Source organism: Paraburkholderia nodosa DSM 21604 (assembly GCF_000519185.1).
Classification (GTDB): domain Bacteria; phylum Pseudomonadota; class Gammaproteobacteria; order Burkholderiales; family Burkholderiaceae; genus Paraburkholderia; species Paraburkholderia nodosa.
On record NZ_JAFA01000007.1, the window covers coordinates 1 to 348014 of the forward strand.

Below are 348014 nucleotides of genomic sequence, written 5' to 3' on the forward strand. Positions count from 1 at the left end.
ACATGGTTGAGTACACAACCATTCGTGAACGAGGACGACGTCGGGCCGCTAGCGGGACCGATCCTCGACAAGTTCCGGGAAGTCATCGTGGGGACCGACAACATGTACAAGCTCGCACGCAAGCACGAACTCAAGGTGGCGTTCGGGACCGACCTGATCTTCTCACCGGCCGTGACGGCGCGCCAAGGTTTGATGATCGGCAATATGGCCCGCTGGTACAGCGGCTCCGAGACTTTGCGGATGGTGACGGGGGGGAACGGGGAGTTGCTTGCGCTCTCCGGCGAGCGCAACCCCTATCCCGCCAAACTGGGGGTGCTGGAGCGGGGGGCATGGGCCGATTTGCTGGTCGTCGACGGCAACCCGCTTGACAACGTGGCTCTGCTCGCCGATCCCGAGAAGAACCTGAAACTGATCATGAAGGATGGGCGCATCTACAAGGATGCCATGCGGACCTAGACCTGCCTGTACAGGTTGTTGACCAGGTGAAGGCGAATCATGCCGGCGGAGAACTGGAGCAGCGCAGCGTGAATATCGAGCCAACGTTCGAAGTGACAACCGGAGGAAGAGGCACCGATATGAGCGATGGTGACCGATTCAAGGAATTGTACGTGCGCGTGGCGACGCCGGGCTGCAGGAGATTTCCCATCACTGGCCGTTGCTCAAGAACCGCGTGGATACGCAGATCGAGACTGCCATATTCGAACGGGCCCTCGAATCGCCGGCCTGCATGCAGCCGGATCTGGATCGCAAACGAAGTCCTCGGGCGGCATGTACTGCCGGTGATCGCAGATTGCCGCGATAGCCTGCAGGGCACTCCCGCCATCGTCGCTGCCTGGGGAGCGGCACCGATCAGCTGACAGCGGGACGAATGCGATCGTCTCGTAAAAAGCCCGTTGTCTCGTTGTCTGACTTGAGCCGACGTTCGAATCTCGGACGAAATCTCCTGGTGAGCGGCAGGAGGTGGCCGACACCGGCAGCTCGCTGTCGGCCGCAGATCTTCCAACCGAGTCCGCGCCTGCCGTTGATCTCGCAGTGACACAACTATTGTCAGCAACGCTGACAGATTTATCGCGAGCTACGATGGGCGGTGGCACGGAACCCGATAACCAGCCGCGCAATGGTCATTGACGCTTGAGCTGGGACCGCCACTCCTGGACAGGCTAACCGACGTGAGATCAGGCGACGCGGCAATACCAGTCCTGCGCACAGTCTATTCCGTCGATGATCTCGATGTAGGTCAGTACATGTCAACGCACGGTGGTATGAACTCTGCCGCACATGGACCGATTGGCGCCAAGGGCGTTACGTCCAAAAGCGCAGCTGTACTACACGCACGTGCCGGCAGATGACCGGCCAGAACTGAAGCGGAAGACGTTTCGCGACCCTGAGACGATGTTCGCGAACGTCGGCTTTCGGCAATGCGCGAAATGTTGCGCGCGCGCAGAGCGCTGAATGCTTCACGCAGCACGAGCCTTCAGCAGCAAGGCCTGAAAGCTCAAGGCGAGAGGATTACGCGGACAGGGTTGACCGCAATCCTCTTGCGCGATGGTTAGCCCGCTCCGTGAACCGGCTCATAACACATTGCTACCGCCCCCGAGCCGTACTCCAGCCGGCTCACGAGTTTCAAGTCGATGAGCTTGGATAGCCCTGCGAACAACGTCGGCCCGTAGCCTGCTAGCCTGGGCTGCACAATGAACTCGTATTCATCGATCAATCCAAGCTCCGCCAGTGCCTGCGGGAGCTTCAGTCCTCCGACTAACAGTCCCTTGCCCGACTCCCGCTTGAGCTGCTGAACGGCCTCCAACAGATCCCCGCGCACGAGCTCCGCGTTCCAATCGACTCGATCCAGGGTGCTCGACACGACGTACTTCTTTGCTGCATCGATCGTCTGGGCGAACGGTTCCATCCAGGGCTCAATCCAATCAGGCCTCGCTCCGGTCCGCGCCGGCGCGCGCCATGCTGCCTCCATCATTTCGTAAGTCACCCGGCCAAGGAGGATGGCATCGGCCCGCTCGATGTTCTCGGCCGCGCGACGGTGCAATTCTTCGTCCGCCAAAATTGCACGATGATCGCAGCACCCATCCAATGTGACGTTGATGGAATATCGAAGGGCTCGCATACGTGTCCCCAAAGTAGGCTAACGCGTGAGGTAACTGGCGCGAACTCGCGCGGTGGGTGAGCGTCTGATTGACCGGATTGTTGGGCAATATTCACCCGACTCCGTCCGGTTAACGCGTTTGAGTATAGCCGGACATCGCAGGCATGTGACTTCGCTGTCGTCGCATCAAGGCCGACTTTCAACGACTCGAGAATACACCATGAAAAGGACACTTCTCACGTTTGCGATTGTTATGTCGCTTCCAGTGATCTCACCGACTTCAGCGATGGCGGCAGGCTGCATGAAAGGCGCAGCCGTGGGTGGCGTGACGGGCCACGTCGCGGGTAAACACGGCACGGCAGGCGCTGCAGCTGGGTGTGCCGTCGGACACCACGAGGCAGCAAAGAAGCAGAAGGCGGCGAGTGACGCCGCGGCGAGCAAACCTGCGAGCCAATAGTTGGCGATCCCGGTAACTGTCTCCAATCGGCAGACGGCGGTGCTCCCGCAGGCACTCCGCCGCAGACGGGTCGCGACGCTAAGGTACCGGGACATTTGCGACAGTCTCGTTGTGGCAGCCGCCTCGGTGCGTTTGCGCTGGCTCTGCAGTGCCTTCGCATAGCTCACAAATTCCAGGTGCGAACATTAGATATTCAGGTTGTACTCCTATGCGATTCATCGCCGAAGCCGCATGGGAACGTGAGGTATGTGACTCGTCCGCGTGAAAGCCAGCACAGATGCCATCGCGTGTGCCAGACGGAGACGTCATGTAAGTCACGCTTGCGTCAACTGCAGGCACGCGCAGCGGCGCAAGAAGTGATGTCGCTGTCGAAATGCGAAAAATTATCTTATCGGCAGATCTGAAAAGGCATTCACGCGAGATATGACTTACCGCGTTGAATTCGTTGCTCTCGCGCTACCGGCGGGCTGTGGTCCCGAATCGCTTCCGCCGAACCGGTTGCTGCAACTGGCGGGGCGTGTGCCACGGCGCCCAACTGCTCGAGCGGGCGCGACGTCTGTCGCTGTGCAGTTCGCTGCAGGTACGGCTCGGTTCCCGGACGTCGCAGCGCCCGAAACTGGTGCGCCATGATGCATGTCAGTGCACATTGTTACCGGCACAGGGCGGGGAAACGCCTCCCACGCTACAAAGCCGTGCCTTATTTCATTGGCACGCTTCTCGCTTTAAGGAGTGGGCAAGGAGCCGGCGCAGCATCCGGTTCGTCAGACAATCTGGAAATGGACAGCTAGGGTTCCGGCCTGCTTCTCGCAGGTGCTGGTCCGAGAGCTGGCGACCTCAGGCGAGGTTACACGGCGGGATAAAAGCCCGGGAGAGAACGCGATGTTTGCGCTGCTCCCTGCCGTTGCTAACCGTCCCCTTCGAGGTCAACCTCATGCGCAAGCTCGTTCGCTGTCTTGGCATCGCCGCCGTCTCCCTCGCCACCTTCGCTTCAAGTGCCGCGTTCGCCGCGGGCCGCAGCGACTTCAAGGTTTGCTGGACCATCTACGCCGGCTGGATGCCGTGGGGGCAGGCAAAAACCCAGGGCATCATCTCGAAGTGGGCCACAAAATATGGTATCAAGATCGATGTCGTCCAGCTGAACGACTACGTTGAATCCATCAATCAGTACACGGCTGGCAAGTTCGACGGCTGCGCGATGACCAACATGGATGCACTCACCATCCCGGCATCGGGCGGCGTCGATTCGACTGCCCTGATCGTGAGCGACTACTCGAACGGCAACGACGGCGTGCTCATGAAGGGCAAGGGCAAGCAGATCGCCGACCTGAAAGGCCAGCAGGTCAATCTCGTGCAGTTCTCGGTCTCTCACTACCTGCTCGCACGCGCTTTGGAAAGCGCCCATATGAGCGAGCGCGATCTCAAGGTTGTGAACACATCCGACGCCGATATCTCAGGCGCATTCGCGACCCCCACTGTTCACAACGCGGTGACATGGAACCCGATGCTCGCCGATCTGAAAGCGCAGCCGAACGTCACCGAAGTCTTCGATTCGAGCAAGATTCCCGGCGAAATCATGGACATGATGGTCGTCAATACGAAGACGCTGCAAGAGAATCCGGCGCTCGGCAAGGCACTGACGGGCGCATGGTTCGAGATGGTTGCGCTGATGCACAGCAATTCGGCGGCGAGCACCAGCGCGCTGACGTCGATGGCGAAGGCCTCCGGTACCGACCTTGCGAACTACAAGGGGCAGCTGTCGACCACTGCGCTCTTCTACACACCTCAGGCGGCCGTCGCTTTCGTGACGAGCCCGGACATGCCGAAGATCATGACGCGCGTAGCGAAGTTCTCCTTTGACCACGGTCTGCTTGGCCAGGATGCAAAGAGTGCGGATTCCGTGGGCATGGCGTTCGACAAGAACGTGATCGTCGGCGACAAGAACAACGTCAAGCTGCGTTTCGATCCGAGCTACGTCGAGATGGCGGCCGCGGGCAAGCTCTGAGACTGATTTCGAGGCAACTACCAGGCGGTCACCATGCGACTCATCAATCGACATCCGAGCCGGATCGGCAGCATGATGCTGCTCCTGCTGCCGTTCGTCGTGCTGTTTGCCGTGTATTTCGCGGGATCTGCGGCGCGGCTCAATCTCAATCCCGATGACAAGCTGCTTCCGGGCGCGGCGCAGATGAGCGATGCCGTGAAGTCGGTCGCATTCACTGAGGACAAGCGCACGGGAGAATATCTGTTGTGGGACGACACCCTGTCGAGCTTGCGACGACTGGGTATCGGTCTCGTCGTGAGCGCGGTGATTGCACTGGCGGCCGCTATCGCGACCGGCTCGTTTCCGCTCGTCAGCGCAACGCTTTCGCCATTCATCACCGTCGTTTCGATGGTGCCTCCGCTGGCGGTGCTGCCGATCCTTTTCATTGTCTTCGGGCTCGATGAGCTATCGAAGGTCGTGCTCATTGTTTTCGGCATCACACCCATGATCATTCGGGACCTGCATGCCCGTGCCCGCGATATTCCCGCCGAGTTGTGGGTCAAGGCCCAGACGTTGGGGGCCACGAGCTGGACGGTGATTCTGCGCCTGGTTTTGCCCCAACTTCTGCCGCGCCTGCTGGTGGCGATGCGACTCTCGCTCGGTGCTGCATGGCTGTTTCTCATCGCCGCTGAAGCGATCGCATCGACGGATGGCCTTGGCTACCGAATCTTCCTCGTGCGCCGCTACCTCTCCATGGACCTGATTCTGCCGTACGTCGCCTGGATCACGCTGCTCGCGTGGCTCACCGATGAACTGCTTCGCCGCATCACGCAGTGGTCGTTCCCCTGGTACGGCGGAGGTGGACGATGATCGAAGTCCGCAATGTCTGGAAAGAGTACGGCGGTCAGGTGGTTCTGGAGCGTTTGAATCTGACGATCCAGGAGGGCGAGTTCTGTTCGATGGTTGGCGCTTCCGGCTGCGGAAAGTCGACGTTTCTGCGACTTTTGCTGGGTCAGGAGCAAGTGACGCGCGGCGAGATCCTGCTGGACGGCCAACCACTGCCCGCCGAACCGGACGCACATCGTGGCGTAGTGTTCCAGCGCTACTCGGTGTTCGAGCACCTTAGCGTATTGCGCAACGTGATGCTGGGACTGGAGCTTCCGAAAGCGAAGCTCACGGGCAGACTCTTCGGAGCGCAACGGCGCGCCGCGCGAGACGAGGCTGCGGCCATGCTCGAGCGGGTGGGACTCGGTGCGGCCTTGAACAAGTACCCGCAGCAACTCTCCGGTGGTATGCAACAACGCCTTGCCATCGCGCAGGCCTTGATGATGAAGCCGCGCGTCCTTCTGCTCGACGAGCCGTTTGGCGCACTGGATCCCGGTATCCGCAAGGACATGCACGCGCTGCTCTCGGACCTGTGGTGCGAAGCGAAGCTGACCATTTTCATGGTTACGCATGACCTCAAAGAGGGCTTCACGTTGGGAAGCCGTGTGCTGGTTTTCGACAAGGTACGCGTTGACCCCCAGGCGCCGGGCGCCTACGGAGCCCGTATCACCTACAACATTCCACTCGACCGCAGCCGCGAATCGGTGTCCGCGGTGCATCTGGCGCGCGCGGCGGTTCAAGGCGCGTCCAGCATCGAAGTGGTTTCATGAAGGGAACTCGAACATGAAGTTATTGCTTGAAGAAACCGTACCGGGCGGCGGCCATACCTCTCTCATCGTGAAGCGCGGGCAATCGTTGCGCGTGACCGACCTGCATGGTGGCGCCAATGTCAGCGTCATGATGGTCAATGCAACGGAGAAGAGCGAGCGGCTGAACCTGCCGGATTCGCTGAAGTGCCAGCACACCGCAAAACTCACGACAGGTCACTGCCTGTACTCCGATATGGGACGGGTTCTCGCTGCCATCGTCGACGACACATGCGGGTGGCACGACAGCATCGGCGGCGTTTCGAACGCCGGGGAGGTCACCGCGCGGTATGGGGCTGGCCGCTATCAGGAACTGCGCAACGCGTTCTACCGGAATGGCACGGACAATTTGCTCGTCGAGATGGGCAAGTGGGGCCTCGAGATCTCAGACCTGCTGATGACGCTCAATCTTTTCAGCCGCGTCGATGTCACGAGCGTTGGAGAGCTGAATTTTGTGAGCAACAACTCGAAGGCCGGCGACTACGTTGAGCTGTATGCGCCAATGAACACGCTTGTCGTGCTTACCGCGATTCAGCATCCGCTCGACCCGAACCCTGAATATGCGCCCAAGGCGGTGAAACTCGAATTGAGCGAGGCGCAGCCTGGCGTGGCCGAAGGGTGCCGTACCGCATGCGAGGAAAACGTGCGCGGTTTTATCAACACAGAGCGATTCTTTCTTTGAGCGGAGGCCACTTCATGATGAGCACGCTTGTCGTCAGCGACAAACAGCCCGAGAGCGCGGTCTACCGCGAGACTGTGGCTGCGGGTGAGCCCTGGCTTCACGAAGTGAAGGCGGGCCAGACACTGCGCATCGTCGATCTGGAAGGCAACCAGGCGGTCGATACGCTGTTCTACAGCCTCGCCAATCCGCGCGAGCGCTTCGACCCACAACGCACGCTGCGTCGGCAGAAGAGGCTCTACCTGACGGCTGGCTCCGTGTTGTACTCGAATCTCGGCAATCCCATGCTAACCGTCGTTGCCGATACCTGTGGACGTCACGATACGCTCGGCGGCGCTTGCGCACAGGAGAGCAATACCGTGCGCTATGCGCTGGAAAAGCGTTATATGCACAGCTGCCGCGACAACTTCCTGCGCGCTTGCGCACATGACGGCCGCCTCTCGAAGCAGGACATCGGCGCGAACGTCAACTTCTTCATGAACGTCCCCGTGACGGCGGGAGGGGGGCTCAGTTTCGAAGACGGCATTTCCGCACCGGGGAAGTACGTCGAACTGCGTGCCGAGATGGACGTCATCGTGCTGATTTCCAACTGCCCTCAGTTGAACAATCCGTGCAACGCCTACAACCCGACGCCAGCGGAGCTGCTGATATGGGACTGAATCGTTTTCGCAGCTGGTTCTCGTTCGTCATGCTCGTGCGCTCAGGACGTCATTTCACGCTCACGCGCGTAGCGCTGACTCAGGCAAATCGCTGACGCGAATACGGCCGTGGACGACCGCGGCTCGCATCTCTCACGGCGGGACGGCCCGCCTCTGAATCAATTTCCTCCCATGTTCGAGAAGATTCTTATCGCCAATCGTGGCGCTATCGCGTGCCGGATTCTGAGAACGCTGCGCGAACTCGATGTTACCGGGGTCTCCGTTTTTGCGGAGGCGGATAGAGCGAGCCGTCATGTGAGCGAGGCGCCCATCGCGCACTGTCTGGGCGATGGGGCCGCCGCAATGACCTATCTCGACACGAAAAAAATCCTCGAGATCGCTTGCCGCGAAGGCGTGCAGGCCATTCATCCCGGGTATGGATTCCTCTCCGAGAACGCCGCCTTTGGCGAGGCTTGCGAAGCGGCAGGGATCGCGTTCGTCGGGCCAACGCCCGCGCAGCTGCGTGCCTTTGGTCTAAAGCACACGGCGCGCGAAATCGCGGAGAAGGAAGGCGTGCCGATGCTCAGGGGCACCGGTTTGCTCGGTGACCTGATGGCGGGGCTGGAAGCGGCAGAAGTCATCGGCTATCCGGTGATGTTGAAGAGCACGGCTGGCGGCGGCGGTATCGGCATGCGTGTGTGCTGGAATGCAGCCGAACTCAGTGCGCATTTCGATGCCGTGAAGCGACTCGGTGAAAACAATTTCAGCGACTCCGGCGTTTTCCTCGAAAAGTACATCGAGCGGGCGCGACATCTTGAAGTGCAAGTCTTCGGAGACGGCAACGGCGATGCCATCGCACTCGGCGTGCGCGACTGCTCCGTGCAGCGGCGCAACCAGAAAGTGCTCGAGGAAACGCCCGCGCCGTGCTTGCCGGATGGGGTTCCCGAAGCACTCTGCGCGGGTGCCGTGAAGCTCGCGAAGGCGGTGGACTATCGCTCCGCCGGCACCGTCGAGTTCGTGTACGACAGCGCTGCCGGGCAGTTCTACTTCCTCGAAGTCAACACGCGCCTGCAGGTGGAGCACGGCGTAACGGAGCAGGTGTGGGGCGTCGACCTCGTGCGCTGGATGATCGAGCTGGCAGCGGGCACGCTCGAGCCGTTGCAGGAACTCGCAGCGAAGCTGACGCCGCGCGGCCATGCGATTCAGGCGCGGCTCTATGCAGAAGACCCCGGCCGGGACTTCAAGCCGAGCCCCGGCCTGCTGACCGACGTCGCGTTCCCGCAAGCCGACGGTCGCGCGCTACGCATCGACACGTGGATTGAAGCCGGCTGCGAAGTGCCGCCGTACTTCGACCCCATGCTTGCCAAGGTGATCACCTGGTCCCCGACTCGCGACGAGGCGCGCAGTGCGCTCAAGGAGGCGCTCGAAAACACGTGCATTTACGGCGTGGAGACGAATCGCGACTATTTGCGTCAGATCCTGGACGACAAGCCGTTTGCATCGGGCGAACCATGGACCCGGTGCCTCGAGGGACTCAAGTACGAGGCCAGTACGGTCGAAGTCGTCAGCGGCGGTACGCAGACGACGGTACAGGACTTCCCCGGCCGCCAGGGATACTGGGCAGTCGGCATTCCGCCTTCGGGGCCGATGGATGACCGCGCCATGCGGCTGGGCAACCGCCTGCTTGGCAACGCCTCCGATGCCGCCGCGCTCGAAATCACGATGAGCGGCCCGACGCTGCGCTTTAATACGGACGCGGTCGTCGCCATCGCGGGGGCAGATATTCCCGTGCTGCTCGACGACATCAAGCAACCGTTGAATACAAGCCTCTTTGTCCCGGCAGGCTCGACGTTGTCGCTCGGCACCATTCGCGGTGCCGGCGCACGCGCGTATCTGTGCGTACGCGGCGGCCTGGACGTCGGCGTGTATCTCGGCAGCCGTAGCACCTTCACGCTCGGTCAGTTCGGCGGGCATGGCGGGCGCGCAATACGCGCAGGTGACGTACTTCACCTCTATGCGCTCGAGAATCCGCAGGCTGGCAAGACGCTGAATGCCGTGCCGAAGCTCGATGATGTTCGGAGCATCCGCGTGATCTATGGTCCGCATGGCGCGCCAGAGTACTTCAGCTCGCGCTACATCGAAAGATTTCTGGACACGGACTGGGAAGTTCACTTCAACTCGAGCCGTACCGGTGTGCGCCTGATCGGGCCGAAGCCGGAATGGGCACGCGAAGACGGCGGCGAGGCCGGGCTGCACCCGTCGAACATTCACGACAATCCCTATGCGGTCGGTGCCATCGATTTCACCGGCGACATGCCGGTGATTCTCGGCCCCGATGGACCGAGTCTCGGCGGCTTCGTCTGTCCGGTGACCATCATCGAGGCCGACCTCTGGCACATCGGGCAACTGAAGGCCGGCGACAAGATCCGCTTTGTTCCGGTGGAAGTGGGAGAAGCGCGTGAAGCCGCACGCCAACGCGCCCGCGAACTGGAAAGTCTCGAGATCGAGTCGAACGCGCCGAACCGCAGACGGTCGTCCCTGACCTCACCCATCGTGCTCGACCTGGGTTCGGGCGGCGAGCGGCTCGTTGCGCGCGTGTCCGGTGACACGCATCTGCTGCTCGAGATTGGGCCCGCTGAGCTGGACCTCGTCTCGCGCTTTCGCGGGCATGCGCTCATGCAGTCTCTCGAGGCCATGGCGCTTCCCGGCGTCATCGATCTGACGCCGGGTATCCGCTCTCTGCAGATTCACTATCGACCGGAGCAACTGGCGCTCGCGCCACTGCTGGATGTCATACGCCAGGCATGGGAGCGGGTCTTGCTGAAAAAGGATCTGCGCGTGCCGTCGCGAGTCGTGCACATTCCACTCTCCTGGGATGACCCGGCGTGCCAGCTCGCGATTGAAAAATACATGACGACGGTGCGCAAAGACGCGCCGTGGTGCCCGAGCAACCTGGAGTTCATTCGCCGGATCAACGACCTCGAATCCATCGACGCCGTAAAAGAGATTGTTTTCGACGCGAGCTATCTCGTGATGGGTCTCGGTGACGTCTACCTGGGTGCGCCCGTTGCGACGCCGCTCGACCCGCGTCACCGCCTCGTGACGACGAAATACAACCCGGCCCGTACGTGGACCGCGGAGAACTCGGTCGGCATCGGCGGCGCGTATCTGTGTGTGTACGGCATGGAAGGGCCCGGCGGCTATCAATTCGTCGGGCGCACGCTGCAGATGTGGAATCGCTACCGCAAGGTCGCGGATTTCGCCGGTCAGCACTATTTGCTGCGCTTTTTCGACCAGATTCGCTTCTACGAAGTATCGGCCGACGAACTGCTTCGCATCCGCGCCGATTTTCCGCTGGGGCGTTATCCGTTGAAGATTGAAGAGTCGGAACTCTCGCTGCCCGACTATCAAGCGTTTCTCGAGAGCGAAGCCGACAGCATTGGCAAGTTCCGTTCGCGACAGCAGGCTGCCTTCCAGGCCGAGCGCGAGCGTTGGCGCAAAGCGGGCAGCCCGGAACAGGCAATCGAGGCACCGGACGCGGAGGACGCCCGATTGGCTCCCTTGGAGGACGGCCAGGTCGCCGTGGACTGTGAAATCGCTGGCAGCCTCTGGCAGGTGAAGGTGAAGACGGGAGACGTCGTTGCCGCCGGCGACGTACTGCTCATTATCGAGTCGATGAAGATGGAGATCTCGGTGTTTGCCTCGTGTGCGGGGACAGTCGGCGAAATTTACGTGGCTCCTGGCTCGCCCGTACGCGCAGGGCAGCGAGTCGCAGTCATTGAACGCCACTAAGGACAAGGACAGAAAACCATGCCGACATTCGATCTGCAACTTTCCACGCTCCGTTGCGCGTATCGTGACGGGCGCCTCACGCCGCGCAAGCTCGTGGCGGAACTACTCGGAAAAGCGAACACGCTGAATCCGGAGTTCAATCTCTTCATTCATCTTCTGACCGACAGTGAAGTCGCGCCGTACCTCGACTGGCTCGAGAAGCAGGACTTCGAGCGTCTGCCGTTGTACGGCGTGCCTTTCGCAATCAAGGACAACATCGACCTTGCAGGAGTCCCAACGACCGCCGCGTGCCCCGACTTTGCATACACGCCGGCGGAGTCCGCGACGCTCGTCAGCCGACTGGTTTCGCTTGGCGCGATCCCGATCGGGAAGACCAATCTCGACCAGTTTGCTACGGGTCTGAACGGCACGCGTTCGCCATACGGCAAATGCCGAAACAGTGTGCATCCTGACTACCCATCGGGTGGTTCCAGCGCGGGTTCGTCGCTTGCCGTTGCATTAGGCGTGGCGAGTTTTGCGCTCGGTACCGACACCGCGGGGTCGGGCCGCGTGCCTGCCGGCCTGAACAATCTCATCGGACTCAAGCCGACGAGGGGCATCCTGTCGACGGCGGGTGTCGTCCCGGCCTGCCGCACGCTCGATTGCGTGACGTACTTCACGGCTACGGCTGGCGAGGCCAGTGAGCTGCTCTCATTGACCGCGCAAACCGACGCTCGTGATGCATACAGTCGCAAAAACCCGCAGTGGAACTCGGCAAGCGCGTTCGGTAAGCCCACGTCGTTCCGGTTCGGGGTTCCGGCGCGCCTTGAATTCTCGGGATGCGATGAGAGTCCGGAACTGTTCGCGAGGGCGCGTGCGCACCTGGAAGCAGCAGGTGGCGAGGCAGTGGAGATTGATTTCGAGCCGTTTGTCGAGGCCGCGAATCTCCTTTATCAGGGCCCGTGGGTTGCGGAGCGCTACAGCGTGGTCGGCGAGTTGATGTCAGCGGCGCCAGACGCTGTGCTTCCCGTCATTCGGGACGTGCTGGCCAAGGCGCCGGGTGCGACGGCGGTCGAACTGTTTCGTGCGCAGTATCGCCTGCAGGCGTTGAAGGCAGCCTGCGATGCGGTGCTCGATTCATTGGACTTCGTGCTGACGCCGACGTATCCGCGCCCTGTGACGCTCGCTGAACTGGACGAGGACCCGATCGTGCCGAACTCATTGCTCGGCTACTACACGAACTTCATGAATCTGCTGGATTACGCGGCAGTCGCCACGCCAACAGGGTTCATGAAGAACGGACTCCCGTGGGGCGTGACGGTCTTTGGCCGCGCGTTCACCGACCAGTATCTGCTGGGTGTTGCCGATCTGTTGCAGACGGCGAGTGGCATCGAGTGTGTTGGCGGCAGCCACCCGGAGCCTTGCGCGCGGCGAGTCGCGGTCAGCGACCGGATTCGCGTCGCGGTGTGCGGTGCTCACATGCAAGGTTTGCCGCTGAACAAGGACCTGGTTTCGCGAGGCGCGCAACGCATGCAGGTAACGCATACGGCTGCCCATTATCGGCTGGCCGCGCTGCCGGCTTCCACGGACGGCACCAGACGCCCGGGATTGTGGCGAGTTGCCGAGAGCGGCTCCGAGATTTCGGTCGAAGTCTGGGAAATGCCATGCGTCGAGTTGGGATCGTTCATGGCAACCGTGCCGTCCCCGCTCGTGCTGGGAAAGGTCGAATTGTCCGACGGCTCGTGGGTGACCGGCTTCCTGTGCGAACCCTATGGCGTGCTGTCGGGAACCGATATCTCCGCATTTGGCGGATGGCGAGCGTGGCTCGCCAGCGAGCGCCGGCCCGACTGACCCCGCCAGATGTAACGCAATACCTGGGACGACAAAATTACCATGTTCGAATTGAGCTGCTTTTGCGCTTTAATGCTGGCGACGCTCGCGATCGCTGTCCGGATGATAGTGCTCATCCACGAAGGCAATGACCGCGCGGCGATTTTCCTCGAGATGAAGCTGGCATTGCACGTCGCTTTGATCCTGCTTTTGGTGATGACTTTCGACGTTGGGATTGATCCGGTGTTTGTGTGGCTGCGTCACAGGTTGCCGCACGACGGCACGCAGGCAAACCGGTTGATTGCAGCGATGCTTACCTGCATGGGATGCGTTGTAGTCGTGACAGTCGTTCCATGGGGCATGGTCGCCTTCGAACGGTTGCGGCGCGATTTGTCGACGTCGCGCAAGGTAACCAACGACTTGATTGATCGACTCCGGATCGGAGGGGAGGGGGTGGCGCTGATGTGAGATCTGTAATGTTAAATGGAGTGAGACTGCGATTAAGCTTTGTTATCTGACTATACTGGCAGCCTCGGCCACCAATCGAAGCGGTGGACAGAAGGCGGACCTGCTGTAGCCGGTCGGGCCAGACATCCAGGGGCAGCTAGCGGAGTGATCCGGTTATCCACGTCGACTTCTTGGCGACAGCAGTTCAGCCGATGCCAGGAAAACTAAAGACGATTCTGACGACAATGGTGATGCCTCAGTGGTTGCTCGCTATTGCCGAAGGTGCGACCTCGCAACCTCAGCATTGTGCCTGGCCACGAGCTGCAAGACTGCATGGCCCACGTTCTGGGCGGACGGGTATCTCGGTCAGTACGCCGTCGTCGTGCCATCGCTGGATCTCGTCGCCGTGAATCTGGTCGATTCGCGACTGACACCCAGGCATATGGCGCAAAAGCACATGGGTCGCAAGGGCATGGAAAGGCTCGTGTGGCAGTTAGAATCGGCTGGCGGTGCGACGGAACCTTGACAGGCGCGGGCCCCCATCGATCCAAAACGCGCCGTCGTATCCGGTGCTGGCGAGGCCAATCGTAACCAGGCACAGTGCACACGGCGTTTGAGCCTCGCCAGGTTGCGGCCGCCGGAACGCGACGCACAGTGCTTTCCACTATCCCGCTGCCAGCCGCTGGCGGGGTACGCCGCTGACGAAGGATAATGCGCATGGATCGCAGTCGCCAGGGAGTGCCATGCAATGCGAGATAGCTGAGAGGACGATGTGGGAACTCGTTCGAGTCTATACAGGCCGGGTCGGCTACCAGCGCGGCATGAAGTTGGATGGTCTATCGGCCGACCCTCAGGCAATCGACTGCTCGGGGTGGACCAGGTTGCGCCTCACGAAGGCGATGCAAGCAGAGAACAAAGCCGCGGGCTGCGCGGTGTTTGCTTCCGGTGATGTGGACGCGCTGCAAGTGTGGTCGGATCGCATCATTCAGGAAATCGAGATTCGAACGGGCTTCGTTCTTGAAGGGGAAGCGATCACGGTCCACAGCCTCCCGCGCTGCGCCACCATCGGGCTGAAAATGGGAGAACCCTCATGGGCGGACAACCATCCCCGTTCTCGCAGCATCACCCACATCGCGCAGGTTGTGCGCCGCCCGGAGGATGGCGCACCGTTTGTATCCGAATCGTTCGGAGGTGCGGTCTCACCGGGAATCAGTCTCACGCCGCTCGAAGAGTGGCTCGCTCAATCCGGGCCGCATCTCCGTGCTGCCGAAATGTGGGCTGTCGATCCTGTCAGGCTGGCCTCAAAAAACTGAGCGCCCCAAGGCGTTTCTTCATGCGCGGCCTGCGACCGACGGATGGCGGCGCGAACGAATCCAGATCGGTCTTGCTCCGCGAGCGGCTAACCGCAGCGTACTGGCATGGCACACTTCGCCCTAAATCAGTTCAGCGACGCGTACGATAATGTGCGCGGCCGGTACGAGCATGATTTGTGCGCACAGGGTCCCAAGAACACGTGCCCCGGCAAGGGTGGTGATGGCTCGCCGAAAGCTGTTTTCAGAGATTCGGCCTTCGATCACGTCATCCGTCATGACGGAAACCTGCGGGTCGATGACCACGGCTAGCACCACGGTTGCAAAGCCATTAATGACCGAGGAAAGATTCGCGCACGTGACCCGCAAATCTGGCTTCAGATATCCCGCATAGAGCGAAGCGAAAACACCGACCGTCCAGATGGCCATCGCGAAGACGTTGAGAGCGATTACCGTCCAGGAGACACCGGCACCGCTCGCTAGCTGAGATATGTTCTGCCGCAACGGAACCCGCGCGCCGTCCCGCATATAGTTGATGCCGCCACGGCTGAAAACGTGAAGCAAAAGGCGCGGCAACGAACGATTAGCCTGGAAGTGATCGACAGCGCGACTGAAGTAGCGCTGGAACGTTGGGATCAGCAACGCGCCGACGATGCTTGCCGCTGTGGCCGTAATCAGGAAGAGCCGAAAATCACCGAGCAGGCCGCCCTCAAGATGCCGGGCAATATCAAGCTCTACGCGCTTTGCGATGAACGGGCCTTGAAATGAGTTCGCCGTTCGGGAGGCAAGGGCGATGATCCCGAACAGGGAAAACGAGACAGCGGTACGTCGGGTGCGAACCCCCGCGATCCGCACAGCGTAAGCCAGCGTCGCGATGACGTGGATGACAAATGTAAGTCCACAGATGATCAGAAGCTGGGTGTCCATGCGATCCCGACGAGGCTGGGCATGAGTTAAAGTCTATCGTAGTACCGGCGCTGGATCGATTGAAGCCAGATTGCCTGTCGAAACCGAAAGTCCGAACCTGGCCCGCACTGCGTCTCACGCGTCTCGAGCGCATGACGTATGCAACAGGCATAAACTGAACCTGTAGGGGCGCTCGAGGCGTCTGATATCGCACATTCAGACCGGTTCCTGGCGGCATTCGGGGTAAGTCTCGGGGAGCCAATCTTGAACCATGCCTTCGCGATCTTTCCATTTCCTGTTTGAGATCGCAAGCACGTCGATTTCGCCAATGCGATCGGCAAACGTGCGCGTAACTTCCTCCTGATCGACTACCAGGTTATCGACCATCACTGCGTCTGTCCAGCTTGCCGAACAGATCAGGTTCTTTGAATCGAGTAGCGTGACGCTCGCGTCATTGCGCGGCTCCGCTGGCGAGCAGTCGCGCGGGGAAATTTGCAATATTCGCAGTCGTCGGACCATCACTCCATAAACGCATCGATGTCGCGTGCGTTGCAGGCGTCCAGTTGCTTTTGTACTGGATGTGCAGCATCGCACGCGCGAGGCTTCGTTGTGCCGGGCGCGGCACACGCATAGCCGACTAGCACTCGCCTTTCTTGGCGTGTCCTGCGGGGCAATGCCAACCCTTGTCGTGATGGTGATGTTTTTCCCAGTCGTCGCGTTCCCAGTAGCGGTGACCATCCCAATAGCGGTCGCCGTGCCATCCGGGTGTGACGACCCCGGCGGGAGGTGGGGCTGGCGCAACCACGACAGGGGCACCTACATTGATACCGACGTTGACATCGGTTGCGTGCACGGCGCTGGCGAGGCTGAATGCAGCGGCGGTGAGCGTCAGATGTACGAGCGCGGTTTTTTTCATGAAACAGTCCTCAAGATATGGACGCGTGCATGAGGCGGAATTGGCCAGGTACCAAGCACCGGCAGCCGACAGGATGTTGCGCCTGATTGCCCTGGTTCGCGCAAAGATTCCGCTCGGTTGAAGCATCATTTTCGCAGAATCCCTGCGATTCTGAACGCTGACGCCCTGTCACCAGCCCTGCGGAACTACGGACCGCGACGCATAAGGCAGCCTTAAGGCACCCGCCCATACCATCGTCGAGTTCGAGTCATTCAAGCGATGCGATGTATTATCGGCGCGTCCCTGCTCACGCCTTCCCCTGATGCAGCCATTTGCGACGTTCATCCTGAGAAGTGCACAGCAACTTATTGTGTTGCGCATGAATTGCTTCACTCGCATGCCACGGGAGCGATAAAAAACGTGCCGATCATGACCCCGAACCGGTGGTTGTTTCTGGGCATGCTGTTGCTGTGCGCTTCGCTCGGCCTTCTTGTTGCTGTGCTGCTGGGCACCCGGATCTGGCCATGAGGCGAGCCTGCTTCAGGATGGACTGAAAGCAGGCTGCCATGATCCGTCCGGGGGCGATCAACGGCGCGAACAGCAGTGCCACAGGAGACCAGTCTGTGGCGGATCGCCCTCGCGAAGCCGGGAACCGTCGGGAGCACGGCAGCGTCAGAATCTCCAGAAAAGGAAGTGGTGATGCGTGCGCCCATGGCCGGCGCGCGACGGATTGCTCGCGGGCGCAAGCTGTGCGTGGGCGTCAACGACCTGCGCGCGCAGTGCCATGTCATAGAAGGCACCGACCATCGGCAACGCGCCATGCGCCCCTTCGCCCCAGTAGTCGTTGCGCAATGTCACGCGTGCGTCGTCGAAGCCTACCCACGCACCGGCGACCAGCTGCGGATGGATCAGGATGAACCAGCTATCCGTGTTGTCCTGCGTCGTGCCGGTCTTACCCGCCACGTCGGCGTGAATGCCGAAACGCGTCCTGATGTCGGAACCAGTGCCCCGATTGACGACGTCACGCATCACGTCGACCAGCTTGAGCGCCGCGGCGGGTGGTAGCGCCTGCGTTGGCCGCGCGGCAGGGAACTCGGCGAGCACGTTGCCGTTGCGATCTTCGATGCGTGTCACCATGCGTGGTTCGACATAGGCTCCCCGGTTCGCGATCGTGCAATACGCCGAGACCATCTCCTTGAGCGTGACCGGGCTCGTACCAAGAGCAAGCGACGGCACGGCATCAAGGGGGCTCTCGCGCACGCCCATCTCACGCGCGAGCGCCGCAACCTTCGCCGGTCCCTCCCGCTCCATGAGCTGGGCAGTCACGCGATTGCGTGAAAAGGCAAGCGCATTACGCAGTGTCATCGGCCGGCCGGTAGGGGGCTCGGGGTCGGTCGGCCGCCACACCGCATTGCCCTTCAATGCAATGGCAACGTTGCGGTCGACGATCGTGTCGCCCGGTTGCGCACCGTCCGCAAACGCCGCACCGTACACAAAAGCCTTGAAGGTGGAGCCGGGTTGCCGTCGTGCCTGCTGCACGTGATCGAATGGCTCATCGCGATAGTCGCGGCTACCGACCCACGCCTTGATATCTCCATTGCGTGGATCGATGGCGACGAATCCGGCCTGAATCTGCGTCTTGCTGCGGCAGAGCGCACCCACAAACGCTTCATCCTGCGCAAGCTTCCTGACCGCGGCCGGATCGGAAAGGCCGGTGTCCCGTGCGGACCGGTACTCAGCCGTTTGCCTGATGAACGACTGGAACAGCTCGTTACCCGGCCAGCAGCCAGTACGCTCGTTCCAGGTGCCGTTGGCGACCCACTGCAGCTGGCTGGTCTGCCAGGCAACGGCCTGCGTCGCCGCCGCCTGAAGCCGGGAATCGATGGTCGTGTGCACCACGAGCCCGTCCGAATAGATGTTGTAGCCGTTGCGATCAGCCCACGCGATCAACCATCGGCGCAGCTGTACCGCAAAATGCGGAGCCGGGCCAACGGGTTCAGTCTGCGGTTCGAAATCGACGTTGAGCGGTTGCTGCTTCAGCCAGGCATACTCAGGAGGACTGAGCTTGCCGTATTTCAGCATCTGCGCGAGGACGGTATTGCGGCGTTCCCGCGCGCGCTCGGGATTGAGCACGGGGTTGTAGGCACTATTGGCCTTCAGCATGCCAACGAGCGTTGCGCTTTCAAGGACGTCAAGCCCCGCAGCGGGCTTTCCGAAGTAGGTGCGCGCCGCCATCTCGACGCCGTAGGCGTTGTACAGGAACGGCACGGTGTTGAGATACGTTTCGAGAATCTGGTCCTTGCTGTAGACGGATTCAATCTTGAGCGCCGTGATCGCTTCCTTGAGTTTGCGTGTCAACGTCGGTGCGCGACCAATTTCATCGGGATACAGGTTGCGCGCGAGCTGCTGCGTGATGGTGGAGCCACCCTGTCGAGCCCCGGTAAATGTGTGCAATGCCGCCGACGGAATGCGCCTCAGGTCAATGCCGTGATGCTGATAGAAGCGGCGGTCCTCGGTCGCGATCAGGGCGTCCACCACATGCGGTGAAATGTGGCTGAGCGTCACCCACTCGCGATTGACCGGCTTGAATTCCGCAAGCACGCCGCCGTCGGCGGAGAAGATCAGCGCGGGACGGTCGACGCGGGCCTTGCGGATGTCACCAAGGCGGGGTGTGAATGGAATGAGGGCCAGCGTATATGCGAGCGATAGTGCAGGCACCGCGGCAATCGTCAGCGCAACGCCGCGACGCGTCGGATGGCGAATGCCGTGCCACGTGGCAGCGACATGGCGCGCGGTCATTGCGCCTGCGCTGGCAGCAAGTGCCCGACCGTGTTTTACCCAGCGCGCGCGGAGTTCACGAAAAAGCGACATAGGGTGATTCACGGTAGCTGGCCAGTGGACGAAAGGCCGGATGCTACCAAAGCGCGGGCGGATTTCTGCCCGGAAAACCGCTATGCCGTTGTGCTGCTAACAGATGATTACACTTGTTTCCAGTCGGCAGCGTTCAGTTGAACGTGCCAGCTACATTGCGCGCCGATCTGCCTGCGTGCTGCGTAAAAATGCAGGAAACGAATCTAGTCGCGATCCGCACCCAAGGCAAGCACGGCGCAAGCTGGCGCGATGGGTAGACCAAAAAACCTGGACATGGGCGCTGGGCGCTAATCTGGCCTGGAATTGCAATTCCGCGTTCGTAAGGGGGACACGGTTAGCGCAGGCTTAAGGACGCGGCACGCCCGGGGGCGCGTTACGCCGGTTTGCAACAGGAATAAAGATCACTCTCAATCTGGAACAGCCAGTCGGTGATCGCCACCTGTTCGGCGGGCTGAGCATACGAAGACGGTCGGTAGACCGACTGATCCAGTGACAGTGGTCAAACACTTGTCGCATGCTTTTTTTCGGGTCCAGCATATGCGCTACCGACGTGGACCCCGGCGAGGGAACACCCTGTTCCGGCGACGGTGTGACGAAGCAGATGGGGAGGCAATACATTTGTGACGTGAGAGCCCGAAAACGCAGGCGCGCATCGCTCATCGCGGGTTGCGAGACTCCGTCGTTGATCATTTCCGGATTTCCACATGTGCTCTGATGTGACGGTTTCAACAATTGGCACCGCGGTCAAGGAGACCCACTGGTCGGCGGCGATCGCGTGTCGCAATGGAGCAACTCGATGCAGGATGTAAAACCTGGCGCGTCACGCAATGCCGATGTCCGGTGCCGGGCTCCTTGTGACCGACATCGCGGAAATCATCGCTCTCGCACAGCAAACATCCGTGTCCACCGGACGCTGTGCACGTTGACCTTTCTGGCGGCATCCTGCCTGCTGTGTCCGAAGCTGTCAGCCCAGGCATCTGACGATGCCGCCCGCCTGCGGGCCACATACCAGAGCATGCAGCTGCTGCTTGACCACAACTCGTTTCATCGGCGGTTGTATCTCGATTCCCGGGAATCGCCATCCACGGTTACGGGCGAAATCTACGCTGTAATGGACTACCCGTTCGCAATCGTGAGTGCCGCTCTCGGTGACCCGTCAAAAGGCGCGACTAACTGGTGCGATGTATTGCTTTTGCATCCCAACGTCAAGTATTGCCATGTATCCGCGAGTGACAACGGCAATGCCCTGTCCGTGAACATCAGCCAGAAGGAAGCCGCAGAAGAACCTGGATCTACCTATCGCCTGCGTTTCGCGTATGACGCGCCGATCTCCGGTCCGGGATACCTTCACGTAAAGCTCCACGCAGACAGTGGCCCGCTTAACACTCGGGATTATCAGATCGCCCTCGAAGCGGTATCGCTCGATAGTGAGCGTACATTCCTGCATCTGACCTACGCATACAGTTACGGCACGATAGGGCGTCTTGCCATGAAAGGTTATCTGTCCACTTTCGGTAGCGGCAAGGTCGGCTTCACCAATATTGCCGATCCGTCTGCGGTCCAGCCGGAATACGTCGATGGTATGCGCGGTCTCGTGGAGCGCAACACCATGCGCTACTACCTGGCCATCGATGCCTGGCTCGGCGAACCGCCGGGAAACCCTGACACGCGGCTCGAGCAACGCCTGAGTAACTGGTTCAGCGCCAGCGAAGAATATCCGCGACAGCTGCACGAAATCGATCGGCAGCAGTATATGCAGATGAAACAGCAGGAATACCGGAGCCAGCAGACCGGGCAATAACCAGGAAACCAGATATCAGCCGGGGGCCAGCAGACCAAAGATTTTGTCTTGTCGACCTGACGACGCCTCGCCGGCTTCACCGGCCTTCGAGGCGCTTTACCGATCGGGTAATGCGCCCGTTCAGTCGTGCTTCGGCGCCTGCGACGTTCCACGTCCCAGCTTTACCTGTCGTCGAGGCCTTTCATTGAGGATCAGATGGCGCCAGTGATCGGTCATCTTTCTCCACTCGCGGGCTTCTGCCCGCGTTCGATAGCAGCCTGTGCAGAACCCCGTTTTGCCGTCGAACGCGCATAGATCGATGCATGGAGTGTCGTACACAGCGGCCGTATATCGCGCTATCGAAGCCTCCGAGCGGCCATGGAATGCCATGTAGTCTTCGATGTCCGCGAGACGATCATGAAACTCGACGCATATTGAACGGTATAGCGAGGGGTCACGCGGCTGCCTAAGGATTGGCAGTCAACATACGAATCACCACCCATCGGGCACTGACGCCAATAGGGAAAGTCGATCGGAGGTGCGCAGCGTGGAAGCGGCGCAACGACATGGTGCCCGTTCAGGGTAAAAGAACCACAGTGGAAGGTCGTGGATGCGTCTCACCGTTCATCCTTCATGTATACATAAATATAATGATCGCATTTTACGAGATATAAATCGTATTCCTATGTAATTTAAATGTCGAAACAGTGCCGACTTCGGAGTTCCCGGAAGCATGAGACCTGTAAATAGTCAGAATGAAAGCCAGCACATATGCCAATGACCCTGAGCCAGGCGTAGCAAGTCATGTAAGTCACACTTGTGTCCGCTGCTGGGACGGACGTCGTGGAGCCAGGAGCAACGTGGTTGTGGAGATCTCCATCACGCGTGAAGTGATCCTGGGGCGATATGAGGGACCCTATGTCATTTGGCAGTTGATAGTTTGTCCGGGAAAAACGAAAAAGAAGACATGATCCGATTCCGAAACCTGTCGCCGCGGCGAGCCGTCACGAGTGAACTGCGGGGGGAATCTCCCGGTGCCTGGCGCGTCGCGCGGTATCGCGGGAAGACACGGAGCCGGATCGATAGCCGCGCGCACATTGGGGCAGGGAACATGATGAAAGAACTCGATCCATCGACGGCGGGCGGCGGGAAGGGCGCTCCCCTGGCGCCATCTCACCTGGCTGCTCCAGACCCGCGATTACAGCGTGCCGAAACCGAAGTGCGCCGGCTGACCCGATGTATGGAGATCAAGGACCGGCAGCTCGGCGAGCTACGCAAGGCACTTGCGCATTCGGCGACCGTGCACTACCGGGTTGAGGACCGCCTGCAGCACGAACTGGATTGCCTGCGGATCATGATGCCGGCTGAAGCGTTCCTGATGCCGTCTGGCGAGTCCGGTAGCGGGCAGTCGGACCATGGCATCGCAGTGCGACTGCCCTATGTGACGTCAATACTGTCAGTGCTGTTCGATGCGATGTGCGTGTTCTGGGCAGACTGTGATCACGATCATCCTCCGAAGTCAGCGACCGTCGCGCACGCGATCGATGAGCGGCTGGGCCTGCGCTCACAACCGAATGGAGAGGCTTCACGCAGTGCCCAGGCATATGCGTCGGCGATCCGGCCGGACTGGATGAAGGAGGCCGACAACCGGCATCACTGTCGGCCAGCAGCGGCGCGCTGATATAAGGATGCCGTCATCTGGATTAAGCCTTGCGTGCGCCCTGCACCGTTATCGCAAACTGCGATGGGCGCTTCGCTCGTGACGTGTGCAGGGCGCACTCGCGCTGTTTCAGGCGCATCTGGGTGACCCGGGACGCCGGCCACGGGGAGTGGGAACTGTCCGAAGCGGATGATTGAGTTCTGCAGCGTGTCAGGATCGCACTGGAGTTTCTGAAAGGTAGCAGAATCCAGATCAATTGCACACGCAACGATGTCGGCATGGCCTCGTGACGCGTCTGTGCCGATATCGTGCAGCTCGAGGCCGAAGCGGCGGTACAGGCGCGCCACGGAGCGCGAGACCACGCCGATCACGCGTGTCGCGCCGCACGAGAGGGCGAGCGAGATGACGAAGGGAAACAACGACATGCCTGAGGTCGAGCCGGTGCGGTGGTCCGGCAGCCCGGATCCCGCAAAGCGCGACATCTCCCATATTGAGGTTGATGATGGCAGGGTATCGCCCGGGGGGGCAAGTTCCGGGAAGACGTCACGGAGCAGGTAAGGTCCTGTGGTGGGCATCAGTCGGGCGCATCCACAGACCTCGCCGTCTGGCGAGAATGCGACCAGATGGAGCGTAGGGTTTCCATCAAAATTGTCCCACTCGCTCGTGGCGTCGTGGGCCACGCCAGGTATTTCCCAGTGCAGGCGCTGCACGAAGACACGGTGGCGGAAGGTTCCGAGGCGGCGACGGATATGGGGTGGCAGGTCGTCGAGTCTGCCCGCAACGATATATGGCATGGTTTCCTCCTGGCGTTGGGCTTTGGCCGTTGAGCGTTGACGCGAAGCTATCAGCGCCTCGGCGGTCCGCAAACCCGGAACTTTGGGAGGGTGTAGTGGCCGGCACGCGGGCAGGCAAGTGCAGTGGCCCTCGCCGCGTGTACGCGGCGATAAGTCGTCAGTGTGGTTGTGCCGGGTGAAGGCACAGCTCAGGGTTCGACGAGCCCCTGCACGGTGGCATTGACGGCGGCGGCCGTCCTGCCGTAGCAGTTGAGGGCTTTCATCGCTTCTTCGAGGTGGTAGTTCACGGTGTAGTGAGAGATGCCAAGAATAGTGGCGATTTCAGCCGACGTTTTTCCGCGTGCAACCCACGTCAGGCATTCACGCTGACGCGGTGTCAGGAAGTGCGATGCCTTTATTGATGGTTTGTGCGTGAGTCGATGCAGTTCGAAGTGAAACTGCGTGCTGGCAAGGTACGCCAGCCGCGAGTTAGCCACGTCGTTCACGCAATGCAGAGGGCCCGAGAGGTTGAACAGCAGAATGCTGCCGCCGGGCTGGTGAACGGGAATGCTGAGTCCGCCGGCCAGTCCGGCCTCCCGTGCTTCGTCGAGCACACGGCGCTCGGCCTTGCTCAAGCCGATGATGTCATGCCACCGGTAGGGGGCCGAATGGGTAAAGGCGGCCCGGTGAACGGGATCTGTGGACGCGTAGTCGCGGCGCTGGTAGTGACGGACCCATTCGTCGGGGTAGTGGGCGTGCACCATCTCGAGTGCGGTTCGCTGGTGACAGGCTGAACGGCTTCGGGCAACGCGGCTGATGACGTAATAGGGGAATCCGAGCGTATCGACCGCGTTGCCGAAAGAATCGACGAGGGTGGGTATGTCGGCGGCATATGCCAGACACATCAACGGTGCAGGCGTGGCAGCCTGAACGCGATCAGGCGTTGCGACGGGATGACGTGCGACCCCGTTCGAACGGCGTCGGGAGAGACGTTTCATGTTTGCTACCTCGGCGCCGCCCCACGGAGTCCGGAACACCAGGCGCGACATGAGAACGAAACCGCGGCACAACGACAGCGCGGTTCATACGACGCGCGTTTCCGGGAGGGAGGGGCCAGTCAGAGGTCCGCATACGATAGCCGGGATGCGGCATCCGGCGCGGCTAACCGGGTGGCATCCGCAGATGTTACCGTTAACCGTTTCGTACATAGTATAGTCGGCCAGCTAAAAATTCCACGGGTAGTGACGCCGATCGTGAACGGCGCGTTGGTTCCAGGGAACCCTGCCACGCTGCGTTGGGGCCGCGGCTACGTGCAAAGCCCGCTGTCGCCCTCGCAGTCAGACTCACCGTCACCTCAGGGGCACAGCAGTGCCGCTGCGGAAAACCCGCCGACGCCTCGTGCAAAGAGCAGGAGCGGCCTGCCGGGAACCAGTCCATCGCACTGCGCGAGATTGATGAACGCATCGCTGACGGTGACGTGGCCGATCCGGCCGAAATTCTGCGCGAACAAGCGGTTCCGCGGGATCCGAAGCGAATCGAGCAGGCGATACCACGCAGGCAGGTCCAGATGGTGGGGCAGGACAAGCTGGATATCGTCCAGTAACAAGTGCGCCTGCTGGAGCGCATGACGGATCAGGTTGCGTGCCGTAAGGAAGGACTGCGCGGCCAGACGAGGATCGTTGTTTGCCAGCACGCCTGGCCATCCCAGGCCGCTGGCGTGTGTCGCGATCGCAAGCAGGCGGTTCGCCACACCGCCGCGCTCGATGAATGCAGCAAAGGCACCATCACCGAGAATCCCCTCGCCCTGCATTAACCTTTCCGACTCGATCGGCATCGCATCGGCGCCGACAAGCAGCACCCGCTCCATAGACGGGCGGGCGATGAACATCGCGCGGATGATACGCAGTGCGCCAAGGGAGGATGCACAATGCTGCTGCGCGAACGAGAAGGCGTCGGCGTTGGCGAAACCGAACCGGTCACAGAGCAGGCCGGGCAGGGACTGCGGCGGCGGCGCAACGCTGCCCTGAAGCGTGTGCACGTAGACGAGGCCGTCCACTGTCTCGGGTGCGGCGCCGGAGGCGAGCAGGAGCCGCTGGATCGCACTGGCGGCGAGCCCGATTGCGGTCTGCCCATCCGCGTTGCGGAAGTGGCGCATCCCCGCCTGCTCCAGGTCCAGCGCGGTCGTGGTTTTCTGCCGGGTCCGCTTTGCCCAGCTGCGGACGTCGTCGACGCGATCGGGAAGATGAAAGGCGACGTGCGCTATGCCGAGATCGGGGATCATGGGACGCACCGGATGTCATCCTGCTGATGGAGGGAAGGTGCGCTGTGCGCCTTCAGCAGCGCCGTGCCCACAAAGCCGCCCATCCCGTAGCCCCACAGCAATATGCGGTGCGTGCAGCAATCGTTCGCGCGCCTGAACGCCTGTGCAAGGCGTACGAATGATTCGGCTGCGCCGAGATGAACGCAATCCTGATGGGGTGCTTCGGTCCCCGGCCGGCCGAGCCGCTCGCAGACTGCCGTCGAGAGCGATGAGATTGCCGGGTGCCCCACAACCGCGTCGATTTCATCGCGGTGAAGGCCGTGTCGTGCGAGGAGGCAATCGATCATCGATAGCAGGGTGAATGTCCGCGCATCGGCGGCGCCTGCCGCTGGATGCCTGATGCGAGCGGGAACGTGCCGGGTTGCGGCGTCGAGTAGCTGCAAGCCCGCTGTTGCGTGGCGGGTTCTCTCAACGAGGAGTGCAGCAGCGGCATCTCCGTGCACGATGTCAGGCCCGCATATTCTGGAAAACGGTGGACACCACTTTTCCGCCGCGACGATCAGTATCGTGTGCACGTCCGGTTCAGCAACGATCAGATCGGCCGCAAGCCGCAATGCAGTGAAGGGTGTCACGCCGTGCTGCTGGGAGACGGAAAAAGGAAAGCACGGTGTGCCGGTTTCCGCGCACAGCCGTCCGGCAATCGTGGTCGAAACGTGTTCATCCAGACTGCTGTGGCAGAACATCACGACGTCGACCGGGCGTGCGTCCCGCGCACGTGTGGCACCGATCGCCTTCGCCACTTTTGAGGCGAGTCCGGAAAGGTCGGTACCGGTTTCGACCGGTACCATACAGGTCATGTCCGGTGCTGCCAGACCGGGATTGGCAAGGCACGTACCAGCGGTTTCCTCACCCGGTGATGCCTCCAGCCAGTGTGCGTGGTCGGGATGCCAGGATCTCACCCAGGCATCCCAGCCGGCATGCCCGCTTGCACGCAGTGCTGAGTCCATCGCCGTCCATTGCGCCAGCGGTATCGCCTGTGGCACCCACGCCGTAACAGCGGTGATGACTGGCACGTTCATGCATCACCCCCAGGTGGGACGGGAGCGTTGGCGAGATCGGCGGGCAGCAGATCATGGAGGACGCGCCCAAACCGTGAACCCTGCACGACGTGGCAATCCCGCTGCAGCCCGATTGGGTGAAAGCCGATCCGCTCGAGCAGGCGCCGCGAGCGCACGTTGCATTCCACGGCCCACGCCGTGATGCAGTGCAGCCGGTCCGTGTCGAACGCTTCGCGCAGTAGCCCGATCGAGGCGAGAAACGTCATGTCGCGACAAGCGGCCCGCCGGCTGTCACGTAGTACCCAGAACGAGCCTGTGCCAAAGGCAGGCGCCAGATCGCTGAGCGCCACAAGGCCGCTTGCCGCTTCATGGCCGCTCGGCCCGAACACACGCAGGCGGTGCCGTTCGCTTTGCATCATGAGCCGCACGGCCAGCACGGGAAGCGTCTGGCGGCCCTGCCCAAAATCAAACCACTGGTTGATCTCCGGTTCGGCAAGCCAGGTTGCGACGTCGTCCACATCGTTGCTGTCAGGTTCGCGAAGCCAGCACGTACCGAAGGGTGCGCCGGTCTGGTCGGAGCCTTCAAGTCCGTGCGAGGGGACTTGCGCCGGCACGTCGCTGCTCACCGGGAAACTCCTGCTGGCAAATGGCCTGAGCCGGATGCGGTGAACGTGCGTAGCGCGGCCTCGACCTTCATCAACAGCGCCGCAAACCAGTGCATCGACATGAACCGTGCCGCAGGTGGCAGACCTTCCACAAAGCCGTGACCGCCGCACAGCTGGACAAGCTCTCGCGCAACATCCATGGCTTCAGCGCACACGTGGCGGGCCATCTGTGGCACGAGCGCGGTCTGCGCGTGGGTATCCTGCATTGTCACTGACCGGAGAAAGAGATGGGTGGTGTGCGCGGACACGAGCATGTCGGCGAGGCGGGCCGCGACAAGCTGATGGGCGATGATCGGCTTGCGGAACGTCTGTCGGGTCACGCTGTAGGCCAGGGCGAAGTTCACACTCTGCTGCACGGCGCCGCAAAGCAGCGTGCAGAGGTAGATGGCGGTGTCGATGAGCCACTGTCTTGCCGGATCACCGCCCTGGCTCACGCCCCCAGGCGCCAGCAGGATCGGGGTATCACCTGCAGGCCGGGCTGGGTATCGCTCGATGGATAGCGCACCGAGTACGGCAACAGGCGCAACCCCATGGCTATCCTGCCCGCCAGGGAGCCTGGCGAGGCAGAGCCGCGGCCCCTCGTCGTCCATACGGACCATCATGACCGGCGAGACGGGGTGGTGACGCAATACCCAGAGGCTCGAAGCATCGGCGTCAGGGATACCCAGTGCGATCGAGATCGTGCCGTCAAGGTAGTGCTGGATATCCCGATGAGGTAGCCGATCCAATGCATTGGACTTGCGCAGTGTCATCAGAGCGGGGCTGCTTAGGGTGAGCTCGGCGGCGCGTTCCAGCGGACCGGCTGCGAACTGTTCAATGACGAGTGACAGGTCGTGCTGGCTGACTTCCATGCCGCCCATCTCCCGCGGCAGGATCATGGTCGCGAGGTCGAGCGTCGCGGCGAGCCTGACCGTTTCGTTCCACAGGGAAGGGTCTGGCTGTTGCCCGAACAGTGGCTCGAGGCGTTCGTGCGCAAACTGTCGTGCGGCCGCACGTAACCCGCACTGATCGTCGCCGAGGGCCCACGACGCGGGTGTGAGACCCGCCGCGATGGATTCACGCGATGGCATGATGTTTCTCCGTATCTCGTAGCGTCATACGAGTATTTCGACGGGTTCGGGGTGACTCAGGAAATGCAGCGGACTCGCTGAGCGTCCATATGCGCCCGACTGTTTCACCACGACGAAATCGCCGATGTGGACTTCGGGAAGTTCAATGTCGTCCGCCAGGCGGTCGAGCGGCGTGCACAGGCAGCCCACCACGTGGCAGCGTTTGCGTGTTGCACCGTCGGGGCGATTTCCGATGACGACCGGAAAGTTGCGGCGAAGGATCTGGCCGAAGTTGCCGGAGGCAGCGAGGTGATGGTGCAGCCCGCCATCCGTGATGACGAACGTTTTGCCGCGCGAGATCTTGTGGTCGATCACGCGGCACACGTAGATGCCCGCCTCCCCGACCAGGTAACGCCCGAGTTCCAGGATGGGCGTGATTCCCGGCAGACGCTCGTACAGCTGTGGCAGCCAGTCGTGCATCGCCTCGCAGACTGCCTTGATATCGAGCGGTGTTTCGCCCGGGAAGTAAGGGATACCAAAGCCGCCGCCAAGGTTCACGAACCGCGGTGGTTTGGTCAACCCGCTCGCCAGCCGCAGGACGAGCTCAACGCTGTGTCGCTGGGCCTCGATGACCGTTGCTGCATGCAGACACTGCGAGCCCCAGAAGATGTGAAAGCCGGCGAGTGCGACTTCCCGCGCCTGGAGTTCATGCAGCAGCGCGGGCACCTGGTCCACATCGACGCCGAACGGCGCTGCACCGCCGCCCATGCGCATGCCGCTGTGTCCGACCTGGAAGTCGGGGTTGACGCGGATGGCCACGCTGGGCTGCACGCCGAGCTCCCAGCCGAGTGCGGTGACGAGCCGCAACTGGGTTTCCGATTCCACGTGCACGTTCACTCCGCAGGCGACGGCGCGCCGCAGGTCGTCATGAGACTTGCCTGGCCCGGCAAAGCCGATTGCGGCCGGGTTGGCGCCCGCATCGAGCGCGAGGGCCATCTCCTGTGCCGAGGCGACATCGAAACCGTCGACCCGCGCGGCGAGGTAGTGAACCACGGCGGGCATCGGATTCGCCTTGATCGAATAGTGCAGGGATATGCCGCAGGGCAGCAGGTTGCGCACTTCCTGGATGCGGGCGTCGATCGCGGAGCGGTCATACGCAAAAAAAGGTGTGCTCCCGGCCCGATCGGCCAGCTGTCTCACAGCTACGCCACCGAACTGCAACCCAGGAGGCCGTCGAATGAAAGTCAGGCTCACGATGCCTTCTCCCCCGAATGGCGCGCGAGCGAGGCAAATCCAGACTCGGCAACCTGGTTGCGCAGCGCCACCCGGTCAAACTTGCCGTTGGGATTGCGCTGAATCTCGGGACAACTGATGATTTCTCGCGGAGCCATGTAACGTGGCAGGCGCTGCGCACACCAGTTGCGCAGGTCATCGATATCCGAGTCACCGGCCAGGACGACGAGCAGCGTCACTGCTTCACCGAGCGTGTCATCGGGAATGCCCAGCGCGAGTGCTTCGGTGACGAGGCCGCTTGCGTGAGCCGTTTCCTCGATTTCCTCCGGACTGATCCGGTAGCCGGAACTCTTGATCTGGGCGTCGTTGCGGGCGATGAAGTAGAGAAAGCCTTCGCTGTCGCGCCGCACGAGGTCGCCGGACCAGACCGCCATATCACGCGGCGCACCGCCCGGCTTCATTTCGGGCGAGGGGCGAAAGCGTTGCGCAGTCCGTGCGGCATCGTTCCAGTAACCGAGTGTGACGCACGCGCCGACGTGTACCAGCTCGCCGGGTTCGTCGGGCGTGCAAGGCGTACCATCCGCTCGGACCACCAGGATCCGCGCATTGGGCACGGCCTTGCCGATCGAGTCAGGCCGCTGGTCGACCTGTGCGGGATCGAGCCAGGTGGAGCGGAATGCCTCGGTCAGCCCGTACATCAGGTAAGGCGCGGCACGGGGGAAGAGCGCCCTGAGCTTTTGCAGCACGGGCAACGGGAGGTGACCGCCAGTGTTCGCGAAGTAGCGCACTGCATTGCGCGGCCCGTCTGGCCACGTTGCGCCCGCGAGTTGCATCCACAGTGGCGGTACACCGGTGATGGCCGTGATGCTTTCGCGCTCGCATGCGAGAACGGCGTCCTGCGCTGTGAGGTAGTTCAGCAGGACGGCTGTTGCGCCAGCGGACCAGGCCGAGGTGAGCTGGCTCAGGCCGGCATCGAAGCTCAGTGGGAGCAGCGCAAGGATGCGCTCGGACGGCGTGTGACGCAGATACTGCGCGACGCTCCAGGCGCCCTCTAGCAGGTTCCGGTGACTGAGCATCACGCCCTTGGGCAGGCCTGTGGAGCCGGAGGTATAGAGCACGGCAACAAGGTCGGTGTCAATGCCCGGCGTGGACGATGCCGGCATCGAGGCGTTGCCGGGCGCGAGGTCCTGATCCGGCCAGCGATGCAGCCTGAGCGTTCCTGTGCCGCAGAACGCTGGCGGCGGCTCGTCTACCACGATCAGGTCGGATACTGGCGCAAGGCCTTCTGCAGCCTGCGAGCGGGCGCGCAAGGCAGAGGTCACAAGACACCGCGCACCGCTGTCGCGTAGCACGTGGGCCACCTGGTTGGGTTTCAGTAGCGGATTGACCGGGACGAACACGCAGCCTGCTGCGCAGGCACCGAGCATCGAGACGACGGTCTCGATTCGCTTGTCCAGAAAGATCGCAACGCGTTCTGCCGGAGCGATGCCGAGTGAGGACAAGGCATACCCGAACGCACGGCTGCGGTTTAGCAGTTCGAGATAGGACAGGCGGTCATCGCCGCACACGAGCGCCTGCGCGTCAGGTGTGTGGCACGCTGCGGACTGCACAAGGTCAAGGAGGTTTCTCATGGGTGGATTGCGACGAGGATGAGGGTCAATGGCGGATCACCATCGCGCCAAAGCAGCCGGCAAGTCCGCTGGAGAACAGCAGGGAGTGTGAGCCCGGTTGCGCGCGCGGCGCGGTGAGCAGGTTGATGAACGGGTCGGCGCCGAACACGTGGCCAAGGCGTGCGAAATTTGCCGTGAAAAGTCGCTCCTGCGGCACGCACAGCATGGCCATCAGACGCTGCCAGCCGCAGAGGTTGACGTGGTGAGGCAGGACATGGACGAGTTCACTGGCCGTCACGCCTGCCTGTCGCAGCGCCGTACGCATCGTCGTGAATGCCGACCAGTAGTAGTGGTCATCCGGCACGGGCTGAAGGTCGTCGTCTGTGCCGCGGTAGTAACGGCCGTCTGTATAGAGGTGTAGCCCCACGATGCCGTTGCAGCCGGCGCCGCGCTCGAGCAGGATTGCGCATGCGCCGTCGCTATGCAGCGCAAGCTCCGCGATAGCGCGTAAAGGGTCGCAGCCGGAGCCCATCACGTCCGAACAGACGACGATCGCGCGCCGGATGGGGCGACCTGCGACGGTGAGCACGCGAAGGACGCGGATCGCGGCCATTGGCGAGACACAGTTCTGCTGCATCACCGAGAACGCGAGGGCATGATCCAGTCCCATGCGGGACTGGATGAATGCCGCGGTACCGGCAGGCGGTGCCAGGACGCTGCTCTGGATGGTATGGGTGTAGACGAGCGCATCGATGCTTGCCGGTGTTGCGCCGGTGTCCTCGAGCAGGGCAGCAACCGCCTCACACGCGAAAGTCACGGGTGATGCCGACGCAGCGTCGTGGAACTGCTGCACGCCGTTGCGCAGCAGCGCGCTCGCGCGTGCCTCGGGAAATCCGCAGCGACAGGCCCAGGTATTCACATCAACCGTGCGCGCGGGCAGGCTGAACGCGATGCCGGATAGTGAGAGCCAGGAGCGGGTTGCCGGCGCGGTCATGACTGGCTCGCGCGGTATTGGAGGATCGCGCAGCCGGCCTGTCCCTGAAGGCCGGCCGACCACAGCAGGATGTGCTGTCCGTCTGACGGCGTGGCCGAGCGCAGCAGTGCGTCGAGCTGTGCTGGTGTGTCGGCGGCACACAGGTATCCGGTCTCATCCAGGTCCGGGAGCGACATCTGCCCGTCCGGGAGCCGGGCCTGCGCGCTGATGCTGCGTGCGAGCGTGGCGTCGATGCGCGCAGGCACGGTCCAGTCGATTACCCTGGGTGTCACGCCTGCCCGCGTACACGTTTGCCCGATGAGCTCGACCACGGCCGCTTCATCGACACAGGCATCGTGGGACGCCACGGGCGCCGAAGGCGTCCACACGTTGACCGCGAGCACATCCCACGCGGGACGAAGGCGTCGCCTGACCAGTACGGCAGCCGCACCGTCAGCCAATGTGGTTAGCGATCCGGCCAGCCGGGAAAAGGGTGGCAGCCAGCGTTCGGCGCCAACGATCAGTGCACAGCGCAAGTGCTCATCGCCAGCCATCATGTCGGACACCATCTGCAGCGCAAGAAAGAAGGAAACGCCCTGCAGCTGCCCAATCGCGAATGGCGCACCCGTCGAACCCAGTTCGCCGTGCAACCGACCCGCACACGAGAGCGCGAGGTCCTGCTCGAAACTTGTCGCACAGACGATGACCTGGTCCGGCGCGACGGTCTCCCTGTCTGGACACTGCCCGACAGCTTCGGCGGCTACCCTGGTTGCCATTTCCGAGAGGAGCAGCTGTGGCTCGCTGGCGACATGCAGCGGCATTGCGGTGCGTGCCACCGCCGACAGGTGTGCGACGGGATCTCGATCTGTGACCTCGCGGCTCCAGCGCAGCGTATCGGCATACACCGATCGCATGATGCTTTCCCGTGCGGATGAATGTGCGGCCGCCGGCGGGCGCAACTCGAGATCGGGCCGCACGCGCGCCTGTGGGACATACCGTGCCGTGGCCGCGATGCATGCCTGCCCGCGGACGGGGTCAGTTACGGCCGACATGGGATTCCACGAATGAGACGAGGTTGCCGAAACGCAGGAACAGGTCGGCGCAGAGGTCCTCCGGCGCGAGCGTGAAGGCGAAGCGCTGCTCGAGCTGCAGAAGCAGGTCTGTCATGTTCATGGAGTCGACACCAACGTCGAAGAGGTTCGTGTCGTCCGCGATCAGCTCGGCAGCCAGGGTGCTGCCGATAGCCGACAGCAGGCATGACCGGACGGTGGCTGCGAGTTCCTCGCGTCCGGGTCCGTGCGTGTCAGGCGTCGTCATGGGGTGTCTCCTGCCCGGATCGGTGGGCGGTGGCTTTGTCAGGCGAGAAGCCCGGTGATGAGTCAGGCGTGGCGGGGCAGTCGTAGGGCGCGTTCGTGATGTCCCAGGGGCGAGCCGTTGATCGCTGCGCTGCCCGCGCGATCATGAGCCGCTGCAGATCGCCGGTACCTTCCATGATGTCGAACGCCCTGGCGTCCCGGTAACCCTGCTCAAGTGACGGACAGGCAGCGAAACCCTCGATGCCGGCGAGATCCATCGCCGCGCGCGTCACCCGCGCGGCCACGCGCGAGGCAAACGCCTTGGTCATGGATGAGTCCAGCGAGGTTGCCATGCCACGATCTGCTTTCCACGCCGTGCAGTGGCAGAGCAGCCACGCGGCCGCAATCTGGCGGTCGATGTCGAGCAGGCGCATTTCCACGCTCGCCACACCGTGATGCCTGTTCGCGGGCGTGCCGCCTGCATCGAGCCAGGCGGCGAGCTCCGCGCGTACCCGCCGGCAGGTGCCGACCATGACAGCGGAAAGCAGTGGCCTGAAGTAGTCCCAGGAGCGTTGTGCGCCGGCGAACGCGTCGTCGAGTGGCTTTTCGTCGCCACGGGCAAGCAGTGCGTCGTCGGTTACTTCGCAGTCCGCGTAGGAGAGGACGGCAAGCTGCGTGGCGCGCAAGCCTGCCATGCGCTCAATGCGCGATACGGCGAATCCCGGCGAATTGCAGTCCACAACGAACGCACGGATACCGTAGCGGCCCATCTGCCGGTTGATCGTCGCAAACGTGATCACGCAGTCGGCGCGTGCGCCGTTCGTGATGAAGCATTTTGTGCCGTTCAGGACCCAGCCGCGGCCTGTCTTGCGCGCGCTGGTACGCATGGCGCTCGCGTCGGAGCCGCTGTCCGGCTCGGTGATGGCGAACGCGCCCCAGCGCGGTGCGCCCGACTGGAACCGCTGGAAGAACCGGGCCTGCTGTTGCGTCGAAGCGAGCGCAGCGACAGGCGGCATGGCGAGCCCAGGGCCTGGCAGCGCAAGGGCGAGGCTTGCATCGGCTTCGCCGAGACAGGCCATCAACGTTGCCTGCGCTACAAGGGACTCTAGAGTCGGGCAACCGCCGTAGCGGGTCGGCACGAGAATCATGTTCAGGGCGCTGACGTCAGCCGCACGCCAGGGAGGGCCGACGATCTGGCCGGTCGCGTCCGATTCGGGGCCAACGGTGCGCATGCGCCTGGCGAGCAGCTCGAGATCGAGTCCGCGATCTGCCAGCGCCGCACCGATGTCGTCGATGGTGTGAGTCTGCTGCGACGTCTGCTCATGGCTGGTCATGACACGTCCTTCAGGCGGGCGCATCTGCGCCTGGTCGCTACGATCACGCCAACCCGGAGGTCATGTTCGCGTGTCGTCTGGCAATGAGCGTAGGCACCGGGACGAGAGTCGTCACCTCCGAACACTGGGAGGTGTTGTATCGGGGGTGCGTTCGCGGGGATGTCATCGCAACTGCGCGACGCGGATGACCGATAATGGCGTTCAGACCGAACGATGAAGGCCAACTGCGGGTGTGACGTATGGCAGCGCGAAAACAGACGACAGGAGAAGAACCGGTGCCGCAACGGGATAAAGGGGGGCCCCGAACGACCAAGCGCGGAGACCAGGTGGCTGAGCTCATCAAGAGCTGGATTACCGATGGGAAGCTTCGGCCCGGAATGCGATTGAACAAGGAGGCCGAGCTGCAGGACATATTTAATGTCAGCCGAGGCTCGATACGCGATGCACTCAAGTCGCTGGAGGTGCAGGGCCTTGTGCGGCTGAGCACGGGACCGGACGGGGGAGCAACGATTACGCGTGTCCCCCTTGTGCGGGCGTTCCAGTCATTGCAGAACTACCTGTTTTTCGAGAGCCTCAGTCTTGAGGACATTTACGCCGTGCGGCGCGTGCTGGAGCCGTTACTGGCGGCAGGCGCAGTCGAGCACCTGACGGAGGCGGACCTGGACGCACTCGAGCGCAGTGTGGAGGTGTGCGAGCCGTTCGCCGCGAGCCATGAACGTGCGCTTGACCAGCGCCATGAGGACATCCGCTTTCATGACGTGCTGGCTGCAGCCAATCCGAACGCGTTTCTTCGGTGCATCTGTCAGATCATCAACCAGATGCTGCATAGCCTGGTCATCGTGGCAGGTAACGTGACACACGACGATTACCAGGCGTTTGGCCGGCAGACGGTCGCTGCTCACCGCGCAATCCTTGAGGCGGCACGGCGTCGGGATGCAGGGTCCGTAGGGGAGCTCATGGCGGCGCATATGGACGAAGCGGAAGGGCAGCTTCGGACAGTGCACGCAGCCTTGCGGCAAAAGCTGGTGCTGGACTCAGATCTTGATCTGCACACCAGGAAGCGGGGCACCGGAGATAAATCCGCACCCCGTACACGCAGGACGTAAGCTTTGCCGGGGAGCTACCGATTTCAGCGTGGCTTACGGACTTCGATGGACGAGGATAGTCGGTGTACCAGATCGGTCAGGGGCGCCCTTCCGAGCGCGAGCTCGAGTATGTGGCTTGCCCAGAGCACGAGCGCGTCGGCGTGACGGCCGCCAACGATCTGTATGCCGATCGGCATTCCTTCCGAAGTGGTGCCTGCGTAAATGCTCGCCGCAGGAAGCCCGAGCTGGTTGCACCATGCAGTGAAGTGGGGAAACAGCTCGTCGACGGCTGAAAGCTCTGCAAACCGCATGGCGACGCGCGGATAGACAGGGCAGACGACGAGGTCATGTCGTTCGAAGAACGTATTGACAGCGGCGCCCAGTTCACCCCTCTCGATCAACGCGCCGAGCAGTGCTTCGCGCGATATCGTGGCGCCTCCATTGGCGTAGGCCTGCAACGACGGATCGAGCGCCGCGCCGCCGTCAGCCATACCCGCGGTGAGCTGGCGGCAGCAGGCCGGCCACAAGATCGAGTGAATGGCATTGCAGCGGGCTACGCCCGGCGGATCCTCCATCTGCACGCGCGCGCCGAGGTCGCGAAAGGTGCTGGCCGCCCGTGCGAGTGCTTCGCGGACATCTGACTCCGGCATGACGTCCAGTCCAAGAGACGGGCTGTGCGCGATACGGATGCCGCCAGGCGTCGGCTTGCACTTTAGGCCAAGCTCATAGTCGTTGGGCTCGAACGGTAACGCGTACCAGTCGCGGTTGTCCGGGCGGCTGATGACCGTCAGAACGCGTGCAGCATCGGCGACGCACCGGGTCATCGGGCCAACGTGGCTCAACAGCGCGAACGGCCCGCGTGGCGCATGGGGCACGCGCCCGAAGCTCGGCTTGAAGCCGAAGGTGCCCGTGAATGCAGCCGGAATCCGGATCGACCCACCGCCATCAGTGCCAATCGCCGCTGGTGCCATGCCGAGTGAGACGGCTGCCGCCGCCCCTCCGCTACTACCACCGGGGGTGCGGGTTGTGTCCCAGGGATTGCGCGTGACGCCTGTGAGGGGGCTGTCGGTGACGATCTTGTGGGCGAATTCGGGCAGGGTGGTCTTCGCGAAGCAGATGGCACCTGACTCGCGAAGTCTCGCTACGCAAGGGCTGTCGTCTGGCGCCGAGGTTTCGTCCGTGACGCGCGAGCCGTAACGGGTAGGAAGACCTGAAACCGCCACATTGTCCTTGATGCTGACCGGCACCCCGTCGAGAGCGCTGAGAGGACGTTTGCGTTGCCATCGTGCTTCCGATGCGCGGGCCATGTCGAGCGCGTCTGGCGCGATCTGGCAGAACGCGTTGACGGTGGAATCGAGCCTCTCGATCCGGTGGAGTACCGCCGTCATAGCCTCTACGGGTGACGCCCTGCCTGCGTGGTAAAGCTCGTGGAGCTGCTGCGCTGTGAGTTCACAAAGGTCGTCCTGCATGTCGCCCCCAATTAATTATAACAAATAGACGATATTGCTCAACGAGTGTGATGTCAACTTGAGATCAGCATGGTATACATAAGGGTTAACACCGCGCCGGGATAGGTTGACACTCTTATTCTGCAGCGGTAATTTAATTGCAATAAATTGGCCGTACGACAGCGCGGTGCGGCGAGACACTAGTAGTCTCGTCGCGAGTCATGGCGGAAATTTGTCGTGAGACACAGTCGCGGCGGGCAGGCTGCGATGAGCGGTCGCGCGGAGCCGCTAATGAATGTGGTCTTGCGAAGGATTGTGAAGTGCCGCGGATAGTCAGCGGGCACTGGCGCGATCTTCGGCGGCCTTGATCAGTTGTGACAACGGCACACCGAGTGCATCGGCGATGTCGATCAAAGCGTCGAATCCAGCGAGCGTTTTCGCGCGCTCGACGAGTGAGATGGTGTTTGGGTGAACGTTGGCGCGCAGCGCCAGGTCCGCCTGCGTCAGCTTTTTCAGCTTGCGGCGCGCACGGATCTCTTTCCCGACAGCCTTGATAAGTGCTTCCTTGGTCATGCGGACTCGATTGAACTGGGCAAATCGAGTATCGGGGAACGAACGAATAGAAATTCACAATAAATTGTGTAAACGGATGCTTGTCGATCAAAAATTCACAATATACTGTGAAAAAATGGTGTGCTGCCCTGGACAGCAGCACTTGAATGGTTGGGGTGTCTCGTAACGTAGCGAGCGGCTGCTTTCGAGAGGCCTGCCGCTTGGGGGAAGGGGCTACCTGTTGGATTTACTCTATATGTGAGTGGGCGATGATAGGACTACTGAATATTTCGACATATGTGTGTCTTCTCGCGATGATCGCGCTTGGCCTGGCAGTGGTGTTCGGCATGATGGACATCGTGAACCTTGCACATGCCGAGTGGGTCACGATCGGTGCATACGCGCTGGCGGTCGCACAGGCGGTGGGTGGGAAAGATGCCTTCTGGCTCGGGTTGCTGGCGGCGCCGCTTGTCGGGGCGCTTCTCGGATGGTGCCTTGAGCGGTTCATTATCCGGCGGCTCTATGACCGACCACTGGACACGCTGCTCGCCACCTATGCGGTCAGTCTGATCGTGCAGAAGGCACTGGAGCTCATCTTCGGGACCCAGCCAATGCTTGTGTATGCGCCGTTCGACGGCGCGGTGCCAGTGCCCGGCGGAAGTTACCCGGCCTACCGGTTGTTCGTGATCGGCGTCGCCCTGTCCGTGACGGCAGCGTGCTGGCTGCTCTCTGCCCGTACGCGCTTCGGTACGCAGCTGCGTGCCGTGATCCAGCACCCGGCGATGGCCGAAGCCGCAGGCATCGACACCCGGCGCCTGAACCGCATCGCATTCTGTGGTGGCGCTGCGCTCGCCTCGCTCGCAGGCGTGCTCGTCGCGCCCATGGTTTCGGTGGAATCGCACCTGGGTGTCGCTTATCTCGCCAAGGCGTTCTTCGTGATTGTGCTCGGTGGTATCGGCTCAATCGCGGGAAGCATCCTGGGCAGTGCGGTCATCGGTGCAGCCGAAACGCTGCTGGGCTACCGCGTCGATCCCTCCCTGGCGTCAGCAATCGTGCTGATCCTTGCCATTGTGATGATCCGGTTCAGGCCACAGGGGCTGATTCCGGGATTCAGTGCGGCGCATCAGCTTCTCGGTAAAGGATAAGGATAAAAATATGTCTGGAAAACATGCGGGCCGCCTGCGGCCATGGTTCTCACAGCCGCCTCTAGGGCCCAAAGACGTCGCGCCAATACTGATGTGGAGCGCAGCCCTGGCCGCTGCGGTGATCGCTCCTTTTGTTGCGGGTCCGTGGCTGCTCTCGACTGTCCGCGACGCGCTGGTGATGGGGATTCTCGCGCTGAGCTATGACCTGCTCTGGGGCCGGGCCGGAGTGCTCACACTGGGGCACACGACGTTCCTGGGTCTGGGCGCATATGGCTTTGCCGTTGCGACCGTCCAGTTCGGACATGCGCCTTTGACGGGGCTGGCTATGGGCGTGCTCAGCGCTGCGGCGGTTGCCGCCGTGGTCGGCTATTTCCTGCTTTTTGCGGGGGTGAGGCTTCACTTCTTTGCCATCATCAGCCTGGCCGTGCTGATCGTCGCACAGCAGCTCGCGGTCAGCTGGCAGTCGGTCACAGGAGGGGATACGGGCATCCTCGGCATCCCCGGTCTGTCGTTCAGCATGGGCAATTACACGTTCGATCTGGCCGGAACGAACGCCTCCTGGTACGCCGTGGCCCTTGTTCTGCTTACCGCGACAGGTCTGCTATGGCTCATGTGCCGCGGTTGCTACGGCAAGGTGCTCGATGCGATCGCAACCAATGAATGGCGGGCAAAGGCATGCGGCTATCACACCTCGTGTCATCTGCTGTTCGTTTTCGTCATGTCCGCCGCGCTTGCGGCCGTAGCCGGCGCCTTGATGGCGGCCTGTTCGGGGGTGGTGGCCCCTGACGTGTTTTCGCCGGTTCTCGCGACCGAGGTCATTCTGTGGGTGGCCATCGGCGGCCGGGGGAGGACCGGCGGTCCCGTCATCGCCGCCGTCGTCCTGACGCTGCTCAGGCAGACCGTTTCCAGCTATAGCACGGACGGCTGGCCGCTGATCCTGGGTGGCCTGTTTCTCGGATGTGTGCTCTTTGTGCCAAACGGACTGCGACTCCATGGACTGGTAAAGGCCGCGCGCCGCGTTGGTCGCATGCGATGGAGCCGGCCACCGGTTCATGCAGCCCACGCGCAGGAGGAACGGTAATGGACGGCCAGTTTCTCCTGGGCACGGGCCTCTCTCGCGCGTTCGGCGGAATAAACGCTGTGGCGGGCGTCGACATCACCATCGCGCCTCGCGACCTGCTGTGCATGATCGGACCGAACGGCGCGGGCAAGAGCACGCTTGTTGGCCTGCTTTCAGGCGCGATTGCGCCCGGGTCTGGCGACCTGTATCTCGATGGCGAGCGCGTGACGGGGCGCCCGATGCACGCCTTCTGCCAGCGCGGGGTGGTGCGCAAGTTTCAGGGGACCAATACCTTCCTCACGATGACAGTGCGCGACAACCTCGTGGTGGCGGGCCTTGGCGTCGCGGCCCACCGCGCTTCGCCGATGCCCGATCCCGACGCGGTGCTGGAGGAGGTGGGTCTGTCCGGGCGCGCGCGCGAGCTCGCCTCGCATCTGCCACACGGCGAGCGCCAGTGGCTCGAAATCGGTATGGCGATCATGTGCCAGCCTGCATTGCTGCTCCTTGACGAGCCTGCAGCTGGTCTGTCCGCGAAGGACGCGCAGCGGCTGGTGCGCCTCATCCACCGGCTACGGGAGCGGTGCGCGGTACTCGCCATCGAACATGACCTGGGCTTCGTGCAGTCTCTCGCATGCGAAACATGGGTGATGCACCGCGGAGAGGTGGTTCGACGCGGATCGTATGCGGAGATCGCGAACGACGAGGAGATCCGTCGTATCTATCTGGGGCGGGGAGCGGCACATGTTGCGCATTGAAAACCTGTGCGCCGGATACGGCGACGTGGATGTGGTCCATAACCTGACGCTGGATGTGCTGCCCGACGAGGTGCTCGGCGTGCTGGGCTGTAACGGCGCGGGCAAGACAACCCTGGTGAAGGCGATCATGGGGTTGCTGCCGCGTGTGAGCGGGCAGGTGGTTTTTATGGAACAGCCGGTGATGGGGCTGCGCACGCACCAGATCGCGCGACGCGGCATCGGCCTGGTTCCGCAGGGGCGCTGGATCTTTCCGAAACTGACGGTGCGCGAGAACCTGCTGATGGGTGCGCAGGCCGCCGGTGGGGCGGACATCCTCGACGACATATTCGATTACTTCCCGGTGCTGAAATCGCGTCTGTCGCAGCAGGGCGGCACGCTCTCAGGCGGCGAGCAGCAGGTTCTCGCCATCGCACGCGCCCTGTGTGGCCGCCCAAAACTGCTGTTGCTGGATGAGCCGTCCGATGGCGTGCAGCCCAACCTGGTTGAGCGTATCGGCGAAGTCATCCCGGAACTGTGTCGCCGCTCGAAGCTGTCGGTGCTCCTTGTCGAACAGAACCTCGATCTCGTTCTTCAGAGCGCACGGCGCTGCATTGTGCTCAGTAACGGTCGCCTCGTGCATGCCGGCGTCGTCGAACCGCAACCGGGGGATAGTGGCGAACACCCGCTCGCGCGCTACCTCTCCCCGGCCGCAGAACCTGCCGAGGATTCCCCTCAGGAAAACATCCAGTGAAACCAGTGACCTTTTGTGAGAATTGCATGAACCGTCGTGACTTTTCCCGAAGTATGCTGCTTGGCGCAGCCGCATCCCTTGCTGCATCGGCTGTCTCTCCGTTCGCGCGTGCCGCCGCTCCGCTGAAGATCGGGCTGCTCGCACCCCTTAGCGGTCCCCTGACGCGGGTGGGACAGACCAACCGCAACTGTGCCGAGCTGGCGGTGGACGAGATCAATGCAGCGGGCGGACTGCTCGGCCGGCCGCTGCAGCTGAGTGTCGAAGACACGCAGATGTCCACGGCGGTCACACTCGAGAAGGCGCGACAGCTTTTCATGCGTGACGACGTCGCGATGATCACGGGCATGGTGCTGCCGTCCGAGCGCGAAGCGGCGCTGCAGGCGGCAAGGGCAGCACGAAAGCTCATCGTCTATCCGAACTTCGACGAAGGGCGGTGCGACCCTCAACTGCTCACGACCGGTCTGGCGGCAAACCAGCGCATCGAACCGCTCATTGCGTGGCTCATGCGCAGCGGAGGAAGATCAGTTTGCGCTGTCGTCTCGGACATCGGTAGCAACCGCAAGGTGCTGATCCCGCAACTGCAGGCGGCGGTGGCCCGGCATGGCGGGACGTTCCTCGAAGTCTACTGGCTACCCTTCGGCACGCGCGACTATGGTGCCGTCCTGCAACGGGTTGCCAGTGCGAATGCGCAGATCGTATGGCACAGCATCGGAGACGACCCGGTGACCTTCGTGAAGCAGTACCGGTCGTTCGCAATGAAGCCGCAGCTTGTGACGGATATTGCGCATGAATCCCTCTCGATTGCCACCACGGGTGCATCGACTGGAACGATCGGCGTGTCGTCGTACTTCATGAGCATCGATAACCCGCAAAACCAGGCATTTCTCGCTCGCTATACGGAGCATTACGCCGATGCACACGATCCGCGACTGGGGCGCTATGCCGTCGTGCTGCCGCATGGCGAGAACACGTATGCGGGTATTCGGCTGTTCGCCGAGGCCGTCCGGTCGGCAGGAAGTGTGGACGCCGATCGCATCAGGGCCGCGCTGCCCGCTGTTTCCGTTGCCCTGCCACGTGGCCAGACCGGTGTGAGCCACGACGGAGCTCACATGCTCTGCCAGACACGGATTGGCCAGGCCCTTGCCGATAACAGCTTTTCCATTCTCGAATCCACGGGGCCGGTGACGCCGGTATGTGAAGGATAGACGCGTGGCACAGCATCCGGGAAAAGGTCGAACCAATAGATAAGGACTGCAAAATGAGTGAAATTGTCATGTTGAGTGCGAGCCAGCTGGCTACCGCGTTCCGGCAGCACACGCTCTCACCCGTAGAGGTCATGTGCGCGGTACTGGACCGCATCACGAAGCTCGATCCGGTTGTCAACGCCTTCTGTGCGCTCGACGAGGAAAGGGCAATGTCGGCTGCCTGCGAGGCGGAGCGCCGATGGATGCGCGGCGAGCCCTGCGGTCCGCTTGATGGTGTACCGGTATCGGTCAAGGATCTTGTCGCCGTATCCCATCTTCCGACACGGCATGGGTCCCGGACCACTTCGCCGGATCGCGAAAACGCCGATGCGCCGGCCGTGGCGCGGTTGCGGCGCGCGGGCGCCATACCGTTTGGCAAGACAACGACTTCCGAGTTCGGCAACAAGATTGTCACCGACGGTCCGCTCACCGGCGCGACGCGCAATCCCTGGGATACACGGCTCTCGTCGGGAGGCAGCAGCGGCGGATCGGCCGTCGCGGTCGCGCTGGGCATGGGGCCGTTGTCGCTTGCGACCGATGGCGGCGGCTCCATCCGGATTCCGGCCTGCTGGAGCGGTGTGGTTGGGTTCAAACCGACGTTCGGGCTCGTCCCTGCGGGTTCAGCAACCTCATGGACGGCGCTGTCCACATTGGGGCCGATGACGCGCGATGTTCGCGACGCGGCGTTGATGCTTGATGCGATGACGCACGAAGGGGGTGACCGTTCGGCAAAGGGAGCCGTGTCCAGATACGCCGGCATGCTCGACGACAGCATCGCGGGGCTGCGCGTCGGCTACTGTGCCGCCCCGGCGGGCATATCGGTGGCACCGAACATTGCGGATTGTGTCGGCAGGCAAGCCTGGACATTCCCTGCACTCGGTGCGCGGCTGGCCGAGACCGAAGTCGCACCGCTTGCGGACTTCTACCAGGACGGTCGCATGCATTCGATCCAGTGGTCCGTGTTTTTTGCACAGCGTGTGCGGCACATGGAGGAGGCAGACCGGTCACTGCTGGATCCGGATCTCAAGTCATTGGCGGAAGCGGGCGCACAGGTGGACACCGCGACGCTCGCCGATGCGCTGTTTGCCCGTCACGCGCTCACGACGTCCATGGAGGCGTTCTTCCAGCAGTACGACCTGCTGCTCACACCGACGTTTCATTGCGGGCCGCAACCGGCTACCGGCTTGCGAGCCCATTCGCGTCAGGCGCCTGTGCTGACGGCATGGTGCAACCAGACCGGACTGCCCGCGATATCCGTACCTTGCGGATTCGCTGGTGATCTGCCAGTCGGTCTGCAGATTATCGGGCCCCGGGGCAGCGATGCGCTCGTGCTGCGGGCCGCGCGCGCTTACGAGCGCGCGAGGGGAGACTTTCCTGTACCGCCAGGGGAGCTGCGGCTTCCTGATGACATGGGGATCGCGCCATGAACGTCCAGATTGTGCGGATCGTGATCCATCTCGTCGAGCGGTGCGCGGAACTCGGCACGGTCGTGACCCCACCGCATCGTCAGATCGTCGCCGCGGCCGTGCTGAAGACGGCCGACCTGGATGTCGCGGGTGAGCTCGAGGCGTTGTATGCGACGGGCGCCGAGCTCGGCCAGATGCTCACCGGACGGGCGCTGCTTGCGCTCGGTTGTGCCGGGCAAGACATCGAGGGGTACGGAAAAGCGGTGCTCGTGGGCACGGGCGTGCCGCTTGAGTGGGGCGCGGCGCTCCTGCATCCGCAACTCGGCAAGGCCGTGCGTGGCTGTCTGCCCGGCGCGTCGTCGATCATGCCGTCCGTCACGAAGCGAGGGCCAGCGGGGGCGTGCATCGACATTCCCCTGCACAACGTCACGGACATATGGAGCTTCGACCACTTCGACACGATATCGCTGTGCGTACCCGATTCGCCGGCACCGGATGAACTGCTTGTTGCCGTTGCATTGGCCGAGCGCGGCAGGCCGCTCGCGCGTGTCAGGTCGGGCTGACGCGCGCGACACACGGTGCCGCTCAGGCACGTGCGCACCAGAAGAATACTCACAAACAATGAAGGAGTGATCATGCGCGGGGATATACGGGGTAGAAGGAGTAGATGGGGTAGCGGCCTGGTGGTGCTCGGCGTGTGCGCCACAGCTGGCATGGCGCACGCACAGTCGTCGGTGTCCCTCTACGGGCTCGCCGATGCGTTTGCCGGGGTGGTGCGTACGCCTGGCTCGGCGGGCAACGCGTGGGAGGTCGGTTCGGGCGGACTGTCGACATCGTACTGGGGCATGTCGGGTGCCGAGGACCTGGGCGACGGCACGAAGGCGATCTTCACGCTCGAGAGCTTTTACCGGATCAATAATGGCCAGTCCGGTGCGTTCAACGGGCAGTCTTTTTTCGGGCGCAGGGCGTTCGTCGGTTTGAGCGGGCCGTTCGGTCAGTTGACCCTTGGGCGTAATGATTCCCTGCTGTTCGTTTCCACGCTGCTGTTCAACCCGTTCGGCAACTCGTTCGTCTTCTCGCCCATGGTGGTCCACACGTTTCTCGGTTCCGCGATGGGCGCGGCATCGGTGCAAAGCGATACGGCGATTGACGACTCGATTGTCTACCAGACACCGGAGGTTGCTGGCTTCACGGGAAGCGTGCAGTACAGCAACGCGGGCATCGCGGGCCACGCAGGGCAGGCGAACTACAGCGCGAACGTGATCTACTTCTCGGGGCCATTCTCCGCAACAGCTGCAGTCCAGAACCTTCGCACCGCGTCGCTTTTCCTGAACGGGGCGACAGAGCAGACGGCGTGGCTCGCGGGAGCGGCGTATCGCCTTCAGGCGATGAAGCTCTACTTGCAGTACGAACGGGTGACCAACAACAACGCGCTCACCGACGATACCGTTCAGGTGGGGGCGAGCGCACAGGTTGGCACGGGCAGCGTACTGGCCTCCTGGGCGGGCACGTTGCGACGTCCCCAGCAGGGCAGCGATCTCCGCTGGTCGACATGGGTGTTGGGATACGACCATCCACTCTCAAAACGCACGGACGTCTATGCGGCGTGGCGGTACGACGTCATGACAGGCGTGTCGTCAGGCAACAGTCTGGGCGTGGGCATCCGGACCAAGTTCTAGCCGGCCTGATCCGGCCGGCTGGGACCGCCTGACCAGCCTGCCGGAAGGCGATATACGGGTGATGCATCAGTCCCACATCGTGCAGCCAGCAAGCCAGCACGTCGCAAACCAGCGTGCCCGGCAGGACATTGCGGGCAATTTCCATCGAGGTGTGCCTGAGCTGTCTCGAGCCAACGCGTCTCAACAGCGGGCATCCTGAGACGCAGGCCGGCATGCAGCCGTATGGCGGATTTCCTGCGGGGGGTGTCCGATCGCCTGCCAGGATCGCAACGCTTCAGGCGTCGTTCCCTTCGTTGATGCCTCCCGGTACACACGCGACCAGGCAAAACATGGCCAGGAATTCGTAGCCGCAGTTTTCGCACACGTACTCCTGGTAGTTCGTGTAGGCGCCTACCGCGCAAGCTCCCATCGTCACGTTCTGCGAGTCGCAGGACGGACAAAGCACAACGCCACCCTCAACGGTGCGCTTTTTCCACTCATCCGAAGACAACATGACCGTCTCTCCTCGTTGATGCGACGGTTACCCCCTTTGCCTGCACGACTATTTTCCGTCTTGTGTTGATTATTCTACGCGTTGTGCCCGTGAAACTATTCAGGACAAAACGCGTCGTCGATGGCTGAAACGTTGTGCCTCGTCGGCACGTCGTTCGAACCGTCCGACGGGCGCTTTCCGTCGATAAGACGGGTTTGGAAGACGGACCCGACTGCTGCTTGAATGCCCCCATGTACCGGCAACACCCGGCCGGTCACTTTTCTGGGGGGAAGGCCATGTCAACTGGGCACAGCGACGCGCACAGGATCTTGCGCCGCCGGCAGGTCGAAGAGAGAACAGGGCTGTCGCGCTCAACGATTTACCGTCGCATGCAGGCGGGAACATTTCCTCTGGCCGTACCGCTGGGCGGTCGGCTGGTGGGGTGGCGTGTGGCCGACATTGAACAGTTTCTGGAGAGTCCCGCCCGTTACCGGGCGCCTGTGCCAGCACGTGACAACGGAGAGGGAGACGCGCCATGAGTCGCGATCTTGCTCGCGCACCGCTGCACCGGCGGCTGGAGAATTGGGGCAATGCATCGCGCGGTGCGTACGATCCCGTCGATGCGGCGAGGATCACGAACGCATGGCAAACCCTGCAACCGCGGCATCGCGAGATCTTGCGCATGGTCTACGTCTGGCATGCCGCCCACGAAGTCATCTGTCGGCGGCTGCACATTCCGCGCCGGCCCGCGCAACGGTTCGAACTCGCGCTGGCAGCCGCACGCGCGGCACTCGCACGTGCCCTGAAGACGGAAGACCAGGACCGTGGCGGCTGGCATCCGTCGGACGGGAACGCATGATGGTGCGCAGTAACTGGCTGGGCGATTCGTTCGAGCGCGTGACGTGCGTGGTCCGCTTCCGCCCACGTTGCCGCGCAGCGAATAACGGGTTGAAGGTTTCGGATCACAGAATATATTTTGGGAGCACGCGGGAACAACTGGGAACACGTGGGTAAAGAGAAGGGCGGCACGGTGCGTGAGGCCCCTTGCATTGGGTTGCGCATCCGTCTAGAGTGAAGTCAACAATCTGATCCGGTCAACGTGCCCTGCACGACCGAGTACGCGTTAGCGGCCCCGCAGTTCGATGTCTGTGTGACGACGTGGTGTGCCTTGACGCATTCGCAAAAAGCCTGCATCTGCAGGCTTTTCTGTTTTCTGGCGTTGATGCAACGATCCCCCGTTGAGCCCGCGGTCAGCCTCCCCGGCGCCGCGGGTTCCTTTTTCTTCGCAGGTTCATCGACCGCGGGTGCGGCTGAGGACGATGAGCCATGAAATCGCTTCTGATCATTTCGGCTAATGACAATCCAGACGGGACGATGCTCACCTGTCTGCTTGCCCGTCACCTGATTCGCGTCACGCATTGGCGGTTGTTGATACTGGAGCTTGCCGTGCCGCCGCGCTGCGCACAGGTGCCCGCCAGCACGCAGCATGATCAGAGCGCGTCCCGCAACCGGGTTCCGGTCCTCGCGGGGTGTGCCTGGTCAGCCAGTGGACGCGTTTGCGTGCTCACTGCGGGTGCCGAAGGTCTGCTGTCGATTCATGATGATCCTGGCCGCACGCGCTATTGCGCCAACCTTCGTCATCTGCTGTCCAGGGCGGTGCCGTGCTTCGATGACTGCCTGATCGACACACCTGCGCTGCCTGATTTGCGTGCTGTCTGTGCGGAGGCACTCGCAGACGCGGTGCTCAGCCCGATCCTACCGTCGCCGCAATGCATCGAGTGCGCCTGCGAGGTCATCCACGGCACGTACGGGATCCGCAACGTCCGGACTTGCCTGAATCCCGCGCTTCGTTTTCTGGGGCGCTTGCCGGTGGTCGATGGCCCGGTGTCGATGGAAAAAGCGTGGGCGAAGGTGATGGAAACGACGCTGCGTGAATGGCTCATCGTGGACCGGGCGTTCTGTCACGCATACGCATATCTGCCACTCCTGGCGTGCGCCCGATGCCTTGGAGAGCCGGCCACGCGTGGCGCCTGGGCGATCGCGCAGGATGCCCGCGCGTTCGACGACTCGCGCACGATGGTCGCCTGCCTGGATGTGCTCACACGCCGCATCGGTTCAGTCCGTAACGGCGCGGTGCCTGGCCTGTGCGAAGCGGGGGTGTGCAATGCTTGACGCCGCCGTCGGAGTGGATTGTGCCATCGCACGTCGCGGACTGCTGCGGGCGTTGCGCCGCTGCGCGATCGGCCTCACCGCACTCGTCGGTGCCTTTATCTTTGCGCCCGGTACGGCCCGTGCCGACGACTGGGGTTGCCAGGTCATCCTGTGCCTCTCCAATCCAGGTGGTCCCGAGCAGTACGGGGAATGCGTCCCGCCGATCGAGAGATTGTGGGCGGCCCTGCGCCACGGCGATCCTTTTCCGACCTGCGACTTCGGAGCGGGTGGATCACGGGGAACGTCGGCGGTGAACGTCTTTGCAGGCACCGGTTACTGCCGGGAGGACCTGCTGTACTGGGGCGGCCCCGAGCAGAGCGAGCTGCTGTGCGATGCGTGCGGCGCGATCAACGTCGAGATCGACGGCGCGCTGTACACGCGGGTGTGGTGGGACGCAAGCGGCGCAGACCGCACGATCACCGAGTTCTACGGAGCAGGCAGCACACAGCTGCCAGACGATCCCACGCAGGCAGCGCGCCGGTTCCTCGAGCGCGAGGAAGAAAGCGCGGGAGCACAGGGAGGTGGCGAATGATTCCGCTCGCGGCATTCCTGATCCTGACGCAACAGTGCGCGCCGGCCGTGGCGCCCGCCACGATGGAAGCCATCGTGCAGGTCGAATCGGGTTTTAACCCGTATGCGATCGGGGTCGTAAATGGCCGCCTCGAGCGGCAGCCGGCGACCCTCGATGAGGCTGTTGCGACAACGCGCGCACTGGATGCCGCCGGGTGGAACTACAGCGTGGGCCTCGCGCAGCTCAACCGGTCGAACTGGACCCGATTCGGCCTGACATCCGGTACGGTCTTCGATCCATGCCGCAACCTTGCCGCCGGCGCGGCCATCCTCCGGGGCTGCTTCGAGCGGGCGCGACAGTCACGCGAACGGGCGCAGGACGCGTTGCGTGCGGGGCTGTCGTGCTACGCGAGCGGCGACTTTTTCACAGGCTTTCGTACGGGCTATGTGCAGCGGGTCCTCGCGCAGGTCGTACAGACGGATCCCGGCGTTCCGGCCACAGGCGCTGACGTTCCGCCTGTTCGCGTCATCCCCGTAAGACCGGTAGGCCCGCATCCAGACACATCACATACCTCGTCGGGAGCGGACGCTTCCACGGACCACGGACGCAATCACCAGACTGATGAGCCCGGCAGCATGACGCAGCAGAGCGCGGTCGTCTTCTGACGCGGGCAAGACCGACATGAGTGAGAGGAGCAATCCATGAAATCAGGACAGCGAACTGAGTGGAAATCGAAGGCGTCGGGAGCGGGATCGTCCCGGTCGGCGCGGGCCGTGCTGCGCCGGCTGGCGGTCGTGCTCCTGCTCGCCCTGACCGTGACGCCAGCATATGCCCAGCTCTCGCAGGTCAACACGCTCCTCACGACGATCCAGACCACGCTGCTTAGCGTGGGCGCAGTGGTGTGTTCGATCTCGATCATCTGGGCAGGCTTCAAGATGATGTTCCAGCACGCGCGCTTTGGCGATGTCGCCAGCGTGTTCATCGGTGGCGTGTTCGTGGGCTGTGCCACGGTGATCGCGGCGATGCTGATCCCCGCGAGCTGATCCGGAGGCACGCATGGACCAGTTCAGGGATCCCGTCTTCAAGGGCTGCACGCGACCCGCGATGCTCTGGGGCGTGCCGCTTGTGCCGTTCCTGATGGCAGGCTGCAGCATCCTGATTCCCGCCATCTGGGTGCTGCTTGCGAGCCCGCCGGTGGGCGTCGGCATTGTGCTGCTCCTCATCCCTGTGTTCGTGACGATGCGTGCCGTTACGCGGCACGACGACCAGCGGCTCGCGCAGTACGTGCTGTGCGCTCGCATGGGGTTTCGCCAGCGTAACCGTCGCTTCTGGGGCGCGCATGCCTACGTGCCGGTTCGCTTCAAGAGGAGGGGCTGAGATGGTCGCCCGGTCTGAACTCATCGACGTGGCCGAACGCGAGGTCGTGCTTGCGGACTTCGTGCCGTTTTCATCGCACGTCGACGACCACGTGATCCGTACGCGCGAAGGCGACTATCTGCGCGTATGGAAGATCGCCGGGATTGCCTTCGAGGCGGCTGATCCCGGCGACATTCTGGTGCGTCATGAAGGGTTCAACCAGCTCGTGCGCAGCCTGCCGGGCGGCAACGTGGGACTCTGGTCGCACCGGATTCGCCGGCGCGTGACGGACCACTTCGCCACGCCGTACGGCAACCCGTTCTGCCAGGCACTCGCCACGCGTTACTACGCGAGCTTTGCCGGCTACCGGATGATGGCCAACGAGCTGTACCTGACGGTCGTGTACCGGCCGCATCGCACGCGCCTGGGGCGTTTTTTCAGCCAGGCGGCGCGGCGCACGCCAGACGACATCCGGCGCGACGAGCACGAGGCGCTGAAGGTGATGGCCGGGATTGCTGCCCAGGTCGAATCGGGCCTCAAGGCGTGGGATCCGGTGGCCCTTGGCGTCTACAGGAAGCCGGCCCTCTGCACGCAGCGCCCCGTGCGTTTTTCGGCGGCACTCGAGTTTCTGGGTTACCTCGTCAATGCGCTATGGGAGCCGGTGCCGGTTCCGTCTGCGCGTATCGCCGAGGCACTGCCGACGTCGCGGCTATTCTTCCACACCGAGAAGGTGGAGATCCGCATGCCGGGCGCGACGCGCTATGCAGCGCTGCTCGACCTGAAGGACTACCCGGAGGAAACGGAGCCCGGGATGCTCGACGGTCTGCTGTACGGCGACTTTGAGTACATCGAGACACAGAGCTTCACGATTCTCGATCGTCCCACGGCGAAGGCGGCGCTTGAGCGCCAGCGCAACCAGCTCATTGCGGGCGAGGACGTGGCCGTATCGCAGGTCAAGGCGATGGACCGCGCGCTGGACGACCTGATCAATGGTGACTTCGTGCTAGGCGATTATCACTATTCGCTGGCCGTGCTCGGCGACCGCCCGGATGAGGTGGCGCGGCACGTGGCGAAGGCGCGCACGCAGCTCGCCGACGTGGGCTTTCAGACCGCGCTCGTTGATCTGGTGGCGGACGCTGCGTGGTTCGCGCAGCAGCCGGGCAACTGGCGCTACCGGCCTCGCGAGGCGAAGCTCACGTCGCGCAACTTCTGTGGACTCGCGAGCCTGCACAACTTCGCGACGGGCAAGCGCGACGGCAACCCGTGGGGCGAGGCGATCACGATCGTGAAGACGCCGAGTGGTCAGCCACTGTATCTGAACTTCCACGCGACCCCGGAAAAGAAGGATTCCGGCGACGAGAAGGCGCTTGCCAATACCCAGATCATCGGGCAGGCAGGCGCGGGCAAGACAGTCCTTGAGCTATTCCTGCTCGCCATGGCGATGAAGTATGGCGTCACGGGTGTCGTCTACGACAAGGACCGTGGCACCGAGATCGGCGTACGCGCGATGGGTGGCCACTACACGGTCTTTCACCGGGGTGTCCCCACGGGACTTAATCCATTCCAGCTCGAACCCGACGAGGCGGTGCTGGACTTCTGGGAGCGGCTCGTTCGCCGGCTCGTCGATGGCGGTGCGTCGCTTTCGGCCAGGGACGAACTCGACGTTTCGCGCGCGGTAAGAGAGGTGGCCCGTATGGCGCGGCCGCTGCGTCGCCTGTCGATGGTACGGCAACTGATGCCGGCCGTGGGCGAGAACAGCCTGCACGCACGACTCACCAAATGGTGTGCGGGTGGACGGCTTGGCTGGGTACTGGACAACCCGTCGGACCTGCTGGATTTCAGCCACAACCAGCTGTTCGGTTTCGACGATACCGAACTGCTGGATGATCCCGAAGTGTCGACGCCGGTGACGATGTATCTGTTGCACCTGACCGAAAGCCTGATCGACGGGCGGCGTTTCATCTATGTGATGACCGAGTTCTGGAAGCGTCTGGGTGACCCGGTATTCACGGACTTCGCAAACAACAGGCAGAAAACGATTCGCAAGCAAAACGGTCTGGGCATCTTTGACACGCAGTCACCCGCGGACGTCCTGCGCAGCCCTATCGCTCGGGCGCTCATCGAGCAGACCGCGACGTTCTTCTTCCTGCCGAACCCGCGCGCGGACTACGACGACTATGTGCATGGCTTCAAGCTGACCGAGGCGGAGTTCAACATCGTGCGCACGCTCGGGGAGAACAGCCGCCTGTTTCTCGTCAAGCAGGGGCACCGGTCCGCGATTGGCCGGCTGGATCTCGCAGGGCTCGGCGACGTGCTCGACGTGCTGTCAGGGACGACCGACAACGTCGAACTGCTCGACGGCATCCGCGCTGAGTTCGGCGACGAACCGGCTGCCTGGCTGCCGGTGTTTCATGAGCGGCTGACAAGGCGACGTGCGACTGGCGTCGCGCGGAGCCCGCTGACCCCGCGCGCATCAGGAAGAGGTGCATGATGAGCGGCCTTTTCACGGCGGTCGGCGGCACGCTGGAGAACGGTATGTCGACGTATGTCACAAGCGTGTCCTCGGCACTCTCGAGCGCGCTGGTGCCCGTCGTCACGACCGCCCTGACCATCTGGGTGATCGCGTATGGATTCGCCGTGGTGCGTGGCGAGGCCCACGAGTCGGTCCCCGCCTTTGTTTGGCGCGCAATGAGGGTGGCCATCACACTGGCCTTCGCGCTCGGCGCGGGCCTCTACCAGTCACAGGTGGTTGCCGCCGTCGAGGGCGCCACGACGGGCCTCGCGCAGACGATCCAGATCGCGGCTGCGAATGCGGGAGCAGGCAACGCCGGCTGCGGGACGGTGAGCGGCAGCGAAGTGGCAGGTACGAGTGCGTCCGCCATTTACCAGACCCTGGACTGCTACGACCGGCAGATCGACATCGTGATGGATGCGTACTTCGACAGGGCGACACACGAAGGCTTGAGTGTCAGCGGCTTCGTTGCAGGCATCGGTGATCTGGCTGGCGGCTTCATTGTGGGGCTGGGCGGGGCCATTTTCCTGATGGTCCTCGCCTTCGAGGTCACGATGGCGAGGATGCTGCTGGATCTGGTGCTGGGGTTGGGTCCCGTGTTCATCGCCTGTGGCGCGTTCGGGCCGACGGCACGCTTTTTCGAGGCGTGGACCGCCAAGGTCACGAACTATGCGCTCCTGCAGATTCTCATCGCGGCCTTTCTTGGCATGGCACTGACGGCGTTTTCGGCTGATCTCGCGCCGTTCAACGTCACCACTTCATCGCCGGATGCGAACGCGTCAGCACTTTCTGCGGCGGGTCAGGCAGTGCTCACCGCTGTTGCGCCGTGGGGTGCTGCATTCGGTCTGCTCATCACGTCACTGTTCCTGGCCATGATCGGCTGGCAGTTGCCGGCCGTCGCCTCGGGGCTTGCCGGGGGCGCCACGGTGTCTGGATTCGGTGCCTTCATTGCAGGATTTGCGTCGCGCGGCGCTGTGGGGGGGCTGGGCACCCTCGTTCGGCTCGGGCACGGCCCGCGTCGGCCCGGTGGCCGGATTGATAACGGCGGGCGAGCCAGCGGCGGGAAAGCGGTCAGCGGTGCCGGCCAGATCCCTGTGTACCAGCGCGCGGCGCGCGAGCACCTGGGCGACCAGGAAAACACGTGAGGGTCATCGTCATGATCAGATCAATCATCCATATCTGTATGGCCCTCACAGCGGTGGCATCGATCGTCTTCGCGATGCCGTCGGCTCACGCCCAGGGCATCCCGGTCTACGACGCGCAGAACGTCGTGCAGGCCATCGCCACCGTGGGGCAACTGAAGCAGGAGGTACAGCAGGAGCTCCAGCTGTACCAGTCGCTCAGTGGCGCACGTGGATTTGGGTCGCTCATGAGCAATCCGGTCCTGTCGAACTCGCTGCCGCCGAACTGGCAGTCCGTCTATACGGCAATCCAGAACGGCGGATATGCGGGTCTCACGGGCAGTGCACAGACGCTGCGCTCGGCGAGCGAAATCTACAACTGCGAGGACCAGAGTGGCATTGACCAGCAGGTCTGCCAGCGCGCCCTGAACAAGCCGTTCCAGGACAAGGCGTTTGGCACCCAGGCGTACCAGACCGAGCTCCAGGAGCTCGACCAGATCCAGGGCCTGATGCAGCAGATCGATGTGACGCAGGACCAGAAGGGCATCTCGGAGCTGCAGGCGCGTATCCAGATCGAGAGCACAGCGGTCAGCAACGAGATGGCGAAGCTGCAGCTCTTCAGAATGCTGGCCGACTCGGAGGGCCGGCTGATCGTGGAACAGCAGCAGGAGCTCATGCTTAAGCGCGCCGGCAATACCGCACGGCTGCAGGACCAGATGGTGCCTGCGAGCTTTGGCAACTGAGTTCGCCTACCGGGTTCGGAAACTGAGGAGATAGACATGATCCGGGCTTTCGTGGTGATCGCCAGCATTCAGTTAGTCATACTGATGAATGGATGCTCGGACAGTCCACCCAAACCTGTTCTGCCGGATGGCTCGCACCGGGTTCCGGTGAACCGCGTTGCACCCGTCTCACCCTCGGACGGAGGCGCTCATGAGCAGTGACCACGATTATCGGCGGGCGCTCGATTTCGAGGTGTCGGTCACACATCTGCAGGAGCGCTCGGAGCGCCGCGCATGGTACGTGGCCGCGGCTTGCGTGGTGGTGGCCATCCTGTGTGCGGTGGCGCTGGCCGTGATGGTCCCGTTTTACCGTGTCGTGCCGTTGCCGATCGAGGTCGATCGTCTGACCGGTGAGGCACAGGTGATCGACGTGCTCGACGCGAAGCAGGTGCCGATGCGCGAGGTCGAGGACAAGCACTGGGTCGAAGTGTATGTGCGCTCGCGCGAGCGTTACGACTGGGGTCTGCTGCAGATGGACTATGACCGCGTGCTCGACATGAGCGACGACCGGGTTGCGCGGGACTACCGGGCGATCTACGGGGGGCAGGACGCGCTGGACCGGCGGCTCGGAGCCAGCACACAGCGTCGCGTGCGCATCCTTTCGACCACACTCGTGCCGGATGAGCCGGGGCACGCCGTCGTGCATATCGAGCAGACGACGTGGAAGAACGGGATCGATGACGCGCAGCCGCAGCGCTTCGTCATCACGCTGGCCTTCACCTATCGGCCCACCGTCTTCGCGCGGGAGCGCACGGCGATCGAAAACCCGTTTGGCTTCAAGGTGACGGCATACAGCCGCGATCCCGAATACACGCCTGCGGCTGCCTCGCCGGCGCGACAGCCCGCCAGGGGAGGTACGTCATGAAACCGGTCATCTGCCTGAGAACTGTCGCGCTGGCCGTCGCACTGGCCGTCGGGCTCGCAGCGGTATGCAGCGCAGCGCGCGCCTACGATGTACCTGGCTGGTCGGGCGACTCGCGCGTGCGACAGGTCGCGTACCGGCAGGACGAGGTGGTGCGGGTCATCGCGCAGCGCGGCTTTGCCACACACATCGCGCTCGATCCCACCGAGCGCATTCTCGTCGTGGCCCCGGGTGACCGGGATGGATGGCAGGTGCTCGCCAACCGGGGCGACCACGATGTCTATCTCAAGCCGGAGCTTGCAGCGCACGACACGAACCTCGAAATCCGCACGGACCGGCACAGCTACAGCTTCGACCTCGTGGTCCTGCCGCTGAAGGCCCGCTTCGGCAACGACGACGAGATGTATCGCATCACGTTCGTCTATCCCGATGAAGAGGCAGCAAGGACGAAAGCTGCCGATGCTGCTGCTCTTGTGCGCGCGCGCCTCGCGCAGGCGCCGGTGGTGCGCAATACCGCCTACTCGATGCAGGTGATGCCGCATTCGGAGGACATCGCGCCGAGCGCAGCGTGGGATGACGGGCGCTTTACCTATATCCGCATTCCCAATAACCGGCGTATCCCCGCGATCTTCCGCGTGGCCGATGGCGACCGCGAGAGCGTCGTTGACCGGCATATGGAAGACGACGTCATCGTTGTGCACGAGGTAGCCCGACGTTTCGTGCTGCGTCTTGGCGATGAAGTGGTTGGCCTTTGGAACGACGCGTTCGACGTGGACGGCGTACCACCCGAGAATGGCACGACGGCGACGGGTGTAAAGCGTGTCCTGCGGAGCGGCGGCCATGAATGAGGAATCGCCACGCAATGTGATTGCGCCCTGGGGTGTAGACGAGGGCGACCCCGCAAAGGTTACGCAAACTACAAACGGTGACCCTGGGAGACAGCCCGCCGATCGCGGCATGCCGGAACTGGGGCAGCAGGGGGGGCGGCCGCGGGCATGGTGGTTCGCGCCGCTGCTGGTTGTCGCGGCCGTGGTCGGTGCAGCAGTCTGGACGATCCACGGGTTTCTTGAGCGGCACGAAGCGGCCGAGAAGGCGAGGCGCGATGCCGTGCAGGAACAGCCGTCCCAGGGGCGCGTGTTCGGCGATGGGCCCACCGCGGCGTCATCGGCGACGGGTGTGGCAAGCGCAGCCGTGGCAGCCGGTGCGGCTGCGTCCGTCGCCGTTGCCGCCGCGCCGCGCCAGGTGCCTGTGCATACCGCACCGGTTCGCAGCTACTACGATGCGCCGCTGCTCGCGACAGGCGGTAACGGTGCTGCCGGTGGCGAGCCTGATACGGCTGCATCAATCTCCGCAGCTTCTTCCGGCATGCAACCGAACGTGACGGTTGCGTCCGGCAGCCAGTCACAGGGTAGCAGCCCGCTTGCCCAGGCGCTCACGCCGACCGTGACGCCAATGGTGCGCGCGGGGTTTCTGGGCAACCGCAGCCTCATTCTCGCAGAAGGCGCCAAGATCGACTGCGCGGGTGACACCGCTTTCGATTCGACCCAGGCCGGTATCTCGAGCTGCACGGTGACGAAAAACGTGTATTCGGATGACGGCCATGTCGTGCTGATCGAACGCGGTTCGCAGATCAACAGCGAATACCGCTCGAACCTGGCACCCGGCCAGAAGCGCGTGTTCATCCTGTCAGCGCGAATCAGGACGCCCGAAGGCGTGACGGTCGAGATCGATTCGCCAGCCGCGGATGCGCTCGGACGCATGGGCGTGGGCGGGTACGTGAACAACCACTGGGGCGAGCGCATCGGTGCCGCCATGCTGCTCGGCCTGACGCAGGATGCGATCGGCTATCTCGCCACACGAGGCGGCAACGGCAACGGTTCGGTCGTCTTCGAAAACACACAGCAGCAGGGCAATGACATGGCCTCGCGCGTGCTGGACAGCACAATCAACATCCCGCCCACGCTCTCGCAGAACCAGGGTGCGGAGTTCACGATTGTCGTCGCGCGGGACCTGGACTTCAGTCCGGTCTACGCGCTCGAGCCGGAGGGCACGCGATGAACTCCCCGGTCCATGCCCTGGGCGAAGCCCCGGTCCTGGCAGATACCCTACTGCCGAGGCTGGCAGAGGACGCGTCGGTGCGCGAGCTGATGCGGCCGTTCGCGGGCCTCCTCGATGACCCGGCCGTCACGGAGCTGGTGATCAACCGCCCGCAACGTGTGCTGACGGAGACGCACCTCGGATGGCACGCGCATGACTGCGCGGAGCTCGACTTCGAGCGTCTGATGTCGTTTGCGGTCGCGATCGCGACGCTCACGAACCAGGAAGTCTCAGCGCTGCATCCGGTGCTCTCCGCGCTGCTGCCGGGTGATGCGCGCATCCAGATCGTGATCCCGCCGGTGGTGCCTGCACGTACCGTGTCGGTGACGATCCGCCGCCCGTCCTCGCGCGAGAAGACGCTCAATGCGTACGAAAGCGAAGGCCTGTTCGCCCGGACAACGTGGCACCGTCCGGCCGGACTCGATGAGGCAATGCCTGCGTTGCGTGAGCTCGATCGCGAGCTCGTCAGGTACCTCGAAGCGCGCGAATTTCCGGCGTTCTTCGAACTGGCAGTGCGCGGCCGGCTGAACCTCGCAATTGTGGGCAACACGGGTTCGGGCAAGACGAGTTTCATGAAGGTGCTGTGCCGGTACATCCCGGATACCGAGCGCATCGTGACGATCGAGGATGTGCGCGAGCTCTTCATCCGTCACATCGAGAACTGCGTTCACCTGATCTACAGCAAGGGCGGTCACGCTCAGGCGCGCGTGATGCCTGCGGACCTGATCGCCAGCACGATGCGCATGCGCCCAGACCGCGTTCTGCTCGCCGAACTTCGGGGCAGCGAGGCGTACGACTTCCTGAAGTTACTGACGACGGGGCACTCGGGTTCCATCACGAGCTATCACGCGTCGAGCGCCGCGGTGGCCATCGACCGGTTCGCGCTGATGGCGAAGGAACATCCGGAAGCGGCGACGTGGGACGCCGCGGCACTGCGCCGGCTGCTCTTCATGACCATCGATGGGGTGGCGCACATGGAAGCCAGTGCAATTTTCGATGGATCAGGCGAGCAGACCGGCCGGCACTGGTCGATGACGGAAGTCCGGTTCGATCCGCTGCACCGCCATCAGGTGGATTTTCAGTGAAAGGAGGGCAAGCCATGGACGTCGGAAAGGCAACCGGAACGGCACGGTCAACCATCGTGTATCACGTAGTGCGCGCGCTGGTGATGATGGCGATTGTGGCTGCGGCTGCTGGTGGTCTGGTACTCGCTCTATGGCTCGCATCTTTTTTCTTCGTCGCGAGCCAGCATCTCAATCCGCTTCATGCGGGTTTGCATGCCTGGGTCGATGCAGCGCTGGCTTGGTACGACGGACGTTTGCCAAAGCAGGGGCGCGCGAAGCTCGCCGGTGCGGCGCTGTTTGGCCTTGTGCTCGCGTTTGGCGCGCCCGCGTCTGGCGTGTATGCGCTTCTGGACCGTTCCAGTCGTCGGCGTCTGCATGGCAGCGCGCGGTTTGCCAACGAGGCGGACATCCGCCGGGCAGGGCTGCTATGAGCGCGGCAGCGATTTCAGACGCTTATAGCGGGCCGGCGCTGGTCGTTGGCGTGTGGCGTGGCCGCTACCTGAGGTTCGCTGGACAGCAGTTCGTGCTGCTCGCGGCACCGGCGCGTTCGGGCAAGGGCGTGGGTATCGTCGTGCCCAACCTGTTGAGCTATCCGGATTCGGTCGTCGTGCTCGACATCAAGCAGGAGAACTTCAATCTCACGGCGGGCTTCCGGCGCGCGCATGGCCATGAGGTCTATCTGTTCAATCCGTTTGCAGAGGACGGGCGTACGCACCGGTATAACCCACTGTCAGCGATCTCGGACGGGGTATTGCGCGCCGGCGAAATTCTCGCTATCGGATACGCGCTATATCCGGTCGGCGGTCACGATGACTTCTGGAAGGACCAGGCTCGCAACCTCTTTCTCGGCATCGTATTGCTGCTGTGCGAATGGCACGATGCGCGCCGGGCCGGCAACACCGACGTGCCCGATTATCCGGTGACGATGGGAGAAGTGTTGCGGCAGTCGTCGGGCAACGGCGTGCCGGTCAAGGCGTACCTGCAGCAGGCCCTGGTGCAGAACCGGCGGCTGCTCAGTGGGGCGTGTACGGACGCGCTGAACCGCTTTCTTGCGAACGATGACAAGGTCCTCGCAAGCATTCTGGCGACGTTCAATGCGCCGCTCACGATCTGGGCCAATCCGGTCGTTGACGCCGCAACAAGTGCGAATGACTTCGATTTGCGTGACGTACGCAGGCGGCGCATGTCGGTCTATGTCGGCATCACGCCGGACCACCTGAGCGAGGCTGCCTTGCTTGTCAACCTCGTGTTCTCGCAACTCGTCAATCTGAACACACGTCAGCTTCCCCACGACAGCCCCGAGCTGAAGGTGCAGTGCCTCCTGCTGATGGACGAATTCACTTCAGTGGGCAAGATCCACATCATTGCCCGCGCAGTCGCCTACATGGCGGGATACAACCTGCGGCTGCTTTCGATCGTGCAGTCGGTGTCGCAGCTCGAGTCGGTCTATGGTCGAGCGGACGCGAGGACCTTCGTCACGAATCACGCGATGCAGATCATCTACGCGCCACGTGAGCAGAAGGATGCGAACGAATACTCGGAGATGCTCGGCACCTTCACGGACCGCTCGCGCAGTGTGAGCCGCTCGAATGCGATTTTCGGCGGGCGGAGCGGCTCGAGCGAGAGCTTCTCCGAACAGCGCCGTGCGTTGCTGCTGCCGCAGGAGCTGAAGGAACTCGGGCGCGAGAAGGAAATCATCCTGCTCGAAAACACGAAGCCGATCCTGGCTGAACGGATCTGTTACTGGCGCGACCCGGTCTTTACCACCCGACTGCGCGCGGCGCTTCGGATTCCGGCCATGGACCTCGTGCGTTTCGTGGCCCAGGTGGAGCGCCGCGTGAGGGACGTGCAACCGGACGACGTGGATGAGGCCGGCGTGATGCGCCTTCCCCCGGAGTATCTGGAAGTGCTCCAGGCCTGGGACCCGCGCGACCTGCCACGCCATCTCAACGATGTGAGCGACGACGAGGCTGCCGCCTACGTCGAGCGACATTTCACGCTGCTTGGGGTGCCGGTTGCGCAGGTTGCCGTGGCAGCGCGCCGGCTGTCGCCGTCAGACCTCGACGTGGCCGAATTGCGCCCCACTGATGGGGCGCCGAGGCGCAGGTCTGCGCGCACGGCGGGCGCGCCTCGCCCCCAGCGCGGGCAAACTGCATCGCGCGCTGGCGTCACTTCGAGCGTCGTGCCGCATCACGGAGAACGCCGATGAATACCCGCTACCTGAATGAAGAGGAACGTGCGCGCGCGGCGCTGGCCATGATACCTGCCGGGGACTATGGGACGTGGGTCGATATGGCGTTCGCGCTCAAGCAGGGATTCGGTGAGGCGGGGTTCGATATCTGGGACGCGTGGAGCCGTACCGCCCACAACTACAGTGAGCGCGCGGCGCGGGTGACGTGGCGCTCGGCTGGTGAGTCGGGCGGCAAGACGCTCGCGTCGCTCTTCTGGCTCGCGCAGCAGCATGGTTTCGATGTCAGGGCGTCCCGTACCGCGATGGACCCGGCGGACCGACCGCACGTGTCAGCAGCCCGCCCGGCAGTTGACCCGTCACGACTCGAGGCCCGTATGCGCGCGCGACAGGCGACGGCCGCGCGGGAGGCGCTCTCCATCTGGAAGTGGGCGAGGCCGGTGGGTCCCGGCCATCCCTATCTCGAACGCAAGCAGGTCAGGGCGGTGCCCACGCTGCGCGAACTTGAAGCCGAGGAGTTGCACGCGTTGCTCGGTTACGCTCCGCGAAGTGTCGAAGAGCCGCTGACGGGACGTGTGCTGGTGGTACCGGTCTGCATCGGCGAGACGCTGTCGACACTGGAACTGATCGATGCCGAAGGGCGCAAGTCTGCGCTGGCGGGCGGTGCGAAGTCAGGCGGCTACTGGGTCGTTGAGCCGGGCCAGTTTCGCGAGGGCGCAGTCACGCCCATCCTGATCGCTGAAGGGGTGGCAACGGCACTGGCGGTGTGTCAGGCGACCGGCTGGTTCAGCGTCGCCGCCCTGTCGAGCGGCAATCTTCGGCTGGCGGCAGCCATGTGGCGCGGCCGCTACCCGCAAGCGCCGATCGCGGTGCTGGCCGATCTTGGTGGCGGGTATGAGCATGCGAGGCAGGCCGCGTGTGGGACGTCGTCGTTGCTGGCGGCGCCGCGCTTTGCGCCGGGGGCACGCATCGATAACGGGATCCCGACTGACTTCGATGACATGGCCGTGCTGTCGGGATCGCGAGCCGTTGGTGAGCTTTTACGGGAGTCGATCTACGAGGCGGCGGGGCGGGATGTCGTGGATGCGCAAGGCGACGGGAAGATGGCGGGTGTGGACGGATCGGTCGATGCACTGAAGGAGGTTGAGGTGGGCAATGTGAAAGAGAAACTCGTGGGCGACGCGCAGGCACCGGGCCGGCGTCGTATCTCGCGCCGGCGCTCCAGCAGCCCGGACGCATCGGAAGCGGTGTCGCAGGGAAATCCGGCAGCGGCAGCCGTTCAGGAGCAGCCACAGCCGCCGGAGCAGGTTCGGCGTGAGGACGAAACGCAGAAGGCGGACGCACCGGCGGCGCGTGAAGTCGAGGCACCAGCGCGCCGTCAGGCGGGTGAGCCGTTGTATGGACTCGACGAGGTGCCGGGCGAGATCAAGGCCCTGGCCCAGCATCGCTTCGGCGCGCAGATCCGCATGGCGACGCCTCGCGGGAACGGCGGTCCGTACCGTGGCGAGGTGTTCAACACCGAGCACTACCTGATCCAGGAGGTGTCGACGCGCAGCGTGGTATTCCACGCGAAGGCGAACGTCGAGTTCGTCTCGGACCGGCTACGGTGGATGGACGAGAACCAGCGCCTCAACGGTGCGGAGGTCCAGGTCGGGTACGACGGCAGTCGCGCGAAGGTGTATCCGTGGGACCGTGCGCGCGATCTGCTCGAGCGCACGGTTGCGTCGCTCAAGAAGTCGGCACGCGAAGTGGGTTTCGGCAACGAACTCGACGCGACACTCGACCAGTTGCAGGGCGTGTCATGGACGCGTGTCAGGCAAGCGCGGGCGGCTGCTCTCGCGCAGTCGAAGGAGCGCGCCGGCGGAGAACAGGGCGAAAGGCAGCAACGCTGATTGAACCTGACGCTGTATCAGACAGCGAGCACAGGGAGGTCCATGATGGATGAAACCGCAACCCCTACCTCCGCCGGCACGCCAGCCGATGATCCGGTTGTCAACATGATCGAGCCGGACCCGCCGCCTCTGCCGGATCCACAGGGCGGCGCCGCTGGCGCGGATCGTTTCGACCCGACGGCAGCAGACGCATTGGCCGCACGCCAGCGCCGCGGGTTCGATGCAGCGCGGGAGCGGCTGCGCAATCAGGCGATCCAGGCGGACATGCCGCAGCAGGCTGTGGCACAGCAACCCGCATCGCAGCAGGCGACGACCCTGCGGTGGCTGCCGCTGGCCAATCCACCGGAGGTCGTGCGAAAGCGGTACCTGCGCGCCGGCAACCAGTATTTCCTGAAGGATGCGCCGCATCAGCTTGCGTTCGAGGATATCGGCCCGTACCTGGTGACGCAACATAACCGCCCCGACGTCGTCGAGTCGATGGTGGATATGGTTCGCGCCAAGTCGTGGGCTCGCGTGCGGGTGTCGGGCCATGAGCAGTTCCGGCGGGAGGTGTGGGTCCAGGCAATGCTGCTGGGCATCGAGGTGACCGGGTACGAGCCGAAGGCAGTCGATCTGGCCTGCCTGGCCGAGGGCCGTCGCGCCCGGATGACGAACCGCGTCGATGTGATGGAGACGACTGCAGCGATGGGGGGGGCTGCTGAGCTCACGAAGGCATCCGCGGCGGCGCCTCGCCCTGCGCAAACTCCGACGGCGCAAACGGCGAAGTCCGACGCTTCCCCGCAGCCTGAGATGGCTTCGGCGCCGCTGCCACCTGCTCTCGCCTCTGAACCGGCGCCACGCGTTGCAGCGTCCGGGAGCCAGGAACGGCAGCGCTACGCCGGCGAGCTGGTTGAGCACGGCGGGGCGCCGTACCAGCACAACCCCGCGCGCAGTGACTCGTATTACGTCGTTTATCGCGAAGCGGGCGGTGCGGAACACGTCGTGTGGGGTGTGGATCTCGGAAGGGCTGTCGCGGAGTCCGGCGCGCTCGCCGGACAGCAGGTCACGCTTGAAAATCTTGGCCGGCGCCTTGTGAGCGTGACGGTGCCCGTTATCGATGCAAGGGGAAACATGACCGGTGAAGAGGCAAAGGACGTCTATCGCAACATCTGGCGCGTCGATGTGGTGGGGCAGGAGCGCATGCACGCTCGCCCCAGGTCGGCGGCGGAAAAGAGTGAGCCTGGATGGGGGGAGGCCGCGGAGCCGGTCGAATCGGAACCCGTACACGCCGCGCCCAGGCGCAAGCCTCCCCGCGCTCGCCCTGAGGAGCGCGCCGTGCAGATGGCGGTGCTGACGGCTGCGATGCGCCAGCATGGCCTGAGCGAGCGATCCATCGCGCGGGTGCAGCAGCATGCGCGCCGGCTGCTGGACGCCTTCGTGGCCGAGGGTGTCATCGTGCCGACGCCGCGCGTGTTCGATCCACAAGCGCCTTCCACACGAAACCGTCGTACCCGTGCGGTGGCGGAGCGCGTTGCGGGCCGCGAGGTTGAACGTGCCCGGGAAGAACCCGCGTCGCCTTCGCTGTAGGAGCGCGCACATGACCACGCGGGCGCGACTGTGTGTGGATCTCGGGCCGGTGAAGCTACGCTGGGAGGCGTGGTGCGCCCGTCATGGCGTCGCAGCTGCCGATGGCGTGCGGCTGCTGGTCCATGATCTGCTGAACCAGGATGAGCCGCAAGGCACAGCGTCCAGGCATGAACAACACCATCTTGTGGTCAGCGGCCATCGCGAACGCCTCGAAATCCGGCTCACGCAGGCCGAACTCGAAGCGGCCAGACAGCGTGCGTGGGCGGCTGGGCTGAACGTCAACCGCTGGGTGGTTGCCGTGGTCCGCTCGCAGCTCGTGCATGAGCCGCAGCTGGGCGAGCGCGAGATGCGGCTGCTTGCGGATTCGAACCAGCAACTGGCGACCATTGTGACGCTGCTGGGCCGGTTGCAGGCGCACGACGATGCGTATAACGCGACGCGCATGCTAGACGGAGTCCGTGCCGTGATTGAAACGCACCTGCGCGCAGTCACGCAGGTGCTGCGCGCCAACCTCGATCGCTGGAGCCGATAGCATGCCGTTCCCAAAGACCTGGGTTGACCAGATGCTGCTGGACTGGGGAGACCGGCTCTTTCACGAACCGCTACGGCATGTGCGCGCGCCGCGTATGTCGCGCGGTGAGCTTGGGCGGGACGTGCGACGCATGCGCGAGAAACTTGCACGCACGCTCAGGCGGACCCCTGAAGTGATGGTCAAGATCACGAACAAGGCGTCGGGCGCGCAGGGCATGGGCGCGGTGCGCCGTCATCTGCGCTACATCTCGCGCAACGGGAAGGTGGAACTCGAGGACCAGGACGGGATGATCGTACTCGGTCGCGAAGCGCTGCGCGATCTCACGCACGCCTGGCAGCTGGGTGGCTGGGGTATTCCGGAGGAAAGCCGCAGGCGTGAGGTATTCAATGTGCTGCTCTCGATGCCACCAGGCACGAACAGACAGGCGGTGCGCGACGCCGCGCGTGCGTTCGCCGCTGGGGAATTCGGCGACGGCAGACGGTATGTCTTCGCCGCGCACGACGACGAAGCGCACCCGCACGTGCATCTGAGTGTGCAGGTCCGCGGGCCGGATGGCAGGCGGCTCAACCCGCGCAAGCAGGATCTGCAACGCTGGCGCGAACGGTTTGCGGGGCAACTGCGCGAGCACGGGGTAGAGGCCAATGCCACGCCGCGGCGTGTTCGTGGCGAAACCCGACGCTATCCGAAGCAGGCAGTTGTACAAATGACGGCGCGCGGAGAAACGCCGCGGTACTGGCGACAGGAGCTGGACGAGCCAACCCGCCTTGCCTCGTGGCATGCCCACGCCGGGACGTTCGAAGCATGGCGAGGTATCGCTCACGCGGTGGCTGGCTCACCGAGCCCCGATGATCGGAGCCTGGCGGATGTGATCACCGATTTCGTGCAGACGATGCCGGTCCAGCAAGGCCGGCCCGGGCCCGGGCTGACTTACCCGGCGGAAGGTGGGCATCGTGAGCGCGGATTCCATCGCACTGAACGCGATGCGCCCCAGCGCGAACTGTTTCCAGTCGATCCGGATGCCCACGTGGAGCGGTGAGCAGAGGAGAGATGAATGGCAATGCCGATGCTTCCGTGATCAGGCGACGCGTTCAGCTCAACGTTAATTGTCTACAAGAAGCTCAAGGCGCTCTATATCGATCTGGCCGCCCGTCAGGCATTGAATCCGGATGATACTGGCCGTCCGACTTCGGTCGCCGTGCGCGTGTATCAACTCAAGGACCGCAAGATCTTCGACGCAGCCTCTTACGACGATCTGCTAAAGAACGATCGCACCGTCCTCGCGCAGGACCTGCAGGACAGCATGGCGGCCGCGCGCTGAACCCCGGGGCTTCCGCAAGCCTGACACAGGCGATGAAGGGCGATACACAATATTTGGCCGTCGTCGCGTTTTATCGCAATCCGGGTAGCGGCAACGGGTGGGAGTACGTGACCGGGAAGAAAAAGCTCGATCCGGACAAGCCGCTCAAGCTCGAACTCGTGAACCAGTTGCTGCTCGCGGCCGACGCACCTTCACAGAAGGCAACGCAGTAAACGCAGCCAGGTTACTCCTCCCCCACAGCCGAAAGCGGCGCGGCCACATGTTCGAGCGACTTGCGCTCCGCGTCCACGCCCCAGATCGCGGCCACGAGTGCAGCCGCAAGCATGAGCGCCGATCCGACCACATAGCCCGTGAACACTTCGCTGCGCTGGTGCGTATCGATCAGTCGTCCGAAGAACGCCGGGCCGATGATGCCGCCCAGTGCAGTGCCGAACGCATAGAACACGGCGATGGCGAGCGCCCGAATCTCCAGCGGGAATGACTCGCTCACAGTCAGATAGGCAGAACTCGCGGCGGCCGAGGCGAAAAAGAAAATCACCATCCACGCGCCGGTTTGCATCGTCGCCGTGAGCATGCCCTGTTCGAACAGCCAGCCGCTCACCGTGAGCAGCACGCCCGAGAGCGCATAGGTCGCGGCGATCATCGTGCGCCGGCCAATCACGTCGAAGAGCCGCCCCAGCACGATCGGCCCGAGGAAGTTGCCGAGCGCGAACGGCAGCAGATAGAGGCCCACGTCGCCGCCCGGCACGTGATAGAACTCGGTGAGCACGAGCGCGTAGGTAAAGAAAATCGCGTTGTAGAAGAAGGCCTGTGCCGTCATGAGCGAAAGACCCACCAGCGCGCGACGGCGGTGGCGCACGAATATGGCATGAAACACCGCGCTCAGCGGCGTATGGCTGCGCGCATGCAGACGCAGCGGGTCATCAGGCGGGTCTTCCAGGGTATGGCCCGCATCGCGAAAGCGCGTTTCGATGCCCTCGACGATGCGCTTCGCCTCGTCGTGCTCGCCGTGCGTGAGCAGCCATCGCGGGCTTTCCGGAATCCAGCGGCGCATGGGCAAGATCATGAGCGCGAGTAGCGCGCCGATGAAAAAGCACGCGCGCCAGCCCCAGTCGGCGGGCAGCAGGTGCGGGTCGAGCAGCACGAGCGAGCCCGCCGCGCCGATGGCCGCGCCCACCCAGAACGTGCCGTTGATGCTGAGGTCGGTCCAGCCGCGCACGCGCGCGGGCGTGAACTCCTGGATCGTCGAATTGATGGCCGCGTACTCGCCGCCGATGCCCGCACCCGTGATCGCACGAAACGCCACGAAGCTCGCGAAGCTCCACGAGAACGCCGTCGCGGCGGTGGCCAGCAGATACACGGCGAGCGTGATGAAGAAGAGCTTGCGGCGGCCCAGCCGGTCCGTGAGCCAGCCGAAGCCGAGCGCGCCGCACACCGCGCCCGCGATATACGCGCTGCCGGCCAGACCCACCTGCGCGTTGTCGAGATGCAGCACCGGGCTCGTTTTTAACGCACTCGCTACCGCACCGGCCAGCGTGACTTCGAGACCGTCGAGTAGCCAGGTGACGCCCAGCGCCACGACGATGAGCACGTGAAAGCGCCCCCACGGCAAGCGATCGAGGCGCGCGGGCAGCGTGGTTTCGATGATGGGAGGCTTGTCAGTCGTCCCGGTCGTGTTGGGAGGGTTCATCGGGTAGGGCGGCTAAGGCACGCGATGCGTTGTAGCATGCGCCGTTCCCGAAATGCGGGCGACGTGTCACCTGCTCATACAAAAGCGGGTGACGTATGCACAGGTGAGCCGTGATAAAACCAGCTACATGGTCCGTTTAATGACTTTCGACTCGACGGTTAAATCAGATAGGCGGATTTAGAAACCGCGCCGAACCGTAACCGTTGCGCCTGTGCTATGCGAATGAAGAATGGCGACGCGTGCGGTGGCGGAGAACACCCACTCGTCGACGGTCAGCGAGAGCCTGCGCTGAGGCTGCGCGCCGATGTTCAGCGTGCTGTCCGGCACCTGCAGAATCGAGATTTGCGGCGCTGTGGAAGGGCCCATCTGCAGATACTCGGCAGTTGTCCGTGCAGCCTGCTGCTGCGTACCGTAACGGCTCCCCGGCACCGACTTTACGAAGTCGTAATGGTATTGTTCCTGTGTCGCCGGCGCGCTATAAAAACTTTCGACTTGCGCATAAAAAGGCTTTGACTGATTCGCCTGATATTCCATTTCGTACCGATGGAGGTACGCCTGGGGTTCCGGTGGCAGCGCTGGAACCACTTCCATCGGCATGGACGGGATATTGGCGACCGTCATGGTTTCGGGAATGTTCACACCGGTGCTCTGAGCGAATGCATAACCGCTCAGCATAAAAAAGGCTGCACCGACAATCTTTTCGTTCAGGCACGTCATGAGCATGCCTCCAATGACGAACTCGAAACATCAAAGTGTCGAACGTTCCTGCCGAACAGACTGCCTTTGCATCACTGCACCAATGCATTCTAGTACCTGATTTGCTTCCTGCTAGCCGAATGTGCGCGCACGCCATGCAGATGGATGCAAAGTCCACCAGAGCGCGCACGGCGTGCAGCGTCGTTGCCTAACATCGCGGACGTTATGACCGATTCGGGCTGCGCGAGTCGCACTGGCAGCGGAAGAAATTGCGCAGGGTCGTGCGCGTGCTCGATGGGCTCGCGCCAGAGGCGAGCCCATCGACACCAGCCCATTGGGGAAAATCCGGGTGCGGCCTAGATCGTGCCAAAGAGGGCGCGCGGGCGGTCCTGCAGGGTGCGCGCGAGGACCTTCAGCGCGCGCGCCAGTTGCTCCCGCGAGGTTGCACACGCGAGGTTGATGCGCACGCCGTGCTCGAGCGTTGAGCGGTCCACCGCGAACGCCGAGGCGGGCATGGTGTTCACACCGCGCGCGAGCGCGTTGGCGGCGAAGTCGTCGGAACGCCACGGCGCCGGCACGCGCAGCCAGACAAACATGCACGCCGGGTCGCTGTTGAGCAGATCGCGAGGCAGGATCTCGAGCGCGAGTTCCTGCCGTGCCTGCAGTTCCGCACGCTGCGCTTCGAGGATGAGGTGCGCGGTGCCGTCCTCGATCCAGCGCGTGGTGATGAGCGTGGTGAGCGGCGCGGGCATCCAGGCCGTCGTGCGCACGGCTTCGGCCGCGAGCGGCGCACCATGCGGCGGCGTGAGCAGATAGCCGATGCGCAGCCCCGGCGCGAGCACCTTCGAGGTGGAAGCCACGTGGAAGGTCAGCTCGGGGCACAGGCTCGCGATGGTGGGCAGGCGCTTGCGCAGCAACGGCCCGTACACGTCGTCCTCGATGATGGCGACGCGATGGCGCCGCGCGATCTCCACGAGCGCGAGGCGCCGCTCCAGGCTCATCGTGACCACGCTGGGGTTCTGCAGGTTCGGCACGGTGAAGATCGCCTTCACCGGCATGCGGCGGCATGCGTCTTCGAGCTGGTCCGGCAGGAGGCCTTCGGCGTCGCTCGGGATCCCGACCAGCTCGAACTGGAACGCGGGCGCGAGCGCCTTGAGGCCGTAGTAGGTCAGCTTGTCGGAAAGGATCACCCCTTCGTGTCCCATCAGGCTGCTCAGGACCGCATAGAGGCCGTGCTGCGCGCCGCTCGTCACGACGAGATTCTCGGGCGAGGGCGTAAAGCCGGGCGCGGCGATCCACTGCGCGCCCGCCGCGCGCGCCCATTCGGCGCCCTGCGGCGGCTGGTATTCCTGGGTTTCCGCAAAGCGCGGGTCGCGCGAGATCGATGCCATCGTGCGGGCGAGCTGCGCGAGAAATTCTCCGGTCGCCGGCCGGTTGACGGTGAGGTCCACCACGCCGCTCGCATCAGCGCCGCTCGCCTGGCTGCCGCGCTGCGCCGCGGCGCTGACAGCAGGCATGGCCCCGCCGGTGACGATCGAGCCGCGCCGCTTGCTCGCCACGATCAGCCCGCGCGCCTGCAACTCCTTGTACGCGCGCGAGACGGTGGAGACGTTGATGCCCAGTTCCACGGCCAGATCGCGCTGCGGCGGCAGGCGGCTGCCGGGTGGGTATTGACCGCTGCGCACCTGCTCCTCGAGATTGCGGGAGACCTCCAGATACGTGGCTTGACGACCTTTTGTCTGGATATCGTCATCCGATTTTGTCTGGTAATCGTCGGCTTTCATGCAAGTAGTAACTCCATACAAAACTCGATCGTCTGCCACGCTGCCTTGTTGCTGCGAGATGGGTCGCCAGCACCGTCACCGCATCCGTAATCCAATAGTACGATATCTGGCAGGAGTTTAGCTGCCTTTGCCCCGGGCTGGAAGATCATTCACCAGGGAATTTCCTGGTCTCCACACAAAGCATTTTTAATTGCACACAAAAAATTATTGTGTGAGTATGAATCCAAGGTTTTGTTCGGCTATCAGTTCGGCGCAACACGCACTGTATTACAGGAGGACAGGCTCGTGGCAACCCGGCAACCCACACCCGCTTCAAGCGCAACATCCACACCCCTTGGCCATTCGCTGCGCAAGCGGCACGTCACGATGATTTCGCTCGGCGGCATCATCGGCGCGGGGCTCTTCGTCGGCAGCAGCGCCACCATCAACGCGATGGGGCCGGCTGCCTGCCTGAGCTATCTGCTGGCGGGCATCGTCGTGCTGTTCGTCATGCGCATGCTCGGCGAGATGGCGCTCGCGCATCCGGGCGTCGGCTCGTTCACGGAGTTCACGCGCATTGGTCTCGGCGACTGGGCCGGATTCACGAACGGCTGGCTCTACTGGTACTTCTGGGTGATCGTGGTCGCCGTGGAGGCGGTGGCGGGCGCGGGCATCCTGCAGCGCTGGATTCCCGCACCGGTCTGGGTGATCGGCCTCGTGCTCCTTTCGCTCATGACGGTCGTGAACCTGCTCTCGGTGAAATCGTATGGAGAATTCGAGTACTGGTTCGCGTCGATCAAGGTCGCGGCGATCATCGTGTTCATTGTGGTGGGCGCGAGCTACCTGTTCGGGTTCAGCTCGTGGCACCAGACCGTGAACAACCTGAGCGGCGATCACGGGTTCATGCCGTTCGGCGCGATGTCGATCTTCGCGGGTGTGCCCACGGTGATCTTCGCGGTGGGTGGTGCGGAGATCGCGACCATTGCCGCGGCCGAATCCGACGATCCGGGCCGCAACGTGGCGTCGATGACGCGCTCGGTCATCCTGCGCGTCATCACGTTCTATGTCGGCTCGCTCTTCGTGATCGCGTGCATCGTGCCGTGGGCGAGCATCAAGGTGGGTTACTCGCCGTTCGTGGCCGCGCTCGAAACCATGCATATTCCGGGCGCCGCGGACATCATGAATGCAATCGTCCTGGTGGCCGTGCTGTCGGCGCTGAATTCCGGGCTCTATGTGTCGTCGCGCATCGTGTTCCGGCTCGCCGAGCGCCGCGACGCCCCGCGCGCGCTGCTCACGCTCTCGAAGAGCCGCGTGCCGCGCCTGGCCGTGCTCGCGAGCAGTATCGTCGGCTACGTGGCCATCGTCGCGGCAATCGTTTCGCCGCAGGGCGTGTTCCTCTATCTCGTCAGTGCATCGGGCGCGGTCATGCTGTTCGTGTATCTCTCCATCGCCGTTTCGCAGATCGTGATTCGCCGGCGCCTGGAGGCAACGGAGCCCGAACGGCTCACGTTCAGGATGTGGCTCTTTCCCTGGCTTTCGTGGGCCGTGGTGGCGGCCATTGCCGGCGTGCTCTGCGCGATGGGCTTCGACCGCGCGCTCTCTGGCCAGCTCATGGCGAGCCTCGCGAGCCTGGCGGTGGTGTCGGCGGCTTACCTGCTCACACGCAAGAGGACTCACGTGCAGGATTTCCGTGAGCCCGCAACCAACTGGAAGAAGTAATGGCGCAAGTGGCTGTCATCGGCGCGGGTTTCGTGGGGTTGTCGTGCGCGTACTGGCTCATGCGCGACGGGCACAGCGTGACGCTGTACGACGCGCAGGGTCCGGGCGAGGGCGCTTCCTACGGCAACGCGGGCACGTTCGCGAACTATGCGTGCATTCCCGTGAACAACCCGGACGTGTTCCGCAACATCCCGCGCTTTCTGTTCTCGTCGACGAGCCCGCTGCGCATCCGTTGGGGCGATGTACCGGGGCTCGCGCCGTGGCTCACGCGTTTTCTGCTGAGCGCCACGCCGCGCCGCTACGCGGGCAGCGTGAACGCGCTTGCGCAACTGCTCTCGCGCGCCTTCGAAGGCTACCGCGAAATGCTTGCCGTCGACACGCTCGCGGCTTTCGTGCGCGAACGCGAATGCCTCTACCTGTATTCGAGCGCGGCGTCGTTCGAGGCCGCGCAGCCGGCGCTCGAGCTGCGGCGCTCGCTCGGCGTGGCGTTCGAAACGCTCGCGCGTAGCGAGATCGCACAACTGGAGCCCGGCCTCGCGCCGCTCTTCTCTCAAGGCACGCTCTTCAAGGGCAGCTGGTTTCTGAGCGATCCGCGCGGTTTTCTGCAGGCCTTGCATGCGATGTTGACGCAGCGCGGTCTGGTGCACCGGCGCGTGGCCGTCGAAACGCTGGAGCCAGCGCCTGGCGCAGTGAAGCTGATCGATACGGCGGGCGAGGCGCATGACGCAGAACATGCCATTGTGTGCGCGGGCGCATTTTCGGGGCGCCTCGCGCGCCAATGCGGCGACGCGGTGCCGCTAGGTGTCGAGCGCGGCTATCACGTGCGCTTTCCTGGGACCGCTAACCGGATTTCGCGCCCGTGCGGCTGGGCCGAGCGCGGCTTCTACATGACGCCGATGGATGGCGGCATCCGCGCGGCGGGCACCGTCGAGCTGGCGGCCAACGGCGCGGGCAAGAACGCGGACCTGCTGCGCCTGCTGACGCGCTCTGCGCAGGAGGCGCTGCCCGGACTGCCGGAGCCGGACAGCGACTGGCTCGGCTTCAGGCCGAGCCTGCCCGACGCGCTGCCCGTGGTGGGCGCGTCTAGCCGCTCGCCGCGCGTGATCTATGCGTTCGGGCACCAGCATCTGGGCGTGACGCTCGGCGGCGTGACGGGCAGCGTGGTCGCCGATCTCGTTGCGCAACGTGCGCCTCCCCTCGATCTCGCCCCTTATAGTCCGCGCCGTTTTTAACCCCTGTTTCCAGCCACTTTCCAGCCAACAGCCACGTAACACCTAACGCAACAGTCTCCCAGCGAGGATGAGCATCATGAACCGCCGCACTCTCGTACTAACGATGGCCCTCGGGCTGATGGGCTTGCACGGCCCCGCGCAGGCGGCCGACCCCGAGGTTGTGAAGATCGGTTTCGCGGGGCCGCTCACCGGCCCGGTGGCGCGCGTCGGCAAGGACTTGCAGTACGGCGCGCAGCTCGCGATCGACGAGGAGAACGCCAAACACCCGGTCATTGCCGGCAAGCCGGTGAAGTACGTGCTCGACGTGCAGGACGACCAGGCCGATCCGCACGTGGCCGTGCAGGTGGCGCAAAAGCTGGTGGACGACGGCGTGGTCGGGGTGATCGGCCACTACAACTCGGGCTGCAGCATTCCCGCTTCGACGGTTTATCACAACGCGAACGTCGCGATGATCACGCCGGGCTCCACCAACCCGGCGCTGACCCAGCAGGGCTACGCGAACGTGTTTCGCACCATGGGCAACGACGGCATAGGCGGCGTGATCGCCGGCAAGTTCGCGGTGGAGCAGTTGAAGGCGAAGCGCATCGGCATCATCGACGACCGCACGGCCTTCGGCCAGGGGCTCGCCGATGCGTTCGAGAAAGGCGCGAAGGAGGCCAACGGCAATATCGTCGACCGCGAGTTCACCAACGACAAGGCCGTCGATTTTCGCGCCATTCTCACTTCGCTCAAGCAGAAGAACGTCGACGTGATTTTCTTTGGCGGCCTCGACGAACAGGGCGCGATGCTCGCCAAGCAGATGCGCACGCTCGGCATGCCGGCGCGCCTCTTTGGCGCGGGCGCACTGAAGAGCAATGCCTTCCTGCAGATCGCGGGCCCGGCGGGCGAGGGCACGCAGGACCTCGAACCGGGACCGGCGCTCGACAAGCTGCCTTCCGCGCAGGCGTTCGCCAAGCGCTACAAGGCGCGCTTCAATCAGGATGTCGAACTGTATGCGCCGTTCGCCTATGACGCCGCGCTCGCCATGCTCAAGGCGATTCGCGACGCCGATTCGCTCGACCGCGCGAAGATCGTCGCGAGCTTCCCGAAGGTGACGGTGGTGGGCGTGACGGGCAATATCGCGTTCGATCCGCACGGCGACCTCATCAAGCCGCCTTATACGCTCTTCGAGGTGCAGCAGGGCCAGTGGAAGAGCCTCAAGACGCTCGGGGGCAATGGCGTGTGAAGGGCGCGCGGGGCGGGGCCTTTCACCGCGCGACCAGCAGCTCGAACAGCGTGTGGAAATCGACCGGCTTCGTGAGATGCGAGTCGATACCGCTCATGCGCGAGCGCAGCCGGTCGGCGTGCTGGCCCCAACCCGTTAGCGCGATGATCTGCAGGCCGACGTAGCGCGGGCTTTGACGAATCTGCCGCGAGATTTCGTAGCCGTCCATGCCGGGCATGCCGATGTCGAGCACGACCGCATGTGGCACCGACTGCTCCAGTGCGCCGAGCGCGGCGGCGCCGTCGTAGACCACGCGAACTTGCGCGCCTTCGGCCGAGAGCACCATGGCGAGCGAATCGGCGGCGTCGCGGTTGTCGTCGACCACGAGAATGCGCTTGCCCGCGAGCGGCTTCGCGGCGCGCGCCACGCTCGCCGGGGTCTCGCGCGCTTCGGCGGGCATTTGCTGCGAGAGCGGCAAGCGCACCGTGAAGGTGCTGCCTTTGCCGGGGCCGGCGCTCGCCGCCTCGACCGTGCCGCCATGCATGCGCACGAGATGGCGCACCATGGTGAGGCCAATGCCGAGGCCGCCCTGGTTGCGGTCGGCAGGGCGGCTGATCTGCGTGAACATTTCGAATACCTGACCAATCTGCTCGGCCGACATGCCGATGCCCGTATCGCTCAGCGTGACGACGACCCACTCGCTTTCGCGCATAGCGTCGAGCCGGATCTGGCCGCCCGTGTCGGTGTAGCGCGCCGCATTGTTGAGCATGTTCGCGAAGACCTGCGTGAGCCGCACGCGGTCGGCGTCGAGAACGAGCGGCGTGTCGGGCAGCGTGATGCTCAGTTCATGGTGCGCCTGATCGATCGCGGGACGGCTCGTTTCGATAGCATTCTCGATGATTTCCGCGAGCGCCACGGGCGCCTTCACGAGGCCGATCTTGCCGCGCGTGATGCGCGACACTTCCATCAGGTCGTCGATCAGCCGCACCATGTGATGCACCTGGCGATCGAGCATGTCGAGTATCGGCGCAGAGTCCGCGGGAAACGCACTGCGCCGGATGAGGTGCAGCGCATTGGAAATGGGCGCGAGCGGATTGCGCAGTTCGTGCGCGAGCGTCGCGAGGAATTCGTCCTTGCGCCGGTCGGCTTCCTTGAGCGCGTCTTCGGCGTTCACGGCTTCGGTCACGTCGATCGAGACACACACGTGGCCGCGAAACTCGCCGCTCGCGGAAAACCACGGCGCACAGCAGGTTTCGAACCAGTGCCAGCCTGCGTCCTTGATTTTCACGCGCAGCCGGCTCTGGAACGCGCAATGGTTGTGCTGCGCGGTCTGTACGCGCGAAAGAAAGCTGGGCAGGTCACGCGGATGCACGATGGTGTGCCAGCCGGTTTCGAGCAGTTGTTCTGGCGTGAGGCCGATCGCCGTGAGATAACGCTGGTTCAGATAGACCGTGTTGCCCTGCGTGTCGATTTGCCAGATCAGCGCGGGCGACGCTTCGGCTAGCGCGCGAAAGCGCGCCTCGCTCTCGCGCAGGGCTTCCTGGGCGCTGCGGCGGTCGTCCACGTCGATATTCATGCCCACCCACTTGCGCACCGTGCCGTCCGGATTCCAGATCGGCGCGGCGCGCACGTTGGTCCAGCGCCAGCCGCCCGTGGCGACGTGCAAGCGGAATTCCGCGTTCACCACACGCTGCGCCGCAATCGCGTCCTTCCATTGGCTCAACGCGTAGGCGCGGTCGTCGGGATGAACGGCGTTGGCCCAGCCTTCGCCGAGCCATTCTTCGCCGGGCTGGCCGGTGTATTCCGACCAGCCCGGCGAGACCGACTCGGCCTGGCCTTGGGCATCGGCTTCCCACACCGCCTGCGCCAAGCCTTCCACCAATGCGCGAAAGCGCTCCTCGCTGTCCACGCATTCGGTTTCCGCGCGCTTGCGTTCCGTAATGTCCAGCGCGAATTCGGCGCACTTCGAGGCCATGCCCGTGCCCGAAAGCCGGGTGGGCGCGAAAAGGCCCCACCAGCGCGTGCCGTCCCTGCGGATCAACTGCCGCTCGTAGGGCTGGGTGCGTCCGGTGGTGGCGAGGTCGGTGACCGCGCGCGTCGTGACGCCGAGAAATTCGAGCGGCACGAGCTTGTCCCAGTGCGCCGCGGCGCGCAAATCCTCGCGGCTATAGCCGCTCATCTGCTCGAATGCGCCGTTGGCGTCGGCCATCGTGCCGTCGAGGTCGAAGAACAGCACGCCCACGGTTTCGATGGAAATGGCGGCCTGCAGGCGCGCTTCGCTCTCGCGCAGCGCGTCTTCGACCTGCTTGCGCTGCCCGGCTTCGTCGTGGAGCTTCGTGTTGATGTTCTGCAGCGTGCGCGTGCGTTCGGCCACCTGATGCGCAAGATTGCGGCCCGCGTCCTGGGCGTCGCCCAGCGCGCTCGTCAACTGATGCGCGGCGCTCGCGCACGAGGCGAGGCCTTGCAGCAGGCGCGCGTCCTCGGCGTCGAAATGTCTTTCCTCGCCGTGCGTCACGGCCCAGACCGTTCCGACCACTGTGCCGTTGACGCGCCAGGGCACGTGCAACGCTTCGCGGATGGGCGGATCGATCGCGCGGTACGAAGCAAAGCAGCGTGCAGGGCGATCGAACAGAAGCATGGTATTGCGCCCCTCGGTCACGCCGCTCGCGCAGTCGTCGCCGGGAAGCGTGCGGTCCACTTCTCCGGCCAGTTCGCCGGCCACCGCGCCCCAGCGGAACCGGGCCCTGGGGCCGTCGCGCTCGGGCACGCTCACGCCGGCCGACTCGGCGCGGCACAGCGTGAGGGCGAGCCGCGCGAGCATAGGCAGTACACCTGAGGGATTGCTCGCCATTTCCTGCGTGAGCGCAGCAAGCGCACGGTTCTCGCCCTGATAGTCGGGCAGTCGGTTCGGGCGGTCCACCAGAGCCTCGGTGATCAGCGTTTCCTCGACCGTGAGCGCAGGTGCGCTGTTCTCTTGCATGCTGCCTCCGCGTTAGTCGTCCACCGCGCCTGCATTCGCATCCTTGCTGCAAGATGCGAACGCCGGCGGCGCCCATTGTGTTCGCCGGTGCGCATCGCGTATTCCCGTAGATGAAAACCGCGAGAGGCCAGTGCGTTTTGTTGTGGCCCTTTGAACGCCGCGTACGGCGGGGTGGGCCGCAAAGCGCGGTGGGCATTGCGTTTGCTGGAAAGCCGCACGATGCGAAAGACGAGGAGGGTGCGATCATGCCACGCGCGATATGGAAAGGCGCCATCAGCTTCGGGCTCGTGTATGTGCCGGTCGAACTGTTCCCGGCTACGCAGAGCGAGCGTACTGGCTTCAATCTGCTCGACCGGCGCACGCTGGACCCGGTCGGCTACCAGCAGATCAACAAGCGCACGGGCAAGCCGATCCAGCACGACGACATCGTGCGCGGCTACGAGTATGAAAAAGGCGCCTACGTGGTGATGTCCGAGGAGGAGATCAAGGCCGCGAGCCCTGAATCGACGCAGACGGTCGATTTGCTCGCGTTCGTGGAGGCAGCGCAGGTCTCCTTTCTCTACCTCGACACGCCGTACTGGCTCGCCCCCGACAAGCGCGCGGGCAAGACCTATGCGCTGCTGCGCGACGCGCTCGCGGCGAGCGGCAAGATCGGCATTGCGAGCGTCGTGCTGCACAGCCGGCAGCATCTCGCGGCGCTCGTGGCGGCGGGCCCCGCGCTTGCGCTGCAAACGCTGCGGTGGGCCACCGAGGTGCGCGAGTTCGACGTGGTGAAGAGCGTGCCCAGGCGTGCAAAAGCCGCGGGCGTGAGCACGCATGAGTTGCAAATGGCGCGCAAGCTCATCGACGACATGAGCGCGGACTGGGACCCCGAAACGTATCGCGACACCTACCGCGACGCGATTCTCGAACTGGCCGGGCGCAAGGCGCGCGAAGGCAAGGCGCACGAACTCACGCACGTCGAGGCGCCCGCGCCCGAGCGGCGCGGTGCGGATATCGTCGACCTTTCCGAATTGCTCAAGCGCAGTCTCGGCAAGCGCGGCGAGAGCGGCGCGGGTGCGCCGACCGGTAAACCGGCGCCGAAGCGCGGACGGCGCGCGGCGTGATGAACGCGCGCGCGGCTCAGAGAGAGAAACAAGGGGCGAACGATGAAGCAAAAGCTCGAAGTCTACGAACAGAAACGCCGCTTCGACGAAACGCCGGAGCCGCGCGGCAGGGCCGCTCGCCACAGCGCGCGACCACGCGATGGTGAAGGGTCGTTCGTGATCCAGCGTCACGACGCGCGGCGGCTGCATTACGACTTTCGCCTCGAACTGGACGGCACGCTCAAGTCGTGGGCCATTCCCAAGGGCCCGAGCCTCGACCCAGCGGTGAAACGGCTCGCCGTGCATGTGGAGGATCATCCGCTCGAATATGGCTCGTTCGAAGGGCGCATTCCCGAAGGCAGCTATGGCGCAGGCGCGGTGGCGATCTGGGACCACGGCGTGTGGCGTCCCGAGGGTGGCTTGCGCGGCGCGCGCGAAGGCTATGCGCAAGGCAAACTCAAGTTCACGCTGGAGGGCGAGCGGCTGCACGGCGGCTGGGCGCTCGTGCGCAGCCCCATCCACGACGGCAAACAGGAGAGCTGGCTGCTCATCAAGCAGCGCGACGACGAGGCCGTGCCCGAAGACGAATTCCACGTCGTCGAGGACAAACCTGCCGCGTCGAAAGCGTCGAAGGCATCGAAAAAGCGCCCGCGGGCGGGCAACGGGGCCGCGAAGCAGGCGGCTGCGACGGCACTGGAAGGCGCGGTGCGCGCACCGCTGCCGGACACACTCGCCCCTGAACTCGCGACGCCCGCCGATGCCCCACCCCACGGCGACACCTGGCTCTACGAATTGAAATTCGACGGCTACCGCGTGCTGGCGCGCATCGACCGGCTCGCGCGCGGCAAGGGCGATGTGCGTATCTTCACTCGCACCGGCAACGACTGGACGGCGAAGTTCCCGCGCCAGGTGGAAGCGCTGCGCGCGCTGAAGGTCGAATCGGCGTGGCTGGACGGCGAGGCCGTGGTGCTCGACGCGGCCGGCGTGCCCAACTTCCAGGCGCTGCAGAACGCGTTCGACGCGGGGCGCGCCGACGACATCACGTTCTGGCTCTTCGATCTGCCCTGGCTCGACGGCGCGGACTTGCGCAACGTGGCGCTCGAGTCGCGGCGCGACAAGCTCTCGGCGCTGCTTGCCCAGAAGCCTGACGACGCGCTGCGTTTTTCGGAGGCCTTCGAAGGCGAGCCGAAGGCAATGCTCGAAGCCGCCTGCGAGGCGAATCTCGAAGGGCTCGTTGCCAAGCGGCGCGACAGCCCTTACACGTCCACGCGCAGCGCCGCGTGGCTCAAGCTGCGCTGCTCCCGGCGCCAGGAGTTCGTGATCGGCGGCTATACGGAACCGAAGGGCAGCCGCGAGGGGTTCGGCGCGCTGCTGATCGGCGTGCATGGCGACGATGGCACGCTGCAATATGCCGGCAAGGTGGGAACGGGTTTCGACGCAGCGCGGCTCGACGCGATTGCGGGCGAACTGCGTGCGCGCGAGCGCAAAACCTCGCCGTTCGCGGCGGTGCCGGCGGCCGAGCGTCGCGCGGGCGTGCACTGGGTGCGGCCCGAACTCGTGGCGGAGGTGCGCTTCAAGACCTGGACGAGCGCGGGCGTGGTGCGCCAGGCGTCGTTCGTCGGGCTGCGTACGGACAAGCCTGCGAAGGACATCGTGCGCGAAGCGCAATCGCCGCCGGTGCAAGCAGCGTCGAAACATCGGGAAAAGCAGGTCGCAGAGCAAGCTTCGACGAACGCGCCAAAGACGGCGAGCCGCACGCGCCGCGCCGGGCACGACGAAGCCGAGGTCGCCGGCGTGCGCATCACGCATCCCGAACGCGTGATCGACGCGCAAAGCGGACTGCGCAAGATCGATCTCGTCGAGTACTTCGAAGCGATTTCCGCATGGCTGCTGCCGCACGTGCAGGGGCGGCCCGTGGCCCTCGCGCGCGCGCCCAAGGGTGTGGGCGGCGAGCTTTTCTTCCAGAAGCACGCCAACGCGCTGCAGATTCCCCATGCCACGCAGCACGCCGGCCTCGATCCGGGCCATGCGCCGCTGCTCACCCTCGATTCCACCGAGGCGCTGGTCGGCGCGGCGCAGATGGACACGATCGAACTGCACACCTGGAATGCGCTCGCGGCGAGCATCGAAAAGCCCGACCGCATCGTCTTCGACCTGGACCCCGATCCCTCGCTCGCATGGGAGCGCATGCTCGAGGCCGCGCAGCTCACGCGCGAGCTGCTCGACGCGCTGGGCCTGCGGGCATGGTGCAAGACGAGCGGTGGACGGGGCCTGCACCTGGTCGTGCCGCTCACGCGCCATACCGGCTGGGCCGAGGCGAAGGACTTCGCGCGCGCGGTGGCGAGCTACATGGCGGCGACGCTGCCCGAGCGCTTCAGCGCGAAGATGGGGCCGCAAAACCGCAAGGGCCGCATTTTCGTCGACTACCTGCGCAACAACCGCGGCGCGAGCACGGCCGCGGCGTATGCGCCACGGGCGCGGCCCGGTCTCGGCGTCTCGGTGCCGGTGGATTGGGACGAACTGCACACGCTCACCGGTGGCGACCAGTGGAACGTCGCGAACGTGCGCGAGCGGCTCAAAGCATTGCGTGTCGATCCGTGGAGCGACTACGGAATGGCGCGCCAGCGCCTTACGGCTTCTATGCGGAAACAACTCGACGTGAAGTGAAAGCAGATCGTCAGATTGGCTAAATTTGTAAGGCAACAAGGCTTGACAGCGTAAGCTTGTCACACAAAAATTGCATGTCGTCCCTCAAGACGGCGCGCAAGGCGCCGTTATCGGGAAGGAGAGACAACGCCGGCGCTCGCATCGCGCCAGCGCTGCAAGGTCGGCCGCGCGTCTAGGCACCTTCAGGTTAGCCCCGGGGACAGGGATGACCGCCAGAAACGACGCGCACCGCACATAAAACTGATAAGGCCTACGAACGTTTCATGCGAATTTCCACACGACTCCTTCTTCTGGTCATCACGGCGCTGATCGGCTTGATCGCCATTGGCGGCTATGGGCTCGTCAGCCTCAAGCGGGAAATGCTCGACGAAACGCGCGGCAAGATCACGAATCTGCTGCAAATGGCGGAGCATCTCGCCACCTTCTATCACGACCAGGAAGTCGCCGGGAAATGACCCGCGAGCAGGCGCAGGCGGCCACACAGCAGGCGCTGAACCAGCTCAACTATTCCGATCGAAGCTACTTCTGGGCGCGCCTGCCCGACGGCACGACGCTGGTTCACCGCAATCTGGCGTCGATCGGCAGGGTCAATGTCGGCAAGGCGCCCGACGGGCGGCCCGACACCGATCTTTACCGCGAGATGCTCGCGCGCGAACACATCCCCGTGATGATGACGATGGCCAAACACCCCGCCACGGGCCAACTCACGGCGAAGATGAACGGCATCGTGGAGTTCGCGCCGTGGGGCTGGTGGATCGGCACGGGCTTCTTTCTCGACGATATCGACGCCACCTTCTGGCGCACCGGCCGCGTGCTGCTCGCACTCATCATCGCGGCGGTGGCGGGCATCGGCGTGCTGTCGTGGCAGATCATCCGCAATCTAGTGGGCACGCTCGGCGGCGAACCGCACTATGCGGTGGCGGTCACGCACCGTATCGCGACGGGCGACCTGACCGGCAACGTCGAGTTGCGGCCCGGCGACGAACGCAGCCTGCTGGCGTCGATTGCGCGCATGCAAACGAGCCTCGTCACCATGATCAGCGAGATCCGGTCAGGCGCGGAATCCGTGACGTCGGGCGCGGGCGAGATCGCCGCGGGCAATACGGACCTCTCGTCGCGCACCGAAGAGCAGGCCGCCTCGCTGCAGCAAACCGCGGCCAGCATGGAGCAGCTCACCTCGACGGTGCAGAACAACGAGGTCAACGCCAACCACGCTCGCCAGCTCGTTTCCACGGCCAGCACGGCGGCGGCCGATGGCGGCGCGGCGGTGGCGGCGGTGGTGGATACGATGTCGGCCATTCAGAACTCTTCGGAAAAAATGGTCGAGATCACGGGCGTGATCGAAGGCATCGCGTTCCAGACCAACATTCTTGCGCTCAACGCCGCCGTGGAGGCCGCGCGCGCGGGCGAGGAAGGGCGCGGATTCGCGGTCGTCGCCTCCGAAGTGCGTTCGCTTGCGCAGCGCAGCGCGAGCGCGGCGCGCGAAATCAAGGTGCTGATCGACGCATCGGTCGGGCAGGTGCGCGAGGGGTCGGAGCGCGTGCGCGCGGCTGGCGCGACGATGGAGAGCATCGTGCGCTCGGTCGAAAACGTCACGGACATCATCACGGGCATCTCCGAGGCTTCGTCCGAGCAGCGTCTTGGCATCGAGCAGATCGGCCGCGCCGTCACGCAGATGGACGAGGTGACACAGCAGAACGCGGCGCTCGTGGAAGAGGCCGCTGCCGCCGCCGATTCGCTCTCGGGGCAGGCACACCGGCTTTCACAGGCGGTGTCGATTTTCCGGACCTGATTGTCCTTTTTTTACCCGCAATTGTCCTGAGACAATTATTTTCCGCCCCGTTTCTGAGCGACCATGAACGCTTACCGAGGAGCGGATCGAGATGGCGTGGGCGACGATTTCGGGCGAGTGGCGTGACGCGGTCGGGGCCGCGCACGGCGCGGAGTCCAAATACAAACGGCTGGTCAAGGCGATTGCACAGGACATCGAGCGCGGAGCGCTCGTTTCCGGCGTGCGCCTCGCGCCGCAGCGCGAGGTGGCAGCGGAACTGGGCGTGAGCGTGCAGACGGTCACCAATGCCTACAAGGAACTCGAAAGACAGGGCCTGATTCGCTGCGAGGTAGGGCGCGGCAGCTTCGTCGCTGCGCGCGTGACCGAGTCGATGTCGAACTATATTCTCGACACGGCCGAGCGCGAGATCGTCGACTTTTCCATTGCGCGCATCGTCCACACGCCGCAGCACGACGCCGCGTGGCGCGACGTGTGCGCGACGCTCGCCACGCTGGACGATCAACCGTGGATTCGCTCGTTTCGCCCCATCGCGGGCTTCGAACATCATCGCCAGGCGGGCGCGGCGTGGCTCGCCTCGCTCAACATGCCGGTGAAACCCGAATCGCTCCTCATCACCAATGGCGCGGCGCACGGCATTTTCCTCGCGCTCGCGTCCACGGTCGGCCCCGGCGACACCGTGCTCTGCGAAAGTCTCACGGACCACGGTGTGATCGGCTCGGCAAACGTGCTGGGTTTCACGCTCAAGGGGCTCGAAATCGATGAATACGGCATCCGTCCCGAGCATTTCGAGGAGATGTGCGACAGCGAGCGCGTGAGTGCGCTCGTGTGCACGCCGACCTTCAACAATCCCACCATGTCCGTGCTGCCCGATTCGCGCCGCCGCGCGATTGCGCGCATCGCCCAGCGCTATGGCGTGTATGTGATCGAGGACGATGTGTATGGCGCGCTGCCCGCGAAAGCCAACGTGCCTGTTGCGAGCCTGATTCCCGAGCTGGCTTTCTATTGCACGAGCATGACCAAATCAGTGCTCACCGGCCTGCGCACAGGCTATCTCGCCATGCCGCGCCGGCTTGCGCTGCGCGTGGAAAGCGTGCTGCGCGTGAGCAGCTGGATGGCGACTTCGCCGATTGCGGAAATCGCCACGCGCTGGATCATGGACGGCACCGCGCGCCGCCTCGTGGAACTGCAGCGCGAGCGGCTCGCGGCGCGCCAGGCGATGGTGCGCGCGGCCTTGGGCGACTATGTGCTCGGCGCGCATCCCAACGCGCTTTCCGCCTGGCTGCGTGTGCCCGACTACTGGCAGGCGGACCGCCTCGTGCGCGAATTGCGCAATCGCCAGATTGCCGTGACCTCGCCGGACCCATTTCTCGTGGGCGGCACTCAGCGTCCCAATGCGGTGCGCATCAGCCTTGGCGCGGAAGCTTCGGACGCCGCGTGCCGCAACGCGCTGCAGACCATGGCGGGCGTGTTCGAGCAGTATCCGCACGTGCACGATTTCAGCTAGGCGTTTTTCGTATGCCGCGATGGGCGCGGATTGTACCAGGACATTAGAAAGCCCGTTTTGGCTCATTAGACTGGATTGCACAGATTCACTGGAAGGAACGTGCATTTCATGTCGTCGCTTTCGCTTTCGTCACTTTCGCTTGCGGATGTCTACCGCGCGCGCCAGCGCCTCGCGGGCCGCGTAGCGCACACCCCGCTCGTGGCGTCTCCCACCTTGTCGGCGCGCGTGGGCGTGCCGGTTTACTTCAAGCTCGAAACCGTGCAGCCCACGGGCAGCTTCAAGTTGCGCGGCGCGACCAATGCGGTGGCGCATCTCGCCGAGTCGGGCGTGAAGCGCGTCGTCACCGCATCCACGGGCAATCATGGCCGTGCGCTCGCCTATGCGGCCCACGCGCTGGGCATGGAGTCGGCCGTGTGCATGTCGTCGCTCGTGCCGCCCAACAAGGTCGAAGCCGTGGCCGCGCTGGGCGCGCGCGTGGTGATCGCGGGCAAGAGCCAGGACGAGGCGCAGATCGAAGCACAGCGCCTCATGCGAGAAGAAGGCTATGCGTTCGTGCCGCCGTTCGACGACCTGCGCGTGATCGCCGGGCAGGCCACCATCGGCCTCGAAATTCTCGAAGCGCTGCCCGACACTGCGACCCTCGTGGTGCCGCTGTCGGGCGGCGGACTCTTCAGCGGCGTGGCCTTCGCGGCGAAGCAGATTCGGCCGGACGTGCGCGCCATCGGCGTTTCGATGGCGCGCGGTGCGGCCATGCACGCGAGTCTCACGGCGGGCCATCCCGTCGACGTTGAGGAAAGCGAAACATTGGCCGATTCGCTGGGCGGCGGCATTGGTCTCGACAATCGCCACACCTTTGCGCTCACCCGAGCGCTGGCTGACGACGTCATCCTGCTCGGCGAGCCCTCGATCGTGCGCGGCGTGGCCCATGCGTACCGCGAAGAGCGTCTTGTGGTGGAAGGCGCGGGCGCGGTGGGCATGGCGGCGTTGCTCGACGGGCACATCGAGCGCAGCCAAGGCCCGATCGTGATCGTCGTGAGCGGCGCGAACATCGACATGACGGTGCACCGCCGCCTCGTGACGGAGGTTTGAAATGCATTCCGAGTTGTCACCCGAATTGCCACCTGAGTTGCCGCCGGTTACGTTGCTGGGCGCCGGGCAATTGCGCGAACTGGTCCCGCTCGATCTTGCGGCTGTCGATCAGGTCGAGTCCGCATTCGTTGCGCTCGCAACCGAAGCCGTTGTCATGCCGCCCGTTCTCAACCTTGCGCTGCCCGAGCGGCATGGCGAGGTCGATGTGAAGACGGCGTATCTGCCGCGCTTCGAGCAGTTCGCCATCAAGATCAGCCCCGGCTTTTTCGATAATCCCTCGCTCGGCCTGCCGAGCCTGAACGGGCTGATGCTGGTGCTGTCGGCGCGCACAGGTCTTACCGAAGCCGTGCTGCTCGACAACGGTTATCTGACTGCCGTGCGCACCGCCGCGGCGGGTGCCGTGGCCGCGCGCTGGCTTGCGCGTCCCGACGCGCGCCATGCGGCGATCATCGGCGCGGGCGAGCAGGCGCGCCTGCAGCTCGATGCGCTCATGCTGGTGCGCAAGATCGACAGCGTGAGCGTTTGGGCCCGCGATGCGGCACGTGCTTCCGACTTCGCCGCCGACGCCGAACGCCGCCACGGCGTACGCGCGCGCGTTGCCGCTTCGGCGCACGACGCGCTCGCGCAGGCCGACGTGGCCGTGACGACGACACCGAGCCGCACACCGCTCGTTCACGCGGCGGACCTGCACGCCGGTTTGCACCTCACGGCCATGGGCTCCGACGCCGAGTACAAGAACGAACTCGCGCCCTCGGTGTTCGAATCGGCGCGCTATGTTTGCGACCGCTTGCAGCAAACGCGCGTGCTCGGCGAACTCAGGCACGCGATCGAAGCGCACAAGGTCGCGCCCGATCGCGGCTTCGCGGAGCTGGGCGAAGTCATCGCGGGCCGCCGCGAGGGCCGCGTACACGCAAACGACATCACGATCTGCGACCTCACCGGCACCGGGGCGCAGGACACCGCCATTGCCGTTCTCGCCTTGCAGCGCGCCCGCGCGGCCGGTGCGGGCGCGGTGTTTCGCAACGCAGTCACGCCTTGAGAGGGAAAGATGTCCGCAGCAACTGAAAAGAGTGAGGTGGCGCCGCGCCTCGTGTTCGCGCGCAGCGAATACGACGCGCGCATTGCCAAGACGCGCCGCGCGATGCAGGACGAAGGCATCGATCTGCTGATCGTCACGGACCCGACCAACATGAACTGGCTGACCGGCTACGACGGCTGGTCGTTCTATGTCCATCAATGCGTGCTGCTGACCATGGACGGCGAACCCGTCTGGTTCGGCCGCGGCCAGGACGCGAACGGCGCGAAGCGCACGGCGTTCATGTCGCACGGCAATATAATTGGCTATCCTGATCATTACGTTCAGTCGCCTGTGCGTCACCCCATGGACTACCTGAGCACGGAAGTCATCGCCGCGCGCGGCTGGGACACGCTGCGCATTGGCGTGGAGATGGACAACTACTACTTCAGTGCGGCGGCCTACGCGTCGCTCCAGCGCCATTTGCCCAAGGCGCGCTGGGTGGATGCCACCGCGCTGGTGAACTGGCAGCGCGCGGTGAAGTCGCCGCGCGAGATCGAGTACATGCGCGTCGCGGCGCGCATTGTCGAGAAAATGCACGCGCGCATTCTCGACGTGGTCGAGCCGGGCATGAGGAAGTGCGACCTGGTTGCGCAGATCTATGAAGCGGGCATTACGGGCGTGGAAGGCCACGGCGGCGACTATCCCGCCATCGTGCCGCTCTTGCCCACCGGCGCCGACGCCGCGGCCCCGCATCTCACGTGGGACGACTCGGCATTCACGGCGAATGCGGGCACGTTCTTCGAGATCGCGGGCTGCTACCACCGCTATCACTGCCCGCAGTCGCGCACCGTCTATCTCGGCAAGCCGCCAAAGCACTTTCTCGATGCGGAGAAGGCCGTGGTGGAAGGCATCGAGGCCGGCCTCGCCGCCGCGAAGCCCGGCAACGTGTGCGAGGACATCGCCAATGCGTTCTTTGCGGTGCTGCGCAAATCGGGCATCGAGAAGAACAGCCGCTGCGGCTACCCCATCGGCGCGAGCTTTCCGCCCGACTGGGGTGAGCGCACCATGAGCCTGCGCCCGGGCGACCGCACGGTCCTCGAACCCGGCATGACGTTTCACTTCATGCCGGGCCTGTGGCTCGACGACTGGGGCCTCGAAATCACCGAAAGCATCCTGATTACCGAAACCGGCGTCGAAACGTTCTGCACCACGCCGCGCAAACTGTTCGTGAAGGAGTAGGGCCGATGCGTGCGTCACCGATTACGCCGACCGTCGATTACGACGCCAATGGCGTGCAACACGGCTTTTTGAGGCTGCCTTATTCGCGCGACGATTCCGCGTGGGGCGCAATCATGATTCCGCTCACCGTGGTCAAGCACGGCGAGGGGCCGACCGTGCTGCTCACGGGCGGCAATCATGGCGACGAATACGAAGGGCCGATCGCGCTCGCCAAGCTGGCGGGCTCGCTGCAGGCCGCGGACGTGAACGGCCGCGTGATCATCGTGCCGTACATGAACTATCCCGCGTTTCGTGCGGGCACGCGCACCTCGCCGGTCGATGCGGGCAATCTGAACCGCAGCTTTCCGGGGCGCCCCGACGGCAGCGTGACCGAGAAGATCGCCGATTACTTCCAGCGCGAGTTGCTGGCGCGCGCCGATTACGTGCTCGATATTCACGCGGGCGGGCGCACGCTTGACTTCGTGCCGTTCGCGGCGATTCATGTGCTGCCCGATGGCGATCAGCAGGCGCGTTGCGAGCGTGCGATGCGTGCGTTCGGCGCGCCGTACTCCATGCGCATGCTGGAACTCGACAGCGTCGGCTTGTTCGACAGCGCCGTGGAGGAAGCGGGCAAGGTGTTCGTTTCGACCGAACTGGGCGGCGGCGGCACTTCCACCGCGCATAGCGTGGCGATTGCGGATCGCGGCGTGCGCGGTTTTCTTGCGCACGCGGGCGTCATCGAGCGCAAGGCCAGCGAGCGCAGCGTCGGCCCGCGCACGACCACCTTGCTCGACATGCCCGACGGCACCTGCTACACCACGAGCGAGCATCGCGGCATGCTGGAGATGTGCCGCGATCTCGGCGATACCGTCAAGGCGGGCGAGGTGCTCGCGCGCGTGCACGACATCGACCGCACCGGCGCGCGCGCCGTGGAATATCGCGCGCAATGCGGGGGGCTGCTGGCGGCGCGCCATTTCCCTGGTCTCGTGCAGGCGGGCGACACCGTGGCCGTGGTCGCCGACGTCGTCGAACGCAACCTGCCCGTGGCGGCATGAGCGCGCCGTGATCAAGCTCGACCGTTACGACCTCGCCATCCTGCGCATCCTCGAGCGCGATGGCCGCATCACGAAATCGAAGCTCGCCGAAGAGGTCAATCTTTCGATTTCACCGGCCTGGGAGCGCGTGCGCAAGCTCGAGGAAAGCGGCGTGATACGCGGCTATCACGCCGAGGTGGACTGGGTAGGCGCGATGCGTGGCAGCCGTATCGTCGTGGAGGTGACGCTATCGCGCCATACCGCGCCCGACATGCGGCGCTTCGAAGAGCGCGTGAGCGCGGCCGGGGAAGTCATGCAGTGCTACGCCACGGGCGGCGGGGTGGACTACGTGCTGCATGTGATGGCGCGCGACATCGACCATTACCAGCGCTTTATCGATGCACTGCTGATGGAGGATCTCGGGATCGAGCGCTACTTCACCTACATCGTCACGAAGGTGGTGAAGTGCGCGCCCAGCCACGCGCCTGCGTGGGCCCTGGAGAGCGCGTGAATATTTCGCGCCCGCGCGCGGCGGTTCGGAAAAAAGCGCAAGTGCGCGGGGCCGAAAACCAAAAAATCCATCGCGCAGCCGGCCTCAGAATCGATTGCATATCGACAGACCTGACAAGGAGTAGACGAGATGCTGCCAGGACACCCCATTCTGTTCAAATCGCTGTGCTACGTGGACGGCCGCTGGGTGCATAGCGATAGCGCGGCCACCGTGGCCGTGCAGAACCCTGCGGACCAGTCGGTGATCGGCCACGTGCCCATGCTCGTCCGCGCACAGATCACCGGTGCAGTCGACGCCGCACAGCGCGCCTTCGAATCGTGGCGCTGGGTCTCGCAAGCGCAGCGCATCGCGGCGCTCATGCGCTGGCACGAACGGATCGTGCGGCACCAGGAGGATCTTGCGGCGCTGCTCTCGCTGGAGCAGGGCAAGCCGCTGGCCGAATCGCGCGGCGAAATCCGCTATGCGGCGAGCTTCGTCGAATGGTATGCGCATGAGGCGAAACGCCTGGCAGGCCGTACGATTCCCACCCATATCGACGGTGCGCATCTGGGCACGGTGATGGAACCGGTGGGCGTCGCGGCGCTCATCACGCCATGGAACTTTCCGGTGGCGATGATCACGCGCAAGGCCGCCGCCGCGCTCGCTGCCGGCTGCACGGTCGTCGTGAAACCCGCGCACGAAACGCCGTATTCGGCGCTCGCCTTGGCGCAACTCGCGGAGGAGGCGGGCTTTCCGGCGGGCGTCTACAACGTGGTGCTCGGCGAGCCGCAAATGGCGATGGAAACGCTGGTGAGTGACACACGCGTGCGTGCCGTGAGTTTCACGGGATCGACGCGAGTGGGCTCGCTCGTCACGCAGGCGGCGGCGCGGGCGGGCATCAAGAAGGTCGCGCTGGAACTGGGCGGCAACGCACCGTTCATCGTCACGGAAGACGCCGATCTCGAGCAGTCCGTAAGGATTGCCGTGGGCGCGAAATTCCAGACCTCGGGCCAGGACTGCTGCGCGGCGAACCGTATTTTCGTGGCGCGGCCGCTTTACGAAGCGTTCGTCGAACGCTATGCGGCAGCGGTGCGCGCGCTCAAGACCGGCCCCGCATTCGAGAAAGAGGTGGACGTGGGCCCGCTCATGCATCAGGCCGCGTTCGACAGCACGGCCGCGCGCGTGGCCGATGCACGCGAGAAGGGCGCGCGCATCGTGGCGGGCGGCCAGCCGCATGCGCTGGGCGGCTGGTACTACGAGCCCACCGTGATCGCGGATGCCGGGCCCGGCATGCGCGTGTACGACGAGGAAAGCTTCGCGCCCATTTCGGCGGTCTGCGCGTTCGACACGCTCGATGAAGTGATCGCCAAGGCGAACGACACGGAGTATGGCCTCGCGGCCTACGTGTGCGCCACGCGCATGGACACGATTTTCCAGTTGGTGCGGCGGCTCGACTTCGCGATGGTCTCGGTGAACGGCGTGAAGTTCACGGGCGCGCCCATCCCATTCGGCGGCATGAAGGCCTCGGGCCTTGGCCGCGAAGGTGGCGCGGAGGGTTTCGAGCCCTTCGTGGAAACCAAATATTTTTGTCTTGGCAATCTCGGCCTGCCGCTCGCGGCCATGGCCTGAACCGGAATCAGGAGGACAACATGACTCAACGCATCGACGCACTCTTCGAGCAGGACCGCGCGCACTTCATGCACCCGTCCACGCACGCCTACGACCACGAGAGCGGCGCACTGCCGGGCAAGATCGTGCGCGGCGGCAAGGGCATTCGCATCGAAGACCATCAGGGCAAGCAGTATATCGACGCCTTCGCGGGCCTCTACTGCGTGAACATCGGCTATGGCCGCACCGAAGTCGCCGACGCCATGTACGAGCAGGCGAAGCAGCTCGCGTACTACCACACCTATGTGGGCCATTCGTCGGACGCGATCATCGAGCTGTCGTCGCGCATCATCGACTGGGCGCCTGCCGGCATGAAGAAGGTGTACTACGGCATGTCCGGTTCGGATGCGAACGAAACGCAGGTCAAGATCGTCTGGTACTACAACAACGTGCTGGGCCGCCCGAACAAGAAGAAGATCATCTCGCGCGATCGCGGCTATCACGGCTCGGGCATCGTCACGGGCAGCCTCACCGGCCTGCCGAGCTTCCATCAGCATTTCGATCTGCCGATCGACCGCGTGAAGCATACGGTCTGCCCGCACTGGTATCGCAAGGCGCCCGCGGGCATGAACGAGGCGCAGTTCGTCGCGTACTGCGTGGAAGAGCTCGAGAAGCTGATCGCGCGCGAAGGCGCGGACACGGTCGCCGCGTTCATCGCCGAGCCGGTGATGGGCACGGGCGGCATCATCGAGCCGCCCAAAGGCTACTGGCCTGCCATCCAGGCGGTGCTGCGCAAGCACGACATCCTGCTGATTTCCGACGAAGTGGTGTGCGGCTTCGGGCGTCTGGGCTCGAAGATGGGCGCGCAGCACTTCGGCATCGAACCGGATCTCATCACGGTCGCGAAGGGCCTCACGAGCGCGTATGCGCCGCTTTCCGGCGTGATCGTGGGCGAGAAGGTCTGGGACGTGATCGCGCGCGGCTCGCAGGAGCACGGGCCGATGGGGCACGGCTGGACCTATTCGGGGCACCCGGTGTGTGCCGCGGCCGCGCTCGCCAATCTGGCGATCCTCGAGCGCGAGAAGCTCGTGGAGAACGCCGTGCAGGTCGGCTCGTACTTCGGCGCGAAGCTGCGCGAGGCCTTCGGCGCACACCCGCTCGTGGGCGAGGTACGCAGCGTGGGCATGCTCGCGGCGCTGGAGTTCATGGCCGACAAGGAAGCGCGCAAGCCGTTCGACCCGGCGCTGAAGATCGGGCCGAAGGTTTCGGCGGCGGCGCTGCAGCGCGGCGTGATCGCGCGCGCCATGCCGCATGGCGACATCCTGGGCTTTGCGCCGCCGCTCGTCATGACGCGCGCCGAGGCCGACGAGATCGTCGGGATCGTCAAGCAGGCCGTGGACGAGGTGGCCGAGCGCAGTCTGGTAGCGGGGTGAGCCGCAGAGCGCGTGTCAACGATTGACGGTTCAACGCCACGAGCCGCCGTACGCGAGTACGGCGGTTTTCTTGTTCCCGCTGGGGTTGCACAGGTGTTGCTTTTCGGTCGCTTGCGCTCGCGCAAGAGGCCGTGAAACCGTTGCCTGACAAGGCTCAAAGCGCTGCGGTTCTAGTGCGCGGCATTTTGCCACCACATTGACGCACGCGCATGGTGTGACAATGCGTCGAAATCTTAAAAAATGTTAAAGAAGGAGTCGTTCGATGCTCTCACCCGTCGCAGGATCGGCTATCGTCGTGCGCCAAAGCAGCCGCGCTCCTCTCGCCGGAACGCCACCCAGCGCACGCTGTTCGGGGTGCTCCATGCGCCATCTTTGCATGCCGCAAGGTCTGCCGGCAGAAGACCTGCCGAAGCTCGAGGCGCTGATCTGCGGGGCGCGCAAGGTGCGCCGCGGCGAGGCGCTGTATCGCTCGGGCGACCGCTTCGACAGCCTCTACGCCGTGCGCTCCGGCTCGCTCAAGACGCTGATCGTCAACCGCGACGGCCGCGAGCAGATCACCGGGCTGCGTCTCGCGGGCGACGCGCTGGGGCTCGACGGCATCGCCACCGACGTGCACGCGTTCAGCGCCGTTGCGCTCGAAGACAGTTCGATTTGCACGCTTCCCTACGCCGCGCTCAAGGGCTTGTGCCGCGAAAGCGGCACGATGCAGGACCGGCTGCACCGGCTCATGGGCGACCAGTTCAACCAGGAAGCCTCGCAGATGATGGTGCTGGGCTCGCTCACCGCCGAAGAACGCGTGGCCGCCTTCCTGCTCGACGTGTCGTCGCGCAACTGGCAGCGCGGCTATTCGCAGGCGGAGTTCCGTCTGCGCATGTCGCGCGAGGACATGGGCAGCTACCTCGGCATCACGCTCGAAACCGTGAGCCGGATCTTGTCGCGCTTCCAGAAGCGCGGCCTGATCGACGCGCAGGGCAAGCTGATCCGCATCTGCGATATCGAGGGGCTGCAGACGGTCTAGTCAGCCCGCTGACGCGGCAGCCATCGAACTTTCGATGACTGCCGCAGCCAGCCGCTCCTTACTTCTCGTCGAGACCCAGGCCCGGCAGGCGATGCGTGCCTTCGAGCTGAACCGCATGCAGCAGATGCGGGTCCACGTCGAGCGCGCTCAGGATCGTCGGTGCGACCTGGGTCGTGAAGACGTAGTGGTCGTCCGTGCGGCCGGCGTGATGAATGCCGGGGAACGACACGACGAGACCCAGATGGCTGTCGTCGGGGGCGTTGCCGCCGTGCTCTTCATCCTTCGCCGTGCTCGACGTATAGATCACGCCCGGGTTCGGTTGCACGATGATGTCCGGCGTGCGGCCGTTCGACGGATTGCCGAACCAGTCGGCAAGGCGGTCGCCGGTGAGGATGTACGCCTGCGGACCGTCCGCGCAAATGCCCGGCGCGTTACAGCTCAGGTTCGCCTGCAGCGTCTTCACCACGGCGTCCTTCTGGCTCTGATCGCGCAGCCAGATCAGGCCCACGTCGTCGGTCTGCACCATGCCGGTGCCCGGGAGGCCCGAGCCGTCGTTCAGGTTGCCCGATTTCGTGTTGTTCTGGCCGAAGTTGCCGTTCGGGTCCAGATAGTTGTTGGCCTCGAGCAGCTTCGTGAGCGTGTCGCCGTTCTTCACCAGCTTCGAGTGATCGGTCGGCGACTGGCCGTGCTTGGCCGTCACGATGATGAGCGTCGACGAGTAGAGGTTGCGCTGCTTCAGTTCCTGCACCACGCGCCCGAGCGAGTTGTCCAGGTACGTGATCGCGGCGGCGACCTGCGGGCCGGGCGTAAAGTCGGCGTCGAGATAGCCGCCTTGTTGCGCCACCGGCGACTTCTGCGCAACGCTAAGCGTCTGGAAGTTCGTGCCGAACATCGTGGGCACCGGCGCGCTCGTCTTGCCCGTCGAGTCGAGGCCGTCGATCTCGTTGATCAGCGCCTGCACGTGGATGTTGTCGAAGACTTCGGTATGCGTGTAGGTGTCCAGATAATAGGTGCCGGTCTTCGGATCGATCGAATTGATCTCGGTGCGCGCCAGATCGTCCACGCCCTTGCCCGAAGGGCCGTTGACCCAGTCGTAGCCCCATGCATGCTTGTCCGCCCACGCGGTGCGCGAGCCGTGGATGTTCTGCTTGATGACTTCGAAGACGGTGTTCGTCTTGATGTAATTGTGCGGGTACACGGGCGTGCAAACGCCGTTGACCTTCGCGTAGGGGATGGCTTGCGGATTGAACGCGCCGCCGCCGTCGAGGTGGGTCAGCGCGCCGCCGTTCTCGCCGTCGATGCCGGTCGTTTCGTCGAACACGACGTTCCAGCCTTGCGGGCCCTTGCAGTGCGAGTCGAGCGGTGCGTAGAGCGTACGGTCATATGACACGTCATAGAAGAGGCCCGCGCTCTTCGGCGAGCCGCCCGTGACGAGCGCCGTGAGGCCCGGGAACGAATCGGACAGATGCGGCGTGTGTGCGTTCGTGTAGGTTACGCCCGACTTCGCGAGCAGCGCGAGGTTGGGGCAGGCATTGCTGCCGATGCAACGGGCCACGTCCTGTTCATGCAGGCCGTCGAAACTGATCAGCAGGACGTGCTTCACATCCTTCATGTCGCCTGCGTAAGCCGTTGTGTGCACACCCGCAAGTGCCATCGCACCCGCGCCAACGACTGCGCCTAACCGCGACCACCGGTTCGTATTCTCCATCTTTCACCTCGTTTTTTTGTATTGCATTGTGGGGAACTGCGAGGGACTTGCGCACAGCCCGAGCAATGTGGGGCTGGAAGGCGAATCTCTCGTGACGCCATGCTTTCATCTTCCCGTCAGTTGTTATCAGTTGTTGCAACACGCGTTCGCGAACGAGTGAAGTGAGGGTTTTCGCGGGTGTAAACTCCCGCATTCGAGCGTTTGCAGTTCGATGTGCAGCGCTCGTTTGCAACTCTCGTTAAGAGTGAGTTCCATTCAGTCCATTCCGGGCATCACACAATCGAATCCAGAGGGAACGTCATGGCAAAGGATGAAATCGTCTGGGGCATCCTGGGTACGTCGAAGATCAACGACAAGGTCGTCGTGCCCATGCACCACGCACCGAAGTGCCGCGTTAAAGCGATTGCTTCGCGTTCAGCGCAGAAGGCCCAGGCTGCCGCGGCGAAATATGGCCTCGCGCACGCATACGACAGTTATGAGGCACTGCTGGCAGACCCGGAAATCGATGCAGTTTATATACCGTTGCCCAATCACCTTCACGTGGAATGGACGATCAAGGCCGTCGAGGCGGGCAAGCATGTGCTATGCGAAAAGCCGATCGGGCTCGATGCGCAACAAGCGCAACGATTGATCGCCGCGCGCGACAAGAGCGGGCGGTACATCCAGGAAGCCTTCATGGTGCGCACGCATCCCCAGTGGCTCAAGGTGCGCGCGTTGATCGAAGAGGGCGCGATAGGCGAATTGCGGGCGGTGACCGGCGGCTTTACTTACTACAACACCAACGTGCAGGACATTCGCAACCATAGCGAAATGGGCGGCGGCGGCTTGCTGGATATCGGCTGTTATCCGATCACGACGTCGCGCCTCATTCTCGGGCGTGAGCCGAAACGCGTGGTCGCGCTGATGGAGCGTGACCCGTCGTTTGAAGTGGACCGCCTTGGCTCCGTGCTGATGGATTTCGACGGCGTGCAAGCGAGCTTCTTTTATTCCACCCAGATTCATCCTTACCAGCGCATGCAGTTTCATGGGACGACCGGGCGAGTCGAGGTCGAAATTCCATTCAACGCGCCGAATGACCGGCCGACGCGGCTGCTGTTGAGCAAGCAGGGAGAAGCGGATCGCTGGCTGGAACTGCCCGTATGCGATCAATACGGCGTGGCAGCGGCCGTTTTTGCCGAGGCGATATTGAACGGCACGCCCCAGGCGATCGCGCTGGAAGACGCCTGCGCGAACATGCGGGTGATCGACGCCGTGTTCCGCTCGGCCCGCTCGGGCGCCTGGGAGAGCATCGCTTGACGTCGAAGCGCCGCGGGTGGGTTCAACGGCCCCTGGTCTGACCCGCGCCCGCTTTGCGGCTCTTCACATGGTCGATGAACGCGCGCAGCTTGGGCATGATCTGGCGGCGGCTCGGATAGCAGAGAAACACGCCCGGCAGCATCGGCGCGCAGGCGTCGAGCACGCGCACGAGTTTGCCCGCTTTCACCGCATCGGAAACCATCGGCTCGGGTAGCTGCGCGAGGCCTATGCCTTCCAGCGCCGCGCCCATCATGGTCGGGAAATCGCTGGCGATCAGCGGTCCGGAGACGGCGATCTCCACGGTGTGCCCGTGGTCGTCGAATGACCAAGAGGCCAGCGCGCCGTTGGAGCGCCGCCAGCGCAAGCAGGCGTGCTGGCGCAGGTCGTCCGTGTGGCATGGCCGTTTGTTGGCGGAAAAATAGGCAGGACTACCGACGACAACGAGCCGAAACGGCGGCGTCAATGGCACCGCCACCATGTCGGCGGCGACCAGCTGACCGAGCCGGATGCCGGCGTCGAAGCCTTCCGCCGCGAGATCGACCACTTCCTTGCTCACGGCGATTTCCACCTCCACTTCGGGATAAGCCTGGCAGAACGAAGCGAGCAGTGGCTCGAGCAGCAGCGGGACGACCGCGCGCGGCACGGAGAGCCGCAACAAGCCCGTGGGGCGCTGGCCGAGGTCGCGCGCGACTTCGCTCGCGGCGACCAGTTCCTCGAAGGCCGGCTTGGCGCGCGAAAGAAACCGTTCGCCGGCTTCGGTCAGGCCGACGCTGCGCGTGGTGCGCACGAAAAGCGCCGCGCCAATGCGCTCTTCGAGCACACGCACCGCCTGGCTGATGGCCGAAGGCGTCACCCCGAGGTCCGCTGCCGCCTTGCGAAAACTGCGGTGCCTGGCAACGCTCAGGAACGCCTCCACGCCATCGAGCGCACCTTGCCTGACTGTGAAGTTCTGCTTCATAGCACATCAACATTGTGATGAATAGTCGCTCGCGGGAAACGATGGTACACCTAACGTGCCGGCCGATGACGCGCGCAAACTGCGTCGCGCGCAGGCAGGATCCACCGCGAAGTCCGGCATTCATCTGGAGAACCGTTGATGAGCACGCCCGCCGTTCCCGTTGGCATCATCCCCCCGCGCCCGGCCTGGCGCAGCCTGCGCTGGGTCGCACCGCTCACGTTGCTGTGGATCGCCGTAATGTACTGGCTGCCGGCGATTCCGGGCAGCGGTTTTCAAACCACGGCGCACCAACTCATCGCCCAGATGTTCATGGCGCTCGGTTTGTGGCTCGGCCTCGAACGCACCGACCTGACGCTGAGCCAACGCCGTGCGACCTGGCTTGCGATTCTCATGGCGCATGCGCTTTGGTTTGCAGTCGTCTGGAGCGCGGCGATCCATGGCGTCTTTCGGCTGAGCGCCGTACCGCCGCCGTTGCCGTGGCTACCGTTGGCGATATTCCTCCCGTTGATTGTCGGCACGCCGCTACTGCTGCTGTCGAAGCGGGTGGGGCAAGTGCTCGATGCGATGCCGGCGGCCTGGCTCATCGCGCTGCAGTTTTACCGCGTGTTCGGCAGTTGGGCGATCGCTGCCTGGCTGCACGGCGCGATGGCCGGCGTGGACGCGCTGCCGGCGGGGACCGGCGACCTGCTGACCGGCCTGTTCGCCGTGCCGGCGGCCATCGCGGTGGCAAGCGGCACCGCGCAGGGGCGCAAGGCCGCCATCGCCTGGAACATTTTCGGACTCGCCGATTTCGCCGTCGCCGTGACCCTGGGGATGATCACGGCGCCCGGCCGATTCCAGTTGATCGCTCCGGATATGCCGAGCCTCAACGCGGGCACCTGGCCGTATGTACTGACGCCCGCGTTCGTCGTGCCCAGTTCGATCCTGCTGCATGCGCTTTCGCTGCGCCAGGTGTTCCGGCGTCGCGCCGCATGATCTCCCTTCATTTCATCCACTCATCGCAAAGCACCTTGCAGGAGGCAACATGTCACCGGAATCGATCTTTCGCTTGCATCTCGCGCTAGGGTATGTCGCGTGGCTCCTTTGCTTTACCGTGTACGTCTGGCCCCGGCTCAAGTCGATGGACCCATTCGACGCGCAACGCGCGATCGCCACGCTACACAGCTTCCGCTTCTTCGGGCTGGTCTTCATGCTGCCGGGCGTCGTGAGTCCCGATCTGCCCGCGAGCTTCGCCGTGCCCACCGCCTATGGGGACCTTGCAACGGGTGCGTTGGCCATGCTTGCGCTACTCGCGGCGAGAAAGCGCCCGGTGTTCTGGTTCTTCGTCGTGGCGTTCAATCTCGTGGGCTCGGTGGATCTGGCTTTCGCCTACTACCACGCCATCCAGGCCGGTGTGCCTGTCCATGCGGGAATATTGGGCGCGACGTACGTGATTCCCGTGATCGTCGTGCCGCTGCTGGCGATTACGCATGGCGCGGCCTTTTATTTGCTGCTGCGTCCGCAGGGCAAGGCCGCCCGAGTGATCGCTAACGCTTCGCGCACCTGAAAGGCAGGGCGGCAAATTCACTGGACAGCGGCCGAGTGGCGTTGCTTTAATAAGCAGCCGTTCATTCGCCAACGCAACCGGGTTCAGGAGACAACACAGTGGACAAAGCCGCCGATCCGATCCTGCAGGTGCTGCACCAATACAAAGCCGCGGTACTGGCCAAAGACGTCGATGCGTTCGTCGCGCTCTACGACCCGGACATCCTGGCCTTCGACATGTGGGGGGCCTGGACGTACGAGGGCATCGCATCATGGCGCAACATGGTGGAGGGCTGGTTCGGCTCGCTGGGCGCCGAGCGCGTGATCGTGGATTTCAGCGAGGCGCAGACCACCGTCTCGCAGGACCTTGCCGTGGTCCACGCCTTCGTGAGCTACAAAGCGGTGGCGGCGGACGGCGAGGAATTGCGCTCGATGGACAATCGCGTGAGCGCGACGCTCAGGCAAACGGGCGACGGCTGGAAGATCTTCCACCAGCATTCGTCCTCGCCGATCGACCCCGCGACGACGAAGGTCATTTTCAAACGTTAGTCGCTGCAAGGAAAAATGCCCGACACACGGTCGGGCATTGCAGGCGGAGCATGACGGGCGCGAGCGGCCCGCCATGCCGTTACTGCTGCGCCTTGCCGGGCACCTGTTGCCCGCGCAGCGAACAGCCCTTCGTCTCAATCACGAAGAAGAGTGCGATGGCGCCCACCGCGCACGCGGCCATCATGTAGTACGCCGGAACGAGCGGGCTGCCGGTCTTGTCCACGAGCCAGTCGCTCACGATCGGCGCGGTGCCGCCGAACAGCGAGGTCGAGACGTTGTAGGCAATCGCCATCCCCGCATAACGCACCTGCGTCGGGAACATGGCGGGGAACATCGCCGAGATGGTCGCGAGCTGCGGCGCATAGAGCAGGCCGAGCACGGCGAAGCCGATCAGCGCGCCGGCCACGCCGTGGCGCATCAGCAGGAACATCGGCACGGCGGCAACGAACAGCCCGACGAGCGAGAACCACCAGAGCGTCTTGCGGCCCACGTGATCGGAGAGCCGGCCCGCGAACGGCAGCAGGGCCATCATCGCGAGCATGCCGATGAGCGGAATGAGCAGCGACATGTTCTCGCTCACGCCCAGTTCCTTGTGCATGTACGTAGGCATGTAGGCGAGCAGCACGTAGTTCACGACATTGAGCGCGACCACGAGTCCGCCCAGCAGGACGAGCGGCACGCGGTGCTCGCGCAGCAGCGTGCGCAGCGAAATGGCCGGGCGCTCCCGCTCCTGTTGCTCGAACTTCTCTTCCATCTCGCGGAATACCGGCGTGTCTTCGATGCGCGAACGCAGATAGAAGCCGATCAAGCCCAGTGGCGCCGCGACGAGGAACGGCAGACGCCAGCCCCACGCATGCATCGCGTCGTTGCCGAGCGAGAGCGACGCCGCGAGCATCAGCAAGGCGCCCAGCGAAAAGCCGGCCAGCGTGGCGAACTCGAGGAAACTCCCGCAGAAGCCGCGCCGCGCGTCGGGCGCGTATTCGGCCATGAAGGTCGCCGCGCCGCCATATTCACCGCCGGTGGAGAAGCCCTGGATCATGCGCAATACGATGAGCGCGGCGGGTGCGAGCCAGCCGGCTTTCGCATAGGTTGGCAGAAGGCCCACGAGCAGCGTGGCGCCCGACATCAGCAGCACGGTCAGCGCGAGCACTTTCTTGCGCCCGAAGCGGTCGCCGAGCGGCCCCCAGAACAGACCTCCGAGCGGGCGGATCAGAAATGATATGGCAAAGGTGCCGAGCGCGAACAGCGTGGCGCTTGCCGTGCTGCCCGGAAACAGCGCCGCGGAGATATAGGCGAGCCCATAGGCGTAGATGCCATAGTCGAACCACTCGGTTGCATTGCCCAGTGCGGCGGCGGTGATGGCGCGGCGTGGCAGCGTGTGCGCGCTGCCGGTGGGGGCGGCGTGCTGGTCGTGGTCGGGAGTTGACGTGTCGTCCCATAGGGACCGGCCCGGCGTGGGGGAATGCCAAGTTTCGGCGAATCGCATAAGACGTCCTCTTGTCAGGAACCGCGGCCCGAATGGCGCGCTTGAGCGATCAAGTTAGTCCCGTCAATTTCTGTTTCCGATGTCATAGGACGATTTCGCATCGGGACTTTCCCTGCCTGCGCATCACGAGTACCCGTCGCGCGGGTGCAGTGGAGACTTTTGACCGTTCCTTGGGCTTCGCGCTTGATCGAGTGGTAGCAACATTTGCCGTTTTTGTGGTGGTTGAGTTGTTTCGCAGTTCGCCAGCGAGGGCTGTTGCTATGCACAAAAGTTGACTTCCGGCACACTGGAATCGGCCCAGGACTAACCCGAATGCAAGAAAGTATCAGTCTGCGGTCTGATTTTCAGTGGTGGAGGCGTGCCGCGGCGGGTAATTTTCAGTCATGGCGGCGCGCGGTCCGAGGGTAGGTCCAGCGTATGCGCGAGCAGCCGTCGCAGAACAAGAAAAAAACCGTGCAGGAGGAGTCGAGATGCAAACCTTTGGGGCAGCCACGGCGCGCACGAGCGTGCCTTGCGCCACACATTCCCAGCCTGACCTCGAGCTGGTCGCCGTGCCGCGCGACGAGTCGTTCAAGGTCTGGTCGCACGGCTACCCCTATCGGACGGTGCGCTGGCACTTCCATCCCGAGTACGAGATCCACCTCATCACCGCGACCACAGGCAAGTATTTCGTGGGCGATTTCATCGGCAGCTTCGCGCCCGGCAATCTCGTGATGATCGGACCGAACCTGCCGCACAACTGGGTGAGCAGCGTGCCGCACGACGAGCCGGTGGACGAACGTTGTCTCGTCCTCCAGTTCGATGCGGATTTCATCGCCCGCGCGATCGATGCGTTTCCCGAATTCAGGCGCGTGGAGACGCTGCTCGACGCGTCGCGCTGGGGGCTCCTGTTCACGCCGGAAACGGGCGCGGCCGCCGAGCCGATCCTGCGCGAGATGCTCGGCGCACAGGGCATGCGGCGTGTCACGCTCTTCATCGACCTGCTCGATCTGCTCGTGCAAAGCGAGGAGCCCGCGGCGCTCGCAAGCGAGGCGTATCGCGCCGACCCGGCCCGCTATGCGGGCACGCGCATCAATCACGTGCTCGCCTTCATCGGCAAGAATCTCTCCCAGGAGCTGCGCGAAACGGAGCTGGCGGAACTCGCCGGGCAGAGCGTAAGCGCGTTCTCGCGCTATTTCCGCCGCCATACGGGCGTGTCGTTCGTGCGCTACGTGAACCAGCTGCGCATCAATCTGGCGTGCCAGCTGCTGATGTCAGGCGAACTGAACATCACCGACATCTGCTATCAGGTGGGCTTCAACAACCTCTCGAATTTCAACCGCCAGTTCCTGTTGATCAAGGAAATGTCGCCGTCGCGCTGGCGGTCGTATCAGCGGCTCAATGCCGCGAGCGCGGCCAGCAAGAGCGAAGCCTTGTACGGCGCGCCTGCGATCGGCTAGCGGATCGCCCAGCAAGAGGCATTCAAACGCAGTGCGCATGTCAGGTATTGCGGAGGACGAACTCACACGTTCACAAGGCAGCACGACAGCACCGGCAACCCTACCAGGCATTCAACCAAAAAACGGAGACACCCAATGACCCGACTTCACACCCAGCTGATCGGCGCCGCCGCGCTCAGTCTTGCCCTCGCGGGCATTACGTCGGCTTACGCCGCGCCGAGCGGCACGGTCGCGTTCCTGATGCCCGACCAGGCCTCCACGCGCTACGAGCAGCACGACTTCCCCGGTTTCAAGGCCGAGATGGGCAAGCTCTGCCCCGACTGCAAGGTGCTCTACCAGAACGCGAATGCCGATGCCTCGCAGCAGCAGCAACAGTTCAATTCGGTGATCGCCCAGGGCGCGAAGGTCATCGTGCTCGACCCGGTGGACTCCACGGCCGCGGCTTCGCTCGTGCATATTGCGCAGAGCCAGGGCATCAAGGTCATTGCGTACGACCGGCCCGTGCCGTCCACGCCTGCCGATTACTACGTGTCGTTCGACAACGAGGAAATCGGCAAGTCCATTGCGCAGTCGCTCGTGCAGCAACTGAAGGCGTCGGGCGTGGCCGGGAGCAAGGGCGGCGTGCTCGAAGTGAACGGCTCGCCGACCGACGCCGCCGCTGGGCTCATCAAGAAGGGCATTCACGAAGGGCTGCAGGGCAGCGGCTACAAGACGCTCTCCGAGTACGACACGCCGGAGTGGGCGCCGCCCAAGGCGCAGCAATGGGTGAGCGGGCAGATCACGCGCTTCGGGCCGCAGATCGTGGGCGTCGTGGCCGCCAACGACGGCACGGCGGGCGGCACCATCGCGGCCTTCAAGGCGGCGGGCGTGAATCCGGTTCCGCCGGTCACCGGTAACGACGCGACCACCGCGGGCCTGCAGCTCATCATCGCGGGCGACCAGTACAACACGATCCTCAAGCCCAGCGAGATCGTGGCGGGCGCGGCGGCGAAGGTGGCCGTGGGCTTCCTCGACGGCAAGCCCGTGAAGGGCGAGACGACGCTCTTCAAGACGCCCACGCAACTGTTCAAGCCGGCCGTCATCACGCAGAAGAACATCAAGGCCGAGGTGGTGGACAAGGGCTTCGCGAAAGCGACGGACCTGTGCACGGGCCGTTACGCCGACGGCTGCAAGAAGCTCGGCATCGGCGGCTGATGCGCATGGCTGGGCCCGGCGCGCGCCGGGCCCCGAGAGCAACGAAGAGGTACCCATTTCATGACTGATGAATCAACGAACCGCGCCACGGACCGAGCCACGACAAGCGGCGCGCCCGGCGAGCTGGTGCTGAGCCTGCGCGGCATCTCGAAGCACTTCGGTGCGGTTTCGGCCCTCACGGATATCGAGCTCGACGTGCATGCGGGCGAGGTGGTCGCCCTCGTCGGCGACAACGGTGCGGGCAAATCGACGCTCGTGAAGATTCTTGCGGGCGTGCACCAGCCGAGCGCCGGAACGATCACGTTTCGCGGCCAGCCGGTGAACCTGTCCGATCCGGGCACGGCGCTCGACCTGGGGATCGCGACGGTGTTCCAGGACCTCGCGCTGTGCGAGAACCTCGATGTCGTGGCGAACATCTTCCTCGGCCGCGAGTTGAGCCCTTACCGGCTCGACGAGGTCACGATGGAAGTGAAGGCCTGGACGCTCCTCAACGAGCTTTCGGCGCGCATTCCCAGCGTGCGCGACGTGGTCGCCTCGCTCTCGGGCGGCCAGCGTCAGACCGTGGCGATAGCACGTTCGCTGCTGCTCGACCCGAAGCTCATCATGCTCGACGAACCGACCGCCGCGCTCGGCGTGGCCCAGACCGCCGAGGTGCTGAACCTGATCGAGCGCGTGCGCGAGCGCGGGCACGCCGTCATCATGATCAGCCACAACATGGAAGACGTGCGCGCCGTGGCCGACCGCATCGTCGTGCTGCGCCTCGGCCGCAACAACGGGATTTTCTATCCCGACTCATCCAACGCCGAACTCGTGGCGGCGATCACCGGGGCGACGGAAAACGCGGTGTCGCGCCGCGCGGGCCGCCGCCAGGCGCAACAGGACGTCCAGTGAAAGGAACGATCATGAGCAAGACTATCCATGGCGCTCCGCAGCCTGAAACCCCGGACGGCTCGAAGCCCGAATCGAAGCCGGAGTCGAAGCCATCCACGCTGCTCGACCGCAGCGACGTGCGCGTGAAGCATGCGAGCGGCGTCGGCGAGAGTGTGTCGGCATTCGTCGATCGCGTGCGCTCGGGCGACCTGGGTTCGCTCCCGGTCATCGCGGGGCTCGTGATCATCTGGACGGTGTTCACGAGCCTGAACCCTGTGTTTCTTTCCGCCGACAACCTCGTGAACATGCTGTTCGACTGCTCGACGGTCGGCGTCATTTCTCTTGGCATTGTCTGCGTTCTGATGCTCGGGCAGATCGATCTCTCGGTGGGCTCGATGAGCGGCTTCGCTTCGGCGCTCGTCGGCACGTTGTGGGTCAACGACGGTTGGCCCGTGCTGCTCGCCGTCGTCGCCGCGATTGCGGTGGGCGCAGTGATCGGTGCGCTGTACGCGCTGCTGCTCAACTGGATAGGCATGCCAAGTTTCGTCTCGACGCTCGCGGGCCTGCTTGCCATCCTCGGCATGCAGCTCTACGTGCTCGGTTCGACGGGTTCGATCAATTTGCCCTACGGCTCGACGATGGTGAATTTCGGGCAACTGATGGTGATCCCGCCGATCGTCTCGCACGTAATCGCGCTGCTGCCCGGTATCGTGCTCCTGCTGCTCGGCATGCGCACGCGCACGCGCCGCCATGCGGCCAGGCTTTCGGCGCCTTCGGTCGCAGGCCTGCTCGGGCGCGTGGCGGCGCTGACCGTGTTCCTCGAAATCGTCGTGGCTTATCTCAACCGGGGGCGTGGCGTGCCGCTGATGTTCGGCCTCTTTCTGGGTCTCGCGGTCGTCATGCAGTACGCGCTCACGCGCACGCGCTGGGGCCGTTCGATGCACGCCGTGGGCGGCAATCACGAAGCCGCGCGCCGCGCGGGTATCAAGGTCGGCGCGATCTATACGAGCGCCTTCGTGCTGTGCGCGAGCCTGGCCGCGATCGGCGGCGTGCTGACCGCGGCCAGGCTCGCTTCGGCGAGCCAGCAGGCCGGCACCGGCGACGTGAACCTCAACGCCATCGCGGCAGCCGTGATCGGCGGCACGAGCCTGTTCGGCGGGCGCGGCAGTGCTTGGTCGGCAGTGCTCGGCATCATCGTGATCCAGTCGATTGCGAGCGGCCTGACGCTGCTGAACCTGTCGTCGTCGCTGCGCTTCATGATTACCGGCGCCGTGCTGGCCATTGCGGTGATCGTCGATTCGCTCGCCCGCCAGTCGCGTGTTTCGCATGGCCGCGCCTGAGGCGTCGGCACCTGATTCAAGGAGAAAGTCACCCATGTCTGAATCGATCAAGGGAAAGGTCGCCGCCATTACGGGTGCGGCGTCCGGCATCGGCTTCGCGTGCGCGCGCGCGTTCGTGGACGAAGGCGCGAAAGTCGTGCTGATCGACCGCGCAGAGGACCGGCTCGCGAAATGTTGCGCGGAACTGGGGCCCAATGCGCTGCCGCTCGCCATGGACCTGCTCAACCCGGCGGACTATGCGGCCATGCTGCCCAGGATCCTCGACCTCGCAGGCGGCCTCGACATCTTCCACGCCAACGCGGGCGCGTATATCGGCGGCGAGGTGGCGAACGGCAATCCCGACGAGTGGGACCGCATGCTCAGCCTGAACATCAACGCCGCGTTTCGCTCGGTGCATGCGGTGCTGCCGCACATGATCGCGCAGAAGGCGGGCGATATCGTTTTCACGAGTTCGGTGGCGGGCGTCGTGCCGGTGGTGTGGGAGCCCATTTACACGGCCTCGAAGTTCGCGGTGCAGGCCTTTACGCACACCGTGCGCCGCCAGGTCGCGAAGCACGGCGTGCGCGTGGGCGCGGTGCTGCCGGGCCCCGTGGTCACGGCCTTGCTCGACGACTGGCCCAAGGCGAAGATGGACGAAGCGCTGGCCCAGGGCAGTCTCATGCAGCCGAAGGAAGTGGCCGATTGCGTAGTATTCATGCTCACGCGGCCGCGCAACGTCACCATTCGCGACCTCGTGATCCTGCCGAACAGTGTCGATTTGTAACCCCATAGTCAACGAGCCATGACCTCAAATAACCAGGCCGGCGGCGCGCGCCATACCGTCGGCGTCGATGTGGGCACGGGCAGCGCCCGCGCCGGCATTTTCGATTCCGCTGGACGCATGGTGGCGTCGGCGAAACACGACATCAGCGTGTTTCACGAGAGCGGCGCGATCGTCGAGCAATCGAGCACGCAGATCTGGGACGCCGTGTGCCAGGCCGTGAAGGAGGCGCTCGCGCAGGCCGCGATCGCGCCGGAGCAGATTGCCGGCATCGGCTTCGACGCCACCTGTTCGCTCGTCGTGCTGGGCGAGGGCGGCACGCCGCTGCCCGTTGGGCCCTCCGAAGTGGCCGAGCGCGACATCATCGTGTGGATGGACCATCGCGCCGTGGAGCAAGCCGAGCGCATTAACGCCACGGGCCACGATGTGCTGCGCTTCGTGGGCGGCAAGATCTCTCCCGAGATGGAAACGCCCAAGCTGCTGTGGCTGCTGGAAAACCGGCCCGAGGTGTTCGCCGCGGCCTGGCAGTTCTTCGACCTGACCGACTTCCTCACGTGGCGCGCCACGGGCGATCTTTCGCGCTCGACCTGCACCGTGACGTGCAAGTGGACCTATCTCGCGCACGAGCAGCGCTGGGACGAGAGCTACTTCCGCACTGTGGGCCTTGGCGTGCTTGCCGACGAAGGTTTCGCGCGCATCGGCCGCACGATGGTCGAGCCGGGCACGCCGCTCGGCAGCGGGCTCACGCCCGAGGCCGCCGCGCAGCTCGGCCTGCGCGCGGGCACCGCCGTCGCGACGGGCGTGATCGACGCGCACGCGGGCGGCATCGGCACGGTCGGCGCGCAAGGGCAACCCGAGGCGTGCCTCGCGTATGTGTTCGGCACCTCGTCATGCACGATGACGACCACGCGCGACCCCGTGTTCGTGCCCGGCGTGTGGGGGCCGTACTACGCGGCGATGGTGCCCGGGGCGTGGCTCAACGAAGGCGGGCAGTCGGTGGCGGGCGCGGCGATCGAGCGCTTGCTCACAATGCATCCGCTCGCCACGCAAGCCGCGAGCCGCGCGGCGAGCGAAGGCCAGTCGCTGCCGACGATGCTTGCCGGGCTGGCGGTTCAGGCTGGGCAGGGTGAGTCGGGCGCGGTGCGACTCGCGCACGATCAGGGCCTGCACGTCGTGCCGGAATTCCTCGGCAACCGCGCGCCGTTTGCCGATCCGCACGCGCGGGCCGTCATCGCGGGACTCGGCATGGAGACGGACATGGAGAGCCTCGTCGCGCTCTATGTCGCGGGCATTGGCAGCATCGGCTATGGGCTGCGGCAGATCATCGAGGTGCAGGCCCAGGCGGGCGCGCCGATCGAGCAGGTCGTGATCAGCGGCGGCGCGGGGCGGCTCGACCTCGTGCGCCAACTGCTTGCGGACGCAACGGGCAAGCCCGTGCTGGCCACCCACGCCGAGGAGCCCGTATTGCTGGGCGCGGCCATGCTGGGTGCCGTGGCTGGCGGCCTATACGACAACGTGCGCGAGGCGATGGCCGCGATGTCGCAGATCAGCAAGGTCTACGCACCGGCCACGGGCGAGATCGCGGCGCTGCACGAAGCGCGTTATCGCGCGTTCACGCAGTTGCAGGACGTGGCGCGCGCGATCCGCTAATGGCTTGACCGTAGCGGCTCACGCCGCCTCGCCGCTGCGCGGCGCGAGCGCGGCGGCGGCAGCCTGACTCTGCGCGAGGTGGCGCAGCAGTTTCGTCACCATCACGACGACGGTGAGCGCGAGCAGCACGAAGAACACCGCGAGCGGCGTGAGCACGTGCACGGAGACGAAACCGGCCAGCCCCATCATCGCCGAGGAAACGAGCAGCAGCGCGCAGCCGAGAATCGCGCTCGTCAAACCCGCGATATGCGGGAACAGCGAATTGCCCTTGGCCATCAGCGTGGGGTACATCGCACCCGCGCACAGACCCATCACGAGTACCGGAACGGCAAGCGTCCACACGCGCAGGCCCACCGTGAGCGCGAGCACGAGCATGGCGATGGCCGCGCCCGCCATCACGCGCGCCCCCACGCGCAGACGTTGTTCCGGGGTGGGCAGGCGCGGGCCGTGCAGCCGGTTCGAGAGGCCGCCCAGGAAATACATCAGGCCGATGCCGAGCGCGAGATAGCCGAAGAAGGTGGGCGGCCTGTGCAGCGTGTTCTGCACCATGAACGGCCCGACGACATTGAAGACGAGCAGGATGCTGTAGCACAGGCCCTGGGCCAGAAAGCAGCTCTGGAACACCGGGCTCGCGAGCACCTTGCCCGCGTTCGCGATGAGCGTGCGTGGTTCCAGATGCACCGGTTGCCGCAAGGTTTCGCGAAAGCGCCACAGCAGCGCCCACATCACCAGCGAATACACGAGCAGGAACACGAGGCAGGCCTTCCAGCCGAACAGCTCCTGCAGATGCGCGCCGATCACCGGCGCGATGATCGGCGCGAGCCCCCATGTAATCGACATGTAGGTGAACGCGTGCATGAGCGCGGTGCCCACGAACGAGTCGGTGATGATGGCTTTCGCGAGCAGATTGGTCGCGGCGATGCCGAAGCCCTGCAGGCAGCGCGCCAGCACGAAGGTTTCCAGATTGGGCGCGGCGAGCGAGAGCAGACAGCCGACCGTATAGATCACGAGGCCGAAGGCCAGCACGCGCTTGCGCCCGAGGGCGTCGGAAATCGGCCCGAAGATGAGCTGGCCGAGGGCGTAGGCGGCGAGATAAACGGACACGCTCGACTGGATCGCCTGCGGCGACGTCGCGAAGTAGCGCGCCATGGCCGGCAGCGCGGGCACGTAGATGTCGATGGCGAGCTGTCCGGCGGAGGCGAACAGGCAGATCAGGAACAGCAGGAAGCGCGGCGAGTTCGCCGGGGGGGCGGCGGTGGCTGGACGTTCGGGCAGATCGTGGGTCATGACAGCTTGAAGAGGGCGGATTCCGGTGCGGCGGCGCGGGAGCGATCGAGCTGCAGGTTCGGAAAGCGTGTTCGGATCACGAACATAGCGTCCGGCGCGGCGGCGTAGGCGCGTATTGTGCCCGTTATCGCCGACTTCCGTGCGACGCCCCTCGCAGGCGCGGCGCTTGCTGGATATCTGCATACCTCGCCCCAGGAATACGCGGAGTGCCGACATGCCAGAGAAAAGGCCGAAAGAGGCCGTGCGCCGCCCGACCACCGCGGAAGACTACGAAGTCTTCTGCGGCGAGCAGATCGACGGCGCGGGCCGCTACTACGGATTGCTGCGTATTCGCCGCAAGACCGATGGGCGGCTCATCTATCCGTTCGACGGCTGTCCGCGTCCGGGGCCGTGCGCCACGGGGCCGCTGGCCAGGCAACAGGCACTCGCGCTCGCGGATGAGCTGATTCGCGCGGACATTGCCATGCCCGAAGGGTGAGCCGGCCCTGCCTGCCGGAGGCGGAGCACGCCCAGGCTCAAAGCGAAAACACTTCGTGCACCGAAGTCTGAAACACGCCGCCATTCATGGGGCCGCCGCCCGCCACGTGAATCGCATCGCCCACGACCGCCGCGCCCATGCCATGACGCGGCGTGAGCATGGGCGCATAGGCCTGCCATGAATCGGTGGCCGGGTCGTAGCCCTCGTTCTGCCCGAATACGCGCCGCGTGCCTTCTCCCTCCATGCAGAAGAACCGTCCCCGCCACGCCGCGCCGCCGTGACCGGAGCGCGGCGTGGGCATGGGCGCGCGTTCTTCCCAGGCGTCGCGCTTCGCGTCGTAGGCCACGTGCATGCCGGTGTTGAAGTCGAACGTATCCATGCGCCCGCCGGCCACGAGTATCCAGCCCGCTAGCGAGACGGCCGCTGTGTGGTCGCGCGGCCCGGGAATGGGCGCGAGCGTCTTCCAGCTGTCGCTCTGCGGGTCGTACGCCTCGTGCCAGTCCACCGAGCGCGTGTCGCGGCCGCCGATCGCGTGCAGCATGCCGTCGTGCGCCACGACGGAGATCGCGCCGCGCGAGCCGCGCGAAAGCGGGTGAATTGCGTGCCAGCGGTCGTCGGCCACGACATAGGCGTAGCAGTCGGGCACGGCAATGCGGTTCTGCTCGACGAAGCCGCCCATCGCATAGACCACGCCGTCGAGCGCCGCCACGCCGATATGATTCGCGCCGCGCGGAACGGGCGCGGCGTTGCGCCAGGCGCCGCGCGCCGCATCGAATACGTGGTGATAAGGGCGCGCGACCTGGCCCGCACCGTAGCCGCCGATCACATGCATGCGCTCGCCCTCGCTCGTCGCCCATGCCATTTCGCTGCGCGGCAGCGGCAAGGGCGCGGCCGTGGCCCACGCGCCTTGCGGCGTGGCGCGCGGCGCGCTCGAGTAGAAGAAGCGCTGTGTGAATGCTGCGGGCGGCAGCTGCGTGGCGTTGGGGTCGCGCAGGCTCGCGTAGAGCCCGCCGCGCTGGGCCGTTTGCATCGCTTGCGGGTCTTCGGGCATGGCCTGCATGTCCTCTGCAGCCATCGCACCGCGCTGCGCGTACCAGGCGGTGCTGCCCGCGGCGAGGCTCAGTTCGAGGAAGCGGCGACGGGAAAGCGGCATGGCGAACCTCGCGGAGGTGGGCGGGAGACGGCATCGGACGCGCTTTTTTCGGGCGTTTTTCTCACTCGCGCGGCGCGCAGTGGACACGGTACTCGCTTACGCTGTCGCCCACCTTGCGTGAGTGTGCACGCTCGATTGAGGGTGCAATCGGCTCCGCATCGCCACGCTGCATCGTCGTGCGTGCCGAGAATTTCATTTCGCGACAGGCCGGTCGAGGAGAAATGGATACTCCTCTCTTTGGAGAATCCGCTTAATTTTGGAACCATTTTTTAGCGCCCGACGCGTAGCATTTTCGACATTCCGTTGTGCGAGAAACGAAGATGAGCGAGAAGGGCGATTTGCGTTACTTTGACTATGCCGCGACCACCCCGGCGGACCCGCGGGTGATCGAGGCGATGTTCGGCTGTCTGGGTATGGAAGGCGACTTCGGCAACCCTGCCTCCAGCTCGCATGGCGCGGGCCAGCGGGCGCGGCGGCTCGTCGAGCAGGCGCGCAAGGACGTGGCGGCGCTCATCGGCGCCGAGGCCGGCGAGATCGTCTGGACGTCCGGCGCGACCGAGTCGAACAATCTCGCGCTCAAGGGCTATGCGGACCGCGCGACGCAAAAGCGCCATCTCATCACGAGCCAGCTTGAACACAAGGCCATTCTCGACACGATGACGAGCCTCGAAGCGCGCGGCATGGCCGTCACGCGGCTCGCGCCGGACGCGCACGGCGAAATCACGGCTCAGGCCGTGGCCGCCGCGCTGACGCCCGACACCGGTCTCGTGTCGCTCATGCTGGTCAACAACGAACTGGGCACACTCACGGATGTCGCGGCGATTGCGCGCGTGGTCCATGCCGCCGGCGCGCTGCTGCACGTCGATGCGGCGCAGGCGCTCGGCAAGACGCCCATCGACGTGAAAGCGATGGGCATCGACCTCCTCTCGATGTCGGCGCACAAGGTGTATGGGCCGAAGGGCATCGGCGCGATCTATGTGAGTCACGAGGCGTTCGAGCGCATCGCGCCGCAGATGCATGGCGGCGGTCACGAGCGCGGCCTGCGCTCGGGCACGCTGGCCACGCATCAGATCGTCGGCATGGGCGTGGCGTGCGTGATTGCGCGCGAGGCGCTGCAAGCGGACAGCGAGCGCATTGCGCGCCTCGGCGAGCGCCTGCTGGCCGAGGTGCTCGCGTTGCCGGGCGTCACGCTCAACGCCGCGCGCGCTAAGCGCATTCCCCATACGCTGAGCCTCACGATCGATCTGCCGGGCTTCTTCCCGTTCCTGCTGACCGGCGACCTCGCGATCTCGTCGACTTCGGCCTGCAACTCGGCGGCGGGCACGCCTTCGCACGTGCTCACGGCCATCGGGGTTGGCGAAGAGGCGGCGAACCGTACGGTGCGCCTGAGCCTCGGGCGCTTCACGAAGCCGGAAGACGTCGATTTCGCGGTGGACTGCATTCGTCGCGCTGTGGCGCCGTGTCTGCCGGCCGCAGCGGTCGCTGTGCCCGCTTGATCCCGGCGGTCAAGGTCACGATGAACATCGAAACCCGATGATCGTTTCACTCGTACTCGGCGCCATGATCGGCGCGTTGCTGGGACTCACGGGCGCAGGCGGCGGCATTCTCGCCGTGCCGGCGATCGTGGTGGGAATGGGCTGGCCCATGCAGCAGGCCACGCCGGTCGCCTTGATCGCCGTGGCGAGCAGCGCGGGGATCGGCGCGCTCGAAGCCTTCCGCAACCGCCTCGTGCGCTATCGCGCAGCGTTCTGCATGGCGCTCGCGGGCGTGCCGACCACGTGGCTCGGCGTGCGCCTCGCTCAAGCCATGCCGCAACGCCTGCTGCTCGCGCTCTTTGCCGGCGTGATGCTGTTCGTGGCCGGGCGGCTGCTGCGTCAGACCATCGGGAAAAAGCGCGCGCTGCCCGAAGCGTCGCCGCTTTGCGTGGGCCGCGTCAATCCCGACACCGGCCGCCTCGTGTGGTCGAAGGCGACGGCGCTCGCGCTGGCATCGACCGGCGCGTTGACGGGACTGATGACGGGCCTGCTCGGCGTGGGCGGCGGCTTCATCATCGTGCCCATGCTGCGCAAGCTCACGAACATCTCCATGCACGGCATCGTCGCGACGTCGTTGATGGTCATCGCGCTCGTGGGCTCCGGCGGCGTGGTGGCGACGGTGCTGCACGGCGTGCCGCTGCGGCTCGACCTCACGCTGTGGTTCAGCGTTGCGACCGTCGCCGGCATGATGCTGGGGCGTCACGTTTCGCACCGCGTTTCCTCGCGGCATACGCAGATGGGCTTCGCCGGCATTCTGGTGTGCGTGGCGTGCGGCATGCTCGCCAAGGTGGCGCTCGGCTACTGACCGGATCGCGCCTTGCGCCCGCGCTGCCCTCAACCGGCCTGGGCGAGAAAGAGGCGGATTTCGTCGGCGAGCCAGTCTCGCACGGCACGCACCTTGGGGTCGTCGCGGCTGCCGATGCGGTAGACGAGGTCATGGCCGCGCTCGGACTCGAGACGCAACTGCGGGAACGGCGCGACGAGCCGACCGGCCGCGATATCGTCCGCCACGATCACGCTGCGCCCCAGCGCCACGCCTTCGCCGCGGATTGCCGCCTCGATCGCGAGACTCCCATGGCTGTAGGCCGTGCCGCGATCGCTGCGCACGCCGCTCAACCCCGCCAGCGCCAGCCATTGCTCCCAGTTCGCGAGCATGCCGCCCTCGTGCAGCAAGGTGCAGCGCGCGAGACTCTCGACCGATGCCATGCCGCCGATCTTCGCCCGATAGTCAGCACTGCAAACCGGCGTCACGGTCTCGTCCAGAATGCGCTCGGCCAGCACGCGCGGATAGCGTCCGCTGCCGTAGCGAATCGCCACATCGACATCCGAGTCGTTGAGATCGACGTATTTGTCGGTCACGTCGAGGTGGACGTCGAGTTCCGGATGGCGTGTCTTGAGGCGATGCAGGCGCGGCGCGAGCCAACGGTTCGCGAAGGACACGCTGGCGTTGATCTTCAGGCGCGTGACGCTGTCGTGCGTGCGCAGGCGCTCGGACTCCTTGGTCAATTCCGCGAGCGCGCGGTTCACGGCCAGCAGGAACTCGGCGCCTGCCTCGGTCAGGACGATGCGCCGCGTGAGCCGCTGGAACAAGGCCACGCCCAGATGGCTTTCGAGCGTCTTGATGTGCCGGCTCACCGCGCCGTGCGTGACGTGCAGTTCCTGCGCCGCCTGCGTCATGCTGAGGAGCCGCCCGGTGGCTTCGAAGGCGCGCAGGGTTTGCAGCGGGGGAAGGCGGTCGAACATGGAGCCGGGTGCGTGCGTCACGTGTGAGTTTTTCTCACGCATTATATGACGACAAATGGTTTGTCAGACACGTTGACGGCATTCAATATGGGCATAAAGCCGCAGGACGTAACGTAACCAGTGCTACGCCCGCGGCGCATTCCTGACAGTTGGCATTCTCCGAATTGCGTCGCTCATCATGGATCTTCTGCTTTTCAAGCTCGTCTTTACGCCGTTGTTGCTGTTGGCCGCCAGTCTCGCCGCTCGCCGCTGGGGCGAAGCGGTCGGCGGCTTGCTCGTGGGGCTGCCGCTCACCTCGGGGCCGGTTTCGGTTTTTCTCGCGCTGGAGCACGGGCCGGCGTTCGCCGCGCAAGCTACGGCGGGTTCCCTCGTCGCAACGGCCGCGCAGGCGGCGTTTTGCGTCGTCTATTGCCGGCTCGCGACGCGCGGGTGGAAGTTGGCGCTCGCGGGTGCAGGCGCGACGTTCGCTCTCGTGGCCCTCGTGCTGCAATGGAGCACGCTGCCTGCCAACGGTCTTTATCTCTTCGCCATTCTGGCCATCGCTCTCGCGCTCAACCTGATTCCCAACAAGCCGGCAAGAACGGTGCGGCTCACGCCGCCGTGGTGGGATTTACCGTCGCGCATGATGCTCATTGCCGGCCTCGTGGTGAGCGTGACACTGATCGCGCCTTACGTCGGACCCGAGGCGAGCGGCGTGCTCGCGTCGTTCCCGTTCATGGCGATCATCCTCGCCGTGTTCGCGCACCGTCTCATCGGCCATGATGCGGCGCAGCAACTGATGCGCGGCATGACCACAGGACTGCTGGGTTTTGCGTCGTTCTTCTTCGTGCTGAGCCTCACGCTCACGCACTGGAACCTGCTGGCGGCCTACGGGACAGCGATTCTCTGCGTGCTCACGATCCAGGCGATCTCCCTGTACCGCATGCGTCTGCCGACACCATGCCTGCACGGCAAGTCCAAGCCCGAAGGCAGCGCGCCGTAACGGCTGGCTTGGCATCCGGCGGGCCTGGACGGGCCACGCCGCGCGTGTTGCGCTGCACCGCGGGACTTCGGCTTCGGCGCGTGCCAACGACTCGACGCCCACGGTGGATGGCCTAAACTACAGAACCGGCGGATGCGGCTACTTCCGCACCGCCGGCCCGCCATGGCGCACCTTTTCTTCGCAGCTTCGATTCAGCGGCACGTCGCGACGCCCGAGCGCGAGATCGACGCGCGCACGCTTCGCGAAGCGTTCGATGCCGTGTTTGCCGAGCAGCCGCGTTTGCGCGGCTATATCCTCGACGATCAGGGCGCGTTGCGTAAGCATCTGGCGGTATTCGTGGACGGTGTTCGGCTAAGCGACCGGGAGCATTTGAGCGACGCGCTCGGCGAGCAGAGCCGGGTGTACGTCGTGCAGGCGCTGTCCGGCGGATGAGACGCAGCTTTGCATGGGACCAGAGCGCCGACTCTGGCTCGACAGGAGGGCACGCGAGATGAGCGATCGACTGCTGGTCGCAACCCGCAAGGGGTTGTTCGTTCTGGAAGCCGATGGAGAGGGCGGCTGGACAATCGGCGAACCTGAATTCGTCGGCGAGCCGGTAAGTATGGTGATGCCCGACGCGCGCGACGGCTCGCTCTATGCCGCACTCAACCTGGGCCACTTCGGCGTGAAGCTGCATCGCCGGCGTGCGGGCATGGCGGACTGGGAAGAATGCGCGGTGCCCGTCTATCCGCCACAGCCGGCCGACGACATTCAGGCCAGCGAACCGGACGCATTGGGCCGCCTGCCCGCGCCATGGTCGCTCCAGCAGATCTGGTCGCTCGAACCGGGCGGCGCGGACGAGCCGGGCGTACTGTGGGCGGGCACGATCCCTGGCGGCCTGTTCCGCTCCGCCGATGGCGGCGACAGCTGGGAACTCAACCGCTCGCTGTGGGACCGCCCGGAGCGGCGCGAATGGGCGGGTGGCGGCTACGACGCGCCGGGCATTCACTCGGTGATGGTCGATCCGCGCGACAGCCGGCACGTGACGGTGGGCGTGTCGTGCGGCGGCGTCTGGCAGACGGGCGACGGCGGCGCGAACTGGCACCTCACTGCCGAGGGCATGGAAGCCGACTACATGCCGCCCGAGCGGCGCGGCGAGCCCAACGCTCAGGACCCGCATCGCGTGGTGCAATGCGCGGCGAATCCGGATGTGCTGTGGACCCAGCATCACTGCGCGATCTTCCGCTCGACCGATGGCGCGGCGCACTGGCGGCGTATCGAAGCGCAGCCGTCGAGTTTCGGTTTTGCGGTCGCGGTGCATCCGCGCGAGCCGGACACCGCGTGGTTCGTGCCGGCCCAAAAAGACCAGTACCGCGTTCCCGTGAATGGCCAGTTCGTCGTCACGCGCACGCGCGACGGCGGGCGCACGTTCGAGCGCTTCTCGAACGGCTTGCCCGGCGCACCGGCATACGACCTCGTGTACCGGCACGGACTCGACATCGACGAGTCCGGCACGCGTCTCGCCATGGGCTCGACCACGGGCGCGCTCTGGACCTCGGACGACGGCGGCGAAAACTGGCGGCTCGTATCGGCGCATTTGCCGCCGGTGTATTGCGTGCGATTCGGGTGACGGCGTGCAGGCGCATCCGGGTTGAGCCCGCCGTTATCCCTCCGCCTGAAACATCGTCATGCGCCGCAGGATCCAGTCGAGCAACTCATGCGCGGCCGCGACGAGCGGCCGCCCCGACTTCACGAGCACGCGCGCCTTCGTGCCGCGAAAGAGCGCGTGATCGATCGGCACGGTCACGAGTTCGCCGGCTTCGATCTCGCGCGAGGCGGCAAATTCGCCGATCAGCGTCGCGAAGTTTTCCACGGCGACAAAACGCTTGAGCGCGGTAAGCGAATTCGTGGTGAGCGTCGCGCGTATCTCGATGTTTTCCGCGAACGCCAGCATGTTCGCGAGATGCCCGATGCCGAACGTGCTGGGCATCAACGCGAGCGGCCACGCGAGCAGGTCGTCGATCGTCGCGGGCGTGCCCCGCTGCGCGAGCGGATGGTCGCGGCGCACCAGCAGCACGACGGGTTGCGCTGAACTCGCGCGATATTCGATGCGCTCGTGCGGCGGCGGATTGAACGCCAGGCCGATATGCGCGCGGCTTTCGGCGACCTCGCCCAGCACGTCGTCGACGGGGAGCATCGTGAGGCTCACATCGAGCTTCGGATATTGCGCGCAGAACGGCGTGATGACCTCGGCGACGAGCGCATCTACGTAGCCTTCGCTCACGGCCAGATCCACGCGGCCTTGCTGGAGCCCGCGCAACGCGTGCAACTGGTCCTCGAACTTCTCCTGCTGCGCGCGATAACCGCGCCAGAACTCCAGCAGATGCGCCGCCGCTTCGGTGGGCTTCACGCCGCGCGCCTGGCGCTCGAACAGTTGCGCGCCCAGTTCGTCCTCCAGCAGCTTGATTTGTCGCGTGATGACGGAGGGCGAGGTGTTCAGGCTGTCCGCGGCGCCACGGATCGTGCCGTGCGTGAGCACCTCGTGGAAATAACGCAGCCGCTGCTGATTGATTTCGCGCATCGCGCCCTCGTTCGCGTAAAACGACTGTTGCCTGAAAAAGAACGATATGTGAACTTTGTTGCTCTTGCTAGCGAAGTATGCCCTGGCCAGGATGGTATTGCGCACGACGCCCACCAGACAGGAGACAGGACATGGCCGCCATTCTTCCCCGCTCGAGAAGCCTCGATGCTTCCGCGCTCTACAGCAGGATCAACGCGCGATTGCTGCCGTTTCTGCTGATCTGCTATTTGTTTGCTTACCTCGACCGCGTGAACGTCGGGTTCGCCAAGCTGCAGATGCAGACCGACCTCGGCTTCTCCGATGCGGCCTATGGCGTGGGCGCCGGCATTTTCTTCATCGGCTATGTGCTGTTCGAGTTGCCGAGCAATCTGCTGCTGCCGAAGATCGGGGCGCGCAAGACCTTCGGGCGCATCCTCGTGCTGTGGGGCATCACGTCGGCGTGCATGCTGTTCGTGCGCAGCGTGCCCGCGTTCTATGCCATGCGCTTCCTGCTAGGCGTGTTCGAGGCGGGCTTTGCGCCGGGCATGATCTTCTATCTCTCGCGCTGGTACGGCCCCTCGCGCATGGCGCGCGCCATCGCGATGGTGTTTCTGGCCGGTCCGATTGGCGGCATTGTCGGCGGGCCGGTTTCGGCGGCCGTCATGAGCCTGCTTGCGGGGAAGGCGGGCCTCGCGGGCTGGCAATGGATGTTTCTGGTGGAAGGCCTGCCGTGCATCGTGCTCGGCATCGCGACGTTCCTCTATCTGCCCGACCGTCCGGCCGATGCCGCGTGGCTGAGCGACGCCGAAAAGCGCCAGATCGAAGCCGAAGTCGGCGCGCCCGAGGCGCACGCCACCTCGTTCGGCAGCGTGCTGCGCGATCGCAAGGTGTATGTGCTGGCGTTTGCGTACTTCTGCATCATTGCGTCGATTTACGCCATCAGCTTCTGGCTGCCCGCCATTCTCAGGGCGCAAGGCGTGAGCAATCTCATCACGCTGGGCTGGTACACGTCGATTCCGTATGTCGCGGCGGCAGTGGGCATGCTCTATATGGGGCGCCGTTCGGACCGGCTCGGTGAGCGGCGCTTTCACTGCGCCGTGCCGGCAGCGGCCGCCGCGCTGCTTTTCGCGCTTTCCGCAGCCGCGGGCAATCATTTGGCGCCCACGCTCGCGCTGCTCACGCTCGTGACGATGGCGCTGTGGATGGCCTACACCGTCTTCTGGGCGATTCCGCCCGAGTACATCAAGGGACCGGCCGCGGCAGGCGGCATTGCGCTCATCAACACCATCGGGCTTTCCGGCGGATTCTGGGGTCCTGCGGCCATCGGCTGGATCAAGACGGCGGCGGGCAGTCTCCAGCCTGCGCTGCTCGCCATGGGGGGCGTGTCGCTCATCGGCGCGCTGCTGATTCTTTCGGTCAGGCTCGCGAGCGCGAAGCCCTGAACGGACATGGTGCCTGCAAGGCACGGCACGAAACCGGTTTGCTCAGTCATCCTATGCAAGTGAGGTAAAGGAATATGAAGATTCTCATCGCGGGCTTCCAGCACGAAACCAACACGTTCGCGCCGACGAAAGCCAGTTATCAAAGCTTCGTTCAAGGCGAGGGCTTTCCTCCGCTCACACGCGGCGCCGACGTGCTCTCGCTGCGCGAAGTGAACGTGCCCGCCGGCGGCTTTATTCATGCGGCGGAAGCGGCGGGCCATACGCTCGTGCCGGTCATCTGGGCCGGGGCGAGCGCTTCCGCGCACGTGACTGAAGACGCATTCGAGCGCATTGCCGGCGAGATCGTCGATGCCGTGCGGCGCGGCGGCTTCGACGCGATCTATCTCGACCTGCACGGCGCGATGGTCACCGAGCATCTGGACGACGGCGAGGGCGCGCTGCTCGCGCGCGTGCGGGCCATCGTAGGCCGCGAGATGCCCGTGGTGGTCTCGCTCGACTTGCACGCCAACGTGACCGAGCAGATGTTCACGCACGCCGACGCCATGGTCGCGTATCGCACCTATCCGCACGTCGACATGGCCGAAACGGGCGCGCGCGCCGCGCAGATCCTCATGCGCCTCGTCGCGGAGCCCGGGCGCAGGCTCAAGCACTACGTGCGCCGCATTCCGTTCCTGATTCCCGTGAACGGCATGTGCACGCTCGCGGAACCGGCGCGCGGCACGTACGCGCATCTCGCGCAGCTCGAGGACGATTCGGTCGTCTCGCTTTCGTTCGCGCCGGGTTTTCCGGCCTCCGATTTTCCCGAGTGCGGCGCGGCCGTGTGGGGTTACGGCTTCGATGAAGCCGCCGTCATTGCGGCGGTGAACGCGTTGGCCTCGGCCGTCGTCGAACAGGAACGCGACTGGGAAGTGCGCTTTCTCGACCCCGACGCTGCCGTGCGCGAAGCCATGCGTCTGGCCGAGCACGCCACGCAGCCGGTCGTCATCGCCGATACGCAGGACAACCCGGGCGTGGGCGGCGACTCGAACACAATGGGCCTCGTGCGCGCGCTGTTGCGCCAGGGCGCGCGCGACGCGGCCGTGGGCCTGATCTGGGACCCTAAGGCGGCCGCGAAGGCGCACGAGGCGGGCGTGGGCGCGACGATCGAGCTTGCGCTCGCCGGCGGCACGGGCGTGCCCGGCGACGCGCCGCTAGCCGGGCGCTTCGTCGTGGAGCACCTTGCCGATGGGCGTGTTCGCTTCGACGGCCCAATGATGAACGGCATGTGGACCGAGATCGGGCCGGTGGCGTGCCTGCGCATCGACGGCGTCCGGATCGCGGTCAGCTCGGTCAAGATGCAGATTTTCGACCGCAATCTGTATCGCGCGGCGGGTATCGAACCGGAGCGGATGAAGATTCTGGTGAACAAGAGTTCGGTCCACTATCGCGCCGATTTCGACGCCATAGCCTCGGCGCATCTCGTGGCGAAGGCGCCCGGCCCCATGGCCGCAGACCCCGCCGATTTGCCGTGGCAGCGCATCGATACGCGCTTGCGCCTGCGTCCGAACGGGGTGTCGCTGAGCGAAATGCGGGAGTAATGCGGGAGTAGCGAGGGGTTTTGTATCGTTGTGTATCCACCGTGGCTACGGACAAGGAGGCTTGCAAAAGCAAGGGTTCGCGGAAACAAGCGGGATACGTGCGGGAGTTCAAATACACCCATGCCAGTCAGCGACGTCGCCAGGCAGACATCGAAAAGACTGGACGCACGAGCCACGCAATCGTGGTCCGACATAACTCATTGCTTACAGGTGGATACCATGAAACTCATCAAGTCGCTAATCGTTGCCGCTGTCGTCGCCGTTCCCGTCGTCTCTTTCGCGCAGTCGGCCGAGCCGCTCACGCGCGCCCAGGTCCGCGCCGAACTGGTGCAGCTCCAACAGGCCGGCTACAACCCGGCGGCCGACTACAATGACTATCCGCAGCACATCGAGGCCGCCGAAGCGAAGGTGAGTGCGCAGAATGCCGCGGCGGCATCGGCGTTCGGCGGCGTGGCGAATGGTTCGTCGGCAGCGGGCGCGCCCACGGCTTCGGCGCCTCACGACATTCCTGGCTTCGGTTCGCTCTACGCGCATCGGTGATGGGTGACTGAAGGTGCGAGTGCAAGGGCGGCCCGCTTCGAGCGGGCCGCTGCACATGTTGCGACTTGCCTCATTCTCCGTCCCGGCCTAACCTGTGCCGGATACGACGACCTCGAGCCCAGCATGCAAATCCATCCCGTACGGCTGTCTCCCGGCGACGATCTGCGCGTCGCCGTCGAAAGCTTGCTGGGCCAGCAAGCCTCGCATGCGGCGTTCGTCATTCAGGGCGTCGGCAGCCTGAGCGTCGCGCAGTTGCGATTCGCCGGCGCCGAAACGCCGACCGAATTGCGGGGCGACCTCGAAATCCTCACGCTCGCGGGCTCGGTGTCGCCCGATGGCGCCCACCTGCACATGTCCGTCTCCGACGCGCAAGGCCGCGTGTCCGGCGGCCATGTCGCGCGCGGCTGCACCGTGCGCACCACGGCGGAACTGCTGCTGGTGCTGCTGCCCGGCCATCGTTTCTCACGAGAGCTCGATTCCTCGACCGGATACCCGGAACTGCAGATTCGCAACGCGCCAGGCTGATCCGCCTGCGCCGCCATTCGAGCGGCCCCACGCACCGTCACAAAATTTAAAAGCGGCTTCGCTATGCTTCGGCGTTGCCTCGCCGCTGCCTGTGCTGCGCGCGGGGCCCCCGCTCGGGCCGCTCCTCGAGCCGTTGTTGTGCCTCTATCTGGACGGAGACTTCGATGACGGTCGAATCCGCGCCGGCGCGCTTGCCATGGCAAGGCGCGTCGCGCAGACGTTTGAGCCTGCCCGCTGCATTCACGACGATGCGTGCGCCCGCCATGCTGCTAGCATGCGCAGCCGCACTGTGTGCGCTTGGTGCATGCAGCGCACGCGATAGCGACGCGCGCGCCGCACTCACCACGAACGCCGTACGCGAACTCGCGCAGGCGCAGCCAGGCAGCAACCCACAGAGCCCGCCGCTCGCCAATGCATTCACGCTGGCCTCGGATGCGAGCGCATCGAATCTCCCAGATAGTGCGAACAGCATGGCAAACGCCGGCGTAGCCTTGCCCGCGAACGCCGTCCGCTCGCCGGCGAAGCCACCCGCTGGCGGCAGCGCGCAAGACACACAAGCCGCGCAGATCGAACCGCTTGTCACACCTGTCATCCACACAGCCGATTGACGTACCCGGCCGCGCGGCGTTGCCGCCTGCCGCCCGTCAAGGCGGCGTGCCGTGCGTGCCTTTCTCAACCTGAAGATGGAAACCACAAGATGACCTCGAGAAGCCGCCGTGACTTTCTCCGCACCGCCGCGATGAGCGCCGGTTCGGCCACCGCCCTGACGATGCTGCCGCAGGGCATCCGCAATGCGCTCGCGATTCCCGCGAACAATCGCACGGGGAGCCTCCGCGATGTCGAGCACATCGTGATCCTCATGCAGGAGAACCGCTCGTTCGACCATTACTTCGGCACGCTGCGCGGCGTGCGCGGCTTCGGCGACACGCGCGCGATCACGCTGCCCACCGGCAAGCCGGTGTGGAACCAGCCGCTCGCGGCCGGTGTGGGCGAAGTGCTGCCGTTCCATCCCACGGCGGCCAACCTGGGCCTGCAGTTCATCCAGGATCTGCCGCACGACTGGACCACGACGCACGCCGCCTGGAACGGCGGCCGCTACGACCAGTGGGTGCCCGCCAAGGGCACGACCACGATGGCCTACCTCACGCGCGACGACATTCCGTTCCACTATCAGCTCGCCGACGCGTTCACGATTTGCGACGCGTACCACTGCTCGACGATGACCGCGACCGACCCGAACCGCTACTACATGTGGACCGGCTGGGTGGGCAACGACGGCAGCGGCGGCGGCCCGGTGATCGACAACGCGGAAGCCGGCTATGGCTGGTCCACGTATCCCGAAGTCCTGCAGAACGCGGGCGTCACGTGGAAGATCTATCAGGACGCGGGCGAAGGCCTCGACGCCAAGGGCTCATGGGGCTGGACGGGCGACAATCCGTACATCGGCAATTACGGCGACAACTCGCTCCTGTATTTCCATCAATACCAGAACGCGCAGCCCGGCAATCCGCTGTACGACCGTGCACGCACGGGCACGAACGTGCTGGCAGGCGGCGGCTATTTCGATGTGCTCAAGCAGGACGTGGCGAACAATGCGCTGCCGCAGGTCTCGTGGATCGTTGCGCCCGAGGCGTACTCGGAGCATCCGAACTGGCCCGCGAACTATGGCGCGTGGTACGTCGACCAGGTGCTGCAGATCCTCACGTCGAACCCGGACCTCTGGAGCAAGACCGTGCTGCTCGTGAACTACGACGAGAACGACGGCTTCTTCGATCACCTGGCGCCCCCGTTTCCGCCGGCTTCGAGCGCGAACGGCCTCTCGACCGTCGATACGACGAACGAAATTTTCCCGGGCAGCAGCACGTACGCGGCGGGCCCGTATGGCCTCGGACCGCGCGTGCCGATGCTCGTGGTCTCGCCGTGGTCGCGCGGCGGCTGGGTGTGCTCGGAGACGTTCGACCATACTTCCGTGATCCGCTTCATCGAGAAACGCTTCGGTCTGCATCACGACCTGCGTGAGCCGAACATCACGCCGTGGCGCCGCGCGGTGTCCGGCGACCTCACGTCGGCATTCAACTTCGCCACGCCTAACGCGGCGATTCCCGCGCTGCCCTCCACGACGGGCTATGCGCCGCCCGACAAGCTCCGTCATCCCGACTACGTGCCGGTGCCGCCGGTCGTGGGCAGCGTGCCCAAGCAGGAAGCGGGCGTGCGCAACGCGCGCGCGCTGCCGTACGAGCTGTTCGTGCGCTTCGATGCCAATGCCGGCTCGGGCGACGTCACCACGCGCTTCGTCAATTCGGGCCGCGCCGGTGCCGTGTTCCTCGTCTACACGGCGGGCAGCACCGACGCGCCGCGCACCTATACGGTCGAAGCCGGCAAGCATCTGCAGGACAAGCTCGCGATCGGTGCCAGCGGCGCGTACGACTTCAGCGTGCATGGGCCGAACGGGTTTCTGCGCCGTTTCGCGGGCACGCAGGTCAAGACGGGCTGGTTCGGCGGCAACGAAACGGCGCGCCCCGAAGTGGCCGAGGGCTACGACGTGGCGAACGGCAACCTGCAACTGCGCCTCGAGAACAAGGGCGGCGCGCGCTGCCAGTTCACGATCGTCAACGCGTATGACCCGGGCACGAAGATCCAGCGCACCGTGCCCGGCGGCGACACCGAGCAGCTTTATCTCGACCTGCGCAACGCGCACGGCTGGTACGACCTGACGATCACGGTCGATAGCGATGCGACGTTCGTGCGCCGCATCGCGGGCCACGTCGAGACGGGCCGCCCGAGCTATAGCGATCCCGCACTCGGCGCCTGATACCGCTGAGGCGTGAGGTGAGCCACGGCTTTCGCGAGCCGTGGCTTTTTTTGTTTACCGCGTAGTCGAGCAGGGGTGCCTCTAGCGCCAGCGTGGCGGCGGCGGTCCCCAGCCGGGATGCCGGACGTGTCTCGGACCCATGAAATGCGGAGGACGGTGCCACGGTGAAAAGCCGTGGCGCGAATACACGACGGGAGGCGGCCACATCGGCGCGGCGGGATGCATGAAGAATACGGGCGGCGGCGGCGCGTAGAACGCCCCCGGAATACCGATGCCCACGCCCACATTGACGTTCACACGCGCCTGTGCGGTTTGCATCGCGCACAGCGTCGTTGCGATACAAAGGAATGCAAACTTCAACACACGGAGTTTCATCGCCGATCCTCCGTCGCGAGCGCGCGTTGCCAGCGCTCGCGGCTGGTTATTTCGTGTGCGCTTCAGTGGGCCGGAAAGCGGCGTCCGCAAGCTTCTTCTGCGAGTCGGGCATGGCTGCGTAAAGCGCCGAGAAGGCATCGAGCATCGCCTTGCTGCCGTCGGCATTCGCCTGGGCGATCTGGTTCCACGATTGAAGGTTCTCCACCGCGGTTTGCTGCTGGGCATTATCGTGCCGCTGCTGGATCAGATCATCCACCGTTTTGGCGCTATTGCGCATGACGTCGGCCACTTTCGCCCACTGATCCTCTTCTGCGGGAGTAATCTTCAGTTCGGCATGCAATTCCTTCACGCGGTCGTCGACGGTTTCAACGTGATGCTGATGCGACGACGCAGCCGGAGCGCTGGCCTGCGCCCAGCACGTGGAAGTGCCGAGCAGGGCTAGCGCAAGCAGGACAGGTTTCATTGTCAGCCCTCGCGAAAAGCATTCGCCGGCAATGGCCGGCAAGTCGGAACGAACCGTTTTGATCATAGCAGCGGCGGCAAGCAATTTCGGCATCCTCTATGTAACAGCGAATAACAGGGAATAGGGCGCGATTCCCGAATGCACCACGCTTCACTCGTAGAAAAGCATCGGCTGGATTCGCCGCGCGGCGAATCATTCTGGCGATACAAGGAGGCAACGTGGCGAGTCGAATGGCATCTTGCAGGATTTCCGCTTCCCGTTCCGAACAAGGCGTCCGGCTGCCTTGGGCAAGGCTGGCGTGCCTGACACTGGCCGTGGCCACGCTTGCGGGCTATATGCCTGCGAGCCGCGCCGCCGTGTCGATCATGCGGCCGCCGCGCGAGGCCAGGTCCGACGAGCCGCTCGTGGTGACGATCGTCTACACGGGCGACACGCCTACCGGCACCTCGGTCGACGTCCCGCGCACCCTGAGCATTACGCTTACCAACGGCGAGCAGTTGCCGAGGGCCGTGCTGCTCACGCGCGATTCCGGCGCGCCCGAGCATGTGCGGCTCGCGGCCGGCGAAATGAAGGCGGTGAGTTATCGCGCGCCCTGGCCCGAGTGGGCGCGCGGCGCCGTGCGAGTGGACGTGCCCGGCGTGGACGTTTCGCCTTCCGTGGTCCTGCTCACGCGCAAGCCACGCGAAGCCACGGCGAATGCGCCCGCGCCAGCCCCTGCAACCGCGGCCGCGGCCGCGGCGGCCGTTGCGCCCGCATCGACCCCGCTGGCCATTGGGTCCGCCGAAGGGCCGATGACGGGCAACGAGTCGCTCGCCGCGCAAATGCCGCCTTCGACTGTGAAGCCTTCGAATTCGCTCGTGCCCGAGCTTGGCACTTTCCTGGCAGGCCGTCTTTCTTTCTACCAGCCGAACTATTTCGCGGACGGCTGGTCCTCGAGCGATGCGGATCTCGCAAGATTCCAGATCAGTATCAAATTCCGCTTTGTGTTGCCGGACGATCCGCGTTCACGCGGTTTCCTTGACAACCTCTATTTTGCCTACACGCAGACATCGCTCTGGGATATCCGCGGGGATGAGTCGCCGTTCCACGATACGAGCTACATGCCCGCGCTGTTCTACTACCTCGAGGACACCGGGTGGCGGACCAGCTGGTTCACCCGGATGGGCATCGAGTCCGGCTACGAGCACGAGTCGAACGGGACCGCCGGTCCCGGGTCGCGCGGCGTCGACATCATTTACGTGAAGCCGATCTGGGATTTCGGCGACCTCAACGCCAACCACCTGACCATCGAGCCGAAAATCTACGCCTACGAGCACATCCAGGAGTCGAATGGGGATATTGCCCACTATCGCGGCTATGTCGATCTGCTGTTCAAATATGGCAGCCCTGACGGCTGGCAACTCGCGACGACCCTGAGAAAGGGCACGAGATCGACCTATGGAAGCGTCGATGTGCAATTTACATACCCGCTCGCCAAGCTATTCGGCAATGCATGGGGCGGGTATCTGTTTCTCAACTATTTCAACGGCTACGCCGAGGATCTTCTCGATTACAACCAGCACCGCTGGGCGGCGCGCATTGGTTTCGCCGTGTCGCGTTGATAGGGCGTGCGGATGTTAGGGAACGCTTGTGGTCGAGCGTTGCTCAAGCCATGGATTGACCCACTACGAACCGGTGGCCATCCGGTGTGGCCACGGTGCATTCGCGCATGCCGTACGGGCGATCGACCGGAGGCTGCAGGACGATGGCCCCTTTCTGTGCGATTTCCTCATGTAGCGCGTTCACGTCGTCGACTTCCAGATAACCAAAGTAGCTATGGTCTCCCGTTGCCGCTGGGGACAACGCATCGGGGCAATGGCCGAGCATGATCCGTACGCCGCCCCTCGCGACGATGCGCCAGTCGGTTGAATCGGCCCAATCCACGCGAAAGCCGAGCACGTCGCGAAAGTATGCGGCGTTGCGCTCGAGGTCCTGGACGGCAAGGACGAAAGCGAAGGGACGTAGCGTGTTCGTGTCGGTCATGAGCGATCCTCCTGGGTAGCATTCGTTGATAGTGGCGAGTATGACGCACGCGTCGGGCACCGTGTTTGCTCGCTGCACAGGCAGCGCGCCATCCGCAGCCCGGGCCAGTCGGTTGCAGCGCTGCTCACGCGCGCATATCGGAGGAATGACCATGAATGACCAACGGGAAGAGCGCGTCCGGCGACGCGCTTATCAACTCTGGGAAGACGACGGCGCGCCGGAAGGTCGGGCGGACGAATACTGGAGCCGCGCCGAAAAGCAGATTGCCGCCGAATATGACGCAGAAGGAGAAACGTCGGGTATCGCCAGCGATCAGGCCGGCAAGCGCCGCCTTGCCGGTGAACCCCTGCAGGAAAGCGATGCCATGCCGCCGAACGAACTGGCGCGCGACAAGCGGCGTGGCGGCGGGTGAAATCACGCATGTGCCGCGCTTCAGGCCAATGTCATGCCAGCCGGCGCGATCTGTTCGCGCATCAATGATGCGCGAACAGATCGTTGCGGCCCTCGTGTGACATGAGTGCGCCGTGGCGCGACGTTTGCGCAACCGAGGCATTCGACGTGCCCGAGCTTTCCATTCCATAGCCGGAGTCGTCGGTGCGTTGCGTGCTGGCGTGCTGCGAGCTTGCCGGTTGCTGCATCTGCCTGGTTTGTGCCGCGGGTTCGGTGTTCTGTGCGAAGACGACGGGGGACAATACGACGCCGATCGAGACAATAGCAGTAGCAAGTAGAAGTTTCATGATGTACGACTCCATATAATAAAATCGATTCGGATGACTAAAAAAATGCGCGATTTGCAAAACCGTTTTTGCAGACGCTCATTCAATCTTGCGCAGTCCGATCACTACGGCGCATGTCCCCAGACTACGCAGCCAACCTTAGAGTTTGCTTATGCGCAGGCAACGGTTCGCGTTTAGCGCATATTCAGCCGTGGTTAAGGCTTAGTTAAGCAATAGCAGCCTATAGTCCCAGGTTGTTTCGTTCCGCCCCTCATGCGGCGCAAGGAGTATTCATGTCCACCACCACGCGAAGTCTCATCGAAGATGCGGTCAGCAAGGTCCCCGCCGTGACGTTCGGCTTCTGGATCATCAAGATTGCTTGCACCACGCTCGGCGAAACCGGTGGTGACTGGGTGACGATGTCACTGAATCTGGGCTATCTGGTCGGCACGCTCATTTTTCTCGCGTGCTTCGTCGTGCTGGTTGCGGCGCAGATCCGTGCACAGCGCTTCTACCCGTGGCTCTATTGGGCGACGATCGTCGCCACGACCACCCTCGGCACGACGCTCGCCGACTTTTGCGACCGCTCGCTCGGCGTAGGCTATCCCGGCGGCGTATCGATCATTCTCCTGTTGCTCGTGGCCAGTCTCGCGATCTGGTACCGCGTAGAAGGCACGGTTTCGATCGAGAGCGTCGCGACGCCGCGCGTCGAGTGGTTTTACTGGATTACGATCCTGTTTTCGCAAACGCTCGGCACCGCGCTGGGCGACTGGGTGGCGGGCGAAGACCGCGGTGGCCTTGGCGTGGGCTACGAATACGGTGCTGCGATCTTCGGCGCGGGCCTCGTTGTCGTGGCGCTGCTGTGGTTGTGGCCGCGCGTTTCGCGCACGGCGATTTTCTGGTTCGCGTTCGTGCTCACGCGTCCGCTCGGCGCGACGCTGGGCGATCTGCTCGACAAGCCTGTCGCCGATGGTGGCCTGCACTTCAGCCGCTTTTATGCGTCCGCGCTGCTGGTGATCTTTATCGTCGGCTGCATCGTGGTGCTGCCCCAGCGTGCCGCTCGCCGGGCGCGCGACGCGTAGCGCGCATGGGTCATTGCGGCATCACGCACGTGAAACTGGTCGCGCGATTCAGATTGCCCTTGCCCAAATAGCGCGGAAACGCCGGGTAGCGGCACAGCGGCCGCGTGCGGCCGTTCGTGGGCTGGGCAATGTCGGTCGCGAACAGCGTTTCCGGCGCGGTGCCGCGCGTGACCCAGTCGTCGAGCGCGCCGAGCAGATCGACGGATGGAATGAACACACCGTTGCCGTGCTGATAGCCCGGCACCATGTAAAGCCGCATGAAGCTGTCCACGCGCTCTTCGCCGTAGCGCCCCACCAGCCCCTGGTAATACGCGATGGTCTGGTTCGGGCTGATGACCTCGTCGGCGAGTCCCTGCAAGGTGATGAGCTTGCCGCCTCGTGCGATATAGCGCGACACGTCGGGATTCATCGCTCCGATCGTCGTCGACAGCGTAAAGAGCCGTTCGCGGTAACGGCCGGGATGCATCACGTCGAAGTTCGTCGAATCGAAAGTCGGGTCGTGCGTGATGAAGTATTTGAGGTAGGCATCGCCCTGCGCGTACAGGTAGCCATTGGTGACGAACCCCGGCTGGGTCAGCTGCTGCGGTGAATGCGCAAGGCCCAGCATGCTCGTGAAGCGCGTGCCCTGGAAGACGTTGTAGCCGCGATACGTGTCGGTATTCCAGGCAAGCGCGTAGGGCAGGCGCAGGCCGTCGCGCAAGCTTTCCAGCGTCGCGATCTGCGGCGGCGTGAGGCAGTCGTCGGGGGCGTGCTGGCGATCCGTCTGATCCTGTGAGGAGCAACGCAGCGAGTCGATGATCTCCGGCTCTTTCGCGCGGCAGGATTCGACGTCGCTGATGAGGCCGTCCGCCGCGCCGTCGAGCGTATCGCATACCTGCATCACGCGCTCGTACACGTGCTCCAGCAGTTGCGGCGACAGATAACCGCCCGGCGTGCGGTATTCGTGCTGGCCCACCACGACGCCTATCAGGCGCACGCCCGAGAAGTTCAGCGCGGGCGAATTCGCGATCACGCCGTCGTAGTCGTCGGGATAGCGCTGGATCACGGTGTAGCCTTCGCGGCCGCCCGTCGAGCCGCCCGCGAAATACATGTGCTCCGGCGGCCGCCCATAGCCCAGCGTGATCAGTGCGAGCGCAACGTCATGCGCCTTCTTCAGATGCGCGTAACCAAAGTTGGTCACGGCTTCTTCAAGTAGTCCGAAGTTGGCCTCCGACGACGTGCCGTTGTGGCCTGAGTCGTCACCGAAGGTCGCATAGCCGCGCGCGAGCGGCGCGCGGTCGGGCGAGAAGGGCATCGGGCCGGTTCCCGTCACCACGACGCCGCTGTAGCCGCCACCGCCGAATTGCAGCGCGCGGCCGTTCCAGCGGCTCGGCAGGTTCACTTCGAAGCGGATGTCCGGCGTCCCGGCGCTCTGGGCGCGGATCACGCCGGTCAAGCGGCAGAAGTCGCCGTTGAGATTGCCTGTGGCGGTCGCGGAGATCATCGCGGCGCTCTGCACGAGCGCACCGTTGGTCGGCAGGCCGATGCTCGCGGGCGGCAGTAGCGCGCCGGCAAGGTCGGTGCAATGCAGCGGCAGCGAAGGCGTGTGCTGGGCGAAAGCGGGGCCGCTTGCGATAAGCGTGAGCGTGGCGATGGCGATCGCCTTGAGGGATTCGAGTGCGCGCGTGCTCCGTCGTATCATCCGCAGCCGGCTCCGTTGACGCGCGCACGGGCCTTCTCCTTCTGACGCCCGAGCGTGCCGCGCCAGGCCCGGGCGAGCATGAGCGTCGCGCCGATTGCGACGATGTCGCCGGCCAGCGCCGCCACGAACGCCGCCGCACCGTGCGGCGCGTGTGGCGTGGCCGTGTCGACGATCACCGGGATCAGCGTGCCGCCGACGAAGCACACGAGCCCCGTGCGGCCCACGGTCACGACGGCGGGCACGCGCGCGGCGATCCGCGCGATCGTGCCGCGATGGACGAAATACGCCGCCACCATGGCAATGCCGATAAAGTTGACGACGCGCGCGAAGGCCAGATGCTGTTTCATTGTCCCAGGCATGGGTTGAGTCAGGACGAACCATTTAACCGCCGCGAACAGCACCACCGCGGCGAACGCGCATCGTACCAGCCAGCGCGCAGTTTGCGAGGTCTTGAAGCCGGGCGGAACCGGGGGGCAGCCGGCAGGGCATGCCGAATACGAACATCAACTGCCACGCAAATGGGTTGAACGGCCAGTTCGCGAACGTGCTCGCGCCGACGAGCGCAGCCAGCAGCGGCGCGAAGGCCCAAAGCAGCAGGCTGCAGACCAGCGTGGCGAGTGGCGCGCGGCGGGCGAAGGGCACGGCCGCGGGCACGCACAGCGCAAATATGACATACATCGGCAGCACGCTCGACAGATACGGCTGGCGGGCGAGCAAGACGACGTGGAAGGTTTCGCGCAGCGGATGCGTGGCAAACGACGCCCAGCCGCTCAGGTCATGCTGGCGCCATCCGCATGCCAGCTATGCGGCAACGGGATGGCGACTGCAGGACTCCGACGTGCAGCTTACTTCGCGGCAGCGGCGCGCTCGATTGCCGCGATGTCGATCTTGCGCATTGTCATCATCGCTTCCATCGCGCGCTTGCCGGCTTCGCGATCGGCACCGAAGACGCATTCGAGCAGGCGCTTCGGCGTGATCTGCCACGAAAATCCCCAGCGATCCTTGCACCAGCCACAGTCCGACTCCTCGCCGCCGTTGCCGACGATGGCGTTCCAGTAGCGGTCGGTCTCTTCCTGGCTGTGGGTCTCGACCATGAAGCTCACGGCCTGGTTCGCCTGGAAGTTGGGGCCGCCGTTCAGGCCCACGAAGCGCCGGCCGAGCACCGTGAATTCGACCACCAGTTCCGCCCCCGCGCCAATGCCGGGTATCGGGGAAACATGGCCAGCCCCGACATGGCTGTCCGGAAACGTCGCGGCATAGAACTCCGCCGCTTCGCGTGCTCTACCTTCATCGAACCACAGGCAAGTCACAAGCTCCGCCATCACGATCTCCTTTGACAAGGCGCCTCATTGCCGGCGCGTAGCGCCCATTGTGACAAAGCCTCGGCTGTATGGGGGATTTTTGCTGGTGGAGCATCGCGGCTAGTCGAGGCAACGTTCGATTGCGAGGGACTGGGCGGACTGGGCGCTGTGCGAACCCATCTTGTCGTGCTCAGAATGTGGTTCGGACTGCGATGCAAGGCAGAGCGCAAGATTGGCGCGGGTGCTATCTGGCGCGAACATGAGCGCAAGCGTGAGCGCCATGACTGCCGCGACCAGAATGGCAGCGCCGCGCAAGATTGCGCGCAGAGCGGGCGACAAACGGGCAATCGCGCTAAAGCGCGAAGTCTGTTCGACGATGGTTCGGAACATGGCGGGCTCTTTGCCGTAAACGTCGAAGGGATGACGTCACGATAGGCAGGCCCGGTAGACGCGACAAGACCCAGTGGTGCCTCAAAACATGGGGCCACGCACGGCAGGATCGAGGGACATACGACTACTTCAGGAATGCTTGACGATAGACATTCGGCGCGGCGCCGAACGCGTCGCGAAAGCGATGGCTGAAGTGGCTCGCGTTCGCGTACCCGCACTCTGCCGCGATCTGCGCGAGCGGCAGGGCGGTCGTGCGCAACAGCAAGCGGGCCCGCTCCAGACGCTGGGCGGCGATCCACGCATGCGGCGGCAGCCCGAACGAGGCGCGAAACATGCGCGCGAGATGGTACTCGGAAAGGCACGCGACATCGGCCAGTGCGCCGAGCGTCAGTGTCTCGTCCAGGTGGGCGTCGATATAGTCGCGCAGGCGCCGCCGTGTCGATACGGCGAGACCGCCCTTGAGGGCCGCGCCCGCGCGCCGCACGCCCTGGCTGCGCAGCAGCAGGCTCAGCACTTCGTGTGCCGTTTCGTTGCTGCGCAGGAGTCCGTCTGGATCGGCCCAGTTCTCGTTGGCCAGCGCCTGGCAGAGCACGGCAATGCGCTCGTCTTCGAAATACGTGCGATCGGCCAGCGTGAGTTCGCGCGGTTCCCGGTCGAGTTCGCGCACCGCGCGCTGTGTGAAGTGCTCGGGGAGGAAATACAGATGCATGAAATGCATGTGGCCGCGCACCCACCAGCGCGATTCATGGTCGCCGGGCAGCGCGCACAGGCGGCTTGGCGCGCCGTATACGCCGGGCAGCTTCTGCCGCTCCGTGCGGTAGCCGCCGTCGAGATAGCACGACAGCGTGTGATGGCCCGGCCGGTCATAGACGGTTTCGGCCTCGCGCGTGACGCGCGTCCAGACGGCGGCCGCAAACTGGTCGCCGAGCCAGGCAAAGCGCTCCAGCGTCGCATTGGCCGCGCTCAGCGTGCGGCACACCGAATGCAGCCCAAAGGGCGTCTCGGCGAGAGCGGGCGCGGGAAGCGGCACCTGGGCGTTCATGGTCGGGGCGGCGGGCTGCAAGTCGGCGATGGGGTCGTCAAAGCGGTTGTAAAAGCAGGTTTTCGAAGTATACGCTCGCGCCCCCGCAGTTGCTGGCCGTGGCAGGGCGCAGGCAAGAAATGCGCAATCCTGGACAAGTCCGCGCCGCCCCCGTGCGCCATAGTTGGGGCATCGACTCGAGGTCCTTTCCGGCAATGAATCTTTTACTCTACGTGCTCACCGTCCTGATCTGGGGCACCACCTGGATCGCTATCAAGTGGCAGCTTGGCGTCGTGCCCGCGCCTGTATCGATCGCCTGGCGTTTCGGGCTCGCGGCGCTCCTGGTGTTCGCGCTGCTGGGCGTGATGCGCCGCCCGATCTGGCCGCCGCGCGCGGCGTGGCGCTATCTCGTCGCCCAGGGGCTCGCGCTGTTCTGCCTCAATTTTCTGTGCTTTTACTATGCCGAGAACATCGTGCCGAGCGGGCTCGTCGCCGTGGTGTTTTCAACCGCGCCGCTGCTGAATTCGATCAACGGACGCATTTTCATGGGCCGGCCGCTGCAACCCACCGCCGTGGGGGGCGCCGTACTTGGCCTGATCGGGATCGTCTGCCTCTTCCTGCAGCAGATGGCCGGCCATATCGGCGATCAGACCGCGTGGCTCGGGCTCGCCGTGGCGTTTCTCGGCACGCTGTGTTTTTCCACGGGCAATCTGCTGTCGAGCCGCATGCAGTCGATGGGGCTCAATCCGCTCGTCACGAATGGCTGGGCCATGCTGATCGGCACCGCGGTGCTCGTGGCCGGGAGTGCCGTTGCCGGATTGCCGTTCAGGCTCGAAATGGATGCGCGCTACCTCGGCGCGCTGGCCTGGCTCGTCGTGGCAGGCTCGGTGATCGGGTTCACGGCCTATCTGACGCTGGTTGGCCGGATCGGGCCCGAGCGCGCCGCGTATTGCACGGTCTTGTTCCCGATCGTGGCGCTGGCGGTTTCGACGGTCTACGAGGGCTACCGCTGGTCCTTGCTCGCCGTCGTCGGGCTTTTGCTGGTCGTTTCTGGCAACCTCGTGGCGTTCGACCTGGCGCGGCGCCTGTTCACGCGGCGCGCCCCGGTTGCGTGAGAAGCTTCAGCGGGCCGGGCTGGCCTTGAGGGTGTTGGCGTAGCGCCGGTATAGCCAGGCGGAACACGGCGCGCCAATGTAGAGCGCGCCGAAAGCGGAGAGCGCGGTGGTGGGCGCGCTGAACGTGTTGAGCGTATTGAGCGAAGCGAGACCCTCGTGCCGCGACACGAGTTCGTAGGCGGCGACCAGGCCCCAGGCCGCTAGCGTTGGCAGTCCGGCGCACCACTGTGTGAGCCAGAGGCTCCAGCAATGCCCGCGCGTATCGGTCCAGACTTCCCGTATCCTGAGCGTGCCACCAATGGCGACATGCGTGTGCAGCAGGCTCAGCCGCGTGAGCACGAAACAAGTGATGCCTCCGGCAAACAGCACGAGACCTGCCCCGACGAACGCTATCAGGATGCGCGCCTCGACAGGATGCAGCACAATCGCGATTTTCGCTGTGTGAGCGAGCCCGATCATCAGCCCGATATACAGCGCCATGGCGAGGCAGATGGGCACCAGCGCCAGGCAGACGAGCAGCGGCGCGAGCATGGCCAGTCCCCAGGTGCAGCCAAGAAATCGCCAATAACTCGGCGCCGGGATCGGCTGCGCCTTCGGCGAATCATTGTCAAGCAATACGAAGCGTATGGCGTGCATGATGAGAAGCGAAAATAGTGCGCTGTCCATCAGTGTGAAGACGCCCAACGGGACATAGGTGAGGAGCCGGAACGGCGGCGTGCTGTCGGGGCGCAGTCCGTTCATGACGGACGACGACAGCCACGCGTAGAGCGGGAGCAAAACCGCAAATACGGGGCGGTGGCGGAAGTATCGCCAGCCGTCGCGCCATGCGCCCTTCACGCACTGACCAAATGTGATCGACTCCATTCGAACCCCTTGCGCGTTGTTTTTTTGCGGTCGCCTCGAGGCGCCAGTCAGGCGTTTATGTGTTTTGCATCATTCGCCGCTGGCCCGGGCGGGCGCGTCGATTGTGACGAGCGGCGGCCCGCGAGTATGTGGGCTGGCAGACCAAACCTTCCCGTGGCTGATGCAATTGAATTTCGGATGCCTTCATTTTTATTACAAAAAAATGGCCGTCTTCATTAATTGATCGTTTGCGCTAAAGATTCGTCTGACGGTTGCCGATACCCTCGGATGAGCAGATAAATATGAATGCAAACACGCGGCGTGCCAGCCGCTCCGGGGTTACCGCGTACGCCCGCGCCTGCGGGGACTGAAACGAATGCAAAGCCGATGGCCTGTCTGCGCGTGCAGCCCACGCCCGCGCGCGCTTTTCACCCCCGCACTCAAACCCGATGGCACGGCCACGACTCCAGCGGGCGGATAAGGCTATGGCATTGCGGACAATGCGGAATTCGTCCATTGCGTCGCGCGGTCAGCGCCGGGGACAGGGACAAGACAAAGACGGGAGAGGCCAGTAATGAAGGTTCACGCTAGTGCGCTCACGCTGCTGCATTGGCTGGCGCAACGCGAAAGTGCGTCGGTCAGCGAAATTACTGCGTCGGGATTGATGAGTTCACGCGAAGCCTCGGATGTCGTTCGCTACGCCATGCGCAACGGCGCCGCCGAGCGCGTCAACAAGGGCGCGAGTGCGCGAGGAACTGCGCGTTACCGCTCGACCGGCGTGCCTCTGCCGGAGCCACGGACAGCACCGGCCGGAGCGTCGTTCGAAGGCTTGCTGAGCGCATGGGGAATCGCCAAGGAGCCGCCCGAGCTTCCCGCGGTGCGTACGCGCGTTTACCAGATCGAAGATAACGGCCAGGATAATCGAGGCGGAGATCGCCTCGGCAAACTAAAGCTCAATGATTGAAACCGACTGCGAGCAAATTGGGGCGACTGGGGAGGCTAGAGAAATGGATACACCGTTCAGCGGACCGTGTGCGCCGCGGGCGTTCCGGGTAGTTTCCGGGACGCCTTGGCGTGAAGTGAGGGTTCGATTCTCGCCGTTGATTTTCGCAAGGATGGCAACGGCAAACCTGCGCCGATGTGCGCGATAAAACCAACCATAGAAAGGGTTCTCTCCTGATGTCGAATCAGATCTTGCACGTCGCGCTTTGCGCGGCGTTCAGTTGCGCCGCGCTGGGCGCGGCGGCACCTGCCTCGGCTGCACTCGGCGGCATGCCCACGCCCGCGCCGGCTGGAGCTGTCTCCAGTTCGGCCAATGCGGCCGTCGTCCATGCTGCATCGGACGTCGCCGGTACCACGAGCGCCGCCTCGTACACGGTGACGCAAACGACTTTCGCGACCGGCACGGTCGTGCGTGAGTACGCCACGGCGGCGGGAACGGTATTCGGCATTGCGTGGAGTGGGCCGATCATGCCGAACCTCCCCGTACTTCTCGGCACCTACTTCACGCAATACGACAGCGCGCGCGTCTCGCAGCGCACGGCTAATCCGGGCCGTGGTCCGCTGAGTGTCGAGCTTCCCAATCTTGTCGTCCATTCCGGCGGCCACATGGGTGCGTTCTCCGGGCAGGCCTACCTGCCGCAGTCGTTGCCAGCTGGCGTGAGCGCCACCGACATCCAATAACAAACAAAAACAAGGCGAACCATGTTGAGCATCAATGGGAAACTGGCCCGAATGCTGGCCGCATTCGGTCTGGCGGCGGCTGTCGCTCTCGTCGCGGGTTGCGGCGGCGGCGGATCGGGGAATTCGTTGGCGAGCACGTCGACAGGCAGCGGCGGCACGGGCGGCACCGCCAACAGCACGGGCGGCTCGGTCCTCGCTGCCGGCGCGCCGGTATCGAGCTTGCCCGCGACGCTCGCGAGCAACCAGGTTGCCGTGACCGTGGCGTCGGGCGTCAAAAACGCTCCGAACATTCCGACGGTCAGCGTCACGATTTGTGTCCACAACTCGACCACGTGCCAAACGATCAACAACATTCAGGTCGATACGGGGTCATGGGGGTTGCGACTCACGCTGGATGCGCTGAACAGCACCATGCAGACCGCGTTGCCGGTCGAGACGGCGAGCGGCAAATCCGTTGCCGAGTGCTTCGGTTTCGCCGACGGCAACGCCTGGGGTTCCGTTCGTACGGCGGATGTGACGATCGGCGGTGAAACGGCTTCGAGCGTGCCCATCCATGTCATGGGCGATCTGCCGCAAACGGCAGCTGGCGGCACTAACAACAGCTGCGCAACTGGCTCGCTCAACGACACGTCGTCGTCAATCGCCGCGCACGGTATTCTCGGCATCGGCCCCGCGAAATACGACTGCGGCAGTGGCTGCGCGACCACGCCGAACGGCGTCTATTTCGGCTGCACGGGGTCGGGGAGTTCGACGAGCTGCACGGACCTGGGGGTAGCGGAAACGGCGCAAGTGACGAATCCGGTCCGGCTGTTCCCGATCGACAACACGGGTGTGATCCTGAACATGCCGGCCGTGACGTCGTCGGGCTCGACGAGCGCGACCGGGTTCCTGACGTTCGGCATCGGTACGCAATCGAACAATGCGGTGCCGACTTCCGGCATTCAGAAGCTCACGACCGACCATTATGGCAACGTGCAAAGTGCATCGCTGAGCGGTACGAGCGTGTCGGCGGCATTCTTCGATACAGGCTCAAACGGGTTGTTCTTCCCCGACAGCACGTTGTCAGCGACGATGTGCAAGCTCGCGATCGGCTTCTACTGCCCCACTTCGACGGTGTCGCGGACGCCTTCCGTCACAGGGTTCAACGGCACCAGCGTTTCGGCTGGGCTTAGCATCGCCAACGCTCTGAGTTTGTTCGAGGACGGTGGCTTCGCGTACGGAAACGTCGGCGGAATCATGACGGGCGTCGCCTTCGATTTCGGCATGCCGTTCTTCTATGGCCGCACTGTGTACGTCAATTACGATCCGAACACCGACGGCAATTCTGGCGTCGCTACATCGGCCTACGTCGCCTTCTAAACCGTAGCGCCGTATCCGCGAGCGGCCGCAGCGCCGCTCGCGGATGTCTCAGCGGTCATATGTCCTCGGCGGCGCGCTACCGCGCCAGCCGCTCCCGAAGAAACTCGATAAAGCGCTGCGTCTTCGCCGGCAGCAGACGCGTTTCCGTAATCGCATAGACCGGCGTGGGCGTGCCATGCCACTGCGGCAAAATCCGCCGCAACGCTCCATTCGCCACTTCGTCGGCCACGATTTCTTGCGGCAACAGCACGATGCCCATGTCGAGCGTAGCGAGGCGGCGGATCATGCCGACACTGTTGAGCGTGAAACGTCCGCCCACCTTTGCTGTGCTTGTGCGCTTGGCGTCGTGCAAGGTCCACGTGTCGGCCTTCAGGATTCCCAGGCATTCGTGCTGCTCCAGGTCGGCCGGTTTGCCAGGCTCGCCCGCGCGCTCCAGATAGCCCGGCGACGCATAAACGTACGGCGTGAGCGACGCCAGCGGACGCGCAATCAGTTGCGAGCTTTCGGACTCCCCCATGCGGATCGCCACGTCGAACGGGTCGCTCACGAGATCGACACGCCGCGGATTCAGTTCGAAATCGAAAGTGATGGCGGGGTACAGGCCGGCAAATTCGGCGATCAAGGGCGCGAGGTAGGTGACGGCGAAATCGACCGGAAACGAGGCCCGCAGCACGCCGCTGGGCTGCGCGACCATGTCGCCTAGCTGCTCGTGCGCGAGGCGGGCTTCATCGACAATGCGTTTGCAGCGCTCGAAGTAGATCTGGCCCGCTTCGGTCAACTCGATCTTGCGCGTCGTGCGATGCAGCAGGCGCAGCCCGATTGCCTTTTCGAGGCCGCTGATGCGGCGCGAAAGGGTGGAGTTCGGCATGCCCGTCACGTCCGCGGCACTGCGAAACCCCCTGGCTTTGACGACCTCCACGAACAAGGCCATGTCGTTCAGTAGTTCCACCTCGACTGCTCCATGAACGGATCAATGATATCCAAATTACCATATTTATCCCAATCGTGAAGCAGGCGATGATGCACCCATCCAAACCAGTCGAGGTGATCATCATGAGCAAGCTTTTCGAATCCGTGCGCGTCGGGCGTTACACGCTGCCAAACCGCCTGGTCATGGCGCCCATGACCCGTTCGCGCGCGCTGGCCGACGGCACGCCCGGCGAACTGGCCGCCGAGTATTACGCCCAGCGCGCGAGCGTTGGCTTGATCGTCACCGAGGGTACGCAGCCTTCGGAAGATGGCCAGGGCTACATCACGACCCCGGGCATTTATAGCGACGCGCATGTCGCCGGGTGGAATAAAGTCACCTCGGCCGTGCATGCGAGAGGCGGCCATCTCTTCATCCAGCTCATGCACGCCGGCCGCATGTCGCATCCCGACAATACGCGGCACCACCGCGTGGGCGTCGCGCCTTCCGCCATCGCGCCGGGCACGGTCATGTTCACGGCCAGCGGCATGCAGGACATTCCCGTGCCGCGTGCGTTAAGCATCGAGGAAATCCGCCGCACGGTCCAGGACTTCCGCACCGCGGCCCGCCGCGCGGTCGATGCCGGCGCGGACGGTGTCGAAATCCACGGCGCGAATGCCTATCTGGTTCAGCAGTTCTTCGCACCTAGCGCCAATACGCGTACCGACGAATACGGCGGCCTGATTGAAAACCGTGCACGCTTTGCGCTTGAAGTCGCGGCCGCCATTGCCGGGGAAATCGGCGCGGACCGCACGGCCATCCGCCTCTCGCCGGGCACGACGCTGTGGGGCATCGACGAGGGCGCGCAAGGCCCCGAGCTTTACCACTATCTGGTGGCCGAACTCGACAAGCTGGGGCTCGCCTATCTGCACATCGCGCATCAGGGCGACGAGGCGCTGCTGGCTGACATTCGCAAGCTGTGGAAGGGCGCGTTGATCGTGAACCGCGCCGGCCGCCCGCGCGAACAGATTGGCGCCGATGCGGCCACGGGGCTGGCGGATCTGGAGTCCTACGGCCAGATGGTGCTGGCGAATCCGGATTTCGTCACCCGCCTGCAGCGCAACGCGGCGATGAACGCGGCGGATCGCAACGGCTTCTTTGGGGGCGCCGCGCAAGGCTATACGGACTATCCCAGCCTGAGCGAAGTGGCTGACGCCTGATGCGGCGAGCAGGCGCGGGGCGTGCATTGCATCCGCCGCGCCAATGCGAAACCGCCTGCCTTGCGCGGTTTCGCATGGCTCACCCGAGCGGTCCCGCGAGGGCGCGCCGATACCACGCATGGAAATGGCGCATGCCGTCTTCGAGCGGCGACTGATACGGCCCGGCGTCGCTGATGCCGCGCCGGTGGAGCCGCAGTCGCCCCGCGTCCATGCGCTCGGCGATCTCGTCGTCCTCGATCATCGTTTCGAGATACGCCGCGCGCTGGGCTTCGATGAAATCGCGTTCGAATGCCGCGATTTCTTCCGGGTAGTAGAACTCCACCACGTTGAGCGTTTCCTGCGGGCTCTTCGGATACAGCGTCGAGACCACGAGCACGTGCGGATAAAGCTCGATCATCTGCGTGGGGAAATACGCGAGCCAGATGGCGCCGAACTCGGGCGCCTCGCCGCCGCGATAATCGAGCAATCTATCGTGCCACGCGCGATAGATTTCCGAACCCGGCTGCGCAAGCGCGGCGTGCACGCCTACGCGCTGCATGCTGTACGTCCCGGCGAATTCCCAGTCGAGCGTTTCGCAGGTCACGAAGCGTCCGAGCCCCGGGTGGAATGGCGCGACGTGATAATCCTCCAGATAGACTTCGATGAAAGTCTTCCAGTTGTACCGGCAGCTATGCGTTTCCACGTGATCGAGCACGTACTCGGAGAAGTCGAACTCCGGGCGGGCGAACACGCGTGCCATGTCGCGCGCGGGCTCGCGTGGCCCTTCGTAGAGCAGGCCATGGCAATTTCGCAGTTCGAAACGTTCGAGATTGCGGCACGGTTTGCGCTCGAACTCGGGCGCGCCGATCAGCTCGCCACCCGGGGCGTACGTCCAGCGATGCAAGGGACACACGATGTTGCCGCCGCTCGCGGCGAGATTGCCTTGCGCGGGGGCGCCGCCGCTCGCAGCGACGTTGCCGGCCATGCCGCCCAGCATGAGCGCCTGGCGATGGCGGCAGACGTTCGAGAGCAATTGCACGCCGTGCTCGCCGCGCACCAGCACGCGCCCGCCTTCGTCCTGCGGCAGGTGCCGCCAGTCGCCGCGCTCGGGTACCGACTGTTCGTGGCCCACGTATAGCGCCGAGTGCGCGAAGATACGCGCCATCTCGCGCTCGAACAGCGCCTCGTCGAAATAGGCGCTCGCGGGCAATTGCCCGTGCGCTTCCTCCGTATCGGGCGGCAGCGCGAGATGCGCGAGGTCACTGATATCGTTCATCGGTCGGTTTCATCCTGTTTCGTGTTGCGCGTTCAGGCGCACGATGCGTTCATGCTGTGCGAGCCGCGGGCAGGTGCTGCAGAGTTCGCCGTCGCGGCGGCGATAGTGGTAGCAGCAGGTGCGGCGCTCCAGAGCGAGCGCGCTCGCGCCGTCCGTGCGCGAGAACGGGAAATAGCCTGAGCAGCCTTGCAGGCCGAGCGCCTCAAGCCATTGCCTGCCATGCGCCTCGACCTGCGCGTCGCTCCATTCGGGCCGTGCCTTGCGTGCCACAAGCAGTGCGGCGAGCACCACGTCGGCTTGTGTACCGCGCGCCGCTGCCGGATTCAGGCGGATCACCGGCATCAACTCGTCGTGCATCTGCTCGCAGCACGAGACGATTTCGCGCGCGGCGTGCGCGATCAACGCGTGCGTGTCGCCCTGCGCCGGTTCGTGATCGCGTATGCGGACCTCGCGGGTCCAGCCCTCGGCAATGGGCTGCGCGATGTCCGCCAGCGACAGCGACACGCCAGCCGCATGCACCCCGATCACGCTCAAGTAGAGCGGTTGCCAGATCAGGATGCCCCAGCAGCGCGACGACCAGTAAGGGCGGCCCGCTTCGGGATAGGTGCGCGACCAGAAGGCCAGGAGCGCATCGAGCGCAGCGCGATTGGCGCCGCCGCTGGGCGGTGCCGGGCGCGTATGAACGATGCCTTGCGCGGGGCGCGCGGCTACCACGCCCTGCAACCCCGGCACGAGCCGCGCGGCGAGATGCAGCATGTCATCGAGCGCGCGGTTTGCCGCCATGCTTATGCCGCGACCGCTTCGGCGCTCATGCCACTAGCCTGCGCGGCGTCTCGCGGCACGCCGCGCCTGCCTGCCAGCGGATTGCGCAGATTGCCCGCCATCTTCAGATTGCCCGCGGGATCGGCGAGATTGACCATCTGCAGGTTGTTGCCCAGTTGCAGACGGTTCAGGCAAGAGTGCAGGAACTCGGGCGCGAAGAGGTCGTATTCGGCGTATTTGCGCGCGAGTTGCGGGTGCTCGTCCTGATAGCGCGCGACGCAGCGCGCCACGGTGTTCCAGAACGCGTCTTCCGTGCAGCAACCGTGCTCGACGAGTATCTGATTCATGTAGCGGAAAAAGCCGTCGAACACGTCGATGAAGATCGCGAGCAGCTTGACGCGCTCGGGCACGTCCACGGCGAGGCGCTTGACGTTTTCGGGCAGCTGCGCGTCCTTGTTGAGAATGGCAGACTCTTCCGCGATGTCCTTCATGATCGCGCGCACAGGCACATGGTTTTCGAGCACGAGGATGAGATTCTCGCCGTGCGGCATGAACACGAGATCGTGCGCATAGAAGCAATGGACGAGCGGCGCCAGATACGCCTGCATGTAGCGCTCGAGCCAGGCTTGCGCCGTGAGCCCCGAAGCTTCGATCAACGCGGGCAGCAGCGCCGCGCCATGGCGGTCCGTATGCAGCAGCGCGGCCATGGTCATCAGCCGCTGGTCGTCGCCCGCGAGCCTGAGGGGATTCTCACGCCAGAGCGCCGAAAACATCTTCTTGTAGGGGCTGTCCGCCTGGACGGCCGCTTCGTAATAGCGATTGCGAAAGCCGATGGACGCGACTTCGCGCAATATGGTGAACCCTTTGCCCTGCAGATACGGATCGCTCGCCACGAGGCCCTTGATGAAGTCGTTGATGGCGGGCGTGCCTGACATGTAGTACGGCGAGAGTCCGCGCATGAAGCCCATGTTGAGGATCGAGAGCGACGTCTTCACATAGCGCTTCGAACGGTCAGAGAGATTGAAGAACGTGCGGATCGACTGCTGGGCCTGATAACGGTCCTCGCCGAAGCCGAGACAAATGATGCGGTTGGTCGCGACGTAGCTCGCAAACGCGATCGAAAGTTTGTTGAACCACTGCCATGGGTGCGCCGGCATCAGCCGATAGTCGGCAAAGTCCACGCCGCGCGCTTCGACGATGGAGCGAAAGCGCACGATGGTCTCCACGCCCAGTTCTTCTTCCATGAGCTGTTCGTAGTCGAGGTCGGCGGCGCTGTGGAACGCGGCGTTCTCCTTGTGCACGGCAAGCCAGACGATCTGGAGCGGCGAGCTCGCCTCGGGCGCGAACGCGCGATAGTCGCCCGCGTCGAAGCCGAGCCTGCCGTTGTTGGCGACGAAGCCCGGATGGCCTTCGCTCATCGCAGTTTCGATCGCCTGAAAATCGGCATCGAGCAGTTCGGCCGTGTCCGGGCCGTCTTTCACCGCTTTGTAGGCCGCGCCATACAGCGTGCTGCTGATTTCATCGAGGTAAATGGGCAGCATCTCCTCCTTGATGCCAAGCCGCGCTTTCACGTCGAGAATGAAGGCGAGCGCGTCGAGCGGTTGCGGCGCGCCATCCTGCGAGCACACGATGGTTTCGGCGCGAATGCTCCAGTGGCGCAGCGCGAGCAGGCGCGCATCGAACGTGTAGGCGCGAGTGCCGTCGTCGGATTCGAGCGCATAGCGCGCGTAGTGCTCGCCGGGCGCATCGCCCACGCGCTGCGGCTCGACGATCAGTTCGTGCGCGTACTCGGCAATGGCCTTGCGCACCAGCATGCGGTTCGCGCGCTGCCACACCTCGGGTGTGAGGTGGGCGGTAGCCTCGTGGGGCGTGAGGAGAACATGTTGCATGGAAGCCTGAGTTGCGATGTGATTCATGATGCGATTTCCTTATGGAATTTAGTGATCCTGCTTAATGGCGGCGTAAAAAGCGGCTCGTGTGCAGAACGCGAGCGAGGCGGTCTTCTCGCGAAACGCGACGTTCTTCGTATACACGAAGCCCATCGCGCGATTCAGCGCGTGGATGCGTGCGTTACGCGCATCTGGCTCGACGACGACGCGCTGCGCGCCAAGGCGCTCGAACAGGAACGCCATGAGCGTTTCGAACACGTGGTGCGTATAGCCGGATGTTCGCCTGGCAGCGGGGCCGACGAACAGATGCATGCCGAGGTCGCCCGCGCGCACGCCGTAGTGCTCGCCGATCTCATCGTGGGCCGGGTCGTAGCTTTCGAACAGGAAGGCGGGTACGTCGTCCTGCAGTCCGAGCCAGGCCCGCGCGTGGCCCGAGTCCTCGATAGCCTGATAAAACGCGGCCACGTCCGCCACGCTCTTGTCGCGCATGTTCCAGAACGCGGCGCGTTCTTCGATGAACCAGCGGTGCAGCGTGGGCGCGTCGCGTTGCGCGTCGAGCGGGCGGATGTGAAAGGCCTCGGCTCTGGCCATGCGTCCAGCCGGGACATGACGCAGCGCGATTTCGTCGGCAGCGATTTCAGTTCGCACGGGCGGTGACTCCTGTTTCGGCAATCGGGTTGGAAAGGGCGGCATCCTGGGCGCGCGGCCCGGCGAGCAGCCAGACGCTCGCGAGCGCCGTGAAAACGAGGCCCACGGACGCCACGAAGAACGGCGCACGCAAGCCGGCTTCGTCGACAATGGCGCCGGCCGCGAACGAGGCCAGCAGCACGCCAAGGTTCTGGAAGAAGTTGATGACGCTGTAGTCGGCGGCATACGAGGCGGGCGTGCTCAGTGCGAACATCGTCACGTCGAGCTTCACGACGATCTGGAACAGCGCCCAGCCGAACATCATGCGACCCACGATGATCCACAGCGGTGCCTCCACGCCTTGCAGCAGCATGCCGGCGGTGCACAGCAGCAGGTTCGCGAGCATGTGGTCGGGCACGCGCTTGCCCTGCGTGGCGAGACGCTTGTTCAGGCGCAGCGCGACGAGCGCAACCATGCCCGGGATGGCGAACACGAGTCCCGGAACCAGTTCGCCGGGCGCATGGGTGACCGCTTGCCAGTACGACGCCATGAACGGCCGGATGAGATACACGCAGAAGTCGAACGCGAGCATGAGCAGTGCGAGGCGCAGGATCGGCATGCGCGCACGCAGACCCGGCTTGACGGGTGCTTCATCGGCAACGCCGGCAAACCGGCAGCGCCGCGAAATGCCGTGCGTGCGGATCAGCGCAAGGCAGATCGCCATCTGCACGAAGTCGCCGGCGGCCATCGCGAAGATGCAGTGATGCGCGTCCCAGACCTGCATGACGAAGCCGCCCGCCACCGCGCCCGCAATCGCGCCGAAGTGCACCACCACCGAAAGCACGCCGATGGTATGCGCATGCGATTCTTTCGCTTCGAGCCGCATCATGTACGGGTACATCAGCAGATAGCTGCTTTTGCACATGAACATCGCGAGCGAGAGCACCCAGAAGAGCGGCACCGTCGCCGCGAAATAGCTCGCGAGCGAAAGCACGCCCGCGGCGCACTGCGTATAGACGAGCAGATGCATGGCGTCGAGGCGCTTCGCAATGCGCGCCCAGAGCGGCAGCGTGAGCATCACGACAATGGAGATGAACGCCACGTAAGCGCCCGCATGCACGGGGCTCGTGACGCCATAGCGCGCGGCGAAGAACTGCGGGTAGAACGGAATCAGGATCGCATCGCTGACGACGGCGAAGGTCGTCATCAGGATGATCGTGCTGCGCAGCTTCATTGCGCCTCCAGCGGCATCTTCACGAACGCTTCCGTGTCGGGCACCGAGAAGTCCTGCAGCGCGATACGCCGCTCGATCTTGTAGTGTTCGACGCCGGTCAGCTCGCGCAGAATGCAGGAGTTGCGATAGCAGCTCATGCCGAGGTCGGGGTTGGTCAGGCCGTGGCTGTAGAGCCCCGCGTTTTGCACGAAGATCTCGCGCCCGCTCACGTCGATCGCGTAGTTGCGCGAGAGCCGGTAGCGCCCCTTGTCGTCCCAGCGGATGCGGGCGCGAATGCCGTCGATGAAGCCGGGTACGTTCTGCCCATAGCCGGTCGCGAAGATCGCGCCGTCCGTGACATGGGTGTACTGCACGCCCTCGTCGCGCTGCACGAAGCGCAGGTGAAAGCAGTCGTCGATGCGGTCGTGATGACAGGCGCTCAGCTCGGAATTGGTGATGAGGCGCGCGCTGTTGCTGCCGCGGCTGCGGCGGTCGTCGAGCAGGTCGTAGATCTGGTTGATGAGCGAGGCGTTCACGCCTTTGTAGAGACTGTCCTGCTTGGCGATGATGTTTTCTCGCACGCCGTCCGGCAGGTTATAGAAGTAGTCGATATAGTCGGGCGAGATCATTTCCAGCGTGAGCTTCGTGTTCTCCATCTGGAAAAAACGCGGCGAACGCGTGATCCACGTGAGCGTGTAGTCGTGCTCGTCGCTTTCCTTGAGCAGGTCATAGAAGATCTCGGCTGCGCTCTGGCCGCTGCCGATCACGGCGATCGACCGCTTTTGCTGCAGCTCGGCTTTGCGCGTTACGTAATGCGCGCTATGGATGCAGCGCTCGCGCAGCTCGCCGCAGCAGGGCGGCAATTGCGGCACGGAGCCCACGCCGATCACGAGGCGCACGGCGCGATGCGTGAACGGCTGGCCGGTGCGCACGTGCCGCCCGCGCACCACGTAATGGCCTTGCTGCGCGTCGTATTCAACGTGCTCCACACTCGAGCCGAACGCGATGCTCGACAGCTGGCCGATGGCCCATTTGCAGTAGCGGTTATATTCGGCGCGGCTCAGATAGAAGCGCTCGCGGATGTAATACGCATAGAGCTTGCCTTCCTGCTTGCAGTAGTTGAGGAAGCTGAACTTGCTTTGGGGATCCGCGAGGCTCACGAGGTCGGCAAGAAATGGGTTTTGCAGCGTGGTGTCGTCGATCAGCATGCCCGGGTGCCAGTCGAAGTCCTCGTTGCGTTCGAGGAAGAGGCCGCGCAGATCGCGGATCGGATCGGCCAGGCAGGCGAGACTCAGATTGAACGGTCCGAGGCCGATCGCCACGAAGTCGAGCACGGACGAGGGCGGACCTGGCTTGACATTAGTTGTACTCATGATTGAACTTTCACCTGGAGCGGAAAGGACCATGTCGGGTTACCTCATCGAAGGACGAAGACGGCGAGAAAGCTCACGAGGCGCAACCGCGCAACCGTTTGCGCGGGCGGTGGCGTTTCGATGCGAATGAGAGTGATTCGCGTTTGATGATCATAGGAAAGACGCCGCCCAATGGCAAGAGCGAAACGCATGGCGGTGAGGAGGACGAACTATCGTGCCTGCCCAATACGCATCATGGCCGGCATGCGTGATCGGCGGCAAAGTCCGGCTGCGCCGGGGCGGGCGGGGGATCGGCTACTTTCGGGAAATAGCGGAGTTCGCAGTCGCGCCGCCCCAATTTTGGCGTCAAATCATCTGATAAAAAACCCTGTGCGCGTCAGGGGATAGCAGCACACAGTGAATATTTCGGCTCTAATCGCGCGCGATTCGCGTGTGCGGGGCCACGACGATCCCAAACGTCTCGCGCTTTGAGCCATCACCCAGTCTTGCGCGGCGGCGGACTATGCCGCGCGAGAAATCGATCGAGCTGGCTGGCAAACGCCTTGCTGTCACGCGCGCTGAACGGCGCCGGACCGCCCGTTTCGATGCCTGCACTGCGCAGTTGATCCATCACGTCGCGCATCGTCAGCCGTTCCTGAATATTTTCGCGCGTGAACCAGTTGCCGCGCGGATCGAGCACCTGTGCGTTCTTTTCGAGCACCGCGGCGGCAAGCGGTATGTCGGCGGTAATCACTAGGTCGCCCGCCTCGACCAGTTCGACAATGCGGGCGTCGGCCGCGTCAAATCCCGCCGGCACCTGAATCGACTTGATGAAGGGCGACGGCGGTGTGCGCAGATATTGGTTTGCCACCAGCGTCACCTGAACTTCGGCACGCCGCGCGGCCCGAAACAACATGTCCTTGATGACGGCGGGGCAGGCGTCAGCGTCGACCAGCACTTGCATGTAGGGAATCCCGGCACAATAAAGCGCGATCATATCGCAATGCCGGCGATGCGCCGCGCATTGCCCGACGTTTCCAGTCGTTTCCGGATGCACTGCGTTTTCCTTGCATTTGCCTGCATACCTGCCAACATTGATTTCGCAAGCCGGATGCCCCGACCTGACACTGCGAAGACGGAGCGGACATGAGCGACGCCACCCACGGGTTCGATGCCGCCGGGGAACACAGGGACACAAACGGGCTGCGACTGGGCGCGCTCGTTGCCCTCGTCGTGGGCTCGATGATCGGCGGCGGCATCTTTTCGTTGCCGCAGAATATGGCCGCTTCCGCCGGCGTGGGCGCCGTTCTGATTGGCTGGGTCATTACGGCCTTCGGCATGCTGGCCCTCGCGCTGGTATTTCAGACACTCGCCAACCGCAAGCCGAATCTCGATGGCGGCGTCTACGCTTACGCCAAGGCCGGATTCGGCAATTACATGGGCTTCGCCTCGGCTTGGGGCTACTGGATCAGCGCGTGGCTCGGCAACGTCGGCTACTACGTGCTGCTATTCAGCACGCTCGGGTATTTTTTCCCCGTCTTCGGCGAAGGCAATACGTTACCCGCAATCGCCTGCTCTTCGGTGTTGCTGTGGAGCGTGCATTTTCTGGTGCTACGGGGCATCAAAGAGGCGAGCTTCATCAATCAGATCACGACGATTGCGAAGATCGTTCCGCTCGTCCTTTTCATTCTCATCTGCCTGCTCGCGTTTCGGCTCGATGTCTTCTCGGCCGATATCTGGGCGCGCTCGAATCCGGCGCTGGGCGGTGTGCTCGATCAGGTCCGGAACATGATGCTCGTCACGGTCTGGGTGTTCGTCGGCATCGAGGGGGCGACTGTTTTTTCGGCACGCGCCGCGGACCGCAAGAGCGTCGGCAAGGCCACGGTGATCGGATTTTTCGTCGTGCTTCTCGTGCTGGTGCTCGTCAACGTGCTGGCGCTCGGCATCATGACGCAGCGTCAACTCGCCGGCTTGAAGAATCCCTCGATGGCAGGCGTGCTCGAGCACGCTATCGGACATTGGGGCGTGGTGCTGGTGAGCGTGGGGCTCGCCATTTCGCTGGCTGGCGCACTGCTTTCGTGGGTCATGCTGTGCGCGGAGATTCTGTTCTCGGCCGCGCGTGACCGCACGATGCCCGCGTTCCTGCGCAAGGAAAACGCGAGGCAGGTGCCGGCCAACGCCTTATGGCTGACCAACGGCATGGTGCAGCTGTTTCTGCTCATCACGCTGGTGTCGAAAGGCACCTACCTCTCACTCATCTATCTCGCCACCTCGATGATTCTCGTGCCTTACTTCTGGTCGGCGACCTATGCGTTACTGCTCGCCATTCGCGGCGAGACTTATGAACTGTCGCAAAAGGAGCGCCGCAGGGATTTGACGATTGCTGCGGTTTCCGTGCTCTACGCGGTCTGGCTGCTGTATGCGGGCGGCGTGAAATACCTTCTCCTTTCGTCACTGCTTTACGCGCCGAGCGTCGTCCTGTTCGCCAAGGCGAGGCGCGAGGCCGGGCAGCACGTGTTTACGCACCTGGAGAAAATCGTATTCGCAGCCGTGCTCGTGGCCGCGGTCGTGGCGGGCTACGGCTTGTATCGCGGGCTGCTGAGCCTTTGATCGGGCGGCCGATATTCGAAAAGCGCGCTCATACCAGCAGGCACCATAGCGCGAGGAGCGGGGTGGTGCCCGCGCGCATGGCGTGCAGGCTGTTGGGCGGATTGTGCAGGCCGCCGCCGATGCCCGGATCGAACCAGTCTCCATCGCGCTGGCGGAATTCGCCTGCGCTGAGCAGCACATAGGCCTCTTCAGGGGGATGTCGATGATCGGGGTATCGCGTGTGCGGCGCGAGCAGCGAAAACCCTAGCTGCACGTCGTATCGGCTTTCCATGCCGCCGGGGCCGCAAATCATGCCGTTCACGTGCTGCTCGACATAGTCCTGGCTTCCATTCGCTCCGGACGTTCGCCGCTGCCAGCCGATAGTGGGTTCTAGCGTTTTGATAGCGCGGGCCGCGTCGCCGAGACGGGTTGACTCATCAAGCAGTGGCGCGAGCGATGCATCGAGGAGGCCGCAGGCGGGATAGCGTTCGCGGTTGCGCTTGCCGTCGTCGGACGGCTGTTCGAGACGCTCGAATACTTTCACGGCCATCTGGCGGCCAGCCTCCGGCAAGGCTGGCGCCTGAAACACCGTTCGGGCAACGCGAATGAAATGCTCGAGGTTCTCATGTCGCTGATACATGGAGGCTCCGGTAATTGTGTTGCGGCGATATCGCCCTGCTTATTCAAGACTTACGGCGCTCTGAACTGGCGTCACTTCCCTTTGAACGGTCCGCTGTCGCCCGATTTCGAGCATGGCGATGCTGCCGAGTATCAATAGCATCGCCGCGATTTCGAGTTGACCCACGTGCTCACCCGCCGCCCAGCCTATCGAAAGCGCAATCACAGGGGTGATATAAACCGCACCGGAAGCCGCAACGGCGCCCAACTCCTGCAACAGGAAGTAGTAAAGCAGGAACGATGACCCTGTACCCAGCAAACCCAGGCCGATCACCACCCCGGCCGTTGCGCGTCCGTCCTGCAAAATCTGGCCGGTGCCGTGGAGGTCGGTCAAGGCAAAGAGTATCAGCAATGCGAGGCCCATTTGCCAGGTCACGATAGCGAGCGGGGCGAGCTTGATTGGAGTGAGAAAGCGCCGGACGTAGATATACGACAGTCCAAAAACGATCGCGCCCGCGATCATCCACGCGACGCCCGCGAGGCTAACAGGGTGGTCGCCATTCAGAGCGGACCACGGGCGGGCAATGAGCGTAATGCCCGCCATGCCCAACGCTACGCCGCCTACCATCAGGCGGTTCATCTTCTCGTTGCGCAGAAACACCGTCGAAGCGATCGAGGTGAAGATGGCAGGCGACCCGCCTAGCACGCCGGCAATACCGGACGGAAGCAGCGCGGTGCCTTTTGCCATGGCGAAGTAGCTGAAGGCCGTGGCGAGTGCCGCCATCATCGAGAAGTGATGCAGATAGCGGATCTGGCCCAGCCTCAATACCCCTTGGCGCCACGCGAGAGCGGCGAGCGGTATGAAGCCGAAGAGGACGCGCAAGAACGATATCTGACCTGGGCTGATGAATGGCGCCGCCGATTTCATGTAGATGAAATTCGATCCCCAGAAGAGTCCGAGGAGAAGGAAGGCGGTATAGGTCCGTATCAAGGTACGATCCAGGCAGGGTTGTCAGCCACGGGCAAATCGGCGCTGCCAGCATAGCGAGCGCCATCCGCGCAAGCGGGTGCATCCACTGCGCTTATAGATAGCAGAAGCGGCGTGCGCCAGGTTCTCTTTCTCATTCGATCTGCCAAGCGGCCCTTAGAGAATGGCGGCCTTGTGAGTGTGGCCTGCGTGCGCGGCTGTTCGCTGAGTATTGGATCGGGAGGAAGACGCGTCAATGCGCTTTATTTTCACGCTGGCATTCCTTGAAGTTATTCGTGCTCCGTGACGCATCGCGCCTTTGATTAAGCCGCGGTTATGAAAAGTGAAAGCGTGGCTTACGCTAGCCCACGCCAGCGGGAATCGATGTAAGTTCGCACGAGGACCGCAGCCTGGCGGCGGTCACGCATCATGACGGGGGTGAGTGCATGCAGAGCGATAATTTCGGGGCCATTGCTCGCGGCGAGATGCCGGTGATGGTGGTGGCACCCCACATCGGCAGCAGGGTGCCGGCGGAGTTGCTGTCGAATCCGGCGTGGGCGCCGATCGATGGGCGTCTTTCGGATCCGGCAGGCGTTGCGTGGATCGCGACGGCGCGCGAACGCGGCATGTCGACTGTCGCGGCGTCGGTGCATCCTTGTGTGATCGACTTCAACGTGGCAACCGACAACCGGTCGCTTTCGCCGCGCTTAAACCGTGTGGGACTGTGCCGGACGCACACGTCGCGCGGGGAGCCGCTGTATCCGCAGGGCTGCGAACCTGACGAGGCCGTGGTCGATGCGCGGATCGCCGCCTACTGGCTGCCATTTCACCAGACCGTGACGGCCGAGATTATTCGCCTCAGGAAAATTCACGCAAATATTGCGGTCCTGGTTTCGCACGCGAGTTCGTGGCTCTCGCCGTACCGCGAGCAGGCGGGCGGAACCGACTTCAATCTGGGCACTCACCAGGGCGACGCGTGCGATCGTCTGCTGGTTGCCGCGCTGACCGACGCCGCCCAGGAGCACGCGCGCTCATGGGTCGTCAACGGGAAGCTGGGTGGCGTCTTCGCTGCGCAGCACTATGGCGTGCCCGAGAGTGGCGTGCATGTCGTAGAAGTCGAGATTGCAGGCAAATGGCGCAACGAACTCGAGGCAAGCGGTGAGGCAGGCCTCGTTTGCAATTCGCCCCAGCGTGACATGGCCGCGCTTCTGGATGGTGCATGCGCTGCGGTTCGGAAGCTCCCCGCTGGCGCCGATAATGTGCTCGCTGCGCTCGAAGCCGTAAGGTGCGCTGACTAAGGATGCAACTCGGGACGCAAAGCGGCCGGATTGGCGCAAACGCCGCGTCTGAGACGTGTTAAATTTTGGGGAAGCATTCGTCCACAGCCATGAAAGACAACGCGTCGCCAGAAAAATATCCTGATTGGGACCTCCTCGCCAGCTGGGTCGCGGTGGTGGAGGCCGGCTCGATTTCGGATGCTGCCAATCGGCTCGCAATCTCTCAGGCAGGGGTTTCGCAACGCATCAAGGCGCTCGAAACACTGCTGGACACGACCTTGCTCGACCGGGCAACGCGCCCGGCCCGGCCAACGGCAGCGGGTCAGCGCCTGTTCGAGCACGCCACCGTATTGCTGCAGGGCGCAGACCAGATGGTCGAGAGCGTGCGCAACGTGACGCGCGCGAAGCGCGTCGTCGTGCGCCTCGGGTGTGTCGATTCGTTTGCGGCGACGATCGGGCCCATCGCCATTAAAGCGTTGTCCGGCACATCGCACCATATTCGCCTGTGGTCCGGCATCACGCCCACACTCGACGGGCAGCTCGAAGCCCGCCAACTCGACATGGCCGTGACGACCAGCAGCGCCTCGCATGCTGCCGGCATCCGCAAGAGAAAGCTGTTTTCCGAGCCGTATGTCGTTGTGCTGCCGGGCAGCTTCGAAGTCGACCGCTTCACGACACTGGCCGAGTTGAGCACCCACCTGCAATTCATTCGCTACAGCGCGCGCTCGGTCATTGGCCAGCACATCGACTCGTATCTGTCTGCGCACGGCGAGAACATCGAGCGCACCTGCGAATTCGACGCCACGGATCCCATGCTCAGTCTTGTCGCGGCGGGCCTTGGCTTCGCCATCACGACACCGTTGTGCCTGTGGCAGTCGCGTCACTATGTGCCCGAAGTGCGTGTGGTTCCGTTGACTGCGTTTTCCCGCCACGGCCGGCCTTATGGACGGCTGACCCGGTCGTTCTTTCTTTCGTATCGGGAAAACGAACTCGGCCATCTCCCTAATGACCTCTACGATCTCATTCGACGCGCGTTCGAGAGACAGGTCGCGCGCGATATTGCCAAGGCCCTTGCGCTGAAGCCGGAAGAAGTCGGCGATACCGACGACGAATAGCGCGAGGCTTCACTAGTGTCGTGAAGGGGTGAGGCGGCGAAAGCTTGCCTTCCACCCTTGATTCGTCGCGTCGTCGATCATGCCGTGAAATATTCCCAGCACCTCGTCGATCGAAATCGTGCCGGCCACGCGATGTTCGATCCATAGACCATGCACGAGCGCCAACGACTGGATTGCGTAGATGTTTGCCATCGTCGCATCGCAGCCGGCCTGTCGAAAGTCGTGAACGAAGTTCGAGCGCAGGCGCCGCGAAAACGCTGCACACAGGCGTTGAACCTGGACCTCATGGGCCGACGAACTCCACATGTGCGGCCAGACGTTGGCTGCGCCGGGGCTCATGACTTCGTCGCTAAAGCACAGGTCGACCATGAATTTCACGCGCTCGATCGGGTCGCGAATATCGCGCCGGCCCGCAATCAGCTGATTGCGAACGCTTCGGATCATGTAGACGAATGTCTTGTAGACGAGATTGCTCTTGTTCTCGAAGTGATGATGCACGAGGCCCACTGAAACGCCGGCGTGTTCGCTGACCTTCCTGATCGTCAGGTTTTCCAGGCCGACCTGGCCCACGACGTCCAACGTCGCATCGATCAGTTTTAGACGCATGCCGTCGTACTCCACGGGTTCTGCCTTGCGCGTATCGGCCTTAACGGTGGGTTCCACGTCGTGACGCATGGTGCTGTCCTCAGTCGGGGAAAGGGCGCTGCGACGCCACAAAAAAGCTGAACATTCGTTCATGGGAAGCAGAAGTATAGCGGCTTCTATTATCTAGAAACGCTGAACAAATGTTCATCGATTCACCATCGTTTTGGCCTGGTATTTACCCTCTCTGTGCGATCGCTGCAGGATTGGTGCCCGTATAAACCCCTATCAAATCATTTTTGACATCCATCTGAACGCATATATAGTCGTTTCAGCGCGCCTTTTGCTGAACATATGTTCAGTTTCAATGAGAGGTAGAACCGATGTGTGTTCAGCGCTGTTGCCTCGCCTGCCGTTCATAAGGGGCAACGATCCACAACATAAAGCCAGGTTAAATAAGCAGCCGTTCTTTTTGCACCCTCTAGTCTGGACACTGAGCGTCGCTGGTGCCTTGAGAACCCCGCAAACCTGTGCCAGGTAAGGGTTCTCCCGGGTTGAGCCCCGGTGGGTTCCTGGGCGGCTCGTCCAACTTTTCTGGTAAGGAGCAAGCGTGATTTCAGGTCCACAATTTCCGTTGCCGGCGAATGAAGCCGAAGTTCAATTTGGCGAAGGCACCGCATCTGGCGCCGCGCTGCGCAGTGCGCTCGGGGAGCGTGACGTCGTAGAAATTCCGACCGTCATCGGCGGCAAGCGGTACTTCTCCAACGAAGTCACGGAGGTTCGGGCTCCTCACGATACGCAGCGCGTGCTCGCGCGAATTCACCGCCCGTCGGAATCGCAGATCAAGGAAGCGATTGCCAGCTCGAAAAGCGTTGCACGCGACTGGGCGAGCCTTACGCACGCAAGCCGCGCGACGATTCTGCACCGCGCAGCCGATATCGTCGCGACGCGTCTGCGCGCAAAGATCAACGCCGCCACGATGCTCGGTCAAAGCAAGACGCTCGACCAGGCGGAGCCGGACAGCGCATGCGAGCTGATCGACTTCCTGCGTTTTAACGCCTACAACGCACAGCGCGTGTACGCGGAGCAACCGATGTCGGTCCCGACCGCCGTGAATCGCGCGGACTGGCGGCCGCTCGAAGGCTTCGTCTATGCGGTGTCGCCGTTCAACTTCACCGCGATCGGCGCGAATCTGACCACGGCTCCGGCCATCATGGGCAACACGGTGCTGTGGAAGCCGTCCGAAAAGTCGGCGCTCGCGAACTACATCTTCTTCGAAGCCCTCGAAGAGGCCGGCTTGCCGCCGGGCGTGATCAACTTCGTCCCCGGCGAAGCCGAATTGACGACGCGGGTTGCGCTGTCGTCGCCGGATCTCGCAGGCATTCACTTCACCGGGTCGTCCGCGGTGTTCCAGTCGCTGTGGAAGGGCGTGGCCTCGAAGGTGGACACGTTCCGCACAATTCCGCGTCTGGTCGGCGAAACGGGCGGCAAGGACTTCGTGCTCGCCCATCCGTCGGCCAATGCGTCCGAGGTCGCCATCGCGCTCGTGCGCGGCGCGTTTGAATATCAAGGCCAGAAGTGCAGCGCCGCTTCGCGCGCATACCTTCCGCGCAGCCTGTGGTCCGCGGTCAGCCAGCAGCTTCGCGAGCGTCTCGCCGAACTCAAGGTGGGCGATGTGACCGATTTCAGCACCTTCATGGGCGCGGTCATTTCACAGGCTTCGCATCAGAAGCTGAGCCGCGTGATTGACGCGGCGAAGGATGACGCTTCCGTGAAGCTCGTTTCCGGCGGCAAGACCTGGACGGAGCCGGGCTGGTTCGTCGAGCCGACCGTGTTCGAAGTGAATGACCCGCAGCACGCGCTCATGAAGGAAGAACTCTTCGGCCCGGTGTTGTCGGTATTCGTCTATGAAGACGCGAAGTGGGACGAGACCCTCGAACTCATCGATTCGACGAGTCCCTATGCGCTCACCGGCTCGATCTTCTGTACGGACCGCTTCGCGCTTCACCAGGCCGAGGGCGTGCTCGTCAATGCGGCGGGCAACCTGTATCTGAACGACAAGCCGACTGGCGCGATGATCGGCCAGCAGCCGTTCGGCGGCGGCCGTGCCAGCGGCACCAATGACAAGGCAGGTTCGTATCTGAACCTCCTGCGCTGGGCCTCGCCGCGTGTGGTGAAGGAAACCTATCTGCCGGCTCGCGACTGGAAGTTCGGCGCCTGACCACCGAGTATGGCTTCTCCTGGAGAGTAGTGATGTCGACCATTGTCTCTTTCAAGAACGTTCAAAAGACCTACGACGGCGAGACCCTCGTGGTGAAAAACCTCAACCTCGATATTCGCGAGGGCGAGTTTCTCACAATGCTTGGACCGTCCGGGTCGGGCAAGACGACATGTCTCATGATGCTGGCCGGCTTCGAGACGGCAACGCACGGTGAGATTCTGCTTCAGGGGAAGCCAATCAACCGCATTCCGCCGGAGCGGCGCAATATCGGCATGGTTTTTCAGAGCTACGCGCTTTTCCCTCACAAGTCCGTCGCGGAGAACCTGGCGTTTCCGCTGAAGGTCCGCAAAATCGCGAAGGATGAAATCGTCCGCAAGGTGAGCCGGGCGCTCGCGATGGTGAACATGGAGAAGTTCGCGAACCGTATGCCCGGCCAGCTTTCCGGCGGTCAGCAGCAACGCATTGCCGTTGCCCGCGCACTGGTCTTCGAGCCCGCGCTCGTGCTCATGGACGAGCCGCTTGGCGCGCTGGACAAGCAGCTGCGCGAGCAAATGCAATACGAAATCAAGCAGATTCACGAGCAAAGCGGGCTGACAGTCGTGTACGTGACGCATGACCAGAGCGAGGCCATGACGATGTCGGACCGCATCGCGGTCTTCAACAACGGCGTCATTCAACAGCTTGCGCCGCCCGCCGATCTGTATGAAAAGCCCGAAAACGCCTTCGTAGCGCGCTTTATCGGCGAGAGCAACGAACTGAAGGGAATGGTGGCATCGGTCGAAAGCAAAGCGTGCACCGTCAAGCTCGACGGCGGGGCAACGATTCGCGCGAGCACGGGCGCCGCGATTCGCGCCTCCGGTTCCGCCTGCGTGTCGCTCAGGCCCGAGCGTGTGGCAGTAGGTGAGCACGCACGCGTGTGTGACAACGTGTTCAACGGCGGTGTGAAGGACCTCATCTACTACGGCGACCACCTGCGTGTCGTCATGCAGGTGTGCGGGCGCAATGACTTCATCGTCAAGCTGCCCAATGACGGAGCGGCTCGACAGCTGCGTATCGGCGACTCCGTGGAGATAGGCTGGATGGCCGACGCCTGCCGCGCCTTGCAATAGTCACGGCGTAGGCCGGTTATCCGGTGTGGATGGCTTCGCACCAGTACGAAGCGAATCCACAGATTCATCAGGCATCCTGATCGGATGAACCCCGCATAAACGTATCTGCTGTTGCATTGACGAGGAGGGCGCGGTCGCTACCGCTGGACTACGATGATTCTACCGACTGATATGGTTATCCCGACAGGCGACGCCGCGCAGGTTGTCGTCGCAGACTCGAAGAGCCTCAAGGCGAAACTCCGTAGCGCGGAGCGCACGGAGCGCACGAAGGCCATGTTGCTGGTCTTTCCACTGTTCGCATTCCTCCTCGTCACCTTCCTCGTGCCCATCGGCAGCCTTCTGACGAAGAGCTTTCGCGACCCGACGGTCTCGCAGGAACTGCCGCATGCCGCAGCGCTGTTGCGCGCATGGGACCCCGCAAGCGGCCAGGTGCCCGGCGAGCAGATCTACGCCGCGTTCGGGCATGACCTGACCGCCGCCAAGGGGACGGACGGTGTGAGCCGTGTCGCTTCGCGCCTGAACTACGACGAGAGCGGCATGCGCAGCCTGATCATGAAGACCGCGCGCCACATCGACGAGAGCGGCGAGGGAACGTGGCGCGAGCGTCTGTCGAACATCGATTCACGGTGGGGTGAATTGCAGGCGTGGTCGACGCTCAAGTACGCCTCGTCGCCCTGGACCTTCGGGTATTACCTGAAAGCGTTCGATTTCGAGCGCGACGAGCACGGCGCCATCGTGCGCCAGCCGGACGGCGAGCGGCTTTACGTTGGCGTGTTTCTGCGCACGGCGTGGGTAAGCCTCGCGGTCAGCCTGCTTTGCCTCCTGCTCGGCTATCCCGTTGCCTACTTTCTGGCGAACCTGCCGGCGAAGTACAGCAACCTCTTCATGATCATGGTGCTGCTGCCGTTCTGGACGTCGATTCTGGTTCGCACCACGGCATGGGTTGTCGTGCTGCAAACGCATGGTGTCCTGAATGACCTGTTGATTCACCTGGGGCTGTCGAAGCACGGCGTGTCGCTCATCTATAACCGCTTTGGCGTGCTGGTGGCGATGACGCACATTCTCCTTCCCTACGCGATTCTTTCGCTTTACAGCGTGATGAAGGGCGTGCCGCCTATCTACATGAAGGCGGCGCGATCGCTCGGTGCGGGTCCCGTGCGTTCGTTCTTCCAGGCCTATTTTCCGCAGACGCTGCCGGGCGTGGGCGCCGCCGGGATGCTGACGTTCATTCTCGCGGTCGGCTACTACATCACGCCGGCGATCGTCGGCGGCCCCGACGACCAGCTCGCGAGCTACTACATTGCGAATCACGTCAATACCACGTTGAACTGGGGGCTCGCGAGCGCACTCGCGTCCATCCTGCTCGTGGGCGTGCTCATCATCTATAGCCTCTTCGTGAAGCTCACTGGCGGCGGCATCAAACTGGGGTAATCACATGTTCAATTTTCCAGCCTATGTGACGGTCTGGGGCCGTCTTGGACGATTCACTCACCTGGGTGTCTCGCTGGCCGTGCTGCTGTTCCTCGTGCTGCCCGTGCTCGTGGTGATGCCGCTGTCGTTCAGCTCGCAGCCGTACTTCACTTACCCGCTGCCGGGATTGAGCCTGCGGTGGTATCAGGACTTTCTCGGCAGCCCCGACTGGATGCTGGCGCTGAACAACACGCTCATCACGGCATTCTCGTCGACGGCGATCGCGACGGTGCTTGGCGTGACCGCTTCGCTCGGGCTGACGAGCCCGCGCCTGAAGGGCCGGGCCGTGATCACCGGTCTTCTCGTGTCGCCGATGATCGTGCCGCTCATCATCACGGCCGTGGGCGTGTATTTCGCGTTCAGCCCGCTGGGCCTGACGAGCAGCCTCACCGGGCTGATTCTCGCGCACGCGGCGCTGGGCGTGCCCTTCGTGGTGGTTACCGTGACGGCGACGCTGGCCGGGTTCAACGAGACGCTCTCGCGGGCCGGCCGAAGCCTCGGTGCCTCTCCGCTTCGCGTGTTCCTGCAGGTGAAGCTCCCCATCATCGCGCCAGGCGTGATATCCGGTGCGCTCTTCGCCTTCGCGACTTCCTTCGATGAAATCGTCGTCGCGCTCTTCCTGACCGGCCCGGATCAGAAAACGATTCCGCGGCAGATGTGGTCGGGTATTCGCGAACAACTCAGTCCGACCATTCTGGCCGTGGCGACGATTCTGGTCGTGATTTCGACGCTGCTGCTCGTGACGCTCGAACTGCTGCGGCGCAGAACCGAACGCCTCAGAGGCACCGCCAACGCGATTTAACAAGGTTGATCCACCGTCCGTTCAAACCCGCTGCTAGTAATTCGTCATCCGAAGCACCCATACCAGGTCATCAAATCATGCTGTCAGAAGTGAAAGTCACGCAAACTGGCACGACGAACCTTTCCGTCCTGCGCCAACGCATTGCCGAGGCTTCGACGCTCCCCGAGGAGGCGGTGGTCCAGACGCTCATGCGCCGCGCGCAAATGGATGCTTCCACGCTGGCAAAAGCGCAGGAACTCGCTGCGCGCCTGGCACAAGGGGTGCGCGACGCGCGCATCGACGCGGGCGGCGTCGATCTGCTCACGCAGGAGTTTTCGCTGGACAGCCGCGAAGGCATTGCGCTCATGTGTCTCGCGGAGGCCATGCTGCGCATTCCCGACACGGACACGCGCAACCAGCTCATTCGCGACAAGATCGTCGACGCCGACTGGCGAGCGCACGTCGGCAAGTCGCCTTCGATGTTCGTCAATGCGACGGCCTGGGGTTTGCTCGTCACGGGAAAAGTGCTGAAGCAGCCCGATGAAAACGCGCTCGCCGAAGCGCTGACACGCGTCGTGCGCAAGGGAGGCGAGGCCGTGGTTCGCGCGGGTGTTGCGTACGCGATGCGCATGCTCGGCAAGCAGTTCGTGACCGGCCAGACTATCGAAGAGGCAATCGGCGCGGCGAAGGGGCGCGAGAGCGGCGGCTACCGCTACTCGTACGACATGCTGGGCGAGGCCGCGCTCACCGACGAAGATGCGCAGGCCTATTTCGAGTCGTACCGGCACGCCATCGAGGCGATCGGCAAGGACGCACAAGGCCGAGGTCCGATTGACGGGCCGGGCGTTTCCGTGAAGATTTCCGGGCTCCATCCGCGCTACGAACTCACGCAGCGCGAAAGGGTGCTCGCGGAACTCTACCCGCGTTTGCTCGAACTGGCGCAACTGGCGAAGAAGTACGGCATCGGTTTTCACCTGGACCAGGAAGAGTCCGCACGCTTCGAACTGACGCTGGAGATGCTCGAATTGCTCTGCAACGATCCTTCGCTGCGTGGCTGGAACGGCATCGGTATTTCGCTGCAGGCCTACCAGAAGCGCGGTCACGCAGTCGCGGACTGGATCGTTGCACTCGCTCGCTCGACCGGCCGCCGCATCAATATTCGTCTGGTCAAAGGCGCGTACTGGGACACGGAAATCAAGCTCGCGCAGGACGCGGGCGCGCAGGGCTACCCGGTCTTCACCCGGAAAGTGCATTCGGACGTGAGCTACATCGCGTGCGCCAAGGCGTTGCTCGATGCGCCGGACGCCATCTTTCCGCAATTCGCATCGCACAACGCCTTCACGATTGCGGCGGTGCATACGCTCGCAGGCAGCCAGGACTATGAGTTTCAGTGTCTGCACGGCATGGGCGAAACGGTTTACGACCAGGTGGTCGGCAAGACGAAACTGGGCCGGCCCTGCCGCATTTATGCGCCGGTTGGCCCGCATGCAACGCTGCTCGCGTATCTCGTGCGCCGCCTGCTCGAAAATGGCGCGAACTCGTCGTTCGTGAACCAGATCGTCGATCCGGCCGTGAGCATCGCCGATATCGTCGAAGACCCGGTTGCGAAGGCCGCGCGCACGCATGGCAAACCGCACGCGGGTATCGCGAGTCCGGTCGACGTACTCCCCGGGCGAGTGAATGCGGCAGCCATTTCGTACGGCAATTCCGCGGCATTCGACGCCGCCGTGAGTGCCATTCGCACGAACCGTATTTCCGCACAATCGCTGGTAGCCCAGCTGGAGGCGGGTAGCGGCGAGATCGAATCCGCTTCGACGCATCTCGTCTACAGCGCGGGCGATACGACCGAAGTCGTCGGCAGCGTTTCGTTCTGCCGCGCGTCCACGGTTGCGCGGGCCATCGCCGCAGCAAAAGGCGCGTCCACTAACTGGGCGCATTCCACTGTCAATCAGCGCGCCGACATGCTCGACAGGATGTCCGCCGAACTGGAAGCGTCGAGCACGCACCTGGGCGCGCTGCTCGTTCTGGAGAACGGCGCGACGCTCGCTGAGGCCGCAGAAGAAGTCCGCACCGCGGTCAATCTGTGCCGGCTCTATGCGCTGCAGGTCAAGGCAGACGCGCGACTGCGCTCGCGTACCGGCCTCGGCGTCGTGGCGAGCGTGACGCCGGTCTCGTCACCGCTCGCGACGTTTGTCGGGCATGTTGCGGCATTGCTTGCCGCGGGCAACGTCGTCGTCGCGAAGCCTTCCTCGAAGGCCTCACTCGTTGTCTACGAGGCGGTGCGCGCCTTCTATCGCAGCGGCCTGCCCAGGGACGTGCTCCAGTTGCTCCTCGGCGCGGGTGCGGTGGTGGGCCGCGAGTTGCTGATGTCTGAAGAGGTGGCGGGCGTTCTGTTTGCTGGATCGGTGGAGTCGGCGAGAGCGGCCGCCGTGCTGCTCGCAAAGCACTCGCGTCAGCCTAAGTTCCTCTCACAGGTGGGTAGCGTCAACGCGATGATCGTGGACAGCTCGGCGCTGCCCGAGCAGGTGATCTCCGACGCCACGGTTTCCGCATTCCGTTGCGCCGGGCAAAGCGCTTCGTCGCTGCGGCTGCTCTGTCTGCAAGATTCGACGGCGGAGAAAGTGCTGAAAATGCTCAAAGGCATGCTCAGCGAACGCAACACGGGCAATCCGCTGTTCGTCGGGACGGATATCGGACCGCTCGCGACGCGCGAGGCGAAGGATCGCACCGAAGCTTATATCGAGCAGATGCGCCGGCTCGGCTACACAGTCGTTCGCGGGAAAGTCTCTGCGGAGCCGGCAAAGGGCAACTTCGTCGCTCCGGCCATTATCGACATACGCGATTTGGGCGCGCTCGCTACGATCAACGCAAGGATTTCCGGCCCGGTGCTCCATGTCGTCCGGTACAAGACCGGTGAGATGGACGCATTGCTGGCAGCCCTGAATGCTGTTGGCTGTGGTGTGCAGGGCCTGCATACGCGAATCAACGAGGCGGCCGGAAAGCTGCTGTCGGCCTCGAAAGCCAACAGCGTGTGTGTGAACCGTGCGATGCATGGCACGGTGCCCGGCATGCAGCCGTTCGGCGGCGTGGGCGCCTGCGGGACCGGACCGATGCTCGGCGGGCCCCTTACGCTGTACGCGCTCTGCGCGTCGCCGGCGCCGGCTTTCAACGCCGAGGCAGGCCCCTTCGCACAAACGGCTCGCGCGGTCAGCGAAAAGTTCTTCGAATTTCCGGTCGAGTCTGCGGGCGGAAAGCTCAAGAGCCGCGCGGGGGAAATGGCCAGGGCGAAGCGGTCCGGCCTCGATCACGTGAACGCACTGTTCGCGCTCGCGGCGGCGCGGAGCACCGATTCCGGTCAGCGCGCGGCGCTCGCAAAGTGCAAACAGAGCCTCGATGAACGGGTGGGCCGCACCACGACACTCAGCTTGCCGGCGCTGACCGGCGAAGAGAACACGGTAGAACTTCTGCCGCGAGGTCAGGTGCTGTGTACCGGCGAAACGCCCGCTGTCGTGCTTGAGCAGGCGATGGCTGCCAGCGCATTCGGCAATACAGTGCTGCTGTTCAGGTCCTCGGTGTCGGACGACATGGCTCGGGTTCTGGGTGCTGCGTGCCGCGTAGTCGACGCGACCGAGGTTGCGGCGCTGATCAGAGGCGAAGTCGTTGGCGTGAAGCCAGATGCCGTCATGGTGGCGGCGAACCACCCCGCGCTTTCGGACCTTCGCATGGCGGCGGCAGCGTCGATGACGACGCTGGTTCAGCCAGGCGCGGACGGGCAGTACGACTGGACGCAGCTCGTGCGTGAGCGTGTCACGACCGTCAACGCGAGCGCCGCGGGTGGCAACACGCAACTGATGGTATTGAGCGAAGACGCGGTGTAGATTGCGCCTGTGGGCATACGCTACACGTTCTGCATGTTCCGTCACATCAACCGAAGGAAGCGACAGTGCGCCTTGAAACTCAGGAAGCCCACGATATCGCCCGGCACGCGGCCATTCGAGCCGGCGCGAGCGATGAAGTCGCCGATGCACTGGCGAAAGCGGTCGTATCGGCCGAATGGGCCGGCAGTCGTGCGGTGGGGTTCGCCCACCTGTTCGACTATCTCGATGGCTTCGTGAAGGGACGCATCGCGAAAGACGCTCGACCCGAGGTGACGTTTCCCGCCCCAGCCGCCATCGCGATCGACGCGAAACGTGGCATCGCCCAGCTCGGATTCGATCTGGCATTCGATGAACTCGTGCGCCGCGCGAAGGACTTTGGCGTAACGGTGCTGCTTCAGTCGAACAGCTTCACGGTTGGCGAACTCGGCTATTACACGCGCCGTCTGGCCGAAGCAGGACTCGTTGCCATCGCAACGACAAATGCTACGGCGCAGATGACGACGCTGGAAAGCCGCAAGGCAGTCTACGGCACCAACCCTTTGTCATTTGCGGCGCCCCGCGCGGGCGCGAAGCCGTTTGTCATTGACCAGGCGTCGAGCGCAACGGCCTTCGTGAACATCCGCGAGGCGGCGGCGCGGGGCGACTCTATCCCCGAGGGCTGGGCCGTCGATGCGCAAGGCCATCCCACGACTGACGCGCGCGAAGCGGTCAAGGGACTCTTGCTGGCGTTTGGCGGGGCGCGCGGCGCCAACATTGCGATGATGCTGGAATTCCTCGTGGCGGGGCTGGCCGGCAGCAACTGGTCGATGGACGCGCCGAATTTTGCCGAAGGCAGCGAGTCTCCCGGCGTTGGCCTGTTCGTGCTGGCCATCAAGCCGGAACTCGTCGTGGAGGACTTCACCGCGCGCCTGGCGTCGCAAATCGAGCGGCTGGCCGCGCAAGGCGTACGGATTCCCGGCAGTCACCTGAACATCACCGAGATCGACGTGCCGGATACGGTGCTCAAAAGGCTCGCGGATTAACGGCCGCTATCATCGACAAGCGCCTGCCTCACCGAAGCTTCGGGAGGCAGGCGCTTTTTGCATCGACTATGACTTCAGTTCTGACCAAGCCAGACAGCGAAGCGTTGGTTCAGATCGTCGGTGTGGTCCGCCCAGAAGGCGACATCGGAGTCGACCGCGCCTTTCTGGTTGACAGGGGCGCTCGGAAGGTAGGGCAGCAGCTTCGGCGGGACCATCGAGATCGACGATTTGCGAGTCGGACCGTAAGCGGTGAGCGGCGCGAGTTTCGACAGCACGTCGGGTTGCGTGGCATAGCGCACGAAGTCCTGTGCGGCTTTCAGGTTCTTCGTGCCCTTCACGATGGCATAGCCCTCCAGGTATTTGACCTGGCCGTCCCAGATAAAGCCGAACGGCTTCTTGTCGTCGGCGATTGCGCTGTAGATGCGGCCGTTGTACGCGCTGCTCATCGTGACTTCGCCGTCAGCGAGCAGTTGCGCCGGCTGTGCGCCGGTCTCCCACCAGACGATGGACGACTTGATCGTGTCGAGCTTCTTGAACGCGCGGTCGACGCCAGCACGCGTGACGAGCACCTTGTAGACGTCGGCCGGCGCCACGCCATCGGCAAGCAGGGCCCATTCCAGCGCGCCTTCCGGCGACTTGCGCAAGCCGCGCTTGCCGGGGAATTTCTTGAGGTCGAAGAAGTCGGCAATCTTCGCCGGCTCGTGGCCCTTGTACTTGTCGGTGTTGTAGGCAATGAGCGAGGACCAGACGATGTTGCCGGCCATGCAACTGGACACGGCGCCCGGCACATAGTCCTTCGCAGCGGGCGTGCCGTCCGGCGCGGGGGCGAGCGACGCGGGATCGAGCTTTTCGAGCAGGCCTTCGTCGCATGCGCGGGTCACGTCGGAGAGTTGAAGGTCGACCACGTCCCACGTGACGTTTTTCGTTTCGACCTGGCTGCGAATCTGGGCGATGCCGCCATTGTACGAATCGTTTTTGACCTGAATGCCCTGGGCGGCGGTGAAGGGCGCGACGGCGGTCTTGTCTTGCGCGCCCTGGTACGAACCGCCCCAGGAGACGAAGGTGATTTGCGCGGCAGCCGCGGAGGCGCTCATCACGCTACATGCCAGCAGCATTCCAACGTTGATTGATGTTTTCACTTTTTGTACCCGACTAGAGAGTTGAGGAGGTCCCGATCGCACCGTGACGCTACGGTGAAGACTGACCTGGACAAAATCCACTGCAGCCAGGATCAAGCCCTCTTATGACGAGATTCACGGCGGTTGATATTCGGGCCGCAGCCGGGACGATTCACTATGTTCGGGAGACGGGCCGATCGAGTCGGCCGGCGAATCTTTGAATCAGGAGACGGAAATTGAATACCGCGGTATATGAATTCCATGAAGGCACGCTTCCGTTGCTGGTCTCCATTCCGCATCTGGGAACTGGCATTCCGGACGAGGCGCGTGCGCAGTTGACAGAGATTGCCGGTGCGGTAGCCGACACGGACTGGCATCTGGATACGTTGTACGACTTTGCGCGCCGTGCCGGTGCATCGGTGCTCGGGGCCAGCATTTCCCGGTATGTGATCGACCTGAATCGTCCCTCTACGGGGGAAAGTCTCTATCCCGGGCAGACGACAACGGGCCTTTGCCCCACGGAGACGTTTCGCGGAGAGCCGCTCTACTGCAACGGCGTTGGCCCATCGGAAGCCGACAAGGCGCAGCGGCTCGCACGCTACTGGCGGCCGTACCACGACAAGCTGCAGGCGGAACTGGAGCGCCTGCGGGCCATCCACGGCCGCGTGCTGCTGTGGGAGGCGCACTCGATTGCGAGCGTCTTGCCGCGCCTCTTCGAGGGCAAATTGCCCGATTTGAATCTGGGCACGAATTCGGGGCGCAGCTGCGACCCGCGCATCATGGAAGCGGTAACGGCGCGACTCGCCGGCCAGCCTTTTACGTGGGTGCACAACGGACGCTTCAAGGGCGGCTTCATCACGCGCGAATACGGGCGGCCCGAGCACGGCGTGCATGCGATTCAACTGGAGATGTGCCAGTCGACGTACATGAACGAAGCGGCGCCGTTCGAATACCGGCCTGACCTGGCGGCGAAGGTGAAGCCCGTCGTGCAGGGGATGGTCGATGCGGCGCTCGGGGCGCTCGAGAATCTGTAGTGCTCACGCCTGTCTCGTCGTCAAACAAACGCAAACACAAAAAATCCGCCATGGCGCGATCTCTCGCGCGAGGCGGCAAGGTCCTGCTGAGAAGCCGATCTCCGTTGAGCGAGCCGGCGCCTGGCGGCCCTAGAGCGCTTTCACCAGCTCCGGCACGGCGTTGAAGAGGTCGCCAACGAGGCCATAGTCGGCCACGCCGAAAATGGGCGCTTCGGCATCCTTATTGATGGCGACAATGACTTTCGAGTCCTTCATGCCTGCGAGGTGCTGGATGGCTCCGGATATTCCCACGGCGACGTAAAGTTCCGGCGCCACGATCTTGCCGGTCTGACCGACTTGCAGGTCGTTGGCCGCGAAGCCGGAATCCACGGCGGCGCGCGAAGCGCCGATGGCGGCGCCCAGCTTTTCCGCGAGCGGATCGAGGATCGCGAAGTTCTCGGCGCTGCCAAGGCCGCGGCCGCCCGAAACCACCACGCGCGCGGACGTGAGGTCAGGGCGATCGCTCGTGGCGATCTCGCGGCGGATGAACCGCGACAGACCCGTGTCGGCAACGGCGGGCGCCTCCACGACTTCCGCGTTGCCGCCGGACGTTGCGGCAGCGTCGAACGCCGTCGTGCGAATCGTGGCGACTTTTACGGCGTCTGCCGATTGCACCGTGGCGATGGCGTTGCCCGCGTAGATGGGACGCTGGAACGTATCGGCGGCGTCGATCGCGATGACGTCGGAAATCTGCGCGGAATCCAGCTTGGCGGCAATGCGCGGCGCGGCGTTCTTGCCCGCTGCCGTTGCCGGGAAGAGGACGTGCGAATAGTCTTTGGCGAGCGCCACGATCTGGGCCGCGATGTTCTCAGCCAGTGCGTCGGCGAAATGCGGCGCGTCGACGAATATGACTTTGTCCACGCCCGCGACCTTGCTGGCTGCATCGGCTACGGCGCGCGCGCCGCTGCCCGCGACGAGCACGTGCACGCCATTGGCAAGCTGTTGCGCGGCGCTGATGGTGTGAAGCGTGGCAGCCTTGAGCTGCGCGTTGTCATGTTCGGCAATAACAAGCGTCGTCATTTAGATTACCTTCGCATCGTGTTTGAGTTTCTCGACGAGCGCCGCGACGTCCGGCACCGTCACGCCCGCCTTGCGCGCGGCGGGCTCGACCACCTTGAGCGTCTTGAGCCGCGGCGACGGGTCGACTCCCAGCGAATCCGGCGTAGCGGTTTCCAGCGGCTTCTTTTTGGCCTTCATGATGCTCGGCAGCGTCACGTAGCGTGGTTCGTTCAGGCGCAGATCGGTCGTGATGATGGCCGGCAACGGCAAGGCGATCACTTCGAGGCCGCCGTCGACTTCGCGCGTCACGGTGGCCGTCGAGCCTTCGATTTCGATGTGGCTGGCGAAGGTCGCCTGCGGCCAGTCGAGGAGCGCCGCGAGCAACTGGCCGGTCTGGCCGGCATCGTCGTCGATCGCCTGTTTGCCGAGGATCACCAGTTGCGGTTGTTCTTTTGCGATGACCGCCTTGAGGAGCTTCGCGACCGCGAGCGGTTGCAGCTCGGCGTCCGTCTCGACCAGCACGCCGCGATCGGCGCCGATGGCGAGTGCGGTACGCAGCGTTTCCTGGCTCTGGGCAACGCCGCAGGAAACGGCGATCACTTCGCTGGCCTGGCCCGCTTCCTTCAGCCGTGTTGCGGCTTCCGTCGCGATTTCGTCGAACGGGTTCATCGACATCTTCACGTTGCCGATGTCGACGCCCGAGTGGTCGGACTTCACGCGCACCTTCACGTTGTAGTCGACAACACGTTTCACTGCGGTAATCACTTTCATCTCATCTTCCTCAGATTCAATCATTCGTGCGTGCTGGCGGGCTCGATGGTCACGAGCACAGGAAGCCTGGTGCGCATCGACTCGCCAATGGCGGGAGCGACTGGCGAGAACTGCATGGCGCGATCCAGACGTTCGGCGATCAGAAACTGGCCCGCTTCGAGATTGCCCGCTGCATGACCTTCGCCCGCGCGCCAGGCGCATCCGGCATGAAGCGCAACGACGGCGACCGCACAACCTGGCAATACGCTGACCGGCTCGGCAATGGCCCTGATGCTCGCGCGGTAACGGCTCCTGGCGGTCATGACGTTGAGTGCAGTCACCGGGCCGTCGATGAGCGTCGCTTGCCAGTCCAGGCCGCCGTCGTATTCACCAGCTACGCACGGCTCGAGCGTCACGGCCGAATTCGTCTCGCGCAGCATGACGCCGGCGCCGCGCAGCACGAACGACAGCCGATCGATGCCCTCGAATCGCGAATAGGGCCCATCGCGTTCCACCTCGGCGAGACTGATGCGCCAATGGGACCCGCCCGATGCAATCGTCCGCGTGAGCCCGCCGCCGTTGCGCCAACGCTCCACGGGCAGCGAATCGAGCGAACGGACTTCGAATGCAGACATATCCGGCGCCTCAGGACACCGCGCCGAGGCCGTATTTGCCCGTGAGCAGTTCGCCCGTTTCGAAGCGTTCGATCGAATACGGCTTGAGCGAAATGTCGGTCGGCAGGCCCAGCGCTTCCTGCGCGAGCACGCGGCCCACCGTGGGCGAGAGCTTGAAGCCGTGGCCTGAGAAGCCATAGCCCACCACCAGTCCTTCGATGCCCGGCAATTTCCCCAGCACGGGGTTCCAGTCGGGGGTCACGTCGTACACACCGGTCCACGAGGAGGCAATGCCCGCGGTCTCGTACTCGGGGAAGCGTTCGGCGACCTGTGCGCCGACTTCGACGACGTAATCCATCGGGATATCGCCCTGCTCGGTTTCCGTCGTGTTCAGCTTCTCGCCGACCACGCCTTCGCTCACGAGCATCTGGTTGCCGCCGTAGCTTCGGTAGTACAGCATGCCGGTGGAGGCGAGGTCCTTGAAGACCGGCATGTTGAAGGTGTATTTGGCGGCGTCGCACTCCAGCGCCAGCACGGCATGGCGTTCCGGCATGATGGGCAGCGCGCGGCCGGTCCAGCCGGAAAGTTCCGGAGTCCAGATGTTTTGCGTGCTGATGACCATCGAAGTCGCGAAGTCGCCAATACTCGTCGAAACGCCGACGACCTTGTTGCCTTCGAGCAGAATCTTGTTCACCGAGGCGTTCTCGCGAATCGTCACGCCGCCGCGGCGCGCGGCGCGAGAGAAGCTCGTTGCCACCAGGTACGCGTCGGCGAAACCGGCTTCCGGCTCGTAGCCGATCAGCGCGGCGTCGTCGAATCGCGCGATGGGCAGCAGCTCTTTCGCTTGCTGCGCGCTGAGCAGTTCGAGCGGAATGCCTTGCGCCTTTTGCTGATTGAGCGACGCTCGCAGCGGCTCGAGCTTGTCGCCTTCGCTCGCCACGATCATGTAGCCGCACTTCACGAGGCCGCACGAGGCCTCTTCATCGCCCAGATAGTTGGCGAAGTCGTTGAAGACGTCCCACGATTTGCGCGCAAGCTCCACGTTCTCCTTCACGGAGTAGTGCGTGCGGAGAATGCCCGATGACTGCGAGGTCGTTCCGGCCCCAATCGTTCCACGGTCGAGCACCAGAACGTTCTTCGCGCCGAGCTTCGAAAGCTGGAACGCTACCGAACTGCCGATTACTCCCGCGCCAATCACCACCACATCGTATGAGTTCACGATTCCGCTTCCTTCGTTGGTCAAGTCGTGGACACAGTGTGACGGCGACGAATCGACGGAATGCCAATATAAGAGCGGGCGATCTTTAGCAAAAGCGAGCATCGGCACCGAAGCGCAGCCGCGGTCGGGCGAGCCGTTGCGCGCGGCGAATGCAACGCCTCGTTGTGTGGAGCATAAGCAGGCGTTATCTCACCGGGGCGCGAATTTTTTCGGTCTTACGATGCGCTGCACGTGACGCATTCCCGCGTCGCAGCGTCTCGCGGCCGCCTCGCCAAGGTTGCCCGTTGCCCGCATACGGTTATCGACATGAATACACAGTCTCTCGTTGAGCAGTACGGTCCGCGCGAATCCATGGAGTTTGACGTCGTCATCGTTGGCGGCGGTCCAGCGGGCTTGTCGGCGGCGATTCGCCTGAAGCAGCTCGCCCAGGAGCAAGGCAGGGACGTGAGCGTCTGCGTGCTGGAGAAAGGCTCCGGGATTGGGGCGCATATTCTTTCGGGCGCGGTCATGGACCCCAGGGCGCTCACCGAACTCATTCCCGACTGGAAGGCGCAGGGCGCGCCGTTGAACGTCGAGGTGACTGAGGATCGCTTTCTCTTTCTCTCCGAGCAGGGCGCGCGAAGCGTTCCCAACTGGCTGCTGCCCGACAACTTCAGGAACCACCGCAACTATATTGTGAGCCTCGGCAATGTCACCCGGTGGCTGGGCCAGCAGGCCGAATCGCTGGGCGTGGAAGTATTCGCGGGTTTTCCGGCGGCCGAAGTGCTTTATGGCGAGCGCGGCGAAGTACGTGGCGTCGCCACCGCAAACATGGGCATCGGCAAAGACGGTAAGCCGGGCGACGCGTTCCAGCCCGGCATGGAGCTGCGTGCGAAATACACGCTCTTTGCCGAGGGCGCGCGCGGCCACCTGGGCCGGCAGCTCATGGAACGCTTCGAGTTGCGCAGAGGGGCCGATCCGCAGGTCTATGGGCTAGGCATCAAGGAGCTTTGGGAAATCGACCCGAAGCGCCATCAGCCCGGCCTGGTGATTCATACGGCTGGTTGGCCACTCGAGCGCGATACCTATGGCGGGTCGTTCCTTTATCACCTCGATAACAACCAGGTCGTGGTTGGCTTCGTGGTCGGCCTTGGTTACACGAATCCTTACTTGTCTCCGTTCGAGGAATTCCAGCGCTACAAGACGCACCCCGAGATCCGCAAATTTCTCGAAGGCGGCAAGCGCCTGTCTTACGGTGCGCGCGCCATTACGGCAGGCGGGTTGATGTCATTGCCCAAGCTGGTGTTTCCGGGCGGCGGACTGATTGGATGCGAGGCCGGCTTCCTGAACGTCTCGCGTATCAAGGGAAGCCACGCGGCCATTGCGACCGGCAAGATGGCGGCCGAAGCGGTCTTCGGCGCCGTGTGCGGCGGCCGCCAGAACGATGTCCTGATTGAATACCCGGAAGCCTTCGAACGCTCGTGGCTCAGAGACGAATTGCACCGCGCCCGCAATTTCAAGCAATGGATGAGCAAGGGCTTGTACACGGGCACGCTGATGGTTGGCATCGAGCAAAAGCTATTGGGCGGCCGGGTGCCCTGGACGCTGCATCACAAGCACGCGGACCATCAGACCTTGCGCCCGGCGAACCAATGCAAGGAAATTGTCTATCCGAAACCGGACGGCAAGCTGACATTCGACCGGCTCTCCTCGGTGTTCCTCTCGAATACGAATCACGAGGAAAACCAGCCGGCGCACCTCACCTTGAAGGACGCGTCTGTGCCAGTGCGGCTCAATCTGGCGGTCTATGGTGGACCGGAGTCGCGCTTCTGTCCTGCGGGCGTCTATGAGTTCACGAGCGACGCCTCTCGCGGCAGCCAGCTGGTGATCAACGCGCAAAACTGCGTGCACTGCAAGACCTGCGATATCAAGGACCCTGCGCAAAACATCGTCTGGGTGACGCCGGAAGGAGGCGGCGGCCCCAACTACCCGAATATGTAGCCGCGAGCCGGGCCGGGGCGTGTTCATAAGGGGCGGTGATGCTTAATATAATCGACCTGAACGTATGTTCAATCCGGCGGTCGGCCAGGCATCGTGATTTTCCCTGGGTTATCGGTGAAATCGCCGAAAAACGTAAAAATTGCGCGTTGCGCACAAATTTGACGCGCTACTATGCCGTCTAACCGCTCGCTTTGCTTGACCTGATGTTGAACCGATGTTCAGTGTTGGTGCAGGGAAAATCCGGGTTCGCACACGGATTGTGAGTCGAGTCTGTCCCTTGCGGACGACGGACAGATGCAAGGACGGGCAACAACGATCGGATGGGGAGCACGGTTATTCAATTAGTAAGGATCGCGAAATGATCGGTTTTTAGTACCTGGTTGTGTCGCACGAGATGTTTTCTTAAACCTGAAAGCGATTGACGCGGAGTGCGTCATTTGATGTCGTCAAGGAGTGGATGGAATGGAACTGCACAAGACGTTGACCCCGAAGATTGTGGCTCTTGCTGCAGTCGCCACGATCAGTACGGCCGCCTCTGCAAGCAACCTCATGTTCGCCAGCTGGGGCGGGTCCTATCAGGACACCCAGGTGACGACGGCAGCGAAGCCGTTCGCCGCGAAGACCGGAACGAACGTCCAGGTCGACACGTACAACGGCGGCATCGCCCAGATCCGCAGCCAGGTTCAAACGAAGAACGTCACGTGGGACGTGGTGGACATGCAGTTGGCCGACGCGGCGCGCGCCTGCGATGAGGGCCTTCTCGAGAAGGTGAATCCCGCTTCGCTGCCTGCGGGAAAAACGGGGACTCCCGCGAAATCCGACTTCCTGCCGGGCGGCTTGTCGGACTGCATGGTCGGCAATGTCGCGTGGTCGACCATGATCACCTACAACAAAGACGCGTTCAAAGGCACCGCGCCGACCACGATCTCGGACTTCTTCGACCTCAAGCGCTTCCCAGGCAAGCGCGGGCTCAGGAAGTCGCCTGAAGGCGCACTGGAATGGGCGTTGCTCGCCGACGGCGTGAAACCCGCCGACGTGTACAAGGTGCTCGCGACTTCGGCAGGCGTGGACCGCGCGTTCAAGAAGCTCGACACCATCAAGCCTTCTATCGTGTGGTGGGAAGCGGGCGCGCAGCCGCCGCAACTGCTCGCCGACCGCGAAGTGACGATGACGAGTGCGTACCCGAACCGCATCTGGGTGGCCGTCGAGCAGGACAAAAAGCCCTTTGGCTTTCTTTGGGACGGCGAGGTCAAGAACATCGAGGGCTACGCGATCGTCAAGGGCACGAAGAACCTGCAGGCCGCCGAAGACTTCGTGAAGTTCGCCACGTCGACGGAACAGCTTGCGAAGCTCTCGACCGATACGGCGCTCGGGCCGATGCGCAAATCGTCGATTCCGCTGATCAATCCCGCTGTTACGCCCTATCTGCCGACGAATCCGGCGAACACGAAGGACGCCGTCGATGTCGACGTCAACTTCTGGGCCGACCACGGCGACGATCTGAACCAGAAGTTCGCGGTCTGGCTCGGCAGCAAGTAAATCAACCGAATGCCTCCACCCGTTGCACTTTCGACGCAGGATGTCGAAAGTGCAACTATTCATTTGTGAGCGGGACGACACCTCGCGCATGCTCTAGAGAGAACCATGACCTTCAAGCGCACCTTTCATGCTGTTGAAACTCACGCCGGCGAACCCATGCGGGTGATTACCGGCGGCGTGCCGCATATTCCGGGCAATACGGTGTACGAGCAGATGAAGTGGCTCCGGGAGAACGACGACCAGATCCGCAAGCTCATGCTGCGCGAGCCGCGCGGCTATCCTCCGCTTTGCTGCAATCTGATCGTTCCGGCCAAACATCCGGACGCCGCGGCGGGATACATCATCATGGAGCAAGTCGAGTATCCGGTGATGAGCGGCGGCAATACGATCTCCGTTGCCACGGTCCTGCTCGAAACCGGCATGCTGCCGATGCAGGAACCCGTTACCGAATTTCAGCTCGAAGCGCCGGCGGGGTTGATCGGTATCCGCGCAGAATGCGCGAACGGCAAGGTCACGCAGGTGACCTTCAGGAACGTTCCGGCCTTCGCGCCCTACGTCGATACCGTGATCGAGGTGCCTCATCTTGGCAAGGTCACAGTCGACGTGGGTTGGGGCGGCATGTTCTATGTCATCGCCGACGTGCGGCAATTCACGGGGCTCGAACTCATTCCGGAGCACGGCCGCGAAATCACGCGCATTTCGTCGCTCATTCTCAAAGCCGCACAGGAGCAGTTGCCGGTTAAGCATCCTCACTATCCCGGCTACGGCATTACCGTCGCCCAACTCTCCGGCCCGACCACCAACCCCAACGCGGACTGGAAGAATGCGGTTACGGTAGCCAGTGGCGAGATCGATTTCGATAATCCCGCCACCTGGACCGGCGCGATCGATCGTTGCCCGTGTGGCACGGGCACGTCCGCGAAAATGGCGACACTGTTTGCCAAGGGGCAGCTGGATCTGAATCAGCCGTTCCGTCACGAGGGCATACTCGGCACCGTCTTTACGGGGCGCCTCGTGGAGCAGGTCGCGATCGACGAAATCAAGGCCGTCGTGCCGACCATTTCCGGGCGTTCGTGGATCTATGGATACAACACCTATGTCCTCGACCCGGACGATCCGTTCGTCAACGGCTTTACGGTAGGCGATATCTGGGCCTGACCGCTTGAGCAGAATGCCCTGCGCGGGTGGAGGTGCACCCGTCGCAGGGCTCTCGTGCTGGCGGCGTGGCGCGTCTGGTCAGCGCTGCGTCGGATCCCCTCGCAGCCACTCGATAAGCTGCGTGATGACCGGTGTAATGGTCCGGCCGTGAGGCACCACCACGAAATAGGCGTCGCTGGGCCGGAACGTCGCGAGGTCGATGCGGACCAGGTCTCCCGATCGCAGCAGGTCGTCGACCAGTCTGTTCCAGCCGAGTGCGATTCCCTGTCCATATCGCACGGCTTGAATGGCGTCCGTGTAGAGGCTGCACCGTAGCACCTTGTTCAGGCGCGCGGGCCGGTACCCGACGGCGCGAAACCATTCGTTCCAGCCCATCCAGCCTTCGGACGTGGCATCCGACTCCACGAGCGCCATCTTCGCCAGGTCGTCGAGCGAGCGAGGCGCGCCGTATTCCTCCAGGAACGCCGGCGAGCATACGGGGAAGACTTCAACATCGAACAACAAGGTCGAAGTCCCGTCCGGCCAGCTGCCGTCCCCGTAGCGCACGGCGACGTCGACCTCGACATGCCGAAGGTCGGCCGTAAACATGTCGGTCGACAACCGCAGCTGCAAAGGGGGATCGAGCTTCTTCAGCTTCGCGAGCCGCGGCAGGAGCCGGAACTGCGAAAACGCAGCCGTCGAAGCCAGCACCAGTTCTCTTTGCTCGGTTCCGGTCACCAGTCGATCGAACACGCCTGCGATCTTCTGCATCGACTCGGCGACGACCACGTATAGCGCTTCGCCTTCACTCGTCAGATCAATTGAGCGATGCAGGCGGTGAAAGAGCTGCACGCCGAGCGTTTCTTCGAGGAACCGCACCTGTCGGCTCACCGCGGACTGCGTGACCCCCAGTTCGCTTGCCGCGTAGGTGAAACTCCCAAGGCGCGCCACGGCCTCGAACTCGACAAGGGCGGTCAGCGAGGGAACGATCCGACGATAGCCTTTCGTTGCTTTGGTAGTTTTCATCCGCTTTCAAATCTGTCGACGGGTAAGGCAAGTGGGTTTGTGCCTGCATTGACGACCATCTTTTTCCGGGGAAACCCTGACCTGGCATTCCCTGCTGGTCGGCCCGCGGGGCCCGTTTTGGGCACCGCATTCCGGGCGCATTTTCGCATGATTTAAACGAATGTGAAGCAGCTTATAAAGCGCGTTGACGGTGCGTTTTGACGGTCCAATACTTCACGCCATATCAGTGTTCCGAACGCTACGCAACGTTCTCATCCAGAGGCCAACCATGTCTGAAGTTCATATTCAAACGCACCGCGAACTCATCGATAGCCGCAAGAAAGGACACGGCATGCCGGGTGAATTGTTCGGGCGTCAGGACGTGTTCGAAACGGACGTCGAGGTGTTCTTTCACAAGCTCTGGATCCTGGTTGGCGTGACGGCCGACGTGCCGGAACCGGGCGATGTCCACACGGTGGATATCGGCCGTGCGTCGATCATCATCGTGCGCGACGACGACGAGAACGTGCGGGCGTATCGAAACGTTTGCCGTCATCGTGGCTCGCGCATCATGAAGAAGGCCGGCAAGGCGAGCGTCGGGATGCTCGTGTGTCCGTACCATCAGTGGACCTACGATCTGGACGGCAGCCTCAAGCATTCGACGCATATGGGCAAGGACTTCGACGCAGGCTGCCACAGCCTGATTCCGGTTCATGTGAAGACGGTGGGCGCGCATATTTTCGTGTGCCTCGCCGACGAACCGCCTGCGGACTTCGAGAAGCTCGAGACCGTGATGGCGCCGCGCTTCGCGCCGTACGACCTGACGCGTACGAAGATCGCCCATGAACTGGAGATCGTCGAAAACGGCAACTGGAAGCTCGTGATGGAAAACAACCGTGAGTGCTACCACTGCGCGGGCACGCATCCGGAGTTGACGATTTCATTTCTTGCGGAAGACTTCGGCTTTTGTCCGGACGGCCAGAGCGAAGAATCGCTGCAGGCCTACGACGACTACCTGAAGCGCAACTCGGCATGCCAGGAGAACTGGGAAAAGGACGGTTATCTCTGCGGCGCGGTTGAAGCGCTCGACGAGAGCGTGGAGACCAACTTCCGCACTCAGCGGCTCGTCATCTCGGGCGCAAACGAATCGCAGACGCTGGACACGAAAGTGGCCTGCACGAAGCTGCTGGGTGGCGTCGGGCGCCGCGATCTCGGCGACGTCCACATGTGGGGCCATCATTCGTGGACTCACGTGATGAGCGACCATGCCGTGATCGCCTATAGCCTGCCCCTCGCGCCGGACAAGACGCTCGTGCGTACAGTCTGGCTGGTCCATGCGGACGCGGTGGAAGGCGTGGACTACGACCTGAAGAAGCTCACCGAAGTGTGGGTCGCGACGACGACCCAGGACGCGGACCTCGTCGGCAATACGCACGCGGGAACGCAGGATCCCGCCTATATTCCGGGGCCTTTCTCGAACTTCACCGAGGCAGCGCTGGACCAGTTTTCGCGCTGGTACGACGCGAAGCTGAAGGCGCACGGAGTGTGAGGTCGCCATGAACGTAGCCGTGGATTCATGTTTCATCGGACAGGGTCAGGAAATGCTTGATCGCTTTTGCAGTGCGAGCACGTGGGAACGCGCTGACGCGCAGTGGCCAAACCACGAGCAGCGCACGCTGACGTGCATGCGTGTGTGCGCCGAGACGCACGACGTGCGGACCTTCGTGTTCAGCACGCGGGAGGGCCACTTCAGTTTCGAGCCGGGGCAGTTCATTACCGTGTCCGCCGAAATCGACGGTCGAGCGGTCAGCCGTTGCTACACGATCTCCTCGCCGCCCACGCGTCCCTATACGCTGTCCATTACGGTCAAGCGCACGCCGGGCGGCGTCATGTCCAACTGGCTGCACGAGAACATGAGGGAAGGCGTCGAGTTGCAGGCCTTCGGGCCGTCGGGGGTCTTCACGCCGTCTTCGGGACCAGCTGCAAAGAGTCTCTATCTTTCGGCGGGATCGGGCGTGACGCCGTTGATGTCCATGACGCGCGCGGCGCTCGACCTGGGACTGAACCGCGACATCGTGTTCATTCATAGCGCAAGAACGCCGGAAGACATCATCTTTCGCAACGAGCTATCGAACTTGTGCGCGCTCTCGGACAAATTGCGCGTGGTCCACGTTTGCGAGGCGCCCGGGAGCGAACCGGCCTGGTCGGGGCCCGTGGGGCGCCTCAGCCTGGATCTGTTGATGGAGCATGTGCCGGACTACCGCGAGCGCGAAGTGTTCATCTGCGGACCGGGTGGTTATATGGACGCTTCCAGAAAGATGCTCGCGGATGGCGGCCACGATCCATCCCGCTACCATCAGGAAAGCTTCAACTTCGCGGAGACCGTGGAGTGTGCTGAAGCGCCAGTCGCTGAGGCCAGCGCCGCACCGGCCGCGCAGGCCGGCTTTACGGTGCAGCTGGCGCGCTCGGGCCGCTCGTTCACGATGGACGCCTCGCAGACCGTGCTCGTCGCCGCGCGTAAGGCCGGTGTGCCCTTGCCATCGTCATGCAGCCAGGGCATATGCGGCACCTGCAAGACGAAGGTGCTCGAAGGCTCCGTGGACATGAAGCACAACGGTGGCATCCGTCCGCGCGAAATCGAGAAGGGGATGCGCTTGATGTGTTGCAGCCGCCCGACTTCAAACCTGGTACTCGATTTGTAGCAAGCAGGACGACTGCAGTCTGAATGGCTTCGGCAGCCGTTCAGCCTGAATTGAAATGCCCCAATGCCCCGTCGTGGCCCGCAATGCGTTGCGTGGCGCGCCGGGGCATTTCTATTTTGTCGTCTGAGCTTTCGCCTCGCAGTTTCCTGCATTTTCCTGGTAGTTTCCCTGACTCAATCCCCCCCAGGACTTTCCCTTGTTCGGTACGGCGCGCGCCGTTTCCCGTTCATTGGCCAAACGCGGCCATTCCCGCCACTCGACTGCCCGCAAAGCCGCAACCTATATAGGGTCCACGCGCCTCTCGCCTATTCGCTAAACGTTTCATTGCTCACCTGGCGCCTCGCACGCATTACCAAAGGTATGGGAAAGGGCCGAAAAAATGTAGCTGGAGCGCGCAATTTGGATTGCTACGCTGCAATCACTGCATCAACGGCCGCGCCAGAACCGAAACCGCCGAAGTATTGGATTCGAAGCCGGGATGCTAGCTGAATCGCCACGCTAGAACTTCAGGTCGTACCGGAGTTCGCCAGCGCCAATTTTTTGAACCAGCCAGTTGGGATGACAAATGGCCCCTCATCTGACGTTCGCACCGGGCGACGCGTTGCCGCCAGGCGCAATCAACACAGCGGGTACGCCTTCGGTGGCCCGGCCCATTGCCATATCAGGAACCGACATCCTGACGGTCAAGAACCTGTCGAAGATCTTCGGCCCGAAGCCCGAGGTCGCCGCACAACTGGTCAAGCAAGGCCTGGGACGCGACGAGATCTTCAAGCGCACCGGCAACATGGTGGCGGTCAACGACGTCAGCCTCAACGTGAAGGCCGGCGAGATCTTCGTCATCATGGGACTCTCGGGTTCCGGCAAGTCGACGCTCGTACGGCTGCTCAATCGCCTGATCGAGCCGACGTCCGGCCAGGTCGTTCTCGAAGGGCGCGACATTGCGCCGATGTCCACGCCCGAACTGCGGGAAGTGCGCCGCAAGAAGATGGCGATGGTGTTCCAGTCGTTTGCGCTGCTGCCGAACCGCTCGGTGCTCGACAACATCTCGTATGGCCTGGAAGTCGCGGGCATGAAGAAGTCCGAGCGCTATGAAATCGCACGGGCAGCGCTTACGCGCGTGGGACTCGGCTCATACGAAAAGCTTCTGCCCAGCGAACTCTCGGGCGGCATGCAGCAGCGGGTCGGTCTTGCGCGCGCCCTGGCGGTCAATCCTGCCGTGCTGCTGATGGATGAAGCCTTCTCGGCGCTCGATCCGCTGATCCGCTTCGAAATGCAGAGCGAACTGCTGCGGCTCCAGAAGGAGGAGCAGCGGACCATCGTCTTCATTTCGCACGATATCGAAGAGGCCATCAAGATCGGCGGCCGTATCGGCATCATGAAGGACGGCTGCCTGATTCAGGTCGGCACACCGGCCGAACTGATCCAGTCTCCGGCGGACGACTACGTGCGGGACTTTTTCCGTCACGTCGACGTTTCGCGTTTCCTCAAGGCTGAGAGCCTGCTGACCCGCGTCGAGCGCGGACTGATTTCCGGCGACGTCGGCGCGCCCGCCGAGCGCTACCTCAATCAACTGATCGATAGCGGCGCCGAGTGCGGTTACGTGTGCGATCAAGCCGGCCGCTACCAGGGCTGCGTCACGCCCGCGTCGCTGCACAAGGCGGGTGCCCAACCCCTGCGCGACGCGTTGCTCAAGGACTTGAGCACGGTCTCGCTGGACACCGATCTGCACGAACTCTCCGCGATCGCACTGAGCCAGCAACACGACGTGCCGGTGACGGACGCGGCAGGCAAGCTCGCGGGCGTCGTGTCGTGCCGAACGATACTCAAACAGGTTATGGAGCGGAGGGCAGCATGAATTCGTCAGTCATCGGCAAGTTCGCAGAGAACGCCGTCAATTTTCTTTTCAATCACTTTCAGGGCGGATTCAACGCGTTTTCCGCGGCGTTGGGCGCAGTCGTCAAGCTGCTCGAAGACGGCCTCGGGGCGATTCCCTTCGTCGCGATGCTCGTCTTTCTCGTGGCGTTCGCATTGTGGCGCCGTGGGATCGCCTTCGCGGTGTTCGTCGGCATCGCGCTGCTGCTCATTCACTACATGGGGCTGTGGCCGCAAACGGTCGCGACGCTCGCCCTTGTCGTCGCCGCGACGGTGTTCAGCCTCATCGTCGGCGTGCCGCTCGGCATCTGGGGGGCGCGCAACAAGCGGGTCGAACTGATTCTGCGCTCGCTGCTCGATTTCATGCAGACCATGCCGGCGTTCGTTTATCTGATTCCCGCCGTGATCCTGTTTGGCCTCGGCCGCGTGCCTGCCGTGATCGCGACCGTCGTGTTCGCCATGCCGCCCGTGGTGCGGCTCACGACGCTCGGCATCCGCCAGGTCCGCGAGGAATTGCTGGAAGCGGGCCGCTCGTTCGGCAGCACCGACGCGCAGCTGCTCTGGAAAATCCAGTTGCCGAATGCATTGCCGTCCATCATGGCCGGCGTGAACCAGACCATCATGATGTCGCTTTCGATGGTCGTGATCGCCTCGATGATCGGCGCGGGCGGCCTCGGCGAGTATGTGTTGAGCGGCATCCAGCGGCTTGACATCGGCATTGGCTTCGAAGGTGGCCTCGGCGTTGTGCTGCTGGCCATCGTGCTGGACCGCCTGACGGAGACGTTCGGCGTGAAGTCGAAGAAGAGGAGACCCGTCACGAAAGTGGGCAAGGCTGGCACCACCGAAGCGGCGCATAGCTGACTAGCCGGATGCCTGCCTGAAATCACAGGCAGGTCATCCGTGACGAACAGGTAGTTTCAATATAAATCCGGAGTACTAACATGCTTAGCGATATTTTCAAATCATTCATGACGAAGGTTGCGCTATCGGCGGTCGTCGCCATGAGTGTCGGCGTCGGGTCTGCCGTGGCGGCGGAACCGATCAAGCTGGCGATCACCGACTGGGCCGACGTTCTCGCCACGGCCAACGTCGCCAAATACGTGCTCGAAACGAAACTGAATCAGCCGGTCAAGTTCGTCAATGCGGACATCGGCATTCAGTTCCAGGGCGTGGCGCGCGGCGACCTCGACATCATGGTGGGCGGCTGGCTGCCGGTGACGCACGCCGTGTACTACGCGAAGTACAAGAACGATCTGGATGATGTCGGCGTGATCTACACGGGCGGCCGAAACGGCTGGGCCGTGCCCGCCTACGTGCCGGAGTCCCAAGTGTCGTCGATTTCGGACCTGAACAAGCCGGACGTCAAGAGCAAGCTCGACGGCACGATTCAGGGCATTGGTCCGGGTTCCGGCCTGATGCAGGCGTCCGAGAAGTCGGTTCAGGCTTACAACCTGAACGGCTACAACCTGCAGTCGTCGAGCGAAGCCGGGATGCTCGCCGCCGTGTCGCGCGCGTATCAAACGAAGCAGTGGGTCGTCGCCACGGTCTGGAGCCCGCACTGGCTCTGGCAGAAATGGCAGATGCGCTATCTGAAGGACCCCAAGGGCACGCTGGGCGGCGAAGAACAGGTCCACGCGTTCGCGTCCAAACAGTTCGCCACCAAGTTTCCCCGCGCCGATGTGTTCTTCAAGCACTTCAAGCTGACGCTGGCTGACGTCGAAGCCATCGAACTCGAAGGCAACAGCACGAACGACTATGCGACCGCCGCGAAGAAGTTCGTCGACGCGCACCCGGACAAGCTGAAAGCCTGGCTGCAGCAGTAACCAGCAGGTTCGTATTCACGGGGGGCAGGAAAGGCCCGCTGCCCCGACGATTTTCATGTTCCAGCAGGGCCTGCTTGACACGATTACTTCCTGGAGTGACCTGTGAGCGAAAACTCGTGCTTCTTTTCTGAAACGCTCCAGAGCCGTGACCCGGTCATTGCATCGGAGATCGCGCTCGAATTGCGCCGGCAACAAACGCAGATCGAATTGATCGCTTCCGAAAACATTGTTTCGGCGGCGGTGATGGAAGCGCAAGGGACGGTGCTGACCAACAAGTATGCCGAGGGTTATCCGTCGAAGCGCTATTACGGCGGCTGCGAGCACGTCGACCGCATCGAGGCGCTCGCGATCGACCGCGTGAAGGCGCTGTTCGACGCCGGGTACGCCAATGTGCAGCCGCATTCCGGCGCGCAGGCAAACGGCGCCGTCATGCTCGCGCTGGTCAAGCCGGGCGACACGGTGATGGGCATGTCGCTGGACGCCGGCGGCCACCTCACGCATGGCGCGCGGCCGGCGCTTTCCGGCAAGTGGTTCAATGCCGTGCAGTACGGTGTGAGCCCGCAAACGTATCGTATCGACTACGACGCGGTGCGGCGGCTCGCGCAGGAGCACCGGCCGAAGCTCATCATCGCGGGTTATTCGGCGTATCCGCGCGCGCTCGACTTTGCGGCTTTCCGCGAAATCGCGGATAGCGTTGGCGCGCTGCTGATGGTCGACATGGCGCATATCGCCGGCATCGTCGCGGCCGGCCGTCATGAAAACCCGATCAAGTACGCGGACGTGGTGACGTCTACCACGCACAAGACGCTGCGCGGCCCGCGTGGCGGCTTCATCCTGACCAACAACGGCGACCTCGCCAAGAAGATCAATTCCGCCGTGTTCCCCGGCTTGCAGGGCGGTCCGCTCATGCATGTCATCGCGGGCAAGGCGGTGGCGTTCGGCGAAGCGCTGCGTCCGGAGTTCGCGGGATATATCGACCGCGTGCTGCGTAATGCCGAGGCGCTCGGCAACGTGCTGCAATCCGGCGGGCTCTCGCTCGTCACGGGTGGCACCGACAACCATCTGCTGCTCGTCGATCTTCGTTCCAAAGGCATTACGGGCACGCAGGCCGAGAAAGCCCTCGAGCGCGCGGGCATTACCTGCAACAAGAACGGCATTCCGTTCGACACGGAAAACCCGACCGTGACTTCCGGCATCCGGCTTGGCACGCCGGCCGGTACGACGCGCGGATTCGGCACCGCTCAATTCGAGCAGATCGGCGAAATGATTCTCGAAGTGCTGGCGGGCCTCGAGCGCGAGCCAGGCGGCGACGACCATGTCGAGCGTGCCGTGCGTAGCCGCGTGCGGGATCTGTGCAACCAGTTTCCGATTTATTCGCACGCCGACGCCCTGGCATGAGCCAGGCACTCGGCGCGCGAATGCAGTGAAGACCCGTTTATCTGTTTGAAGATTACTGAAGAGAGGAATCGAAATGAGCTTCGAGGGCGTACATACTCCGCTGGTCACACCGTTCAAGGAAGACGGTGAAATCGACCATGCCTTGCTCGGCAAGCACGCAGCGAATCTCGCAGGCCGCGTATCGGGACTCGGGATCGGCGGCACCACCGGCGAATACTACGCGTTGAGCTTCGAGGAACGCGTCAAGACTTTCAACACCGTTGCCGAGGCGGCGGGTGGAAAAACGTATCTGACCGCGGGCATCAACGCGACCACGACGAAGGAGGTGATTCGCCTGGGCCTCGAGGCCAAGCGTGCAGGTTTGTCGTCGCTGCTGGTTGCCGCGCCGTACTACGCGCAGCCGACGCAGGAAGAACTGCTCAGCCACATGCTGAAGGTGGACGACGCGCTCGACATGCCGATCATGCTGTACAACTTTCCGGCCCGCACGGGAACGGAAATCAGCGATGGCGTGCTGGCAACGCTGCTCGAGCGTCCGAACTTCATCGCCATGAAGGAGAGCACGGGCGATATTTCGCATCTGCATCATCTCGTCACACACTTCAAGGACCGCCTGGTGCTCAGCTGCGGCATGGACGACCAGGCGCTCGAATTCTTCGCGTGGGGCGCGAGGAGCTGGGTAGGCGGCGCCTCCAACTTCCTGCCGGAAGCGCACACGGCGCTGTTCGACGCGTGCGTCAAACAGAACGATTTCGTTCTGGGCCGCAAGCTGATGACGCAACTGTTGCCGGTGCTCGAACTGCTCGAGCGCAGCGGTAAATTCATCCAGTACGTGCGCTACGGTTGCGAACTGGTTGGGCTGCCGGTTGGCGTGGCGCGTGCACCGCTCGGCTCGCTCACGCAGGAGGAGCGCAGCGCGTTTGCGCAGCTTGTGAAACCTCTCATTCGCAACGCCCAGTAATCACTGAAAATGGTCTCGAACCTGGAATTCGCGCGGTTTCCTGCTCCAGATGGCGTCAACGGGTGGTGGGAGAGTCTCCCGCCGGCGGGGCCTGCCAGAAGCGTGTCGTCGGAGCATCGATACGACTGGGTCGTTGTGGGCGGAGGCATCACCGGGCTTTGCGCGGCTCGCCGGCTTGCCGAACTGGCGCCCGATGCGTCGATCGCGCTCGTCGAGGCCGATCGCATCGGGCGCACGACGGCCGGACGCAATTCCGGATTCTTCGTCGACTTGCCGCACGACATCAGCAGTGAAAGCTATTCGCGCAGCGTGGCGGAGGACAAGGCCGACGTGCGGTTCCAGCGGCACGGGATCGACTATGTGCGTTCGATCGTACGGCAACACGACATCGACTGCGATTGGCGCGACGAGGGGAAATTCCACGCCTCGGTCAACAAGAAGGGGCTCGACGCGCTCTCGCACTTTGCGCAGGGCCTGACGCGCATCGACGAAGCTTTCGAATGGCTCGATCAGGCGGCCATCCGCAAGGTAACGGGCACGGACTTTTATCAGGGGGCGCTATTTACGCCGGGCTGCAGCACGGTACAGCCCGCTGCGCTGATGCGCGGCCTCGCGGCCACGCAGCCGGAAAACGTCACGGTCTTCGAGCTGAGCGCAGTCACCGAAATCGAGCATCGCAGCAATGAAAAAGTGCTGCATTTCGCTAGAGGAAAGATCGTCGCCAAACAGGTGATTCTGTGCACGAACGCTTATGCGGCGACGTTCGGCATCCACCCGAATGGCTTGCTGCCCGTCTACACATTTGCATCGATGACGCGCGTCATGAACGCCGGCGAGGTTGAAAGGCTGGGCGGAACGCGGTCGTGGTCGCTGATCCCGGCGGACCCCATGGGCACGACCGTGCGCCGTCTAGACACGGACCGCATTTGCGTGCGCAACCATTTCGCGTTCAGGCCGGGACTGCAGGTGTCCGACGCTGATCTCGCGAAGGCGAAAGCGCTGCATCAGCGCTCGTTCGACCGTCGATTCCCCATGCTCGATGGCGTCGAGCTGGAGTACACGTGGGGTGGTCCACTGTGTCTCTCCGCGAATAACGGCGCGCTGTTCGGCCGCCGCGCCGATGGAATTCTGGAAGCGGTGGGCTGCAACGGGCTCGGGCTGAGCAGAGGATCGTCGTCGGGCAAGCTGATCGCCGAATACGCGCTTGGCCAGACCAACGAGCTTGTCCGCCAGCTTCTGAATCAGCCCCATCCGCGCTCGCTGCCGGTCCGGCCCATTGTGGACATGGCGGTGTCGGCCACGATCTGGGCAAAGGAAATGTCGGCGGGCGCCGAGCTTTAATTAACCAAGGACACGAGATGACGACGCATCAGCAGTGGAAGCAGAAAGCCGCGGACCTGGCGCTCGACGGCCGGGCATTGATCGCCGGAGAGCGGTCTGGAGCGGCGTCGGGAGAAACGTTCGCCACGCTCAACCCCGCGTCGGGCAAGGTGCTGGCGCAAGTGGCGAAATGCGATGAAAAGGATGTGGATCACGCGGTCGCCGCTGCCCGCAATGCATTCGAATCGGGCGTGTGGTCGAAGGCCGCGCCAGCCCATCGCAAGGCGGTCCTGCTTCGCCTCGCGCAACTGATCGACGAACATGCGGACGAACTGGCGCTGCTCGAAGCGCTGGAGGCGGGCAAGCCGATCAGCGAATGCCTCGCGCTCGATATTCCCGAGTCGGCAGCCTGCATTCGTTGGCATGCCGAAGTGACTGACAAGCGCTACGACGCGCTCTCGCCTTCGGGCGCGGATGTCGTCAGCATGATTACGCGTGAACCGATTGGCGTGGTCGGCGCGGTCCTGCCCTGGAATTTCCCCGCGTTGATGCTGGCCTGGAAGATCGGTCCGGCTTTGTCGGTTGGCAATAGCGTGGTCGTGAAGCCTGCGGAGCAAACGTCGCTCTCGACCTTGCGCATCGCGGATCTCGCGCTCGAAGCCGGCGTGCCCGCGGGCGTGTTCAGCGTCGTCACGGGTTTCGGCGATAGCGCGGGACAGGCGCTGGGCCGCCATCCCGATGTCGATCTCGTCGCGTTCACCGGCTCGACCGCGACCGGCAAGCGCTTTTTGCACTATTCCGCGGATACCAACCTCAAGCGTGTGGTGCTCGAATGCGGCGGCAAGAATCCGCAGGTGATTCTTCCCGATGTCGCGAATCTCGATGCGGTCGCCGAACAGGCCGTCGCCGCTGCGTTCTGGAACATGGGAGAAAACTGCAGCGCCGGCTCGCGCATTCTCGTTCCTTCGAGCAAGCGGGCGGAACTGGTCGAGAAAGTTCAGGCCGTTCTCGCGGGCTGGAGGGCGGGCGACCCGCTCGACCCGGACGCGAAGCTCGGCGCGCTGATCGAGCAAAAGCATTACGAAAAGGTGCTGGCGCACATCGAGAAAGCGAAGGAGCAGGGCGCGCGCGTGATTTGCGGCGGACGTGCCGCGCTGACCGAGACCGGCGGATGGTTCGTCGAACCTACCATCTTCGATCAGGTCACGCCGGATATGGCCATCGCGCGGGAAGAAGTGTTCGGACCGGTCGTGTGCTTTATCGAATACGACGACGTGGAAGACGCCATCCGCATCGCGAACGACACCTGCTACGGACTGGCGGCTTCGTTGTGGACCGATAACGTGAACAGTGCGCATAAGGTTGCGGCGCGTATCCGTGCGGGCACGGTCACGGTAAACTGCTTCGGCGAGGGCGATCTTTCGACGCCATTCGGCGGCTTCAAGCAATCGGGCTTTGGCGGCCGCGACAAGTCGGTCTACGCACACGACCAGTATTGCGAGCTAAAGACGACCTGGTTGAAGCTCGCTTGACCTGGTGGCGGTAAAGCGCGCGAGCGGGCCGTCAGGCCCGGCTCGCATTCCGTGGCGGGCTTGCGCCACACCTGAACAGGACTTGCATGCAGATGCGCATCGGATTCGTTGGAACGGGGGCAATCACAAAGGCCGTGGTGACCGGGCTGCTGCGCTCGGGCATGTCATTCGAGCGGATCACGCTTTCGCCGCGCGGCGAAAAAACGGCCGCCGAACTGGCGGCACTCGACGACCGGATCCGCATTGGCGCGAACAATCAGGACGTGCTCGACGCGTCGGACATCGTGTGTCTCGCCGTCGTGCCGCAAATCGCGGCCGATGTGCTCGGCGAGTTGAAGTTCGATTCGCGCCACCACGTGATCAGCTTTGTCGCCGCAATTTCAGTCGACAGGATGGCGAGTCTCGTGCGCCCGGCCGCCAAGGTCGTGCGGACCATACCCTTGCCCGCCGTTGCGCAAGGCAAAGGCAGCACCGCGATCTGCCCGCCGGATGCGATCGCGAAAGCGCTGTTCTCTGCAATGGGTGAGGCCGTCGAAGTCGAAGACGAGCAGAAGTTCAACGCGATATCTGCGGTGACGGCGACCATGGCGAGCTTCTATGCGGTGCTGGAAAGCCAGGCGGCATGGCTCGTTCGGCAAGGGCTTCGATACGACGACGCAAGGGCGTTCCTGTCCGGCTACTGCGTGGGCCTGGCGCACGACACGACGCTCACGACGCAATCCTTTTCGTCGCTGGCTGAGCACTGCATGACGCCCGGCGGCCTCAACGCGCAATTGCACGCCGAGCTAACGGAGCGCGGCACCTACACTCACTATGGAGAGGCGCTCGACAGGGTGTTGAAGCGGGTCGTCGGCGGGACGTAAGCCAGACGACACATCGGAGGGGCGGCGCTTTGCCATTTATAAGACCCTTATTATGGAACACCTTACTTGCCACCGGGCAAACGGACTCGCAAACTATTCTCATCCGAATCCCTTTATGGTTCGTGGCGCGCCTGATCGCGTCATGCGGGCACCCGTTTAAAGAGCGCAAGCCATGTTAAAGAAGCAGCTATTCGCAGACAGACTCCTCGCCCAGATGCCGTCGCTTCGTGCACTCCGTTGCTTCGTGACGGCGGCGAGATACGAAAGCTTCACCCAGGCGGCGGAGGTGCTCTGCGTGACGCAGGCCGCAATCAGCAGACAAATCAAGGAGCTCGAAGATTCGCTCGATGTCGCGCTGTTCGAGCGCACCGGCCGGCATATCGCGCTGACCGATGCTGGACGCATTCTGTACAACGCGTCGTACCTCTCCATCATGAATATCGCCGAAGCGGCGGAGGCGGTGCGCCGCACGGACCGGCACGCATTGACGATTTGCGTCTCGCATACGTTTTCGGCCCTCTGGTTGTCGCAGCGCCTGCCGACGTTTCGCGCGCGCTTTCCGGATATCCGGCTGCATGTGATGGTCACCGAGCACTTCATGGAGCTGGACGAGCTCATGGAGCCCGACATCATCATCACGAAGAATCCGCCTCGCGAGCCGGAATACGAGGTCGAGCCGCTGTTTCATGATGTCGTTTATCCGGTTTGCAGCCCGACGTTTTACGACCGGTATTTTCGCGGCAAGAAACTCAAGCCGCTCGACCTGCTTTCCGAACCCACGTTGAATCTCTCGTTGCTCGGGCGCGCCCAGGTGTGCGAACACGTGGATTGGCGAGTGTGGCGCAACTGGTTCCAGCAGGGCGACGGCACGGACATGCTGGCTGAAAACCGCAACCTCGAGAGCAACGACTACCGGCTCCTCGTCGCGCAGGCGGAAGCCGGCGAAGGGACGCTGCTGGGCTGGCATCATCTGCTCCATCTTCAGGTCGAGCAGGGACGCCTGATACGGCCTGTTCCGGATGCGCTTGTCTTTAGAGACCGCTACCACTATCTGATTACGCACCGGAACGCGCGGCCGCGCACCGAGTATCTGCAGTTTCGGAACTGGCTCAGCGAAGAAGCCGGTGCGATGATGCGCGACTGGCTCGACGCCGGGGTTGCGGTCACCGGCTAATTAACACAGGCTAATCAACGGGCAACGGATCCGACCGTATCGATTGTCTGGAATGCATTGACAGAGGCGGTCCTCATGGTTCACCACGCGATTGACAGCGAAGCCACGGCGGCGAGGCGGCTGCGTTTCGGGATCGTGCTATTGCCCAACTTCACGTTGACCGCGTTCTCCGGCTTCGTCGATTTGCTCAGGCTCGCCAGCGACGAAGGCGACATGAGCCGGCCGGTGCGGTGCGCATGGACCATCGTCGGAGAAAACCTCGTTCCGGTTCGCGCCAGTTGCGGAATCCAGATCACACCGTGGACGACCTTCGATGCGGCCGAGGCGTTCGACTATGTCGTGATCGTAGGCGGACTGCTGCATTCGGGACCGCCCGCCAGCGACGCAACGCTCTCCTTCATTCGCGCGATGGCCGAAACGCCGGCCACGCTCGTGGGACTCTGCACGGGGGCGTTCGCACTCGCCCGGGCCGGCGTGATGAACGGCTATCGAATTTGCGTGAGCTGGTTCCACTACTGGGATTTCGTCGAGCGTTTTCCGCAAGCCGATGAGCGCGACCTCGTTGCCGACCGGCTCTTCGTGATCGACAGAAGGCGCATTACGTGTTCCGGCGGCCGTGCGTCGATCGACGTGGCCGCGGCGATTCTGCTGCGCCACGTCGAGGCCACGATCGTGCGCAAGGCGCTGCGTATTCTGCTCGTGGACGACGCGCAGAAAGGCAACGCGCCGCAACCGCATCCTCCGGGCCTCGCGCCTGCCACGCATCCCAAGGTCAGGCGCGCGATTCTGCTGATGGAGCAACACGTTGGCCAGCCGCTGAGTCTGCCGGACCTGGCGCACAGGCTCGATGTTTCGGTGCGCCAGCTCGAACGCCTTTTCACGACGGAAACCGGCAAATCGCCGGGCGCGTACGCGAGGCAGATCCGCATACGCATGGCGTCATGGCTGTTGACGAGTTCGGACCGCACGGTTGCAGATATCGCTTCGTCATGCGGCTTCTCCGACGCCTCGCATCTTGGTCGCGAGTTCCGCAAGGAGTTTGGCGAGTCGCCCAACGAATATCGCACGACGCGGCTGCCAAATGCTCATGAGGCGCTACTGGGCGCGCCGGAGCCGGATACGCCGTTGCCTGATGAATATGTCGAGACACCGGCTCGGCAACTGCGAGACGAATCGCATAGATTGCGGTAGACGTGCTGGGAGGTCACATAACTTAAAGTCATTCGAAAAGGAAAATAAATCACGTTGACAGCCTGCGGCGTTGCTTCAATACTCCGCGCACCGCTTCCTCGTCGTGCCATAGATTGATTACAAGAAAAGGAGACTATCCGCACGAAAATACTTAGGTTAACTACGCATTTAATCAATCAGAAAATTTACATACGAACATTCGTTATCGAATGGCAACCAGGTTTGGAGGACTTCGATGAAAGGACGCAGTGTAATCGCGGCATCGATATTGGCGGCATTTGCCGTTCCCGCGATGGCTCAAAGTTCGGTGACGCTTTATGGCGTAATCGACGAAGGCTTCGACTTCACTAACAACGTAGGCGGCAGCAAGTTGTACGAGCTGCAGAGCGGTTACGTGCAAGGCAGCCGTTGGGGCATGAAGGGCGCGGAGGATCTCGGCGGTGGGTTGAAGGCCGTGTTCCAGCTTGAAAACGGCTTCAACGTCAACAACGGAAAACTCGGGCAGGGCGGCTTGATGTTTGGCCGGCAGGCCTTTGTTGGCGTGGCGAGCGACACGTATGGTACGGTCACGCTGGGACGTCAGTACGACTCGCTGGTCGATTTTCTCGCACAGACTACGGCGAACGGAAGCTGGGCCGGCTATCTCTTTTCGCATCCGTACGACAACGACAACACGGACAACACGTTCCGCGTCAACAACACGGCGAAATATACGAGTCCGTCGCTCGCAGGCTTCCAGTTCGGCGGCACGTATAGCTTCAGCAACGACACGAATTTCGCCAACAACCGCCAGTACAGCGTCGGCGCCCAGTATACGAATGGGTCGCTTTTGATCGCGGCGTCGTATCTGCAGGCCAACAACCCATCTTCAACGGCCACTGGCGCGATCAACAACGGCGGCGACGAAAACTTCCTGGCTGAGCGCCTGCGTATCTTCGGCGCGGGGATCAACTATACGATCGGTTCGGCAACGCTGGGCTTCGCGTACACGAATACCAACGTCACGCAACCGCTCAGCTCGGGCTATGTTGGCGCGATCACGCCTCCCGCCGGATCGACCCTGTCGTCGCTGCGCTTCCAGAACTTCGAAGTGAACGGGAAATATCAGTTCACCCCGGCGTTCTTCGTGGGTGCGATGTACACCTATACGCGCGCGGACTTCAACGCGACCACCGGGAAACTGCATCCCAACTATCAGACCGTCGGTTTGATGGCGGACTACAATCTGTCGAAACGTACGGATCTGTATTTGCAGGGAGCCTATCAGCACGTTGGCGGCGACAAGACTCAAACGGTGCTCGACGTCGCCTATGTTCCGGGTGCGGCAGACGTTTCCTCGAACTCGAATCAGCTCGTGATTCGCGCTGCAATCCGTCACAAGTTCTGATCACCCGCGCAATAGCGGACGGCGTGCTGGCGGGCACGCCGTAACGAGGATGAAGTGCGGAGAGTGAAGTGCGTTGAAAGCCGCACGCCACGGGTCACAGCCAATCGGTCTCGAAGGCGCAACCGGTCAAGGAGGCGCAGCCGTTCTCGGTGAGCACGACTTGCTGCTCGAGCTTGACGCCCTGCGTACCGCCTTCTGCGCCGATATAGCTTTCGACGCACACCGTCATGCCGACTTCGAAGCGGCCGTCGTAGCCCGCGCTGTCCCAATCGACCTGATGGGCAATCGAGGGATATTCGTCGACCATGCCGATGCCGTGGGCCAGGCAGCAATAACGGTTCTTGACGAACGGCTCCGGAATCTTCCACGCCTTTTCCGAGAACTCGCGAAACGTCATGCCCGGCCGCAGAAGGTCCATATTGAAATGGACCTGGGCATACGCATACTCGTAGAGCTTGCGCTGCTCGTCCGAAGGACGGCCGTCACCAACGAGCCACGTGCGGGAGATGTCCGAACAGTAACCGTTCGGTCCCACCATATCCGTGTCGAAGGCCAGCAGGTCGCCTTGCTGTAGAACGCGCGAAGAACATTCGTGCATCCAGGGGTTCGTGCGGTCCCCGGAGGCGAGAAGACGGGTTTCAATCCACTCGCCACCGTGCCGGATATTCTCGTAATGGAGATTCGCCCACAGGTCGTTCTCGGTCATTCCGGGGCGAAGCTCGCGTTTCATGCGCTCGATGCCGATTTCGCAGGTGCGCAACGATTCGCCAATCAACACGAGTTCACCGGACGACTTGATCAATCGTGCCGTCTCCATCAGGGCTTGTCCGTCGAGCAGCGAGATTCCGTGCTTTTCCAGGTAGGCAGTGCCGAACGGATCGAGCCGGTCGACGGCCAGCACCCTTTCGCCGGGTGCGTGCTGGCGCAATACGTCGACGATCTCGGCTCCCCACGCCTGCGCGCGGCGCTCCGATTCGTGGCCCGCATTGAAGAATGTCCAGCTGAGCGCGCCGCGTAATTCCACATCGAGGTCGAGCCCGTCCCAGACATGCTCGCTGCTGTGAAATTCCCAGGCGACGACGTGACCGTCTGCGAAGACCATGACGTAGCGCGCGGGATTGCGGCCGGCCCACACCTGCATGTTGGAAGTGTCGGTCGCGTAGCGAATGTTCACCGGGTCGTACAGCAGGATGGCGGGCACTTTTTGCTTGCGTAACTGCTCCTGCACGCGCGCGAGCCGCCAGGCCCGGACGTCACGCAAAATCGCGTCTTTGCTGGTCGGCTCGGTCGTGTTGCGTGCCGCATCGAAAAGCGGGGCACTCGTCATCCTCTTTCTCCTGGCTGGCTTTTATGGTGTGTTGCCGTTGAGTATTGGAGGATGGCGAGTACAGCGTCAATGCGCTTTATTTTCCCGGTCGCATTACATTGGGTTATGCGTAGACGAGGCCTCGGCGTCTCGCCTATGAACGACTATAAAAAACGCGCCCGGCCGCTGAAACAAGCGGTCGGGCGCCGCACGCGTTTCAAGCCAGCGCTTTGGCGTGAAAGGCCATATGCTCGCCGATAAAGCTGGCAATGAAGTAATAGCTATGGTCGTAGCCTTCGCGAACGTTGAGCGCGAGCGGTTGCCCCGCCTTTTCGCAGGCTGCCTGCAGCAGTTCGGGCCGTAGCTGCGTATTGAGGAATTCGTCGCCGCCGCCTTGATCCACGAGTAGCGGCAAGCGTTCGCTCGCGTCGCCGACCAGCTCTACGGCGTCATACTGCTTCCACACCTCGCGGTCATCGCCGAGGTAGGCGGTGAGCGCCTTCTCGCCCCACGGCACCTGGCTCGGTGCGACGATCGGCGAGAACGCGGATACGCTGCGATACCGGCCCGGATTGCGCAATGCAACGACCAGTGCGCCGTGTCCGCCCATCGAATGCCCGCTGATCGAGCGCGCGTCGCTCGCTGCGAACCCGGCTTCGACGACGGCGGGCAGTTCGGAGACCACGTAGTCGTACATGCGGAAATGCTTCGCCCACGGTTCCCGCGTGGCGTTCACGTAGAAACCCGCGCCCTGGCCGAGATCGTAGTCGGGCGAATCGGCCACATCGCTGCCACGCGGACTGGTGTCCGGCGCGACGACGATGATCCCGTGTTCCGCCGCGTAGCGTTGCACACCCGCCTTGGTGATGAAATTCTGCTCGGTGCAGGTCAGGCCCGAAAGCCAGTACAGCACGGGACACTTCTGCCCGCGCAGCGCGGCCTCGGGCAGATAGATGCCAAACTTCATGTCGCCGCCAACGGTGGAAGAGGCGTGCTTCCAGACCTCCTGGCTTCCGCCGTGGCTGACGTGTCGTTCAATGCGCTCCATAAGCGTTTCAGGCCTCCCGGTAAGTGCCTTTGGCCTTGGCGGCCTGGGTGGAGAGAAGATCCATGAGCGCGGGGCTCAGGCAGTCGTATGGCTCGAGGCCCTTGTCGCGCAGCGTCTGGCGCACGTCGGCCATGGCCGAAGGCGGCGTGCCGTTCTCGATGATCGAGGAGACGAAGGCCGCGAAGCCGGGGCCGTCCCAGCCCGCGTCTTTCGACAACTCGGTGTGGATGAAGTCGAGACCGTAGAACGCGTGATCCTTCTTCTCGATGCGGCCATACAGGTGCGTACCGCAGGCCGTGCAGGCGTGACGCAGGATCGTGGCCTTATCGTCCACGACCTGCAGCTTTTCACCGTGCGCCGTGACTGTTACCTTGTCGCGCGGCACGACGCCCACGACGGAGAACAGCGCGCCGGCGGGTTTCCAGCACTGGGTGCATCCACAGGCGTGGTTGAACAGGACCTGCGAGTCGATGCGCACTTCGACCGGATCTTGCGCGCACTGGCAGCGCAGCGTGCCGCCCGCGAAGTTCCCGGCGCCTTTCTGGATGCCGCGGTCAACGGTGGGGTGAATGGCTGAGGCCATGGTCTCTCTCCTTCGTTCTGTGTCAGTTCAGTGTCAGTAGTGAACGACGCTGCGGATCGATTTGCCCTCGTGCATCAGGTCGAAGGCTTCGTTGATGCCCGTAAGCGGCATCGTGTGGGTGACGAACGGCGCGAGCTGGATCTTGCCCTCCATCGCGTCTTCGACCATACCTGGCAATTGCGAGCGGCCCTTTACGCCGCCGAAGGCCGTGCCCAGCCAGCGGCGGCCGGTCACGAGCTGGAACGGGCGCGTGGAGATTTCCTGACCCGCGCCGGCCACGCCGATGACGACCGACTGGCCCCAGCCGCGGTGCGCGCATTCGAGCGCCGCACGCATCACGTTGACGTTGCCGATACATTCGAAGCTGTGATCCACGCCCCAGCCCGTCATGTCGACGATCACCTGCTGAATGGGCTTTTCGTGATCCTTGGGGTTCACGCAGTCGGTGGCGCCAAAGGCGCGCGCCAGATCGAACTTGCCCGGATTGGTGTCGATGGCGATGATGCGGCCGGCCTTGGCGAGCTTCGCGCCCTGGATCACAGCCAGTCCGATGCCGCCCAGGCCGAACACGGCGACGGTATCGCCTTCCTGCACCTTGGCGGTGTTCTTCACCGCGCCCAGCCCCGTGGTCACGCCGCAGCCCAGCAGGCACACCTGCTCGGGATTGGCTTGCGGGTTGATCTTCGCGAGCGAGACTTCGGCCACCACGGTGTATTCGCTGAACGTGGAGCAGCCCATGTAGTGATAGAGCGGCTGGCCGTTGTAGCTGAAGCGGCTCGTGCCGTCGGGCATCACGCCCTTGCCCTGGGTCGCGCGCACGGACACGCACAGATTGGTCTTGCCGCTCTTGCAGAACAGACACTCGCCGCATTCGGCGGTGTAGAGCGGGATCACGTGATCGCCGGGCTTCACGCTGGTCACGCCTTCACCCACTTCCACGACGATCCCAGCGCCCTCGTGGCCGAGCACGACGGGGAAGAGGCCTTCGGGGTCGTCGCCGGAGAGCGTGAAGGCATCGGTATGACAAACGCCGGTATGCGTGATCTTGACCAGCACCTCGCCCTTGCGGGGCGGTTCGACGTCGATCTCGACGATCTCGAGGGGCTTGCCCGGCGCAAACGCAACTGCAGCACGCGATTTCATAGTAGTCCTGTAAAAAAAGAGGGTCGGCCAAATCGGGGCGGGAAATCCCGCGGTGAGCTAGCGTAAATAGGTTCGAACGAGGGTCACGACATCGTCGATCGATCCCGGGGACTCCGCTGATCCCGCAAGGTGGGTGAATTCTTCGCGCAGGTGGCTTTCGAGCACACCGGCCATCACGCCGTTGATCGCGCCGCGAATCGCTGCCAGCTGCTGGAGCACCGGCGCGCAGTCCGCGCCTTCCTCCAGTGCGCGCTCGAGCGCGTCCAGCTGGCCGCGAACCTTGCGCACGCGCGTGAGCACGCGCTTCTTTTCTTCGGGGGAATGAGGCATGACGGCGGTGATTGAGGATACTGTGGGGCAGTATAGGCGAATACTGGCAGGGAGTATACGTTTGCATCGATGTTGCCAACGCCATGCCAGGTGAATATCGGGGCTGTTCCCTCAGGGCATGCGGCGCATAATGAGCCCATGTTGGTCCCTGGCCGCGACGAGGTTGTATGCGCTGCACAAACTGCGGATTCGAGAATCTCAACCAGGCCAGATTCTGCGAAGCATGCGGGACCCTGCTCACGCGCACGTGTCCCCGTTGCGGGCACGAGGCCGCCGCCGCCGCCCGATTCTGCAACGAGTGCGGGGCGCAACTCGACGCGACGCCGGAGTCTGCGCGATCCACCGCGGAACCGCCACCTGCGCCAATTCATTACACCCCCCATCACCTGGCCGAGCGTATCCGTGCCGAGCACGTCGCCATGGAAGCAAGAGGCGAGACCGCAGGCGAGCGCAAGACCGTCACCGCGCTGTTCGCCGACATGGCCGGTTCCACGGCCTTGATCCACGGCCTCGACCCGGAAGAGGCGCACCACCTGATCGAACCCGTCGTCGCATTGATGATGGAAGCCGTCCACTATTACGAGGGCTACGTCGCCAAATCGCTGGGCGACGGCATCCTCGCGCTGTTTGGCGCGCCGATCGCTCACGAAGACCATCCGCAACGCGCGCTGTTCGCGGCTTTGCGGATGCAGCAGGCCATGCGCCGGCATGGCGACCGCATTCGGCTGGAAAAAGGCATTCCGCTGCAGATCCGTGTGGGCGTGCACACCGGCGAGGTCGTCGTGCGCTCGATCCGCACCGACGATCTGCACACCGATTACGACCCCGTTGGCCACACGATCCACATTGCATCGCGCATGGAGGGCATCGCCACGCCCACGTCGATCCTCGTGAGCGAATCGACTCACAAACTCGCCGAGGGCTACTTCGAGTTCAAGGCGCTGGGGGCGGCCCAGGTCAAGGGCGTTCCCGAACCGCTTCCCGTGTACGAGGTGCTGGGCCCGGGCGCGCTGCGCACGCGACTGCAACTGGCTGCGCATCGCGGCCTCGCGCGCTTCGTCGGGCGCGAGGCGGAAATGGCGCACCTGAACCGGGCGCTGGAGACGGCGCGGGCGGGTCGGGGACAGGTCGTCGGTGTGGTCGGCGAAGCCGGTGTCGGGAAGTCGCGGCTCTTTCACGAATTCAAGGAGCGTTCGCGCCGGGGGTGCCTCGTGCTGGAAACGTTTTCGGTCTCGCACGGCAAGGCGTTCGCCAATCTGCCGCTGATTGAGCTCCTGAAGAGCTATTTTCAGATCACCGCGCGCGACGATGAGCGGCGTTGCCGCGAAAAAGTCGTCGGCAAGGTGTTGACGCTCGAGCGCAGTTTCGAGGACCTCGTGCCTTATCTGCTGTATCTGCTCGGCACCGGGGAATCCGCGCCGGCGCTGGCGGACATGGACCCGAAGATTCGCCGCGACCGGACCTTCGACGCCATCACGCAGCTTCTCACGCGCGAGAGCCAAAGCCAGCCTGTCGAGTTGCTGTTCGAAGACCTGCAATGGCTGGACCGCGAGACCGAGGCGTTCCTCGTCTATCTTGTCGAACGCGTGCCGGGCGCCCGTATCCTGCTGCTCGTGAACTTCCGGCCGGAGTACCGGCCGGCGTGGGAATGCAGCCAGGTCCGGCTCGAAGCGCTCGGACCGGGCGAAGCCCAGGGACTCCTGACGGTACTGCTCGGCGACGATACCTCGCTCCTGCCCCTCAAGCAGCGCATTCTCGAAAAGACGGAGGGCAATCCGTTCTTCATGGAGGAAGTGGTGCAGACGCTCGCGGAGGAGCGCTCGCTGCTCGGCGAGCCGGGGCGCTACCGGATCGAGCGGACACCGGCCGCGCTGCACATCCCGACCACGGTGCAGGGCGTGCTCGCCGCGCGTATCGACCGGCTTCCGCTCGCGCAGAAGGACCTGCTGCAAACGCTCGCCGTGATCGGCAAGGACTTTCCGTTCAGCCTGATGCAGCGTATTTGCGGCGGACAGCTCGCGCGCACCGACGACGACCTGCGCGGGCTGCTCGCGCACCTCGAAGCCGCGGAGTTCATTTACGAGCGGCCGGCCTACCCGGAGGTCGAGTACTCGTTCAAGCACGCGCTGACGCAGGAAGTGGCGGGTCATTCGCTGCTCACGGAACGTCGCAGCGCGTTGCACGAGCGCACCGCGAAGGCGATCGAGGCGCTTTTTCCCACACGTATCGCGGACTACTGCAGCGAACTGGCGCATCACTACAGCCTGAGCGGCAATATTCCGAAGGCGGTGGAATATCTGCACCGCGCGGGGCAGCAGGCGCTCAGGCATGCTGCCGACCCTGACGCGATGCATCATCTCGGCGCCGCCCTGGGGCTGCTCGAGCGATTGCCCGATACGCCCGCGCGCGCGTCCCGCGAGCTGACGTTGCTGCTGGCACTGGGGCCGGCCTTGATGAACGTGCGCGGCTATGGCGCGCCCGAGGTCGCGGCGACCTACACGCGCGCACGGCAGTTGGGCGAGCAGCTCGGCGAGACGCCGCAGCTATTTGCGGCGCTGCTCGGGTTGAGAATCCATAACATGACGCGCGCGAATTACGCGGTTGCGCGCGAACTGGGCGAGCGCATGCTGCGCATGGCGGAGCATGCCGGGGATCTGGACTGGCTGCTGGAGGCCCACGGCGCACTCGGGGCGTGCCTCTTTCTGCAGGGCGAACTGGACGCGGCCGCTGCGCACCTGGAACAGGCGCTCTCCCTCTATGATCCCGAGCGCCATCAGGCCCATGTGTTCGCGCATGGCGTGGATCCCGGCAGCCGGGCGTTGAATTTTCTGGCCTTGATCCGCTGGCTTCAAGGCTATCCCGATCAGGCGCACGCGCGCAGCATGGAGGCGCTTGCGCTCGCGCACAAACTCGCCTACGGGCCGACGCTCGCATTCACGCTCGCTTACGTAGCCGAGCTGCATCAGTTGCGGCGCGAGGCGCCGCTGGTGCGGGAGCGCGCCGAAGCGGCCCTCGCCGTCGCGAACGAACACGGCTTGCCGTACTGGCTCGCCTGGGGAACCATTTTGTCGGGCTGGGCGCGCATCGAACCGGGCAGCCTGCAGGAAGGCATCGTCCAGCTGCGCAAAGGCTTGCACGCCGAACAGTCCGCTGGCGGCGAGGAACACCGCTCGTACTTTCTGGGCTTGCTGGCCGACTGCCAGGGCAGAGCCGGCGACGCGGAAGGCGGCCTGCGCACGCTGGCGCAAGCCATGGCGATCGCGGACGCAACCGGCGAGCGTTTCTACGAGGCCGAATTGCATCGGCTCAAGGGGACCCTGCTGCCCGCTGCGTCGAGCGAGGAGGCGCAAGCGTGCTTTCTCAAGGCGATTGCGGTGGCCCGCGCGCAGGGCGCGAGGTCGCTGGCGCTGCGCGCGGCTTCGAGTCTGGCGCGCCTCTGGCAGCGTGCAAGTCGAGCAGACGAGGCGAGGCAGGTGCTGTCCGAAATCCTCGACACGTTCACGGAGGGCTTCGACACCGCCGATCTGCGAGAAGCGAAGACATTGCTGGATGCGCTCGTATCGAGCGACGCGTGACCGATCGATGACGTGCATGGATGAGCGTACCGCCCGAGGAGGCGACCCATGGCGACGAAGCGAACAAGAAGCCAGAAAAGCGATCACGACCCCGCGGCGCCCAGGCAGATCGCGCTCGCATTGCAGGGCGGCGGGATGCACGGCGCGTTCACATGGGGCGTGCTCGACCGCCTGCTCGAAGACGAACGGCTTGCGATCGAAGGCGTGAGCGCGACCAGCGCCGGCGCCATGAACGGCGCGGTGCTCGCGTACGGGCTGTTACAGGGAGGCGTGGGCGGCGCGCGCCAGGCGCTGCACGACTTCTGGCAAGCGGTTGCCGAGTCGGCCGAGCGCTACAACCCGCTGCGCTGGGTGCCATGGCTCAAGGGCTCGCACAGCTTCGGACTCGATCATTCGCCGCTCTATGCGATCGCCGACATGATGCTGCGCGTGTTCTCGCCTTACCAGTTCAATCCGGGCAACCTGAACCCGCTGCGCCAGGTGCTCGAAAGCCAGGTCGACTTCGCCGCGCTGCGCAAGGCGTGCCCCATTCTGCTGTACCTGTGTGCGACCAACGTGGAGACGGGCAAAATCCGCCTCTTTACCGGCGAGGACGTCTGCGCGGACGCTGTGCTCGCCTCCGCATGTGTGCCGACGCTGTTCCATGCGGTCGCGATCGCCGGCCAGCACTATTGGGACGGCGGTTATATGGGCAACCCGGCCATTTATCCGCTGATCTATCACTGCAAGACGCGCGACGTGGTGATCGTCCATATCAACCCGCTCGTGCGCGCCGGTGTGCCAGTCACGGCGGCGGACATTCTGAATCGCATCAGCGAGATCAGTTTCAATTCGTCGCTCATGCGCGAAATGCGCGCGATCGCGTTCGTCACTGAGTTGATCCAGCAAGGCAAGCTCGCTCGCGACGAGATGAAGGAAATGCTGATTCATTCGATCCGCTCCGACGCCGCCATGTGCGCGCTCAGCGTGTCGAGCAAGTACAACGCGGACTGGGATTTCCTGTGTGAGCTGCGCGACAACGGTCGCAAGGAAGCGGATGCCTGGCTCGCGCAGCACTACGCGGATATCGGCCAGCGCTCGAGCATCGACATTCGCGAGGAATTTCTCTGAGCATCGCGCAGTGCGCAAAGGAGCAGGGGTGAACCGCACGCAGGGACGCTTCGTCGAGTTATGGTCGCGCAGCGGGGGCGCGCGCGCCGAGGCCGTCTATGCCGATCTCGCGCGTCGTTATGGCGAAGCGGGGCGGCACTACCATACGTTGCGCCACGTGCGCCGCTGCCTGCGCGACTTCGATCGGGCGCGCGAGGCCATTGCGCATGGCGATCTCGTGGAGCTTGCGCTGTGGTGCCACGACGTGATCTACGTTCCGGGCGCCCAGGACAATGAGGAGCGCAGCGCGCAGTGGTTGCGGCGCTGCGCAGACGATCGTATCGCGGCTTGCGAGCGCATTTGCGAAGCGATTCTCGCGACCCGGCACACCCGCGCGCCGGATGCACTGGATGCGCGCTTCGCGTGCGACATCGATCTCGCGTCACTCGGCGCACCGCGCCGCCAGTTTCAGGACAACGGCCTGCGCCTGAGAGCCGAACGCCCGGACCTCGACGACGACGCATACGCCATGCACGAGCGGCGGATTCTGGAAGGCCTGCTTGCGCGGCCGCGCATCTACCTGACCGATTACTTTCATTCGCATTGCGAGGCGGCGGCACGCGCCAATCTCGCGTGGCGGCTCGCGCAGCCGACGCCGGGCGCGGGAACATGAGGCGACTCGCGGCAAGGTCGCTCGTCATGCAGAAGTTCATCGAGCTGGCCTTGCCGAAACTGACGCCGGCGCAATGCGGCGAGATCCATGGGTCGCTCAGGCAAGTGCTGGAAGACGTCATGTCGGTCATGGACGACGTCACGCTGCCTGGCGCCTGTCACGCCGCGTTTCTCGACAAGACCAACGAGATGCTGCGTGCGCTCGAAAAGCGCCAGGCGGATGAGGCATGACTACCTGAGTTCGTTGTCGGCGGCCAGGGCCCGACTGGCGTTTTCCGGCGTCTCATTGAACACGATGCGAACCGTCGATCCCGGCCCGTCCCGGCTCCCGATATGAAACTGGGCGCCGATCATCCGTGCGCGCTCCTGCATGCCCTGTAGCCCATACGAATCGCCACGGATCGCTTTCGCCACGTCGAATCCGTTGCCGTCGTCATGGACCTCGAGTTCGAAGTGGTTATGGATGCAGCGCAGGACGACCTCCGCATGCGAGGCCTGCGCGTGCCGGCTGACGTTGGTGAGCGCCTCCTGGACGACGCGGAACACCGCCGTCGCGCGGTCGTCGCTCAATGACGGTTCACGGCCTTCGAGCCGGAACGTGCAGACGGTTGCGTTGTGCCGTGTGAAGTCCTGAACGAGCCATTCGAGCGCCGAAAGAAGGCCGAAGTTCAGCGCGGCCGGCCGCAGGTGGCTCGCGACGTTGCGCACGATGTCGATGGTGCGTTCAGCCAGCCCGCCGATGTCGCCCACCTTTTGTTGCCACTCGGCGCCCTGGCTCAGCGCGAGCTTGAGCAGGGAGACATTGATCTTGATCGCGGTGAGCAATTGGCCCAGTTCGTCGTGGATCGTCATGGCGATCTGCCGCCGCTCTTCTTCGCGGATCGATTCCTGGTGGGACGAAAGCTGGCGCAGCTGTTCGCGCGAATGCCGCAGCAACTGCTCGGTTCGCGTGCGTTCGCGCACTTCCTCCTCGAGTTGATCGCGATGTCGCGTAAGGATCTCCATCGCCTGCTTGCGCCCCGAGATATCGGTCAACTGCCCTTCGAGGCATTGGGGTCCCGCGCCGTCGTAGCGTATGCCGCGGGCGTTGAGCTGACACCATACCGCGGTGCCGTCGGCGCGAGTCAGCTCGATTTCCAGCCCCGCGATCTTGCCAGTCAGTTGCAGCATCGCGAAGAGTTGGGCGGTCTTCCCGCTGGTGAACGGCTGTAGCGGAGCATGAACCGCGCTCGCGTCGTTGCCTCGCGCCGTCATCATGCCCCGTACGTCGCGATGGCCGAGCAGTTGAGCCATCGCGGGATTGGCGTCGCAGAGCTTGCCGTTGCGGTCGAGGACGAAGAATCCTTCGAGTGAGTTCTCGATGATGCTGCGGTACTTGCGCTCGCTCTCCCTGAGCGATGCCGTCGAGTCGCGCAGCCGTTCCGCCATCACGTTGACGCGCGCGGCGAGCCGGCCCAGCTCGACACTGGATTCGATTGCGCAGCGGCTGTCCAGATCGCCGGACGCGATGCGGTCGACCATTTCCTCCAGGCGCCGGATGGGCTCGCGCACCAGGTGTTTGATGAGCAGAAAGGTCGTGACGTACAACACGGCGAGCACGAGCGCGAGTGTTCCCAGCACCGCCGCGCGCGCGGCCTCGAAACCCCGGTCGGCGGCGGCCCTCGTCAAGACCACGCGGACCTCGCCGATCTTTTCGGGCGGCGCGTCGCCGGGCGGCGTGAATTCTATCGGCCGCACCCGAACCACGCGCGCCTGCGGGGCAGGCATCGGCGCGTTGCTCGCGTCGGCGAGCACGCCGTAGTTGGTCGCGGTCACGGTGAAGCTCACCACCTCCGGATTCGGTTTGAGCACATTCAGTTGCCGCGCGATCGCCTCGCGATCGACATTCCAGAGCGGCTGTGCGAGCGACTGACTGAGGAGATCGGCAATGCGGTTCGCGCGTTCGTCGAGTTCCGCGATCCGGCGTTCGCGCGCATGCTCCAGCAGGAAGAAAGCCGACGTGCCCGCCACCAGCGTACAGAGCACCAGCAGCGAGAGCATGAGCTGTGCATGCAGGCTGCGTGGGAAGCGCGCACGCAAAAGGGTTTGCAGCATCACGCGGCCTTTGAAGCGGAATTGAGCAGGGTGTCGAGATCGAACGTGTAGGCGCCGGCACGCCGGCTTTGCACGCGTGAGAAGCCGCTGAAGTCGGGGGACGTGCGACCTTGAAAGGCAATCTCGGCGTAACGCCCGGCGTCGCTGCTGTCGAGCACCTTCAGATAGTCGAGCCGCTGACGCGGTCCGCCCACTTGCGCAAAGTCCGCGCCGTAATGGTAGTCGTGAATGAGGACCATCGCGCAGGCGCCGATGAACTGGTCGCCTGCGACGATCGCGGCCAGCTCGCCGCGAATGACCGAAGCCACGGCTTCGGGCAGCGCACCGAGGCCGCCGACGATGGTGGACAGATGCCGTTCCTGCACCGCACTCAATGCGCCAAGCGTCATCGTATCGTTGGCAGCCCAAAGGATATTGGCGTCCGGATAGCGCGAGAGCAGCACGCGCGCCTTGTCGCGGCCGTCGGAAAAGCTCCAGTCGCCATAGACGAGCTGATCGATGCGGTCCTGCGGCCGGCGCGCCAGCGCGGCCTGCACGCCCGCGGCGCGCTCCGCCGAAACCGGCGTGGCAGGGTCGCCGGTAATGCCGATCACGCGTGCGGGCCCGCTGCCGTTCAAGCGGATCAGGTAGTCCATGAGCCGAAAGCTTCCGCGCCCGGCATCGGCGGTGACGGTGCCGATCCAGTTCGCGATCCGTTCGCGCTCGTTGCCGGTCTGGGCGCGCTGGGCTTCGGTCAGATCGTTGTGGATCAACAGCACTTTGGCGGCCGAGCGCGCCAGCGTTTGCAGCATCTGGGGCGCGGCCATCTTTTCGTTGACGATCACGACATAGTCGGGCGCCGCCGCACGCGCCGCCACCGATTCGGCCTGCCGCAGCATCAGCAGATGATCGCGCTCCGCATAAAGCACTTCGAGTTGCATGCCGAAGCGTCTGGCAGTCGCACCCATGAAGCGCGACACGAGTTGCCAGTGCTGGCCCGTATCGTGTTCCACGCTTTCGCCGGGATTCAGGAATACGACGCTTGCTGGCGGGCGGCTGACCGGCAACGCCATGGTCGCCCGCATCGTTACCAGGCTCGCGCCTATACCGACGCATTGCGCGATCATCTGTCTTCTGTTCATACGAAATCAGCGTATGCCATGCGCGGCATTGTGTGGAACCGAAGGGGCAGTCGCGCGCAGCATAACGCGACGTAATCTCGCCGACAATCCGCTTTACTTCGGGCGAGGAGGGGAATTCGCGGCGGACATTCAAGGGTGCGATTGCCGATCGAAGTCCGCCATTCAGGATTTCCTGACACGAAATTCAGGATTCCCCTTTACCGTTTGCAGTCGAAGACGACTGCACGCGATCATTGGCGGGATCATCATGACGTCAGCAAAATTTCGAAGCGGCAGAGGCGACGCGCGATGATTTCCGAGTGGGGCGACCGTAAGGCGCGCGTGCAGGACGTGAACTCGATCTGCATGCGCCTGTTCGATACATGGTGCGAATCCCGCAATCTCACGCCGCTGGCTTATCTGATGCACTGCTGGCCGCTGCCGGACAGCCGCGCGGGCACGATCCGGCGCTTGCAGGAAAGCATGAAAGACTTGCGCCGCAATCATGCCGACAAACTCGATCTGTACGCGTTATCGGCGCTTGGCGAACTCGCTCGCAGTCTCGACGAACTGATCGACCGTGCGGAAATCTCTGCAAGGCATTCGTTCGCTACGTAGGGCACCTGGAGCCTGGAGGGCTAACGGGGCGCGCAATCCGTATTACCCGCATACGTGATAAAGGGTTGCCGAAGGGCCATGGCTTTGGCGACGAGGACAAAACAAAGCAACCAGGGCCGGAGCAACCGTGGGCAAGATGACTGACTCGCAGGCCGAGACAACGAACGCCTGCACGATTCTGGTCGCGGGCGGTACGCCGAACGAGACCCGTTTGATCGCCGATCACCTCGTATGGGAGGGCTTCGAGGTGATCGCCGCGAACAGCGGCCTCGAGGTACTGGAGCATTCGTGCGTCTCCCGGCCCGAACTGATTCTGCTCGATTCAGAGGCCGCCAGCGTGGGCGCCCTGGCCACCTGCCGCAGCCTGAAGTCGGACGCGCGCACGCGCGATATTCCGGTGGTGCTCATGATGCCGGCAGGCCATCATCGCGACCTGGCCGATGGTCTCAGCGCCGGCGCAGCCGACCATGTGCCCAAGCCCGTGCTCGTCGAGGAACTGATGGCCAGGGTCCGCACGCACCTCGCGTTGCGTTCGGCCCACCGCCAGCTCGCCATGCAGCAGCGCGGCCTCAAAGCGTGCGAAACGCGTTTTCGCGCGATCGTCGAATCGGGCCCGGTGGCCATGGGCATTACCTCGATGCCCGACGGCCATCTGCTCTATGCCAACGCACGGTTTCGCGAACTGCTGCGCCTCGATGAAGCGGCGTGCAAGAACGTCGATATTGTCGACTTCTACGTCGACCCGCTGGAGCGCGAAAGACTGGTGCGTTGTCTCGCGGCGCAAGGCAGCTTCGGCGACGCCGAGGTGAAACTGCGTCGGCCGGACGGGACGCAGTTCTGGGCCATGGCGACGGCACGGCTGTCGAACTACGATGGCGCACCGGCCATCTACGTGGGCCTGCACGATATTTCCGGCCGCAAGCACGTGGAAGACGAACTCGTGCGCTCGCGCGAGCAGCAGCGGGCCCTGTCGGCCTATCTCGAGGGGATTCGCGAAGACGAGCGCAAGCGCAGCGCGCTGGAGATTCAGGACGAACTGGGCCAGTTGCTGACCGCGCTGAAAATGGATGTCTCGCTGCTGCGGATGCGGCTCACCGACGATCCCGAGGCCGTCGGCCGGGCCGACGACATGCGTGAACTGGTCGAAGGCACGATCTGGATGGTCCGCAACGTCGCAAGCCACCTGCGGCCCGCTGCACTAAACTTCGGCCTCGTTTCGGCGCTCGAATGGCTGACCAGTCAATGGAGCCGGCACAACGCCATCCCGTGCGAACTGCACATGGCAAGCGGCGAGCCCGCCTTGTCGGACATGCAGGCCACGGCGCTCTTCCGGATCGTGGAGGCGGCGCTGACGAACGTCGCGCGCCACGCGGCGGCGCAGCGCGTCGAGGTCGCGCTCACTACGGGGCCCGGCTCGCTCGACTTGCGTGTGCGCGACGACGGCCGCGGCTTCGACGTGGCCGCCGCGTATGCAAGGTACGCATACGGCCTGCTTGGCATGGCAGAGCGCGCGCGACTGATTGGTGGTACGTTGAGCATCGACAGTCAGCCCTGCAAAGACCTGACCATTGGCATTACGTCTGGCACCACGATTTCGATCCACGTTCCGCTTGAAGACCCCCATGATCAGAATACTCATCGCCGATGACCATGCCATCGTGCGTGGCGGACTCAAGCAGATCCTCGCGACGACTGCCGACATGGTCGTGACGGCGGAGGCCGGGCAGGGTTCGGAGGTGATCGAAAAGCTGAGGACCTGCGAAGTCGACCTGCTGCTGCTGGACATGACGATGCCGGGCATCAGCGGCGTCGATCTCATCCGCCGCGTGCGCGCCGAGGAACCTGCGTTGCCGGTGCTCGTGCTCAGCATCCACAACGAAGCCCAGGTCGCGTCGCGAGCGCTGCGGGCCGGCGCGACAGGCTATGTGACGAAGGACAGCGATCCCGAAGTGCTGCTGGCCGCGATTCGCAAGCTCGCGGACGGCGGGCGCTTTATCGACCCGAAACTCGTCGACGCCATGGTGTTCGAGAAGCATGCGGGCGACGTGCCCCCGCACGAGGTGCTCTCGGACCGCGAATTCCAGGTGCTGCAGATGCTGGCGTCGGGCAAGAGCATCAACGATATCGCCGACGCGTGCGCGCTCAGCGCCAAGACGATCAGCACGCACAAGATGCGGCTGATGCAGAAGCTCGGGCTGGGCAATAACGCGGAGGTGATCCGCTATGCGATCCGGCATGGTCTGGTCGGCGAGTGACGCGCGGCGAGAAGGAAATCCTGACAAGCGAACCAGACAATCCCGAGGGAACTATCTACCCGTCCCGATGGCGGCCGGTTTAACGGCTGTCTACGATGATTTCACATGAAGCGTGGGGGGCGGCGATGGCGGTGCGGCAGTCGTTGGGGGCAGCAGTCGTGAAGTGGCTGAACCCCACCAGCAGGCAGACAGTGCGGGTCGTGACGGTGCATCGTTCGCCGTCCGGGCGGATCGCGAGCGTGTTCATCGAGGCGCAGACAGCGGACGGACCGCGCGCGCTGTTTTTCTTCCGCCATCCCGACCGTGGATGGCAAGTGTTTCCACCCGATATCCTGCGTCCTTCGATGGGCGCAGCACGTGTAGCGACAAGAATATAGCGGCGGGCAGGCCGCGAGCGGAGATTGCGCATGGAAGAGATCGCGCCAGACGAATTGCCGTCCCCCTATGAAACGAAGCTGCGCGAGTGGATGAGCCGGTGGTACGACCACGCGATTGCACAAGGGCTCGTGCGTCCGCCGTTCTTGCTCGACGACGCCAAGGCCGAACGCCTCGAAGGCTATTTCGCCGCCGGACTGACGCCATCGGAAGGTGCGCAGGCCTTCTTTGGACCTGCGCACTGACTGGCGCCTTCGTCAGGGTCGGTCGGGCGCTCATGCGACCTTGAGCTGATCCAGCAAGTGCCGAAGTCGCCGGGCCTGGGCGGGCATGATCTCCGGAGTGGACGCAATGCGCTGGACGCGATCGAGCCAGTAGCGCTGGCCGAACACGGCGATGTTGCCGTCGAAGGCGATGGCGATTTCGAGGTGCGTGATGGCGCCGTCGAGATTTTTCGCCGTATACGGACTGACTTCCTGTGCCCCGGTTTTCGCGTCATCGCGTGCGGTCTCACGCTTCGCAGTTTGATTGGCGGACTGCGGACGCTGCGATGTTTCCTGTTCAATTGCAATTATCATTATTTTGCCTTGCCGTCGAATATATTCGCCATCCACGCGTATTGCGTATTGCGCTCTGTTCATCGACCCCGTCGTGATTTCGTGCGCGTGTCGGCTTTCTTTCTGGTCCCGTATATTCAACAGCCAGCAACCATCGTGCCAGCGCTGCGCGGCCCCGTGGTGACGGGTTAGGGCAGCGCGTGGGAGGTCGGCGCAGGACGATTTCGACCGCGGAAATCGCCGGGAATGGACGATTCCGTCCAGTTCCCGGCGTGGCGTGGGTGACGTCGTGGCGTAACTTGCGCGGCTTAGCGGCCTGCGGCGGGTCCCTGCTCGCCCGGGTCGGCAGACGCTTCATGGCGCAGTTCGGCCAGCAACGCGATAGCGTCGGCAATGCGGCGGGTGGAATCAGCCGATTGGTCCCGCAACGCGCGGGCGAGCGTGTCGATCGCTTCGCTGCGGCGACCCGTGGCGCGCAGGAGGTCGGCGAGATAGCGCGCGGCCTCCACGCGCGCGGGCACCGAACCGAACGCGAGCGCCGTCGAAAGGGCGGTGCGCAATCCCTGCTCGGCAGACGTCAGATCGCCGAGCGCCCACTGCGCCCGCGCGCGGGTGACCAGCAGTTCGCCAAGGTGGGCGCGCTCCTGGCGCGCGAGGGTTTCGTCGACTGCGGTGGACAGCATCGTTGCGCATTGTTGCGCGCGGCCGGATCGCAGCAGGACTTCGCCGTGTTGCCACATCTTGAAGGAATGGAACAGCGCGCCGCCGTTGCAGACCATGTGGTTGTCGTAACCGTCGAGCATCACGGCTTCGGCTTCCGCGTTCAAGCCTTGCGCGCTGAGATCGACGCCGCGCAAGATCTGGCCCATGCCGCGATAGAAAGGGAAGCCGTTGGCGATCGACACCGATTCGAGTTCGATTGCGAGCGGCCCGCTCCGCTGATCGTCGAAAAGGGACGCCAGCCACGCGGCGCCCTGCAGGTTGAGAACGTGCGCCAATGCGTGCGCACCCGGCTCGCCCGCGCGCAGGATCGGCATATCCATCGCGCGCCGGGCTTGCCCGAACTCGCCGATCTGGTAGGCGGCCAGCCCCTCGAATGTCAACGCGAGGCTCGCCAGATCGATTCCCTGCGAACCCGTGCGCGCATCGTCGCGCGTCACGCCGAGCAGATTGCCGCGCGCGAGGCAGGCGAGGGCTTCTTCGCTGTCGCCTAGCCAGTAGAGCGTGTTGGCCATGGCGACGTGCGCTTCGTCGAGCGATACGCGGTTCCCGCTGTTCTGGGCGCGCTGCAGCATCTCCTGTGCGCTCGCGCGCGCCTGCTTGAGCTGGAGCGTCGTCAACTGGGTGGTCCAGACGCCGAACTGGATCGCCGCGATTTCGCCAGGCTCGCAGATCCCTTCTCCGACCTCGAGCGCCGCCGCGTAGCAGGCCGTGGCTTCTGCGTACAACCAGCCGTGCACGCTGCGCAGGCTCATGCCGAGCAGGCGGTAGGCGTCGAACTGGGCGCGGCGCGTGCCGGCCTCGTCACGGCTCGTCTGCAATACGTCGAGGCAACGCCGCAAATGAGGAATGGCCTCAGCGAAGCGCGCTGCATCGATCAGCGCGCTCGCATGTTCGAGACTCTTGTGCGCTTCGCGGTGGTGTTCCTCGCGCGACTTCAGGCGGCGTTCGACTGTTTTGCGACCCACCCCGAGCAAGGTCGCGGCGGCGCTCTTGTTCCCCGCGGTCCGCTCCAGCGCGCGGTCGACGAGGAGGTCTTCGGCGGCGGCGAGTTTGTCGCGTCCCTCGAGTTGCAGCAGCATGTCGGCGAGCGCGGCGCGCGAAACCGCTCCGGCCGTTTCGCTGAGCAGAAACGGTTCGAGCGTGTCTTCCTCGATCAGCGGCTTTTCGGCAAGCACGCTCAACTGGCTGACCAGATTGCGCAATTGCCGGATGTGGCCCGGCCAGGCATGCCGGCCGAGCCGCCGCAGCGCAGCCGGCGAAAACTCGATGCGGCGCTCCTGTTGCGAGGCGAAATGGGCGGCGAGCGCAGGGATGTCCTCGACGCGCTGGTCGAGCCCGGGCACGGCCAGCACGAACACCGCGAGCCGGTAGAACAGGTCTTCGCGAAACAGCCCCTGGCGCGCCAGTTCGCGTAGATCCCGGTGCGTCGAAGCGACCACGCGCCCCTCGAAACGCACGCTCGACGAGGCGCCGACCGGGCGGAACGTCCGCGTTTCCAGTGCACGCAGGAGCTTGGGCTGCAGCGCGAGCGGCAACTCGCCGATTTCGTCGAGCAGCAGCGTGCCTTTGCCGACCTGCTGCAAGAGCCCGGGACGACTTTCGCCGGCGCCGGTGAAAGCGCCTTTGACGTGTCCGAACAGTTCCGCTTCGACGAGGTGCTCGGGAATCGCCCCGCAGTTGACGTCAACGAACGGTTGATCGCGGCGCAGGCTGCGCGTGTGCACGCGGCGCGCGACCAGCTCCTTGCCCGAGCCCGTCGGCCCGATGATGAGCAAGGCGTGATCGGTGGGCGCGACGCGATCGATCATCCTGACCAGTTGACGAAACGCCGGCGCCTCGCCAATGAACGCGTCGTAGTCCGCTTTTTCTCCGGAAAGGGGAACGGAGGGGAAAGTACTCATTGCCTCGTGGGCTCCAGATTAACGCGTGGCATGCTTTTATGATTGTCCCGGAGTCTGCGATCGGAGACCGCGCATCGATCCCGCCCTCCGACTTTCGGTTCGAGGGCGGACAGCGCAGGCGCAGTCTGTCCAGAAAACTCACTAGAACCTGCAGTTTTCGAACTTGTAGCGCGAAGGGGACTTGCCGCTGTTCTCGAGAAAGAAACGCGAGAACGCGGAGGGAGAAGAAAAGCCGAGAAGATCGCTCACCGCGGCAACCGAATAGTCGGCCAGCGGCAGCAACCGCCTGGCCTCCTCGAGCCGCGCGTGAGCCAGGATCGCCTGGAAGTTCGTCCCTTCACCCTGCAAGCGCCGGTGCAGGGTCGAGCGTGAAATGCCAAGGCGGCCGCAGACCTCCTCCATGGGGTTCGAAAACGGCAGGCCGGCATGCGCCTCACGAATCATCTTCGTCACGAAATCTTCGATTCTCGAAGAAAACGAATGGCCGACAACGAAGCGTCGGATATCGGCGTCGGCCTGCCCGCAGAGTATGTTTTCGGTGATCTCGTTGTACTTGCGATACGGCAGGTCCGCCGCTCCAGTTTTTATCAGCATGCGGTTGCGGCTTTGCCTGAATTTCACCGTCGCGCCACACAGGTGCGAGAGCTGGGAGACGGGCGCAAACGATTCGCCAGTCAGATCGATCTGGGTGGGATAGGGCTCACCGTCGTAGTACTGTTCGGCGAGGCGAATGAGCAGCAGAAAATTATAGAAGGCGCTCGACGAACTTCTGCGCGCGCCGTCCAGAACGTATTCGAATTCGAACGTCTGACCTGCCCGCTTGACCTTCACGGTATCGACATTCCCGATCAGCACCCGGTAGCGCAGAAACTGGTCAAAGGCCTTCGTCAACGTCGGGCTATTCGTGACGATGGCCAATAACGTGCTGATGGGCGCCCGAAAGGAATAACTGGAAAAGATTTCGAGCCGCTCCGAAGCCTGGTAGCCAGGCTCCAGCAGATTGAGCATCGCAATGTGTTTGTGAGCGGCGATGCGCCCGTCCGGATGGGCGAGTTCCGCCTCCGTTATGCCGGTGAGGCGCGTGAAATCGTGCGGCGACATGCCGTGTTCGACGGCGGACTTGAGCGAGAGTTGGGCAAGGACGTTTGAAACGGTCTTTTGATCGGTCGTCATGGGAGACACCATGGAACGGAGAAACGTCGCCTCGGCTAACCGCTGGTAGCTGGTGACTTTAGCATCCTTGCTCCAATCCTCAAACGGCCCGATGGGTCCGGATATCGAATCCGCATGAATCGATATCGGGCGGCCTGAGTCCGTACGACGACGCCGTAAACCGCCTGCAAGGTAACGATGAAATGGCACTCGGCGCGGGGTTAAGGCAAACCCTGATGCCGCGACGCAAGGTTAAGTTCCGCGACGGCACGATAAGCGCAAACGTTTCGCCGGGTGCTATCGTCATCTCGCTACGTAGGGCAATTCAACATAAAACTAGAAGAAAAATGTAGTCCGATTACGGTCCCGCAATCCTGCGGGTCATCGCTCATGCAATCGGCAAAACAGGAGAGACACCGTGAGGAATGCGAAGCAAATAGCGGTTGCAGTTGCCGGCGCGTTGTGTGCCGGCTCCGTGGCGTACGCGGATCAAGCCGCCAGCAGCAATACATGGGGCGCCAGCCCATTTTCGATGGTGGCGCAGTTCTTTTCCCATGCTTCGGGTGCGTCACAGCCGGCCTTTGACTGGAAGGCGAAGGGCGACCAGGCCGACAGGCGCGCGGCAGTCCTGGTTTCGCAACTGACGCTCGACGAAAAGATCCAGTTGGTGCACGGAACGGGCATTCCCACTGTCGGGCTGGGCGGCCCGTTTCCTTCGTGGGTGCAGGGCGCGGGTTATATCCCCGGCGTCAGCCGTCTGGGCATTCCGCCGTTGGCCACGGCGGATTCGGCTGGCGGCGTGAACGTGCAGAACGCGCATACCACGGCCTTTCCTGCACCGATCGGACTCGCCTCGAGCTGGGACGTGGCGCTCGCGGGGGCCTACGGCGCGCGTATCGCCCGTGAGCTGCGCGTGCTCGGCTATGCGGAAGGATTGGGTGGCGGCGTCAATCTCGCTCGTGAGCCGCGCGACGGCCGCACGTTCGAGTACATGGGCGAGGACCCCGTCCTGACCGGGACGATGAGCGCCGCGCGCACCATGGGCACGCAGTCGCAGGATGTGATCGCCACGGTGAAGCACTACGCGATGAACGACCAGGAAACGAACCGGATGACGAGCAATTCGGTGGTCGACGAAAGGACGATGCGGGAAACGGAGCTGCTCGCCTTCGAGATTGCCGTGCGCGAAGGGCATCCTGGCAACGTGATGTGCTCGTACAACCTGGTCAACGGCGTGTATGCCTGCCAGAACCCGGAACTCCTCACGACCATCCTGAAGCAGGAGTGGGGATTCAAGGGCAAAGTCCAGTCGGACTGGACGGCCAACCATAGTACCGTCGCCTCCGCGATGGCGGGTCTCGACGAAGAGCAGCCAGGCGATCTCGGCACGGCTGGGGCGGGCTTCGGCATTCAGTCGTATTTCAGCAGCGCGCTCAAGGCCGCGGTCCAGGCCGGTAGCGTTCCGGCTGCGCGTCTCAATGACATGGTCTTTCGCAAGCTGCGCACCATGATCGCCCTTGGCGTCTTGGACCACCCGCCAACCCCCGGCGGCTCGGTCGACCAGACGGCAGGCAATCGTGACGCCCTGGCGGTGGCGCACGAGTCGATCGTTCTACTGAAGAATGGGTCGGCATCGGGCAGCAACCAGCCGGTCCTTCCGCTCGCCGCCGGCGGCCTGCACTCGATCGTCGTGATCGGCGGCCATGCCGATGTCGGCGTGATGTCCGGAGGCGGGTCGGGAGGCGTGCCCGCGGCAGACGGCAATGCGGTGTCGGGATGCCAGTCCGGCAACCCGCTGCTTTCGAGTTGCGCCACCTGGTACAAGTCCTCGCCGTACAACGCGATCAAGGCCAAGGCGCCTCAGGCCACGGTGACGTACTTCGACGGCACGAACGCCGCCGCCGCGGCCAGCGCGGCCGCCAGCGCCGATGTCGCGATCGTGTTCGCCACGCAATGGGAAAGCGAGGGCACGGATCTGGCGAACCTGTCCTTGCCGGACAACAAGGCGGACCCGAGCAATCAGCTTTACGACCAGAATGCGCTGATCAACGCAGTGGCTGCGAAGGCCAAACGGATCATCGTGGTGCTGGAGAACGGTAGTCCCGTCACGATGCCGTGGCTCGCCAACGTTCACGGCGTCGTGGAAGCGTGGTATCCGGGTGTGCAAGGTGGCCAGGCGATCGCGGACATTCTGTTCGGCGACGTGAATCCGTCCGCGAAGCTGCCGATCACGTTCCCGCGCCAGGAAGCCGATCTGCCGCAGCCGACCATCGACCCCAACAACCTGAACGTCGTCTATAGCGAAGGACTCCTGATGGGGTACCGTTGGTACGATGCGAAAAACATCGACCCGTTGTTCCCGTTTGGCTATGGGCTTTCCTATACGACTTTCTCGTACTCGGGGCTCAGGACGCATACCGATCAGGGCGGCAACGTAGTCGCCTCGTTCACCGTCGCCAACACGGGCTCGCGTGCCGGTGCCGAAGTCGCCCAGGTGTACGCCACGCTGCCGCCGGGTCTGGGCGAGCCGCCGCAGCGCCTGGTGGGATGGACGAAGGTCGCCTTGCGGCCTGGGCAGTCGCAACAGGTGAGCGTCGTCTTCCCGGCGCGGCGCCTCGCAACGTGGAACGTCACGACGCATTCGTGGCAGGTGCATGGCGGAAGCTACGAGATCCGCGCCGCGTCGTCGTCGCGTGATACGAACGCGTTGTCGGCACGCGTTGTCGTTGGCGATATGCACTGAGGTGAGGGCGGCCTGGGCGGACTGGAGGCCCAGGCCTTGTGGACACTGCCGGCCTCCGCCCGATACCTTCGGCCGGCAAACGACCGCATTGCAGGTGCTCGCGGCACGCCGCCGCCATCGGCCGGTCGAGGGCGAGGCTGCAGGAAGCGGACGCGAGTGCCTCCTTGGGCGGCGCTACTGCCGCCTCATCTGCAACGACGTGTCAGTCGCATCGACCACCTGAAACCCGAAGCGCTGGTAAAGGCTTATCGCCCGATTTCCCTTCAGAACGCTGAGCTTGACCGGTACGCGAGCGTCGTCCGCCTGGCGTAAAAAATGATCGAGCAGATGGGCCGCGATACCGCGACCCTGATGTTCGGGCAGGATCTGGATTTGCACGATGGTCCATGCGTCCGGGTCGCGAAAGAATTTGAAGAGTCCGAGTTTTTCCGACCCGCAACAGATGACATAAGCGTCGTTGTAGCGATAGCGCAGACGCTCCCAATGCGCGTGCTCGTCGGTCGCTTCGCCCGCGCGTTCCAGGTGCTCGTTCATCGTTGCCCTGCGTAAATCGAACAGAAATGGCTCGTCGGCGGGCGTTGCTGCGCGAAGCGTGAATTCAGGTTGATTCATTCGTGGCGGTCGAGCGTTGCTTCGGTGGTCCCGGTGATTGTTGATGATCTCAAGCTCATTGTCGAAGCTCGATGCCGTGGTAGCGAACGGTGCTGTCGTGCCTCCTGCACGAGCCGCCGTGTCAGATTCCATGCAAGAAGTTTGCTATCAATCGTGGGCGTGCCCGGATCCCTTACATTCCGTTATTCGGATGCCCATGACTAGTAATTTCCCGATGAAACAAGCGGTCTCGCGAGGCGATTCTTGAACTAGACTTTGACTGTTAGTCTTACTATATTCCAGAGACATTTCCAATGTAAGTTGATGCGGCGATCGATAAGCAAGGGGAAAGTTTTATGGCTATCGTCGTACACAACATCCCTGTAGGTCATTGGCGCCGGAGCGTAGCGTGACGGCGAGCGATGCCGCGCGCGCGACGAGCGACTGGCGGCATATCGTGCGCGCGCAGGGCATCAGCCTGTCCTACGGCAAGATACGCGCGCTTTCCGGCATCGATCTCGCCATTGGCCGCAACGAGATCGTCGGCCTGATCGGCGATAACGGCGCGGGTAAATCGACGCTCATCAAGGTGCTGACCGGGGTCGTGCGGCCGAGCACGGGCAAGCTGTTCATCCGCGACGAGGAGGTCGACTGGAGCCGCTTTTCAGTGCGCGAGGCGCACCGGTTGCGCTTCGAGACGGTGTATCAGGAGAAATCGCTCGGCGAGAAGCAGCCGCTGTGGCGTAATTTTTTTGTCGGCCGGCAGATCACCAACCGATTCGGTTTTATCAATGTCGCCGAAGAGCGCCGCATAGCCAACGATATTCTGAAGCAACAACTCGGTTTTCGCGGCGTGGGGATTGACGCGGATTCGTTGATCGCGAAACTTTCCGGTGGCGAGCGCCAGGGCGTCGCAATCGGACGGGCGATGCATTTCGACAGCGATCTGATCATTCTCGATGAACCCACGGTGGCGCTTGCCATCAGCGAGGTGCGCAAGGTTCTCGACTTTGTGCGCTCCATTAAGGAGTCCGGCCGCGCCTGCATCTACATCGAACATAACCTCGCTCATGTGCACGAACTCGCCGATCGGCTGGTCGTGCTCGATCGCGGCCGCATCGTCGCGGACATCAAGTCAGGTGAGATGAGCCTCGAAGACCTGACGCGGTTCCTGATTTCGCTACAGCAAAGCGGGCACGGCCCGGCGCCGGTTGCGGGGACAAGGACGTGAGCGATCCGATAAAAGAAAAGCGGCCGGCGCGCCTGGTGGGTTTGCGCCTGCCGGGTTTTGCCCGCATGGAGGGATTGCCGAGCCTGGTCGTGTTTGCGCTGGTGGTCGGCCTGTTCATGGCAACCGCGCCACGCGTCTTTTTGGGCTGGCCAATCTACTTCTCCTTCCTGACCACCGTACCGCCGCTGGCGGTGCTGGCGATCGGGCTGACGCTGGTGATTGCGGCAGGGGAGATCGATCTGTCTTTCCCCTCGGTGATGGCATTCTCGGGCTTTCTGTTCGCCTGGTGCGTGAACACCACCGGATCCGCCTGGCTAGCCATTATTGCGGCGTTGGCGGGCGGTGCGCTGGTCGGCGTGGTGAACGGGGTGTTGGTCGCGGTGGTCGGCATGCCGTCCATCATCGTGACGATTGGCACCCAGTTCCTCTGGGCCGGTGTCGCATCGATCCTTTCCGGCGGGCTCTCCTATGCGCTGCAGCAGCTCGCCAGCGGTTCAGCCTATGCGGTATTCACGGGCACGCTGTTCGGTTTGATCCCGATGCAAGCGCTCTGGGCGCTCGGCCTCGCCGTGTTCATGTGGTTCATCCTCAATCGCCACCGTTTCGGCGAGCACGTGCTGTTCATCGGAGACAACCGCAACGTGGCGAAGGTCGTGGGCATCAACGTGCTGCGTGAGACGGTGAAACTGTTCACGCTGATGGGGGTGCTGGCCGGTTTCGCCACGGTCCTGCTCACGCTCGAGAATCTGAACTACTTCTCGACCCAGGGGCAAGGCTACCTGCTGCCGGCGCTGGCCGGCGTGTTCATCGGCGGAACCTCGGTGTTCGGCGGCACGGCGACGATCGTGGGCACGTTCTTCGGCACGTTCGTGATTGGCATGCTGGAGGCAGGAATCGTTGCGACCGGTATCGCCGGCTTCTGGGTTCAGGCGATCGAAGGGGTGGTGTTCATCGTCGCCGTGATCCTGCATCTGTTGGTCGAGAATCCCGCCAGGCTGCGCGCGCTGCGCGAAAGATTGAGGCTTGGGCGGCGCTAAAGCCGTTAAATCAGGAGATAGGAGCGGAAATGAACAAGATCATGACTGGGTTCCTCCTGGGGGCGAGCGTGCTTGCGTTCGGCCTCTCGCCGAACGCTGGTGCCACCGATCCGACCACGTCAGGCCAGCTCGGCGCCGGTATGACGATGTATATGCAGATGGGCGGAAACCCCGGCGATGGCGCGACGCTGCCACGTCAGACCGGGGCTGCGGATGCGGGACATGCCTTCGGCATCAAGGTGATCGAGCAGTTCTCGGCCTGGAGCCCGGAGACGATGCTTGCGCAGTTTCGCCAGGCGATGGCGGCAAAGCCGACGTGTATCGGCATCATGGGCCACCCGGGCGATCCGGCCTTCGCGCCATTGATCAAGCAGGCGGTGGACCAGGGCATCATCGTGACCGTCGGCAATACGCCGCTGCCCGACAACCAGAAGCTCTACGACGCGAAGGGCTTCGGCTACGCCGGCGTCGAACTCTACGTGGGCGGGCAGATCACCGCTCAGGCCATGCTCAACGCCGGGCTCAAGAAGGGCGACGAGGCGCTCGAATATGGTGTCTTCAACGAGAGCGTGCGCAGCCAGTCCGACCGCGGCCTTGCCGAGACGCTGGAAAAGGCCGGCGTGAAGGTGACCCGGCTCAATATCTCGCCCCAGGTGGATTCCGATTCATCGCTGGCCGTGCCGATTCTGGTCGCCTTTATTCAGGCGCACCCTGATCTGAAGGCGATTGGCACCCAGCACGGCGGCGTGACCGGGTTCATTCCGCAGGCGCTCCAGCAGGCCGGCAAGAAGCCGGGGCAAATCATCGTGGGCGGCATCGATCTCGCGCCCGCCACGATTTCCGGGCTGCAGAGCAAATACCTTACCGCGACGCTCGACCAGCAACTCTATCTGCAGGGCTTTCTGCCGGTCACGCAGTGCGTGCTTTCGGCGGCTTATCACTTCGCGGGACTGACCATCAACACCGGCGCAGGTGTCCAGACACCCGCGACGATCGACTCGCTCATTCCGCTGATCAAGCGCGGGATCCGCTAAGGACGAGTGATGCGAGGTGGAATGGCCCGGGTGCCGTCGTCACATCGAACCGATCTGGCGCAGGTATCCCGGCCTTCCGCGCGGGTCAGGCTGTATTGACGTGAACGCGCAAATGCAGCCTTCGGAACGCATTCGGCGTCATGCCTTTACTCTTCTTGAACAGCCTCCGGAAATAGCCGCTGTCTTCGAATCCGCATTCGTAGGCGACCTGCGCGATCGTCAACCGGTCTTCGGCAAGTACGATGGCGGCGTGCAGCATGCGCCGTTCATGGACGGCGTCGGTCAGCGTGCGGCCATAGACGGCGCGATAGACGCGTCCTAGATAGTCCGCGTTGCAGCCGAGGTGCGCCGCAATCGACGACGCGCTGATCGGCTCGTGAAAGTGCGTGCGAATCCACCGGTCGGCGCTTGCCGCCAGCTGCTGCGGCGCGCCGTCGACAGCGGTGGCCGCCACGCGCGAGCGCTTCAGTTCCCAGAGCATCTGCACGATCGTGAGGCTGTCCGGCAATGGCTGGACGCCGTAGATTTGCTGGTCGTTCAGGAGACGCTGGAACATGCCCGATAAATGATCGGGCCGCTCGACCCGCGCGTGCTGCGGAATCTCGAGCCACTCACGGCATGCGGAAGCGGAAAGCGACGTTTCGGGCAACGTGAAATGCACCCAGTAAAACTTGAGATCGGGGGCAAACGGCGACGTGCCGCCGTGCAGCCGGCCCGGCCAGAGCAATAACGTTTCCCCCGCATTCACCTCGAATTGTTTGCCGTCCTCGTGCAGTTCGAGGCAGCCCTGCCGGACGTAAATCAACTCGTATGACTGGATGCGCCGCGACGGATGCACGCCCACGCCGCGCGATACGAACAGGCCGCCATTGCTGGCTTCGACTGGCGGCGACCAGGCCAGGCGGAGTGCTGGATCTGTCATGGGCGAAAAAGTCGGAATTGTCTTGTTTTACTGCGGTTTCTTCATCTTGCGGCGGCAAATGGGGCATGTCAATCTCTGCGCACCGGCCGTTCGCGGAAAGCCGGAAAAGGCTGCTGCGACGCACAAAGGTAGAAAAAAGCCCATTTTCCCGAAGTTTGGCGGCATGTCCCGCGCGGCGAAGCCACCATGACGGTCTGGCGGACGTCGCAAGCGGCATGTCGATGACAAGAGGAGACATCCATGAATCGATGCAAGCGGTGGCTTGGCCGCCTGGCATGCGTGGCACTGTTCGCCGCGACCCACGCACAGGCCGATGATGGCATTTCCTTCTGGGTGCGCGCGTCGGATGCGGCGTTCGTCACACCGCTCGTCGCCACATGGAATCAAGGTCATCCCACCAAGGTCAATCTGACCGTCATTCCGAACGACGACTTCGTCACCAAGTTCGGCACCGCATCGGCGGGCGGCGCAGCGCCTGACGTGATCGCCATCGACCTGATTTTCGTGCCCCAGTTTGCCCGCGCGGGGCAACTGACCGACATCACCGACCAGGCCAAAAAGCTGCCGTTCTACCAGAGCCTCAGTCCCTCTCATCTGCGCCTGGGGAATTACCAGGGCAAGCAATATGCATTGCCTTTCAGCGCGGAAAGCTCGATGCTGCTCTATAACAAAAGCCTCTTCAAACGCGCGGGTCTGAATCCCGATCAGCCGCCGAAGACGTGGGCCGAACTCGAAGCAGACGCCAAAAAGATCACCGCGCTCGGCAACGGGGTCAAGGGCTTCTATTTTTCCGGCGCATGCGGCGGCTGCAACATCTTCACGTTGACGCCCTATGTCTGGGCTTCGGGTGGCGACCTGCTCTCGGCGGACGGCAAGACGGCGACGCTGAATAATCCCGCGCTCGAAGGCACGCTCGCCATGTATCGGCGCATGTGGGAAGCGGGCGATATTCCCGCGAGCGCGAAAACCGACAGCGGCGCGAACTTCATCAATGCGTTCCTGACCGGCAAGATCGGCATGGTCGGTTCCGGCGCATTTTCTATCGGTATCCTGAAGAAAACGCATCCCGAGATCGACTTCGGTCTCGCCTATTTGCCGGGACAGAATGGTGGCTGGGCGAGCTTCGCCGGCGGCGACTCGATCGCGATTCCGGTGGGTTCGCAGCACAAGCAGGACGCGCTCGAATTCATCAAATGGAGCCTCGGCGAGCAGGTCCAGGTCGATCAGTTCGCGAAGAACGGCAGTATTCCTGTCCGTGTCGACCTCGCCGACAACGCCTATAGCAAGCTCGACGGCCGCTATCTGCTGGCGGCCACGGCGATGAGCAAAGGCCGCACGCCGTACAGCACGAAGTTCAATCAGTTGATCAACGATCCCAACGGTCCCTGGCTCGCCATGATTCAGGAGGCGGTGTTCGGCAAGGGCGTCAATACCGCCGTCTCGACTGCGCAGGCACGTTTCACCGAGATCCTGAACGCCCAATAACGCTGAATAACGCGCATCCGGAGGCGAAAACGATGGACGTCCTGAACGAAGCGCCGCCCGCCGGCACGGGTCTCGCGTTGCCGGCCAGGCGTCGGCAGCAGCGCGGGGGAGTCGGTCGGCGCCGCGCAGGGTACTGGTTCGTGCTGCCATGCTTTGCATTCACGGTGGTGTTTTTCCTCCTGCCGTTGGCGATGACGATCGGCATGTCGTTTTACCACTGGCCGCTGATGGGCGTCCCCTCGTTTGCGGGCTTGCGCAACTATCTGGAACTGCTGCACGACGCGTCGTTCTGGGGCGCGCTGTGGTTCACGACCGAGTACACGCTGCTCGTGACGCCCGCCATCTTCGTGGTGGCGTTCCTGCTGGCGTTGCTCGTGAATCAGGCGAGCCGCTTCGTCGGTATCTTCCGGACGGCGTTTTTTCTGCCCGTCGTCATCGGCATGACGACGGCGAGCCTGCTGTGGGTCTGGCTGTTCAACGACCAGGTCGGCATCTTCAGTGCGATCCTCATGCAACTGGGCATCGTCAGCGAACCGGTTCAATGGCTCGGCGACACGAATTCCGCGCTCGCCTCGCTGATCGTCATGGTGGTGTGGAAAGCCTGCGGCTTCACGATGGTGATCCTGCTGGTCGGCATGCAGGCCATCCCGCGGGATCTCTACGAGGCGGCGCGCATCGACGGCGCGCGGTGGTGGGCGCAACAGCGCTACATCACGCTGCCGATGATGCGGCGCACCTTCGCGCTCGCGCTGATCATGGCGGTGATCGGCTCCTATCTCGCGTTCGAGCAGTTCTACGTCATGACGCGAGGCGGGCCGATGAACAGCACGATCACGGTGGTCCACTGGATCTATCGCGCGTCGTTCACGTATTTCAAGCTCGGCTACGGCGCCGCGATGTCGGTGGTGCTGCTGATCGTGTTGCTCGCGCTGAGCGTGATCCAGATGGTTCTTCTGCGAGACGACGATGAGTAACAAGCTGCGCTCCGCCGAGACCGGCTTCGTGTCGATGCCGCCGGCCGCGCTGAAGGCCCGCGTGCCCGCCGTGAACTATGCCGCCCATGCAAGCCGGCTGAAGAAACGGCTTTCGGTGGCGCTTTACTATCTGATCTGCGGGGTATTGACGCTGCTCTTTCTGTTCCCGATCGCCTGGTCCGCGCTGACCTCGTTCTATTCGGCAGCCGATGCGAGCGCGTCGCCGCCTCGCTGGATCCCGTCGCGTCTGTCGCTCGAGAATTACCAGAACCTCGCGGCCTACGGTGAAGGGATCTGGCGGTATCTCGGCAACAGTGCGTCCGTGTCGCTGATGACGGTTGCGATGACGCTCGTGCTCTCGACGCTCGGCGGTTATGGGTTCTCGCGATTCCGCTTCCGGGGGCGCAATCTGATCTTCGTCGTCATCCTCGCGACGCTGATGATTCCGTTCCAGTCGATCCTCAACCCGCTCTTCGTGTTGCTGCGCTGGATGCATCTGCAAGGCACGCTGTTCGGGCTCGCGCTCGTCTACACGACGTTCCAGTTGCCGTTCGCCGTGTTCATGATGCGCAACTCGTTCGACTCGGTGCCGCTTGAAATCGAGGACGCATCGCTCATCGACGGATGCAGTTCGCTTCAGTCGCTGCGCATGATCATGTTGCCGCTCGTCATGCCGGGGCTCGTCACGGCTGGGCTGTTCGCGTTCTTCGGTTCCTGGAACGAATTGCTGGCCGCGCTGATCCTGCTTGGCGACGCCAGGCACTATACGCTCCCGGTCATGCTCCTGAACGCGCAAAGCGGACAGCTCGGCGCGATCGACTGGGGGTTGATGCAGGCAGGCATCACGATTTCGATCCTGCCGTGCGCGCTCCTCTTCCTGCTGCTGCAGCGCTTTTATATCAACGGTCTGATTGCTGGCGCGGTCAAGGCATAACCTTTCCCATACATCATGAACGACACAAGAACCTTGCGACAGCCCGTAGTCGTCGATTCCGCCTCCACGCGCTACGCGCGCATCAAACCCGTTGCCGTGACCGCGGTCGAACTGCGCGGCGACTTCTGGGCGCCCCGGTTTGCGACGAACATCGACAAGACCTTGCCGAGCCAGTGGGACCTGCTTGAAAGCACCGGGCGGCTCAACAATTTTCGCCGCGTGTCCGGCGACTACGATGGTCCCTTCGAAGGCCTCTTCTTCAACGACTCCGATCTGTACAAGTGGCTCGAAGCCGCGTCGTGGGTGGTGGCGCGCGGGCCTCACGCGCTGCTGGAGGCGCGCATCGACGAAGGCATCGCCCTGATCGAACGTGCGCAGGACGAAGACGGCTATATCGACAGCTATTTCAGCGTGGAGCGCAAGGCGGAACGCTGGAGCAACCTGCGCGACCTGCACGAGATGTATTGCGCGGGCCATCTGATCCAGGCGGCGGTGGCGCACCACCGCGCCACCGGAAAGCGCCGCCTGCTGAACGTGGCGATCCGTTTCGCCAACCTGTTGTGCGATCGCTTCGGGCCCGAGGCGGAAGGGAAGGTCGAGGCCATCGACGGGCACGAGGAAATCGAAATGGCGCTCGTCGAACTCGCGCGCGAAACCGGCAATGACCAGTATCTCGCGCTCGCGCGCTTTTTCATCAAGGCGCGCGGTCACGGCCTGCTCGCGGGCGGCCGGTTCGGCGACGCGTATTTCCAGGACGACGTGCCGTTCGAGCAGATGGAAACACTGGCCGGGCATGCGGTGCGCGCCTTGTACATGTCGTGCGGTGTCACCGATCTCTACCTGGAGACCGGCGAAGCCGGCCTGCTGCCGCGTCTGGAAACGCTGTGGGACCGGCTGGTCGCGCATCGCATGTATATCACCGGCGGCGTGGGCGCGCGGCATGACGGCGAGTCGATCGGCGCGGACTTCGAGTTGCCGAACGGCCAGGCCTATACCGAAACGTGCGCCGCGATCGGCAGCATGATGTGGTGCCACCGGATGCTTGCCGCGACCGGCGACGCACGCTATGCCGACCTGTTCGAGTGGACGCTGTACAACGGCATGCTGCCGGGCTGGTCGCTCGGTGGCGATGCGTACTACTACGTGAATCCGCTCGAGGACGACGGCGGGCATCGCCGGCAACCCTGGTACTACTGTGCCTGCTGTCCGCCGAACGTCGCGCGCACGATTGCGTCGCTGCCCGGCTACGTCTATGGGACCGACGCCGACTCGATTTACGTGCAGCTGTATATGGAGAGCGACGCGCGTATCGACTTCAACGGGCGCACGGTGGCGCTGCGCCAGCGCACGCGGTATCCGTGGGATGGCGCCATCGAAATCGCCGTCGATGCGCAAGGCGAGTTCGCGCTGAAGTTGCGCGTTCCGGGATGGGTCGACGGCACGGCCGGTTTCGTGACGGCTCGCGACGGCGCATCAGCCGCCACGCGGGCGAATGCGTCGATCGGGCTGAGCGTCAACGGCCAGGCGATCGACACCACCGCGGACGCGCACGGCTACATCGTGGTCAAGCGCCTGTGGCAACCCGGCGATGTGATCCGCATGACGCTGCCCATGGCCTTGCGCGCCTGGCAAAGCCACCCGAAGGTGCCCGACAATCGTGGCCGGATTGCGTTGAGTCGCGGACCGCTGCTGTACTGCGTCGAACGCGCCGACATGCCGGGAGTCGATCTCGACGAGCTGTATATCGACCCGCAATGGCTCGAAGCGGAGTGGCGGGAAGAACAACTCGGGGGCGTGGTGGTGCTGAAGGGCGCTGCGCACAAACGCGAAATCGATCCGGACTGGACGGCGGCGCTTTACCGGCCCCTGGCTGAAGCCGCCGATGCAACGCCGCGCAACGATGCCACCCTGATCGCTATTCCTTACTTCGCCTGGCATAACCGCGAAAGCGGACCGATGAAGGTCTGGCTGAACTACCGAGGGGAGTGAAGCTGGCGAAGCGTCCAGCCGTGGCGGCCGGTTGCGCGTTGGCACCCGGCATCGCGAGCGCTTGCCTCCTGTCGCGTCAGGACCATGCTAACGATTACATAGACTACATGGCGATGGCGGGATGGGAAGGGCCTCAGAACCTCAATGTCTATGTGCGGCGGCGCATGCCGCATTGCCTCCCGTGTCCCGTCACCGCGCAAGCGGGATGACGCGGATGGCGCTTGCCGTCGTGCTCGTGGACTTCGCGCGATCGACGACGTACAGCGTGTGTCGGGCGTCGTCGACGGCGACACCGCGCGCGTCCTGGAAGTCATCGGCGAGGCTTGTGACGGCACCATCCGGTGCGACGCGACACACTGCGTGCGCATGGCATTTCGTATAGAGCGTGCCGGCGCTGTCGATCGCGAGCAGGTCAGGACTCTCGACCTGCGCGACCATCGTGCCGCTTTGCGCAGGAACGGGCGCCTGCGCAGCGAGTAGCGCACGCAGGTCGTATCGCAGAATCGCATTCCTGTTCTGGTCCGAGACCAGCAACGCATCCCCGAGCACAGCGAGGCCAACCGGCTTTGTGAGACCCGCAATCAGATCACGCTCGGTGGCGGCGTGCGTCGCCGCGTCGTAGCTCACGAGGCTCACGCCGCCCGTGATGGGCTGGCCGTCGTGCTTGATGAACCAGCTCGACAGCACGCGGCCCGGCCCGATCGGCGCGAGGCCCAACCTGCGCCGGTCGGTTGCGAGCCCGGTGAGCGATTGCGCGTCGCCGCGCGAAGAAACGACGAACAATGCGCCGGTTTCACCGAAGCCAAAGCGCGCGACAAGCAGGGTGTCGGGCTGCGCGAACACAAGCTGGCTGAGGCCGTTGGGCTGCCCTGTGACGACCGGCACGTGCGCATAGGGTGCGTAGGTGGTGCGGTCCTGCGACCACAGGATGGCGTTGCTGCGATCGTCGGTAATGAACAGGCCGCCGTCGCCCGGACGAACAGCGATGCCGTTTGGCTGGGCGCTGAGCTCGATCCGTGCGGGCGGGACCCCCGGTGCAACATGGCAGCCAGCTACACATGCCACCAGCGTGGACGCAACGAGCCAGCGCAGGACGCGACCTGCCAGTGGGACTTCAGGCACTACGGGCAGCGGCATGGAGACTCCTGGCGGCGAGGCGCACACGCGGCCGCGTCGTGTTGTGAATGGGAACTCAATGAAGGTACCGGCGGATTTTACTTCGCCGCGCGTGACGTGACGTCGGCCGCCCGTGCCTGTGGCCGGGCGCCACGGTCACAGGCACTCCGTTGTATCCGTTGTAATATCTCGGACGGACGTATTACATTTCTTTCGAAAAGGAAAATCTGACCATGCGCAATTCCCGTCGTCCCCTGAAACGCGCGTTGCTGGTAGTCGGCGCCGCCATGCTTGCCGTCTGTTCGAACGCACGCGCCGACGAACTGATCGTGTCGGCCGCAGCGAGCCTCACGAACGCGTTCAAGGCCATCAGCGAAGCGTACGAACAGCAGCATCCGGGCACGAAGGTGCTGCTGAATTTCGGTGCCTCCGACGTGCTGATGCGGCAGATCGCGAAGGGCGCGCCCGCGGATGTATTCGCGTCAGCGGACCAGAAGGCCATGGACAAGGCCGTCGAGGAGAAGGTGGTCGACCCCGGCACTCGCCGGGATTTTGCCGCCAACGCGCTCGTGCTGATCGTGCCAGCCGACAGCCGCTTTACGCCCGCCACGCTGAAGGACCTGACCTCGGCGGACATCAGGCGCGTGGCCTATGGCGATCCGGCCTCCGTGCCGATCGGTCGCTACGCGCAGGGCGCGCTACAGGCGGCGGGCGTCTGGGACGCGGTGAGCGCGAAGAGCGTGCTTGCCTCCAACGTGAGGCAGAGCCTCGATTACGTGTCGCGCGGCGAGGTCGACGCGGGCTTCGTGTTCGCAACCGACGCCGCCATCATGCCCGAGCGCGTGAAGGTCGCGCTGACGGTTCCGACCCAAACGCCGGTGACCTATCCCATTGCGCTCGTTGAGGGCAGCCGGCACGCCAGCGATGCCAAAGCCTTCATTGCGTACGTGCTCTCGGCCGACGGCCAGGCCGTGCTCGCGAAATACGGCTTCAAACCCGCCGGCGCGGCGCACTGAGCCGTACTCACGACAAGGAGCACCCCGTCATGGAACAGGCCTGGATTCCGTTGTGGCTCTCGCTGAAAGTGGCCGGCTGGGCGACAGCGCTGAACGTCGTCTTTGGCGTGGCGGCAGGCTACGGCCTGGCGCGCTGGCGTTCCGGCGCGCGCGACGTGATCGATTCGCTGCTGACCTTGCCGCTCGTGATGCCCCCCACGGTGCTCGGCTACTACCTGCTCGTGCTGCTCGGGCGGCGCGGCGTGATCGGCCGCTGGCTGGACAGCATCGGCATCCAGCTCGTGTTCACGTGGCAGGGCGCCGTCGTGGCGTCGATGCTGGTGGCCTTTCCGCTCGTGCTGAAATCGGCGCGCGCCGCGTTCGAATCAGTCGATCCGCAACTCGAGCGCGCGGCGCGCACGCTCGGCATCAGCGAGACCGCCATCTTTTTTCGCGTGACGCTGCCGCTCGCCACGCGCGGCCTGCTCGCCGGCGCGCTGCTTGCTTTCGCACGCGCACTCGGCGAATTCGGCGCGACGCTGATGGTCGCCGGCAATCTGCCCGGCCGCACGCAGACGCTTTCTGTCGCGATCTACGCTGCCGTGCAGGCCGGCGACGACAGCACGGCGAACTTCCTCGTGCTCGTCACCTCGGTCACGTGCGTCGTGATTCTCGTGCTCGCCGGGCGGCTCGTGCCGCAGCATACGCTGCTGACTTCGCGCTGATCGGCATGTCGCTGACCGTCGCCATCCGCAAGACGCTTGAAACGGCCGGGCGCCGTTTCGCGCTCGACGTCGCCTTCGAGACGCACGCGCAGCGTGTTGTGCTGTTCGGCCCGTCCGGGTCTGGCAAGACGCTGACCTTGCAAGCCGTCGCGGGTCTCCTGCGCCCCGACCAGGGCGTGATCCGGCTCGATGAGCAAACATTGTTCGACAGCGCGGGCGGCATCGATCTCAAGCCGCGGTTGCGCCGGATCGCGTATCTGTTCCAGGACTATGCGCTGTTTCCGCATCTGAACGTGCGGCAGAACATCGGCTTCGGGCTGCATAGGGGCTGGTTCAATCCGACGCGGCGCGACGCGCATCCCGACGTCGAATACTGGCTCGACGCACTCGAGTTGCGCCACGTGGCGGGCAGTCATCCTGTGCACCTGTCCGGCGGCCAGAAACAGCGCGTCGCGCTTGCTCGCGCGCTCGTTTCGAAGCCGCAACTACTGCTGCTCGACGAGCCGTTCTCGGCGCTCGATCACGCGCTGCGCGAACGCATGCGCAGCGAGCTGGCGGCCATGCTGACGCGTCTCGACATGCCCATGCTGCTCATTACGCACGATCCCGAAGATGTCGCCGCGTTCGGCGACGAGGTGGTGCGGTTCGTCGACGGCCATGTTGATCCGGAGGCCAGTGCGATCGTTTTCAGGCACGGCGTGCGCGCTACGCCCTAGCTCTGCACGCGCTCCACAGGATGCTGCTCCAGCCACGCGGATTCGCTGTCGTCGAAGAGGCGGGAGCGGGTGAGAAAGCGCAGGCCGGTCGGACGTTCGAGCGAGAACATGCCGCCGTTGCCGGGCACGCAGTCGATGATGAGCTGCGTATGCTGCCAGTATTCGAATTGCGATTCGCTCATGTAAAACGGTGCGCCCGCAATATCGCCGAGCTTCACGTCCGAGCCGCCGACCATGAACTCGCCGATGGGAAAGCACATCGGTGCGCTGCCGTCGCAGCAGCCACCGGACTGATGAAAAAGCACCGGGCCATGCTCAGCCGCGAGTTTTTCGATCAGCGTGATCGCAGCGGGCGTTGCGACGACGCGTTGCACTTCATCGGTCATGGCATGTCCTCACGGGCATTGCGCCCCGCCCGCCCGGGCGAGGCGCCCGCACTACGTTAGAAGAAACCGAGCGGCTTGTCGCTGTAGCTCACCAGCAGGTTTTTCGTCTGCTGATAATGGTCGAGCATCATCTTGTGATTCTCACGCCCGACGCCCGACTGCTTGTAGCCGCCGAACGCGGCGTGCGCGGGGTAGGCGTGATAGCAGTTGGTCCACACACGGCCTGCCTGAATCGCGCGACCGAAGCGATAGGCGCGCGTGCCGTCGCGAGTCCAGATGCCGGCGCCGAGGCCGTACAGGGTGTCGTTGGCGATCTGCAGCGCCTCTTCTTCCGTCTTGAACGTCGTGACCGAAACGACAGGTCCGAAGATCTCTTCCTGGAAGATCCGCATCCGGTTGTTGCCGCGGAAGACGGTCGGCTTCACGTAGTAGCCGTTCTTCAGCTCGCCTTCGAGTGCGTTGCGCGCGCCACCCGTCAGGCACTCGGCACCTTCCTGCTTGCCGAGATCGAGGTAGGAGAGAATCTTCTCCATTTGCTCCTGCGAAGCCTGCGCGCCGATCATCGTCTTCGGGTCGAGCGGATGCCCCTGCGCGATCGCGGCAACGCGCTTGAGCGCACGTTCCATGAAGCGGTCGTAGATTTTCTCGTCGATGAGCGCGCGCGACGGACACGTGCAGACTTCGCCCTGATTGAGCGCGAACATCGTGAATCCTTCCAGCGCCTTGTCGAAGAAGCTGTCGTCGTGCTCCATCACGTCGGCGAAGAAGATGTTCGGGCTCTTGCCGCCGAGTTCCAGCGTCACGGGTATGAGGTTCTGGCTCGCATACTGCATGATGAGCCGGCCTGTGGTGGTCTCGCCCGTGAAGGCCACCTTCGCGACGCGTTTGTTCGAGGCAAGCGGCTTGCCCGCTTCCAGACCAAAGCCGTTCACCACATTCACGACGCCAGGCGGCAGCAGATCTTCAATCAGTTCGATCAGCACGAGGATCGAGGCAGGCGTCTGCTCGGCGGGCTTGAGCACGACGCAGTTGCCGGCGGCGAGCGCAGGCGCGAGCTTCCACGTTGCCATCAGGATCGGGAAATTCCACGGAATGATCTGGCCCACCACGCCGAGCGGCTCGTGGAAGTGGTACGCGACCGTGTCGTCGTCGATCTGCGAGATGGCGCCTTCCTGGGCGCGGATCGCGCTGGCGAAGTAGCGGAAGTGATCAATCGCGAGTGGAAGGTCGGCTGCCATGCTCTCGCGCAGCGGCTTGCCGTTGTCGATGGTCTCCGCCACGGCGAGCCGCGTGAGATTGGCCTCGATGCGCTCGGCAATCTTGTTCAGCAGATTCGCACGGTCGGTAGGCGACGTGCGGCCCCATGCGCCTTTCGCCTTGTGCGCGGCGTCGAGCGCGAGTTCGATGTCGGCTTCGCGCGAACGGGGAATGGAGGTGAACGCCTCGCCCGTGATCGGCGAGATGTTGTCGAAGTACTCGTTGCCGGCGGGCTTGACCCACTGGCCGCCGATAAAGTTCTCGTACTGTCTGCGGAAGGGATATTCGGTGGTGAGGTACTGCAGTTCTGCGTGGTTCATGGGCGTGCTCCTCGCATGTCGACGGGACAGGTGTACCGCTTTCCGTTATATCGCAAGGAATACTACGCCCCTCTACGGCGATTTTTCGAAGTTTCGATTTTGCGCTGCACAAGCCGGCATCGGGCCGGTGCGGGGGCAGCGGCGAGTACACGGGAGCCTGGCCGCGCGCTCGCCTGCGCGACGCGCGGCCTCGGGGACTAGGCGGGTTGATAGCGGCTTGCTTCCTCGGAGCCTGCCGTCGCGTTACCGGCGCTATACGAATGCGCGCCGACACCCGCGAGACGGCCGCCATCGACGATCAGATACTCGTCGCGAATCGGCTCGCCGGCGAACCAGCATTCGAGAATCTCGCGTGTGCCTGCCGCGTAGCGCGCCTGCGCCGAGAGCGTCGTGCCGGACGTATGCGGCGTCATGCCCTGATGCGGCATGCTGCGCCACGGATGGTCGCGCGGCGCCGGTTGCGGGAACCAGACGTCGCCCGCGTAACCGGCAAGCTGGCCGCTCTCCAGTGCGCTCACGATGGCGTCGCGGTCGCAGATCTTGCCGCGCGCGGTGTTGATGATGTACGCGCCGCGCTTCATCTTCGCGATCATCTTCGCGTCGAACAGGTGTTCCGTTTCCGGATGCAGCGGGCAGTTGATCGTCACCACGTCGCACACGCTCACCATCGACTCGACGCTCGGGTGCCACGTCAGGTTCAGTTCGCGCTCGACCTGCTCGGGCAGACGATGGCGGTCGGTGTAGTGGAGCTTGACGTCGAAGGGCTTCAGCCGGCGCAGTACAGCGGTGCCGATGCGGCCCGCGGCGACGGTGCCAACGTGCATGCCCTCGAGATCGTAGGCGCGTGCAACGCAGTCGGCGATATTCCAGCCGCCTTGCTTCACCCACTCGTGCGACGGCAGATAGTTGCGCACCTGCGAGAGGATCATCATCACGACGTGTTCCGCTACGCTGATGCTGTTGCTGTACGTGACTTCAGCCACGGTGATGCCGCGTTCCACTGCGGCCTGCAGGTCCACATGATCCGAGCCGATCCCTGCCGTGAGCGCGAGCTTCAGTTTCGGCGCCTTCGCAATGCGCTCGGCCGTGAGATAGGCGGGCCAGAACGGCTGCGAGATCACGACTTCGGCGTCGGCGAGTTCTTTTTCGAAACGCGAGTCCGGGCCGTCCTTGTCCGACGTGACGACGAGCGTGTGGCCTTGCGACTCGAGGTAACGGCGCAGGCCCAGCTCGCCCGAGACGCTGCCGAGCATCTCGCCCGGCGTGAAGTCGATGGCCTTGGGCGTGGGTGCGCTCTGGCCGTCGTGATAGCGGGTGATGGCGGGGACCGTATCGCGCGCATAGCGCTTCGGCATGCCGTCTACGGGGTCGTCGTACAGGACGCACAGGACTTTGGCCATGATGTCTCACTCCATGTTTGAAGGCTGGATCGGATGGCGGCGTGGACGGCTTCGCGGCCGTTCTGCCGGTTGCTCGATCGTTCGGTTTGCGAAGGATCGATGGCCAGAGTGTTGTCGAGGCGTGGCGACGGGTCCAATTGTTTGGAAAGATGGTCTGATAACCGCCGCTTATGAAGACGGGCGAACGCGCGCGGGCAGGGCGCCGGCGCGCATCGGGCCGTGAATCAGGTGCGATCGAGCAGCGCGTCGAAGCGGCTTTGCAGATCGGTGCGTTGTGCCGCGTCCCACATGGCGGAAACGAGCGGCGGCATGACGGGCGTATTGCGCGTGATGAGGCCGATTTCACGCGTGAGTTCCGGCTTGAGCAGGGTGGCGGCGAAGAGGCCGTTGCCAGGCATGCTGCCGAGCAGGCTGTGTGGCAGGACGCTGTGCATACGCACATGCTGAACCGTAGAGGTGAGCGCAAGCAGCGAGTCGGCTTCGGCAACGACGGTGGGCTGAACGCCGGCCCGCCGGAACGCCGCGTTGATGACCTGGCGATTCTGCATCGATGCATCGAGCAGGCACAGGTCGAGGCCGCCCATCGCGTCCCAGCGGTCGAGGCCCGCGCATGCGCCTTCGCCGCAACCGGCGGGCGACATGAGGACATAGCGTTCCCGATACAGTCGCGAGACCGCGAAGCCGGCCTGCACTTCGTTGTCGAGATAGGTGAAGCCGATGTCGAGTTCGAAGTCGTCGAGCTGGCGCAGGATGGCATCCGAACTCAGCGAGCGCAGCGAGTAGCGGATGCCTGCGTGCTCCGCGCGGCAACTGGCCAGCAACAGACTGACGACGGGCAGGGTGGTGGGAATCACACCGACGCGCAAGGTTCCGCTGAGCGACACCCGTGCGGCCGACGCATCCTGGCGCATGTGCTCGAGCGTGGCGAGCGTCTGCCGTGCCCAGCCCAGCACGCGGGTTCCCTCTTCGGTGAAGCCAAGAAAACGCCGGCCGCGCCGGACGATGACGAGACCGAGTTCGTCTTCGAGGCTGCGGATCGCCGAAGACAGCGCCGGCTGGGAGACGTTGCAGGCCTCGGCGGCGCGCGCGAAATGCTGCTCGCGCGCGAGCGTGACGAGATAGTTGAGCTGGCGGATGAACATCGGTTGCCGCTCGCGTGCCCGGCGCTCGACGCGCCTACGCGAGCAGGTCCTCGTAGAATGCGCCGAACGGCCGGGTGGGGTGCGCGATCTGGATTTCGAGAATCCACAGCCCCGGCGCCGGCACCGTTTCGAACTCGCCGAGATCGCCGGCCTTGTAGATGGCGTGCGGGAAGTCGCTCACGCGGTGGCCCTTGATGTCGATGTTCAGACGCCAGCCGTAGGCTCGCGCGCGCCCGGCCGCATAGTCGTAGAGGGCAATGCCGCTGCAGCCGTTGCTCCGCCAGTGCTGGGCCACTTCTTCGTAGATCGTTTTGACGTCGCGTGCGCAGCGCTGCATGTCAGGGTCGCGGCCGGTGACAAATGTGGCGCCCGCGTCGCCCTCGTGCTGGTTCCAGACGACGCCGAGGTCGATGAAAAAGATGTCGTCCGCGCCAAGAACGGGATCGCCTTCGGAGCGCTCCTTGAAAATGCGCAGGGTGTTCTCGCCGAAGCGGATCAGCACGGGATGCCAGATGCGGTCCATGCCCAGCGCCTGCAGGATGGCCTTGCCTTGGGCGTTGGCTTCCGACTCGCGCATGCCGGGTTGAATGGCGGCCGCAATCTGCTCGACTGCTCGCCAGGTCATCACGCGTGCGTGCTCCATGCCTGCGGGCGAGAATTTTTCTCCGACCGCCTCTTTGTTGCCAGTGTTCACCTGATATCGCTCCAGTTGGCTCGCTGTCCGTCGCGCGGGGCATCCTGGCCCGTCGCGCAACGGTGCCGCGGGGACTCGGGCCGGAATCGTTATATTCTCTCGTATATTTCGGCTGGTTGACAACCGTGATCGTGGCGACCTTGCTTCGCTCGTTCGCGCAAACCGGGAGACGGCGTGTTTTCATCCGATGCATGACGATGAAGTCGAGCGTGCGCCGGTTTCATGGGCTGCTATGCTCGGTGCTTTTCGGGAGTGCGCGAGATGATCTTCGTGAATCAGCAAAGACTCTGGGATGCGCTGATGGAGACGGCGGCGATAGGCGCGACCGCGCACGGCGGCAGTTGTCGGCTTGCGCTGACCGACGAGGACGTGCAGGGCCGACGGCGCTTCATGCGCTGGTGCGAGGAAGCCGGCTGCGAGATCCGCATCGATCCGATCGGCAACGTGTTCGCGCGCCGGCCAGGCACGCAGCCCGACGCACCCGCCGTGATGTGCGGCAGTCATCTCGACACGCAACCGCTCGGTGGCCGTTTCGACGGCGTGTACGGCGTGCTCGCGGGTCTCGAGGCCATTCGCACGCTCAACGAGCTTGGCATCGCGACGCGGCATCCGATCGATGTCGTCGCATGGACCAATGAAGAGGGCTCGCGCTTCACGCCGGGCATGATGGGCTCCGCGGTTTATGCCGGCACGCTGGATCTCGATACCGCACGCGAGCGGCCCTGTATGCAGACCGGCGTACTGCTCGGCGAGGAACTCGAGCGCACTGGCTTCGCCGGTCGCTCGCGCGAGCGGCAAATGCCGAAAGCGTATTTCGAAGCCCATATCGAGCAAGGCCCGGTGCTGGAGAATGCCGGCGTGCCGATCGGCGTCGTGACCGGCGTGCAGGGCATGTACGAACTCGATGTGACGGTGACCGGCTTCGAATCGCACGCGGGTACGACGCCGATGAGCGTGCGTAAGGATGCGATGGGCGCAGCGGCCGCGATGATCGCCGCGATCATCGAGCACGGCCATGGGTTCGATGCCGATGCCCGCGTGACCGTAGGGCATGTGGCCTGCCAGCCGAATTCGCCGAGCACGATACCCGGGCTCGTCAAGTTCAGCCTCGACGTTCGCCACCCTTCGCGGCCAGCGCTGCAACGGCTCGTCGCCGACATCGAAGCGATCTGCCTTCAGCGCACCGCGCTGCGCGGCACGAGCGTGCAGGTGCAGACCGTCGCCGAGTATGAACCGGTGGTCTTCGACGCGGCGTGTGTTGCGCGCGTGCGCGAGGCGGCGACCGCCGCCGGCTATCCCTGGCTGGAGATGTGCAGCGGCGCGGGGCACGACGCGGTGAACCTCTCATACGTTGCGCCGAGTGCGATGGTGTTCGTTCCGTGCAAGGCCGGACTCAGCCACAACGAGGCGGAAGACGCCGACCCGGTTCACCTCGCGCAAGGGGCGTCGGTGCTCGCGAATCTGCTGGCAGATTGTGCACGCTAGCGGATTGAGAGTGCCGCGCACTGCTCGCGTGGCGCGCGCGAGTTGCAGGAACTCGTGTTGAAGCTTGGCGGCAAGCCGGAAAGCGGCGGCAGCGTTGCGGGCGCGTTGCATCGCGGCTGGCTCAATGTGAAATCTGCGGTTGGTACCCGCACCGACGACGCCATCCTTGCGGATTGCGAAGAGGGTGAAGATACCGCCGAGAAGCGGTTTCACAATGCGCTTGAAAGGAATCTGCCCGCCGATGTGAACGTCGTGGTGGCGCGGCTATATAGCGACGTGGCACAGGATCTCGATCGCATCCGCGAATTGCGCGTCCAGCTTACCGAGACGAAGCCCTGACCTGAGGTCGCGCGGCCATTGCATGGTGACCGTGACGCCATAGTGGCCGCATACAGTGAGACCGGAACGCTGACTGGCGGTCAATGAAGCTTGGCGGTTTGGCGACGGTGCGCGGTCGCGAGGTGCGGATTGTCTGCGTGGTCGACGTGGCGCTCCTGCGCGGCGGATTCAGTCACGACCACCCGTACGTCCTGCGCGAAGGCGTCCTCGAACCGGATGCGCGCCACCGTAAGGCAATCCGCAGGCGTGCCGGCCCCCAGACGTACCGCAGTTTGCGCAGTGGCCTTCGCGGCGAGGCCAAATACAGCGACCGCCTCATCCCATGTGAGGCCCGTCGTCATCACTTCCTGAATGAGCCTGCCCGCCACCGCTTCGATCTTCACTCTCCGTTCCTCATTCATCACACCACTCCCGCTTTTGCACGTTATCGCTTGACGTATGGAACGAGCGCAAATTCCGGGCCCGATGCGCAGCTGAGCTTGCTACGGGAGCTGCCTCAATCGATTCCAGGGTGCTCGGGCGCGGCCCCCTGGACGCGTGATGCGTTTTCATTCTGGAATGTTTTCATAGAAAACAAATACCTTATGATAAGAAGACTTATCATAATGGTTTTGTCATGTGTCGATTTCCCGAGAAAACTTCAGCCGCTCTTGCATGGAAAGTCGGATCTAGCGGCGTACGGGGCGCCACTCTCGAGCCGGCGCAGCGCATGTGGTTGCGCGTATTGCCCGGATCCCCCCGCGGCGTGCGTCTGTACTCACTGGTGCGGATCGTGGAAAGCGTCCGCACTGAGGTCGTGGCGGCGCCGGACTGACGTCCCCGCGGGACATTATCCGACGCGCGCGCCCATCACGACGTCTCACGCCTGCGCTTCACACAATGGCTCGGGTTCGCTCCCCGCGCTTGAACCGGCGTTCAGCATGCCCCAAAGCGGTGGTCGGGGAGAAAGAATCGTGGCAAATGCTCCGCTCGCGTAGCCATCGAACATGTACGCCGTTGTCCGCGAAACCAGTGCTTCAAGCAACTTCGCGGCTTCCGGGTCCGGCGATCCGCCGGCCGCGCCCGGGCGCGCGCGTTTGAGAAATTCGAGCCACCACGGCACCAGCGCCTCTAGCTTCGATGGCGGATACTGCCCCGGCGCGGTCGGCGACGGATTGAGCACGGTCGCCACCGCATTCCCGACGATCAGACGGGTCCGCTCCTTCGTGGCCACTGGAATCTGTGCATCGATGAGGCGGATCAATTCGGCATTGCCCTCGACGTTCACCGGTTCGACGATTCGGCTCGCCGGTGTGAAGACCGGACGCGACGCGATCGGCGGAGGGATCCGCTGGACGTAGGTCACGCGGTGAAGCACTCGCCAGGTGGGCGAACTGCCGTCGATCTGGCGCATCGCCCGGGCGTCGGGATCGTTCGACAGACGGATCCAGGTCGGGTCGACGATGCTTGAAAAGTTGGCGCTGTTTGCCGTTGACGGCGGAAGATAAAACGTCATGAAGCGATAGTTCTCCACCTTGCCCGGTGCTTGGCCTGGCGAAAACGCACCCTTGCCGCCGCCATATTCGGCAGGCGCGTCGGGGTTGAAGGTGCGCAGGTAGGCGTCGCCCGCGACCTTGATGTCGAGCGAAAGCGACTGCTCCGTGGTCGTTTCTTTGCTCACCTGCACGTCGACCCGGTGCGTCGCCATGATGTCGAACGACCACGCCACCCCCAGTTTGATGAAGAACTCCCCGTCCGCATGGAATCCGCCGCCGCCGCCGCGAGCGACGTTTCCGGAATAGCTGCGCACGCTCGACGCGGCAGTTCTTTGCTCCTCGGCATGAAGGCCGCCATTGGACGTCCACACATAGCGATTGACGAGCCCCTGGACAGGCGTGGCAACGGCGATCGGGTCGCCGGGCTTCGTTGAGAAGTCCTGGGACTGCGCCTGACGCGCATCGGCGAGGCTGGTGTCCCAGCCGTGCGCCTTGCGTGCCGGATCGAACTGTTGCGCGATGCTCTCGGAGCGCTGCCGTTGCCGGTCGATCGACGCGGCCAGCGCATAGGCTTCAACCGGCTTGAAGAAGCTCCCGCGCCGGGCATCCGCGTCGGGGTAATCCGGGTCGTTGATGAGCCCGATCTTCCCGTCCAGCGTCCCGTTCTTCGTGTAGCTGTTGTTCATCGGGAAGACGATGATGTTCCGGTCCGGCGGTATCGCGGGGTTGGGGAGGATGATCGTTCCCACTGCGGCTTTGGTAGGAGCGAAGGTAATCGCGTAGAGATCCGCGCTGAGCGACTCCACCAGCGCATACGCCGAGTTGTCCACCTCGAAGCGGCGCCCCACCACCGGGTTCAGATAACTGCGCTGGTCGGCCTGATACGGCTCCCAGTCGCCATTGACCCCCATCGTATCGCGCTGGGTCGCACTCCACGACGCTTCGACGCCTTCGCCGTCGCCCGAGCCGATTTCGCCGAAGCCCTTCACCACGGCCTGCGCAATCCCCCGCGCATCGAGCGAGTTGGTGATCACCGAAAACGGTCCGGCGCCGAGGTTGAGGTTTGTCATCGTCCTGATGCCGAGGAGCCCGATCGCCGCGCTGGCTTCGATTTGCGTCGCGTGCGACGAGGACGAGGTGAACACGAGCTTCTCCGCGGCCTCCTGGACCAGGCTGACGGTCGCCGTATCCATGTAGATCATGTACGACGGGTTGCCCGGGTCGAGGTAGTACGGCCGGGTGAGATTTTCGCCGGGCACCGGCGGTGCGCCTTCGATATAGCCGATCAAGGTCGGATCGGTTTGAACCTGTCCGAGGTAGGTGAGATCGAGTTCGCCGATCTGGATCGCGCGCGTGAGCGTCTGGTCCGGGTCGACGACGTACTGGCGTTTGAGTACGCCCCTCTGTCGCGCGGTTCCGACGTTCTGGGCGTCGGCGTAGGAGCCGGTGGCGATCCGGCCTGGCGCCGACTGGGAGTGGTCCGTGATCACGCCGCCGTAGGCGTTACGCACGTACGGTCCTTCGTTCGACAGCGGAGCGGTCGAGGCGCTCAGCCGCGCGGCCTGCACCGGCGGGTCGATATTGTTTTGTCCCCCCGTGATATCGGCGCCGCCGTCGCTGAAATTCCAGCAGGCAATCAGGCCCGACTCGTAGCCATAGCGCGGTACGAACATCTGATCCTGGATCGTCTCGACTGACCGGGCGTCGTCGTATAGCGCGACCTGGGCAATATCGCCGGCGAAACCTGCAATCGCCACTTGCCCAGCGGGTGCGCCCAGTGCGAATTGCGCCTGCGACACCGTTTCCAGTGGTGTCGTGGCGGGCGTGACGCTTCCCACCGGCGCGCCATTGGCGACAAAGGCGAGCGTCGACGTGTCGGCCAGCGAGGCCCACATCGCTGAATTGCTCAACGTCGCGTCGTTGCCGCCAACGAGGTCGAACGCGACGCGCCCGGCCTGCTCGCGGAACGTCCAGCTTGCCGCGAGTCCTTTCGGCGTGCCAGCCTGCGGAAGGCGCGGATATTTCTCGGGAAAGAGCACCTGAACGGACGCGTCGGTGCCCCAGAAGCGCAGCGTGCCCAGCGTCGCGCGCAGATAGTAAAAATCTTCCGCCGCCATCGGCGCGGCGCCGACGACGGGGCTGAATGCGCTACCGATGGTGACGTCGCCCTGGGTCGTGCGGATGTCGACGGAGATCACGCCCTTGATCGTGTCCTGCTTCGTCCCGACCTGGGCGCCGTCCTTGTAGAAGGTAATGGTCCAGATCGCGGCCGGATCGTCGCCCGGCAGGCGCTGCCACGTGAAAACGACCGCGACGTGATGCGTCTTGCCGTCCGCCAGTGCGGCGCCGTTGCTCCTGGCGGTCTGGATCTCTACGGTGCCGATGTCATCGGTAATCACGGCGACAGACAGATGCATCTCGCCCACGTCGTCGATCCAGTACATGAAGCTCTGCGCGTCGGGGTCGTCGTCGTTGGCCCAGCGGGCCATGATCGTGCCGAGTTGTCCGAGCGTTCCGGACGGAACCTCAAGCCAGGCATCGATCGCGAATCGCCCGGTCGGGCCTAGGGCGCCGGCCGGACCGCAGTTCACCCAGTCATAGCGGTCGTTCTGATAGCGCGCCGCAGGATTCATCGCCAGCGCACCGCCCGCCTGGTAGATGAGCGCGAGATGGTTCCAGCGGCCGTTCGCGAGCAACGTGTCGGCTTCGACCGAGGCGAGACCGCCCACCGACGCGATGACCGAGAGGAAAAATGAATCGTCCTCGGTGCCGAGGGGCTGGTGGTAGAGGAACAGCGGCGCGTCCCAGTCCGTTGACGTCTGGGCGGCGGTGTTGCGAACAAATTTTCCCGTACTGCCGCCGGTTTCGATCGCACTGAGCGGCCAGTTGCCGAGCAGCCCGGGTTCGAAGCCGCTCATCGACGTGAGCCAGGTGCGCCGGATATCCGCCGCCGAGCGGGCAATCGACCAGTAACGGATCTGCGCCATGCTGCCGAAGAGTGAGGCGTTGCTCGGCGTATTCGCGCCGATGACGAGGAAGGCGGCCGACTGCGTTTGCATCGCGACGCTGGAGAAAGAGTCCGTGATGTCGGCGTCGAGCAGGATTTGCAGGGTCCAAAGCTTGCTCGCGGCATTCTGCTCGCCCGTGAGCGCGATGTGCGACCAGGTTGGCTGATTTTCATCGTCGACCGCCGGTACGATCACGCTGCTCCGGTAGACGTGGGCGCCCGAACTGTTGTCGAGCGTTGCGATCTCGATGTGCCGGTCCGCGGTCAGGCCGACCACGAGAAACGGTGTGCGGCCCGGCTCTCCGAGCTGGATCACTCCGCCGATGGGCGTCGTCGCGCCGCTTACCGGCGGCGCGGCCTGGTCGTTGGGCTTGACCCAGAATTCCCAGGTGAATGCGCCGACCGGCATGAAGCTGCCCTTGGCGCTCGTTCCGGTCTGGAAGTAGGACGAGTCGGGTACGCCGGGCTGTTTCGTATAGCTCGAGCTCTTGACGACCTGCTGGCTTTCAAGCGCCAGGGCGTAAGCGAGAGCCGGCGACCCGGATGGGACCGTGGTCACATTGTCGAGGAACGTGGCAAGTCGTTGATGCTGACCCGAACTGGGCCGGACCCAAGCCTCGAGCGTCCAGTCCCACTGAGGGCGCAGATTGGCGGAGACGGGAATGACAGCGCCGTTGGCCGTGACGGGAACGATCACGTTGTTGGTGCCGCTGAACGAGCACTGCTGCTGCACTGGCGGGCGGATCCAGACGCCGCTTTCCAATGCATCGGCATCGGTCTCTGGAGAGAGGGCGCGCGAGAGCGAGCGCACCGCGCCCGTGGTGTTCTGGACATAGGCGGTCGCCCCAGCCGACGGACGCAGCGAAGTCGCAATGAAGCCGGCCATCCGGGTCGGATCGAGCTTCGATGCGGGATTGAAACTGTGCCTCTGCACGCCAGCGGCATACTGCCCGGCGGTGACGGCCGCTGCCGTCAGGTCGATCGCCGGCACCAGCACATCGAAAAGTGCGGCAGTCGCGGCGAGTCCCATGCGCCCCACGGGCGCATGGGTGATCTGTACCTGTCCGGCCGCGCCCGTGCCGTCGATGCCGAGGCCGAGCGCCTTGAAGTCGGCGTTCGTCTGCAGCGCCGTGACGAATTTTGCTACATCGGCGGGAATCCCGTTGATTGGCACGCTGTTGCCGTCGAACGCGAAGGTGACGTCACGCGCGCCGTGGACCGAGGTGCTGGCCGCAACCGTGATCGTCATGGCTGGCACGAGCGCGTTGGTGCCCAGCGAGTACAGGATGACCGGCGCGGGAATACCCACGGCGTTGGTTGCGAGTCCGAAGAGCGGCGTGCCGTTGGTGTCGGCGGGATAGGCATAGGTGGACGGCGCGGCAGCGCCATCGAAGAGATCGCCGAAGGTGGCGACGTCGAACGGGACGGAGCGCCAGTGCACTGTCAACACCACGTTCGCGGGGGCGTGAAACGTGATCGTGTAGTCCTGGCTGGTGCCGTTGGCGGTGACGCCAACCGAAGCGAGAGCGAGGTCGGCTCTCGTCGTGACGAAGGTCACCACCGGCGGCGGGCCGTCGCTCACGCCGGCCGGCAGCGTCAGCGGGAGCCGGGCGATCGCATGGCTGCCAGCGTAGTCGAAGAAGGTCTTCGCGCCGGAAAGCACCGCCGGATCGGCCGAATCGCTCGACGCGTTGCCGTTAAGGACATCCATGAACGGACCAAGGGAGCGTGGGACGCCGTTCCATGTCTCGGCCGGAAGCCCGCAGACGGCTGGATAGACGATCGACACATTGCACAGATCGGCTGCGGAGGGGCCGTTCGGCGCGAGGGTGCCATCGGCAACGGCGATCGTCGCGCCGGCCATGATGCCGCCGCTTTGCAGCGCGTAGAAGTCCACCGCGCCATTGCTTTGCTCCTCGACTTCGGTCATCACCCACGGAACCGATAACACCAGCCGGTTTGCGCGGGCATCGAACTGGGCGACCATCGCCTGCGGCAACTTCGGATCGAGCGAACTCCAGCGATCGAACGGCGCAGTCGGCAATGGGCCGCCGAAATACAGATGGACCAGGCCGTCGTCGCCGAAGTACAAAACCGGGGACTGCCTGGGTTGCAACTGGCCGAGCACCATTGACGAGACCAGCAACCCATCGACGATCTGGATCGTGTCGGGCAGATCGGCAGGTTCAGGGTAGGCGGGCGCCCGCGTGTCCGGCGTGAAGACACCATTCATCAGCTTGCCGTCCACGAGAACCAGCGACTGGCCGCTGGCAGGGAGCAGCGAGATGTTGCCGTCCTGACCAAGGGCAAAGTCGTACACCGCCACCGCCGCGCTCAGCCCGCCGCCGCTCACCGGGACAGCCAGCATCAGATGCCCGGCGCGCTGCAGTTCAGCTTCGTTTCCCGCGGCGGTCGACGCCCGCTCCTGCTCGGCATAGAACACGAGCGCGGGGGCGAGGCCGGCGATTGGTGTCAGCGCTGGTCCGCCATTGCGCAGCGTCGGGGCAATCAGTGGATAGACAACCGGTGTCTCGGTGAAGTCGGTGAGCCCCGACGACGAGCAACGGACCTGATGCAACTGCACGCCGGTGGCGGTGGCAACCGCCGCGTACAGGAGCGCGATCTCGGGATCGGCGCTCGGCACACGGGCCACGTCATACGCCCCTGCTTTGAGTCCGTTGATACGGGCGAATTCGATCGTCGGCTCGAAGAATGGCTCGCCGGTCGGATCGAGAAACGCTTCGCCGTCCACCTCGTCGAGCGGCACATCGCGCAGGCCGCTGCGGCGAAAGCGTACTTCCCAGGCTGGCTCGAGAGCAAAACGCTCGACGCTTTTGCCGTCTTGCTGCTCCGATCGCGACAGCAGACCCACGCGGTTCATCAGCAGCGTGCCCGCCGACGATTGTCGATAAATGGTGAGAAACGCGCCGTCGCTCGATACGCGAAACGACGCGTCTGCCGACGCAACCGGTTCGGCCACGGGGGTGACGGTCAGCAGATCCATTCCTGCGAGTCTCAGTTCTCGCGCGGGCAGGGTGGCCGCGTCCTCCGCATTTTGGGGGAGTGCGGCCGCAACGACCTCCGGAAACTCGTATCGATACCAGCCATTCCACGCAGCGAGATCGTCACCGGAGGAGGCCGCTGAGGGATCGAGAACGCGAAAATAGAGCGTTCCGACCGTGGCCGACCGGGCACGAGCAAAAAGAATCAGTTGACTCTGGTGCGTGACCAGAACTGGATCGATGAGATCGCTTCCCCATGCGTCATCCGAGGGGCCGTTATTGATCGCGCTCATGTAATGAGTCTCCGCTTCAAGGAATAACACGCGAAAAAAAGTCCACGCGACCGCACGCGCCGCGCTACCAACATGGCGGCGCGGCTCGCGATACGGTGGGTACGTTCGATCGTCTAAACGGCAGACAGCGTGACGTATGGATAGATGTAGGCAGCGGCGTAGTAGAACTCGGTGTACAGATTGCACGTCGCGACGTAGCGAGCGGCATTCTGGCCAGAGAGTGCCGCGGACGCAGAAACAGTGGACAGTGTGTTGACGAAGTAGGTCACCGTGAGGGTGGTGACGCCGTCGGCGAGCTGGTAGGAGATTGAACCATCGCAGCCAAGCGTGGCGTCTTTGGGATCCTTGTTGACCCAGAACCCGTCCTGATGTGTTGCCGGCGTGTCGCCCGCATTGATCTTCCCGACATAGGAATCGAGATTGCCATGCGAAACGCTCGACCCGGAATACGTCAATACGCCGCCGCTGTTGTTCGTGAAGAAGCCGATCGCCCAGTTGTAGGTGGCGCACGCGTGCGGCGTAGGTTTGTAAATGGTGGCGCCGGACTCCAAAACCGTAGGTGCGCGTGGAGGAGCAATCATCTGCTCGACCGTTTTGCGAAGCCGCCTGGGCGTGAGGCTCTTCACCAGTCGCAGCGGTTCGAGCGTCAGGAATTTTCCACTCGTGTCGTAATCGAATTTGGCAGCGAAGCAGGCATTTTCCACCAGACCGGCGGCGTCGCCTTTGACGATACCGCCTTCGCTCCGGATCATCTCGATAAGGTGTGCTAACTGCTTGGGTGTCACGTTTGGGATTACAACTTCATGAAGGTCGTCCATTGCCGTGCGCTCCGTATTTGGGTGGTTGTTCGCTACTTCCGGAGAAGTCGAAAAAAGTACCACTCCTCCAGACTGATCAGCGGGCTATTATTCGCGAAGTCAAGCGATCCACGCGAAGGCAAAGTCCGCAAGGAGACGAGGGAAAAAATTTCTACACCGGGGAAAACCAAACTATTCTTGGCACCTTGTCATCCGGTTATAGAAAAGTCCGAATTTCCTCAATGCCAGGATTGGCGAATTCACTTCGTCTTGCTTAAAAATGCAAATTTATGAAAACTATGCCAAATATATAAAACTCACCGATATTAATAAACATGTTCTCCATAACTTGTTAGCTGCCGCGCAGCAAGCAGGATTACGCATCGATATGAAATCGATACGACTCGCTGAGTTATTGAAAAAGCAGGTAAACGACGCATATCTCCCCGGAAATCGTTCTGGCGAACGAATAATGCATTACGTCTCAGTGCGAGCCAAAGTGGCACGGCAACCGAAAGGAAACGAGGGTTCTTGTGTGGTCTCAAATTTTCTTTTTGGCTGAGTCAAGAGTAACACGCTTTGCCAGGAAATCAAGGAGGTGCGAAATTATGCGAGCTAGATAAGCAGCATCAGGAAATTATTAAGTGAGGCAGAGGCGGCATCGCGAATGAATGCGTGCCGCGAGGATTTGGTGACGTCAACCAAAGTGTGAGTGTCGCGCAGTACGGTCTTGCTCGACCGCCGAAATTGTTGACGCCGTCACCTTCGCACGATCCAGGTCCGGCGGGGTGCCTCGATGGACGAACGTAACAGACTCGTTGCGATTGGGGAGAAGCAGGTCGGCGCGAGCTCAATGAGCGTGGTCGACGTTGGCGGCGAGTGTTGATTCCCGAGCAGATCACGATTGCGCAACTGCATCAGGTGATGCAGCTCGCCATGGGCTGGAACGACGAACACCTGCACCGGTTCATCATCCGCGGATGGCGTTACGGTGGACATCGCGACGGTGCGTTCCAATTCTTTGACGGCCCAGACACCCTGTCGCTGTCGGCGTTTGACCTGCACGACCATGAGCGCTTTGCCTACCTGTACGCCTTCACCTCGTAGTGGTTACATGACGTGCGCGTCGAGCGGCGCACGTGCAACCAGCGGTCAAGGCCGCTACCATGCTGCATCGCGGGCTCCGGGCGTTGTCCGCAAGAAGACAGCGGAGGCCCCGAGAGATGGGGTAATCGTACTTTTCGTGCAAAATCTGGCGGTCTCCCCCGTAAGCCTTTGTCGACAAGGCTTTCCGACAGGCTCACATCCGTTGGCCGCCCCGAATTGAGTGGAGGGCGTAACATATCCGCCCGCGATTCGGATCGCGTCATCTCGATGGGGCAAGAGATGTCGGGCTTGGGATTTCGCTATGTGGGAAGTGACCGGTTGCCGATGCGACTGTCGGAATTCGATGTGGAGCGCTATTTCGCACTGACCGACAGCGACATCGCGGCGATCAATGAGCACTTTCGGCCCGATCGGCGCGCTGGGGTGGCCATCCAACTGGTATTCCTGCGCGCAAGTGGGCATAGCCTCGGCCAGGTCGTTACGCTGCCCCGCCAGTTACTGCACTACATTGGCCAGCGGCTCGGCCTCCCAACGCCGACGATCGCATCGCTCCGGACACTATATCGTCGGTACAAGACGCTCTATGACCACCTTATTTGGGCCTGCGGATATCTGGGCTTGAAGTCGATCGGACCGGACCAGTGGGCAGACCTCGAAGCATGGATGCGCCAGGATGCCAAGGAATCGCTCACGCTCGACGAACTGCTCCAGCACACGAATTGCTGGCTGTACGAACGAAGGATTCTGATTCCCGCCGACCGGACGTTGCGGGATCTCGGACGATCAGTCTGGGCTGAGATCGAGAGCAACACTCTCGCCCTTATCAACGCGACCATCCCTGAGACCCAACTGGTGCGCGCCTATGCAGCGCTATCGAGCCAACATGACGCCATAGGCATAACCGTTCTCGAGTGGCTCAAGACACCGCCGGCCCGGCACAGTCCGACGACGCTCACGGAAACGCTGGAGAAGATTCGGTTTCTCAAGGAAATCGGGGTGCACACATGGACGCTAGACACCGTGCCGATCGATAAGCAGCGTGCCTGGGCGCAGCGGATTCAGGCGCGCCGTCCGGTGAAGACCCGCGAGATCAAGGTTTCGACGCGCACTCTTGAGCTGGTATTTTTCCTGCGCGTGACGCTGCTCGAGTTGACCGATTCGCTGCTCTATCAAACCGGGCGCCGCGTTTCCGATCTGGTTCGACACGCCTACAACAGGACCACAGCGAAGCAGGCTCGCTCTGCAGTTGAATATCGACAACAACTGGTCGCGATCAAAGCGCTCGTTCGTGACAACACGCGCCCGGCAGAAGCCCGACTTGCAGAGATTGGAGCACTGCTTGGGGAACTACCGGACAAGCCACCCGCCAGCCATGCAGCCAGCGTGCGCGAAGCGCTGACTGATGATTACCGGCGCATCCGTAGTCTCCTTGCACCCTTATGTGAACTGGAATTCTCGGGCAGGGACACGGAACCAAGCCTGCAGCAACTCGAGCTTATCGCCAGGCTGCACGATAGCGACGCGACGGAGTTGCCCATTGACCACGGAGTGCCGATTAGCGCCAACTGGCGCGCTATGGTCGACTGCGACGATCGCAAGCGTGCACTGCGCGCTCTGGAAGCCGCCGCGATCACGAGCCTGCGCAAAGACCTGCGCCGCGGGTCGGTGTGGGTCAACCACAGTCTGTCCTTTCGTGAACGTGACCAGATGCTGATTCCGCCGTCAGATTGGGAGTCCGAGCGAAACCGACACCTATCGTTACTGGGTCTACCAGCTACAGCGGAGCCCTTTCTCGAGCGATTGACTGCGAACCTGAAGGCCGGCCTCTCGGCGCTGGAGGAAGCTCGCGAAGCCGGCCGCGTGACAATCGGCAGGGATGGCGCTCTGCACCTCTCGGCGATTGAGGCGCTACCGACGGACGGGCTACCGAGGCGCACGCGCGACCTGCTGTTCAAGGCGATCGGCACAGCGCAGTTTGCGGATCTGATCATGGAAGTTGATGTTCGCACGGGCTTTAGCGAAGTACTGCTGGCGCGGAAGGCGCGCGACGCCAACGAACTTGTCTCGCTCTACGGTGCGCTGATGGCACACGGCACCGAGATCGATGCGAAGGGCGTTGCCGCCATGATTCAGCAAGTCGATGCTGCGGCAATTTCGACCACGATGTGTGTGCTCGAGATATCGGGCCGGCTGTCGCGTGCCAACGCGCGCGTGGTCGAGTTTCAACGTACGCACCCCATCACAGAGTTGTGGGGAACTGGGCAACGAGCCTCAAGCGACTCGATGAGCCTGGATACTTCACCTCATCTGTTTTACGCTCGTGTTGATCCGCGCAGGCGCACCCATGCAGTCGGTATCTACACGCACGTCCTGGACCAGCACGGCATCGTGTACAACCAGCCCATCGTCCTTAACGAGCGCCAGGCGGGGGGTGCAATTGAAGGGGCAGTCCGCCACAGCGAGACGCGCGAAGATGGCGGCATGCTCGCGCTTGCTGTTGATACACACGGGTATACGAACGTGGGGATGGCCGTTTCGAAGCTGCTCGGCTTCGACCTCTGCCCGCGGCTGCGTAATTTGTCGGAGCGCAAGCTCTATCTGCCACGGAATATGGCGATTGCCAAAGATCTAGCTCCCATAGTGGACCATGGTATCTCACTGAAGCCTATTCGCGAGGGCTGGGACGGACTGCTACGGCTCGTTGCATCAATCAAGTCAGGACGCCTCAGCGCCATCGTCGCGTTGCAGCGATTCGGTAGCGCAGCGCAAGGGGATCCTATTTATCGGGCCGCGCAACAGCTTGGCAAGCTGCTTCGTACCCTGTTCCTGTGCGACTATTTCAGCAACGCCGAGTTTCGCCGGGAACTGCATGCGCTACTCAATCGCGGTGAGTCGGTGCACGAGCTCCAGCGTACGATCTACACGGGCAAAGTCACGCCGGAGCGCGGCCGCCGTCGTGACGAAATGATCGCGATTTCTGGCTCCTTGACACTGCTGACGAACCTGGTCATCGCATGGAACACGCAGCACATGCAAGCGACGGTCGACGCCTGGCGCGGCAAGGGGCAGCGAGTCGACGATGATTGGCTGCGCCGAATGGGGCCGGCGCATTCGGCGCATGTGAATTTTCGGGGCACGTTGCGATTTCCACTCGAGCAGTATCAGGACATGCTGCTCGAAGCAGCGCCCTGGCAGCGTGCGGCCCGATCGTGAGGGCCACCTTCGCGGAGGGGGCAAGATGGACATCAGTACCGACGCGGTCGACGAGGTCGTCCTCGCGCTGCTCTACCTCAATTTATGCGGGGAGAATCGTGCCTGGACGAGCCTTGACTGGGACGCGCTGAATCGCTTGCACGAGAAAGGGTTGATCGGGGATCCGGTGAGGCGGGCGAAATCGGTGTGGCTAACCGACGAAGGCCTAGGCGAGGCCGAGCGGTTGTTCACGAAATACTTCGTCCGCGTTGGCGACTAGCAAGTGGATACGAGGCACATGTCATCTCACACGCACAAGCATGCATCTGCGCCATGCTGCATTGTCCGAGTAGGGCTCTGGGCCTGCGCTTGCTGGGCAGGCTCGCGCCAGATTTTGCATCGAAAGGATGCAATCTGCTGAACCCGGTGATTTTTAACGCATTGATTTGTAATGATATTTCGTGGCTTACCGCCAGATTTTGCACGAAAAGTACGATTACCCCGTGCGAGCCGATCAAAAGATCACGTAGATTTTCCGGATCGTTTCATCGATCCGCCATGTGCCCTTCGTGTCCGGTTCGAAGAACAGAGTGTCACCCGCGCGAAAATGAATCGAGTCTTTGCCGTCCTCGGTGAACGATCCCGAACCGGCGACGAAATGCATGATCTCGGCCTGTTCTACGCCGCGCCGATAGATGCCGGGCGTGCAGTCGAACACGCCCGTGTCGATCTGCTCGCGTCCAGAAATCACGATTTGCAATCCCGATGTTTTTGGATTGCCGCTTTCGGCGGCGGTCACCGCGCCCCAATCCTCGAGCGGCTCTAATGTGGTTACCTGTTTGATCACCTGAACTTTCATGGTTCTCCGAATGGTTTGCATGCGACACTCAAGCGTACGTAAGGGGTTGCTTCTTTCGCGCTGCCAAGCTGGACGAAAGCGAAATTCGACTAGCGATCCATCGAGCGCAAGCCATAGATCTTTTCCACCGACAGGAGGAAGCCAATTGCGATCAGCATCTGCACCGTGCTGATCGCCGCGATCGACGGATCGAACTGGTTCTGCAGGTACGACAGCATCACGACCGGTAGCGTCGTGGTATTGGCACTGCCGAAGAAGTAGGACACGCCGAGGTTGTCGAGCGACACGAGCACAGAGAACAGCGCGCCCGCGAAAATGCCCGGCGCGATCAAGGGCAGCGTCACATGCCGGAAGCGTTGCCACACACTCGCTCCCAGCACCGAGGCGGCCTCGCCATAGCCGGGATTGAGGTTCTTGCAGGCGGCAATGGTCGTGCGCAGCACATACGGTACCGAAACGCACGTATGGGTGATCAGCAGCGCGGCGAACGCGTTGCCGATCCCCAGTTCTGACAGGTAATACAGCGAGGAGAGCCCCACGACGAGCGGGGGCACCGCGATGGGCGACAGCAGGAACGCTACCGCCGCGTTGCCCAGTCGCGAGCGCGAGCGGGCGAGGCCGAGCGCAGCGGGCACAGCGAGCACGATGGCGAAGGCTGTCGCCAGACCTGCGATGATGAGGCTCGTGATCAGCGAGTCGGTGAAAGGCTTGTACTCGATGAAGCGCTGGTACCAGCGCAGCGACAGGCCGCCAACCGGCACCGCCACGGATTCCCCCGGCGTGAACGACGCCAGCACCACGATGACGATGGGCGCGAGCAGGAACACGACGAACAACGCGATATACAAGAGCGCGACGCCGTGGCCGAGCCTCCCGGCGATGCGAGAGCCGCCGCCTGGCGGATGGTCGAGCGTACTCATGCGTGCGCCTGCCTGCGGCGTCCGGTGATGCGTCCTTGCGCGTACAGACACACCAGCACGACGATCAACAAAAGATTGCCCATCGCGCTCGCGAGTCCCATGTCCTGTGACTGGCTGAATTGTTGAAAGATCAGCAGCGGCAGCGTGACGACCGTGCCGCCGCCGAGCAGCAGCGAGCCGATAAAACTGCCATTGATGATCATGAACACGATCAGGCAACCGGTAATGATCCCTTCGACGGACAGTGGCAGCGTCACGAGAAAAAACGCTCGCCACGCGCCCGCGCCAAGCACACGCGCGGATTCCTCGAGACGCCGGTCGACGGAGCGCAGCACCGGGATGATGGACAGCACCATGAACGAGATCATCACGTGGACGTTGCCCAGATAGACGATGGCGGGACTCTGCGTCATGCGCAGCGGCGTATCGATGACGTCGAGCGCGAGCAGCGCCTCGTTGAGCAGGCCGTGCCGGGCGAGCAGCACGTTCCAGCCGAACGTGCGCATGATGATCGACGTGAGGAGCGGCATGATGAGCACGAACATCAGCGGCCCGGCGAAGCGTCCCGCGCGCCGCACCATGAAATACGCGACCGGATAGCCGACGATCAGGCACCAGAAGGTCGTCAGCGCGCTAACCTTGAGGGTCTCGATCATGACGCCGACATAGTAGGGGTCGGTGAACAGCTTGCGATAGTAATCGAACGTGAAGGCCGAGTGCGCACCGGGAATCGCCGAGATGCCGACGCTGCGCATCGCGTTCTCGTACAGGGGCATGCCGAAGAAGAACGCCAGCACGATGAGCGCCGGCGCGCACATCACCGCGTAGGGCGAAATCCACAGGCGTGGACGGCCGTTCGCGCGCGGCGGCGCGGCGAGCGTGCTCATCGTGCGGCTCCTTGATGCGGTTCGGGTTCGAGCACAACCAGATCGTCCGGGCTAATGAAAACGCTGGCAGCGACGCCCGGTTCCAGCGCGGCAGCGGTGGCCTGCTGATAGACTGCGAGCGTCTGGCCGAGCGCGGCAACTTCGACGCGATAGGCATGCTGCGAGCCGCGGAAGACGCGCGCGGCGACGACGCCTTCGAAGCGGATGTCGTCGGGCTGCGGCTCGCCCAGACGCAGCTTCTCGGGGCGCACGGCGAGCGAGCCCTCCGCGCCCATGGACGGCGCGTGACGCAACGCATGCGCGACGCGGCAGCGCGCCGGCGTGCCCGTACCTGTTTTGCCGATCGCCACTTCGAGCCAGTTGGCCTCGCCGTGCAGCACGGAAAACGGCAGGATGTTCGCCGCGCCCAGAAACTCGGCGACGAAGCGGGTGCGAGGGCGGTTGTAGACCTCGTTCGGAGTGCCGGCCTGCAGAATGCGTCCGTGATTCATCACGACGACGCGATCGCTCATCGTGAGCGCCTCTTCCTGATCGTGCGTCACCATGACACTCGTGATGCCGAGTCTGGTTTGCAGCGACTTGAGCTCGAACTGCATGTTCTCGCGCAGGTTCTTGTCGAGTGCGCCGAGCGGTTCGTCGAGCAGCAGCACGGAAGGATTCGTAACCAGCGCGCGGGCGAGCGCGACGCGCTGCTGCTGCCCGCCGGACATCTGCGCGATGCGGCGGTCGGCGAAGGCGGGCAGACGGATCGTGTCGAGCATGTGCGCCACGCGCTCGCCGCGCTGGCGCTTCGGCACACCCGTCATGCGCAGTCCGAACGCGATGTTTTCGGCCACCGTCAGATGCGGGAACAGGCTGTAGTTCTGGAACACCATGCCCAGGCCGCGCTTGTTCGGCGGCAGGGCGGTGACATCGCGCCCGGCGATGCGGATCGCGCCGGTGTCCGGAAACTCGAAGCCTGCGATGAGCCTGAGCGTCGTGGTCTTGCCGCAGCCAGACGGCCCGAGCAGGGCGACCAGTTCGCCCGCGCGGACTTCGAGCGAGAGCTGCTCCAGCGCGGTGAAGGCGCCGAAGCGTTTGCTGATACCGTCGAGCGAGAGAGGCTGCGCGTGCGACGGCGCAGCGCTCGCTTCGGTGTTGATCGTCGCGCCGGAAAGCGGATTGGCGGATTGCAGCATCGCTTCACCTTTGGATTACGGGTTTGACCAGATGCCGTACGCGCGCGCCGCCTGCCGGATGACGGGGACCGGCAGGCAGGCGCGGCATCGGCGACGGGTGTCAGGCCGCGCGCTGCGCCTCGATCAGTTGCGGATACTTCGCCGCGACCTCGCCGAAGATCTCGCGGACCGCCTGGCCGCCCGGCTTCAGGCGGCCGTCGGCTTCCCATGCATCGAAGGTGTCGAAGATCTTGTGCTTGAGGAAGTGACGCCACACGACCGGCGCCGCCGCCAGGATCTCAGTCAGCACCGCGTAACGCTCGCGGGTCCAGCGCGCCTCGTAGCTGCTGCGCGCTGCGCCATAGTCGAAGTGCTCGACCGGACCGGCAGGCATTTCGGCGGCGAGCGCCGCGCGTTTCGCCTCGGTTGCGGCCGCATCCACTTCGCCGGCGTTCAGCACCACGCCGTACAGCGCGAGGGCATCGGCTTCGCTGAGATAGCCGCGCAGGACATCGGTGGCGACCATCTGCGGATCGCGCTCGTACGGATTGCCGTAACCGCCGCCGCCGCAGCCTTCGAGGCGGATCACGTCGCCGGGACCGCAGACGACCAGGTCGGTGACGCCGAGGTTTTCCTCGTGCTCCGTGCCCGGATTACGCGTGAAGCGCGAATTCGATCCCGCCTTGCCGCCCAGCACGCCCCACGACGCGAAGCGCGACCGGTCTCGGTTGCGCGCCGTTACCAGCGTGCCCGGCGAGAACACGCGGAATTCCATGACAGTGCCGAGGCCGCCGCGATAGCGGCCCGCGCCCGCGCTGCCCGACACCATGCCGTACTTGAGAATGCGGATCGGCACTTCGGCTTCGTTAATCTCGACCGGCGTGTTGCGCAGGAACGCTACGTTCGCGCCCGACGCGTCCGAGCCGTCCGCGCTGGTCATACCGCCCGCGCCGCCGCCCACCGGCCCGATTGCCGCGATCACGGTGCGGCCGTCGCTGTCGACGGTGCGCACGTTGAGAATCGACATGCCGCCGGCGGGGCACGCGGGCAGCCGTTCGGGGCAGACCATCGAGAACGCGCCGAAAGTGACGTTCTGTGCGACCTTGCAGGTCAGACTGCGCATGCCGACCGCGGCGGGCGGCACGCAGTTCATGATGGTGCCTTCCGGCAGCACGCAGCGCGCGACCTTCAGCATGCCCGCATTGAGCAGCAAATCGGGATGCAGCGAATAGAGCACGTAGTTCAGCCCGACCAGCGCGAGCACGTGCCGCTCCTTGCCGCCGGTGGGCATGTTCAGCGATGAATTGAGCTGCGGATCGCTACCGGTGAAGTCGAGCACCAGCGATTCGCCTTCCACCTTCAGATTGAGCGCGACGCGCAGCGGCTTGCCGTTGACCGAATCCTCGTCGGCGTATTCGGCGAAGAAGTACTCGCCGTCGGGCATCGCAGCGACGATCGCGCGCGCCTGTTCCTCGGAGTAGTCGATCATCGCATACATGCCAGCCTTGAAATCCTCGACGCCGAAGCGCTCAATGATCTCCAGCACGCGCCGCTCGCCGGTCATCAGCATGGCGATCTGCGCCTTCAGGTCGCCGCGGTTCTGATCGGCGGCGCGCACGTTGATCGCCATGTGATCGAGCAGGGTTTCGTCGAGCACGCCCGCGCGCATGATCCTGGTCGGCGCCCAGCGAATGCCTTCCTGATAGATCTCGGTGAGAGTGCGTGACAGCGAGGCCGGCACCGCACCGCCCATGTCAGTGTTGTGGATGTGACCGCCCACGTAGCAGACGATCTCGCCGTTGTAGAACACCGGCTTCCACATCATGACGTCGGGCGTGTGCGTGGCTACGTAGCCGCTGTAGGCGTCGTTGGTCATGCCGATGTCGCCGGGTTCGTAGTGATCGATGGCTTCGATCACCGAGCCGAAGTCGAGGCCAGGATACCACGTCGCGCCGAGCGTTTTCGGCGACGCGAAAGTGAGGCCTTCCGGGGTCATGATGGTGCAGGAGAAATCCTCGGTTTCCTTCACGAAGGCCGAATGGGCGGTGCGCATCAGCGTGTGCGCCATGCTCTCGGCGGCCGCCACGCAATAGTTGGCGAAAATCTGCAGAACGGATCGGTTGAATGTCATGGTCTGAGTCCTTCGAAAGTCAGCGCGTGGTTACTGCACCGACAGCAGCAGGTTGCCGTATTCGTCGACCACGGCTTCGCAGCCGGGCAGCACGCACGTGGTGGTGTCGTCCTGCGCGATGATCGCGGGGCCGTCGAAACGATGACCGGCCAGCAGCACCGAACGGTGATAAAGCGGCACGGTGCGCCAGGCGCCGTCCAGATACACGTCGATCATGGCCTCGACCGGCGGCGCGCCTTCGCCCACGGCGATCTTCGGCATGTCGGGCTTCGGCGTCGGCAGACTGATCACCAGCCGCAGCGCCACGACCTGCACCGGCGACGTCACGTCGCTGTGGCCATAGAGGCGGTGATGTTCGCGATGAAACGCGTCGGCGATGGTCGCCATGTCGCCGTTGCGGATCGATTGCGGATCGAGCGGTGTGTCGACTTCGAACGACTGGCCGCGATAGCGCATGTCCGCAGAGACCCACATCTCTGCGCCTTCGTCTGCCCCGGTTTCCTTGATGATCCACTCGCGCGCCTGCGCCTCCAGCGCGGCAAGGTCGCCAGTCAGCTTGGTGAGCGAGGCGGCGTCCAGCGGGTAATAGGTGGTGCGCACGAAGTCGTTCTTGGTGTCGGCGATCAGGCCGCCCAGCGCGCTCAGCACGCCCGGCGTGGTCGGCACGACGAGATGCTTCATGTTCAGTGCGCGGGCGAGGAAACCGCCGAGCATCGGACCCGCGCCGCCGAACGGCATCAGCGAGAAGGTGCGCGGATCAATGCCGAAGCGCGACACGATGCGACTGACGCCGCCGTACATGCCGGACACGGCGACGTCGATGATCGCGGCTGCAGTCTGATGCACGTCCAGATCGAGACGTTGTGCGAGCGGTTCGATCGCGCGGCGGCTGGCGTCGACATCGACCTTCACCGCGTTATAGCCAAGCGACGCACGGCCGAGCACGCCGATCACCGCGAACGCGTCGGTGATGGTGGGGCGCGTGCCGCCGCGGCCGTAGCACACCGGACCCGGATTCGAGCCGGCGCTTTCCGGACCGACCTTCAACACGCCGAAGTCGTCGACCCAGGCGATGGAGCCGCCGCCGTCGCCGATCGACGACACCGATACCGACGGGATATGAATCTGGAAGTCGCCGATGTATTCGCCGGTCGCGTATTGCGGCTTGCCGTCGACGATCAGCGCGACGTCCGCAGTGGTGCCGCCGATGTCGAGGCTCATGCAGTCCTTGATCTTGCACATGCCGGCGAGATACGACGCGCCGATCACGCCCGCCGCCGTGCCCGACAGGATCATCTGCACGCAGTTGCTTTTGCCATTCTCAGCGCTCATCACGCCGCCGTTGGACTTGGTCACCTTGAGGTCCGCGCCGACGCCGCTCTGCGCGAGGGCGTCCTGCAGGCGCGACAGGTATTGCGACACGCGCGGCTGCACATAGCCACCGATGGTCGCGGTCACGGTGCGCTCGTATTCGCGGATGATCGGCCACACTTCATGCGAGCACGACACGAAGAAGCCGGGCGCGGCCTTCTCGATGATCGCCTTGACCTGTTGCTCGTGTGCGGGGTTGCGATAGGAGTGCAGCAACGAGATCACCACGCCCTCGCACTGAGCCGCCTGCAGCGCGGCGAGCGCGGCGCGCACGCTGGCCTCGTCGATGGGCGCTTCCTCGGTGCCGTCCGCACGCATGCGGCCGTCCACGCCGAACACGCGGTCGCGCGTGACGAGCGGCTCCGGGCGGCGCGACATCAGGTGGTACATGTCGGGAATCTTGAGGCGAGCGATATCGAGCACATCTTCGAAATTGCGCGTCGTGATGAGCGCGAGGCGCAGGCCCTTGCGCATCACCACCGCATTCACGCCCACCGTGGTGCCGTGCGTGAAGTACGTGACATCGCGCGGGTCGATGCCGAAACGTTCGCGCAGGCCCGTCATGCCGTCGATCACTTCGCTGCCCGGCGAGTCCGGCCGCGAAAATACTTTCAGCGTGCGCGTGGTGCGCGTCTCGTCGTCCAGCACGGCAAAGTCCGTGAACGATCCGCCGATGTCTACTCCGATTCTCAAGCCCATTGCCTTCCTCTGCCTTTCTCCAGATAAGCCATGCGGCGCTTGCGCGTCCGCGTCGTTTGCAGCCCGTATCTGACCGGCGTCCCGCCTTCAGCGACCGATCTGCTTGTTCCAGCTTTCGATCCATTGCGGTACGTACTTGCCGATGTCATCGAAATTCACCCAGATCGACTTGTCGACCGTGGCGATGCGCGGTTTGACCACCGCGTCGTACGAGACCTTGGTGTTCGAAGCGGTGTATTGCATCGCGTTGGCAAAGCACGATTGACCTTGCGCGGACGCGAGTTCGTTGAGGAACTGCGTGCCGAGTGGCGAGCCGTTCTTGACCTTCACGGCCATGTTCGGGAACGCGACCGAGCCCGGCGCCGGATTGATCCACGCGATGTCCGGGTTGCTGGTGTCGTGCTCGCTCCACGCGCGACCGTCGTAGTACATCGCGATGTCGATGTCGCCGTTGCGGATCGCGTTGAGCGGCGCATTCGGTTCGTTGAAGAACGTCACGTTCTTGCTGTCGCGCATGCGCTTGATCTGATCGAGCGCCGGCTGGATGTTGGTGGGCGAGCCGCCGTAGAGCTGGTTGAATAGCGTGATGAGGCCGGCCGGGGTCGCCACGTAGTTGATGTCCGGAATGCCCGCCTGGTACTTCCCTGCGACCACGCCTTCGACGAATTCCTTCCACGACTTCGGTGGGTTCTTGACGCGCCTGGTGCTGTACATCAGGCCGAAATCGCCGAATGTGATGGGGAAGCCATAACCATGGCCGTACTGCACGAGGCGCGGATCGAGGTCCGCGAGATTGGGCACGTCCTTCGTCGTGATCGGATCCAGCAGCTTGCGTTCAACCGCGATATGCGTCGCCTCGGGTGTGCTCACCATCACGTCGATTGGCGGCTTGGCCGGGTTCGCCGCGACCTGGTTGACCCATTGCAGCGGATTGCCGAGCGTCACGTCCACGCTCTTGCCGGTCTTCTTCTCGAACGGCTCGACGAAACACTCGCGATAGGCCTTCTCCCACGTGCCGCCGAACGCGGTCACGGTGAGGTCGGCGCTGAACGCCGTGACCGACGGCGCCAGGCACACCAGCACGGCAACGCCGCGACGAAGCCGGAGTGCGGCCGATGGCCGGCGGATTTTCGAGGCGATGAACTCCATGTTTCTCCCGACGGGGTGAGGGATCTCGACACAGGGCAGCTTGCACTTGCTCACTTTGTGTGCCACAATACGGCACGGTGTATTCCAATACGGTACAAGTTAGCATGTGGGCCTTTCGATCGCAAGGGATCAAAAATGAACAGCCTCCTGAAAAGCATCGAGATCATCGAAACCGTCTCGCAGCATCAGCCCATTGGCGTCAGCGAGCTCTCGAAGCTGCTGGAAATGCCGAAGTCGAGCGTGCAGCGGGTGTTGATGACGTTCCAGGAAGCGGGCTGGCTGCGTCAGGCCGGCAGCGAAGTGACGCGCTGGGAGATCGGCGCGCGGGTGGTGGGCGTGAGGCCCATCGCGCTGAAGGGCGGGGCGTTGCAGAAGGCGGCGCGCCAGCCTATGCAGGACCTCTGCGACCTCGTCAACGAAACCGTTCATCTGTCCATTCCGGACGGCACGACGGCGATGGTTCTGATTGAGGAGACCGAGTGCAAACAGTTCGTGCGCACGGCGTACTCCATCGGCAACGTGTCGCCGTTCCATGCCACGGCCAATGGCCTCGCGCTGCTCGCGCACATGAACGAGAGCCAGATCGACACCATCCTCGGGCGCGAGCTGGCGAAGTACGGCGAAAACACCATCATCGATCCGGAGCGGATCCGCGAAGAGCTTGAGCGCATTCGCGCGCGGGGCTATTCCATCAATCTCGGGCAGTACCGTCATCAGGTCTACGCCATCGGTGCGCCCGTGTTCGACGGTAACGGCATCGCCGTGGCGAGCGTGTGTTTCTCCATGCCGGGCTCGCGCTTCGAAGCGGACCGGATCGAAGAATGGGGGCGCGCGGTCAGGAATGCCGCCCGCGAGATCAGCGGCGCGAGCGTCTGCTGAACGCGCGCGGCACGCTCAGGCGAGCGCGAACAGCGCTTGCGTCAGATCGCGCGCCGGGTGTGCCTCCATCGCGAGAATCGTTGCCAGCGCGCGTTGCGTCGGAGCCACGCCGATCACCGGCGTAAGCGCATCGATGAATTTGTTGCAGATGGCTTCCGGCAACATCGGCTCGCGCAGGTGCGAGCCGAGCGGCTCCGAAAGCAGCGTCACGTGCCGCGAGCCGTCGGTCATTCGCAGTACGACGCGCGTCGGAATCGACATGTCGGCGCGGTGCTGAACGTCGAACGCGGGGTCCCGATGCACGCTGATCTTCGCGCACAGTTCGCGTATTGCCGGCGAAGCGAAATCCGGTTCGCGCAGCGCGTCGTTGAGATCGTCGGCGAGCAAGGCCGAAGCGATCAGAAAGCGCGCATTGAACTGCGCGTCGACCAGATTGGATGGGAAGGGCGAATCCAGCGTGTCGACGAATTCCTTGAACGAATATACGTCGATCGCCTCGATCTGCCCGATGTCGATGCGCGGCTTCATCTGCAGCACGCCTTCGAGCGCAGGATGCGCCCAGCGGCAACAGGCCCACGGCTTGAATTCGACGCGGTGGATCAGCCAGTCGTCGCCGGGCAACGTGTCGAGCGCTTCGGGACGGATCCGGTCGGAACCATAGGTTTTCCAGAAGCCGAATTCGTCGGAAAAGAAGTGCTGGTCGCCGGCATAGCCTTCCTTTGCCAGACACGCCGACAGCACGCCCGCCGCGGCCGCATTGCCATAGCCGTTTTTCAGCCAGGTGTAACCGCCTTGCGGATTGGCGCGCACGATCATCGGCATCGGCGCCTGCTGGGCCGTCAGCCCGAAGCCGTGCAGCCACTGCGCTTCATTGAGCCTTAGCAGCATGCCGGCGGCGACGAACGCGCCGAAGGTCTGCCACGTGGCATAGCCGATGTCCTTCGAGGGCGCGGTCGCGCTCGGGCACAGCATCGTGCCGATCCGCAACGACGCCTCGTAGGCCACGATGATCGCGTGCAGCAGTTCGCGGCCGCTCGCCGACACCTGGTGCGCACAGGCCAGCGCTGGACCGATGATCGTCGCGCCCGGATGGGAGGGGGCTTCCTCGCGGTAGCAGTCGTCGAAATCAAGCACGTTCGCGGCTTGCGCATACGCGTGCGTGGCATCGAGCAGGCCGCCATGCAGAGCACCGCCGAGCGGAATCGTGCCGTGGGCCGCCACCGAATTCAGCGACAGCGCGCGCAGCATGGCGCGCATCTGAACCGTGTCCAGACCGGTGCGCAGGCACGCGATGCCATCGAGCAGGCACTGCTTGCCCGCCGCCCGTGCGTCGTCGGGAATGGATTCGAAGCGATGCGCGAGCAGCCATCGTGCGAGACCGGCAAAGCCATATTGATCGGACATGATTGCCTTTTCACCTGTGTCCCGGCGCGGCGGCGCACAACGCGTCGCCGAACCTGCCGGGATAGAGAGGAGACGAGGCTACGAAGGACGAAATCGCGCGTCAAATACGAATTCGAGATACGGCGATCTTCCTCTGATATGGGACGGCCCACAGACGGGCGCGAGTGCGGCTTTAGCCGTCAGGCGCTGCTCTCGCGGAACGCGTCGGCGAAGGACTTCGCCAGCATGTTCATCGGAATGTTGAGGGGATAGACCACGTAGGTGACGAACTCGATGCGCTTCGAAAACGGCAGGATGGCGAGCTGGTCCGCGTACTCGCGCACGACCAGCTGGTTCATCACGCTCACGCCCATGCCGCGCACGACCATCCGGCAGATGGCCGCGGCGAAGTGCGATTCGTAGGCCAGGATGCGCTTGTCCTCGCCGTCGATCCGGCAGGCGTCGTCAATCCGCTTGCGCATCACATCGCTCGACTTGAGCGACAGGAAGCGTTCGCCGACGAGATCCGCCGGCGTGAGCGCATCATTGCGCTGAGCAAGCCGGTGATCGCGCGGCACGATGCACACGCCCTCGCTCTTGCGCACCACTTCGGATGCGACGCTGGTGCCGTTGAAGATCTCAGAGGCAATGCCGACGTCCGCATAACCGGTGGCGAGCCACTGGCATACGGTCAGCGAATCGGCAACCTGCAGCGTGATGTCGACATCCGGATAACGCTGCGCAAACAGATGGATGGCGTCCGGCACCGCGACGATCGCCATGGACGGCACGGCGGCAACGCGCAGACGGCCGCTGCCGCGCTTGCGGATGGACTCGGCCTTCTCTTCGAGCCCACGCAGGCTGGTAAAGGTATGTTCGACGTCGCGAAAGAACACCTGACCTTCGAGCGTCGGCATCAGCTTGCCGATTTGCCGTTCGAACAGCTTGATGCCGAGCCGCCGCTCGAGCTGGCCGATGACGCGGCTGATGTTCGATTGCGACGTGTGCAAGTCCTTGGCGGCCTGCGTCATCGAACCCGACAACATCACCGCGCGGAAGGCTTGAACTTCGCGAAAATTCAGCATCGGGCGGGGCATATCAAAATGGTATGGCCCACGATTATATGCGCATTTGTCAAAAAAAATTCTCGTTCTTACACTCGCTTCAACATGATGAAACGCCGCCCTGTGACACACTTCGCGACGTTTATCCCATGCACATGACCGGGCCATATCAAGAATCATGAAGGACGACACTTTCCACATCATCCCGGTTCCGGGCGGACATTTCATTGGCGGCAAGCGGGTCGACGACCGTGCCGAACGCGATGTGCTGCGGCCTTCCGACGGCGGAGTGATGGGTACCTTGCCCGACGCATCCGACGATCTCGTCGATCAGGCCGTGTCCGATGCGCATCGCAGTTGGCTCGCGAGCGGCTGGGGCACACGTGCGCCGCGTGAACGTGCTCGCGTGCTGTTGCGCTGGGCCGATCTGATCGACGCGAACGCGGACGGACTCGGACGCCTCGAAGCCATCGGATCGACGCGTCCCATCGCCGAAGCGCGCGCGTTCGACGTGCCGTTTACCGCGGAGTGCATCCGTTTCTTCGCCGAGTGCGCCGACAAGTTCGGCGGAGATGCGGTGCCGACGAAACACGACAGCCTGGGCCTCGTGCTGCCGGAACCGTATGGCGTCGTGGGCGCGATCGCGCCGTGGAACTTTCCGCTGTCGATGGCATCGTGGAAATGCGCGCCCGCGCTCGCGGCCGGCAACGCGATGGTGCTCAAGCCGTCCGAGCTGACGCCTTACTCGGTGATGCGTCTCGCGGAACTTGCGGTCGATGCGGGCGTGCCTGCCGGTGTGTTCAACATCGTGCAGGGGCGGGGCGCGAGCGCGGGCGCGGCGCTGGTGAGGCATCCGTTGATCGGCAAGATTTCGTTCACTGGCTCCACGCGCACCGGCGCCGCGATCATGAGCGTCGCCGCGCAGCACGGCACGAAGCCGGTCACGCTCGAACTCGGCGGCAAGAGCCCGCAAGTGGTATTCGATGACGCGGGCGATATCGATGCAGTCGCGGGACGCATCGTGCGCGGGTTCACATCGAACGCGGGCCAGGCCTGCGTGTCCGGCACGCGGCTGATTGTGCAGCGCGGCATCGCCGATCGGTTGATCGAAGCGGTCATCGCGAAAGTCGGCGCGCTGCGGCCGGGTCCGACCTGGTGCGAGCCCACAAGCTTCCCGCCGATCATCAGCGAACAGCAGGCGCGCAACATTCATGCGGCAGTCCGGCAGACCATCGACGAAGGCGCGAGCGCGCTGTGCGGCGCGGACTTCTTCGAGCAGGACAGCAAGGGTTTCTACTACCGTCCGACTTTGCTTACGGGCGTGACGAGCCGGTCGCTCGCCGTGCGCGAAGAGATCTTCGGTCCGGTGCTGACCGTGCAGACCTTCGACGACGAAGAGGAAGCCCTCACGCTCGCCGATCACGCCAGCTATGGCCTCGCGGCGGGCGTCCACACGCTCGACCTCGGCCGGGCGCTGCGCGCGACGCGCCGCATTCAGGCGGGCACCGTGTGGATCAACCGTTTCGGGCGCACCTGGGACTTCATCATTCCGACCGGCGGCTTCAAGGGCTCGGGCATGGGCAAGGATCTGGGGCGTCAGGCGTTCGAGGCGAATCTTCGCTACAAGTCGGTACTGATCGATTTCTAATTCCGGGCGACGCGCCCAATCACCCAAGGACACAACATGTCGTTGTTCAAGCCCAGGTACATTACCTTCGACTGCTACGGTACGCTGATCTACTTCGAGATGGCGCCGGCCGCGAGCGCGCTCTATCAGGACCGCGTGCCCGCCGGGCAGATGCGCGCGTTCACGGACGCATTCGCCGCTTACCGTCTGGACGAAGTGCTGGGTGCATGGAAGCCTTATGAACAGGTGGTCGACAACGCGATCCGCCGCACCTGCAAGCGCTTGGGCGTCGAGTATCGCGAAGGCGACGGCAAAGCCATCTACGATCAGGTGCCCACCTGGGGTCCGCATCCGGACACCCGCGCCGCCCTCGCGAAAGTCGCGAAGGAATTTCCGCTGGTCGGCCTGACGAACGCGGCGAACGTGCAGATTCCCCACAACATCGAGCGCATCGGCGTGCCGTTCCATGCGGTCTACACTGCCGAGCAGGCGCAGGCGTACAAACCGCAGATGAAGGCGTTCGAATATCTGCTCGATCAGCTGAACTGCAATCCGGAAGACATCCTGCACGTATCCTCGAGTTTCCGTTACGACCTGATGACCGCGCACGACATGGGCATCAAGAACAAGGTGTGGGTCAATCGCGGCCACGAGCCGGCCAATCCGTACTACGGCTACACGGAAATCGAGGATATCGGTGGCCTCGCAGCGGTCGTGGGCCTATGAAACTCGAATCATTCTGGCTGGCGACCGCGCCGCGCTTTGACGCCGCCGCAACCGGCGACCTGCCGGCGCGCGCGGACGTGGTGGTGATCGGCGGCGGCTTCACGGGGCTGTCAGCGGCGCTGTCGCTCGCACGCAAGGGCGTCGACGTGGTGTTGCTTGAAGCATCGCGGATTCACGGCGAAGCGTCGGGGCGCAACGGCGGGCATTGCAGTCCAGGCACCGCGCAAAGCCTGCCGGATCTGATCGATCGCTACGGCGAGCAGGTCGCCAAACGGCACTATCAGGTCTATACCGATGCGGTCGATTACGTCGAGCAGGTGATCGCGCGCGAGCAGATCGATTGCGGTTTCGTCCGGCACGGCAAGCTCAAGCTCGCCAGCAAGGCGAGCCACGTGGCGGGCATCGAGCGCAACTACGAAGCGTTGCGCAAGCATCTGCGCCCGGACGTCGAACTGCTGTCGGCGAGCGACGTGCGCCGCGAGATCGCGTCGGAGGCGTTTCATGGCGGCATGCTCGACCGGCGCGGCGCCCAGATGCATATGGGCCGCTTCGGCACGGGTCTCGCGACGGCGGCGGTGCGTCACGGCGCGCGCATCTTCGAAAACGCGGCGGTCACGAAGTTGACGAATCTCGGCGGCGACCGGCATCGCGTCGTGACGGCGAAAGGCGTGATCGAAGCCGGGCGCGTTCTGCTTGCCACCGGCTGCTCGAATCATGGGCCGTTCGGCTGGTGGCAGCGCCGCATCGTGCCGGTCGGCAGTTTCGTGATCGTCACGGAACGGATTCCCCACCTGCTCGACCGCGCGTTGCCGAATCGCCGCAACTACGTGACAAGCCTGAACTTCGGCAACTACTTCCGTACGACGGACGATGACCGGCTGGTGTGGGGCGGCCGTGCGCAATTCGCGCGCAGCAATCCCGCTTCGGACCGCAAGAGTGGACGCATCTTGAGGGCGTCGCTCGACAAGCTGCTGCCGGACTTGCGCGACGTGCGCATCGAGTATTGCTGGGGCGGTCTGGTCGAGGCGACCGCCGACCGGCTGCCGTCGGCGGGCAAGCACGATGGGCTTTACTATTCGGTGGCCTACAGTGGGCACGGCACGCAGATGTCGACCTATATGGGCGACGTGATGGCCGATATCGTGACGGGCGCCGCGCGCGTCAATCCGTGGGCGCGCCAGGAGTGGAAGGCCTTGCCGGGCTACGCCGGGCGCGAATGGTTCCTGCCGCTGGTTGGCGCGTATTTCCGCTTCAAGGACGCGGTATCCTGATGTTCTGGCTGCGCTTTCCGGCAGCGTTGCTTGAACGCGATCCGGCCCGGCATGGCGCGAGCCGGATCGACGTATTTGAATACCGAGGTGGATGATGAATGGCGTCGTGTTGCGTATGGTGAGCCGCCGCATCGCAATTGGTGCGCTCACGCTGTTTCTGGTTTCCGGGCTCGTCTTTTTCATGGCCAGCCTGCTGCCCGGCGACGCCGCCCAGATGGCGTTGGGCCAGTACGCCACGCCGGAAACGGTGGCGATGCTGCGCAAGCAGCTCGGTCTCGACGAGCCGCTCGTCCTGCGCTATTTCACGTGGCTCGGCGCGCTGCTGAGCGGCAATTTCGGCACTTCGTACGCAGCGCAGGTGCCGGTCAGGACGATCGTTCTCGCGCGCATTCCGAACACGCTGATGCTGGCCGGCGCGGCGACCGCCGCCTCGGTGCCGATCGCGCTGGTGCTCGGCATCGTCGCGGCGATGGTGCGCGGCACGCTGCTCGATCGCGTGATCGGCGTATTGACGATGTCGGTGGTCGCGGTGCCCGAGTTCCTGCTCGCGACGCTCGCGGTGCTGCTGTTCGCGGTCAAGCTGCACTGGGTGTCGGCGGTGTCGATGAATCCGGATGTGTCGAGCGTCGGCGAGTTCCTCAGGTCGTACAGCCTGCCGGTGCTGGTGCTGTGCTGCGTGGTGGTCGCGCAGATGGCGCGCATGACGCGCGCCGCGCTGATCAGCCAGCTCGACGCGCCGTACGCGGAGATGGCGGTGCTCAAGGGATTGCGTCCGTCGCGCACGGTGCTGCGGCATGCGCTGCCCAATGCCATCGGGCCGATCGTCAACGCGATGGCGCTGAGCCTGTCGTATCTGCTCGGCGGCGTGATCATCGTCGAGGCGATCTTCGCGTATCCGGGTCTCGCGAGCACGCTGGTCGATGCGGTCAGCAACCGCGATCTGCCGGTCGTGCAGTTCTGCGTGCTGTTCTTCAGCACGTGTTATCTGTTTCTGCTACTGCTTGCGGACATCGTGACGATTGTCTGCAATCCGAAACTGCGGTGACGCCATGACACTTCTGCTTTCTTCACCGCGCCGTCTCGGCCGCTTTTTCCTGTCGCTGAGCGGACTGGGGCGCATCGGCCTCGTCATTTCGATCGCGTGGATCTTCATCGCGATCTTCGGTTCGTCCATCGCGCCCTACAGCATGATGGACATGAGCGGCGGCAAGGTGTTCGCGTCGAGCAGCCTGGCGTATCCGCTCGGCACGGACTTCCTTGGCCGCGACCTGCTGAGCCGCATCCTCTACGGCGCCCGCTATTCGATTGGACTGGCGCTCGCCGCGACCCTCATCGCGAGCGTGAGCGGCACGCTGCTGGCGCTGGTGTCGACCGTCATCGGCAGCTGGTTCGACGAGATCGTCTGCCGCATCGTCGATGCGTTGCTGGTCACGCCGAGCAAGATCCTCGCATTGCTGGTGATTGCGATCTACGGCTCCGATCTGCGTGTGCTGGTGTTGACCGCGGGCGTGATCTACATGCCGGGCGCGTTCCGCATCGCGCATTCTCAGGCGGTCGGCATCAACGCGATGGAGTACGTGACGGTTGCGCGGTTGAACGGCGAAAGCACGTTTCACATCGCCTGCCGCGAAATCCTGCCGAACATGATCCATCCGATGTTTGCCGATTTCGGCCTGCGCTTCGTCTACAACGTGCTGATGCTGAGCGCCCTGAGCTTTCTCGGCCTTGGCGTGCAGCCGCCGTATGCCGACTGGGGCTCGCTCGTGCGCGAGAACCTGTCGGGTCTGTCTTCCGGTGCGTCGGCGGTGATCATGCCGGCGCTCGCGATCGCCACGTTGACGATCGGCGTGAACCTTCTGATCGACAGTCTGGCCGCGCGCAAGCGCGGCGGCGCAAGAGGATAAGCCATGTCGGCGGAACGTCTGGTGGAAGTATCGAATCTGCAGGTCGTCGCACGCGGCGACGACGGCAACGACATGCCGATCGTGAAGAACGTCAGCTTCTCGATCCGGCGCGGCGAGGTGCTGGCGCTGATCGGCGAATCCGGCTCGGGCAAGACGACCATCGCGTTGACGTTGCTCGGCTATGCGCGGCGCGGCTGCCGGATTTCGGGCGGTCGCGTGGGCGTGGGCAGCACGGACGTGCTGGCGGCGGCGCCCGCGGCCTTGCGTGACTTGCGCGGCCGGCGCGTGGCGTACGTCGCGCAGAGCGCGTCGGCGTCGTTCAATCCCGCGCTGCGCATCATCGACCAGGTCATCGAAGGCGTGTGCGTGCGCAGCTTGATGAGCCGCAAGGCTGCGCGCGAGAAGGCCGTCGGGTTGTTCCGCGCGCTCGCGCTGCCCGCGCCGGAGAATATCGGCGAGCGCTATCCGCACCAGGTGTCGGGTGGTCAGCTGCAGCGGCTGATGGCGGCGATGGCGCTGATGTCGGACCCCGAAGTCGTGGTGTTCGACGAACCGACCACCGCGCTCGACGTGACCACGCAGATCGAAGTGCTGCGCGCCTTCAAGCGCGCGATCAAGCAGTTCAACATCAGCGCGGTGTATGTGTCCCACGACCTTGCGGTGGTCGCGCAGATTGCCGATCGCGTGCTGGTGCTGCGCAATGGCGAGATTCAGGAAGAGGGCGCGCTCGAACAGATCATCGAGGCGCCCGCGCATCCGTACACGCGCAGTCTGATGGCGGCTGCCGAGCCGTCCTGCCGTCTGACCGAGGAAGACGCCGATCAGGCCGGCAAGCAGCCGGCGCTGCTGGAGATCAGCAATCTGATCGCCGGTTATGGCGAGCGCGACCGCTCGGGCATGCCGTCCGTGCGCGTGCTCGACGACATCAACCTGACGCTGCGGCGCGGCACGACGCTGGGCGTGATCGGCGAATCCGGCTCGGGCAAATCGACGCTCGCCTATGTGATCGCCGGGCTGCTCGCGCCAGTGCAGGGCGACGTTCGTTTTGCCGGCAAGCCGTTGCCCGGCAAGCACGCCAAGCGCGACCGGGAGCTGTACCGGCGCATTCAGCTGGTGTTCCAGAGCGCCGACAAGGTGCTCAATCCGGCGCAGGATATCCAGACCATTCTGTCACGGCCGCTGCGGCTGTTCGACCGCTGCGCGCCGAAGGACGTGCCGGCGCGCGTGGCGCGTCTGCTCGATCTCGTGAAGCTGCCGTCGTCGATCGCGCATCGCCGCCCCGCCGAGCTGTCGGGCGGGCAGAAGCAGCGCGTCAACCTCGCGCGCGCGCTCGCCGCCGATCCCGAGCTGATCATCTGCGACGAGGTGACGTCGGCGCTGGATACCGTCGTGGGCGCGGCGATTCTCGATCTGCTGGTCGAGCTGCGGCACGAGCTGAACATGTCGTATCTGTTCATCAGCCACGATCTCTCGACCGTGCGCTCGATCTGCGACGACATCGTGGTGCTGTTCAAAGGCCAGAAGGTCGATGCCTGCGACCGCAGCGCGCTGCTCAGCCAGCCACGTCATCCGTACACGTCGCTGCTGATCGATTCGGTGCCGGAAATGCGCGCGAACTGGCTGGAGGAAACGGCGCTGCGCGCGAAGGCTTGATGCTTCGCTGAAGACGCATGCTCGTTACGCGTCTTTCATCGATCGACGTAAAAAAAGCCGTTCAGTCTCGCGACTGAACGGCGTATGCGCCTGAAATTCGCCTGAAATGAAACTCAGGCGCGCCAGACCGATTCGGCGAACCGGTAGCCCATGTTCATGCCCGACGGGTTCGAATTGTAGCCGCGCACTTTCTTCGACACGCCGTCGAGAATCACGTCGAACACCGGCACGACCGTGCCCGAGCTGTCGTGAACCAGCGTCTGCATGTCGCCGTAAATCGCCTTGCGTTTCTTGAAGTCGCTTTCGGCGCGCGCGGATTCGAGCAACTGATCGAGCTTCGGGCTCTGCCAGTGCGCTTCGTTGGTCGGCGATTTCGACGTATAGAAGAGCTCGAAGATCATGCCGACGTTCGGGCGGTTCGAGATCGAGCCGTACGTGATCGGACGCTTGGTCCAGTACGTCGACCAGTAGCCGTCGGTCGGCACCTGGCGCACCACGAAATTGAAACCCGCCTGTGCGCCGAAGCTTTGCAGGAACTGCGCGCCCTCGACCGACGACGCGATGCCCGGCTGGCAGAAAATCTCCATCGACTGCCCCGTCAGACCGCTCTTCTTGATGTGGAACTTCGCCTTGTCGAGATCGAACTGCCGTTGCGGCAAGCCTTCGAGGAAGTACGGATCCCACGGCGCGACCGGATGATCGTTGGCGATCACGCCGTACGTCTGCATCACGTCGTTCACCATCCGCTTGCGATCCTGCAGATAGCGCACCGCCGAGACGAAGTCGGCGTTGCCGGTGATCGGATGATCCTGACGCAGGATCAGGTCCGTGTAGATGGCGAGCTTGTTCGCCACCAGCTGCACGTTCGCATTGCCCTTCACCTGCGCGGCATAGCGGTGATCCACCAGCGAGCAGATGTCGATATCGCCCGCCAGCACCGCGTTGACGCGCGCGGCGTTGTCCGGCACGCCGATGATCTCGACTGTGTCGAGATACGGCAGGCCCGGTTTCCAGTAGTTCGGATTGCGCTTCACCGCGAATTTTCCGCCTGGCGTGAAGCTGTCGACGATGAACGGTCCCGTGCCGACCGGCTTCGCGAAATCCTTCGTGTTGTTCTTCACGATCAGGAAGTAGCTGCTGCCGAGCACCGACGGCAGATCGAAGTTCGGCCGCGCGAGCACCAGCGTCACGTCGTACTTGCCGCCTGCGTTGATCTCCTTGAACTCGCTCGCGATCGCGAATGCCTTCGACGCGTTGGCCGGATCCTTGTGACGCGCGAGCGAATAGACGACGTCCTCGCCGGTCAGCTCGGCGCCGTCGTGGAAATGCACGCCCTGCTTGAGCGCGATGTGCCAGTTGATGCCGTCGGTACTCTCCAGCTTGTCGGCGAGCGCGTTGCTGGCGGTGAGCGTGCCGTTGAACTCGGTCAGCGCGTTGAACACGCAGAACTGCTTGGTCCAGTCGCCCGAGTGCGCGCCCTTGGCCGGGTCGAGCGTGTCGGACACTGAGCCGTTCTGCACCGCCAGACGCACATTGCCGCCCTTGCGCGGCGCCTCGTCCGCCGCGGCGATGCCGGGCAGGGCGCTTGCCACGCCGGCTGCCGCACACATCGAGAGGAAGTCTCTTCTGCTGGTTTTCATCGTGTTGTCCTCTGGTCTCTGATGATCAGCGAGTTCGCAGTAGGGGTTGTCGTGCGTCGCACGATTCGCTGATCCGGCTACTCTCCGATCAATTTTATTGACGGAACGCTGCCAGACTCAAATGCGCCGTATTTGACCCCTCATCGCTTTTTGATATGCCCTCGTGTCTTTCTGCCTCGACATGCGGTCCCCGCGGCGCGTTCCGAAAGCGAAGTGCTCACCATATCAAAAAAGCATGTCCTCTAAATAATTGCGAATTTGTCACCGTGGATATTGCTTCTTACACTCCGACCTCACTTGTCCGCCGACGTGTACACCACGCATATCGAAAGTCGATGACGGCAAGGTTCTACTGCACGCATCTTTTTGAGGTCCGGCTCAACGTGAGACAACCGTTATTAACAATCGACACCGGCGCGACGCTGCCCACGCATGTCGACGTCGCGGTGATAGGCGGCGGCGCGGCGGGCGTGGCGACGGCGTACGAACTCAACCGGCTCGGCAAACGCGTGGCGTTGTTCGAGAAAGGCCGCGTCGCCGCCGAGCAGAGCAGCCGCAACTGGGGCTGGTGCCGCACGCTCGGTCGCGATCTGCGCGAACTGGGCATGGCGAAGCTGAGCGTGCAGCGCTGGACCGACCTGTCCGCGGAAATCGGCGCGGATGTCGGCTTCCGCAAGACCGGCATCACGTTCGTCACGCGCAGCGAGGAGGAACTCGCGGGCTGGCAGGAATGGTTCGACTTCGCGCGCCGCAGCGGCGTCGCCGCCGAGATGCTGACGCGCGAGCAGGCCAACCACATCTACGCGGACGGCGGCGCGCCGTGGATTGGCGGCGTGCGCACCTTCGACGACGGTTATGCCGACCCGTCCTGCGCGATTCCGCTGCTGGCGCAGCGCGCCGCCGCGCTGGGCGTATCGATCCTGCAGCATTGCGCGGTGAACGATCTGCTGACCGAGGGCGGCCGCATCACCGGCGTCGAAACCGAACTTGGCCGCGTGCGGGCCGACGCGATTGTGATCGCCGCCGGCGCGTGGTCGTCGCTGTTCTGCCTGAAGCAGAAGATCGTGCTGCCGACGCTCAACGTCTACTCGTCGGCCTCGAAGTCGGGCAGCGATATCCGGCTTGCCTTCGATGGTCCGCTGAAAACCCCGGAGTTCGCGTTGCGCGAACGCGCAGACGGCGGCTATACGCTCGCGAAGAGCGGCCGCGGCACGGTTCACGTCGTGCCCAACAGCCTGCGCTACGGCATGCGCTTCAAGGGGCTCTACGCGAGCCGCCGCAAGAGCATCAAGGTGCAGTTCGGCGGCGAGTTCTTCCGGCAGCTCTGGAACGAATTCAGCTATCTGCATCTCGGCCGCTCGCCGTTCGTACACAACCGCGTGCTGGATCCCGCTCCCGATCTCTCGCTGGTGCGATCGGCGTATGAGGCGGCCCAGAAGGTGTTTCCGCAATTCGACCCGTCGAAGGTGGACATTGCGTGGGGCGGCGCGATCGACAACACGCCCGACGGCATTCCAGTGGTCTCCGAGTGCAGCGAGCATCCGGGTGTGTATCTTTGCACGGGGTTCAGCGGACACGGCTTCAGCAGCTCGCTCGGCGCGGGCCGCATGCTGGCCGAGGCCATCGTGACAGGCACGATGGCCAGCGATCTGCACCACTTGTCGCACCGGCGCTTCATGACGGGCGAAGCGCTCGCGCCGAACATCATCTACTGACGACTCAACCGCGAGGCGCCGCATGAGCGCCTCGCGCTTACCATTGCAGGAGCACGCATGAACCAGCATGACCTCGTCGAATCCGACCGCCGACATCTGCTTCACCCCGTGGTCGACTACCGCGCGCACGAAAAGCGCGGCGTCACGATCCTGGAATCGGGCAAGGGCGTGTGGCTGCGCGACGCCGACGGCCATGAACTGCTGGATGGCTTCGCAGGACTGTGGTGCGTGAACACCGGCTACGGCCAGCAGAGCATCGTCGAGGCGGCTAGCAGGCAAATGGCGAAATTGCCGTACGCCACCGGCTATTTCCACTTCGGCTCGGAACCGGCGATCGAACTGGCCGACAAGCTCGTCTCGCTCGCGCCGAAATCGCTCACGCGCGTGTATTTTTCGCTCGGCGGCTCGGATGCGGTCGATTCGGCGGTGCGCTTCATCACGCATTACTACAATGCACTCGGCACGCCGCAGAAAAAGCAGTTCATCGCGCTCGAGCGCGGCTATCACGGCTCGTCGTCGTTCGGTGCGGGCCTGACCGCGCTGCCCGCGTTCCACCGCAACTTCGATCTGCCGCTCGCCACGCAGCATCACATTCCGTCGCCGTATCCGTACCGCAGCGCGACGCCCGACGATCCGCAGGCGATCATCGCCGCATCCGTGAAAGCGCTGGAAAACAAGATCGAAGCGCTCGGCGGCGCGCAGAACGTGGCGGCATTTTTCTGCGAGCCGATCCAGGGTTCGGGCGGCGTGATCGTGCCGCCGCGCGGCTGGCTCAAGGCGATGCGCGACGCGTGCAGGCGGCTCGACATCCTGTTCGTGGCGGACGAGGTGATTACCGGATTCGGGCGCACGGGACCGCTCTTCGCGTGTCAGGACGAAAACGTCGAGCCCGATCTGATGACGGTTGCGAAAGGGCTGACGGCGGGTTACGCGCCGATGGGCGCGGTGCTGATGAGCGAGGCGATCTACTCGGCCATCGCCGAAGCCGCGCCGCCCGACGCACCGGTCGGCCACGGCCAGACGTATTCGGCGCATCCGGTCAGCGCGGCGATCGGCCTGGAAGTCATTCGCCTCTATCACGAAGGCGGTCTGCTCGCCAACGCCGCCGCGCGCGGGCCGCAATTCGCGGCCGGACTCGACGCGCTGCTCGATCATCCGCTCGCCGGCGATTCGCGCCATCGCGGCCTGCTCGGCGCGCTCGAACTGGTCGCCGACAAATCGACGCGCGCGCCGTTCGATGCGTCGCTGAAGTTCCCGGGCCGCATCGCGCAGGCGGCCTATCGCAACGGCGTGGTGTTCCGCGCGTTCGGCGACAACATCCTCGGCTTCGCGCCCGCGCTGTGCCTGACCGAAGACGAATGCGCCGAGATGTTCCGTCGCGTGCGCCAAACCCTCGACGACGTGCTCGATGCCGACGACGTGCGCGCCGCGCTGCGTCGGTGTGCGGCGGTCTGAGCCCGCGTCCTCATCGCAGAAAGGCATTCACATGATCGAATCGCTGACCCGTCCCGACCTCGTTCGCAACGCCAACCTGATCGGCGGACGCTGGCAACCGTCCTCGAGCGGCCGTACTTTCGCCGTCACCAATCCCGCCGACGGTGCGCTGCTCGTACAGATTCCCGACAGCAGCGCCGCCGATGCGCGCGGCGCCACGGACGCCGCGCATGCGGCATTTCCGGCGTGGCGCAGCAAGCTGCCGCGCGAGCGCGCCGAAATCCTGCGCCGCTGGCACGCGCTGATCGTCGCGAACACCGAGGACCTCGCGCGGCTGATGTCGTCGGAGCAAGGCAAGCCGCTCGCCGAAGCGCGCGGTGAAGTCGCGTATGGAGCGGGCTACGTCGCGTGGTTCGCCGACGAAGCCGCACACGTTCACGGCGACATCCTCCCGCAACAGCAACGCGGCAAGAAGATGACCGCGGTGAAGGAGCCGGTCGGGATCGTCGCGGCCATTACGCCGTGGAATTTCCCGCTCGCGATGATCGCGCGCAAGATCGCGCCGGCGCTCGCGGCGGGCTGCGTGGTGGTCGCCAAGCCGGCCGAGGACACGCCGCTGACCGCGCTCTCGCTGGCGTGGCTCGCGCAGGAAGCGGGCGTGCCGGACGGCGTGCTCAACGTGATCGCGGCGTCGCGCGACAGCGGCATCGACGCGGTGGCCGACTGGCTCGAAGATGCGCGCGTGCGCAAGATCACGTTCACCGGATCGACCGCAGTCGGCAAGCTGCTCGCGCGCGATTCGGCGCGCACGCTGAAAAAGCTGTCGCTCGAACTCGGCGGCAACGCGCCGTTCATCGTGTTCGAGGACGCCGATCTCGCCGCGGCCGTCGATGGCGTGATCGCCGCGAAATTCCGCAACGGCGGGCAGACCTGCGTATGTCCGAATCGCGTATACGTGCATGCGTCGGTGTACGAGCGGTTCGCGTCGATGCTGGCCGAGCGCGTCGGCGCGCTGAAGGTTGCTGCCGCCGCCGATTCGTCTGCGCAGATCGGCCCGATGATCAATGCGCGCGCGGTGGAGAAGATCGCGCGTCACGTCGATCACGCGGTCGAGCGCGGAGCGAAAGTACTGACGGGCGGCAAGCGTCTGCCCGCGCTCGGCGAGAACTTCTACGCGCCGACCGTGCTCGTCGATGCGTCCGCCAACATGCTGTTCTGCAACGAGGAAACCTTCGGTCCGGTCGCACCGCTCTTTTCGTTCGACGACGAAGCCGAGGTGATCCGCACGGCCAACGACACGCCGTATGGCCTCGCCGCGTACTTTTACACCCAGGACATGCGGCGTATCGAGCGCGTGGCGGCGGCGCTGGAAGCGGGCGTGATCGGCGTGAACGAGGGCGCGGTGTCGAGCGAGGCGGCGCCGTTCGGCGGGATCAAGGAATCGGGCTACGGGCGCGAGGGTTCGCGCTACGGTCTCGACGACTATCTGGCGATCAAGTACGTGTGCCAGGGCGGTCTCGCCTGATCTTTTTATCTTCATCCGTTGCCCGGATGGCACAGGAGGACATGTTGAGCACGCTCGAAGAGGCCGATCGTCGTCACTATTTCCATCCAGGCACGCATGCCTACGATCACGCGAGCGGCGCGCTGCCGCCGCTGATCGTCGATCGCGCGAGCGGGATCCGCATCACCGACGTCGAAGGCCGCGAGTACATCGACGCTTTCGCGGGCCTGTATTGCGTGAACGTCGGTTATGGGCGCGATGAGATCGCCGAACGGATCGCGGCGCAGTGCAAGCGGCTGTCGTACTACCACAGCTATCAGGGCGTGGGTCACGCACCGGCGATCGAACTGTCACAACGGTTGATCGAGGAATGGGCGCCGCCGGGCATGATGAAGGTGTTCTACGGCATGTCCGGCTCGGACGCCAACGAAACGCAGATCAAGCTCGTCTGGTACTACAACAACATCCTCGGCCGTCCGAACAAAAAGAAAATCATCGCGCGCGATCGCGCGTATCACGGTTCCGGCATTGTGACCGGCGGCCTCACGGGCTTGCCGGTCTACCACGCCAATTTCGATTCGCCGTTCGATCGCGTGATCCGTGCGATGTGTCCGGACTACTATCGCCGCGCCGATCCCGGCATGAGTGAAGCGCACTTCACCGAACATTGCATCGCTGAACTCGAAGCGCTGATCGAGCGGGAAGGCGCGGACACGATCGCGGCGTTCATCGCCGAGCCGATGAACGGCACCGGCGGCATCGTGCCGCCGCCAGCAGGCTACTGGCCGGCAGTGCAGGCGCTGCTCAGGCGTTACGACATCCTGCTGATCGCCGACGAAGTGGTGTGCGGATTCGGCCGGCTCGGCGCGCGCACCGGTTGCGAACGCTTCGGCATCGCGCCCGATCTGCTGACCTTCGCAAAAGGCTTGACGAGCGGCTACGCGCCGCTGTCCGCGGTGGTGGTCGGCGAGGCATTCTGGGACGTGCTGATGAGCGGCTCGCGCGAGCACGGCATGATGGGCCACGGCTGGACCTACTCGGGCCATCCGCTCGGCGCGGCGGCAGCGCTCGTCAATCTCGACATCATCGAGCGCGAACAGCTGGTCGAGAATGCCGGGCGCGTCGGGGGCTATCTGCTCGAGCGTCTGCGCGCGACGCTCGGCACGCACCACGCGGTCGACGACGTGCGCGGCGTCGGCATGATGCTCGCGATCGAACTGATGCGCGACCCTGCTGCGCGCGAGCGTTTCCCCGCCGACCGGCGCATCAACGCGCGCGTGGTCGCGGCGGCGCGCGAGCGCGGGCTGCTGGTCCGCGCGCTCGGCACCGACATTATCGGCTTCGCGCCGCCGCTGATCACGACGCGCGAGGACGCCGATGAGATCGTGCGACGGGTGTCCGCGGCGATCGACGACGTGCTGCATTGACGAACCTTGTGAGCTCCACGATGAACACCGACACGCAAACGCTGGCGGTACCGGCGATCGGCCTGGGTACCTGGCAATCGGAACACGATGAGGGCGTGCGCGCGGTGCGCGCGGCGATCGAAGCGGGCTATCGCCATATCGATACGGCACCGCGCTACAAGAACGAAGCGGCGGTCGGCGCAGGAATCCGCCAGAGCGGCATCGCGCGCGACGAGGTGTTCGTGACCACCAAGATCTGGTGGACCGATCTGCACGCGCCGGCCGTGCGGCAATCGGTGGCGCGCAGTCTCGTTGCACTGAAACTCGACTACGTTGATCTGTTGCTGATTCATTGGCCGAATCCCGAGATTCCGCTCGAAGAAACGCTCGGCGCCCTGGCGGATGCGCACCGCCAGGGCCTTGCGCGCAAGGTCGGCGTATCGAACTTTCCGGTCGCGTGGCTGGAGCGCGCCGTCGCATTATCGGCGGTGCCGTTGTCGGTGAATCAGTGCGAGTATCACCCGTATCTCGATCAACGCAAGGTGCTGGCGGCGTGCGCGAAACACGGCATCACGTTTGTCGCGCATACGCCGCTCGGCAGCGGTCGTCTGCTGCGGGATCCGCTGATCGCGGACATCGCCGCGCGCTACGGCAAAGCGGTTTCGCAGATCCTGCTGCGCTGGCTGATCCAGCAGCCCGGCGTGGCCGCTTTGCCGAAGTCGAGCAATCCGCAGCGAATCGCCCAGAACGTCGACGTATTCGATTTCGCGCTCAGCGACGCGGACATGCGCGCGATCTCCGGACTCGCGCGTCCGGACGGACGCGTCAGCAAGGCCACGTGGGCGCCGCAGTGGGATTCGGTCTGAAGCGGCGCGACGCAATGCCGGCACGTCGATCCGCGCTCCTCGGGACCGAGGAGCCACACGGCATCGACCATATCAAAACAGCATGCCCCCCCAATACCTTGATATTTGCCGCCAAAAATATCGCTTCATAGACTCGTCCTCACATTCAGGACCGAGCCCGGTCAAGCACGCGTCCATCAGCGGATGTGCCGTCGATCGACGCGGGGATACGAGTTGGGTCGTCCGTTAGGCATCGCGTTGAATGGAGCGCAATGCAGCAATTGAAACGCATCGCATTCGAAGTTGGGTTCACATCATCGCGCGCGGCCAATCGACGTGCGATCTCCTGGAATTCTCAACCGTTCTGAGGCTGACATGAAGGTAGCTGGCTGGAATCGCATCTCGAGCGTCGTCCGATTCGGCATGACCGTCGCGCTCGCCGGAATGCTGTGCAACACGTCCAACGCGGCCGATACCCTAGGGATCGACAAGCTGGAAAAAAACGCGTCCATTTACGCGAGCCTTCCGCAGAAAATCAAGGACGCAGGCGTCATTCGCGCAGCCACGGAATCGGACTATCCGCCATTCGATTTTCTCGACGACCACAATCAGCTGATCGGCGCGGACATCGATATTTCCCGTGCGCTGGGACGCATCATGGGCGTGACGATCCAGAACACGAACACCGACTTTTCCGCGATCATTCCGGGCTTGCAGTCAGGGCGGTTCGACGTCGGCATTTCGTCGATCGGCGATTACACCGAGCGTGAAAAGACAATGGATTTCGTCGATTACTACCGCGGTGGCACGTCCTTCCTCATCCGCAACGGCACGACCGAGCCGAAAGCGATCGCCGATCTCTGCGGCACGACCGTCGGCGTGCTCAAAGGCACCTCGTCGGAAACGCTGGCGCAAAGCAGCAGCGATCGATGCAAGTCGATGGGCAAGCCGGCCATCACGGTCAACGCCTACCCGACGCAAAGCGCTGCCGTGCTCGCGCTGACGTCCGGAAGAATCCAGTCCGTCTCTGGCGATTCGGCGACCAACGGCTATTCGGCGAGCAATGCGTCGCTCAAGATCCGCAACGGAGGTCTCTCGGTTTATCAGGACCGTCCGTATTACGGCATCGCGATTCCCAAGGATTCGCCACTGGTGAAGCCGTTTATGGACGCGATGGATCAGCTCATCAAGTCCGGTGTCTACACAGCCATTGTCAGGAAGTGGGGCATCAGCGACGGCGCGATTGCCGCGCCGCTCAAGAATCAGGGCATTGCACAGTGAGAGACCGGCGGTAAAGACCCGCGGCCGGCCCGCACGACCGGGTCGAACCACGATCCTCTTTTAAGGATGACTTGTTATGGCTTCTCTCACATCGGCGATCAAACCGGCGACGCCGCTCGTCGTCACGCACGGAAAAGGCACTTACCTGTACGACGAAGCGGGTCGCGCGTGGCTCGACTTCACCGCCGGCATCGGCGTGACGGCGACCGGCCATTGCCATCCGGCGGTCGTGGAGGCAGCGAAGCAGCAGATCGAGCGACTGATCCACGGCCAATACGGCATCGTGCGGCATCAACCGCTGCTTCGATTGATGGACCGGCTACAGGCCGTCATGCCTGAAGGTCTGGATACGTTTTTCTTCGCGAACTCCGGCGCTGAAGCGGTGGAAGCGGCCGTGCGGCTTGCGCGCAATGCGACGGGCCGGCAGAACGTCGTCGTGTTTCAGGGTTCGTTTCATGGGCGGACCTATGGCGCGGCGTCGCTGACGACGTCGGGCGCGCGCTTTCGCGCCGCCGTTTCGGGTCCGCTGCCGCCGGGTGTCGTCGTCGCGCCGTTTCCGGCGCCATTTCGCTACGGGTGGGATTTGCAGACAGCCAACGAGTTCTGTCTGCGCGAACTGGATCACCTGTTCGTCACGCTCACGCGACCCGAGGACACCGCCGCGATTCTCATTGAGCCGGTGCAGGGCGAAGCGGGCTACCTGCCGGCATCGACCGCGTTCTTCGAAGGCTTGCGCAAGCGCGCCGACCAGCACGACATCATGCTGATCGTCGACGAGGTGCAGGCGGGCATGGGCCGCACCGGCAAATACTGGTCGCACGAACATTTCGACGTGCATCCGGACATCGTTGTGTTCGCTAAGGGCATTGCGAGCGGCTTTCCGCTTTCCGGCGTCGCGGCGCGCGAGGACGTGATGAACCGCGCCGCGCCGGGGTCGCAGGGCGGCACGTATTCGGCGAACGCAGTCGCCTGCGCGGCGGCGATTGCGACGCTCGACGTGATCGAAAAGGAAGGCTTGCTGGACAACGCGCGCGAGATGGGAAAGCGCCTGCGTGACGGCCTGGAAGCCACTGCGGCGCGGCACAAGGGTATCGGCGACGTGCGCGGCCTGGGTCTCATGCAGGCCTGCGAATTCGTGCGTCCGGACGGAAATCCCGATCCCGACACCGCGAGGGCGGCCGTCGCGGCGGCCCTCGAACGCGGCCTCATTGTGCTGACGTGCGGCCCGTACGGACACATCGTGCGGATGATCCCGGCGTTGACGGTGAGCGAGAAGGAAATTGCGATCGCTCTCGAAACGTGGAGCGCCGCCGTCGACTACGCATATGCGGGAGGATGAGATGGTCGTCATGGGAAAGCATGCCGATTCCGGCGACGAACTGGTTTCGACGGCGCACGACGTTGCGGAGGAGGGCAGCTACCCGATCGTGCGTTCGCGCCATCCCGGCCAATGGCTGGCCGCCGCGATCAGTCTGCTGGTTGTCGTGTGGCTGGCGCATTCCATTGCGACCAACCCGAACTATCAGTGGGGCGTCGTCTGGAAGTATCTGACGTTCGACACGATCCTTTCCGGTCTCGCGTGGACGCTCGGGCTCACGATCGTCTCGATGGCCAGCGGAATTGTGCTGGGCATCGTCGCCGCGCTGATGCGTCAATCGACGAATCCCGTGCTGTCGGGTTTCGCTGCCAGCTATATCTGGATCTTTCGCGGCACGCCGCTCCTCGTCCAGCTCATCTTCTGGTACAACCTGGCCGCGCTGTATCCGCGGATCGAAATCGGCTTGCCCTTCATGACGCCGATCTTTTCGATCTCCGCGAACATCGTCGTCACGCCGCTCGTCGCCGCGCTGCTCGGACTGAGCCTGAACGAAGGGGCGTATATGGCGGAGATCGTCCGAAGCGGCCTGCTTTCGGTCGATGCAGGTCAGCGCGAAGCCGCGCAATCGCTCGGGTTGTCGCCGGCCCGCACCGTTCGCCGCATCATCCTGCCCCAGGCGCTCAGGGTGATCGTGCCGCCGACCGGCAACGAAATCATCGGCATGCTGAAAGCGACGTCGCTCGTCAGCACGCTCGCCATTTCGGATCTGCTGTACTCCGTGCAGGGAATCTACGGTCGGACTTTCGAGACCATTCCGCTGCTGATTGTCGCGAGCTTCTGGTATCTGCTGGCGTCGTCAATGCTTTCGCTGCTCCAGACCGCTCTCGAAAGCAAGCTGCGACGCGGGCAGAGCGCCGCGCCCAACGATGGGCTCAGCCGGATTCTGGCGCATCTCAGACGGATGGCGCGCTTCCACGACAGCCGTTCGCATCGGGAGCAATGACATGGATTTCGCGCAAGGACCGATGGTCCGGATGACTAACGTGCACAAGCGGTTCGGGCTTCACGACGTGTTGACGGACGTGAGCCTGTCGGTTCGTCCGGGCGAAGTCTGCTGCCTCGTGGGCCCGTCCGGCGCCGGCAAAAGCACGCTAATCCGCTGCATCAACTACCTCGAGAAGATCGATCGCGGCAGCATTCACGTCAACGGTCAGCTGGTCGGCTATCGGCTGAAAAACGGACGGCTGCACGAGTTGAGCGAACGCGAAGCCGGACGCTCGCGCGCCGACACCGCGATGGTGTTTCAGCACTTCAATCTGTTTCCGCATCTGTCGGTGCTCGATAACATCGTCGAAGCGCCGATTCACGTGCGCAAGGAAAACCGCAGGGCCGCCGAGGCTCACGCGCGCGAACTGCTCGCGCGCGTCGGGCTCGGCGATCGCGAGCGAGCGTATCCGCGAGAACTCTCGGGCGGCCAGAAACAGCGCGTCGCGATCGCTCGCGCGCTGGCCATGCGTCCGAAGCTGCTGCTGTTCGACGAGCCAACATCCGCACTCGATCCGGAACTCGTCGGTGAAGTCCTGAGCGTCATGCGCTCGCTGGCACGGGACGGTCAAACGATGATCGTCGTTACGCACGAGATCGGTTTCGCGCGCGAAGTGGCGGATACGCTCGTCTTCATGGATCAGGGGCGCATCGTCGAGCACGATACGCCTGCCCGCTTGATCGACACGCCTCAGTCGGAGCGGGCGCGGGTGTTTTTCAAACGATTGCTGAAATGATGCGTGCTGACGGCGTCTGAAACGCGAAGGGGGCAAGAAGCGCCGGCGGTGCCTTGCTGCTGCGATGGTCGATTCAGAGGTCGATCGGCAACTGGCACGAGGCGACGATCCGGGGCCGATGGCGGGCGTCGCCGTCATGGTTCGAGCGCCAGTGCAAGGTCCTTGACGGGGACAGGATCATGTCCCGGTACGCGGCTACACGCCGGCCTGCTGCCGTCTTGTCGGATCGTCAACCCATTCCTGCAGCAGATAAAGCTGATAAGTACCGGGCAGGCCCGCCTGCCCGGTGGCTACTGACAGACTCCCGGCTTACTGTCCGGAGGAATGGCGTCCCGCTTGCGCACTCAGCAAAGGGTTTGCTTTCTGCTGTCAAGCGCAAAGTCAAGCGGTCGGATGATTCAGCCAGCCTTTGCGCAGGGGCGCTCGTTCGTGTTTGTGGCCATTGCAGGCAGGCTGTACGACTATGGCAGATGAACAGATAACGCGAAGCGGTCGCTCCACCGCGGCGGAATCTCGGGCGTCCCAGAATGCGTCGTCCGCGATGCCATGGGGAGCGGCCCGCGCGGGCATCGGTCAGCCTCCGGTGAGCAGCCGCGCACAGAGGGAGACAAGCAGCGCCGGCAGCATGACGACGCTCCCCACCGCGAGGAACCGGAAGAAACCCACGTGCTCCCCTTCGCGGCGGATCGCCGTGAGCCACAGGATGGTGGCGAGCGATCCGGTGATGGACAGATTCGGACCCAGATCGACGCCGATCAGCAAGGCGTCGACGACACGCTGCGGACTATGTGCCTGCAGCAGCGTGGCACTTGCGATCAGTCCCGCCGGCAGGTTATTGATCACGTTGCTCGTGAACGCGATGGTTGTGCCCGCCAACGCGGCCGTGCCCGATGCGTTCTGTACGGTGGAGGTTTCCAGCATGCGGGCAAGCATGCGGATCACGCCGGTGTGATCCAGTGCCTCAACCAGCACGAAAAGCCCCGCCACGAGCGGCATCACGCTCCACGATACGTCCTTCAGCAGCGGCCAGGGTGCGGCGCGATCGCGCCACAACACGACCACGCTCGTCAGCACGCCGAGGATCGCCGTCGGCAGTCCCAGCTGCAGATCAAGCGAGGAGACCAACAGCAGGACAAGCGCCGTCACCCCGATGCCCGCGAGCGCGACGGGCCCACCGGCGGACAGGCCGACCACCGGCAGATCGGTTTCGCAGGTCCCGGCCAGTTCGCGGCGTTGTGACCAGCGCAGCATGATGAAAGTCACGACGATCGACGGCATGGATGGCAGCGCGAAACGCGCCAGCCAGCTGCCCAGCGCGGGCATGTGATTGCCGTACAGCACCAGATTGGCCGGGTTCGAGATCGGCAGCATGAAGCTCGCGGCATTCGCGATCAGCGCGCAGACGAACAGCAGCGGCAGCGGCGCAGTTTTCGCCTTTCTGGCCACCGCGAACACCGCCGGGGTTAGCACGACCGCGGTCGCGTCGTTGGACAGGAATGTCGTGGTCACCACGCCGACCAGATAGACCAACGCAAACAGCCGTCGTGGAGAGCCGCGGGCGTGATTTACCGCGAGCACGGCGACCCAGTTGAAGAGTCCCTCCCGCCTGCCAACCTCCGAGAGCAGCATCATGCCGGTGAGGAACAGATAGACATCGGTGCCTTTTGCGACCGCGTGCCATGCCAGGTTCACCGGCAGCAGGCCTAGCCCCTGGAGCAGGATGGCGCCCGAGACAGCCCAGATCGCCTCGGGCCAGTTGAACGGTCGGGCAATCACGCCAGCGGTCGCCAGCGCGGCAATGCACCAGGAAAGAAGAACGGGATTCATAGGTTCAAACTGTCAATGTGCGCGTGAACTGCCATCACCCGGTTGCGGTCACAGCACCGCGACCGGGTTTCGGCTCCGCTTCGGCGCGGCATGCATGCCGCACCGCGTGTCCGAAGCCCAGCCAGAGGGCAAGCGAGCCCGTTGACACCGCACCCAGTGCGAAGAACGCGCTCGCATATCCCAAGCGCTGCGCCAGCAGTCCGCCCAGCGCAGGACTGAGTGCGGCGCCGATGCCCTGGACCGTCATCACGACGCCTTGACCCACGTTCACGCGTCCCGAGCCCTGCAGCAGGCGCACGACCAGCGCCGGCACAACCACGCTCTGCAGGCCCGCACCCACGCCGTCCAGCACCTGCACGGGCCACACGCCCCACGCATTCAGCAGGGCCGCCGCGACCATGCCGCGTACCGGTAGCGCGAAGTAAGTGATGAGCATCACCCACCAGTAGCCACAACGAAGGATCAGCCGGGGCGCAAGCCACGCAGCGGCAACCATTACGAGCTGCGCAATCACGATGGTCTTCGCGGTGAACGCGCCCGGATCACCCTGATGCGCCGCGACGATCGCCATCCCGTAGAGCGGCAGCATCGCGGCGTTACCCAGGTGAAAGAGGGCCAGCGACGCGGCCAGCAGCAGCAAAGGCCGGCTGTGAAACAGGATCGCCAGACCACTCGCATGGCGGTCGTCGCGCGGTTGCGTCGACGTGTCCAGCCCGCGCGCGCAGTCGTGATCAATGGCGCTGCCGGGAATCAGCAGGACGCTCAGGATCATCAGCGCCCCGAAAACCGCGGCGAGGACGAACACCGCGCCCAGGCCGAAACGCCAGCCGAGCCAGCCCGACAGGGCCGCGCCGGCAACGTTGCCGCCGTGGTTAGCCACCTGGTTGCGGCCGAACTGGCGGTCGAATCCGCGCTGACGCACGATGCCGAGCGTAATCCCCGCCACTGCGGGACCGAGCAGAGCGCCTGTTACGGCGGCGACGATCTGTGACGCGGCGACCGACCAGAAGCCATGCGACACCCACAGCGCGAGAGAGCCGAGTGTCGTTATGGCACCGGCGACGATGATCACCGCGCGCTTGTGCGTTGTAGCGTCGACGAGCGCCCCCGCCGGAGAGGCCGCGATCATCCCCGCGATGCCGCCGAGTGTCATCACCGTGCCGATCGTGCCGGCGCTCCAGCCGCGGTCCAGCAGGAGGACGCCGATAAACGGCCCGACGCCGGCTTGTACGTCGGCCATGAAGAAGTTGAGCGCCTCGAGTGCGCGGGCCGGTTTCATGGCACTGACCGCTCAGGCCGTGCCGGCAGGATCGGCCGTGCTGTCGACGAGTTCGGCGATCTCGTCCACGTCGATCGTGCAGCCGTACTTCGTCTTCACGCCGCGCCCCCAGACCTGCACATGGATACCGGGGCACAAATAGTCAGCGAGTTCCGCGGCGGCGTGCGCCGGCATGCGCAGTGAGGTGCCGTCCGCGAGCAGCGCTCCGCGCACCTCGCCCTTTGGCCCGTGCAGCGTTAACACGACTTCTCCGGCTGCTTCCATCGGCCTGGGTTCGAGTTTCGGCGGTTCCTCGCCCTCGCGGCCCGGGCCGTTGTCGAGGATTTCCACGCCCTGGTCCGACGTGACCAGCACGGCTGCGATCACGTCGGCAACGCGAGGTTTGACACCCCGCACGCGCACGCGATCGCCAGGCGCGACATGCCGCGTGAGCTGTTTCGCCAGGTGGGGTGGGACATGGACCTGCCGGCGGTCATCAAGAATCAGACCGTCAACAACGCCATGCGGATTGAGCAGAAACTGCGAAACCCGGCCGCGGATTTGCGCAAGACAGGCGGGATCGATCCAGTGCATGGTTCAACGCTCCTTCAAAGGGGGAAGAAAATCGGCTGGTGCAGCGACTTACCTCGGTGCGCTGTCGTAGAGGCTCACCATCCGCCCCGGCACGCCGAACAGGGTTGCCTGAAGCGCTTCGCCGTACTGGTTACGCGTGCCATAGCCCGCCGCAGCGACCTCGATGCCAGGCTTCAGGAGGTCGATGAACTGTTGTGCGGCAGGCGGGGTGAGTTTTATGACCGTGCCGTCACGCAGCAGCACGCCGTCAGGTTCGCCACGCGGGGCCGTCGTCACCTGGAGAATCGTGCCGCGTGCGGTTAGCCGGACGAGGCCCGCACCACGCAAGGCCGGCGGCAGGCGCCCCGCATCGGGCGGGCCAGGTGGCTGGTCGACAAGTTGCTGGCCCGTACGTGCGTTCCGGATCTGCTGGGCCTTGATGTCCCCACTGCTGTCGCGCAGGCCGTCAACGACCACACGGTCGCCTGGCTGCACGAACTCGACGAGTTGTGTGCCCATGTGCGGCGGGAAGCTTACGAGCGTGCCGTCGTCCAGCAGGAAGCCGTCGACGTCGCCCTCCGGATTGATGGTGAAGCGGCGAACGAGGCCCTGCGCGACCGGCGTTAGCTGTAAGGGCATCGGCGCGGGCGCGGCGGCGACCGCCGGCTCGGGAGGCGGCAGGCCGGCTTGCACCGGAGGCGCGGGTTGAGCGGCGCACACCGTTGCAAGTGAAAGAAGGGCGAGCGCGGCTCCGACGCGCGCCCACGCCAGGGTGGGCCTCAACGGCGCCGATACGCGCAGTGGCGTTGAGGAGAGCAAGAGTGTTTGCATGACGGGCTCCGATCAAGGGACGCCGCATCATGTGCAACGATTATGCCAATGGGAAACTGTCAACCGGCATGGGCTTCAAGGCGAATTTCGACGCCGCATGCGTCAGTTTCGTTGACGCCGGGCGTCGGATTGCTGGACAGCTTTACTCGAGGCCGAGGTTCGCCATCCGCGTATAGAGCGATTGACGGCTGATGCCGAGTTGCCGGGCGGCCTCGGCGCGGTTGCCATTCGAGCGCCCGAGCGCCCGCGTGATGACGGCCCGTTCCACCTCGGCCAGCGCCGTGGCGAGGGGCTGATCGAGCAGCGTGGCGGGCAGCATGACAGATGCCGGCAAAGCGGCGCCTGACGGACTTGGCGCTTCTGCCAGGCCCAGATCCTGTTCGGTGATCGCAGGGCCCGGCGCGAGGGCAGCGGCGCGTTCCATCACGTTGCGCAGTTCGCGGACGTTGCCGGGCCACGTGTGCCGGAGCAATGCACGTTGCGCCCCATTGGTCAGGTGCTTTCGCCGCAGGCCACTGGCGAAGGCCTCCGCCAGGAAATGCGCTGCGAGCGGCAGGATGTCCGCCACCCTCCCGGCGAGCGGCGGCAGATGCAGCGGGATGACATTGAGCCGGTACAGCAGATCCTGACGGAACGTCCCTACGGCCACCATCGCGTCGAGATCGCGGTGAGTCGCGGCAATCACGCGGATGTCGATAGCCGCAGGCCGGTCCGCCCCCAGGGGGGTGATCTGACGCTCCTGGAGCGCACGCAGGACCTTCGCCTGCATGGGCGGTGGCATGTCGCCGATTTCGTCGAGGAACAGCGTGCCGCCGTCCGCTTCGGCGAGGCGACCCGCGCGGTCGGCAGCAGCGCCCGTGAAGGCCCCGCGCCGGTGGCCGAACAACTCGCTTTCGAGAAGCTCCGCAGGAATCGCTGCGCAGTTGACCGCGACAAAGGGCCCGGCGCGACGGGACGAAGTCTCGTGCAGCACGCGGGCCGCGACTTCCTTGCCGGTGCCGGTTTCGCCGGTGATCAGCACGGTTGCATCGGACTGCGAAGCGCGACCGAGGCGCTTCTGCACTTCTCGCATCGCCTCGCTGGCACCCAGCAGGCGTGCGCGGCCAGGCTGCGCTAGCACGTATTCATCACCGGCATCCGGTACGGCCGGGGCAACGCTCGCGCGGAAGATCTGCTCCAGCAGCGCGGCGATCCGGTCGCGACCCACCGGCTTGGTGAGATGGTCGAACGCGCCCAGCCCCATCGCGCCGATTGTGTTGTCGCTCGTCGCGTGGGCCGTCAGCATGACCACGGGCGTGATGCTTCGATGATCCAGCGCACGAAGCTGCTCGAGGACCGCGAGACCGTCCAGGCCGGGCAGGCGGAAGTCCAGGAACACACAGTCGAGCACGGTGCTGCCCGCGAGCGTCGACAGCGCGTCTTCGCCCGTCACCGCTTCCACCACACGATGACCGAGGTCGGTGAGCGTTTCCGTCAACCCTTCGCGAAACGCCGCGTCGTCATCCACTACGAGAATGGTTGCCATGGAATCTCGATTACAAAGCATGCGCCTGAAGGTGACTCGTCAAGGTATGCCCGCCCGCCGTGCGCCGAGGCGACTTCGCGCACGATCGAGAGGCCAAGGCCCGAGCCATCCGGCCGGCCTGTCACGAACGGCTCAAAAATGCATTCCCGCTGCCCGGGCGGCACGCCGGCCCCATCGTCAAGAACATCTATCCTGAGGCTCGGGCGGTCGCACTTGAGCTCCCGCGCCGCGACGACCGTGACCACCCCTCCTTCCGGAACATGGCGCAGCGCGTTCAGCAGCAGGTTATCGAGCGCGCGCCGCAGTTGTTCCTCATCGAACTGCGGCGGTGCACTGTCGACGCCTGGGCCCTGGTCGAATCTCGCGACCAGCGTGAGCGTGACCCGACGCTGCTGCGCGAGCTCCCGATGCGACTCGACGACCTTCGCGAGCCACGGCGCGATGCACACCGGCCTGGCATCGATCTTGATGGGTTGGGTCAACGCGAGCAGGCTGGCGACCTGCGACTCGATGCGGCCGAGCTGGTCCAGCATGAAGCGCAACGCCCCCTCCTGCCGGTCGCGACTACCGGCCAGCGCGTTCTCAGCCTTCAGCCGCATCGCACCGGCAGGATTGCGGATTTCATGCGCGAGTTGCGCGGCCAGTTTGCCGAGCGCCGCGAAGTGCTCCTCCCGGGCCAGTTTCCGGCCCAGATCGACCATTTGCTGCTGCAGGCGCTCATTGCGTTCGAGATACCGGTTCAACGCGCCGACGATCACGTCGAGGTCGCGTTCGCCCAGGTGCGCCAGGCGCGCCGGTCGTGCCGCATCGGTGCCCGGCTCTGCTGACAGCGCCAGCTCGAGCCGCGTCAACTTGCTCTTCCAGCGGCGCAGCATCAGCGTCACGGCGAGCGCCATGCCCAGTAATGTTGCCAGTATCCCGGCGAGCAGCCAGACCAGCGTCTCACCGTGCTGGCCGAGCGGCGGCCGGGTGCGGGTAAGCATCCACGCGAAAATGTTTTCCGCTCCGGTGACCGGACAGGCCACCGCGACTACCGCATCCGGGCCGTTAGAGATGACATTCGAGGCGGTGCCGTGCGTCGATGCCGACGAGCGGAGGGTATGCAGGATGAGGGGTGTCTCGGCGTCGGGGATGTCGCGCTTGATGCCGCTGCCTTCGTAGGTTGGAAACGCATAGGCCAGAAAGCCGGCTGACGCAATGCCGGGCTGGACCGCACGGCTCCAGAAGCCACCTTCCACACCCGGGGACTGCGCAAGCACAGTATCGAGCACCGCATGCATCAGATCGATGTTCGCCGCGGACGAACCCGCGAGCGACGCCGACCGGCTGTAGCGGACCGACACGGCATCGCACATCGAAGCGGCGTGCAGCCTCGCCGCGGCGATCTGCTGACTCTCACCCGATGTCGCCATAAACCAGATCAGCGCCACCAGCACCGCACAGATGCCTGCCACCAGTGCCCAGAGTGTGGCGAGTTGTGTTGAAAATGAAGGTCGGGTCATCCGGGTCGTCCGCAATACCGCACTCGCCGTGCAGACGCATTTCAGCAAGGTGCGCCGGGTTTGAGCACGGTGGCTCCATCGCGATGTCAGTCGCTCATCTTGTGCCAGACATCATAGCCGACCGCCCATTTGCGACAAAACCGGCAAGCGTGGGCATGTTCGCTTCCCGTATTTTGGGCTCGCCGAAACGAACGTTCAGCACAGCGGAAGAGCATGCTGACAACTTCACATGTAAACCGGACTGGATGGAGCGGACCTGACCTGACCCATTGGGATCGCCCGGTTAAGGCGAAACCCCGCCGCCTGCCGCGACAACCGCGTTTCTTCCTTGTCTTTTGGCCGCGTATAGCGCCAGATCCGCCGATTTCGTCAGATGATCCAGAGAGGAGGGTGGGGAGCGCCGGCCGGTCGCACATCCAATGCTAACTGTGAAAGGGGGAATTGCCGCAGATGACCCTGTCGGTCGACCGTATTCGACCTCCCGACGTATGGCCTCTCCGGTCTGAAGTGCGCCTGCTTCGTTTGTGTTGGGCAGCACGACAACAAACTCCTCACCGCCATATCGCGCTGCGAGTTCGCCACGACGACGCACGTGTCGATTGATACATTCAGCCAGATGCTTGAGTGCAATGTCACCTTGAGCGTGACCGTGCTTGTCGTTGTACTGTTTGAAATTATCTGCATCAACGAAAAGCAGCGATAAAGGATCGTCGGTGCGCTGCAGCCTTGCCCACTCGGTTTCCAGAACATCATCGAGGACGCGGCGGTTTCTGAGCCCTGTCAGCGGGTCGGTTTGCGTTAGATCCGTGAGCAGCACATGCGTCTTTGCGTGATCCCTCAGCGCGAAAGCCAGGAGCCAGACTACGGTGCCGAACGCGAGGCTTACAGAAAAGGCCGAAACTCCGATGATCCATGACAGTCGTCTCCAGGCGGCCAGGACGTCGCTTTTCGCGGGCGCGACGACAGCGATAAGCGGTGTGCCGGGAACACGCTGAAAAGTGTACAGACGCTGAACGCCGTCCAGGGACGAAGTGGCCGCATAGAAACCGGAATCTTGCGCCACCATACGAGGAAACGTGGGTGAGTGACCCAGGTTGACCATCCTGGCCTGGCTAATCGGGGGATTTCTGGCCACGAGCGTACCGTCTTCACGAACGATCGCAGTGATGCCGTTCGGCCCCACGTCCAGCTTGGCAAGAAGTTGTTTGAAATATCCGATGTCAACAGCAACAACCGCTACACCGCCAAATGAACCGTCGGGTCGATTCACTCTTCGTGTCATCGCGATTGACTGCGCACCCGATCGCGAACGTGCCCGGTAGACAGATGACACATAGAGTCCAGCATTCGCGGACTGTCGCTGCGCGATGAAGTAGTCCCGATCGCTGAAGTCCCAGGCATGAGAACTGGAGCAACAGCCATCGATTACCCGACCATGATCATCCGTGATTCCCATGCCGGTGACATAGGCGGCAGCGGTACGATTGAACAGCAACTCATGACGCAGGCCCGGATCCATAGCCTGAACTGCAGGATTATCCAGTGCAGTGATCAAACTACGCAGTGAATTGTCAGATGTTTCAACGGTCCGGGCGATGTTGCTCACAAGAACGGCGGTGACGTTTTTTGATGTTTCGTGAGCATGTTCGATGGCGGCGTCGCGAGATGCCCAAAGCGTGAACAGGCTGATCGCCAACACGCCTAGCGCCATTACGCTGCCTAGCGCCCCGACGACCAAAGCGTGGCGGCCTGCAAATACGGCGAATCTTCCGGTGGCGATAGAAGCGGACACAGTAAGGGCTATAGTCTCAAATACTAGGAGGAACGTCGTCGTGCGCAGTCGCGCAAGACTATCGAACCTGTATGGCGGATGCTGCGCAAACGAACAGCCAGTTGCTGCGAGTAATCGATGACCGGGTTTACGGCATAGGGCATGAAAGATAAAGTCCCCCGCGCCTTAAGCAACCGAGACCCTGGAAAGTAACAGCAGTCACTGAGCTAAAGGCGCGGTACCTGGGGCTCGGAAGCAACGGGATTTAGCCCGGTGAGAGTGCACGTCGAGAAAGCGCTACGCCTCGAGCGGCGCCCGGCTTTGCTGATTGTTCAGGCTGACGAACTTGCTCAGCAGGCGTATCAGGTTCACAGCGTCCTCCTCGGACATCCCTGCGAAAAGCGTGTCTCGCAGATCGCGCACGGACGGCGTCAGACGGGCCAGCATTGCCTGGACCGCTGGCGTGCGGGTAAGACAACGTTGTCGCCTCGGCAGCATCTCCCTGACGATCCAGCCTTTGTTCTCCAGGCGCGCGGCGATGTCCGCGGCAGTCGAGGTGTCGAGCGCCACCTTTTGTGCGAGCGTGACCTGGTCGAGCCCGGGGCATTCGTCGAGCATGCGGAGGATGGCGTACTGCACGGGGTGACGTCGCGTCCCAGCTTTTCGTAAAACATGGCCACCGCGATCTGGTGCGCGCGGCGGATCAGATGGCCGGGCTCTTCGTAGAGATCCAGAGGCGGTCGGTCCCCGTCAGCAACATTGCGTCTTTTCATGGCAAGGTCAGGTGTGATTCTTCGGCCAGCATTTGAATACCGCAACCGTTCAGGGAAAACCAGTATACCGTGCGCCTTGAAGCCCGCTAGGGGAAGATTTTCGCCGAGGATCTAGAGATGCTCGAGCGGCAGCAACAGAACCTGCTGGCGTGGCCGGATCGCCCGCTGGTGAAGCTCAAGATCAATGCCGGCGGTGAGCTGTCGCGCGAGGTGATCGATCGCCTGCTGGCCGGGGAGCGCGCGCGACAGGCCGGGCGTCCGGTCATGCCGACGGTGCCCGCGAAGGAGGCTCCGCGACCGCCGCGACGTTGATGGTCGAAGTCGTGCGCAAATTGGATAAGGCACGCGGCATCTGCGGCTTTGAATGTACGCGTGCAGAACATGCACCGTTGCCCGGCTTCAGCCCAGGCGCCCATATTGACGTGCATCTGCCGGGCGGACTCGTGCGGCAGTACTCCCTCAGCGGCGACCCGGCGCGCGAGGACCGATACGAGATCGCCGTGCTGCGCGATGCGAACGGGAGACGCGGGTCAATGGCGATCCAAGATCGCGTGCAGCAAGGTGACCTGATCGGTATTGGCGAGCCACGCAACCATTTTCCGCTCGATCCGCAGGCAGGCCGACACCTGCTCCTGGCAGGGGGAATCGGCGTGACACCGGTCCTTTCCATGGCCGCGCATCTGCACACACTCAAGGCGTCGTTCGGTATGCACTACTGTACGTGTTCACGCGAACAGACGGCGTTCGAGCATCGGCTGGCGGGCTCTCGCGCAGTTCGGGCAACGGCGCAAACCCCGTGAAATCAGAGATAACGGTGACGCCCGGTTATCTTTGCTACCCAGAGAAATGCTATCCGGCGAACGCTTTTTGCGCGTACTTGCTGGTGCAGCCCAGCCGACTTGTACACCATGACGACTTCTGGCCGCGAGACCGCCCATTGCGCTACAGCTTTGGGTGAAATCGTGCGTCGCGAAATACTGGAGTTGACTGCGTTACTCCGGAAAGGCTAAAAAATTACTTTAAATTCGCCCAAGTTCTTCGCTTGGTCAAGCAAGAAGCCCTGTTGGCCGCGCCACCGGAGCCGATCGGTCGTACGACCGCGTCTGACAGTCCTGGATTGTGTCAGCGATGCCAATGATGGCGCGCGATGTGCAGATTTAAACGGTCGGGCTTTGCACGATCCGCTGCTCGATCAATAGTCTTCGACAGCGCGACGTGCGCCGAAGCCAGCCATGAGGGGGGAAGGCTTTGTCGCAATACGGGATCTGCCAAGCTGAAGTCCCGAGGACGAACGATCTGATCGATGAAGCAGAGCCTGAATCCGGCTGTAGCGAAGGTGCTCAAGCGCCTGCACTATCCGCTTGATGTAATCCTTCTGTGCGTACGCTGGTACGTTGCGTATCCGTTAAGTCTGCGCCACCTCGAGCAGATGATGGCCGAGCGGGGAATTTCGGTTGACCATTCGACCGTGCATCGCTGGGCGCTCAAACTGTTGCCGGTGCTGGAGAAAGCGTTCCGGCGCGGCAAGCGGGCAGTCGGCAAGAGCTGGCGTATGGACGAAACGTACATTCGGGTCAGGGGCGAATGGAAATATCTGTATCGCGCCGTGGACAAGGCTGGCAACACGATCGATTTCCTGCTGCGAGCCCATCGTGACAAGGTTGCGGCCCGGCGCGACTTCGAAAAGGCGATCGCGCAGAACGGCGAGCCGGAGACCGTGACGATTGATAAGAGCGGATCAAATCTGGCGGCGCTACAGGCGCTCAATGTTGAACGTGAGACGCCGATCAGGATCCGCCAGAAGAAGTACCTGAACAATGTCATCGAGCAGGATCACCGTGCCATCAAGCGTCGCACCCGGCCGATGCTGGGGTTCAAGAGTTTTCGATGTGCACGCATCATACTCGGCGGCATCGAGTTCATGCACATGATCGTCAAAGGCCAGATGAAAGACGGCGGCATCGCGCAAACTCCCGCCCAGCAGTTCTACTCGTTGGCTGCATAAGTATTCCTCATCATCTCGGATTTGTTTGACTCGACTTCCTTATCGCGACAAAACCCTGGGACATCGTGTACGCAGCTGCGAGCGCCGTGGGTCTCACAATCGACAAGGAAATTGCTATCCGGATAGCCGCAGTCTGCGATGGCTACCTTTACTTCGCTCATTTCATTACGGAGAAGATGCTGTGGTGCGCGTTCGATGACGCACGATTGGTATCAGATGTCTCATGAGACCATTTTTTCGCTAACCTGAATATCTCTATCGATGGTATCAGCGCACTGTTGAAGCGACCGTACGAGCAAGCCACCCGGCATAGGGGCGATGAGTACGAAGAAGTGCTTTGGGCCACAGCCGACTCCGAATATTTGGAGCGCTACGCCAAGGCGATGTTCTCATCATATGAGTACATCATGCGTCAGCGTCGCAACCGAATGGCACTCGACTACGATAAATTCTGCGCGCGCATTCGGAAACTCCGCACGCCCAGTTTTGGCGCAATTCTGGTCGTAGACGCGAACGACGCAGGACTTTACACATATCGCGAGAGGATGCTGCGAGGTTTTGTACGGATGCAAGCGGAAGCGCACGGTATTGAGCTGGCTGGCGAGAAAATCGATCAGACGGTCAAACAAACGATGGGGGTGCCGTCAAGCCTTAGCCGTGGCTACTACGCTTCGGAGCCGCCGCCAGGGATCCACTGGGATCGGGAGCGGCGAAAGGATGACGACTCCGATGATCAGTGATCGAGGCCTACGACGACGCCCCGTCGGTGATTGGCTTGCTACAGAGCCTCTTGATAGCCCGCTACGACGCGATGTGACTGCCCGGAGGCACACATCTCGGTCACTCCAGTTGTTGCGATGTAAACGTCGGCAATCAGGCGTCCAACCGCCATTTGCGTTGGGGCTGTGGGGTCGAAAACGCGTCGTCCAACCTGACCTTGCTTCTGGTCACAAGCGCCTGTTAAGCGGCGCTTGTGTTCAATTCGTTGTCTGTAACTATTTCCTTGAACGGTCACACGGACGCTGCCTGGACCAGGCTAACGGCCGTCCGAAGGGTTGGCTACGTAACAGCGTCGCTGGATGTGCGATGAGGGACTGCCGAAGGGGCGCCGTTTGACTTACCGAAGTGGCGAAGGTCAAGCGAAGTTAGCCACCTAAAGCCGTAGCGCGAATGAAATCATCAGCGTCGACCATTTCCCGACTTGACTATTGGCGACATCCGTTTAACCTTTGGAACCAATTGAGTGCAACCCGTCACCACGATTCTGCTGAACGACATGACTGCTTTAGTGCGAGCCGCAGGCCTCGCCGGCTACGAAAGCCTGGCGCACCGACTCGGGTTAGATCCGGCACGTGAACTGAATCGCGCCGGACTTCATGCCACTAGCCTCGAAGATCCCGATGCCCTGATTCCCTATATGTCGGTCATTCGTCTACTGGAGCGCTCCTCGCAGGAAAGTCGGTGTGACGACTTCGGCTTGCGCCTTTCGGAGTCTCAGAACATTGAAATTCTGGGCCCGCTCGCGGTGCTCATGCGTCACGCGTCTACCCTGGGCGATGCGCTTCAACTGGCAGCCCGGCATGTCTTCGTGCACAGCCCAGCCATTTGCTTCGGCCTTGATTCAGTGGACGGTGACCCCGCATCGGTGGATCTGAGTTTCGAAATCAACATACCTCGTCGGCCACCGTCTGCCCAAACGATTGAGCTATCGCTCGGTTTGATACTCAGGATTTTGAGGATGCTAGTCCCCCGTGGACTCCGGCCGATGTGCGCGCGCTTTCCCCACGCGCGCATTGCAAAAGCGGCCGACTATCAGCGCGCACTGAATTGCGCCTGCGCGTTTGGTGTCGAAAGAGCCGCCATCCGTGCGTCCGCGCACGATCTCGATCTGCCGCTTGCCGGGCATAATCGATTGCTTCTCGAAATGGCCCAGAGTTATCTGGACCAGCACTACGGTGAGCCAGAGCGTCTATTGTCGGATCGCGTGCGCGATCTCGTTCGCCGGTTCATGGGCACGTGTCCCATGTCGCAAAAGGCTGTGTCTGACGATCTCAACATCCATCCGCGCACACTGCAACGCCGGTTACTGAAAGAGGACCAGACCTTCGACGCAATCGTGGACGAGGTTCGGCGAGAGCGTCTGAGCGAATTGCTAAGCCGATCGCCGTCCCCCACAATGACACAGATCGCACTGATGCTCGGCTATTCCGAGCAGGCCGCGCTGACTCGCAGTTGCCACCGTTGGTTCGGATGTGCGCCTACAGAACTTCGACGGCGCTATCGGCGCGAAGCACGCTAAGGGCCGCGCTCGCAAGCACACATCCCGAGAATATAGCGGCTCAGTGGCTGCCACGCGCGGGCTCAACGGTATTCGACGGCACGCGGGATCAGGTCGATACGATCTTCATAGGTATCGAACGCGCCCTGTCGCAACCTGTAGATCGACACAGCTGGCAGCCCCCACATTACTGCCTCGAATGCGCGTTGATACTTGAGCTGATAATCGAAGACCTTAATCGGACAATAGGTGCCTGACGGAGGTTGGCCGCCGAGCGGTTCATGCACACACTGAACGATAGTGGCCGCAGGCATCGCTGGCCTCGTTGACGACTCGTCACCTGCTGCGAACGACACGTTGTTGACTGCAGCGATTGCGCCCGCTGCGGTTGAAATCATGAACTGACGACGATCCATAGTCTCCAGTCGGTAGAGCACGGGTACTGCTGAATAGGCGGCTGCACGAGCTGGGAATCGCGCAGCCGTAGAAGCGAATTTCCAAAGGGCCCGCTGTCGAGCGCTTTAGTCGACCTCGACAAGATCATCAGGCTTCCACGTGCGGTCAAAGTAAGATACTTCCGGCCCGTAGAGACGGAGCAGGAAGAACCATCCTTTGCCAGGGACGGTCCGCACCCAGTTCGCTTCTTGCCCGGCTGGAATCTTTGGTCCGAAGTACAGATCGATGCTGCCGTCGCCGTTCGGCCTGGGGTGGGTGAACGCGGAGATACGTGAGAATGGCGTTCCGTTAGTCGCCTCGGCGTAATGGAAAGAAACGTAAAGCGGACAGAAGGCAGAAACTCTGCGCTGGTGTTCTGGTACCGGCTCTTTTCCGTGCTCGAACCAACGCAACGCTCGAGGGATGGCATTGAACGCTGCCTGGTCTTGTCCCGGACAGGAACTGGCCTGCCGAGGCTGGCAGGCCAGTTTCGCTCACACCATCGGGCCCGGGTGCGGCGATCAGGTGAGCGCCATCCCGCCGTCGACAGACAACCCCGCGCCGGTCACGAAGCCGGCCAGATCGGAGCAAAGGAACAGTGCGGCATTCGCGATGTCCTCAACCGCGCCGAGGCGCCCGAGCGGTGTTTTGTCCATGGCGTACGCCAGCATCTCGTCGGCGTTCTGGAAGAAGCCCATCTTGATCTGCTGGTCGAGCAAGCCCGCGAGCATCTCGGTTTGAATCAGGCCGGGATAAAGGCAGTTCACGCGGATATTCCAGCCAAACTTGCCGCCTTCGACGGCGCCGACTTTCGTCAGCCGGTCTACGGCCGACTTGGTCGCGGCGTAAGCCGCCGTGCCGGGGTTCGCGCGCAGATGCGCCATCGACGAGAGGTTCAGGATCGCCCCACCATCGCCCGCGATGCCGCCTGGACGCATCGCGCGCATTGCGTGCTTCATGCCGAGCGTAAGACCACGGATGTTGACCGACATCAGCCGGTCGAACGTCTCGATCGACAGTTCGGCGATCGGTGCGGACGCTTCGATGCCCGCGTTGTTGACTACAGTCGTGAGCGTACCGAAGCGCAGCACCGTCGCAGCGATTGCGGATTCCCAGGCGGCCTCGTCTCGCACATCGTGCTCGACGAAGTCCGCCTCACCTCCAGATTTGCGAATGGCTTCTGCCGTAGCAAGTCCCGCGTCGGTCAACACGTCGGCGACCATGACGCGGGCGCCCGCTGCCGCGAACGTGCCCGCCATCGCGGCGCCAATGCCGCGGGCGCCGCCAGTCAGCAGCACCACCTTGTTTTGCATCGAAATGGACATTGCGATCCTCGCTGAGATTCGGTGCCTGTGAGTTGGCACGCTTGATGATGGATGTTTAACGTGCGTAGGCAGGAACGCTGGCCTGGATGTAGTTCATCTTGTCGGCGCCCTGATCCTTGATGGCGGCGTCGACCCAGGCCTTGATGAGGCCCGCATCCATGATTCCCATGAATTCCTTGCTACCCGTGTCGTTGAAGTTCACGTTCGAGCCGGTGACGACCATAAAGGTGTCGGTGTCTTCGGTGTTGTCCGCCGGCGTATTGAACTGGTGAATCGAGCCACCCGGCTCGTAGAGATAGCTGCCTGCCGTCTGCTTCTGGTCGGGGTACTCGGTGTAGTACCAGCAGCCGCTCATGGTGTAGAGGTGAACGGTGCCCGTATGGAAATGCAGGGGAAGCGTCACGCCCGGTGAAAATTTCACACGCAGCACCCACGTGCCATTGTGCGGATCGAGAAAAAGCGGATACGCCTTGATGCCCGGATGCAGCAGGCCTTCGAGGAATTTGCCGACATTCGTGTCGATCGTGAGCAGTTGGTCCTGATGAGTGACGATTTCGGGTGCGCTCATGTTTGTCTCTCCTGTGTATGTACGTGGGGGACGTCCAACCGATGGACGTGTGTTTGAGGTTTGCGTGGCCGGGAAAAAAATCGAGATGGCGCGGCTGTCCTAGAAGCCGTGCCTCATGCCGATCATGACCGCCGAAGTGCCTACGCTGGGCGCAACAGGCTGGCCATAGACGATCGTCTGGTTCATTGTTCCGCGGTTGTTGACGTAGCCGAAGTTGGCGTAGACGAGGGTCGACTTCGAGAGGTTGTAGTTAGCTCCAACTGCGTATTCCGTTGACTGGTTCTGCGTATGATTCTGGTCGCGCAGGTAATAGACGCCCGAGTCGATAGCGAACGCAGGCGTAAAGCGATATCCCAGACCGCCGGAAATCATGTCGTAGTTCATTGCGCTCGACTGAGCCGGGTTTCGGCCGTTCGAATACGAGCCGCTCACGGTGAAGCCGGCGATGTAGTAGAGCGCGCTAAACGAATAGAAGCGGTTGTTCGCGAGCCCCGTGGGAACCGTCGTAGCAGTCGGATTGCTGTCGTGGCCGTTGTAGTAAATTGCTGCGGCTTTCAAACCGTTGTTGTCGTACTGAAGCACGGCCGATTCGCGCGTGTTTCCCTGAAGGCTTCCCGCGACGCCTCCTGGCGCGTACCCCAGCGTTGCCGACAAGCCCAGGAATTTCGGCGACGTGTAGACAATGGCGTTGCTGTCATAAACCGAGCCCAACTGTCCATTGGTGCTGGTTCCGGGCCATCCGGCTGCCGTGTTGATGCCGACCAGGGCGGTCAGAATGCTGCCGAAATACCCCGCATGGCGCGCATCGGTCGCGGTCAGTGCGAGGATCATCGGCGCATATTGCCGGCCCAACTTGAGCGAGCCAAACGGGCCGGTCGCGCCAATAGTGGCAACCTGGTTGAAGAGCGTTGCGGTGCCGGGAGTATCGCCGAGGCCGACCTTGCCCGTGCCTGTATCGAAGTTGCTCTGGAGTTGGAACGTGGCCTTGTATCCTCCGCCCAGGTCCTCCACGCCGGTCATGCCCCAGAAGCTGCCGTATATGCCGCCGTCCTTGTACCGGGCGATGCTGCCCGTATTCTTTGCCTTCGGGCTGAATGAAGCCGCCGATGACGTTTGATACATCAGTCCGCCGTCAATCGTTCCGTAGAGTGTCACGGAGGATTGTGCACAGGCTTCGCCTATTACGATGGCAAAGGACGCAATCAGTAGTACAGATTGTTTCATCCTGTCTCCGACCTCAGATTTATTGGTATTCCTGCTTCTGCCCGTATCGGGCATCACGTCCTGGCTCAATCAAGTGGGCGTGCTGTCCGACATGGATACGGTGCGCCCCCGATCCCCGATGAAATTCCAGATGCTATGACCGTCGATGGCACGAGAGAAACTGCAGTCTTCAAACCGCTCGCTGATGTGAGTGAATATTCGCAGCTAACGCCGTCATAGTTTTACCTTCAAGTGACAAGTTTTTAACTTTTGGCGACACCTTGGGGATAGACCTGGCCCGGTACGCTTGCCGTATGTGAGCGTGTGGTCTGTTTTTCTTGCTGTGGAAGGCGAGTTGCCGAAAGAGGGGCGCAGGAGATTGCCAAAATGGCACCCAAAGTCCTTGGCAACTGATTCCGCGGAGGTTGCAGTCCCTATTGAGAGGCGTGCCGCGGCCATGAAGAAGTGGGGGGGGCGGGACTGCGAAGAGGCATGCCGACACGACTACCGGGAACGCGCGCCGGCTAGCTTGCGCGAGCGACCGCTGCTCCGATCCACGTGAACTACCACATCGAACACCGTCTGATGGTCATCGTGCCCTTTTTCGGTTGCCCAAACGCCACCGCGGTCTGGTGCCCGTTCCGCCGACATTCTGGCAAGTGCCTGGCGTGGTGAGCAGCAAGACGTCGTCGACCTGACAGCACCTGACACGGTTGTCTATTCCGAAGCTTGTGGTCAGCCTGCACTTTGGGCCGCCCTCAAACCTTTGAGGCGGCCGCTGTTGGGTGCACGCCAGGGCAAAACGCGTACGGTTCCAACTCCGTTCGAATGACCGATAGGCAGGCAGGGAGCGGCCGTTCGAATGGCCCAAAGAGGATGTCGCCGACCGTCTCTGGTTGGCCGTCACCGGTAGCTCAGCGGCACGTTGAACGCGATTCGTAGTGCCTGATGTGCCGAGGCTTGCGCGCCTTGATGCACTGGCTCCCCCCGTCGCCACATACTCCCGTGATGGGAAGCTTCAGCGGAGCCTACATAGGTCGGAGCAAGCATGGTCCCGCGGCAACGCCTGGCGCCGCAGCGACAGGTGTACTCGCTGGCTGATTCGCGTGCTTTCGCAGGGATCTCAAGCGCGTAGTCGATGAACAGTTCCTCGCCGGGCTGGATGTCCTTGAGCGCGTTGATGTAGACGCGGCCTGATTGCTCGATCGCCTCACAGTTCGCCTTGCACGCATGGTTGAGCCACCTTGCGCCGTTTCCGCCGCGGCCGCCATCTATGACGCGCCCGTCCGACAACCCGAAGAGGAATGTATGCCCGGCGTCGGCGCGGCGCGCATAGGTGCGGGTCGCTTCCCGCCAGGTGGTGACGAGCCCCTTGTATTCAAAGATGCGCTCGCCGGCGCGACGACGCACTGTATGACGCTGACAGGATGGCAACTGCTGCTCAAAATGACGCCGTGGTCCAGCGGTGGGAAACGTTGATGTGGCAATTTCAGACGCCCACACCGTGGACTCCGTCCGGACAGAAGTGGGTAGCGATGAGCCGGATATTCGATCTGGAGCAGCAATAGAATCGCCGGAGAACGTGGCGCGGCGAAGGAATGAATCAGGCTCATCGAGAATGCTGATTATGCCGAGGACAACGATGAGCCGCGTATGACCGGAAAACGGTATGTTCATGGGCTCGATTACTGCTTCTGCTCGATCTCATGTCGCCGCACGATTCAGTGTGCTTTATTCCGGACACCCCGTCTAGCAAGGTTGAAGAAAAGTACGCGCTGCACGTCTACTTTGCGACGGAACTGGCATCCTCGATCGATACCGTGCTGCAACCCACACCCTGGGGAGAACCGCGACTGTCTCGCGCTTCAGTTCGTCGATGTGATGGCGGGAGTTATCTGGTCTCACTATGAGCGCAGCAACACCGAAGCATACGCAGTGTGCGATACCGCATATCGGCCAGCGCCACCTGTTCTTCTAGGCGGCCGCTCCCGGAGACCGACTGACTTGCCGTAATACCTCGCATCGCCCTGTACCGACGCTCAAGGCGGCGCTCCCTTTCCTAAAGGTGATACGGATCTGTACCGCTTGGTGTCTGGACAAGGTTCACCTCGTACGATGCATTGACGTTCGCTGCTCCACATACCGGAAGGATTCCTGAATACATTCCACATGAGGACTAGACCAGGCGGGTGAGGATCACGTGCTGGACCCACTCTAACGGGCCGCTGGCGTGCAAAGGTGCTCGACGGACGCGGGTGGCACCCGGTCAATTGTCAATGGCGCTTGCCATGGGCAATAGCAGTTGCCGGAGGCGCCAGTTCAGTACCTCCGCCCTGGCTTGCCCGACGCGTTGCGAAACGCTTCGGTTCGAAAGGCCCATGAAAATCCTGTGAAAGTATATGGAAATGGCAATCGCTTGTATTTCCATTGTTATTGACGTAGTCCGATCAGGTAGGTACGATGCGCCGCTGATGAACGGCGGGCGGACCAAAACAACCGCGCGCAGACCCGGCATTGAATCAGCAAAGGGCGGAACGCATGGCGGCGTCCCGATACAGCCCAATGACTTCGGACTGGAAGATGTTATGAACCGGATGTCACGAGCGGCAAGGCAATCCAGCACGCATGAAGGTGAGCCGTTAACCGAGATCGGGCAAGATGGCCAATCTGGCCTGCGCGGCCTGGTACAAGTGCAGGCCGAGACCGACCGGGGCCGCTACGACAGCGTTGCGCGATTTTTCCACTGGACATTTGCTGCCTGGATTATTTACGCGAGCATTACGGGTTACTCGCTCACCCGGATGGCCGATGGACCGGTGCACGATTCCCTGTCGCAACTGAACATGTCGATAGGAACGGTGCTGATCGTGCTTTTTCCGCTTCGGGTGGGTTGGAAGCTGGTCCGAATCGCGCCGCCTGCGCTGCCCGATGTGTCCGTCGAACAGCAATTGCTGGCACGCATCGTACATGTCGTGATTTACGTCACGATTTTTGCTGTGCTTGCGAGTGGTTTCCTGATGGTTCCGAATGGCTATCCGTTGTTCGGCCTGGTTGAAATTCACACTCCGTTCCAGAAAGGTCCGCTAACCGACGAATTGTTCGCAGTGCATCGCGCAAGTTGCGCTCTGCTGGTGGGACTGGTCATATTGCACGTGGCTGCAGTAATCAAGCACCAGCTTATCTCGCGTAACGACGTGCTGCGAAGGATGCTTTAAATACTGCCCTCCGGTTCCGGCAACGACAAGCGTTTGCGCCGTGCAGTAGAGCCTACTCACGAGGAGCGGGGGTCACGATTGATCCAGCGCGTGGCCCCCGCGAATAGCGGCGCGGTCCAAGACATCGACGCTCTCAGACCTGCCGGTCGGCTGCCGCCCAATCCAGGCCTGGACGGCTCAGGCGATATAGCGTCGGTCCATCAGCGACGTTGCCAGAATCACAATCAACGTTGACGGTCTGCAATATATTGAGTGCGCAGTATTGGCGCTTGAGTGGCCTGGCCACTCGAGAAACGCTGGCCTTTTCTACCAGTTGTATCGCGCTGATGCGATGACTGTGCGAGGATTTCCATAAATGCACACGGCTGATGACTGACAACCGCCTACGTAACGGCGATCGAAGATGTTCGTTGCGTTGATCGCGAAGCGCCAGTCGCGCATGTCGTAATGCACCGCGGCATCGTAGAGCGTATAGCTCGGCACAGAGATCGAGTTGTCTGCTGCGCCCGCAACCGAGCTTTGATAACGCACGCCCATGCCGAAGCCCAGTCCGGCGATCGCGCCGGTATGCCAGGTCCAGTCAGCCCACAGCGATGCCATCTGCCGTGGCCGCGGAATATCCACCGGCCATTTGTTCAACGTTTCGTCATTGGCCTTGATGTTCTTCACGTCCTGATAGACGTATGCCGCAATGATCGACAGATTGTTCGTCAGCTTGCCCACAGCGCTGAACTCGAACCCTCGGGAGCGCACTTCGCCAGTCTGCACGTAGGTGCTGAGAGTGGGGTCGTCGAGGTTGGGCGTCGCGACGTTGGTCTGGTTTATCTGATAGAGCGCCGCGTTGAGCATCAGGTTTTTGCCGGGTGGCTGCCAGCGAACGCCCAGTTCAACCTGACGCCCGCGCGTGGGTTCGGGCAGGGCGCCGTTCGCCATGTTCACGCCGAGCAGTGGGTTGAACGAGGTCGAGTAGCTGATGTACGGCGACAGCCCGTAATCGCCGAGGAACGTGAGACCGATGCGGCCGCTGAATGCGTGATCTGCCCGCGTCTGCTGAGTACCGCCCATCAGGTCGTTCTGTGTTGTAACCGACCAGTCCTGGCGGCCACCGAGTGTGAACACCCAGCGGCGCCACTTGATCTGATCCTGCAAGTAGATGCCGAACGCGTCCATCGCGCTCTTGATGTCGGTACGAGGATACGCGTTCGACGAGGAGAAGATTGCCGCGGTAACGGGCGTGTATACAGGGCTGAAGAGATTCAGGTCAGGCGCGAGCGCGAGCCGCTCACTGTCGGTCGTGGTTTGCCGGTTGTACTCGAAACCTGCCAGCACGGTGTGGTCAAATTCGCCGGTTCGGAATTTTGCCTGCGCCTGGTTGTCAATGTCGAAGCGGTTTTAGTTGAATTGGAAGATCCCGGCGTAGCGTGTGAGCGACGCCATCGTGGGGTCGGCTTCATCGAGGCCCCCGCCGTACACCGACCAGTCATCGGTCGAAAGATGCATGAAGCGTGCACTCTGGCGCACCGTCCACACACTATTGAACTGATGCTCGAACTGGTAGCCGATGGATGCCTGACGCTTGCCATAGCGGTCGAAATCCGGATCGCCCACGTAGAGATTGTTCGAGATCACACCGTTCGGATTGGGCAGGACCGTGCCGCTCGCTGGCAGGAAATTGCTTGCGGTGTCGGTCCAGTCCTGCAGGTAGGTCGCGTAGAGCGTGAACGACGTCGCAGCATCTGGCTGCCATTTGATGGAGGGCGAGAGCGCCACCCGCTGATCGGAGTTCGGCCCGAGCTGCACGTTGCCGTCGCGGGCGACGCCAACCACGCGGTAAGAAAGCGTGCCATCCTTGTCGATCCTGTCGCCGATGTCGAAGGCAATCTGCTTGCGCGCGAAATTTCCGATCTGCAATTCCATTTCGCGAATGCGCTCACCATTAGCGATCTTGCTTTGCACATCGACGATGGCGCCTGGATCGCCCTGCCCGTAAAGGACCGAGGTCGGGCCGCGCAGCACGCTCAGGCTGTCAATCATGTAGGGGTCGACGCGCCAGCTCGCGAGATTGATCGTGTTGGGCACGGAGAGTCCGTCGACGAAGAGCGTGGGCGTGAAGCCGCGCAGTGCGGAATACCAGTCGGAACGGTTGTCCGAGCTATAGGTGGAAAAACCCGGAACGTAGCGCAACGCCTGATTGATGTCTGTGGCGCGCGTCATCTCGATCTGCTCGGCGGTGACAACGTTGATCGTCTGCGGGATCTCGTTGATGGGCGTGTCCGTTTTCGTGCCGGTTGCGCTGCGGCGTGCGACCAGGCCGACGGTTGCATCCTTGTCGCCATTGGCCAAAACCGGGATCGTGGGTAGTGTTTCACCGCCTGCGGCCGGTTGGTCCGCTCCGCTGCTTGCTGCGTTGCCAGATACGCTGTCCGACGACTGCGCCTGCCGGGTTGCGCCCTGCGGCGCATCCGTCTGCGCCCAGGCGTGGCCCGCCGCCGCATAGAACGCCATGCCCGCAGCGGTCGAGATCGCGCGCATGCGCGTGCTGGTTGCCCATTCCATCCTTTGTTGCTCTCCAGTAGTGTGTGGCTGCCCGACGGCGAGCCTTGGTATCGGGGATGGCAGGCCAGGCGGCCAGTGCTTCCCCTGTTTTCCGTTGACTTGCATGCCCTGCCAGCGCCGCGCGCAACCGCGGCATCTCATGCGGTTTCACCGCCACTTCCCGACGACCTCACCGTTTCGCAGACAAGCCGGGAGCACGCGGCGGCGACAGTCTGTCGCGCAGCGGAAAGTCATTGCCCGGGGGATTTAGCGTGCGGCGCCGTCTGGGTGAACCAGCTGGCTCCTGACCACGCCTCTCATGTCTCTTGACCTTGCCAGGTTACGCGCAGTCGGCCGGCGGGAGGAATCGTGCATCGAACTATGCAAGAATGAGAATTATTACAGTTTTGACGCCCGACTTAGGGCCCGACGAGACAAGGGAAAGCTTACATGCGACCGACATCCGACGTAATGACAACTTCTATCGCGATCGTGCCATTTTGTTGCTGAAACTCGATGAAAACGGAAAAGCTTGAAAATCTGGAACCCGTATGGCGGCAACGCTTTCTGCCGATCCGCACAAACGCGGACAACCCGGTCGTTGCACGAATGTGGGATTTCGAGGACGGCTTTCGGGATGCGTGGCACGTTCACGACGAGGCCCAGCTCATCTATGTGACGCGCGGAGTGGCCCGAGCGCTAACACCGAATAGCATCTGGACACTCGCACCGTTCCAGGCGATCTGGATGCCGCCTGGCATGCTTCACGAGCTCCACGCGATTGGCGATGTGACCGCGCGTACGGCTTATGTCGATGCGGCAATCGCGACGGAGTTCAGGGTATGGACGCAGTGCAGGGTGGTGCAGGTCGGACAGCTGCTGGACGCCTTGGTGGTGGCCCTGGCCGTGAGCGCCGGTGACAGCGATGCCCGGCGCGCCGAACTTGCGCTTCCGCTTTTCCTGTTCGAGCTGCAACGCGCATTGCCCGCGTTGAGCGGGACGCTTCCGCTTCCGGACGATCGCCGGCTGCGCGCAGTCTGCGAACAGCTGTTGCTGTGTCCCGAGAACAACGAAACGATTGACGTTTGGGGCGCGCGTGTCGGTGCCAGCACGCGGACATTGGCGAGGCTCTTTCGTGACGAGACCGGGCTGAGCTTTGGCCAGTGGAGGCAGCAGCTAAGGCTGGTGGAGGCCGTTGCGCGTCTCGCGTTGGGGACACCCGTGGCGACAGTTGCGGCTGAACTTGGCTATCAAAGTCCGAGCGCATTTACTTCGATGTTCAGGAAGGCGCTAGGAACGAGCCCGCAGAGGTATCTCAGGTCGCGCGACAACACGTGATTCAACGGCTTTGTCAAGTTGGCCGAAGATGGTGTGTGCCATCTGGGCAAGCTAAGGTATCCTTATTGGATAATTCCGAGCTTGCTTACCCCGGCCCAGCACTGCCAGGCAAGTAGGCGTGCCTGAAGTTCTACGCGATGGCAGGCAGCCTTCATCTGGTGCCGGGGCGAGGCGAAGTGCTGACGGATAGGACCGAAGCGGGAGAGAAACGCCTGAATACGCTGGGGATCGCGAAAGCCTTGCATCTGGCGCTCGCGCCGGCACGTGGGTTGGTGGCTATTTTCCGCGCGGTTATTGACCCGGGCCGACGCTTTCACGAATACATGTTTCACTCCGGCCAGTTCGGGCACCTCCGCCTTTGCTGCCGGATAGCTACGCAGTTGATCGGTGACAATCTTTCGGGGCACCGGGTGTGAGCGCAATACCTTCCTGAGAAAGCGTGTGGCCGCAGCCTTGTCGCGCCGCTTTTGCAACAGCACGCCCAGTTCGGTGCCGTGCTCGTCCACCGCGCGCCACAGCACGTACGGCTCGCCGCGCAGCTTCACGAACACTTCATCGAGGTGCCAGGTCGAGCCCACCCTGCCCCGCACGGCCTTCGCGCAGCGCGCAAACTGCGCACCAAACCGCTCGCACCAGTTGCGCACCGATTCGTTCGTGACACTCACGCCGCGCTCGAGTAGTAATTCCTCGATGTCACGCAGGCTCAGGTTGAAGCGGTGGTACCACCGTACTGCGCAACTGATGACCGATGCCGGGAAACGGAAACCGTAGTAAGGTGATTTGCTCTTCTTCATCCCGCCATTTTACCAGGCACGGTCATCAACTTGACAAAGCCCTGCGAAAGCTACGCGCCCGGTCGCTATTGATGGGTGCGCGTATTGGTGCGCGGCGACGCGCCGTGTAACAGTCGCCGAATTTGCTTACGCGAGCGCCATCCGCGTGGCGGTTCGGCCGCCATGTCGTCCGCGCTCGCCCGCAAGGCGGCCCACGCCACGGCCACGCGCCTGTCACGAACACTATCCGGTCGCCCGATGCAGAAAATAGTCTGCTTGACGGATTGTATGACAGGAATATAATCCGTCAGCAAGCGGACGGTCTGCCGTCTGGAGAGGGCGGCCGCAAGTCGGCCAGAAAAGCCAACATTACGGAGACAGCACCATGCAGATGGATGCCAGCATTGGAGCGCGCCTGGACAAACTGCCCCTGTCCGGGTTCCATTGGCGTCTGCTCGGACTGATCGCGGCCGGCATGTACTTCGATTCGTTCGACATCTATATCGCCGGCACAGTGCTTGCCGCGATGGTTCACAGCGGCGAGTCCACGCTGGGTCAGAACGCGACGTTCGTTTCCGTCACCTTTATCGGCATGATGGCGGGCGCGTGGCTCTCCGGGGTGCTCGGCGATCGCTTCGGCCGCCGCTTCTGCTATCAGTTCAACCTCGGCATTTACGGCTTCGCATCGATTGCCGCGGCGCTCGCGCCGTCGATCTACTGGCTGATCTTCTTTCGTCTCGTGATGGGCATCGGCATGGGTGCCGAGATCGTGGTCGGATACGGCACGCTCAGCGAGTTCATTCCCGCCCACTGGCGCGGGCGCTTTGGCACGATCCTCAACCTCATCATCAACACGTCGCTGTTTCTCTCGACGTTTCTCGGCTGGCTGATCGTCCCGCAGTACGGCTGGCGCTGGATGTTCGCGATCGCGGGATGCGGCGCGCTGTTTGTCTGGTTCCTGCGCAAGTCGATGCCGGAATCGCCGCGCTGGCTCGCATCGCGCGGACGCGCCGACGAAGCCCGGCAGATCGTCGAGCGCATCGAGGCGGCGTGCGGCAGGCCCACGGACCGCACGGCGGGTGTCACGTCGTCCCTCACGCGCGAGTCGTCTGCAGGCGCCGCGAACAATGCGAACGATGCCGGCCGGCTCGCAGACCTGTTTTCGCGCCGGCTGCTGACGCGCACCACCACAGCCATCACGGTGCTCGTCGCGCTCTTTACCGTCAATTACGCATTCGTCAGCTGGATACCCACATTCCTCGTGAAGCAGGGACACAGCGTGTCGAACTCGCTCGGCATCACGGCACTGATGTTCGCGGGCGGCCCCGTCGGTTCGCTGATTGCATTTGGCCTCGCCGAGCGCCTTGGCCGGAAATGGGGCATTGTGCTGTTTTCGCTCGTCTGCGCGGGCTTTGGCGTCGCCTATCCGTTCGCGCAGTCGGCGGTGGCGATCACGGCGCTCGGCTTTGCGATCACGGCTGGCATCTATGTGCTGTCTTCGTTCAGCGTCGCCACGTATGTGCCCGAGCTGTTTCCCACGGAGCTGCGGCTGCGCGCCGCGGGGCTTGCCAACACGGCGGGCCGCGCAGTCAGCATCGTCGTGCCGTACGCGGTGGCGAGCGCGTTCATGCGCTTCGGCATCTCGGGCGTGCTCACGCTGATCGTCAGCACGCTGCTGATACAGGCGGTGATCGTCGGCGTGTTCGGGGCGGAAACGAAGCACCGCTCGCTCGAAGCGATTGCCGCCGACGCCACGAACGGGCAAGCGCTTGAAGGATGCGCGAGCGCCGCGGCGGAGTGAAGGGCGCCGCAAGGATTTCCACACACGGATCACCAGATAAAGGAAACAAGAGACATGTCATCGCCCGCTGAGAACTACCGGATTTACGCAGTCAAGTATGCGCATTTCGAACGCCGCTCAGGCGATAACTTCATCGGCGGCGACTCCCATGACGTGCCGATGCCGCTCGATTACTTCGTATGGGCCGTGGTGGGCGAGTCGCGCACGTTCATCGTCGACACGGGCTTCGATCAGGCGATGGCCGACAAGCGCGGCCGCACGATCACGAACACGGTGGAGCACGGCCTCAAGCAGATCGGCATTCGCGCCGACGACGTCGAAGACGTCATCATCACGCACATGCACTACGATCACGCAGGCAATCACTCGCTGTTCCCTCGCGCGCGCTATCACCTTCAGTACCGGGAGATGGCGTATTGCACGGGCCGCTGCATGTGTCATCACGCGCTGAGCCATCCGTTCGAGCCGGAAGACGTGAAGTCGATGGTCGGTCGCCTGTTCGAAGGGCGCGTGCAGTTCCATGACGGCGCCTCTGAGATCGCGCCAGGACTGAGCGTGCATTGGGTCGGCGGACATACGAACGGCCTGCAGGTCGTGCGCGTGCATACGCAGCGCGGCTGGGTCGTGCTGGCGTCGGATGCTTCGCACTTCTACGCGAACATGCAGGAGCATCGGCCGTTCCCCGTCGTCTACAACGTCGGCGACATGCTGGAGGGCTATGAAGCCGCTCATCGGCTGGCGCGCTCGCCGAATCACGTGATTCCCGGCCACGATCCCGCGGTGCTGACGCGCTATCCGTCGCATGACCGCGCGACGGAAGGCTGGATCGTGCGGCTCGATGCAGAAGCACGCTAAGCGGGGCGGCAAGATGATCCTGAAAGGCAAGCGCGCGCTCGTTACGGGTTCGTCCAACGGCCTGGGTCTCGCAATGGCGCGGGCGCTGGCGGGCGCGGGATGCGACATCGTCCTGCATGGGCTCGAGACGCCGGGGCAGATGATGCGCACGATGGACGAGCTGGAGCATGCATTCGACGTGGACGTCGCGTATGTGCAGGCCGATCTCACCACGCCGGCCGGTGTCGATGCGCTGATCGGCGCGGCGCAAGAGCGGGTGCGCTCGCTCGACGTACTCATCAACAATGCAGTCGTTCGGCATTTCGCGGCTATCGAAGCGTTTCCGCTCGATCACTGGAACAGCGCGCTCGCCGTGAACCTCACGGCCGCGTTTCGCGCGATCCAGCTGGCGCTGCCCGGCATGCGCGAGCGTGGCTGGGGCCGTATCTTCAACATGACGTCGGTGTACGGCGCGCGCGCCGTCGCCAACCGCGTCGACTACGTGACGACCAAAACGGCGCTGCTCGGCCTCACGCGCTCGGTGGCGATCGAAACCTTGAGTCAGGGCATCACCTGCAACGCGATCTGCCCGGGCTCGGTGCTCACGCCGAACATCGACGGCCGCATCCATGCGTTGATGGACGAGCGCGGCCTGAACCGCAACGATGCCGTGCGCGAATTCCTCAAGGGCAAGCAGCCGACCGGCGAACTCGTCGAGGCTGCGCACGTGGGCGAGATGGTCGTATTTCTGTGCGGCCCGGCGGCCAGCCAGATCACGGGCGCGATGATGCCGATCGAAGGAGGCTGGCTTGCAGGCTGATTCCATCGACGCACGCGCATTGCAAAACGGCGAATTGACCCGCGCGCTCGCGCGTTTTGTAGCCGCCACGCAATGGCATGACGTGCCCGCCGCCGTGCGCAGCGAAGCGAAACGCTCGCTCGTCAATTACTTCGCCGTCGCGCTGGCAGGCTCGCACGATCCGACGCTCGACAAGGCCGTGAGAGTCTATGGCCGCTTTCGCGCCGGCAGCGAGGCGACGCTCGTGGGCCGCAGCGAACGCATGGACATGCTCAATGGGGCCGCGCTTAACGCGATGAGCGCGAACGTCTACGACTTCGACGACACGCATATTCCCACCATCCTCCATCCGACTGCGCCCGTGGCCGCCGCGCTGTTCGCGCTCGCCGAGTCGCATGCGATGAGCGGCGAGGCGTTGCTGCTCGCGTTCGTCATCGGCGTGGAAGTGGAGTGCCGCATCGCCAACGCGGTGTCGCCGGAGCACTATCAGCGCGGTTGGCACATCACCTCGACGTGCGGCGTGTTCGGCGCGGCGGCTGCCGCCGCGAAGGCGCGCGGACTCGACGAAGACGCCATCGTGTGGGCGCTCGGCAACGCGTCCGCCCAGACGGGCGGCCTGGTCGAAACGCTCGGCACGATGTCGAAGAGCATCAGCGTCGGCAACGCGGCGCGCAACGGGCTGCTCTCCGCGCTGCTCGCCGAAGACGGTTTTTCCGGCCCCGTCGCGCCGCTCGAAGGCGAACGTGGCTTCCTGCGCGTGACGGTCTCGAAACCGCGCTGGCATGCGCTCACGCAAGAACTCGGGCGCGAATGGGGGCTGCTCAAGAACACCTACAAGCCGTATCCGTGCGGCGTGGTGCTCAATCCGGTGATCGACGCGTGCCTCGATCTGCGGCGCGACGCGCGCTGGTCCCTCGACGATATCGAGGAAATCGAACTAACAGGGCATCCGCTGCTGCGCGAGCGCACCGACCGGCCCGGCGTGCGCACGGGCCGCGAATCGCAGGTCAGCGCGCATCATGCCGTGGCCGTGACGCTCTCGCGCGGCAAGGCGGGGCTCGAGGAGTTCACCGATACGGCCGTCGCCGATCCTTCGCTGCGGGCACTGGCGAGCCGGCTGCGTTTTGTCGATGACGCCGCATGGCCGGTGGAATCGGCGCAAGTGACGATCGTGCTGCGCTCGGGCGAACGCCTGTCGCGTCGCGTGCTGGCGGCGCGCGGCAGTCTCAGCGCGCCGCTCGCCAACGTCGAGCTGGCGGACAAACTGCATCGGCTAGCGGCCTATGGCCGCTCGGGCGTCGATGCGCAGCCGCTCGCGCAAGCGCTATGGAATTTCGATGCCGAGCCCGATGCCGCGGCCGTGGTGCGTCTTGCGCGCGCCCGTGGCTCGGATTAACGCAGAGACCCTTAATTTACGAGGATTGTCATGTCGAGTAGTGAGGCATCAAATCAACAGAGCGGTCGCCTGCTCGGTTTCGTCGGCGTCGGCACGATGGGCCGGCCGATGGCGCGGCGGCTGATCGCAGGGGGGCATGCCCTCATCGTGTACGACCGCGATCAGGCGGCCGTCGCGGAACTGAAGGCGCTGGGCGCACAGGTGGCGGCGTCGGTGCGGGAAGTGGCCGACGGCGCGCATACCGTGTTCACGAGCCTGCCCACGCCGGCGATTTTCAAGCAGGTCGCGCTCGGCGAGGGCGGTCTGGTCGAAGGCAGCGCGATCAAGATCCTGGTCGATCTGTCGACTGTCGGCTCGCGCATCGAAAGAGAAGTCGCCGAAGGGCTGGTGGCGAAAGGCATCGACACCGTCGATGCGCCCGTGAGCGGCGGCGCGGCGGGCGCGGCGAAGGGCACGCTCGCGATCATGGCGGCGGGCAAGCCGGCCGCGCTCGAACAGGTGCGCGGCCTCTTCGAGGTGCTGGGCAAAGTCTTCGTCGTGGGCGACCAGGCCGGACAAGGGCAATTGCTGAAGCTGCTCAACAACATGCTGTCGTCCACGGCGTTCGCGATCACGTCCGAAGCGTTCGTCGCAGGCATGCGCGGCGGCCTGGACCCGGAAATTATGATGTCGGTGATCAATGCGGGCAGCGGCAAGAACGGCGCGACGCTCGACAAGTTTCCGAAGCACGTGCTGCCGCGTACGTTCGACTTCGGTTTTCCCGTGGGCAGCGTCTGCAAGGACATCGGCCTTGCCGTCGACGAATGCCAGGCGCTGGGCGTGCCGATGTGGGTCGGCAGCGTCGCGCGCCAGGTATGGAATTACGCCGCGATGCAGGACGGCAGCGCGCGCGACATGACGGAACTCGTCAAGTACGTCGAGCGCTGGTCGTCCATCGACGGGCTCGCGGACTGAGTCGCACCGGTGGCTCGCCCTGCGAGCCCGAATTTTCATAACGGAGAATCACATGATCGTTGAAATGCGCATCTATCACTGCGCGCCGACCCGCCTGCCGGCCTTGCTCGACCGCTTCACGTCCACCACGCTGGGCTTCTTCGAAAAGTACGGCATCAAGCAGATCGGCTTTTGGACCACGCTGATCGGGCCCAGCAATCACGCGCTCACGTACATGCTGAAATGGGAAAGCCTCGCCGAGCGCGAGCAGAAGTGGAACGCGTTTCAGGCCGACGCGGAATGGATCGCGAAGCGCGCGGCGACGGAAGCGGAGAAGCCCATCGTCGAGCGCATCGAGAACCACTTCCTCACGCCGACCGCGTTTTCCGCGTTGCGCTAGGAGATTAGCGTCATGACACAACCCAGGCGAATCGGTTTCATCGGGCTCGGCATGATGGGCGCGCCGATGGTGCAATGCCTCGTCAACGCGGGCTTCGACCTCTTCATCGACGACGCCGACGCCGCGCGTGCCGACGCGCTCGCCGCGCAAACGGGCGCGCAGCGTCTGAGCGAGGACAATGCGGCGTCGCTCGACGCGTTGATCACGATGCTGCCGAATTCGGCCATCGTCGAAAGCGTGCTGCTCGGCGGTGGCGCGCACGGCTGGGCAAGCCGGCTCGCGAAGGGCGCGGCGGTGATCGACATGAGTTCGTCGGAGCCGGAACGCTCGCGCAAGCTCGGCGCGGTGCTCGAAGAGCGCGGCCTCGCGTATCTCGATGCGCCCGTTTCGGGCGGCGTGAAGAAAGCGAAGGAAGGCACGCTCGCGATTCTCGTCGGCGGCAGCGCGGATGAACTCGCGCGCTGCAAGCCCGTACTCGAGGCGATGGGCAAGAGCATTCTGCACATCGGCGGCGCGGGCGCGGGGCATGCGGCGAAGGCGCTGAACAACTACGTGTCGGCGGCGGGACTGGCCGCCACGGTCGAGGCGCTGCACGTCGCGCAACGCTTCGGCATCGAGCCGGAGGTGATGACGGACGTGCTGAACGCATCGTCGGGCCGCAGCAACACCTCGGAGAACAAGGTGAAGCAGTTCATGCTGAGCGGTACGTTCGCCTCGGGCTTCGCGCTGCAATTGATGAACAAGGATCTGAAGATCGCGCGTGCGCTCGCGCAGTCGGTCGGCTATCCCATGACGCTCGGCATGACCTGCACCGCGATGTGGGACGAAGCCGCGCAGCGTTCGACGCCCGCGACCGACCACACCGAAATGTACCGCTTGCTCGATGGCGACGCGTCCTGATCTTTCTGCTTTGGAGCCTGCCATGTCACATGCAGCGCAGTTTTATATCGACGGACGCTGGGTCGAGCCCGCTTCCCCACGATGGTTCGACGTCGTCGATCCGTCCACCGAAGCGCCGTTCGAGCGCCTGGCGCTCGGCAATGCGCAAGACGTCGATCGCGCCGTGGCTGCCGCGCGCCGCGCGTTTCCCGCGTGGTCCGCGACGAGCGTGGCCGAACGCGTCGCGATGCTGCGGCGCGTGCTGGCCATTTACGAGCGCCGCTACGACGAATTCGCGGAGGCGATGCGCCGCGAAATGGGCGCGCCCATCGCGTTCGCGCGCAGCGGCCAGGCGGCGCGCGGCCCGGCGCACCTGAATGCGCTGATCGACGTGCTCGAGCGCTTCAAATTCGAGGAGCAGCGCGGCAACACGCGTGTGGTGCTCGAAGCGATCGGCGTGTGCGGCCTTATCACGCCGTGGAACTGGCCCGTGAACCAGATCGTCGTGAAGCTCGCGCCCGCGCTTGCGGCCGGCTGCACGATGGTGCTCAAGCCCAGCGAATATTCGCCGCTGAGCGCGCTGCTGTTCGCCGAAGTGCTCGACGAAGCGCAGTTGCCCGCGGGCGTGTTCAATCTCGTGAACGGCGACGGTCCGGGCGTGGGCGAGGCGATTGCCACGCACCCCGATATCGACATGGTGTCGTTCACGGGTTCGACGCGTGCGGGCGTGCTCGTCGCACAGGCGGCCGCGCCGACGGTCAAGCGCGTTGCGCAGGAGCTGGGCGGCAAGTCCGCCAACATCCTGCTCGACGACGTCGATCTCGAAGAAGCCGTGAAGCGCGGCGTTGCCGCGTGCTTCACGAACTCGGGCCAGTCGTGCTCGATTCCCACGCGCATGCTGGTGCCGCGTCAACTGATGAACGACGCCGCGCAGATCGCGAAGCGCGCGGCGGAGTCGTACCGCCTGGGGCCGACCGACGATCCGTCCACGCAACTCGGGCCGCTCGTCAACCGCAATCAGCTCGAGCGCGTGCAGGCGTTGATCCAGAAGGGCATCGACGAAGGCGCGCGGCTCGTGACGGGCGGCACGGGCGTGCCCGCCGGCATCGAGAAAGGCTACTACGTGAAGCCGACCATCTTCGCCGACGTCACACCCGAGATGACCATCGCGCGCGAGGAGATCTTCGGGCCGGTGCTTTCGATGATGCCGTACGACAGCGAAGGCGAAGCTATTGCGATTGCCAACGGCACCGAATACGGCCTCGCCGCTTACGTGCAATCCAGCGACATCGCGCGCGCCCGCAAGGTGGGCCGTGCGTTGCGTGCGGGCGGCGTGCATCTGAACTATCCGCCCGCCGATTTCCATGCGCCGTTCGGCGGCTACAAGCGCTCGGGCAACGGCCGCGAGTGGGGCGAAGCGGGCTTGCGCGAATACCTGGAAACGAAGGCGTTGGTCGGTTACGGCGCGCAATGAGCGGCGAGCGGCCGGCTCCGGACCGGCCGGTCGCCAAAAAATTTTGCGCATTTTGATTGTCTGACAATCATCGTGTCTGGCAGTCTGAATGCGCGGAGCAACTGAACGAGTCGGGCAACTGGGAGGACCTTGAAGATGGACAACAACGAACGTTTCAAGAAAGGCTTTGAAAACCGCAAGGAAGTGCTGGGCGCGGCGCACGTGGAGAAGTCGTGGGTCAACGCCGACGACTTCAACCGCCCGATGCAGCAGTACGTGACGGAGTGCTGCTGGGGCGATATCTGGGGCGACAACACGCTGCCCTTCAAGACGCGCAGCCTGCTAAACCTCGGGATACTCACCGCAATGAGCCAGCACCACGAACTGGCCGTGCACGTGAAAGGCGCGCTGCGCAACGGCGTGACGAAGGACGAGATCCGCGCGGTGTTGATGCAGGCGGCCATCTACTGCGGCGTGCCGCTGGCGCTCGCCGCGTTCCGCGTGGCGACGGAGGCGATCAAGGCGTACGAAGCGGAGACTTCGACGGTTTGATCGGGGCGGCACGCGCCGCAAAGTCCACGCAATGTCGACGCGACATCGAAGCACACAAACTACGCACCGCACGCTGCGGGCAATCAATGCAATGAACTTGCATGCGGCCGGAACGGGCGCAAATACGCCGGTTCCGGCCGACAAAGGAGACAACGATGAAGACCCTCACCGCAACTGACGTCGTACTGTCCGAAGGCGAGCAGACGATCGAAACGAAAAGACGCAACGCCATCAAAGGCGCGTTCTTCTCCGAGTACATCGACATGTTCGATATTTACCTGCCCGTCGTCGTCCTGTCGCCGGTGCTGGCGTTCTTCCAGCCGCCGCATCTGTCAGGCGGAATGGAGACGATTCTCGCGTCGCTGGTGTTCATCACGACGCTGCTGGGGCGGCCGATCGGCGCGCTGCTGTTCGGCATGGTCGCGGACCGCATCGGCCGCCGCAAGGCGTCGATCTGGTCGGTGTCGGGCTTCGGCGTGGTCACGCTGCTGATCGCACTGCTGCCGGGCTACGAGAGCGTCGGCATCGTGTCGTACTGGGCGCTGGTGCTGTTGCGCTTCGTCGACGGGATCTTTCTCGGCGGCGGCTATACGGGTGCGATGCCGCTTGCCATCGAGTATTCGAAGAAAGAGCAGCGCGGCTTCGTGGGCGGCTTCATCATCGCGGGCTTTCCCGCCGCGTACGTGTCGATCAATCTGATCGCCATGCTGATGTTCTGGTTCTTTCCGCTTAGCGGCATGCACTCGCCGTACGCACAATGGGGCTGGCGCATTCCGTTCGTGCTGGGCGCCGTGCTCGCGGGCGCGCTGGCGATGTACTACGTGCACAAGGTCGCCGAATCGGAGATCTGGAAGAGCGAAACGGCCGAGAAGGCCGATCAGCCCGAAAAGCTGCCGCTGACAGACCTGCTGCGCGGCAAGAGCGGCCGCAACCTGCTCCAGGTGCTGGTCATGATGACGGGCTTCTGGCTAACGCAGAACATCATCACGATCTTCCTGCCCACGGGCCTGCTCGTGAAGACGCTGCATCTGAACGGCTTCCAGATGACGTCCACGCTGATGATCACCTACTTCGTGCTGTTCTTCAGCTATATCGGCTCGGGCATGCTCGCGCAGGTGATCGGCCGGCGGCGCTTCTTCGCGATCGTCGGTCCGCTGATTGCGACGGTCGGCGCCGCGCTGCTGTATGTGCTCGCGAACGTCGACGGGCTCTCGCTCGGGGCGATCATCGCGCTGGTCTGTGTGCTTGCGGTGCTCGTCACGTCGCCGTGGGGCGTGATCGTCACGTACATCAACGAGCGCTTCGTCACCGATGTGCGCGCAACGGGTTTCGGCGTGGGCTTCAGCCTCTCGGTGATCATCCCGTCGTTCTACGCGTTCTACATGGACTGGCTGAGCGCGTTCATGCCGTTGCGGCTCACTTCGGTGGTGCTGCTGTGCCTCGGCGGTCTGATCGGCGCGGTCGGCGCGCTGATGGGACCGGAAACGAAGGATGTCGATTTTTGACGAATGAACTGACTGTAAGGGAAGAGCGGAAATGAACAAGGAAAGGATCGGCTTCATCGGTCTGGGCAACATGGGCGGCCGCATGACTCGGCGCCTCGTCGATGCGGGCATTGCGGTGCTCGGCTACGACACGGTGCCCGCGCGCGTGGAAGCAGCGGGCGCGCAGGCTGCGCCCACGATAGCGGACGTCATGAAGTTTGCCGACGTGGTGATGCTGTCGCTACCGGACAGCAAGGTGGTGGAGAGCGTGGTCGAAGGCGAGGGCGGCGTGCTGGCGCACTGCCGCGCCGGGCAGATCGTGGTCGACCTGAGCACGGCGGCCGCGAGTTCGACCATACGGCTCGCGCAGCATTTCGCGCAAGACGGCGTGCAGTATGTGGACGCGGGGATCTCGGGCGGCGCGGCCGCGGCGGAAAAGGGCACGCTCACGCTGATGGTGGGCGGCGAAGCGAGCGCGGTCAAGGCGCTCGACTGGGCGTTCGCGCCGATCGCCAGCAAGGTCGCGCACATGGGCGAAAGCGGCGCGGGCCACACGACCAAGCTGCTGAACAACTTCCTCAACGCGGTAAGCCTCGCGGCAAGCGCGGAAGTGATGGTGGCGGGCAAGAAGGCGGGGCTCGACCTGCATCTGCTGCTCGACGTGCTCAACAGCAGCAGCGGCGTAAACTTCGCGACGCTGAACCGCTTTCCGAAGATCGTCGACGGCGACTATCTGGAAGGCGGCCTGACCGGCAAGCTCATGACGAAGGATGTCGTGCTCTATGTCGATCGCGTGCGCGAGCTGGGAGTGGTGTCGCTGAACGCGTCGGGGCCGCTCGCGAGCTTCGGCTTGGGCACGGCGCTCGGCTACGGCGACGTGATCAGCAATCGGGTCGTCGATGCGATCGGCGACGTTTCGGGCGGCGTGCGGCTTTCGACTGCCAGCGGAATGTTTGACTAATGGAGAAGAGGCAGTCATGAAGGTTTTTCACGGCAGGGCAGAAGGCAAGATGTCGGAGCAGCGCGGCGAAACGTTCTCGGGGACGGTGTGGGCCGACCCCGTGATGCCGACGACCGATGGCGTCACGATCAACACGGTGTTCTTCGCGCCGCGCGGCCGCACCTACTGGCACACGCACGAGCAGGGCCAGGTCTTGCAGGTGACCGCGGGCAAGGGCTGGATCTGCAAGGACGGCGAGGCGCCGCAGGAAATCCGCCAGGGCGACATCGTGTTCATCGGACCCAACGAGCGTCACTGGCACGGCGCGAGCGACGGCAGCTACATGGTCCATATCGCCACGTCGATCGGCAAGTCGACGTGGCAGGAAGAAGTGCCGGAGGCCGACTACCCGAAGGGGCTCGACGCACGTTGATGCGGAGTGCGAAACGCGGCGCGGGCCGCGTTTCGCACGCGCAGACATTCGACCATCGTCATCACGAGGAACGACGCAATGAAGCAGGGTGACCAGCCGGCGCGCGAGCCACGCTCACCGCAGCAGATCAAGGACGATTTCATGCGCGTGCACGGCGCCTGGAACGCCGCATGGGACAGCATGCTTCGTCTCGACGCGGGCTTTGTCGACGCCTACGTTCAGCTCTGTGCGGTGCCGCATCGCCGCCATCATCTCGACGACAAGGTGCGCGCCTTCATCGCGCTGGCCGCCGATGCGTGCGCCACACAGCTATACGGGCCCGGTGTCGCGCATCATCTGGAACGCGCGCTCGCCTTCGGCGCGACCCGCGAAGAACTGATGGAAGTGCTCGAGCTGATCAGCACGATCGGCATCCATACGAGCAATGTCGGCGTGCCCGCGCTGCTCGAAGTGCTCGAAGAAGAAGGGCTGCGCACGAGACCCGCGCCGCTCGACGAACGCCGCCGCGCGCTGAAAGAAGCGTTCGAAAAGAATCGCGGCTATTGGCATCCCACGTGGGAGGGGCTGCTCGAATTCGATCCTGACTTCTTCGAAGCCTATGTGGCGTTTTCGTCTGTACCGTGGCGCACCGGCGTGTTGAGCCCGAAGGTCAAGGAATTCATGTATTGCGCGTTCGACGCGTCCTCTACGCATCTGTACGTGCCGGGGCTCAAGCTGCACATGCGCAACGCGCTGCGCTACGGCGCGAGCGCGGAAGAACTCATGGAGCTGCTGGAGGTCGTCAGCACCACGGGCATTCATGGCGCCGAACTCGGCGCGCCGCTGCTCGAGGCGGCGCTGACGAAACAGCGCGCGACGGCAACGGCCTGACATGCCGGGCGCAGACGCCAGTACGAACCGGGTGCGCGGCGCCGCGCGCGAATCCGCGCGGCCTTCCGGGCCGCCGCGCGCACCCGCGCCCCACTCGACGTACCGGGCGCTCCAGACGTCGCCGCTGTCGCGGCTCGCTTCGAACGGGAACGAGCAGGCGCACGTGCGCACGTGCGCGATCCTGGGCTACAACTAGACGAGGTCGGCATGGCGGATTGCGCAACGCTCGTGGTGCTGCGCCACGCCCAGTCGGAATGGAACCGCACGAACCGCTTCACGGGCTGGATGGATGTGCCGTTGTCGGAGCAGGGGGTCACGCAGGCTGCGCGCATCGGCGAGCAGATGCGGGCGCTGTCGTTGCGCTTCGATCTGGCGGTGACGTCGGCGCTGAGCCGCGCGGGGCGCTCGCTCGACTTGATCGTCCGCCAGTGCGGTGCGCCCGCGCGGCCCGTCGTGCGTTCGTGGCGGCTGAACGACCGCCATTACGGCGCATTGACGGGCCTCGACAAGGAGGTTGCCGCGGCGCTGTACGGCCCGGAGCAGGTGCGCGCATGGCGGCGCGGCTTTGCCGAGGCGCCGCCGCCGCTCGACGCAGAACGGCAGCAGGCCATTGTCAGGCAGTTCGAGGAGGCGGCGCTGCCGCCCCCCCACGCGCTCCCCAGCACCGAGAGCTTGCGTGACACGCTGAACCGCGTGCTGCCGCTCTGGCACGGCGCCGTGACGCCCTCGCTGCGCACCGGCGAGTCGGTGCTCATGGTTGCGCACGGCAACGCGTTGCGCGCCTTGTTCAAGCATCTGGACGGCATCGACGACGCCGGAATCGCGTCGCTCGAAGTCGCGCACGCCGAGCCGCTCGTGCTCCGGTTCGACGCAAGCCTGCGCATCGTCTCACGCACCGGGCTCGCCGCCATGACGCGATGATTCGATCTCCGTGTCCGACGCGCGTGCGCCGACCGCCCGATTTATGCGCGCCGGACGGCCAGAACGGGCGGCCGTGAAGTATGATACGGGTTGGATTTTTGTCGGACGGGAAGACAATAATGTCGGCTGATATGGAGTTGATCCGGCCTGAGACGCTGCGTCACCAGGTCGAAAACGTGCTGCGGCAGGCGATCATGAGCGGGCGCTTCGCGCCCGGCGCGCGTTTGATCGAGCGCGAACTTTGCGAAACGCTGGGTGTGAGCCGGACCTCCGTGCGCGAGGCGTTGCGCAAGCTGGAGGCCGAAAAGCTCGTGCGCAACGTGCCGCACAAGGGGCCTGTGGTGGCGGTGATGTCGCGCGCCGAGGCCGTCGAACTCTATGCGCTGCGCGCCTTGCTGGAGGGATTTGCGGCGCACGAATTCGCGCGCCTTGCCAGTGACGGCGCCATCGCACAGTTCGGCGAGGCCGCGAAAGTGCTGCGCGCCCAGGCGACGGCGCAGGATCAGGATGGCGTGCTCAAGGCCAAGACGGCGCTCTACGACGTGCTGCTCGACAACTGCGGCAACCATCTCGTGAAGGAAATTCTCAACAGCCTTTACTTGCGTGTGAATCTCCTGCGCGCGACGTCGCTGATGCATCCTGACCGGCTGCCGAGCAGCCTGCGCGAAATCGACAAACTCCACAAGGCGCTGAAGGCGAGAGACGCGGACGAGGCGCAGGAACTGGCGCGCCAGCACGTGCTCAACGCGGAAAAGGCCGCATTGCGCATGCTGGCCGAGCAGGGCGAAGAGGAAATTTCCGGGTGACGCGTCGAGGCGTCACTCCACTCTGGGCGTGACGCGCGATAGACCCGGTCATCTGAACGCTGCGTGTCGTTGCCGTCGTCACGCTTGCCATCTCTGTGAGTGGGGAACTGACCGAGGAGCGGCCAGTGGTCGAACTGCAGCTTTCCAAAGAGGGGCTCGCGACCGCGCCGCTCGGCATGGGGTGCCTTTGATTCTCGTGCAGATTTCCGGTTGGGCACACCTATGCCTGGCGCCGGTCTGCCTTGCGGCCCTGTATAAATTTCGTTTTAAATCAAATGCCTGCTGACTACCCCTGCGGTTTCCCATTGCGTGGATGGCTGTAGCAGTCCAGCGGTTTAATCCGCACGCCGTGGCGAAAGACCGAAACTGCAGACGCTGTCTGCATTATCGATTCAGTGTTTTGGACGTCAGCTCAGGCTTGACGACTTGCGGTCGAAGCGTGCAGATCACCGTCGAGACTCGGAAGGATTCGGTGCGCGTACCGAGCCACTGGAAAATTGAACGTCCCGCGCAGGTTGATTCCCTCCAGGTGTGTCGGCGCGATTCTTCTCAACTGTTCAGGCACCAGTGGCTCGCCTGTGGCAGCCTGAATTTCTTCAAGAACGCGTTGCATATGGGTGGTGTTCCACGCCATCAAGATATTCGAGAGCAGTGTCAGTGCGGACGAAACCGCCGATAGAGATTCCTGACGGCGTGCCAGTTCGACAGGTATCTTGCCGATATGGATCGCGCGTTGAACGTTGTGGACGGCTTCTCCACGGTTCAAGACATGCTGCATCTCTGCCCTGAACGGGGCATTGGTGAAATAGTCGATCAGAAATATGCTTCTGAACAGACGTCCGACGTGAACGCCGCCTTCATATACGGCCTGTCCGCGTGCTGCTGAGCCGAAGCGAGCCAGGGCGTCGACTGCAGTACATTTTCCGGAACGGATGGATGCGGCGATCCTGACAAATTCGTCCCAGACGTCCACGATGAGCTCGAGCCTCACATCGCGGTCAGTGACCGCAGCCAGTTGCGGTGGGATTTCATGGTTTCGAGGGACATGAAGCCGTCGGTCACGAAGGTGTGACAGGCGAGGGCATAGATCGAATCCTAGTGCCCGTGCCAGACCCATTGCGAAATCTGTGTAGCCGTGGGTGTCGACGGCGAGCTGAGCGATGTCCCCGGCCGCACTCTGTCGGACGACTCCCTCGATCGCGGCGCCGGCCTGACGCTCGTTCAACACGATGGGCTGATCGTAAAAGATGCCCCATCGATCGAGCACGTGCGTGTACATCCCGATGGATGCCGTGCGGCGCCGCGGATCGGCACGCGCCTGCCAGACTGTGCGTGTCGTCTCCAGCGACATCATGTCGGAGGATGCCAGATCGGCGCGGCCCCAGTGAGCGGCGACGGGATGCTCATGCATGAATTCAAGGACAGCATCGGCAGCAAGCCGAAGCATTCTCTCATCCTCAAGTCGTTTCATCATCTGGCGGATGGCGGCCGGCGAAATCTCAGGGACCATGCGGGAGATCTCCGCTGCCGAGAGCGAGGTCCCGTGCGCCAGTACAGCCGAATACATCATGAGCAGTTCGACCCGCGATCGAGGTTCGCGCCCAAGCAGGATCCAGCTGAAGCGCGTTGCGCTGTCGATTTCGAGGATGATCTCCGGTAGCTGGCCGGGCGGGTGGGCTTCAAAAATAGCGCGTCGCAGGCGATCGGCCTCTACGTCTTCAGGCTGGGCTTCCAATGGATCGAGATGCACCGCCGTATCGATCCGCACCTTGCCTTCATCCGCTGCACGATCCAGCAGTTCAAGGCGCTGGTCGAGATGGGCCAGAACCGGACCTAGAAACTCCTGAGGGTCCTGCGGCAGCCCAAGATGCCCATACAGGTTGTTCCGCTTTGTCCGCCAATCTTCGGCCGGGATCAGCATTTGTGCCTGACTCCGGAAGGAAAAGCTGTGCTCGACAAAGATCGTGCCGTTGCGCAGAGCTACACGCAACGCAAAAAGCGTGGCCCATTCGAAAGCCACCATCGCCTTCAGGCGGTCGTAACCATCGATCGATTCGCGCCAAGCGCGCCCAAGCCGGATGTTCACGCCGTCGGGCAACAAGTAGGGGTGACGTCGGTAGAGACCTCGCAACAGGACGATCGCATCCAGCACAGGATGAGCGATGTCGGCCTCGAACGGCAACTGGACAATACGGATCAGCAGGTTGCGCGCGTAGTACCGCTTTCGGAGCAGACACTGCCGGATCTCGCTGCGGCGGCTGGGGAGATGTGGTTGGACGACCTGATCTGCTAGCACGCAAAGCTCTCTGCCGAGATCCTCCCGCGAGAGCGATTCGTCAGTCGCGAGTGCCTTTACGGCGAGGGCGAATTCACGAAGCTGGTCCGCGGCTTTCAATCGGGCAGTTTCAACTTCACGCGACGCATCGTTGACGATTTTTAGCACCCAGCGACGCAACATTGTAAGTACCTGATCCGTCGCTGTACAAAGGCTGTACCGCATAAAACACGCCGCTTCAAGCCTTCGACCTTGCGGCTCGATCCGTTTGCTGATTGAAGGTGGCCGGCTGGCACAGCGACGCGCGTAATGCCTCACCATGGCATCGTTGCACCCGACTGGCCAGTCGTTGGCCACGCCATGCATCGTGAGCAGATTGATCTTGTCGAGCACCTCACTCATCTGGTGGGTCGAGCCACGAAGCGGTACAGCCCACAACCACCGCTGCAGACTCGTGTGGTCTCCATGCGGCTGAGCCAGGATACGCGCCCAGCTCTCGAGCTTGTCGATGCCGAGGGCCTGCTCGAGCGTCCCGTGCAGTGAGTCCTCGATATCGTGCACTGCCTGAACGACGAGCTGCCTCAACCGGCGATCGGGCGCAATCACGATACGATGTTCGTAAAACCAGCGCTTCAGATCGCTCATTAACTGGCCGCGCTCAGGGCGCCCCGTGAGCTGTTCCTTGAGCCAGCGGATCACATACCGACGCTGATGTTCGGCGATCGGCCGGAAATTTACGATGGTTTTCGCGAAGCCCTGGTGGTCGGACAGCGTCTTGAAATTACCGTCGTAGATCGACCGGAGCGTCCCGACGTCCGGCGGCTGGACATCAAGCTGTTGGCCAAGGTGTCGCCAAAGAACGGTTGGGATCTGCCTGCATGAATCAAGGGGCCGACCGGACATTCGCAGGAAACCGACGTGCAGCGCGATGGCCAACCGGTAAAGATCGGTGCGCCTCGAATCGATTTGAGCGCGCTCGCGTTTTGAAAAGGTAAAGAATGTGCTGAGTTCGAATTCGCTCAACTCGCGCGGAATTTGCCGGATCCCGAGATATGCCAGTCGCCAGTGATCCATCAGGCAGCTCCGCGTCGATGACGAGAGCGGACAAGCGTAGCGATGCAAAATCATCCGTGCCACGGTAGAAATCGGGATTCCAGCTTGGAGGCGTAGCTACTAAGGAAAGTACCCGATCACGGGTGCTACTGTCACGCCCGCAATTGGGAGGCCGCAGAGGATAGTCAGCAGGCGTTTGATTCGAAAAGAAATTTATACAGGGCCTCAAGGCAGACGCGCGCCAGGCATTGACGCGCGTAACCGGAAACCTGCACGAAAATCAAAGCCAGCCCCTACAACGCGGCCACGCTGTGTTTATTCCGGCGCGACTGGATTTTTTCGTGCGAATCCGGCTGGGCTGTATGCCAGCGAGTTATGTCCAGTGCTCGTAGAGAACGGCTCCGATGAGAAAGAAAAGCGTATGTGCTACGGCGAAGATTGCCATGCCCCAAGGGCTAAGAATGTTCGATCCCGCAAACCCCTGGCCGATTGCCGGAAGAATAAGAGCGGCATTCGCAAGCCAGACCAGGGCGGCTGCAAAAAGACCTTTGGCAATCGCGGGCACGGACAAGCTGCCCAGTGTCGTGGCATAGGTAATTAGCATGGCAATGCCTACCGCGATGTGAAAAAACTGCTGGAACGTCCAGCTTGTAACCCAGTGCGGGATCGGCGGCCCGATTATCGCGAGGAGCAGCGTGAGGAGCCCACCGCGCGCGGTAACGATGTGGAAATGGTCGGCCATAATCAGAATGGCCGTATTGGTGAGGATGGCGAACAGGCCGGCAAGCAAGGCCGCCTGCAAGTTGAAGGAGCGCTGTGCGATTGCCGGCCGCGGTGCGGCGGAGCGCATCAGTGACCCACCGCGGCGGTAAGCGCGGGGCTTTCGGAACAGAACAGATACCCCGCGCCGCGCACGGTGCGAATAATTTTCGATGCCGGTGAATTGCCGATTTTGGAACGCAATTGCCCGACATGTACGTCGATAATATTCGTGCCCGGATCGAATCGCCGATGCCAGACGACCTCATGAATTTCGGCGCGTGTAACGACGCGTCCCGGGTTGAGCATCATGAATTCGAGCAGACGGAATTCAGTGGGACGCAGCCTCACGACGTTTCCCTCCACGGATACGCTGCGCAGGACGCGATCGAGCATGATGCCATTGCCGTGAAGTACGGTGCTGACCGAAGCGTCGGAAGAAAGATCTCGGCGTGCCTCGCGTCTGATGATGGCCGTGGCGCGCGCCGCGAATTCCTCCCAGTCCAGCGGCAGCGTCAAATACTCGTCCGCGCCCGAACGCAAGGCCCTGATGCAGCGTTCCACACTGCCGGCGGCGTCGATGACGATCATCGGAATGGCGACGCCCAGCCCGCGGATCGAAGCAACGATCGAGAGCCCGTCGAGATCGGGAAGCCCCAGATCCAGGACCGCCATCCGGTAACCGTTGCCCACGAGCTTGCCGATAGCGCGACGGCCGGTGGTTTCGATGTCGGCGCTCAGACCCATCCCGGTGAGCGATCGGGCGACATTTTCGGAAATGGCAAGATCCGGTTCGACTACGAGGACAGTTTCCATGTGTTTGCGCGCGGGTGAGCGCCTTCCGCGCTGGGCGACGGAGGGCGCGCTGGTAATGAAAGGATATTGTTGAGGCGAACGCATGTCGCGAGCGTTTATTCCTTCGCGGCTTTCGCGTCTAGCGGCACCGCTTCCGTTACGTGCGAGACTGGTGCAGCGAATGTACGTCCGTCGACATCGGTCAGAATCATGCGGACGGCGTTTTTCGCGGTGTCGGTATCCAGGGCCGGCGCCGTAAGCGTGATGTAAGAGGCTGCGCCCATCAGTGCGGGCAGGCCGAACGGACCCGGTGCGAAACGGTTGTAGGGGATCTGTCGCAGTAACGCGTCGGGTATCATGTGCCGTGACAATACGGAGGATCGGGCACTTGATGAAGACTCTGAATCCAGCTGTGGCACGGGTGCTCAAGCGTTTGCACTACCCGCTCGATGTGATCCTGACGTGCGTGCGCTGGTATGTGGCGTATCCGCTGAGTCTTCGACACCTGGAAGAGATGATGGCGGAGCGCGGAATCTCGGTCGATCATTCAACCGTGCACCGCTGGGCCATCAAGGTGTTGCCGGTTCTGGAGAAGGCCTTTCGCCGCCACAAGAAAGCCGTCGGCCGGAGCTGGCGAATGGATGAAACGTATATCAAGGTCCGAGGCCAGTGGAAGTATTTGTATCGCGCAGTCGACAAGGAGAGGAACACGGTCGACTTTCTGCTGCGTGCCCATCGTGATCAGGCCGCGGCGCGCCGCTACTTCGAAAAGTCAATCGACCAAAACGGCGAACGCGAGACGGTGACAGTCGATAAGAGTGGTGCGAACCTGGTCGCGCTGGATGCCCTTAACGCGGAGCGGGAAATACCGATCAAGATTCGCGAAAACAAATATCTTAACAATGTTATAGAGCAGGATCACCGGGCGATCAAGCGGCGCACACGGCCCATGCTGGGCTTCAGGAATTTTCGTTGTGCCCGCATTTTGTTGAGCGGCATCGAACTCATGCACATGATCGCCAAAGGCCAAATGGAAGAACGTGGCATCGGATGCACTCGTGCCGAGCAGTTCCACTCTCTGGCAGCATAAGTAATCCTCACTATACTGCCGACTAGTCGCCATCTTGCCTTATCGCGACAAAACCGGTGTCGGTCATCGTGCCGCTGGCATCGATGCCCAATACCTGGACTTGCGAAAGCCCTTGCATGGTTCCGTCTCCAATGGTTGAAGTAGTCATGAGCCGTGTTGTGCACGTTGGTCCGAACGTGTCGAACGTGAAGTGACGGCTCGCGCTCGTCCATGCGACAACCATGCCATCGGAGGAAAAGTCTGGACGGAGCCCCACGCGGCAAGGCCGCGCGGGCGGAGCCGCATGCAGGTGTGGCTGCGAGGTACGCGCCGGCGACCGGGTCCGGCGGCCGGTTTTCATCTGTACCAGCGTTCGAATGCCGGGACATCCTATGGCGGGTGCGGGTGCCGATGCCGGCTCACCGGCTTGCCCCGGTATGTGTCGCTACGAAATTCCGTTTGGACGTCGCATTGCGGAAGGTGCCTTGGCACGGACGCACTCTCCCGCGCATCGATGGTGGCGTGCCACTCGATGTTGTCTGAATGGAAGAGACGTCGCGAATCAAGTATGCGACGGTTCTCGGGTGTGGAACTAGTTGTCTGCAGCATTTCTCTATGCAGATGCCGTTGGAGTTCGTAGTGGAACCGCGCGATTCCGACCGGCTGTCTCTGTCAAAAGCGCACCTGCAAGCGAGAGTGTCTCGATGAGATGACACGCTGGGTGCCGCGGTAGAAATTTTTTGCGCTATTCGAGTCTCACCATCCCAAAAAGCAGGACCGGGCGGGCGCCAGTTCCGATTGCGACGATGCCGTATCCACTCCGTGCAACAGCGGTTCAGTCTCTTGGACCCGGTGATGGAGGAGGGGCTGCATGACACCCGATCCTTCGTTTTCAGAAACTGCTCGAAGCACCTCAGTTGTCGGTCGAATGTTGGCGATGGTCAATGAGATCCTGCCGGCGAATGTGTCGCGGCGGAAAGAGTTCCTTGTTGGCGCCCGATTCTTGGACATGCACCGACGTCACGGTTGCTCAACTGCCGAAGTACGGATCGCAGAAGCTGGCAGGGCCGACACACGACGAAGGCGCGTTCTGGGGCGAACGAACGTGGCCGCCGGCAGCGGACGTACCGTTCATCGTTGTGCCACCCATGGCGTCGTGGGACATGCGCTGGTTGTCCTGCGCGGCGATTTTTGCTTCGGCAGCCAGAATATCGTCCGGATAGTGGGCGTCGCTACCAGCCGACGGACTGTAGCCGGCCTGCTCGACGCGAACCAGGTCCGCGCGGACTTCGGCGCGCGTGAGTGGCGCGCTGGTTTGCGCGAAGCTTTCAAGCGGACTGGCGAGAGCCACAGCGGCGATGATAAATGCGAGGGTTTTCATGATAGCACTCCTTAAGTTAGTTGTTTGAGCCGAATGGAATTCAGTGGGGGTCAGCTGCCGAAGTACAGCGTGCAGAAGCTCACGGGCCCGACGCAGCTTGACGGCGTTTCCTGCCGGACGCTGGCAGCTGCGGAATGCGTTCCTGCCACACCGCCGACGTTTTCCTCGCTTTGCTTCTGGCGCGCCACCTGCTGCGTATAGACCGGGCTTACGTCGGGATACGATGCGTCGGTGACGAAGCGCGAGCCGTCGTTCTCGGCCTGGATCAGTTGTTGACGCACTTCGGCGCGGGTGAGGTCTTCGGCCGATGCAGCGCCGGCAAAGCCGACGCTGGCGAGGGAAAGAAGGGATACCGTCAATGCACGAACGATTTTCATTTCGAATTCCTTAATAAATTTCCAATTTGCCGGCGAAAGCGGAAGTTGCTGTGCTTCCAGACTTTTCATGAGGATAAACAGGGTTTCGGAGCGGCTATTCCAGGACTTTGGCTAGCGAAGCGCGATATTGTTGGCCGCGAGTCCATGCCGTTAGATTAGCGACTTCGGACGCAGCTGAAAAATACCAACTTTGGATGCGAGCCATGCGGTGCGGTTATGGAATAACCGCGCGCAGGCGGAGCGTCGACGATAGCGCCAGCCTGAAGGCGGGCGTAGGGTGGGGGCGAGCGGGTGCCGCTTAAGCGGCGTCGCTTTCGGTGGGCGTAGCAGCGGTCGTCTTGCGCGGCTTTTGTTGTCTTTGCGTGCTGGCCGCCGCTGCGGTCGCCGCAATGACGAGATCGAACAGGGCTTGGCTGCTCGGCGAAAGCGAGCGCCCCTTGTGCCAGACCATGTGCAAGGGCCGTTCGATACGTAGGTCTTCGACTTCGACGATCGTGAGTTCGCCGCGGCGCACTTCGTCGCGCACGCTCAACAGCGACACGTAAGCGAGAGCGTGCTGGGCGAGCAGCATGCGCTTGATTGCTTCCGTGTCGCTCACCGACATCAGCGGCTCGATCTTCAGCTGCGCGCGCGCATAGGCTTCCTCGACGATGGCGCGCGTGCCCGAGCCTGGCTCGCGCATGATGACGACCTGATCGACGAGATCGCCGGCCCGTATGCGCTGGCCCGCACGCGGATGGCCCGCCGCGGCTACCACCGCGATCTCGTCGGAGCCGATAGGGCGCGCGTGCAGGACCGTATCGTCGAACGGACCTTCGACAAAGCCGAGCGTGAACGTGAGATCGCGAATTCCGGCCTCGACGCGTTCCGTGTTGGTCACGGTCAGATCGATCGCCACGCGCGGGTAGCTTGCGTTGAACCGCGCGATCATGTCGGGCACGAAGTACACACCCAGTGTTGCGCTCGCACCGAGCTTCATGTGGCCTGCGCCGAGCCCGGCGAGTTCTTTCAACTGGTTTTCAGCGCCGTCGGCGAGTGTGAAGATGCGCTCAGCGTAGTCGAACAACGTCTTGCCGGCTTCAGTCAACGCAACGCCGCGCGGCAGGCGGTCGAACAGGATGATGCCCACGCGGTCCTCCAGTTCGCGGATTTCGCGGGTCACGGCAGGCTGGCTCACGTGCAGACGCTCGGCGCCCGCGCTGACGCTGCCCGCGCGCGCAACTTCATAGAAGGCGAGGAGGTGGGTGAAGTTCATCGGATTCGGCGGTTCGGGGAAAGGATGCGTTCAGGCAGGCGCTTTGCCGTCCGCGGGTGCGGCGCCGGTCATCCAACCCCAGCGCGCGAAAATCGCGGCGCCTTCGCGCGACTTCAGGAAATCGACGAATTGTCTGGATGCAGGATTCTCGGCTCCGCGCTTCGTTACTGCAATGCCCGCGTCGCGATAGATTGCGTAGCGCGGCTCGATCGGTACCGTGTCCGCGAGCGACGGGTTCGCCACCTGCCAGATGTTCCAGATCAGCCAGGCATCGATATCGGGCTGCGAGATCCACGTTTGTCGTGCGACGGCACTGTTGCCGGCATAGCTCACGATGTTATGGCGCAGGGCGTCGAGGGTGCGGATGTCGCCCAGGCGGCCCGCCACATCCTCCCACACGCCGTTCTGTCCCGCGCCGTTCACGACGAGCACCTTCACGCCCGGCTTGAGCACGTCCGCAAGACCGCGGATGTGGCGAGGGTTGCCGGGCCGCACGAGGATCGCCATGGGGCGCAGATAGAGTGGCGTGGGCGCATCGGGCGCGAGTTGGTCACCCATGGCCACGACGAAGTCGGACATCATCGTCTCGGAGCCGCTGAAGACGAGATCCGCGTCGGCGCGGGCGTGGTCGATCCAGGCGGGCGTGGGGCCCGCCGCGACCTCGACATGCGTGCCGGTTTCCTTTTCGAACGCGGCGGCGGCTTCCTTCATCGCGGGCGCGGGGCCGCCTGGACCGTAGACGTGCAGCGTGGACTGGGCGGCCGCGTAGCCGCACGCGAGCGAAAGGCAGAGCGCGCTGGCGGCGCGGAGTGCGAGCTTCATGGTGTATTTCCCCAAGGGATTGAGATGAGAACGGGCACTACCCGGCGAACACAGCCGCACCGCCTTTATTCCGGCACGGATGGATTTTTTCCCGGCACGTTCATATGCGCCGCGGGGCGGCGCTCCTCAAGCTTGAACACGCGGGGCTGTTTCAACAGATAAAAAATCGGATTGCGACGTACGGAAGCACACTGGCTGCCCAAGAGAGCGTGCCATGTGGCTCGACCGCAGCTCGTTCAATTTGCCCAACCCGCCGGCGATCTGGAGATCATCGGGCGACACCGCCTCACTCATGCATCGGCAGTTCGTCTTGCGAAGCGCACCGCGAATACGAAGCAGCGCACGCGGAACCGTCTGCCGATCGGTCGCAGGCAGCGAACTTCGAGGGCGAGCGATGTGCCGGCCGTCCGGCACATATGGTAGGTGCCTTGCTGGCCGGACGGTGGTCACGGGGTGTCATGGCATCAGCTGCCGAAAAAGATATTGCAGAAGCTGGCCGGGCCGACACACGAATCCGGAGCGGGTTTCGGTTGCCGGGCCTGAGTGCTGGCAGCCGAGGTACCCATCGGCGCACCACCCATGGCTTCGTTTGCCTGCTGGGGTTGTTGCTGCTCATTGGTGGCGACTTTCGCTTCCGCAACAAGGAGATCGTTGGGGTAGTTTGCGTCTTCGCCGGCCGAGGGGGTGTAGCCCGCCTGTTCGACCCGGGCCAGGTCTGCGCGTGCTTCGACACGCGTGAGGCCTTGAGCCGAGCTGGCCGTAGCAAAGCCTGCGGAAGCGAGAAAAACGAGGGAAAGCGCGAGTGCGCGGCATGAGTTCATTTTGGATTCCAAATTGATAGAAAGGGTTTTAGAATGAAAAAGAGGCGGTGATTCCCGGTTGCCTCTTCGACGCAAACAGATGGTCAAGGCGGTTATTCCAGTCGGCTTGCAGATGTTTTGCCGCACGGACGACGTCCTGGACCTGCCGCGCCCCTGGTTGCGGGCGTTGAAGAAAGCTTAGGGGAAAGGCCTGCTGCCGAATAATATGATGTTGCGATGCTTGCCATGCCATGCAGTCATGGCAACAGGACGTAGCGGTGAACGCAATGGGCGTGCGTGCGCATTGGGAATTGCCCGGAATAACTCTGCTCGTTCACCGTTTGCATTCGCATGCCACGCGTTCGTTCCCGGCAGGCGTTGCCCGAATGGTGCGGCGCATCAATGACTCGTCTCGTCTTCGAGGAGCGCGTGATCTGCCAATGGAGAGGACATTACCTGACCGCTTGTCAGGCAACGAGATCGAACGCCGGCTGAACCTTCGCCTTACCGTCAACGCCGAAGAAACGTGTGCACGTATCGACAAAACTGCGTATGCGATGCGGGACGGTCCCGTAGCGTAGATAAGCCACGCCGAGCGCCGCGGTTTCGCCGACCAACTGGCAACCGGGGAATACGAGCCGCAGCTTATCGCTGGCCAGATACGGGGCGGCGAGGCATTCAGGCAAGAGTGCCATGCCGAATCCAGACAAGGCCAACTGGATAGCGGCAGATTCACCCACACTCATCCGGACGCTCCCAGGGGTAAGTGTCATAACGCTGTCCCCTCGATCGACCCGTAGTACCCGGTCCGCTTTGATTTCGTCCGCGCAGGAAAGGATGACATGGCCGCTCAAGTCCAGCCGCGTGCAATCGAATTCTCTTTGAGTCAGATAGGCCAGGCTCGCCACGAGTAGTATTGGAGAATGGAGAATGCGGCGGCAAATGACATCGGCATCCAGAACCATGTCCGGTGGATATACGGCGACGTCAATGCTGTCTTGCCCGAGACGCAAGTAGTTCGTGCGCACGTTCAGTACGACCTCGACTTTGGGTGCTGCGTAACGATATGCGGTGATGGCTTGCGGCAGGCCGGCTTCAATTGCAATCGGGTGAGCTGCGATACGCAGCACACCACGTGGCTCGTCGCGATCGACCAGGAGACGTTGCTCTCCTTCAAAGAGACGGTCCAGCACTTCGACGCAGATATCGAAATACTCCCGGGCGCCAGGCGCGAGCGAGACGAATCGCGACGTCCGGTTCACAAGCCGGGTTTGCGTATGGGATTCGAGATTGCTTACGGCGCGGGACAGCGCAGCGAGCGAGACGTTCAGCTGCCGCGCGGCCCTGGTGAAGCTCTCGAGACGAACGACGGTGACGAACGCCTTGATGGATTGGATGTGGTCCATTGCGTGTTGCTCCAGCGAAGTGCATACATTGAGGTCTGGCCGATTGATCGTCGCAGCGCTCGGGCAGGGAGTTCCCACGCGATATTGACTACCGGGCGCCAAAGCCAGCTATGTGTAGCAAGTGAACACTGAACGTCTATTTCTATTCCAGCATCACAAGCTTTTCGGGCGCGAAATCATTGCAATGGGCGGAGTGTTGCACTGACGACACATGAGTTCCGATAGTGCCGGGCCGCTGCGATCCGCAACGTCGTTCCATGAGAAGAATTTTCGAGCGATAGCCAGGATCGAGCGCAAGAAATTTTCCGGTCTAAAGTCGGCAAGCACGACTCCACTATCTTTTTCCGCTTGCTAACGTTTTGTGAAAGTCGCTTGCTGATAGCGCAACCTAGCCTTTTGTCGGTGCGATGACCGATTGGCCAGGCCGAAGACCTATACTCGCGCCGCCTCCTGTTCCTGGCATCCCATTCGTTACCCCAAAAAAGTATTTGTTAGTGGAGAAACAAACAATGAAATTCCGGCACCTGGCAACGGCGTCGATGTTGTTGTCTGCATGCGCCGCTCATGCGCAAAGTAGTGTGACTCTCTTCGGCGTGGCCGACGAAAGCGTTGTCTACGTGAACAATCAGCGGACGGGTGGCGCCAACAGTAGCGGAGCCAGCAATTGGCTCGTCAATAGCGGCAGCGTCACGACGTCGCGCTGGGGACTGCGTGGAAACGAAGACCTTGGTGGCGGGCTCGCTGCTGTTTTCTGGCTGGAAAATGGCTTCAATGTATCCAGCGGCAAGTTGAATAACGGCGGCGATCTTTTTGGTCGCCAGGCATATGTCGGCCTGACCGATAACCGGGTCGGCGCACTCACGCTCGGCCGTCAGTACGACTTCCTCGTCGATTACCTCGCACCGCTCTCTGCCGTCGGTGCGGGCTTCGGCGGCAACTTCGCCGACCATCCGTACGACAACGACAATCTGGCGAACGACCTGCGTCTCAACAACTCGATCAAGTTCAGCAGCGTGGCATTCGACGGCTTCCGCGCCGGTGCGATGTACGGGTTCTCGAACGACGCGGGCGCATTTGCCAACAATCGTGCGTACAGCCTCGGAGCGAGCTACGCCTATGGTCCGCTCAATGTCGGCGCAGCGTTCCTGCAGATCGATCGCGCTGCCGGCGCCGCGAATGCCAATGCAACGGGCACGGCGAGCACGGGCGACACCAACGTGCTGACGACGGGGGGACGCCAGCAGATCTATGGCGTCGGTGCGAAGTACCTGTTCGGCAAGTCGCAGGTAGGGTTCGTTTGGACTCATTCGTCGACCAACGATGTGACGGGAATCTGGCAGGGCGGCAGCATTGCTGCACTCAACGGCAGCAACATGAAGTTCGACAACTTCGAAGTCAACGGCCGTTACTTCCTCACGCCGGCTTTCAGCCTCGGTGCCTCCTATACCTACACCATGGGCCAGTTCGATGCTGTGTCGGGGACGCTGAAGCCAAAGTGGAACCAGGTGATGGGGCAGGCCGACTACCAGCTTTCGAAGCGTACTGACCTCTACCTCGAAGGCGTCTATCAGCACGTCAGCGGAGGCGGCGGCAATCCGGCTTTCGACGCCGGTGTGTTCAGCCTGACCCCCGCCTCGGGCAGCGAGCAGGTCGTGGTGGCCCTGGGGATGCGCCACCGGTTCTAACCGCCCGGGTTCTGCACGCCGCCGGTCCGCGCCACGCCGAGCAGCGTTCGGCGCGGCTTTTGATCGAGCCGGCCTGACGGCCCGGGCGCGGACCCGCAGTGGATAGCAGAGATTGAGGGGCACGCACCGAGAATGCCTTTGCGACAGGAGGCCAACTATAGGGACCTCGTCGCAGCGGGGAAAATATCATACTGATATGTGCTCCATGCTTTTCACGTATGACAGCGATTCGCGCGAGCGAAGGCGGAGCGGCTATAGGGAGCATGTATAAGTCGAAGTGATGGCATCAATGCCATCATGGTATTTTTCGGAACGAAAATCGCTCCTTAAACTGCAAGCCATGCAGTCGTGTACTGCGGATCGCTTAAACCGGTTTAAGGAATGGCCATGATCAAGCTTCTTTCCCGCCTCACTCCAGTCGCCATCGTGCTCGCGGCTTCTCTGGGCTTCACCACCGCGAAGGCGGCAGATTCGCAGCCCGGAGCGGACAATGCGGTCGTCGCGAAAGCCCCGGTCCCCACGGAACAACCTGTGCCGGGCGTCGCTCCGCTTCAGGCGCAGCATGGCCTTACAAGGCGCGACGTATACAACCAGCTCATTCAAGCCGAAAAAGACGGGACACTCGACAAGCTGAATGCAACGATCTACTACGGATCTTAAGGATACCGAATGTGTGAGTGGCCTATGGCGTTCGTCATCCGGTCCGCATATGCAGCGGCATTGCTTGGCTTGTCTCTCGGACTCCATCCTGCAGTCGCCGGCGAGGACGTCATGCAATCGGGGCAGCGCATCGCTGTGATGGGGGGGCAACCCGGACACGCAAGTTGCGCGGCCTGTCATGGGGCAGACGGTGCCGGTCAGCCCGCGCTAGGCATTCCCAGACTTGCGGGTTTGCCCGCCGATTATCTGGAGCGGCAACTGGCCTATTTCGCTGACGGCGAGCGCGACAGCGCGATCATGGCGCCCTATGCAATGCGGCTGGATGCTGCCCAAAGGCAGGCAGTCGCCCGCTACTTCGCATCGCAGGCTCCGCAACAGGCCGATACCCCGCCAGGTGCGGCCTCGCGCGAATTGCTCGCGTACGGCAAGGAAGTCTACGAACATGGGATCCCTCAATCCCGTACGCCGGCTTGTGCGCAGTGCCATGGTATTCAGGCGCGTGGTGTCGACGGCTTTTCGCCGCCGCTTGCGGGCCAGTCTCCGGGGTATATCGTGCGCCAGCTCGATCAATGGCGATCGGGTTCGCTGCGCGGCGCTGCCGGAAAATTCATGCGAGCCGAGGCAGCACACCTGAGCGACCGGGATATTCAAGCTCTCGCGTCGTACGTCGCCACGCTGTCTGTCCCGCGCAACGACAGTTCAAACGGAGGCGAACCATGATGAAGCGAGTCGGCGTCACTGTCACGGTCCTCGTGATCGCGTTAGCCGCGATCTGGGCGGGGACGCGTGCCGTCCGCCACTTTGGCGGAGAAGGCGGCGCCGCGCAGTCCGCGGCATTCCAGCCTCCGCCCGACTCCGCCATCCCGAACGACCAGTTCGGCGACACAGTCAGGCAAGGTGAAAAGATTTTTCACGATCCCGGTAAATACGCGCCTGCGTTCGTCGGCAACAAGCTCAGTTGCGTCAACTGCCATCTTTCGGGTGGACGGTTAGCCAATTCGGCGCCGCTATGGGCGGCCTATATCTCGTATCCGGCCTATCGAAGCAAGAATGGTCATGTGAACACGTTCGCCGAGCGGCTGCAGGGATGCTTTCGGTACAGCATGAACGGCAAGGCGCCCGCGCTGGGGGACCCCACACTGGTCGCGCTGGAGACCTACGCTTATTTCCTCGCCAAGGGCGCTCCCACCGGTGTGCCGATCCAGGGGCGTGGCTTTCCCAAACTGCCGAAGCCGGACAAACCCGCGGACTATCAACGTGGCATGGCCGTCTATTCGCAGAACTGCGCCGTGTGTCACGGCGCGAACGGGGAGGGCAAGTCTTCTGGCGGACATGAAGTGTTTCCGCCTCTTTGGGGCACGCAGTCCTATAACTGGGGCGCCGGCATGGCGGGAACGAGCAATGCCGCGGGGTTCATCAAGGCAAACATGCCGCTTGGCCTCGGTGGGACTTTGACCGTCCAGCAGGCGTGGGATGTGGCCACCTACATCGATAGCCAGGTGCGGCCGCAGGATCCCCGCTTTACGGGCGATGTTGCGCAGACGCGCAAGAAGTACCACAACTCGGGTTCGTCGATGTACGGGACAATCGTAGACGGTGTCCTGCTCGGCGATCCGGCGCATACGCCGCCGTCCGGGACGGTTCCGGCGGCTTCCCCAGCGGCTGTAGCCGTTGCGAAACCGGAGGTCCATCGTGAGTGAGCACAACGACGCCGGCCCGAGGCCCGGCGAAACGGTCAAGCCGGTGGGCACCTGGGTAGTGGGCGGCTTCCTGATTGCATCGGTGCTTGCTGCCTGGCTGCTGGTATCGCTGGTGTTTCTGTCGAGAAGCTAAGGAGAGAGGCTCTTGAATCCCATTTCATCGGAAACGCCATTTGACGATGCCTTCCATCGGGCCGCGGAGCGGCATGAGCGAGCATGGGTCTTCATTGTGCTGGCCATGCTTGCCGTGCTGCTGGTCGGGACCATGTTCTATGTGGTGTTCGACTACGGCATCGTTACGCAGGGGGCCTCGTTTTTTCGGCAGCCCAGCGCAGCCATGGACGAACCCGCGTTCCACGAAGGCAGGGTCGTGCAGACCGGCTCGAATCGCTACGCCGTTTATATGGTCGGCCATGCATGGAGCTGGTCGCCCGGCGTCGTTCACGTCAAAGCGGGTTCGCTGGTGACGTTCTACGTCACCAGTACGGACGTGCTGCACGGCTTCGAGGTCCAGGGAACCACGATCAATGTCACGGCGATGCCGGGCGCGGTAGGCAAGGTCGAATATCGGTTCGATCGGGCCGGAACCTACTACATCATCTGCAATGAGTATTGCGGCATCGAGCATCATTCGATGATCGGCCGCATCGTCGTCGATCCGAAGGACAATGCATGAGTACCGTCTTCCCGTCCTCGCCGGCTTCGAGCACGCCGGCCGTATCGGTGCCGCGAATGACGCCGGCCCAACGGACGATGCTCGCGTTCCTCGTGACCGGCTTTTCCGCACTGATGATCGGCGCCACGATCGGGCCTTTGCAGGCGTTCAACTACGGCGGCATCAATGCGTATCCGTTCCTGCGGCCGTTGCTGCAAACCTACTATCAAGGGCTGACCGTACACGGCGTCCTCAACGGCTACGTGTTCACATTCTTCGTGATCTGCGGACTGCTGGTCTATCTGCCGTCGCGCGAGCTGGGACTGACGCCGAACCTGTTCCTGTGGCGCGCGGGTTTCGGCTGCATGGCAACAGGTACGGTCATGCTGCTCGTGGCCATGTTCGACAACTCCTCCAGCGTCCTCTGGACATTCTATCCGCCGCTGAAGGGGAGTCCCTGGTTCTATCTCGGCATGACCCTGCTGGGGCTCGGCAGCGTGTTTCCGCTCCCCGTCGTGCATGGAATGCGCAAGCGCTGGAAACGGGCCAATCCCGGCCAGATTACGCCGCTCGTGACGTACATGAGTCTGGTCACAATGTGGATGTGGACGCTTTCGGCGACAGGTATCGTGCTGGAACTGGTGCTGCAACTCGATCCCTGGGCGCTGGGAATGACCGGCACGGTCGATCCGTTGATCAGCCGCACGTTGTTCTGGCTCACGGGCCATCCGGTCGTGTATTTCTGGCTGATGCCGGCCTATGTGTCGTGGTACGGCCTGCTGCCGAAGCAGGTCGGAGGCAGACTGGTGTCCGACCCGATGGCGCGCGTGACGTTCATCCTGCTGCTGGTCTTCTCGCTCCCGGTCGGCAGTCATCACCAGTTCCAGGACCCGGGTTTCTCGAATGTCTGGCGCGGCATTTTGACGGTGCTGACCATGTCGGTGGCTTTGCCCAGTCTGATCACGGCTTTTACCATCGGGCTGTCGCTCGAATACGCGGGACGGCTGCAGGGCGGCCGGGGCTGGTTCGGATGGTTCAAGGCGCTTCCGTGGCGCGATCCGGGCGTGGCCGGTCAGGTCCTGGCAGCCGTGACCTTCATCTTCGGCGGCGCGAGCGGCATCGTGAACGGCAGCTGGCAACTCGACAGCGTAGTGCACAACACCACGTTTCTGCCCGGCCATTTTCACCTGACCGTCGGCAGTGTCACCGCAATGACCTTCATGTCGATTGCGTTCTGGCTGGTGCCGCACCTGACCGGTCGCGAGCTGATCAGCCGGCGCCTTGCGCTTGCCGCCATCTGGGCGTGGTTCACAGGAATCCTGATTTTCTCGTTCGGCATGCTGTGGGCCGGCCTCTATGGCGTGCCTCGCCGCGCGTGGATTTCGGAGCTGCCGCCTTCCGCGTATGACGCGCTTTATGGCGCTGCGCATATTCCGCTCGCACTGGTGGCGTTGGGCGGCATCATCCTGTGGATGGCCATAGCCTGCTTTTACGTCGTGTTCTTCGGCACGCTCCTTGCCGGAGCACGACGGGAAGAACGGCTGCCGGTTCCCTTCGCCCACGCGTTCGGCAGGCGGGAAAGCTACGCGCTCGACGCGGCCGGGCCGGCGACGCCGGCCGGGCATGAGCACGAGTCGCCGACCGCCAGGGTGCTCGAGCCGGTCGGCTGGTGGTCGCTGTTCGCATTCGTGGTGATGCTGGCCGCGTATGTGCCGATCTTCTGGTCGTTCATGAGGCACGTGATCCACGCGCCCGGCTGGGTGCTCTGGTAGCGTGATCGCGATGACTTTCCCGCCCATCCTCTCGTGTCCGATAGGGCGTTCGGCCTTAAGGGCGGCAGTGGTGCTTGCGAGCCTGCTGGCGACGCTCTGGGGCTACGCTGCCCTCGGCAGGCAAGCGGAATTCGAAGGCACGCCGGTCGCCGAACGGCAGGCGCCGCAGCTCGCCTTGTCGGACGACGAGGGGCGATCGTTCGCGCTGTCCTCGCTACGGGGCCGTGCCGTGCTGGTCTATTTCGGATATACGGATTGCCCGGACGTTTGCCCGACGACGCTGGCGGCGCTGCACCCTGTCTTCGATCGGCTTGGAACGGAGGCGGCGCATGTGCAGGTGCTTTTCGTCACCCTTGATCCTCGACACGACACGCCTGCGTTGCTGCGCGCGTATCTTGCGGCGTTTACGCCGACACCGCTGGGCCTGACGGGAACGCCGGCGCAAATCGCCGAAGCGGCCCGCGCCTGGGGAATTCACTGGCAATATGCCGGGCAGGGGCGCTTCATCGACCATACCTCCGTCGTGACCCTGGTGGACCCCGAAGGACGAATCCGGGTTCGCTACGGGTATGCGCAACTGACCGACCCCCGCGCTGTGGCGCACGACCTTCTGCGCGTGCTTCGCGAGTCCGCCGCGCGAAAAACATGAAGACCGGGTGGAACGCAACCACGCTTGTGGTCTGGTTGTGCGTTAGCGGACTGGTTCCGGCGGCGAGCATCGCCGGCGTGGTCCGCAGGGGCTGGCACTGGCACCATGCGCTGACCGCCGTGGCCGCGGGCGTTTGCATGGTGGGCGCCGCACTCGGCCTGCGGAATCCGTTGGCATCCATGGCCAGCTATAGCGCAGCATTGATGGTGCTGAATCAGTGGGTGCCGCCGTTGCTGCTGATGTCGGTACCCGCTGCCCGATGGACGCGCTGGCGCGGCACGGCCGCACCGATGCCGGCTCTCAGTCTGGCCGGCTGGCTGCTCGACCCCTGGGTTGCCATGACGGTGTTCACGACGTTTTCCGTGATGGTCAGCCTCCCGGGCATTTTTGAACCCGCTCTCGCGAATGCACTGTTCGCCGCGCCGCTTGGCCTGCTGGAACTTATTTCGGGCCTGTTGTTCTGGGCGCATCTGTCACGTAGCCTGCGCACGTTTCGACATGACTGGCAATCCGGCTTGTATGCGCTCGTCGGTTCATTGCCGATGATGGCGGTCGCCACGGTGTGGATGTTGTCGGCGCATGTTCTTTACATGCCCTACGTCGACGTCGTTTGCCAGTGGAATATTTCGCCTCTGGCCGACCAGCATTGGGCCGGCTTTGTCATGCTGGCCATGGGGTTGCCGCTGCAGATAGCGGGCGCCTGGCGACTGGCGCAGCTGGGTGCGCACGTGCTTTGACGTTGAAGCGATTTGATGGAATCTCGACGCCACCCGATCGTATCGAGCGCGGTCGGGTGGCGGCCGCTCGAACCGGACCTCGCAGAAGTCCGGCATGCGCAGGAAGAACTTAACGGCCGGAGCCAGTCGCGTGTCCGATTGCCACCGAGAACGTCCGACCGTCTACATCGGTCAACTGCAGTCTGGCCGCATGTGCTGCGTCTGCGATCTGTCCGGCCGGCAGCGGTAGCGTGATATAGGACGCCGCCCCCATCGCCGCCCGTAGTCCAAACGGTCCCGGACCAAACCTGTTATAGGCATAGTCGTTCGAAAAGGCGGACTTGGGCAATGTCGAGAGCGCTTCGGCGCTCCACTGGACGACCGGGGTGTTGTTCGGATCGAGCAGTGCGGCGCGCACGATGTGAATGGGTGCTTCGGGCGTACCTGCATCGAGCGTTGCATGGAAGCGCACGTTGCCTCCGGCCGTGACTACCGCGTCGCTCAGCGTGACGTGATGAGCGGTCGGGCTTACCGGGCCGCTATGGAACGGCGTCAATACCGAGCCGCGATAGTAGTTGTACGTGCCCACATCGAAACTGACCACGAGCGCCAGCATCACGAGCGCGAGCTTGCGGAATCCGGCATCGGTGAGCGGCAGCGGCAGACTGCCCGAGGCCCAGCGGAACAGCCCGCTCCCGGCCCGTTGCGGCTTGCTCCTCACGAGGACGTTGTCGAGCGAATAGGCCCCGCCGCCGCCGAGAAACAATGTTGCTCCCATCGCAAGGTTGCATGCGGCCATCGTCCATTCGTCAATGCAGGTGGCGCCCTGCCAGCCGAACATCAGCATCAGTATGACCGAGAAGCCCATCGACGCGAGCGCCGCGGCGCGCGTGTAGAGACCCATCATTAGCATCAACCCGACGATCAGTTCGGCTGCGCTGAAGAGAATCACACCGGCGTACAGCAAAACGAAGTGGTGGAGCATGTAGCTGATGACGTGGCTCATGCCGAGGATTGCCCCGGGCATGGCCGTCTGGAATTTGTTCGCCATCCAGTGCGTGGCATTGGGGTTAAGCTTGCCCGGTGCATAAATGAATCGCCGCGAGCCGCCGCCCCAGTAAATAAACCCTTGAATGGCGCGAACCGAAATCAATGAAAGTCCGGCTACGCGCGCCGCGTGCTGCTCCAGCCCGGAGCTGACGTGATCTTCGGCGATCACTCCGCGCGCTGTGGCTTGAAAGGAAATCGTGCTCATCGCAGTATCCATGAAGTGGGAATGCAAGTTGAAGGACCCGGTTCCCATATCGAGTGGGACTGTCGTCCGCGCCTGGGAACGCGGAGTCAGCGTATCGATCAACGCCAGCGACGAAAAATACCTTGATTGCATTCATGAAATACCTTTTTGTTATCCGGATTTCGAAAGGTATTTCACGCTCGATATTGCCATGCGTTGAAGTAATGGCATCGATGCCATCATTGTATTTTTCGTGGTGAAGGTCATTCCATACACTGCATCGGTGTCGTCGCGAACATCGATGCCGTCCTTCGGCCTTTCAATGGCATAACCATGAGCAACTTTGAATCCCAAACCATTCTGTCCGTGCGGCACTGGACCGATACGCTTTTCAGTTTTATCTGTACGCGCAACAAGTCGTTTCGCTTCGAGAACGGACAGTTCACCATGGTCGGTCTGGAAGTCGAAGGCAAGCCGCTCATGCGGGCATACAGCATTGCGAGTGCGAACTTTGAGGAAGAGCTCGAGTTCTTCAGCATCAAGGTGCCGGACGGTCCGCTGACCTCACGCCTGCAGCATTTGAAAGAGGGCGATTCGGTGCTGATCGGCAAGCGCCCCAGCGGGACGCTGATCGTCGACAATCTGCTGCCCGGCAAGACGCTGTGGCTGCTTTCGACGGGCACGGGGCTCGCGCCGTTTCTGAGCGTCATCCGCGATCCGTCGGTTTACGACCGCTATGAAAGCATCGTACTCACGCATACGTGCCGCAACGTGCGCGAGCTTGCCTATCGCGACTACATTACGCAAACACTGCCTCAGGACGCGTTGCTCGGCGAGTTCGCGCGCGAGAAGCTCATCTACTACCCGAGCGTCACACGCGAAGACTATGCAAATCGTGGGCGCATCACCGGGCTGATCGCGTCGGGCAAGCTGTTCAACGACCTGGGTGTCCCGCCGTTTGCGCCGGAACACGACCGGCTGATGCTGTGCGGCAGCGCGCAGATGCTGAAGGACACCCGGGCGTTGCTCGAAGCTCGCGGGTTCGAGGAAGGCAGCCAGGCATCGCCGGGGCATTACGTTGTCGAACGCGCGTTTGCATCATGAGTTTATCCTCACGCCTCTCCCACATTCGACGATTGGAACGATCATGAGACACGTCAAGTCATTCGCCACCGCCACTCTAATCGCCGCTTCGGCGATTTCGTTCGCCGCCCATGGCCAGCAGGCCGAGCCGCAGGGCTTCTGGACCACGCCCACGATCCAGGGCTACGGGCCGATCCATTTCCTGCCCGAGGCGCAGTTCAAGCCTCAGGCCGATCACACTTACAAGATCGTTTTCGCGCTCACGCAGGGTTCGAAGAGGCCGGATGCCGTCAATCCGGCGCTGGACCACGTGGCCAGGACGGCTAACCTCTACGCGGCTGCGGGCGTGCCGCCTTCGCATCTCAAGTTCGTGGCCGTCGCGTACGGCGCGGCTACACCGCTCGTACTCGACGATGCGCATTACCGTGCAGCCTACGGTGTCGCGAATCCTAACCTGGCGCTGATCGCCGAACTGAAGAAGGCCGGCGTGACGGTTGCCGTGTGCGGCCAGGCCGTTGCCGAGCATCACTTCAGCTACGACTCGATTGCGTCCGACGTCACATTGGCCCTTTCGGGCCTGACTACGGTGACCACACTCGAGTCGGATGGCTACGTGCTGATGCCCCTTTGAACCTCGCTATTCCGGATGCCGATCATGCCTTCATTCAGTACCGCTCTCTATGCGTGCGTTGTCGCCGCGGTCGGCGCACTGGCCGCACCGCTGTCCCATGCGGCCGATACCGGCAGAACCGGCAGCGAGGCTGCGTCGCAAAGCGTGTCGCCGCCGTGGCAGCATGGCGCGAACGACGACGCGAGCCAGCGCGGGCTGGAATTCACCGAACCTGACGCGGACAACCTCGCCGATTTCCATGGCGATCCGATACATCCCGACCTGGCGCTGTTCGTCGGCGGCAACTATTTCTTCGCGATGGCGCCGCTCGTCCATGCATTCGAGGACAGGTATCCCGAGTACCGCGGGCACGTATATTGGGAAACGATTCCGCCCGGACTGCTCGTGAAGCAGATGGAGAACGGCGGGACGGTTACGGTCGGCAACATGACCTGGACGGTTAAGCCCGACGTGTATCTCGCGGGGCTGAAGGCGGTGCAGAAGCAGATCGACGCCGGGACTGTCAAGGCACCGGCGGTTCCCTACGTCACCAACACGCTGACGATCATGGTGCCGGCGGGTAATCCCTCGCATATCACGGGCCTAGCCGATCTCGGCAAGCCCGACGTGCGCCTCGCAATGCCGAATCCGGCGTTCGAGGGTATCGCGCGACAGATCAAGGCGTCGCTTTCGCACGTGGGGGGCGATGCGCTCGTCGACACGGTGTACGTGGCGAAAATGAATGATGGCTCGACGCTGCTCACGCACATCCACCATCGGCAAACGCCGCTGTGGATCATGCAGGGCAAGGTGCAGGCCGGCGTGACATGGCAGTCCGAAGCCATGTTCCAGGAGCAGGCCGGCCATCCGATCAGTCACGTCGACATTCCGGCGGCGGACAATACGACGGCGATATACGCAGGCGGCGTTGCCGCGCACGCTCCGCATCCCCAGGCGGCGCAGCGCTGGCTGCAGTTCATTCGCTCGCCCGAGGCGCTGCAGATCTTCGAGCGTTACGGCTTCAAGCCGTATGGCGGCAGCCCGGCGTAAAGGCGTCGCGTACCGGATGCGTTGAGGAAGGCGTCGGCCCGATGCGGGTCGGCGCCGATGGAGCAAGCGATGTACCAATACGATCAGTACGACCAGACCATCGTCGACGAACGCGTCGCGCAATACAGCGACCAGGTTCGCCGCCGCCTGTCGGGCGAATTGAGCGAAGAAGAGTTCCGTCCGCTGCGCCTGCAAAACGGTCTGTACTACCAGCGCCACGCCTACATGCACCGNATCGCGATTCCGTACGGCAATCTGCGCAGCGACCAGCTCCGCATGCTCGGCACGATCGCGCGCGAGCACGACCGCGGCTATGGCCACTTCTCGACGCGCTCGAACATCCAGTACAACTGGATCAAGCTGGAAGACACGCCGGAAATCCTGCGCAAGCTGGCTTCCGTGCAGATGCACGGCATCC

General features: G+C 63.5%; 305 protein-coding genes, 7 pseudogenes and 1 riboswitch. Of the genes and pseudogenes, 193 read left to right on the top strand and 119 right to left on the bottom strand.

The window, feature by feature from the left end:
• A partial coding sequence (locus tag A3CW_RS0111625; RefSeq protein WP_028203728.1) for a hypothetical protein occupies positions 1–456 on the top strand: 456 nt, incomplete at its 5' end.
• Positions 457–1549: 1093 nt separating this feature from the next.
• On the opposite strand, the gene A3CW_RS0111630 is transcribed toward A3CW_RS0111625, so the two are convergent.
• Positions 1550–2119, bottom strand: coding sequence for a dihydrofolate reductase family protein (locus tag A3CW_RS0111630; RefSeq protein ID WP_028203729.1), 570 nt, complete (start codon positions 2117–2119; stop codon positions 1550–1552).
• Positions 2120–2351: 232 nt separating this feature from the next.
• Between A3CW_RS0111630 and A3CW_RS53840 the strand changes: the two genes are divergently transcribed.
• The 10 genes from A3CW_RS53840 (at position 2352) to A3CW_RS0111685 (ending at position 14905) form a co-directional block, all read left to right on the top strand.
• Positions 2352–2555: a hypothetical protein gene (locus tag A3CW_RS53840; RefSeq protein ID WP_154677930.1), complete on the top strand. Its 204-nt coding sequence runs from the start codon at positions 2352–2354 to the stop codon at positions 2553–2555.
• 773 nt (positions 2556–3328) lie between these two features.
• Positions 3329–3428, top strand: a riboswitch (guanidine-I (ykkC/yxkD leader).
• A gap of 58 nt (positions 3429–3486) precedes the next feature.
• Positions 3487–4557 carry a putative urea ABC transporter substrate-binding protein gene (locus tag A3CW_RS0111635; protein WP_028203730.1) on the top strand — a complete coding sequence of 357 codons (1071 nt, stop codon included), beginning with the start codon at positions 3487–3489 and terminating at the stop codon, positions 4555–4557.
• 33 nt (positions 4558–4590) lie between these two features.
• On the top strand, positions 4591–5406 hold the full coding sequence (locus A3CW_RS0111640; protein WP_028203731.1) for an ABC transporter permease: 816 nt from the start codon (positions 4591–4593) through the stop codon (positions 5404–5406).
• Positions 5403–6191, top strand: coding sequence for an ABC transporter ATP-binding protein (locus tag A3CW_RS0111645; protein WP_028203732.1), 789 nt, complete (start codon positions 5403–5405; stop codon positions 6189–6191). The genes A3CW_RS0111640 and A3CW_RS0111645 overlap by 4 nt, the downstream gene beginning before the upstream one ends.
• A gap of 13 nt (positions 6192–6204) precedes the next feature.
• Complete coding sequence (locus A3CW_RS0111650) at positions 6205–6909, top strand: urea amidolyase associated protein UAAP1 (protein WP_028203733.1); 705 nt, start codon at positions 6205–6207, stop codon at positions 6907–6909.
• Positions 6910–6923: 14 nt separating this feature from the next.
• Positions 6924–7565, top strand: coding sequence for an urea amidolyase associated protein UAAP2 (locus A3CW_RS0111655; RefSeq protein WP_028203734.1), 642 nt, complete (start codon positions 6924–6926; stop codon positions 7563–7565).
• A 171-nt stretch (positions 7566–7736) separates the two neighbouring features.
• Complete coding sequence (gene uca, locus A3CW_RS0111665) at positions 7737–11336, top strand: urea carboxylase (protein ID WP_028203735.1); 3600 nt, start codon at positions 7737–7739, stop codon at positions 11334–11336.
• Between the two features lie 18 nt (positions 11337–11354).
• The gene (gene atzF / locus A3CW_RS0111670; RefSeq protein WP_028203736.1) at positions 11355–13166 is read left to right on the top strand and encodes an allophanate hydrolase; all 1812 of its coding nucleotides are present in this window, start codon (positions 11355–11357) and stop codon (positions 13164–13166) included.
• A 42-nt stretch (positions 13167–13208) separates the two neighbouring features.
• On the top strand, positions 13209–13613 hold the full coding sequence (locus tag A3CW_RS0111675; RefSeq protein WP_154677911.1) for a hypothetical protein: 405 nt from the start codon (positions 13209–13211) through the stop codon (positions 13611–13613).
• 749 nt (positions 13614–14362) lie between these two features.
• Positions 14363–14905, top strand: coding sequence for a hypothetical protein (locus A3CW_RS0111685; protein WP_154677912.1), 543 nt, complete (start codon positions 14363–14365; stop codon positions 14903–14905).
• 120 nt (positions 14906–15025) lie between these two features.
• On the opposite strand, the gene A3CW_RS0111690 is transcribed toward A3CW_RS0111685, so the two are convergent.
• The 4 genes from A3CW_RS0111690 to A3CW_RS0111705 all read right to left on the bottom strand — a co-directional run bounded on the left by A3CW_RS0111690 (position 15026) and on the right by A3CW_RS0111705 (position 19502).
• Positions 15026–15829 (bottom strand): lipid II flippase Amj family protein, encoded by an 804-nt coding sequence (locus tag A3CW_RS0111690; RefSeq protein ID WP_028203740.1) that lies wholly within the window; start codon positions 15827–15829, stop codon positions 15026–15028.
• 195 nt (positions 15830–16024) lie between these two features.
• Positions 16025–16306, bottom strand: a complete 282-nt coding sequence (locus A3CW_RS0111695) for a hypothetical protein (protein WP_028203741.1) — start codon at positions 16304–16306, stop codon at positions 16025–16027.
• A 139-nt stretch (positions 16307–16445) separates the two neighbouring features.
• Entirely contained in the window at positions 16446–16724 is a 279-nt protein-coding gene (locus tag A3CW_RS50880; protein WP_081771620.1) for a hypothetical protein, read from the bottom strand.
• Between the two features lie 651 nt (positions 16725–17375).
• Positions 17376–19502, bottom strand: a complete 2127-nt coding sequence (locus A3CW_RS0111705) for a penicillin-binding protein 1A (protein WP_245623612.1) — start codon at positions 19500–19502, stop codon at positions 17376–17378.
• 994 nt (positions 19503–20496) lie between these two features.
• Between A3CW_RS0111705 and A3CW_RS0111710 the strand changes: the two genes are divergently transcribed.
• On the top strand, positions 20497–21375 hold the full coding sequence (locus A3CW_RS0111710) for a hypothetical protein (RefSeq protein WP_154677913.1): 879 nt from the start codon (positions 20497–20499) through the stop codon (positions 21373–21375).
• Positions 21376–21495: 120 nt separating this feature from the next.
• Here the strand turns inward: A3CW_RS0111710 and A3CW_RS50885 are convergent, their stop codons facing one another.
• Complete coding sequence (locus A3CW_RS50885) at positions 21496–21744, bottom strand: DUF1289 domain-containing protein (RefSeq protein WP_081771621.1); 249 nt, start codon at positions 21742–21744, stop codon at positions 21496–21498.
• A 724-nt stretch (positions 21745–22468) separates the two neighbouring features.
• Between A3CW_RS50885 and A3CW_RS0111715 the strand changes: the two genes are divergently transcribed.
• Entirely contained in the window at positions 22469–23035 is a 567-nt protein-coding gene (locus tag A3CW_RS0111715) for a hypothetical protein (protein WP_028203745.1), read from the top strand.
• On the opposite strand, the gene A3CW_RS45985 is transcribed toward A3CW_RS0111715, so the two are convergent.
• The 12 genes from A3CW_RS45985 to A3CW_RS0111775 all read right to left on the bottom strand — a co-directional run bounded on the left by A3CW_RS45985 (position 23008) and on the right by A3CW_RS0111775 (position 35264).
• Complete coding sequence (locus A3CW_RS45985) at positions 23008–23808, bottom strand: acyl-homoserine-lactone synthase (protein WP_051481403.1); 801 nt, start codon at positions 23806–23808, stop codon at positions 23008–23010. The genes A3CW_RS0111715 and A3CW_RS45985 overlap by 28 nt on opposite strands.
• A 188-nt stretch (positions 23809–23996) precedes the next feature.
• Positions 23997–24785, bottom strand: coding sequence for an autoinducer binding domain-containing protein (locus tag A3CW_RS0111725; protein WP_051481441.1), 789 nt, complete (start codon positions 24783–24785; stop codon positions 23997–23999).
• 356 nt (positions 24786–25141) lie between these two features.
• A complete protein-coding gene (locus A3CW_RS0111730; protein WP_028203747.1) occupies positions 25142–26068 on the bottom strand; it encodes a 3-oxoacyl-[acyl-carrier-protein] synthase III C-terminal domain-containing protein in 927 nt (308 codons plus the stop codon).
• Positions 26065–27126, bottom strand: coding sequence for a 3-oxoacyl-[acyl-carrier-protein] synthase III C-terminal domain-containing protein (locus A3CW_RS0111735; protein ID WP_028203748.1), 1062 nt, complete (start codon positions 27124–27126; stop codon positions 26065–26067). The genes A3CW_RS0111730 and A3CW_RS0111735 overlap by 4 nt, the downstream gene beginning before the upstream one ends.
• Positions 27123–27731 carry a GNAT family N-acetyltransferase gene (locus A3CW_RS45990; RefSeq protein ID WP_035512841.1) on the bottom strand — a complete coding sequence of 203 codons (609 nt, stop codon included), beginning with the start codon at positions 27729–27731 and terminating at the stop codon, positions 27123–27125. Before A3CW_RS45990 ends, A3CW_RS0111735 begins: the two co-directional genes overlap by 4 nt.
• Positions 27728–28840: an acyl-CoA dehydrogenase family protein gene (locus tag A3CW_RS0111745; RefSeq protein ID WP_028203749.1), complete on the bottom strand. Its 1113-nt coding sequence runs from the start codon at positions 28838–28840 to the stop codon at positions 27728–27730. Before A3CW_RS0111745 ends, A3CW_RS45990 begins: the two co-directional genes overlap by 4 nt.
• Positions 28841–28864: 24 nt before the next feature.
• Complete coding sequence (locus tag A3CW_RS0111750) at positions 28865–30073, bottom strand: pyridoxal-dependent decarboxylase, exosortase A system-associated (RefSeq protein ID WP_028203750.1); 1209 nt, start codon at positions 30071–30073, stop codon at positions 28865–28867.
• A complete protein-coding gene (locus A3CW_RS0111755) occupies positions 30070–31683 on the bottom strand; it encodes an acyl-CoA ligase (AMP-forming), exosortase A system-associated (protein ID WP_028203751.1) in 1614 nt (537 codons plus the stop codon). Before A3CW_RS0111755 ends, A3CW_RS0111750 begins: the two co-directional genes overlap by 4 nt.
• Positions 31684–31708: 25 nt before the next feature.
• The gene (locus A3CW_RS0111760; RefSeq protein WP_028203752.1) at positions 31709–32656 is read right to left on the bottom strand and encodes a 3-oxoacyl-[acyl-carrier-protein] synthase III C-terminal domain-containing protein; all 948 of its coding nucleotides are present in this window, start codon (positions 32654–32656) and stop codon (positions 31709–31711) included.
• Complete coding sequence (locus tag A3CW_RS0111765; RefSeq protein WP_245623613.1) at positions 32653–33549, bottom strand: 3-oxoacyl-[acyl-carrier-protein] synthase III C-terminal domain-containing protein; 897 nt, start codon at positions 33547–33549, stop codon at positions 32653–32655. The genes A3CW_RS0111760 and A3CW_RS0111765 overlap by 4 nt, the downstream gene beginning before the upstream one ends.
• Positions 33550–33670: 121 nt before the next feature.
• Positions 33671–33952 carry an acyl carrier protein gene (locus A3CW_RS0111770; protein WP_028203754.1) on the bottom strand — a complete coding sequence of 94 codons (282 nt, stop codon included), beginning with the start codon at positions 33950–33952 and terminating at the stop codon, positions 33671–33673.
• Positions 33939–35264: an acyl-CoA dehydrogenase family protein gene (locus A3CW_RS0111775; RefSeq protein ID WP_028203755.1), complete on the bottom strand. Its 1326-nt coding sequence runs from the start codon at positions 35262–35264 to the stop codon at positions 33939–33941. Before A3CW_RS0111775 ends, A3CW_RS0111770 begins: the two co-directional genes overlap by 14 nt.
• Before the next feature lie 239 nt (positions 35265–35503).
• Between A3CW_RS0111775 and A3CW_RS45995 the strand changes: the two genes are divergently transcribed.
• A complete protein-coding gene (locus A3CW_RS45995; RefSeq protein ID WP_051481404.1) occupies positions 35504–36370 on the top strand; it encodes a FadR/GntR family transcriptional regulator in 867 nt (288 codons plus the stop codon).
• Positions 36371–36393: 23 nt separating this feature from the next.
• Here A3CW_RS45995 and A3CW_RS46000 read toward each other — a convergent pair whose 3' ends face one another.
• Both A3CW_RS46000 and A3CW_RS0111790 read right to left on the bottom strand, forming a co-directional pair.
• Positions 36394–37818: an amidase family protein gene (locus A3CW_RS46000; RefSeq protein ID WP_035512843.1), complete on the bottom strand. Its 1425-nt coding sequence runs from the start codon at positions 37816–37818 to the stop codon at positions 36394–36396.
• Between the two features lie 312 nt (positions 37819–38130).
• Complete coding sequence (locus A3CW_RS0111790) at positions 38131–38370, bottom strand: helix-turn-helix domain-containing protein (protein ID WP_028203756.1); 240 nt, start codon at positions 38368–38370, stop codon at positions 38131–38133.
• A gap of 248 nt (positions 38371–38618) precedes the next feature.
• On the opposite strand from A3CW_RS0111790, the gene A3CW_RS0111795 reads away from it, so the two are divergent.
• From A3CW_RS0111795 to A3CW_RS0111830, 8 genes are all read left to right on the top strand, one after another.
• On the top strand, positions 38619–39494 hold the full coding sequence (locus tag A3CW_RS0111795) for a branched-chain amino acid ABC transporter permease (RefSeq protein ID WP_028203757.1): 876 nt from the start codon (positions 38619–38621) through the stop codon (positions 39492–39494).
• 10 nt (positions 39495–39504) lie between these two features.
• The gene (locus tag A3CW_RS0111800) at positions 39505–40575 is read left to right on the top strand and encodes a branched-chain amino acid ABC transporter permease (RefSeq protein ID WP_028203758.1); all 1071 of its coding nucleotides are present in this window, start codon (positions 39505–39507) and stop codon (positions 40573–40575) included.
• A complete protein-coding gene (locus A3CW_RS0111805; RefSeq protein WP_028203759.1) occupies positions 40575–41309 on the top strand; it encodes an ABC transporter ATP-binding protein in 735 nt (244 codons plus the stop codon). The genes A3CW_RS0111800 and A3CW_RS0111805 overlap by 1 nt, the downstream gene beginning before the upstream one ends.
• Positions 41296–42039 (top strand): ABC transporter ATP-binding protein, encoded by a 744-nt coding sequence (locus tag A3CW_RS0111810; RefSeq protein WP_028203760.1) that lies wholly within the window; start codon positions 41296–41298, stop codon positions 42037–42039. The genes A3CW_RS0111805 and A3CW_RS0111810 overlap by 14 nt, the downstream gene beginning before the upstream one ends.
• Positions 42040–42065: 26 nt before the next feature.
• Positions 42066–43244, top strand: a complete 1179-nt coding sequence (locus tag A3CW_RS0111815) for an ABC transporter substrate-binding protein (RefSeq protein ID WP_028203761.1) — start codon at positions 42066–42068, stop codon at positions 43242–43244.
• Positions 43245–43297: 53 nt separating this feature from the next.
• The gene (locus tag A3CW_RS0111820; RefSeq protein WP_028203762.1) at positions 43298–44710 is read left to right on the top strand and encodes an amidase family protein; all 1413 of its coding nucleotides are present in this window, start codon (positions 43298–43300) and stop codon (positions 44708–44710) included.
• Positions 44707–45252 carry an amino acid synthesis family protein gene (locus tag A3CW_RS0111825; protein ID WP_028203763.1) on the top strand — a complete coding sequence of 182 codons (546 nt, stop codon included), beginning with the start codon at positions 44707–44709 and terminating at the stop codon, positions 45250–45252. Before A3CW_RS0111820 ends, A3CW_RS0111825 begins: the two co-directional genes overlap by 4 nt.
• 72 nt (positions 45253–45324) lie before the next feature.
• The gene (locus A3CW_RS0111830; protein WP_028203764.1) at positions 45325–46368 is read left to right on the top strand and encodes a porin; all 1044 of its coding nucleotides are present in this window, start codon (positions 45325–45327) and stop codon (positions 46366–46368) included.
• A 274-nt stretch (positions 46369–46642) separates the two neighbouring features.
• Here A3CW_RS0111830 and A3CW_RS0111835 read toward each other — a convergent pair whose 3' ends face one another.
• The gene (locus A3CW_RS0111835; protein ID WP_028203765.1) at positions 46643–46861 is read right to left on the bottom strand and encodes a hypothetical protein; all 219 of its coding nucleotides are present in this window, start codon (positions 46859–46861) and stop codon (positions 46643–46645) included.
• Between the two features lie 275 nt (positions 46862–47136).
• Between A3CW_RS0111835 and A3CW_RS50890 the strand changes: the two genes are divergently transcribed.
• From A3CW_RS50890 to tssJ, 21 genes and pseudogenes are all read left to right on the top strand, one after another.
• Entirely contained in the window at positions 47137–47379 is a 243-nt protein-coding gene (locus A3CW_RS50890) for a helix-turn-helix transcriptional regulator (protein ID WP_028203766.1), read from the top strand.
• Entirely contained in the window at positions 47376–47699 is a 324-nt protein-coding gene (locus tag A3CW_RS0111845; RefSeq protein WP_028203767.1) for a hypothetical protein, read from the top strand. Before A3CW_RS50890 ends, A3CW_RS0111845 begins: the two co-directional genes overlap by 4 nt.
• A gap of 467 nt (positions 47700–48166) precedes the next feature.
• A complete protein-coding gene (locus tag A3CW_RS0111850; RefSeq protein WP_028203768.1) occupies positions 48167–49012 on the top strand; it encodes a P-loop NTPase family protein in 846 nt (281 codons plus the stop codon).
• The gene (locus A3CW_RS0111855; RefSeq protein WP_028203769.1) at positions 49005–49583 is read left to right on the top strand and encodes a hypothetical protein; all 579 of its coding nucleotides are present in this window, start codon (positions 49005–49007) and stop codon (positions 49581–49583) included. The genes A3CW_RS0111850 and A3CW_RS0111855 overlap by 8 nt, the downstream gene beginning before the upstream one ends.
• On the top strand, positions 49580–50227 hold the full coding sequence (locus tag A3CW_RS0111860; protein WP_028203770.1) for a lytic transglycosylase domain-containing protein: 648 nt from the start codon (positions 49580–49582) through the stop codon (positions 50225–50227). Before A3CW_RS0111855 ends, A3CW_RS0111860 begins: the two co-directional genes overlap by 4 nt.
• Positions 50228–50263: 36 nt before the next feature.
• Positions 50264–50605, top strand: a complete 342-nt coding sequence (locus A3CW_RS0111865) for a TrbC/VirB2 family protein (protein ID WP_028203771.1) — start codon at positions 50264–50266, stop codon at positions 50603–50605.
• A gap of 13 nt (positions 50606–50618) precedes the next feature.
• Positions 50619–50939 (top strand): type IV secretion system protein VirB3, encoded by a 321-nt coding sequence (locus tag A3CW_RS0111870; RefSeq protein WP_028203772.1) that lies wholly within the window; start codon positions 50619–50621, stop codon positions 50937–50939.
• Between the two features lies 1 nt (position 50940).
• On the top strand, positions 50941–53409 hold the full coding sequence (locus A3CW_RS0111875) for a VirB4 family type IV secretion/conjugal transfer ATPase (RefSeq protein ID WP_028203773.1): 2469 nt from the start codon (positions 50941–50943) through the stop codon (positions 53407–53409).
• A complete protein-coding gene (locus A3CW_RS0111880) occupies positions 53409–54575 on the top strand; it encodes a type IV secretion system protein (protein WP_028203774.1) in 1167 nt (388 codons plus the stop codon). The genes A3CW_RS0111875 and A3CW_RS0111880 overlap by 1 nt, the downstream gene beginning before the upstream one ends.
• Before the next feature lie 38 nt (positions 54576–54613).
• Positions 54614–55294, top strand: a complete 681-nt coding sequence (locus tag A3CW_RS0111885) for a type IV secretion system protein (protein ID WP_081771622.1) — start codon at positions 54614–54616, stop codon at positions 55292–55294.
• A gap of 190 nt (positions 55295–55484) precedes the next feature.
• Positions 55485–56198 carry a virB8 family protein gene (locus tag A3CW_RS0111890; RefSeq protein WP_028203776.1) on the top strand — a complete coding sequence of 238 codons (714 nt, stop codon included), beginning with the start codon at positions 55485–55487 and terminating at the stop codon, positions 56196–56198.
• Positions 56195–57043: a TrbG/VirB9 family P-type conjugative transfer protein gene (locus A3CW_RS0111895; RefSeq protein ID WP_081771623.1), complete on the top strand. Its 849-nt coding sequence runs from the start codon at positions 56195–56197 to the stop codon at positions 57041–57043. The genes A3CW_RS0111890 and A3CW_RS0111895 overlap by 4 nt, the downstream gene beginning before the upstream one ends.
• On the top strand, positions 57036–58253 hold the full coding sequence (virB10, locus tag A3CW_RS0111900) for a type IV secretion system protein VirB10 (protein WP_028203778.1): 1218 nt from the start codon (positions 57036–57038) through the stop codon (positions 58251–58253). Before A3CW_RS0111895 ends, virB10 begins: the two co-directional genes overlap by 8 nt.
• Positions 58250–59377, top strand: coding sequence for a P-type DNA transfer ATPase VirB11 (gene virB11 / locus A3CW_RS0111905; protein WP_028203779.1), 1128 nt, complete (start codon positions 58250–58252; stop codon positions 59375–59377). The genes virB10 and virB11 overlap by 4 nt, the downstream gene beginning before the upstream one ends.
• Positions 59378–59391: 14 nt before the next feature.
• On the top strand, positions 59392–59787 hold the full coding sequence (locus A3CW_RS0111910) for a hypothetical protein (protein WP_028203780.1): 396 nt from the start codon (positions 59392–59394) through the stop codon (positions 59785–59787).
• A complete protein-coding gene (locus A3CW_RS0111915; RefSeq protein ID WP_028203781.1) occupies positions 59784–61565 on the top strand; it encodes a type IV secretory system conjugative DNA transfer family protein in 1782 nt (593 codons plus the stop codon). Before A3CW_RS0111910 ends, A3CW_RS0111915 begins: the two co-directional genes overlap by 4 nt.
• Complete coding sequence (locus A3CW_RS0111920; RefSeq protein ID WP_028203782.1) at positions 61562–63436, top strand: PriCT-2 domain-containing protein; 1875 nt, start codon at positions 61562–61564, stop codon at positions 63434–63436. The genes A3CW_RS0111915 and A3CW_RS0111920 overlap by 4 nt, the downstream gene beginning before the upstream one ends.
• A 42-nt stretch (positions 63437–63478) precedes the next feature.
• Complete coding sequence (locus tag A3CW_RS0111925; RefSeq protein ID WP_028203783.1) at positions 63479–65002, top strand: LPD7 domain-containing protein; 1524 nt, start codon at positions 63479–63481, stop codon at positions 65000–65002.
• Positions 65003–65012: 10 nt separating this feature from the next.
• The gene (locus A3CW_RS0111930; protein ID WP_028203784.1) at positions 65013–65534 is read left to right on the top strand and encodes a hypothetical protein; all 522 of its coding nucleotides are present in this window, start codon (positions 65013–65015) and stop codon (positions 65532–65534) included.
• A 1-nt stretch (position 65535) separates the two neighbouring features.
• Positions 65536–66570 (top strand): relaxase/mobilization nuclease domain-containing protein, encoded by a 1035-nt coding sequence (locus A3CW_RS0111935; RefSeq protein ID WP_028203785.1) that lies wholly within the window; start codon positions 65536–65538, stop codon positions 66568–66570.
• Positions 66571–66636: 66 nt separating this feature from the next.
• Positions 66637–67064, top strand: a pseudogene (tssJ, locus tag A3CW_RS46005) (type VI secretion system lipoprotein TssJ); the annotation flags it as partial.
• Positions 67065–67075: 11 nt separating this feature from the next.
• Here the strand turns inward: tssJ and A3CW_RS0111950 are convergent.
• The 3 genes from A3CW_RS0111950 to A3CW_RS0111960 all read right to left on the bottom strand — a co-directional run bounded on the left by A3CW_RS0111950 (position 67076) and on the right by A3CW_RS0111960 (position 71022).
• Entirely contained in the window at positions 67076–68542 is a 1467-nt protein-coding gene (locus A3CW_RS0111950; protein WP_028203787.1) for an MFS transporter, read from the bottom strand.
• A 177-nt stretch (positions 68543–68719) separates the two neighbouring features.
• A complete protein-coding gene (locus A3CW_RS0111955; RefSeq protein ID WP_028203788.1) occupies positions 68720–69259 on the bottom strand; it encodes a hypothetical protein in 540 nt (179 codons plus the stop codon).
• Between the two features lie 335 nt (positions 69260–69594).
• Entirely contained in the window at positions 69595–71022 is a 1428-nt protein-coding gene (locus tag A3CW_RS0111960) for an aminotransferase-like domain-containing protein (RefSeq protein WP_028203789.1), read from the bottom strand.
• A gap of 366 nt (positions 71023–71388) precedes the next feature.
• Between A3CW_RS0111960 and A3CW_RS46010 the strand changes: the two genes are divergently transcribed.
• The 3 genes from A3CW_RS46010 to A3CW_RS0111975 all read left to right on the top strand — a co-directional run bounded on the left by A3CW_RS46010 (position 71389) and on the right by A3CW_RS0111975 (position 75177).
• A complete protein-coding gene (locus tag A3CW_RS46010) occupies positions 71389–72720 on the top strand; it encodes an amino acid permease (RefSeq protein ID WP_081771624.1) in 1332 nt (443 codons plus the stop codon).
• On the top strand, positions 72720–73952 hold the full coding sequence (locus A3CW_RS0111970; RefSeq protein WP_028203790.1) for an NAD(P)/FAD-dependent oxidoreductase: 1233 nt from the start codon (positions 72720–72722) through the stop codon (positions 73950–73952). The genes A3CW_RS46010 and A3CW_RS0111970 overlap by 1 nt, the downstream gene beginning before the upstream one ends.
• A gap of 76 nt (positions 73953–74028) precedes the next feature.
• On the top strand, positions 74029–75177 hold the full coding sequence (locus A3CW_RS0111975) for a branched-chain amino acid ABC transporter substrate-binding protein (protein ID WP_028203791.1): 1149 nt from the start codon (positions 74029–74031) through the stop codon (positions 75175–75177).
• Between the two features lie 22 nt (positions 75178–75199).
• On the opposite strand, the gene A3CW_RS50125 is transcribed toward A3CW_RS0111975, so the two are convergent.
• Positions 75200–78136, bottom strand: a complete 2937-nt coding sequence (locus tag A3CW_RS50125; RefSeq protein ID WP_051481406.1) for a PAS domain S-box protein — start codon at positions 78134–78136, stop codon at positions 75200–75202.
• A 245-nt stretch (positions 78137–78381) separates the two neighbouring features.
• On the opposite strand from A3CW_RS50125, the gene ku reads away from it, so the two are divergent.
• The 13 genes from ku to A3CW_RS0112040 all read left to right on the top strand — a co-directional run bounded on the left by ku (position 78382) and on the right by A3CW_RS0112040 (position 94092).
• Entirely contained in the window at positions 78382–79242 is an 861-nt protein-coding gene (gene ku, locus A3CW_RS46020; protein ID WP_154677914.1) for a non-homologous end joining protein Ku, read from the top strand.
• A 42-nt stretch (positions 79243–79284) separates the two neighbouring features.
• Positions 79285–81888, top strand: a complete 2604-nt coding sequence (ligD, locus tag A3CW_RS0111990; RefSeq protein ID WP_028203792.1) for a DNA ligase D — start codon at positions 79285–79287, stop codon at positions 81886–81888.
• 263 nt (positions 81889–82151) lie between these two features.
• The gene (locus A3CW_RS54415) at positions 82152–82343 is read left to right on the top strand and encodes a hypothetical protein (RefSeq protein ID WP_154677915.1); all 192 of its coding nucleotides are present in this window, start codon (positions 82152–82154) and stop codon (positions 82341–82343) included.
• On the top strand, positions 82340–83680 hold the full coding sequence (locus A3CW_RS46025; RefSeq protein WP_154677916.1) for a methyl-accepting chemotaxis protein: 1341 nt from the start codon (positions 82340–82342) through the stop codon (positions 83678–83680). The genes A3CW_RS54415 and A3CW_RS46025 overlap by 4 nt, the downstream gene beginning before the upstream one ends.
• A gap of 91 nt (positions 83681–83771) precedes the next feature.
• A complete protein-coding gene (gene ehuR, locus A3CW_RS0112000) occupies positions 83772–85184 on the top strand; it encodes a MocR-like ectoine utilization transcription factor EhuR (protein WP_028203793.1) in 1413 nt (470 codons plus the stop codon).
• A gap of 108 nt (positions 85185–85292) precedes the next feature.
• Positions 85293–86273 (top strand): hydroxyectoine utilization dehydratase EutB, encoded by a 981-nt coding sequence (gene eutB, locus A3CW_RS0112005; protein ID WP_028203794.1) that lies wholly within the window; start codon positions 85293–85295, stop codon positions 86271–86273.
• 1 nt (position 86274) lies between these two features.
• Positions 86275–87312 carry a cyclodeaminase gene (locus A3CW_RS0112010; RefSeq protein ID WP_051481408.1) on the top strand — a complete coding sequence of 346 codons (1038 nt, stop codon included), beginning with the start codon at positions 86275–86277 and terminating at the stop codon, positions 87310–87312.
• 9 nt (positions 87313–87321) lie between these two features.
• Positions 87322–88530 carry an ectoine hydrolase DoeA gene (gene doeA / locus A3CW_RS0112015; RefSeq protein WP_028203796.1) on the top strand — a complete coding sequence of 403 codons (1209 nt, stop codon included), beginning with the start codon at positions 87322–87324 and terminating at the stop codon, positions 88528–88530.
• Between the two features lie 5 nt (positions 88531–88535).
• Positions 88536–89564 carry a N(2)-acetyl-L-2,4-diaminobutanoate deacetylase DoeB gene (gene doeB / locus A3CW_RS0112020; protein ID WP_028203797.1) on the top strand — a complete coding sequence of 343 codons (1029 nt, stop codon included), beginning with the start codon at positions 88536–88538 and terminating at the stop codon, positions 89562–89564.
• Positions 89565–89571: 7 nt separating this feature from the next.
• The gene (locus A3CW_RS0112025; protein ID WP_028203798.1) at positions 89572–90054 is read left to right on the top strand and encodes an Lrp/AsnC family transcriptional regulator; all 483 of its coding nucleotides are present in this window, start codon (positions 89572–89574) and stop codon (positions 90052–90054) included.
• A 129-nt stretch (positions 90055–90183) separates the two neighbouring features.
• Entirely contained in the window at positions 90184–91662 is a 1479-nt protein-coding gene (locus tag A3CW_RS0112030; RefSeq protein ID WP_028203799.1) for an NAD-dependent succinate-semialdehyde dehydrogenase, read from the top strand.
• A gap of 20 nt (positions 91663–91682) precedes the next feature.
• A complete protein-coding gene (locus tag A3CW_RS0112035; RefSeq protein WP_028203800.1) occupies positions 91683–93074 on the top strand; it encodes an aspartate aminotransferase family protein in 1392 nt (463 codons plus the stop codon).
• Positions 93075–93336: 262 nt separating this feature from the next.
• Positions 93337–94092 (top strand): helix-turn-helix domain-containing protein, encoded by a 756-nt coding sequence (locus A3CW_RS0112040; protein WP_081771625.1) that lies wholly within the window; start codon positions 93337–93339, stop codon positions 94090–94092.
• A 58-nt stretch (positions 94093–94150) separates the two neighbouring features.
• Here the strand turns inward: A3CW_RS0112040 and A3CW_RS0112045 are convergent, their stop codons facing one another.
• Positions 94151–95800: an alkaline phosphatase family protein gene (locus A3CW_RS0112045; RefSeq protein WP_028203802.1), complete on the bottom strand. Its 1650-nt coding sequence runs from the start codon at positions 95798–95800 to the stop codon at positions 94151–94153.
• Positions 95801–96100: 300 nt separating this feature from the next.
• On the opposite strand from A3CW_RS0112045, the gene A3CW_RS0112050 reads away from it, so the two are divergent.
• Positions 96101–97096, top strand: a complete 996-nt coding sequence (locus A3CW_RS0112050; protein WP_028203803.1) for a Gfo/Idh/MocA family protein — start codon at positions 96101–96103, stop codon at positions 97094–97096.
• Positions 97097–97118: 22 nt separating this feature from the next.
• Here A3CW_RS0112050 and A3CW_RS0112055 read toward each other — a convergent pair whose 3' ends face one another.
• Positions 97119–98054, bottom strand: a complete 936-nt coding sequence (locus A3CW_RS0112055) for a LysR family transcriptional regulator (protein ID WP_028203804.1) — start codon at positions 98052–98054, stop codon at positions 97119–97121.
• Between the two features lie 138 nt (positions 98055–98192).
• On the opposite strand from A3CW_RS0112055, the gene A3CW_RS0112060 reads away from it, so the two are divergent.
• The 3 genes from A3CW_RS0112060 (at position 98193) to A3CW_RS0112070 (ending at position 100127) form a co-directional block, all read left to right on the top strand.
• A complete protein-coding gene (locus A3CW_RS0112060; protein WP_028203805.1) occupies positions 98193–99029 on the top strand; it encodes a hypothetical protein in 837 nt (278 codons plus the stop codon).
• 49 nt (positions 99030–99078) lie between these two features.
• Positions 99079–99600 (top strand): hypothetical protein, encoded by a 522-nt coding sequence (locus A3CW_RS0112065; protein WP_028203806.1) that lies wholly within the window; start codon positions 99079–99081, stop codon positions 99598–99600.
• 98 nt (positions 99601–99698) lie between these two features.
• Complete coding sequence (locus A3CW_RS0112070; protein WP_028203807.1) at positions 99699–100127, top strand: YybH family protein; 429 nt, start codon at positions 99699–99701, stop codon at positions 100125–100127.
• 79 nt (positions 100128–100206) lie between these two features.
• Here the strand turns inward: A3CW_RS0112070 and A3CW_RS0112075 are convergent, their stop codons facing one another.
• On the bottom strand, positions 100207–101613 hold the full coding sequence (locus A3CW_RS0112075) for an MFS transporter (protein ID WP_028203808.1): 1407 nt from the start codon (positions 101611–101613) through the stop codon (positions 100207–100209).
• A gap of 470 nt (positions 101614–102083) precedes the next feature.
• Between A3CW_RS0112075 and A3CW_RS46030 the strand changes: the two genes are divergently transcribed.
• The 6 genes from A3CW_RS46030 (at position 102084) to A3CW_RS0112105 (ending at position 108866) form a co-directional block, all read left to right on the top strand.
• The gene (locus A3CW_RS46030) at positions 102084–103052 is read left to right on the top strand and encodes an AraC family transcriptional regulator (RefSeq protein ID WP_051481409.1); all 969 of its coding nucleotides are present in this window, start codon (positions 102084–102086) and stop codon (positions 103050–103052) included.
• A 135-nt stretch (positions 103053–103187) separates the two neighbouring features.
• On the top strand, positions 103188–104246 hold the full coding sequence (locus A3CW_RS0112085) for an ABC transporter substrate-binding protein (protein WP_028203809.1): 1059 nt from the start codon (positions 103188–103190) through the stop codon (positions 104244–104246).
• Positions 104247–104306: 60 nt separating this feature from the next.
• Entirely contained in the window at positions 104307–105137 is an 831-nt protein-coding gene (locus A3CW_RS0112090) for an ATP-binding cassette domain-containing protein (RefSeq protein ID WP_028203810.1), read from the top strand.
• An 11-nt stretch (positions 105138–105148) separates the two neighbouring features.
• Entirely contained in the window at positions 105149–106456 is a 1308-nt protein-coding gene (locus A3CW_RS0112095; protein WP_081771626.1) for a sugar ABC transporter permease, read from the top strand.
• A 34-nt stretch (positions 106457–106490) separates the two neighbouring features.
• Complete coding sequence (locus A3CW_RS0112100) at positions 106491–107219, top strand: SDR family oxidoreductase (protein ID WP_028203812.1); 729 nt, start codon at positions 106491–106493, stop codon at positions 107217–107219.
• Positions 107220–107237: 18 nt separating this feature from the next.
• Positions 107238–108866: an FGGY-family carbohydrate kinase gene (locus tag A3CW_RS0112105; RefSeq protein WP_028203813.1), complete on the top strand. Its 1629-nt coding sequence runs from the start codon at positions 107238–107240 to the stop codon at positions 108864–108866.
• An 18-nt stretch (positions 108867–108884) separates the two neighbouring features.
• Here A3CW_RS0112105 and A3CW_RS0112110 read toward each other — a convergent pair whose 3' ends face one another.
• Complete coding sequence (locus A3CW_RS0112110; RefSeq protein WP_028203814.1) at positions 108885–110153, bottom strand: multidrug effflux MFS transporter; 1269 nt, start codon at positions 110151–110153, stop codon at positions 108885–108887.
• A 214-nt stretch (positions 110154–110367) separates the two neighbouring features.
• Between A3CW_RS0112110 and A3CW_RS0112115 the strand changes: the two genes are divergently transcribed.
• Positions 110368–110631, top strand: a complete 264-nt coding sequence (locus A3CW_RS0112115; protein WP_051481410.1) for a DUF6723 family protein — start codon at positions 110368–110370, stop codon at positions 110629–110631.
• A 37-nt stretch (positions 110632–110668) separates the two neighbouring features.
• Here A3CW_RS0112115 and A3CW_RS0112120 read toward each other — a convergent pair whose 3' ends face one another.
• A complete protein-coding gene (locus A3CW_RS0112120; RefSeq protein WP_028203816.1) occupies positions 110669–111784 on the bottom strand; it encodes a Kelch repeat-containing protein in 1116 nt (371 codons plus the stop codon).
• A gap of 320 nt (positions 111785–112104) precedes the next feature.
• Between A3CW_RS0112120 and A3CW_RS46035 the strand changes: the two are divergent.
• Both A3CW_RS46035 and A3CW_RS0112135 read left to right on the top strand, forming a co-directional pair.
• Positions 112105–113277 (top strand): annotated as a pseudogene (locus A3CW_RS46035) (cysteine desulfurase family protein); the annotation flags it as partial.
• Between the two features lie 40 nt (positions 113278–113317).
• Entirely contained in the window at positions 113318–114124 is an 807-nt protein-coding gene (locus A3CW_RS0112135; protein ID WP_028203817.1) for a sulfite exporter TauE/SafE family protein, read from the top strand.
• A 29-nt stretch (positions 114125–114153) separates the two neighbouring features.
• On the opposite strand, the gene gcvA is transcribed toward A3CW_RS0112135, so the two are convergent.
• Positions 114154–115083, bottom strand: coding sequence for a transcriptional regulator GcvA (gene gcvA / locus A3CW_RS0112140; protein WP_245623615.1), 930 nt, complete (start codon positions 115081–115083; stop codon positions 114154–114156).
• Positions 115084–115240: 157 nt separating this feature from the next.
• Between gcvA and A3CW_RS46040 the strand changes: the two genes are divergently transcribed.
• The 3 genes from A3CW_RS46040 to A3CW_RS0112155 all read left to right on the top strand — a co-directional run bounded on the left by A3CW_RS46040 (position 115241) and on the right by A3CW_RS0112155 (position 117653).
• Positions 115241–116044: a hypothetical protein gene (locus A3CW_RS46040; protein WP_051481411.1), complete on the top strand. Its 804-nt coding sequence runs from the start codon at positions 115241–115243 to the stop codon at positions 116042–116044.
• Between the two features lie 162 nt (positions 116045–116206).
• The gene (locus A3CW_RS0112150) at positions 116207–116476 is read left to right on the top strand and encodes a MoaD/ThiS family protein (RefSeq protein WP_028203819.1); all 270 of its coding nucleotides are present in this window, start codon (positions 116207–116209) and stop codon (positions 116474–116476) included.
• Between the two features lie 58 nt (positions 116477–116534).
• Complete coding sequence (locus tag A3CW_RS0112155) at positions 116535–117653, top strand: WD40/YVTN/BNR-like repeat-containing protein (RefSeq protein WP_028203820.1); 1119 nt, start codon at positions 116535–116537, stop codon at positions 117651–117653.
• A gap of 33 nt (positions 117654–117686) precedes the next feature.
• On the opposite strand, the gene A3CW_RS0112160 is transcribed toward A3CW_RS0112155, so the two are convergent.
• Complete coding sequence (locus A3CW_RS0112160; RefSeq protein ID WP_028203821.1) at positions 117687–118604, bottom strand: LysR family transcriptional regulator; 918 nt, start codon at positions 118602–118604, stop codon at positions 117687–117689.
• A 131-nt stretch (positions 118605–118735) separates the two neighbouring features.
• On the opposite strand from A3CW_RS0112160, the gene A3CW_RS0112165 reads away from it, so the two are divergent.
• The 6 genes from A3CW_RS0112165 to A3CW_RS0112190 all read left to right on the top strand — a co-directional run bounded on the left by A3CW_RS0112165 (position 118736) and on the right by A3CW_RS0112190 (position 125479).
• Positions 118736–120025: an MFS transporter gene (locus A3CW_RS0112165; protein ID WP_028203822.1), complete on the top strand. Its 1290-nt coding sequence runs from the start codon at positions 118736–118738 to the stop codon at positions 120023–120025.
• A gap of 74 nt (positions 120026–120099) precedes the next feature.
• Positions 120100–121602 (top strand): M81 family metallopeptidase, encoded by a 1503-nt coding sequence (locus tag A3CW_RS0112170; RefSeq protein ID WP_028203823.1) that lies wholly within the window; start codon positions 120100–120102, stop codon positions 121600–121602.
• Between the two features lie 219 nt (positions 121603–121821).
• Positions 121822–122142 (top strand): DUF4148 domain-containing protein, encoded by a 321-nt coding sequence (locus tag A3CW_RS0112175; protein ID WP_028203824.1) that lies wholly within the window; start codon positions 121822–121824, stop codon positions 122140–122142.
• A 123-nt stretch (positions 122143–122265) separates the two neighbouring features.
• On the top strand, positions 122266–122667 hold the full coding sequence (locus tag A3CW_RS0112180; protein WP_028203825.1) for a PPC domain-containing DNA-binding protein: 402 nt from the start codon (positions 122266–122268) through the stop codon (positions 122665–122667).
• Between the two features lie 164 nt (positions 122668–122831).
• On the top strand, positions 122832–123275 hold the full coding sequence (locus A3CW_RS0112185; RefSeq protein WP_028203826.1) for a hypothetical protein: 444 nt from the start codon (positions 122832–122834) through the stop codon (positions 123273–123275).
• 89 nt (positions 123276–123364) lie between these two features.
• Entirely contained in the window at positions 123365–125479 is a 2115-nt protein-coding gene (locus A3CW_RS0112190; RefSeq protein WP_028203827.1) for a phosphocholine-specific phospholipase C, read from the top strand.
• Between the two features lie 81 nt (positions 125480–125560).
• Here the strand turns inward: A3CW_RS0112190 and A3CW_RS46045 are convergent, their stop codons facing one another.
• Positions 125561–125854, bottom strand: coding sequence for a hypothetical protein (locus tag A3CW_RS46045; RefSeq protein WP_035512844.1), 294 nt, complete (start codon positions 125852–125854; stop codon positions 125561–125563).
• A 46-nt stretch (positions 125855–125900) separates the two neighbouring features.
• On the bottom strand, positions 125901–126401 hold the full coding sequence (locus tag A3CW_RS46050; RefSeq protein ID WP_161782933.1) for a Spy/CpxP family protein refolding chaperone: 501 nt from the start codon (positions 126399–126401) through the stop codon (positions 125901–125903).
• Between the two features lie 230 nt (positions 126402–126631).
• On the opposite strand from A3CW_RS46050, the gene A3CW_RS0112205 reads away from it, so the two are divergent.
• Complete coding sequence (locus A3CW_RS0112205) at positions 126632–127918, top strand: phospholipase A (RefSeq protein WP_245623616.1); 1287 nt, start codon at positions 126632–126634, stop codon at positions 127916–127918.
• A 43-nt stretch (positions 127919–127961) separates the two neighbouring features.
• Here the strand turns inward: A3CW_RS0112205 and A3CW_RS0112210 are convergent, their stop codons facing one another.
• Entirely contained in the window at positions 127962–128339 is a 378-nt protein-coding gene (locus A3CW_RS0112210; RefSeq protein WP_028203829.1) for a VOC family protein, read from the bottom strand.
• A 151-nt stretch (positions 128340–128490) separates the two neighbouring features.
• On the opposite strand from A3CW_RS0112210, the gene A3CW_RS0112215 reads away from it, so the two are divergent.
• Positions 128491–128751, top strand: coding sequence for a DUF2934 domain-containing protein (locus tag A3CW_RS0112215; protein WP_028203830.1), 261 nt, complete (start codon positions 128491–128493; stop codon positions 128749–128751).
• Between the two features lie 61 nt (positions 128752–128812).
• On the opposite strand, the gene A3CW_RS0112220 is transcribed toward A3CW_RS0112215, so the two are convergent.
• On the bottom strand, positions 128813–129076 hold the full coding sequence (locus A3CW_RS0112220; protein WP_154677917.1) for a hypothetical protein: 264 nt from the start codon (positions 129074–129076) through the stop codon (positions 128813–128815).
• Between the two features lie 272 nt (positions 129077–129348).
• On the opposite strand from A3CW_RS0112220, the gene A3CW_RS0112225 reads away from it, so the two are divergent.
• Positions 129349–130137, top strand: a complete 789-nt coding sequence (locus A3CW_RS0112225; RefSeq protein WP_028203832.1) for a COG4705 family protein — start codon at positions 129349–129351, stop codon at positions 130135–130137.
• Positions 130138–130147: 10 nt separating this feature from the next.
• On the opposite strand, the gene A3CW_RS0112230 is transcribed toward A3CW_RS0112225, so the two are convergent.
• From A3CW_RS0112230 to A3CW_RS0112250, 6 genes are all read right to left on the bottom strand, one after another.
• A complete protein-coding gene (locus tag A3CW_RS0112230; RefSeq protein ID WP_035512848.1) occupies positions 130148–131818 on the bottom strand; it encodes a tannase/feruloyl esterase family alpha/beta hydrolase in 1671 nt (556 codons plus the stop codon).
• Positions 131815–132222 (bottom strand): OpgC domain-containing protein, encoded by a 408-nt coding sequence (opgC, locus tag A3CW_RS54280; RefSeq protein WP_322787954.1) that lies wholly within the window; start codon positions 132220–132222, stop codon positions 131815–131817. Before opgC (A3CW_RS54280) ends, A3CW_RS0112230 begins: the two co-directional genes overlap by 4 nt.
• Entirely contained in the window at positions 132200–132535 is a 336-nt protein-coding gene (gene opgC, locus A3CW_RS54285; protein WP_028203834.1) for an OpgC domain-containing protein, read from the bottom strand. The genes opgC (A3CW_RS54280) and opgC (A3CW_RS54285) overlap by 23 nt, the downstream gene beginning before the upstream one ends.
• 128 nt (positions 132536–132663) lie before the next feature.
• Positions 132664–133140: a VOC family protein gene (locus A3CW_RS0112240; RefSeq protein ID WP_028203835.1), complete on the bottom strand. Its 477-nt coding sequence runs from the start codon at positions 133138–133140 to the stop codon at positions 132664–132666.
• Positions 133141–133239: 99 nt separating this feature from the next.
• Positions 133240–133509, bottom strand: coding sequence for a hypothetical protein (locus tag A3CW_RS0112245; RefSeq protein WP_028203836.1), 270 nt, complete (start codon positions 133507–133509; stop codon positions 133240–133242).
• Positions 133510–133633: 124 nt separating this feature from the next.
• A complete protein-coding gene (locus A3CW_RS0112250; protein WP_028203837.1) occupies positions 133634–134551 on the bottom strand; it encodes an AraC family transcriptional regulator in 918 nt (305 codons plus the stop codon).
• Positions 134552–134745: 194 nt separating this feature from the next.
• Here A3CW_RS0112250 and A3CW_RS0112255 point away from each other — a divergent pair, with 194 nt between their 5' ends.
• Positions 134746–135645, top strand: coding sequence for a DMT family transporter (locus A3CW_RS0112255; RefSeq protein WP_028203838.1), 900 nt, complete (start codon positions 134746–134748; stop codon positions 135643–135645).
• A gap of 6 nt (positions 135646–135651) precedes the next feature.
• Here the strand turns inward: A3CW_RS0112255 and A3CW_RS0112260 are convergent, their stop codons facing one another.
• Entirely contained in the window at positions 135652–136509 is an 858-nt protein-coding gene (locus A3CW_RS0112260) for a hypothetical protein (protein WP_028203839.1), read from the bottom strand.
• Positions 136510–137062: 553 nt separating this feature from the next.
• Between A3CW_RS0112260 and A3CW_RS0112265 the strand changes: the two genes are divergently transcribed.
• The 3 genes from A3CW_RS0112265 (at position 137063) to A3CW_RS0112275 (ending at position 139530) form a co-directional block, all read left to right on the top strand.
• Entirely contained in the window at positions 137063–137452 is a 390-nt protein-coding gene (locus tag A3CW_RS0112265) for a hypothetical protein (RefSeq protein WP_028203840.1), read from the top strand.
• 215 nt (positions 137453–137667) lie between these two features.
• Entirely contained in the window at positions 137668–138171 is a 504-nt protein-coding gene (locus A3CW_RS0112270) for a DUF2844 domain-containing protein (protein WP_051481414.1), read from the top strand.
• A 21-nt stretch (positions 138172–138192) separates the two neighbouring features.
• Complete coding sequence (locus tag A3CW_RS0112275) at positions 138193–139530, top strand: DUF3443 family protein (RefSeq protein WP_028203842.1); 1338 nt, start codon at positions 138193–138195, stop codon at positions 139528–139530.
• 76 nt (positions 139531–139606) lie between these two features.
• On the opposite strand, the gene A3CW_RS0112280 is transcribed toward A3CW_RS0112275, so the two are convergent.
• Entirely contained in the window at positions 139607–140479 is an 873-nt protein-coding gene (locus A3CW_RS0112280; protein ID WP_028203843.1) for a LysR family transcriptional regulator, read from the bottom strand.
• A gap of 104 nt (positions 140480–140583) precedes the next feature.
• Between A3CW_RS0112280 and A3CW_RS0112285 the strand changes: the two genes are divergently transcribed.
• Positions 140584–141657 (top strand): alkene reductase, encoded by a 1074-nt coding sequence (locus A3CW_RS0112285; RefSeq protein ID WP_028203844.1) that lies wholly within the window; start codon positions 140584–140586, stop codon positions 141655–141657.
• 79 nt (positions 141658–141736) lie between these two features.
• Here the strand turns inward: A3CW_RS0112285 and A3CW_RS0112290 are convergent, their stop codons facing one another.
• From A3CW_RS0112290 to A3CW_RS0112320, 7 genes are all read right to left on the bottom strand, one after another.
• Entirely contained in the window at positions 141737–142912 is a 1176-nt protein-coding gene (locus A3CW_RS0112290) for an aromatic ring-hydroxylating oxygenase subunit alpha (protein ID WP_028203845.1), read from the bottom strand.
• 9 nt (positions 142913–142921) lie between these two features.
• Entirely contained in the window at positions 142922–143695 is a 774-nt protein-coding gene (locus A3CW_RS46060) for a siderophore ferric iron reductase (RefSeq protein WP_051481416.1), read from the bottom strand.
• A gap of 2 nt (positions 143696–143697) precedes the next feature.
• On the bottom strand, positions 143698–145590 hold the full coding sequence (locus A3CW_RS0112300; RefSeq protein ID WP_407669736.1) for an IucA/IucC family protein: 1893 nt from the start codon (positions 145588–145590) through the stop codon (positions 143698–143700).
• 21 nt (positions 145591–145611) lie between these two features.
• The gene (locus tag A3CW_RS46065) at positions 145612–146211 is read right to left on the bottom strand and encodes a GNAT family N-acetyltransferase (protein ID WP_035512850.1); all 600 of its coding nucleotides are present in this window, start codon (positions 146209–146211) and stop codon (positions 145612–145614) included.
• A complete protein-coding gene (locus tag A3CW_RS0112310; RefSeq protein WP_028203847.1) occupies positions 146201–147424 on the bottom strand; it encodes an MFS transporter in 1224 nt (407 codons plus the stop codon). Before A3CW_RS0112310 ends, A3CW_RS46065 begins: the two co-directional genes overlap by 11 nt.
• Positions 147421–148776: a lysine N(6)-hydroxylase/L-ornithine N(5)-oxygenase family protein gene (locus A3CW_RS46070; protein WP_051481417.1), complete on the bottom strand. Its 1356-nt coding sequence runs from the start codon at positions 148774–148776 to the stop codon at positions 147421–147423. The genes A3CW_RS0112310 and A3CW_RS46070 overlap by 4 nt, the downstream gene beginning before the upstream one ends.
• A 475-nt stretch (positions 148777–149251) precedes the next feature.
• Positions 149252–149719 carry a YaiI/YqxD family protein gene (locus tag A3CW_RS0112320; RefSeq protein ID WP_028203848.1) on the bottom strand — a complete coding sequence of 156 codons (468 nt, stop codon included), beginning with the start codon at positions 149717–149719 and terminating at the stop codon, positions 149252–149254.
• Between the two features lie 182 nt (positions 149720–149901).
• Here A3CW_RS0112320 and arcD point away from each other — a divergent pair, with 182 nt between their 5' ends.
• On the top strand, positions 149902–151365 hold the full coding sequence (arcD, locus tag A3CW_RS0112325; protein ID WP_028203849.1) for an arginine-ornithine antiporter: 1464 nt from the start codon (positions 149902–149904) through the stop codon (positions 151363–151365).
• Positions 151366–151393: 28 nt separating this feature from the next.
• Here the strand turns inward: arcD and A3CW_RS0112330 are convergent, their stop codons facing one another.
• Positions 151394–151984 (bottom strand): dimethylsulfoniopropionate lyase, encoded by a 591-nt coding sequence (locus A3CW_RS0112330; RefSeq protein WP_028203850.1) that lies wholly within the window; start codon positions 151982–151984, stop codon positions 151394–151396.
• 39 nt (positions 151985–152023) lie between these two features.
• The gene (locus A3CW_RS0112335) at positions 152024–152953 is read right to left on the bottom strand and encodes a DMT family transporter (protein ID WP_028203851.1); all 930 of its coding nucleotides are present in this window, start codon (positions 152951–152953) and stop codon (positions 152024–152026) included.
• Between the two features lie 422 nt (positions 152954–153375).
• On the opposite strand from A3CW_RS0112335, the gene A3CW_RS46075 reads away from it, so the two are divergent.
• Together A3CW_RS46075 and A3CW_RS0112345 are read left to right on the top strand one after the other, a co-directional pair.
• Positions 153376–154227 (top strand): N-formylglutamate amidohydrolase, encoded by an 852-nt coding sequence (locus A3CW_RS46075; protein WP_051481419.1) that lies wholly within the window; start codon positions 153376–153378, stop codon positions 154225–154227.
• A gap of 89 nt (positions 154228–154316) precedes the next feature.
• Entirely contained in the window at positions 154317–155321 is a 1005-nt protein-coding gene (locus A3CW_RS0112345; RefSeq protein ID WP_028203852.1) for a LysR family transcriptional regulator, read from the top strand.
• Between the two features lie 12 nt (positions 155322–155333).
• Here A3CW_RS0112345 and betI read toward each other — a convergent pair whose 3' ends face one another.
• Entirely contained in the window at positions 155334–155996 is a 663-nt protein-coding gene (betI, locus tag A3CW_RS0112350) for a transcriptional regulator BetI (RefSeq protein ID WP_051481420.1), read from the bottom strand.
• Positions 155997–156513: 517 nt separating this feature from the next.
• On the opposite strand from betI, the gene pruA reads away from it, so the two are divergent.
• From pruA to A3CW_RS0112380, 6 genes are all read left to right on the top strand, one after another.
• Entirely contained in the window at positions 156514–158124 is a 1611-nt protein-coding gene (gene pruA, locus A3CW_RS0112355) for an L-glutamate gamma-semialdehyde dehydrogenase (protein ID WP_028203854.1), read from the top strand.
• 32 nt (positions 158125–158156) lie between these two features.
• Positions 158157–159233 (top strand): ABC transporter ATP-binding protein, encoded by a 1077-nt coding sequence (locus A3CW_RS0112360; RefSeq protein ID WP_028203855.1) that lies wholly within the window; start codon positions 158157–158159, stop codon positions 159231–159233.
• A 171-nt stretch (positions 159234–159404) separates the two neighbouring features.
• Positions 159405–160664, top strand: a complete 1260-nt coding sequence (locus tag A3CW_RS0112365) for an ABC transporter permease (protein WP_028203856.1) — start codon at positions 159405–159407, stop codon at positions 160662–160664.
• 4 nt (positions 160665–160668) lie between these two features.
• Positions 160669–161505, top strand: a complete 837-nt coding sequence (locus A3CW_RS0112370) for an ABC transporter permease (protein WP_028203857.1) — start codon at positions 160669–160671, stop codon at positions 161503–161505.
• Between the two features lie 77 nt (positions 161506–161582).
• Positions 161583–165362: a bifunctional proline dehydrogenase/L-glutamate gamma-semialdehyde dehydrogenase PutA gene (gene putA, locus A3CW_RS0112375; RefSeq protein ID WP_028203858.1), complete on the top strand. Its 3780-nt coding sequence runs from the start codon at positions 161583–161585 to the stop codon at positions 165360–165362.
• 65 nt (positions 165363–165427) lie between these two features.
• Positions 165428–166384 carry an Ldh family oxidoreductase gene (locus A3CW_RS0112380; RefSeq protein WP_028203859.1) on the top strand — a complete coding sequence of 319 codons (957 nt, stop codon included), beginning with the start codon at positions 165428–165430 and terminating at the stop codon, positions 166382–166384.
• 74 nt (positions 166385–166458) lie between these two features.
• Here A3CW_RS0112380 and A3CW_RS0112385 read toward each other — a convergent pair whose 3' ends face one another.
• Positions 166459–167478: a polyamine ABC transporter substrate-binding protein gene (locus A3CW_RS0112385; RefSeq protein ID WP_245623618.1), complete on the bottom strand. Its 1020-nt coding sequence runs from the start codon at positions 167476–167478 to the stop codon at positions 166459–166461.
• A 260-nt stretch (positions 167479–167738) separates the two neighbouring features.
• Between A3CW_RS0112385 and hutG the strand changes: the two genes are divergently transcribed.
• Entirely contained in the window at positions 167739–168536 is a 798-nt protein-coding gene (hutG, locus tag A3CW_RS0112390; RefSeq protein ID WP_035512855.1) for an N-formylglutamate deformylase, read from the top strand.
• A 129-nt stretch (positions 168537–168665) separates the two neighbouring features.
• Here the strand turns inward: hutG and A3CW_RS0112395 are convergent, their stop codons facing one another.
• The 4 genes from A3CW_RS0112395 to A3CW_RS0112410 are packed head-to-tail and all read right to left on the bottom strand — an operon-like array spanning position 168666 to position 172157.
• Complete coding sequence (locus A3CW_RS0112395; protein ID WP_028203862.1) at positions 168666–169595, bottom strand: electron transfer flavoprotein subunit alpha/FixB family protein; 930 nt, start codon at positions 169593–169595, stop codon at positions 168666–168668.
• Positions 169596–170345, bottom strand: a complete 750-nt coding sequence (locus tag A3CW_RS0112400; RefSeq protein ID WP_028203863.1) for an electron transfer flavoprotein subunit beta/FixA family protein — start codon at positions 170343–170345, stop codon at positions 169596–169598. It abuts the gene before it with no gap.
• A gap of 20 nt (positions 170346–170365) precedes the next feature.
• Positions 170366–170959 carry a HutD/Ves family protein gene (locus A3CW_RS0112405; RefSeq protein WP_028203864.1) on the bottom strand — a complete coding sequence of 198 codons (594 nt, stop codon included), beginning with the start codon at positions 170957–170959 and terminating at the stop codon, positions 170366–170368.
• Positions 170960–170969: 10 nt separating this feature from the next.
• Positions 170970–172157 (bottom strand): NAD(P)/FAD-dependent oxidoreductase, encoded by a 1188-nt coding sequence (locus A3CW_RS0112410; protein ID WP_028203865.1) that lies wholly within the window; start codon positions 172155–172157, stop codon positions 170970–170972.
• A 306-nt stretch (positions 172158–172463) separates the two neighbouring features.
• On the opposite strand from A3CW_RS0112410, the gene A3CW_RS0112415 reads away from it, so the two are divergent.
• The 3 genes from A3CW_RS0112415 (at position 172464) to A3CW_RS0112425 (ending at position 176834) form a co-directional block, all read left to right on the top strand.
• Complete coding sequence (locus tag A3CW_RS0112415; protein WP_028203866.1) at positions 172464–174137, top strand: electron transfer flavoprotein-ubiquinone oxidoreductase; 1674 nt, start codon at positions 172464–172466, stop codon at positions 174135–174137.
• 462 nt (positions 174138–174599) lie between these two features.
• Positions 174600–175676: an ABC transporter substrate-binding protein gene (locus A3CW_RS0112420; RefSeq protein WP_035512858.1), complete on the top strand. Its 1077-nt coding sequence runs from the start codon at positions 174600–174602 to the stop codon at positions 175674–175676.
• Between the two features lie 105 nt (positions 175677–175781).
• A complete protein-coding gene (locus A3CW_RS0112425; protein ID WP_028203868.1) occupies positions 175782–176834 on the top strand; it encodes a proline racemase family protein in 1053 nt (350 codons plus the stop codon).
• Positions 176835–176912: 78 nt separating this feature from the next.
• Here A3CW_RS0112425 and A3CW_RS0112430 read toward each other — a convergent pair whose 3' ends face one another.
• Positions 176913–177839, bottom strand: a complete 927-nt coding sequence (locus A3CW_RS0112430; protein ID WP_028203869.1) for a LysR substrate-binding domain-containing protein — start codon at positions 177837–177839, stop codon at positions 176913–176915.
• Positions 177840–178107: 268 nt separating this feature from the next.
• On the opposite strand from A3CW_RS0112430, the gene A3CW_RS0112435 reads away from it, so the two are divergent.
• The 13 genes from A3CW_RS0112435 to A3CW_RS0112495 all read left to right on the top strand — a co-directional run bounded on the left by A3CW_RS0112435 (position 178108) and on the right by A3CW_RS0112495 (position 194041).
• Complete coding sequence (locus A3CW_RS0112435; RefSeq protein ID WP_028203870.1) at positions 178108–179367, top strand: aromatic ring-hydroxylating oxygenase subunit alpha; 1260 nt, start codon at positions 178108–178110, stop codon at positions 179365–179367.
• Between the two features lie 7 nt (positions 179368–179374).
• The gene (locus tag A3CW_RS0112440; RefSeq protein WP_028203871.1) at positions 179375–180520 is read left to right on the top strand and encodes a hybrid-cluster NAD(P)-dependent oxidoreductase; all 1146 of its coding nucleotides are present in this window, start codon (positions 179375–179377) and stop codon (positions 180518–180520) included.
• Positions 180521–181085: 565 nt separating this feature from the next.
• Positions 181086–182375, top strand: coding sequence for a quaternary amine ABC transporter ATP-binding protein (locus A3CW_RS0112445; RefSeq protein ID WP_028203872.1), 1290 nt, complete (start codon positions 181086–181088; stop codon positions 182373–182375).
• The gene (locus tag A3CW_RS0112450) at positions 182372–183253 is read left to right on the top strand and encodes an ABC transporter permease (RefSeq protein WP_028203873.1); all 882 of its coding nucleotides are present in this window, start codon (positions 182372–182374) and stop codon (positions 183251–183253) included. The genes A3CW_RS0112445 and A3CW_RS0112450 overlap by 4 nt, the downstream gene beginning before the upstream one ends.
• Before the next feature lie 80 nt (positions 183254–183333).
• A complete protein-coding gene (locus A3CW_RS0112455; RefSeq protein WP_028203874.1) occupies positions 183334–184215 on the top strand; it encodes a glycine betaine ABC transporter substrate-binding protein in 882 nt (293 codons plus the stop codon).
• Positions 184216–184317: 102 nt separating this feature from the next.
• Positions 184318–185613, top strand: a complete 1296-nt coding sequence (gene glyA, locus A3CW_RS0112460) for a serine hydroxymethyltransferase (RefSeq protein WP_028203875.1) — start codon at positions 184318–184320, stop codon at positions 185611–185613.
• A gap of 73 nt (positions 185614–185686) precedes the next feature.
• Positions 185687–186574, top strand: a complete 888-nt coding sequence (locus A3CW_RS0112465) for a dihydrodipicolinate synthase family protein (protein ID WP_028203876.1) — start codon at positions 185687–185689, stop codon at positions 186572–186574.
• 9 nt (positions 186575–186583) lie between these two features.
• Complete coding sequence (locus A3CW_RS0112470; RefSeq protein WP_028203877.1) at positions 186584–187915, top strand: NAD(P)/FAD-dependent oxidoreductase; 1332 nt, start codon at positions 186584–186586, stop codon at positions 187913–187915.
• A gap of 17 nt (positions 187916–187932) precedes the next feature.
• Entirely contained in the window at positions 187933–189426 is a 1494-nt protein-coding gene (locus A3CW_RS0112475) for an aldehyde dehydrogenase (protein ID WP_028203878.1), read from the top strand.
• Between the two features lie 92 nt (positions 189427–189518).
• Positions 189519–190289, top strand: coding sequence for a pyrroline-5-carboxylate reductase (locus A3CW_RS0112480; protein ID WP_028203879.1), 771 nt, complete (start codon positions 189519–189521; stop codon positions 190287–190289).
• A 172-nt stretch (positions 190290–190461) separates the two neighbouring features.
• Entirely contained in the window at positions 190462–191463 is a 1002-nt protein-coding gene (locus tag A3CW_RS0112485) for a LysR substrate-binding domain-containing protein (RefSeq protein ID WP_028203880.1), read from the top strand.
• Positions 191464–191538: 75 nt separating this feature from the next.
• The gene (locus tag A3CW_RS46080; RefSeq protein WP_035512860.1) at positions 191539–192654 is read left to right on the top strand and encodes a GlxA family transcriptional regulator; all 1116 of its coding nucleotides are present in this window, start codon (positions 191539–191541) and stop codon (positions 192652–192654) included.
• A gap of 235 nt (positions 192655–192889) precedes the next feature.
• Positions 192890–194041 carry a porin gene (locus tag A3CW_RS0112495; RefSeq protein WP_028203881.1) on the top strand — a complete coding sequence of 384 codons (1152 nt, stop codon included), beginning with the start codon at positions 192890–192892 and terminating at the stop codon, positions 194039–194041.
• 94 nt (positions 194042–194135) lie between these two features.
• On the opposite strand, the gene A3CW_RS0112500 is transcribed toward A3CW_RS0112495, so the two are convergent.
• The 5 genes from A3CW_RS0112500 to frmR all read right to left on the bottom strand — a co-directional run bounded on the left by A3CW_RS0112500 (position 194136) and on the right by frmR (position 198451).
• Entirely contained in the window at positions 194136–195368 is a 1233-nt protein-coding gene (locus A3CW_RS0112500; RefSeq protein ID WP_028203882.1) for a M24 family metallopeptidase, read from the bottom strand.
• Positions 195369–195564: 196 nt separating this feature from the next.
• Positions 195565–196395 (bottom strand): S-formylglutathione hydrolase, encoded by an 831-nt coding sequence (gene fghA, locus A3CW_RS0112505; RefSeq protein ID WP_028203883.1) that lies wholly within the window; start codon positions 196393–196395, stop codon positions 195565–195567.
• Between the two features lie 7 nt (positions 196396–196402).
• Positions 196403–196978 carry an S-(hydroxymethyl)glutathione synthase gene (gene gfa / locus A3CW_RS0112510; protein ID WP_028203884.1) on the bottom strand — a complete coding sequence of 192 codons (576 nt, stop codon included), beginning with the start codon at positions 196976–196978 and terminating at the stop codon, positions 196403–196405.
• Positions 196979–197011: 33 nt separating this feature from the next.
• A complete protein-coding gene (locus tag A3CW_RS0112515) occupies positions 197012–198121 on the bottom strand; it encodes an S-(hydroxymethyl)glutathione dehydrogenase/class III alcohol dehydrogenase (protein ID WP_028203885.1) in 1110 nt (369 codons plus the stop codon).
• Between the two features lie 57 nt (positions 198122–198178).
• Entirely contained in the window at positions 198179–198451 is a 273-nt protein-coding gene (frmR, locus tag A3CW_RS0112520; RefSeq protein ID WP_028203886.1) for a formaldehyde-responsive transcriptional repressor FrmR, read from the bottom strand.
• Between the two features lie 167 nt (positions 198452–198618).
• On the opposite strand from frmR, the gene A3CW_RS0112525 reads away from it, so the two are divergent.
• From A3CW_RS0112525 to A3CW_RS0112540, 4 genes are read left to right on the top strand one after another with little or no spacing between them, the layout of a single operon-like run.
• On the top strand, positions 198619–202026 hold the full coding sequence (locus tag A3CW_RS0112525; RefSeq protein WP_035512862.1) for an adenylate/guanylate cyclase domain-containing protein: 3408 nt from the start codon (positions 198619–198621) through the stop codon (positions 202024–202026).
• A gap of 48 nt (positions 202027–202074) precedes the next feature.
• A complete protein-coding gene (locus A3CW_RS0112530) occupies positions 202075–203136 on the top strand; it encodes a patatin-like phospholipase family protein (protein WP_028203888.1) in 1062 nt (353 codons plus the stop codon).
• Positions 203137–203164: 28 nt separating this feature from the next.
• Positions 203165–203788 (top strand): HD domain-containing protein, encoded by a 624-nt coding sequence (locus tag A3CW_RS0112535; protein ID WP_028203889.1) that lies wholly within the window; start codon positions 203165–203167, stop codon positions 203786–203788.
• On the top strand, positions 203785–204018 hold the full coding sequence (locus tag A3CW_RS0112540) for a hypothetical protein (RefSeq protein WP_245623623.1): 234 nt from the start codon (positions 203785–203787) through the stop codon (positions 204016–204018). Before A3CW_RS0112535 ends, A3CW_RS0112540 begins: the two co-directional genes overlap by 4 nt.
• On the opposite strand, the gene A3CW_RS46085 is transcribed toward A3CW_RS0112540, so the two are convergent.
• Positions 204019–205881: a PAS domain S-box protein gene (locus A3CW_RS46085; RefSeq protein WP_051481421.1), complete on the bottom strand. Its 1863-nt coding sequence runs from the start codon at positions 205879–205881 to the stop codon at positions 204019–204021. It abuts the gene before it with no gap.
• Positions 205881–207002 (bottom strand): ABC transporter substrate-binding protein, encoded by a 1122-nt coding sequence (locus tag A3CW_RS0112550; RefSeq protein WP_028203891.1) that lies wholly within the window; start codon positions 207000–207002, stop codon positions 205881–205883. Before A3CW_RS0112550 ends, A3CW_RS46085 begins: the two co-directional genes overlap by 1 nt.
• A gap of 288 nt (positions 207003–207290) precedes the next feature.
• Here A3CW_RS0112550 and A3CW_RS0112555 point away from each other — a divergent pair, with 288 nt between their 5' ends.
• The 3 genes from A3CW_RS0112555 to A3CW_RS0112565 all read left to right on the top strand — a co-directional run bounded on the left by A3CW_RS0112555 (position 207291) and on the right by A3CW_RS0112565 (position 209854).
• Positions 207291–207599: a hypothetical protein gene (locus A3CW_RS0112555; protein WP_028203892.1), complete on the top strand. Its 309-nt coding sequence runs from the start codon at positions 207291–207293 to the stop codon at positions 207597–207599.
• Positions 207600–207735: 136 nt separating this feature from the next.
• Positions 207736–209247: an ATP-binding protein gene (locus A3CW_RS0112560; RefSeq protein ID WP_028203893.1), complete on the top strand. Its 1512-nt coding sequence runs from the start codon at positions 207736–207738 to the stop codon at positions 209245–209247.
• Positions 209222–209854: a response regulator gene (locus A3CW_RS0112565; RefSeq protein WP_028203894.1), complete on the top strand. Its 633-nt coding sequence runs from the start codon at positions 209222–209224 to the stop codon at positions 209852–209854. Before A3CW_RS0112560 ends, A3CW_RS0112565 begins: the two co-directional genes overlap by 26 nt.
• Positions 209855–209933: 79 nt before the next feature.
• Here the strand turns inward: A3CW_RS0112565 and A3CW_RS52305 are convergent, their stop codons facing one another.
• Entirely contained in the window at positions 209934–210101 is a 168-nt protein-coding gene (locus tag A3CW_RS52305) for a hypothetical protein (RefSeq protein WP_154677919.1), read from the bottom strand.
• A 160-nt stretch (positions 210102–210261) separates the two neighbouring features.
• On the opposite strand from A3CW_RS52305, the gene A3CW_RS0112570 reads away from it, so the two are divergent.
• Positions 210262–210474, top strand: a complete 213-nt coding sequence (locus A3CW_RS0112570; RefSeq protein WP_028203895.1) for a hypothetical protein — start codon at positions 210262–210264, stop codon at positions 210472–210474.
• 30 nt (positions 210475–210504) lie between these two features.
• Here A3CW_RS0112570 and A3CW_RS50140 read toward each other — a convergent pair whose 3' ends face one another.
• The 3 genes from A3CW_RS50140 to A3CW_RS0112585 form a co-directional block, all read right to left on the bottom strand.
• Positions 210505–210870 carry a hypothetical protein gene (locus A3CW_RS50140; RefSeq protein WP_154677920.1) on the bottom strand — a complete coding sequence of 122 codons (366 nt, stop codon included), beginning with the start codon at positions 210868–210870 and terminating at the stop codon, positions 210505–210507.
• 224 nt (positions 210871–211094) lie between these two features.
• Positions 211095–213410, bottom strand: a complete 2316-nt coding sequence (locus A3CW_RS0112580; RefSeq protein WP_028203896.1) for a sigma-54-dependent transcriptional regulator — start codon at positions 213408–213410, stop codon at positions 211095–211097.
• 141 nt (positions 213411–213551) lie between these two features.
• Complete coding sequence (locus A3CW_RS0112585; RefSeq protein WP_154677921.1) at positions 213552–214772, bottom strand: AraC family transcriptional regulator; 1221 nt, start codon at positions 214770–214772, stop codon at positions 213552–213554.
• A 208-nt stretch (positions 214773–214980) separates the two neighbouring features.
• On the opposite strand from A3CW_RS0112585, the gene A3CW_RS46095 reads away from it, so the two are divergent.
• The gene (locus tag A3CW_RS46095) at positions 214981–217305 is read left to right on the top strand and encodes a beta-glucosidase family protein (protein ID WP_407669737.1); all 2325 of its coding nucleotides are present in this window, start codon (positions 214981–214983) and stop codon (positions 217303–217305) included.
• Between the two features lie 174 nt (positions 217306–217479).
• On the opposite strand, the gene A3CW_RS0112595 is transcribed toward A3CW_RS46095, so the two are convergent.
• Positions 217480–218049, bottom strand: coding sequence for a GNAT family N-acetyltransferase (locus tag A3CW_RS0112595; protein WP_245623624.1), 570 nt, complete (start codon positions 218047–218049; stop codon positions 217480–217482).
• Between the two features lie 256 nt (positions 218050–218305).
• Here A3CW_RS0112595 and A3CW_RS0112600 point away from each other — a divergent pair, with 256 nt between their 5' ends.
• Genes A3CW_RS0112600 through A3CW_RS0112610 form a run of 3 tightly spaced genes read left to right on the top strand, consistent with a single transcriptional unit; the run spans position 218306 to position 221198 of the window.
• Entirely contained in the window at positions 218306–219127 is an 822-nt protein-coding gene (locus A3CW_RS0112600) for an ATP-binding cassette domain-containing protein (protein WP_028203899.1), read from the top strand.
• Positions 219124–220164, top strand: coding sequence for an ABC transporter permease (locus tag A3CW_RS0112605; RefSeq protein WP_245623625.1), 1041 nt, complete (start codon positions 219124–219126; stop codon positions 220162–220164). The genes A3CW_RS0112600 and A3CW_RS0112605 overlap by 4 nt, the downstream gene beginning before the upstream one ends.
• A 29-nt stretch (positions 220165–220193) precedes the next feature.
• Complete coding sequence (locus tag A3CW_RS0112610) at positions 220194–221198, top strand: substrate-binding domain-containing protein (RefSeq protein WP_028203901.1); 1005 nt, start codon at positions 220194–220196, stop codon at positions 221196–221198.
• An 85-nt stretch (positions 221199–221283) separates the two neighbouring features.
• Here A3CW_RS0112610 and A3CW_RS0112615 read toward each other — a convergent pair whose 3' ends face one another.
• Complete coding sequence (locus A3CW_RS0112615) at positions 221284–222120, bottom strand: AraC family transcriptional regulator (protein ID WP_028203902.1); 837 nt, start codon at positions 222118–222120, stop codon at positions 221284–221286.
• On the opposite strand from A3CW_RS0112615, the gene A3CW_RS52310 reads away from it, so the two are divergent.
• Genes A3CW_RS52310 through A3CW_RS0112635 form a run of 5 tightly spaced genes read left to right on the top strand, consistent with a single transcriptional unit; the run spans position 222119 to position 227502 of the window.
• Complete coding sequence (locus tag A3CW_RS52310; protein WP_154677922.1) at positions 222119–222310, top strand: hypothetical protein; 192 nt, start codon at positions 222119–222121, stop codon at positions 222308–222310. The genes A3CW_RS0112615 and A3CW_RS52310 overlap by 2 nt on opposite strands.
• 50 nt (positions 222311–222360) lie before the next feature.
• On the top strand, positions 222361–223605 hold the full coding sequence (locus A3CW_RS0112620; RefSeq protein WP_081771632.1) for an ABC transporter substrate-binding protein: 1245 nt from the start codon (positions 222361–222363) through the stop codon (positions 223603–223605).
• Positions 223606–223637: 32 nt separating this feature from the next.
• Entirely contained in the window at positions 223638–224579 is a 942-nt protein-coding gene (locus A3CW_RS0112625) for a carbohydrate ABC transporter permease (protein WP_051481423.1), read from the top strand.
• Positions 224572–225513: a carbohydrate ABC transporter permease gene (locus tag A3CW_RS0112630; RefSeq protein WP_211254058.1), complete on the top strand. Its 942-nt coding sequence runs from the start codon at positions 224572–224574 to the stop codon at positions 225511–225513. The genes A3CW_RS0112625 and A3CW_RS0112630 overlap by 8 nt, the downstream gene beginning before the upstream one ends.
• A gap of 15 nt (positions 225514–225528) precedes the next feature.
• Entirely contained in the window at positions 225529–227502 is a 1974-nt protein-coding gene (locus A3CW_RS0112635; protein WP_028203906.1) for a glycoside hydrolase family 127 protein, read from the top strand.
• A 189-nt stretch (positions 227503–227691) separates the two neighbouring features.
• Here the strand turns inward: A3CW_RS0112635 and A3CW_RS0112640 are convergent, their stop codons facing one another.
• Entirely contained in the window at positions 227692–228639 is a 948-nt protein-coding gene (locus A3CW_RS0112640; RefSeq protein ID WP_051481424.1) for an NHL repeat-containing protein, read from the bottom strand.
• 212 nt (positions 228640–228851) lie between these two features.
• Between A3CW_RS0112640 and modA the strand changes: the two genes are divergently transcribed.
• Genes modA through A3CW_RS46100 form a run of 3 tightly spaced genes read left to right on the top strand, consistent with a single transcriptional unit; the run spans position 228852 to position 231054 of the window.
• Positions 228852–229634, top strand: a complete 783-nt coding sequence (gene modA / locus A3CW_RS0112645; protein ID WP_028203908.1) for a molybdate ABC transporter substrate-binding protein — start codon at positions 228852–228854, stop codon at positions 229632–229634.
• A gap of 29 nt (positions 229635–229663) precedes the next feature.
• Positions 229664–230338 (top strand): molybdate ABC transporter permease subunit, encoded by a 675-nt coding sequence (modB, locus tag A3CW_RS0112650; protein ID WP_028203909.1) that lies wholly within the window; start codon positions 229664–229666, stop codon positions 230336–230338.
• Between the two features lie 5 nt (positions 230339–230343).
• The gene (locus A3CW_RS46100; protein ID WP_051481425.1) at positions 230344–231054 is read left to right on the top strand and encodes an ATP-binding cassette domain-containing protein; all 711 of its coding nucleotides are present in this window, start codon (positions 230344–230346) and stop codon (positions 231052–231054) included.
• Here A3CW_RS46100 and A3CW_RS0112660 read toward each other — a convergent pair.
• The 5 genes from A3CW_RS0112660 to A3CW_RS0112680 form a co-directional block, all read right to left on the bottom strand.
• Positions 231051–231440, bottom strand: coding sequence for a DUF779 domain-containing protein (locus A3CW_RS0112660; RefSeq protein WP_028203910.1), 390 nt, complete (start codon positions 231438–231440; stop codon positions 231051–231053). The two genes, A3CW_RS46100 and A3CW_RS0112660, sit on opposite strands and share 4 nt — an antisense overlap.
• A gap of 56 nt (positions 231441–231496) precedes the next feature.
• Complete coding sequence (adh, locus tag A3CW_RS0112665; protein ID WP_028203911.1) at positions 231497–233017, bottom strand: aldehyde dehydrogenase; 1521 nt, start codon at positions 233015–233017, stop codon at positions 231497–231499.
• Positions 233018–233214: 197 nt separating this feature from the next.
• Entirely contained in the window at positions 233215–234417 is a 1203-nt protein-coding gene (locus A3CW_RS0112670) for an NAD-dependent formate dehydrogenase (RefSeq protein ID WP_028203912.1), read from the bottom strand.
• 224 nt (positions 234418–234641) lie between these two features.
• The gene (locus A3CW_RS0112675; protein ID WP_028203913.1) at positions 234642–235559 is read right to left on the bottom strand and encodes a LysR family transcriptional regulator; all 918 of its coding nucleotides are present in this window, start codon (positions 235557–235559) and stop codon (positions 234642–234644) included.
• Between the two features lie 34 nt (positions 235560–235593).
• Positions 235594–236253 (bottom strand): M24 family metallopeptidase, encoded by a 660-nt coding sequence (locus tag A3CW_RS0112680; protein WP_028203914.1) that lies wholly within the window; start codon positions 236251–236253, stop codon positions 235594–235596.
• A gap of 261 nt (positions 236254–236514) precedes the next feature.
• Here A3CW_RS0112680 and A3CW_RS0112685 point away from each other — a divergent pair, with 261 nt between their 5' ends.
• Together A3CW_RS0112685 and A3CW_RS46105 are read left to right on the top strand one after the other, a co-directional pair.
• Complete coding sequence (locus tag A3CW_RS0112685; RefSeq protein ID WP_028203915.1) at positions 236515–237738, top strand: Zn-dependent hydrolase; 1224 nt, start codon at positions 236515–236517, stop codon at positions 237736–237738.
• A gap of 3 nt (positions 237739–237741) precedes the next feature.
• The gene (locus tag A3CW_RS46105; RefSeq protein WP_081771633.1) at positions 237742–238077 is read left to right on the top strand and encodes a PA2169 family four-helix-bundle protein; all 336 of its coding nucleotides are present in this window, start codon (positions 237742–237744) and stop codon (positions 238075–238077) included.
• An 80-nt stretch (positions 238078–238157) separates the two neighbouring features.
• On the opposite strand, the gene A3CW_RS0112695 is transcribed toward A3CW_RS46105, so the two are convergent.
• The 3 genes from A3CW_RS0112695 to A3CW_RS0112705 all read right to left on the bottom strand — a co-directional run bounded on the left by A3CW_RS0112695 (position 238158) and on the right by A3CW_RS0112705 (position 246672).
• A complete protein-coding gene (locus A3CW_RS0112695; protein WP_028203916.1) occupies positions 238158–238460 on the bottom strand; it encodes a hypothetical protein in 303 nt (100 codons plus the stop codon).
• 476 nt (positions 238461–238936) lie between these two features.
• Positions 238937–246040 (bottom strand): LamG-like jellyroll fold domain-containing protein, encoded by a 7104-nt coding sequence (locus tag A3CW_RS0112700; protein ID WP_154677923.1) that lies wholly within the window; start codon positions 246038–246040, stop codon positions 238937–238939.
• Complete coding sequence (locus A3CW_RS0112705) at positions 245968–246672, bottom strand: hypothetical protein (RefSeq protein WP_154677924.1); 705 nt, start codon at positions 246670–246672, stop codon at positions 245968–245970. Before A3CW_RS0112705 ends, A3CW_RS0112700 begins: the two co-directional genes overlap by 73 nt.
• 858 nt (positions 246673–247530) lie before the next feature.
• Here A3CW_RS0112705 and A3CW_RS46110 point away from each other — a divergent pair.
• From A3CW_RS46110 to A3CW_RS0112720, 3 genes are all read left to right on the top strand, one after another.
• The gene (locus A3CW_RS46110) at positions 247531–247758 is read left to right on the top strand and encodes an IS1096 element passenger TnpR family protein (protein WP_035512915.1); all 228 of its coding nucleotides are present in this window, start codon (positions 247531–247533) and stop codon (positions 247756–247758) included.
• Positions 247759–248037: 279 nt separating this feature from the next.
• Entirely contained in the window at positions 248038–250971 is a 2934-nt protein-coding gene (locus tag A3CW_RS0112715) for a Tn3 family transposase (protein ID WP_028203919.1), read from the top strand.
• 25 nt (positions 250972–250996) lie between these two features.
• Positions 250997–251230, top strand: coding sequence for a DUF6429 family protein (locus A3CW_RS0112720; RefSeq protein WP_028203920.1), 234 nt, complete (start codon positions 250997–250999; stop codon positions 251228–251230).
• A 234-nt stretch (positions 251231–251464) separates the two neighbouring features.
• Here A3CW_RS0112720 and A3CW_RS0112725 read toward each other — a convergent pair whose 3' ends face one another.
• The 7 genes from A3CW_RS0112725 to A3CW_RS46120 form a co-directional block, all read right to left on the bottom strand.
• Entirely contained in the window at positions 251465–251809 is a 345-nt protein-coding gene (locus tag A3CW_RS0112725) for a cupin domain-containing protein (RefSeq protein ID WP_028203921.1), read from the bottom strand.
• Between the two features lie 89 nt (positions 251810–251898).
• Positions 251899–252729 (bottom strand): ABC transporter permease, encoded by an 831-nt coding sequence (locus A3CW_RS0112730; RefSeq protein WP_028203922.1) that lies wholly within the window; start codon positions 252727–252729, stop codon positions 251899–251901.
• The gene (locus tag A3CW_RS46115; RefSeq protein WP_035512866.1) at positions 252726–253616 is read right to left on the bottom strand and encodes an ABC transporter permease; all 891 of its coding nucleotides are present in this window, start codon (positions 253614–253616) and stop codon (positions 252726–252728) included. Before A3CW_RS46115 ends, A3CW_RS0112730 begins: the two co-directional genes overlap by 4 nt.
• Entirely contained in the window at positions 253613–254794 is a 1182-nt protein-coding gene (locus A3CW_RS0112740) for an ABC transporter ATP-binding protein (RefSeq protein ID WP_081771635.1), read from the bottom strand. Before A3CW_RS0112740 ends, A3CW_RS46115 begins: the two co-directional genes overlap by 4 nt.
• Positions 254795–254894: 100 nt before the next feature.
• Positions 254895–256904, bottom strand: a complete 2010-nt coding sequence (locus A3CW_RS0112745; protein WP_028203924.1) for a hydantoinase B/oxoprolinase family protein — start codon at positions 256902–256904, stop codon at positions 254895–254897.
• 30 nt (positions 256905–256934) lie between these two features.
• Positions 256935–258974, bottom strand: coding sequence for a hydantoinase/oxoprolinase family protein (locus A3CW_RS0112750; RefSeq protein ID WP_028203925.1), 2040 nt, complete (start codon positions 258972–258974; stop codon positions 256935–256937).
• Positions 258975–259061: 87 nt separating this feature from the next.
• Positions 259062–260123: an extracellular solute-binding protein gene (locus tag A3CW_RS46120; RefSeq protein WP_051481426.1), complete on the bottom strand. Its 1062-nt coding sequence runs from the start codon at positions 260121–260123 to the stop codon at positions 259062–259064.
• Between the two features lie 135 nt (positions 260124–260258).
• Between A3CW_RS46120 and A3CW_RS0112760 the strand changes: the two genes are divergently transcribed.
• Entirely contained in the window at positions 260259–261002 is a 744-nt protein-coding gene (locus A3CW_RS0112760) for an IclR family transcriptional regulator (protein WP_028203926.1), read from the top strand.
• 15 nt (positions 261003–261017) lie between these two features.
• Here A3CW_RS0112760 and A3CW_RS0112765 read toward each other — a convergent pair whose 3' ends face one another.
• Together A3CW_RS0112765 and A3CW_RS0112770 are read right to left on the bottom strand one after the other, a co-directional pair.
• Positions 261018–262406 (bottom strand): MmgE/PrpD family protein, encoded by a 1389-nt coding sequence (locus A3CW_RS0112765; protein WP_028203927.1) that lies wholly within the window; start codon positions 262404–262406, stop codon positions 261018–261020.
• A 179-nt stretch (positions 262407–262585) separates the two neighbouring features.
• Positions 262586–263470, bottom strand: a complete 885-nt coding sequence (locus A3CW_RS0112770) for a LysR substrate-binding domain-containing protein (RefSeq protein WP_028203928.1) — start codon at positions 263468–263470, stop codon at positions 262586–262588.
• A 157-nt stretch (positions 263471–263627) separates the two neighbouring features.
• Between A3CW_RS0112770 and A3CW_RS0112775 the strand changes: the two genes are divergently transcribed.
• The 6 genes from A3CW_RS0112775 (at position 263628) to A3CW_RS0112800 (ending at position 270630) form a co-directional block, all read left to right on the top strand.
• Positions 263628–265097, top strand: a complete 1470-nt coding sequence (locus A3CW_RS0112775) for an aldehyde dehydrogenase family protein (RefSeq protein ID WP_028203929.1) — start codon at positions 263628–263630, stop codon at positions 265095–265097.
• A 36-nt stretch (positions 265098–265133) separates the two neighbouring features.
• On the top strand, positions 265134–265802 hold the full coding sequence (locus A3CW_RS0112780) for a haloacid dehalogenase type II (protein WP_028203930.1): 669 nt from the start codon (positions 265134–265136) through the stop codon (positions 265800–265802).
• Positions 265799–267073, top strand: a complete 1275-nt coding sequence (locus A3CW_RS0112785; RefSeq protein ID WP_028203931.1) for an NAD(P)/FAD-dependent oxidoreductase — start codon at positions 265799–265801, stop codon at positions 267071–267073. The genes A3CW_RS0112780 and A3CW_RS0112785 overlap by 4 nt, the downstream gene beginning before the upstream one ends.
• A gap of 94 nt (positions 267074–267167) precedes the next feature.
• The gene (locus tag A3CW_RS0112790) at positions 267168–268118 is read left to right on the top strand and encodes an ABC transporter permease (protein ID WP_028203932.1); all 951 of its coding nucleotides are present in this window, start codon (positions 267168–267170) and stop codon (positions 268116–268118) included.
• Positions 268119–268122: 4 nt separating this feature from the next.
• On the top strand, positions 268123–268977 hold the full coding sequence (locus A3CW_RS0112795) for an ABC transporter permease (RefSeq protein ID WP_051481427.1): 855 nt from the start codon (positions 268123–268125) through the stop codon (positions 268975–268977).
• 3 nt (positions 268978–268980) lie between these two features.
• Positions 268981–270630: an ABC transporter ATP-binding protein gene (locus A3CW_RS0112800; RefSeq protein WP_028203934.1), complete on the top strand. Its 1650-nt coding sequence runs from the start codon at positions 268981–268983 to the stop codon at positions 270628–270630.
• 113 nt (positions 270631–270743) lie between these two features.
• On the opposite strand, the gene A3CW_RS0112805 is transcribed toward A3CW_RS0112800, so the two are convergent.
• Positions 270744–272270 (bottom strand): ABC transporter substrate-binding protein, encoded by a 1527-nt coding sequence (locus A3CW_RS0112805; protein WP_035512867.1) that lies wholly within the window; start codon positions 272268–272270, stop codon positions 270744–270746.
• A gap of 335 nt (positions 272271–272605) precedes the next feature.
• On the opposite strand from A3CW_RS0112805, the gene A3CW_RS0112810 reads away from it, so the two are divergent.
• The 9 genes from A3CW_RS0112810 to A3CW_RS0112850 all read left to right on the top strand — a co-directional run bounded on the left by A3CW_RS0112810 (position 272606) and on the right by A3CW_RS0112850 (position 283554).
• A complete protein-coding gene (locus A3CW_RS0112810; protein ID WP_051481428.1) occupies positions 272606–273985 on the top strand; it encodes an NAD(P)/FAD-dependent oxidoreductase in 1380 nt (459 codons plus the stop codon).
• A 57-nt stretch (positions 273986–274042) separates the two neighbouring features.
• A complete protein-coding gene (locus A3CW_RS0112815; protein WP_028203937.1) occupies positions 274043–275440 on the top strand; it encodes an aspartate aminotransferase family protein in 1398 nt (465 codons plus the stop codon).
• Positions 275441–275471: 31 nt separating this feature from the next.
• Positions 275472–276944: an NAD-dependent succinate-semialdehyde dehydrogenase gene (locus A3CW_RS0112820; RefSeq protein WP_028203938.1), complete on the top strand. Its 1473-nt coding sequence runs from the start codon at positions 275472–275474 to the stop codon at positions 276942–276944.
• A gap of 41 nt (positions 276945–276985) precedes the next feature.
• Positions 276986–278350: an aminotransferase gene (locus tag A3CW_RS0112825; RefSeq protein ID WP_407669738.1), complete on the top strand. Its 1365-nt coding sequence runs from the start codon at positions 276986–276988 to the stop codon at positions 278348–278350.
• A gap of 20 nt (positions 278351–278370) precedes the next feature.
• Positions 278371–279195 (top strand): aldo/keto reductase, encoded by an 825-nt coding sequence (locus A3CW_RS0112830; RefSeq protein ID WP_028203940.1) that lies wholly within the window; start codon positions 278371–278373, stop codon positions 279193–279195.
• 354 nt (positions 279196–279549) lie between these two features.
• Positions 279550–280455 (top strand): ABC transporter substrate-binding protein, encoded by a 906-nt coding sequence (locus A3CW_RS46125; protein ID WP_051481429.1) that lies wholly within the window; start codon positions 279550–279552, stop codon positions 280453–280455.
• A gap of 76 nt (positions 280456–280531) precedes the next feature.
• Positions 280532–281794, top strand: a complete 1263-nt coding sequence (locus tag A3CW_RS0112840; RefSeq protein WP_028203941.1) for an aspartate aminotransferase family protein — start codon at positions 280532–280534, stop codon at positions 281792–281794.
• 10 nt (positions 281795–281804) lie between these two features.
• On the top strand, positions 281805–282776 hold the full coding sequence (locus A3CW_RS46130; RefSeq protein ID WP_035512921.1) for an amino acid ABC transporter permease: 972 nt from the start codon (positions 281805–281807) through the stop codon (positions 282774–282776).
• A gap of 1 nt (position 282777) precedes the next feature.
• Positions 282778–283554: an amino acid ABC transporter ATP-binding protein gene (locus tag A3CW_RS0112850; RefSeq protein ID WP_028203942.1), complete on the top strand. Its 777-nt coding sequence runs from the start codon at positions 282778–282780 to the stop codon at positions 283552–283554.
• Between the two features lie 573 nt (positions 283555–284127).
• On the opposite strand, the gene A3CW_RS0112855 is transcribed toward A3CW_RS0112850, so the two are convergent.
• From A3CW_RS0112855 to A3CW_RS46140, 8 genes and pseudogenes are all read right to left on the bottom strand, one after another.
• A complete protein-coding gene (locus A3CW_RS0112855) occupies positions 284128–285381 on the bottom strand; it encodes an arsenic transporter (protein ID WP_028203943.1) in 1254 nt (417 codons plus the stop codon).
• A gap of 34 nt (positions 285382–285415) precedes the next feature.
• Positions 285416–286660, bottom strand: coding sequence for an MFS transporter (locus tag A3CW_RS46135; RefSeq protein ID WP_051481430.1), 1245 nt, complete (start codon positions 286658–286660; stop codon positions 285416–285418).
• A gap of 12 nt (positions 286661–286672) precedes the next feature.
• Positions 286673–287233 carry a hypothetical protein gene (locus A3CW_RS0112865; protein WP_028203944.1) on the bottom strand — a complete coding sequence of 187 codons (561 nt, stop codon included), beginning with the start codon at positions 287231–287233 and terminating at the stop codon, positions 286673–286675.
• 48 nt (positions 287234–287281) lie between these two features.
• A complete protein-coding gene (locus tag A3CW_RS0112870) occupies positions 287282–288043 on the bottom strand; it encodes a hypothetical protein (protein ID WP_035512869.1) in 762 nt (253 codons plus the stop codon).
• A gap of 142 nt (positions 288044–288185) precedes the next feature.
• On the bottom strand, positions 288186–289568 hold the full coding sequence (locus tag A3CW_RS0112875; protein ID WP_028203946.1) for a sigma-54-dependent transcriptional regulator: 1383 nt from the start codon (positions 289566–289568) through the stop codon (positions 288186–288188).
• A complete protein-coding gene (locus A3CW_RS0112880) occupies positions 289550–291070 on the bottom strand; it encodes a sensor histidine kinase (RefSeq protein ID WP_028203947.1) in 1521 nt (506 codons plus the stop codon). Before A3CW_RS0112880 ends, A3CW_RS0112875 begins: the two co-directional genes overlap by 19 nt.
• A 283-nt stretch (positions 291071–291353) precedes the next feature.
• Complete coding sequence (locus A3CW_RS0112885) at positions 291354–292862, bottom strand: sensor domain-containing diguanylate cyclase (RefSeq protein ID WP_028203948.1); 1509 nt, start codon at positions 292860–292862, stop codon at positions 291354–291356.
• Between the two features lie 276 nt (positions 292863–293138).
• Positions 293139–293614: pseudogene (locus A3CW_RS46140) on the bottom strand (MarR family winged helix-turn-helix transcriptional regulator).
• A 90-nt stretch (positions 293615–293704) separates the two neighbouring features.
• Here A3CW_RS46140 and A3CW_RS0112895 point away from each other — a divergent pair.
• The 5 genes and pseudogenes from A3CW_RS0112895 to A3CW_RS0112920 all read left to right on the top strand — a co-directional run.
• Positions 293705–293926, top strand: a pseudogene (locus A3CW_RS0112895) (aromatic ring-hydroxylating dioxygenase subunit alpha); the annotation flags it as partial.
• Positions 293926–294414 (top strand): ferredoxin reductase, encoded by a 489-nt coding sequence (locus A3CW_RS46145; protein WP_211254059.1) that lies wholly within the window; start codon positions 293926–293928, stop codon positions 294412–294414. The pseudogene A3CW_RS0112895 and the gene A3CW_RS46145, both read left to right, overlap by 1 nt.
• Positions 294415–294917: 503 nt before the next feature.
• Positions 294918–295619 carry an IS6 family transposase gene (locus tag A3CW_RS0112905; RefSeq protein ID WP_028203950.1) on the top strand — a complete coding sequence of 234 codons (702 nt, stop codon included), beginning with the start codon at positions 294918–294920 and terminating at the stop codon, positions 295617–295619.
• A 278-nt stretch (positions 295620–295897) separates the two neighbouring features.
• Positions 295898–296359 carry a hypothetical protein gene (locus tag A3CW_RS0112910; RefSeq protein WP_028203951.1) on the top strand — a complete coding sequence of 154 codons (462 nt, stop codon included), beginning with the start codon at positions 295898–295900 and terminating at the stop codon, positions 296357–296359.
• Positions 296360–296862: 503 nt separating this feature from the next.
• The gene (locus A3CW_RS0112920) at positions 296863–297918 is read left to right on the top strand and encodes an AraC family transcriptional regulator (RefSeq protein WP_051481431.1); all 1056 of its coding nucleotides are present in this window, start codon (positions 296863–296865) and stop codon (positions 297916–297918) included.
• Positions 297919–297980: 62 nt separating this feature from the next.
• On the opposite strand, the gene A3CW_RS0112925 is transcribed toward A3CW_RS0112920, so the two are convergent.
• The 6 genes and pseudogenes from A3CW_RS0112925 to A3CW_RS46150 form a co-directional block, all read right to left on the bottom strand.
• Positions 297981–298313 carry a hypothetical protein gene (locus tag A3CW_RS0112925; protein WP_154677926.1) on the bottom strand — a complete coding sequence of 111 codons (333 nt, stop codon included), beginning with the start codon at positions 298311–298313 and terminating at the stop codon, positions 297981–297983.
• Positions 298314–298418: 105 nt separating this feature from the next.
• Positions 298419–298745, bottom strand: a complete 327-nt coding sequence (locus tag A3CW_RS50905) for a DUF1214 domain-containing protein (protein ID WP_245623629.1) — start codon at positions 298743–298745, stop codon at positions 298419–298421.
• A gap of 108 nt (positions 298746–298853) precedes the next feature.
• Positions 298854–299657, bottom strand: coding sequence for an SDR family NAD(P)-dependent oxidoreductase (locus tag A3CW_RS0112930; protein ID WP_028203954.1), 804 nt, complete (start codon positions 299655–299657; stop codon positions 298854–298856).
• 55 nt (positions 299658–299712) lie between these two features.
• Complete coding sequence (locus tag A3CW_RS0112935; RefSeq protein WP_028203955.1) at positions 299713–300225, bottom strand: 2,4'-dihydroxyacetophenone dioxygenase family protein; 513 nt, start codon at positions 300223–300225, stop codon at positions 299713–299715.
• A gap of 99 nt (positions 300226–300324) precedes the next feature.
• Positions 300325–301449, bottom strand: a complete 1125-nt coding sequence (locus A3CW_RS0112940; RefSeq protein WP_028203956.1) for a porin — start codon at positions 301447–301449, stop codon at positions 300325–300327.
• A gap of 1020 nt (positions 301450–302469) precedes the next feature.
• Positions 302470–302862, bottom strand: a pseudogene (locus tag A3CW_RS46150) (SET domain-containing protein); the annotation flags it as partial.
• A 965-nt stretch (positions 302863–303827) separates the two neighbouring features.
• Between A3CW_RS46150 and A3CW_RS0112950 the strand changes: the two are divergent.
• Positions 303828–304643, top strand: coding sequence for a cytochrome b (locus tag A3CW_RS0112950; protein ID WP_081771639.1), 816 nt, complete (start codon positions 303828–303830; stop codon positions 304641–304643).
• Positions 304644–304949: 306 nt separating this feature from the next.
• Here the strand turns inward: A3CW_RS0112950 and A3CW_RS46155 are convergent.
• A pseudogene (locus A3CW_RS46155) lies at positions 304950–307199 on the bottom strand (TonB-dependent siderophore receptor).
• 495 nt (positions 307200–307694) lie between these two features.
• Between A3CW_RS46155 and A3CW_RS0112960 the strand changes: the two are divergent.
• The gene (locus tag A3CW_RS0112960; protein ID WP_028203958.1) at positions 307695–308516 is read left to right on the top strand and encodes an AraC family transcriptional regulator; all 822 of its coding nucleotides are present in this window, start codon (positions 307695–307697) and stop codon (positions 308514–308516) included.
• A gap of 62 nt (positions 308517–308578) precedes the next feature.
• On the opposite strand, the gene A3CW_RS0112965 is transcribed toward A3CW_RS0112960, so the two are convergent.
• Complete coding sequence (locus A3CW_RS0112965; RefSeq protein ID WP_028203959.1) at positions 308579–309310, bottom strand: IS6 family transposase; 732 nt, start codon at positions 309308–309310, stop codon at positions 308579–308581.
• A gap of 364 nt (positions 309311–309674) precedes the next feature.
• Between A3CW_RS0112965 and A3CW_RS0112970 the strand changes: the two genes are divergently transcribed.
• The 16 genes from A3CW_RS0112970 (at position 309675) to A3CW_RS0113045 (ending at position 323790) form a co-directional block, all read left to right on the top strand.
• Positions 309675–311090 carry an MFS transporter gene (locus A3CW_RS0112970; RefSeq protein WP_028203960.1) on the top strand — a complete coding sequence of 472 codons (1416 nt, stop codon included), beginning with the start codon at positions 309675–309677 and terminating at the stop codon, positions 311088–311090.
• 54 nt (positions 311091–311144) lie between these two features.
• Positions 311145–311945, top strand: coding sequence for an N-acyl homoserine lactonase family protein (locus A3CW_RS0112975; protein WP_028203961.1), 801 nt, complete (start codon positions 311145–311147; stop codon positions 311943–311945).
• A 13-nt stretch (positions 311946–311958) separates the two neighbouring features.
• Positions 311959–312744, top strand: a complete 786-nt coding sequence (locus A3CW_RS0112980) for an SDR family oxidoreductase (RefSeq protein ID WP_028203962.1) — start codon at positions 311959–311961, stop codon at positions 312742–312744.
• Positions 312734–314119: an MmgE/PrpD family protein gene (locus tag A3CW_RS0112985; protein ID WP_035512871.1), complete on the top strand. Its 1386-nt coding sequence runs from the start codon at positions 312734–312736 to the stop codon at positions 314117–314119. The genes A3CW_RS0112980 and A3CW_RS0112985 overlap by 11 nt, the downstream gene beginning before the upstream one ends.
• A gap of 30 nt (positions 314120–314149) precedes the next feature.
• Positions 314150–315073: an NAD(P)-dependent oxidoreductase gene (locus A3CW_RS0112990; RefSeq protein WP_028203964.1), complete on the top strand. Its 924-nt coding sequence runs from the start codon at positions 314150–314152 to the stop codon at positions 315071–315073.
• Between the two features lie 52 nt (positions 315074–315125).
• On the top strand, positions 315126–315452 hold the full coding sequence (locus tag A3CW_RS0112995; protein WP_028203965.1) for an NIPSNAP family protein: 327 nt from the start codon (positions 315126–315128) through the stop codon (positions 315450–315452).
• 12 nt (positions 315453–315464) lie between these two features.
• The gene (locus A3CW_RS0113000) at positions 315465–316352 is read left to right on the top strand and encodes an NAD(P)-dependent oxidoreductase (RefSeq protein ID WP_028203966.1); all 888 of its coding nucleotides are present in this window, start codon (positions 315465–315467) and stop codon (positions 316350–316352) included.
• Between the two features lie 22 nt (positions 316353–316374).
• Positions 316375–317805 carry an aldehyde dehydrogenase family protein gene (locus tag A3CW_RS0113005; protein ID WP_028203967.1) on the top strand — a complete coding sequence of 477 codons (1431 nt, stop codon included), beginning with the start codon at positions 316375–316377 and terminating at the stop codon, positions 317803–317805.
• Between the two features lie 135 nt (positions 317806–317940).
• On the top strand, positions 317941–318336 hold the full coding sequence (locus A3CW_RS0113010) for a carboxymuconolactone decarboxylase family protein (protein ID WP_028203968.1): 396 nt from the start codon (positions 317941–317943) through the stop codon (positions 318334–318336).
• 155 nt (positions 318337–318491) lie between these two features.
• Positions 318492–319841, top strand: coding sequence for an MFS transporter (locus tag A3CW_RS0113015; protein ID WP_028203969.1), 1350 nt, complete (start codon positions 318492–318494; stop codon positions 319839–319841).
• Positions 319842–319872: 31 nt separating this feature from the next.
• Positions 319873–320781: an NAD(P)-dependent oxidoreductase gene (locus A3CW_RS0113020; RefSeq protein WP_028203970.1), complete on the top strand. Its 909-nt coding sequence runs from the start codon at positions 319873–319875 to the stop codon at positions 320779–320781.
• Between the two features lie 16 nt (positions 320782–320797).
• Entirely contained in the window at positions 320798–321193 is a 396-nt protein-coding gene (locus tag A3CW_RS0113025; protein ID WP_028203971.1) for a cupin domain-containing protein, read from the top strand.
• 78 nt (positions 321194–321271) lie between these two features.
• On the top strand, positions 321272–322063 hold the full coding sequence (locus tag A3CW_RS0113030) for a carboxymuconolactone decarboxylase family protein (RefSeq protein ID WP_028203972.1): 792 nt from the start codon (positions 321272–321274) through the stop codon (positions 322061–322063).
• 1 nt (position 322064) lies between these two features.
• Complete coding sequence (locus A3CW_RS53290) at positions 322065–322259, top strand: hypothetical protein (protein ID WP_035512873.1); 195 nt, start codon at positions 322065–322067, stop codon at positions 322257–322259.
• Positions 322260–322270: 11 nt separating this feature from the next.
• Positions 322271–322984 carry a 2,3-bisphosphoglycerate-dependent phosphoglycerate mutase gene (locus A3CW_RS0113040; protein WP_028203973.1) on the top strand — a complete coding sequence of 238 codons (714 nt, stop codon included), beginning with the start codon at positions 322271–322273 and terminating at the stop codon, positions 322982–322984.
• A 119-nt stretch (positions 322985–323103) separates the two neighbouring features.
• A complete protein-coding gene (locus A3CW_RS0113045; RefSeq protein WP_035512875.1) occupies positions 323104–323790 on the top strand; it encodes a GntR family transcriptional regulator in 687 nt (228 codons plus the stop codon).
• A 412-nt stretch (positions 323791–324202) separates the two neighbouring features.
• On the opposite strand, the gene A3CW_RS46165 is transcribed toward A3CW_RS0113045, so the two are convergent.
• The 4 genes from A3CW_RS46165 to A3CW_RS0113065 all read right to left on the bottom strand — a co-directional run bounded on the left by A3CW_RS46165 (position 324203) and on the right by A3CW_RS0113065 (position 329031).
• Positions 324203–327139 (bottom strand): Tn3 family transposase, encoded by a 2937-nt coding sequence (locus A3CW_RS46165; protein WP_051481434.1) that lies wholly within the window; start codon positions 327137–327139, stop codon positions 324203–324205.
• A gap of 352 nt (positions 327140–327491) precedes the next feature.
• Entirely contained in the window at positions 327492–327968 is a 477-nt protein-coding gene (locus A3CW_RS0113055) for a hypothetical protein (protein WP_028203975.1), read from the bottom strand.
• The gene (locus A3CW_RS0113060; RefSeq protein ID WP_028203976.1) at positions 327968–328693 is read right to left on the bottom strand and encodes a response regulator transcription factor; all 726 of its coding nucleotides are present in this window, start codon (positions 328691–328693) and stop codon (positions 327968–327970) included. The genes A3CW_RS0113055 and A3CW_RS0113060 overlap by 1 nt, the downstream gene beginning before the upstream one ends.
• 95 nt (positions 328694–328788) lie before the next feature.
• Positions 328789–329031 (bottom strand): hypothetical protein, encoded by a 243-nt coding sequence (locus tag A3CW_RS0113065; RefSeq protein ID WP_028203977.1) that lies wholly within the window; start codon positions 329029–329031, stop codon positions 328789–328791.
• A 32-nt stretch (positions 329032–329063) separates the two neighbouring features.
• Here A3CW_RS0113065 and A3CW_RS0113070 point away from each other — a divergent pair, with 32 nt between their 5' ends.
• Positions 329064–329762: an IS6 family transposase gene (locus A3CW_RS0113070; RefSeq protein ID WP_028203978.1), complete on the top strand. Its 699-nt coding sequence runs from the start codon at positions 329064–329066 to the stop codon at positions 329760–329762.
• Between the two features lie 1009 nt (positions 329763–330771).
• Here the strand turns inward: A3CW_RS0113070 and A3CW_RS0113085 are convergent.
• From A3CW_RS0113085 to A3CW_RS0113115, 6 genes are all read right to left on the bottom strand, one after another.
• The gene (locus tag A3CW_RS0113085) at positions 330772–331122 is read right to left on the bottom strand and encodes a DUF4148 domain-containing protein (protein WP_028203979.1); all 351 of its coding nucleotides are present in this window, start codon (positions 331120–331122) and stop codon (positions 330772–330774) included.
• A gap of 50 nt (positions 331123–331172) precedes the next feature.
• Positions 331173–331499 (bottom strand): DUF4148 domain-containing protein, encoded by a 327-nt coding sequence (locus A3CW_RS0113090; RefSeq protein ID WP_028203980.1) that lies wholly within the window; start codon positions 331497–331499, stop codon positions 331173–331175.
• 298 nt (positions 331500–331797) lie between these two features.
• Positions 331798–332754, bottom strand: a complete 957-nt coding sequence (locus A3CW_RS46170; RefSeq protein WP_051481435.1) for a LysR family transcriptional regulator — start codon at positions 332752–332754, stop codon at positions 331798–331800.
• 30 nt (positions 332755–332784) lie between these two features.
• Positions 332785–333576, bottom strand: coding sequence for a substrate-binding domain-containing protein (locus A3CW_RS0113100; protein ID WP_028203981.1), 792 nt, complete (start codon positions 333574–333576; stop codon positions 332785–332787).
• Positions 333577–334040: 464 nt separating this feature from the next.
• Entirely contained in the window at positions 334041–334523 is a 483-nt protein-coding gene (locus A3CW_RS0113105; RefSeq protein WP_245623630.1) for a DUF4148 domain-containing protein, read from the bottom strand.
• Between the two features lie 320 nt (positions 334524–334843).
• Complete coding sequence (locus A3CW_RS0113115; RefSeq protein WP_028203983.1) at positions 334844–335782, bottom strand: LysR family transcriptional regulator; 939 nt, start codon at positions 335780–335782, stop codon at positions 334844–334846.
• A gap of 509 nt (positions 335783–336291) precedes the next feature.
• Here A3CW_RS0113115 and A3CW_RS0113120 point away from each other — a divergent pair.
• The 9 genes from A3CW_RS0113120 (at position 336292) to A3CW_RS46185 (ending at position 343640) form a co-directional block, all read left to right on the top strand.
• A complete protein-coding gene (locus A3CW_RS0113120) occupies positions 336292–337467 on the top strand; it encodes a porin (protein WP_028203984.1) in 1176 nt (391 codons plus the stop codon).
• 387 nt (positions 337468–337854) lie between these two features.
• The gene (locus A3CW_RS46175; RefSeq protein WP_035512878.1) at positions 337855–338127 is read left to right on the top strand and encodes a hypothetical protein; all 273 of its coding nucleotides are present in this window, start codon (positions 337855–337857) and stop codon (positions 338125–338127) included.
• A 24-nt stretch (positions 338128–338151) separates the two neighbouring features.
• Positions 338152–338847, top strand: a complete 696-nt coding sequence (locus tag A3CW_RS0113130) for a c-type cytochrome (RefSeq protein ID WP_028203985.1) — start codon at positions 338152–338154, stop codon at positions 338845–338847.
• Positions 338844–339827, top strand: a complete 984-nt coding sequence (locus tag A3CW_RS46180; protein WP_051481437.1) for a c-type cytochrome — start codon at positions 338844–338846, stop codon at positions 339825–339827. The genes A3CW_RS0113130 and A3CW_RS46180 overlap by 4 nt, the downstream gene beginning before the upstream one ends.
• On the top strand, positions 339820–339960 hold the full coding sequence (locus A3CW_RS52325) for a hypothetical protein (protein ID WP_154677929.1): 141 nt from the start codon (positions 339820–339822) through the stop codon (positions 339958–339960). Before A3CW_RS46180 ends, A3CW_RS52325 begins: the two co-directional genes overlap by 8 nt.
• A 12-nt stretch (positions 339961–339972) precedes the next feature.
• Positions 339973–340503 (top strand): cytochrome c oxidase subunit II, encoded by a 531-nt coding sequence (locus A3CW_RS0113145; protein ID WP_245623631.1) that lies wholly within the window; start codon positions 339973–339975, stop codon positions 340501–340503.
• Positions 340500–342254, top strand: coding sequence for a cbb3-type cytochrome c oxidase subunit I (locus A3CW_RS0113150; protein WP_035512879.1), 1755 nt, complete (start codon positions 340500–340502; stop codon positions 342252–342254). The genes A3CW_RS0113145 and A3CW_RS0113150 overlap by 4 nt, the downstream gene beginning before the upstream one ends.
• Before the next feature lie 70 nt (positions 342255–342324).
• Positions 342325–342903: an SCO family protein gene (locus A3CW_RS0113155; RefSeq protein ID WP_051481438.1), complete on the top strand. Its 579-nt coding sequence runs from the start codon at positions 342325–342327 to the stop codon at positions 342901–342903.
• Positions 342900–343640 carry a cytochrome c oxidase assembly protein gene (locus A3CW_RS46185; protein ID WP_051481439.1) on the top strand — a complete coding sequence of 247 codons (741 nt, stop codon included), beginning with the start codon at positions 342900–342902 and terminating at the stop codon, positions 343638–343640. The genes A3CW_RS0113155 and A3CW_RS46185 overlap by 4 nt, the downstream gene beginning before the upstream one ends.
• Before the next feature lie 109 nt (positions 343641–343749).
• On the opposite strand, the gene A3CW_RS46190 is transcribed toward A3CW_RS46185, so the two are convergent.
• Positions 343750–344874: a TQO small subunit DoxD gene (locus A3CW_RS46190; RefSeq protein ID WP_081771641.1), complete on the bottom strand. Its 1125-nt coding sequence runs from the start codon at positions 344872–344874 to the stop codon at positions 343750–343752.
• 312 nt (positions 344875–345186) lie between these two features.
• Here A3CW_RS46190 and A3CW_RS0113175 point away from each other — a divergent pair, with 312 nt between their 5' ends.
• The 4 genes and pseudogenes from A3CW_RS0113175 to A3CW_RS0113190 all read left to right on the top strand — a co-directional run.
• Positions 345187–345957, top strand: coding sequence for a ferredoxin--NADP reductase (locus tag A3CW_RS0113175; protein WP_028203990.1), 771 nt, complete (start codon positions 345187–345189; stop codon positions 345955–345957).
• Positions 345958–346000: 43 nt separating this feature from the next.
• On the top strand, positions 346001–346567 hold the full coding sequence (locus A3CW_RS0113180; protein WP_028203991.1) for a DsrE family protein: 567 nt from the start codon (positions 346001–346003) through the stop codon (positions 346565–346567).
• 24 nt (positions 346568–346591) lie between these two features.
• Positions 346592–347596 (top strand): substrate-binding domain-containing protein, encoded by a 1005-nt coding sequence (locus tag A3CW_RS0113185; RefSeq protein ID WP_081771645.1) that lies wholly within the window; start codon positions 346592–346594, stop codon positions 347594–347596.
• A gap of 69 nt (positions 347597–347665) precedes the next feature.
• Positions 347666–348014: pseudogene (locus A3CW_RS0113190) on the top strand (nitrite/sulfite reductase); the annotation flags it as partial.

Coding starts and splice junctions, on each gene's coding strand:
- virB11 (WP_028203779.1), top strand. CDS start 58,250: ATGAACTCCCCGGTCCATGCCCTGGGCGAAGCCCCGGTCCTGGCAGAT.
- A3CW_RS0112970 (WP_028203960.1), top strand. CDS start 309,675: ATGCAGATGGATGCCAGCATTGGAGCGCGCCTGGACAAACTGCCCCTG.
- A3CW_RS0111755 (WP_028203751.1), bottom strand. CDS start 31,683: ATGAGAAACCTCCTTGACCTTGTGCAGTCCGCAGCGTGCCACACACCT.
- A3CW_RS0112595 (WP_245623624.1), bottom strand. CDS start 218,049: ATGGAATCTGACACGGCGGCTCGTGCAGGAGGCACGACAGCACCGTTC.
- A3CW_RS0111685 (WP_154677912.1), top strand. CDS start 14,363: ATGTGGGAACTCGTTCGAGTCTATACAGGCCGGGTCGGCTACCAGCGC.
- A3CW_RS0112530 (WP_028203888.1), top strand. CDS start 202,075: ATGGCGACGAAGCGAACAAGAAGCCAGAAAAGCGATCACGACCCCGCG.
- A3CW_RS0112450 (WP_028203873.1), top strand. CDS start 182,372: ATGAATTCGTCAGTCATCGGCAAGTTCGCAGAGAACGCCGTCAATTTT.
- A3CW_RS0112065 (WP_028203806.1), top strand. CDS start 99,079: ATGTCACCGGAATCGATCTTTCGCTTGCATCTCGCGCTAGGGTATGTC.
- A3CW_RS0111860 (WP_028203770.1), top strand. CDS start 49,580: ATGATTCCGCTCGCGGCATTCCTGATCCTGACGCAACAGTGCGCGCCG.
- A3CW_RS0111795 (WP_028203757.1), top strand. CDS start 38,619: ATGATAGGACTACTGAATATTTCGACATATGTGTGTCTTCTCGCGATG.
- A3CW_RS0113055 (WP_028203975.1), bottom strand. CDS start 327,968: ATGCGCTCCGCCGCACCGCGGCCGGCAATCGCACAGCGCTCCTTCAAC.
- A3CW_RS0111655 (WP_028203734.1), top strand. CDS start 6,924: ATGATGAGCACGCTTGTCGTCAGCGACAAACAGCCCGAGAGCGCGGTC.
- A3CW_RS0112790 (WP_028203932.1), top strand. CDS start 267,168: ATGAATGGCGTCGTGTTGCGTATGGTGAGCCGCCGCATCGCAATTGGT.
- A3CW_RS0112115 (WP_051481410.1), top strand. CDS start 110,368: ATGCCAGAGAAAAGGCCGAAAGAGGCCGTGCGCCGCCCGACCACCGCG.
- A3CW_RS45985 (WP_051481403.1), bottom strand. CDS start 23,808: ATGCCATATATCGTTGCGGGCAGACTCGACGACCTGCCACCCCATATC.
- A3CW_RS0112925 (WP_154677926.1), bottom strand. CDS start 298,313: ATGGATCGTCGTCAGTTCATGATTTCAACCGCAGCGGGCGCAATCGCT.
- A3CW_RS0111925 (WP_028203783.1), top strand. CDS start 63,479: ATGATGGATGAAACCGCAACCCCTACCTCCGCCGGCACGCCAGCCGAT.
- A3CW_RS0111910 (WP_028203780.1), top strand. CDS start 59,392: ATGGACGTCGGAAAGGCAACCGGAACGGCACGGTCAACCATCGTGTAT.
- A3CW_RS0112980 (WP_028203962.1), top strand. CDS start 311,959: ATGATCCTGAAAGGCAAGCGCGCGCTCGTTACGGGTTCGTCCAACGGC.
- A3CW_RS0113085 (WP_028203979.1), bottom strand. CDS start 331,122: ATGAAAACCCTCGCATTTATCATCGCCGCTGTGGCTCTCGCCAGTCCG.
- A3CW_RS0112930 (WP_028203954.1), bottom strand. CDS start 299,657: ATGTCCATTTCGATGCAAAACAAGGTGGTGCTGCTGACTGGCGGCGCC.
- A3CW_RS0112515 (WP_028203885.1), bottom strand. CDS start 198,121: ATGAAATCGCGTGCTGCAGTTGCGTTTGCGCCGGGCAAGCCCCTCGAG.
- A3CW_RS0112635 (WP_028203906.1), top strand. CDS start 225,529: ATGAACGACACAAGAACCTTGCGACAGCCCGTAGTCGTCGATTCCGCC.
- gfa (WP_028203884.1), bottom strand. CDS start 196,978: ATGGCCTCAGCCATTCACCCCACCGTTGACCGCGGCATCCAGAAAGGC.
- A3CW_RS0112100 (WP_028203812.1), top strand. CDS start 106,491: ATGTCTGAATCGATCAAGGGAAAGGTCGCCGCCATTACGGGTGCGGCG.
- A3CW_RS0111805 (WP_028203759.1), top strand. CDS start 40,575: ATGGACGGCCAGTTTCTCCTGGGCACGGGCCTCTCTCGCGCGTTCGGC.
- A3CW_RS0112770 (WP_028203928.1), bottom strand. CDS start 263,470: ATGCTGAATTTTCGCGAAGTTCAAGCCTTCCGCGCGGTGATGTTGTCG.
- A3CW_RS0113005 (WP_028203967.1), top strand. CDS start 316,375: ATGTCACATGCAGCGCAGTTTTATATCGACGGACGCTGGGTCGAGCCC.
- A3CW_RS0111815 (WP_028203761.1), top strand. CDS start 42,066: ATGAACCGTCGTGACTTTTCCCGAAGTATGCTGCTTGGCGCAGCCGCA.
- A3CW_RS46060 (WP_051481416.1), bottom strand. CDS start 143,695: ATGGCGGCAAACCGCGCGCTCGATGACATGCTGCATCTCGCCGCGCGG.
- A3CW_RS0112330 (WP_028203850.1), bottom strand. CDS start 151,984: ATGTATCAGCGACATGAGAACCTCGAGCATTTCATTCGCGTTGCCCGA.
- A3CW_RS0111875 (WP_028203773.1), top strand. CDS start 50,941: ATGGTCGCCCGGTCTGAACTCATCGACGTGGCCGAACGCGAGGTCGTG.
- A3CW_RS0112855 (WP_028203943.1), bottom strand. CDS start 285,381: ATGAATCCCGTTCTTCTTTCCTGGTGCATTGCCGCGCTGGCGACCGCT.
- A3CW_RS0112570 (WP_028203895.1), top strand. CDS start 210,262: ATGGAAGAGATCGCGCCAGACGAATTGCCGTCCCCCTATGAAACGAAG.
- A3CW_RS0112560 (WP_028203893.1), top strand. CDS start 207,736: ATGACTGACTCGCAGGCCGAGACAACGAACGCCTGCACGATTCTGGTC.
- A3CW_RS0111775 (WP_028203755.1), bottom strand. CDS start 35,264: ATGACCAGCCATGAGCAGACGTCGCAGCAGACTCACACCATCGACGAC.
- A3CW_RS0112950 (WP_081771639.1), top strand. CDS start 303,828: ATGGAAATGGCAATCGCTTGTATTTCCATTGTTATTGACGTAGTCCGA.
- fghA (WP_028203883.1), bottom strand. CDS start 196,395: ATGGAGCGCATTGAACGACACGTCAGCCACGGCGGAAGCCAGGAGGTC.
- A3CW_RS0112170 (WP_028203823.1), top strand. CDS start 120,100: ATGAAGATTCTCATCGCGGGCTTCCAGCACGAAACCAACACGTTCGCG.
- A3CW_RS0112155 (WP_028203820.1), top strand. CDS start 116,535: ATGAGCGATCGACTGCTGGTCGCAACCCGCAAGGGGTTGTTCGTTCTG.
- A3CW_RS0111895 (WP_081771623.1), top strand. CDS start 56,195: ATGAAACCGGTCATCTGCCTGAGAACTGTCGCGCTGGCCGTCGCACTG.
- A3CW_RS46170 (WP_051481435.1), bottom strand. CDS start 332,754: ATGAACTTCACCCACCTCCTCGCCTTCTATGAAGTTGCGCGCGCGGGC.
- ehuR (WP_028203793.1), top strand. CDS start 83,772: ATGGCGTGGGCGACGATTTCGGGCGAGTGGCGTGACGCGGTCGGGGCC.
- A3CW_RS0111915 (WP_028203781.1), top strand. CDS start 59,784: ATGAGCGCGGCAGCGATTTCAGACGCTTATAGCGGGCCGGCGCTGGTC.
- modB (WP_028203909.1), top strand. CDS start 229,664: ATGGAACAGGCCTGGATTCCGTTGTGGCTCTCGCTGAAAGTGGCCGGC.
- A3CW_RS0112580 (WP_028203896.1), bottom strand. CDS start 213,410: ATGAGTACTTTCCCCTCCGTTCCCCTTTCCGGAGAAAAAGCGGACTAC.
- A3CW_RS0112765 (WP_028203927.1), bottom strand. CDS start 262,406: ATGTCCGATCAATATGGCTTTGCCGGTCTCGCACGATGGCTGCTCGCG.
- doeB (WP_028203797.1), top strand. CDS start 88,536: ATGCGTGCGTCACCGATTACGCCGACCGTCGATTACGACGCCAATGGC.
- A3CW_RS0112685 (WP_028203915.1), top strand. CDS start 236,515: ATGATCTTCGTGAATCAGCAAAGACTCTGGGATGCGCTGATGGAGACG.
- adh (WP_028203911.1), bottom strand. CDS start 233,017: ATGAACCACGCAGAACTGCAGTACCTCACCACCGAATATCCCTTCCGC.
- A3CW_RS0112740 (WP_081771635.1), bottom strand. CDS start 254,794: ATGCTGCAATCCGCCAATCCGCTTTCCGGCGCGACGATCAACACCGAA.
- A3CW_RS0112795 (WP_051481427.1), top strand. CDS start 268,123: ATGACACTTCTGCTTTCTTCACCGCGCCGTCTCGGCCGCTTTTTCCTG.
- A3CW_RS0112935 (WP_028203955.1), bottom strand. CDS start 300,225: ATGAGCGCACCCGAAATCGTCACTCATCAGGACCAACTGCTCACGATC.
- A3CW_RS0112495 (WP_028203881.1), top strand. CDS start 192,890: ATGAAAGGACGCAGTGTAATCGCGGCATCGATATTGGCGGCATTTGCC.
- A3CW_RS46190 (WP_081771641.1), bottom strand. CDS start 344,874: ATGAGCACGATTTCCTTTCAAGCCACAGCGCGCGGAGTGATCGCCGAA.
- doeA (WP_028203796.1), top strand. CDS start 87,322: ATGTCCGCAGCAACTGAAAAGAGTGAGGTGGCGCCGCGCCTCGTGTTC.
- A3CW_RS0111850 (WP_028203768.1), top strand. CDS start 48,167: ATGAAATCGCTTCTGATCATTTCGGCTAATGACAATCCAGACGGGACG.
- A3CW_RS0112625 (WP_051481423.1), top strand. CDS start 223,638: ATGGACGTCCTGAACGAAGCGCCGCCCGCCGGCACGGGTCTCGCGTTG.
- A3CW_RS0112500 (WP_028203882.1), bottom strand. CDS start 195,368: ATGACGAGTGCCCCGCTTTTCGATGCGGCACGCAACACGACCGAGCCG.
- A3CW_RS0112110 (WP_028203814.1), bottom strand. CDS start 110,153: ATGACCCACGATCTGCCCGAACGTCCAGCCACCGCCGCCCCCCCGGCG.
- A3CW_RS0113060 (WP_028203976.1), bottom strand. CDS start 328,693: ATGGAAACTGTCCTCGTAGTCGAACCGGATCTTGCCATTTCCGAAAAT.
- A3CW_RS0112400 (WP_028203863.1), bottom strand. CDS start 170,345: ATGAAAGTGATTACCGCAGTGAAACGTGTTGTCGACTACAACGTGAAG.
- A3CW_RS0112055 (WP_028203804.1), bottom strand. CDS start 98,054: ATGAAGCAGAACTTCACAGTCAGGCAAGGTGCGCTCGATGGCGTGGAG.
- A3CW_RS53290 (WP_035512873.1), top strand. CDS start 322,065: ATGCCGGGCGCAGACGCCAGTACGAACCGGGTGCGCGGCGCCGCGCGC.
- ku (WP_154677914.1), top strand. CDS start 78,382: ATGCCACGCGCGATATGGAAAGGCGCCATCAGCTTCGGGCTCGTGTAT.
- A3CW_RS0112045 (WP_028203802.1), bottom strand. CDS start 95,800: ATGGAGAATACGAACCGGTGGTCGCGGTTAGGCGCAGTCGTTGGCGCG.
- modA (WP_028203908.1), top strand. CDS start 228,852: ATGCGCAATTCCCGTCGTCCCCTGAAACGCGCGTTGCTGGTAGTCGGC.
- A3CW_RS0112135 (WP_028203817.1), top strand. CDS start 113,318: ATGATCGTTTCACTCGTACTCGGCGCCATGATCGGCGCGTTGCTGGGA.
- A3CW_RS0113120 (WP_028203984.1), top strand. CDS start 336,292: ATGAAATTCCGGCACCTGGCAACGGCGTCGATGTTGTTGTCTGCATGC.
- A3CW_RS0112240 (WP_028203835.1), bottom strand. CDS start 133,140: ATGGCGGAGCTTGTGACTTGCCTGTGGTTCGATGAAGGTAGAGCACGC.
- A3CW_RS0112425 (WP_028203868.1), top strand. CDS start 175,782: ATGACCTTCAAGCGCACCTTTCATGCTGTTGAAACTCACGCCGGCGAA.
- A3CW_RS0112960 (WP_028203958.1), top strand. CDS start 307,695: ATGAAAACGGAAAAGCTTGAAAATCTGGAACCCGTATGGCGGCAACGC.
- A3CW_RS0112075 (WP_028203808.1), bottom strand. CDS start 101,613: ATGCGATTCGCCGAAACTTGGCATTCCCCCACGCCGGGCCGGTCCCTA.
- A3CW_RS50885 (WP_081771621.1), bottom strand. CDS start 21,744: ATGGCATTCCATGGCCGCTCGGAGGCTTCGATAGCGCGATATACGGCC.
- A3CW_RS46125 (WP_051481429.1), top strand. CDS start 279,550: ATGAAGGTAGCTGGCTGGAATCGCATCTCGAGCGTCGTCCGATTCGGC.
- A3CW_RS0112630 (WP_211254058.1), top strand. CDS start 224,572: ATGAGTAACAAGCTGCGCTCCGCCGAGACCGGCTTCGTGTCGATGCCG.
- A3CW_RS0112095 (WP_081771626.1), top strand. CDS start 105,149: ATGAGCAAGACTATCCATGGCGCTCCGCAGCCTGAAACCCCGGACGGC.
- A3CW_RS0112620 (WP_081771632.1), top strand. CDS start 222,361: ATGAATCGATGCAAGCGGTGGCTTGGCCGCCTGGCATGCGTGGCACTG.
- A3CW_RS0112880 (WP_028203947.1), bottom strand. CDS start 291,070: ATGACCCGACCTTCATTTTCAACACAACTCGCCACACTCTGGGCACTG.
- A3CW_RS0111645 (WP_028203732.1), top strand. CDS start 5,403: ATGATCGAAGTCCGCAATGTCTGGAAAGAGTACGGCGGTCAGGTGGTT.
- A3CW_RS0112940 (WP_028203956.1), bottom strand. CDS start 301,449: ATGAAACAATCTGTACTACTGATTGCGTCCTTTGCCATCGTAATAGGC.
- A3CW_RS0112270 (WP_051481414.1), top strand. CDS start 137,668: ATGTCGAATCAGATCTTGCACGTCGCGCTTTGCGCGGCGTTCAGTTGC.
- A3CW_RS46145 (WP_211254059.1), top strand. CDS start 293,926: ATGGTCGAAGTCGTGCGCAAATTGGATAAGGCACGCGGCATCTGCGGC.
- A3CW_RS0113115 (WP_028203983.1), bottom strand. CDS start 335,782: ATGGACCACATCCAATCCATCAAGGCGTTCGTCACCGTCGTTCGTCTC.
- A3CW_RS0111820 (WP_028203762.1), top strand. CDS start 43,298: ATGAGTGAAATTGTCATGTTGAGTGCGAGCCAGCTGGCTACCGCGTTC.
- A3CW_RS0111800 (WP_028203758.1), top strand. CDS start 39,505: ATGTCTGGAAAACATGCGGGCCGCCTGCGGCCATGGTTCTCACAGCCG.
- A3CW_RS46010 (WP_081771624.1), top strand. CDS start 71,389: ATGATTTCGCTCGGCGGCATCATCGGCGCGGGGCTCTTCGTCGGCAGC.
- uca (WP_028203735.1), top strand. CDS start 7,737: ATGTTCGAGAAGATTCTTATCGCCAATCGTGGCGCTATCGCGTGCCGG.
- A3CW_RS50140 (WP_154677920.1), bottom strand. CDS start 210,870: ATGAACAGAGCGCAATACGCAATACGCGTGGATGGCGAATATATTCGA.
- A3CW_RS0112480 (WP_028203879.1), top strand. CDS start 189,519: ATGCGCATCGGATTCGTTGGAACGGGGGCAATCACAAAGGCCGTGGTG.
- A3CW_RS52310 (WP_154677922.1), top strand. CDS start 222,119: ATGGGCGAAAAAGTCGGAATTGTCTTGTTTTACTGCGGTTTCTTCATC.
- A3CW_RS0112320 (WP_028203848.1), bottom strand. CDS start 149,719: ATGCAAGTGCTGGTCGACGCTGACGCCTGCCCCGCCGTCATCAAGGAC.
- A3CW_RS0112260 (WP_028203839.1), bottom strand. CDS start 136,509: ATGGAGTCGATCACATTTGGTCAGTGCGTGAAGGGCGCATGGCGCGAC.
- A3CW_RS0112050 (WP_028203803.1), top strand. CDS start 96,101: ATGGCAAAGGATGAAATCGTCTGGGGCATCCTGGGTACGTCGAAGATC.
- A3CW_RS0112035 (WP_028203800.1), top strand. CDS start 91,683: ATGACTCAACGCATCGACGCACTCTTCGAGCAGGACCGCGCGCACTTC.
- A3CW_RS0112255 (WP_028203838.1), top strand. CDS start 134,746: ATGAATCTTTTACTCTACGTGCTCACCGTCCTGATCTGGGGCACCACC.
- A3CW_RS45995 (WP_051481404.1), top strand. CDS start 35,504: ATGGCAGCGCGAAAACAGACGACAGGAGAAGAACCGGTGCCGCAACGG.
- A3CW_RS0111930 (WP_028203784.1), top strand. CDS start 65,013: ATGACCACGCGGGCGCGACTGTGTGTGGATCTCGGGCCGGTGAAGCTA.
- A3CW_RS0112060 (WP_028203805.1), top strand. CDS start 98,193: ATGAGCACGCCCGCCGTTCCCGTTGGCATCATCCCCCCGCGCCCGGCC.
- A3CW_RS0112440 (WP_028203871.1), top strand. CDS start 179,375: ATGAACGTAGCCGTGGATTCATGTTTCATCGGACAGGGTCAGGAAATG.
- A3CW_RS46185 (WP_051481439.1), top strand. CDS start 342,900: ATGAAGACCGGGTGGAACGCAACCACGCTTGTGGTCTGGTTGTGCGTT.
- A3CW_RS0112865 (WP_028203944.1), bottom strand. CDS start 287,233: ATGCACTGGATCGATCCCGCCTGTCTTGCGCAAATCCGCGGCCGGGTT.
- A3CW_RS0111745 (WP_028203749.1), bottom strand. CDS start 28,840: ATGCCATCGCGTGAATCCATCGCGGCGGGTCTCACACCCGCGTCGTGG.
- A3CW_RS46100 (WP_051481425.1), top strand. CDS start 230,344: ATGTCGCTGACCGTCGCCATCCGCAAGACGCTTGAAACGGCCGGGCGC.
- A3CW_RS0112385 (WP_245623618.1), bottom strand. CDS start 167,478: ATGAGCGCCTCCGCGGCTGCCGCGCAAATCACCTTCGTCTCCTGGGGC.
- A3CW_RS0112040 (WP_081771625.1), top strand. CDS start 93,337: ATGCTCTCACCCGTCGCAGGATCGGCTATCGTCGTGCGCCAAAGCAGC.
- A3CW_RS0112285 (WP_028203844.1), top strand. CDS start 140,584: ATGAGCAAGCTTTTCGAATCCGTGCGCGTCGGGCGTTACACGCTGCCA.
- A3CW_RS46165 (WP_051481434.1), bottom strand. CDS start 327,139: ATGGATCACTGGCGACTGGCATATCTCGGGATCCGGCAAATTCCGCGC.
- A3CW_RS0113150 (WP_035512879.1), top strand. CDS start 340,500: ATGAGTACCGTCTTCCCGTCCTCGCCGGCTTCGAGCACGCCGGCCGTA.
- A3CW_RS0113000 (WP_028203966.1), top strand. CDS start 315,465: ATGACACAACCCAGGCGAATCGGTTTCATCGGGCTCGGCATGATGGGC.
- A3CW_RS0111960 (WP_028203789.1), bottom strand. CDS start 71,022: ATGAAAGCCGACGATTACCAGACAAAATCGGATGACGATATCCAGACA.
- A3CW_RS0111975 (WP_028203791.1), top strand. CDS start 74,029: ATGAACCGCCGCACTCTCGTACTAACGATGGCCCTCGGGCTGATGGGC.
- A3CW_RS0112290 (WP_028203845.1), bottom strand. CDS start 142,912: ATGAACGATATCAGTGACCTCGCGCATCTCGCGCTGCCGCCCGATACG.
- A3CW_RS0111935 (WP_028203785.1), top strand. CDS start 65,536: ATGCCGTTCCCAAAGACCTGGGTTGACCAGATGCTGCTGGACTGGGGA.
- A3CW_RS0112175 (WP_028203824.1), top strand. CDS start 121,822: ATGAAACTCATCAAGTCGCTAATCGTTGCCGCTGTCGTCGCCGTTCCC.
- ligD (WP_028203792.1), top strand. CDS start 79,285: ATGAAGCAAAAGCTCGAAGTCTACGAACAGAAACGCCGCTTCGACGAA.
- A3CW_RS0113015 (WP_028203969.1), top strand. CDS start 318,492: ATGAAGACCCTCACCGCAACTGACGTCGTACTGTCCGAAGGCGAGCAG.
- A3CW_RS0112265 (WP_028203840.1), top strand. CDS start 137,063: ATGAAGGTTCACGCTAGTGCGCTCACGCTGCTGCATTGGCTGGCGCAA.
- arcD (WP_028203849.1), top strand. CDS start 149,902: ATGAGCGACGCCACCCACGGGTTCGATGCCGCCGGGGAACACAGGGAC.
- A3CW_RS0112990 (WP_028203964.1), top strand. CDS start 314,150: ATGTCGAGTAGTGAGGCATCAAATCAACAGAGCGGTCGCCTGCTCGGT.
- A3CW_RS46000 (WP_035512843.1), bottom strand. CDS start 37,818: ATGCAGGACGACCTTTGTGAACTCACAGCGCAGCAGCTCCACGAGCTT.
- A3CW_RS0111715 (WP_028203745.1), top strand. CDS start 22,469: ATGAAAGAACTCGATCCATCGACGGCGGGCGGCGGGAAGGGCGCTCCC.
- A3CW_RS0113090 (WP_028203980.1), bottom strand. CDS start 331,499: ATGAAAATCGTTCGTGCATTGACGGTATCCCTTCTTTCCCTCGCCAGC.
- A3CW_RS0112475 (WP_028203878.1), top strand. CDS start 187,933: ATGACGACGCATCAGCAGTGGAAGCAGAAAGCCGCGGACCTGGCGCTC.
- A3CW_RS0111950 (WP_028203787.1), bottom strand. CDS start 68,542: ATGAACCCTCCCAACACGACCGGGACGACTGACAAGCCTCCCATCATC.
- A3CW_RS0111790 (WP_028203756.1), bottom strand. CDS start 38,370: ATGACCAAGGAAGCACTTATCAAGGCTGTCGGGAAAGAGATCCGTGCG.
- betI (WP_051481420.1), bottom strand. CDS start 155,996: ATGCGTCACGACGTGGAACCCACCGTTAAGGCCGATACGCGCAAGGCA.
- A3CW_RS0112245 (WP_028203836.1), bottom strand. CDS start 133,509: ATGTTCCGAACCATCGTCGAACAGACTTCGCGCTTTAGCGCGATTGCC.
- A3CW_RS46135 (WP_051481430.1), bottom strand. CDS start 286,660: ATGAAACCGGCCCGCGCACTCGAGGCGCTCAACTTCTTCATGGCCGAC.
- A3CW_RS0113180 (WP_028203991.1), top strand. CDS start 346,001: ATGAGACACGTCAAGTCATTCGCCACCGCCACTCTAATCGCCGCTTCG.
- A3CW_RS46175 (WP_035512878.1), top strand. CDS start 337,855: ATGATCAAGCTTCTTTCCCGCCTCACTCCAGTCGCCATCGTGCTCGCG.
- A3CW_RS0113175 (WP_028203990.1), top strand. CDS start 345,187: ATGAGCAACTTTGAATCCCAAACCATTCTGTCCGTGCGGCACTGGACC.
- A3CW_RS0112775 (WP_028203929.1), top strand. CDS start 263,628: ATGAAGGACGACACTTTCCACATCATCCCGGTTCCGGGCGGACATTTC.
- A3CW_RS0111835 (WP_028203765.1), bottom strand. CDS start 46,861: ATGTTGTCTTCGGATGAGTGGAAAAAGCGCACCGTTGAGGGTGGCGTT.
- A3CW_RS0112760 (WP_028203926.1), top strand. CDS start 260,259: ATGAACAGCCTCCTGAAAAGCATCGAGATCATCGAAACCGTCTCGCAG.
- A3CW_RS0112085 (WP_028203809.1), top strand. CDS start 103,188: ATGACCCGACTTCACACCCAGCTGATCGGCGCCGCCGCGCTCAGTCTT.
- A3CW_RS0113070 (WP_028203978.1), top strand. CDS start 329,064: ATGAAGACTCTGAATCCAGCTGTGGCACGGGTGCTCAAGCGTTTGCAC.
- A3CW_RS0111690 (WP_028203740.1), bottom strand. CDS start 15,829: ATGGACACCCAGCTTCTGATCATCTGTGGACTTACATTTGTCATCCAC.
- A3CW_RS0112800 (WP_028203934.1), top strand. CDS start 268,981: ATGTCGGCGGAACGTCTGGTGGAAGTATCGAATCTGCAGGTCGTCGCA.
- A3CW_RS50890 (WP_028203766.1), top strand. CDS start 47,137: ATGTCAACTGGGCACAGCGACGCGCACAGGATCTTGCGCCGCCGGCAG.
- A3CW_RS0111705 (WP_245623612.1), bottom strand. CDS start 19,502: ATGACCGCGCGCCATGTCGCTGCCACGTGGCACGGCATTCGCCATCCG.
- A3CW_RS0112485 (WP_028203880.1), top strand. CDS start 190,462: ATGTTAAAGAAGCAGCTATTCGCAGACAGACTCCTCGCCCAGATGCCG.
- A3CW_RS0113185 (WP_081771645.1), top strand. CDS start 346,592: ATGCCTTCATTCAGTACCGCTCTCTATGCGTGCGTTGTCGCCGCGGTC.
- A3CW_RS0112345 (WP_028203852.1), top strand. CDS start 154,317: ATGAAAGACAACGCGTCGCCAGAAAAATATCCTGATTGGGACCTCCTC.
- A3CW_RS0112995 (WP_028203965.1), top strand. CDS start 315,126: ATGATCGTTGAAATGCGCATCTATCACTGCGCGCCGACCCGCCTGCCG.
- A3CW_RS50125 (WP_051481406.1), bottom strand. CDS start 78,136: ATGCAAGAGAACAGCGCACCTGCGCTCACGGTCGAGGAAACGCTGATC.
- A3CW_RS0112555 (WP_028203892.1), top strand. CDS start 207,291: ATGATTTCCGAGTGGGGCGACCGTAAGGCGCGCGTGCAGGACGTGAAC.
- atzF (WP_028203736.1), top strand. CDS start 11,355: ATGCCGACATTCGATCTGCAACTTTCCACGCTCCGTTGCGCGTATCGT.
- A3CW_RS0111760 (WP_028203752.1), bottom strand. CDS start 32,656: ATGACCGCGCCGGCAACCCGCTCCTGGCTCTCACTATCCGGCATCGCG.
- A3CW_RS0111635 (WP_028203730.1), top strand. CDS start 3,487: ATGCGCAAGCTCGTTCGCTGTCTTGGCATCGCCGCCGTCTCCCTCGCC.
- A3CW_RS0112225 (WP_028203832.1), top strand. CDS start 129,349: ATGTCCACCACCACGCGAAGTCTCATCGAAGATGCGGTCAGCAAGGTC.
- A3CW_RS0112430 (WP_028203869.1), bottom strand. CDS start 177,839: ATGAAAACTACCAAAGCAACGAAAGGCTATCGTCGGATCGTTCCCTCG.
- A3CW_RS0112210 (WP_028203829.1), bottom strand. CDS start 128,339: ATGACCGACACGAACACGCTACGTCCCTTCGCTTTCGTCCTTGCCGTC.
- A3CW_RS0111640 (WP_028203731.1), top strand. CDS start 4,591: ATGCGACTCATCAATCGACATCCGAGCCGGATCGGCAGCATGATGCTG.
- A3CW_RS0112830 (WP_028203940.1), top strand. CDS start 278,371: ATGAACACCGACACGCAAACGCTGGCGGTACCGGCGATCGGCCTGGGT.
- A3CW_RS0112965 (WP_028203959.1), bottom strand. CDS start 309,310: ATGAAGAAGAGCAAATCACCTTACTACGGTTTCCGTTTCCCGGCATCG.
- A3CW_RS46130 (WP_035512921.1), top strand. CDS start 281,805: ATGGGAAAGCATGCCGATTCCGGCGACGAACTGGTTTCGACGGCGCAC.
- A3CW_RS0112180 (WP_028203825.1), top strand. CDS start 122,266: ATGCAAATCCATCCCGTACGGCTGTCTCCCGGCGACGATCTGCGCGTC.
- A3CW_RS52305 (WP_154677919.1), bottom strand. CDS start 210,101: ATGAACACGCTCGCGATCCGCCCGGACGGCGAACGATGCACCGTCACG.
- A3CW_RS0111675 (WP_154677911.1), top strand. CDS start 13,209: ATGTTCGAATTGAGCTGCTTTTGCGCTTTAATGCTGGCGACGCTCGCG.
- A3CW_RS0112310 (WP_028203847.1), bottom strand. CDS start 147,424: ATGAAGCTGCGCAGCACGATCATCCTGATGACGACCTTCGCCGTCGTC.
- A3CW_RS46070 (WP_051481417.1), bottom strand. CDS start 148,776: ATGAGTACAACTAATGTCAAGCCAGGTCCGCCCTCGTCCGTGCTCGAC.
- A3CW_RS54415 (WP_154677915.1), top strand. CDS start 82,152: ATGCGAATTTCCACACGACTCCTTCTTCTGGTCATCACGGCGCTGATC.
- A3CW_RS0112165 (WP_028203822.1), top strand. CDS start 118,736: ATGGCCGCCATTCTTCCCCGCTCGAGAAGCCTCGATGCTTCCGCGCTC.
- A3CW_RS0112720 (WP_028203920.1), top strand. CDS start 250,997: ATGGACATCAGTACCGACGCGGTCGACGAGGTCGTCCTCGCGCTGCTC.
- A3CW_RS0112975 (WP_028203961.1), top strand. CDS start 311,145: ATGTCATCGCCCGCTGAGAACTACCGGATTTACGCAGTCAAGTATGCG.
- A3CW_RS50880 (WP_081771620.1), bottom strand. CDS start 16,724: ATGAAAAAAACCGCGCTCGTACATCTGACGCTCACCGCCGCTGCATTC.
- A3CW_RS0112230 (WP_035512848.1), bottom strand. CDS start 131,818: ATGATACGACGGAGCACGCGCGCACTCGAATCCCTCAAGGCGATCGCC.
- A3CW_RS0112610 (WP_028203901.1), top strand. CDS start 220,194: ATGAACAAGATCATGACTGGGTTCCTCCTGGGGGCGAGCGTGCTTGCG.
- A3CW_RS46180 (WP_051481437.1), top strand. CDS start 338,844: ATGATGAAGCGAGTCGGCGTCACTGTCACGGTCCTCGTGATCGCGTTA.
- A3CW_RS46040 (WP_051481411.1), top strand. CDS start 115,241: ATGGATCTTCTGCTTTTCAAGCTCGTCTTTACGCCGTTGTTGCTGTTG.
- frmR (WP_028203886.1), bottom strand. CDS start 198,451: ATGCCTCATTCCCCCGAAGAAAAGAAGCGCGTGCTCACGCGCGTGCGC.
- A3CW_RS0111845 (WP_028203767.1), top strand. CDS start 47,376: ATGAGTCGCGATCTTGCTCGCGCACCGCTGCACCGGCGGCTGGAGAAT.
- A3CW_RS0112780 (WP_028203930.1), top strand. CDS start 265,134: ATGTCGTTGTTCAAGCCCAGGTACATTACCTTCGACTGCTACGGTACG.
- A3CW_RS0112715 (WP_028203919.1), top strand. CDS start 248,038: ATGTCGGGCTTGGGATTTCGCTATGTGGGAAGTGACCGGTTGCCGATG.
- A3CW_RS46080 (WP_035512860.1), top strand. CDS start 191,539: ATGGTTCACCACGCGATTGACAGCGAAGCCACGGCGGCGAGGCGGCTG.
- A3CW_RS0112470 (WP_028203877.1), top strand. CDS start 186,584: ATGGTCTCGAACCTGGAATTCGCGCGGTTTCCTGCTCCAGATGGCGTC.
- A3CW_RS0112785 (WP_028203931.1), top strand. CDS start 265,799: ATGAAACTCGAATCATTCTGGCTGGCGACCGCGCCGCGCTTTGACGCC.
- A3CW_RS0111865 (WP_028203771.1), top strand. CDS start 50,264: ATGAAATCAGGACAGCGAACTGAGTGGAAATCGAAGGCGTCGGGAGCG.
- A3CW_RS0111970 (WP_028203790.1), top strand. CDS start 72,720: ATGGCGCAAGTGGCTGTCATCGGCGCGGGTTTCGTGGGGTTGTCGTGC.
- A3CW_RS0112465 (WP_028203876.1), top strand. CDS start 185,687: ATGAGCTTCGAGGGCGTACATACTCCGCTGGTCACACCGTTCAAGGAA.
- A3CW_RS0112435 (WP_028203870.1), top strand. CDS start 178,108: ATGTCTGAAGTTCATATTCAAACGCACCGCGAACTCATCGATAGCCGC.
- A3CW_RS0113130 (WP_028203985.1), top strand. CDS start 338,152: ATGGCGTTCGTCATCCGGTCCGCATATGCAGCGGCATTGCTTGGCTTG.
- A3CW_RS0112565 (WP_028203894.1), top strand. CDS start 209,222: ATGATCAGAATACTCATCGCCGATGACCATGCCATCGTGCGTGGCGGA.
- A3CW_RS0113020 (WP_028203970.1), top strand. CDS start 319,873: ATGAACAAGGAAAGGATCGGCTTCATCGGTCTGGGCAACATGGGCGGC.
- A3CW_RS0112105 (WP_028203813.1), top strand. CDS start 107,238: ATGACCTCAAATAACCAGGCCGGCGGCGCGCGCCATACCGTCGGCGTC.
- A3CW_RS0111770 (WP_028203754.1), bottom strand. CDS start 33,952: ATGACGACGCCTGACACGCACGGACCCGGACGCGAGGAACTCGCAGCC.
- A3CW_RS0112420 (WP_035512858.1), top strand. CDS start 174,600: ATGGAACTGCACAAGACGTTGACCCCGAAGATTGTGGCTCTTGCTGCA.
- A3CW_RS0112615 (WP_028203902.1), bottom strand. CDS start 222,120: ATGACAGATCCAGCACTCCGCCTGGCCTGGTCGCCGCCAGTCGAAGCC.
- A3CW_RS0112405 (WP_028203864.1), bottom strand. CDS start 170,959: ATGTCTGCATTCGAAGTCCGTTCGCTCGATTCGCTGCCCGTGGAGCGT.
- A3CW_RS0112840 (WP_028203941.1), top strand. CDS start 280,532: ATGGCTTCTCTCACATCGGCGATCAAACCGGCGACGCCGCTCGTCGTC.
- A3CW_RS0112825 (WP_407669738.1), top strand. CDS start 276,986: ATGTTGAGCACGCTCGAAGAGGCCGATCGTCGTCACTATTTCCATCCA.
- A3CW_RS0113010 (WP_028203968.1), top strand. CDS start 317,941: ATGGACAACAACGAACGTTTCAAGAAAGGCTTTGAAAACCGCAAGGAA.
- A3CW_RS0112030 (WP_028203799.1), top strand. CDS start 90,184: ATGCTGCCAGGACACCCCATTCTGTTCAAATCGCTGTGCTACGTGGAC.
- A3CW_RS53840 (WP_154677930.1), top strand. CDS start 2,352: ATGTCGCTTCCAGTGATCTCACCGACTTCAGCGATGGCGGCAGGCTGC.
- eutB (WP_028203794.1), top strand. CDS start 85,293: ATGTCGTCGCTTTCGCTTTCGTCACTTTCGCTTGCGGATGTCTACCGC.
- A3CW_RS0112370 (WP_028203857.1), top strand. CDS start 160,669: ATGTTCAATTTTCCAGCCTATGTGACGGTCTGGGGCCGTCTTGGACGA.
- A3CW_RS0112455 (WP_028203874.1), top strand. CDS start 183,334: ATGCTTAGCGATATTTTCAAATCATTCATGACGAAGGTTGCGCTATCG.
- A3CW_RS0113040 (WP_028203973.1), top strand. CDS start 322,271: ATGGCGGATTGCGCAACGCTCGTGGTGCTGCGCCACGCCCAGTCGGAA.
- A3CW_RS0111765 (WP_245623613.1), bottom strand. CDS start 33,549: ATGCGATCGGTGTATGCCGATACGCTGCGCTGGAGCCGCGAGGTCACA.
- A3CW_RS0111730 (WP_028203747.1), bottom strand. CDS start 26,068: ATGATCCCCGATCTCGGCATAGCGCACGTCGCCTTTCATCTTCCCGAT.
- A3CW_RS0112120 (WP_028203816.1), bottom strand. CDS start 111,784: ATGCCGCTTTCCCGTCGCCGCTTCCTCGAACTGAGCCTCGCCGCGGGC.
- A3CW_RS0111955 (WP_028203788.1), bottom strand. CDS start 69,259: ATGACGTGCCTGAACGAAAAGATTGTCGGTGCAGCCTTTTTTATGCTG.
- A3CW_RS0113045 (WP_035512875.1), top strand. CDS start 323,104: ATGTCGGCTGATATGGAGTTGATCCGGCCTGAGACGCTGCGTCACCAG.
- A3CW_RS0112215 (WP_028203830.1), top strand. CDS start 128,491: ATGAATGACCAACGGGAAGAGCGCGTCCGGCGACGCGCTTATCAACTC.
- A3CW_RS0111885 (WP_081771622.1), top strand. CDS start 54,614: ATGGCCCTCACAGCGGTGGCATCGATCGTCTTCGCGATGCCGTCGGCT.
- A3CW_RS0111725 (WP_051481441.1), bottom strand. CDS start 24,785: ATGAAACGTCTCTCCCGACGCCGTTCGAACGGGGTCGCACGTCATCCC.
- A3CW_RS0112705 (WP_154677924.1), bottom strand. CDS start 246,672: ATGGACGACCTTCATGAAGTTGTAATCCCAAACGTGACACCCAAGCAG.
- A3CW_RS46115 (WP_035512866.1), bottom strand. CDS start 253,616: ATGAGCACGCTCGCCGCGCCGCCGCGCGCGAACGGCCGTCCACGCCTG.
- A3CW_RS46075 (WP_051481419.1), top strand. CDS start 153,376: ATGCAGAGCGATAATTTCGGGGCCATTGCTCGCGGCGAGATGCCGGTG.
- A3CW_RS0112805 (WP_035512867.1), bottom strand. CDS start 272,270: ATGAAAACCAGCAGAAGAGACTTCCTCTCGATGTGTGCGGCAGCCGGC.
- A3CW_RS0112870 (WP_035512869.1), bottom strand. CDS start 288,043: ATGCAAACACTCTTGCTCTCCTCAACGCCACTGCGCGTATCGGCGCCG.
- A3CW_RS0112090 (WP_028203810.1), top strand. CDS start 104,307: ATGACTGATGAATCAACGAACCGCGCCACGGACCGAGCCACGACAAGC.
- A3CW_RS0112810 (WP_051481428.1), top strand. CDS start 272,606: ATGACGGCAAGGTTCTACTGCACGCATCTTTTTGAGGTCCGGCTCAAC.
- A3CW_RS0111870 (WP_028203772.1), top strand. CDS start 50,619: ATGGACCAGTTCAGGGATCCCGTCTTCAAGGGCTGCACGCGACCCGCG.
- A3CW_RS0112365 (WP_028203856.1), top strand. CDS start 159,405: ATGGTTATCCCGACAGGCGACGCCGCGCAGGTTGTCGTCGCAGACTCG.
- A3CW_RS0112540 (WP_245623623.1), top strand. CDS start 203,785: ATGAGGCGACTCGCGGCAAGGTCGCTCGTCATGCAGAAGTTCATCGAG.
- A3CW_RS46030 (WP_051481409.1), top strand. CDS start 102,084: ATGCAAACCTTTGGGGCAGCCACGGCGCGCACGAGCGTGCCTTGCGCC.
- A3CW_RS0112660 (WP_028203910.1), bottom strand. CDS start 231,440: ATGACCGATGAAGTGCAACGCGTCGTCGCAACGCCCGCTGCGATCACG.
- putA (WP_028203858.1), top strand. CDS start 161,583: ATGCTGTCAGAAGTGAAAGTCACGCAAACTGGCACGACGAACCTTTCC.
- A3CW_RS0111630 (WP_028203729.1), bottom strand. CDS start 2,119: ATGCGAGCCCTTCGATATTCCATCAACGTCACATTGGATGGGTGCTGC.
- A3CW_RS0112730 (WP_028203922.1), bottom strand. CDS start 252,729: ATGAGTACGCTCGACCATCCGCCAGGCGGCGGCTCTCGCATCGCCGGG.
- A3CW_RS0111920 (WP_028203782.1), top strand. CDS start 61,562: ATGAATACCCGCTACCTGAATGAAGAGGAACGTGCGCGCGCGGCGCTG.
- A3CW_RS0113065 (WP_028203977.1), bottom strand. CDS start 329,031: ATGATACCCGACGCGTTACTGCGACAGATCCCCTACAACCGTTTCGCA.
- A3CW_RS0112550 (WP_028203891.1), bottom strand. CDS start 207,002: ATGAACAGAAGACAGATGATCGCGCAATGCGTCGGTATAGGCGCGAGC.
- A3CW_RS0112160 (WP_028203821.1), bottom strand. CDS start 118,604: ATGCGCGAAATCAATCAGCAGCGGCTGCGTTATTTCCACGAGGTGCTC.
- A3CW_RS0111825 (WP_028203763.1), top strand. CDS start 44,707: ATGAACGTCCAGATTGTGCGGATCGTGATCCATCTCGTCGAGCGGTGC.
- A3CW_RS0113030 (WP_028203972.1), top strand. CDS start 321,272: ATGAAGCAGGGTGACCAGCCGGCGCGCGAGCCACGCTCACCGCAGCAG.
- A3CW_RS0112360 (WP_028203855.1), top strand. CDS start 158,157: ATGTCGACCATTGTCTCTTTCAAGAACGTTCAAAAGACCTACGACGGC.
- A3CW_RS0112395 (WP_028203862.1), bottom strand. CDS start 169,595: ATGACGACGCTTGTTATTGCCGAACATGACAACGCGCAGCTCAAGGCT.
- A3CW_RS0111880 (WP_028203774.1), top strand. CDS start 53,409: ATGAGCGGCCTTTTCACGGCGGTCGGCGGCACGCTGGAGAACGGTATG.
- A3CW_RS0112185 (WP_028203826.1), top strand. CDS start 122,832: ATGACGGTCGAATCCGCGCCGGCGCGCTTGCCATGGCAAGGCGCGTCG.
- A3CW_RS0112300 (WP_407669736.1), bottom strand. CDS start 145,590: ATGAATCACATCGCAACTCAGGCTTCCATGCAACATGTTCTCCTCACG.
- A3CW_RS0112010 (WP_051481408.1), top strand. CDS start 86,275: ATGCATTCCGAGTTGTCACCCGAATTGCCACCTGAGTTGCCGCCGGTT.
- A3CW_RS46085 (WP_051481421.1), bottom strand. CDS start 205,881: ATGCTGCAAACCCTTTTGCGTGCGCGCTTCCCACGCAGCCTGCATGCA.
- A3CW_RS0112815 (WP_028203937.1), top strand. CDS start 274,043: ATGAACCAGCATGACCTCGTCGAATCCGACCGCCGACATCTGCTTCAC.
- A3CW_RS0112675 (WP_028203913.1), bottom strand. CDS start 235,559: ATGTTCATCCGCCAGCTCAACTATCTCGTCACGCTCGCGCGCGAGCAG.
- A3CW_RS0113025 (WP_028203971.1), top strand. CDS start 320,798: ATGAAGGTTTTTCACGGCAGGGCAGAAGGCAAGATGTCGGAGCAGCGC.
- A3CW_RS0112670 (WP_028203912.1), bottom strand. CDS start 234,417: ATGGCCAAAGTCCTGTGCGTCCTGTACGACGACCCCGTAGACGGCATG.
- A3CW_RS0112525 (WP_035512862.1), top strand. CDS start 198,619: ATGCGCTGCACAAACTGCGGATTCGAGAATCTCAACCAGGCCAGATTC.
- A3CW_RS0111830 (WP_028203764.1), top strand. CDS start 45,325: ATGCGCGGGGATATACGGGGTAGAAGGAGTAGATGGGGTAGCGGCCTG.
- A3CW_RS0111890 (WP_028203776.1), top strand. CDS start 55,485: ATGAGCAGTGACCACGATTATCGGCGGGCGCTCGATTTCGAGGTGTCG.
- A3CW_RS0112820 (WP_028203938.1), top strand. CDS start 275,472: ATGATCGAATCGCTGACCCGTCCCGACCTCGTTCGCAACGCCAACCTG.
- A3CW_RS0111650 (WP_028203733.1), top strand. CDS start 6,205: ATGAAGTTATTGCTTGAAGAAACCGTACCGGGCGGCGGCCATACCTCT.
- A3CW_RS0112725 (WP_028203921.1), bottom strand. CDS start 251,809: ATGAAAGTTCAGGTGATCAAACAGGTAACCACATTAGAGCCGCTCGAG.
- A3CW_RS0112250 (WP_028203837.1), bottom strand. CDS start 134,551: ATGAACGCCCAGGTGCCGCTTCCCGCGCCCGCTCTCGCCGAGACGCCC.
- A3CW_RS0112750 (WP_028203925.1), bottom strand. CDS start 258,974: ATGGGCTTGAGAATCGGAGTAGACATCGGCGGATCGTTCACGGACTTT.
- A3CW_RS0112875 (WP_028203946.1), bottom strand. CDS start 289,568: ATGGCAACCATTCTCGTAGTGGATGACGACGCGGCGTTTCGCGAAGGG.
- virB10 (WP_028203778.1), top strand. CDS start 57,036: ATGAATGAGGAATCGCCACGCAATGTGATTGCGCCCTGGGGTGTAGAC.
- A3CW_RS0111810 (WP_028203760.1), top strand. CDS start 41,296: ATGTTGCGCATTGAAAACCTGTGCGCCGGATACGGCGACGTGGATGTG.
- A3CW_RS0112415 (WP_028203866.1), top strand. CDS start 172,464: ATGAATACACAGTCTCTCGTTGAGCAGTACGGTCCGCGCGAATCCATG.
- A3CW_RS0112445 (WP_028203872.1), top strand. CDS start 181,086: ATGGCCCCTCATCTGACGTTCGCACCGGGCGACGCGTTGCCGCCAGGC.
- A3CW_RS0112850 (WP_028203942.1), top strand. CDS start 282,778: ATGGATTTCGCGCAAGGACCGATGGTCCGGATGACTAACGTGCACAAG.
- A3CW_RS0112150 (WP_028203819.1), top strand. CDS start 116,207: ATGGCGCACCTTTTCTTCGCAGCTTCGATTCAGCGGCACGTCGCGACG.
- A3CW_RS0112220 (WP_154677917.1), bottom strand. CDS start 129,076: ATGAAACTTCTACTTGCTACTGCTATTGTCTCGATCGGCGTCGTATTG.
- A3CW_RS0112905 (WP_028203950.1), top strand. CDS start 294,918: ATGAAGCAGAGCCTGAATCCGGCTGTAGCGAAGGTGCTCAAGCGCCTG.
- A3CW_RS46120 (WP_051481426.1), bottom strand. CDS start 260,123: ATGGAGTTCATCGCCTCGAAAATCCGCCGGCCATCGGCCGCACTCCGG.
- A3CW_RS0113100 (WP_028203981.1), bottom strand. CDS start 333,576: ATGAAGCTCGCACTCCGCGCCGCCAGCGCGCTCTGCCTTTCGCTCGCG.
- A3CW_RS46025 (WP_154677916.1), top strand. CDS start 82,340: ATGACCCGCGAGCAGGCGCAGGCGGCCACACAGCAGGCGCTGAACCAG.
- A3CW_RS0111855 (WP_028203769.1), top strand. CDS start 49,005: ATGCTTGACGCCGCCGTCGGAGTGGATTGTGCCATCGCACGTCGCGGA.
- A3CW_RS0112275 (WP_028203842.1), top strand. CDS start 138,193: ATGTTGAGCATCAATGGGAAACTGGCCCGAATGCTGGCCGCATTCGGT.
- A3CW_RS46045 (WP_035512844.1), bottom strand. CDS start 125,854: ATGAAACTCCGTGTGTTGAAGTTTGCATTCCTTTGTATCGCAACGACG.
- A3CW_RS0112745 (WP_028203924.1), bottom strand. CDS start 256,904: ATGACATTCAACCGATCCGTTCTGCAGATTTTCGCCAACTATTGCGTG.
- A3CW_RS0112640 (WP_051481424.1), bottom strand. CDS start 228,639: ATGCCGCTGCCCGTAGTGCCTGAAGTCCCACTGGCAGGTCGCGTCCTG.
- A3CW_RS0111735 (WP_028203748.1), bottom strand. CDS start 27,126: ATGAACGTGCCAGTCATCACCGCTGTTACGGCGTGGGTGCCACAGGCG.
- A3CW_RS0112190 (WP_028203827.1), top strand. CDS start 123,365: ATGACCTCGAGAAGCCGCCGTGACTTTCTCCGCACCGCCGCGATGAGC.